Origin of the sequence: Pseudoxanthobacter soli DSM 19599, assembly GCF_900148505.1 — a bacterium.
Lineage (GTDB): Bacteria > Pseudomonadota > Alphaproteobacteria > Rhizobiales > Segnochrobactraceae > Pseudoxanthobacter > Pseudoxanthobacter soli.
Window position 1 is genome coordinate 229,487 of sequence record NZ_FRXO01000004.1, and the last position, 337,670, is coordinate 567,156.

Consider the following 337,670-nt stretch of genomic DNA (forward strand, 5'->3'; position numbering starts at 1 on the left):
GGATCCCCGATGACGAAAATCCGTCTGGCTGGATCGGAGGGCACCTTGTCGAGCGAGTCATAGGGATCGAACCGCGTCAGTCGCTCGTCCTTCCTTATCAGGCCCCTCGCCTCGAGATAGGCGCGATAGGCCGAGGCGCCGGACGATATGACGGCGCAGCGCAGATCGCTCCTGCGGGCCAGCATTTCGGCGACCAGCGTGCCGCCTCCGCTGTGTCCGCCCAGCGACCAGGCCTGAATGCCGTAGCGCCGCTTCAAGCCGTCCAGCGCGGCGTCGATCAGTTCTGCCTCGATCGGGCGCCCCCTCGTCGTGTAGTGCTTGCCCGCGCTTCCGTACGTGCCAGGGCGGCCGAGGAAGATCGACGGAACATGGAAACGGGCGGAAAGGCCCTGTTCAAGCGCCACCATCTCTGTCGGGCCGAAGCCCTTCTGCCTCTTGTCCGCGTTCTGTCCCTTGGGGCCGAGGACATCGCCGTTCAGCCAGATTGCGGTCACCGGATTGGGTCCCGGTGCTGCCTTGAGGCCGGCAGCGTAATAGCGCAGGCAGGACCCCTGCCCCGCGACCTCGACCCAGATCGCGGTCTCGTTCTTCTCAAGAACCGCGCACGCCGAGCGGCTGATCTCGATGCCGTTGACGACGGCGACGGGATCGAACTGGTTCGTCTCCGCCACCGACTGGGCGAACGAGGGTGTCGGCAGCGAACCGCCGATGAAAGCGGCGAAAGCCAGTCCGGCCAGCGTGTGCGACGCATGCATGGGTATCTCCCCGTTGCCATGTCGTCGAAAGGAAGCGGGCGTCGGTGCTGGAAATATGGCTCCGCGGTTGATGCGCCGATCTATGGTGAACGGACGGTGAATCGAGGCAAGCGCCGGTATCTGGCGCCGGGTAGCAGAGTCAGCGGCAGTCCGGTCGGCCGCGCGAAGCCTTGGATGGGCGAAGCCGCGACGACTGCTTCATTGCCATGTTTGCCGTCTCGCGCGGGACGTCCTCAAAGAAGACAATGCCCTCGCAGGAAATGCCGGCTTCATGGCTTCGTGGCTTCGGGCGTCACGATGACCGTCGCGGACATGCCGGAGGCGAGCCGCACTCCCGGCGGCAGGTCGCCGAGCCTGACGCGCACCGGGATGCGCTGGGCAAGGCGGATCCACGAGAACTGCGGCGCGACCTCGGCCAGCAGGCCGTCGGTATCATTGGGATTGGCGATCCCTCGGGACACGCCTTCCACGATGCCATCCAGCACGACGTTGCCGGCCATCAGTTCCACCTGCGCCTTCGCCCCGTCCTGGATGAGAGGCAGCTTGGTCTCCATGAAGTAGCCGTAAACATAGAAGGAATCGGAATCGACCAGGGCGAGCACGCCCTTGCCAGCCGTGGCGTAGTCGCCGACCACCGCCGTCAGGTTCGTCACGTAGCCGTTCACGGGGGCATGGACCTTGCTGCGCCGCATGTTGATTTCGGCGACGGTGAGATTGGCCTTCGCGACCAGCAGCGCGCCCTCCGCCTCGGCCGCGACGGTGTTCATCTGCTCGCCGGTTTCGGCCGAGAAGGCCGGGCTGTTCTCGCTGCGCAGCGTCGTGTAGCGCTGCGCGTTCTCGCGTGCGAACTGGAGTGCCGCCGTCTTCACCGCGACGTCGCCGCGCGCGTGTTCGAGTGCCGCCTCGAAGCGCTCCGGATCGATCTCGAACAGAAGGTCGCCCTTCGCGACCCGCTGGTTGTCCTTCACATGGATCGCGCTGATCAGGCCGGAGACGTCGGGTGCGACCCGCACGACATTGGCGAGCACGCGCGCGTCCCGCGTCCACGGCGAAAGCGTGTAATACGTCCAGAGCTGCCAGCCGATCACAGCGGCGATGGCGACGGCAGCCAGCGTGAACGCAACGCGCAACGCAGTGAGGATCATCGGATCGTCTCCCCAGACAGGATCGGCAATCCGTAGATCAATGCGCCGACGATGATGACGTAGAGGGCCGCATCGAACAGGGGGCGATGCCAGACCAGACGGTAGAACCCGCTCCGCTCGGCGATCCGCCGGAGAACGAGGTAAGGAACGAGGGCGGCGGCGACCCAGATGACCACCGGCGGCAGGTAGAAGCCGACGACATCGATCGTCCGGAACAGCGAATATGGCTCCACGGGCAACCTCAATCGGCGACGGCCAGTTGGAGAAACCCTTGGTCCAGCCTCAACCGGTCGGTCAGGAAACGCAGGCTCGACGCGGCGTCAAGCACGGCATGGGCCGCGGGCGAACCTGCCGGGGGCGCCAGACGCTCCAGTTCCGTCCACATCGCATCGAGCGCCTGCCGGCCGTCAGCGAGTGCCGTTTCGCGCTGCGCCCCGAGGGTCGGCAGGTGCGAGAACATCGTCGCGAGATGGCGAAGCCCCTGCTCCAGCGCGACGCGCCCCGCCTCCGGCATCGCCGGATCGGTGGCGGCACGGTGCAGTCGGCCGAGTTCGAGCGCACTGGATGCGCTCGCCAGCATGCCGCGCAGGAAGGTTTCGTCACGCCCGTGCCCGAGCTTCAATCGCGGCAGCACGGCTGCGAGGAGATCGACGATCTCGCGCGCAAGTCGCCGTTCGGGCGTCCGCCCTTCGGCCGCCTCCGGCAGAAGCCGCCCGATCGCCCGCCGGTACGCCTGCCGTCGCGATGCCTGCGAGGTGACGGGTATCAGCCGCGCCACGATGAGACAGACGAACATCCCGAACACCAGCCCGAAGCAGAAATTGGCGAAATCCAGTGGGTTCGGGTCATAGACATTGGTGGTCGCCGCCGCCGCAACGAAATAGATCGTGAAGGTGCCCGCGGTCTTGCTGTAGCGCGGCGTGCCGATCAGAAGGCCGAGCGGCACCAGCACCAGGATAAGGAAGACCGCGAGCATCGCGAAGCCCTCGAGCCAAGGATAGACGTGTGCCATCACGACATAGGCACAGAGGCAGGCGGCGATCACCGCGCGGAAATAGGGCCAGCCGAGCTTTCCCGGATCGTCGGAGTTAACGCACTGATAGCCCATCAGCGCGAGACCGGTGAGCCCGGCCATGCCCTGTTCCCATTCGGTCGCGTGCCAGAACAGGCAGAACAGCAGCACCGCGAGCGCGGCGCGTGTCCCCTGCAGCAGCGCCTCGCGTTCTCTAGCAAGCGTCGGAAACCGGCGCCGCCGGACCGCAATGGACGGCCGCCGCCGCGCAGCGGCGCGTGCCGGGAAGGCCGCGTCTTCGACCATTGCCAGCGCGGAAAGTGCGCGCAGCATCCGGATGGCACGCCGCAGGATGAGGGACACGTCCGCCCGCAATGCGAGCGGCGCATCGCCGGTCATCGCGTCGACATCCCTGCGCAGGGCGGCAAGCCGTAACCTCGCCCTGCCGAGGTCCGCTCGCCGGGCCGGCAAGCCGCTCGACGAACCGTCCGCACGGGAGACGGCTTCGAGCGCGGTGATGGTCTCCGCAAGCCCCTTCGCCAGCGGCCCCTCCGCCATGCCGGGGTTGGCCGCACGAAAATCGGCCAGCCGCAGATAGAGGCTTCGCGCCACGGCGATCACGGTCAGGCATTCCCGCACCGCCTCGCGCAGGGCGGCATCGTCCGCCCGCATCTCGCGGGCCTCGAACGTCGTATAGGAGCGCAGCGCATCGAACTTCACGACTTTGGCGAGGATACCGCTGCGCAGGCGCAGGAAGCCCTCCTCGGGGGTGCCGGGGCGGAGTGCGTCAGCGGCATACCGGGAAAGGTCGGAGAACGCGCGGGCGAGCACGCCGCGCAATTGCGCGCCGGCATAGACGGGCATGATCAGCGTGTTGGCGAGGCTTGCGAACGCGACGCCGATGGAAATCTCCGTCGCGCGGTTGACCGCCACGTCCCACGCCCCGTAGGGCGCGGCGGCGCCTTCGAAGATGACGAGAAGTCCGGTATAGCCCGCCAGCATGAAGCCGTAGGACGCGAAGTTCGTCACCCGCGTGGCGCCGTAGTAGCAGACGAAGATCCACGCCATCGCCGAGGTGACGAGCAGGATCGGGTCCTGAGAGACCAGCTTGACGATGCCGAGCGCGCAGAGTGCGGCGATGACCGTGCCGAGGAATCGGAACGAGCCCTTCGCGAGCGCTGCGCCGGCCGACGACTGCGTCAGCAGGTAGACCGTCAGGATCGCCCATTGCGGTTCCGGCAGTTCAAGCCAGTAGGCCGTTGCAAGCGCCGCTACGGCCGCGCACGCAACGCGCGCCGAAACCACGAGATTCCGCCAGCCCAGATCCACCGCGGGAACGGGCCACTGGGTGGCCTTCGATCCGCCTGCCACTCCCAACAATGCACCGCTCCTCCAACCATCGGCCCATACACCCGGTCCTGTATGAACGCGGTCTTGGATGCTCACGGTCTTGAATGCACACGGTCTTGGCGGAAGAGTAGCCCAGCTTGGCGGAGGGGTAAAACGGCCGGCACCACGGCGGGCCGCAAGGCCGCCATGGTGCCCCCATCCTCGCGCCAGGGAACGCGGGACGATAACCGTTGCGAGGGTGTCGGACGGGCCGCTGTTACATGCAATCGGCCTTGTATTCGTACTTGTCGGCCGTCGCATGGTCGCCGGCCTTGATGGTGACGATCTCGGTCAACGTCACCTTGTCGAGGGTCTTGCCCTTCATCAGCGCGTCGGCGACCTCTATGGCCATCTCGCCTTCCTGCTTCGGGTTCTGGGCGATCAGGGCCTGGATCGTGCCGTTCTTGAGCGCGCTCACCTCGGCGGAGGCGGCATCATAGGCCACGACCTTCACCTTGCCGGACGCGCCGGCCTGGCGAAGCCCGGTGATGGCGCCGATCGCGCCCTGGTCGTTGGTGGAGAACACGCCGGCGAGGTCGGGGTGGGCCGACAGAGTGGAGGTGACGATCTCGGCCGCCTTCTGCGGATCGTCGCTCTGATACTGGGCGCCGAGATACTCGATGCCCGGATATTTCTTCAGCTCTTCCTCGAAGCCGGTCGTGCGGGCGTCCTGCGCCGCCGAGCCGGGAGGCTGGGTGATGACGAGCACCTTGCCCTTGCCGCCGAGCAGTTCGTTCATCGCGTCCGCCGCCAGCTTGCCGCCGGCCTCGTTGTCGGTGAGGATCTGCGTCTCGACGAACGAGGTGTCGTTGACGGTCTGGTCGACGGTCACGATCTTCGTGCCCATGCCCGCCATCTGCTTCATCGGCGCCACCAGCGCCTGGGTGTCCGTCGGAACGATCACCGCGACCGCCGGCTTGGTGGCGGCGACGGCGTTCACGACCGGAATCTGGCTGTCGGCGGCGAACTGGTCGGGCGCGGAGACGGTGAGAGTGAGGCCGAGTTCCTTGGCCTTGGCCTCGGCACCGCACTGGAGGGCCTGATAGAACGGGCTGCCCTTGACGCCGACCACGAGGGCGACGGACTTGCCGTCGTCCGCGAGCGCGCCCTGGGATGCGACGACGGTCGGGAGCGCGAACGCGAGCGCGCTGCCGGCGAGAAGCAGGGTCTTGAGCATCGGTGTTCTTTCCTCTGGGAAGGTTTCGGTTGCGGGGAAGGGGTTTGTCTCAGCCGCGTTCTCTCGCGCGGCGTTTGAGCTGGTCGATCCAGACCGCCAGGATCAGTACGGCGCCCATGGCGACCGTCTGCCAGAACGGCGGAATGCCGAGGATGACGAAGCCGTTGAGCAGCACGATCGGGATGAAGACGCCGATCACCGTGCCGCCGATGGAGCCGAGCCCGCCGAACAGGCTCGTGCCGCCGAGCACGACCGCCGAAATCGTGGAGAGATTGTCCATCGCATGGCCGCCGATGGTGGTGGTGGCGAAGCGCGCGTTCGACATCACGGCGGCGAGCCCTGCCAGGGTGCCCGACAGCGTATAGATCGCGATCACCCGCCCTTTGACGTTGATGCCCGAGCGCCGCGCCGCCTCGGCGTTCGAACCGACCGCGAAGACGTGAAGGCCGAACCGCGTCATGTGCAGCACGATGGCGGCGAGCACGGTGACCGCGATGGCGATGGCGACCAGGGTCGGGATGCCGGCGACGGTGCCGCTGCCGATCTCGGCGACCAGCCGCTCCGGCAGCGCGCGCACGTCGACACCGCCCGTCAGGATCTGGGCAAAGCCGAGCGCCATGCCGAGGGTGCCGAGGGTGACGATCAGCGCCGGGATCCGGGCGAGCGCGACGAGGCAGCCGTTGATCGCGCCCCATCCGGCGCCGGAAACGAGCGCAATCAGGGTTCCCGCGGCGATCACGCCCCATCCGGCATCCGTGGTGCCGTAGGTCGTTCCCGAGGCGCCGGACATCGCAAGCATGGCCTGCGCGGACACCACCGAGGAAAACACCAGTACCGCGCCGACCGAAAGATCGATCCCCGCGGCGACGATGACGAAGGTCTGGCCGACGGAAAGCACCAGCAGGATCGCCGCATTCACCGCGAGCATGGAAAGGTTGTAGCTCGACGCGAACTGCACCGGCTTCAGTACAGCGAAGATCGCGATGAGCGCGATTAGGAGCACCAGCACCCAGCCGCCGCCGAGCAGGCGATGCCAGATCTCACGCTGGGATTCCGTGTCGAGCGTCTCGGTGCTCTCCGGCAACGGGCGGGCCATCACGCGGTCTCCTCGTTGTCTGCGACGGTGCCGGCCGCCCCCTCGCCGGCGGCGCCGCTCGTCATGGCGGCTACGAGGCTGGCAACGGTGGCATCGCGGGCGGGCATATCGGCTACGCGACGGCCGAGGCGCATCACCTGGATGCGGTCGGCGACATCGATCACCTGGGGCATATTGTGGCTGATGAGCACGACTGAGATGCCCTGGTCGCGCACCTGCCGGATGAGATCGAGCACGCGCGCCGTCTGCACCACGCCGAGGGCCGCCGTCGGTTCATCCATGAAGATCACGCGATCTGCCCACATCGCGGCGCGTGCGATGGCGACGGACTGGCGCTGCCCGCCGGACAGTGTGGAGACCGGCACCTTCGCAGAGCGAAGCCGCACGCCGAGCCGCGCGAACTGCTCGCCGGCGCGCCTGCGCATCGCCGCGCGGTCGAGAAAGCCGAGCGCCCCGAGAATGCCGGGCCGCAGCGTCTCGCGACCGAGAAAGAGGTTGTCGGCGGGCGTCAGTTCGGGCGCGAGCGCCAGGTCCTGGTAGACGGTGGCGATGCCGTGCCGCTGTGCGGCCAGGGGGGAATCGAGTGCGACCGGCCTGCCTTCGACGAGGATCTCGCCGCCGTCCGGCTTCTCGGCACCCGACAGGATCTTCACCAGCGTCGACTTGCCGGCGCCGTTATCGCCGATCAGAGCGCAGATCTCGCCGGGGAACACGGTGAAATCCGCGCCGTCCAGCGCATGGACATGGCCGAACCGGCGGCGGATGCCCCTGGCTTCGAGCAGCGGCGCGACCATCACGCGCCGTCCCCGACCATGTCGAGGCCGATATTGTTGGAGAACGCGAACCATTCGTTGTAGGAGGCCGCCGTCAGCCGTGACCAGTGGTCGAACACGGCTTCGGCGCTCGGGAAGCGCCAGATCTCCACCGTCTCGAAGTCATGTTGGCCGCGGATGTGGTAGCGGCCGACGGGAGTGCCGCCCGCGGACCGCGACGCATCGGCGATGACCGCCCATTTCGACTGTCGCTCGTCGCGGTCGGCCTGCGAAAGCCGGTACCAATGCGGACGCGGGCGGGAATAGTGGATCCAGATATAGTCACTCATGGGATCAATCCTCAGGCCGCGGCGATCAGGTCTGCGAGGGGGCGCCGTCGGCCGATGAAGTGGCGCGACGTGGTGAACATGAAATCGGCGGCGTGCTCGTGGCCCTGCATCGCGCGGTCGACGGCTTCCAGGGAGGCAGCCTCCCAGATGCCGAGGTGATGCCATCCGTGGGCCCAGTCGAGCCGGTGGCGGCCGGCGATGTTGATGTTGAGGTCGAGATCGCCGTTGAACGCCACGTCGCATTCGAGGTCGTATTCCCGGCGGGCCTCCGGGGATGCCGCTGTCCAGGCGTCGTTCCATTCCCAGAGCGCGATGAAGCCCCACGGCCGGTCGACCTCGCCGCCACGGCCGGCCACGGTGGCGAACTCGCGCGGGCCGATCAGCCATTCGGTCGTGAAGCGACGCGCCCAGCCGGCCCGCTCAAGCCGCACGGTTCCGGCCAGAGCCGCCGAAAGGCTCGGTGCCTCAAACGCACCGACGATGTCGACTCCATGGGCGAAGCCGGTTTCGAACGCCGCCGGTTCGGCGACCTCCGCATCGAACATGGCGCGCACCGAGAGGCGCCACCCTTCGGCTGCGAGTTCCTGCAGCACCGCCGTAACGGCCGCTGCCTCTGCCGCGCCATAGACGCCTTCCTCGTCGCCCTGGCGCTTCGACAGGAACAGTACCACCGCCCGGCCGTCCGCGGCGGCGTCGGCGGAGAAGACGTCCGTTTCCCCGGTCAGAAGCGTCATGATGCCCCCCGCACGCGAGCCACGGCATTCATCAGCCTCTCGACGCGTGCCGGATCGACCGGGTTCCACCAGCGACCATCTACCTTCAGCCACTGGCCGATGATGGCGCCATCGGCCACGGCGAACAGGTCCGGCACCTGTTCCGGCGCGAGGCCCGATCCCACGATCACCGGCAGGTTGGTACCGGCGCGCACCTCCTCGACCTCGCGGGGCTCGGTGGGCGAGCCGGTGCGGGTGCCGGTGGCGATCAGCACGTCGGCATCGAACCATTCGGCATCCGTCGCCTGCTCGGTGATGGAGCGATCCGACGTGATCGCGTGGGCGCCGAATTTCACGTGCACGTCGGCGAAGATCGCGACATCGTGCGCGCCGATCCGCGAGCGGTAGCGCATCGCCTCCGGCGCGGGACCGTTCATGATGCCCTCGTTGGCGACGTAGGCGTTGACCCACTGGTTGGCGCGCACCCATCGCGCGCCAACCGCCTTGGCGATGGCGAGCGCAGGGATCACGCCGTTGGCGACGCAGGTGATGCCGATCGGCGTCTCCACCGCCGCCCGCACTTCCAGGCAGGCGGCCGTCAGCGCGGCCACCGTTTCCGGACCAATGTGCTCGGGCCGCGAAAACGGCATGTCGCTGGCGTTCTCGACGATGATGCCGTCGACACCGCCTGCTGCTAGAACGCGCGCGTCCGCCGCCGCAGCGGCATAGACGTCGCGCACGGGCTCGCCGCGATAGCGCGGGGCGCCGGGCAGCGCCTTCAGATGGATCACGCCGATCACCGGCTTCTTCACCGGGAAAAGGTCTGCGAGCGTGTCCGGCTTGGTCGGCAAGACTTTGGGTGCTGTCATGGGTTACTCGGTGTCGTCTCGATCCTGAATCGGCCCGCCCTCGAGCATCGGCCCCGATCGACACTCGCGCGCGATGCCGGGGGAGTGTTTGAAAGGCAAAGACCAGCCATGCCCGGACGACGGATCGCCGGGAGGTTAGGCGCGCGTGGCGCCAGCGTGATCGGGCGGCTGTCAGGCCGCCCGGAATTTCGCGACTTCAGCGACCGTGGGGTAGGACGCCTGGGCGCCGAGGCGCCCGCAGCTCAGCGTCGCCGCGGTGACCGCGGGTTCGAGCGCTTCCGCCCCGGCCTTTCCGGCCAACCGGCCGGCGATGAACCAGCCGGCGAGGCAATCGCCCCCACCGGTGGTGTCCACGATGCGAATGCCCGACGGCGCAGGCACGATGAAGCCGCCCTTGGGCGTGCGAAATTCGGCTCCGGCGGGTCCGAGGGTGCGGACGACCGTACGCACCCCGCCCGCGAACAGCCTGTCGATGCCTTCGGGACCGAGCAGGCCCACGGCGCGCTCGTTGCAGAACACTGTTTCGGCGCCGGCCGCGATGTCGGCGATCGCGTCGAACCCGTCGGCGAAGGTCGCCGGTTCCAGATCGAGCGAGAATGGAACGCCGGCGGTCCGGCAGAGTGCCGCGAGATCGCGGGCGGCAGCGCCGTAGACGGCGGTGTGGACCCAACCGATGCCGTCGAGACTTCGGGCACGCACCCACTCGACCGAGGGATACATCGTGACCCCGGGATCGAGCAGAAGCCGCTTTTCGCCGTGCGGCTCCAGAATGACCACGACGCGGCAGGTGCTGCCCGCCGCCGTCTCGGCGTCGAGCGCGATGCCGGCGGCCGCCAGCGAAGCCCGGACCATCTCGGCGGCAGCATCGTTGCCGAGCCGCAGCCAGGCCGAGACCGGCGCACCAGCAAGAGCGCACGCGACTGCGGCATTTGCCACCACACCGCCCGGCGCCTCGACGGCCGCGTGCACATGCACCTTCTCGTCCGGTGCCGGCAGATGCTCGACGACCATGGTCAGGTCGAGGCTGACATCCCCGACGAAAAGCGCCCGGCCGCTCATTCTCGCACCAGATCGACACGAAAGCGGTAGCGATCCGCCCGGAAGCGGACGACGGCATATTCGACCGGCTCGCCGGAACCGTCGACGCCGCGGCGACGCGCGACGAGCGTCGCCGAACCGGCGGGAATATCGAGCACATCCGCCACGGCCGGATCCGCGATCGCCGCTTCGATCATCTCGGAGCCGGCGACGATGCGGGCGCCGCAATGGGTCTCGAGCCAGGCATAAAGCGATCCGGAATCGAGCTCGCCGGTCGTTGGTGTGCGGTTGCCGAGACGCTGCGCGGGGATCCACGAGAGGCACGCCGCCATCGGCCTGCCATCGGCGATCAGGAGGCGATAGATGCGGAAGGCATCCGTCTCGGGCGCGATGCCGAGCGCTTCTGCGGCCTCGGCACTTGCGCGCTCAAAGCCGGCGGTGAGCGTGCGGTATGACGCGGTGAGGCCGCGCTGGCGCATGTCCTCGGCGAAGCCCGAAAGCCGGGTCAGCGGCTGTTCCACCTGCGGCGCCAGCACCAGCGAACCCTTGCCGGAGCGCCGGACGATGAGCCCCTCCTGCTCCAGCCTGTCGAGCGCGGCGCGCGCGGTAGTGCGGCTGACGCCGAACACCTCGTTCAGCCGCGACTCCGAGGGCAACGCCTCGCCCGGCTTGAAATCGCCGGCCTCGATCGCCTTCCGTAACCGGTCGGCGATCTGCCACCACAGCGGCAGCGGGCCCGAAGTGAGTTCGTTCTGATCCCAGCTCATGGGCATAACATACGAACGTCATGACATTTGAGTCGAGCCATAATTTTAGCCCTGCCGCACAAATGTGCGGCAGGGCGTTTCGGAGCGTCGGAACGATGTGCGCCGGGTGTGGGTGGAGCCGCCCGGCTCAGTTGTGATTGAAGCTGCCGGCCTCGTCCTCCGACATCGGCCGGGTCACTGGGTGCTTCTCGAAGAAGCTCACCGCGCGGCGAATGTCGTCGATCAGCAGGCTGGCCAGATCGAAGCTGACGCCGTGGCGCACGAGAATGCGCTGGATGACGAGGTCCGTCCGGTCGGCCGGCATCGAATAGGCCGGCACCTGCCAGCCGCGGCTGCGCAGGCGGTCGGCGAGGTCGTAGAGCGTATAGCCGCCGATGCCGACATCGTCCTTCAGCTTCCAGCACAGCGCCGGGATGCCGCTTGCCGCATCGCCGTCGAACAGGATCTCGAACGGGCCGATGGCCGCGATTTCCTGCGCGAGATATTGCGCCGTCTCGTAACAGGCATTGTGGATGCGGGTGTAGCCCTCGCGCCCGAGCCGGACGAAGTTGTAGTACTGCGCGATCACCTGCCCGCCTGGACGGGAAAAATTGAGCGCGAAGGTCGGCATGTCGCCGCCGAGATAGTTGACGTCGAAGATCAGTTCCTCGGGAAGGTCGGCAGCTTCCCGCCAGATCACCCAGCCCACGCCGAGCGGGGCAAGGCCGAACTTGTGGCCGGAGGTGTTGATCGACTTCACGCGCGGCAGTTGGAAATCCCAGACGAGATCCGGCGCGCAGAACGGCGCGAGGAAGCCACCGCTGGCCCCGTCGACATGAATCGGAATGTCGAGCCCGGTCGTCTTCTGCAACTCGTCGAGCGCGTCGCTGACCGCCTTCACCGGCTCGTACTGGCAGGTGAATGTCACGCCCAGCGTCGGCACCACGCCGATCGTGTTCTCGTCGACGCGCTTGAGAACCTCCTCGGGGGACATGATCAGCCGGTCGCCCTCTAGCGGGATCTCGCGCAGTTCGACGTCGAAATAGCGCGCGAACTTGTGCCAGCAGATCTGAACCGGGCCGCAGATCAGGTTCGGCTTGTCGGCGGAGAGACCGGCCGCAGCGCGCCGCTTGCGCCATTGCCATTTGAGCGCGAGGCCGCCGAGCATTGCTGCCTCGGAAGAGCCGACAGTGGAACAGCCGAGCGTCGTCACCGGATCGGGCGCATTCCAGAGATTGGCGAGCATCCGCACACAGCGCGCCTCGATCTCGGCGGTCTGGGGATATTCGTCCTTGTCGATCATGTTCTTGTCGATCGACAGGGACATGAGGTCCTGCACCTCCTCGTCGACCCAGGTCTGGCAGAAGGTCGCGAGGTTCTGGCGGGAATTTCCGTCGAGCATCAGCTCGTCGCGCACGGCGGCGAAGACGTGCCGGGGATCGCGCTGCCGGGGCGGAAAGCCCGCCTTCGGCAGGGCTTTCAGGAGATCGCGCGACGAATAGACGTCGTCCAGCAAGGCGTCACGCAGATCGGCGTCGGATGGAGTTGAGGTCACTTGGCTCCCCTTCGCGAACATGGATAAGGCCGTGTGTAGAGGGTGTTGACCGCCGGGAACAGGGGGGCGACCTTTATCGAGGTGCGATCTGGCGGCCTTTTGGCCGGCCGCGCGATCACGCTTGCGCGCGCGTCTCGTCGAAATCTGGAAAGCGCGCCGCCATCATGGCATCAGAACCGGGCCGGGTATGAAGCGGCCATCAAATCGTGGCAGCATGAACCGACGGTCGGCACGCCGTAGGGCAGTCGCGGCAAATGCGATCGGCTCCGGCGCGGTCGGCCGGACGAACGAGGCCGGACAGACGGATCGAGGCGGACATGTGTACTTCGCTGAGTTACAGCGATGCGGCGGGCAGGATCTATTTCGGTCGGACGCTGGAGCTGACAGTCGACCTTCCCTATCAGATCGCCTATTTCCCGGCCGGCTTTCCCGTCCGCTCCGAGGTCGAGGGTCACCTCCCGCTGCAGTTCGAGGCGCGGCACGGCGTCCTCGGCGTCACCATGCCGGCGCGCATTCCGACGCCCGGCGCGCCGCTTGCCGTTCATGATTTCAAGGTGCTCGAAGGCCTGAACGATCAGGGTCTGACCTTCAGCCTGCTGTCCTATCCTGTGGCATCGGGGCCCCAGCAGGCCGTTGCGATGACGCAGGCCGTGCTGTCCGCATCCGATCTCGGCAATTGGGTGCTGGGCCAGTTCGCCACCGTGACGGAGGTCAAGGCGGCGCTCGCGTCGCAGCCGGTGGTGCTGCAGCCCCTCGCCATTCTCGGTGGTGTGGTGTCGCCGTTCCACTATGTCGTCCATGACGCTTCCGGCGCCGCTCTCGTCATCGAATTCAATCGCGGCAAGATGTCGGTCTACGACAACCCGGTCGGGGTGATGACCAACGGTCCCGAATTCCCCTGGCATCTGACCAATCTCAACAACTACACCTTCCTCACCAATGTCGACACGCCATCGGCCAGCTTCGGCCGCTACAGGGCCGTGCAGCCCGATTCCGGCATCGCCACTGCCGGCCTGCCGGCGTCCAACACCTCCGTCGGCCGCTTCGTGCGTGCGGCCTTCTATGCGCATTATGCGGAGAAGGCAGCCACTCCCGAGGCTGCGGTGGGGACGCTGGCGCACATCCTCAACAATTTCGACCGGCCGCGCGGCGTGAGCATCGACTATCCCGAGAGCGGTGGCGGCGGCCACCTCGAGGTCGCCGGGCTGGAGCCGGAGAAGGGCGCCGCCTACGCCACAGAGTTCACCACGTGGACGAGCCTTTCCGACCTCGACCGCAAGCTGTTCTTCATCCGCGACTACGGAAGCCTGAACTTCACCCGCTTCGATCTGGGTGGACTGTCGTCCCTGAAACAGCCGAAGATCGTTCCGCTGAAGCGCCTCTCCGGCGCCGCACCGGACGCGAGTTCCCTCCTCGCCGGGTCAGCCGCGGCCTGAGGCCGCGCGGCGCCGGACCGATGGCATGATCTCGCTTTTCAGGCATCGCGATACGACCGGGGTTCACGTCGCCGGACCGTGGCCGTTCGTGACCTTCCGCAGCTATCGCCTCGGGCGCCGCCGGGTGTTCTGGCGTGCGCGGCAGCACCGCAAGGGCCTGATGCGGCGCGCGCGGGCGCTGGAAAACGCGCCGACGCCGTTCTGGCAGTCCCGGCGCTACAACTGGTATGTCGGCGCGATCTTCGCGGCGGGCTCGTTCCTGTTCATGCTCGGAAGCGCGCTGAGCCTGCTGCCGCCCTCGTTAGGCATCGCTGCCGGCCTGATCAACGTCGTGTTCTTCCTCGGCTCGATTCCGTTCACGACGGCAGCCTATCTGCAGCATTTCCAGGCCGCCAACGCGAGCGAGTTCACGCTGTCGCCCGGCGCTCCAGAGGCCGGACGCAGCATCTCCTTCATCGGCTGGCACCCGCGCAGCGCGGGCTGGCTCAGTACCTTCACCCAGTTCGTCGGCACGATTGCCTTCAACGTGAACACCTTCGACGGCATCCTGGCGCCCACCCGCTGGTATGTGCAGGACGTGGCGATCTGGCTGCCCGACATGGTCGGCTCCATTCTCTTCCTGGTGTCGGCCTATCTCGCCTTCATCGAGACCGCCGGGGCCTACTGGCGGTGGAAGCCGCGGGACCTCGCCTGGCAGATCGTGTTCGTGAATCTTGTGGGCTGCGTCGCCTTCATGATCGCGGCCATCGTCACCTACGTTCCGAGCGGCCCGGATCCGGCCTGGACGGGAATCATGGGCAACGCACAGTTGTTTCTCGGCGCGTCGTGCTTCTTCATCGGCGCATGGCTCACCATGCGCGAAAGCGAGACGGCGGCGCCGTGAATGCAGGTGCCAGCCAAAGGCGCTGCGAGTGTCCAAGGGTTGGATTGCAGGGCGTGCGCTGGTAACTGTTGCACTCGGAACGAGATACGCGGGGCGGGATACGGGGAATGAGGCGGCGAGGTTCGCGACGGTTGTTTCCGGCCTTTGGTGTGCCGCGCGCAGTCTTCGCCCAGCCGTTCTCCCTTTTCGCGCCGTTCGCCCTCGTTGCCCCTGCCGCGTTGGTCCTCGCCGGATGCAGCCTGCAGTCGAGTCCGGCGCTTCCTCTTTTCGGGGCCTATTTCCCGTCGTGGCTGATCTGCCTCGCCCTCGGCGTGGTCGGCGCGGTCCTGGTGCGCGCCATCTTCATCCCTCTCGGGCTGGACGACATGCTGCCCGCGCGTCTCCTCGTCTACACGTCGCTCGCCGCCGCCATCGGCTTCCTCGCCGCGCTCACGATTTACGGGCGCTGACTATGGCTCCCTCCGCCTATTCCCGTCGCCACAATCCGGTCGGCTACGTGCTGGCGGGGCTCATCATCGCCGGCGCCGTCGCCGCCGGAGGGGTCTATCTGAAGCGCGCGGAGAACAACCCGCTGTCCGAGGACGCGGTCATCACAGCGAACATCGTCAACATCGCCTCGACCGTGCCGGGCCGCATCGTCACCCTCGAGGTCACCGAGAACCAGAAGGTCGCGAAGGGCGATCTCCTGTTTGCCATCGACCCGGTGCCCTACCGGCTCGCCGTGGAACAGGCTCGGGCGGATCTGATGATCGCGGAAGCGGCCCGCGACAGCCAGAAGCGCACCATCAGCGCCGAGCAGTCGAACGCCGTCGTCGCCGACCAGCAGGTCATCCGCGCCCGCACCAATCTCGCACTCGCAGAGCAGACGCTCGCCCGCCTCCTGCCGTTGCTTCCGAAAGGCTATGTGACCGCCCAGCAGGTCGACGACGCCCGTACAGCGCGCGACGACGCCCGCACCAGTCTCTCCCAGGCGATCAAGCAGGCCGAGGCGGCCGCCAGCCTCGTCAGCACGCTCGACGCATCCGAGGCGTTGGTGGCCTCCCGCCGCGCTGCGCTCGCCATCGCCGAGCGAGGCCTTGCCAACACCGAGATCCGGGCGCCCCACGACGGCCGCGTGGTCGGCCTCGCCGTCGCCACTGGCGAGATCGTCGCGCCCGGCCAGTCGGTCTTCACGCTGATCGACACGGATGCGTGGTTCGCCAGCGCATCGTTCCGCGAGACGGAGCTGCCGGCGATCGCCGTCGGAGATTGCGCGCGCGTCTACGCGCTTGCTGACCGCTCGGTCCCGATTTCCGGGCGCGTGGAGGGCATCGGCTGGGGCGTGGTCTCGGAAGATCTCCTGAACCTGCCGCGCGGCCTGCCTTATGTACCGAAATCGCTCAACTGGGTGCGGATCGCCCAGCGTTTTCCGGTCCGCATCCGCCTTCAGGACCCGCCCGAGAGCCTCATGCGCATGGGAGCGTCGGCGGTGGCGATCGTCCATCACGGCGAGCGCTGCTGATGACGGCGCCGGCGCAACCGTCGCTTCTCGCTCAGATCCGAGAGGACCTCGCGCCGTTTCCCGGGCGCGCGGCGCTGACATGGCGGATCGCGCTGCTGTGCGCCATCGTCTCGGCGACGGCGATGCTTTACCAGACACCGGAAGCCGCGATCAGCTGCTATCTCATCATCTTCCTGATGAAGCCCGATGCGGTGCAGAACATCGCCACTGCCATCGGGCTCATCGTGCTGGTGGCGCTCGTCGTCGCGGGTCTGGTGCCGCTGATCAATGCGACGGTGGATTCACCGCTGCTGCGGATGCTCTCCATCGCCCTCGTGTCGTTCGTCTTTCTGTTCATCGGCGCGGCGAGCCAGCTCGGCGAGATCGGCGGCGTCATCGCGCTGGTGATCGCGTTCCTGCTGACCCTCGTCTCGATGGCCCCGGTCGCCGATGCGGTCACGTTCGGCCTGCGCTATGCCGCCTACATGGCGATGATGCCGATGGCGGCGATGGTGGTGTTCAATCTCGCGCTCGGGCTGTCGCCGGTGCGGCTCCTGCGGGGGACACTGCGCCAGCGGCTCGCCGCAGCCTCGGCTGCCGCGTCCGGCACGCCGGGCGCGGACGAACGGCTCGATGAACTGCTCAGGGCCGGCAACGCCGCTCCGGCGAAAGAGGCGGCCGCGGTGAAGGCTCTGAACCTCGTCGCCCGAGACGCGGCGGGACAGATCGCCCGCGACGTGCGGGCTTCCTATCGCCTGATGCTCGCGGTCTCGGCGTTGCCGGAAACGTGCGATCCCAGCCGGCGCGCGGCGCTTTCCTCGGCCATCGATGTCACCCTCGCTGCGCTCGACGCAGGGCAGATGCCGCCACGACCCTCCGTTGCGGGAGATGCGGACAGCGATGCGGAGCGGGATGCCTTCGCCGCGCTCGCCGTCATTGCCGGCACGCCGGAGGGAGATGTGGTCGCCTCGCCGAAGCAGCCGTTCTTTGCGCCGGACGCCCTGACCAACCCCGACTATCAGCGCTTCGCCCTCAAGACGACGGCGGCGGCCGTGATCTGCTACCTGATCTATACCGGCCTCGACTGGCAGGGCATCCACACCGCGATGATCACCTGCTACGTGGCCGCGCTCGGCACCACCGGCGAGACCGTGCACAAGCTCGGCCTGCGCATCCTCGGCTGCCTCATCGGCGCCGTGCTCGGGATAGCATCGATCCTGTTCGTCATGCCGCAGCTTGAGTCCATCGCCGGCCTGATGGCGCTCATCTTCGTCGGCGTGCTGGTCGGGGCCTGGGTCTCGACCGGTCCGGAACGCATCGCATATGGCGGTGTCCAGATCGCGCTCGCCTTCCTGCTGACCGTTGTCCAGGGCTTCGGCCCCACGACGAGTCTCGACACCGCGTGGGACCGCATCGTCGGCATCCTGCTCGGCAATGTGGTGGTCTACCTGATCTTCACGCACATCTGGCCGGTCTCGGTCGAAAGCGCCGTGCGCGAGCACCTGAAAGCGGCGATCGACGGCTTGGCGCGGCTCGCGGCCCTTGCGCCGGAGCGGCGCTCCGGTGCGATCCCCGAGGCGGCGCTGGTGCGATGCGAAGCCGGCAAGGCCGGGGAACTGCTCGATCTCATCCCATTCGAACCGCACGCGATCCGCCCTGCTCAGCACGTGCAGGCGCGGCTGCGCAATGCCGGCGATGAAGTCACTGCGCTCGCCGCCGCGATCTTTCTGTCCCGCGACGCTTTGCCGGCAGCGGCGACGCGCCTCGCCGAAATTTCAAACTGGCTGGACGGCCGCGGTGCCCGATCCGACATCAGCGCAAGCGAGACGGATTCGATCACTCACAGGATCAACCGGCTCGCGATAGCGGTGGCGGGCTGATGCGGCCGCGCCTTCACGCCCTTCTCGCCTCCGGAGGCCTCACGCTGGCGCTTGCCGCTTGCGCATCCAACGCCGCGAACATGACGTCATCCGGCCCCGACAAGCCATGGGCGCCAAACGGCAACGAGCAGGGGCTCTGGAGCGCGCAATCCCGTCCGGCGACGGCCGTGCCGAAGACAGCGAACGGCGCGCCGGACTTCGGCATTCCGACCAATCCGGCGCTCGCGGAGATGCCCCCGACGCCGGATATCGATCTCGCTCGGACCTACACGCTGCCGGAACTGATCGATATCGCCCAGCGCAACAATCCAGATACCCGCGCGGCCTGGGAAAGGGCACGGCAAGCGGCATTGGCCGTCGGCATGGTGGAGGCGACCTATCTGCCGCTGATCACCGCCAATGTCATCGGCGGGCAGCAGCAGACGCAGACCCCCCTGCCGCTGCCGGTCGGAACGCAACGTTATTTCAACACGACGTCCAGCGGCGTTTCCCCGTCGATCGCGCTGCAGTGGCTGGTGTTCGATTTCGGTCAGCGCGCGGCGGTCGCGGATGCCGCCAAGCAGGGCGCTATCGCCGCCAACGTGCTGTTCAACGGCGAGCACCAGAAGCTGATCTTCGATGTCTCCCGCACCTATTACAGCTACGGCGCAGCCGTGACGCGCTCGCGTATCGCGCGACAGGCGCTCGGCAACAGCATCGCGATCCGCGCCGCTGCGGAGGACCGGATGTCACGCGGGCTTGCGACGACGGTCGAGGTGGCACAGGCACGCCAGGCCGTCGCGCAGGCGGAATTGCGCCGCGTCCTCGCCGAGGGGGAGGAGCGCGACGCCTACCAGGCGCTGATCGCGGCCATGGGGATCACTGCCACGCTGCCCCTGAAGATCGCGACCGCCGAGAAGCGACGCCTGCCAGACGCGGTCAACCTGCCGCTCGATTCCATGATCCAGCTCGCGCTTTCCCGGCGACCGGACGTGGCGGCAAGCTACTCGGCGGTGAAGGCCGGCAAGGCCGGCATCAAGGCTGCGGAGGCGGAGTTCCTACCCAAGGTGTTCGTCGCCGGCGCCGTTGCGTCAGCCCAGGGGAACTTCAACGCCACGGGTCTGCCCACCATCGGCCAGCAGGCGACCGGCATGGGCGTTCTGGTGGGTGCGACGGTGCCGCTCTACGACGCCGGGCTTCGCGCCGCCCAGCTCAAGCAGGCGAAATCGCGCGCGGCCGCTGCGGAAAGCGACTTTCGGCGCACGCAGACCCTGGCCGTCACCGAAATCGTCGGCGCCAGCAACACGTTGCGCACGGCGCTTCAATCCTACAAGGCGGCGAGTGCACTCGTCTCGGCGGCTTCCATCACCTACGACGCCGCGCTCGAAGCCTACCGGAACGGCGTCGGCACCGTCACCGCTGCGACGGCGGCCGATAGCGACCTCATCGATGCGCGGCAGGCCCAGGCCGACGCCCATGCTGCTGCCCTCATCGCCGCTTCCAACCTTGCCTTCGTGGTCGGCGCGATGACATCGGCCGAAGGCGGCCCGGCGCTGCCGCCGTCGTCCGCTCCGCAGCCGCTCCGGCCGTGACCGCGCCCTCGTAGCCAAACCACAGGCCGCGTGCGCACCGGCTTCACTCCCCTCCCCACGGCTGCACGATACCGATATAAGTCCGTTCTGCCGGCCGAGCGCTTCCCAAGGCGAGGCCGGTTCCAGTCCCTGACAGGAGCGTCGTGCCGCATGGCGGTCGTGCTGTCGTGCCCGTCCTCCAGCCGTGCCTTCCCGCCGATCCGTCAATCCGGCTGCCGTCGTTCAGTCCCGTGTCCGGGCGGCGTTCGGCCGCGCCGGGATGCGGCCGTCGGCGTCCTCCCTTCCCTGTTCCCGCCGTGCCGTCCGGCCCCGCCTCTTCCCGCACACTTACTTTCCTGAAACAACGGAGCGTTCCCATGTCCTATGTGCCGTCCGAAAGCCGCTACGAGCGGATGGTCTATCGCCGCTGCGGCCGGTCCGGGCTGAAGCTGCCGGCAATCTCGCTTGGCCTCTGGCACAATTTCGGCCACGACAAGCCCCACGGCGTGAAACGCGAGATCTGCCGCACGGCGTTCGACCTCGGCATCACGCACTTCGACCTCGCCAACAATTACGGCCCGCCTCCCGGGAGCGCCGAGGAGGCGTTCGGCGAAATCCTGCGGACGGACTTCGCCTGCTACCGCGACGAACTGATCGTCTCTTCCAAGGCGGGCTATGACATGTGGCCCGGCCCCTATGGAAGCTGGGGCAGCCGCAAGTATCTGATCGCCTCGTGCGAACAGTCGCTGAAGCGGATGGGGCTCGACTATGTCGACATCTTCTATTCCCACCGGATGGATCCCGAGACGCCGCTCGAGGAGACGATGGGCGCTCTCGACACACTCGTGAAACAGGGAAAGGCGCTCTATGTCGGCATCTCGTCCTACAGTTCGCAGCGCACGCGTGAGGCGGCGGCGATTCTGAAGGAACTCGGCACGCCCTGCCTGATCCACCAGCCGAGCTACAACATGCTCAACCGGTGGGTGGAACGCGATGGGTTGAAGGATACGCTCGGCGAACTCGGCATCGGTTCCATCGCCTTCACGCCGCTTGCGCAGGGGATGCTCACCAGCCGCTACCTGAACGGCATTCCCGAAGGTTCGCGCGCCACGCAGGACAAGTCGCTCGAGCCCGGCATGATCTCCGACACGGCGCTGTCACATCTGAAGAAACTCGACGAGATCGCCGGACGGCGCGGACAGACGCTGGCCCAGATGGCGATCGCTTGGGTCCTGCGCAACGGCGGCATCACCTCGGCGCTGATCGGTGCGTCGCGTCCGGAACAGGTGGTCGACTGCGCCGGCGCCGTCGCCAATCTCGCGTTCACGGAAGAGGAACTGCGCGAGATCGACCTCTACGCCACCGACGAAGATATCGATCTCTGGGCGCATTCCTCGAACGCGTGAAGGTGACCGGCGGTCGCCCTCCCGGCGTCTCGACGTTGGCAACCGAAGCTGGCAAGAATGGAACGGCGCACGCGGCACCCCCTGCCGCGAGCGTGGCGGGTCTTCTTCTTCCACGCAGGGATTCAGCCGGTTCCGCTGGCAGGCTCCCGGACGGGCTTCCAGCATCGCGACGGGACTGGTGCTTGCCAGCCCCGCCGTCCGGCAGCCATGTCGTGGTGCCTGCCGGGCCCGTTACTTCTCACCCAGGCAAAGGAACGGAACGATGGGCACGATCACCACCCGGGACGGCACCGAGATCTATTACAAGGACTGGGGTTCCAGCGAGGCGCAGCCGCTCGTGTTTCATCACGGCTGGCCGCTCAGCGCCGACGACTGGGACAACCAGATGCTCTATTTTCTGCATCGGGGCTACCGCGTCATCGCCCACGACCGTCGCGGTCACGGCCGCTCGACCCAGACCGCGTTCGGCAACGAGATGGACACCTATGCCGCCGACGTCGCTGAACTCGCCACGGCCCTCGACCTGAAGAATGCGGTCCATATCGGCCACTCGACCGGTGGCGGCGAGGTGGCGCATTACGTGGCGCGCGCCGAGGCCGGCCGCGTCGCCAAGGCGGTGCTGATCGGGGCGGTGCCGCCGATCATGGTGAAGTCCGACAAGAATCCCGGCGGACTGCCGATCGAGGTGTTCGACAGCTTCCGCGAGGCGCTCGTCGCCAACCGGGCGCAGTTCTTCCTCGATGTGCCCGCCGGCCCGTTCTACGGTTTCAACCGCGAGGGCGCCAAGCCGTCCCAAGGCGTGATCGAGAACTGGTGGCGGCAGGGCATGATGGGCGGCGCCAAGGCGCATTATGACTGCATCAAGGCGTTTTCCGAGACAGACTTCACCGAAGACTTGAAGTCCATCGACGTTCCGGTGCTGGTGATGCACGGCACCGACGACCAGATCGTGCCCTATGCCGACTCGGCGCCGCTCTCGGTCAAGCTCCTGAAGCACGGCACCCTGAAGAGCTACGAGGGCCTGCCCCACGGGATGTGCACCACGCACCCCGAGATCATCAACCCCGATCTGCTGGCCTTCATCCAGGGCTGAAGCGCAGCCTCACGGCGAGGCCCGTCGGTCATCGTGGGCCTCGCCGGTCAACGGGAGATGGAGTGGGGCGGCGGGGTCGCCGCCGCCTCGCATGTCTCAGTCGAGTCCGAGACGGGCGCGCAGCGTCGAGAGATCCTCGGCCAGCGTGTTCACCAGCGCCGAGAGCTTCCTGCGGTCGGCGTCGCTCAGCTTCTCATAGGATTCATAGCCGTCCGCGGTCTTGTATTTCGCGAGCGTCTTCTCGACGGTGGCAAAGTTGCCCGCCACCTTCTCCACGAACGCCTTGTCGGTCACGAAGGGGCTGAAGAGATCGAAGATCTTCTTCGAACCCTCGAAATTTGCCACGAAGTCATAAAGGTCGGTGTGGCTGTAGCGGTCTTCCTCGCCGGAGATCTTGGTCTGGGCGACCTCTTCCATAAGCGCGGCGGCGCCGCCCACCACCTTGTCCGGCGGGAAGGTGAGGTCGCGGATGCGCTTGTTCAGGTCTTCGACGTCGGCCTGCAGCTTGTCGGCATAGGGCGTCAGACCTTCCGTGCTCTTCTTTTCGAACAGGCCGTACTCGATGCGGTGGAAGCCCGTGAATCCCTCGTCGGCCTCGCGCTTTTCGTGGTCGTCGGCGCGGGAATCGATCGACGCGTCGAGATCGGAGAACAGTTCGGCGATCGGCTCGACACGCTCGTAGTTCATGCGGCTCGGGCCGAACAGCGCCTGCGCCTTGGCGAGATCGCCGGCCTTCACGGCGGCGGTGAACGCCTTGGTTTCCGCAACGAGCTTCCGCGTCGCGTCCGCGACATAGAGCTTGTACTCGGTGATCGGCGCGGCAAGGTCGAGCGGCTGAGCGGGCGTCTCCGCGGCGAATGCGACGGGCGCGGAGGTCAAAGCCGTGCCGAAGGCGAGCGACAGGGCCAGCCCGGCGGCAAGCCCGAGTGACCGGCGCGGCTTCGTCCGATGAGATGTCATGCGGTTTCTCCCGAAATCGAGATGGTCCCGGTACAAGGCCCCGGAACCGACAGGCGCGGTTGCAGCAGGCACGCAGGCTCCCGTTCCGCCGCCCATGCCGGGAGGCGGTCTGACGGCGCTGCTGCCGTCGGGAACCGGAGACTTGGTCAGGCCGTCTTTATGCCCGCGGCGTCGAGCATCGAACGGCCGATGAAATCGTGTTCGTCACGCACACCGGGCAAGGTGAAGAAGTAACCTCCCCCGATCGGCTTCAGATATTCTTCCAGCGGCTCCCCATCGAGCCGGCGCTGTACGGTGATGAAGCCCTTTTCCAGGTCGGCCTGGTAGGCGATGAACAGCAGGCCCTGTTCCAGCTGCCCGGCCTTCGAGACGCCGTTGGAGTAGTTGAACGGCCGGCGCAGGATCAGGTTGGCCTGGGACGCGGGCGTGCGCGGGTTGGCGAGACGGATGTGAGCGTCGAGCGGCGTCACCTTGCCCTTGGGATCGGTCGCATAGTCCGGCACGTCTGCTTCCGTCTTGCCGTCGAATGGCGCACCGCTGTCCTTGCGGCGACCGATGATCCGTTCCTGTTCGCCGAGGGGCGTGCGGTCCCAGCGTTCGACGAAATTGCGGATGATTCGCACCGCCTGATAGGTGCCGCCCGCTGTCCAGGCCGGTTCGCCTCCCGCACCCTGGTCCACCCACACCACCGTGTTCATCTCGGCCGCATTCGCTGCGTCCGGGTTGGCCGAACCGTCACGGAAGCCGAGGAAGTTGCGGGCGCTCTCCGGCGGCTGATCCTGGCGCTTCGGTACCGCCGGCACGTAGCCCTCCTGCTTCCAGCGCAGCACCAGAAGATCGGGCAGGTTCTTGATGATGTCGCGCAGCGCGTGGATGTTGGCGTCCGCCGAATTCGCGCAGAACTGCAGCGAGAGATCGCCATGGCAAAGCGCCGGATCGAGCGCGTCGTTCGGGAAATCGGTCATCTGCTGCAATCTGGCCGGCTTGATCCGGCCGAGACCGAAGCGGTCGTCGAACAGCGAGGTGCCGACCGAGACGGTCGCCGTGAGATTGTCCGGCGAGACGACCGGGCCGAGTAGACCGGAATCGGCGGGCGGCAGGCGCGGGTCGAGCTTCGGCGGCGTCCAGCCCTGCGTGACCAGCAGCAGGCGTTCGTTGAGCGTCTGGAACAGCCGCACGAGATCGGCAGGCTCGCTGGCGATCACGTCGAAGGTCGCGATCATGCCGAACTCGGGACGTGGTGTGACGATCCCGGCCTGATGAATCCCGTGATAGGGGACGCGGTCGTCATGGCCGCCCGTTACGGGGGCGTCGGTGACGTTCCCGGCCTCGGTGGGCACCGCCTCCGCCGCGGCGGCAGGCACCAGCCCGCCGGCGAGCGCGGCAAGCGCGCCGCCGGAAGCGCCGAGCCCCATCAGCAAACGGCGGCGGTCGGGCGAAGCCGGCATATCCCGCGATGCGGCGGTGTTCTCATCGGTCATGTCAGTCGTCTCCCCGTCAGTCGAGGCCGAGGGCGCCGTTGAACTTGGAAAGGTCTTCCGCAAGGGCCCGAAGGTCCTTCGCGAGTGCGGCCCGCGATGCGGAGTCGTTGCCGGGAGCGGCGAGGCCCGCGGCATCGGCGGAGGCGGCCTTGAGGGCGGCGTCGGTATCGGAGGCCAGCTGCGGCGAGGCTTTCCGCACCAGCGGATCGAGCAGCGACACCACCTTTGCCGCGCCGGCGATCTCGGCGGCGAAATCCGCCTTCTCAAGCGCGGCGCCGTCTTTCGCGGGGGCGCCGGCAAGGTCGGCGGCGCGCGACAGGCTGCTGGCGGCACCGTTGGCGAGGGCATCGGGCGTCAGCTTCAGCGTCCGCATCCGCGTGCTCAGTTGGGCACCATCCGCGGCGAACTTGTCGGCGACGGGCTGCAGGCCATTCAGGCCCTGCGGTCCGTAGAGCCCGAGCGCAAGGCGATGGAAGCCGGTGAAGTTCGGGTCTTTCTCGCGGCCGGCGAAATAGTCCGCCTGGGCGTTGAGCGCGGTGTCGAGGTCGGAGAAGCGCTGGGCCGCGGGTGCGACGTGGAGATAGGACGTGCGGGCCGCCTCGTAGGCGGTTCGCGCCCCATCGAGATCGCCGGCTTTCACCGCGTCCGCGAGGTCCTGCGCCGAAGCGGCGAAGTCCGCCGATTCCAGCGCCAGATAGGCCTGATATTCGGCGAGCGCGCCGAGGAAGGCGGTGGCCGCCGGACGGGCGGCCTCGGATTCCGAACCGGCCGAAGGCGTGACGGTCAGCGTCCCTCGCGGATTGGTGAGAAGCCCGCAGGTAATGGCGTAAGTCCCGGGAGAAAGCCGGGCGGAAAGCTGCGAGCTCAGGCCGGGCGCAATGTTCTCGCGCTCCTCGACGACCATCACGCCGTCGAGAATTTCCCACTCGACCACCCGATCGGACGCATTGACGATCTCGAACGTCGCGCGGCCCGCCGGCACGGTCAGCGCATTCGGCTCGCAGCGGTCCGCCTGGATCACGACGCGAACCGCGCCTTCCCTGGCCGGCGCCTGGCGATGGGACGACACGTAGTAGAACGCACCACCGGCAACGACGACCAGAACCCCGGCGCCGGCGACGGCGATCCGCATGGCCCTGCCGCCCGGCGGGGAACCCGGGGACGAAGACGCAGTCATCGGGACTTACACTTTCTGCCGGGCAGGCCGTGCCGCCGCGCGGCTCGTCGCCGGCGATGCGGGGGCGAGGAAGGGAATGAGTGTCGCCGCCAGGAACACGACGTAGACGATCACCTCGCCGACGGTCGGTGCGTCTCGGTAGCCTAGCATCCCCGAGAGCAGCGAGCCGAGCGGTCCGTCCGCCGGCAGGATGTGGCTGATGTCGAAGGCGGTCTCCTGAAGACCGTTCCAGAGCCCGGCTTCGTGGAAGGCTTTCACGGCATTTGCGAGCAGGCCGGCCGCCACGAACAGGATGAACACGCCGGTCCACCGGAAGAACCGCCGCAAGTCGAGGCGGACACCGCCGGCATAGATGCCGTAGCCGATCACCACCGCAGCAGCGACGCCGAGCAGCGCGCCGAGCGGCGCGAGCGCGTCGTTGCTCTGCTGAAAGATGGCGAGCAGGAAGAACACCGATTCCAGTCCCTCGCGCGCCACGGCGAGGAACACCATTGCGATCAGCGCGAAAGCACTGCCGCTCAGCGCCCGGTCGACGGAGGCGTGCAACTCGCCCTTGATCGACCGTGCCGCCTTGCGCATCCAGAACACCATCGAGGTCAGGACCGCGACGGCGACCACGCCGACGAGGGCCTCGAACAGTTCCTGTTCCTTTTGGGGGAATTCCGCGCTGACCATCTGCAGCCCGGTGCCGACGAACAGCGCCAGAGCGACGGCGGTGAGAATGCCGAGCCAGACTGCCGGCATCATGTCGGACCTGCCGACCTGCTTCAGATAGCTCGCGATGATTCCGACGATCAGGGCTGCCTCGACGCCTTCGCGCAGCATGATCAGGAAGGGTGCCAGCATGGGGCCTCGCAGCGTCGACGGGAACCGGTGCGCCGCGAGCCGCTGCGGCGAGCCGTTGTCATCGACGAGCGACTTCTAGTCCTGATGAACACTCACCTCAAGGGAATTTGAACAGTTCTTTATTTAGAATAATTAAATTAAACGGGGCTGAAGTGATTTTCGACGGTAAAATCGCTCAATTTGAAATGTATAATTGTGTTGAATAATTGTATTCAGTACTTAAATATTAAAATAGATTGCGACCTGTGCGAATTTTGATATGGATGCTGCGTCGCGGCATGTGCCCGTCATTATCGCCCATTTTAAAAATCGCGCCGATGGCATCCGTGGAGCGGCCAATTGCGCGCTTCCGCGATGCTTGATACTGGCCAGGCAATGCAAAGCTTCCGGGGCTGCGACCAAACGGCCCCGTTTCCATTTCAGTGTGTCTCGAAAGCCCATGCGCCTCAGCCGGCGGCCCGGCCTCCGGCGCGTCAGCGCGCCGGGGCGGTGTTCACGTAGATCGCGTAGAGCGACGTGGTCGCCGTGATGTAAAGGCGGTTGCGGTTGGGGCCGCCGAAGCACAGGTTTGAGACGATCTCCGGGATCAGGATGCGGCCGATCAATGCGCCGTCCGGTGCGTGGACGCGGACGGAATCCTCGCTCGACGCCCAGATGTTGCCATGGCGGTCGACGCGGAAGCCATCGAACAGCCCGGCGCCGCAGGTGGCGAAGGGACGCCCCTCCCCGACGCTCGCGCCATCCGCCGCGACGGGATAGACCCGCATCTCGCCCTTCATGGCGGGAACGTGGGTCGCGCCGGTATCGGCGACATAGAGCAAGCTCTCGTCCGGTGAGAAGGCGAGTCCGTTCGGCTGCACCATGTCGGTGATCACGCGCGTCAGCGCGCCGGAGGCGGGATCGAGCCGGTAGACATGCGCGCCGTCCTGTTCGGACGGCATGATGTAGCCTTCATAGTCGCTGTCGATGCCGTAGGTCGGATCGGTGAACCAGATCGAGCCGTCCGACTTCACCACCGCGTCGTTCGGCGAGTTGAACCGACCGCCATTGAAGCTGTCCGCCAGCGTCTTCCAGCGGCCGTCGTGCTCGAGCCGGCTCACGCGGCGACCGCTGTGTTCGCAGGCGATGATGCGGCCTTCAGCATCGAGAGTGTGACCGTTGTGATGGCCGCACGGTGTTTCGAACACGGCCGTCTGCCCCTCCACTTCCTCGAGGCGCATCAGGCGGTTGTTCGGAATGTCCGACCAGATCACGTGACGTGCTGCCGGAACGTAGACCGGACCTTCGGTCCACCGTCCTCCGGTCCAAAGTCGCTCCAGCCTCGCGGGTCGATGAATCAGCCTGCCGAACCGTTCGTCCAGGATTTCGTAATCGCTCATGGACGTCTTCTCCTCCCGACTTGGCGCGTTTGTTATTTGTTGGGCCAATGATCGAGGTATGGCGACAATCGGGGCTGTGTTCAAGTGCGACGACGGTCGGATCCGGCTTGAAACCCGCCGTGAACGGTCCTATGACAGAATCAGAGGAAACGCTGGACCAATAAATGAGCAAGGCGGGGATGCAGCAGCACGCCCGACCGGAGCCTGAAACGTCCCGTGTCTCGGCTGTCGACGCGCTTGTCGAACAGATCCGGGTCATGATGAACTCCGAAGGATTGACGGTGGGCGACAGCCTGCCTTCGGAACGGGAGTTGAGCGCCCGTTTCAACGCAGGACGCAACACCATCCGCGAGGCGATCCGCATGCTGAAGGCATACGGTGTCGTGGACGTTCGGCCGAAGGTTGGAGCGGTTATCATCGACCGGCGCATGGATGCGGTGGTCGATGTGTTCGCCTTCAACTTCGACATGACGGAAGAGGTGTTCCGCGACATCCAGACCTTCCGCCGAATGATCGAAATCGGAGCCGTGGAGCCGCTGTTCGCCCGCGCCGTCGAGGCCGATATCCGGGGGCTGAGGGCGATCAACGAGATGATGCGCTCCGCCGAGGGGCCGGAGGAGCGGGCGTCGCGCGACTACGATTTCCACCTGCGGCTGTTGTCCATCGCGGGCAACCGGACACTGGTGCACGTCTACAAGATCCTGAAGCCCCAGATCGCCCAGTTGATGACCACCGGCAAGAACGTCCGCGAAGGCATCGATGGCGCATTCGATGAACACGCCGCCGTCATCGATGCGCTTGAGCAGAGGAATGTCTTCGGCTTCCAGTATCACATGAGCCGGCATCTCGAGGCAGGTCTCTCGTTCATCTGAGATCTGGCCTGCGGGATCGCAGGTCGGCGGATTGAAAAGCCGTTCGCACTCTCTGCAGCGGCGAACGACAACAAGAACAGACACCCCGAACGGGTGGTTTGAACACAAGGGAGGATATGATGCGGTTTGCCAAAATCTCCGCGGCTGCGCTTGCGGTGTTCATGTCGGCGACGGCTTTGGCCGTTGCCGGTCCGAAGGAAGTCAGCGGGCCGGGTGCCGAACCCGCGTGCTTCGCGCCATGGGATTCCAGCACCGGCTACCTGCAGTGGCCGAAGGCCGAGGCGCCGTTCAAGATCGCGGTTGTAAACGGTTTCGTCGGCAATCTCTGGCGCATTCAGATGGTGCAGACTGCCAAGGCGTTCGTCGAACAGCCGGACATCAAGGGCAAGATCTCGAGCTTCAAGATCGTTTCGACCGGCAATGACGCCGCCGCCCAGCTCGGCGCCATCGAGGACTTCATCAACCAGGGTTACAACGCCATCATCGTCGATGCCGTTTCGCCCGACGGTTTCGATCGCGTCATCCGCCTCGCGGACAAGAACAATGTCGTCATCGTGCCGTTCGACAACACCCTCGATACCGACAAGGTCATTCAGGTCAACGAGAACCAGTTCGAGATGGGCCGCCAGTGGGGCGAGTTCCTCGTCAAGGAACTGAACGGCAAGAAGGACGCCAAGATCCTCGAAGTGCGCGGCGTGCCGGGCAACTCGGTGGATCGTGATCGTCACGAGGGCATCCACGAGGCGTTCAAGAACGCCGGCGGCAACTACCAGGTCGTCGAAGTGGTGGGCAACTGGGACGACGGTACCGCCCAGAAGGTCGTCGCCGATGCCATCGCCGTGAACGGCCAGTTCGACGCCATCACCGCCCAGGGCGGCGACACCGGCGTTGTTCAGGCGCTCATGGCCGCGAAGCATCCCTGGGTGCCGTTCGCCGGCGAATCCGAGAACGGCTTCCGCAAGGCGATCGCGACCTACTCGTCCGAGGGTCTGAAGGGTCTTTCGATCGGCCAGTCGCCGGGCCTCGTCGCCATCGCCATCAAGGCGGCGATCTCGGCGCTGGAAGGCTACCCGATGCCGAAGAAGATCGCGGTGCCGCTGCCGAGCGCCGACTACACCAACCTCAAGGACGACGTGAACTACTGGTCCAAGCTGCCGGACAATTTCTTCACGGTGAACGCGTTCCCGCCCTGCAACGTGAACATCACCGCGACCGAAATCATGTCCCACAACCAGGAAAACCAGTGATCGGCACGTTCCGCGGGCTCGAGCCGAAGCGCGGGACAGCCGCCGCGGTCGGATCGCTCCCTGCCGGGGCCTTCTGGCACCGACAGGCCGTTCCGACCTGAATCAAGACGACACCCGGCTTCAAGGCCGGGTGTCGCGTTCCGGGTTCGGCAGGCCAGCGCAAACGGCCCGATATCAGTCCGAACACCGGTCTCGTCATCGAAGTATTCCGGGCGTACGACAGGAGCCGACGTGTCCTCCTCCACTGCCTCCTCTCCGCCGTTTCTCCAGCTTTCCAATGTCGGCAAGACCTATGGCGGCGTTCGCGCCCTGGAAGGCGTCGATCTCACCTGTCGGCGCGGCTCGATCCACGCCATCATGGGCGAGAACGGAGCCGGCAAGTCGACCCTCATCAAGACGGTTGCCGGGGTCGTGCGGCCGACGACCGGCGAGATCCGGCTGGAGGGCGTGCCCGTCAATTTCCACGGGCCGGCCGAGGCGAACGCGCAGGGCATCGTCTGCGTGTTCCAGGAACTCTCGCTGATGCCCGACCTGACGGTGGCAGACAATATCTGCGCCGCCGCCCCGCCGCGCCGCGGCGGCCTGATCGACATGAAGGCCCAGCGCCGCATCGCCGAGGAACTGCTGGCGAGCATCGGCTGCGAGGACGTTCATCCGCTCGCGAGCGTGCACGACCTGTCGCTCTCGCGCCGGCAGATGGTCGAGATCGCCAAGGCGCTCGGCAAGAAGCCGAAGCTGCTCATCCTCGACGAGGCGACCTCCGCGCTGACGCGCCGCGACGTCGAGACCGTCTACGCGCTGCTGGAGCGGCTGCGCGACGAGGGCCTGTGCTTGCTCTACATCTCCCATCGCCAGGCGGAGATCGAGAAGCTCGCCGACACCATTTCCGTGTTCCGCAACGGCCGCCACATCGAGACCTTCTCGAAGGGCACGCGCACCAACGACGAGATCGTGCGCATGATGATCGGCCGCGAGATCACCGCGCATTTTCCGCCGAAGCCGCCGCCGCCGCCGGCTTCGGCCGAACCGCCGCTGCTTTCGCTGGAAAATCTGTCCTGGGACCGCCAGCTCAAGAGCATCTCGCTCGACGTGCGCAAGGGAGAGATCGTCGGTCTCGGCGGCCTCGACGGCCAGGGACAGAAGGAACTCCTGCTCGCGCTCTTCGGCGTGTTGAAGGGCGTCTCTGGCACCGTTCGGATCAACGGCCAGCCCGCACCGCTTCACGGCCCCGTCGATGCCAAGGAAAGGCACGCACTCGCCCTTATCCCCGAGGACCGCAAGACCGAGGGGCTGATGCTGAACATGTCGATCGCCGAGAACCTGATCGCGGCGAGCTTCGACAAGATCGCCCCGGCCGGTATCGTCGACCGGGCTCGCGAGAAGCAGGCCATCGACGAGGCCATCCGCCGGCTGCAGATCAAGGTCAGCGATCCGCACAACCCGGTCTCCACCCTGTCGGGTGGCAACCAGCAGAAGGTCGTCATTGCCAAGTGGCTGATGACAGGACCGCAGGTGCTGCTGCTCAACGATCCGACGCGGGGCATCGACGTCGGGACGAAGCAGGAAATCTATCGCCTGCTGCGCGATCTCGCGGCGGAGGGCACGGGCATCCTGTTCTACTCGACCGACTATGAGGAACTGATCGGCTGCTGCGACCGCGTCGCCGTGCTCTATGACGGCCACGTCGTGGCCGAGCTTTCGGGTGCCGGTCTTAACGAACATGCGCTCATCGAAAGCGCACTCAACCTGGGACCAGCGGGGGCCGTGGCGCCGGCGCATGAGGAGGCCCTGTCATGACCACTGCCACCGCCACCGGCGACATCGCCATCCGGCTCCGGCGCCATCGCGGCCTCATCGTCGCGGTGATCACGTTCGCGGTGCTCTACGGCATCTACAACCTCAATCACCCGCGCGGCTTCTCCAGCCAGGTGATGGTGCAGAACAGCACAGAGGCCTTCAGCCTCGTGATGCTGGCGATGGCCCAGACGATGCCGGTGCTGATGGGCGCGGTCGATCTCTCGGTCGGCGCGGTCATGACGCTGTGCAACTGCCTTGCGAGCGTGCTCCTGAGCGGCTCTCCACTGCAGATCGCGCTCGGCGCCGTGCTCTGCCTCGCGGCCGGCACGGCGTTCGGCGCGGTCAACGGCCTCATCGTCGTCTATGGCCGCCTGCAGCCGATCATCGCGACGCTTGCCACCGGTGCCGTCGCGATCGGCATCGCGCTCTATATCCGCCCGACTCCCGGCGGATCGGTCGACGACGACCTCTCGTGGGCCCTCACCAACACGGTGTCGGATTTCCTCGAGACCTACGGGCTGTTCCCGGACGGCCTACCGGGATGGGCGCGCTTCGTCGGAGCGATCCCGGTGCCGCTGATCATGGCTGTCATCCTCGCGTTCCTCTGCCGGACCATTCTCGCCCGCACCGTGATCGGCCGCACGATCTACGCCATCGGCTCGTCGGAAGGCGCGGCCTACATGTCGGGCCTGCCGGTCGCCCGGGCCAAGATCGCGGCCTTCGCCCTCTCCGGTTTCTTCGCCGCATGCGGTGGGCTGTTCTTCGCGCTGCAGACATCGTCCGGCAATGCCGACATTCCGCAGGCGGGTGCCTACACGCTGAACTCCATCGCCGCGGTCGTGCTCGGCGGCACATCGCTGATGGGCGGCAGCGGCGGCGCCATCGCCTCGCTGTTCGGCGCGCTGATCCTGCGGACGATCTCGTTCAGCTTCCGCATCTTCAGCGTCGATCCGCTGATCCAGCCTCTGGTGGAAGGCGGCATCCTGCTCGCCATCGTCAGCTTCGGCGCGGTCCATCTTCTGCGCGTCAAGAACACCCTCGAACTGGTGCGGTAAGTCCATGGCGTTCCCGAAGGCTGGCCGCCTCGGCCCCGACAACTTCCCCATCGTCGTCGCGCTGTGCTGCATCGTGCTGATCCTGGCGGGCGGCTCGGTCTACACCGTCAGCACCAACGGCACGTTCTCGTTGCTGTCGCCGTCCTATCTGCTGCAACAGCTCCAGATCGGCGCCTTCCTCGGCATCGTGGCGAGCGGGGCGATGCTCGTCATCCTGCTCGGCCACATCGATCTCTCCGTTCCGTGGACGCTCACCGCGGGCGCGATGATGGCGACGGCCGTCGGCGGGCCGCTCGCCATCCCGGCGGGCATCGCCACCGGCCTCGCGGTCGGGCTGGTGAACGGGCTCGGGGTGACGCTCCTGCGCGTGCCGTCGATGATCTTCACCCTCGGCGTCAACGCGGTGATGGGCGGGCTGATGGTTGCTTACACCGGCGGTTACGCGCCGCAGACCGACGCGACGCCGCTGATGCGCTTCCTCGCGAGCGGCCGCATCCTCGATATTCCCGCCAATGCCCTGTTGTGGCTCGTGGTCGCGATCGCGATCTCCAGCATGCTGCGCTTCACCGCGTTCGGCCGGCAGATCTACATGATCGGCAACAGCGAGGCGGCGAGCTATCTGTCGGGCCTGCGCATCCGCCGCATCGCCATCGCGACATTCACGCTCGCGGGCGGCCTTTCCGGTCTCGCCGGCGTGCTGCTCGCCGGATATTCCGCCAAGGCCTACCAGGGCATGGGCGAGCCGTACCTGTTGCCGGCGATCGCGGCTGTCGTCATCGGCGGCACCAGCATTCTCGGCGGTCGCGGGCGCTATGCCGGCACCATCGTCGGCGTGCTCCTGATGGTGCTCCTGAACTCCGTGCTCTCGATCATGCAGATGCCCGAGGCCGGCCGTCAGATCATCTATGGCGTCGTCATCACCGCGATGCTGCTGATCTACAGCCGCGAAGGCGCGCGACGCTGACGAAGCCTCACCGGCGGGGGCGGCACTTGAACCGCCCCTGCCGTAATCTCACCCGGCGTGACATGGATCCGGCGTGACATGGATCAGGCGTCGGGGAAGTCCGTGGAGATTCCCAGCTCCCGCAGGCTTTCGATCTCGGCGAGGCGTTCGCGCAGCTTCGTCGTGACGGCATTGACGCCGAACGCGCCGAGCACGAGGTGCCTCGGCGCCTTCTCCATGTCCGTGATCTGGATGATCGCCTGCGCCGCGCGGACGGGGTCGCCGGGCTGCCGGCCGCTGATGGCCTTGGTTCCGGCAAGGCGCGCGCCGGCCGTCTCGGCATAGTCCGGGATGCGGTTCGGCGTCTGCACGAGCGAGCGCCCAGCCCAGTCGGTGCGGAACGGCCCCGGCTCCACGCAGGTCACCTGGATGCCGATCGGGCCCGCCTCGGCGGCCAGCGAATCCGACCAGCCCTCTACCGCATGCTTGCTGGCGGCGTAGTAGCCGGAGCCGGGAAAGCCGATAAAGCCGGCGACCGACGTGATGTTGATCACGCGGCCATGCCGCTGCGCCCGCATGATCGGCAGGATGGCGCGGCTGATTGCGAACAGGCCGAACACGTTGGCGTCGAACTGGCGGCGGATCTGGTCTTCCTCGCCCTCCTCCACGGTCGCCATGTAGCCGTAGCCCGCATTGTTCACGAGGATGTCGATCCGGCCGAAGCGCTCGAACGCCGCCTTGACGCCGGCCTCGATCTGTCCGGCGTCGGTGACGTCGAGATCGAGCGCGAGCGTGCTGTCTTCATGTCCCGCCACGAGGTCGGAGAGCCGCGCCTTGTCGCGGGCTGTGAGCACCACGCGATCGCCGCGCGCGATGACCTGTGAGGCAAGCTCTCGGCCGAAGCCGGTCGAACAGCCGGTGATGAACCAGACGGGGGTGGTCATATGCAGGCACCTCTTCTTGTGTGTTCTGGAACCGCGGTCGTGCGCAAGGGGCCGGGGGAACCGTCGCAGGTGGCCGTCATCGGCGGCGGTCAGGGTCGACCTGCCGGCGGGACTGCCGGACGGGCGATGGATACGTCCTCCGCCGAAGCCCGGGATCGCCGGCGGTCTGCCGGAGACGAGCGGCAGAACCGGCCGGTCTCGCCACAACGGAGCCGGCCTCCCGCGCACCAAAGCGGCAGGGCCGGTGGGAGCGGAACCCTGCGGCATTATACTCATCCCCCGCCCCGTGTTCTGCAAGAACGTTCCGGTAGGACTTCGACAGGACCTTGCGTTAGAGTTCCGACGGGGAAAAATTCAATCGATCTCAGATAGGGGCTTTGTGGTGCGTTTGATCCATTCGGGCGATCGATCGTGGCTCCATGTGCGGCGCGCTTTCCGGCCGGCCATCGCGATGTGGCTTGCCGTTGCTGCGGGGCTCGGCCTGGCCGCACCGGCGAGCGCCAACGACTCGACCGCCGAACTCGCGACCGGCGGCCTGCGCCTCGTCCAGGATCCCGACATCCGCATGGACTCGGAGGACCTGTTCCTCTCGATGAAGGAAATCCGCGTCCGTTACGTCTTCCACAACACGTCGGACCAGCCGAAGACCGTTCTCGTCGCCTTCCCGCTGCCGCCGCTTCCCGCCGCGACGGATGGCGGTGTCGCGCCGGCGATGCCGAGTTGGACGTCGGAGACGAACTTTCTCGACTTCTCCACCGAGGTCGACGGCAAGCCGGTCGACATGTCCCTTCAGGAGAAGGCGACGGTTCTCGGTATCGACCAGACCGATCTTCTCAAAAGCCTCGGCGTGCCGCTCAATCCCAACGGCAAGGCGACCAGCGACGCGCTTGAGAAGGTGCCGACCGACCGCTGGAGGGAACTGGAGGAGCGCGGGCTCGTGCAGGTCTGGCCGGGCTCGTCCGACAGCCCCGGCGAACTCCACCAGCAGTGGACACTGGAGGCGATCTATTACTGGCAGCAGACCTTTCCGCCCAATCAGGACGTGGTGGTCACCCACCGCTACAGGCCGAGTGTGGGCCTGACGTCCGGGATCACCTTCGAGCAGCAGCCGGAAGCTGGCGATTACGCGCGACGCTTCTGCACGGACAAGGCGTTCCTCGGCGGCGTCGCCAAGATGCAGGCCGAATGGAAGCGCACCCAGAAGGATGGGCTCTATCCCGTGGAAGCCCGCCTCGACTACATCCTGAAGACCGGGGCGAACTGGGAAGGCACCATCGGCAACTTCCGCCTGGTGATCGACAAGGGCACGCCGACCGGTCTCATCAGCACCTGCCTCGACGGCCTGCGCAAGATCGGGCCGACGCAGTTCGAGCTGGTGCGGAAGGACTTCGAACCGACCGGCGACATCGCCATCCTTTTCGCTCTGCCCATCTCGGCTGTGCAGGAATAGGGGTTAGCGACCGCCCTGCCTTTTCTTTCCATAACGCGACCCTGAAAGGTGCAATCGATGTCCGATCCGTCCTCCGCCGTTTCGTTGCCCATCGTCGACCTGACGCCGATGCGCGAGGGCCGACCGGGCGGGACCGCTGAGGTGGCGGCGCAGATCGGCCACGCCGCGCGCGGCATCGGCTTCTTCTATCTCGTCGGCCACGGCATCGCCCCGGAGGTCACCAAAGGCGTCTTCGATGCCGCCGCGACTTTCTTCGCCCTGCCGCCGGCCGAGAAGGACCTTTTGTCGATCAAGCGCTCGGCGCACAACCGCGGCTATGTCGCCGTGCTCGGCGAGAGCCTCGATCCGAGCAAGCCGGCCGATCTGAAGGAAGGCTTCAATATCGGCCTCGATCTTGCCGCGGACGATCCCCGCGTGCTCGCCGGCGAGCCGTTCCGAGGGCCTAACCTTTGGCCGGGCCTACCCGGCTGGCGCGAGACCATGCTCGGTTACTACGATGCCGTCTGGCGGACCGGGCTGCTTTTGCACCGGGCCATCGCGGTCGATCTCGGGATGCCCGAGACCTTCTTCGACGACAAGTTTGACCAGCCGCTCGCGACGCTGCGGCTGCTGCACTATCCGCCACAGCCGGCGAGCACGGCGCCCGGCCAGCTCGGCGCCGGCGAGCATACCGACTACGGCAACCTCACCCTGCTCCTCACCGACGAGGTCGGCGGGCTGGAGGTGCGCCGCCGAGACGGCGGGTGGATCGCCGCACCCTCGATCGAAGGGGCTTTCGTCTGCAACATCGGCGACTGCCTGATGCGCTGGACCAACGACGTCTATGTCTCGACCCCGCATCGGGTCGTCAACGCGGAAGGCCGCGAGCGCTATTCGGTGCCGTTCTTCCTCGATCCCAATCCGGATGCGGCGGTCGTCTGTCTGCCCACCTGCACGGATTCCGAGCATCCGCCGCTCTATGCCCCGACCACGGGCGCTGCCTATCTCAAGGAGCGGCTGGACGCGACCTACGCCTTCCGCCGCCCCGCCGCCGGCTGAACGAAGCCCGCTCGGCCGCCCGCAAAAAGCCGGCAAAGCGCCCGCCTCGCATCCGAACGCGACCGGCCCGCACGGCGGCCGGAGGTCGCGCGTGGCGGTGCGCGTATGCCGTCCCTTCACAATGCCCGGCATTTCCAGGGGACAGCAGGCTGGCAGTGGCGGCCGTGCATGACCATATTTTGCCTATATATTAGGCGAATTTACCCCTCACGCCTCGCATTGTATGCAATTTGACTTCGTATTCCATGATTGTATGCAATCCGGCTCGATGCCGGCGCTCAAAGGGGCCGCGCAGACGCCCACCGTCGCGGTTCCCTCCGCCGTAGCGAACGAAATAACCCCGATTTTTCAAGGCGAAGGATAGTCTCCCGTTTCTTCATCCAACGGAACGCGATGGCTTGGCACGGAGGTTGCGAAGAGAACGCCGGCAGATTGCGGCCGGGCGAAACGATGCCGGGGCCGCCTCGATGGGGAGAGTCGACGAATGCAGCGTTTCATGATTTCCCGCCGGTCCCTGATGAAGAGCGCAGCGGTCGGTGCGCTCGGACTGACCGCCGGCGCCCTGCCCTTCCGGCCGGCGCGCGCTGCCGGCGACCTCACCATCGGCATCGTCTATGTCGGCCCGCGGGACGACTTCGGCTGGAACCAGGCGCACGCCGTTGCCGCCGAGGCGCTGAAAAAGGTGCCGGGCGTGACCGTGGTGGAAGAGGAGAACGTTCCCGAGACGATCGCCTGCGCCAAGACCATGGAGAGCATGATCGAGCTCGATGGTGCGGGGCTGATCTTCGCCACCTCGTTCGGCTACTACAATCCGTATGTGATCGACACGGCGAAGAAGTATCCGGAGGTCCAGTTCCGCCATGCGGCCGGGCTGTGGACCGACAAGGACCCCAAGAACGCCGGCTCCTATTACGGCTATCTCGATCAGGCCCACTACGTCGACGGCATCGCCGCCGGCCTGATTACGAAATCGAACAAGATCGGTTTCGTTGCCGCCAAGCCGATCGGCACCGTGCTCCTGAACATCAACTCGTTCACCATGGGCGTGCGCAAGAACAACCCGAACGCCACCGTTCAGGTGATCTTCACCGGCGAGTGGTCGATGCCTGTGCGCGAAGCCGAGGCCACCAACGCGCTTGTCGACGCTGGCTGCGATATCATCACCTGCCACGTCGACAGCCCCAAGGTCGTGATCCAGACCGCGGAGGGCCGCGGCGTGAAGACCTGCGGCCACAATGCCGACCAGGCCCCGCTGGCGCCGAAGGGCTTCATCACCGGCGCCGAATACAAGTGGGCGACCATCTACAAGGAATTCGCCGACATCCTCACCTCCGGCGGCGAACTGCCGAACTTCGTGCGCGGCGGCTATGACCGCGACTACGTGCAGAACAGCCCCTACGGAGCCGGTGCGACGCCGGAGGCGATCGCCGCCGCCGACAAGGCGAAGGAAGATATGCGCGGGCTGATGCCGGTCTTCGTCGGTCCGCTCAAGGACAACACCGGCAAGGAGGTCATTCCCGCCGGCACCGTGCACAAGCCTTACGACGTGTGGCTCGAGCAGACGAGCTTCCTGGTCGAAGGCGTTTCCGGCTCCATCACCTGACGCGACGATCGGGCGCCGCGACGGCGCCGGGCGCGGAGACGACCCCGCCCTTCGGACACACCCGGAGCGGCGGGGCGACCAGCCTCCCGCCATGATTCCGTTCAGATGACTCCATGCCCGTCTCCGCCCGGGCATCCACCGTGCCTTCCAACCCCGATCGAGCTGGCCGTCGCCGCCGGACAGCCCGTTCAATCAAGGAGTGAGCCAGTGGCCGACATCACCCGGAACGGCAGCGAGGGTCTCGCCGCATCGTCCGCCATGACGGAATGGGCCGACCGGCTGCGCCGGTCGTCCGAGTTCGTGGTCATCCCGCTGCTCGCGCTCGTCGTTTCCGCGCTGCTGTTCTCGGTGTTCCTGCTGCTCGTCGGAAAGTCGCCCGGCGAATTCTACCTGCTGCTGTGGCGTGGTGGCTTCGGCACCGGCTTCTCCTGGCAGAACACGCTGATCCGAGCGACGCCGCTGATCTATACCGCGCTCTGCGTCGCCATTCCTGCCCGGCTCGGGCTCGTGGTCATCGGCGGCGAGGGCGCGTTCGTGCTCGGCGGCTTCGCGGCGGCCTGCGCGGCCCTGCCCTTCGTCGGCTGGGATGCGCCCTACATCGTCATGCCGGTGATGGTGCTGGCGGCGGTGCTGGCGGGCGGAATCTGGATCGGCATCGTCGGCGCGCTGCGCACCTATCGCGGCGTCAACGAGACCATCTCCAGCCTGCTGATGTTCTACATCGCCGTGGCCTTCATGAACTTCTTCGTCGAAGGCGCTTTGCGCGATCCGTCGAGCCCGAACAAGCCATCGACGGTGGGCATCGGCGACCAGAACATGGTCGGCGACATCCCCGGCCTCAGCGTCCACTGGGGCCTCGTGGTCGGCGTCGTGCTCGCCATCGCGATGTGGTTCCTGATGAACCGTACGACCTTCGGCTTCGCGGCGCGACTGACGGGCGGCAACGTTCGTGCGGCCAAAGCTCAGGGCCTGCCGGTCGGCTTCCTGATCGTCGCCTCCTGCGCGCTGGCGGGCGGCTGCGCCGGGCTTGCCGGCTATTTCGAGGTCGCGGCGATCCAGGGCAAGGCGAACGCCTCGCTCGTCGCCGGATACGGCTTTGCCGGCATCCTCGTCGCCTTCCTTGCCCGCCAGAACCCGCTCGCCATCGTGCCGGTCGCGATCTTCCTCGGCGGCATCACGGCAGCGGGCGGGTTGATCCAGCGGCGCATGGGTCTGCCCGATGCCACCGTGCAGGTGCTGATGGGGCTGATCTTCCTCGTCCTGCTCGTGTCGGAGACGCTTTACGGCCGCTTCTCGATTTTCAAGCCCCGCGGGTCGCGGTGACGGCGGTCCTCGCGGCCAGGCGTCCCCGCAATTTCACGCAACAGGTGGGATTTTTCAGATGAACGAGACCGATCTCGGATGGATGACGGTTCCCCTGGCGATGTTCGCCGGCGCGATCCGCGTCTCCACGCCGTTCCTGTTCGTCAGCCTTGGTGAGTGCCTGACGGAGAAGTCCGGCCGCATCAATCTCGGCCTCGAAGGCACGCTCGTCTTCGGTGCGATGACCGGCTACGCCATCGCCTACCTGTCTGGCTCGCCGTGGCTCGGCGTGCTCGCGGCCGGCGCATCCGGCTGTCTGTTCGGCGCGATCCACGGCTATATCTGCAAGCTGCCGAAGGTCAACGACATCGCCATCGGTATCGCGATGATGCTGTTCGGCACCGGCATCGCGTTCTTCCTGGGCAAGCCCTTTATTCAGCCGCAGGCGCCGCACCTGCCGTTGATCCCGCTCGGCGCGTGGTCGGACATTCCGCAGGTTCAGGTGGCGCTGGAGATCAACCCGCTGTTCATCGTCGGCATCGTGCTGGCGTTCGCGATGTGGTGGGCGTTCCGGAACACGAAGTGGGGCCTGATCGTGCGCATGACCGGCGACAGCGCGCCGGCCGCGCTCGCCATGGGCTATTCCGTCGCCTGGGTCCGCTTCATCGCCACCACCATCGGCGGATTCTTCGCCGGCGTCGGCGGCGCGTTCCTCTCGCTGTCCTATCCCGGAAGCTGGAGCGAGGGTCTATCCTCCGGGCAGGGTCTGATGGCGGTCGCGCTCGTCATCTTCGCGCGCTGGAACCCGGTCGCCTGCCTCGGCGCGGCGTTGCTGTTCGGTGCCGCCGGAGCGCTCGGCCCGGCGCTGCAATCGGTCGGCATCACCCAGGGCTATTATTTCTTCAACGCCGCTCCCTACCTGCTGACGCTGTTCATCATGATCGCCTCCGTCTCGCCGAAGCGCTCGCTACGCGGCGCGCCGGGCGAACTCTCGATCACCAAGTGAGGGCCGCCATGTCACTGTCGCTTTTACAGGCTCCCGAGGCGCCGGCAGATGCCGAGGCCGGCGGCGAAGGCCGAATCCATGTCGACGCCGCGCCCTATCCCTGGCCGTTCGACGGCGACCTTCGCCCGGCGAACACCGCCCTCATCATCATCGACATGCAGACCGATTTCTGCGGTCCCGGCGGCTATGTCGACGCCATGGGCTACGACCTCACCCTGCCGCGGGCGACCATCGCGCCGATCTCGCGCGTGCTGGCTGCGATGCGCGCGAAGGGCTTTCACGTCTTCCATACTCGGGAGGGACACAAGCCGGATCTCTCCGACCTGCCGGAGAACAAGCGCTGGCGCTCGCGCCGCATCGGCGCCGGCATCGGCGACCCCGGCCCCTGCGGCAGGGTGCTGGTGCGCGGCGAGCCGGGCTGGGAGATCATTCCGGAACTCGCGCCGATCGACGGCGAGCCGATCATCGACAAGCCGGGCAAGGGCTCGTTCTGCGCGACCGATCTCGAACTGATCCTGCGCCTCAAGGGCGTGCGCAACATCGTGCTCGCTGGCCTCACGACGGACGTGTGCGTGCACACCACCATGCGCGAGGCGAACGACCGCGGCTTCGAATGCCTGCTGCTCGAGGATTGCTGCGCGGCGACAGACCCCGCCAACCATGCCGCGGCGATCTCCATGATCCAGAAGCAGGGCGGCGTGTTCGGCGCCGTCGCCTCGTCCTCCCGCCTTCTCGAGGTGCTGTCATGAGCGCGACCGCTGCTGCCCTCGCCCCGGCGCCGCGCGCCGCAATCGGCCTCTCGACCGCCGGCATGACCAAGGTCTTCGGTCCCCTCGTCGCGCTCGACGACGTGTCGCTCGATGTCCGGCCGGGCACGATCCACACCTTGCTCGGCGAGAACGGCGCCGGGAAGTCGACCCTCGTCAAGTGCATCATGGGCTTCTACCAGCCGACGAAGGGGCAGGTTTATGTCGACGGGGCACCGGTCACCATCGCCTCGCCGCGCGACGCCCACGCGCTCGGCATCGGCATGGTCTACCAGCATTTCACCCTGGTGCCCTCGCTGACGGCGGCCGAGAACCTCGTCATCTCCCGCGCCGATCCACCTGCGGTGATCGATTGGCGCGCCGAGATGAAGGCCCTCGCCGGCTTTCTCGACCGGATGCCGTTTCGGGTTCCGCTCGACGTACCGGTCGCCTCGCTGTCGGCCGGCGAGAAGCAGAAGCTCGAAATCCTGAAGCAGCTCTATCTCGACCAGCGCTTCCTGATCCTCGACGAGCCGACCTCCGTCCTGACGCCGGGCGAGGCCGATGAGGTGCTCGGCCTGCTGCGCGGCATGGCGACCGCCGGCGAACTAACGATCCTGATGATCAGCCACAAGTTCCGCGAGGTCACCGCCTACGCTGACGATGTGACGGTGCTGCGCCGCGGCCGGCTCGCCGGAAAGGGCGCGGTCAAGTCGCTCTCTGTCGACGAGATGAGCCGCATGATGATCGGCGACACCCGGATCCGCGAGCGCGCCGCCCGCAAGCCGTTCGAGGGCGCGGCAACGGTGCTCGAACTCGCCGGCCTGTTCGCGCTCAACGACGGCGGCCTGCCCGCAGTCGATGGCGTCAGCCTCAAGATCAAGGCCGGTGAGATCGTCGGCATCGCCGGCGTCTCCGGCAACGGCCAGTCGGAGCTGGTGGAGACACTGTCCGGCCAGCGGCCCCTCGAAGACGGCCGGCTGTTCATCCACGGCAAGGCCTACGAGCCGGTGCGCGAGCAGATGGACGGCTACAAGGTGTTCGGCCTGCCCGAGGAGCCGCTGAAGAACGCCGCCGTCCCGCAGATGACGGTTGCGGAGAACATTGCCTTCCGCTCCTTCGACAAGCCGCCGATCGCCTCGCTCGGCTGGTGGCTGTCGCCGAAGGTCATGCGCTCGAAGGCTCGCGAACTGATCGCCTCCTACCGCGTGAAGACGCCCTCGCCGGACGAGCCGATCCAGAACCTCTCCGGCGGAAACGTCCAGCGCGCGATCCTTGCCCGCGAGCTTTCCGGCGATGTCGAGGTGCTGATCGTCGCCAATCCCTGCTTCGGTCTCGACTTCGCCTCCGTCTCGGAGATCCGGTCCCAGATCATGGACCAGCGCAACCGCGGTGCCGCGGTCCTGCTGGTCTCCGAGGATCTCGACGAGATCCTCGAGCTCGCCGACCGTGTCGCCGTCATGTCCGGCGGCCGCATCGACTATGTGGTCCCGATCGCCGAGGCCGACCGCACCTCCATCGGGCGCGCCATGGCCGGGCATTGAACACAGCCGACAGGAAAGACATCATGACCGCCCCCATCACCGTCGATGCGCAGCCGTTCGCCTACAGCTTCGATCCGGCCCGGACCGCCCTGATCGTCATCGACATGCAGCGCGATTTCATCGAACCCGGCGGGTTCGGCGAGACCCTCGGCAACGATGTCGGGCTGCTGCAGGCCATCGTCCCCACGGTCGCGGACCTGATCGGCCTGTTCCGGTCACGCGGCTGGCTGGTGATCCACACCCGCGAAGGCCACAAGCCGGATCTCTCCGATTGTCCGCCCGCCAAGCGCGAGCGGGGAGCACCGTCGCTGCGCATCGGCGATCCCGGCCCGATGGGCCGCATCCTCATCCACGGCGAGCCCGGCCACGGCCTCGTCGAGGCCTGCGCCGCGCTGCCGAGCGAGCCGGTGATCGACAAGCCCGGCAAGGGCTCGTTCTACGGCACGCACCTTGGGGTGCTGCTTGCCGATCACGGCATCACTCACCTTGTAATCGCCGGCGTGACGACGGAAGTGTGCGTGCAGACCACCATGCGCGAAGCGAACGACCGAGGATACGAGTGCCTGCTGGTCGAGGACGCCACGGAGAGCTACTTTCCAGCCTTCAAGGCGGCGACGCTCGACATGATCCGCGCCCAGGGCGGCATCGTCGGCTGGACCGCTCCCCTCGCCGCCCTGAAAGAGGCCGTCGCCCGACGGATGCCCGATGCCCTCAGCGCCTGAAGCCACCGCCCCGTTCGACGCCGAGGCCCACGTCGCCCACATGACCGGCGTCCTCGGCCTGACGATCGCGCCTGAATGGCAGGTTGGCGTGGCCGCCAACATGAGGGTGACCGCCACCCAGGCCGCGCTTATCACGGCCTTCCCGCTTGATGATCACGTCGAGCCCGCCTTCGCGTTCGAAGCCTGAGTATACCCGCTACGTTCACGTTTTTGCTTGCCGCCGCGTTGGAGTGAGACCGCGATGGACCAGAGTGCGCCCGGAGGCTCCGGCCTCGAACCCGTGACCGCGTTGCTCGATGGGCCGGCCGGTGCCATCGCCGACGCGGTCAACGGAAGGCGCGTCAGCGCGCGGGTGGTCGCCGAAGCCGCGCTCGCGCGGATCGCGGCCGCAAATCCCGTCGTCAATGCCTTCACCGATGTCACGGCCGCCCGGGCGCTCTCGGAAGCCGACAGCGTGGATGCTGCCATCGCCCGGGGCCGGACATTGCCGCTCGCCGGGGTGCCGTACTCGGTCAAGAACCTGTTCGATATCGAGGGCGTCACCACGCGCGCGGGCTCGCGCATCAATCGCGATCATCCGCCGGCAACAGCAGACGGCCCGCTCGTGTCGCGAGCGAAGGCGGCCGGAGCAATCCTCACAGGTGCTGTGAATATGGGCGAATATGCCTATGACTTCACAGGTGAAAACGTCCATGATGGCAACGCGCGCAACCCGCACGATCTCGACCGCATGTCCGGCGGCTCCTCCGGCGGATCGGGAACGGCGGTGGCCGCGGGCCTGTCTTCGTTCTCGCTCGGCTCCGACACCAATGGCTCGATCCGCGTGCCATCCTCCTTTTGCGGTCTGCTCGGCCTGAAGCCGACTTTCGGTCGCCTCAGCCGCTCCGGCACCTTCCCGTTTACGCCGAGCCTCGATCATCTCGGTCCGTTCGCCCGTTCCGCCCGGGACCTCGCGCTGATCTTCGATCTCCTGCAGGGTTGGGATGACGGCGATACGTCGCTGGCGCGTCGCCCGGCCATTGCGACACGCGACACGCTGGACTTGGGCCTCGGCGACCTGCGGATCGCCCGCGCCGGCGGCTACTTCACCGAACGCCTCGGGCCGGACGCCGAGGCGGCGATGAAGATCGTCGCCGATGCGCTCTCAGTCGACCGCGTCGTCGACGTGCCGGAGGCGCACCGCGCCCGTGCCGCAGCCTATGTCATCACCACGGCGGAATCGGCCACGGTGCATCTCGACCGCCTGCGGAAGCGGGCGGGCGACTTCGACCCCGCGACCCGCGACCGCTTCCTCTCCGGGGCGATGGTGCCGACGCCGTGGTATGTTGCGGCTCACCGCTTCCGCTCCTGGTTCAAGGCCTCGATGGCCCGCATCTTCGAGAGCGTGGATGCGCTGATCGCGCCGGCGACGCCGTTTGCCGCCCTTCGTTCGGGAACCGCCACCATCACGCTCGGCGGCGTGGAGCTGCCGGCGCGGCCGAACATCGGCATCTTCACCCAGCCGATCAGTTTCGTCGGCCTGCCGGTCGCGGCGGTTCCGGTATGGCCGCAGGGTGACGAGGGTCTGCCGATCGCCGTTCAGGTGATCGCGCCGGCCTGGCGGGAGGATATCGCGCTGCGGATCGCCCACAGCCTGCAAGAGACGGGCGTGGCACGTGCGCCCGTCGCGCGGCAGTTCCGGGGCAAGACATGACAGACGGCCGCGAACGCGTCGCGCGCTGGGCAGGCCGCAACGGCGAGAAGGACACGCTCAGGAGTGAAGTTTGGGCGCGCATGGTCGCGCTCGGGATCGATGTAGGCCCGGTTGAAAGCCGCATCCCCAATTTCGTCGGCGCGGACATGGCGGCCCTTCGCCTCTCCCGGCTGCCGGCGTGGCAGAACGCCCGGGTCGTGAAGTGCAATCCCGATCCGCCGCAGATCCCTGTTCGCCTGCGGGCGCTTTACGACGGCAAGATCGTCTATGCTCCCGTGCCGGAACTCGTTGAAGGCCTGCCGTTCGTGCGCCTCGATCCGGCCGCGCTTGCCGGGGCTGGCATCCAGTTCGAGTTCGCCGCGACCTCCCAGGGTTTCCTGCAGGTCGGCGAGCCCGTCCAGTTCGAGGACATGGAGATGCTCGATTTCGTCGTTGTCGGCTGCGTGGCCGTGAGCCGCGCCGGTGGCCGGACGGGCAAAGGCGGCGGCTTTGCCGATCTCGAACTCGGCATATTCCGGGAACTCGGCAAGCTCGGTCCCGCGGCTCCCATTGCGACGACGGTTCATTCCTGCCAGGTCGTCGCGGACGATCTGTTGCCGATGATGCCCCACGATTCCGCGCTCGACATCATCGCCACGGACGTGGAACTGATCGAAACCCGCACCGCGTTCACCCAGCCGGGCGGCGTCGCCTGGGAGGAGGTCCAGCCGGACCAGTATGCCTCGATTCCCTTCCTGACCGACCTGCGACGCCGGATCGAGCGGAACCGCGCCGGTGCGGATGCGGGCTCGCCGGAATGAAGCGTTTCGCCGGCCACGCGGCCGGCCTGTACCGGAGTGATCGTCTTGCCGTCTGCGCCTTCGTCCGCCGTTGAAATCGACATTCCCGAGGTGAAGAGCGACCTCGAAGCCGTGTTCGCACGGTATGAGGCCGCCCTCGTCACCAACGACGTCGCGACGCTCGACGCCCTCTTCTTCGATGCGTCGTCGACCATCCGTTACGGCGAGAACGAGAACCTCTATGGCTTCGCGGAGATCGCGGCATTCCGGGCACGCCGGTCGCCGCTGTTTCTCGGCCGCAAGCTGGAGCGTACCGTCATCACCACGTTCGGCCGGGACTACGGCGTCGCCTCGACGCTCTATCGGCGTGAAAGCGCGACCGGCCGTCTCGGCCGCCAGAGCCAGACATGGGTGAGGTTTCCGGATGGCTGGAAAATCGTCGCGGCGCATGTCAGCGCAATCGACGATCCCGCTACCGTGGGCAGTTGACAGGGTCGATTGACAATCCTGCCGGCCGCGTTCAAGTGAAACCGGAGAGGGATTTGACGGGGCTGCGGGCTCCTCCCGGTCATCCGCACGGCAACCGCCTTCGGCACGTACGAGAACGGATCCCATGCCATCATCCGATTCGCCCGAATCCGGTTCGAGCGGCGAGGCCGGCACGGTGCCCCTCCGCGGCGCCGCATCTGTCAAACCGCGGCGGACGCGCGCGGAGGATCTGCGGCTTCAGCTTGCCGACGAGATCGTCCGCGGCGTGCTCTCGCCGGGCACGGCACTCGACGAGATCGGTATCGCCACCCGGTTCGGCGTGTCGCGCACGCCGGTGCGGGAGGCGCTTCGCCAGCTTTCCTCGAGCGGCCTCGTCGAGCTGCGCCCCCACCGAGGCGCCGTCGTCACCAGGCTGTCCGAAGAGCGGCTGATGGAGATGTTCGTGGCGATGGCGGAACTGGAAGCCGTTTGCGCCGGCCTCGCCGCGCAGAACATGACGGCGGCCGAGCGGCGCGAACTCGAAAGCGTCCACCGCGCCCTCTGCGATCTCGTCGCCGCCGGCGATCAGTTGCGCTATGCCGAACTGAACGAGGTCTTCCACGGCACGCTCTATCGCGGCGCCCACAACGACTATCTCGCGGAATTGACCTTCGCGACCCGCTCGCGCCTCACGCCGTTCCGCCGGGCCCAGTTCCGCACAATCGGCCGGCTCGGCGAATCCTATGAAGAACACGATCGGGTGGTGCAGGCGATCCTGCGCGGCGACCGCCTCACCGCGCAGCAGGAAATGCGCGCCCACATCGGCATCGTGAAGAACAGCTTCGACCGCTACGCCGAGGCGCTCTGACACCTCGGCGGGCACGGCCGTCGGAGCAGGTCCGGCAGGCCGGCAATGCCCCGGGCTGCACCGCCCCGGGACATATCTTGCTCGTGGTCATGCGTCGGTCGTGGCCTGGACATAGGCGCGCCAGCCGCCGAACCCGGTGATGTCGAGCGCGCCGTGCACCCCGATCGCCTCGCACAGGAAGCCGGGGACGGCGCTGCCGTCCGCCAGACGTACGGAGCCGATGGTGAGCGGCGCCGGCACCTTCGCCACGAAGTCCGCAAATCCTGCCGGCGGCAGCGCCCAGATCTCGAGAGCGATCTCCTCGCCCTCCTCCGGGCCGACACGCAGCAGGCCCGGGCGCTGCGCACCCTGTCCCTGCCGCGCCAGAGCATAGAGCCGGTAGTGCGGTCCGGTGTGCGTCCCGCGCACGAACTGGCCCCCGCGCGACGTGAGTTCACCGTTGAGCGGCATGCCCGAGAGGTGTGCGCCGACGACACCGAGTTCGATCAACGGCCCGGACGCAGAGACGGCAGATGCCGGCGCAGCGGCCGCCGGCGCCAACGTCCTGCCGGCCGGGCTATCCGGCTGCGGCCGGCCGGTGGCGCCGAGCGGAGTCGCTGCCCGGGCATGGAGCGCGGCGCCGAGCGGCGCGAGGAAACCGTCGCGACCGGCGGGCGCGATCAGGGTGACGCCGGCCGGCAGGCCATCGCCGCGGAATGGCCCGGGCACCGCGAGCGCGCAGAGATCGAGCAGGTTCACGAAGTTGGTGTAGGTGCCGAGCCTGCTGTTCGGCCCGATGGGATCGGTCTCCAGCTCCGCGATCGTGGCGATGCCGGGAATCGAGGGCACCATCAGCGCATCGATCTCCTGCCAGAGCGGAGCGGCCTCGCGAGCAAGTGCCGCGAGGCGATAGCGGCCGACGAAGGCATCCACCGCCGAGAACCGCCCGGCACCGGAGATGATCCGTCGCGTCACCGGCAGCAGGGCTTCGATGTCGGAACTGAGGAAATCCCGGGCGCCGGCATAGCGCTCCGCCACCCATGGCCCGTCATAGAGCAGCGAGGCGACGGCAAACAGCGGCGACATGTCGACCGGTACGAGCCGCGCACCGGCGTCTTCCGCCAGGGCAAGCGAGGCGTCGAACGCGGCCTCCGCGTTCACGTCGCCGAAGAAGCGCCGGCTCGCCGCATCCGGAACCCCGAGCCTGACCGAAGGGCGCGTGAGAACTTCCGGTTGGAACGGCACCGGCCGCGAGAACGGATCATCGGCATCGTAGCCGGCAGCGACGGAGGTGATAGCGACTGCATCCGCGACCGTCAGGGCAAATACCGAAACGCAGTCGAGCGTGCGGCATGCGGGTACCACGCCGCGCGTCGACAGCAGCCCCAGGCTCGGTTTCAGCCCGACCACGTTGTTGAGCGCGGCCGGCACGCGGCCGGATCCGGCGGTATCGGTGCCGAGGGCGAAGCTGACGATGCCGCGGGCGACGGCCACGCCAGACCCGGAGGACGAGCCGCCCGGCACGACGGCCGGGTCGAACGGGTTCAGCGGCACGGGATAGGGCGTACGCACGCCGACGAGTCCGGTCGCGAACTGGTCGAGATTGGTCTTGCCAACCGGCAGCGCGCCCGCCGCGACGAGCCGTTCCACGACCGTCGCCGAGCGCTCCGGCCGATAGGCGAAGGCCGGGCACGCCGCCGTCGTCGGCAGCCCGGCGAGATCGATATTGTCCTTGATCGCGAACGGCACGCCCCACAGCGGATAACGTTCGGCATCGAACGGCGGCAGCGCCCGCGCCATGGCCATGAGAGTCTCACGGTCATGAATCGCGATGAAGATCCCCGGATCATCCGCCTCGGCGAGGCGCTTGAATACCTGTTCGATCACCTCCACGGGGCTGAGACCGGCGGCATAGGCGGCGTGCAGGCGAACCAGGTCGAAGTCGAGATCGGCCATGGCGGCTCCCGGGCTTGCGGTGGAGGATTCCCGGATTGTATGCAAGTTTCACGCCTGTCGTCATGTATACAATTCCGACAGCATGTGATTTTCCATGAACTTGTGGAATCGACTTCGACGCTCACGCCCGCCAGCATCCTGCCGACTGCCGAAAATGCCTTCAAATTGGGCAATCAGGAGCGCTCGCAGCGAGCCGGAGCATCGCCCGCGACGACCTGCCTGCGCGACGACGCCTCTTGAAACTTGATCCAGCGCAGCGGCTGGAAACGGATCCGTGTTAAATCGGGCGTCTGCTCCGAAAGGCGAATTCCGGCGCATCTCACGGCGCGCTATTCCCGTTCGTCACCCCCGGACAGAAAATCTGCCGCCATGCCGCCCGCACGAGGAAACGCCATGCCCACGACCCGGATTCGCCGCGCCTCGCTTCTCGACCGCGTCGTGACCGCCGAGGAGGCTGCCCGCTACATCCGCGACGGCATGACGGTCGGGATGAGCGGCTTCACCCGCGCGGGCGAGGCGAAGGCGGTACCGATGGCGCTGGCCCAGCGCGCCAAGACCGATCCGCTCAAGATCACTCTGATCACCGGCGCCTCGCTCGGCAACGACCTCGACAAGACCCTCGCCGAGGCCCACGTACTTTCGCGCCGCCTGCCCTTCCAGGCCGATCCTTCGCTGCGCAAGGCGATCAACGCCGGCGAGGTCATGTTCGTCGACCAGCATCTCTCCGAAACGGTGGAGATGCTGCGCGCCCGCACGCTCGGGCCGATCGACGTCGCGGTGGTGGAGGCGGTCGCGATCACAGCCGACGGCGGCATCGTGCCGACGACGTCCGTCGGCAACTCGGCAACGTTCGCCATCCTCGCCGAGAAGGTCATCGTCGAGATCAACACTTCCCAGCCGCCGGAACTCGAAGGCCTGCACGACATCTACATCCCGACCCGCCGTCCGACCCGCCAGCCGATTCCCGTGATGGCACCGGACCAGCGCGTCGGCCTGCCGTTCATCCCGATCGACCCCGACAAGATCGTGGCCATCGTGATGACGGAGAAGCTCGACAGCTCCGCCTCGGTTCAGGCACCGGACGAGGATACCCGGGCGATCGCCCGCCATCTCATCGGGCTGCTGGAGCGCGAGGTCGAGCTCGGGCGGCTGACCCATTCGCTTCCGCCGCTGCAGGCGGGCATCGGCTCGGTCGCGAACGCCGTGCTGCACGGCTTCATCGATTCCCCGTTTCACGACCTCACGATGTATTCCGAAGTGCTGCAGGACAGCACTTTCGACCTGATCGATGCCGGCAAGCTCAACTTCGCGTCCGGTTCATCGATCACGCTGTCGGAAGCGAAATATCGCGCCGTGATCCCCAACATCTCGCACTACAAGAACCGGCTGGTGCTGCGGCCGCAGGAGATCAGCAACCATCCTGAGGTGGTGCGACGTCTCGGCCTCATCTGCATCAACACGGCGCTGGAGGTCGATCTCTACGGCAACGTCAATTCCACGCATGTCGGCGGCACGCACATGATGAACGGCATCGGCGGCTCGGGCGATTTCGCCCGTAACGCCTCGCTGTCGGTGTTCGTCACCAAGTCCATCGCCAAGGACGGCCGCATCTCGAGCGTGGTGCCGATGGTCAGCCACGTCGACCATAATGAGCACGATGTCGACGTCATCGTCACCGAGGTTGGCATCGCCGACCTGCGCGGGCTGGCCCCGCGGGAGCGCGCGCGCGAGATCATCGCCAACTGCGTGCACCCGTCCTATCGCGGAGCGCTCGAGGATTACTTCGAGCGTGCTCTCAAGCGTGGCGGACAAACCCCTCATATCATTGAGGAGGCGCTGTCCTGGCACGTGCGGTTGCGCGAGACCGGGACGATGCTTCTGCCCGAGACCGTGGCCTGAAAGGCGACGGGCGGGTAAAGTCCCGCCCATCCTTCCGTCAGAGCGCCTCGAAGCGGAAGCTGTAGCTCGTCTTCAGCGGGGCGCCGGGCGCGAAGCGCGTTGCGGTGCCGACGCCGGCGGCACGCAGCGGCGATGCCGGATTGAGCCCGTGGGCATAGCCGAGGTCGAATGCGGCGGAGATCGGCTCCACGCCGAGGCCGAGGAAGCGCCCGTTCCACGGCGCGAACTTGCGCCCGCGATTGGAAACCCAGAGCAGCAGCCCGGGCAGCACGGCGGCGTCCCAGTCCAGGATGGTACGATAGCGCTCGGCATGGTTGGTGAGGATCACCCGCCCGCCATGGTCGGCCGCAATCAGCAGTTCCTCGGCATCGCGGTCGAGCGGCAGCCGGGCGAAAGACAGCGTGGAGCCGTCCATCATCGGCACGGCATCGAGGCCCGGCACCACTTGACCGTGGGCCGCGCGCGACACGCCCTTCTCGAACTCACCCGGATAAGTGAACACGCGGACCGGGCCCTCGAACCCGATCTCGAAGGCGCCGGGCTCCTCAGGCAGCGCGAAGGTCGGGTGCAGTCCCCACGGCATCTCGCACGATCGCCGCGCCGTGATCTCCACCACCACCGAGATCATCGCCTCACCCGGCAGAACGTGGATCGCACGCGAGACGCGCTCGATCGGCATCTCCTCGGGAAAGTCGAAGTGGCAGGCCAGATGGTCCGGCGAGCACGAATCGAGCACCCAGGGCTCGTTCGCGACCGCGCCGTGGCCGTAGGCGTCCGGCGAGGCGAGATCGCGGTTCACACCCGTCATCCAGTCGGGGAGCAGGTCCGTGCGCGGCTTGCCAGGAAGCCCGAACGGCAGGCAGGTCCAGTCGCCACGTAGCCCCTGCAACAGCGGCCCGACCGGCGGCTCGAACCGCTCGTCGGCCCAGGGCGCGACCTTGAACGGGAACACCTTGCGGCCGTCGTCGAGCACGATCTCCACCGGCGCCATCATCGCCCCGGTCGGCCGCACCGCGATGTGGCCCCGGTCCCAGCCGAGCGTCCAGTCGGTCATGACTTGCATCCTTGGCTTCGTTGCCGGCCGTCCCGTCAGGGCTCAGGCCGCGTGACCCTGCGCCCTCAAGACCTCGAAGCAGTTCGAGATCGCATGATAGTCCGCCTTCACCGGCGGGCTCTTCGGCTCGTCGTAGCGCCGATTGTTCTCGTCGACGCGAAGGTACCAGCCGCCGCGCTCGCGATCGACCATGTACTCCCAAGTCCAGGACCATATCTTCTCGTACCAGTCGAGATAACGCTGTTCGCCCGTGGCCTTGTAGAGCAGATAGGCGGCCGAGAAGGATTCGGACGGCAGCCAGTGATATTTGTCGCGGTCGATCGGAACGAGATTCTCGTCGAACGTGTAATAGAAACCGCCCCGATCCTCGTCCCAGAACGGCGTGACGGCGAGGTCGAAGATCTCGGCCGCCCGCGTCTTGAAGCGGTCTTCCCCCGTGAGCCGGTAGAGCGTCAGCAGCAGCTTCGCCCATTCGGCATGATGGCCGGGCTGGAAGCCTTCCGGCCGGAAGGTATGGTCGTTGGCGCGCTTCGCGGCATCCGGGTCCACCGCCCAGTCGGACGTGAAGTGCTCGTGAATGAAGCCGCCGTGAGCCGCGGGAAACTCGATGGCGATCTTGTTGGCGATGTGGATCGCACGGTCGAGGAACGGCCGGCTTCCGGTTGCCTCATAGGCGGCGATCATCGCCTCGCACAGGTGCATGTTGGCGTTCTGGCCGCGATAGCTGTCCGGGTTCGTCCAGCCGGCATCGAAACCCTCGATGGCGAGTTGTTGCGGCCCCTCGATGAAGCGGGACTCGATCAGCGCCGCGACATCGCGCAGGCAGGCATCAGGCACGATCTTGCGGGCGGCGGTGGCATGGGCCAGCAGCACGAAGGCGTGGCCATAGGCCTTGAGCGAGGGATCGGCGACGGTATCGCACTTCGCGACCCACCCGTAGCCGCGCGAAACAGGGTCGCGAAGGACCGTTTCCAGGAAGTTCAGCCCGTGGCGCACGGCATCGCGCAGCATCTCGTCGCCGAAAAGCTCGAACCCGATCGCAGCGTTGTAGGTCATGCGCGACATGCCGACGAGATGCTTGGTCTCGCGGTCGTAGATGGTGCCGTCGATCAGGAAGGCGTTGAAGAAGCCACCCTTTTCCCGGTCGATCGCAACGGGGAAATAGAAATCGAGGCACTGGCGGATATGCGATTTCAGGAAATCCGGCGACGCGAAATCGGGCATTGCCCTGTCCCCTCCCACTCGGGTTCGCGGAACGTCGCCGGCAGCCGCATCCCCGCGAGGGAGTGGCGGCGGCGCGCTCCTGTCATCGTTCAATTCGCTTCTGGAATAGGGCCTTGCGAGGCTGCGGTCCAGTGGCAGCGCTCCCGCAACAACGGGCTAACACCCGCCCCGCCGATCTCGGATGGTATAGTCGTCACCCTAGAGAGACGCGCCCGCCGGCCTGCGTTCCAGGCGCGGCCCGAGCGAGGCGTGCCAAGAACAAGGAGACGCGAGATGGCTGCCAAGCGCATTCTGATGATCGTCGGCGATTTCACCGAAGACTATGAGACCATGGTGCCGTTCCAGGCGTTGCTCGCCGTCGGCCACAAGGTCGATGCCGTCTGCCCGGGCAAGAAGAAGGGCGACTGGGTCGCGACCGCCATCCACGATTTCGAAGGCCAGCAGACCTATAGCGAGAAGCCCGGTCACCGCTTCACGCTGAACGCAACGTTTTCCGACATCACGCTCGAGGACTACGACGCGCTTGTCATCCCGGGCGGGCGGGCACCGGAATATCTCCGCCTCGACGCCGGGGTGATCGCCGCGGTGCGCCATTTCTTCGACGCAGGCAAGCCCGTCGCCGCCATCTGCCATGGCCCGCAACTGCTCGCTGCGGCGAAGGTGCTGGAAGGTCGCACCTGCTCGGCCTACCCGGCCTGCCGCCCGGAAGTGGAACTCGCCGGCGGCACCTATGCCGATATCGCCATCGACGGCGCGGTGACGGACGGCAATCTCGTCACGGCTCCTGCGTGGCCGGCGCATCCGGCGTGGATCGGCCAGTTCCTCACCGTTCTCGGCACGCACATCGAGCACGCCGACAAGGTGCTCGCCGCCGCCTGACAAACGCCGCATCCGCCCGCCGGACAGGAACGGCGGGCGGACCGGCCCGCGGCGTGCTATCATCGCCCGAAAAGCAAGAGCCGGGAGGATGGAACGCCATGTGCCGTCTGTTCGTCGGAGCCGATCCAGCTCTGTGGCGCAATCGCACGCGCTCGATACGCCTCAGCGGCGTTTCCACAAGCATTCGCCTTGAGGACTTCTACTGGACGACGCTGGAAGAGATCGCCCGTCGCGACGGGCTGTCGCTCGGACAGCTCGTCTCCCGGCTCTATGACGAGCTGGCGAGCGAGGGCGAGATCGAGAACTTTGCCTCGTTCCTGCGGGTGTGCTGTGGACGCTATCTCGCGCTGCAACTCGCCGGAGAGGTGCCCTCGAACCGCGCAGTACCCATCCGCAGCCTCGATGCGGAACGTATCCTCGCCCGGGAGAACGCCGCCCGCGCGCTCGTGAGCGAGCGGGAAAGCGCCTGATGCGCGTCCCCTCGCGGCCGGCGATGAGCCCTCAGGTCACCGCAGGCAGATGCTGGAGAACCTCGAGCGAGCCTTCGTAAATCATCTTGAGCGCGATGTAGAGGACGATGGCGAGGCCGACATAGGAAATCCAGCGGAAGCGGGACAGCATCGAGGCGATCAGCGAAGCCGCGAGCCCCATCAGCGCCACAGACAGCGCAAGGCCGATGATCAGCACGCCCGGATGCTCGCGAGCGGCCCCGGCGACGGCGAGCACGTTGTCGAGCGACATCGAAACGTCGGCGACGATGATCTGCGTCACGGCCTGGCCGAAGGTCTTCCGGGGCTTCCCGCCCTCCTTGCCCTTGCCGGCGAAGACGACCGTCTCCTCCGCCTCCGCGTCGTCGGCGATCGCGGCCTTTTCCGCCTCGTGGTCGGCGCGGATCTCGCGCCACATCTTCCAGCACACCCAGAGCAGCAGAATGCCGCCCGCCAGCAGCAGGCCGATGACGGCAAGCAGGTGCACGGCGATGGAGGCGAACACGATGCGCAGAGCCGTCGCGGCAAGAATGCCGACCAGGATGACCTTGAGGCGCTGCTCGCGTGGCAACCCCGCTGCGGCGAGGCCGACGACGACGGCATTGTCGCCCGCAAGCACCACGTCGATCAGCAGCACCTGCACCAGAGCGGTCAAAGCCGCAGGCTCGAACAATCCGGTGAAGATTTCCACGGGGGTACGTCTCTCGCTTTCGGGAGTGAACGAGGCAGGCGGGGTCGGGAGAACGTCAGATGGCGACTTCCGGACAGAACGCCCCGGAAATGCTGAATGTTCCGGGCTTAAACCCGTCCCGTCATGATTGCAAGGCGGTGGGGTTCCCTCCTTTTCCATACGAACGGCGCGATACGGCGAGATGACGACATGCCCGCTGACCGTAGGGCCGTATGGAACGAGAGGGCGCTTCGGGCCGCCGGCCTCTCTTCACCAGCCGATGCCGGGCGGCGGCGAACGCAGCCCGGTGTCGCGCCCACCTTCCGTCCGCACCAAACCGATTGCATCCGCGCCGGGCGGTGGCTAACGTCGACCTTGTCTCGCGGGGTGCCCGAATGGGCTGAGAGGCGTGCAAGCCAACCCGTCGAACCTGATCCGGATCGTACCGGCGGAGGGATCGAGATGACGGCGTTGACACGCCCATCCCCTCATCGCGCCAACTGTCGCCTCGGCCGAACGACCAATCGTCGTGACGCCGTGCCGACGGATTGGCCGATGCGCCGAACGAGCCAGATTTGCCCGTTTTGCCAGCAGGATGAACGTCTATGCTCACACGCCGCTTCATCAGCGCCGCTCTTGCGGGCTCTCTCGCCCTCGGCGCCTTCGCCTCCGCCCTGCCTCTCGCGAGCGAGGCCGCCGCAGCGGAGAAGCCGACGCTCACGGTCTACACCTACGACAGCTTCGCCGCCGAATGGGGGCCGGGGCCGATCGTGAAGAAGCGTTTCGAGGAAACCTGCGGCTGCACCCTTGAATGGGTGGCGATCGAGGATGCGGGCGCGATGCTGACGCGCCTCAAGCTCGAAGGCGCTTCGACGAAGGCCGACGTCGTGCTCGGCCTCGATACCAACATGGCCGACGAAGCCCGCAAGACCGGGCTGTTCGCCCCGTCTGGCCTCGCCGTTTCCGGCCTCGACCTTCCGGTGCCCTGGACGGACGACACGTTCGTTCCGTTCGACTGGGGCTGGTTCGCGTTCGTCTACGATTCCGAAAAGCTGAAAAATCCGCCCAAGAGTTTCGCTGATCTCACCGCGCCGAACGCTCCGTCGCTCGTGATCGAGGACCCGCGCACGTCTTCGCCGGGCCTCGGGCTGCTGCTGTGGGTCCGGGCGATCTACGGCGACAAGGCCGACGACGTCTGGAAGCAGCTGAAGCCGAAGATCGTCACCGTCACCAAGGGCTGGTCGGAAGCCTACGGCCTGTTCCTGAAGGGCGAGGCCGACATGGTGCTGAGCTATCAGACCTCTCCGGCCTACCACATCTCCGCGGACAAGACCGACAAATACAAAGCCGCGATCTTCCCCGAAGGCCACGTGCTGCAGGTCGAGACCGCAGCCGTCGTCGCAAGCTCCCGTCAGCCGGATCTGGCGAAGTCCTTCCTCGCCTTCATGCTGACGCCTGCCTTCCAGTCCGCCATTCCGGAAACCAACTGGATGTATCCGGCGAAACTTCAAGAAGGCGGGTTGCCGGCCTCCTTCAAGGACCTGCCGAAGCCGACCAAGAGCTTCCTGCCCGACCCCGCCGAGGTGGCGGCGAAGCGGCGCACTTGGCTCGACGGCTGGCTGACGGCGATGGGTCAGTGAACGCGGCGCTCTGCCCATTTCCGGCCCGTCCGGTCGCCCCATGACAGCCCGTGCCGTCCGAATCCGCGGCGCCGGCGTGATGCTGCTGCCCGGTATCGCGGCGCTGGCCGTCGTGATCGGCATCATGGCGTCGGCGATCGTCGGCCTCATCTCAGCGGCCGGGGGCGACCTGCCGTCGCTGCCGTGGGGCTATGTCAGCGACATCGTCCGCTTCACGCTGATGCAGGCGACGCTTTCAACGGTGCTGTCGCTTGCGCTCGGCGCGGCGCTGGCGCTGGCTCTCGCCCGGCGCAGCCGGTTTCCGGGCCGGCGGGTTCTGCTGGCGATCCTGAACCTCGCGGTCGTGCTGCCGCCGGTGGTGGTGGTGTTCGGCGTCGTCGCGGTGTTCGGCCGCGCCGGCTGGCTCGGCGCGATTCTCGGCGCGCTCGGCTGGCAGCCGGGAAGCTGGCTCTACGGCCTTCCGGGCATCCTGATCGGCCATGTGTTCTTCAACGCGCCGCTGGCGGCCCGGGTGTTCCTCGCCGCCATCGAAGCCGTTCCGGCCGAGCACTGGCGCCTCGCGACCCACCTCGGCATGTCGCCGCTCGCCATGTTCCGGCTGATCGACCGGCCGGTGCTGATGCGGGAGACGCCTTCGCTTGCCGCCCTGATCTTCCTGCTCTGCTTCACGAGCTTCGCCCTGGTGCTGGCGCTCGGCGGCGGGCCGGGCGCCGCGACCCTCGAAGTCGCGATCTATGAAGCCCTGAGGTTCGATGCCGATTTCCCGCGCGCCGCCGCGCTGGCCGGTGTCCAGATCGCCGTCTGCCTCGCGCTCGTCGCTCCGGTGTTCAGGATGGAACGCCGCCTGCCTGAAATCGTGACGTCCGGCTGGCATGAGTCGCGCGGCGATACCGGATCCCGCGCGCTCGCGCTGCTCGATGCGGTGGTGCTTGTCATCGTTGGCGGGCTCGTCCTGCTCCCGATCGCGGCGGTCGTCGTTTCAGGTATCCCCGCGCTCGGCACTCTCGCCGCGCCGTCCACGCTCTCCGCGCTGGCGACGAGCTTCGCCATCGCCTTGCCGGCGGCCCTGCTCTCGGTTTCGCTCGCGCTCGGCCTCGCCACGCTCGCGCGCCGCTTGCGCCTCGCCGCCGGACGAAGCCGGCTCGCCGCGCTGGTCGACTCGGCCGGCATCGCCATCCTGCTGATGCCGCCATTCACGCTCGCCGCGGGACTGTTCGTGGTGGCGAGGCGCTTTGCGGACCCGTTCGCGCTCGGGATCCCGATGATCGTGCTCGTCAACGCGCTGATGGCCCTGCCCTTCGCCATGCGCCTGATCGAGCCGCCGCTGACGGTCGCCGCCGAGCGCTACGGGCGCCTCGCCGACAGCCTCGGAATCAGCGGATGGAACCGCCTGCGTCTGGTGGACGGTCCGCTGGTTGCCCGGCCGATGGCGATGGCGTTCGCGACCGCCGCGGTGTTGTCGCTCGGCGATCTCGGGGTCGCCGCGTTCTTCGGCGCCGGGGGGATCGTCACGCTGCCGCTGCTGATTTACCAGCGCCTCGGGGCCTACCGCATGGACGAGGCCGCGTCGGTCGCGCTGCTGCTCGCGGCCGTCGCGTTCCTCCTGTTCCTGGCCGCGCTGCTTTCGACGGAGACCCGCAATGCTCGAGATTGAGGCCCTTTCCGTCGATTTCGGCCCCCGGAGCGCCTTTTCCACCCATTACGACCTGACGGTGCCGCCGGGGGCACTGTGCGCCGTCGTCGGACCATCCGGCGGGGGCAAGACGACGCTGCTCCACGCCATTGCCGGCTTTGGACGTGTCATCTCCGGCGCGGTCCGTTTCGACGGGCGCGACATCACCGGCCTGCCGCCGGCCGCCCGTCCGCTCTCGATCCTGTTTCAGGAGCACAACCTGTTCCCGCATCTCGATGCCGCAGCCAATGTCGGGCTCGGCATCGATCCGGGGCTGAAGCTCGGCGCGGCCGACGGGGAGCGGATTTCGCGGGCGCTCGCCGAGGTCGATCTCGCCGGGTTCGAGCGCCGCAAGCCCGGCGAACTCTCCGGCGGTCAGCGGCAGCGCGTCGCGCTCGCCCGGGCGCTCGTCCGCGACAAGCCGCTGATGCTTCTTGATGAACCGTTCGGCGCTCTCGACCCCGAGTTGCGCGCCGATATGATCGCTTTGGTCGATCATTTGCGCGCTCATAAGCGCCTTACGGTGCTCATGTCGATCCATACACCGGGAGACGTCGCCGGCATCGCCGATCTCGTCGCGACCGTGCGGGACGGTCGCGTCGCCATCGCCGCTTCGGCGTGACCGTCTACGCCTTTCGCTCCCAACGGCCGGCCGGAGATTGCTGCCAGTAGGTCAGGTCATGACCTTCCGCCTTGACCGCCCTCCACTGGTCGCGCGCCTCCTTGAGAGCATCGGGATCGTTGCCGTCGAAAAGGAACACGACCCGCTGGTAGGGAGCGATGTCGCCCGGAGCCGCCCGGTCTACGAGGAAGCGGACGGTCGCGCCGTTGGGGTTGTCGTCCTCCGCCGTGAGGAAGACCGGCTGGTCTTCCCCCGGTCCGTCCGCCGAGGTGCCATGAGGCAGGAACGAATCGTCCCGGTAGGTCCATAGAAGCGAATCGAGCGCGTCGCGACGCTCCCTGGAGCCGGCCTGCACGACGACGCGCCACGACCGCTCCAGGCACTTCTCGACGAGGGTGGGCAGCACCGCCTCGAGGCCCTGTCGCTCCAGATGATAGAATAGCACTTCCGTCATGCTCGACCCCTCGCCTCAGCCGACCGCCGGCGCGTCTACTTCGTTTCGTAGACGTCGGCGACGAGCCGGTCGAGCAGGCGAACGCCCCAGCCGGAACTCCACGAGCGGTTGATCTCGGTCGCGGGCGAGCCGAGCGCGGTGCCGGCGATGTCGAGATGGACCCAGGGCGTGTTGCCGACGAATCGCTTCAGGAACTGGGCGGCGGTGATGGAGCCGCCATAACGGCCGCCGGTGTTCTTGATGTCGGCGAACTTCGATTCGATCATCTTGTCGTAGTCGGCGCCGAGCGGCATCCGCCAGACCCGTTCGCCTGTCTCCGCCCCGGCCTTCGCGAGCGCGTCCGCAAGGGCGTCGTCGGTCGCGAACAGGCCGGCGTGATGGCTGCCGAGCGCGACCATGATCGCTCCGGTCAGGGTGGCGAGGTCGATGGCGAACTTCGGCTTGAAGCGCTCGATGGCGTAATGCAGCGCATCGGCGAGCACGAGCCGGCCTTCCGCGTCGGTGTTGATCACCTCGATGGTGGTGCCGGACCGCGCGGTGACGATATCGCCCGGCCGCTGGGCGTTGCCGTCCGGCATGTTCTCAACGAGGCCGAGCACGCCGACGGCGTTCACCTTCGCCTTGCGGCCGGCAAGCGCGGCCATCAGGCCGGTCACGGCCGCCGCGCCGCCCATGTCGCCCTTCATGTCCTCCATGCTGGCCGCCGGCTTGATGGAGATGCCGCCCGAATCGAACACGACGCCCTTGCCGACGAACAGCAGGGGCGCCTCTCCGAGCGGGCCGCCTTCCCATTTCAGGATCACGAGACGCGGCGGCCGCCGCGAGCCCTGTGCGACGCCCAGCAGCGCCGCCATGCGCTCCTGCCGCATTTCCGTCTCGCCGAGAACCTCCACCGAAAGGCCGAGGGCCGTGAGGGCTGCGGCGCGCGAGGCGAATTCCTCCGTGCCGAGCACGTTTGCCGGCTCGTTGACGAGATCGCGCGCGAGCACGACGCCATCGGCGACCGGCTTGCGCACCGACCATGCGGCCTCGGCGGCCGCGGCATCCGCCGCCGCGAGGACGACGGAGCGCTCCAGCGGCGCCGCATCCTCGGCCCGGCGCGACTTGTAGCGATCGAACGTGTAGGCCCGCAGCAGCACTCCGAAGGCGATGTCGGCCGCCTGCGCGGCAGAGACCGCCGTCCCGCCCGCCGTGTCCGCCAGGACGGTCACGTCCGTCGCCTTCGTCTCTCCCACCTTGCCCATGACGGTGCCGCCGAGGCGCAGCCAGTCGAGTTCGGGGGCATCGCTGGCGCCGATCGACACGACAAGGACGCGGTCGACCGACAGTCCGGCCGGCGCAAGAACATCGAGCGCCGCAAAACGCGTGGGCTTGAAATGTGCGGCCGCCAGCGCCTTTCCGAGGGCGCCGCCCGAAACCCGGTCGAGTTCCGCCGCAATGCCGCCGAACGTACCGCTATCGTCCGTGAACACCACCGCGGTTCCCTTCGCGGGCAGGGACGGCGTGGCAAAGGCAATGGTCGGCAGAGGCGCCATGATCGATCTTCCTTCGGAATTTTCTGGCAGGCGGAAGGGGCTGGGATGCCATCCGCCAGTCGGGTGGGCCACGGGAAACATGGGCCTTTGCCGGGCAGACGGCAAGCACCGAGCCATGCGCCCGAGCGAGCCGACGGCCGCGTCCCGGCACCACCTCCCCGGCCTGCCGCCTCGCCGGCCGCCGCGACCACGTGCCGCCCACAGCGATCGCACCGCACCTTATTTTTAACCAAGGACAGCTTATTTTCATCGGGCGTTCATTCCTTGTGCGGTTCCATGCCCGGGAAAATGCAGGGTCATCGGTTGCCTGCGCGCAGGCAGTTCGCATACTGAACGGAGCATCGACGGGGTAGACGGAGGCCGGGCCGGCGGGCGGCCCTTATCAGTAGGCGAGCGTACGAGCGTATGGGATTGATCGGTCGATATATTTTCCGGCGGGCAGCGGGGGCTTTCATAGCCGCGCTCGCCGTGCTGGCGAGCGTCGTCTGGGTGACCCAGGCGCTTCGCCAGCTCGATCTGATCACCGCCAAGGGCCAGGCCATCGGCGTTTTCCTCGAAATCACCCTGCTCGCCGTCCCTTTCCTGGTTCTGCTGATTGCGCCGTTCGCCATCGTCATCGCGGTCGTCGTCGTGCTGTCCAATCTCAGTGCGGATAGCGAACTTATTGCGATGCACGCGGCCGGCACGTCGCGCTGGCTGGTGCTGAAGCCGATCCTCATGCTCGGCATCGCCGTCGGTCTGTTCGCCGCGTTTCTCTCGATGTGGGCGGCGCCGCTCGGCCTTCAGTTCGTCCGCCTCGCGCTCAACGACGTGCAGGTCGATGTCGTCGCCTCGATCATCAAGCCCGGCCGCTTCATCGAGATGGAGCCGGGGCTGACCTTCCACATCCGCGACCGCACCGGTGGCGGCGTGATCAAGGGTCTCGTGCTGTCCGACGAGCGCGATCCCGACAAGGCGATGACCTATATCGCCAAGGACGGCGAGATCGTCAGCGCCCTGAACCGTACCCTCCTGGTGATGAAGGACGGCACGATCCAGCGCCGGACCGCGGACGGCGCCCTGTCCATCGTCCGCTTCGACACTTACGCTTTCGACCTGTCGTCCATGACGCCGGTTGCGGCGGCACCGGTCTTCCGCCCGAGCGAGCGCTCGACGTTCGATCTTGCGACCAGCACGGCGGGCAAGGACGAGGACTCGGAGAACTTCGGACGGCTACGCTCGGAACTGAACGACCGGCTGAGCCAGCCGCTCTATCCCCTCGCCTTCGCGCTCGTGGTTTTCGTGTTCCTCGGGGAGCCGCGGACGACGCGCCAGGGCCGTTCGTTCGCCGTGCTCGGGGCCATCGTTGTGGTCGGCCTCGTGCGGCTCGCCGGTTTCGGGGCGACGACGCTCGCGATTCGATCGCCCGTAGGCGTGTTCTTCATGTACGGCGTGCCGCTCGGCACCATCGGGCTCGCGCTCGCGCTGCTTCTGTCCGACGCGCAGCTGCAACTGCCCGCCCCCATCGCCCGCGGTTGCGACCGCATCGCCGCCACGTTCGGCCGGATCGCCGAGCGGCTGGTCGGCTCGCCCCGCGAAGCATGAGGACGGGGCGATGATCGGGCGGACACTCTTCTTCTATCTCTCCAAGCGGTTCAGCCGCTGGATCCTCGGCATCTTCCTGATCGGCGCGGTTCTGGTCTTCATCGTCGACTTCTTCGAGCTGATGCGCCGCATCGGCGACGAGGAGGGCTTCAGCGTCGCCCAGGCGGCGTTGCTTTCGGTGATGCGGACGCCATCGCTCACCGAGCGCATCCTGCCCTTCGCCACCCTGTTCGGCTCGATGGCGGCCTTCGTCGGCCTCACCCGGCGCTCAGAGCTGGTTGTCATCCGGGCAGCCGGCGTCTCGATCTGGCAGTTCATGCTGCCTCCGATCATCGTGACGCTGATCATCGGCTGCCTCGCGACGACGGTCTACAATCCGATTTCTGCTTGGCTCAAGGACCGGGCCGACCTGCTGAGCGTCGAGTTGTTCGGCCGTGAACAGCTCATCATGCTGCAGACGACGCAGCAGGTCTGGGTCCGCCAGCGCAGCGACCAGGGCGAGTCGGTGCTCCACGCCCGCCGCGTGGCGAATCAGGGGCACACGATCAACGGCGTCACCATCTTCGCCTTCGATCGTAGCGGCGAGTTCAAGGAGCGTATCGAGGCCGACAGTGGAACGCTGGAACCCGGCTACTGGAACCTGCACGGCGTCACCTCCAGCATCCCTGACAGTGCGCCGACCCATGTGGCGAGCCTCGAGTTTCCGACGCGCATCAAGGCCGAGGAGATCATGGATCAGATCGCCCAGCCGGATGCCGTGTCTTTCTGGCAACTCCGCGAGCTGATCGACAGGGCCGAGCGGGCCGGCGTGGCGGCCTATCCCTATCGTCTTCAGCTTCAGACGCTGATTTCTTTGCCGGTTTTCCTAGCCTCCATGGTGCTGATCGCCGCAACCGTTTCGTTAAGGGTATCTCGCTTCGGCGGAACCGGACGGCTGGTGGCAAGTGGCGTGGCGGCGGGGTTCGTGCTTTATGTAGCCACTGAAATGGCTCGTGATCTCGGAAACGTCGGTATCGTTGCCCCCGCGATTGCGGCCTGGGCGCCGGGAATCGTCGCCACCCTCCTGGGTGTCACGGTTCTCTTGCACAAGGAGGATGGATGACCCGCCCGCGGCCGAACCCGGTTACGGACGGCGGTAGGCTATTGCGGAGCGCCCTCAAAGGCGCGACGGCGTTGCTGCTCGTCCTCTTTGCAACGGAACCGGCGTGGGCCCAGTTCAACCTGGTTGCCCCCGGCGATACTGCGCAACAAGCGGATCCGAACTCCCGCATCCTTCTCGAGGCCGACCAGGCCGACTACAACAACAAGACCGGAGACGTCTCCGCGTCCGGCAATGTCGAGGTCTATTACGAGGGCAATACGCTTTATGCCCAGCATGTTCAGGTCAACCAGAAGGCCGACCGGATGCAGGCCGAGGGCGGCGTGCGCCTGACCGAGACCGACGGCAACGTGGTGACCGCCAAGACCCTGACCGGCACGACCGACCTCAAGGACGGCGTGATGACGGCCGTGCGCGCGGATACGTCCCAGCGCACCCGCATCGCCGCCGAACAGGCGACCCGGACCGGCGGCGAGACGACGGTGTTCAAGAAGGCGATCTACACCGCCTGCCAGACGTGTGCCGACGATCCGAAATCCGCCCCGGTGTGGCAGATCTCGGCGCAGACGATCACGCACGACAAGAATGCGCAGATGCTCTACTACCGCGACGCGACCCTCGATATCTGGGGCGTGCCGGTGCTCTATTCGCCGTATCTGTCGCAGCCCGACCCGACCGTGCGCCGCAAGACCGGCTTCCTGCTGCCGACGCTCGTGAACGGCTCGAATATCGGCACGGGCGCGCGCATTCCCTATTTCTGGGCGCTTGCGCCGAACTACGACCTGACCGTCGCCCTGACGCCGCTGACGACGCAGGGCCTGCTGGGCGACGTCGAATGGCGCCAGCGCAGCCTCGACGGCGAATACAACATCTACGCCTCCGGCATCTTCCAGAAGGATCCCTCGGCGTTCGACGGCACCTCGGGCAACGGCGACGCCCGCGGCATGATTTCGTCGAACGGCAAGTACTGGATCAACCCGCAGTGGAACTGGGGCTGGAATCTCGGCTGGTCGTCCGATCCCACCTATGTGGCCGATTACGGTCAGCCAGTCACCAGCACCGTCAGCGGCACGGAAATCCTGAACCAGCTCTTCCTGCAGGGCGTGGGTGACAGGAACTACTTCGATCTCCGCGGATACGCCTTCCGCGTTCTCCAGCAGAACATGGATCTGGCGACGATCGATCCGCCGGAGCCGTTCACGCCCTACGGCACCTACCAGCAGGAAAAGCAATCCATCGTCCACCCGGTGATGGATTATAACGGCGTGTTCAACGACTCCGTCGCCGGCGGCGAGCTATCGTGGAAGTCCAACCTGACGTCGCTCAACCGCGACATGACGGACGCGTTCACGGTGGCGCAGGGCGACGATCTCGTCACCCGGTTCCGCGGCGTTTCGGGCACGTTCTCGCGATACACCGCCTACCTTCAGTGGCGCCGCCAGTTCACCGATTCCCTCGGCCAGATCTACACGCCGTTCACCTATCTCCAGGCGGACGTCTATTCGCTGCAGGATGTCGATCCGGCCGTCACCCAGCTCGCGAACAATTCGGTCGCCGCCCGCGCGATGCCGGCGATCGGCTTCGAATATCGCTATCCCTGGCTGATCGCGGCCTCGTTCGGCAATCAGGTCATTGAGCCGGTCGGCCAGATCATCGCGCGCCCGAACGAGCAATATATCGGCAAGCTGCCGAACGAAGACGCCCAGAGCATCGTGTTCGACGATACGACGCTGTTCGAGTGGGACAAGTTCTCCGGCTTCGACCGTGTGGAAGGCGGCACCCGTGCGAACGTGGGCCTGCAATACACCCTGCAGACCAACGGCTACGGCGCGCTGACCGGCATGTTCGGCCGCTCGTTCCTGCTCGCCGGCGAGAACTCGTTCGCGATTCCGGACATTCTCGATTCGACCGACGATTCGGGCCTCGAAACCAACGCGTCGGACTATGTCGCGCGGCTGGCGTTCGATACGCAGCAGGGCATGCGTTTCGGCGGCCGCATCCGCCTCGACAACGAGAACTTCTCGATGAACCGCGCCGAAGTCGCGGCGAGCGGCACGTCCGGGCCCCTGACGACCCAGGTGACCTACGCGTTCCTCGGCCGCCAGCCGGGTCTCGGCATCGACGACGACCGGGAGGAAATTCACACCTCCGCGAGCCTGCGGATCATCGACGAGTGGCGGACGTTCGGCTCGATCCGGTACGACATTCTCGGACGTGACGTGGTGGCTGACGGTTTCGGGATCGCCTATGACGGCGAGAGCCTGAGCCTGTCGCTGTCGCTGATGGAGGATCGCTCCGGCGCCAGCGGTATGCCGGTCGATCGCACGGCCTATCTTCGGGTGGGCTTCCGCACGCTCGGCGATCTGTCCTATTCGAGTTCCGTCGGCGGGGAGTGAGCGGGTTCCGGATCGTGAGCCGGCTGTCCCGCCTGAGCGCGGGATGGCCGGACAATCGTGGGAATCGAAGGCCTGTCACGGCGCATGCCTAGGCCTGCCTTGCTTTTGCCACAGCCCTCCGCTGGTGTTCGGCAGGTTTGATGGCAGGATTCACCGGGCAACCTTTCGGACGGCCGAGCGGCCGGAGGGATCAAGCCCGACTTCGGGAGGATCGAGCCCTTCCTCCGCCCGGGATCGCCGTCGATCCCGTCCGGAAGGGCTTCGGATCGCAGACGAGACGATATGACAGGAGCACGATCCGTGACCGCAAGGAGAGTGGCGTATGCCTTGGCTTGCGCCCTGGCGTTCGGGGTCGCGGCAAATGCTGCGCCGGCTGCGGCCCAGACCACCATCAAGGTGGTCGTCAACGACCTGCCGATCACCAGCTACGACATCAGCCAGCGCGCCGCCCTGCTGAAGCTGACGGCGCGGCCGCCGAACCCGGTCCAGCTCGCGACCCAGGAACTGATCCAGGAGCGCCTGCAGATGCAGGAGGCGCGCCGGCTGAGGATCAACGTCTCCGACCGCGAGGTCGACCAGGCGTTCGCCTCCATCGCCCAGCGCGTGAAGCTCACCCCGGCCCAGCTCGGGCAGGTGCTGTCCCAGGCCGGCAGCAGCGCGGCAGAGCTGAAGTCGCGGCTGCGCGCGCAGATTGCGTGGTCCCAGGTCGTGCGCATGAAGTTCCGCGGCTCCGGCGGCGTTTCCGATCAGGACGTGATCGCCGCGCTCGGCGCCAAGGGCCAGGAAAAGGACGCCAACGCCCACAAGACCGTGGAATACGACCTCAGCCAGGTCGTGTTCGTGGTGCCGGCGAACGCGAGCGCCGGCCAGAAGGCGGCGCGGCAGCGCGAGGCCGAGCAGCTTCGGCAGCGCTTCAGCTCCTGCGAGCAGGGGCTTGCCTTCGCAAAGGGCCTTTCGGCCGTGGTCGTGAAGCCGCTCGGCAAGAAGCTGCAGTCCGACATGCCGGCGCAGATGACCCAGGTTCTCGACGGCATCGGCGTCGGCAAGCTCGGCCCGGCCCAGCCGGGTCCGTCCGGGATCGAGATGATCGCCGTGTGTAGCCGGCGCGAGATCGACAGCGACGCCGCCGCGCGGGCCTCGATCAAGACCGAACTGACCAACGAGCAGGGCAATATCGCCGCCCGGCGCTATCTGCGCGATCTCGAGCGGAACGCCGTCATCGAGTACCGCTGATGACGGCGACCATCGCCGTCGGAGCGGCCTGATCGTGGCTGCCATCGACGACCTTCCGCCGCTTCGCGACGTGATCGCCACCCATGGGCTGGCGGCGCGCAAGTCGCTCGGCCAGAACTTCCTGCTCGACCTCAACCTGACGGCGCGCGTCGCGCGCGGCGCGGGCGATCTGTCGGCCGCGACCGTCGTCGAGGTCGGCCCGGGGCCGGGCGGCCTGACGCGCGCCCTGCTCGCACTGGGCGCGCGCCATGTCGTCGCCATCGAGCGCGACGAGCGCTGCCTGCCGGCCCTCGCGGAGATCGCCGCGCGTTATCCAGGCCGGCTCACCGTCGTTTCGGGGGATGCCCTCGCCTGCAACATCCCGGCCCTCGTCGCCGCGGCCCCGGGATACCGGGAGGGCGACAATGTGCAGGTTGTCGCCAACCTTCCCTACAATGTCGGCACCGCGCTGCTCGTGCAGTGGCTGGAGACCGAGCCATGGCCGCCCTGGTGGCACGGACTGACGCTGATGTTCCAGCGCGAGGTCGCCGAGCGGATCGTCGCCGGACCGGACGACGACGCCTATGGCCGGCTCGGCGTGCTCGCCGGGTGGCGCACGGAAGCCTCCATCCTGTTCGACGTGGCGGCGAGCGCCTTCACGCCGCCGCCGAAGGTGACCTCGTCGGTGGTGCACCTCGAACCGAGGGCCGAGCCGCTCGCCTGCGACGGCCGCCTGCTGAGCCGGGTGACCGCCGCGGCGTTCGGCCAGCGGCGCAAGATGCTGCGGGCCAGCCTGCGCAGCCTCGGCGTCGAGACCGAGCCGCTTCTGGAAGAGGCCGGCCTGCCGCCGACAGAGCGGGCGGAGAACATTCCCGTCGCGGGGTTCGTCGCGCTCGCGCGTGCTCTCGCCCACCGGCTCCCGGCGGGCAAGGCCGTCCCGGTGGACTGAGCGGCGCTTCTGGCGGACGCAGCCGGCGCGTCAGTTATATTCGAAGATGCGCCTCAGGATGCCCGGCGTGACGCCCGAGATCGGATTGTAGCTGAGCGTCGGATTCGCCAGCGGCCCTTCCAGCTTGAACGTCACGCCGATCAGCCCGCCGTCACGGCCGCCGCCCAGAATCTCGCCGATGATCGGGATGCGGCCGAACAGATTGTTGATCGCGAAGATCGGAATGAAGGTGCCGGCCAGCGAGAGCTGCTGGGTCGTGAGGTTGAGCGTGCCGTTGGCGCTGCCGCCCGACGATTCCCCGCGCAGCACCGCGTCGATGATCTGCAGCACGGAGCCGTTGACGCGGAAGGTGATGTCGAGGCTCTCGAACCGGGAGGCGGCATCCGGCGGCGCCTGAACCCGCTGTCCGGCGGCCTTCTCCGCGGTCTTCTTCGCCGCCGTCGCCACCATCTCCTGCAGACCGGGATCCTGATCGACGCTGAACGACGTCACCGTGGTGGCGCCGGCTGTACCTGCGTCGGTCATGCGCGCGCGGATCTGACCATTGCCGCCGATCAGGCGCTTGTAGAGATCGAGGAAGCGGAGCACCTGCCCGGTGTCGCCCGTCGACGCGGTCAGCATGCTACCGGAATCGCCCGGCGCGATCTTGACGGCGACGCCGGCCCCGCCGGCGCCGGTCACTCCGGTGAGATCGAGCTTCGACACCGTATCGCCGGTCAGCGACGCCTTCAGCTCCACATTGTTCAGGGACGCGCTGCCGAAGCCGACGATGCGCGCGACCTTGGCATCGATCTTCAGAGGCACCTTGCCGGCGGCCTGGGACGACTTGTCCTGCCAGCCCTTCTTGAGCTGCTGGATCAACCCGCGCGCGTCGTAATTGTCGCCGGTGATGGTGATCGCATAGCCGTTGGACGACATGCGCTCGGCCCTGACCTTCAGGATATCGCCCGGCCGCAGGGAGAACTGCGAAAAATCAGCCCTTTGCAGGCCGTTCTTGCCATCGAGCGTGACGTTGCCGACGATGGAGACGCCATCCGCCGCAAGGTTGAGCCGGGACAGCGTGACGATGCCGTCCTTCTCGCTCATGTCGAATGTCGCCAGCGCGGCCACGCCCGGCCCCTTGGTCCAGCCGATGCCCGGAATGGTCAGGCTCGCCTTCTTGAGATCGATGGTGAACGACTTCGTGCCGTCGGAATTGTCGACCATCGTCGCGCCGACCGGACCGGTCAGGAGGCCGCCATAATCGAGGCCACGCGCCTTGCGGTCGGCCTCGCTGAGTTCCACCGTCACCCCGCTATGCCCGGGCGCGGCGTCGGGGCCGATGGGCTGGCTCAGATCGACCTTCGCCGCCAGTCCATCGATGTTGGCGGTTCCCTTGAGCGTCAGGTTGGTCGTATCGGCCTTGATGTCGACCGTGGCGTCCTTGATCACATGGTCCTTGATGGGGGACGAACTCGAAACGTCCTGCAGCGCCGCGTCGATCTTCCACTTGATCAGCGTGCGGTCGATGACGTTCTCCATCGGGCCGGAAAGCCAGAACGTCACCTTGGCCTGCCCGGAAACCGCGGCGGGGTCGATGCCGAGCGGCTTCATGGCGCTGATGGGTTCGTCGTCGGCGAGCGTCGCGATGCCTGCGGCTGCCCCGGAAATGGTGCCTGAGATCGTCGCATCGAGATGCCGGGTGCGCAGATCGCTCGTGACCACGGTGACGTCGGTCACGGCGAGCGGGCCGCCGCGAGCGGCCTCGGTGGTCGCGGTCGCCACCTTGGCGGTGAGGATGTTGTTGTCCATGTTCAGTGTGCCGACGCCGTTGGTGGCGATCGGCAGCTTCGGGGGAAGCTTCATGGAGGCATTCTCGAACGTCATGTCGAGATGCGCCGGGGTGGCGTCGGGTGAGACCGTCGTCGGGTCGCTGTCGAAGTCGAGCGGCGTCATCCGCAGCCGCATCGTGGCGGTCGGGATCACGCCATCGATGATGTTCTCGATGACCCATTTCCGGCCCGGCGTGACGATGAAGCTCGGCCATAACCGGATGAACATCGAATAGGCGACATTGGTGAGCTGCCCGTCGAAGCGACCGCGTGGGCCGTTCGGACCGAAGTCGAACGCGCCGGAGGCCTCGGCCCGCTGGTCGCCCGCCGTCGCCTCGATCTTGCTGAGAACGAGGCTGCGCGTCGCCGGGTCGACAGTGCCTTGCACCACCGCGCTCTGGAGGATCGCGGGATCGCCGGGGATGTCGACCGGCGCGAAACGGGCTCTCGGCAGGGTGAGGTCGAACGTCCACCGCGGATTATCGGCATCCGGCGCCCGCACCGTGCCTGCAAGCGTCACCTCCGAACCGCCGAACAGGATCGGCGACGGCGTAATGGCGATGTCGCCTTCCGCCGGGCGCCATGCGACCGCGATATCGGCACGCTGGAGAAAGGTACCGTCCTCGCCGAGGCGAATATAGCCGCCGCCGACATTGAGCGACGCCGTGAAGCCGGTTGCCTTGCCGGTCGCATCGAACCGGCCTTCCGCCTTGGGGGCGATCGTCAGGTCCTGAGAAACGAAATTGAGGCCGAGGAGCGAGGCGATGCCGACGTCTTCCGCATCGACCTTGACCACGGTGGTGCCGTTCTGGGCGATCCGCGAGAACGAGGCTGTCCATTGCTGCCGGTCCAGCATCGAGACGAGACGGCCGCGAAGCTCCCCGCCCGCAGCTGCGGCAACGGTGATGGCGGTGCTGTCGAGCACCAGCGGCGGCGCCTCGGGCTGCTGGCGCGGCACTTCCAGCCGGCCGCCGACCAGCGTGACCTGTTCCAGGCCACGGTCGTAGGCGAGCGTCGCGACACGCTCGAGACGTTCGTTCAGGAGTTCGAGCAGGGCGACCGGTTCCGGACGGCGGAACGTCGCCGGCTGCAAGACGGCGAACTTCACGTTCGGCGACTCGATGGCGATCGAATGAACCTTGAGCCCCGCCCCGACCAGGAAGGCTGTGGCATCGATATCGAACGTGATGCGCCGGATCGAGGCGTTCGCGACCGGCCCCGACATCGAGACGTCGTTGAGATACATCACCAGGCCATGCTGCCAGCCGATGGAGACCTCGGCGCTGCCTATGGCAGCCTTGCCCTCCCTGCCGACCAGCGTCTGGAGCACGGATTCCACTTCGCTGCGAAGCATGTCGACGCGGAATGGCCCGACGACGAAGGCGACAGCGAGCAGCGCCACCGGCACGCCGACGAACAGACCCGCGCAGGCACCCGAGAGGTGGAACCACATGCGGCGGCGACGGCGCCTGCGGTGGGCGTGGGCATGGGCCGAGTCCGCATGCCCATCAGCGTCGGCGCCTGCCCCTTTCGCCTTGTGGCCGGCCTTCCGGGCCTTGTGGGCCCCATGCGTGGCCTCATGGGCCTTGTTGGAAGCCTCATGCGCCTTGTGCGCTGCCTTGTGAGGCTCGTGGGCCTTGTGGCCAGCCTCATGAGGCTTGTGGGTGGCGTCGGATTTGTGGTCAGCCTCGCGCTTAATCGGCTTCACGGCGTCTTCGACGATGTTCGCAGGCTCATCGGAGGACGACGTTCCGGACCCGGGCCGTGCCGGATCGCCGGCCGACGGAGGCGCGGTTGCCGGTCCGCCGCCGTTTTCCGGTGCAGCGTTGCCGGGGCCGGCGGCGGAATCGGCAGGCGCCATCGCCGCTTCCAAAGGAGCGTCTTCGACCGAGCGCGCCGGATCGACCCGCTGCCGCGAGGCGTCGCCGCCCTTCGGTTCTTCGGGTGGCTGCTCCATCGGCCCCTTCAAGACTGTTGCCATCTGCCGAAGCCGCTTCCGGACGAAGCGATGCTCATCGGATGCACGCGGCCGGACGGCATGAAGCGCCTCGACGCTGGAAACTTGGACGCCATCGACACCCTTCGTCAACCATCGTGGACTGGAGGCATCATGTTCCCCACAGTCGCGTTCCCGACACCTAGAGCTTGAACACGCCGGCCGGCTCATGGTTCAAGCGAAAGCGGACAATTCGCCGTCCGTGCCGCGTGAACGAGGCCCCATCATGACCGCATCGAAGAAGACCGTTTCGAAGCCCGCCGAGGCGGCTGCCGCCGGCGACGACTTCATCCCCGTGGTGCTGGAACCCGGCACGGTCGCGCCGGACTTCGCCCTGCCTGCCGAAGGCGGCCCGCTCAGGCTCTCGGACCTGCGGGGCAAGCCGGTCGTGGTCTATTTCTACCCCAAGGACGATACCTCCGGCTGCACGCGCGAGGCGCTGGATTTCTCCGCGCTCACCCCCCAGTTCGCCGCCGCGGGCGCCACCGTGATCGGGATTTCGCCCGACTCCGTTGCAAGCCACACGAAATTCAAGGCGAAGCACGATCTCGCGGTCGCCCTCGCCTCCGACGAAACGACGGAAACGTGCCTCGCCTATGGCGTGTGGGCGCGGAAATCGATGTACGGGCGCAGCTACATGGGCGTCGAGCGCTCGACGTTCCTGATCGACGCCGAGGGGCGGATCGCGACGGTCTGGCGCAAAGTGAAGGTGCCCGGCCATGCCGAGGCGGTGCTGAAAGCCGTAGAGGCCCTGTGAACGCCGCGACGGAGACGCCGGCCTCGCTCGCCGCAGCCGCGCGCGGCATCGTCGCCGCGTGCGAGCCGGCAGAGAAGACCGCGCGGGCGCGTGTCGCCGCTGCCGCCTGGCGGGAGGGGCGGCTTTCGCTCGCCCGCCCGACGCTCGATCCGCCGGCGCCCGATCGTCCGGGCCGGCCGGAGCGCCCCGTGCTGCTGGCGCCGCGCGATATGCCGAAACGCTCGCTGCCGAATCGCGGCGAGGCATCGGACAAAGGCCGCATCGGGCTGCTGCATGCCCTCGCCCACATCGAACTCAACGCGGTCGATCTCGCCTGGGACATCGTCGGCCGCTTCGCGCACCTGCCGATGCCGCGCGCCTTCTATGATGACTGGGTGCGCGTCGGCACCGAGGAAGCCACGCATTTTACGCTGATCTCGGAGCGGCTGCAGCGCCTCGGCGCCGCCTATGGCGATCTGCCCGCTCATGACGGGCTGTGGCAGGCGGCGCAGGAGACCGGCCATGACCTTGCTGCCCGCCTCGCCATCGTGCCGCTGGTGCTCGAAGCGCGGGGCCTCGACGTGACGCCGCCGATGATCGAACGGGCGAAGGAGACCGGCGACGACGACACGGCTGCGATCCTGGAGATCATCTATCGGGACGAGAAGGGCCACGTCGCCATCGGCGCCAAGTGGTTCCGCTTCATCTGCGACCGCGACGGGCTGGTTCCCGAGCCGACCTTCCACACGCTCGTGCGCCGGCATTTCCGCGGCGGGCTGAAGCCGCCGTTCAACGATCGCGCCCGTTCGGAGGCCGGCCTGACACCCGGCTTCTACCGCCCGCTCGCCGTGGTGACGCGCGGCTGACGACCTGGGAAGGCGGTCAGTAAAGGCCGTCGGTCTGGGCGAGAAGGTCGTCGATCGATTGTGGCGGCGGAGGCGGCGGCAAGCCGACCGAACTGCCCGGCAGCGCCACCTGTTCCACCGGCTGCGGCGGCGGAAGGTCCGGAGCGGCCTGCGGCGTCGACGGCGGCGGCAGCGCGATCGGCATCCGGCGCTGGGACGCGACCGCGATCGAGACGGGTGCGGCGGGCCGGGTCGACGTGCGCGCCACGACCGTGGTGCCGCCGTGATAGTAGAACGCGTTGCCGCCGGCGATGGTGACGTAGTTGAGGCGCGGCCGCGGATAGCTCGTATCCGCCGTGTGGAAGTGCATCACCCCGCGCAGACCTGGATAGCGCTGCCCCGACAGCACGGCATTGGCGACCTTGGTGGCGCGGACCTTGGCCTTGCCCGTCATCGGCTTGCGAAGGACGCCAGGCGCGAACTGCTTGGGCTGGCCGACGACGCCACAGATGGAGCGGGGATAGCGGCCGGAATTGACGCGGTTCATCACCACCGTGCCGACAGCGAACATGCCGGCTTCGCTCGAGCGGTTCGATTCGAAATACATGGCGCGCGCGAGGCATTCCCGCTCGTCCATAGCGGGAAACAGGCCGCATCCGCCGAGACTTGCCGCGCCGATCACCACCCACAGGATGGCCGGAATGCGCCATCGAGACCGTTCCATGCTGCCATTGTGCCGCGCGGGGGTTAACAGCCTCTGAGTCGCAGCGGCATCGGCAGGCTTTGTCGACGGCCGGCCAACGGCAGGGTGAATCGGCGGTCAACGCCGCCCTGTCGGCCCCGCCACATCCATGTGGCGCGGATGCAACCTATCGGCGGCAGAAACATTGGTTCGGTGCAACGCTTCCAGAACCAGAGGGGCAAGAAGCCAATGTCGAGCGAGAAGACATCCACCGTTTCGTTTTCCTCCCGCCGTCGCTGGGCTGCGGCCCTGGTGCTGGTCGCCGCGGGCATCGGTCTCGCGGCCTGCGGAAACACCATCCGGGGCGCCGGCCAGGACATGAGCAACAACGGCCAGGCGATCCAGAATACCGCCAGAGACATCACGCAATAAAAAAGGGGGCGAGAGCCCCCTTCCTCATTCTCCCGGTCTAGCCCGCGCTCAGTCGATGTCGGAGACTTCCGCATCGGCGCCGCCGCCGATGCGCTTGACCAGCGCCGCTTCCATGAACGGATCGAGGTCGCCGTCCAGAACATCGTCCGGGGCGGTGCTCTCCATCCCGGTGCGCAGATCCTTCACGAGCTGATAGGGCTGCAGCACATAGGAGCGGATCTGGTGGCCCCAGCCGATGTCCGTCTTGGACGCCTGCTCGGCCATCGCCTTTTCCTCGCGCAGCTTCAGTTCGCGCTCGTAGAGCCGCGCGCGCAGCATCTGCCACGCGGTCGCGCGGTTCTTGTGCTGCGAGCGCTCGTTCTGACAGGCCACCGCGATGCCGGTCGGGATGTGGGTCAGTCGAACCGCGGAATCGGTCGTGTTGACGTGCTGTCCGCCCGAACCGGAGGAACGGTAGGTATCCGTGCGGACGTCGCTTTCATTGATCTCGATCTGGATCGAGTCGTCGACGACCGGATAGACCCACACGCTCGCGAACGACGTCTGGCGCCGGGCGTTGGCATCGAACGGCGAAATGCGCACCAGCCGATGCACGCCGGATTCCGTCTTCAGCCAGCCATAGGCGTTCTCGCCGGTAACTTCGATCGTGGCGGACTTCACGCCGGCCTGTTCGCCGGCCTGCTCCTCGATCAGCGCCACCTTGAAGCCGTGCTGTTCGGCCCAGCGGGTGTACATCCGGAGCAGCATCAGCGCCCAGTCCTGGCTTTCGGTGCCACCGGCGCCGGCGTGGACTTCGAGATAGCTGTTGTTGCCGTCCGCCTCGCCCGAAAGAAGCGCCGCGATCTGCCGCTTGGCGAGATCCGCCTTCAGCGTGCGCAACTGGCCCTCGGCGTCGTCGACCACGGACGGCTCGTCCTCGGCCTCGCCGAGTTCGATCAGCCCGACCGCGTCGTCGAGTTCCTGGGACAGCCGCGTCACCGCGGTGATCTGGGACTCGAGCCGCTGGCGCTCGCGCATCAGCTTCTGGGCCTTCTCCGGATCGTTCCAGAGATCGGGCGATTCAGCCAGGGCATTCAGTTCCAGGAGGCGCTTGTTTGCAGCATCCCAGTCAAAGATGCCTCCTCAGCAGGCTTATGGCCTGCTGGATTTCGTCGACCATGTTCTGGGCTTCCGCGCGCATTGCGGATCGATTCCTCTGTTGCGGCCGATTTTGATATCCGAGCGGAATCAAGGCCGTGCCGGGAAAAGCCATCGCCGGAGAAGCGGCTGGCGAGGTCGCGGACCATAGCCACAGGGGCCCGCCCTGTAAACCCGGCGGGCGACCGGAAAGGGACCGGCGGACGGCCTCAGTAGAGGCCGCCGGTTCCGGAATAGACGGCCTTCTCCTGCTCGGCGGTCGCCCGCTTCGGCTGGGAATCGCCGCCCATGCCGTCGATGAACGAGAACCCGCCCTCGCCCGGCGCGGTGCCCGGCTTGAACGCCTCGATGATCGCGCCGCCCGTGCCGGCCGACACGCGGCGGCCGGTGATGCGGTCGATCGGGACCAGCGTCAGGCCGTCCGGCACGCGGAAGGCGACCGCCGGCTTGTCGGCGAGGGCTTCCTTCATGAAGTTCGCGAAGATCGGCGCGGCGAGAACGCCGCCGGTGGCGCCATGGCCCATGTCGCGCGGCTGGTCGTAGCCGATGAACACGCCGGCCACGAGATCCGGCGAGAAACCGAGGAACCAGGCATCCTTGGAATCGTTGGTGGTGCCGGTCTTGCCCGCGATGGGCTTGCCGACGACCTTCACCGCCGTGCCGGTGCCGCGCTGCACCACGCCTTCCATCATCGAGGTGATCTGGTAGGCGGTCATCGGGTCGAGGATCTGCTCGGCGTTGTCGACCAGCGTCGGCTCGTCCTGGTCCTGCCAGATCTCCGCCGAGCAGCCTTCGCAGATGCGCTCGTCGTGCTTGTAGATGGTGTTGCCGAACCGGTCCTGGATGCGGTCGATCAGCGTCGGCACGACCTTCTTGCCGCCGTTCGCGATGATCGCGTAGGCGGTCGTCATGCGCAGCACGGTGGTCTCGCCCGCGCCGATGGCCATCGGCAGATAGGGCGGCAGGTTGTCGTAGATGCCGAAGCGCTTGGCATATTCAGAGACGAGCGGCATGCCGATTTCGTTGGCGAGCCGGATCGTCATCAGATTGCGCGAGCGCTCGATGCCGAGGCGGAGCGTCGAGGGACCGGCGAACTTGCCGCCGTAGTTCTTCGGGCTCCAGGTGCCGCCGTTGCCGTCGGGGAACGAGATCGGGGCGTCGAGCACCACGGTCGCCGGCGTGTAGCCGTTGTCGAGCGCGGCCGAATAGACGAACGGCTTGAACGACGAGCCGGGCTGGCGCCACGCCTGGGTGGCGCGGTTGAACTCGCTCTGGGCGTAGGAGAAGCCGCCGACGAGGGCGAGCACACGGCCGGTGTGGGGGTCCATCGCGACGAGCGCGCCGGACACTTCCGGCACCTGCCGCAGACGCCACTCGCCGTCGACGTCGCCGTCGACCTTCTCGACATAGACGACGTCGCCGACCTGCAGCATGTCGCTGAGCTTCGAGGCGGGCCGGGTCGGCTTGTCGCCCTTGCCGTCCTTCATGCGCTTCCAGGCGACGTCCTTGCGCAGGATGCGTCCGCGCTCGCGATCGGTCACCAGCCGGCCGGAGCCGTCGCGCGCGGGCTGCAGGCCGATCTCCGCTTCGTCGGCACCGACCGAGAGCACCACGGCCACGCGCCACTCCGGAACGTCGTAGAGCGCGGGAACGTCGCCGATCTTGGAGCCCCAGTCCTCGCCCGGCGTGAAGTCGACATGGGTGACCGGGCCGAGCCACGAACCGCGCGTCACGTCGAACTTCGTCAGGCCGGCGTTCAGCACGCGGCGCGCCATTTCCTGCATCTTGGGATCGAGGCTGGTGCGCACCGACAGGCCGCCGCCATAGAGCCGCTTCTCGCCATAGAGCTCCGCGATCTTGCGGCGCACTTCCTCGGCGAAATAATCGGCGGCGAACATGTGCGGGGCCGCGTCGCGGGTCATCACGTCGAGCGGCTCGGCCTTGGCCTCGGTCGCCTGGGCGGCGGTGATCATGCCGTCCTCGGCCATGCGGTCGATCACCCAGTTGCGGCGTTCGACGGCCCGGTCGTGATAGCGGAACGGATTGTAGTTGTTCGGCGCCTTCGGCAGCGCGGCGAGATAGGCCGCCTGGGCGACGGTCAGCTCCTGCACCGACTTGCCGAAATAATCGAGCGCGGCGGCGGCGACGCCGTACGAACCGCGGCCGAGATAGATCTCGTTCAGGTAGAGCTCGAGGATCTTGTCCTTCGAATAGGCCTGTTCCAGCCGGAAGGACAGGATCAGCTCCTTCAGCTTGCGCTCAATGCTGACCTCGTTGGTCAGGAAGAAGTTCTTCGCCACCTGCTGGGTGATGGTCGAGGCGCCGATGGGGCGCTTGCCGCTGCCCTGGTTGCGGTAGTTGGTGATGAGCGCGCGGATGATGCCGACCGGGTCGACGCCGGTGTGGTGGTAGAACGTCTTGTCCTCGGCGGCGAGGAACGCGTTCTTCACGAGGTCCGGGATGGTCTGGATCGGCAGGAACAGGCGACGCTCGATCGAATATTCAGCGACGAGACTGCCGTTGGAGGCATGGACGCGCGTCATCACCGGCGGCTCGTAGCGGCGCAGCGCGGTGTAGTCGGGCAGCGAAGCGGAGATGTGGGAAACGTAAAGTCCAATCGCGCCCGCGGCGATGAGCACGAGGACGATGCCGATCCCGAAGATGTATCCGATGGAACGCAGGATGAAGGTCATCGCAACGGCTCGCTACCAAAAGGGGCTCTCAGCGGCCGCGATGCACGCGCATCGGCCCTGCTCTTTTCCGGCCGTTCCGTCGCGGCCCACCCCGCCGTTCGCGCGCACGGGGAACCTGTTCGCGGCATTCCGCGCTCCGCAAAACGGCACCCTTGCAGACGACGCGCCGACTTCGCGGCTGAGTTAAGCCCCCGGCCGTCGCTTGGCAAGGCCACGGAATGCCGGGAGTTGCGCTGCGTTGCAGGATAGCAACGAACCGTCTCCATCAAAACTCCCCTTTCGCCCGCAGCGGCCGCGCACGCGATGAAAGCGTCGTGCCGTCCGATGGGTTCCGGAAGGGGAACCGCCGGTCCGGGGAATCTCGACGGACCGTCATCCACCACCGGCAGCATCCGGTTTCCGCGCAACCTGTGGCGCGAAGAAGGCGTCGATGGCATCGACCATCGCGTCGGTCGTCTTCTCCCGCCACGCGGGGTTCGTCAGGTCGGCCGTATCCTCGGCGTTGGTCAGATAGCCGAGTTCAACGAGTACCGAGGGGACGTCGTGCGCCCGCAGCACCATGAAGCCGGCGGCGCGCTGGGGGTTGACCGTGAGATGCGTCGCCTTGCCGAGGTCGGCGACGAGTTCGCCCGAAAAGCGGTGGGAGAAGTTGCGGGTTTCGCGGCGGGCGAGATCGACCAGGATGTCGGTGACGATATCCGACGTCTCCGGCAGGTCGACGCCGGCGATGATGTCCGACTTGTTCTCGAGCGCCGCGACGGCCGCCGCCTCGGCATCCGAGGCGCGGTCGGACACCGTGTAGACGGTCGCGCCGCGCACATAATCCTGCGGGGCGGAATCGGCGTGGATCGAGATGAAGAGCGCCGCCGCGTGTCCACGGGCGATCTCCACGCGCCTGCCGAGCGACAGGAACGTGTCGTCGTCCCGGGTCAGCATCACGAGGAAACGCCCGGAAGCATCGAGCTTCTCCTTGAGGCGGCGGGCGAAGGGCAGCGTGATGTCCTTCTCCTTCACGCCGCTGGGAGAGATCGCGCCGGTATCGATGCCGCCATGGCCGGGATCGAGCACGATGACGGGCAGCGCAGCGGAAGCGACGACGGGCGCGCCGCCGCCTTCGGCGTGGCTGGAGGGGCGCTCGGCCCGTGCCCTGGCGACCGCCGCGGCGAAGGCCTTCTCGCTGGTCTTCACGAGGTCGACCACGAGGCGGGCCGGCTGCCCGTCCTCTGGTGCGAGCACGAAGGACTTGTCGATCGCGACGGGGCCCGTGGTGTCGATCACGATGCGCGACTTGCCCGGCGCGATCAATCCGTAGCGCCAGCGCGCGATCAGGCCGCGACCCTCCTCGCCGGTTCCCGCCGGCAGGTCGAACCGCATCTCCGGCAGGTCGACCACCACGCGAGCCGGATCGGCGAGGGGAAAGGCGCCGAGGCGCACGGGCGCGGAGAGATCGAGCACGAGGCGGGTGCGCTCGCCATCACCGGCGATGCGCGCACCGACGGCATGAACCTCGCCCCCGCCCGATGTGCTTTGTGCCTGCGCGGCATCCTGAGCCTGCAGGGCATCCGGCGCCTGTGCCGTATCCTGCGCCGACGCCGCCTCGGCCGCGATCATGCAGGCGGCGGGTGCGAGCGACGCCGCGAGCGCGACGACGGCCAGAAGCCTCGATGCGGCGATGAAAACCCCGCGCAAGCGTTCCTCCGATTTCGAAGCCGCATTCTGAGCGGACATGACCCTGCCGGAGACGGATCGCGATCCGGCAGCGGCTCTCATTGGCCGCAGCGGGTGCCAGAGGTCAAGTCCGGCCGCTCTGCCGCCGCATCGCGACGCGCCGCCGGGGCGCTCCCCGGCCGGCATCGCGCGACAAGTCTGCGCCGGCCTTCCTAACAATCGGTTCCGGCGGCGCTGTCCCGAGCCCATCTACCGCGAGGCGCGGATGACCTGGATGTCGAGATCGCGGATCTTCTTGCGCAGTGTGTTGCGGTTGACCCCGAGGAGTTCAGCCGCCTTGATCTGGTTGCCCCGCGTCGCGGCCAGCGCCGCGCCGATCAGCGGATATTCGACGTCCTTCAGGATGCGGTGATAGAGGCCGGGCGGCGGCAGGTCGTCGCCGAACTCGGAGAAATAGTCCGTGAGGTGGCGCTCGACCGCGGCCGAAAGGGTCTCATCGTTCGAGGGCACATCGCTGGTCTGGTTCGGCTGCGGCGGCTCCAGCTCGGAATCGATCAGGTTCGCGGTGATCACGTCCTGCGGATAGAGCGCCGTCAGGCGGCGGACGAGATTTTCGAGCTCTCGCACATTGCCGGGCCAGCGGTAATGCTTCAGCCGCTCCAGGGCATCGGTCTCGATCTGCTTGGAGGGAAGCCCCTCCTTCTCGCTCTGGGTGAAGAAGTGGCGGACGAGATCGGGGATGTCCTCCGACCGTTCGCGCAGCGGCGGCAGCCGGATCGGCACCACGTTGAGGCGGAAGAACAGATCCTCGCGGAACAGACCCTGGTTGATCAGGGTGCGCAGGTCCTTGTTGGTGGCGGCGACGATGCGGACGTTGGTGCGGATTGGGGTGCGGCCGCCGACCGTGGTGTACTCGCCCTGCTGGAGCACGCGCAGCAGCCGCGTCTGGGCTTCCATCGGCATGTCACCGATCTCGTCCAGGAACAGCGTGCCGCCCTCGGCCTGTTCGAACCGGCCGACATTGCGGCTGGAGGCACCGGTAAACGCGCCCTTCTCGTGGCCGAACAGCTCCGACTCGATCAGGTCGCGCGGGATCGCCGCCATGTTGATGGCGACGAACGGGCCGTTGCGGCGCTTGCCGTAATCGTGCAGCGCGCGGGCCACCAGTTCCTTGCCGGTGCCGCTCTCGCCCATGATCATGACCGTGAGATCGGTCTGCATCAGACGGGCGAGGATGCGGTAGATATCCTGCATCGCCGGCGAGCGGCCGACGAGCGGCATGTTCTCGCCCACGTCCTCCGCGGACATCAGGTTGCGGCGCGCCTTGGGCTCGGCGAGCGCACGGCCGACGATGGAGATCAACTCCTTCAGATCGAAGGGTTTGGGCAGATATTCATAGGCGCCGCGCTCCGAGGCACGGATCGCGGTCATGAAGGTATTCTGCGCGCTCATGACCACGACCGGAAGCTCCGGGCGGATCTTCTTGATGCGCGGCAGCAGGTCGAACGCGCTCTCGTCCGGCATCACCACGTCGGTGATGACGAGATCGCCCTCGCCCTGTGCCACCCAGCGCCAGAGCGTGGCCGCGTTGGAGGTGAGCCGCACTTCATAGCCGGCGCGGGAAAGCGCCTGGTTGAGCACGGTCCTGATGGCGGAGTCGTCGTCCGCGACGAGGATCTTGCCGTTCGACATACTTGAGCGCCCGCGCGGGCCTCCTCGCTGGAGCACCGGCCGTCCGCATCCGCGGCGCGGCCGGCCAGGTCATTCTACGGCTTCAGCCGCCGGTATCGCCGTGGTTCACGGCGACCGGCTTGCCGCCCGTGGCGGTGAAAGCAGGCATCAGCACCCGGAACACAGTGCGCCGAGGCTGGGATTCGCATTCGATGACGCCGCCGTGGTCGCCGACGATCTTGGCCACGAGAGCGAGGCCGAGGCCGGTACCGTTGGGCTTCGTCGTCACGAACGGATCGAACAGGTGCGGCAGCAGATCCGGCGGCACGCCGGGGCCGTTGTCGCGCACGCAGAATTCAAGCGGCAGGCTGACCTTCTGGCGGCTGCCGGGCACCGAAAGCCGCACGCCGGGGCGGAAAGCCGTCGACAGCACGATCTCGCCGTCCGGGTCCGGCCCGATCGCTTCCGCGGCATTCTTCAGGAGATTGAGGAACACCTGGATGAGCTGGTCGCGGTTGGCATGGACCGGCGGCAGCGAGGGATCGAACTCCGCCACGATGCGGATGTTGCGGGCGAAGCCGGACAGCGCAATGCGCTTCACGTGGTCCAGCACGACGTGGATGTTGACCGGCTCGCGCTCGATCGGCCGCTCGTCGGAGAAGACCTCCATGCGGTCGACCAGCTTCTTGATGCGGTCGGCCTCGTCGGTGATGAGCTGGGTCAGCGCGCGGTCTTCCTCGCTGACCGTCGGCTCCAGAAGCTGCGCCGCGCCACGGATGCCGGACAGCGGATTGCGGATCTCGTGGGCGAGCATCGCCGCCAGCCCCGTTACCGTCCGCGCCGCGCCGCGCGAGGTGAGCTGACGGTCGATCTTGTCGGCCATGGAGCGTTCCTGGAGCATCACCACCACCGCACCCGGCCGTTCCGGCAGCGGCGAGGCGTAGATGTCCACGACGCGGTCGATACCGATCCGCGGTGTGCCGATATCGACCTTGTATTCGGTGACGGGCGCACCGCGATCCCGAACCTGCTCGATGAGGGCGACCAGCGGGCTGCCGAACGGAATGACATCGGCGATGGTGTGTCGCGACAGCACGAGCTCGCTCGCCTGGAAGAATTCCTCCGCGGCATCGTTGGCGACGCGGATGATGCCGTCGTGGTCGACCAGCACCATCGGATGGGGAAGCGCGTCGAGCAGCGCACTGCCGAGATCGTCGGCGAGCGACTTGCCGCCGACCTTCTGGATGCCGCCCGCCTTCTGGCCGCCCGCCGGCTTCGACTTCATCATGCCGCCATCCTCGTCTGCGGCACGGCCTCGAACCACTCGGTGACCAGGGCCATCACCTCTCTCGGGGTTTCGCTCGTCATGATGCGCCGGCGCAGAGAGGCCGCGTCCGGCGCTTCGGAAGGAACATGGTCCAGCGTCCACGCGACGTGCTTGCGCGCCATCCTGAGGCCGATGTCCTGGCCGTGATGAGCCAGCATCGCATCGTACTGCTCCGCCAGCAGGTCGCGCTTCTCGGCACCGTCCGGCCCGCTCCAGACTTCGCCGGTCGCGAGATAACGGGCGACGGCGCCCGGAAACCACGGCCGCCCGCAGGCGCCGCGGCCGATCATCACCGCATCGGCGCCCGAGGCTTCCAGCATGGCGTCGACGTCCTCGACGCGGACGAGATCGCCATTGGCAACGACGGGGATGGACACGGCTTCCTTCACCGCCCGGATCGCGGCCCAGTCGGCGGTGCCCTTGTAGAACTGGCTGCGGGTGCGGCCGTGCACCGTGACCATGGCGACGCCGGCGCTCTCGGCGCGGCGGGCGATCGCCGGTGCGTTCAGGCTGTCGAAATCCCAGCCGAGGCGCATCTTGACCGTGACGGGCACGGAGACGGCGCCCACCACCGCCTCGATGAGGGAAAGGGCATGGTCCGGCTCGCGCATCAGCGCCGAACCGGACCAGCCGTTGACGACGCGCTTCGCCGGGCACCCCATGTTGATGTCGATGATCTTCGCGCCGCCCGCCTCCGCTATGCGCGCACCTTCGGCCATCACGCCGGCCTCGCAGCCGGCAAGCTGCACCACATGCGGCTCGACATCGCCCGCCATGGCGCGGATCAGCATCTCGCGGTTGCCGGTGGCGAGAGATTCGCCGGCCACCATCTCCGACACGACGAGGCCGGCGCCATACCGCGCCGCGATCCGCCGCATCGGCAGATCGGTGATGCCGGCCATCGGCGCGAGGAAGGCGCGTGCGCGCACGTCCACCGAACCGATCTTAAGAGCGCCGTCGCTCCCGTGCCGCAAACCGATCTCCATCGTTGCCTTGTCCGCCGCCGACAGGTGCCCGCAGGACAGGCCCGAAAACCCGCCTCGGCCACCCGCCTTGAACCCCGTCACACCCCCGCCCGGCATCACCCGGGCCTGCATCTCGACAAGGACGCCGGGCCGGACCATATGCCGCCCGAATGTCCATTTCGTCCGCCGCCCGGGATATACACGGCGACGCCCTCCGGAGCCGAGAAAATCGGACGGCGTTCTTGCAGTGCAGCGTCCCGCGGGGGCGGCAAGCCGATGCCTAAGTGCTAAGCATTGCGGCTCGTTGCCCATATTCTAGACACTCCGTAGGCCCCGGCAAGAGTCTTTGCAAGACATTTGGTAAGACATTTGGCGACACGTTCGCGGAATGTGCCGTTCTCCCGCGCAACTTTGAACACGAGGTGCCGCACAGCGGGATGACGGCAGGGCCCCGCCGCGCCTCCGCAGCGCGGCATGAGTTGCGGCAAGACAGGCAGCTTGCCCTGCCGATCCGCGCCGCGCGCGGGCCTGCGCGCTGCGATCCCCCCTTGTGACCGGAGAGTTGCAATCGTAAACCGGCCGCGGACGAAGCACGGACGAAGATGCAATGGCGCTGAACGAACGGAACGGCATGAGCGGTCGGGACGACCGATCCGCGGGGGCCGCTCCCGGCAAACCGGGCGTGCCCACGGTCGCCGTCGTGGTGGTGGCCGCCGGACGCGGCACGCGCGCCATGCGCCCGGACGACAACACGCCGAAGCAGTTCGTGCCGATCGCCGGCCGCGCCGTCATCGCCAAGACGCTGGCCGGCTTCAGCGCCCATCCGCGCGTGGCCCGCACCCTCGCCGTCATCCACCGCGACGACGGCGGCGTGTTCGCGGATGCCGTCGCCGGCATCGAGGGGCTCGACACGCCGGAGCCCGGGGGCGCCACCCGGCAGATCTCCGTGCTGGCGGGTCTTGAGCGGCTGGCACGCGACAACCCGCCCGACCTCGTGCTCATTCACGACGGCGTGCGGCCGTTCTGCAGCGCCGCGGTCGTCGACCGCGTGATCGACGCGCTCGGCTCCGCCGACGGCGCCCTTGCCGCGCTGCCGGTTGCCGATACCATGAAGCGGGTGGACGATCGCGGCCGCATCGTCGACACCGTGCCGCGAACGGCGCTGTGGGCCGCGCAGACCCCCCAGGGGTTCCGGTTTCCGGCAATCCTGGAGGCCCACCGGCGCGCTGCGGCGGCCGGGAAGACCGAACTGACGGACGACGCCGCCGTGGCGGAATGGGCAGGGCTGGAGGTCGTGGTGGTCAACGGCGATTCCGCGAACGTGAAGATCACCACCGCCGACGATCTTTCCAAGGCGGATGCCAAGCTGACTCTGGAGCGATGGCTTGCGCTCGCCGATGTGCGCGTCGGCACCGGCTTCGACGTGCATGTGTTCGGGCCGGGCAGCTTCGTTACCCTGGGCGGTATCGAGATTCCCCACACCCACGGACTGGTGGGCCATTCCGACGCCGACGTGGTGCTCCACGCGCTCACCGACGCGCTGCTCGGCACCATCGGCGACGGCGACATCGGCCAGCACTTCCCGCCCTCCGACCCGAAATGGCGCGGGGCGGCGTCCAGCCTGTTCCTGGAGGACGCTGTGAGGCGCATCCGCGAGCGCGGCGGCGAGATCGCCCAGCTCGATGCGACCGTGGTCTGCGAGGTGCCGCGTATCGGCCCGCATCGCGACGCCATGCGCGCCCGCATCGCCGAGGTCGCCGGCATCGCCCTCGATCGCGTGGGCATCAAGGCGACGACCAGCGAGGGCCTCGGCTTCACCGGGAGGCGCGAGGGCATCGTCGCCATGGCGACGGCGACCGTGCGGCTGCCGCTCGGGCGCTGACGCCTTCCCGATTCCGCAGATCTTTAACGTTCGCACTGAAGTCCTTGATCTGCGGACATATCGTGCCGATTATCGCCTCACACGCGGGGCGTGGCGGGGTGCACAGCGCCGCCGACCTCCCGCAACGGAGAGGCCGCCCGCGATGACCGATCTTTCCCCCCTCGCCGCACCCGCCCGCGCGTTGCTCGACCGCTGCCGCGCGCAAGGCCTGATGATCGCCACGGCCGAATCGTGCACCGGCGGCCTGATCGCGGCCGTACTGACCGAGATCGCGGGATCGTCGGATGTGGTGGAGCGCGGCTTCGTCACCTATTCGAACGCCGCCAAGACGGAGTTGATCGGCGTGCCCGCCGAGCTGATCGAGGACCACGGCGCGGTGAGTCGCGAGGTCGCGGTGGCGATGGCCGCCGGGGCGCTCGCCCATTCCCGCGCGGACCTCGCCGTGGCGGTCACCGGCATCGCCGGGCCGGGCGGCGGCACGCCCGCCAAGCCGGTCGGCCTCGTGCATCTCGCGGCTGCGCGGCGCGACGGAGCCGGTCTTCACGAGGAAGCCCGCTACGGCGAACGGGGACGCGCGGAGGTGCGGCTCGCCACCGTGCGCGATGCGCTGCGCTTGCTCGACAAGCTCGCAGGCGCTTGACTGAAGGCTCCGTCGGTCGGCGCGAATCACGTCACCGGCGGAAACGCCATCGGTACTTTGATTTTTTCGATTTCGAACTCTTGAGCATATTCTAAGCCATACAGATCAATTCGACCTGAATGGAATATGTTCTAGGATTAGCCAAGCGAATCGCCGCACTCCCTGTCGCCTTCGACCCGAGGCGGCCCGCCGGCGACAACACCGGACCGGCGCGCGACGATATGGTTTCGACGATCATCACCACCACGGATCTTGCCGACGCCTGCAAAAGGCTGGCCGCACACCCCTTCATCACAGTCGATACCGAGTTCCTGCGGGAGACGACGTTCTGGCCGAAGCTCTGTCTGGTGCAGGTGGCGAGCCCGGACGAGGCCGTTTTGATCGACACGCTGGCGCCCGATCTGGATCTCACGCCTCTGTTCGAGCTGATGGCGAACCGGAATGTGCTCAAGGTGTTCCATGCCGCCCGGCAGGACGTCGAGATCTTCTACCATCTCTCAGGCGCCATTCCCGAGCCGCTGTTCGACACCCAGGTCGCGGCGATGGTCTGCGGCTTCGGCGATTCGATCTCCTACGACCAGCTCGTCGGCAAGATCACCGGCGTTCCGATCGACAAGTCGATGCGCTTCACCGACTGGGCGCAGCGGCCGCTTTCGGATGTGCAGCTCGCCTACGCGCTCGCCGACGTGACTCATCTGCGCGACGTCTACCGCCATCTCGTCCAGATTCTGGAGAAGAAGGGACGCGCCGCCTGGGTGGCGGAAGAGATGGCGGTGCTGACATCGCCGGAGACCTATCAGGTCGAGCCTGAACGGGCGTGGACGCGCCTCAAGATGCGCGTGAAGAAATCATCGGAACTCGCTATTTTAAAAGAACTTGCGGCCTGGCGTGAGCGCGAGGCGCAGAGCCGGGACGTGCCGCGCGGCCGTATTCTCAAAGACGATGCGATCTACGAGATCGCTGCGCGCCAGCCGCGTGACGTCGCTGCGCTCGGCTCGCTGAGGGCGATGCCGCGGGGCTTCGAACGTTCGCGCACCGGGGCCGACATCCTCGCCGCCGTGAACCGGGCGCTGTCGCTGCCGGCCGAGGAGATGCCGCGGATCCCCTCCGGCAAGCCGACGCCGGAGGGATCGTCCGCGGCCACGGAACTCCTCAAGGTGCTGCTGCGGCTGATCGCCGAGCAGAACGGGGTGGCTGCCAAGGTGATCGCGACCGTCGACGATCTCGAGGCGATCTCGGCCGAAGGCGAGGACGCCGATGTCGAGGCTCTGAAGGGCTGGCGCCGGGAGATGTTCGGCGAGGCCGCGCTCGACCTCAAGGCGGGCCGGCTGGCGCTCGGCTTCGACGGCCGTCGTATCACGATCCTCCCGCTCGAAGAGGCGATCGCCGTGCCCTCGGCCGGCGGCGCACGCAAGCCGCGCCGTCGGCGGCGTGGCCGCGGCGGCGATACACAGACTTCGCCCGAAGACGTGTCCGTGACGGAAGACGCAGCGATTTCGGAAGGCTGAACGTCCGGAAGGCCCAACGGGGCGTCGCACCGGCGCGCCGCAGTCGCCACCGAAAGCCGGGGCGTCCCGCCGCCCGGAGAAACGTTCGTATGCCGGGAGATGCCGGCCGCGCGAGGCGGCCGGCAAGGCATTGTTGTCCAAGAAAATGCTGGCGTCGCCGGGTCGCCCAAGGGGCGATCATCAAGGGCCAATCATCCGCGGCCGATCACGAAGCGCCCATCACCGTGGCAAGGTCACCCAAGCCCCGGTGACCCAAGCCCAGTTCACGGATGCACAAGTCGCCGGCTACCGCCGATCAGGGGTCGATCACCACCATCGAACTCATGCCGGCAAGGCGGGCGAGCTGGTCGAGCCGCTTGCGGACGATCTCTCCATCAAGGGCCGCGAACTCGGCGGGGATGCGCAGCAGCATCCGCTCAGAACTGGCGTCGACGCGGATGCGGTTGATCACGCCGGGGGCTGTGGCGGTGAGCACCGAGGCCAGGCGCAACGCGGCACCGAGGCAACGGGCGCGCTCCTTCAGCCGCGTCGAGACCAGTTCCCGCAGGCGCGGGCTCAGGGCATCGTCGACGAGCCCGAAGTGGCGGAAATAGACCGCCATGGCGAGATAGGCGCGGCCATGATGGTCGACACCGGTGAACGAGGCGTTGGAAATCAGCGCCAGGCTCTGTTCGCCGCGATAATCCGGATGAGCGCGCCAGCCGATATCGGAGAGGAGGCATGCCGCGATGCGCAGGCGCCGCTCCTCCGCCGTCTCGGCGAGACCCATCGCCTCGAAGACGTGGCCGGTCCATTCGCCGAGTTCAGTGGCAAGACGCGGCGAGCGCGAGCGCAGCAGCGAAAGCTCCTCGCACGCGGCGAGAAGCGGATCCCGCTTGCGCTCCCGGTCGTCGAGCCGCTCGTAGAGCAGGCCTTCGCGAATGCCGAGAGCGGAAATGATCACCGATTTCGGCCGCGCCGCCAGAATGATCTGCGACAGCACGACGGCGCCGAACGGCAGCAGCGAGCGGCGCTGCCGCGAGACGACCTCGACCGAATCGATGGTCTCGATGGTGCCGCGCGCCACGGCACGGCAGAACTCCAGCGCCTCCCCGGCGGGGATGGAATACTGGTGCATCACATGCAGCGGATAGCCCGTCTGGAACATGTGCAGGCGCGCGAGCGAGCGCCACGTGCCGCCCACCGCGTAGAAATCCCGGCCCTGCTTCTTGGACAGGATCTCGTTGGCGGTCAGTACCTCGCTGGCGATCTTCTCGGCCTTGCGGACGGAGCCGTCGGAGGCCTCCTGCAGGCGCAGGCCGCCGAGCGGAAATGTACGCCCGACACTGATCTCGTGGCCGCGCACCTCGACGAGTTCGAGGCTGCCGCCGCCAAGGTCACCGACGATGCCGTTCGGCTTCCAGATGCCGGAGATGATACCGAGCGCCGAGCGCCGCGCTTCTTCGGCGCCTGACAGGATCTCGACCGTCACGCCGGTCAGCCGCTCGACCTCGGCGATGAATTCCGGCCCGTTGGAGGCATCGCGGGAGGCGGCGGTGGCGATGACGTCGAGGGTGCGAACCTCCATCATGTCGCACAGCGCACGGAACCGGCCGACCGCCGACAGCGCCAGCTCGACGGCGTCATCCTGCAGGCGACCGGTCTTGGCGATGCCCCGGCCGAGGCCGGCAAGCACCTTTTCGTTGAACAGCACCGTCGGAGAGCGCGACAACCGTTCGTAGATGACGAGACGGACCGAGTTCGACCCGATATCGATGACGGCAATCGGCCCGAAGCCGGGAAGTCGGCCGGGGGCGAGTTCTACCATCTGACGCAATTCCATCGCATGCACTCAAGGGGACCACGCCGCTTCGGCGAAAGCGGCCCCCCCGGGCCGCGCCCCGCCTGCTTCAGTGCCCGCGATGACGGGACACCGGTTTCGGCGAGTCCGATTGCAGCGACTTTCCGCGCCCCGAGAGCGACGGGTTCGTCATGAAATACTGATGGGCGTTGAATGGCTCTTCCCCCTGGGCAGGATGAATCCGCTCATGTCCCCCGTCGGGAAGCAGCCGCCAGCTCTGCTCGTTGTCCGCCATGTTCGCGACCATGATCTGATCGAGAATCTGGGCGTGCACCGTCGGGTTCAGGATCGGCACCAGCGCCTCGACCCGGCGGTCGAGGTTGCGAGGCATCATATCCGCGGACCCGATATAGACAATAGCTTCCGGCGACGGCAAGCCATGACCGTTGCCGAAACAGAAGATCCGGCTGTGCTCCAGGAAGCGGCCGACGATCGACTTCACACGAATGTTGTCCGAAAGCCCCGGAACACCCGGCCGCAGGCAGCAGATGCCGCGAACGACGATATCGATCTCGACGCCGGCCACGCTCGCATCGTAGAGCGCATCGATGATCTGCGCATCGACGAGCGAGTTCATCTTCATCCAGATCTGCGCCGGCCGACCGTTGGCGGCGTGGGCCTTTTCGGCCTCGATGTGATCGAGGATGCGCTGGCGCAGCGTCAGCGGCGAGATCGCCATGTGGGTCAGCTCGGCCGGGCGCGCATATCCGGTGATGAAGTTGAAGATGCGGGCAACATCGGTGCCGATCTCCGGGTTCGCCGTGAAGAACGACAGATCGGTATAGATGCGGGCCGTGATCGGATGGTAGTTGCCGGTGCCGATATGGCAGTAGGTGACGAGCTGGCCGCCTTCGCGGCGCACCACCATCGACAGCTTGGAATGGGTCTTCAGCTCGAGGAAGCCGAACACAACCTGGGCGCCCGCGCGCTCCAGGTCGCGCGCCCAACGGATATTGGCCTCCTCGTCGAAGCGGGCCTTCAGCTCGACGAGCGCAGTGACGGACTTGCCGGCTTCCGCCGCTTCAACGAGCGCCCGCACGATCGGCGAATCCTTGGACGTGCGATAGAGCGTCTGCTTGATCGCCACCACGTCGGGATCGCGCGCCGCCTGGGCCAGGAACTGCACCACCACATCGAAGGATTCGTAGGGGTGGTGGACCACGATGTCCTTCTGGCCGATGGCGGCGAAGCAATCGCCGCCGTGCTCGCGCACGCGCTCCGGGAAGCGGGGGGTGTAGGGCGTGAACTTCAGGTCTGGCCGGTCGAGCGCGACGAGGCTGGCGAGATCCTTCAGCGCGAGCGCGCCGTGGACGAGGAAGATCTCGTCGTCGGTGACGTCGAGCGCGCCGGCGACGAAGCGCTGCAGCGGCTCGGGCGTGGAATGCTCGATCTCCAGCCGGATCACGGAACCGCGCCGGCGGCGCTTCAGGGCCGTCTCGAAGAGACGCACGAGATCTTCCGCCTCCTCCTCGATTTCAAGGTCGGAATCGCGGATCACGCGGAACGCGCCCTCGCCATTGACCCGGTAACCCGGGAACAGGCGGCCGATGAACAGGCCAATGGCATTCTCCAGCGCGATGAAGCGGGCGCTTCCGGGCTCGGCGTCGTTGACCGGCAGGCGGATATAGCGGTCGACCTGGGCGGGCACGCGGATGAGGGCGATCATCTTCTCGCCGCCGGGCGCGGCGAGTTCCAGCACCAGCGAGAAGCCGAGATTGGGAATGAAGGGGAACGGATGCGCCGGATCGATCGCGAGCGGCGTGAGCACCGGGAAGACATGGGCGAGGAAATAGTCCTCCAGCCAGACCCGCTCGGTGTCCGTCACCTCGTTGGTTTCGACCAGCACGATGCCGGCCGCGGCCAGTTCCACGCGCAACCCACGCCACTGTTCCTGCTGGGCCGTCTGCAACCGCCCGACGGCCTCCCCGATCCGGGCGAGCTGCTCGCGCGGGGTCATGCCGTCGTCGCTGCGCTCCGTGATGCGCGCCCGGAACTGGCCGCGCAGGCCGGCGACGCGCACCATGAAGAACTCGTCGAGGTTGTTGGCCGAGATCGACAGGAAACGAAGCCGCTCCAGGATCGGATGATTCGGGTTGGCCGCCTCTTCCAGAACGCGCAGGTTGAACTGCAGCCACGACAGCTCGCGGTTGACGAACCGCGACGGATCGTGGCGCAGATCGACCGCGGTGGCCGCGGGCTCGATCGGAGACACGATCTCGGAGGCATTCGGGCTGTCGAGTTCCATGGGGCGTTCCGTCCTGACGGAAAAAGGCAAATCGGCGCAATCCTTATCCCGTCAGTATGACGGTTTTTTCGCACCCGCCAACGGCCCCGGTGCAGGCATCCGGGCACAGGCTTCCGCGGCGGTCCGGCAATGCCGGTGGCAGGCTCCGCGCCCTCACCTGCCCGCCTCACCTGCCCGCCTCACCCCCCGCCTCGCCGGCGAGCTCGGCGATGACGTCCGCGACGATGGCGCGGGTGATCGGCCGATGGCGCGCGAGGCCCTCGCGGTCTAGGCGGTCGACGAGCGCGTTGGCGCCGGAGAACGAGCGCTCCATGCGCGGCAGGGCATAAGCGATCACCGAAGGATCGACCGCCAATTGCCGGTCCGCGAACAGCTTGACGAGCACCCGGCGCAGGAGTTCGTCGTCGGGCTCGCCGAGCGAGACCCGCGCGGCCGCTCGCAGCCGGGAGGCGAGATCGGGCAGTCCGATGCCCCAGGCTTCGGGCGGCGTGCGGGCGGACAGCACGAGCCGGCCGCCGCCAAGCGCCGCATTGACGAGGTGGAACAGCGCGACGTCGTCCGCCCTGGCGGTGCGGTGGCGGTCGAGATCCTCCACCGCGACGGGGCCGGCGGCGATGGCCTCCACCGGGTCGACAGCAGCGATACCGCCGGCCGGAATGAGGCGTGCGCCGGCCGGGCCGGCCCAGGCGGCGATGAGATGGCTCTTGCCGGAGCCGGCCGGGCCGATCAGCAAGACGACGGGCGCCGGCCAGCGCGGCCACCGGTCGAACAGTTCGGCCGCCTCTGCATTGGAGGGTCCGACCAGGAAATCCTCTCGGCCGAAAGCCGCCTCGGCCGGCAACGCCAGCGGCAGCTGGCGCGGAGGCCGGCCGTCTTCTCCGCCGGTCATCAGGATGCGCCGCTGCCGTTGCCGTTGCGGGTGCCGCGGTAGAGCGGGCTTTCGAGATAGCGCTGCAGCGCGAAGCGGGCGAGCACACCCACGGCCGCCGATGCCGGCACCGCGACGAGCATTCCGACGAAGCCGAACAGCGTGCCGAACGCGAACAGCGCGAAGATCAGCCACACCGGATGAAGTCCGACATGCTCGCCGACGAGCTTCGGCTGGAGAATGTTGCCTTCGAGGAACTGCCCGATGACGAACACCACGATGACGTAGCCGATGCTGGCATAATCGGGCCAGAACTGCGCCACCGCGACGCCTACGGCCGTCACCAGCCCCACCGTCGCGCCGACATAGGGGATGAAGCTGATCACGCCGATCATGATGCCGATGAGGATGCCGAAATTCAGCCCGACCACCGTCAGGCCCACGGCGTAGTAGACGCCGAGAATGAGGCAGACCGACACCTGACCGCGGATATAGCCGGACACGCCGGCATTGATCTCGGCGAGAAGCCGGCGGATCGTCGGCGCATGGTCGCGCGGCAGCCAGCCGTCGACCTGAGCGGTCATCCGGTCCCAGTCGAGCAGCAGGTAGAACGCGATCACCGGCGTCAGCACCACCAGCGCCGCGGAGGAAATGATCGTCTGGCTACCGCTCCAGACCGAGCCGACGATGCCCGCGAGCCACGACGCCGCGTCGGACGTGACCGAGCCGAGGCTCGTCTGCAGGTCCTGCAGCGACGTGCCGAAGATCGAGCCGAGCCGGCTTCCCTGGAAGGTCGTCACCACCCAGCGCTGCAGCTGCGTCACATAGCCAGGAAGGTTGGAGACGAAACCACCGACCTGATGGCTGAGCACCGGCATCAGCAGGACCATTCCGACGACAACGATCAGCAGAAAACCGCCGAGCAGGATCAGCGTCGCCACAAGCCGGTTGAAACCGAGGCGCTCGATGCGGCCGGCGACCGGATTGAACAGATAGGCGAGGATCGTTCCCGCCACGAACGGCAGCAGGATCGTGCGGAACACGAACAGAAACAGGATGAAAACGACGAGTGCCGAGATCCAGAAGAAAACCTGGCGTCCGAGGCTCACGTGGTATGATCCTTTTCCGATTTCCGCCCCGGATGCGGCGCCGGCCGCATCCGCTCCGGGCCGAGTTCGCCCGCCGTCTCAGCCGCCCTTTCGGCGCTGATCATGTGGCCGAGCCACTCGACGACATAGGCAGCAGCCGAAGCGCCCGTCAACCCGGCAACGACGAACGACAGCACCTCGCGGGTACCGCCGACGCCGAGGCCGAAGGCAAGATCGGCGAGCACCACGCCCGCGAGCAGGATCTGGGCGAAGGTATTGGTCTTGCTCACGGCGAGCGGGCGCATCGGCACCGGATGCGCCATCACGAGCGCAAGCACCACGGCGCCGACGATCAGGATGTCGCGGGAGACCACCAGCGCCACGAGCCAGACCGGCATCGCGGAAATGATGCCGCAGGTGACATAGACCGAGACGAGCAGCGCCTTGTCGGCCAGCGGATCGAGATGGGCGCCGAGATCGCTTTCGAGCCCGAACCGCTTGGCGATGTAGCCGTCCACCGCATCGGACAGCCCGGCCGCGATGAACACCCAGAAGGCGATATCCCACTCATGGGTCGCGATCGCCCAGACGACGACCGGCACGGCGATCAGCCGCGCGATGGTGATGAGGTTCGGTATCAGGAACACGCCCGTCTCTTGTCGTTGTCTTTTTTCGTTGTCCATGCCGCTCCGGCACGCGGGTGGGCGGGCTGGACCACCGGTAGATGTTCGCAACGCCGGCCGTCCGCAAGCGTTCCGCCCGACGGTCGGCGCGCCCGGCCCGTTCCGTCAAGTCCCCGCGGCCGGGGGCCGGGCGGCAATCGCCAGACCACCGGCGGCGGTGGCCGGGACTTGCCTTCGCGCCGACACCGCTCCATACACCCCTGACGAAACTGACAACGCGCGGGCCCGCGCGACACGGAACGGATCGGTCGACAATGAGCCAGTCGCAGGCGGATGGCGGGGCGCCGGAAGGCGCGCCCAAGAAGACGTTCACCTATGCCGATTCCGGGGTCGACATCGACCGGGGAGATGCGCTGGTCCGGGCGATCGGTCCCCTGCTCAAGCGCACGGCGCGGGCCGGCGCCGACGCCGTGATCGGCGGCTTCGGCGGTGTGTTCGATCCCAAGGCGGCCGGCTACAAGGATCCGCTGCTGGTGGCGGCGACGGACGGCGTCGGCACCAAGCTGCGTGTCGCCATCGATGCCGGCGTCCACGACACGGTCGGCATCGACCTCGTGGCGATGTGCGTCAACGACCTGGTAGTCCAGGGCGCCGAGCCGCTGTTCTTCCTCGATTATTTCGCGAGCGGCCGCCTCGATGTCGGCGTCGCGACCACTGTGGTCGATGGGATCGTCGAGGGCTGCCGCCAGGCCGGCGCTGCGCTGATCGGCGGCGAGACCGCCGAGATGCCCGGCCACTATGCGGACGGAGACTACGACCTTGCCGGCTTCTCCGTGGGCGCGGTCGAGCGCGACCGGTTGCTGCCGCTGCCGACGGTGGCGGCGGGCGACGTGCTGATCGGCCTCGCGTCGTCGGGCGTCCATTCCAACGGCTTCTCGCTGGTGCGGCGCATCGTGTCCGCCGAGGGTATCGGATACGACGCCCCGTCGCCGTTCGCCGCGGGCCTCACCCTGGGGCAGTCGCTGCTAGCGCCGACGCGCATCTACGTGAAGTCGCTCCTGAAGGCGCTTGGGGCCGGACACGGCATCAAGGCGCTCGCCCACATCACCGGCGGCGGCCTGACGGAGAACCTGCCGCGCGTGCTGCCGAAATCGGTCGCGGGCCGCATCGACCTCTCTAGGATCGCCCCGCCCCCGGTGTTCTCGTGGCTCGCCAAGGGCGGACGGATCGCCGAGGCCGAGATGCTGCGCACCTTCAACTGCGGCATCGGCATGGTGGTCGTCGTCCCGCCCGGCGAGGCCGAGACCGTGCTGCGCATTCTGCACCAGGAAGGCGAGGCCGCCTCCGTCATCGGCGAGATCGTGCCGCGCGAGGGCGAGGCCGTCGTCTATGACGGCGCGCTGCCGCTCGAGTCCTGAGCGGCGCGGAGAGGGAACTTGACCAAGATCCGCACCGCGATCCTCGTCTCCGGCCGGGGCAGCAACATGGCGTCGCTGATTGCCGCCGCGGAGGCCGACCCGGCCTTCCCGGCCGCGTTCGCGCTGGTCCTGTCCAATCGGCCCGGTGCCGGTGCGCTTGCGCGGGCGGCGGAACACGGCATCGAGACCGCCGTCATCGACCACAAGGCCTACCCCGACCGCGAGGCGTTCGACCGCGCGCTCGATGCGCGTCTGAGGGAAAGCGGGATCGAACTCGTCTGCCTCGCGGGCTTCATGCGCCTGCTGACGCCGTGGCTGGTGGAGACGTGGCGCGACCGGATGCTCAACATCCATCCGGCGCTGCTGCCCTCCTACAAGGGGCTGCACACCCACGAGCGCGCGCTTGCCGACGGGGTGAAGCTGCACGGCTGCACGGTCCACCTCGTGCGCAGCGAGATGGACGCCGGACCGATCGTCGCCCAGGCCGCCGTGCCGGTGGTGACCGGCGACACGCCAGACACGCTCTCCGCGCGCGTGCTGGAAGCCGAGCACCGGCTCTACCCGCTCGCCCTGTCGCTCTGGGCCTCGGGCCGGGCGAAACTCGAGGACGAGAAGGTGGTCGTCTCCGGCGAGGGTGCGGCGCCGTCGGCGCTCGTCTGGCCGGAGGCCTGACAGTCTTAATGACTCTGGCCGCAGGCCTGACACTCTTACAACTCTGACCGAGGCCTGACCCTCTCGGATTCTGACCGATGGCCTGATGCCCTTCGTCAGCCCTTTGCCCAGAGCCGTCCCAGTTCGGCGCGCACCTCCGCGAAGCGGCCCTGCTCGATCGCCGTGCGCAGCGTTTTCATGAGGTGCTGATAGTAGGCGATGTTGTTCCACGTCAGCAGCATGGCGCCCAGCCCCTCGCCGCAGCGCACGAGGTGGTGGAGATAGGCGCGGCTGTAGTCGCGCGCCGCCGGGCAGTCGCTCTCGGGATCGAGCGGCGCCGGATCGTCCGCATGCCGCGCGTTCTTCAGGTTGAGCTTGCCGAACCGGGTATAGGCCACGCCGTGACGGCCGGCGCGGGTCGGCATGACGCAATCGAACATGTCGATGCCGCGGGCCACCGCCTCGATGATGTCGTGGGGCGTGCCGACGCCCATCAGATAGCGCGGCTTTTCCGCCGGCAGCACCGGCAGCGTCTCGTCGAGCATGGCCAGCATCACGTCCTGAGGCTCGCCCACGGCAAGCCCGCCGATGGAATAGCCTTCGAACGGCATCGCCGACAGCGCCGCGGCGGATTCCACCCGCAGGCCGGCATCGTCGCCGCCCTGCACGATGCCGAACAGCGCCTGCCCCTTGGCGGGACCGTCCATCGCCTCGAACGCGGCACGGGAACGCTCCGCCCAGCGCAGCGACAGCCGCATGCCGCGCTCGACCTCCTTGCGTTCCGCCGGAAGGCGCACGCACTCGTCGAGCTGCATCTGGATGTCGGAGCCGAGAAGGCCCTGGATCTCAACCGATCGTTCAGGCGTGAGGAGGTGGCGCGAGCCGTCGATGTGGCTCTGGAACGCGACGCCGTGCTCCTCAAGCTTTCTGAGGCCCGACAGCGACATGATCTGGAAGCCGCCGGAATCCGTCAGGATGGTCCGGTTCCAGCGCATGAAGGTGTGGAGGCCGCCGAGGCCGGACACCCGCTCGGCGGTCGGGCGGAGCATAAGGTGATAGGTGTTGCCGAGCACGACCTCGGCGCCCGTGGCCGCCACATCCTCCGGAAACATCGCCTTGACGGTGGCCTGGGTTCCGACCGGCATGAAGGCGGGCGTCTCCACCGTGCCGTGGGCGGTGTGCAGACGACCGCGCCGGGCGGCGTCGTCCTGGCCGAGCGGTTCGTAGCGGAAGGGCGTCATGTTGGCTCCCGTGGGGCACCTGCGCCCGCGTCCCGGAACAGGAGCGAGCCGTCGCCATAGGAATAAAATCTGTAACCGCTCGCGATGGCATGGGCATAAGCCCGGCGCATGGCATCCGTGCCGGCGAAGGCGCAGACGAGCATGAACAGCGTCGAACGCGGCAGGTGGAAGTTCGTCATCAGCACATCGACGATGCGGAAGCGATAGCCCGGCGTGATGAAGATATCGGTCGCGCCGTCGAACGGATGCAGGGTGCCGCTTTCGTCGGCGGCGCTCTCCAGCAGGCGCAGCGCCGTGGTGCCGACGGCGACGATCCGTCCGCCCGCCGCGCGAGCGGCGTTGATGCGCGCCGCAGCGTCAGGCGTGATGACGCCGCGCTCGGAATGCATCCGATGGCCTTCGGTGGTTTCCGCCTTGACGGGCAGAAAGGTGCCCGCGCCGACATGGAGCGTGAGAAAAACGTGTTCGACGCCAGTCTCTTGAAGGCGTTCGATCAGGTCTTCCGTGAGGTGCAGGCTCGCGGTCGGTGCCGCGACGGCGCCGGGTTCGCGGGCGAACACGGTCTGATAGTCTTCCCGGTCGGCCGCGTCGTCGGCGCGCTTGTTGCCGATGTAGGGCGGCAGCGGAATGCGGCCTGCGAGCGCGATGGCACGGTCGAGATCCGGCCCGCCACGGTCGAAGGCGAGCACGATCTCGCCGCCCTCGTTCTTCTCGGCGACGGTCGCGGCGAACGGTTCGACGCCTTCGCCGCCATTCCCACCGAAGCCGATGACATCCCCGACCCTCAACCGCTTGCCGGGCCGGGCGAGCGCCACCCAGCGGGACGGGTCGAGCCGCTCGATCAGCGTCGCCTCGATCCGCGCCTCGGCGCCGTCGTCGCGGCGCCGCACGCCGTCGAGCCGGGCGGGGATGACACGGGTGTCGTTGAAGACGAGGAGATCGCCGGGGCGAAGCAGCGAGACGAGGTCGCGGATCCCCCGATCGTCAAGTTCCGGTTCGCCGCCCGGCCGCACCACGAGAAGGCGCGCCGCGTCGCGCGGGCGCGCGGGGCGCAGCGCGATCGCGCTTTCGGGCAGGTCGAAATCGAAATCGTCGGTTCGCATGGCTTCTGAGCGAGAGGCGCCGCCGGGATCGCTCCCGGCGGCGGCAACGGACTGGAACGGATGAGGGGCCGGTCGCAAATGGCCGGCCGCTTCAGGTCAGGCGGCGATGTCGGCCGCGACCTTCATGGAGTTGATCTTGTCGGGGTTCACCACCGGCTCGCCGCGCTTGATCTTGTCCACATTTTCCATGCCCTCGATCACTTCGCCAAACACGGTGTACTGGCCGTTCAGGAAGTGGCCGGGCTCGAACATGATGAAGAACTGGGAATTGCCCGAGTTCGGGTTCTGGGAGCGGGCCATGCCGACCACGCCGCGGTTGAACGGCGTCTTGGTGAATTCGGCGGGCAGATTGGGATAGCTGGAGCCGCCCATGCCGGTGCCCTGCGGGCAGCCGGTCTGCGCCATGAAGCCTTCGATGACGCGGTGGAACACGATGCCGTCATAGAAGCCCTCGCGGGCGAGCGTCTTCAGGCGCTCGACGTGCTTCGGCGCCAGATCGGGGCGAAGCGCAATGACGACGCGGCCCTTGGTGGTGTCGACGACGAGGGTGTTTTCCGGATCCTTGATCTCGGCCATGTTGAAATTCCTTCTTCGTTTTCAATCGTTAGGGGCAGGATGCTCAAACGTTGCTTGCGCTCGTTCGATCCGCGTTCACTCGACCCAGGCCTTGATGATCTTGTCGGGGTTGGTGACCATGCCGTTGTCGTTCGCATTGCCCTTCTTGATCGCGTCCACGACATCCATGCCCGAGATCACCTGGCCGACCACGGTGTACTGGCCGTTCAGGAAGTCGCCCGGCGCGAACATGATGAAGAACTGGGAATTGGCCGAGTTCGGATCCTGGGCGCGTGCCATGCCGACGGTGCCGCGCTTGAAGGGCACCTTGGAGAACTCCGCCGGCAGATCCGGCAGGTTCGAGCCGCCCATGCCGGTACCGGTCGGATCGCCGGTCTGCGCCATGAAGCCGTCGATCACGCGGTGGAACACCACGCCGTTGTAGAAGCCCTGGGAAGCCAGGGTTTCCAGCCGCTCGGCGGCCTTCGGCGCATCCTTCTTGTCGAGCTGGATCTTGACGTCGCCGCCCTTGAGCTGGAGCACGAGGACATCGGCGGCCGAGGCGGCCTGCGCGGCGAGAGCGCCAGCGCCGAGAACGAATGCCGCGACGGCCTTGCCGATGAGCATGGTGCGGCTGCGGCTGAGGAATGAACGCATCGGAAGGGCTCCGGTAAGGATGCCGGCGGCGGCGCTTCGGCCTTTCCGCTGCATCTGTGAAACGGTGTCGTCAGCGGCGGTGCTTCGCATCGAGGCGGCGCAGGACGGGGGCCGGCACGAAGGGCGCGACATCGCCGCCGAGAGCCGCGATCTGCCGGACCAGGGTGGCGGTGATATGGCGCACCGAAGGCGAAGCCGGCACGAACACCGTCTGGACGCCCGGCGCCATCACGCCATTCATGCCCGCCATCTGCATTTCATAGTCGAGATCGGAGCCGTCGCGAAGGCCGCGGACGATGACCGTCGCGCCGACGGCGCGGGCGGCCTCCACCACGAGCCCGTCAAAGGCGATGACGCCGATGCGCCGGGCCGCGGCCTCGCCGAACCGGTCGGCGGCGACTTCGCCGAGCATCGCCACTCGCTCCTCGAAGGAGAACATCGGGGTCTTGCCGGGATGGATGCCGATGGCAACGACGACCTTGTCGGCGAGCGCCAGCGTCCTGGCAATGACGTCGACGTGACCCTCCGTGACCGGATCGAACGAGCCGGAATAAAGCGCCACGCGGAGTGCGCCGCCGGTCTCGCCGAGAGTGACATCCACGCCGGTCGGCGCCTGATGGTCGGTCATGAAAGGTTCTTCCGGAACGGCTTCAGCGGGCAAAGGCTCTAGCCCGATCCCCGGTGGGCCGCAAGCCTTCCGCCCGAGAAGGCGGCGTTTAGGGCCGGCACCACCGGCCGGCCGGGACGCGCGGATTTCCGCAAACGGCGGAGCGAGGCGGCGGATCGTCGAGATTCGACGCGCGGAACCGCTGCCGCCGCTTGGAGCCGGGCGATGATTTTGCTACCGCTCGCCTGCCGCCTTCACGACGCCCATGCCGGCCCGGACGACGAACGTCGGTCCGCCGCCGCGGCGACGCGAAGGCACCACGCCGCATCAGACGGCGGACGATCGAAACACGCCGGGCCGGAAGCCCGGCCCGCAGGAGCGCCCGATGACCCACTCGCTGACGAAGCCGAAGCCGCTGATCGCCGGAAACTGGAAGATGAACGGCCTTTCGGCATCCCGTCACGAACTCGACGCCATCATCGCCGGCGGGCCGACGGCGGCCGGAGACCGGGCGGACCTGCTGATCTGCCCGCCGGCGACGCTGCTCGCAGGCTTCGCGGCGATCGCGCGCGGCAGTGTCCTCGCGATCGGCGGGCAGGACTGCCACCCGAAGGAATCCGGCGCTCACACCGGCGATATTTCCGCCGAAATGCTGAAGGATGCCGGCGCGACCGCCGTGATCGTGGGCCATTCGGAGCGTCGCGCCGACCACGGCGAGACCAATGAACTGGTGCGGGCCAAGGCCGAGGCGGCGCTGCGCGCCGGGCTGACGGCCGTCGTCTGCGTCGGCGAAACGCGCGCCGAGCGGGAGGCGAACCTGACCCTCCACGTCGTCGCGAGCCAGGTCAAGGAATCGCTTCCCGCGGGCGCCTCGCCCGGCACGGTCGTGATCGCCTATGAGCCGGTCTGGGCGATCGGCACCGGCCTGACACCGACCGTCGACGACGTGGCGGAGGTTCACGCCGAGATCCGCGGGCTTCTCATCGGCGCCTTCGGCACCGGCGGGCTCGGCGTGCGGGTGCTCTATGGCGGCTCGGTGAAGCCCGGCAATGCGGCGGAACTGCTGGCCGTTCCGAACGTGGACGGCGCCCTGATCGGGGGCGCCAGCCTGCTCGCCCGGGATTTCCTTGCCATCGCGGCCGCGACACCGGAAAGCTGAGGCCGGCGCGGCGGCCAAGCCGCGCGCGGAAACTCGGGGGGCGAGATGGCCGGACGGTTTTCAACAGCGGCAGCCGGCGCCGGCATTCCGGCGGCGCTCGCCTCCGCCGTCCTGTTCGGGGCAAGCACGCCGTTCGCCAAGATCCTGATCGGCGACGGGCTCGATCCGTTCATGGCGGCGGGCCTGCTCTATCTCGGCTCGGGCGCCGGACTGACGGCGGTGATCGCGATGCGGGCGCTCGGGCGCCGCGGCCCGGCGCCGGAAGCGGGGCTGAAAGTGGCCGATCTTCCGTGGCTCGCCCTCGTGATCGCCTTCGGCGGGGTGATCGGCCCGCTGCTTTTGATGATCGGCCTTCGGACGACCCCGGGCTCCACCGCTGCCCTGATGCTCAATCTCGAAAGCCTCGCGACGCTCGCGATCGCGTGGCTGGCATTCCGTGAGAGTGTCGACCGGAGGCTGCTTCTCGGTGCGGCGGCGATCATGGGCGGCGCGGTGCTGCTCTCCTGGCCGGGCGGCCAAAGCGGCGGCCCGGCAGGGTTCGGCGCCCTCGCCATCGCCGGCGCCTGTCTCGCCTGGGGCATCGACAACAATCTGACCCGCCGTATTTCCGCCGCCGACCCGATGACGATCGCCGCCGTGAAGGGGCTCGCCGCGGGCAGCGTCAACCTCACCCTCGCGCTTGCCGGCGGGGCCGCCCTGCCCGGACCGGAGACCGTCGCGGCGGCCGGTCTCGTCGGCTTTCTCGGCTACGGCGTCAGCCTGTCGCTGTTCGTGATCGCGCTGCGCCATCTCGGGACGGCGCGCGCGGGCGCCTATTTCGCGACCGCGCCGTTCATCGGCGCCGCGCTCGCGATCCCGCTGCTGTCGGAAGGCCTGAGCTGGCCGTTCGCTGCCTCCGCGGTGCTGATGGGCGCGGGCGTTTGGCTCCACCTGACGGAACACCATTCCCACCCGCACCACCACGATGAAACCGTGCACGAGCACGCCCACGTCCACGACGACCATCACCGTCATGCCCACGGCCCCGACGATCCGGCGGGCGAGCCGCACAGCCATGTCCACCGCCATGAGCCGATGACGCACGAGCACCCGCATTTCCCGGATCTGCATCACCGCCATGGCCACGGCAACGGCGGCTGACGGCGATGCCGGCGGGAAATAGGGCGGCGGAACCTTGCAGATCGGCATCGGCGATCTGATCTGAGGACGACGGGCCGATGGCGGCGCATGCCCCGCCGATCGGATTTTCGCGGCCCGCTTCCAGAAGGAGTGCCGCATGGCCGCCTCCCCGCCCGTCCTTTCCGTGCTCGATCTCGCCCACATCGTCGAAGGCGCCACCGCGACGGACGCGCTGCGCAATGCGGCCGATCTCGCCCGCCATGTCGAGCGGCTGGGCTATCGCCGCTTCTGGCTCGCCGAGCATCACAACATGGTCGGCATCGCCAGCGCCGCCACCGCCGTGTGTATCGGCCATGTCGCGGCGGCCACGACGACGATCCGGGTAGGCGCCGGCGGGATCATGCTGCCGAACCACTCGCCGATGGTGATCGCCGAGCAGTTCGGCACGCTCGACGCCCTGTTTCCGGGCCGCATCGATCTCGGGCTCGGCCGGGCGCCTGGTACCGATATGCGCACGCTGCGCGCCCTGAGGCGCGATCCTTCCGCCTCCGACACCTTCCCGCAGGACGTGTTGGAACTCCAGGCGCTGCTCGGCCCGGTCGAGCCGGACCAGGTGATCCGCGCCGTGCCTGGCGCCGACAGCAACGTGCCGCTCTGGATCCTCGGCTCCAGCCTGTTCGGGGCGCGTCTGGCGGCAATGCTCGGCCTGCCCTATGCGTTCGCCTCGCATTTCGCGCCCGAAGCGCTCGACTACGCGCTTTCCGACTATCGCGAGCGGTTCGAACCGTCGAAGACGCTGCAGAAGCCGCATGCCATGGTCGGCATCAATGTGTTCGCTGCGGAAACGGACGCCGAGGCGCGCCGGCTGTTCACCTCCGCCCAGCAGGCCTTCACCAACATGATGCGCGGCACGCGCGGCAAGCTGCCCCCGCCGATCGACGACATCGATGCCTATTGGACGCCCGCGGAAAAGATGCAAACCTCGGCGAAACTCGGCTGCTCGTTCGTGGGCTCGGCCGAGACCGTGCGCACGGGGCTGGCGCGTTTCCTGGAACGCACCCGTGCCGACGAACTGATGGTCGCCTCGGCGATCTTCGACCATAGGGCGCGACTGCGGTCCTACGAGATCCTTGCGGAGGTCGGCGCCTCGCTGGGGGTCGTCACAGCACCGCAGCCCGATGCCTGCCCGGCATGACCGAACAGACCACGCGAACGCCCGAGGTACCGATGACCGCCGCGTCAGACGATCCGTCCTCCGCGGATGCCCCGCCTGAAAGCAAGCTGACGGCCACCAAGCAGCGCTGGGCGCGCGAGGGCCGCTTCCTCACCGGCCGCCACGCCCGGCCGGAGGCGGAGCGCCTGCCGCCCGGCCAGCACCTCGTGCGCGACTGGCCGGTGCTCGATCTCGGCATGACGCCGGAGATCGGAGCAGACCGTTGGCGCCTCGCGTTGCTCGGTGCCGTGGAGAATCCGGTGCAGTGGACGTTCGAGTCGTTCAAGGCGGAACCGCAGATTTCAACCCTGTCCGACATCCATTGCGTGACGAGCTGGTCGCGCTACGACAATCGGTTCGAGGGTGTCTCGACGCGCCATATCATCGAAGTCGTGAAGCCGCGGGACGATGTCCGCTTCGTCGTCCTGACGAGCTATGACGGCTACACCACCAACCTGCCGATCGAGGACTTCGCGGCCGACGATGCTCTCGTCGCCCACAGCTGGGAGGGGCGCCCACTCACCACGGAGCATGGCGGCCCGGTGCGCCTTGTGGTGCCGCACCTCTATTTCTGGAAGAGCGCGAAGTGGCTGAAGCGGATCGAGTTCGCGACCACCGACCGGCCGGGCTTCTGGGAACAGCGGGGCTATCACAATCACGGAGATCCGTGGCAGGAGCAGCGCTACTCTTCGGATTGACCTCCCGTCGCCGAAAAGTCGCCGCCGTCATCTTTCGATCTCGACTGTTGGGCCGCCGCCGCTAAAACACGCTTCCCGGACCGGCCTGCGACGACAGAATCACGTGGCTGCCGTCCCCGGGACAGATCGGGACGGGTTCACCCGGGATTCAGGCGCCCTGCGGCAGGGTTCTCTGGCGCGGGCAATTCGGCCCGGGTGAGCGGAAGCGGCGGGAAGCGACGCATTGGGCGAACCGAACGAACAGCCGCCGGGCGAGCCGGGGTCACCGGCAGGCCGCAGAAGCCGCCGAACCGCCGGGCGGCTTCTGCTGCGCGCCAGCGTGCCGGTGCTGCTGGTTCTCGGTACGTTCGCGCTTGCCGTTCCGTTCGACGACGCCGGCGAGCGGCTGAACGGCGATTTTCTTGCCGATGCCTCCGCCGAGACCCCGTCCCACGGCGTCGAATCGTTCTTTGCCCCGCTTGCGGCCCACGGCACCTGGGTCGCGCATCCGCGGTACGGCTTCGTATGGATTCCGGCGAAGGTGCCGCAGGAATGGCGGCCCTACACCCTCGGCCAATGGCTCTGGACGGACCGCTTCGGCTGGGTCTGGGCGTCCGACGAGCCGTTCGGATGGGCGACCTATCATTACGGCCGCTGGGGCTACGAGACCGAATACGGCTGGTTCTGGGTGCCGGGCGACAGGTGGGCGCCGGCATGGGTCACGTGGCGCGAGGGGGACGACAGCATTGGCTGGGCTCCGATCGCCCCCGACGGGCCGGGGCTGGCCTGGGGCTTCCCGGCGGTGCAGCGGCCGCCAGTGACGGAAGCCTGGGTGTTCGTGCCGAGCCTGCGCTTCGCGCAGCCGCGGCTCTATCTCTATGCCCTGCCGGTCCGAGAGACCTGGCGCTCCCTCGACCGGGCGCCGCTGAAGTGGAGTTATTCCGATGCGGCGGACCTCGTCGACAGGCCGTTCGACCGCGACTGGCTTCGCCGTCACAACGGACAGCTCGACGTGCCCGCGAGCACGGTCGATTTCGTCGACGAACCCGCGGCGGCGAAACGGACGGGTTCGATGTTCCGGCTGTTCCGACCCGAAATCGCACGTGGCGAGGAACCGCTGCCGGTACCGCCGAAGCTCGTTTCCGGGCCTTCCGGGGTGAAGCCGGTCACGATCGGCGAGCGCGCCGTGCGCCAACTCGCCCCGCCGCCTCCGAAATCCAATCTCAAGGTGCCGAAGGGCGCGACGAAGCCGCTACCGCCCCACGCGCGGGAAGCCCAACCCGCCGGACCGTGATGTGCGGGACGGACGACGCACCGGCTTTGCCTCCCACACCTCTTTCCAGCAGCCCTTGGTTTGCAAATCCATTCCTCCCCAAGGTTTTCCACATGGGCCTTATCAGAATAATACTCGCCCTTTCAGTTGTATTTGCCCATTCAGGAAAATACATATTCGTTGGAGGCCAATATGCAGTTCAATTGTTTTATATAATTTCGGGATTTCTGATTTCATATATCATTGTTGAAAGAAAACGGTACAATAAAATATCGCTTTTCTATCTCAATCGATTTTTGCGACTATATCCAATATATTGGTTTGTGGCCATAATTACGCTCGCGCTGTACGCATGTGCCTTGCTGTTTCCGAAGCTCGCGCCGGCTCTCATGGTCACCCCCGACTTCTTCAAGGTTTATCGAGAAGTCGGCGTCAACGGATTGATTTTGCTCGTCTTCTCGAATATCGCACTGTTCGGTCAGGACTGGGTGATGTTCACCGGCGTCCGGGAGGGCGTATTCAGGTTCGTCACCGATTTCCGCCAGTCGGAACTGCCGGTCTGGAACGGTCTTCTCGTTCCGCAAGCCTGGACCCTGGGCGTGGAGCTGACGTTCTACCTCGTCGCGCCGTTCCTGCTGCACCGGACGAGGCTCGTCATAAGCCTTGCCGCAGCGTCGGTCGTACTGCGGATCCTGCTGATCCAATTCGGCCCCGGCGGCAACGATCCATGGACTTACCGGTTCTTTCCGACCGAACTCGCGCTCTTTCTCGGCGGGGCTCTGTCGCACCAGTTTCTGAGGCCGGCCTATGAACGCTGGCTCGGCAGGCGCTATCAGGCGGCGACGAAGATCGCGACCGCCCTCGTGGTGCTGATCTGCGTCTTGTTCTTCACCGTGCCGGTGACGACCGCGAGCACGCTGGCGTTGTTCGCGGCCTTCCTTCTGGGCCTGCCGTTCCTGTTCAGCTTTCAGGTCGGAAATGCGCTCGACCGGAAAATCGGAGACCTGTCCTATCCCGTCTATATCTCGCACATGATCGTCATCGCCCCGGCGCGCGCCGCGCTCGACGCGCTTGCACCGGGCCTGACCGTGACACTGGTCTATCCCGTCACCGTTGCGATCGTCACGCTCGCGATCAGTTACGTGATCGAGAAATATCTCGGGGATCCCCTCGAGGCGATCCGCAGCCGGATCCGGCGCGCCTGACGGCCTTCCGTCGGGTCGCCTGTCAGCCGCTCACTCCACCGTGACGGATTTGGCGAGATTTCGGGGCTGGTCCACGTCGGTGCCATTGGCGACGGCCATGTAATAGGCCAGGAGCTGGATCGGCACGGTGTAGACGATCGGCATGATCGCCTCGGGCATTTCCGGCATCAGGATGACCTCGGCCGGCGTGATTCCGGCATGCTCCAGGCCTTTCTGGTCGGTGATCAGCACGATGCGGCCGCCCCGGGCCGCAACCTCCTGCATGTTCGAGGCCGTCTTCTCGAACAGGCGGTCGAACGGCGCGATCACGACCACCGGCACGTCCTCGTCGATCAGCGCGATCGGGCCGTGCTTCAGTTCGCCGGCGGCATAGCCTTCGGCGTGGATGTAGGAAAGCTCCTTCAGCTTCAGCGCGCCCTCAAGTGCGATCGGATAGGCGATGCCGCGGCCAAGATAGAGCACGTCGCTGACGCGGTGGAGGCGGCGGGCGATCGCCTCGATGGTGCCTTCGAGCGCGAGGGCATCGGAGACGAGCCGGGGCACCTCGCCGAGCGCCGCCACCAGCGCCTGCTCGGCGGCCACGTCGAGATGGCCCCGCGCCCGGCCAGCCGCGACGGCAAGCGAAGCAAGCACGGCAAGCTGGCAGGTGAACGCCTTGGTGGACGCGACACCGATCTCAGGGCCGGCGAGCGTGGGGATCGCCAGATCCGATTCCCGTGCGATGGTCGAGGTCGGCACATTGACGATGGATGCGATGGTCTGGCCGCCTTCGCGGCAATAGCGCAGGCTTGCCAGCGTGTCCGCGGTCTCGCCCGACTGGGAGATGAACAGCGCGAGCCCGCCCGGGGTCAGCGGCGCCTCTCGATATCGGAACTCGGACGCGACGTCGATGTCGACCGGCAAACGCGCGAGTTGCTCGAACCAGTATTTGCCGACGAGGCCGGCATAGTTGGCGGTCCCGCAGGCGGTGATGGAAAGCCTCGGCAGTGCCGCGAAGTCGATCTTGCCGTCGCCGGGGGGGCGGGCCGTTCCGGTGCCGAAATCGAGATAGTGGGCGAGCGTGCGCGACAGCACGTCCGGCTGCTCATGGATCTCCTTCTCCATGAAGTGGCGGTAGTTGCCCTTCTCCACCAGCAGCGCATTGGTGCGCAGCACCGTCACCGCACGCTTCGCGGGCTTGCCGGAGGCATCGAAGATTTCGTACCCGGCGCGGTGCAGAACTGCCCAGTCGCCCTCTTCGAGATAGATGATGCGGTCGGTGAACGGGGCAAGCGCGATGGCATCGGAGCCGAGGAACATCTCGCCATCGCCGATTCCGACCGCCAGTGGCGAGCCGCGCCGGGCACCGATCAAAAGATCGTCCTCACCCTCGATCAGGATCGCCAGGGCGAACGCGCCGCGCAGCCGGGAAAGCGTCGACGCGACGGCCTCGCGCGGCGTCGCGCCCGCCTTCAGGGTCGCGGCGATCAGGTGCGCGATGACTTCGGTATCGGTGTCGCTCTCGAAGACGGCACCACCGGCGATGAGCTCGTCCTTGAGAGGGCGGAAGTTCTCGATGATGCCATTGTGCACCACGGCAACGGGGCCGGCGACGTGGGGATGGGCGTTGCGCTCCGTCGGGGCGCCGTGGGTTGCCCAGCGGGTGTGACCGATGCCGGAGGTGCCTTCGAGGGGCTCGGCGGCGATGAGCGCTTCCAGATTCCGCAGCTTGCCCGGCGCGCGGCGCCGGACGAGCACGCCCTCTTCAAGCGTCGCGATACCGGCGGAATCGTAGCCGCGATATTCGAGGCGCTTGAGGGCGTCCAACAAGCGCTCGGCAACCGGAGCCCGGCCCACAATCCCGACGATGCCGCACATGGCTATTCTCCTTGCAACGCAACAGGCTGCGATCTAGCGGCCTGCCGCGCCGATTCCCAAATCACACTCGGTATCGTTTCGTGACGCCGAGGGCGGATGCAGGAACCGCGTCAGTGGGTGTCGCTGCCGCCTTCGGCCTTGCGGCGCGCCTGATCCTCGCGGATCGCCCGCCCCCGGCCTTCCTTGACGACCTGGCGGCCGCGCGCGATGGCGAGCGCGTCGGCCGGCACATCCGCAGTGATGACGCTGCCGGTGCCGACGAAGGCGCCGTCGCCGATGGTGACGGGCGCCACCAGCGCGGAGTTGGAGCCGATGAAGGCGCCTGCCCCGATCTCGGTGTGGTGCTTGAAGGTGCCGTCATAGTTGCACACGATCGTGCCGGCGCCGATGTTGGCGCCCGCACCGACACGGGCATCGCCGATATAGCTGAGGTGGTTGAGCTTGGCGCCCTCTTCGATCCGGGCAGCCTTGACCTCGACGAAGTTGCCGACCCGCACCTTCTCGCCGAGATCCGCACCGGGGCGCAGCCGCGCGAACGGTCCGATCCGGGCATCGCGTCCGACATGAGCGCCTTCGATGTGGCTGAACGACAGGATTTCCACGCCGTCCTCGACGGTGACGCCGGGGCCGAACACCACGTTTGGCTGCACGACGACATCCCGGCCGAGCCGGGTGTCGTGGCTGAAGAACACCGTTTCCGGCGCAACCAGCGTGGCGCCTTCGAGCAGCGCGCGGCGGCGGGCGCGCTTCTGGAACGATGCTTCGCAATCGGCGAGCTGGGCGCGGTCGTTGACGCCCTGCACTTCCTCCTCGCCGGTCACCTCCACCTCGACGGCGAGGCCGCGGGCATTGGCGATCTCCACGGCGTCGGTCAGGTAGAACTCGCCCTTCGCGTTGGCATTGCCGATGGCGTCGAGCAGGCCGAGCACATGGCCGCCGCGGAAGGCGATGATCCCGGAATTGCACAGGCGCACAGTCTTCTCCGCCGGCGAAGCGTCCTTCTCCTCTCGGATGGCCTTCAGCCGTCCGCCTTCCACGAGGAGCCGGCCGTAACCCGTCGGATCGGCCGCCTCGAAGCCGAGGACCGCGAGGTCGGCGCCAGCGGAAAGGCGGGCGCGCAGCCGCGTGATCGTGCCCGGTTCGACCAGCGGGGCATCGCCATAGAGCACGATCACCTCTCCCGCCCCGCGCTCGAGTGCGGCGCGCGCCGAAAGCACGGCGTGCGCGGTGCCGCGCCGCTCCGTCTGCTCGAACACCTCATAGGCGACGTCGAGAGCGGCGGCCGGCTTCGCCAGCGCCTTGCCCACGCGTTCGCCGCCGTGGCCGACGACGAGCGCGATGCCGTCAGCGCCGGCGGCGGCGGCGGCGTCGAGCACGTGCGCCGCCATCTCGCGCCCACCCACCTTGTGCAGCACCTTGGGGAGCGACGAGCGCATGCGCGTTCCCTCTCCTGCCGCCAGGATCACGGCGAGGCAGGAGCGGACGGGAGCGGCGGAGGGCGAAGCGGTCATGAGAGCGTTCCTGAGGGATGGCCTTTCCACCGGAAATACCGGATATCGCCGGATGAAATCCGATGGCCAGCCGCTTGTGGCGATGGCGCGGCATTCCGTCAAGCGCGGGCCGGCGAGAGGCTTGTTCGATTCGACGTGTTCGATTCGACTTGCGTTCCCCGCCGGCTTGAACACACTCCGCGCTGACGCCGCCGACGGCGCTCGCCATCCCCTCGGGCCCGTCGTTCGACCCAATCCGACCGTCGGTCGGTGACAAGGAGCCATTCGTCATGATGTCCGCCAAGCGCCCGCGCATCGGGGCCGGTCTGGCAACCCTGCTGCTGGCCTCGTGCCTTTCCGGCGCCGCCTTTGCCGCCGCCCCCACCGGCAACCCGATCGCAGATGCGTTCCTCGCCGGCCTCGAAGCCCGCGGCTTCAAGGACGTGACGGTCGAGAGCGTGACCGGGGACAGCGACACCGCCGAACTCAAGGGCATTCGCGCCGTTGAAGACCGTCCGGCTCCGCCTCCCGCCGAAGCCGCGACGCCGGATGAGGCCAAGCCGGATGCGGCAGCGCCGGACGAGGCCAAGCCGGATGAAGCGACGGGCGATTCGGGTGGCGACGACGGCGGCAGCGAAAGCGCCGACGGCGGCGCCACCGGGCAGGCCGCTCCGGCTGAACCGGCAACGCCGCCCGCGCCTCCTCCCGCACCGATGGTGCTGACGGTCAATCACCTGCTGATCGACAATGCGGGCGTCGACGGCGGTCGCATCAAGGCAGGCGTGTTCAACGCCGACGGCCTCTCCTTCGTGGACGACGAGAGCAAGCTGACCGTCGGCAGCCTTGCCGCCTCGGATATCGAGATCCCGTCCGCCGACTCGGTGAAATCGGGCGACGACCTGAACAAGGCGCAGGCGCTCTACAAGCAGGTGACGATCAGCGACGTCCTTGCTACCGACAAGGACGGCTTCGCCGTGCCGGTGAAGACGATCACGGCCTCGACGGACGACATCGTCGACGGCATTCCGCACTCGGGCGCCTTTGCAGCGAGCGGCATCGTCATCGACGTCAACCAGGTCGCAGACCAGGACTTCAAGAAAGAACTGCTCGCGCTCGGCTACACCACGCTGAACCTTTCGGTTTCCGCAAAGGGTGCCTGGCATCCCGACAAATCGTCCGCGACCATCGACCAGCTTGAGGTCAACGCCGACGGCATCGGCTCGCTGACGCTGACCTCCGAGATCGGTGGTCTGAGCAAGGAGGCGGTCGCGGCCCTCTCCGACCCGGCCCAGTCCGACAAAAGCGACGCGGTCATCCAGGGTCTGACGCTGGAAAAGATGACCATCACCTTCAAGAACCAGACGCTGGTGCAGCGCGTGCTCGAGGCCCAGGCGAAGGATGCCGGCGTCTCGGCCGACGTCTACGCCTCGCAGCTCGCGGCGGCGATGCCGATGCTGCTGATGCCGCTGAAGAACCCCGAGTTCCAGAACACGACGGCGGCGGCGATCTCCACCTTCCTGAAGGATCCGAAGACCCTGACGGTCACCGCGAGCCCCGAGCAGGGCCTCTCGGTGATGGAGATCTTCGGCGCGGCCATGTTCGGGCCGGAACATCTGCCGCAGATGCTGAAGGCGTCGGTCGCGGCGAACCGGTAACCGGTGTGCCGGCCGGTGCTGCGGCACCGGCCGCTGCGGCGGAAAAGAAAAACCCCGGCGGGCACGCTGCCCGCCGGGGTTTTTTGTTCTCGACGTCGCTTGCCGGCTCAGTTCGGCAGGTTGAGGCGGATGTGCAGCTCGCGCAGCTGCTTGTTGGAGACCTCCGACGGCGCTCCCATCAGCAGGTCTTCGGCGCGCTGATTCATCGGGAAGACGACGACCTCGCGCAGGTTCTCCTGATCGCACAGCAGCATCACGATGCGGTCGACACCCGGCGCGATGCCGCCGTGGGGCGGCGCGCCGAATTCAAGCGCCCGGAGCATGCCGCCGAAGCGGCTTTCCAGCACATCTTCCGGATAGCCGGCGATGGCGAACGCCTTGCGCATGATTTCCGGCTTGTGATTCCGGATGGCGCCCGACGACAGCTCGATGCCGTTGCAGACGATGTCGTACTGGAACGCCTTGATTTCCAGCGGATCCATCGTCTCCAGCGCCTCAAGGCCGCCCTGGGGCATGGAGAACGGGTTATGAGAGAAGTCGACGCGCTTCTCGTCCTCGTTCCACTCGAACATCGGGAAGTCGACGATCCAGCAGAGCGCGAACTGGTTCTCGTCGACAAGGCCGAGATCGCGGCCCGCGCGGGTGCGGGCCTGGCCGGCGAAGGCGACGAATTTCTCGGGCCGGCCGCAGACGAAGAACACCGCATCGCCGGCTTCGAGCCCGAGCTGGGTGCGGATCGCCTCGGTGCGCTCCGGGCCGATATTCTTGGCGATCGGACCGGCGCCGCCTTCCTCGCCCTCGCGCCAGAAGATGTAGCCGAGGCCGGGCTGGCCCTCGCCCTGCGCCCAGGCGTTCATGCGGTCGCAGAAGGCGCGGCTACCGCCGGTCTTCGCAGGAATGGCCCACACCTCGACCTTCGGGTCAGAGGCGATCATGTTGGCGAACACCTTGAAGCCGGATCCGGCGAAGTGCTCGGTGACGGCTTCCATCTCGATCGGGTTGCGCAGGTCCGGCTTGTCATTGCCGTATTTGCGCATCGAAACCGAATAGGGAATGCGCGGGAACACCTGGGTCACGCGGCGGCCGCCGCCGAACTCCTCGAAGATGCCGCGCAGCACCGGTTCCACCGTCTGGAACACGTCTTCCTGGGTGACGAAGCTCATCTCGATATCGAGCTGGTAGAACTCGCCCGGTGAGCGGTCGGCGCGGGCGTCCTCGTCGCGGAAGCAGGGCGCGATCTGGAAATAGCGGTCGAAGCCCGCGATCATCAGGAGCTGCTTGAACTGCTGCGGCGCCTGGGGCAGCGCGTAGAACTTGCCGGGATGCATGCGGGCCGGCACCAGGAAGTCGCGGGCGCCTTCCGGGCTCGACGCCGTGAGAATCGGCGTCTGGAATTCGGTGAAGCCCTTGTCCACCATGCGGCGGCGCAGGCTGGAGATGATCTGCGAGCGCTTGACGATGTTGCGGTGGAGCGTGTCGCGGCGCAGGTCGAGGAAGCGGTACTTGAGCCGCAGGTCTTCCGGGTAGTCCGGTTCGCCGAACACCGGCAGGGGCAGTTCCTTGGCGGCGGACAGGACCTCGGCCTCGCGCACGAACACCTCGATGCGGCCGGTCGGCAGACGGTCGTTGACGGTCTCCGGCGTGCGGGCCTTCACGACGCCGTCGACGCGGATCACCCACTCCGCTCGCACCGTCTCGACCAGCTTGAAGGCCGGCGAATCCGGGTCGCAAACCACCTGAGTGATCCCGTAGTGGTCGCGCAGGTCGATGAACAGGAGACCGCCGTGATCTCGCACGCGATGCACCCACCCGGACAGGCGGACGGTCTTGCCGACATCGCCCTCGACCAGCTCTCCGCAGGTGTGGCTACGATAAGCGTGCATAAGGAATCCTCGTGAAATGATCCGGCGCGAAACCGGCCGGCATCGTGGCGCCGGGTAAAACCGCCATGGCCGTTGCATTTCCCGCGTGTGCGGGAGGCGCGCTGGTTTAGCAGGTCGGAAAACGCAGGCCAACCGTTGATGCCCGCGCTCGCGTGCGCGGGAATTGGCGCCGGAAAGCGCACGCAGCCGCCACTTTGTCAAGGCGAACCCGGTCTTCCGCGACCGTCCGGCGAGGCCCCGCCCGGCGCAATCCACCTCCGCATCGACCGGGGTGGAAAGCCGCACGGCAATCGTGTATGGAAGCCGCGACTTTCATGATCCCATGGCGTCGCGTTCGGCTTCCATTCCGGTTCCGGCTTCCTATCTGTGAGGTCGTGGCCGCCCTGTCCGAATTGCGGCGCAAGGAATTGCGGCAAACAATCGATGATAACCGTCCTCATCGCCGTCCACCTGATAATCGTGCTCGCGCTCGTCGCCGTCGTCCTGCTGCAGCGGTCGGAAGGCGGCGCGCTCGGCATCGGCGGAGGCGGTGGGTTCTTCTCGAGCCGCGGCACCGCGAATGTGCTGACGCGCACCACGGCGATCCTGGCGGGCCTGTTCTTCATCACGTCGCTGAGCCTGACGCTGCTCGCCCACGTGAACAGCGGCTCCGGCTCGATCCTGCAGCAGCTCGGCGGCAGCGGCACGGGCGCCGCCATTCCCAATGACACCCGCGGCGACGGCAAGGGCATCCTCGACACGCTGCGCGGCAACGCGCCCGCGTCGGACACCCCGGCCGCGCCCGCGCAGCAGGGTTCCGAGGCCTCCGCGCCGACCAACCAGGCGCCCGCCGCGACGCCTGCTCCGGCGCCGTCGGGACCGCAGGTTCCGAATTCGCAGTAAGCTTGTCGGGCGGCACATCGCCGCCCGATCCGCATGGACCGGCCCGAGCCCCCCGCCCGCGGAGGGGCAAGGGCCGTGTTTTGTTGAAAGACAGGACGCAGCCTCCTCCGGCGGCGTCCGAGGTTCGGGACGTCTTTGGCGACGGCCGGTCGCCTTGGCAAATCCCGTGCTTGAACAATGCGTTATCGCATCGTGTCGGCGCTCGCTCAGCGGCACGGTGCAGTAGCCGAATCGCTCAACCCGTTGATAAGGTGAACTCCCATGGCGCGGTACGTCTTCATAACCGGCGGCGTGGTCTCTTCTCTGGGAAAAGGTCTCGCATCGGCCGCTCTCGGAGCGTTGCTTCAGGCACGCGGTTTCACCGTGCGGCTTCGCAAGCTCGACCCCTACCTCAACGTCGATCCGGGCACGATGTCGCCCTACCAGCACGGTGAGGTGTTCGTCACCGACGACGGCGCCGAGACGGACCTCGACCTCGGTCATTACGAGCGGTTCACCGGACGTCCCGCAACCAAGCGGGACAACATCACCACCGGGCGCATCTATCAGGACATCATCACCAAGGAACGCCGCGGCGATTATCTCGGCGGAACCGTGCAGGTGATCCCGCACGTCACCGATGCCATCAAGGCTTTCGTGCTGGCCGGCAACGATGATGTGGACTTCGTGCTCGTAGAGATCGGCGGCACGGTCGGCGATATCGAAGGCCTGCCGTTCTTCGAGGCGATCCGCCAGCTCGGCAACGAGCTGCCGCGTGGCCATGCGGTGTTCATCCACCTGACGCTGATGCCCTACATCCCAAGCGCCGGCGAGATGAAGACAAAGCCGACGCAGCACTCCGTGAAGGAGCTGCGCTCCATCGGCATCCAGCCGGACATCCTCCTGGTGCGCTGCGACCGGCCGCTGCCGGAATCCGAGCGGCGCAAGCTCTCGCTGTTCTGCAATGTGCGCCAGGAAGCCGTGATCGCGGCCCAGGATGTGGCTTCGATCTACGACGTGCCGATCGCCTACCACCGCGAGGGGCTGGATGACGAAGTGCTCGCCGCCTTCGGCATCGAGGCGCCGGCCCCGGACGTGAGCATGTGGGCCACCATCGCCGACCGGGTGAACAACCCCGAAGGCGAGGTCACCATCGCGGTCGTCGGCAAGTACACCGAGCTCAAGGACGCCTACAAGTCGCTGATCGAGGCGCTGGTCCACGGCGGCATCGCCAACAACGTGCGCGTGAAGATCGAGTGGATCGAGTCGGAGATCTTCGAGAAGGAAGACCCGGCGCCGTGGCTGGAGCGCGTCAACGGCATTCTCGTGCCCGGCGGCTTCGGCGAGCGCGGCTCGGAAGGCAAGATCGCCGCGGCCGGCTTCGCCCGCCGCCGCAACGTGCCCTATTTCGGCATCTGCTTCGGCATGCAGATGGCTGTGATCGAGGCGGTGCGCAGCCTCGTCGGCATTCCGCAGGCGAGTTCCACCGAGTTCGGCGCCACGCCGGAGCCGGTCGTCGGCCTGATGACCGAGTGGCTGAAGGGCAACGAGCTGGAGACCCGGGCCGCCAACGGCGATCTCGGCGGCACCATGCGGCTCGGCGCCTATGACGCGGTGCTCGCACCCGGCAGCAAGATCGCCGGGATCTACGGCACCACCAGCATCTCGGAGCGCCACCGCCATCGCTACGAGGTGAACATCGGCTATCGCGACCGGCTGGAGCAGTGCGGGGTGCGGTTCTGCGGCATGTCGCCGGACGGCCTGCTGCCGGAAACCATCGAACTGGCGAACCATCCCTGGTTCATCGGCGTGCAGTACCATCCGGAGCTGAAGTCGCGGCCGTTCGCGCCGCACCCGCTGTTCGCCTCGTTCATCGCCGCGGCGATCGAGCAGAGCCGGCTCGTCTGACGATGGCGGCGGACGCGGCTCTGCCGGCACGCACGGACGGACCGACCCGCGGAATCGACCATATCGTCCAGGTCGTGACGGACCTCGAGGAAGCGGCGGCGTGCTATCGCGCCCTCGGCTTCACGACGACCCCACCCGCGCGTCATCCGTTCGGGACGGGCAACATCCTGGTCCAGTTCGCGAACCGGAGCTTCCTCGAACTTCTGACCGTCGTCGATCCGGCCGCGATCGAAGAGCCCGGGCCGGGCCGATTTTCGTTCGCAGCGTTCAACCGCGATGCGCTGGCCTCCCATGGCGAAGGCGGTGCGATGGTGGTGGTGCGCAGCAACGACGCCGCGGCGGACCGGGCAGCCTTCGCCGCCGCCGGCCTGCCGGTGTTCGAGCCGTTCGGCTTCGAGCGCACCGCCACGGGTCCGGACGGCGTTGCCCGCAAGGTGGCATTCTCGCTCACCTTCACGGGCGATCCGGAGGCGCCGGACGTCGGCATCTTCGCCTGCCAGAGCCACTATCCGGAGAATTTCTGGAAGCCGGACTTCCAGCGCCACGACAACGGTGCACATGGCATCGCCGGCATCGTGATCTCCACCCCGCGGCCGGATGCCTCCGCTGCGGTTTGGGCCGCCGTGACCGGTGCGATACCGCGCCCTGTGGCCGGTGGGCTTTCGTTCGACACGGCCGACGGAGACGTGACGCTGCTCACGCCAGAGTCCATCAGGGAACGATGGGGCATCTCCATTCCGGCCGATCGATCCATTCGTCCGCATATTATCGCCATGCGGATCGCAATGCCCGAATTCCACCACACGAGCGCCGGAATCTGGTTCGAGAAGATTGAGCACGGCAACGCGGGAGCGGTTCGAATCGTTCCCCCGGGCCGCGCCCATGGCCTGATGCTCATCATCGAGACGATGGGAAGTCGGGTCCTGTGATTCCTGAAACAACGGATCGGTCCCGCCGGTCCTGACGATATGGCGATGGTGTCAGCCGGGTTTGTCGTGTCAGCTGTCCTTCGCGCCGCTACACGCCTGCCTGCTGCCCTGGCTTCTATCGAGGTTGCTTAGATGGTGCTGACGACCCCCGGCAGAACGACGAACGCAGCCGCCTCGCAGAGCGGGGCCATGTCCGCCGGACCGCAGGGCACTCCGACACCGCCAGCCCGGCCAACGCTGATGGATGCGCTGGCCCCGATCGCCTCCCGACATACCCAGATCAAGCCGCCGCCGTCGCCCTCCGCGATGCGCCCCCGCCGCCCCAACGCGGCCGAGCTGCGCGGCGTCGCCGAGACGGCGCTGATCTCGCTCGCGGCCCGCGCAGTGGCCCCCAAGCGCTTTCCGCACCTGCGCTTCCGCGATCCCCTCGCTGAGGCGGCCGCGCGTGACCTTCGCCTCGACGTCGAGCGCTATGCCGACACCGACCAGCGCTCGCTCGACATCATCGCCCGCTCCTGGATTCTGGACGAGCTGGTCGGCGGCTTCACCAGCCGCTTCGCCAATGCCCAGATTCTCAACCTGGGCGCCGGCCTCACGACGCAGTTCCACCGCATGGACAACGGCTTCATGACGTGGATCGACGTGGACCTGCCGGAGATCGTCGAGCTGCGCAACGCCCTGCTGCCGTCGCGCGCCCGCCAGCGCTCGGTGGCGAGCGATCTCAACCGGCAGGACTGGGCGCAGTCGTTGCCGCTGCGCAAGGCGCCGACGCTGGTGCTGATCGAAGGCGTGACGATGTTCCTCGACCCGGCGGTTGTGCGCCGGCTGTTCGACGACCTTGCCGCCATCACCACGGGTCTCGACGCCGAACTGGTGTTCGATTTCGTGCCGAAGGCGCTCTGCGGCCGGCCGGACGCGATCAATGCCGTGGTGCGCGGACGCAACGAAGCCGGCGGCAAGCCGGTACTGTTCCGCTGGGGCATCCGGCGCGACCGCGAACTCAATGCCGGCGTGAAGGAATGGACGCTCGTCCGTAATCTGCCGATCGAACCGCCGGCCCAGGCCGCGCCGCGCAAGCTGATGAACCGGCTCTTGAACCCGTTCGGCGGCAGCGGCCCGCGCCGCGGCATCGCGCAGATGCGCCGGGCACCGGATCCGGCCTGATTCCATGTCTTGATTCCGGTTCCGGCGTCCCGTTCGGCGGGACGCCACGTTCCCGGCGTGCAGATTTCCCCACGCCCCGGGTGGACTTTTCCCGCTCCATCGCGTAGAGAACCGGCGCTGCACCGGCTTGGCCGGAGGCTGAACGGAAGGCCGTGCCTGCACGATACCTCATCCTCGAGGTGAAGGGCATGCCGGATGGACCCATGAGGGTTCGCGCTTCCCGTGTCTCCGCTCACGAAGACGAAGAGACGAATGCCTTTCCAAAGGCTTCGACGGGGCTCCGCGCCAGCTGTGCATTGAACGAGGAAAGGCAGAACCATGGCTCTTTACGAGCATGTATTCCTGGCCCGGCAGGACGTGTCCGGGCAGCAGGTCGATGGCCTGATCGAGCAGTTCAAGGGCATTCTCGAGCAGAACGGCGGCAAGGTCGCCAAGATCGAGAACTGGGGCCTGAAGACGCTCGCCTACCGCATCCGCAAGAACCGCAAGGCGCACTATGCGCTGCTCAACATCGACGCTCCGGCTCCGGCCGTGGCCGAGATGGAGCGCCAGATGCGCCTCAACGAAGACGTGCTGCGCTTCATCACCGTGCGCGTCGACGAGCTCGAGGAAGGTCAGTCCGTCATGCTGCAGAAGCGTGACCGCGACGACCGTCGCCGCGGCCGTGGCGATCGCGAGTTCGAGGGTGGTGGCGGCGGCCGTGATCGCGACCGCGATCGTGACGATCGCCCGCGCCGCCGCCGTGAAGACGACTTCGGAAGCATGGACAACGAATAATGATCGACATCGCTCAGTTGCCGACCCGCCGGCCGTTCTTCCGCCGTCGCAAGACCTGCCCGTTCTCCGGCCCGAACGCGCCGAAGATCGACTACAAGGACGTGAAGCTGCTCCAGCGCTACATCTCCGAGCGCGGCAAGATCGTGCCCTCGCGCATCACCGCCGTTTCGCAGAAGAAGCAGCGTGAGCTCGCCCGCGCCATCAAGCGCGCGCGCTTCCTGGGCCTTCTGCCCTACGTCCTGAAGTAACTTCAGGATCGATTCGCGCGGCGCGGGCGGTGTCCGGCACAAAGCCGGGTTCCGCCCGCGTCGTATTTTCCGTCTGGACCAGACCGATCCCCAAGGGGGGACGCCGTCAGGCCCTAACCGTCCAGAATGGACGGGACAGACCCGAGGAGACTACCCATGGACGTCATCCTGCTCGAGCGTATCGCCAAGCTCGGCCAGATGGGCGACGAAGTCCGCGTGCGCGACGGCTTCGCCCGTAACTTCCTGCTGCCGCAGGGCAAGGCGCTGCGCGCGACCGCCGCGAACCGCAAGCGCTTCGAGAACGAGCGCGTGCACCTCGAGGCCCGCAATCTCGAGCGCCGCACCGAGGCCGAGGCCGTTGCCGCCAAGCTCGACGGCCAGAGCTTCGTGACCGTTCGCCAGGCGGGCGAGACCGGCCACCTCTATGGCTCGGTTTCTTCGCGCGATATCGCCGCTCTGATCGATGCCGGCGGCTTTGCGATCAATCGCACCCAGGTGGTGCTGAACCACCCGATCAAGTCGATCGGTCTGCACAAGATCGAGATCGCCCTGCATCCGGAAGTCAGCGCCTCGATCACCCTCAACATCGCCCGCTCGGCGGACGAGGCCGAGCGCCAGGCGCGCGGCGAGGACCTGACCAAGCGCGGTCAGGGCTTCGAGTTCGAGGACGACGAGGAAGAGGAAGAAGACGCGATCGAGGTCGAAGGCGAGGAAGAGGCTTCCGCCGAGGCCTGATCCCTCCCCGTTCTGGACCGCTGGACACAAAGAAGGCACGATGCCACCCGCATCGTGCCTTTTTTGCGTTCACGCCCTCTTGAGCCGCAGGCGAAATCGGGCATACCATCGTCACTTCCCGATAACCCGATGGTCCGCTCGCATGCGAGCGCTTCGGAGAGTGCCCATGAACCGGCTGCTGCAAGGCTATCTCGCGCGTTCCATACGCCGGGGAAATCTTGAAATTGTCGATGCCAAGGGGCGTACACATCGATTCGGCGACGGTAGTGGCGAGTTGGTGCGGATACGCTTCAAGGACTCGAGGACCGAGCGAAAAGTTTTCCTCAATCCGGAGCACGAATTGGGTGAGGCCGTCATGGACGGCGGCGTCGTGTTCGAACGCGGCCGAATCTACGACTTTCTCGACGTCGTGTTGTCGAATACGCCGAGTACGCTGCCGAGCGCATGGTCGCGATTCGTTTATCGCTGGCGCGTGCTCACCCGGCGTATCAGGCAGCACAATCACGCGGTCGCGTCGCGGCGCAACGTCGCCCACCACTACGATCTCGATGGGCGGCTCTACCGGCTGTTCCTCGATTCGGACCGTCAATATTCCTGCGCCTATTTCGAGACGCCCGACAGCGACCTCGAATCGGCGCAGCTCGCCAAAAAGCGGCATCTGGCCGCAAAGCTGCTGCTGAAGCCGGAACAGAAGGTTCTCGACATCGGCTGCGGCTGGGGCGGGCTCGGGCTCTATCTCGCCGACGTTGGCGGTGTGGACGTGACAGGCGTCACGCTGTCCGAGGAGCAGCACGGTATCGCCAACGAGCGTGCCGTGGAACGCGGTCTGAAGGATCGGGCCCGATTCCACCTGAAGGACTATCGCGCGCTCGACGAGAGCTTCGACCGCATCGTCTCTGTCGGCATGTTCGAACATGTGGGCGTCGGACATTTCGGGGAGTTCTTCGGCAAGGTCGCCCGTCTGATGAAGCCGGACGGCGTGATGGTCCTGCATTCCATCGGCCGCTTCGACGGACCGGGCGACACCAATTCCTGGATCCAGAAATATATCTTCCCCGGCGGCTACATCCCGGCCCTGTCCGAAGTGCTGCCCGTCATCGAGCGCTCGGGCCTCAAGGTGACGGACATCGAGATCCTGCGCCTGCACTATGCCGAGACGCTGAAGGCGTGGCGGGAGCGCTTCCTGGAACGTCGCGACGAAGCGCTGAAGCTGTATGACGAGCGCTTCTGCAGGATGTGGGAATTCTATCTCGCTGCCTCAGAGACGGCGTTCCGGTATCAGGACATGATGGTGTTCCAGATCCAGCTCACGCGCAGCCAGCACGCGGTGCCGCTCACCCGCGACTATATCTACGAGGCGGAGGCGCGACTGCGCGAACAGGAGCGCGAACGCGGAATCGGTGTACCGAGCCCGTTGCGGCTCGCAGGCGAATGACGCTGCCGCAAGCCTGATCCTTGGAAACGCATGATCCCTGGAAACGAATGGGCCGCGGGAGCCTCGCTCCGGCGGCCCATTCGCATCTTACCCATCGCCCGCTTCCGGCCCGCTGACACAAGATGCGGACCCGTCATTCCCGCCGCTCCGCGCGGCGCGCACTCAGCATTCGGTCAAATTGACCGCAAGGCCGCCGAGCGACGTCTCCTTGTATTTCGACTGCATGTCCGCCCCGGTCTGCCGCATGGTGGCGATGACGCGGTCGAGGCTGACATGGTGGGTGCCGTCACCGGACAGTGCCAGCGATGCCGCCGTGATCGCCTTGACGGCGCCGAAGGCGTTACGCTCGATACATGGGATCTGCACGAGCCCACCGATCGGATCGCAGGTCATGCCGAGATGATGTTCCATGCCGATCTCGGCAGCATTCTCGATCTGCGCCGGGGTGCCGCCGAGCGCGGCGGCGAGGCCGGCCGCGGCCATCGAGCAGGCGACTCCGACCTCGCCCTGGCAGCCCACCTCGGCGCCTGAAATCGAGGCGTTCAACTTGAACAGCGCGCCGACCGCGGTGGCCGTCAGCAGGAAGGCTCGAACGCCCGCGATGTCCGAGCCGCAGTGGTCGCGATAATAGCGCAGCACGGCCGGCACAACGCCCGCCGCGCCGTTGGTCGGTGCCGTGACGACGCGGCCGCCGGCCGCGTTCTCCTCGTTGACGGCGATGGCGTAGAGGCTCACCCACTCCATGATCTCGTGAGGCGGCCGCGCATTTGTGGCCGCCACCGCGAGCAGCCGATCGCGCAGGCCCTTGGCCCGCCGCCGCACAGCCAGGCCGCCGGGCAACTCGCCTTCGCTCGAAAGCCCGCGATCGACGCACAGCATCATCGTCGCGAACACGCGGTCGAGGTGCAAATCGACGTCGGCGGCCGGTCTCAGGGCGAGTTCGTTCGCGTAGACAATCTCGGCGATGGATCGGCCTGCCGCAGCCGTATGCGCCACGAGCTCACGTGCCGAGCGGAACGGAAACGGCACCGCCGAGGTATCCGATTGCGGTCGGCCGACCTCCTCCTCCGGTACGACGAACCCGCCACCGACGGAACACCAGCGTGCATGGCCGACGACAGCGCCGCCGGCATCGAATGCGGTGAAGGCAAGCGTGTTCGGATGCACCGGCGTTTCCGCGACGCCGTCGAACACGACGGAGACCTCCGGATCGAAGGGAACAGGGTGACGGCCGGCGAGCGGCAGCACATGACGCTGCTTCAGATCCACGAACAGCCGTTCGGCCTCATCCGGATCGATGGTCTCAGGCTGAAGCCCGGCGAGGCCGAGAATAACGGCCTTGTCCGTGGCATGGCCGCGCCCGGTCCAGGCGAGCGAGCCGAACAGCTCGACGCGGACGGACGAGACCTCCGCGAGAATGCCGGCTGCGACGAGCCCGCCGGCAAAGGCGTTCGCGGCCTTCATCGGCCCGACGGTGTGCGACGAAGACGGCCCGATGCCGATCTTGAACAGCTCGAAGACGCTGATCAACCCATTCCCCCAAAGCTCGAAAGGACCGGAGCCGCTTCCCCGATCGGCACCCGGATTTGCATCCGTCCAGACTATGACGCGGTTTGCAGCGCGTCACACGCGGCATCTCGCTCCAGCACGCCTTATCCCCGCGGTGCAACAGTCACACGCCGCCGCTTCCAGAGGGCGCGGCAGGCAAAGTAAAAAGATGTCCGCTCCCGATCGTAGCCGGCGAAGATAGACACGTCGCGCGTGCATTTCCATCGCGCGCCGCTTGCGAGGGGAGCAACATGGTGGTGAACGGGTCCGTCGTCTCCGGTCTGGAGGCGCTTCTGAAACGCAAGGCGACACCAGCCCACCGTGCGGGCCTCGATGCCATCCTCGGCGCCTGGGGCACCTTCGGAGGAAGCCACGACGGCCGCCGCCTCGCCTACGTGCTGGCGACCGCCTACCACGAGACGGCAGGCACGATGCAGCCGGTCGCCGAATATGGCAGCGACGCCTACAAGCGCACCCTCTACGACATTGCCGGCCGCGATCCGGCGCGCGCCCGGTTGATGGGCAACACCCAGCCCGGCGACGGCGTGCGCTATGCCGGCCGCGGCTTCGTGCAGCTGACGTGGAAGAACAACTATGCCCTCGCGGGCCGCAAGCTCGGCCTCGATCTCGTCGCCCGACCGGACGACGCCCTGAAGCCGGACATCGCCGCACGCATCCTCATGGCCGGAATGGCTGAAGGCTGGTTCACCGGCAAGACGCTCGCCACCTACATCGATGGCGGCACCTGCGACTGGAAGGGGGCGAGGCGCATCGTCAACGGCACCGACAAGGCCGACCTGATCGCCGGCTATGCGCGCCGCTTCCACGCGGTCATCGGCGACGTGGCCTGACAAGCCGGACGATCAAGACGGAGACGAAAAAGGCCCGGACTGAGCGGTCCGGGCCTTCAAGACGGATCGGAGATGACGCGCGCGTAGAGCGCACGCCTGCGCAGGTCAGAGCTGCTCGAGGCGCGTCACGTCGCGCACGGCGCCCTGATCGGCGGAGGTGGTCATCGCCGCATAGGCACGTAGCGCGGCCGAGACCTTGCGCTCGCGCGTCGCCGGCTTCCACGCCTTCGCCCCCTTGGCATCCATGGCCGCGCGGCGGCGGACGAGTTCCGCCTCGTCGATGGCGAGGCGGATGACGCGGTTCGGGATGTCGATCTCGATCCTGTCACCCGGCTCCACGAGCCCGATGGCACCGCCCTGCGCTGCCTCAGGCGAGGCGTGACCGATGGAGAGACCGGACGTGCCGCCGGAGAAACGGCCGTCGGTGATGAGCGCGCACGCCTTGCCGAGGCCTTTCGACTTCAGGTAGCTGGTCGGATAAAGCATTTCCTGCATGCCGGGACCGCCGCGCGGCCCCTCGTAGCGGATGACCACCACGTCGCCGGCGACGACCTTGCCGCCGAGAATGCCCTCGACCGCGTCGTCCTGACTCTCGAACACCTTCGCGGGACCGGAGAACACGAGGATGCTCGCGTCGACGCCCGCGGTCTTCACGATGCAGCCCTTTTCGGCGAGGTTGCCATAGAGCACCGCGAGGCCGCCATCCTTGGAGAAGGCATGCTCCACGTCGCGGATGACGCCCTTCTCGCGGTCGAGATCGAGTTCCTTGTAACGGCGATCCTGGCTGAAGGCGACCTGGGTGGGGATGCCGCCCGGCGAGGCGCGGAAGAAGGTGGCGACCGACTCGGAATTGGAGCGCTTCACGTCCCAGCGGTCGAGCGCCTTGCCGAGGGTTTCGGCATGGACGGTCGGCAGGTCCGCATGGATCAGCCCGCCGCGGTCGAGTTCGCCGAGGATCGCCATGATGCCGCCGGCGCGGTGCACGTCCTCGATGTGGACGTTGGACACGGCCGGCGCGACCTTGCAGACGCACGGCACACGGCGCGACAGGCGGTCGATGTCCTTCATGGTGAAGTCGACGCCCGCCTCATGGGCGGCGGCCAGCAGATGCAGCACGGTGTTGGTCGATCCGCCCATGGCGATGTCGAGCGTCATCGCATTCTCGAACGCCTCGAAGCTCGCGATGGAGCGCGGCAGCACGCTGGCGTCGTCCTGCTCGTAATAGCGACGTGCGAGATCGACGATCAGGTGACCGGCCTCGACGAACAGCCGGCGCCGATCCGCGTGGGTTGCGACCACGGTGCCGTTGCCCGGCAGGGAAAGGCCGAGCGCCTCGGTCAGGCAGTTCATGGAATTGGCGGTGAACATGCCGGAGCACGACCCGCAGGTCGGGCACGCGGAGCGCTCGATCACCTGCACGTCCGCGTCCGAAATGGTGTCGTCGGCGGCCGCGACCATGGCATCGACCAGATCGAGCGCCTTCTCCTTGCCGCCGATCTTCACCTTGCCGGCTTCCATGGGGCCGCCGGAGACGAACACCACCGGGATGTTGAGGCGCATCGCGGCCATCAGCATACCGGGCGTGATCTTGTCGCAGTTCGAGATGCACACCATCGCGTCCGCGCAATGCGCGTTGACCATGTATTCGACGCTATCGGCGATGATCTCGCGCGACGGCAGCGAATAGAGCATGCCGTCGTGGCCCATCGCGATGCCGTCGTCGACAGCGATCGTGTTGAACTCTTTGGCGACGCCGCCGGCTTCCTCGATCTCGCGCGCGACAAGCTGGCCGAGATCCTTGAGGTGAACGTGGCCGGGCACGAACTGGGTGAAGGAATTTACGACGGCGATAATCGGCTTGCCGAAATCCTGGTCCTTCATGCCCGTCGCGCGCCAAAGGCCGCGCGCACCGGCCATGTTGCGGCCGTGGGTGGTCGTCCGGGAGCGATAAGCAGGCATCGTCGTCATTCCTCACGATTGCGGCAGGCCTCCCTCGCAGTTTGGAAGGGTTCGACAGCCGCGACGCCTTCCATCTATAGGAGGCTGGCGGTTTTGGCATCCCCCGACGGCAAAAAACAAGCCCGGTTCTGTTATTTTATTCCAAAAGAATGCCTTCAAACGACCGGATCGAAGCGAAGCACACCCCGGAAGCGCCCGCTCACCACGCTGTGATCGCCCGTTCCGGCAATGTCGGAAGGGCTTGCGCCTTCACAATTCGGATGGTGAATGAAACAATCGGAAAGTCAGCCACCGGCTTCGTCCACTCTCCCGCGATGTCGTGCGCCTGAAGATCCGCCGATCCCCGCCCTCTCATCGCCCGCACTTCCGGAGGCATCTGAATGTCCGTCGTCGTCGGCCTGCTTGCCGGTCTCGGATTCATCTTCATCGGCACCCAGTTCCTGACGGCGAACATGAAGCAGGTGGCGGGTCCGCCCTTCCACCGCCTCGTCGCGAAGGCCACGGGCAATCCCTGGAAGGCGACGCTGGTCGGTGTCGCGGCCGGCGCCATCATCCAGAGCACCAACGCCGTCACGTTCATCGTGATCAGTCTCGTCACGGCCGGGGCGACGACGGTACGGGCGGCAATGCCGATCGTCACGTGGTCGTATGCGGGGTCGACGCTCAGACTGCTGCTGGCGTCGTTCGACATCACCCTCGTCATCATGTCCGGCATCGCGCTGGTCGGGCTCGCGTTCCTGCTGGGCTACGACCGGGATGCGCGCTACCGCAACCTCGTTGCTGCCCTGCTCGGGCTCATGCTGCTGCTCTACGGTGTGCAGCTGATGGTCGCCGCTGCCGTGCCGCTGCGCGATTCGGCGGGGCTCCACGCCGTCCTCGCCATTGCAGACAGCTTCTATTTCTGGGGCTTCATCGCCGGCACGGCGCTTGCGGCCGTCATCCAGGGCCAGACGGTTTCCGTCATCGCGGTCGCGCTCGCCTCGGCCGGCGTGATCGACATCGATCAGACCTTCCTGATCGTGGTCGGCGCCAATCTCGGCACCGGCATCATGTCGGTCACCCAGGGCGCTGGGCTGTCGGGAACCGCGCGGCAGCTCAATCTCTACCAGCTCCTGCTCAAGCTCATCGGCGTCGCCGTGATGCTGCCGCTGCTGAGTGTCGAGCACTATACCGGCATCCCCCTGATCCGCGCCTTCGTGACACACCTGACGGCGGATGCCGCGCTTCAGGTGACGGCCGTGCACTGGATGTTCCAGATCGTCTCCGCACTGGTCGCCTCGGCGATCAATAACCCGCTGTTCCGCATCATCGAGCGCTGGAGCCCGCCCACCAGCGAGGAGACGCTCAGCAAGCCCGCCTTCATCACGCCCGTGCTGGAGAGCCAGCCGGTAGCGGCGATCACGATGGCAGAGCAGGAGCAGCTTCGCCTGTTGCGCCGGCTGCCGCATTTCCTCGACCGCGCCCGCATCGATGCCGAGCCTTATCCGAGCGACGACGAAACCGCGCGGCTCGCGGCGAACATCTCCCCTTCCGTCCTGCGCAAGTCGGGCGACGAGCTGGCAGACGCCATCGACGGCTTCCTGAAGAACACACTGCGAAATCCCGGCAAGCAGGCCGAGATGGACAGGCTGATGGGACTGTGGAATCGCAACCAGCAAATCCATGGTCTGCACATCGCGCTCGCACATCTCGGCAAGGGACTGTCCGACATGCGCAAGATCCCGGCGCTTGCCCCTCCCGCAGCCGTGATCGCCGAGTCCACCCATGCGATGCTCTCGGCGGTCGTCTCGGAACTCGAGGACTTCGACGCCGATTCACTGCCGATCATCCGTGCACTGACGAAGGATCGCTCAGAAGTATTGAAGAAGATGCGGCACGACATGGTCGAGCGTGCGCCCGACCTCGCCGCCGCGGACCGTCAGGCGTTGTGGTCGGCGATGGACCAGCTCGAACAAACGACATGGCTGTTGCGCCGATTCACGCTGAACCTGGCCGAGGATCGCCACTTGGAAGGGAAAGCCTGAGTCAAAAAGGCGGTTCGGCTTGACTTTCGCGCGAAGTTCGCCATTTATCCGGCGTGCACCGGCCGCGTGAACGGGATTTCGCCTCCAATCGAAATCGTCGGCCTGCCGAGCGCTCATCACGACATAGCAGACTGCCCAGTCACGCGGGGCGTCCTTTAGAACCCGCGAATGGCCGTTTTGGCCGCGTTGTTCCGCGCGCCCCGTCGGATGATTCGCCCATGAACGAAAGATTTCTTTTTGTCGACTTTTAACGAACTCGGCTTGGCCGAGCCGATTCTGAAGGCGCTCGCCCACGAGGGCTACGATGCGCCGACCCCGATCCAGGCCCAGGCAATTCCGCACGTCCTGCGCGGCAAGGACCTTCTCGGCATCGCCCAGACGGGCACCGGCAAGACCGCAGCGTTCGCGCTGCCGATCCTCAACCACCTCGAACTCAATCGCACCCGCCGGGTCGGCCGCCGCGCCTGCCGCGTTCTGGTGCTGTCGCCGACACGCGAACTCGCCGGCCAGATCCTCGATTCCTTCCGCGCCTATGGCCGGTTCATGAAGGTCACCTCCGCGCTCGCCATCGGCGGCGTGCCGGTCGGCCGGCAGGCCCGCAGCCTCATGCCCGGCGTCGATGTGCTCGTCGCCACCCCGGGCCGCGTGATCGACCTCTACGAGCAGGGCGCGATCAAGTTCGACGAGATCGAGATCCTGGTGCTCGACGAAGCCGATCGGATGCTGGAAGTGGGCTTCGTCCACGCCATCCGTTCTATTATCGCCAAGCTGCCGGAGGTCCGTCAGGGCCTGTTCTTCTCGGCCACCATGCCGAAGGAGATCGCCGATCTCGCCGAACGCCTGCTGCGCGAGCCGGCGACCGTGTCGGTCACGCCGGTCGCCAAGACGGCGGACCTGATCGAGCAGCGCGTGCTGTTCATCGACCAGGGTGCCAAGGGCCGGCTTCTGGCAGACGTCCTGACCAAGGAGCCGATCGACCGCGCCATCGTGTTCACCCGCACCAAGCACGGCGCGGACCGCGTGGTGCGCGGCCTTGCGGGTGCCGACATCGCCGCCGAGGCGATTCACGGCAACAAGTCGCAGGGCCAACGCGAGCGTGCGCTCCAGTCCTTCCGCCAGGGTCGTGTGAAGATCCTCGTCGCGACCGATATCGCCGCCCGCGGCATCGACGTCGACGGCGTCAGCCACGTTGTGAATTACGACCTGCCGAACGTGCCGGAGAGCTACGTTCACCGCATCGGCCGCACCGGCCGCGCCGGCGCGTCGGGTATCGCCATCTCGTTCTGCTCCAACGACGAGCGCGACGATCTGAAGGCGATCGAGAAGCTGATCCGCCAGCGCGTGCCGCTCGGCGACAGCAACTTCGCCGAACTGAAGCCGGATCCGCGCCCGGCGCCGGGCGAGGTGGAAACTGCCTCCACCGGCAACGGTGGCGGCCGCAACCGCGGCGGGCAGCGCCAGCGCGGTCCGCAGCAGCCGGGCGGCTTCCGCAACGGCGGCCGCGGCCAGGGCCAGGGCCGCTCCGACGGCGGCAATCGCCCACCCCGTCGCGAAGGCGGCGAGCTGCAGTCTGCCCCCGCTGGCGAGCGTGACGGCCGCCGCGACGGTCATTCCGGCTCCGCGCGCCCGAATGCCGGCCGGCCTCATGGCGCAGGCCGCAGCGACGGCGGCCGCCGGGCCGACGATCTCTCCGGTGTCCGGTTCCTGTCCCGAAAGCCGCGTGAGGAACGCGGCGAGGGCCGGCACGCCCACCACGACGGCAACCACTGACGGCCGATCGGCCTTCGCTCAAAAACCGCTTGTAAAAAAGTTCGCTTGAAGGAGATCAACTCCATGGCCAAGGAAGAGCTGCTCGAATTCGACGGCATCGTGACGGAAGTGCTGCCGGACGGCCATTTCCGCGTTACCCTCGACAACGACCATCAGGTGCTCGCCTATGCGGCAGGCCGGATGAAGAAGAACCGGATCAAGACGCTGGTCGGCGACCGCGTGACGGTCGAGATGTCGCCCTACGATCTCGACAAGGGCCGGATCAACTTCCGCCACAAGACGGGCGCCCCGCCGCCGTCGTCCGCGCCGGCCCGCCGGCCGCCGCCGCGTCGCCGCTGAGCCGCACGCCCTCAATGAAAAAGCCCCGGCGGGAGCGATCCTGCCGGGGCTTTTTTTCATGCCTTGCGGACGGCGCCGTGCGGCGTGCGCCTCGCATCACATCGCGGCGTCGATCACCGCCATCGCCGCCTCCGTCCCGGCGCCTATATCGACCTTTTGGCCGATGGCGCGGAATGCGCCGCCCAGCGCGGTGAGACCGATGACCGCGTGAAGCGGGCGCGCCGTCGGCCCCATGTGGCCGAGGCGGACGAGCTTGCCAGCGGTTTCGCGCATGCCAGCCGAGATCATCACGCCATAGCGGCCGCGGATCGCCCGGCGCAGTTCACCGTCGTCGATGCCGTCCGGAATACGCACGGCCGTCGCCGTGGGCGAGGCGACCGCTTCGCTCGCCGCCCACAGATCGAGCCCCATCGCCACGACGCCGGCCCGGAACGCCCGCGCCGTGAGGTCGTGACGCGCCCAGACCCTTTCGGGCCCCTCAGCGAGGTAAAGATCGAGCGCGGCATCGAGACCGTAGATCTCTGACACCGAGGGTGTGAACGGATAGCCGCGATCGCTGCGCCAGGCTTCCTTCCAGTCGAGGATGCTCAGGATCGAGGCGCGAGGCGCATCCGGATTCGCCTCCATCTTCGCCCAGGCCCGCTCCGAGACCCCGAGCAGCGTCAGCCCGGGCGAACCGCCGAGGCACTTGTTGGGGCCGGTCACGAACAGGTCGGAATGGGTCGGCTCGGGATGGACATCCATGCCGCCGAAGGACGACACCGCGTCGACCAGCATGTAGGCGCCGTGGGCGGCCACGATGCGGCCGATCTCCGCAAGCGGATTGATGGTGGCGGATGGCGTATCGTGATGCACCAAGGAAACGACGCGGATATCCGGCCGTGCCTTGAACGCGGCCTCCACCGCGGCGGGATCGATGGCCTCGTTGAACGGCACCTCGAGTTCGATCACCTCGCGGGCGTAGCGCGCCGCCCAGAACGCGAACAGCTTGCCATAGACCCCCGAGGCGAGGTTCAGCACCACATCGTCGCGCGCGATCAGGGAGGCGGCCGCCGCCTCGAGCCCGAGCACCGGCTCGCCCTGCAGGATGACGGGCGCGTTGGACAGCCTGAGCGCCGCCTTGGCCTTCTCGTTGACCTTCTCGTAGAACGCGAGGAAGGCCGGGTCGTAGTGATAGAGCACCGGCTTCGACAGCGCGCGCAGCACCGCGGGATAAACCTCGACGGGACCGCAGCTCAGCGTGAACACCGGATCTTCAATCGCCGGAGCGGACATCGGCCTACCCTCTCGCTGGTCTCTCCCGCGGCCGGACATGGACCGGGCACGCCGCGACGGAGAGGCCATGTTGAATCACGAACCACATGAAGAAGCCGGCCACAGGCTGCGGCGGCGGGCCGCCGGCACGCGGCCGGCGGCACCGATCGTCAACGGAAGATCGCGAGCAGCACGATCAGCACGGCCACGGCGATGAAGCCCCACGCGATGGGGCCGCCAAGGAAGCCCTTGCCGGCTGCGACCTCGAGGCGTTCCTCCGCCTGTTCCGCAGCCTGCTCGACTTCCTCGACGAGTTCCTCGACCTTCGGCACGTGGGTCGGCGCGATCGGCATCACCTCCTCGAGGGTGCTTTCGCCGCCAAAGCGGACCGCGAACGCATCGAAGAACGCCGCCACGCGGCCGACCGAGACAGCCTCGCCGAGACCGGTATAGCCGAGAATGGTCTCATCCCCATCCTCGACGAGCGCGACCCCGATGCCCGTGCCGTCGGCGAGCGTCAGCGTCAGGGACTGCGGCGGAACCTGGCCGGAGATCGTCACCGGGGCGATCGGAGCGGTCGGATCGGTAAGCGCGTCCCAGACAACCTGGCGCGGCGCGGGAATGCGATACTCCCCGGTCATTTCCATCGGGCGGTCTCCTTCGGGGTGGCAAGGCCGGGGCGGCCGTGCACGGCACTTCCTTCTAAAGGAGATCGCAGGCGGACGGAATCGGGTCTTCACCGGATCTGCCTGATCGGGCATGACGTTGTAGCGCCCGCTTCGGACACTGCGGGTCCGCTGAAAAACGTGGTTTCCCTTTTCCGGATCATGCACTAATTCGAGCCATGTCGTTCGCATCCGCCAGCCCCACTCCCCGTCCCGCCCGGCCCGCCTTCGTGCTCGAAGCCGGCGGGTGGGAGGATTTCGCCCTGATCGATTCCGGCCACGGCCGCAAGCTGGAACGCTACGGCGATATCGTCGTCGACCGGCCGGAGCCGCAGGCGATGTGGACGCCGCGACTCTCCGAAGCCGAGTGGAGCCGCGCGGACGCTGTATTCACCGGCACCGATGAAGACGACGGCCACGGCCGCTGGCGCGCGAACCGAACGCTGCCGGAGGCATGGGAGATGCGTTACGGCCCGGCGCGGTTCATCTGCCGTTTCACGGGCTTCCGCCATGTCGGGGTATTTCCCGAACAGCGCGCACATTGGGACTGGATGACGGACCGGATCCGCAATGCCGGGCGGCCGGTGCGGGTTCTCAACCTGTTCGGCTATACCGGGGTCGCCTCGCTGCTGTGCGCCGACGCGGGCGCGAAGGTCACCCACGTCGATGCGTCCAAGAAGGCGATCGCCTGGGCGCGCGAGAACCAGGTGCTGTCCGGCATGGAATCCCTGCCGATCCGATGGATCCTTGACGATGCGGTGAAGTTCACCGCCCGCGAGGAGCGCCGCGGTTCGACCTATGAGGGCGTCATCCTCGACCCGCCGAAGTTCGGCCGCGGCCCGAAAGGCGAGGTCTGGGAGTTGTTCGACAGCCTGGCCGAGATGCTGCGCCTGGTGCGCGCCGTGATGGCGCAGGAGCCTCTGTTCATCGCCCTCACCGCCTATGCGATCCGCGCCTCGTTCCTGGCGGCCCACCGCCTGGGCGAGGAGGTTTTCGGCGACCTCGGGGGCAAGCTCGAATCGGGCGAACTGGCCCTCGTCGAAGCCGAGACCGGCCGGCTGCTGCCGACCTCGATGTTCACCCGCTGGAGCGCGCGATGAGCCGGGAACCGCCCTACGACGACCGGCGCGGTCGCGCGCCCGCGCCAGACCCGGTGCGCCCGCCGAACGCCGACCTGCAGCGTGCGGGTGCGTTCAAGGCCGTCACGAGCCTCGCCAACCCCACCATCAAGGAGATTCGCGCGCTGCAACTGCGCAAGCACCGCGCGGAGACCGGCCTCTTTCTCGGCGAGGGTGTGAAACTCGCCGCCGATGCGCTGGCGGCCGGCTGGCCGGTGCGCACGCTGGTGGTGGCGTCCGACGCCATAGCGCATCCCTTCGTCGCCAGAACCGCCGCGACCGCGCGCGCCCGCGGCGCGCTCGTCATCGAAGCGAACGAAGCGGTGATGGCGAAGATATCCCGCCGCGACAACCCGCAGACGGTGATCGGCGTGTTCGAGCAGCATATCGGTGGGCTCGAAGCGATCGCAGCGGCCAGGCCCGGCATCTGGATCGCGCTTGAAGCGGTGCGGGACCCCGGCAATCTCGGCACCATCGTCCGCACCGCGGACGCCCTCGGCGCCGCCGGCGTGCTCCTCGTAGGCGAGACCACCGATCCGTTCGGGCTGGAGGCGGTGCGCGCCACCATGGGCTCGTTCTTCCATGTGCCGCTGGCACGCGCGTCCGTCGCGGAATTCCTCGCGTGGCGGAAATCGTACCGGGGCCTCGTCGTCGGCACCCACCTCGCCGGGGCAGTCGACATCCGCTCGGTCGACTATCGCGAGCCGGCGGTGCTGGCGATGGGCAACGAACAGGCCGGCCTCTCACCGGAAATGGCGGCGGCCTGCGACCACCTCGTCAAGATTCCCATGGCGGGTCAGGCGGATTCGCTCAACCTCGCCATTTCGACGGGAATAGCGCTGTTCGAGATGCGGCGCGGCAAGCTTGCGCTCTGAAACCGCGCCGCGCGTGCGTCATGCCGTCGTCAGTGGCCGGAAGATCGCGACGATCTTTTCGTAGACCTCGCGCTTGAACGGCACCACGAGATCCGGCAGCCGCTCGATGTCCTCCCAGCGCCAGGAGGCGAATTCGGGCTTGTGGCCGTCGGGCGGGTTGCGGACGTCGATCTCCGTCTCGTCGCCGTCGAAGCGGAAGGCGAACCATTTCTGGATCTGGCCGCGGTATCGCCCCTTCCAGGCCTTGCCGACGAGTTCCGGCGGCAGATCGTAGCGCAGCCACTCCGGTGCCTCCGCCAGCAGGCTGACGGAGTGGATACCGGTTTCCTCATAGAGCTCGCGCCGGGCGGCCTCCGCCGGGTCTTCCTTGTCATCGATGCCGCCCTGGGGCAACTGCCAGGGCTTCGGCATGCCAGCGGCTTCTTCGCCGCCATGGCGCTCGCCGATGAAAACCCGGCCGCTCGGGGAAAGCAGCACGATACCGACACAGGGGCGATAGGGCAGCTCGACGGGCGTACTCCCCTCAGCCAGCGCCTTGGCCTTCCGGCTCTGCTCTTTGCTCATGCCGAATCCTTCCCGGTTCGTTGCAAGACCCGAATCATTGGCGTCGGGCGGCGGCACTCTGATCGGAACTCATGTCGACAGCACGACCGCCCGGCAAGAGGCGCGGGTCCCCGCTCGGGGATTAAGCCCGACGCCGCGCACGTCTCGCGATCCACCACATGCGCCAGATCCGGGCGAGCGCCGGCGTCTCCGTCTGAGTGTGCAGTGGATCATCCTTGCTGCGCGCAAGGCGTTTCAGCAGCGAGGGAAGGCCGGCGAGCGGCAGGAAGGCCGGCACCACCGCGGAGGGGATGGAGGAGGCGATATCGCCCACACGGGCCAAATGATGCTCGGCATGCCCGCGCATCTCCTTGAGCGCGGCGGCGAGACCCGGAGTCATCCGGCCCGCCCGGATATCGGCGACGTCGGCACCGTGGCGCGCGAGCACGTCGGCGGGCAGAAAGACCTGACCGCGCGACGACGCGAGCGGAAGGGCCTGCAGCATACGGGCGATGGTGAACGCGACGCCGGCATGGCCCGCCCTGGAACCGGTGCCGGGATCGTTGCCGCCTGCGAGCACGATGGCGGCGAGTTGAAACAAGGCCCCGGCCGTCTCACCGGCATAGCCTTCGAGATCCGTGAGGCTCGGCATCGGATCGTCGTAGAGGTCGAAGCCGTGGGCATCGATCAGGGCAATCAACGCCGGCTTCGGCAGATGGTAGCGCGCGATGGCTGCCACGAGCGTGTCGGCGACCGGATGGCCGCTGACGGCGTCCGCATCGATCACGTCGCGCCACCATTGCAGCCGGATTTCGCCTGGCATCGGCTCGCGCACGACTTCGCGCACCCGGGCGATCTCGATTTCGAACGCCGCAAGAGCCGCCAGAGCCGGCTGAGTCTCCGCTGGCGCGAACAGGATCGCCAGATAGCGGTCCTTGTCGTGCTGCCGCACGAGGTCGAGACAATGCGCAGCAGCGTCCATCGGTCTGTCGGCGTCCGTCATATCGGCATCCGAAACGAGAGGCCGGCATGATCCCGGCCGAGCCATTGGCCACATGGAATGACGGAGGTGCGCGGATCGTTCCGTCGCGAGCGCGGCCGGACCAAGCGGTAGAACGGCCGCCCCGCGATGCTGCAGACCTGTCGCGCGCCGCCGCTCAGAACACCGGAAGGAAGCCTGCTGCGACCGGTCGTTCCTCGGCTAGCATGACGTTGTAGGTGCGGACCGCCGCGCCGGTCGACATCGTCTCGACGCGAAGCCCGGCGCCGCGCAGATGCCACGCCAGATCGCCCGGCAGAGGCACCATGCGCTCGCCCGTGCCGAGCAGGAACAGGTCGATGGCGTCGACGGTCTCCAGAACCCTTGTAAACGCCTCCCGGTCGAGGTCGGCGGCCGTCACCGGCGTCCAACCGTGAATACCGCTCGGGAGGGCCAGGATAGCGCCGCGGTGCGACATGCCGGCGAAGCGAAAGCCGCCGTCGCCATAGGCCTCGATCTGCGCCCGGTCGGGATAGTGGGCGTCGCGGATGATGATGCCGCGCGGTGCCATGACGCCCTCCCCCTGCCTCTCCGAATGCCGGCCGTTCGCTCGACGAGCGGGATCAGACCGCGCCGGTTGCGGTCGCCGCGCCTTCCTCGCCGCTCTGCTTGTCGCGGCGCAGCTTGAAGTAGATCAACACCGGCGCTGCGATATAGATCGACGAGAACGTACCGATCACGACGCCGAAGATCATGGCGAACGTGAACGAACGGATCACCTCGCCGCCGAACACGTAGAGCGAGATCAGCGCGATCAATGTCGTGACCGACGTGATCATAGTGCGCCCGAGCGTCTCGTTGATCGAAAGGTCGATCAGATCGGAGATCGACATCTTCTTGTACTTGCGAAGGTTCTCTCGAATTCGATCGTAGACGACGACGGTGTCGTTCAGCGAGTAGCCGACGATCGTCAGGATCGCCGCGATACTCGACAGGTTGAACTCGAACGGGACGATCGTATAGATGCCCAAGGTCAAGATCACGTCGTGGATGGTGGCGATGATCGCCCCGACGGCGAACTGCCATTCGAAACGGAACCACACATAGACCATGATCGCGGCCAGCGTCACCACGAGGCCGACGGTGCCGTTGCGGGCCAGTTCACCGGAGACGCGAGGGCCGACGACCTCGGTGCGGGCGATATGGTAGTCGTCGCCGAGCGCATCACGAACGAGGATCAGCGCGCGCTGCTGCGCCTCGTCACCGCCCTCCTGCCGCGCGACGCGGATCAGGACGTCGTCCGGCTTGCCGAACTCCTGGATCTGCACCTCGCCGAGATTGAGATCGCCCATCGAGGCGCGCAGCGCGGCGAGGTCCGCCGGCTTGCCGTCCTTGGTGGTGATCTCGACGACGGTGCCGCCCTTGAAGTCGATGCCGTAGTTCGGACCGATCGTTAAGAACGCGATGATCGAAGCGAGCGACAGCACCGCCGAGATCGGCAGCATGTAGCGCCACAGGCGCATGAAGCCGATCTTCGTGCCGTCCGGAATGATGCGCAGGAGCTTCATCGGGCAGTTCCTTCTCGATCACGACGCGTGGACTTGCCAGCCCGTCGCGATCCTATTCCCTTCGTGGCGCGGTCTTGCTCGAAAAGCCGGGTTCCGCTTCTCCCGACCGCGCCCTGGACGACCCGCTCCGTCAGACCGAGATGACCGTGGGCCGCCGCCAGCGCACCCAGAACACCACCAGCATCCGGGTGAACGTGACGGCGGTGAACATCGTCGTCAGGATACCGAGCGCATGGGTCACGGCAAAGCCGCGGATCGGCCCCGATCCCAGATAGAACAGCACCACGGCCGAAATGAACATGGTGATGTTCGCATCGAGAATCGTGTTCAGGGCCCGCTTAAAGCCGAGATCAATCGCCATCACGGCGGAACGCCCGGCACGGGCCTCCTCGCGGATGCGTTCGTAGATCAGCACGTTGGCATCGACGGCGGTGCCGACGGTGAGCACGATGCCGGCGATACCGGGCAAGGTCAGGGTCGCGCCGAGCAGCGTGATCAGCGCGAAGATCAGCATCACGTTGACGATCACTGCGATGTTGGCGAGCAGGCCAAGGAAGCCGTAGGTCGCGAACATGTAGATGCAGACCGCCACCGTGCCGATCACCGAGGCGATCTCGCCGGCGCGGATCGAGTCCTCGCCGAGGCCCGGGCCGATGGTGCGCTCCTCGACGATGGTGAGCTTGGCAGGCAGCGCACCGGCACGCAGCAGCACCGCGAGGTCGTTGGCCGTTTCGACGGTGAAGTTGCCGGAGATCTGGCCGGCGCCGCCGAGGATCGGCTCGCGGATCTGCGGCGCCGAGATCACCTCGTCGTCGAGGACGATGGCGAACGGGCGGCCCACATTCTGCTGGGTGATGGTGCCGAACTTGCGCGCGCCGGCCGTCGACAGGCGGAACGACACGACCGGCTCCTGGCTGCGCTGATCGAAGGTGGCCTGCGCGTCGACGAGATCGTCGCCCGTCAGGAGCGGCGCTTCTTCGACAACATAGGGCACCGGCGGATCGTTGACCGAGTAGAGCACGACGGTGCCCGGGGGCGGCCGGCTCTGCACCGCCTGCTGCGCGTTAACCGTGGTGTCGACCAGATGGAAGGTGAGCTGCGCGGTCTGGCCGACGATCGCCTTGAGGCGGTCCGGATCGTCGAGGCCCGGCGCCTCCACGAGAATGCGGTCGGCGCCTTGGCGCTGGATGTTGGGCTCGACGGTACCGAGCTCGTCGACGCGACGGGCGATGACGCCGATCGACTGGTCGACGATGGAACGCACGCGCTGTTCCAGGCCGGCGTTCGTGAAGGCGATCCGCGCCGCGCCGTCGTCGCCGACCGTCACCGAGAACTCGTCGACGGCCGCACCGCCGAGCAGGCCGCCGGAGAGCGGGTTCTTGAGAAGATCGAGCCGCTTGCGCGCCTCGGCGAGCTGGTTGAGATCGCGGATCTTCACCACCACGCCGTTGTCGCGGACCGAAAGATCCGTGAAGCCGATGCGCGGGTCCTCACGCAGTGCGTTGCGCACCTCGCCGGTCAGCGTCTTCAGCCGCTTCTGCACATAGTCGGCGCGGTCGACCTCATAGAGCAGATAGACGCCGCCCTGCAGGTCGAGGCCGAGCACGATCTGGCGTTTCGGCATGAAGGCCGGCCAGTTCGCCACCGTCTCCTTGGAAAAGAAGTTGGGCAACAGGACCACGAGCCCGCCGAGCACGACGGCGAGGATCAGGGTGATCTTCCAGCGCGAGAGATAGAGCATGGTTCGCAGTCTTTAGGGCACCGGAATCGGGAGGTGCGCGGCGGTCTTCGGGCAATCCGATGCTTGGACCAATTCCGGCGCCCAAGCAAGGCGCGCGGCATCGCGCCGGTCGGTTCCCGCGCGATGTCGCAGGCCGGGCAGGCCGCGGCCAAGCCTATCAGGAGGCGTTGTCGTTAACCGGCTCGCCCTTGGCGCGCACGTCCTGGATCGCGGAGCGCAGCACACGCACGCGGATGCCCTCGGACAGTTCGACCTGCACTTCCGCCTCGTCCACGACCTTGACGATCTTGCCGATCAGGCCGCCGCTGGTGACGATGGTGTCGCCGCGCCGCACGTTGGAGATCATCTCCTGGTGCTGCTTCTGGCGCTGGCGCTGCGGACGCAGGATCAGGAAGTACATGATGACGATGATGACGAGGAACGGGGCGAACTGCATCACCATGTCGACCGGGCCCGGGGAAGCGCCGGCGGCCTGCGCGTAGGCGGGAGTAATAAAATTCATAAGGTTCTCGAGCCTTTTCGTTCGCAGCCGGGAAGCGGCCGGTCGATTCTTCGTCGTTCCTGTTCTTCGCCTCTCGCCCGCACGGACCCTTGGGGCGCTGCGACGGTCAAAGAGGCGGCGGGACTATAACGGCGGCGCCCCGCTTTGCAAACCGCACCGCTTCATCCACCCACGCCGTCGTGATAAGACCCAGCGGTTTTTCGTGTTTCGACGCCGAATTCGTCTTCAGATACCGGAGTATCGCCGTGACCGCGCCCGAATACGTCAGCCGCGCCGAGTTTGCCGCCCTCCTCGACCGCTTCGATACGCTGATCGGGCTCGTGGCGCGTGCGGTGCCGCCGACGGTGCGGGTGCCCGATATCACAGCCGCCGACGCGTTCGTCTGGCAGACCGATCCGCCGGCGCTGGAACCCGTGCCCCACGTCAGCCGGGTCGAGATCGGCCTGCTGCACGGCATCGATTCGGCGCGCGACCAGCTCGTCGACAACACCGAGCGCTTCGCCCGCGGCCTGCCGGCCAACAACGTGCTGCTTTGGGGCGCGCGCGGCATGGGCAAGTCTTCTCTGGTCAAGGCCTCCCAGGCCCACGTTAACGAGCGGCTTGCGGCCGAGGGCAAATCCGATCGCCTGAAGCTCGTCGAGATCCATCGCGAGGACGTCGAGAGCCTGCCGTCGCTGATGGCGATCCTGCGCGCCGCGCCGCACCGCTTCGTGGTATTCTGCGACGATCTCTCGTTCGATGCCGGCGACGCCAGCTACAAGTCGCTGAAAGCGGTGCTGGAAGGAGGGCTGGAGGGGCGGCCGGCGAACGTGCTGTTCTACGCCACGTCGAACCGCCGCCACCTGCTGCCGCGCGACATGATGGAGAACGAGCGCTCGACCGCGATCAATCCAGGCGAGGCGGTTGAAGAGAAGGTCTCGCTCTCCGACCGGTTCGGCCTGTGGCTCGGCTTCCACAAGTGCAGCCAGGACGAATATCTGAGCATGGTGCGCGGCTATGCGGGCCGCTACGGCCTCAAGGTCGATGACGACCGGCTCCGCGCCGAGGCGCTGGAGTGGTCGACCACGCGCGGGTCGCGCTCCGGCCGCGTCGCCTGGCAGTTCATTCAGGATCTTGCAGGACGCCTCGGCCAGACGCTCGGAGCCTGAAGGGCGAGCGAGACGCCATGTCCGGCCGGATCACGCATCCGGCCGGCAAGCGTTTCGGTGAAGGCTCACGCGCCGAAGCGCGGCTCCGGCAGGCCCTTCGCGCCGAGATCGTAGATCGCGAACGTGCTGCCCCGCTGAACCGGATCGTCGGGGAACCGCGGCAGCGGCGGCTTGGCCATCGACGTCACATAGAGAATATCGAGGTTGGGACCGCCGAACATCACGCTGGTGATCTTCTTCACCGGCATGTCGATGATGCGGTCGACCGTGCCGTCCGGAGCATAACGGACGATGCGGCCGTCATAGACGAGCGCGTTCCACAGGAAGCCCTCGGCGTCGACCGTCGAGCCGTCCGCGGCACCGCCTTTCGATGTGTCGACTTTGGTGAAGGTGCGCCGGTTGGTCGCCGCACCGGTCGAGATGTCGTAGTCGTAGGCCCAGATTTCGCCGGTCCAGGTATCGGCGAAATAGAACGTCTTGTCGTCAGGGCTGAAGCACGGACCGTTCGAGCAGATGATGCCGGTGTCGATGGTGGTGAGCGTGAAGTCGGGATCGAGCCGGTAGAGCGCGCCGAGCGGCCCCTCCTCTTTCGTGTCCATCGAGCCGGCGAAGAAGCGGCCGCGGCGGTCGACCTTGCCGTCGTTGATCCGCGTGGTCGGCTTGTCTGCCTCCGGGTCGACGATCAGGTCGCAGTCGCCCGACTTGAAATCCAGTGCATGGAAGCCGGTCTGCAGCGAGACGATTGCGCCCTGCCCGTCCTTGCGCAGCGCCATGGAGCCGATCTTGGCCGGCACGTCCCAGGATCGCACCTCTCGCCCATCCACGGTGGTGCGGAAGACCCGGCCGTCGAAGCTGTCGATGAAATAGAGCCGCTCCTGTTCGGCATCCCAGAGCGGGCCTTCGCCGAGGGTCGTCTTCACGTCGATGAGAACTTCGATCCGCATCGTTTCCTCCCTTTGTTATTGTCGTTGGTCAGAAATTCACCTGATCGCCGCCCTTGAGGGACAGGATGGCGCGAGCCTCGTCCGGGGTCGCGACCTGAAGGCCGAGCCCCTCGATCACCTGCCGCGCCATCCGCACCTGGTCGGCGCTGGACGTGGCGAGCTTGCCCTTGCCGGCCCAGAGCGAGTCCTCAAGCCCGACGCGCACATTGCCGCCCATCGCCGCCGACATGGTGGCGATGCGAAGCTGGCTCGCACCGGCGCCTAGCACCGACCAGCGGAACTGGTCGCCGAACAGGCGGTCCGCGGTGCGCTTCATGTGCATCACGTCCTCGGGATGGGTGCCGATACCGCCGAGCAGCCCGAACACGGACTGGACGAAGAAGGGCGGCTTCACGAGGCCGCGGTCGGCGAAGTGCGCGAGATTATAGAGATGAGCGATGTCGTAGCATTCGAACTCGAAGCGGGTGCCGTTGTCGTAGCAGGTCTCAAGAATGTACTCGATGTCCTTGAAGGAATTGCGGAAGACGAGATCCTTCGTGGCTTCGAGATGCGGCTTTTCCCAATCGAATTTGAACCGGTCGTATTTCTGCACGAGATGGTAGAGGCCGAAATTGATCGAGCCCATGTTGAGCGAGGCGACTTCGGGTTTGAAGGTCGCGGCCGGCAGCACGCGCTCCTCGACCTTCATGTAGGGGCTGCCGCCGGTGGTGATGTTGATCACCGCGTTGGTCCCCTGCTTGACCGTCGGCAGGAAGCGGGCGAACGCCTCCGGTGTCTGGTCCGGCTTGCCGTTCTCCGGGTTGCGGGCGTGCAGGTGAAGGATCGCCGCTCCGGCCTCGGCGGCACCAAGCGCATCGGCGGCGATCTGCTCCGGGGTGATCGGCAGGTAGGGCGACATGGTCGGGGTGTGGATGGCGCCGGTGCAGGCGCAGGTGATGATGACCTTGCCGGAAAGGCTCTGGCCGGAAAGGCTCTGGGCGGCGGTGGCGGACATTGGCGTTTCCATGGAACGGGGTTTCAGCGGCCGATATCGCGGTCGGCGCGGCGTTTCTGGGCGACGAGGGCCATCAGCCGGCGATCGCGCCAGCGCTGGCGCTCGGGCAGCGCCTCGGTCGCCACGGCAGCGCGGCGAGAGGGCTCGATCGCGCTCGCGGTGACCGTCCTCCAGTCGACGCGCGTGCACATGCTCTCGAACATGTCCTCGTACATCGGCTGGTAGCGCGCCACGTAGTCGGCGACGCCGCCCGGTGCGTTGAGATCGATGGTCTCGAAGGGCCCCATGAAGCTCCAGCGCAGAGCGAGGCCATCGGCTATGCTGCGGTCGATGTCCTCCGCGCTCGCATAGCCGCCGGCGACGAGGCGGAATGCCTCTTCCATCAGCGCACCCTGCATCCGGTTCATGATGAAGCCGGCGATTTCCTTCTCCATGCGCAGCGGAACCTGTCCGGCAGCGCGCAGGAAAGCGACAGCGCGATCCATCACCTCCGGGGTGGTCCATTGCGACGGCACCACTTCAACCGCCGGCACGAGGTAGGGCGGATTGATGGGGTGGGCGACGATGCCGCGCGCGCGACCTGGGACTGCCTCGAAAATGGCGGAGGGCAGCAGAGCCGAACTCGACGAGGCCAGCACGGCGCTTGGCGGTGCAAGCGCATCGATGCGGGCGAAACTCTCGCGCTTGCCCTCGATGTTCTCCGGCCCGGATTCCTGCACCCAGTCCGCACCATCGAGCGCGTCCGCGAGATCGGCGCACGGGGTCATCGCTGCCAGCAGTTCGTCCGGCGTGCGCCCATTCAGGAGATCATTGCGGGCGAGATCCTCGGCGACTGACCCGACGAAGGCGAGCGCGCCCTCGGCCGCCCCCTTGCCGGGATCCCAGAGCCGCACGGCACAGCCGGCGCGGGCGAACGTGATGGCCCAGGCGCGGCCAACCAGACCGGCGCCGACGATGGCGACCCTTTTCGATCCTTCGCTCATCACAGCGTCTCCACGTTGCCGTCGACATTGAGGGAAAGCGCCGAGAGATTGCGCCCGGCGTCGGACAGCAGGAAGGCGACGGAGGCGGCGACATCCTCCATCGTCACCATGCGTCGCAGCGATACTTTTTCGAGGTAGCGGTGCTCCATCTCCTCGTAGGAGACGCCCACCTGAGCGGCGCGGTCGCGGATGACGCCTTCCATGCGCGGCCCGGCGACGATGCCGGGCAGGATGGCGTTGACGCGGATATTGTGGGGGCCGAGTTCTTTGGCGAGGGACTGGGTGAGGCCGATCACGCCCCACTTCGCGGCAGCGTAGGGCGTGCGGTAGGCATAGCCGTGCCGGCCTGCCGACGACGACATGTTGACCACCGAGCCACCGCCCGCGCGCTTGATATGCGGCACGGCCTGGCGTGCGCAGAGGAACTGGCCGGTGAGGCCAATATCGATGCAGCGCCGCCACGCGGCGGGATCGAGGTCCTCGACCGCGCCCGTCGGACCGGCGATGCCGGCATTGTTGATCAGCGCGTCGAGCCCGCCGAGCGCCTCAAGAGCGGCCGCAAAGAACGCCTCGACGTCGCGTTCGTCGGAGACGTCGGCCTTGACCGCGAGGATGCCCGGCAGTTCGGCGCTGACGGCCTCTAGCGCCGCATCGGCGACGTCGCAAACCGCCAACCGGGCGCCCTGCGCATGCAGGAGGCGGGCGATGGCGAGGCCGATCCCGCCGGCCCCGGCGGTTATGACGACGCGCTGCCCTTGCAGGCCGCCGACGAAGGATGTGGGAGACATTGGCTCAGCTCCTCTTTTCACGCAGCGCGATGACGGCGGCGAGCACGACGCAGCCGAACAGAATGGCGCGGAAGGCATAGGGAAGGGTCGTGCCGGCAAGCAGGGTCTGCAGGGCCGTGAGCAGCAGTGCACCGCCCACCATGCCGAGAAAATGACCGCGCCCGCCGGTGATCAGCCCGCCGCCGACCACGACGACGGCGATGGAGGGAAGCAGGTAGTCGTCGCCCATGCCGAGGCTTGCCTGGCCGGAGAACCCGGTGAGCAGCATGCCGACGAGGGCCGCGCACAGCGCCGACAGGATATAGACGCCGATCACCACCCGGCCGGTGCGGACGCCGGACAGCCGTGCCGCCTCCATGGAGTTGCCGATGGCGTAGACCCGGCGGCCGAACGCCGTGCGCCCGAGCAGGACGGTGCCGATGACCAGGAAGACGGCGAGCAGCACGAGAACGGGCGTCACGCCGGCGAGCTTGCCGGTCATGAGCCACCGCAGCGCCGGCGAGGCGAAGCCGGCGGGCGTGCCGCCGGAATAGAGCAGCGCCACACCCTGCAGGATGCCGTTCGCCGCCAGCGTCACCACGATGGGCGAGAGGCCGAGCGCCACGACGCCGAGGCCGTTGAGGAGACCGATCAGCGCGGCCACCGCGAACACGGCGGGAACCGCGTAGATCAGCGCGGCGTCGGAACCCTGCACGAGACCGGCGAGCAGGATGCCAGACAGGCCGATGGTCCACGGCACCGAGAGATCGAGCCCGCCGGTGAGGATCACCGAGCCCTGGCCGAGCGCCAGAATGACGAGGAAGGTGGAAAGCACGAACAGCGCGTTCCAGAAGCCCCAGTTGAGCAGCGCGTTGCCGAGGACGAACTCGGTCGCGATCAGCACGACGACAAGGCAGGCATAGGCCGGGAGCGCGAAGCGCAGCTCGCGACCGTGGCGTTCCAGGAAGGAGGGCGCAGCGCGCGGCGCACCGGGCTTCGCCGAGGCGAACACGAGACGGCGGTCGCCCGCAGGACGCTGGCTCACGTGGGTGCCCGCCCGGCGCGCGGCGAGAAGGCCACCGAGGCGGCGCAATTGGTCGCTGAGCACCGACTCGCGGCTGAAGGAGCCGACGAGCACCGCAGCGAGCAGGACCCCGCCTTCCGCGATGGTCGCGTAATAGGCGGAGACATTGAGCGCGAGCAGGATGTTGACCACGATCATCAGCACGAAGGCGCCGAAGATGGTGCCGACGAGCCCGCCCTTGCCGCCGCCGAGGCGGGTGCCGCCGATGACGACCGCCGCGAACATCGACAGCAGTAGCGAGTTGCCGACGAGCGGATCACCAGATCCGGTCTGGGCGCTGACGAACACCCCGGCCATGCCGTAGAAGCCGCCCGCGAGCACATAGGTGGTGAAACGCACCCACGGCACGCTCAACCCTACCGCCGTCGCAGCAGCGGGATCGCTGCCGGAGGCATAGAGCGCGACGCCGAACGACGTCTTCTTCAGCCATGTCCAGAACAGGGCGGCGAGGCCGAGAAGCACCAGCGACATCGGCAGAATCGAGGCAATGGCATCGCCCATATAGACCTCGCCGAGCGAGGGCGCGATGAAACCGCCGGGCTGCTCCATCACGAGAAGCGTGGCCCCCTGAACGATGAACATGGTCGAGAGCGTCACCACGATCGGCTGGAGCCGGATGAAGGCGACGAAGAAGCCGTTGAAGGCCCCTACCCCCATGCCGACGCCGATGCCAACGAGCGTCCAGAGCAGCACCGATGCTTCCGGCTGCGCCGGGTTCATCGAGGTGGCGAGCACGGCGTTCACGAGCGAGATCACCGCGCCGGCCGAAAGGTCGAAGCCGCCGGACAGCACGACGAGAGTCTGGCCCATCGCCGCGAGTGCCAGCGGCGTTGCGCCGGAGGCCTGGAACGAAATGTCGAAATAGGACAGCGGCCCGGGGCTCAGCGCATCGACCACCATGAACAGAACTGCGAACACGGCGAGCGCGACAAGGGGCGCGCGGTTGCGGCCGAACCAGCGGCGCGTCGCCGAGGATCGGGCCACAGGTGGCGCCGCGGACATGCTGCGCGACGCCACGGATCCGGCGGGACTGGACAGGCTTGCGCTCATGCGATGGCTCCTTCCCCGGAGCGGACGTCGCCACCGAGAACGGTGGCCATGATGGTGCGCTCGTCGAGGGCGTCAGCCTCCAGCCGCGCGGTGACGCGGCCCTCGTAGAGAACGACGACGCGGTCGCTGAGGTGCACGAGCTCGGGGATTTCCGTGGAATGGAACAGCACCGCACCACCAGCGTCGGCGAAGGCGCGGATCAATTCGTAGAGCTGGTGCTTGGTGCCGACGTCGATCCCGCGCGTCGGATCGAACAGGAGCAGGATGCGGCTCTGGGCGACCAGCCACTTCGCGACTGCGATCTTCTGCTGGTTGCCGCCCGAGAACGCCCCCGCCTCCTTGAAGGCGGCCACGGCGGCGACATCGAGCACGGCGAACACACGGTCGGTCTCCTCGCGCTCGGCGGCGCGGTCGATGAAGCCGAAACCCGGAAGGCCCTTGCGGCGGAAGCGGGAGATCACCGGCAGGCTGGCGTTGGTGGTGCCATCGAGCTTGAGGAACAGGCCCTCGGTCTTGCGGTCCTCCGGCACAAAGCCGATGCGCAGGGAGGGATGCAGCGCATCGGCGGGCGAGGAAAGATGCACCGGCTTGCCGTCGACACGGATCTCGCCCGCCTTCACGGGCACGGCACCGAAGCAGGCGGAGAACAGTTCCTTCTGCCCCATGCCCTGCAGGCCGGCGACGCCGAGGATTTCGCCCGGGCGCAGCGCCAGGTCGACATCGCGCAGTTTGGCGCCGGCGCAAAGGCCCCGCGTCTCGAGCACAGGCGCCGGCCGGTCCGCCTCACCGCCGGCGCGCCGCGGCGGGAACGTCTGGTCGAGGGAGCGGCCGATGATCATCTCCACCACTTCGGCGTCCGAGAAATCGCCGACGCGGCCGGACGCGACGTGGCGGCCGTTGCGCAGGATGGTCATGTCCTCGCAGAAGGCGCGCACCTCGGGCATGCGGTGGGAAATGAACAGCACGGTGACGCCGTGGGCGCGTGCATCGGCGATCAGGTCTCCGAGCCAGTCCACATCGGAGCCGGCGAGCGCCGAGGTCGGCTCGTCGAGCAACAGGATGCGCGGCTTGCGGTAGAGCGCGCGGGCGATCTCGATTTTCTGGCGCTGGGCCAGATCGAGGCGTCCGGCCTCGACGTGGAGATCGACCCTGATGCCGAGCCGCTCGAAATGCGCGGCGACTTCCTCGGCCACCCGCCGGCGACGCAGCGTGCCGATCAGGCTCGCCGGGGCGGCGGGGATCAGCATGTTGTCGAGGACGCTGAGATCGCGGACGAGCGTCAATTCCTGAAAGGCGGTCTGGATGCCGGCGCGGTGGGCATCGCGCGCGGACCTGAGGCGCACCACGCGGCCATCAATGGAGATCGACCCGGCATCGGGTTCGATGAGGCCGGAAAGCAGCTTCATCGTGGTCGACTTGCCGGCGCCGTTCTCGCCGAGCAGCGCGTGGACGGTGCCGGGGCGTACGGCGAAGCTGACCTCGCTCACCGCCTTCGTCGCACCGAACGACTTCGACACGCCAGCTAAGGCGACGGCGGGAGGCGGATGCGACTGGTTCACGACCTTCACTCCGTCTGGAGGATGGAAGCCGGCGAACCGGCACAGGGGAACGGCCGGCGCGCCTGTTCCGGCGGAGCGCGACGCACCGGACCTTTCACGGTCGGGGTCGGTTCAGCGGCGCGGCGCCCGTCCGGCCGAAAGAGAGCGGAGCACTCGTCCGGTCCAAGGGAGATCGTGCCCGGGACCTGAGGCCCGGGCACGGTCCCGCCATCGCAGCGGTCGTGTTCGCGCGTTGAGCCGGACTCAGTTCTCGGGCTGGCCGACCAGCGCCGCGTTGAGACCGACTTCGGGCAGCTGCTCGGAGAAGATCGAGGCGAACCAGCCGGGGTTCGGCACGATAGACGGCTTGAACACGTTGCAGCCGGCCTTCATCTCTTCCCAGCTGCCGGTCTCGCAGAGCTTGACCGTTTCGTTGGTCACGATCGGCAACGGCAGCGTGGTGTGGTGCGGCGCGTCTTTGCCGGCGATCAGCTCTGAAGCGAGCTTCAGCGCGTAGGCGCCCGAATAGGGCGGCGAAGCGTAGGAGATGCGCGGCGCACCCATCGGCTTGTAGGTGCCGTCGGCCCCCTCGACCTCGGTACCCTCCTTCAGCATCTGCACGCGGCCGCCGTTCGAGCCCTCACCGGCGCACGGCTTGAGTTCCGCAGGGGTGGCGCCCGCCTCGATCTGCATGGAGTTGGCGGTGTAGCAGCCGACCTGCATCCACAGACCATCGATGTCCTTCCAGCCGCGGGTCGCGAGCAGCTTGGAGAGCTCGGTGCGGGCGACCGCCTGGCTCCACATGCCGACAGCCTCGCCGACGATCTTGATGTCGGGATGCTTGGAGAACACTTCCTTGGCGGCGGCGGTGCGCGCGGTATCGACCGATGTGCCCGGCACGCCGGTGATGAGCACGACGTTGCCCTTCCCGCCGAGCTTGTCGACGAGCCATTCCGCGGTGCGCCGTCCGGCCTCGGCCTGGTCGATGGTGACGTTATAGGCGCACGGCTCGGTGATCTCGGCATCGTAGGCGACGATCTTCACGCCTTTGGAGCAGGCGTTCTTCACCACCTGATTCAGCGCGGTGGGGGAGATCGGATAGACCACGATCGCCTTCGCCCCGGCCTGCACCATGGCGTTGATCTGCTGGATCTGGCGCTGGGCGTTGGGACCGGCGACCTGCACTTCCAGGTCGATCTTGTCACGCAGCTCCTTCGAAGCGGCCATGGCCTTGACCATGTTGGCGGCCTCGGCCTGCCAGTCGTTGCCGATATAGCTCATGGACAGGAAAACCTTGTCCTTCGCCGCGGCCGGCACAACCGCGCTGGCGAACGCGCACAGCGTCGCCAACCCCAAACGGGCAATCGTCCTCATTGTCGTCCTCCCAGACGCGGCGCCATCTGTCGGGCACCGTCGTTTTGATATTAGATCAAAAATCAAACCGGCCTTCAAGTCCCCCATGCGGTGCGCTATTGTGCGAGCAGGAGTTGCGCCGGGAGCCCTCGATGTCCGACCTTCGCGAACACGTCGTTCCGCTTCACAAACAGACGCTGCAGGAAGGCGTGTTCCGCCGCCTGTACGAACTGATCCTCGAAGGTGGAATCGCGCCGGGCCAGTCAATCACCGTGGCCCATCTGGCGGAGGCGTTCGGGGTCAGCCCGATGCCGGTTCGGGAAGCCCTGACGAAGCTCACCGGCGCGGGGGTGCTGACCGTCGTCTCGGGGCGGACGATCGGCATCCCCAAGCTCACCCGGGCCCGCCTGGACGACCTGCGGCAAGTCCGCCTCGAAGTGGAGACGACAGCCGTCAGATGGGCGACGGAACGGCAGGCACCGACACTGATCGAAACACTCACCCAGGCCTACCAGCGACTGCAGGAGGCGGAGAAGACGGGAGACGCGCGGCACTACATCCGGGCGAACTACGACTTCCACTTCCTGTTCTACCGGAATGCCGGATCGCCGATCCTGCTGACGATCATCGAGAATCTCTGGCTCCAGATCAGCCCCTACTTCCATCTGCTGCGCGAGACCGGAAACTTCCGCATCGCCAATCACCAGCACTCGGAGATGTTCGAGGGATTGCGGACACGCGACCCGGATCGCGCGGCCGCCGCCCTCAGCGCCGACATCAACGGCGCCTACAACGTCCTGATCACGCTTGTCGATGAGGGCGAGGACGGCGATGCCGGCGCCCGCAGGATGCAGGTTCCGGTATTCGGCCGTTCGCCATCGCCCTGATGGCGCAACGACGGAGAAACGTCCTCCCGCAGATCCGTCCCGATGCCGGTGCACCCCAACCCAATTAATGGGATGAATTGGCCTACACCCATCAGGGCACTCAATGGCACCGAAGTTCCTGCCGGCAGGACCCGCCGGTATGATGAACTTTCGTCTTGATCATACCGACCATGCGTAGTCAGATATCACCTTCAACAAGAACAGGGGGTGACCTATGAAACATCGCATCCCGGCGCTGGCAGCCCTGGCGGCTGCCTTTGCCGTCCTGCCCTCGATCGCGTCAGCTCATACCGGCGTCGGCGACACCAGCGGCTTCCTGCACGGCATGGAACATCCGGTGACAGGGCTCGACCACATCCTGGCGATGGTCACGGTCGGCATTCTCGCCTACCAGATCGGCGGTCGCGCCCTGTGGCTGGTTCCTCTCACCTTCGTGGTGGTGATGGCCTTCGGTGGCGCGCTCGGCGTGTTCGGCATCGCCGTTCCGTTCGTGGAACTCGGCATCGCGCTTTCGGTCATCGTGCTCGGGGCGGTCGTTGCCCTCGGCGTCAAGGCGCCGACTGCGGTGGCGATGGCGCTCGTCGGCTTCTTTGCCATCTTCCACGGCCATGCCCACGGCGTCGAAATGCCGGAGAATGCCGGTGGCATCGCCTACGGCCTCGGCTTCATGCTGGCGACGGCGGCGCTCCATATCGCCGGCCTCGGCCTCGGCTACCTGATCGCTCGCTTCGGCGACCGCTACAGCCCCGCTGCCGTGCGCTTCGCCGGCGGCATGGTCGCGGTGGCCGGCGTCGGCCTTCTGACCGGCCTGATCTGAACCGGTTCCGACCCGCCCCGTCGCGAGATCATCGAGGCGCCGTCACGCAAGCGACGGCGCCTCTTTCGTTTCGTGTTCAGCCCGTCGCGCTCAATCCCAGGCGAGCGCTCCGCCGCTCTGATACTCGATGACGCGCGTCTCGAAGAAGTTCTTCTCCTTCTTCAGGTCCATCGCCTCGCTCATCCAGGGGAACGGGTTGCCGGCCTCGGCGAACACCGGCGAAAGGCCGAGCTGGGCGCATCGGCGGTTGGCGATGAAGTGCATATAGTCCTCGCAGGACGCCGCATTGAGACCGAGGAACCCCCTCGGCATGGTATCGCGCCCATAGGCCGCCTCAAGGTCCGCCGCGTCTTTGAGCATGCCGCGGATTTCGTCCTGAAATGTCCTGGTCCAGAGGTGCGGATTCTCCGCCTTGATCTGGTTGATGACGTCGATGCCGAAATTCAGGTGAATCGATTCATCGCGCAGGATGTACTGGTACTGCTCGGCGATGCCGACCATCTTGTTGCGCCGGCCAAGCGACAGGATCTGCGCGAAGCCGGTATAGAACCACATCCCCTCGAAAACGACATAGAACGCCACCAGATCACGCAGGAAGTCCTGGTCGGCGTCCGGCGTTCCTGTCTTGAAGGCCGGATCGTCGAGATGCCGGGTGTAATTCAGCGCCCACGCCGCCTTGTCGGTGATGGAGGGCACCTCCCGGTACATGTTGAACAGTTCGCCCTCGTCGAGGCCCAAGCTTTCGACGATGTACTGGAAGGTGTGGGTGTGCACCGCCTCCTCGAACGCCTGACGCAGCAGATATTGCCGGCACTCGGGGTTGGTCAGGTGGCGATAGATCGCCAGCACGATGTTGTTGGCGACAAGGCTTTCGGACGCGGCGAAGAAGCCGAGATTGCGCTTCACCATGCGCCGTTCGTCCTCGGTCAGGCCGTCTCGCGCCTTCCAGAGCGCGATGTCGGCCTGCATGGAAACCTCCGTCGGCATCCAGTGGTTGTTGCAGCCGGCGAGATATTTCTCCCAGGCCCATTTGTACTTGAGCGGCAGGATCTGGTTCACGTCGGCACGCGCGTTGATCATGCGCTTCTCGTCGACGGTCACGCGGGCGGCGCCGCGTTCGATCACGCCGAGCCCGGTGACCTCGGTGCACGTGTCGGCGGGATATGCGCCTGCGCGACCGAAGGCGGGATGGACTGCACGGCCGGAATTGGGTGCGACGATGGTGTCTGACCAGTCGAGCATGTTGATGTCTCCTCCGTTCGGACTCACTGGCAGGCCTCGCAGGTGGGATCGTCGAGGGCGCAGGCGAGCGCCCTCGCCTCCTCCGGCACCACGATCGGCCCGGCCGATGAGGCGTGAACGCCCGCCGCGACGGCGTTGAGCCGGCCATCGACGCCTTTGAGCGTCGACTTCTCGACGTGCGTCGCCGAACGGGATCTCAGATAGTAGGTCGTCTTCAGGCCGCACCTCCACGCGAGGCGATAGGTCTCGTCGAGCTTCCGGCCGGAGGGATTGGCGACGTAAAGGTTGAGCGACTGCGCCTGGTCGATCCACTTCTGACGGCGCGCGGCGGCCTCGATCAGCCACTGCGGCTCGATCTCGAACGCCGTGGCGTAGAGCGCCTTCAGGTCGTCCGGGATCCGGTCGATGCTCCCCACGCTGCCGTCGTAATACTTGAGGTCGGAGACCATCACCTCGTCCCACAGCCCGCGCGCCTTCAGGTCGCGAACCAGCGCCGCATTCACCACTGTGAAGTCGCCGGACATGTTCGATTTGACGAACAGGTTCTGGTAGGCAGGCTCGATCGACTGGGACACGCCGCAGATATTGGAGATCGTCGCCGTCGGTGCGATCGCCATGCAGTTCGAATTGCGCATGCCGGTCGCGATCACACGCGCTCGCAGGCCCCCCCAGTCGAGGGTGGCTGAGCGGTCGAGATCGAGGCCGCCGCGGGCCTCGGCAAGCCGCTCGAGGCTATCGATCGGCAGGATGCCGCGGGACCATAGCGAGCCCTCGAAGCTCGGATAACGCCCCCGTTCGGCAGCAAGATCGACCGAGCCCGAAATGGCATGGAAGCTGATCGCTTCCATGCTCTCGTCCGCAAATCGCACCGCCTCCTCCGAGGCGTAGGCGATCCGGAGGCGTTGCAGCGCATCCTGAAAACCCATGATGCCGAGGCCCACAGGCCGATGCCGCAGGTTGGAACGCCGCGCCTCGGGGATGGTGTAGAAATTGATGTCGACGACATTGTCGAGCATCCGCATCGCCGTGCGGACCGTCGCCGCGAGCATTTCGCGATCGAGGCCGCCGCCCGAGACGTGGGCGAGCAGGTTGACCGAGCCGAGATTGCACACCGCCACCTCATCGTCGGAGGTGTTGAGCGTGATCTCGGTGCAGAGGTTTGAGGAATGCACCACGCCCGCGTGGCCCTGAGGCGACCGGATATTGCAGGGGTCCTTGAACGTGATCCAGGGGTGGCCGGTCTCGAACAGCATGGTCAGCATCCGCCGCCACAGATCGACTGCGCGCACCTGCCGGAAGACCTTGATCTCGCCCCGTGCCGCCTTCGCCTCGTAGGTTTCGTAGGCCGTCTTGAAGGCCGGGCCGTAGAGGTCGTGCAGATCCGGCACCTCGTCGGGCGAGAACAGGGTCCACACCCCATCCGATTCCACCCGTTCCATGAACAGGTCCGGCACCCAGTTCGCGGTGTTCATGTCGTGGGTGCGACGCCGGTCGTCGCCGGTGTTCTTCCTCAGGTCGAGGAATTCCTCGACGTCGATGTGCCATGTTTCGAGGTAGGCGCAGACGGCGCCCTTGCGCTTGCCACCCTGGTTGACGGCGATGGCAGTGTCGTTCGCCACCTTCAGGAACGGCACGACGCCCTGGCTCTCGCCGTTGGTGCCCTTGATGTGGGCGCCGAGCCCCCGCACCCGCGTCCAGTCGTTGCCGAGCCCGCCGGAATATTTGGCGAGAAGGGCGTTGTCCTTGATCGACTTGAAGATGCCGTCAAGATCGTCCGGCACCGTGGTCAGAAAGCAGGAGGAAAGCTGGGGCCTGAGCGTGCCGGCATTGAAGAGCGTCGGCGTCGAGGCCATGAAGCGGAACGACGACAGGAGATCGTAGAACTCGATCGCGCGGGCCTCGCGGTCGATCTCCCTGAGCGCAAGCCCCATCGCGACGCGCATGAAGAACGCCTGAGGCAGTTCGAAGCGTGTGCCGCCGACATGCAGGAAATACCGGTCATAAAGGGTCTGCAGGCCGAGATAATCGAACTTGAGATCGCGCTCGGGCTTCAGCGCCGCGGCGAGACGGGCGAGATCGAACCGGCCGAGCTCTGGGTCGATCTGTTCCGCAACGATGCCGCGCCGGAGATAGGCGTGAAAATAATCCGCGTAGCGGACGGACATCTCCGCCTGGGTCGCTTGGTCCGGTCGGCCGCTCAGGAACGTGAGCGCTTCGCGCCGCAGGCGGTCGTTTAGGAGCCGGGCACTCGCCGCGGCGTAGTTCGGCTCCGTCTCGATCAGCGTGCGGGCGGCAAGAATCGGGGCGAGCGCGAGTTCATCCTCGCCGATGCCGTCATAGAGGTTGCGGCGGGTTTCGGCGAGAATCGTCACGACGTCGACGCCTTCGAGCCCGTCCGCAGCCTCGCGGACCAGTTCGCCGAGCCGCCCCTCGTCGAGTGGTGAAAGCGTCCCGTCCGCGTTTCTCGTTCGAAGTGCAGGCGCGGCCGTGGCCGAGGCGGCGCGGACAGCTGAGCGCTCCCGCGCGCGTTCCTCGCGGTAGAGCACATAGGCACGGGCGACCTTGTGGTGTCCGCAGCGCATCAGCCCGAGTTCCACCTGATCCTGGATGTCTTCGATATGGAAGGTGCGCCCGGTGCCGGAGCGACGGGTCAGGCTGGCAACGATTTGCGCCGTCAGGTCTTCCACGATGTCGTGGACCCGTCGCGAGGCGGCAGCGGTGTTGCCTTCGACCGCGAGGAAGGCCTTGGTGAGGGCGACGGTGATCTTGGAGGCATCGAACGGCGTCACGGCGCCGTTGCGACGAATGACCTGAAAGGCCGGTTCCGCGCCGTGCGGCCCGGAACTGGCCGGCGTTCTATTCCCGGCCCCGACTTCCGGCCGGATGGTTTCGACGATGAGCGACATCGGCTTCAAACCCCATTCTATGGGGGCAAAGGCCGAGCGGATGCACAAAGACGCGCTGCCGCGGGCGCGTGCCGCGGCGATCGCAATCCAAGCGATCCACCGGGACACCCCGCCCGAGGACGTTGCAACTTCAGGTCACGGCAGGTCTCCTGGCTCGCGGGTCGTCGCTTCCGTCCGGCCTTCCCGAAGCGCACGGGCTTCAGTGACGCAAAATGGACGGTTGGCTCACCGCTTACAGTTGCGGGGGCAGCTCCGGCATCGTCCGCTCTGCGGACCCACCGGATTCCCTCTTAGCCTTCGGACCATGTCCGAAGGACCGTGACGCCTAGATATAGCGTCTAAAACGAAATCAAAATCAACATCTGGAACGCGATATCCACCGGACCCTCTCTCACCGCTGGTTTCCAGGGCGTCGCCATGGATGAAGAGCGTGAGGCAGGGCCGGGCGCCTGTCCTTATCGCAGGCGCCCGGGCCCGCGCGTTATGTCACCCAGTGCTTCCGCTTGCCGATGGCGATGTGGACGGATTTAACCTCCGTGTATTCCTCGACACCCATCCGGCCGCCTTCCCGGCCGATCCCCGATTGCTTGAAGCCGCCAACGGGTTGCCCGGGGCCGCCGGCGATCGTGGTGTTCACCCAGGTCCGTCCGGCCTGGACGCCGCGCATGGCGCGCAGCGCTTTGTCGATGTCCTTCGTCCAGATGCTGGCACCGAGGCCGTAGGGCGAGTCATTTGCGATCTCCAGCGCCTCCCCGGCTGTCGAGAAGGTGATCATGCAAAGCACCGGCCCGAAGATTTCCTCCCGCGCTACCCGCATGTCGTTGCGCACGCCGGTGAGGAGCGTCGGCGCGATGAAGCGCCCGCCCGAGACCGCCACCGTGTTGCCACCGCAGGCGACCGTCGCACCCTCCTCCTCGCCGAGCTTCACGTAGCCGAGGATCTTCTCGCACTGCTGGTCGGAGACGATGGCGCCGAGTTGCGTCTCCGGGTCCAGGCAGTCGCCGATCCTGATCCGCGAGAGCTTGTCGAGCACGAGGGCCTGGAATCTCTCCGCCACCGTCTCCTCGACGATCAGCCGGCTGCCGCTGACGCAGCATTGGCCGGCGTTGAAGCAGAGCCCGAACGCGACGCCGTCGGCCGCGTCGTCGAGATCGGCATCGGCGAACACGATCTGCGGATTCTTGCCGCCGAGTTCGAGGCTCGCCTTCTTGAAATTGCTCGCGCTCGCCTTAAGCACCGCTTCGCCGGTGCGGGTCGATCCGGTGAACGAGATCATGTCGACGTCGCGATGTTCCGCGATGGCCTGCCCGACGACCGGACCCGTGCCCGTCACGACGTTGTAGACGCCGTCTGGCAGCCCGGCCTCCTTCAGCAAGTCGGCGAACATCAGCGTGGTCGCCGAGGTCATCTCGGACGGCTTTACCACGACCGAGTTGCCGGAGGCGAGGATGTAGGGCAGCCGCTCGGCGAGAACGATGAAGGGAAAGTTCCACGGATTGATCAGACCGACGACACCGACCGGCTCGCGGGTGACGACGCCGAACATGTCGTCGCCGTGGGTGTTGAAGGCCTCGCCGCTCAGCGACTGCGCGATCCCGGCGCAATATTCGTAATGACCGGCTGCGTCGGCGATTTCCGCGCGCGACTGCGAGATCGGCTTGCCGGTCTCCAGTGTCTCCCAGAACGCAAGTTCCTCCGCACGCTGGCGAATGATGCGGGCAACGCCGAGCAGCACCGCCGCCCGGTCCGCGCCGCCGATGCCTGCCCAGGAGCGTGCCCTGAAGGCCTTGCGGGCGGCGGCCACCGCCTCGTCGACGTCGGCGCGGGTGCAGAGCGCGACGGACGTGACATCCCGGCCGAATGCCGGGCTTCGCCGGACCATCGTCTCCCGCTCGGCGGCATCGCGCCAGGTGCCGTCGATGAAGAAGCCGAATGCCCTCACCGTCTCCGGAACGGCCGCGAACGCGGTCACATGCTCCATAGGTGTTCTCCTTGAGTGAATCAGATTGCACCGCCGGGCCTCGGCCGGACGCGACCCCGGCCGAACGGCCTCAGGCGGAGCGGACGAGGCTCGGCCTGCTGCGCGATATCGCGGCGCGGCCGAGGATCATGTCCGCGCCCTTCTCGCCGATCATGATGGTCGGCGCGTTGGTGTTGCCGCTCGTCAGCACCGGCATGATCGAAGAATCGATCACGCGCAGTGCCGTGAGGCCGCGTACCTTCAGTTCGGGATCCACCACCGCCTGGTCGTCGGATCCCATCTTGCAGGTTCCAACTGGATGGTAGTCGCAGCAGGCGTACTGGCGGACATAGGCCATGATCTGCTCATCCGTGACGGCGCCATCGCCGGGCAGGCGCTCGTGAGCGATCAACGGTGCGATGGCATCCTGCCTCAACACCTCACGGATGATGCGCACCGACCGCAGCGCCATCGCACGGTCGTAGGGATCGGCGAGATAATTCGGGTCGATCAGCGGCTCATCGGCCGGGTCTGCCGACCGCAGCCGGATCGAGCCACGGCTGCGCGGCCGGAGGAAGGTCGAGTTCACGGTGAAGCCGTGCCCCTCGATCCGCGACTGCCCGCCGCGCACCACCGTCGCCGGGGCGATGTGGATCTGGAGGTTCGGCGTGCTCTCGCCTTCGGTCTGGAAGAAGCCGCCGCCCTCGACGATCACCGACGACACCGGCCCCGTGCGATAGAGCAGCCATTGCAGGCCGTGCAGCACGGAGCGCGGGAAGCGGTCGTGGCCGTCATAGGTGATGCGGTCCCTGGTCTGCACATGGACGTTGGTGCAGAGATGGTCCTGGAGGTTCTTCCCGACACCCGGAAGATGATGGATCGGTGCGATGCCGACGGACTTCAGCTCATCCGCATCGCCGATGCCGGACAGCATCAGGAGCCGCGGGGAATTGAGCGCACCCGCCGAGACGATCACCTCCGCATCTGCCCGGACGATGCGCTTCGACGTGCCCTCGGCGAGTTCCACCCCGATCGCGCGACCATTCTCGATCACGAGCCGCGTCACCCGCGCATGGGTCTCTGCCGTGAGGTTCGTGCGGTCCCGGATCGGCCGCAGGTACGAGACGGCCGCCGACCGGCGACGGCCGTTGCGGCATGTCACCTGGTAGAGGCCGGCCCCGTACATCGTCTCGCCGTTGAAGTCGGGATTGTAGGGCAGCCCGTATTGCTGCACCGCCTTGACGAAGGCTCGCGAGACCGGGTGCGGCCCGACCTGATCGGACACCCAGAGCGGCCCGCCGTGGCCGTGATAGCGGTCGGCCAGCCGGTCGTTGTCCTCCGCCCGGCGGAAATAGGGCAGCACGTCCTCGTAGGACCAGCCGTCGTTCCCTAGAGCCGCCCAGTTGTCGTAGTCTTCCTTCTGGCAGCGGATGTAGATCATCGCATTGATCGAGCTCGATCCGCCGAGGGTCTTGCCCTGCGGATACCAGATCTCGCGATTATCGAGATGCTTCTGCGGCACCGTGTGGAAGCGCCAGTTCACTCCGGGACCGAACAGCTTTCCGAGGCCGCCCGGCATGTGGATCATCGGGTTCCAGTCGCGGCTTCCTGCCTCGAGCAGGAGCACCCGGGTCCGACCATCGGCCGAAAGCCGGTTCGCGAGCGCGCATCCGGCAGAACCGGCGCCGACGACGATATAGTCCCAGTTGGATCGGGCCATCATTTCATCTCCCAGTGAACCGAGGCGCGCGCTTTTCCTTGAAGGCGCGCAGCCCTTCCACACGGTCTTCCGTTGCGAAGGCTTCGACAGTCAGCCTCCGCTCTTCCAGGAGCCCGGCAGCGAGCGGCAACTCGAACGCGGCGTTAACGGCGCGTTTCGCATAGGGCGTGATCGCCACCGACATGCCCGCGATCTCCCCGGCGATCGCGGTGGCCCGCGTCACGAGCGTTTCGGGTGCGACGACTTCCGAGATCATGCCCTTGCGTTCCGCCAGTTCGGCGTCGACCATCATGCCGGTCAGCACCATCTGCATGGCGAACGACTTGCCGACGAGCCGCGGCAGCCTCTGCGTGCCGCCGTCGCCGGGGAACGAGCCGATCTTGATTTCCGGTGTGGCGAAGCGGGCGGCGCTGGAGGCGATGATGATGTCGCACAGGAGTGCCAGTTCCAGTCCGCCGCCAAGGGCGTAGCCGTTCACCGCCGCCACGAGCGGCTTCGGAAACGCCTCTATCGCCGACCACACCGCCAGTCGCTCCAGATCGACATAGGAGGCGACGCCGCGCTCCAGCATGTCGGAGATGTCCGCGCCCGCGGCGAACGCCCGCCCGTTTCCTGTGAGCACCACGCAGCCGATGGCATCGTCGGCAGCCGCGGTGTCGAGGTGGGTCCGCAATTCCAGCAGCAGCGCCTTCGACAGGGCGTTGAGCTTCTCCGGCCGGTTCAGCGTCAGCAGCCGCACACCGGACTGCGGCGTCTGCGAAAGAACCAGCCGGGGTTCGATGTCGGAGACGTTCATTTCCATGCCCTTCGCGCTGCCCCCAGTTCTGATGCCGCCGCCTCTTTTCCCGCTCTCGGGCGGCTCGTTCGATCTTCCGCCCAGCGGCTGCGCGCTAGGCGGCGAAACGATAGACGTTCTCCGGCGTCAGGCCCGCCAGTTCCATCATGCGGCCGATCTTCTCGATCTCGGCGGCGCCCGGCTTCATCAGAGGCGGACGAACGTGGGCTTTCTTCATGCGCCCCAGCAGCACCAGTGCCTCCTTCATGCGGTTGTGCATGTCGAGCAGCGGTGCGTCGTAGAAGGCTCGCACGGTCGGATAGATGCGGTCGTTGATTTCCCTCGCGGCCTTGAGATCGCCTGCCTGGACAGCGTTGAACAGCGCCAGCTGCAGGTCGGCGATCACGCTGCCTGCGCCGGAGAGCAGGCCGTCGCAGCCCATCGCCAGCGATCCCAGCAGCCACGCGCTGTGGGTCGTCAGCGTGTTGACAGGCTTGTCGAGCGCATGGAGTTCCCGGATCTGGCGCTCGTGCCGGTTGCCGTCGCCGATCTGGTCCTTCACCGCGCGGATGGTCGGGAAGCGGCGGCAGAGTTCAAGCAGCGTGTCGAGCGGATAGGAAAGCTGCGAGGCGAGAGGAAACTGGAACAGGATGATCGGAAGGTCTGATGCGTCGGTAATGCGGCGAAGGTGCTCGTAGATCATCTCAGGCCGCAGGTGCCCGCCGAGCGTCATGAAAGCCGGCGGGAACACGAGAAGCCCGTCTGCGCCTTCCCGCTGCGCATAGGAGGCGAGGCGGCCGGCTTCGAGGCTCGACTCGGTGCATATGCCGACGATGGTCGGCACGCGGGACTGGAGAACGTCCTTGGTCACGACGACGGCGCGTTTCTGCTCCTCGATCGTGAGCGCATGGACCTCGGCAGCATGGCCGTTGATGGTGATGCCGCTGATCCCGGCGACGGACGCGATGTCCTCGAGATGTGCGCGATAGGCCGCTTCGTCGATGGCGAGGTCGGCATCGAAGGGCATCAGGCATGCCGGGATAACGCCTCGCGGCTCGAAATGGCGCTCGTGCATCGTGTTGTCCTGTCGTTGTCATGGAGAGGAACGCCGCCCGGAAACCTCGCCCGGCGACATGTCTTGACACCGGAGATCGTGGAACCGGGATCTTGGAACCGGAGATCTAGGAACCGGGAGTCCCCCGAAACCGGGAGGCCTCCCGTCATTTCGCGGCCGCGGTCAGAAGCCCTTGCCGAGCATCTGGTCGACGTTGGAGGCATCCACCTGCTTGCCGGGCAGGATGATGACCGGATCGACCTTCTCGCCCTTGGCGACCTTGTAGGCGATCTCGATGCCCTCGGGCGCCACAAACGGATAGGTGAAGGTGGCGGCGAGCTTGCCGGCCTTGATCGCCTCGAAGGCGTTGTTCTGGCCGTCGATGCCGACCACCACGACCTCGTTCAGGCGGCCGACCGCTTCCAGCGCCTGGATCGCGCCGAGCGCCATCTCATCGTTGTGAGCGTATACGGCCTGGATCTCGCCGGGACCGAAGCGCTGCAGCTGATCTTCCATGAACTTCACTGCATTCTCGCGCAGGAAGTCGCAGTTCTGGGTCGCGACGATTTCGAGATCGGTGCCCTTGATGGCATCCACGAAGCCCTGGTGCCGGTCGACCACGGCCGAGGCACCGCCGGTGCCCTGGAGTTCGATGATCTTGCCCTTGCCGCCGAGCTTTTCGGCGATGAACTTGCCGGCCGCCTCGCCGATGGGCTTGTTCTCCGCGCCGACGTGGACCGTGACGTCGGTGTTCACCTTGCGATCAAGCGTCACGACCTTGATGCCGGCGGCCATGGCATCGGCGACGACCGGGGTCAGGGCGTCGGCGGTCAGCGGGCTGATCATCAGCACCTTGATGCCCTGTGCCATCAGCGACTCGACGTCGGCGACCTGCTTGGACGAGTCATTCTGGCCATCGGTGATGATCAGGTCGACATCGGGCAGATTTTTCTGCGCATAGTCCTTGTTGCCCTCCACCATGGCCACCCGCCACGGGTGGTTCATGGTGCCCTGGCTGAGGCCGATCTTGATCTTCTCCTGCGCCAATGCGGGGCCGGCCAGCATGACGGCGATACCTGCGAAGAGTGCGGTCTTCAGGACGGTTCTTCTTTTCATTGCGTCATCCTCCTTTGGGGTTTGTTCTTGTGTGGGAGGTGCGATCAGTGCCGCGTGCGGTGCTTGCGGAGCATCTCGTAGAGAACCGCTCCGACGATGATCGCGCCTTTGGCGATCTGCTGGGTAAATGGAGAAATACCAAGCAAATTCATGATATTAGCGAGGACAGCTAGAATGCCGGCACCGATGATGGTGCCGAGGATTCCGCCTTCGCCGCCGAAAAGGCTGGTTCCGCCGATCACAGTGATCGCGATGGCCTCGAGCTCGATGCCCGTGCCCGCCGTGGGCTCGCCGACCGTCAGCCGCGACACGAAGATGATGGCGGTGAGGCTGGCGAGAAAGCCGCTGATCACGTAGACGCTGAAGGTGACGAGACCGACATTGATGCCGGAGAGGTGCGCCGCCTCCGCGTTGGAGCCAACGGCATAGACTTGGCGGCCGAAGGCGGTGTAGCGCAGCACGTAGATCGCCACGGCCGCGACGGCGATGAAGATCCAGACCGGTACCGGCAGGCCGAGCATGGCGCCGCGCCCGAGCCACATGAAATCCGCGGCGCGGGGCCCTAGCCCGACCGGCTGCCCATTTGCGAGCGTCAGCGCCAGCCCGCGTCCCATCACCATCATGCCGAGCGTCATGATGAAGGGCGGGATGCGGCCGAACGTGATGCCGAGCCCGTTCACCGCACCCATTGCCACGCCGACGGCGAGGATGACCGGAACAACCGTAGCGACCGGCCAGTTGTCGACGAGCAGCAGTGCGGTCGTAACAGCGCACACGCCGAGGATGGAGCCGACCGAAAGGTCGATGCCTTTGGTGAGAATGACGAACGTCATGCCCACGCTGACGATGCCGAACAGGGCCACCTGCCGCAGCACGTTGGTCACGTTCACCGCGTTCAGAAATGACGGAGACAGGAAAGTCGCGAGAATACAGAGGCCGAGGAACACCCAGATCAGGCCGGCGCCCTTTGGAACGGCCAGTTTCAGCCTTCTGCTTTCCGTCCCTGCCAAAGTGTCCGGAGCCGCCATTGAAAGTCCTCCCGATTGTCCGGAAACGGCGCAGTCCCCTGCGCACGCTTTGCCGTCTTCCTTGTTCGTCCGGCGGTGTCTTCGTTGTGGAGCCGTCCGCAGGACCGGACCGACCCGAACGACAGGATGCTCAAGTCCCGATCTGCCGCGGCTAGAGCGCTTTCCGATCTGATGGAATCATCAGATCGACAAGAAATCGCTCCAGATTCAAAAGCTTGAGCATAACCCGTTCAGATCGGTTCGATCTGAACGGGTTATGCTCTAATCGACCGCACCCGTTCGTCCGGCCGGAAGCTCTCTAGTTGAGCGTCGCGTGCTTCATGATCTCTTCCTCGGACGCGCCGCGAGGCAGCTCGGCCGAGATCTCTCCTTCCCGCATCACAAGGATGCGGTCGCACATACCGATGATTTCCGTGAGTTCGGACGAGACCATCAGGACCGCGACGCCCTCGCGCTCGACCATGTCCACGAGAAGTTCGTAGATTTCCCTGCGCGCGCCGACATCGACGCCGCGCGTCGGCTCGTCGATCAGCAGCACGTCGCACCGGGCGTTGAGCTGCTTGGCGATGACGCATTTCTGCTGGTTGCCGCCGGAGAGCGTTCCGACCGCCGTTTCGACTTCCGGCGTCTTGACCCTCAGCCGGCGGACATAGTCCGCTACCGAGGCGCGCTCCCGGGCAAGGTTCAGCTTCAGGCCGTTGCTGAAATGGCCGAGCTTGGAAATCGTGATGTTGAACTTGACGGACTGGGAGAGGAACAGGCCTTCCGTCTTCCGGTCCTCCGGTGCGAAGCCGATGCCGAGGGCGATGGCCTGTCGCGGAGACGGGATCGTCGTCTTCCGGCCATGCAGCCGGATCTCGCCGCGATCGATCGGATCCTTGCCGACGATCGCCCGAAGGAGCTCCGAACGGCCGGCTCCCGCAAGGCCGCAGATGCCGACGATCTCGCCCTTCCTCAGCGAAAGGTTGATGTCCCGCAGCGCCTTGCCACGGCTCATGCCCGACACCCCGAGTGCTTCTTCGCCAGGGCGTGCATTCCGGCGCGGGAAATAGTCGGCGATCGGGCGGCCAACCATGGACTGGATCAGGGTGTCGGTCGTCCAGTCCGCAATCGGCCGGCTGGAGACGAGCTTGCCGTCACGCAGCACGGTCGCCTTCTGGCAGAGCTCGAAGATCTCCTTCAGACGATGCGAGATGTAGATGAACGCCACGCCATCCGCCTGAAGGGTCCGGATGGTGCGGAACAGCTTCTCCAGTTCCGCGTCGCCCAGCACCGCCGAAGGCTCGTCGAGCACGATCAACCGCGCATTCCAGGAGATCGCTCGCGCGATCTCGACCATCTGCCGCTGGGCGACACTGAGGTCCATCACGGGACGGCGCGGATCGATCCGGAAGCCGAGACGATCCATCGCGCGCTCGGCGAGGACGGAAGCCTGGCTCCAGTCGACCACGCCGAACCGGGTGCGGGGCAGCCGGTTCATGAAGATGTTCTCGGCGACCGAAAGATGCTCGGCCTGGGCGAATTCCTGGTAGATCACCGCGATACCGCGCTCGATCATCGCCGCGGGCGTCGGCGCCGTGACAACCTCGCCGTTCAGCGAGAGCGTGCCGGAATCAGCCTGGTAGGCCCCCGACAAGATCTTCATCAGCGTGGACTTGCCCGCCCCGTTCTCGCCGACGAGCCCATGAACCTCGCCGCGCGCAACGGAGAACGAGACGCCTTGAAGCGCTTTCACGCCGGGAAAGGACTTCTCGATCGCGTTCATCTCCAGGAAGACACCGGCCACTCGGGCGGTTCCTTCCGTCTGCCTCTCGACTGCGCTGGCATGCATGGCGCCCTCCAGATCGCGAGAAATCGTTTTCTTGCTCGGCCGAAAAAATCAAAGGCGTGGGATCTGCAGGCCACCGCCGATGTTGTAGATGTCGCCGGTGCTATAGGGCATGCCGCCAGTTGCCAGCATCGCGATTGCCATGGCGATGTCGTCCGGCTCTCCCCACCTCCGCAGGGCGCAGAGATCGCCGCTGCGGATGCCCGGGGAATAGCGGTCGTAGACCTCCGCCGTCATGTCGGTCTCGATCAGGCCGGGGCGGATCTCGTGTACCCGGACACCCGCTTCTGCGAGCCGGACGGCGAAGGTCTGCATCGCCATGGAAAGACCCGCCTTGGAAATGCAGTAGGCCGCCTTCTCCGGCGACACGAGATGTGCGTTCGCCGACGTGATGGTGATGATCGAGCGCTCGGAACCGGCGGCGGGAGCGGCGATCATCCGGCGGGCGACCGCTTGTGTCATGAAGAACGTGCCGCGCAGGTTGACCCCAACCAGCCGGTCGAACTCCGCCTCGTCCACGTCCAGCATGTCCCCGCGCACGGAAACCTGGATCCCGGCATTGTTGACGAGGCAGTTGATCGGCCCGAGTTCATCGGCGAACTGTGCGATGACGGCCTCGTGCTGGTTTGTCAGGGAGATATCGAGCGGCAGGAACCGCGCATTCCGCCCAGTCGTGGCGAGCAGCGACAGGGTCTCGTCGACATTGCCGTCCTCGACCCAGTCGACGAAGGCGATGTCGAACCCGCGGCGGGCGAGCGCGAGGCAGATCGCCCGGCCGATCCCGCGGCGTCCGCCGGTGACGAGCGCAGTGCCGCGCCTCACGTTCTGCGGAGGGAGGTCCGCGATGCCGTTCTCAGCGATCCCATGCATCAGACGGCCTCATCGACTTGCGCGAAGTGACGCGACGAGGCGACGGCACCCGCGGCGATCAGCCTGTCGGTCTCGGCAGGCGAGTAGCCGAGTTCGCCCATGATCTCGGCGGTGTGCTCGCCGATCTCCAGCGCCAGAACGCGCACGTCCGGCACTTGCCCGTCGTAGCGGTTCGGGTGGTTGACCAGGTGGACGGTTCGTCCGCGCACGGTGATCTTGCGGAACACGTTCATGTGCGACAGCTGCGGGTGGTCCAGCAGGTCGTCGTAGGTATTGACCGGCGAGTACCAGATACCGTGGCGGTCGAAACGCTCCGACAATTCCGCCATCGTGAAGCGCGCGGTCGCCTCCCGGACCGTACGAGCGACGAGATCGCGTTCCTTGTAGCGGTCGATGCCGACGATTGCGCGCAAGGTGTCGCTCTCGAGCGCATCCGCCAGCGCTTCGTCGCTGCAGAGCGAGATGACTACCTCTCCGTCCTTCGCCGGATAGACGCCGTAGGGCGCGGCGTGGAACCAGGTGGCAAGGTTGCGTTCACGGTCCATCCGCTCGCGCTCGACGGCGCCCGCGAAATAGTTGACCAGCGGCTCGGTCTGAAGGTCGATCGCCGAATTGATCAGGCTTGCCTCGACGCGCGTGCCCTTGCCCTCTCGCTCCCGTCGCAGCAGTGCGCCCAGGATGCCCATGGCGAACAGGGCGCCGCCGTGCTGGTCGACGATCGCCGCACCGGCTGGCACGTTGCCGTTGCGAGGGGAACCGGTCGCACTGATGAGACCCGAGGCGGCCTGCATCAGCAGGTCCTGACCGGGACGGTTCGCCATCGGCCCCGTCGAGCCGTAACCGCTCGCGGAGGCGAAGACGAGCTTCGGATTGAGCCGGCGCAGTTCGTCATCGGTAAAACCGAGCCGGGCGAAAACTCCGGGGCGGAAGTTTTCCATGACGACATCCGCTTCGGTGATCAGGCGGGACGCAACCTCGCGACCGCCCTTCGACTTCAGGTCGATGCCAATGGAGCGCTTGTTGCGGTTGGCACAGAGATAGAACCCGCTGATGCCCTCGACGAAGACGTCGGCACCCGACCAATGCCGTTCATGGGCGCCCAGAACGGGCTCGACCTTGATGACGTCGGCGCCCATGTCGGCAAGATATTGCGCGCCAGCCGGCCCCTGAAGGAAGTGGCAGAAGCTGACGACCTTAATCCCGTTCAGAAGCACGAATTTCCTCCCGCCTCACCTGTCGCTTTCGGCGCTTTTTGGTGGCGCGTTCCGGAAATCGTTTTCTCTTAACCCAATCCCGATGTCAACGGAAAATTTGCAGCGCCGAACAAAGCCACACTTTTCCGGCTGTTGGCACTCCGTCGTCACCCTGCCCGGTCGCAAGTCGAATCAGCAGGGGCGTCGTGTTGTTGAAGATTTATATTTTTATTTCAATATCTTATAACTTCCGCGGCGTTAAGGCCCCCGCAAACACGTCCACCGGGTCGCAGCTCCGGCGGATCGCATCAGACGATTGACACTCATCCAGTGATATTGGAAAACGTTTTCCTATTCGGTCGTCCCCCTCCGATGAGCGCGGACGAACTCAGCGGGAGGAAGCCTTGGACGCGTTCTATGTGTCGGTCGGAGACCACGTCTCCTTCACGAAGACGGTCAGTGAATCGGACGTCTACCTGTTTGCTGGCATCACCGGCGACTTCGCACCCGTCCACGTCAATCAGGCGATGATGGAGAAGTCCGCCTACGGCCAGCGGATCGCCCACGGGGTTCTCGTAATGGGCTTCATGTCGACGACGTCTACCCTGATGGTGGATCGTTCCCACGACGGCCACGGCCGGGGCGAGACACCGGTTTCCCTTGGCTACGACAAGGTGCGCTTCGTAGGGCCCGTGTTCTTCGGAGACACCATCACGGTCGACTATCGCATTACCGCTATCGATGAGGTCAAGCGGCGGTCGTACGCGGCGATCGACGTGACGAACCAGCGCGGCGAAACCGTCGCAGCGGCGACCCACATTCTGAAGTGGGTCAGGAACGAGGGCGGGCGGTGAAGGCGATGGCGGACGTGCTCGAGGCTGATTTCGTCATCGTCGGCGGCGGCAGTTCAGGGTGCGCTCTCGCGGCCCGCCTTAGCGCCGATCCGGCGTGCAGCGTCATCCTGCTCGAGGCCGGCGACCGGGACCGCAGCCTCTACATTCATCTGCCCGTGACCTACTACAAGACAACCGGCTCCGCCTTCTCCTGGGGCTACGAGACGGCACCACAAAAGCACCAGGGCGACATCCGCACGCCCTACACGCAGGCACGCGTTATCGGCGGCGGCAGTTCCATCAATGCGCAGATCTATATCCGCGGCAACCCGCAGGACTTTGACGGCTGGCGGGACGACCACGGCTGCACCGGCTGGGGATACCAGGACGTGCTGCCCTATTTCGTGCGGGCGGAAGGCAACCAGAGGCTCGCCGGCAAAACGCATGGAACCGACGGCCCGCTGCTCGTGTCGGACCCCGCCTATGTTCATCCGCTGTCCTATTCCTGGCTCCAGGCCTGTCAGCAGGCCGGCCTCGAACCGAATGAGGACTTCAATTCCGGCACACAGGCGGGTTGCGGCCTCTATCAGGTCACAAATCGTGCGGGCCGACGGTCGTCGACAGCGAACTGCTATCTTCGCCCCGCGCTCGATCGACCGAACCTGCGTGTCATCACCAGCGTGCAGGCACGGCGCGTGGTGTTCGAGAACCGCCGCGCCGCGGGCGTGGAGGTCGATGCCAAGGGGGGCCGGCGCACCGTGCGGGCCCGGCGCGAGGTAATCCTCACGGCTGGCGCCATTGGAACACCGAAGCTGCTGATGCTCTCTGGCATCGGACCGGCGGCGGAACTGAAAGCCCACGGCATCGAGGTCGTCCGTGACAGCCCCAACGTCGGCAGGAACCTCCAGGATCACCTCGACATTTTCATGATCTACGAGGTGCTGCGCGCCAACAGTTACGACAAGTACAAGAAGTTGCACTGGCAGGCATGGGCGGGCATACAGTTCGGCCTGTTCCGCTCCGGGCCGATCACCTCGAACGTGGTCGAGGCCGGGGCATTCTGGTGGAGCGGTCAGCGGGAAGGCCTTCCGGATGTGCAGTTCCACTTCCTGGCAGGCGCGGGGGTCGAGGCCGGTATTCCCGATGTGCCCGGGGGCGCAGGCTGCACGCTCAACGCCTATCTCGTGCGGCCGAAATCGCGCGGTTCCGTAACGCTCAGGTCAGCGGAACCCTCGGATCATCCGGTCATCGATCCGAACTTCCTCGACCACCCGGATGACCTTGAGGGAACCATCGCGAGTGTAAGGCTCGGCCGGAAGATCATGGCGCAGGCCGCCATGCAGCATCACATCGCACGAGAGCACTATCCGGGGACGGAGATCGAGAGCGAAGCCGAACTTGAGGCTTTCGTCAGGGCTGCCTCACGCACGGGCTATCACCCCTCCTGCACCTGCCGGATGGGCGAGGACGAAGCCGCCGTGGTGGACACGGGTTTGAGAGTCCGCGGAGTCGACGGCCTGCGCATTTCGGATGCATCCGTCATGCCCCAACTCGTATCGGGGAACACCAATGCCACCACGATCATGATCGCGGAACGCGCGGCCGACATGATCCTCGGCAACCGCGGGCTGGAGCGTGGCGCCGCCTAGAGCATATCCCGTGCAGATCGAACCGATCCGAACGACAACGATATGCTCAACCTTTCGAATCTGGAGCGAATTCTTGTCGATCTGACGATTCCGTCAGATCGGAAAGCGCTCTAGATATCCATCTCATTCCAAATCACGTCGGTATCTGACTGAGATGTGTAAACCTTGACGATTGCGGGATAGCGGCCTTCATCCAATTCGAGCACGCTTAATGAAAGTTCCGGCCATTATTGGTTATAGGGAACAGCAACCAATCACATTTTCGTGCGTTTTTTGGCGCGCCTCTCTCCATTCCCTGAACAATGACGATGACATCCATCACCTCCTCCCGGCCCGCTCAGCGCCCCGTCGGTCAGCCACCGATCAGTGGCCTGCGTGACCAGACGCTCATTGCGCTTGCCGTACTCAACTTCTTTCTTGCCGATGCACGCGATGGACTTGGCCCGTTCCTCGACGCGTTCCTGGCAACCAACGGGTGGTCGCCGATGCAGCTCGGCCTCATCGCAACGGTCGGCGGTCTGGTCGGTCTGGCGGTCACTCCTCTTTGCGGCGCGCTGGTCGATGGTTCCAGCTGGAAGCGTGCCTTGATTGCCGGCCCCGTGGCCATGGTCACCGCCGGTGCGCTGATCACCCTCATCTTCACCAACGAAGCGGTGGTGTGGACCGGCCAGATCATGACGGCGGTCGTCGGTTCGGTGGTCGGGCCAGCGCTGGCAGGTCTCACGCTGGGACTGGTGGGTGAAAGACTGTTCTCCAAGCAGATTGCCCGCAATGAGTTCTGGAACCACGGCGGCAACTTCGCCTCGCTCTTCGCCACCTATGTCGCGGTCTCCTATTTCGATATCTCCGGCGTCATCGGTCTGATGATTTTCACCGCTATCGGCACGCTGATCGCGATCTCCGCCATCGATCCAAACCGGATCGACCACAAGGTGGCACGCGGACTGGCCGAAGACGAGGGCGAACCCGGCCCTTCCGGCTTCAATGTCCTCTTTCAAGAGAAAGGTCTGATCCTGCTGGCGATCATTTTGCTGATCTTCCACTTCGGCAATGCCCCAATGGGGCGGCTGATCGCGCAGGATTTCGCCGTCGAACTGAATTCCCCCTTCAAGACGACGGCGATCATCACCGGCGTCGCCCAGTTCGCCATGATCTTAGTCGCAGCACTGGCCCCCTGGCTCATCCGCCGGTTCGGACTTTCGGCGGTATTTCTGATGGCGCTGATTGCCCTGCCCATACGCGGTCTGCTGGCCGCGTCTTTCGAGCAGTTCTGGGTGGTTTATCCGGTGCAGATGCTGGATGGTATCGGCGCGGGCCTTCTGGGCATCGTCACGCCCGTGGCCGTCGAGCGCATATTGAAGGGCACCGGTCGCTTCAATGTGGGGCTTGCCAGCATCATGACCGTCCAGGGCATCGGCGCATCCCTGAGCAACGGCGTGGCCGGGTGGCTGACGACGATAGGCGGATTTGCGCTGTCCCACCTGGTTGGCGGCGGCATTGCCGCTATCGCCATTATTCTCTTCGTCATGTTTCGTCGCGAGATAGAGCCGCCGCCAAAATCGCAACCGACGGTTCCGCACGCTTTCACGATCTGATAGAAAACGATTTCCCATCCACTTCAATCCTTGATGGGCGAGGTGCATATGCAGTTCCTGGTTCTGACGAGACGGAAGACCGAGAGCTTTCCGCCGGCGCTTTTCGCGGAAAAATTCGATGCTGAGGTTGCGCGCGCCCGCGAACTCTACAAGGAGCAGTTCACGCGGCAGATCTGGCACCGGGCCGACGGCACCGGGGCCTGCCAGATCGTCGAGGCTCCGGACGAGGCCTGCGTTCGCGAGCGGATCGGTTCGCTGCCGTTTGCCGAGGCCGACATGCTGGACATCACCATCGTCGCTCTGAAGCCTTATGGCGGCTTCTCCGGGTGATGGACCTGCTGCCGGAATCCGGGCGCGAGCGGAGGGGCACATGAACAAGATCGACGGGGAAGTGGCCGCCGAGGCAAGCGTCGTGAAGCTGAAGGATGTCGCCCTGCGTGCCGGCTGCTCCGTCGCGACAGCCTCGCGCGTCCTCAACGGACACTCTACGGTCGGCGCCATGGAAAGGGAGCGCGTGCTCGCCGCCGCCGCACAGCTCGGCTACGTGCCCAACAACGCCGCCCGAGCCCTGCGCTCACAAAGCACCAGCCTCGTCGGTGTGATCATTCCGACTTTGGACCACGCCATCTACGCCAAGATGGTGAGCGGGCTGCAGGAACGTCTCGCCCGCAACGGCAAGGCGGTGATCATTTCAACATCCGACTACGATCTGGAACGCGAACGCATCCAGGCACGATTGCTGGTGGGACGTGGCGTCGAGGCCATCGTGCTCGTCGGCATCGAACATCATCCGGAGACTGTCGACTACCTGCGCCGGGCAGGCGTTACGCCGGTGTTCACCTACACCAACGAACTCGGTTCGAGCGACGCGGCCGTCGGCTTCGACAACCGCCACGCCGGCGCCTCCGTTGCCCGCTTTCTGCTGGACCTCGGGCACAAGCGCTTCGGCATGATCGCCGGCATCACCCATGGCAATGACCGCGCCACCGAAAGGCGCGACGGTTTTCTGGCCGAACTCACCGGAGCCGGCATTTCCCGCCGGGAGATCGTGGTCGTGGAGTCGCGCTACAACATCGAGAACGGCCGTGCGGCCATGCGCTCGCTGATGCAGACCTATCCAAGGCTGACCACCGTGTTCTGCGGCAGCGACATCCTGGCGGTTGGTGCCATCAAGTACTGCCACGAGGCCGGTATCGCCGTGCCTGGGGAGGTCTCCGTCGTCGGTTTCGACAATCTCGAGATCGCGGAACTGGTCACGCCCGAACTGACGACCCTCGACGTGCCGGCACGGGAAATGGGCGAGGCCACCGCCGAAGCCCTGCTGCGCCTCGGCGACAAGAAGGAGACGGCGATCGTGACGGAGTTGCCCACCCGGCTGATCGTGCGGGGCAGCACCGGCCCGGTCAGTCCGTCCGGCCGCCCTGCCTAGAGAAAGCGCTGACCACACCGAATGGCGGGCTTGAAGCAAACCATTGAACGCCCCCCCCCCCTTTTTCAGGACGACGCCTCCGTTCAACGGATGGCGGCTCCGGACCCATTCCGAGGATTGAGATGTTTCATCGCCAGGAGTTGATCCGCTTCCAGCATTGTGATCCGGCAGGGATCGTCTTCTATCCGCGCTATGTCGAGATGATCAATGCGACGGTCGAGGACTGGTTCGACCACATCGGCATCGGATTCGCCGAGATCCACGGCGCGATGAACGCGGCCATTCCCGTGGTGTCGCTCACCGTCGATTTCCGCGCGCCGACCCGCCTTGGGGAAAAGCTCGACCTCGGTCTTGAGGTGCGGCGCCTCGGAAACACCAGCGTCGATCTTGGCGTCGAAGCATCGCTCGACGGCGAGTCGCGCTTCTCGGCGAAACTGACGCTGGTCCACATCAGCAAGGAAGACTACCGCCCACGCCCGTGGCCGGCGCAATTCCGCGCCGTCATAGCAGCCTGAAAACGCCGGAATCGTTCGTGCACAGCGGCCCGCTCCAGCCGGCCTGAGCCCCTCGCGGCGATCGATGAGGAGGGGCGCGCCGCCCCCGCACCTTACCAGCGGATGCGCAGGCTGCCGCTGGCGCCGTAGCTGGAATAGCTGTCGGCGATCTGTGCATTGAAGCTGGCGGAAAAACTGACGCCCGAATCGCCCGCGACCTCCAGACCGGCATGAAGATCCAGCGCGTTGCTGACGGTCGGAATGGCGGAGCCCGAGAAACTGACATCCGGCGTCTCCGCAAAGCTGCGGGAGACGTCGCGGTCCGGGCTGAAATCGTGCATCCATGCCGCCCGCAGGAAGGGCGTGTAGCGGCCGCCGCCATCGCCGGTCGTGATCGTGCTGTCGAGCTGCAGGCCGAGATAGGTCGGAAGCGAGACGATGGATTGCGCGTGATAGTTCAGCCCGGCGCCCCAGGCGCCGAAGCTCTCGTTGCCGGAGCCGAGCCAGACGCCGACCGGCTGGAACGCGGCGAAGGGCGTTACGTTCACGCCCAGCGAGGCAACGGGCAACCTGTATCCGGCCTCGATGCGGCCGCCGACGACGAGACCGTCGAGTGGAGTCCCGGCCGCGAGATCGAGGCCGATCCCGAAGAGGTTGCGGTCGAAATCGGAGTGGCCGTAGCCGACACTTCCGATCGCCGAGACGTAGCTCGGTCCATCCCCGTAGACCGCATAGGCGCTGAGGCTGCCGTAATTCAGATCGCTGCTCGAGCCGGACCTCGAATCCGACAGGGTGCTGAAGGCGTAGGTACCGGCAGCGCCGATCAGCACGGGCAGCGAGGTCAGTTGCCCGTCGATGCCGACGCTGGCGCCTGCGAGCGACCCGGACAGACCGCTGCCGTTGGTAGCGTTTCCGACCGGCGTCGCCCAGAGGAGCCCCTCCGCGGTGCTGACGCTGCCGTCCGGCGTCCTGCCGGTGCGGCGGCGGTCAAGCCGGTCTGTGATGGTGGCGAAAGACACCTCTGCTGCGTTGATCATGCCCGTCGGTGCCAGCGAGACCGATCCGCCCCCGACCACCTGATAGGCATGTTCGAGCATACCGACCGTCGGAACATCGAGCAGGATTGGCACGATGGTCTCGAACAGCGGCGACGAGCCGCGCGTCTGCACTCCGCCGATCGCCACGCCGACCTGGGTACCGCTGCTGCTGAGACCCGCGGGCGTGAAGTTGATCGCCGTGTCGAGCTTCAAGGCATCGCCGTCCCGCCGGACACCGAAATCGAGGATCGCGGTGTCGCCGAGCACGACGAGACCGTCGACGGACAGACCACCGGAGGCGCTGAGGAGCGTGGTGGAGAACGAGCCCGGCCACGCTCTCCCAGGCTGATAAAGCGTCGGCTGCACACGCCCGGAAAGCTGGGCGATGCCGGTCACGGCGAACTGATCGGAGGTCCCGGTGACCTGATCGGAACGCACGGCGAGAACGCCGGAGCCGGTCTGCGTGAAATCGCCATTCACGGTCGTCGTGCCGAGTGCGGACGAGGCCACACCCAGCCAGCCGGAATTCCGCAGCAGGCTTCCCGCGCCGCCGACATCGAGTGACGGCCCGGCGAGGACCGTTCCCGACGTGAGATTGTCGAACAGGTTGTTCGTCCCGGGCGAGAACGACACGTCGCCCTGAAGCACCCCTCCGTTGACGAGCGCCGTGTAGCCGCCGCGCGTGCGCACTGCCAAACCGGCGGCACCATCGACCGTGGAGAGGCTGCCATAGTTGTTGATGACGTTCTCGACGCCCTGGCTGGTGATTGCCGTACCACCGGCACCGCCGATAACCGAAGCGCCTGCGGCGATGTTGACGATCGGGTCGCCGTCGCCCTGCATATTGATGCCGTTGGAGAATGCGCCCGTCGCGGTGACCGGAATCTGTTTGGCTACGCTGACGACGACCTTGCCAACGCCGCCGTTACCGGCAACGAGCGTGACGCCGGAAGAGTCGAGCAGCACCCCACCGCCGCCGCCCACCGACTGGGCGACGATGCCGTCCGATGCCGTTCCCGTCGTGGAGACGGCCGCATCGACGTCGACCGTCACGTTGCCGCCACTGCCGTTGCCGGCACCAGCGCCAGATGTCGACAGGGCACCCCCGGTCGAAAGCGCAACGCCACCGCCGCCGCCAACCGACTGTGCCAGTACGCCGACCGCATTGGTTCCCGATGTCGTGATCGCGCCGCCGACCGTCACCTGGATCTGACCGCCTGAAGACGCGTCCGTGCTCGCTGGGCCGGTGAACACGACGGTTCCCGCACCCGAGGCAGCGCCGCCGCCACCGCCGATGCTTTGAGCGAGGATACCAATGGCGGACGTCCCGGTCGTGCTCACGGTCGACCCAGTCGTAACCGTGACAACGCCACCACCGCCGCCACCGGCTCCGCCGAACGTCAGCGTGTCCGCGTTGCTGAGGCTGACGCCGCCGCCACCGCCGATCGACTGGGCTGCGATGCCGAAGCTGAGGGCCCCGCTTGTGGTGATCGACCCGTCGACGGAGACGACGACACTGTTGCCGCCACCGGACGATGCGCCACCGAGAACTGCCGTTCCCGTCTGTGTGGCTGTGCCTGCGAGGATCGCGGCAAGACCACCACCACCACCGATGGACTGGGCGAGGATGGCGGATGCGGCGTTACCGGTCGTGTGGATCTGCGAGGTCGCCACTGAGACCGCCGCTCCACCACCTCCGGCAGCCGCCGTGCCGCCGAGCGTCAGCGTTCCGGACACGGAGCCGTTGGTCCCGCTCAGAGCGGATGCGGTGCCGATGCCGCCGCCGCCGCCGAGCGACTGCGCGATAAGCCCGACGGCGCCGTCGCCCTGCGTGGCAAGGGAACCGGTCGTCGTGACCGTGACCTCGCCGCCAGACTGGCCGGTTCCGCCGGAGCCGCCGAGAGCCATCCCGATGGAGACGATACCCCCATCAGCCGCAGTAGCATTGGAGGCTCCGGCCACGCCGCCGCCACCTCCGAGTGACTGGGCGAGGATACCGTACGATTGAAGGCCCGCGGTGCTGATGTTGCTGCCGAGTTCGAGGAGGACGGAGCCCCCGCTGCCGCCCGTGCTGCCGGAGCCACCGAGACCGAAGCTGAGGGCGTAGGTGCCATTGCTGGCGTTCGTGGTGCTGACGCCGCCGGTGCCACCGCCGCCGCCGACCGACTGGGCGAAAATACCGAACGACTGCGCACCCGTCGTTGTCACGGGGGAGTAGGCGGTCGTCACCTTGACGGCGCCGCCACCGCCGCCGCCGCCGCCCGTTCCGCCAAGACCGACGGCCACGGCCACGGCGTTGCTGGCCGAACTCGACGAACCCGAGCCGGATGCGGAGGTGGACGTGCTGCTGCCGCCGGTGTCGTTCGCGCCCGTTGCCGCGGCTACGACCGCGCCGCCGCTGCCGCCGCCCCCGCCGACAGATTGCGCAACGATGCCGTGGGCGTTGATGCCCGATGTGACGATGCCATAGTAGTTCAGGACACCGATCTGAGTTGCGACGTTGACCGTCACCGCCTTGCCGTCGCCGCCACCGGAGCCGCTTCCGCCGAGCCCCATGGCGACGGACATCGTGCCGCCGGACGAATCCGTGGTGGACGAAGCGCCGCCGTTGCCGCCGCCGCCGCCGACCGACTGCGCAACGAGGGCGCTCGAATTGTTGCCGGTGGTCCAGAGGGTCGCCGGCGTGGAGACCGTCACCGTCCCGCCGTTGCCGCCGCTGCCGCCCGAGCCGCCGAGAGCGAGCGAGAGGGTGTGCGAGCTTCCCGATGCGTTGGACGTGCTCGAACCGCCGTTGCCGCCGCCGCCGCCGACCGATTGCGCAAACAGCGCGGGGGCATTGTCCGCGGGGTTCGCCGGCCCGGACGCTCCGTTGACACCGAAGCCGGTGAAAAGGCCGGAATAGTTGGTGACGCCGACCGTGCCACCGTCGCCGCCCGTTCCTCCGGTGCCGCCGATGGCCATCGCCAGCGCATTTCCGCCGCTGGAGCCGGCCTGGCTGGCGCTGCTGCCGCCGCTCTGACCGGCCGCCGAGGCATTGGAGCTTCCGCTGGCGCTGCCACTGACAGTCCCGGTCGAGGACGAAGTGGACCCGCCACCCGACGCGCCCGGCGCGCTTGCCGCGGTAGAAGTGGAGCCGCCATTGCCGCCGCCGCCGCCGACAGACTGCGCGAAGATTGCAGCCGAGCCCGCGCTTACCGTGTTGATATAGGTCGTAGTGGATGTGCTGCCCGACGAGACGGTGACGCCGCCACCTGTGGCCCCGGCAGCGCCGTTCGCGCCAAGGCTGAAGCTGACGGCCGCCTGCCCGCCGGTTGCCGCCGACGATGCCGATCCGCCGTTGCCGCCGCTGCCGCCGACCGACTGGGCGAAGATGCCGGCCGACTGCAGGCCGAGGGTCTGGATGCTGCCGCCCGAGTTGACGGAAACCGCGCCGCCGATGCCGGCCGCCCCGGCCCCGCCGCCGATGCTGAGCGAAGCCGCATAGGAACTGCCGTCGGCGTTCGACGTCGACACGCCGCCGTTGCCGCCGCCGCCGCCGACCGACTGGGCAAAGATGCCGTTTGCGAGCAGGCCGGAGGTGGTGATTCCGGCCGTGGACTTGACTGTGACGGAGCCGCCTGCGCCCCCCTGCCCGGCGTTGCCGCCGATGGCGAGGGATGCGGAAATGCCGTTCGCCGGCTGGTCGGATTTGGCGGTGTTGGATTGCGACGACGAGGAGCTGAAGGAGGACAGGGCAGAACTGACATTGGTCGCGACCTGAGCTGCGCCGGCGCCAGCCACCGAGGTTACGCCGCCCTGGAGTTCACTCCCCTGGCCGCTCGCGGTGTTGGTCGTCGCCGCACCGCCGTTGCCGCCGCCGCCACCGACGGATTGGGCGAAAATCGCTGCCGAATTCGCGCCATAGGTCGTGAGCGTGCCGCCGGGCTGCACCTGCACGGCGCCGCCTCCGCCGCCGCCATCGCCCCAACCGCCGACCGCGACACCGGCGCCATATTGATTGCTCGACGACGTGGTCTGCGCTGTGCCACCGCTGCCGCCACCCCCGCCCACGGACTGGGCCAGAATCGCCGGCGAATAGACACCGTAGGTCAGTATGCCGCCCGTCGTCAGGCCCGTGTTGCTGGAGACGGTGACGGCTCCGCCGGCTCCGCCCGCTGCGCCCGACCCGCCGATGGCGAGAGAGGCGGCCGCCGTGCTGGCGATGGCATTCGCATCGGCCGCTCCGCCGCTGCCCCCGTTGCCGCCGATCGACTGGGCCACGATGCCGGCCGAGAGATCGTTGCCGACGGAGGCGTTGCCCGTCTGCACGGCTCCGCTCTGAACGACGGTCACCGAGCCTCCGGCGCCACCGGAGCCGCCAGAGCCGCCGATGGCGACGGAAGCTGCCGCGCCATCCGCAGAGGTGAGAGAAGATCCGGACAGGCTGAAGGACCGGCTGGAGCCACCGTTGCCGCCGCTGCCGCCGATGGACTGGGCAAGGATGGCCGGCGAGAGATAGCCGAGGGTGCTGACGCCGGCGGCGGTCACCCCAACAGTACTGCCATTGCTCGCCGTGCCGCCCTGCCCGCCGCTCGTTCCGCCGCCGCCGACCGAGACATCGGCCTCTTCTCCGGCCCCGCTCGATACGGCGCCCGCGAGCGCCATGCCGCCGTTGCCACCGCCACCGCCGATCGACTGCGCGAGGATGCCGATGGACTGGGACTGCGCCGTCGTGATCTGCGATGTGGTGGCGACGGTGACGGCCCCGCCAGCGCCGCCAGATGCGCCGGTGCCGCCGATGGCGACATCGGCGGCCATGATCAGCGATCCGGCGGCGGACGCGCTGAACCCGCCATTGCCGCCGCTGCCGCCGATCGACTGTGCGATGATACCGGGAGACAGTAAGCCAGCGGTTGCAACCGGGCCATTCGCCATCACCAGGACCTCGCCGAGCACCTTGCCGCCGATGCCACCGGCGCCGCCGACCGCGACCGGCGCAGCCGCCGCACCGCCGAGGCTGCCCGCAAAATCCCAGCCGCCGCTGCCGCCGCTGCCGCCAATCGCCTGCGCGACGATGCCAGCGGACTGGTTGCCGCCATAGGATGTGACGTTACCGGCGGTCACCGTTGCGCCTGCCGCCGTTCCGCCATTTCCGCCATTGCCACCGAGGGTGACGCCAGCACTGAGAGAAGCGCCGAGCCCGCCGGCGACCGCGAAGCCGGCATTGCCGCCCTGCCCGCCAAGGCTCTGAGCGACGATGCCGGGCGACAGACTGCCATAGACGGACACTCCGGCAGCGCCATCGAACGTGACGGTGACGCCGCCGGCGGCGCCGCCCGCGCCCCCGCCGCCACCGAGGGCGAGGGTGGCGTCGCCGCCGCCGGCCATGCTGCCTCCGGCGGCAAAGCCCCCGCTGCCGCCACCGCCGCCAATCGATTGCGCCAGCACGCCGGGTGCGTTGCTCGCCATCACGCTTCCTGCCACGCCACCGGTGATGCTGCCGCTGGTCGTGACGCTGACGGCGCTGGCAGAAGCGCCGGCACCGGCCGCGCCGCCGACGATGAGGTTGAAAGCGGCCGGACCGGAGATGTTGCCGGCCGTGCTGAACCCGCCGGCACCGCCTCCACCGCCGATGGACTGGGCGAGAAGCACCGCCGCGCCGCCGCCGGTCGCCGTGAGCGTGCCCTCGTTCTCCACCGTCACGTTGCCGGCGGTATTGCCGCTTCCGCCGGCGCCGCCGATCGTCGCGCCGACCGAACCGTTGAGTGCAATGGAGGCGCTGGTGTCGTAGCCGCCAGTACCGCCGCCACCCCCGATCGACTGTGCGACGATGGCACCAGCGCCATAGCCGGACGTGGTGATCGTAGCCGCGCCGTAGCCGCTGTTCGTGCTCTGGTTCTGACTGAAAACGGTCACAGCGCCGCCGCTGCCGCCCCCGCCACCGGTGCCGCCCACCGCCAGAATGGCCGAGACGTTGCCGCTGTCGCTTGCAGACACCGTCGAGCCGCCATTGCCGCCGCCGCCGCCGACGGACTGGGCGACAAGGCCGTAGGACCGCGCGCCGGAGGTGGTGATGACACCCCCCGGATTGTCGACGACGACGGGGCCAGCGCTTCCTCCGCTGGCGCCGCTGCCGCCGACACCGAGATTGAACGAGGCTGTCGAGGCGAGCGTGCCGGTAATAGTGGCGCCGCCCGCGCCGCCGCCGCCGCCGATGGACTGCGCGATAAGGCCGGGGGAATCCGCGCCCTGGGTGGTGATCTTGATACCGTTCGTACCGCCATAGACTGCGCTGCCCGCGCCGCCCGAACCGCCGGTGCCGCCGAAGGCGAACGAGAAGCCCGCCGCGCCGCTCGCGGACAGTGAGACCGCGTAGCCGCCTGCGCCGCCGCCGCCGCCGATGGATTGTGCGGCGATGCCGGGCGATCCCTGACCGAGGGTCGAGATCAGAGCCCCGGAGACGGATTGAGGGATGTCGACATAGCTGGAATTGAAGGTGAGCGCGGCGCAGGCGCCATCGACGCCCGCATTGCCGGTGTAGCTGTTGCAGTTGGTGCCCACCGCGCCGCCCGCCCCGCCGTAGCCGCCGGTGCCGCCGTGGGTGATCGAAGCACCGGCCGAGCCGGACACCGAGAATGCGAGTGTGCCGCCTCCGGTTCCGCCGCCGCCGCCGATGGATTGCGCGAGAATGCCGGCCGAGTTGATTTCCGTGGTCGAGATCGAGTTCGCGGTTCCCACGACGACGCTGTCGCCTGCGCCGCCCCCGCCGCCACTGCCGCCGATGGCGAACGAAACGCCCGCCACGGCCGAAGCCGTGCCCGAAAGCCCGAAGCCGCCGTGCCCGCCGCCGCCGCCGATCGACTGCGCGAGAATGCCGAAACCGCCGCCCGCGCTCTGTGCTGGCGCCGTGCTTCCGCAGCCGCCGGTGCAGATGACGCCGAGATTGTTGACGAGCACCTGCTGGCCGGCCCCGCCATCGCCGCCGGATCCGCCGATGGCGACGGCGAAATTCGGAGCGCCGCTGAACGCCATGCCGCCGCTGCCGCCGGCACCGCCCACCGACTGGGCGAAGATGCCGGGCGCCGATGCCCCGCCGGAGGTGATCGAGCCGCTCACATTGTAGACGAAGACCGTGCCAGACGTGCCGGCCGGACCGCCGGCGCCGCCGAGGGCGACGAGTCCGGCGGCAACGCCCGCATTGCCGCCGCCGCCGCCGACCGACTGGGCATAAATGCCGTATCCACCGGCGCCATAGGTGGTGAGATTATCGCCGTTCTTGACGTAGACAGCCCCGGCATCGCCGCCATAGCCACCGCCACCGCTCAGCCCCCCGAAGAAGGCATCGGTCGACCCGCCACCGCCGCCGTTGCCACCGATCGACTGGGCAAAGATGGCAATGCCTTGCGAGGAGCTTATATCGGCTACGTTGACGACATTGACGCTGCCGCCCGTGCCGCCAAGCCCGGCCTGTCCGCCGTTGCCGCTGCTGATCGGGCTGTTCTCATTGCCGCCGTTGCCACCCTGGCCGCCGATGCTCTGCGCGAAGATGCCATAGGCGTTGACGCCCGTGGTGACGATCGGAACCGCGTTGTTGAGCGTGACATCACCCGCGTTGCCACCATTGCCGCCGCCACCGCCGTCGAAGCTGACGTTCGATGTGCCGCCACCGTTTCCTCCCGCCCCGCCCTGCGAGTAGACGACGATCGCACTGTCGGTGAAATAGTAATAGTGGCTGCTCTGCTCGATGAGGAACGTCGATATGTTGACACTGGCACCGTTACCACCGTTGCCCCCAGGGTCGCCACCATAGCAACTACCTCCGCTTCCGCCGGCCCCACCGTTGCCGCCAGTGGAGGATGAGACAACAAACGTACCATTATACTGATCCGATGACGTCGGCTGCAGAGTACCGGTATCGGTTGAAGCATTTATGCTGGAGGCGTTATCGGCATTGTCGCCTGGATAGGGCGGATAGAAGCAGTCCGGCGAATTCTGCCCGCTTCCCGCTGTCGGCTGCGAAGTCTTGTTGCTGTAGTAGACCGAGCTGCCTATTGCGGGTGCGGTGCTCGACTGCGCGAAGGCGCTGTCACCCACACTGGCGAATGGCATGCAGAAGCACACCCCCGCGAGCAGAACGGTGCGCCTGCGTCCGGCATGCGAATGCAGACGGAACGCCCCCGCGAGACCAAGCTGCATAACCGCCCCCTAGATCCGACAACACGTGCAACAGATCGCTGGAAGGCTCGCCCCGAACCTTCCAGATCAAAGCCTAGAGGCGTGTGCGAGGGGCGTCCACGAGACACAACGTGTAGCCGGTGATGCGATCAAAATTAGCCGCAGCGCGGCGACTTGGAAATCGGAAGGCGCGCTGGAACGCGGAGCGTCATATTCCTGAAATGTACATTCTGAATAATCCGATGGTCGAAGCAGCGTCCGGCATCACGGTGATCGGCTGCATCGCGCGCTGAGCTGACCCTGCTTATGAACCTGGTCTCTGACTGAGACCGGGAAGCCGCTCAAGGCAGGCAACTCATGGGGCTCCGCTGCCGCCGAGCATGCTCCCGGTCTTGTGAAATAAGATTGCGGATCTCGAATATTCAGAATGTCCTCTGTATATGACCGCCGTGGATGTAGATGCGATCTCGAAAAAAGATCACGTTCCTTTATCATACGAAAAAGCATCGAAATCCTTCGCATACATATTCGATACCGCTTCTATATCTCGCCTTGTCAGCATCTTTCGAGACCCACTTGGCGAGGCCTCAACGTGAATTTCGAATTTCTCCTTCATGCCGAGAGTCGACTGCACATATCTCATATCCTCTTCAATATTCTCGAATCTCGCAACGAAATCCAGATCTTCATCGAGAATATTGCCATAAACCTGTCCTGGCAGATGGCGGTCGGAGATTAGTTCATCCCGATTATGGAATCGGTGGTCATGCTCTACGACAATGTCTCGGCCGAAAATTTCTCGATAACGGGCGAAATCGATATCTCCACTTGAATTCAGTTCAATTCCGAAATGATCTTTGTACTTCAGGCACGACCGCACGCGATCAAACGGATTTCTCACAATAGAAAATTTGAAATACGAATCCCAATACTCAGAATACAATGATTTTGCCTGACTTGCAATTATGTGCTTTGAACTACTGTCAATGAACCAATAGTCTTCCCCAACGATCCATTTCTCGATGCTCGTGCCGGCACACCGCGGAATATGGACAAATATGCACTTCAGATCGTGACAGATCATTCCACCTCGCTTTCTGGGTATAAACAGACCCAAAATGAAAACGCCCGCCGGGGCAAAACCCGACGGGCGTTTTCGTCAACCCAGATATGTCGATCAGGCGCCGGCGAGATGCGGTAGCGGATCGACCGGCTGCGAGCCCTTGCGCAACTCGAAGTGGACCTGCGGCTGGGTTACGGACCCCGTCGCGCCGGCATTGGCGATGACCTGACCGCGCTTCACCTGATCGCCGCGCTTCACAAGGAGGTCCTTGTTGTGCGCGTAGGCCGTCACCCACCCGCCTTCGTGGCGGATCAGCACGAGATTGCCGAAGCCGGTGAGTTCGTTACCGGCATAGATCACGGTTCCGGCTTCGGCCGCCTTCACCGGCGTGCCTTCGGGCACCGCGATGTTGATGCCGTCGTTCTGTTCGCCGCTGCCCTTCTTGCCAAAGCCGGACACGATCCGACCGCGAACGGGCCAACGGAAACCGGAGCCGCCGACGTCTTCCTCGGACGGCTCTGTCGCCGCGGCAGCACCATCGGTCGCCGCCATGCCTGAACCGGCGGCCGACGGAAGCGAGGCAACCTGCGTGCCGCCCTCCGCCGCCGGAGCGGCGGGCGAGGCCGGAGCCGCACCATCGAGCTTCGCCGCGGCATCGCCGAGCGTCGACGGCGGCGCACCGGCCGCGGTGGCATCCGTCGCAGGACGGGCCGACGGATCGGCAGCCTGCGGCTGGATCGCAGCAACCTCGGTCGCCGGAACTGCAGAACCGCCGGCCGGGATACGCAAGACCTCACCGATCTTGATCTGGGTCGACGTAGTCAGGCCGTTCGCGGCGGCGAGCGCCGTCGGCGTCACCTGGTATTTGCGGGCGACGGAGTAGAGCGTCTCGCCCGAGGTGACCTGATGGGTGCCGGCGGCACCCGCGCCGGTCAGCGTGGCGGCGGGAGCGGCGGCGACCTGAGCCGCAGGGGCTGCCGATCCACCGAAGGTGGGAATCACGACGCGGCGGCCGGTCAGCGGCGTCATCCGATCCGGAATGCCGTTGACGGCCATGATCGCCTCGGCCGGCACGCCGTAGCGCTGCGACAGCGAAGCGGCCGTATCACCGGCACCGGCGGTGACCGGCGTGCCGTTGGCCGCGCTCCAGCCCTGATAGCTGGCGGCAGCCCCGGCGGCCGGCGTGGGCGGCGGCAGCGGGGCCGGGTTGGCCGACGCCATGCCGTAGCTGCCGGCTGCGGCCGGGGGCGGCGGCAGCGCCGTCGACGTCACAGCCGCGGTCTGCACCGGTGCGACGGGCGCCGCCGGTCCGCCGCCGGTCGGCGACATCGCATAATCCCGCTCGGCGGAGGCCGCTCCGTAAATCTGCTGCTGATTGGGCGTCGACGCTGTGAACAGCGGCGCATCGCCGAACCGGGTGATGTCACCGCAACCGGCGAGACTCAGCGAAGCCAGCGCGACACCGGCCATCAGCATCAGAGGAGAACGGCGTCGCGACGAGAAACGGGAACCCAACGGGTAACTCCAATCAGCGTATGGCATCGCCCTCACCCGACTCGCACGTCATCGTTAACGCCAGTAGACCGGGACAGCGTTTATGAAGGCTTAATTCGCGGACAACAGGCGCCATTTTCGGGCGGAAAGGTGGCGGCGGATCGGCGGCAACGCGCTGAAAAAGAAACGGCCGGCGTGGCGCCGGCCGCTATGACATTGATGAGCCGGCTCGATGGAGCCGGCCGGAAATCGACAACCGCCAGGCGGCAGCCCGACGCTCAGCCGGTGATTTCGATATCGGAGAAGAAGAACGCGATTTCCGCCTTCGCAGTCTCGGCGGCGTCGGAGCCGTGAACCGAATTCTCGCCGATGGAAACGGCGAAGTCCTTGCGGATGGTGCCTTCGGCGGCCTGGGCCGGGTTGGTGGCGCCCATCACTTCACGGTTCTTCAGGATCGCGCCCTCACCCTCAAGGACCTGGACCACCACGGGGCCCGACGTCATGGTCTCGACGAGTTCGCCGAAGAACGGACGCTCGCGATGAACGCCATAGAACGCCTCGGCCTGGGCCTTGGTGATGAGGATGCGCTTCTGCGCCACGACCTTGAGACCGGCCGATTCCAGCCGGTCGACGATCTTGCCGGTGATGTTGCGGCGGGTGGCATCGGGCTTGATCATCGAGAAGGTGCGTTCGATCGCCATGATTTCGGTGCTCCGTTCGGGTCCATGCGGGGCTGGCCCGCGGGTCGGGCGGACGTATAGCCCGCCGGCTCGCCGGATCGCAAGCCGCAGAACACGCGCGGACGCATTCGCGCTGCAAGCGGGTCGTGCGGCGCATGGTTCCCGCCGGCGGAACCTGCCGAAACGGCCCCGCGCCTCGTTTGCTGCGGCAGCGGGCCGGTGTATCGTCCGGCGCCTGCAACGATCCCGAATCCGGCCAAGAGACCAGTTTCGATGCGCGATCTCTTCACCATGCTCGCCGGCTACAATGCCTGGGCCAATGCGCGGCTCTACGATGCCGCTGCGGCGCTGTCCGACGAGGACTACCGCGCGGATCACGGGGCGTTCTTCCGCTCGCTCCACGGAACGCTGAACCACCTGCTCGTTACCGACCAGATCTGGATGCAGCGCTTCACCGGCCAGGGCGAGGCACCGGCCCGGCTCGATGCCATTCTCTACGAAACCCTGCCCGAGCTGCGCGCGGCACGGGAGGCGGAAGACGCCCGCATCGTCGCCTGGATCGGTTCCCTCGACGACGTCGCGCTCGCCGGCCGGCTGCGTTACCGGAGGGTATCGAGCCCGGACGTGATCGAGCAGCCGCTCGCACCGGCGCTCTCCCACCTTTTCAATCACCAGACCCACCATCGTGGCCAGGCGCACGTCATCCTCACCCGGCTGGGACATCGTGATCTCGCGCTCGACCTGATGTTCTACCAGCGCGAGAGCGGCGTCGGGCTCTAGGTACTCGAACCGGCGGCGCGGGTCCGACAGAGGGCTTGCAGGCGAGGTCGGGAGCGGGCAAAACCGCCGCCATCATGCTGTCCATCAACGACGTCACCTACCGCATCGCCGGCCGCACGCTGCTGGACCACGCCACCGTCGTGGTGCATGAGCGCAGCCGCGTCGGCCTCGTGGGCCGCAACGGCGCCGGCAAGAGCACGCTTTTCCGGCTGATCAACGGCGAGATCGCGCCCGAGACCGGGTCCGTGACCATCGCCCGTGGCATCAAGACGGGTCAGGTCGCGCAGGAAGCGCCCGGCACCGACGAAAGCCTGATCGAGGTCGTGCTGCAGGCGGACAAGGAGCGCACCGCTCTTCTGGCGGAAGCGGAAACTGCCACCGATCCCCACCGCATCGCCGACATCCATACGCGCCTCAGCGATATCGGCTCCCATTCCGCCGAGGCCCGCGCGGCCGCAATCCTCGCCGGGCTCGGTTTCGACACCGAGGCGCAGGCCCGACCCTGCAAGTCGTTCTCCGGCGGCTGGCGGATGCGCGTCGCCCTCGCGGGCGTGCTGTTCTCCGAACCCGATCTCCTGCTTCTTGATGAGCCGACGAACTATCTCGATCTCGAAGGCACGCTCTGGTTGGAGAATTACTTGACGCGCTACCCTCACACGGTGGTGCTGATCAGCCACGATCGCGACCTGCTCAACAAGGTGGTCGATACGATCGTCCATCTCGACCAGGGCAAGCTCGTCTCCTATCGCGGCGGCTACGATGCGTTCGAACGCCAGCGCAGCGCGACGCAAACCTTGCAGCGCAAGGCGGCTGAAAAGCAGGAGCAGCAGCGCAAGCACCTGCAATCCTTCGTGGATCGCTTCCGCGCCAAGGCCTCGAAGGCCAGTCAGGCCCAATCCCGCCTGAAGATGCTCGAACGACTTCAGCCGATTGCCGCCGTGGTGGATGGCGAGGTCGCACCGTTCCAGTTCCCGAAAGGCGAGGGTCGGCTGGCGCCGCCGATCATCACCGTCGACGGCGGCTCGGTCGGCTACCAGCCGGGCAAGCCGATCCTGAGCCGGCTCAGCTTGCGGATCGACGAAGACGACCGGATCGCCCTTCTCGGCCAGAACGGCAACGGCAAATCCACGTTCGCCAAGCTGATCGCAGGCAAGCTGGCGCCCGAAACCGGCAGCTACACCCGCGCGAACAAGCTGAAGGTGGCCTATTTCGCCCAGCACCAGCTCGACGAACTCGTGCCGTCGCAATCCGCCGTCGAGCATGTCCGCAATCGGGTCACAGGCGAGAGCGAAGCGAGGATTCGCGCCCGCGTCGCCGGCTTCGGGTTACCGACGGACCGGATGGACACGCCGGCGCGCGACCTCTCCGGCGGCGAGAAGGCGCGGCTGCTGATGGGGCTCGCAACATTCGACGGCGCCCACCTGCTGATTCTCGACGAACCGACCAACCATCTCGACGTCGACAGCCGGGCGGCCCTGATCGAAGCCATCAACGATTTCGAAGGCGCCGTGGTCCTCATCAGCCACGACCGCCATCTCGTCGAAGCCTGCGCCGACCGGCTTTGGCTCGTTGCCAACGGCACCGTCGCCCCGTTCGACGGCGATCTGGAGGATTATCGGCGGCTCGTCGTCGGCAAAGGCGGCGGCAAGGGCGGACAGCGGCCAGACGAGAGCGGAAGCGCGGCCAGCGGTCAGGAACGGCGCAAGGCCAATGCCGACCGCCGCGCCCAACTGGCGCCGCTGCGAAAGGAAATCCAGACGGCTGAAAAAAGGATCGAGGCGCTGCGGGCCACCCTCGCCCGGCTCGACAAGTCGCTTGCCGATCCGAAGCTGTTCAGCGGCATTCCCGGGCGTGGTGTTGCCGTCGCCAAGGAGCGGGCCGATGCGGCCAAGGCTCTTGAAGCGGCCGAGGAGACCTGGCTCGAACTCTCCGAGCGGTACGAAAACGAGATGAGTGGCGGGTAGTTGGCGGACCGCCGCGCTCCGGCGGATCCTGCATGGCGCGGAGTCATGCAATGGCGCGGAGCGGCGCGCGCGCCGATAGCCTGGACCCGTAAGGCCGATCGGAGACGCTTCGCCACACGGGTCGTCGCCCGACGAGAAGGCGCTGCCGGGCGCGCTATGCGCCCGGTTTCGGCTTATCCGGTATCAGGCGATCGGGATGCCGCCGCTCTGGCTCGTCCCATCCTCCCATCGCATCGTCGCTGCCCGAGGGCGGCATGGTCTGGCCGGACAAGCGTAGCGTGCGTTCCAGCAGCACCTCGTAGATCGGCCTGCCCTTCAGCGCCTCGGCGACGACGTTGGCGGTCACGCAGGTGGCTATGACTGGGAGCAACAGGTCGTAGGCGCCGGTCAGCTCCGCAACGAGAACCATGCCCACCAGCGGTGCCCGCACGGTGGAAGAGAACAGCCCACCCATGGCGGCGACGGCGAAGGCGACGGAGGCCCCCGGCGGCAGCGGAACGACAAGGCTGAGGAGACCGCCGAACAACAGGCCCACCGCCGTGGCGAGCGCCAGGATTGGTGCGAAGATGCCGCCCGGAACGCCCGTGGAATAGCTCGCCATCGTCATGGCGAAACGGATGACCACGATGATGGCGAGGGCCAGCACGCTGAGGTTCTCGCCGGTCATCGTCAGCACGAGCTGTTCGCCTCCCCCGGTCGCTTCGGGCCTGAGCAGAGCCAGAATACCGATGACGACACCGACGACGCCGGGGACCAGATAAGGCGACCACCGCTTGCTGATGCCGAGCGCGGCATCGAGACTGGCGATCAGCACGGCGTTGAACACCACGCCCAGCACGCCGAGGCACGCGCCGAGGACCACGAACGCCGGCAGCACGCCAAGCGGCATGTCCGGTACAGCAATGGTCAGATCCGGCGCGGTGCCGCCGATCATCTCCGTCACGACGGCGCTCGCGGCCGATCCGACGATCACGGCCGTGTACGTGCGGAAGCCATACGGAAATTGCCGCCGCGTCTCCTCGATCACGAACAGCACGGCCGCAAGCGGCGCATTGAAGGCGGCGGCGAGACCGGCGGCGGCGCCCGCAGCCATCAGCCCACGGCCATCGCGGGTGCCGAGCGCCACCCACCGCGTCACCGCCTCGGAGATCGAGGCGCCCATGTGAATGGTCGGCCCCTCGCGGCCGGCGACGAGACCGGCGCCAAGCGCAAGGATGCCGCCGAAGAATTTCACCGGAAGCACGCGCTTCCAATGGACGGTCCGCAGTCCTTCGAGCGCACCTTCGATTTCCTGCACGCCGCTGCCGGCCGCTTCCGGCGCGAATCGGCGCACCATCCACACCGACGCCAGCACCATCGCCGCGGCGATCGCCGCGAGGACGAAGTAAGCCGCCCCACCCGGAACGGTCCGGATGACCCAGGCCGGCCATTCCATCACGCGCTCGACCAGGATGTGGAAGACCGATCCAACCAGGCCGACGATGCCGCCGACGACGAGCGCATAGACATAATAGAGCGCATCCGAAGGAGCCTTCGGGCGCGGCGATGTCGGAACAGTCACGACTGGCGACTCCGCTGTTCGGGCACTCCGGTCACGAAACCGGCAGGCGGAAAGGTTTAATTTCAACGCTTAACCGCCAGATCCGGATGCAGCAAGTGCGGATCGCCCTCTCCAACTCCGATGATGCGCTGCGGGACGCCTCATTCCGCCGGGCAGGCGCGTCGCCGGCGCGCCGAGATCAGCAGGAAGCCGCTCCACGCGAGTGCGGCACAGACCGCGCTCAGGGTCATCACTCCGGCCATCGGCCTGTCGGACCCGTCGAACGACGCGCTGACGAGGAAGGTGGCCGTGGACGAGACCGTGAACTGCATCGCACCGCTCAAGGCCGACGCCGTGCCCGCGTTGGCGCCGAAAGGCTCCAGCGCCAGCATGGTCGACGTCGGCAGGATCAGGCCGAGGCAGGCGACCGTCAGGAACACGAAGCCGACGGTGAGCTCCAGCGTCGCGCCGCCGGCCATCACGATGGCGCAGAGCAGCAGCGATGCCGGCACGAATGCCACCATCGCGGTGGAGATCAGCCGGGGCGTTCCCCACCGGCGAATGAGGAAGCTGTTGAACTGCGCCCCGCCGATGATCGCCGCGGCATTGAACGCGAACACCATGCTGTAGGCGAACGGCGACAGCCCGTGCAGCGTGATGAACACGAACGGCGACCCGGCGATGTAGGCGAACAGCGTGGCCTGGGCGAAGCCGGCGGTCAGCACGGCGGTCACGAAGTAGCCGTTGCCGAGCAGGCGCACATAGGTGATCAGCATCGGGCCGATCCGCGCCGAGATGCGGCGCTCCGGGGGATGGGTCTCCGGCAGCTGGAACGCCACAAGGGCCAGAATCGCCGCGCCGATCACCGCGAGCGCGATGAAAATGGCGTGCCAGGACGCGACGGAGACAAGCGCACCGCCCGCAACCGGCGCCAGGATCGGCGACAGGCTGAGGCCGAGCAGGGTGAGCGACATCAGCTTTGCGGCTTCCGCCCCCGTCTTCAGATCGCGGATGACGGCGAGCGTGATCACCGTGCCCGCGCAGCCACCGAGCCCCTGGACGAAGCGGAGCGCGATCAGGGCCTCGATGGTCGGCGCGAACGCGCAGCCGATGGAGGCGATCACGAACAGCGTCAGGCCGAAATAGATCGGCTTCTTGCGGCCGACCATGTCCGAGATCGGCCCATAGATCACCTGCCCCAGAGCCAGCGCGACGAAGAAGCTGACGAGGCTGAGCTGCACCGTGCCTTCCGTCGTGCCGAAGCTCTCCGCGATACTGGCGAAGCCCGGAAGGTACATGTCGATTGCGAACGGCCCGACGGCCATCAGCATGCCGAGAATGGAGGCCCAGCGCGCGAGGGAAAATGTCTGCATGGAACGAACCTCCGGCGCGCGAGCGCCGTTTGGCTTCGGGGGCATGATCGTGATGCGGATCAAGGGTGAACGGCGTGTGACGGCGCGTGGAGGAAAGCACCGCATCCCATCGTCGTTTGGCGATGAATGACACTATTGCGCCCGGCGTGCAAGCCGCGACGGCAGCGCTTGAGACACGCCGCGGCTGAGTGTTGCCGCCGAGACCCAGCAGGATCGCAGGGCGGCCCAGCGCTGCAGCCATTGCCTTGCGGCGCGAGATGGGCCATTTGCTCTCGCAGTTTCTCTTTATAACAGGCTGAGATTGCCCGCGGCCATCCGCGGCGCGGAGGCGCAATGTCCGACACGAGCCAGATCTTCGAGACGAACGATGGCGGCGCTGCCGCCCGCCCCGCCAAGGCGAACCCGAAGATCAGCTTCGTCAGCCTCGGCTGCCCGAAGGCTCTGGTCGATTCCGAGCGCATCCTCACCCAGTTGCGGGCGGAAGGATACGAGATCAGCCGCAACCACGCCGGCGCCGATGTGGTGGTGGTGAATACCTGCGGGTTCCTCGACAGCGCCAAGGCGGAATCCCTCGGCGCCATCGGCGAGGCGCTTTCGGAGAACGGTCGAGTGATCGTGACAGGCTGCATGGGCGCGCAGCCGGAGGAAATCCGCGCGGCTCATCCGGGCGTTCTCGCCGTCACCGGCCCGCAGGCCTATGAGAGCGTCGTCGCGGCGGTGCACGAGGCCGTGCCGCCGGCCCACGATCCCTATGTTGATCTCGTGCCGCCCCAGGGCGTGAAGCTGACGCCGCGGCACTACGCTTATCTCAAGATTTCAGAGGGTTGCTCGAACCGCTGCACCTTCTGCATCATCCCCAGCCTGCGCGGTGATCTCGTCAGCCGGCCAGCCGGCGATGTGCTGCGCGAGGCCGAGCGGCTGGTGAAGGCGGGCGTCAAGGAGATCCTGGTGATCAGCCAGGACACGTCTGCGTACGGCGTGGACCTGCGCTACGCCGCGAGCCCGTGGCGCGACCGCGAGGTCCGGGCGAAGTTCTACGACCTCGCCGCCGCGCTCGGCGAACTCGGCGCCTGGATCCGGCTGCACTACGTCTATCCCTATCCGCACGTCGACGAAGTGATCGGATTGATGGCGGAAGGCAAGGTGCTGCCCTATCTCGACATCCCCTTCCAGCACGCCGCGCCGAACGTGCTGAAGGCGATGCGCCGACCGGCGCATCAGGAAAAGACCCTTGGCCGCATCCGCCGCTGGCGCGAGGAATGCCCGGATCTCGCCATTCGTTCGACCTTCATCGTCGGCTTCCCCGGTGAGACCGACGCGGACTTCGAGGAACTGCTGTCCTTCCTCGACGAGGCCTCGCTCGATCGTGTCGGCTGCTTCAAGTACGAAGCAGTCGCCGGGGCGACCGCGAACGATCTAGCCGCTCCCGTGCCCGAGGAAGTGAAGGAGCAGCGCTGGCACCGCTTCATGGCGCGCCAGCAGGCCATCAGCGCACGCCGGCTGGCCGTGAAGGTCGGAAAGCGGGCGAAGATCCTCGTCGACAAGTCGAGCGGCCTCACCGCCGTCGGTCGCGGCTCATGGGACGCACCAGAGATCGATGGGGTGGTGCACCTCACAGGCCGCCGGCCGATCCGCGCCGGCGAGTTCGTCAGCGTGCGCATCGACCGCGCCGATGCCTACGACCTGCACGCCACCGTTACGGGCTGATCGCCGCCCAGGCGATTGCTGACCACACAAGGAAGGGCATTCGCGTGCCGGGTCACAGACCGGTGCTCGGCGCTATTCCTTGTGCTTGGGTGGGTATCTCGTACCACTTGCCGGGGTCGAGCGAGGCGATATGGCGTTTCGCCTGTTCGAGGAACTGCTCGCCGAGGAAATCGCGTTCGACTTCGCTGTTGACCATTGTCCTGTCGGGGCGGACGCGGAACTTACCCCCGTTGAAGACACTGGGTCCGTACCACTTCCGTTCGATCTGGATGGCACAGAGGATCTGGTGTGGCTCAACCCTCATGGCGGCCCGCTCCTGCCCATACATGGGCCACAGAGCGGCTCGCTTTTCAGCGTCAGTTGCCAGTTCGTGCGCGATCGACTGCACATATTTCCATTGATACGACTGCGTATTGAGCAAAGAGGCCGTATCCAGGTCGAGATAGAATATATTCGTCAGCAGGCTGAGATCCGTCGGAAAGACGGCCGCGGCATAGAAATCACGCGTGACGCAAACGACCTTACCGGGATGAACGTCCGGCGCAACGTTCGTCTTCTCAGCTCCAGTGCGCGGGTCCTTGCCGAACCGCATTACGCTTTCGCCGCGCAGCTTCTCGTCATCTCGCGCAGAGAAACCTTCATCGAAGATTCTCCAGACCTTACGATCGTCACCCCTGAAGAACACACCCCGTGGCATCCGACGTCCTCCGATAAAATCGATGACGTCATCATCCCGGATATTCTTGCAAGAAATGCGGCAAATTCATAAAATATTCGTAATGACAAAAAATCAAGAAATAGAAATCACATAACAAAATATGCGTGAAATAGCGATGTAGTCTTTAATAAAGATAAATGATATATTGTAACATAATGGCGTTATTTTAGAATATTAGCCTGCGTTCCTGTTATCGACTAAATTTCGAATTCGCACAATCAAAGCAGGAAAAGACATCGGCACTGAGTGCGTGTGCGAAGCCGGGCCGATAAAGCGGAACATAATCCAGCGATTTTGCGTATCAATCGCACATAGCATGCACAACGGCCCTCTCCCGAGAGCAGCCGACTTAACCGCATTTCGCGCGGCGTTGCCTTAAGGCAACCCGGCTTGGCCGGCCGCCGCGGAAAGCGAAGGCGTGACCTGTTACGCGATGGGAACGGTCGGCGCGTTCTTCGTCTGGCGGATCGTCAACGCGGTGCGGACGCTTGCGACATTGGCCGCAGCCGTCAGTTCCTCGATGATGAAGGTCTGGAAGGCGCGGAGGTTCGTCGCGACGCACTTGAGGATGAAATCGATGTCGCCCGACAGCATCCATGCTTCCCGCACGATGGGCCAGCCGCGAAGCCGCTCCTCGAATGCCACCAGATCCGCTTCCGCCTGGCTGTTGAGGCCGACCATGGCGAACGCCGTCAGGTCGTAGCCGAGGCTCTTCTCGTCGAGCAGGGCGCGATAGGCATTGATGATGCCCGCATCCTCGAGTGCCTTGACCCGACGCAGGCAGGGCGGCGCGGAGATGCCGATCCGGCGAGACAGCTCGACATTGGTGATCCGGCCATCGTCCTGAAGCTCGCGCAGAATCTTCCAGTCGATGTCGTCGAGCCGAACTTTCAACGGCAATCCCCTTCGGATGGTGAGTGGTCGCGGCAGAATCGAGCAACATCCTTGCGCGCGCACGACATGCGATAACACATCCGGTCCGGTCGCGGAAAGAATTCCGCTGTCCCGAAAGCAGCCGCTGCTGCCGGCCGGCGGTGACGCGGCCTTATGTCGCCGCGCGGCACAACCGGCTCAGAGATCGGCCTGAATGCCGGCGATGAAGGCCGGCAATCCATAGCCGCGCGAGCGGCGCAACCGTTCCGCACCAAGGATGGCCTTCAACCCCGCATAGGCGCGCGTCAGGTCGTCATTGACGAGCACATAATCGTACTCGACCCAGTGCTCCAGTTCGGATTTGGCGTTGGTCAACCGCTTCGCGATCGTCTCCGCGCTGTCTTCGGCACGCCGGTCGAGCCGCGACTTCAGATCCCGTGCAGCAGGCGGCAGCACGAACACGGCGACGACGTCCTCCCGCATGGCCTCCACCAGCTGGCGGGTGCCCTGCCAGTCGATGTCGAAGACCATGTCGTAGCCTTCGGCGAGCGCCTGCTCCACCGCCTCCCGCGGCGTGCCGTAGAAATTGCCGTGCACCTCGGCCCACTCCAGAAGATCGCCCTGAGACCGCATGGCCTCGAAGCTCTTCTTCTGGATGAAATGGTAGTGCACCCCCTCGATCTCGCTCGGTCGCCGCTCCCGCGTCGTCACGGAAACCGAGAGCTTGAGCCGCTCGTTCTCGTCCGGATCGGACAGGAGGTTGCGCGTCAGCGTCGACTTGCCCGCGCCGGAGGGCGACGACAGCACAAGCAGGAAGCCGCGGCGGCTGTATGGAATTGTCGGGGCGCTCACGGGAATCACTCCAGGTTCTGGATCTGCTCGCGCAGCTGTTCGATGGTTGCCTTCAGGTCGAGCCCGGCGCGGGTAATGTCCACGTCGTTCGACTTCGCGCAGAGCGTGTTGGCCTCGCGGCCGAATTCCTGCGCCAGAAAATCGAGGCGACGACCGACGGCTCCGCCGCCGGCCAGCAGACCGCGTGCCTGCTCGATGTGGGCGCGCAGCCGGTCGATCTCTTCCTGTATGTCGGCACGGGAGGCAAGCAGCACCGCTTCCTGATGCAGGCGATCGGGATCGAGTCCGGCATCGGCGCCGACGATGCGGCGAATATCCGCCGCCAGCCGCTGCCGGATCGCTTCGGGGCGGCGCGCCGGGGAATGCTCGGCCACATCGACAAGCGCCTCGATGGTATCGAGATGGCGGGAAAGCGCCCCAGCGACAGCCTTGCCCTCGGTACGGCGCATGACGAGGAGATCGTCCACGGCTGCGGCGAACGCCTCGACGAGCATGCCGCCGAGTTCCGCGCGCATGGCGTCGTCGGACGTCGATTCGGCGGTTTCCAGGACACCGCGCAAGCCGAGGATACCCTCGACGGACACAGGCGCGCCTCCGAGCCGGCTGCGAACGGTGTCGGCCGCCGCCAGCACGCCCTCCAGCACGGCGGCGTTCAGGCGCACCGCAGCGGGCGCGGAGACCTGCTCAACGCTGAGCGTCGCCGATACGTTGCCGCGCGCGAGCGCCTTCGTCAGGCATTCGCGGACCTGAGGCTCGATGGCCTCGTAGCCGGACGCCAGCCGCAGCTTGAAATCGAGACCGCGGCCATTGACCGAACGCAGTTCCCAACCCCACGAGAAGCTCGCGGAACCGGCTTCCGTGTCGACCTCGGTGGTGCCCGATCTGCGGGCGAAACCTGTCATGCTGGCAAGCGTCATCCGCATTCCCGTCTGGCTGATTGAACGTTCGCGGCCCGCCGCGAGATGGACCGCTGCCGGTCTGTCGCCGCGCCGCGTTCACGACAGGCGGCGGCCGAAACATCAAGCGGCTTTATAAGCAGTGGAATTGCCCCTGCACAGAGGCGTGGAGACGCCTTGCGCCCGAACCGGGAGAACGGGAACGCCTTCAGACACGCGCTCCGCCGGGCGGGAGGCGCTGCGGCAGAAGGCGCCCCGTCAGTTCGCCGGAGTCGCCGGCTGCACAGCGATCTGATCGCTTCCGGAGCCCTGCCCGCTCTGTGTCTTCTCCAGCTCGCGCCACTTCGCGACATTGCGGTTGTGATCGTCGAGGCTGACCGCGAACACATGACCGCCGGTACCGTCAGCGACGAAGTAGAGGTCCTTGGTGTCGGCCGGGTGAGCGGCGGCCTCCAGCGAATCGCGACCGGGATTGGCGATGGGGCCCGGCGGCAGCGCCGGGATCTGGTAGGTGTTGTAGGGGTTCGGGCGCTGCAGGTCGGACCGCAGGATGGTGCGGGCCTGCTTCCAGGCAGCGCCGCCATAAAGCCCGTAGAGGATGGTCGGATCGGACTGCAGCCTCATGCCCTTGTTCAGGCGGTTGATGAAAACCGCGGCGATGCGGGGCCGCTCGTCCGCCTTGCCGGTTTCCTTCTCGATGATCGAGGCCAGGATCACGAGATCGCGCGGCGTTTTCAGCGGCAGATCGGGAGCACGCCCGGCCCAGATCTCGGCGAGCGCCTCTTCCTGCGCCTTCGACATGCGATCGAGCAGCTGCTTGCGCGAAGAACCTCGCGTGAACTTGTAGGTTTCGGGCAGCAGCGAGCCTTCCTGAGGAATCGCGCTCAACGCACCCGTCAGCATGGTATCGCCGAGAAGCTTGTCGACGACCTGGGCGCTGGTGACGCCCTCTGGAATCGTCATCGCATGCTGAATGCTGCGCCCGGACGTGATCTCGTCCATCACGGCGCGCATGGAGACGCCGGGCGAGAAGGCATATTCGCCAGCTTTCAGCTTGCTGGTGTTCTCAAGAAATTTCGAGGCACCCTCGAACACCCAACGGTTCGAGATCACGTTGTGGCTTTCGAGCAGGGTCGCGATCTCGTCGAGGGTAGAACCCGGCTCGATCAGCACGGTCGCCTCTGCCGCAAGCGGTCCCGGGGCCTCGTAAACCGTCTTTCCCCAGTAGACGGTGCCGCCCGCTGCCAGCACGATCAGCAGCGCCGCCGTCAGGAAGAAATTCAGGACGAGAACCAGCGGATTGCGAGCATGGCGCGACCGCGACGGCGGAGGCGGCGCCGAGTCGGGATGAAGCGCCTGGCGCGGACTGCGCGGGCTGCGGCGGCGGCCGGTCGGTTCTCGGTTGTCGCTCGACGGATCGGTCATGTCACGCTGCTGCCTTTCAGACCGCCTCGCCGCCTGCGCGGGCTATCCCGGCACAGGCACCCCGCCCAAGGCTCCGGAAGGGCCGCGGACGGCGGAAAGGCGCAAGCATCAAGGGACCGAATCGGACTCCGGTCATCAGATGCTCGTGCGGTTTCTTTGCCCCGCTCCCCGGCAGGATACCGGATGGCGGCCGCCTCGGACATGAAGCGGCATACCGTCATTTTCGAGGCAGGCCGCGCCGGGCTCGACGCGGCGCCCCGCGGTCAGGCCTCGAACTGGCGCAGAATGATCGAGGCGTTGGTGCCGCCGAACCCGAAGGAGTTCGAGAGCACGGTGCGGATCGGCATCTCCTTGGCCTTGTTCGGCACGAGGTCGATGGACGTCTGCACAGAGGGGTTGTCCAGGTTGATCGTCGGCGGCGCGATGCTGTCGCGCATCGCCAGAACCGAGAAGATCGCCTCGATCGCACCCGCGGCACCGAGCAGATGCCCGGTGGCCGATTTCGTCGACGACATCGTCAGCCGGTCCGCCGACTGTCCCACGACGCGGTGCACGGCGCCGAGTTCGATCTCGTCGCCCATCGGCGTCGAGGTCCCGTGGGCGTTGATATAGTCAATTTCCTCGGGCGCGATTCCGGCGCGCTTGAGAGCCGCCGTCATGCAGCGATAGGCGCCATCACCATCCTCGGAGGGAGCGGTGATATGATAGGCATCGCCGGACATGCCGTAGCCGATGACCTCGCCGTAGATCCTCGCGCCGCGCCGGATGGCGTGCCCGAGTTCCTCGAGGACCACCACGCCCGCGCCCTCGCCCATGACGAAGCCGTCACGGTCGCGGTCATATGGGCGGGAGGCCTGTTCCGGCCGGTCGTTGAAACCGGTGGAAAGCGCCCTGCAGGCCGCGAAGCCGGCGAGCGCAAGCCGCCCGATCGGCGATTCGGCACCGCCGGCAACCATCACGTCGGCGTCATCCAGCATGATCAGCCGCGCCGCATCGCCGATGGCATGGGCGCCGGTCGAACAGGCCGTCACGACCGCATGATTCGGGCCCTTGAGGCCGTGGCGGATCGAGACGTAGCCGGAGGCGAGATTGATCAACCGTCCGGGGATGAAGAACGGCGAGATGCGGCGCGGACCACGCTCCTTCAGCGTGATCGCCGCGTCCTCGATACCGATCAGACCGCCGATACCGGAGCCGATCAGCACGCCGGAGCGGATCTGCTCCTCGTAGGACTTGGGCGACCACCCGGCATCACGGATCGCCTGCTCGGCCGCCGCCACCGCGAACACGATGAACTCGTCGACCTTGCGGCTTTCCTTGGGCTCCATCCAGTCGTCGGGATTGTAGGTGCCGTCGCTTCCATCCCCGCGGGGAATCTGCGCCGCAATCCTGCAGGCAAGATCGGACACCTCGAACGACTCGATGGCGTTGGCCCCGCTCTTGCCTTCGATCAATCTGGACCAAGACACGTCCACGCCGCACCCAAGCGGCGTGACCATCCCAAGGCCGGTAATCACTACACGTCTCATCGAACGTCCCGATCGGTCGCAATGGATCGAGCGGTAGTGGCCGGACGCCAGAGCGTCCGGATGCCGCCGCCTCGCCTTGTTGCCGGTCAGCCGGCCGCCTTTTCCAGGAACTTCACGGCGTCGCCGACGGTCAGGATCGTCTCGGCGGCATCGTCCGGAATTTCGACACCGAACTCTTCTTCGAAGGCCATGACGAGCTCGACGGTGTCCAGGCTGTCGGCGCCGAGATCGTCGATGAAGCTCGCGTTGTCGGTGACCTTGTCGGCTTCGACGCCGAGATGCTCGATCACGATCTTCTTCACACGCTCAGCGATGTCGCTCATTCTCGCCTTCCTTGATATCTTGCTAGGGAAACCGTTGACGGAAAACCGCGCGAGCCCCGAAAACTTCTTGCTTACTGATGACTTTCCAAACGAAAGACGTTGAAAGCCGAAGGTTTAAAGGTCCAGGACAAAACCGGGTTACCACCCATACAAGTCTTGTCCTCCGGTTACGACGTTCTGCCGTATCGTCCGGCCGGCGGTAGGTAACACACTTTATTGGGCTTGGCCAGAAGTCCACACGCGCGGAATCACTGGCAAAACCCCGTCTTCAGACCATGGCCATGCCGCCATTGACGTGCAAGGTCTGGCCCGTGACGTAACCTGCCTCGCTGGAGGCAAGATAGAGCACCGCAGCGGCGATGTCGTCGCCCGAACCAAGCCGGCCGGCAGGCACCGCCCCCAGGATGGCGTCGCGCTGCTCGGGTTTCAGCACGTCGGTCATCGCGGTCTCGATGAAGCCGGGCGCCACCGTGTTCACGGTGATGTTCCGGCTCGCCACTTCCTTGGCAAGCGACTTGGACATGCCGATCATGCCCGCTTTCGCCGCGGCATAGTTGCCCTGGCCGGCATTGCCGGTGACGCCGACCACGGATGTGATGCCGATGATGCGGCCATAACGACGCCGCATCATTCCCTTCAGAGCAGCACGGGAGAGGCGGAAGGCCGAGGTGAGGTTCACCTCGATGACCTTGTCCCACTCGTCGTCCTTCATGCGCATGAAGAGGTTGTCACGGGTGATGCCCGCATTGTTGACGAGAATGTCCAGCCCGCCCATGGCCGCTTCGGCGGCGGGCACCAGGGCGTCCACGGCCTCGCGGTCACCCAGATCGGCGGTCAGAACGTGGGTCCGGTCGCCGCCAAGCTCGGACGCAAGCGCATCAAGCCGCTCGCGGCGCGTGCCGGAGAGCGCAACGGTCGCCCCGTTCGCATGAAGCGCCCGCGCGATCGCCGCGCCGATGCCGCCGCTGGCGCCGGTCACGAGGGCGGCGCGCCCAGTAAGATCGAACATTCACGGCCCTTTCGGGAATCCGGACGAAGCCCCCGGCTCCGCCCTGTCTATCCAGTCCGCGTGCGACGAGCCCAAGCCCGCCGCCGATGCGGCAATCGGGCGACATCTGCCCGTCCCGCATGAAAAGTCAACTGCCGCACTCAGCTTGCGAGCCTTGCAGCGAGCGCATCGATCTCATCGGGCGTTCCTGCCGCGATGCCCTGCGCACCCTTGGCGATGCGTTTGGCAAGCCCGGTCAGCACCGAACCGGACCCGAGTTCGACGAAGAGGTCGACACCGTCGCCCGCAAGCCACTCGACGCTTTCGCGCCAACGCACCGTGCCGGTGACCTGCTCGACGAGCCGGGCACGGATCTCGGCAGGGTCGGTGATCGGTCGCGCCAGCACATTCGCGACCAGCGGAACGGCCGGCTCAGCGATCGCGACGGAGGCGAGCGCCTCGGCCATGGCGTCGGCGGCCGGCGCCATCAGCGGGCAGTGGAACGGTGCGCTCACCGGCAGCAGCACGGCGCGCCGGGCGCCATGCCCCTTGGCGATCTCGATCGCCCGCTCCACCGCAGCCTTATGGCCGGAAACCACGACCTGTCCGGGCGCGTTGTCGTTTGCGGTGGCACAGACCTCGTCACCGGCGGCTTCCGCGGCGACAGTGCGCGCGGCGTCGAGATCGAGCCCGAGCAGCGCCGCCATTGCGCCGACGCCCGGAGCAACCGCCGCCTGCATGGCATTACCGCGCAGCCGCAGCAGCCGGGCCGTGTCGCCGACGGACAGGCTATCGGCCGCCGCGAGCGCGGAATATTCGCCGAGCGAGTGACCCGCCACGAAGGCGGCGTGGTCGCGAAGCGCGATCCCACGCGCCTCCAGCGCCCGCACCGCGGCGACACTCACCGCCATCAGCGCCGGCTGCGCGTTCGCCGTCAGCGTCAACGTCTCTTCGGGACCTTCCCAGATCAGCGTGGAGAGCTTTTCGCCGAGCGCATCGTCGACCTCGGCGAACACCGAACGGGCTTCGGGGAAGGCATCGGCGAGCGCGCGCCCCATGCCGACTGCCTGGCTGCCTTGTCCGGGGAAGGTGAATGCCGTGCTCATCGCGTCCGTGCCGCCCAGGTTGGCCTGCGTGTTCGTTTGCCGCCGGCAGGGCGCCGCAAGTCCATCGCCACAATCGCCGCCGGGCCCGGTCCGGGTCGGTTCGGGCCGGCGCACAAAGGCGCCTGATGTTCGGGAAGTCAAGTCGCGCGGGTGCAAGCCCGTGGCCGTCCCGTAGCGCAGCATCTGCGCCGAATCAGGAGGAGCAGGCCGGATCCCGCTATTCGGCCCAGCCGATGCTCAAGGTCGACACAACCGGATCGACGGCGCGCAATGCGGCGGCGGAGGACGCGAACGTACGGTCACCGGATGCTTCCTCAAGCGCGGCATCCGGCGCATCGGGAGCAGGGTCGAACCGGATCGAGAGGAAACAGCCGCCATCGAGCCGGTCGAGCTTGCCGCCCTTCCAGTCGCTGACCCAACCGCCCATGTCCCAGCCGAAGCCGGAGACGCTGAACGGCTTTGCGTTCGCCCGCTGAACGGCGTCGAGCGGGCTTCCGATGCGAATCCCGCCTCCCGAGGACGCGCGCACGGTCCACGCCGATGTCTCCTTCACCGTGATGGAGGCGGGGCGGCTGTGGTTGCCAGAATCGAACCAGAGAATTTCGACGCGGTATTCGGGGTCGTCAGGAAACAGCACGGTGCCGGGTTCGACATCGCCTTCGACGACGTCGATATCCGTGTTCACCACGTTCGCGGCGCCGAACATCTCGGCGAGAGAGTCCGCGGTCGCATCCTTCGGGAAGGTTCGGCAATCAAACGACGGAAGGTCCTGCGCGGCGGCGGGCGCCGTCAGCGCAAGCAGGGAAGCGAAGGCTGCGGCACGCGAAAGCATTCTGGCACGGGCTCCCTTCGAGCAACCTCGACGATGCCGGCAAGTGCCTCGGAGGGTTCGCACGTCCGGCCCAGGCACAGCCCCGAATGTCTCGCCGGCGCGGCCGCTTTCCAGGACACGAAAGCCGCAAACGTCATCTGACAGAGATGGTATCACCATCATCCGTCATGGTCACAGCAATAAATCGGTCGCGCAGTGGAACTTGTTTGTCGTCTGACGGCACTCGCCATGATGTCTTTTCATCATGCGCGAGGGGATGGCTGGGGGACCTGGATTCGAACCAAGACTAACGGAGTCAGAGTCCGAATAAAGCATTGATATATAACGACATTCCTACAAAGGTCGTCATTTCATCGGTCTTGATAGTCAATGGGATAGCGGCGATTGGCAAAGTGCCGAGCTTCGACAGACGCCGCGTTGGCGACAGCCGCCACTTGCCGATTCGATCCAGGAGAAACCCTGCTCCGTTCGTGAGGGGGGGTACAGTGGCGCCGTACGGCGCCCAAGCACCGTAGCGAACTCGGGCGGACGCCGAAGAAGTAGGCAGACCCACTCGTCTTCAGTCGCACTTGCCATCACATAAAAGGCGCGACAACCTTCCAAAAACAGGGGGGGGGGATATCACGATGAAGTTGGTTTCGCTCACACTCGAAAACTTTCGGGCCTATCAGACACCGACAACCATCCACCTTTCGGATCTGACCACGATCATCGGCCGAAACGATATCGGCAAGTCTTGCCTGCTAGAGGCATTAGAGATTTTTTTCAATGGCGATGTAGTACGGATCGACCAGGCTGATGCCAACGTCTTTAGTAGCTCACAAAGCGTCAGAATCACCGCCGAATTTTCTGATCTTCCCGATGAAATTACGCTGGATGCAGGGGCGCCCACAACTCTTAGCGACGAACATCTTCTGACCACAACTGGTACTTTGAAGATCGAGAAAGTCTACGACTGCTCGAAGAAGACGCCTACATGTGAGGCATTCATCGTTGCGATGCACCCGAACACCCCAGGCCTGCATAACCTCCTGGAACTTAAGGAGAAGGATCTGCAGACACTAGTGAAGGCACAGGCGCTGGACTGCCCGCTAAAGGGCAATCCGGGCATGCGCCGGGCTCTATGGGACGCCTGCCCCCACCTTGGTTTGGAGGAAACTCGCATCCCGGTATCGAAGCCCAAAGAGGATAGCAAGCGCATCTGGGAGCAGCTGGAACTCCATCTTCCGGTGTTCGCTCTCTTTCAGAGCGATCGCCAGAGTCGCGATTCGGATGGCGAGGTGCAGAACCCAATGAAGGGTGCTCTCGCGGCCGCGATCTCCGAGGCTCAGGAGGCGATCGACGCTATTCAGAAATTGGTCCAAGCGAAGACAGAGGAGATCGCAAAGCTCACCCACGACGCTCTCAAAAGCATCGATCCCAAACTTGCGAGTTCACTTTCGCCGAAATTCGTCCCCCCCACCGCAGCCAAGTGGATGGGCCTGTTCTCGCTGGGGATGGATACTGACGCCAGCATCCCGCTGAACAAGCGCGGCAGTGGCGTGCGACGACTCATCTTAGTCAGTTTTTTCAAGGCGGAGGCCGAGCGCAAACTGTCAAGTTCCGCAAAGCGAAATCTGATCTATGCGATTGAAGAGCCCGAGACGTCGCAGCACCCAGCGAACCAGAGAATTCTCATCGACGCATTCAAGCAGATAGCAGCGACGCCTCACTGCCAGGTGATCCTCACTACCCACAGTCCGGGATTGGCAGCCGACCTTCCGATCGAGAGCATCCGGTTCGTATCCAGCGAAGGCCCGCCCGCGACGCCGTCTGTCAAGGCAGGGGTGAATGTGTTCGAAGAAGTGGCGAATGCCCTGGGCCTCATCCCTGACAGTCGTGTTCGTGTCCTCATTTTCGTCGAGGGGCCAACAGACGTGATTGCCTTGAGGTACTTGAGTGCTGCATTGCACGCCGAAGATGAAACCATACCAAACCTGATGACCGACGAGCGGTTCGCCTTCATTCCAGCTGGCGGGTCGACACTCAAGCACTGGGTAACGGAGCACTACTTACGCAATATGCGCCGACCTGAGGTGCATATTTATGACTCCGACGTTGCAAAATATGCGGCGTCAGTGAACGAGGTGAACGAGCGCACCGACGGCCTTCGCTCCTGCGCATTCCAAACCCAGAAACATGAGATCGAGTGCTACCTCCACTCTGACGCGATCAAAGCCGCATTCGGTGTTGATGTAGTCTGTGTGGATCACCCGGCCGACGACCTTCCTTCCGTGCCGGAAGCCTTCGCGAGCGCGTTCTCGGCAAAACAAAAGTTTGACGGAACGATGGGAGCCGACAAGGCGAAGAAACATTTGTCGAGCGCCTTCCGCCATATGACCGCAGCGCAAATTCACGAACGTGATCCGACGGGCGAAGTCGTGGGGTGGTTTCGAAAAATGAGTGCCCTTGTCTGAGACACGTCGGCACGCTGCCCGACAGAGCCACGGCGGTGGCGCGGCAAAAAGTCTGGGATAAGAAATGCCGTACACGCTCGACGACAAACTCGCGCGTATTGACGTATGCCCGCTGAGCCCTAAGCACCACGAAATCGATCGTAACCTGCTGCACGCCTATATCGCATGCCTCACTTTCGACGAGTTGTGCGACGCGATCTGTCGCAGGATCGAGGCCCCGACACCCTTGAGGTTGGCACTCCGAGGCCGCTTGCTGCGGCTCCTCAAGCTTTCCAACGGCGAGCATGCAGAGCGGCTCTCGCGGCTTGTCGACGACGCGGAGGCGCTCGTCTGGCGCAATCACGCCCTTCAAGCGCGCGTCGACGCGCTCGTCTCGGCCGTTTATTCGTGGTTGCCAATCGTGAAACGCCAAGACGTGCTTGAGCGCTGGACCGACAGGGGGACCAGGGGCGCCGTGGCGAGATGGCTCAAGGCCAGCGACGGTGACGATGCACTTTTCGACCCGGCCGCCATACTCGCCTATTGGCGCCGATCTCTCGATTACCGCGCCGCCAAAATTCTCGCATACAAGGCGGACCCGGGGGTTCTGCGTGACATAATAGGGGAGTTAGCGGTTCACTGTCCGGAGGGCTGGATTGTCAGCAGAGCCGCGCTTAGGGCGGGATCGGTAAAAGACGAGGTATGGGAGCTCATTCGCCAACATCAACCGGCAAGCTTCGCCTACCTCTGTGCAATGACGGGCCGCAGCCTAACTGAAGATGAGGCACTTCAGTTGTTCAACAAGGCGATGCCCGGCATTAACTCCGACAACAGTCGAGGATTGGTTATCTGGGCAATAGGGCAACTGGGAATGATGTCGGTTCTAGACCGCATAACTCTGAAACGCGACATCTATATACAAGATGAAGTCTCGGCAATACTGAGAATAGTCTAAAGGCGCCCTTGCAGTGACACAGCCAACCTATCTCCCGTCTCTTCCCGGCGAAATGCGAACTAGCCGCTATCACGGCATCGCCAGCACCTCCGCTTCCTCCGCTGTGTATGGCCGATCGCTCAACAGCGAATCGGTTTCCGGATGCAGCTTGATGTCAGCGCGGCGCCGGCCGCAGATACTGCACTTAAGCCGGCGGCGCATCGACAGATGGTCGGTGGGGGTGTCAGGGCCGTCTTGCCGCGCAAGCGCGATCAGATCGAGCCAGGTACCATGACCGCACGGACAGTAGACCGCGAGCCTGTACCTTCCTGCGATGAGGGATCGGACCGTAAACGTCATGACGGTCGCCGCCTGACGTACCCTGCCGACGTCGCGCGCTGATTGGCCTCGCATTCCGCCGTCAGCAGTGCGACCTCGTCGAGCAGCTGCCGAACGGCATGCCACGTGCCGCCAGCTTCACGGATGTAGTCTTCCACCTCGTCGATCGGCGGAGCAAAGGGAGCGGGTTCCATCAGCTGCCTCCATAGGATTGTTATCCTACGATTCCATGAGAACAAAAATGGAACAAGTTAATTCTTCGCGCTTAAACTCCTACCTTTGTAGGATATTGCTTGACGCCAACGGCTTCCATCCGTAAGTTGAGATCACACAGCGGGATTGCCCGCTGTTCCGAAGGGAGAGCCCTCCGAATGTTTCCGCTCCGAGTCAGCGCGACCACACTCAACGGCACCGACCTTGGCTGGGTCCATCTGCCGAACGAAACCGACGCCGCAAAGGTCCATGCGATCCGCGCCAGCCTGATCGAGGGCGAAGAATTCCGCCGCCCCGTCGTCCTGGTCGATGCCGGCGACCACCACATCGCCCTCAGCGGCTCCCATCGTTTGACGGCCGCCGTCGAGATCGATGGCGTGATTGACGCGATCATCCTGTCCAGCCTGACCGAGGATCAGGTCACGCTGCTCCTCGATGCCAACGACGATCATGATCGTCTGGCAGCCCTGATCGAGGTTGCCGAAGACACGGACGAGGAGATCGACGGCCTTGAAGCCGCCATAACGGCGATCCGCGGCGAGATCGCCGCCAATGACCGAGGTGAATGATATGACCCAGGCAAAGGGAGCCTCGACATGACGACGTCGATCATCACCAGGCTTGGCGTTGCCCTTTGGGGCGATCGCTGGCAGGCGCCAATGGCCGCCGCGCTTGGCGTCCACCGCGACACGGTGCAGGACTGGCGGCAAGGCCGCACACGTCCGCGCCCGGGCGTCCTTTCCGATCTCCTGCAGATCGCCGCGAATCGCCGGGCCGGCATCGACGATGCCGTCGCAGCGCTTCAAACCTCCATCGACGCACTCGCTCCGCGGGGGGCGCCCTCTCTGCGGGCCATCCTGTCCCCGGAGACTGCCCCGGAAGACCTGGACACTGCCATTGATGCCTGTATCGGCGCCGATGTCGAACTGAGGCAGGAGACGCGGGACGCCGCCGGGAAGACGGTGGTGGAGATCCATAAGATCGACGCAACCGGCGGATCGGACTGGCTTGTCGTATGGATCCCGACCTGGCTGAGGGCCGGCGTCAGCGTTGCGCGGGGCGGGACGGGAAATCCCGTCTGGACAGATGCATCCGATCCGGATGACGCGGTCCGGCGTGTCCTGCAGGACGAGGTAATCAACTGATGGATACAGCAACCCGCCTGCGCATCAACGCTATGATCGACACTCTTGTGTCAGACGAATCGACCTTCCCGGCCGCCACTGCCGCCGACCTCATCCGGCTTCTGCCGTTGTCGCGAAAGTCCTCCATGCTGCAAGTCGAAGCACAGTGGAGCGGCGACAACTCATCAGCACGTGGTGTCACAGCTTCCGGCCCGTCGTCGATCGACAGCACCGAAGATCGTGAGATCAGGATCGGGGCGGACAACCGCGACCGCATCGGCGGGTACAGAATCGAGCACTCCCCCGGAAGGATCGATATTGCGCTGATGTGGGACGACATCGGACCTGAACGGAAGCCCACCGCCAGGCTCGAATATGACAGGCGCACACGGTCTCCGATCCGGATGCTTCTGTCTAAAGACTACCACTTCCGCTTCGGGATGGCCAAGTTGACCTACTGGCGCAAATTCAACCTCTGGAAGCTGCCGGCGGAGCGGACATAATGGATATTCTCCCGGCGCTCATGGCCATGACCGCCACCCTGCGCAAGCGTGGCCACGTCGACAACGGCGCATACGCAAGAGGTTCCGTCGGCGCCGAGGTCGCGATCCGCTCTCAGGACAGCCGCTGATGGCGCGACAATCTACCATCATCGGCTCCGCGATCGACATCTGGGGCTCCAAATGGGATGTGCGGGAGGATCGCAAGACGGCACATGGATGGCCGGTCCGGATCGGCTGGCCAGCAGGTGAGCCGCGCGGGAAGGCGGGCGCCGGCGGCCCGAGGATCATCGTCACCCCCGAGTTGGCCGCTCATCTTGAATCTGTTCGTGCCGCACCCGGGGGACACGGGCTGCCAATCGGGATGACGGCGCTCAAGCGCCTCCGACGCCTCCTCGGCCACCATCGCCAGATCGACCGCGCCGAATGGTGGTCGGATCGGGCGGGTGACCTGGCAGACCTCACCATCGAGGCGTTCGCGGCCCGCTACCAAGTCAGTGCCGGCGCCGTGCTCAATGCCCGGCATGCCCTTTTTGGACCGGTCCTTCGTCCAGCCGGGTGGTGGCGTGCGCCCGATATCGCGCAGTTGATCTTGGCCGACCTGCCGATATCGACCATCGCCGATGAGTTCGGCCTCAGCGCAAGCACGGTCAGGCGGCTACGCCACGAGCTCGGGAGCGAACCATGTGCAATCTCTACAGCCTGACGAAAGGTGCGGCCGCGATCCTCGCTGCCGCCCGGGCGATGCGCAACGATGCCGGCAACCTGCCGCCCCTGCCCGGCATCTTCCCGGATTATGCCGCGCCGATCGTACGCGGCGCCGCCGGAGAGCGCGCGCTCGCCATGGCACGCTGGGGCATGCCCTCGCCCGCCTTCGCACTCAAGGGCCGGACGGTCGATCCCGGCGTCACCAACATCCGCAACGTTGCCTCGCCGCACTGGCGTCGATGGCTCGGGATCGAGCACAGGTGCGTTGTCCCGTTCACCTCCTTCTCCGAGTACGACACGATCGACGGGCGCAAGGTGCCCGTCTGGTTTGCCTTCGATGATGACCGGCCGCTCGCCTTCTTCGCCGGCCTCTGGACATCCTGGACATCGACACGAAAAAAGGCGGAGGGCGAGGTAACGGCGGACGTCTTCGGCTTCCTGACAACGGAGCCGAACGCCGAGGTAGGCGCGGTGCATCCCAAGGCGATGCCGGTGATCCTCACCAGGCCGGAAGAGATAGAGACCTGGCTCACCGCCCCCTGGAACGACGCGGCGGCCCTGCAGCGGCCGCTACCGGACGGAGCGCTGCGGATCGTCGCCCAAGGCGAAAAACAGGATGGGGCTTCCGAAGCCTGAGGAAATTGCAACGCGAGTCACAGCCTCCGGTTGACTATGTACAACGATGGTGTACATTTCCCTTGTCGCAGCGGGTTGGCCCGCAGCAGGAGGCAGGAGGCCTGAATGTCCATCTATCTTATCGAACACACCCACGGCGGCCAGTTCGTCCGCCCGGCCGACCTCGACCGCGCCGTCAAGGCTGCGGACGGTGTTCTCGCGCGGCTCGGCATCAACACACCGGTCGAATTTGCCGCAGCTGCTGCAGCCTTCAATGCCAAGATCGATGAGGAGCCTTACGACGCCGCGCTTGCCGATGCCTTCGAGGCCGCCAAGCAGGCCGCCGATTGCGCTCTGACTGACGGCTGGCACGATCCCAGCGGCGCCGGCCTCTGGCTTGTGCCCTTCTCGAGCTCCGCAGAATGACCCCCTTCGCCACCATGCTCCGCCTCGCCGGGCTCTCCATCGGGGAGGCCAGCGAGTTTCATCGCGTGCCCCCGAACACCGTCAAGAGTTGGTCGTCAGGACGGCGGACCTGCCCCACGGGCGTGATCGAGGAGTTGAGGAACCTGATTGCGCGGCAGCGCGACGCCGCCGCGGCCGTAATCGAGACGATCAATGCGGCCAAGCCCGAACAATCCGGTATCGAGAAAATCGAGATCGGCTATCCGGCAGACGACCACGAAGCTCGGTCGATGGGTTGGCCGTGCGCCGCCGCCTGGGGCGCGATCGCAGCGCGCGTGGTCGCCGAATCGCCGGTTCCGATCGCCCTGGTGCCGCGCGGCGCGACACCCGCAACGGCCGCCGCTGCCGACATTCGTGACGCCGCCGATGCGACTCGGGCCGATTGAAGTGATCGCCGTCATTCTAGCGTGGCTGCTGGTGCTCGGGCCGCCTGCCTGGTGGCTATGGCAACGATTCCACCTGTGATACAAGCTTCTAATATTGCACACGTCGCCGCTCATCTTAACCCCACGGGACCAAGCAATGAGTGAGGAGCTTTCTCAGGAAATCATCGCGCATGCCCGCGGAGGCACTCTGCTGGACGCAATATTCACGAAATATGATCATCCGCACCGGGCGGAACGTGACCGAGTTGCCACAACACTAGCAGAACTTCATAATAGCGGAGCGATAGATGTATTAGATATAATTTCATTTGAAAGCATGCAGCCATATACCGGCCGCTCTTTCTCGAGAGGCCGTGCAATATACAGATCACTCGTTCCGAGCCTCATCTCCAGCGCCGAAACTATTATATCCAAATTATCTATATTGATAGATTCAGAAGAATCCAATAATGTAGCAGTATTATCATCATACGACTTTGAAAAATGGTGCGATAATGACTGCACGCGCCCTATAGACGTACTGAAATTAGTAGATACTGACTTCCCTAACGCCGACAGGTTCCTGACATTTGCGATCACAGCAGGTATACGATCTGACAGAGCGTTATTTATTGAACGCGCGCTCCAATTTATATTGTCTGAACATCAAAGTAGGAAATTATCCGCAATAAAAGCCCTCGCATTCGTGGTTGATTTCGACCAAGCTGAGTGGAATTCTTGGACCGAAGCATTATATGACGCAAGCAGGCGCAAACAGTCGACTGATATTTATTGCGAGATAATAAGAACTATTTTTATACAACTATCTACTATAACTATATATAGTACTGATACTTTAATTGATATCTTAATCCCGATAATTAAAAAAGACCACCCTGTTATTCTGTGCACGACTGCCCAGATGACGGGCATCGGGCGTCATGCCATACCGGAACGCTTGCTGATCGAAATACTGGACGTGTTCCGCAAAGTCCCTGCGGACGATCTGACTGCCATCGAATTGGTAGATTTCGCACTTTCCGAACTCATCGGAAGAGGCGCAGTCGGGCAAGTTCAGGATGTAGTGGCTGAGTTGATCCGAAAGCCGACTAGCCGGGTAACTGCAGATAAATTCGACGCATGCTGGTATGCTCTCAACCGAATTGGCGGAGAAGTCCTGGAGGACTGGATTATCAGCTGGCTTCTTGATGGAGATATGAATCTTTGCGGCGCCGTTAGTAACCATATTCTGTCGGATCGAGTTACCGAGTATGATATAAATTTCAGACGACATAATTTGCGAAGTAAAGACTACTCATACCTCGCGCGTAAAATCGTAGGATTTTTCTTTGCGAACTCTGAGCTTATGCACTCTCTATTGATGTCAATCCTACGCGACGCACCACCAAGTGAGACTGATACTATTGTTGATTTACTTATAGATCCCGTTCTCATAAATTATTCGGGGCTCGCTGATAGGTATCTCGCATTGAATGCCTCCGATGACGGCGACACATCCCGTCCTCACGTGCAGCGAGCACTAGAGAAACTAGAAGAATATTTGGCTGGATTGCGATCAATTGGGCGGGTTGTTGAACTGCATCCATCTCAGAATGAACAATCAATTGAGCGACAACGTCATTCAGACAGCATGGCCGAAGCTATGAACAATAATTCCGATGATTTCCCGCTCTCAAAGATCTTCAATGAATCTGTTATTCTTCATGGCACTCGCACCGTAAACTGGATCGATCGTCATGGAAGTGAAAGTATAAGAACAGAAATCACATTAAATACAGTAACCCATAGCATTGAATTGCCCCGGGGAGAGCTTGTTGATCCGATTGGAACTCGATTGGAGCTTATCCATTTTCGCGCAGAGTCTCGACCATTATGAAGCTCGTATTCCGACAGTATCTTGCTTCTATTCGCGAACGCGGAGAACTTGATGCCGTACTCCCCGACCTGCTGAGCGAACTCGGATACACCGTGCTGTCGCGCCCTTCACAAGGGCCTCGCCAATATGGCGTGGATATAGCGGCGTTGAGTCCACCGGACTCATCGGGAAAGCAGAGCGTATATTTGTTCACAGTGAAGCAAGGGGACATCTCTCGTTATGAATGGGACGGCGATTCACGCCAGTCTCTTCGCGAATCAATAAACGAAATAATTGATGTGTATATTACCACAATATTGCCTGACAGTCTCCGGGATAACGATATTGTTATATGTTTATGCTTTGGCGGAGAGATAAAGCAGTCAGTCAGATTGAATATAACGGGTTTTGAAAGCCAAATGCAAAGACCCGGGCTTACTTTCGAGGAATGGAATGGAGATCACTTGGCGAGCCTACTCGTCAACGGCATCCTTCGAGAGCACCTGCTTGAGCCACAGCTCCGAAGTCATTTTCAGAAGGCCATCGCGATGCTCGATGAGCCGGACATTTCGTACGAGCACTTCTCGTCGTTGATCCATCGATTATGCAATGTTGAAGATACCACTCCCAAGAAGCGCTGCACGATACTGCGGCAACTTTATATCTGCCTCTGGGTTTTGTTTGTATGGGCACGCGACGCCGAGAATCTCGAAGCTCCCTATCGCGCGAGTGAACTAGCTCTGTTGCATACTTGGCGTCTCGTGAAAGATGACGTCGCCAGTTCGACGAGCATGAGCGAGAAGGTTTCCGAGTGTTATGCCCATCTAGCGGAATTACATTTCATGATATGGAATGAGCTACTTGGCCGAAAGATAATTCCTTTCGTAAATTTCAAGCACGCCGTTTCTGTCGCTGTTCATTCTATTTCCACCGTTGATATCAATCTAAAACTATTTGAGGTTTTAGGGCGTCTTTCCATGCGCGGTCTTTGGATGTTATGGGAACTGAACGGCGCCGAGAGGTGCCCAATACGGAAGGATGGCTTTTTACATCCTAGAGTTGATGAACTTGCCAGAAATATAGTACACCTTATTCGAAACAATCCAATATTGCTGTCACCGATTTCAGATATTCAGTCAACAGATATTGCTGTAACGTTGCTTTTTCTTTCAATGGCAGGAGATTGGTCTAAGGCTGCTTCTAATTACGCAGTCGGAATTTCTCAACGAATGCGCTTCTGCTATCTGACACATAGTCAATATCCTTCAATACATCACGATTATTATACACTCGCAAGACACCCACGCGAGAATGATGACGCCTACCGCATAGCGGCCACCAAGGGCAGTACTCTCTTTCCACTTCTTGGCATTTGGCTCGCTTCACTTGGAGAGCATGAAGAGGCCCGGATCTTCGCTGAGTTCGTCAAGGTGGAACTAGGCCACTGCAATCTTCAGCTATGGTCACCAGATGTGGACAGTGAAGAACATTTATATACTGACAGTGCCAGCCACGGCACCGCTTTAAGCCATATCCCTATCACCGACGATGGCGAGAAGGCTGTGCAGATATTATCGGCGGAGTCCGGTGAGACTTCGCCATTCTTTGGTTTGAGCGCGATTAAGCTCGAGCACTGGCCGATAGTCGCTCTGGCATGTCGACATTACCGGCTGCCGTTACCACCTGAATTATGGCTGCCTGTGATCCAGGCTTTGCGCTCCGGCAAAGGTGGCTGATCAGTCGGCTCCGCTCGGGGCGAGCCTTTGGAAGCGGTTCCTACCTGTGATCGAGTTGCACCCCGGGGAATTGTCCCCGGGGAAACACAAACATGAACAAAACCCACATCTTGGCGTTGGCCGAGGCGGCACACCGCCTCGGCGAAGACGCGGCAAAGGTCGACCCCGTGTGCGGGTATCTGGCATCGCAGATCGTGCTGGCCCTGCAGCAGGCCGCCGGCGACGTGCCGCCGGCCGACCCGAAATGCAGCGCGGAACCGGCCGCGGCACTCATGGCCCTGTCGCGGGAAATCGGCCTTTCCATCCGTTGACGGCGGCCCTCCCCGCCTTGGCGGGGAGGGATTGTCATTTCGGGCCCGCCGGCGGCACCACCCAGTGCCACATCCGGATGAGCGCGTCCCCAACGCCACCGAGGGTGATGATCAGGCCGGCGCCGAGGATCAGCAGCCACCGCGCCACGCGACCAACGGTCGAGATCGCCGCCAGCAGCCGCAGGCCGTCCCGCAACATGGTCACCTCTTCCTCGCGGAGACCCGCGAGGAATCGTCTCACCTGCGGCGGGAGTTCGCTCCACTCCGCCGCACCTGCTTCCGTGCCCTGATCGTCGACCACCCGCCCACCCTCCCCTACTTCACGCGTCGGTTCAGCGCGTCGAACTGCACCCCGGCCTCCGCGGCCAAGTCCTCGACCGTCTTGCCCGAGCGGGCCAAGGTCGCCGGCAATTTCCTTGCGGCCGCCTCCGCGGCCTCGGTCGGCTCCAGCCCGGCCGCAAGTCCGGTCTGTAGCGCATCGTCGATCCGCGCCACGCGGGCGCCGGTGGCTTCTTCCGTCAGCGCGCGCGCCCGGGCCGCCAGGTATTCGATCAGCACGCCGCGCAGGCTGATGAGCACGCCGGCGATGATCGAAATCGCGAGCAACGCGAGGCCGGCAAGCGCCGCCTGTACGTCGGCCCAGGTCGAGCCGGCCGACGTCGCCCCGTCCGCCGCCCAAACGGACGGCGTCAGGGCGAGCACGAGCAGCACGGCGGCGGAGATCAGCGCCACCGCGGACACAATCCGCATGGTCATGGCTTTTCCTTTCGTTCCGATTCAGATGGCGGGGCCCGCAGCCCCGAGGTTCAGAGGCCCAGAGCGGCCCAGGTGCGGGCGCCGGCGACGCCGTCGACTTGAAGGCCGATCGAATCCTGATAGCGGCGTACCGCCGCTTCGGTCCGCGCGCCGTAATCGCCATCGGCCTCGATAGCCGCGCCCCTCTCGCGGAGGGCGCCCTGCAGCGCGCGCACGTCGGCGCCCTTCGCGCCGCGCCGCAACGTCGGGCGCATGGTTCCGGTGCTGGCCAGCGCCGCGTGAAAGGCCGCGGCATAGCCCGCGATCAGGTCGGCCTTGTCGGTGCCGTTGACGATGCGCCGGGCGCCCTTCCAGTCGCACGCGGCGCCAGCGATATAGTCGCCGAGCTTCTTGCCGGTGAACCAGCCTTCCGCCATCCCGCGCACGAGGATCCTCGCGGCGATGTCCGGCTTCATGGCGTCGTCGGGCTGGCCGACGAGATCGAGGCCCAGCTTGCGGCCGGCCCGGGCATAGTTGTTCTTCCACGTCAGTTGCACGAAGCCGCGTCCGGCATAGCGCGGGCCGTCGCCGGGCTCGGTGTTGCCCATCGCCCGCGCCCGCGCCGGGTCCCGGCCGGTGACGTCGTAGAGGTTCCGCTTGTATTCATCGCCGCCATATTCGGCGACCGGCTCCATGGTGCCCGCCGTCTCGTGATAGGCGGTCGCCAGCACATAGGCCAGTTGGCGCGGATCGCCCTCCGCGTGGTCCTGCCGCCAGGCATCGAGGATCGCCTCGATACCGGCCGCCTGCGCCGAGGTCAGCAGACGGCCGAAAGGCCGCGCCGCCACGGCGCCGAGAAAGCGCTCGTCGAGCATGACAGTCTCCATGTTGTGAGAATCGGTCGAACCGCCCTCAGGGGGCGTAAGGCACCGCTGCCGCCTGAACGGCCGCGTTGGCGATGCGACCCGGCCACATCGCCACCAGGTCGTAGAGGCCGTCGCCTTTGGCATAGCCACCGCCTCCGGCCCGACCGAGCCAGGCGGACGAGCGGATACCGGGCAGGATGCTCGTCGCGCTCGACGCCACCGCGCCACCGTTGGCGCACGCCACGGCGCCGCTCGCGTCCCAGGCGAAAGCAGCGCCAAGCCCGTTGGCGAGGATATTGGCACCCGGCACGGCATCGAGCACGGCCGCGCCGTCGAGCATGGTGCGCACCGCCGTCGCGCTGCGCAGACCGATGAGCGGGTGCACGGGACCGCCCAGCAACACCGGAACGTCGGTCGACGACGTGCCTGCGCGAGGCGGCAAAGCCTGCACCAGCCCGGTACCAGCAGCCCCCTGCAAAACCGCCTCCATGCCGGCCGGCAGCCGGCACATCTCCGCCACGCGCGTCACCTGCGCGATGGTGTCGCCGATGATCGGCGCGTGCGGCGCCGTAGCAGCCTCGTAGAGCCCGGGCAGGATCAGGTAGAGCACGCCGCCCGCGGGCACGATCGCGCGCATCGTCATGTTGGTCGCGGTCGGCACGCCGGCGGCGGACTGGTATTGCGCCCAGGCCGTCGTCAGCGGCACCGAGACCGCTGATGTATTGTCCGCCAGCCGGAGGCTGACGGTGCCGCTGCCCCGCATCCACGCCTGCACGCAATGAGGATTCACGTTTCCGGTCGGCCCGCTGAAACCCATGATCGCTTCTGTCGTGCCGGCGGTGTTGTCCAGCTGATACACGGTGCCGCTGGTGCAGATCGCGCCGAGCCCGCCGGCGACGAGCGCCGCGCTGTCGTCGACCACAGAAAGCACCGCGGCGGCATCGCCCCCTTTGCTCAACTGAGAAAGGTCGACCGGGTTGTGCTTGCGCCCGAACACCTTGTTCGTCAGCGCATTCTCCAGCACCAGGCGGCGGCTCCCGCCGAGGTAACTGAACCGCGGCTGATTGGCCGCCAGATCAGCCCGCAGCACGCCCGCCGCGTCGAAATAGGTCCGCGTCGACGTCGACGCCGCCGTGTATTGCGCGAAGAACACCGCCTCGGAAACTTCCGCCGGCGCGGTCGGATCGGCCGGCGCCGGCAGCCAGTACCGCCGCAGCCGGAAATCCGCGCCCGCGGTGGCGCCGGCAAGGCCACGGCCGACGATCAGCGCCATGATGCCGTAGGACGTCGCGAGCAGTCCCGCCACCCGCGCCCGCGCGGCCTGCCCCGACAGCCCTTCGGCCGCGGCCCAGGCCCACGCGGCATCGATCTCGGCGACATCGGCGAGCGAGGGCGTCACGATCACGCTGGCGGACCAGCCGGAGGGCGCGCCGTCCCGCGTCTGCCGCGCCCGCACATGGATGGGCTGGCCACCGGTCAGCCCGGCCGGCAGGGGCAGCGCCCACACCCCATCGCCGCCCGCCGTGACACGCTCATTCATCCGGCCAGCCCGCCGTGATGTCGATCGCGTGCAACGCCGCCTCATCCGTCGCAGCGATCAGCACATCCTTGAGCGTGCGGGCGTGCTGCCGGATGCGGGCATAATAGTCGCCGACGGCCGCCGCCAGCGCCAGGCCATCGGCAGGCGTCGGCAGCGCCAGGCGACTATTAGCCTGCGTGATCCACCCGAGGCTGTAGCTTTCGGGCCAGGGCACCGCGCCGCCGGCCGCGGCCACCGCCGTGGTTGCCATGCCCGTGATGTCGGCCCGCGACCCCTCGTCGAGCGCGATACGCTGGCCGAGATAGGGCGCGCCTTCGGCCACCATCCTGTTGGCGATAAACCCCACGGCCGCGATCAGCGCCGTCCGCCGTTCCTCGAGCGTCGGGTCCGGCGGCGGCGCGATCACGCCGTTGATGCGCCGCCATCCCGGCTCCACGTCAGACGCCACCTCGACCAGATCGAGAGATGGATGCAGGACCGGCTTCTCCGCGAAAACCTCATGGACCGTGTCGTCGATGATCAAAGCCCAGCTCATCCGTACATCTCCCATAGCCACACCAGCCCGGGCGCGCCCGGCGCACCGATGATTGCTGTCGAGTTGGATCCGGCGCCGCCGCCGCCACCGCCCGGGAAGCCGGCGTCGTGCGCCCCCGTGGTCCCGGTAATCTGGCCGATCGGGGCACCGCCAAAAGCCGAGCCGCCCGGCGAGCCGATATAGCGGATGCCCGAGCCGGCGGAGTCCCGCACAGACATGCCGCCGCCCGCGGAACGCCCGGGGATGACGCCGATCCCACCCACGCCGCCACCGCCCGCGACCGGCGCCCCGAACGATCCGCTTGCAGCTTTACCTCCGGTGCCGCCGTATGCGGTCGCGAACGACCCGAAACTCGTCGCACCGCCGTTGCCGCCATCCGACGACGTGCCGCCACTGGCATTGCCGTAGGCACCGCCGGCGCCCACCGTCACCGGCACCGCCTGCCCAGGCACCACGTCGGCGATGCCCGGCACAAACCCCCCGGCGCCGCCGCCGGAGGCGGCCCCGCCCGACGAGGCCACTCCGCCGCCGCCCGCCCCGCCGGCCCAGATTCCGTATCCGACGCTCCAGCAACCATCCGGCGCGATCCAGGTCGTCGACGCGGTCAGCCACCTCATGACAACGCGACCGCCGCGTCCGCCGCCGATGTGCGCCGCGCCGCCGCTGATCATGATCGTCGTCGGCACGCCGGCGAGGAGGATGCCGGCCGGAAGCGCTGTCACGCCGCCAAAGGTCAGCGGCAGCGCGCCCAGCCCGTTGAAATTGATGGTCGCCGCGCCCGTGTTGCTGACGTGCGGCACGATGATGACCGACCGCACCGCCGCATAAGTCGGCGGCGCCGGCGCCAGTGTGGCGGTATAGGCGGAGGCCGTCCCCGCCGTCGCGGTGTAGATCGGCCCCGCGCTCTGGATCAGGTGCTGCACGCCGCGCAGCAGCATGAGGTCCGAATTGTCCTCGGTGACGACGCCGGACGTGCGCACCACCGCCCTCAGGTTCGCGATGATGGAATTGAGCCACGCCGCCTCGATGTCGGTGCCATCGGCCGCGTTCGGGGACGAGCAATCCCCGAACCAGGTGTCGCCGGCGGGAAAGGCGCGGCCGTCGACCGGGCGCGCGACAAGGGCGCCCGCCGCGTCGGCGGGCCCAAAAATGTCCGTCATGTGAGCCTCTTGGATGTGGTCAGGCGTCGCCGGCGGTGAACCAGGTCACCGCCGTGTTTGCGTGCACCAGCCGCTCGATGATGCAGACGAGCGGCCCGATATCCGGCCCGCAGCCGAGCGGCATGCCGGGCTGCAGCGCGCCCGGCTGGGGGCGCCGCTGCGCGCCGCCGCCATAGGATGGCGAGGCGTCGAGATCGACGATGATGGCGAGTTCGCCCGCCCGCGGATTGCCGCCGGGCCGCGCACACCCCGCCCGCGCGCGGCCGGCCATGGCGCCGGGGCCGTGGCGCCGGCCGAGGCAGACGATCGACCAGCCGGCCCGCTCGGCGATGCCGGCATAATAATCGCAGGTCGCCCCGCCGATCGCCGCCACCTTGGCGCACAGATCCGCGTAGGGATCGCACGGGTCCGGCAGGCCATAGTCCGCCCGCCACAGATCGAGCGTTTCGGCAGCGGAATGGCACACCCATTCGCGCCGCAGCGCGCAAAGCCGCTCGTCGACCCAGGCGGCAACCCGCGCCAGTGCGCGGCAGAACTGCCAGAGCACCGTTCCCGGCTGGGGCCCACCGTCGGGCGTCCGCCAGGCGCGGCCGACCGGCAGCAGCGCGAGGATCTGCGGCAGCGTCTCGTCGGCGGTCGGGCACAGATCGGTCTCGCGGCCGAGGTCATCGCAGCTCATCGCACCACCTCACACGAAGGTCACGACGCCCAGCACCGGCAGCGCGCCGGCCGGCACCACCACGTCGGCCGCCGGCGCCACGATCTCGTGCCGCTCCTCGCCGGAGGCATTCGCGGCGGCCTGCCAGAACCAGGAGCGGGAGAGCGTGAGCGGCGTCGCCAGAAAATCGAACGACGGATGCCCCGGGTCCGTCCCGGCGACGCGCCCCTCGCGCCGCATCATCGCCGCCAGTTCCGCTCGCACCGCTTCTTCGACGGCGGACGTCGCCGGCGACAGCCCGGAAACCGTCACGGCGACGGGAAGGGCGACGGCGGCCGCGACCGAGACCACCGCCTCGCCGGGCGCGAGCGCATCGACGACGTCATAGATGTCCGCAATCGATTCGGCCGACGGGATGCCGTCGGCCGCCGCCTCATCCATCAACGGGTAGAGCCGCACGGTGCCCGGGCCGGCATAATGCCGCTCGACATAGACCCGGGTGACGCCGGCGACCTGCTTGACCCACTCGACATAATCCGGCGGCGCGCCGCCCTGCGCGGGATAGCGCTTGCGCCAGAGGATGCGGGACCGAAAGGCCTCAGTACCCTCGACGTCGGCGCCGCCGGTCAGTCCGCGCGCCCCGACCACCGTACCGGTGGCACCGCTTACGCCCGACAGCGCCGTCAGAGCAGTGCCCGCGATGGCGTTGCCGGCCGCGCCCGCCGCGGTCGCCTGCACCGAAACGACGAGATCGCCCGCGATCGACAGGCCCCCGCCATCGGTGACGGTGTAGGTGGCCCCATCCGCGCGCACCAGGATCGCGCCGGCCAGGACCGTCAGGCCGCCCGTGGTCGAGACCACCGCCGAGCCCGTCGCCGGCGCCGGCGGCAGCGGCGCGAGCCCGAAATCCCGCCCCTGTTCGATCAGCCCGTCGCGGTCGGCCGACACGGTGAAGCGCTGCCGCGCCACATAATCGAGGCGGCCGAAAAAGGACGACAACAGGCCGCCGAGGACCTTAGCGACCACATAAAGATTGTTGGGCCAGATCCACGCATCCGTGCCCGGCATCTCGGCGCGAAACGCCTGCCGCACCCGGTCCGAAAGCTGCTTCAGGGTTTCGATCTGGAACGCCATTACCGTACCTGCTGCCACAAGAGTTCGAACCGACGGTCGTAGACCTTGCTACCGTCGCGGCCGTAGAGCGTGACCGCCAGCAGGATCGTCCGTTCCGCCGGGCGCGCCTCGGCGGAGGTGTCGACACGCACCGCGACCCCTTGTGAGATCAGCGGCGCCAGCGCCTCCGCGGCCAGCGTGCGCGCCCAGGCCGCCATTTCGTCGGACACCGTCTGCCGCTCCAGCAGCCACAACAGCGAGCCGATCTCGCCCTCGCCGAGATCGGCGCGCACGTCGACGCCGTCACCCCACCATCCGCGCCGATCGTCGATGCCGGTCGCCAGCGGATGCCCCTCGGGAACCCGCCGGTCCGTGAACAGCGCGAGAATGACCGCCGTTTCGATCGCCGCGTCGGCGCGGAGGCCCCCGGGATTGGACGGCACCGGCGCCGGATCGGCCGGCGGATAGGGCGTCGGCGACAGCTGGACGTCGATATCGGCGGCCGCGAACGCCGCGCCGCGCAGCATCAGGCCATCCACCACCAGGATCGGCGCCACCCGGTCGAGCGGGCTGGGGCCCACCGCCCAATCCGCAAGGCCGGTGGCGCTGTCCCACACGCTGTCCCAAAGGATCGAGAGCGGCGCCGAGCACCCCTCGTCGATCCGCACGCGCACATCCATGCGATTGTCCCGTCGCTGCTATCCGGTCCGGGCCCACACATTGAGGGCGGGGCCGGCCTCGGTGATGACCTTGGCAATCGGATGCTCGTCGGGATCGCCGCCGAGCACGAGCCGCCGGTCGGCATCGACAACGATCACGACGTCGTCGCCGGCGGCCGTGATCTCGAGGCCGCGCAATGTCACCGTCACGGCGTGTCCGGCGAATGCCATTTCCACCCGCTCGCCGAACAGCCGGATGGCATTGCCGTGAGCGTCGTAGAGCACCGCATGGCCCGGCTGCAGCCCGCGCGGCCGGTGCGCCGCGGAGCCGATGCCGAGCGCGACGAGCCGATCCTGACGGCCGCCGAGCGCGGCCACCAAGCCCTGACTGCCTTCCGGCGGGTGCGAGCCGAATCCGAATTCCAGCAGGCGGGCGATGCCGGTCGGCTGGTCGGTCCGGAAGGTCCGGCCGCTCACCGTCTGCAGGTCGCCGCTGTCGTCGACGCTCGAAAGCGTCATCCGCCGCAGCATCACGCCGACGCGGTCGTGGCTGTCGCTGATCGTCACGCCACATCCTCCGCCGCGCTGTCGTCGAGCGCCCAGCCCTCGGCGGACTTGGCGCCCTTGCCGGCCGCCGCCGCGAAGGCGCGCGGGTCCACCAGGTCAAGCTGCGCCTCAGTGCCGCCACCGGCGCCGCCGACGCCCGATTGCGTGAGCGTCACCGCCCGGATCAGCATGTCCTGCGCGAGCCCGAGCGTCGGCGATTCCGTCCAGACCTTGAAGCCGGGCGTCCACAGTCGGCCGCCCCAATCCCGCCACCCCGGCACCGTCACATCCGCCGAGATGCCGTCGCCCGCCGCCCGGTCGCGCCGCCCGCGCGCCCGGCGGCGCACGGTGTCGCGATCGGCATCGCGCTCGTCGATCACGATCAGCGGGCGATACCGCCCCACACCCTGGTCACGCGCGATCGCCTCGATCTCGAGCGCATCGGCCCCGGATCGCGTTCCCGCCTGCCCGAGCACCCTCACTTCGCTGTAGCGGTTCGACCCGTTGAAGTCGGACGACCCCGTATAGAGATTGACGCCCTCGATCACGCCGCCCGCGTGCTTGTCCGTCAGCACGGTCCCGTCGATGATCGTCAGACCGCCGTCGGCGGCCCCGGTCAGCGTCAGGCCCTCGCCCCGGCAAAGCCGCTCCACAAAGCGAAAGACGGTTTCGCCGGGCGCGATCCGCGCCACCGGCAGCGGCCGCAGCCGGCCCCGGCAGCTGCAAGTCACCCCGAACGGCTTGGCAAGCGCCTGCGCGATTTCGAGCACCGTCTTGGAGCGAAACTCGCCGGTTTTGTGCACCGCCGAGCAATCGATCAGGTCGGCAGTCAGCGAGCGCCCGGAAATGGCGAGGCTCGAATCCTCCGGCCCGATCCGCGCCTGCCGCCGGTCGACGAAGCCGCGCAGCGCGAGGTCGCCGCCGGCGAGGATGTCGACCGGCGCGAACAGCCGGAAGGCGGCCGCCGTCTGGATCGGGCCGGATTCGGATGCCACGTCGAGCCGGAATGCCCGCGCCGCCTCCTTGAGCGAGGCGCGGATCATCACCCGCATCCAAGCCGTGTAGCGCGCGCCGCCCAGGCTGACGGTCACGATCTCGGTCGTCATCGCGCCAGCGCCTCGAAAGACGCCGGCATGAAAGCCGGGTGCCGCACACTGTTGCGCTCGACCAGCTCGCCCGCCCGCTCCGGATCGCCATAAAGCCGCCACGCCCACCAGATCGCCGGCATCGACCGCGGCGCGGAGACGGTCACCACCGGCGCAAGGTCCGTGATGGTGCGCGACAGATAGGCCGCCACGCTCCCACGCAAGGCCGACACCGTCGCAAAGACCTCCATCCCCGCCGCCCCGGTGGCGGAGGCGAGCGCCGGCTCGCAGCGCTCGGCGAAGTCGGCCCGCGCCGTCACCCCGGCGCGACGATCCGGATAGGACATCCGCGCCAGTGCCTCGGCATAGGGCGCCAGATAGGTCAGCCGCGACAGCCCTGCCACCAGGGCATCGTTGGCCGCGATCGCGGCCACCGAAGGCGCCGCCAGCACATCCGCTGCCGCCGGATCGCTCACCCCGTCGAGCGCCGCCGCGAAGGCGGCAGCGGCATCCGCCGGCGCCATCGCATCGCCGAGCGCGCGCGCGGCCGCCAGCATCCCGGCGAACGGCGCCAGCGCCTCGGCGGCAGCCACCGCCAGCGCCGGAATCGTGTCGGTCGGCGCCAGCGTGGCCGCGACCACCGCGTCCACCGGCACCGCGGCGATCGCCGCCGCGCCGCCGACGGCGCCCGGCATCGCGCCATAGAGTCCGGCCAGCGTGTCGCGCAGGGCCGCGCTCGCGGTCTCGTCGATCGCCGCCTCGGTGCGGATCGCCTCGAGCGTCGCGACCGTGTCCTGCAGGCCGCCGGCGGCCGCGGCCGCCACCGGATCGACCCAGCCACCCGGCGCCACGAACCGCCCGGCAAGGCTGGCGATGCCGGAGATGATGCCGCCCGCCGCGTCGAAAACGAGTTGGCCCAGCGACAGCACCGACGCCAGCGCGAAGGCGGCCCCGCCGAGCACGAAATCCAGCTCGAACGCCGCCCAGCCGATGCGGTCGAGCGACCTGTTTCGCACCGCCCGCTCGCAATAGACGCTCACCGGACCCGCCGCCGGCAGCAGCAGGATCGCCGGCCCGACCCCGGCGAACAGGCTGATAAGCCCGGTCGACGCGCCCTCGGCGCCGAGCCCGGAGAGATAGCCCGTGACCCGGAATCGCGGCTGGCGCGCGCCCAGGTCCTCGACGAAGCCCACATCCCGGCCCGGAAACTCATAGATCGCAAGGCGCCGCCCGGTCTCCATGCCTTCCGAATCGCACCAGAACGGCACGCCATTGAAGACGGATGGCCAAAGCTGGATTTCGGGGTCCACTGGACTCCACCTCCGCGCGTTGCGACACTCCCGCCGGAACAACCGGCTGGGGAGCCACGTCATGTTGAGGTACCGGGTGCGGTCGGACTCGACCGGCGAGATTTACGAGATCACGGCGCAGGCCACCCAGGCCGGCATCCGTTTCGCGTGCACATGCGCCGGCGCCGCGAGCGGGCTGCATTGCAAGCACCGCCTTCGTCTGGCCGCCGGCAACACCAAGGGGCTGGTCGACGGCGACGACGTCGCCGCCCTGCAGGACCTTATCCGGGGTTCGGTGATCGCCGCCGTCATCGACGAGATCGATCGCCTCGACGCCGAAGCGGCCCGCATGAAGGCCGCCACGGCAGATGCCAAGCGCCGGCTGGCGCGCGCGATGATGGGATGATCATTCCGTATCGGGTGACGACACCCCGAGGCTTCCCGCCCCGTTGGTCGTCACCCGTAGCGGCCCCGTCGCCCGCACCGTCGCCGCCTTGGCATCATTGACCACCGTCAACAGCGCGCCGGACGGCTCCACCGTCACCGCGATCCGGATGTCGGCGGCCCCCTTGAGTTCCGCTGTGACGGGCCCCTGCACCACCGCCTGCAGCTCGCCGGACATCGCGTTGCCGGCACCCGGCGGCAGCGTCAGGGTTTGCTGTACCGGCGCCGCCACCGGCGCCAGCCCGTCGGGCATCGCGGCCCCCAGCCGCTCCGCCAAGGCGCCGAGCCGCTGGTCGAGCGCATCGATGCCGGGCATTTCGATCGCCCGCGGTTCCTGCGGGCCGGCGGGCAGACCGAAATCAGACACCGGCTGCACAGCAACCATTGGCACGGGCAGCTCGCCCGAAAGATCGGCCGGCGCCACGTCGAGCCTTCTCACCGGCGGGGCAGTGCCGTCCGCTGGCGCAAAGGCGTAGGGCCGATATGTCGGCTGTTTCGATGGACCCCCGCCAATCGAAGCGCCGAACGTGTAGTCATCGTAGTATCGACCACGCCGGATGTTGCGCATGACCGGATCGGAGGCGAGCGGACCTTGCGCGGCCAGCGTGTCGGAGAAGTTGCCGAATGACCACAGGTCATTCTGCGTCTGCAGTCGCCGCGCCGCCGTTGCCGCTTTGAGCTTTGCCGCGGCCGTCAGGCCGTCTTCCACCGTGCTGCTAACCCACGAGAGCCCGAGCGCGCTGTCGCCGCCGGCCATCGATCGCGCGCCCGCCGCGCCGGCGGCCGGGGATGTCATGCCGGCCGCCTTCGCCTGCTTTTGTCCGTCAAAGAACGCCTGGTTGCGGTCGATGCGGGTGCCAATTCCGTCGGCGATCGGCGCGACCGCCGCGCTGATATCAGTCAGGACGTCACTGACATCCTTGAGCGCCCTCGCCGCGCCGAGTTTGTCGAGTAGCAGCCCGAAGCTAACCGACGCCTGCCCCCACGAATTGCTCAGGCGGTCGATCGCCGCCTTGGCGTCGTCGGAAACCCGCGCCAGATTCTTCATCGATGTGCCGTCGACATTCTGCAGCGTCTTTATGAGCCTGTCGTACTCACCGCGCAGCTGGATCAGCGACTGCATGCCGAGATAGACCTGTTGGTCCGTAAACAGCTGCGGCAGCTTGGTCAGGTCGCCGCCCACCGCCTCGCGGCTGATGTCGACGAACGCGGCAAGCATGTCCTGTCCGCTGCGCGCCGCCTCATCGAGTTCCTTATTGAGATCGACCCCGAAGCGCTTGAACGCCTTCAGCGTTTCGCCGGAGCGCATCTTCTGGAAGATGTTCGCGGCCCGCGTCGCGGCCTCTTCCGACGTGCCCGCCTGCATTCGCAGCACCTGCAGCATCGCCACCAGCTGCCGCAGACCTTCGATCCCGGTCCCCCCGTTGACAGCCATCGACGGCGCCAGCGACGGTAGGAACCGCGCCATGTCGGGCATCTCGAACATGCCCGCGTTGCCGCCCGCCGCCATGACATCGAAAGCCCGCTGCATCTGGTCGGCACCGATGCCGAGCGAGCGCCCAGCCGCATCCGCCGATTTGGCCATGTCATCGAGCGCCGCGCCCGACGCCTGCGACGTGACGCTCACACTCGGCAGGAAGGACAAAGAGTCGTCCAGCGTCCGGCCGGTCGCCACCAGCGCCTCGAGGCCGTCGACCACCTGCCCCACGGGAATGGCATACTGGTTCGCCAGCCGGTAAACCTCCGCCCGCGCCCGCTCGACCTGAGACACCGTCGCATCCGCCGTGATCCCGATGCGCGTGAGGCGGCGGTCGAAATTGGCATAGTCGGTGAAAGACTCCGTCACCGACCGCGCCGCGAGCGCGCCACCGATCAGACCGGCCGCCCCGCCGACCAGCATGCCGCCTCCGCCGCGCACTGCCGCCGCTCGCCCCACCATGCCGGCAGCCCGGGTTGTGGCTGAGGCGCGGTTCGCGATGTCGTCGGCCCGCCCCAGCTGCTGCAGCGCCCGTGTCGCCCGTTTCGCTTTCTCGGCGAGGGCATCGAAGGTGCGGCCGGAGCGGTCGCGCGCGTCCAGAATCGCGGTGGCGCGGATTTCATAAGCCATCGTTCACTTCCGTTTCAGGAGTTTCCGCGCGACCGCCCGGTCGATCCAGTGGTCGATTTCCGAAAACGTCATCTCGCCGACGCGACGGGCATCGACCACCCGGAGATCGAACACCAGCAGGTCGGCCCGTTGGCTTATGGCGCCCCGCGGGCGCCCTCGAAAAAATCGAGGATCGCCCGCTTGATCGCGATCCCGTCGCGCAGCGAAATGAGCCGCAACAGCGCATCTCCGCCCTCATGATCGAGGCAGGCGCCGACATAGCCGCGCAGCGCCGCACCGTCCTCGCTCGGCACCATCGCGCCGGCCGTGTAGACCATCGTCACCGGATCGCCGTGGGCGAAATAGTCCGCCGCCGTCGGTTCGCGCAGGCGGACGTCCGTGACCTGCTGGTCGTGCCAGAGCACCGGCGCGGAGAGCGTGACCGTGACGGTTCTCGCCATTGTCACACCCTCCGGTAGGAGGCGGAGACGAGCCTCAGGCCGGTGATTTCACCGGTCAGGCGATCGCTCTGCGGATCGCCGGCGAAACGCGCCTGCGTCCACATGTGCGTGACGCCGGTATGTTCTTCAACGACGGTCACATTGCGCGCGGGGCCCTTGAGCAGGGCGTGCACGTCGACGCCGCCATTGTCGACCAGCGTCATGGCCATACGATGCCCCGCCAGCGTGTGCACGGCATCGACACTGCCGTCCTGATTGACCGACTCCTCCACCGTCCGGTTCGACGGATTAACCTGGAAAAGCCCCTTCATGGTCACCGGCGTGCCGTCGATCGAGAATCGCATTTCGCCGCCGAAATCGCTCATGGCGGAACCTCCTTTTCTTGGGTTCTACAGATTCTACGCGCGAACGACGCTAGATATACTGCGCGTAGATCGTGGCGTTGCCGGCGAGGATATCGAGCGGATTGACGCGATCCATCGGCAGGAACATGTCGACGCGCGCCGGGTTCGCCGCGTTGCGCCGCACGATCACGCTGGCCGCGAACGTCGCCGCGTCCTCGAACACGCCTCGCTGCTCCAGCGCTTCATAGCCGTGGATCAGCGTGGCCTTGATATCGGCCGGCGTCGTTACAGCCTCGAGCGCACCGGGGTTGCTATCCATCAGCGCCTTGTTGCCCTGCTCCGACGCCAGCCGCTCGCGCATGTATCCGAAGCCACCGGCGAGTTGATAAACCGACTGCACGTCGCGAAACACGCTGTCCGGCTGCCCGGTCGGGCCCGTCCGATAGGTGGTTACGATCTTGTCGACCGCGACCCGGCCGTCCGCCGTCGCCGTCCAGGTCGAGATGCCCGCCCCGAGAAGGGTGTTGCGGGCCGAATAGCCCCACACCGCCGTGCGGTCACGCGGCGCTTCGATCCCTTCCACCACCAGCCCGGTCTGGTTGCGGCTGACATTGCCGGTCGTCGTGTCCGACAGCCACGGCAGCAGCCGGCCGGCGAAGCCGGCGGCCCACAGCCAGGATGGGCGCTGATGCGTCGCGGGCCGCGCGATGATGCTGGTATGCCGGTCGTTGCGCCCGAGGCCCAGCGTCGTCTGCGCCGAGGTGTTGCCGGAATTGCAGCACCAGGCATGGCCGTAGCTCTGTCGGGACCACGCCCAGCGGCCCGCGACGTCGGAAAGCCACGCCTGATAGGCGTCGAGCGACGCGGTATCGGCCCAGGGCGCCACCATCGCCCCACACGGATCGTCGCCGATCGCCGCCAGCGCGGTCGCGAGGCTCGGCACGCCGGAGGCGGGCGTCACCGATGCCACCGTGAGCGCGCCCACGAAGATGTTGCCGGCGATGCCGGTCGGAATGGAGTGGTCGATTTCCGCCATGATGGCACCGGCATGCCGTGCCGTCAGCGTCACCACGCCCGCCGCCGCGGTCGCCGTCACCGGCAGCATCGCGCCCGTCAGCGCATTCGAATAGGCGTTGATCGCCGCCGCCAGCGCCGCCGCGACGATGGTCACGGTATCGCCCGCCGCCGCCGTCACGATCACCCGCTCGCCGCAGATCTCGACATATCCCGTGCCGCCGGCCGCCGGCACGCTGGCGAGCGTATAGGTCCAGGTCGGCGCGGCGCCGGTCTCGGTGACCGCGACGAGCCAGGTCTCTTGCGCCGGGGCATTCAGCGCCACGATGCGCCACATCTCCCGCAGCATGGAGCCGGCGCCGGCGAGCATGGTCGCCTCCGCCAGCGACGTGCAGATCGTCGGGGTATTCGCCGCGAGCGTCCCGGCCGCCGCCTTGTGGCCCACGAGATAAAGACGGGAGACCGAATCGTACTGTCCGGCGGAGTTGAATTCGAAGCTCATAAGCGGCGCAATGACGCCGGACCCGGGAATGTTGTTGAAGCCGATGCCAGCCATGATGTCGCTCGCTGTTGAGAGGGTTTTGGTGCGTCAGGCCTTGGCGGCCCGCGCCTTGGCGGTCTCCACCGGCGCCGGTTCGACGGGCGTCGGAACAGGCGCGGCGGCTTCCACCGGCGCCTCGCACTCGACAACCGACACGTCGGCGAGGCAGCCGATCCAATACGGATCGTCCGCGTCGATCCGCTCGCCATCGATCGAGAACAGCCGCCCCCCGCGGTCAGGCATGGGAAGGACGTGGCCCGGCTCGGCGAGCCGCGCGAAGATGATCCGCATGATGTTGGTCTCCGGATTGCGCCGGCTGGATTCGGCCGGTCGGAACTTGCTGCCGGTCAGGCCGGCGCGTTGGGTACGCTGAATCTCACGGGCGCGTCGTCGTCGGGCGGCGCGGCCGGATCGAGCGAAACGAAACCGGCCATCTGTTCGATGGGCGTCAAGGTCGGCGACGGCGCCACCAGTCCGGCGATCAGCGCGCACAGCGTGCCCGCTTCGCTGTTCGGTGGCAGCGCCAGGGCGACGCCGCGCAGCGGCTCCGGCAGCCGGTCGAGCCCTTCGGCGGCCGGACCGGCGAAATCCGGCGCCGGCCAGGCGGTTGCATGCGTCCGGATCGTCAGCGCGATCGTGCGCAGCGCGAGCCGCACCTCGCCGTCCGCATCCCGCAGCGGCACCGATTCGATGGCCCGCGTTTCCATCGCCACGCGTCGGTAGGGCGCGCCGGCATCGGTGTAGGACCGCGGATCGAGCGCCCGCCGCACCTGCGCGTCGAGCAGGTCGAGCAAGGCCTCATGTCTCTTGTCGGTCAGCGCCACATCGAGCGCGCCGACGGTCTCGGTCGACCCGTCCGGCGCCTGCACCATGACCTGCCCGCGTGCGGCGATCATCGCCTCGACCACGAGCGAGATGACCGGCACCGTCGCCGGATGGCGCGCCTGCCCCTCCGGCTCCACCCGCTCGTCCTCGGTGTAAACAACCAGGACCGGGCGCGGCTCCGGCCGCGTGCCGAGCTCGTCGAGCGCGGCCTGACGGCTGTCATAGACGAGCCGCCCCGCGATGGTGACGCCGCGCAGCGCCTCGACAGCCGCGAGCCGCAAAGCCAGCCGGTGCAGGCTCATAGTGTCACCTCGTCCGGCAGCCGCGAAAGCGGAAACACCCGCCGCCCCATGTCGTCAGGCTCGGCAGGGCCCAGCCGCCAGTGCGTGCCGTCGGCCTCACGCCGCACGATGTCGCCCGCCCGGGCATCGACCGGCCCATGGAGCGCATCCAGCGCCGCATCCTGCCACCGCGCATCCACCTCGAGGCGCGGCCGGCCCATCACGGCGCCGGGCCGCCGGTCCGACCGCGTGTCGTAGGCATCCGGCACCGCCAGCCGCTCGGCGGACGAGACGTAGACCGCCCTGATGTCCCGCTCCGCCCGCCCCGGATCGGGCCCCGCCGGCGCATCCACATCCGCCCCCGCCGCCCGCGGCATCAGCCGCCAGCCATCACCGAACTCGCGGTCGACGGCGGCGGAGAGCCGCACCGAGCGGGCTTCGAACGACGTCATGGATCAGGACGCCTTGCCGGTCACCAGCATCTCCGGGCGGGTGCAGACATGCAGCGGATAGGAATATTGCTCAGGCCGCACCCACGCCCCGCGCTGCTGGTCCTCGACCAGGAGCGAATAAATGTCGAGCGCACGCTTGTTGACGTAGGGGATGAACTCCGCCGAGCCGAACACCTCGCGGAACACGCCGCGCGCGCCGACCGGAAAGAATCGCACCTTCCCGTCCGGAACCGCGATCGTCGTGCCGTCGTCCGTGCCCCTGTAGTTGTGCCAGGTGATGTTCCCGAACACGAACGCGCCGAATTCGGAGGCCTGACGAAGGTCGGATGCCGCCTGCCAGTTCAGGAAGGTCCGCTCCACACTCGCGTGGGTGATGAACTGATCATAAAAGCTGTTCGATGCCAGGGCATGCACCGAGGTGGTGTTGTTCCAGGCGCCTTTCGCCTTGACCTGCATGGCACGCCGGACGTCGTGGCACTTCAGCAGCACCTTGGTGCTGGCGTCGTCGAGTTCGAAATCGACTTCGGCCGGGGGCGCGATGCCGAACTCGCTGAACCAGTCGATGATGGTGCTGCCATCCGCGTCCTTCACGACCCCGTTGATAGCGCCCATGCGCATGTTCTCGTGCGTCAGTTCGATGTCGTCGCGGATGCGGCGCTGCCGGTCGGCCACCTCCGTCATGGCCTCGACCAGCTGCTCGTCCTCCGGCAGCCCGAGGATGCCCTGCATCTCATAGCCGTAGATGGTCGAGCCCTTGGCGAGCCGCGTCGTGGTGAACTTCCGCACCAGCTTGGTATCGGGATTGAGTTCCGCCGGCGCCGCGCCGTTCGGCGACGTCTGGATCAGGGAGAGCGTGCCGTCCTGCTCGGAAATGCCGACGTCACGGCCGCGCAGATAGTCGGGTTCGAAGATGCCGAGAGAGCCCAGAAGCTGCGGCTTGAAGTCGATCTTCTGGACGCTCTCGGTCATCTCCACCATGCGAAACGGGTTGCCGCTGAAGATGTCGATGATTCCGGCCATGGCTGTCATTCCTCCGCGGCGCCCGGCGCCGTCATCGTGACTGGTCTGTGAGAGTGCCCGGCTCAGCGGGCGATGATGGTGTTCGCGGCAAGAGCCGCGAGAACGGCCGCCTTTTCCGCGTCCGTGTCGGTGTCCGCGTGGAACACCAGGCCGGCGAGGCGGACCTCGCAGAGCCGCGTGAGCAGCGTCGTCTTGACGTCGGCAGCCGTCGCGTCGACGGCATCGATCAGCAGCGCCGACGCGACCTGCGACCCGTCGCTCGCCGCCGGCGTGTGCTTGGTGTACTTCCCGCTCGCCGTGATCTTGCCGAGGATCTGCCCCGGCGAGAGCTTGCCCGCGCCCGAGGCGATCTTGGCAACCTCGCGCGAGATGTAACCGTTGCCTTCCGACACGATGAAGTCCGACGGCGAGCGCGGCTTGGTGATGGCAGCCATTGTGATGGTCTCCTGTGCGAGGGGGCATTGCCCCGGTCAGCGAACGCGGTCAGCGCTTGGCGTAGAAGCGATCCCAGGTCGCGCCATTGGCCTTTCCGGTCGGGCCGGCGGGATCGAGGGCGAGGCCGATCGCGCCCGAACTCGCCCGGCCCGTCAGGGCCGCCGTCCCCGGCGCCTCCTTGGCCGCGGCACCGAGGATGCGGGCGGCCGCCTCCGGCGAGGTGTCGGAGTGCAGCGCCAGCTCCCGCGCCAGACCGCCGCGGCCATCGGCCGCCTCATGATCGAGGATCGCCGCGATCCGCGCGCGCTCGGCAGCGGCCGCCTCGCGGCGCGCGGCTTCGACCGCGGCCGTCATTTCGACCGCGCTGTGGATTTTCTCGTCGCTCATGGATGTCCCCTTGGTCACGCCCGCGCGCCCGCGCGGGGCCGTCCTGTTGATCTCGGCAAGCACGTCGTCGATGGTGCCGACCGCATCGGCGAGCCCGGCGGACACCGCGTCCGCGCCGATAAAGGTCCGCGCTTCCGTCGCCATCACAGCGGCCTCGGAAAGACCCGGGCGGCCGGCCGCGACCGTCGCCACGAACAGCCGGTAGAAGGTCTCGACCTCCGCCTGCAGGTCGGCGCGCACGGCATCGGGCAGCGGTTCGAACGGGTTGCCGTCGACCTTGTGAGCGCCGGCGAAAATGAGGGTGGGCGTGACGCCGCGCTTCTCGAGCATCGCGGACTGGTCGACGTGGAGCAGCACGACGCCGATGGAACCCACGATGCCGCTCGGAACGGTGACAATGCGGGAGGCGGCCGAGGCCATGGCGTAGCCGGCCGATGCCGCCATCCCGTTCACGACCACTGTGACCGGCTTGATGGCATTGATCCGTCGGACGGTGGCCGCCATCTCCATGGCGCCCACGGCCTCGCCGCCGGGCGTCTCCATGTCGACGACGATCTCGCGCACCTTGTCGTCGCGCGCGGCCATCTCCAGTTGCGCCGCAACGCCTTCGTAGGACGTCAGCCCGGACGATGCCCCGACCCAGGCACCGCGATTGACCAGCTCGCCCTCGACAGTCGCCACCGCAGCGGCGCCAACGCGGCGATAATACTCCTCATAGGTGCCCGCCATTGGATCGCCGACACCGATGCTCTCGCCTCCGAACCGCGAGGCAGCCGGTGCGCGGCGCATGACCGTTTCCGACGCGGTCAGCTGTCCGGCATCCCGGGCGAGCAGGAATCCCGCGATCGTCTCCGCCGTCTCGGGCAGCACCAGCAGCGGACGCCCGAACACCCGGCTCGCGATTCTCAGATAGCGCGCCATGGCTTACATCCTGCCGGCGCTGATCGAGCCGCGGCGGCGGATCGGCGCCCGGCCGCTGACGACGAGGCACGCATCTTCCGCCGACTGCATTTCCTGCCGAAGCCGGCCGAGATCGGATGCGGCGAAGGAGACTTCGCGATCGGTCTCGCCGGACCGATGGCGGATCGATACCTCGCCCGCCCCGGACAGCAGCTCGAAATAGGCCGTGCGCAGCGCCGCCGCCCGGGCGCAAGGGTTCGTCCAGTCGACGCTCACGCGGCATCCTCCGTTTCGTCTTCGGGATCGTCGAGCGCGGGACCGCCGTTGTGGCCGATCGAGGCCGAGGGGGCCGGCGGCAGGTCGTTGTCGCGGCGCGACCGGGCTTCGCGCGCCAGCTGCTCGTTCTTGTCTTCCCAGTCGATGCCGTACGCGGCGCACACCATTTCTTCGGTGACGACGCCGTTCTTGAGCAGGATTTCCCAGGCCTGCGCTGTCTTCTTGTCGTCTGCGGTCGGCTTCACCGGGCCGCGCCAGGTCGCGAGCGTCGCCGCGGCGCGGTTGCGCCAGAACCCGGCGAGGCCACCGGGGAAGGCGATCCGGCCACTCTCGATTTCTTCCTCGAGCCAGGCCTCATAGAGCATCTGGTAGAGCCGGCCGATGATGTGCTCGCGGCGGTACTCGACGATCTTCCAGATCTCTTCGGTCGCCATCCGCACCGAAGAATAGGTCGCCCCGCTATAGTCGCCGGTCAGCTGCTCGACCGTGACCCCAAGGCACCGGGCGATCTCGCGCAGCAGGAACTTGGCGAACGCCTCGTACGTGGAATTCGGGTGTTCCGAGCCGTGGAACTCAAGCTCGTCACCCGTTGGCAGATGCGTGATCTTGCCGAACTCGCCAAGATCGATCTTCGTCTCGGCATACCAGTCGGCGCGCATCCCCTCCGCGACTTCGAACGGCGACGGCGGCAGACCGCTCTCCGGGTCCGGCGGCAATTTCTCCGCCATATCCCGCAGCGCATCGAAAGCCTCCGCGCTCGGCGCATCCGACTTCAGCGTCGCGGCGAAAATCGCCTGGATCAGCGCCGCCGTCAGGGTGGCATTCGACAGCTGGTCGTACTGCCGGACCACCTGCAGCGCCGGCGCAAGCGGCGTGATCCCGCGCACCTGCCCGATCGCGCCGTCGAACACATGCACCACCTGCGGACGGCCGGCGCTGTCCCGCGCCAGCACCATCACGTCCTCGTCGGACATGCCGTCGAGCCGCAGCCTGAAGCGATAGGATCGCGGCCGTCCGGTACCTGTGTCGAACCTCACACCCTGGATCATGTCCGGCGCGCGGGTCTCCTGAGACAGCCGATGCGACGGAATCAGCTGCAGCTTGGTCGCGCTGGTCGAATCCGCCGTCCGCAAATGTCGGATGGTGCCGACCACCTCGCCGGTGGCGATCCAGGAGCGATAGGCCTGTGCCGCCAGCTGCCCGAGCGCCATTCGCCCGGAGATGTCGCATTCCTCCGGGCGGGAAGCGTAGAGATAGAACCGCCGCTCGATGCGCCGGGCGAGCGCCTGTGCTTCATCCCGGCTCACGCCGAGAGCGTCGGCGTCTGGTTGCGCGTTCAGCCGGAGCCCGACGCCGACCGTCATCGCCGTTGCGATATCGACGCCGCCGGCGAGCCACCCCGAATTCTGAATGGCATCGATCGCCCGGCTCGCGGCCGCGACCCACGCGACCCGAACGTCCTCCTGTGAGTCCCGCAGCACGGGCCGCCAGTTGAACAGGAAAGGCGAGTTGCCGCCGCGCAGGTAGCTCGCGGACGGCCCGCGGCCGGCGCCGCGGCGCGCGCCGTCGGGCCTCGGCGCGAGCCGGGGAAACAGCCGACCGAGCAGCGACATGACACCTCACGAATTCAGGCGCTTGGCGATCGAGCCCAGGCCCTTGCCGGCCGACCCGCGGCGGCGCGCGCCATGCGAGCCCGTGGATCCGGCATCCGCTTTCGCCCCGGGCTGTTCCGCGGCGCCGGAGGAAGCCGGGACTTGCGCCGTTGGCCCCATCGGCAGGCCGGCCTGTGAGCCGAACAGCGGCATATCCTCGATGTCGCCCTGTTCGGGCGCCGGAGGCGTCTCGCGCTCGCCCTCGAGGCGATCCCAGATCGCATCGGGCAGGTCGCGCACGCCCCACTTTTCGGCCGCAACCTCGGCCTGGAGAGCGGTATCCAGCGCCTCGTTGGCCTGCGCGGCGTCCTTGATCCAGCGGTAGACCTTGAAGCCGGTGCGGTCGGTCTGCTCGACGCGCCTCTCGGCGGTCAGCTGACGGAAATATTCATCGTCGAACCCCTTCGCGAGCCCAACATAGGACCGCGCCTCGGGATCGGTTTTCGCCAGCGCGCGGTAGAGCGACATCTTCAGGATGCTGGCGCCAAAATTGTAGAAGCGCTTCGAATACCGAAGCAGCTTGCCCTTGCGATCCCGCTCCCGCTTGACGCGGACGAGGCGCGGCGCCTGCTCCTGGTTCGCGCCGCGCACCATGATGACGCGCGAGGCTGGGTGCCGACGCACCCATTCCCAGACGTCTTCGGTGAAGGCGTTGCCGTCGATCGCGACCTGGTCGACCCCGAGTTTCCGGCCCGCCGCGTTCGTCCATTCCTGCTTCAGAAGCCCATCGAGGCGGCGGCGGGTCTCTTCCTCGGAGATATGCCCCGGGATCACGCCGACATCGAAGTGCCACCGCCGCCGCTCCCGGCCCCACGCAACGGCCTGCCATTCCACCCGGTCACCCTGGCAATCGATGCCGAGTGTCACCACGAGCCCACCGAGCGGGATGCGTCCGCGTTCGACGCCGGTCGCGGCCGCGCGGTCCCGCAGCGTTTCCCAGGGCGGCGCCTCGCCGCTCGTCTTGAAAGCGAGCCCCGCGATATCATTCAGGAACGTCTGTTCCGCCGCCGGATCGCCCTTCGCCTTCAGCCAGGCCCGGGCAATGCGTTCCCAGCTCTGAAGCGGCGAGTAGGCGGACCAGATGTGAAACGAGCGGTGCTGCCGACGCGCCGCGGGGTTGCGGGCGATATAGCCGTGGTGTGCCTCCTTCGCCGCGCGCCGGAGCATCTGCGGCCTGTGGTGCTCCTGGATTTCGACGCCGCAGGCGACGCACGTGAAATGGGCCCGCTCCGGATGATGCTCGTCGAGATTGGCGAGCATGTTGCCCCACTCCAGCACCTGCCGGTGGCCGCAGTGGGGGCAAGGCACATGGAAGAACTCCTGACTGCCGTCGCGCAGGTTCTTCGTGATCTTGCAGCCCGGTTCGACCAGCGGCGTGCTGATCTTGAAGATCTTCGCGAACTCATGCGCCAGCGACCGGCTGTCCGCCTGGCCTTCGGGATCGCCCGCGGCGTTCGGCGCCCACTTCGACAGATCGTCTTGCACCTGCCGCCGCATCGTCACCTGCGACAGCTGCGCGGGCGAGTTGGCGCCGCTGATCTGGATCACGCCCCGGCCGTCCCGGGTCTCCTTGTACATCAGCGCGTCGGCCGATTCCTTGGTCCCGGCCGCGAAGATCGCCCGGAGCGACACGGTCGACCTGAGCATCGGCGCGAGCTTCATCTTGCTCCAGCGGCGGCCGTTCTCATCGGTCGGATGCGTGAACAGGAAATGGCACGGGTCCATCGCCATCGAACCGCACACGAACACGGTGGCGAGGATCGTGCCGCCCACCTGTGCGGACTTCGCCAGCGTCACGATGCGACAGGGATCGTCCGGCGACAGCGCCTTCAGCGGCTCGATGAAGAACGGGAACAGGTCCAGGTCGAACGGGCCGGGAAACTGGTCGTTCTCGCCGAACTCGATATTGTTGACCGCCCACTTGACGTAGTCGACCGGCGGAGGGGGCTCCAGCACCTCCGATGCGGCTTGCCCGTGGATGTAATCGGGGTTGGCGACGGCGATGCCGCCCGGCTGCGCGATCATTCGACGGGCTCGACATCCTCGACAGGATCGTCCACGTGGACGGGCAGGTTCGCGAGCGCCCGGCGCTGCGCGGCGGCCATCTTCTGGCGGACGGTGCGGTACTCGGCGCGAAGGAGATGCAGCACGTCGCGTTTCGGCACGTCGAACTTCGCGGCGATCGCGTCGGCGAACTGCGCGAGCCCGCCTTCGAAGCCGCTCATGATGGTGGAGACCATCGACCGCGCCGAGCGGGCCACATCTTCGGTCCTGGTATAGACCCCGGCCCGCGCCCGGCTTTCCTCTTCCTCGCGGCGCTTCGCTCGCCGCATCGCCTCGAGCTTCTCGCGCTTGATCTCGTAGTCGATGCCCGGCGGCTTCGCGCGGCTCGCTGCCTCGCCGCCTGTGGCCGGCGCCGGGTCCGCGGGGCTGTCCGCGCCGAGATCGGTATCGAGCCCGTTGCCGAGCCTTTGGGAGATATCCAGCTTCTGGCGAAGCTGGCGCCGCGCCTCCGCGACGTTGATCCGCGCCGTCCGCCCGCTTCCCACCAGCGCCGCGCCCGACAGCTTCCCCTCGGAAATCCATTGCGACACGCGGCCCGGCGAGACATTGGACAGCCGCGCGAACTCGCCTTTCGACACGACGTCCAAGGGCTTGCCCTCTTTAGCTCTTTAGCGTTGTTGAGCCTGTTTCTTTAGGCTCTCAAATCGCGCTCTCTCTGCCGAAATCCCGGGCCGCAGCGGCACCGCGGGCTTTGGGGAGGGGTACGGTCCCTTGAGGCCCGTCGCCCCACCCCGGCGGGGATCAGGTCAGGAGGCGGACGAGTTCGTGGTCGAGGCGACGGGGCAGGACGGCCTGGACGGTCGCGAAGAACGCCGCTTCGCTCGCGCCCTTGACCATCTCCTTGGGGATGGCTGGCCCCCACCGCTTGGTGATGCGCTGGCGCATCTGGCCGGCATAGCTGCCCTTGCTCGCCTTGCGCTTCCCGCCGACGCGGACGAAGACATGGCCGCCGAGCGAGGAGACCATGAACATGTGCGGAAAGCGGCGCCGCACCTTCCATGGCGCGGCGCTGATACCGGTTTTGACTTGACGCGCCCCGAAGTCACGCAGCGGCAGCGTCCTGTCCGCCGCCCGGATCACGTAGCGCCCGGCGCCATATTCGGCGCGCCCGCTCGTCACCCGCCGCACCGCGCCGTAGCGGGCGCCGGTCTGGGACACCAGGGCGCGGCGCACCTGAGTGAGCGTCTGATCGCCGGTGTGCCGCACGGCGCGGTAGACCGCGAGCGGCAGCTTGTCGCCCACGGCCGCCATGCGGTTGCCGAGGCGCACATATTGGCCGACATCGACGCGGAAGCCGATCGCTACCATTTGCGCAACCTCGCCTTAGCGGCCGCCAGTGCCGCGCTCCGCATCGCGGCCGCGGCATCGGCGCGGACCGTCTCGCCGATCCGGCGGACAGGCGCGGCGGCGCCGCGGACGTCACCGCGCGCCACCGATGAAGCCGCGAGCGCGATCAGATGGCGCCTTTCGGCACATCGGCACATCGGGCGCACCTCGCGGAAATCCATCGCCTGGAAATGCGAAACCCGGCTCGGGTCTCCCCGGCCGGGTTTTCGAAATCCACCATGCTCCGCCATTCGGGTGACACAAGGTCACCCGGCGATGCGCCTCATTCCTAACGCCATCGGCGCCGGTCCGCGCGGCGCGGGAAGGATCGGCAGCACCGCCGAAGCCGACAGCCGAACTTGATTCGCTGTCCCCGCATCACGCAGCCATACCGTCACCGCGGCACTGCCGTCAACCTCGGCGATCTCCACCAGCAGATCGCGCAGCGGCCCGCGGCTGATGACGGCAAGGCCACCTTCTTCCGCCTTGACCCGCTGCGCACCCCGCACCCGTGCGAGAGCCCGCACGACCGCGGGGTCCGCGACATCCATCCGGCCCTTGCTGTCGCAGCGCATCATCAGGCCGCCGACGACATAGCCCGGCACCGTCAACGGCGCCTCGCCGGAATAGACCACGGCGGAAACGCCCATCATCCGCGAGATCGGCCCAACCGCCTGCCCGGCCCGCAGCCCGGCAAAAAGGTACCGGCCGAACAGTGGCCGCAGCACGCCGATCTTGCGGCGCCCGTGGCTGACGACCCCCGCGAAGTGCGGCAGGAAAACCGCGTAACCGGCGCCGCGCAGCTGCTCGGCGGCCAGCCACTCGCGCCGCGCCTCGGTGTGCACCGCCACCCACGTCAGATCGGGGCCGAGCCCGCTCGCCGTCGCATCCGTCATCGCACCACCTCCGGTAATCTGCACCACGTCCGAAGCCGCCGCACCGAGGTGGTGCAGCCCGAAAACATCCGCCGTTTCAACCGCTTGCACCACCTGCACCACCTTCACCACCTCAAAAACCCACAAGAACACTGCCGCCCACCCGGCGCGGGAAAGGTCGCGCGCGCCCGCGCGCGCCTCATGCGCGAATCAAGGTGGTGCAGGTGGTGCAGGTGGTGCAAACGCCTGAGAGGACTGCGAAAATCGCGCTGCACCACCTCGGGACAGGAGGGGAAGAAGTGGTGCAGGTGGTGCAAGGCGTTGAAAACGCGCACCTTCCCGCGGAAAAAATCGCGTCAAAGGTCCTCTCCCTCCCAATCGATCGTGGAGCGCATCGCCGCCGCATAGGCGGCGCGGGCGTCCTCAAGGGACGGGAAGGCGTAACCCCACAGCCGGCGCGCGGCCGGACTGATATCGTCCGTATCATAGCCCTGTGTGCGCCTAAGGTCAGGCACAATGCGGCGCAACTTGATGCCGAACGACGTCTCGTCCGATTTTCGCCGGATGCCGACGCGGTCGGCCGCCGCGTAATAGGCGGAGATCAGCCGGTGCGTCGGCACCCACGGGCGCCAATGCCCATCCCCGGGCAGTTGAGCCCCCTCCCGCAGGCGTTCGAGCCAAAACGAATCGATCGGATCGAGCGAGTGCACCTTTTGTTCATAGAGCGCGCGGGTTTCCGGCACGTCGCGCAGGTCGATCCGCGAGAGGTCGACCGCCATCAGGTACGCCAGCAACCCGGCGAGGCCGCCGCCCTCGCGCATGTGAGAGCGGAGGGCGGAGAAGTAGTTCGAATCGCGGATACGCCGATCGCCGACGTCGAACACGGCGAACGCGCGTTCTTCCTTTCCCGCCGGCACCACCCAATCGTTATTGGTGGTCAGCATCAGCCGCATGTAGTTCGGCACCGGCACGGCATCGACGCCCTTCAACTCGACCATGTGGTTCTCGGCGCGGACGAGACCTTTCAGCGTGCCTTCCGACGCCTTGTCGCCCGCCCACACGCTTTCATCCGCCTGCGCAAGCAGGCAGCCCCTGAAGTGGGCATTGAAGTTGGAAAGCAGATAGCGCGCCGAATAGGTCTGGAAGAAATGCCGGGGCATCAGCTCGCCCAGGATTTCGCCCACGATCGACTTGCCGGCGCCCTGGTGGCCGCGCACCGCGATCGCGGTCGTGATGCGCTCGCGCGGGCGTTGGACCATGTGCGCCATCCAGCCGACGATGAAATCGAACAGTTCCATCGATCCACCGCACCAGTTCTCGAGGAGGTGGTCGAGGAACGGTGCGCACGATTTGGTGGGATCAGGCGCGACCGCCCAGCCGGTCCAGTAGTTGAACAGCCGCGTGTCCGGCGGCGCCTCGCCGGGCGCCAGCGGGTGAAAGGTCAGGCCGTCATATTCCCGGCGCTGGCGATGGCGGATCCACATCCGCGCCGTCTGCACCGCCGAAAGCCCGCCGTCCGGCAGGGGCTTGTAGGTAACCTTCGGCAGGTTCTTGAGAAAAAACGAATCCGCCGACATGAACACCGGATCGCGTTGCTCCGGGTGTTCCCACAGGATGCGCGTGGCCCCCCCGAACACGATGACGGCATATTCCCGGTTCCAGGCATCGATGTCGAACGGCACGCCGCCCGGCTCCGCCACCACCGGCGCGCCGGCGATGGCATCGGCGATCGGCTTGGCCTTGCCGCCGCCCCGTTTCGGCTTCTTCGGCGGCGCGCCCTGCGGGGCGTCGTCCCCCTGCGGCGAGGCGCCCTCGCCGTTGTCGCCAGCATCGTCCTGCGCACTCATGACCGCGCCTCACGGTCGACGATGCGATAGCCGGCCGAAGGCAGATGCTCCAGCACAAGCCTGAGCGTGCCGAGGCGCTGCCTCAGATCCCAGATGGTCTTGCGCAGACTCAGGCCGGCATCGTCCGGCCCACCATCCGGCCGGCCAGCATAAACCACATCAGCGAGTTCGAGCGCCGTGACGTGCCGCCCGGCCACGCCTGCGGCCAGCAGCACAACGGCGACCGGAAAAGCCACCGGCCCGAGATCGAGCACGATGCCGCCGCGCACGATCTGGCGCCGCTGCATGTGCAACAGCACTTCGTCACGCGGGATCGGGCGATTGCAGCAGGGGCAGAGCGATGCCGCGGCATGCACCACAGCGGTCAATGGTGCGTTCATGTCGTCACCTCCCCGGCGGCTGATGCCGCCGTCTTGCAGCCCGTGGGGCCGCAGGTCCAAGTTCCGATCCGGCCCGCAAGGCCGAAATGCTCCCGCCCGTAAGGCGCCCAGGCGCCGCAGCCGCAGCGCAACGGGCGGCCCGCGCGCGGATTGACATCGAGCAGCGGCGCGGTCTCGCCGAGCCGCACCGGAGGCCGCTGGCGCGGCTGTGAAAACAGGTCATCCACGGGGCAAGCCCCACTGCCCCGCACGGACTACACACTTTTTGCGCAACACCGCTTGACGACACCGTCCACGTTGTGTATATATTACACAACGAAGCGGAGAGACGAGATGAGCCCGAAGCGCCCGACCGAAACCCCGAAAGAAGTCATCCGCCGCCTTCTGGCGGATGGCTGGACGGAACGGCGGGGCAAGGGCGACCACCGCAACTTCGTGAAGCCCGGCCACGGCGTGGTCACCGTCGACACCGGGGTCCGCGAGATACCGATCGGCACGCTGCGCAACATCTACCGCGTCGCGGGCTGGCCCTGGTAAGGCCAGCCCCGGCAACAGAAAGGACAGAGCACCATGGCCACCATCATCGCCCTCATTCACGGCGAGGCCGGAGCCTACGGCATCGGCTTTCCGGATTTCCCCGGTGCCGTCAGCGGCGGCGCCACCATCGACGAGGCCTTGCGGCGCGGCCGCGAAACGCTGGCGACGCATATCGAGGCGCTTGGCGAGGCCGGCCAGGACCTGCCCCGCGTCCGCACGGTCGACGAGGTGCGGGCCGATCCGGCCCTTGCGGAGGATTTCGCCGACGCGGTTCTCGTCACGGCCGTCACGGTCGACCTGCCGGGCAAGGCCGTGCGCCTCAACATTTCGATGGATGAGCACCTGGTGGCGCGCATCGACGAGGCGGCGCGCGCACGGGGCGAAAGCCGCTCGCGCTTCCTCGCCGAGGCAGCGCGGACGCGTCTTGCGGGTTGAGGGGGCCCTCATACCCCCTCCGCCTCGGCAAGTTGCCGCTGAAGCCAGGCGTTGAAGTCCATGCCCTTCGGCGGGCGGGCGACGCGCACCTCGAGGCCGCGGGCGGCATGTTCAGCGACGGCTTTCGCCACCAGCGTCTCGGGATGGACGCGGCGCAAGGCGCCCGCCTCGGCGACGGTGTAGGCGCGCATCGCCTCGTCCATGTCGACCGCGAGGATGACGGCATGGGCGCCCTCCGGCAGCGCCGCGCCGAGATTGCCGAGCGACAGCGCCGCCCAGCAGGTGAGGCCGGACGCGACCGTCACCGACAGCGCCGTTTCGATCCCCTCCGCCACCACCAGCACGCCATCCGGCGGCACCGGCCCGAGCCGGACGTGGCCGCCAAAGGTCGCGCCGCGCATCCGCTTGGCCGGCTTGACGGCCGCCTTGACCACGCCCGTCGCGGTCTCGTTCAAGTACGTGAGATGGATGCCAAGTGGCGCCCGGGTGACGCCGTCCTGCACCAGGGCGCACATTGCCGGATGCCAGGTGCGGGTTTCAGCGTGGTGGCAGCACGCCAGCTCGCGCACCGTGGGCGGCACCGGCATATCGATGCCCCGGCCGGCGAGATAGCGCGCGACCATTGTCCCGGCCGGCGCGGCGCCGCGCCAGACGCCGACGGCGCCGTCCGCCGCCGCCTGCCGGGCGAGCGCATCAGCCCGTTCTTCGGCCTCTCGCCGCTCGGCGGCCCGCGCCGCGGCCAGCCGGCGCTGTTCGCGCCGGATGGCGGCATCGGGGCTGTCGTCGCGCTCGTTGCCGAGGCCCAGGAAGTCGCGCGCCTCGGCGAACGCGGCCGCGCGGTCGCGCGCGCCACGACCCAAAGCGACCGACAACAGGTCGATGACGTCGCCCGATTCCCCGCTGGAATAGCGCACCCATCCGCCCTTCTTCGGGCCGGCAAGGTGCAGCTCGAAAGAGCCCAGGTCCGATTTCGACGGCGCCAGATAGGCCTTGCGGCCGCTCTTGCCCTTTTTCCAACCCGGAAAATAGCGGTCGAGCAGCGTCGTCAGGCTGTCGAGCAGCCGGCCCTTGATCTCTGAGGCCTCGACCCGCATCAGCGTTGCCGGGGGCTGACAAGGGTGTTGCTCACGCGCCCGCGCGCGCCGCCGAAGAACGCGGCGGCGGCTGCCTTCGCCGCCGCTTTGGCCGCCTTGCGCTGCGCGGGCGACAGGTAAACGACGGCGCGATGGCACGCGCACCAGCTTTCCAGCTCCCGCGCCACCGGCGCCGCGCAGAACAGGCCGCCGGCCAGCTGGTAGCGGCATTCGTCGGCTTCCAGATCCAGCAACGGCTTTGCGGTCGCCGGCGCCACCGGCATCGCGATGGCAGGCGCACCGGTCACGAGCGCGGCGGCGGCGGCCGTCTCCGGCCCTTCGCAGACGATCAGAACGGGATCGGCCGGAGCGCTCTCGATGGGCGCGCGCTCGACGGGCGGTTTCGCGCGCGGTGCGGGCTTCGGCGGCGGCGCGCCCTTCTTTGCCCGCGCCGCCGCCACCTTTTCGGCGACCGGCGCCGCCTCGCGTCGGCTGCGCGCCACCGTCTTCTCGTCGCCCAGATAGCGATAGATCAGCCCGACCACCACATTGGTCGTCGGCGCGCCCAGCTTCGCCGCGATCGCGACGCGCGTCTCGCCCTCGGCGAGCAGCGCGCGGATCGCCGCGACCCGCTGTTCCCGCGTCATCGCCGCCCAACTGTCCGCCCAGCCGGCCTTTTCCGCCGCGATCATTGCGCCGCTCCCGCTTCGATGCGCGCGAGCGCGTGGTCGATGCGGGCGACTGCCGCGATGGCGTCCGCGCAGGCCGCCCGCAGGCCGCCGTCCCGCACTTCGTCCGCTGAAATCCGGCCGTCGACCGCGAGCGCGCGGGCGATGCCGGCGAGCAGGTCGCTCGATTCCTGCGCGTGCGCCGCAAGCTTGGCGATCCAGTCCGGATCGGCCCCGGCGGCCGGCGGCGGCAGCGCCACCAGCACATGGCCCGTGAGCCGCGCCAGGGCGCGGGTGACGATGGGCCCGGCCTCCGCCTCAAGATCGGCGATCACGTCGATCGGGGCGAACACCTCCTCGTGCGCCGGCGACTGGTAGCGCCCGAGGGAGGAATGATCCACCCGGGTTTCCATCGCCGCGGCTTCCAGCCCGCCGCAGGCCTTGCCGAGCCGGCGGGTTTCGGTCTTGAGCCCTTCGTAAGCGCTCGCCGGCAGCTTTCGCCGTGTCATCTCCGCACCTCGAAATTTGTCCCATCATTCGCGATGACGGGCGGCCGCCCGACGAAGACAATGGCCGCGAACGGCACCGGATAGACCCGCACCAGCGGCGCCCCGGCGACGACGCCGCGCACGACGACGACGAGGCCGAACAGGATGGAAAGCACCGCCCCGAGCACGACCGCGCCGCAGGCGACCGCCAGCCAGGCCAGAACTGCGGTCATGGCGTTCCCCACAGGTCGGGCACTATCATTCCGCAGTGCTGGAAATGCCGGAGGAACGCCGAATGCCCCGCGGCCCACGAACCGCCGACGAGTTGCGGCAGATGCTCATAACCACCGGGCTGACCAACGCCTACAGGCGCTGCCTCGCGATGGCCTATGCCGGGAAGCCGCTCGATCCGGCCATCGTCGACGCCATCGAAACGGAGATCGTGACCGACATCGGCCGCACCCCGGTCGGCGAGTTCGACATCCCCGATGCCGAGGGTGTCCGCGACCGTGCCGTCGCCGCGCTCCAGAAGCAGTTCGGCGTGATCCGGCGCGATCTGCAGCACTGAGTGCAGGTAGGCGAGAAATTCGCTCATGGCGCCATCCCCGCGGAAAGGCCCCCGCCGGCGGAAGCCGCGCCGGCGGGAGAGTTGTCCGGCATCGCGACCGGATCGGGAGGAGCGAGGAAGGCGTCAGGCGTCACGGCGCCACCCGTGGCCTGCCGGATGCGCAACGCAACGTCGCGCGATGGCCAGCACGTCCCGGTGCACAGCGCCGTCACATAGGACGGCGAAACATCGATCAGCGCCGCGAACTCGCGGCGCTTGATCCGTTGCCTCTTCAGGTACTCGGCGAGCGCGTTCATGCCTCATGATGTCAGCCAAACTGAAAATTCAGTCAAGCTGAAATTTCAGTTTGGCGTTATGGAACACACGCGCGGAGCGTTCCATCATGCTGAAATGGCAGAGCAAAAGGTCAGGACCCGGTTCAAACGGACACGCCCGGTCTACATCCGGGAGTGGCGCAAATTTCGCGGCCTGACACAGCAGCAACTCGGCGATCGCCTCAATCACCCGGCATCGTGGGTATCGCAGATCGAGACGGGCAAGATCTTCTACACAGAGGACTCGCTCTCCGCGATCTCCGAGGCCCTAAGCTGCACGCCCGCAGACCTGCTGATGCGCAATCCTCTGGATAAGAGCGCGCCGTGGTCCCTTGCCGATACAATTCGTGATATGCCCGCCGACAAGCGCGAGCATATCATGGCGATTGTCGAAGCCATGCGGAAGGCCGGGTGACGCCGCCGCCGCCAACACGAGGTTGCGGATCATGTCATCCGGTCAGCCGATCATCCTTATCGGTTTCCTTGTGCTTCTATTGGCTGGGTTGATCGTCTATCCCGGGCCGTTCCTGATCGTCGTAGGGCTGATCTTCATCGTGGCCGGAGGTTACATCCTCAGCCACCCGGACATGTTCGGCTATGTCGTCGCCTCGATTTCCATCATCGGAGGCTTCGGCCTGATCGGGCTCGCGGCGGCAATTCGCAACCAGGCGCGGATCATCGTCCTTCTGCAAAATCTGCCCGCCCAGTCGCCCCCCGCGCCCCCGGCCACCTTGGCCGAGCCTCATTCAGGAAGCACCAGCAACCCGTCGGACGGCACCTCACGTCGCCGTGGTGACCGGTTCTAGCGCCAACTCTGTTCCCAATGCAGGTGGCAGTATAATGAAAACTCCATGGGCTCTGACAGCACTATGTGTGCTCGCTGCGGCTACAATTCTCCTTTGGTGGCTTTGGGGAAATGGCGTTCTTCCTACTCTCATTTTCAACAAAACAGGAGATAACGCGCAGGAAATGGGCGCGTGGGGCGATTTTTTCGGCCCAATCAGCGCCCTTTTCAGCGGCCTAAGCTTCGCTGGCGTCATTTTTACGCTATTTTACCAGATATCTTCTTTTAGAAAGCAAGAATACGCGAGTCATCGCGATCGATTTGAAGCGACTTTCTTTCAAATGATAGAATTACTGAATAAATCCCGGAATGAGATCACCATCGGCCCGCCGGTTTACCAATCGACTTTCAGGGGATACGAGGCAATATCTAACATCGTTCGTATAATTAAAGAGAGCGATTATATAAATAGCTTTTCATTCTATATGGAGGACGAAGATAGCTCTAAGCTGTTGCTATCGTTCGAATTTCGCTCAGATGTATTTGATGCATACCACACGATAATTGGTCCGTATTTCAGAATTATGTATAACATCCTGAGAATTATTTACAGTGACGATGTTTTACGGGAGCCTGACAAGATATTTTACGCGAATCTTTTTCGGGCGTCTCTCAACGCGGATGAACTGGCATTAACTGCCCTCAATGGACTGATGCCCGAGTCCGCAGACCTCTCGAAGTACATCCGTCATTTTCATCTACTGAAATATTACCCAACGGATACCGGCTTGGGGCAGACGATGAGGGAGAAGCGGATTTACCCTCCGGAGGCCTTCGCTGCGCGAGAGGACGGCAGCGAAACTCCCCGTGCTTGGTACCACTTCAATTTTTGCTGCCGTTGCAGAAGGAAGGGCTCGTGACTGGCGGGCGCTCCAATTCCGATTCGCGCGCCTGGTTTGTTATCTGCCTTCATTGTCAGTGTGACTGAAATTTTGGATTGACGTTAATTTCAGTTTGGCTGAATATCGCTCCATCGCCCACTGATGGAGGCCGTGCCGTGACCCTCGTCCCTTCCTTCGATCCGCGCCCGAGCAAGGTGCGCATCGCCGAGGCCCGCGTGGCCGGCGACGACGCCCTCACCGCCCTGATGACCGAGATCGCCGTCGACCGCGCCGCCATCGAAGGCGCCTGCACCCACGCCGACCTCTACCTCGCCGGCTTCACCCTGCCCGAGATCGCCCGCATCGCGCCCGTCGTCGGCAGCCGCGGCGAGCACGACGGCGACCACACCGACGCGCCGCCGCCCTTCGACGCTGCCGCCATCATCGCCCTGCCCAGGCCGGGCCAGAGCGAGGCGATGCCGAACTACATGCGCAACATCCTGCTCGGCGAACCGCTCTATCCCTCAATGGGTGACGGGCCGACCGCCCCGCCGCTCGGCGAACACGGTGCGGGCGATGTCGACAGCCTCGACGATGGCCTGACGGAAAACCTCGGTGGAAATGCCAGCCGGCGGACCGACGCTGTTCAGGCTGGCGATGGCGCCATCGATCGCCGCCTCTTCGATGGTGGAAAGACGGCTTTCGTCGAGGGGAACACCATCGAGCGACACCTCGACGACAGCCTTGTAGGCCGAGCCGATGATCACAGCCAGGAATTGGCCCGCCAGCCCCAGGGTTCGCGCATCCATCGCAAGTCCTCCGCAAAGGCCAGCAGCCTGAACCCACGCCCACGCCGCATCAAGGCCGCCTGAACCCGGCCCCTCGCCGGCCCTCTTTCTGCCGGCCCGCGCGGCCGGCAGCGACGGGACCGCCCGTTTGCGGCACATCCGAGAGACAGCCATGATCGACCATCAGCCGCCGCCGTCAGGCGGGCCGGAGACGTGCGCCGCCACGCCAGCCGCAAGTTCGGGCATCCATTTTATCCCCGATGAGCCGCCGGCCGCACGGCCGCTGACGGGGCTTGAGACCGCCGCGCTGCACGGCGCCATCGCCCGCTGGGCTTGCCTCATGCTCGGCGCCCCCGACATCACGGGCGTGCCGTCATGAGCGGCGAGACGACGTCGGGCGGCGCCGCTCCGGCCGAGGCATTCGAGGCGCGCCTAATGGCGCTGATCCGGGAGGAAACCGGGCGGCGCGGCGACGGCGGCAATTGGCTCGGCATAATCGAGGCCGTGAGCGGCTTGTCGACCTGCCTCGGTGTCCTCATTGGCCAGATGGTGCTGCGCGCGAACCACCCGGACCTTTCCGCCCGGGACCTCGCCCACCAGCTGGTCGACATCCAGGTCGAGAATATCCGCGGAACGGTCGACGACGCCCTCGCCGATTCCGGACCCGACACCAAAGGATCGCCGCAATGATCTGTCTCGCATCCCCCCTCCGCCGCGTCGCCCCCCGCGCGTCGGCCGCGCTGCCCGGTGCCCACCCCCCGCACCGGGCAGCGCGAACCCTTCCCGGCCTCGCGCTCGCCGCGCTGGTGCTTGCCGCCGCAGCCGGCGCGCCCGGCCCCGCCGCGGCGATCGACATGCTGCCGCTGCCGCGCCCGCTCGATTATCGCGTGGTCGATGGCGACACCATCGCCGTCGACGGCCGCCGCATCCGCATCCTCGACCTCGACGCGCCCGAAACGGCCTATGCGCGGTGCGAGGCCGAGCACGCCGCCGGCATCAAGGCGCGCGACGAGCTCGCCCGCCTGCTCGCCACCCACGCCTGGACGGTGGTGCCCGACGGCCGCGATCGCTACGGCCGCACCCTCGCCGTGATCGAGATCGAGACGGCCGAAGGGCCCGTGTCCGTGGCCAAGCCCATGGTCGCCGCCGGCGTCGCCGCGCCCTGGATCGGCAAGACGCGCGACTGGTGCGCCATCCTCGGAGGCGCGCGATGAGCGTCGTCAGCACCACACGCCCCGCCAGCGTCGACGAGATCGCGGCCGAAATGGACCGGCGCGGCGCGGTCATCGAGCGGCTTGAAGCCGAAATCGCCGCCCTGCGGGATGCGGACAAGGTGCGGGTAAGGGACCTTGCCCGCCACATCACGCGCGCCGACAGGGCCGAGGAGGCCCTCGTCGGGGCCGGGCTGGCCCATGCGATCACGACTGACGCGGCCGCCCAGCCTCTCGACCACGCAGCCGCAGCCGCCGCAATGCGCGCCGCTGTAAACGGCCGCGCTCTGGCGGTTATCGTGGCCAAGGCCGCCGCGGACATTCTCGCCGAAAGCATCGCGCTCTGCGCGCCCGATCTCGTCACCGCGTACGAGGATGCCGTGAAGGCCGGCCGGGATATGGCCGAGGGCATCGCCAGAAACTGGCATCAACTCGAACAGGCCCAGCGCCTCGCGGACGAGCCGGAGGGCCGGGCATGAAGCTGGAGCCGCACACCATCACCACGGCATCCGGCCGCGTCGTGAATCTGGTCGATCCCTCGAGCGATGAGATCGATTGGCACGATGTCGCCGCCCATCTCGCGCGGATACCCCGCTTCAACGGCGCCACCGACACCGACAGGCCGCCCTACAGCGTGGCCCAGCATTCGCTGTTCGTCGCCGAGCTTTCGGCATGGATCGCGGTGCACGAGCGCGGCGCGGCCCAAGTCGACCCCGACGACGCCTATGCCTACGGCCTGCTGCACGATTCGCCCGAGTACGCTTACGGCGACTGGATATCGCCGGCCAAGAGCGCGCTGCAGGAGATCGCCCGCCGGCTGGCCGGCCTCGACGGCATGTCGCTGATGCAGCGGACGCTGCGCATGCTCGACGACGGCCTCGCCCACGTCATCCACGCGGAAGCCGGGTTGCCGTGGCCGCCACCTCTCGCGGTCACCACGCTCGTCAAGCGGGCCGATCTCTCCGCGCTCGCGATCGAGCAGGCCACGCTGCGGCGCGGACCTTTCACCGCCGGCGATCTGTCCGCGGACGGTTTCCCGGAGCGGGCGCGGCCGTGGCCGCTTGAGCCGATGACCGAGGCCGAGGCTTACGAGGCGCTGCTCTATGCCTTTGCCGACATCGGAATCGAAACGGACGGGGTGCCGCGATGATCCCGAACATCGGCTCCACCCAGGCGCTGCGCGATTTCATCGACGATCTCGAGGCCAACGATGCCGAGCGCACGCGGCTGAAGGACCTCCGCAAGCACATCCATGAGCGGGCGGAGGCGATGGGTTTCGACGCCGCCGCGCTGGAGGGCGTCGTCAAGCTGCGGGCGATGGACCCCGTGGCCCGCGCCCGCGCCGTCGACCGCCGCGCGTTGATCGAGATCTACGCGGCGTCCGTCGGCTCGCTCGACGGCACGCCGCTCGGCGACGCCGCCCGCCAGCGGCTTTCGCGGCCGCAGCCGCAGCCGAAAGACCGCGACCGCCCCGGCGAGCCGCCACACCCCTTCGCCGGCGCCGCGCCGCCCGAGCCTTCCGAGGCCGACGCCGACACCCAAGCCGACGCCGACACCCAAGCCGATGCCGCGCCCGAGCGCCCGCCGGCGACCGTCGCCGACGCCCGCGACCAGGGCGCCGCTGCCGCGACGGCGGGACAATCGATCCTCGTCAATCCCTACATCGCCGGCGATCCCCGCCGCGCCGCCTGGGATGAAGGCTGGTGCGAAACCTCCGGCTCCGACGGGATGGAAATCCCCGCCGCCTGGAGACGGGCGGAAAAGAAGAAGCCCCCGGTCGACGCGAACGAGGGCGAAGCGGCCGACGACGAAGCCGGCAACGAGGACAGGGACAGCAGCGACGGCGACGGCGAAGACGACGACAACGACGAGGGAGATGAGCCGTGAGCCGATCCGTTTCCCACATGGAGCCCGTCACGATCGAACTCGCCGACCCCGTGGAAAAGCTGCGAGCCCGCATGGGGCAGCTCGCCGAAGTGCGCGCGCCCGGCGAAGCGGAAGAACCGATCCTCAGCCCGGAGGTTCGGGCCGCGGTCTTTTCGTGGCTCGCCGAGCTTTCGGCCGTCGACGAACTCAAGGCCGCAGGCCTGAAGCCGCGTTCGACGGCGTTGTTGTCCGGCCCGCCGGGTACCGGCAAGACGACGCTGGGGCACCACCTGGCCGCCCGCCTCGGCGTGCCGCTGGTGCTGGTTGGTGCCGAGAACCTGCTTCGGCCCTATCTCGGCGATGCCGAGCAGCAGATGCAGAAGCTTTTTGCCGCCATCCAGGGCGTCAAGGCCGTGGTGCTGCTCGACGAGATCGAAGCCATCGGCCGCTCGCGCGCGCTCGGCGGCCACAGCGGCGCATCCGAAGGCCGGATGTCGATGCTGACCGTGATGCTGCGCAAGATCGAAGCGTTCAACGGCATCCTGATCGGCGCCACCAACCAGCCCGGCATCCTCGACCCCGCGCTCTGGCGCCGGTTCCACCTGCAGCTCGTCGTCGACCTGCCGGGAGATGACGAGCGCTTTGCGATCATCAGGCGCTACGGCCTGCCGTTCGTGTTCCGCGACGAGGATATCGACATCCTGGTCGACGTCACCGACGGCGCCAGCCCCGCCCTGCTGCGCGGGCTGATGGAAGGCCTCAAGCGCGCGATCGTGCTCGGACCGCGCATGCGGTGGCGGACGAACGATCTGCCGTGGATCGCCGAGCGCATCACCGCCGCGCTCGCCCCGCCGCCCGAAATGCAGCCGCACCCGCCGCTTTGGGCCGACCCCACCACCCTCGACCGCCTCGCCGCGATCCACTGGCCGCCCACCCGCGCGCCGAAGGAGGACCCTTCATGACCGAGCCTCAGACTGACCACATCTTCGCGCACTCGCCAGATCACCTCGAGCGCACGCGGCAGCTGCTCGCCTCCGCCAATCCCGCCGTCGTCGGCGAGCAGATGGCGAACGCCTGCCACACCGCCGCGCTCGCGCTCAATGGGCCGCACATTCTTCGGATCGATCGCCGCGCGGTCCGTGCCGTGCTGCTGGAACGCAGCCGGCAGCGGGTGCGGTGGACGGACGGACACGACGACGAGCACACCGCCGCCGAATGGGCGACGCTGATCGCCTACTACGCCAGCGCGAACGCGCTCGGCGGCATCGCCAGCACCCGCCACGGTTTTATCCAGGCCGCCGCGGTGGCACTCGCCGCCATCCAGACCATCGACCGCGAGGTGGACCGCATGGCCGGCCTGCGCGCGGCGATGGCCGGCCCCGCCCAGGCCGAGGCGCCCCAGGAAGCCGCGCGACCCGCTCGCGATCCCCGCGCCGAGCCGCCGCCCGCCGACGAGGACACCACCCGGCGCGAGGGCCTGCGGGCCGAGATCGCCGTGGCCGAAGCCGAAAGCCGCCGCCGACTGGCCGACCAGCTCGCCGACATCCTCGCGCGCCACGCCGCCGCCGGCGCCCCGTTCATCATCGATTGCCGCGATCTCTGACGCGATCCCTCAGGAGCGAGTGACCATGAGCGACACCACGCAAGACGCGGCCGCCACCACCGCGCCGCTTTCCCTCACCGATTACATCCACGCCGAGGTGTTGCGTCGCACCTCCGACGAAGCCGTGCGCGCGCACATCGACAAGCGCATCGGCGAGGCGGTCACCCAGGCCATCGACCAGCAGATGCGGTCCTACGGCGACGTGCGCGAGCAGATCGAGAAGGCCGTCGGCCGCGCTCTGGCTCTGCCCGGCGAGATCGACGTGCCCAGCTATTCCGCCCAGGTGCTCGCGATGCTGCGCGCCAAGATGGATGAGATTCTGGTGGCGCTGATCAACGAGAGGCTGGCCGCCGAGATGGCGGATATCCTGAAGGTCGGCAAGCCAGAGATCACGCTCACCGAGATCATCGAGGAGATGCGCAAGCGCGCGCGGCGCGACGATGAGAGCCACAGCCACACGGGGATGACCTGCCACATCCGGACGTCGGATTACGGCTTCCAGTATGTCAGCCTCGACTCCAAACCCGACATCGAGGCGCGCCGCTGCACCGTGCAGTTCGGCGTCACCAATGAGTACAAGGTCTTTACCCTCAGCGTCGATCAGAAGGACGCAAAGCACACCATCGTGGCCGGCTATATGCCGAGCTACGTCAAGATGGTGTTCACGGCCTATGCCTGCGGATCGAAGATCATCATCGACGATACCGTCCCCGACATGTCCGTGTGGGACGAGTGACCATGGCGACACTCACCCCGGACGATCTGCGCACCCCGGCCGATATCGCGGCCGCCCTGGAGTTGCTGCGCATCCGCCTGCCGCTGCAGCTCTGTGACGACGCCGGCGTGGTGCTCGACGCCGACGGCAACGACGTGCTCGTCGTCGACGACACCGGCCTCCGGCAGGACGAGGAGGCGACCGCCCTTGCGGCCGTCGTCGCGGCCGCCATCAACGCCGCCGCCCTTACCCATCACATCGAGCAGCAACTCGAGACAACGAACAGCACGGTGTCGCCATGATCGATTCCCGCCTGAACGCGCCTTTCACCCTGGTGCCGATCGCGAGCCTCGCCTTCGGTCATGAGGCCGCCCCGCCGCTGAACGCCCGGCGGCACGACCGCGACGCCGAAATCGCGGCGCTGGCGGAATCCATCGTGCACCACGGCCTCATCCAGCCGCTCACGGTGACCGTGATCGACGGCCGCACCTATGTCGTCGACGGCAACCGGCGCCTCGCCGCGCTGCGGCGCCTGCAGGGCGAGCAAAGGCTCTATCAGGACGAGGCCGCGCCGTGCGTGCTGCAATCACAGCAGCTGGCCGGCGAGATTTCGCTCGCCGCCAACGTGATGCGGCTGCCGTTGCACCCGGCGGACCAGTACGAGGCCTTTCGCGCGCTGGCGGATGACGGGCAGTCCGAAGCCGACATCGCCGCCCGCTTCGGCCTCGACACCAGGGCGGTCCGCCGCACCCTCGCGCTCGGGCGCCTGCACCCGGTGGTGCTGGATGGATGGCGCGCGGGCAGGATCGATGCCGCGGAGGCCCAGCTTTTCACTTTGGCCCGCGATCAGGGCCATCAGGCGGAGGTGTACGGAAGGCTCGCCGGCAAAGACACCCTTGATCGCTACTATATCCGGCGGGAACTCGGCGTGCTTGATGACTGGGAAGTCAATCAGCAGATGGCATTCGTCGGTGCCGAAGCCTATCGCGCCGCCGGCGGGTACATTGCCGAGGACCTTTTCGGCGATCGGATCGTGATCCACGATCGCCCATTGCTGGCCCGGCTCGCCGAGGAGAAGCTCGGCGCCATCATCGTGTCGCTCGTCGAAGACGGCTGGTCGTGGGCGCATCACAAACGCGATGTGCCCGGCGCCATCTACCGATGGAAACAGATGGACGCCGCGCCCGCCGCGCCCACGCGCGCCGAGAAGACGCGCCTCAAGACGCTGCGGCAGCGCCTGAGCGAGATCGATGCCGCGAAGGCCGATTCCGGGCCCACCGAGGATATGGAGGCCGAAATTGCCGAGATCGAAGCCGCGATCGCCGGCATCGAGGCCGGGATCGAGGCGCGCGGATGGACGCCGGAGATCAAGGCGCGGTCGGGGTGCATCGTCGACCTGGATCACCAGGGCAAGATCTGCGTGAGATACGGCCTGGTGAAGCCGGAGGAATCCGCCGCGAATGCCGACGGCGCCGACGACGTCGCTGGCGAAGACGACGCACCGGCGACCACCGGGCGCCGGCTGTCCCGCACCCAAAGCCAGCGCGCCAGCGAGATCAGGACCACGGCCGCCGCCCAGGCGCTGGCCGACGACCCGCACCTTGCGCTCGCGGTCGCCGTCGCCGCCCTGCAGAGCTATCGCGCGCCCGCGCGGCTTTATGCCCAGGGCTGGCATGGCATCAGGATCGAGCGCGAGAGCACCGACTTCGCGACGTGCCTCGCCACCGCCATCGCCCTCGACCTTGACGGCCGCCTCGCCGCGCTCGCGCGCCTGGTGGCGGCATCGCTCGACCTGACCGACGCCGCCCGAGACAATGCCGGCAAGGGCGTGGCGCACCAGGATCTGGTTATCGATCTCCTCGACGGCGACGCCTACCGCGCCGCCATGGCGGGCGCGTTCGATCCTGTCCAGTGGTTCGGGCAGAATCCAGCCTCGGAATCGCGCCTGTGCATGGAGGAGGTTGCCGGCCGCGTCCACACGATCGACGGCAAGAAGGCCACGCTCGTCTCGGTCGCCGTCGTCGACGCCGCGAAGTCCGGATGGCTCCCGCCCGAACTCCGCTCGCGCCACTACCGCGCCCCTGACGCGGAGGAACAGCTGGAGGCCGCGGAGTGACAGACGCCGCCGTCATCACGCCACGCGCGCTTACCCGCGAGCAGGTGGCATCCTATCTCGGGCTGTCACCCTCGGCGGTCAGCGACTGGCAGGCCCGCGGCCTGATTCCCGGCCCGATCCCCGGGACCCGTCGATGGGATCGCGTTGCTATCGACCGGGCGATGGACCGAATCAGCGGGCTTTCAAACGGCGACGAAGCGGAGGATGATTTTTCCGCTTGGAGACGCGCCAACGGTCATTAGGTCGAACGATGCGGGTTCATCTGAAGGGAATTGCCAGTGCGTCCTTCAAGCTGGCCAACGGGCAGACGAAGAAACATTATTACGCTTGGCGCGGTGGCCCGGCCATCAAGGATGGAAGTGAATATCTCCAGCCGGGAGACCCGCGCTTCATTCCCGTCGCGATGGCCCTGATCGGACAGAAGCAGAAAAGCGCGTCGACGACCTTCCAGACCCTGATCGATCTCTATCTCGATTCGGACGAGTACCTCTCGTGTAGCGAACGTACGAGAACGGATTACAGGAATCTGATCTCGGCGCGGCCGGACAACATCGAAAAGAACTTCGGGAAAATGCCGCTTTCCGCCTTCACCGAGAAGAACCGGGCCACGACCCGCGGCATCTTCAAGGAGTGGCGGGACATGCTCGCGCGGCGATCGAGGCGACAGGCCGATTACGCGTGGGTGGTGCTGGCACGGATATGCTCGGTCGCCGTCGACCGCGGGAAAATACCGACGAACCCGTGCGAGAAGGGTGGCAGGCTCTACAGGGCGGACCGGTCAGAGCAGGTATGGACGGACGAGGATGAGCAGAAGTTCCTCGCCAGCGCGCCCGAGCACCTCCGCCTCGCTATCCTGCTGGCCATATGGACAGGGCAGCGGCAGGGCGACCTGCTGAAGCTCACCTGGACGGCCTATGATGGCCAGACGATCCGGTTCCGGCAGGGCAAGACGCGCGCGCGAATCACGATCCCGGTGGGCGCCCCGCTGAAGGCAGCGCTCGACACGGAGATAGCGAAAAGGCGCGGGACGCTGATTCTGCTAACGGCCGCAGGCACGCCATGGACACCGGATGGGTTCCGCGCGTCCTGGCGGAAGGCTGTCGCCAAGGCCGGAATCAGTGGCCTGACGTTCCATGATCTGAGAGGCACCGCGATCACGCGCCTCGCCGTCGCAGGCGGCACGGTTCCGGAGATCGCGGCCCTCACCGGGCACACCCTGAAGGACGTCGAATCGATCCTGGATGCCCACTATCTCAGTCGCGGATCGGGCCTCGCGGAGAGCGCGATCATCAAACTCGAAGCGCACGTGAAGGGCGCCGAAAAGACCAAGGAGTGAACAAATCTGCAAAGGGTTCTGCAAAGTGAGGATTCCGGTCCGCAATCGCGAACCGGAATTATCCTTACAAAACAAATGGCTGGGGGACCTGGATTCGAACCAAGACTAACGGAGTCAGAGTCCGCTGTTCTACCATTAAACTATCCCCCAAATGCCGGACCTCGTTCAAGGTGCCCGGCCTTCCCCACCCGGCTGAGGTCCGCTTCCGTCTTGCCGTCTCGCTGAGCGGGATGGCATCGGAGCATCGGACACTGGAGGCCGTGCGAGGCCGGCGGTTTGGGGCCGCCGACGGGGGTGGCTTATAGCGCGGGCTTTTGGCGCTGGCAACAGCCACAGCCTGTGGATTTCGTCCGGCGGCGGTGGAAATCTCTCAAGCCCGCGCGCGACCCGTCCATGTCCGCGACAGGCCCCGTTTCACGACGCCACGGCGATCTTCTGCTCGGGGCCAGCTGATTCGCGGACGCCGTAGATGCTCAGGAACATGTCCACGGCCGGCTCGACATAGGCACGGATTTCAGCCTCAGTCGGTACCTCGCCCACATTGAACAGCATCTGCTTTGCAAAGGTCGCTTGGGAAAGCGACAGGAACTGCGACGCGGCGAGATACGGATCCGGCACGTTGAGGCGGCCGCGCCGCGACTGTTCGGCAAAGAATTGCGCCACGCGCTCACGGCCGACTTCCGGTCCGGCCGCATAGGTCATGCGCCCGAGCTCCGGGAACGCGTTGGCCGCGCCGATCACCATACGCATGAACGCCACGTGGTCCGGCCGCGTCAGTTTGACAACGAGGCGGCTGGCGTGACGGATCAGCGTGCCCCGGACGTCCTCGACATCGGCATCGAGAATCGCGTTGCATTCCGGCAAGGTGGCGCGCAGTTCCTCAACAAGCGCTGCAAACAGCGCCTCCTTGTGCTCGAAATAGACATAGAGCGTCGGCTTGGACACGCCCGCCTCGACGGCGATGTCATTCATGCTCGCACGATCATAGCCGAGAGTGGTGAAGACCCGGCGAGCCGCATTCACGATGCGTCGTCGCTTTTCCTCCTGACCAACCCGGCGAGGCCGGCGCGCATCGGCGGAATCGTTCTCCGCGTGGCGCGAGGAAGTGGAAGTCTGCGTTATCGACGTCACGTGCTTCGTCCTGACCTGAATCCTGGCGTCCCTGCGGCGCGCGTCGCCACCCCGTTATCGTAGTGTCGCCGCGTGCTGCAATAAAGCAACACCTGCAAACGCAGCGCGTAGCCGCGTGCTCGCCTGCAGTGGCGACGGCTCCCGACGAGCGGCGCGCTCATGCCGGTCCGATCCAGAGGAGCGCGGACGCAACACATCCGCCCGGCTCAAGCCCGGCACGTTTTCACCGCGCTCGCTTGCATCGGACCGGCGAGAAGACTATAGCATTAAACTACACGGTTTAGTCAATTTCCGTATCGGATCGAGATCCCCGCGAATCCGCTCGGAATGACGGCGCGATGCCGCAAATGGACCAGCACCATGGATGACCTCAGGCCCAACGCTCAGCGTGGCGATACGACGACGCTTTCCGCCTCGGAGCGAGAGGCGACGCGTTCCTTCGCCCCTCCCGAGGAAACCGCCGCGCCGTCGCGGGTGACGGCCGGCGTCGCCCGCGCGCCCTCCCCGCCCGGCAACTCCCCGCAGGTTTCGCCCGCCCACACCGGTGCCGATGGCGCGGGGTTGCCGACCTCGATGGCGCCACCGGCGAAGCGGTCGCGGCGCAAGCCGGTGCTGCTGGTCGTGGCACTTGTGATCGTCGCCGGCGCCGGGTGGGTCGGCGAACGCTGGTGGACGTTCGGCCGCTTTCAGATCACGACCGACGATGCCTACGTCCAGGCGGACATCACCCGCGTCTCTGCCAAGGTCGCTGGCTATATCTCCGCGCTTCCCGTCGAGGAAAACCAGTCGGTGAAAAAGGGCGACATCATCGCCGAGATCGACAAGGACGACTATCAGGTCGCACTCGATTCCGCGAAGACCCGCGCCGACACGCTGCGGGCGACGGTGGCGCGAATCGGCACACAGATCGAAGCCCAGGAAGCCGAGATCGCGCAGGCGACGGCGCAGGTGACCTCCGCAGACGCGGAGAGCGTTCGCGCCGAGGCCGACTTCAAGCGCGCCAGCGCGCTGCTCGACACGCCGGCCGGCCTGCAGAAACAGGTCGACGAGGCGCGGGCCGGGCTCGACAAGGCGAAGGCCGCCGTAGCCGCCGCGAAGGCCGGCGTTGCCGCGGCAGAGGGCCAGCGGGACGTTCTGACCGCCCAGAAGGTGGAAGCCGAACGCCAGCTCGCCGAGCAACTCACCCAGGTGCACAAGGCCGAGCTCGACCTTGAAAACACCGACATCCGCGCCCCCGTCGATGGCGTGTTCGGAAATCGCGCGGTCAATATCGGCGCCTATGTGCAGCCGGGCGGGCGCATCGGCGCCCTCGTGCCCGATGACAGCTACTATGTCGAGGCCAACTACAAGGAAACCCAGCTCGCCCATATCAAGCCCGGCCTGCCGGTGACGATCTCGGTCGATGCTCTCGACGGCAACGCGGTGCACGGCACCGTGACCAGCATCGCGCCGGGATCCGGAGCGACCTTCAGCCTGCTGCCGCCGGAAAACGCCACAGGGAACTTCACCAAGATCACCCAGCGTATCCCGGTGCGCATCGACATCAGCCCGGCGGACCAGAAAAACCCGATCCTTCGCCCGGGTCTGTCCGTCGTGGTCGACATCGATATGCGCGGCTCAGCCGCTGCGCACTGATCAGCGCCGAGTCCGTCCGCCGGCATGACGCCGGCGGACTTACGCCATGGAAGCCGGGCATCCGACATGAGCACGGGCAGCAACGCCATTTCCCGCAAGCCGCAGGCGGGGGCCGGATCGGCCGCGCCCGCGGCAGATGCGGATCGCATCGATCCGCGCCGCCTGATCGCCTTCATGTCGATGGCGGTGGGCATGTTCATGGCGCTGCTCGACATCCAGGTCGTGTCGGCTTCACTTTCGGAGATCCAGGCGGGTCTCTCGGCTTCGACGGATGAGATGTCGTGGGTTCAGACCGCCTATCTCATCGCTGAAGTCGTGATGATCCCGCTGTCCGGCTATCTTGCCCAGGCGATATCGACGCGCTGGCTCTTTGCGATTTCCGCGGGCGGTTTCACCATCACCAGCCTGTTCTGCGGCCTATCCAGCGGCATCAACGAGATGATCTTCTGGCGCGCGCTGCAAGGCTTCCTGGGTGGCGCGATGATCCCGAGCGTGTTCTCGGCCGCCTATTCGATCTTCCCGCGTTCCAAGCAGGGCATCATTGCCCCGATCGTCGGCCTGATCGCGACGCTGGCGCCGACCATCGGGCCGACGGTCGGCGGATATCTGACCGAGTGGCAATCCTGGCACTGGCTGTTCTTCATCAACATCCTGCCCGGCATTTTCGTCACCGTCGCGGCGATCGCGCTGATCGACTTCGACGAGCCGGACTTGAGCCTGCTCGCCAAGTTCGACTGGTTCGGCCTCGCGGCGTTGGCGCTGTTCCTGTGCAGCCTCGAATATGTGCTGGAGGAAGGCGCCCGCAACGACTGGTTCGAGGATGAGTCGATTCGCATCTTCGCGGTCGCCACGGTGATCGGGGGAATCTTGTTCTTCTGGCGCGCGCTGACGCGGGACGTGCCGATCGTGAACATGAGCGCGTTCAAGGACCGGAATTTCGCGGTCGGCTGCCTGTTCACCTTCACCCTCGGGATCGGGCTCTACGGGCTGACCTATATCTACCCGCTGTTTCTCGGCCACGTGCGCGGCTACAACTCGCTGGAGATCGGGCAGACGATGTTCCTGTCCGGCGCCTGCATGTTCGTCACCGCGCCGATCGCGGGACGGCTGGCGCAGCGAGTCGACCCGCGAATCATGATGTCCGCCGGGTTCGTCGGCTTCGCCATCGGCTGTTGGATCATGACGAAGGTGACCGCTGACTGGGATTTCTGGGAGCTCGCCTGGCCCCAGGTGTTCCGTGGCGTTTCGCTGATGTTCTGCATGATTCCCATCAACAACGTCGCGCTTGGCACGCTCCCGCCGAACCGTCTGAAATCGGCCTCCGGCCTGTTCAACCTGATGCGCAATCTGGGCGGTGCCGTCGGCCTCGCCGCCATCAACACTTTCATCAACAATCGCTGGGATCTGCATATCGAACGCCTGCACGAGGCCCTCGATCAGAGCAACGCGGTCGCGAACGACTGGCTCGCGGACATGACGCAGCGCTTCTCGGATCAAGGGACCGAGGCGGCCACGATGGCGCTGCGCCAGCTCGCAACGGTCGCACGCGGCCAAGCTTACGTGATGGCGCTCGCCGACATCTTCGTGCTGCTGGCGGTCACGTTCATGCTGCTGATCCCCTTGGCGCCTTTGCTGCGTCGCCCCCGCGCCGGAGGTGGAGGCGGCGGCGCGCATTGACCGCGACCGCCGCGATAGCCCAAATTCGGGCCACGAGCCGCCGGCCGTTCCCGTCTGTCGCCGACCTGCAGCGCATGACCGCGCGGTGGCGGTGTGCGTTCGCATCGGACGTGGAGCGAACCGCGATGAGGACCATGCCACAACGATGATCTATGTCGACGCCGATGCCTGCCCGGTGAAGGATGAAGTTCTGCGCGTCGCCGCCCGCCGCGGCCTTAAAGTCGCGATGGTCGCGAATCGATGGTTCCGGCTGGAGAGCGACCCGCTCGTGGAGCGGGTGATCGTGCCTGAAGGCCCAGACGTGGCAGATGACTGGATCGCCGAGAGGGCGGTCTCCGGCGATGTGGTGATCACAGCCGATATTCCGCTTGCGGCGCGGGTGGTGTCCGCCGGGGCTCTCGCCCTCGGGCCCACGGGCCGTCTGTTCACGGCAGACAATATGGGGATGGCGCTCGCGGTGCGCGATCTCGGCACCCAGCTGCGCGAAGCCGATCCGCTGAGCCTTCAGACCGGAGGAGGACCACGCCCGTTCAGTCCTGCCGACCGCTCCCGCTTTCTGCAGGCGCTGGAGAGCGCGGTCCGCCGCGCCGAACGCCTGGCTTCAAGTTCCCAGTGAACGCCTCGCGACGTGTCACCCCATCATTCCGATGATGTAGATGATCGCGAACGCGATGACGACCAGCGTGATGCCAATGCCGAGAACGTAACGAACCCTCTGGCCCGTCACGCCCTGGCGCGATTCCACCGGCGCCTTCACCGGCGCGGCATCGTGTGTGGGCGGCCGCCGATCCGGCTCTGCCATGGTTGCCTCCGCAGTCTTGAACCTGAGAGGACAACACGGGCATGACGGGAGGGTTCCCGTTTGCGCGCGGCCGGCCGCTCAGGAGCGCGCCACGGCATGCCACGGGAGGCTCAATCGAGCACGGCGTGTTCCGCGGATGCGGGCTGGCCTGCAGCCTTGGGCCGACGCAGCAGCAACAGCAGCAGGGCCGTCGGCAGGCAGATCCAGAGCATGAACTTGAAGTCATCCACATAGGCGATGATAGACGCTTGGGTGGTGACCATCTCGTTCAGAGCCGACAGACCGGTGGTGGTGTTAAGCGGCATTGCCTGCGCCCACTCCCCGCTCGTGAGCGAGCGATTGAAGGGCGTGACATAATTCACGAGGTCGGAATGCATGACCTGCGTGTTGCGGGACAGCAGGAAGGACGTGACGGAGATACCGATCGCGCTGCCGACATTGCGCACCAGGCTCAGCAATGCCGCGGCCTCGGTGCGCAGGGACGAATCGAGCGTCGCGAAGGCGACGACCTGCAACGGAATGAACACAAAGCCGAGCCCCAGGCCCTGGATGATGCTGATGATGGAAAGCTCCATCGCGCTGACGTCCGGCGTCCAGCCGGTCATGGCGTACATCGAGTAGGCGATCAGGCCGATGCCGAACAGCATCAGCAGCCGCGGATCCATCCGCGACGCAAGCCGGCCCGCAATCATCATCGCCGCCATGGTGCCGACGCCCCGCGGCGCCATCAGCAAGCCGGCCGTCTCGACCGGGTAGCCGCCAAGCCGCTGCAGGTAGGGCGCGAGCAGCGCCGAACTCGCCAGCAGCACCATGCCGATGGCGAACATCAACAGGAGGCCGCCGACGACGTTGCGGTCGCGGAACACACGCGGATTGATGAACGGCTTTTCCGCGGTCGCCATGTGGACCACGAACAGGTAAAGGCCAAGCCCGGCCAGCACCGTCTCGACGATGATTTCCCGCGATGAGAACCAGTCGATCTGTTCACCGCGATCCAGCATCATCTGCAGCGCCCCGATGCCGAGGCTGAGGCAGGCGAAGCCCGTCCAGTCGAACCGAAGGCCGGGATTCTTCTCGTCTGCCGGCATGAACGCCATCAGGCCGAGCGTCGCGAGAAGGCCGAACGGCAGATTGACGTAGAACACCCAGCGCCAGTTGTAGACCTCTGTCAGGTAGCCGCCGAGGGTGGGGCCCAGAATCGGCCCGACCATCACGCCCATACCCCAGATCGCCATCGCCGAGCCCCGCTGCTCGGGCGGGTAGATATCGAGCATGGTTGCCTGGGAGAGCGGCACCAGGGCGGCGCCGAACACACCCTGAAGCAGGCGGAACGCCACCATCTCCACCAGCGACTGCGCGATGCCGCACAGCATCGAGGCGACGGTGAAGCCGATCAGGCAGACGATGAAGAAATTCTTTCGGCCGAACCGGGTCGACAGCCAGCCCACCGGGCCGGTCATGATCGCCGCCGCGACGATATAGGACGTCAGCACCCAGGTGATCTGGTCCGCCGTCGCCGACATCGAGCCCTGCATATAAGGCAGCGCAACATTGGCGATCGTCGAATCGAGGGCCTGCATGAGGGTCGCGACCATCGCGCAAACGGTGATGATCGCCCGGTTCGGAACGCGGTCGGAGCCCGCGACCGCCGCGGATGTCGATGCGCTCATGGCGCCACTCCTTCCGCCGCCAGCGGCGAGGCTCCGTAAGCCCCGGGCCGATGGCAGCAATGCCGGTCAATGGGCCGTCGTCTTCGCCGTTTCGGGCGCCGCCGCCGCGGAGGGCCGTGCCGCGGCCGAGGGCAGGAAGCCGCTCCAGAGATCGGAAAGATGGCGGGTGTGACCGGTGTCGATCTCAGCGACCACGCTCATGCCCGCCCGCAGCGGCGGCGCATCGGCAGGTTGTCGCACGGCGATACGCACAGGGATGCGCTGCACGACCTTCACCCAGTTGCCGCTCGCGTTCTGGGCCGGCAGGACGGAGAACTCCGCGCCGCTCGCTGGGCTGATGCTGGAAACCCGTCCCTGCCAGACCAGGCCGGGATAGGTGTCGACGGAGACCTCCGCCGGATCGCCTTCCTTGACGTCCGTCAGGTCGGTCTCCTTGGCATTCGCCTCGATCCAGACATTGTCGCTCGAAACGAGGGCGAACGCCGGCGAATCGGCGGCCAGATACTGGCCCGGCTGGAGGCTGTCGACCTCGGTGACAGTGCCCGTGAACGGCGCGCGCACCACGGTGTGGTCGAGCTGGCGCTGGAATTCATCCACCTGAGCCTGCGCCTTGAGATAGGCCGGGGCCTTCTCCGGCGGCAGGGAAGGATCGCCCTTCAGCCGCGCCAGCATCACCTTCGCGACCCGCCGGAGCGATTCGAGCTTCTTCTGATCCGTCTCAAGGCTGTAGCGGGCCTGATCGAAGGCAGACTTCGAAACCGAATCACTCTTCACCAGTGTCTGCAGCCGCTCGAACTGCGCCTGGTCCAGATCCACCATCGCCTCCTGCGCGGCGACGTCGCTCAACATGCGCTGATAATCGGCCTCCATCGACATCACGTCGAGCGCAGCGGAATCCCGATCGGCCTGCGCACCGGCGAGCGCGTACTGGAACGGCTTGGGGTCGAGACGGAACAACACGTCCCCGGCCTCGACGTGCTCGCCTTCCTTGACGTTGATCGCCTGCACGATGCCAGAGACATCGGTCGCCACCAGCAGCTTGTCGGCATGGACATAGGCATCGTCGACCGAGACATAGCGACCGCCATTGACCCAGAACCAGCCGGCTCCGACGATGACGACGGCGACGCCACCGAGCATCAGCAGACGGCGCATGCCGCCGCGCCGCTTCCGCGCGGGCGCCGCCGCTGCGGCCGGGGGTGGCGCGGCAGCGGTGGCTGCAGCCACAGGCGGCGGGGCCGCCTCGCGGCGCGGCGCCGGCGTCACCGGCTTTTCGGGCGACGCATCGAGAACGACCTCGTCGGCATCGGTATTCGCGTGATTCAACATGTGCCGAGTCTCCTTCGGTGCGTCGCGCGCAGGCAGGACCCGTAGCGGCACCGAGGCCGCGCACCGCATGACCGCGCGCAGGCCACCTGAAAACATCTGAGCATATAATATGGGCTACTTATTAATTCAAAGGCATTCGATTGCATGGCCGCGCCGCAGAGACGCGCGCGTTCCGCATGGCCCCCATCCACCGGACCACCCGGGCGGGCCGACAGGCGGGCTTCCCGGTCAGAGGCGACGGCCGCATGTCGGCTGATACTTGACTTTATGAGGCGCCTTGGTCATTTTCCGCGCACATCCGAACATCCTCGGCCCGGGAATGCGGAGATGTCTGCCTTGCGGCAGCGCCTCCTCTTTGGTTGCGAGGAATACTCGGCAAACGGATTCGGGCCGAGGGGCGACTGCCCTGCCCGCTATCGACCAAGGAATTCCGGCTATGGCCAAAGCCACGACCATCAAGATCAAGCTGCTGTCGACCGCCGACACCGGCTATTTCTACGTGACCAAGAAGAACTCCCGCACCATGACCGACAAGCTGGTGCAGCGGAAGTACGATCCGGTTGCGAAGAAGCACGTCGAATTCCGCGAAGCCAAGATCAAGTGATCTACGCACGCCGCCCGCCACGATAGCGGGATAGGCGTGCAACGGCATCGCTCCCGGCGACGGAACAGATCGAGAGAAGCGCGCGTGGTCCTGCCCGCGCGCTTTTCTGCGTTGGAGCGGGGCGCCAACGTGTGAGCCGGCCTCAGATCTCACCCCACCTCGCGTTCCTCTCTACAGGCCGCGGGATGGTGACGATGTCAGGCCGCTTCATCCTTCAGGAAGGAGCGGATGGTCTCCAGGAACTTCGCGATCGAGATCGGCTTGGAAAGATAGGCCTCGCAGCCGCCCTGTCGGATGCGCTCCTCGTCGCCCTTCATGGCGAAGGCCGTGACGGCGATCACCGGGATCGACTTCAGATCCGGGTCCGCCTTGATGCTCTTCGTGACGTCCAGGCCGGAGATCTCCGGCAACTGGATATCCATGACAATCAGGTCCGGCCGGCGGGCGCGCACGATTTCCAGGGCCTCGCGGCCATGGCGGCTTTGAAGCGTGGCATAGCCGTGCGCCTCCAGCAGGTCGTGAAAGAGCTTCATATTGAGCTCGTTATCTTCCACGATCAAAACGGTCTTGGTCATTGCCGGTCTCCGCTGTCCCGCTCTCGGGGCGGTTGGGCCGGAGCGGTCCGGCCGCGATAATCCCGCACCATCACGCCCGGCCGCCTCCCACGGCCGAAAAGGGACGAAGCGACATCATGCCCCCAAGGGACTCGATAAATCGTGAACGAAATGGCGGCGCCCGTCGCGAGTGGGCCGAAACGCTGGCGATCGGTGCCCTCGGCTTCCTCGCCGCGGATCAGGAACGACTGGAGCGATTCCTTGCGCTGTCGGGCCTGAGCCCGGAGACCTTGCGCGCGGCGGCAGAGGCGCCGGGCTTCTTCGCCGGCGTGCTCGAATATCTCCTGGCCGACGAAAGCCTGCTTCACGTGTTCTGCGCCCATGCGGACGAGAGCCCGGCCGACGTCGTCACTGCCCACGCTACGCTCATCCGCAGCGCCTGAGGCACTTCTCCACCGGATTGCCGGCCGGCGCACGGAAAGCAAAAGAAAGCCGCCGGCCATATGATGGCCGGCGGCTTCGTCTCAATCCGCGAGGGGCAGCTTCGGCACCATCGAGCGGCGCCCCGATGTCGGAAGCGCCGGCTCCAGCACCTCAGCCCGCGGCGGTGGGCGACGACGGCGCTTCTCGCCATCAGCCTTCGCCTTGGGCGGAGCCGTCCGGGACGGATCCGCAACGATGTCGAGCTTCAGACCGGGCTTGCCGTCGGCCTTGGCCTCGACGCCGATCTTAACCGTCCCGCCCTTTGACAGCGCTCCGAACAGCACCTCTTCAGCCAGCGGCTTCTTGATGTGCTCCTGGATCACGCGGCCGAGCGGACGCGCGCCCATGTGCTGGTCGTAGCCGTGCTCGGCCAACCAGCCGATGGCCGCCTCGTCCAGTTCGAACGTCACGCCGCGATCCGAGAGCTGGGCCTCGAGCTGCAGCACAAACTTGCTGACGACCTGATGCACCACCTCGGTCGGCAGCGCGCCGAACGGGATGATCGCGTCGAGGCGGTTGCGGAACTCCGGCGTGAACAGCCGGTTGATCGCTTCCGTGTCTTCGCCCTGGCGCTTCACCCGGTTGAAGCCGATCGGCTCCTTCGCAAGGTCGGCTGCGCCCGCATTGGTCGTCATGATCAGGATGACGTTGCGGAAATCGACTTGCTTGCCGTTGTGGTCCGTGAGCTTGCCGTGATCCATGACCTGCAACAGGATGTTGAACAGGTCCGGATGGGCCTTCTCGATCTCGTCGAGCAGCAGCACGCAATGCGGATGCTGGTCGACGCCGTCGGTCAGGAGCCCGCCCTGATCGAAGCCGACATAGCCGGGAGGCGCGCCGATGAGGCGGCTGACGGTGTGCCGCTCCATGTACTCCGACATGTCGAAGCGCAGGATCTGCACCCCGAGCAGGTCGGCCAGCTGACGCGCGACTTCGGTCTTGCCGACGCCGGTCGGGCCGGAGAACAGGTAGGAGCCAATCGGCTTCTCCGGTTCCCTGAGGCCCGCACGGGCGAGCTTGATCGCCGAGGACAGTGCCTCAATGGCATGATCCTGGCCGTAGACCACCCGCTTCAGGTTCTCGTCCAGATGGCGCAGCACGGCCGCGTCGTCCTTGGAGACGGACTTCGGCGGGATGCGGGCCATCGTGGCGATGGTCGCTTCGATCTCCTTCGCGCCGATGGTGCGCTTGCGGCGCGATTCCGGCAGAAGCATCTGCGAAGCGCCGGTCTCGTCGATCACGTCGATCGCCTTGTCCGGCAGCTTGCGGTCGTTGATGTGCCGGGCCGACAGCTCCACCGCCGTCTTGATCGCGTCGGCGGTGTAGCGGACCCCGTGATATTCCTCGAAATAGGGCTTGAGGCCCTTCAGGATCTCGATCGCATCCGGGATAGACGGCTCGTTGACGTCGATCTTCTGGAAGCGGCGCACCAGGGCGCGATCCTTCTCGAAGAACTGGCGGTACTCCTTGTAGGTGGTCGAGCCCATGCAGCGAATCTGCCCTGAGGCCAGAGCCGGCTTCAGAAGGTTCGACGCATCCATGGCGCCGCCGGAGGTCGCACCGGCGCCGATCACGGTGTGGATCTCGTCGATGAAGATGATCGCGCCGGGATAGTCCTCGATCTCCTTCACGACCTGCTTCAGCCGCTCCTCGAAGTCGCCGCGGTAGCGGGTTCCAGCCAGCAGCGCGCCCATGTCGAGGGCGAAGATGGTGGCATCCGCCAGCACCTCGGGCACCTCACCGTTGATGATGCGGCGGGCCAGACCCTCCGCGATCGCGGTCTTGCCGACGCCGGGATCGCCGACATAGAGCGGATTGTTCTTCTGGCGGCGGCACAGCACCTGGATCGTACGCTTGATCTCCTCAGAGCGCCCGATCAGGGGATCGATCCGCCCCTTCTTGGCCTTCTCGTTGAGGTTCACGCAGTAGGCTTCCAGCGCATCGGTCTTGCGCTTCTGCCGTTCGCCGCCGCCGGCGGGTGTCTCGCCTCCGCTGGCAGCCTCCTCCTCCGCGCCACGCGGGCTGCGCTGGTCGGCCATGCCGGCGCGCTTGGCGATGCCGTGGCTGATGTAGTTCACGGCATCGTAGCGCGTCATGTCCTGCTCCTGCAGGAAGTACGCGGCGTGGCTTTCGCGCTCCGCGAAGATGGCGACGAGCACGTTCGCGCCCGTCACTTCCTCGCGACCGGACGACTGGACGTGAATCACCGCGCGCTGGATGACGCGCTGGAACCCGGCCGTCGGCTTCGCATCTTCCGTTCCGTCGGAAACGAGGTTGTCCAGTTCGGTGTCGACATATTCCACGAGATCGCGGCGAAGCTTTTCAAGGTCGACATTGCAGGCGCGCATGACAGCGGCCGCATCCTGATCGCCGATCAGAGCGAGGAGCAGATGTTCGAGGGTTGCGTATTCCTGATGCCGCTCGTTTGCGAAAGCGAGGGCCTGATGGAGCGCCTTCTCGAGACTACGAGAGAATGATGGCACGTGACCTCCTCACTTCTTTTCCATGACACATTGCAACGGATGCTGATGCTTGCGCGCGAAATCCATGACCTGCGTAACTTTGGTCTCCGCTACTTCGTAGGTGTAGATGCCGCACTCCCCGACACCATGATGATGAACATGGAGCATGATGCGGGTCGCTTCTTCGCGGTTCTTCTGGAAAAACCGCTCCACCACCTCGATGACGAATTCCATCGGGGTGTAATCGTCGTTTAACAAAAGCACGCGATAGAGATTCGGGCGCTTGGTCTGGGTGCGCGTCCGCGTGACGACGGAGGTTCCATTGTCGCCCTCGTCGCCGCCGCTCCGCCCGTCGTCGTTCGGCCCCATGGTCGGTTCAAGCCGCATCGCCGTTCGCACGTTCCTTGTCGGCACGGTCAGGCTCGAGTGCCCTGCATGCCTGCCGTAAGTCCTGAATGATCGCCGTCGGACAGGTTCACCAGCCACCGGCGCGGCACGTATCGGACGTTCCGTCTTAACAATAGACCGTCCCGCTTGCGCCGAACTGACCACGAGATCGCAGCTCTTCCGGCGCCGTTCGGGTCCCGGCCCTGCCCGCTCAATCGAGCCGGCAGCACCGCGACGCTCCATCATGTAGGCTCTCCGACGGATATTGTAAGACGAACTCCGCAGTGCGCAACGCGAGCCACCAACATGCACCTGCGATAGGGCAAAAATTTTGCCTCACCGGCAATGTCCGCCACCGACGGACGCAGAAGGCGGCGGCCTGAAACGAAGAAAGCCCGACCGCGCTGGCGGCCGGGCTTCATGAGGTTCGCGGCAGCAACCTTGAAAGGTCGCTTTCGGACCGATCAGGCCTTCGGGGCAGCGGCCTTGCCGAGCGCGCCCTCGTAGGGCTTCACGGCTTCCTTCGCGAGGTCCACATAAAGCTCGCCGAGCTTCGTCATCTCGGCGACGAGGCCTTCGTAGCTCGAACGGGCGAAGGCCGTCTGGATTTCCAGGGCCTTGTCCATGGTGCGCGCGCCAAAGAGCTTCTCAGCGGTAGCCGCGCTCTCTTCGTAGCTCTTCTTCGAATAGTCGGCGATTTCCACGGCGATCGCCTGCAGGCCCTTGTTGTAGGCCCCCACGCTCTTCACGACCGTGTCGAGCTGATCTTTCTGAAAGCGCTGAAAATCTTCGAAGCCGTAGCTCATTGTACGCGTCCCTTGCATCTCGTCGACATGGTGCGCTTCGCAAGCCATGCATCATTTCCTATGCGAGGAAATATATGCACTGCACAAAATTCTGTCAACCGTCATTTTGCACCGCAGCATAGTCAACAAATCAGATTGCAATGCCCGACCTATTTTTACGGTCCGCTAACCGCTCCCCGATAGCGTTCCCGAAAGGAACGGCGATTTCGCGCCACGCGCCGCATTGAGATCGCATTTTCCAGTGCCCAGTCACTCTCCGGTCAGGGCTCCGAGCGTTAAGGACGGCGATATGGCAGATCACGGCATTTCCCTCGGAACCCGGCCGGCGGCGGGAACGACCGGCCTCTTTCGGGGTGTCATGCGATTTGCGCGGGCAGCCACGTTCGCGGCGACATTCGGCCTTGCGGCGGCCGTCACGGTGGTCTCAAGCGGAACGGCCAAGGCGGCGTCCGAGCGCTATGCCGCGATGGTCGTCGATGCCGCGACAGGCAGGACGCTGTTCTCCAAGAATGCGGACGCGCCGCGCCATCCCGCGTCGCTCACCAAGATCATGACGGCGTACATCCTGTTCGAGGAGCTCTCGTCCGGGCGACTGACCATGGATACGCCGTTGCGCGTGACTGCCTACGCGGCTGCGCAGGCGCCGTCCAAGCTCGGCGTGCGCGCCGGCACCACCGTGAAGGTGCGCGACGCCATGCTCGCACTGATGACGCGCTCGGCGAACGACTGCGCCGTCGTGATCGCCGAGAACATCTCCGGCAGCGAATCCGCGTTCGCCAAGCGGATGACCGCGACGGCGCGGCGGCTTGGGATGCGCAACACGATCTATCTGAACGCCAACGGCCTGCCGAATCCCGGCCAGATCACCACAGCCCGCGATCTGGCGGTGCTCGGCCTCGCGATCCAGCGCCAGTTCCCGACCTACTATCGCTATTTCTCGACGCGCAGCTTCGTCTACAAGGGGCAGACGATCTCCAACCACAACCGCCTGATGAGCCAGATGGCCGGCATCGACGGTATCAAAACCGGCTATATCCGCGCTTCCGGCTTCAACCTCGTCAGCTCCATCAAGCGTGGAAACAAGCGTCTTGTGGCGGTTGTCATGGGTGGCGCTTCCGCCCGTGCGCGCGACGCGCACATGGCCGACCTGCTCAACAAATATCTGCCGATGGCTCAGCCGATGCAGAGCGATGTCGTCGTCGCCACGGTGCAGGGTACGGTTCCGGGCGACGTCGGCACCGCGCCGGCCGCCTCGCAGCCGATCGCGCTGGCGAGCGCCGCCGGCAATGCAAGAGCGCCGAAGCTTGCGGCGGAAGCAGCGATTGCCGCGACCACACCGCAGATCCCCGACGTCCCGGCGCTGCCGGCTCTCGCCAGCCGGCCGGAACCGGTCGTCGCCGAGGTGGCCGCCGTTTCCGTGCCCGATGTCGTCCTGCCGCCGTCGATGCCCGAGCGCCCGTCCTCCCAGCCGACCGTCGTCGCGGCGGCAGAGCCGGCCAAGCAGGCCGCGCCCGCTGCCGTTCCGGTCCCCGTGGTCGGTTATGCCGACGAAGCCCAGGGCGAAGGTGCGCTCGACGCGATCGGCCAGATCGCGCAGGGCGACGCCGACGAGGAGCCCGCTTCCGCCGCCGCCGCATCGAACTCCGATGGCGCCCGTATTGTTGCCGTTCGTTCGATCGCAAACCCGAACGCCGTCCAGACCGCGTCGGTTCGCAGCCCCGACAACAGCGCGGACGCAAGCTATGCCGACGACCCGATCGGAGCGCAGGTCGCGCTTGCCGAAGCGGCCAATGCCGAGGTCGCGTCCAAGCAGTTCGCCGGCACCCCGTTCGCGAAGGGTTCGCTCGATGCCGCCGCTGTTCGCAAGCTGATCAAGGCCCACCGGGGCGTGATGGTGGCCAGCGCGGCTCAGGCGACGCGGATTTCCTCGGATGCCGTTCCGCCTGCTGCTGAAGTCGCCCGCAAGACGGAGGTGCCGAGCGAGGAGGCCGCGCAGCCTGCTCCGACGGGCTGGCAGATCCAGATCGGCGCCGTGCCCACGGCGAAGGCAGCGAAGACCTTCCTGGCCGACGCTCGCAAGAAGGGCGGCAAGACGCTGGCGGGCGCAGAGCCGTATACCGAGGCCGTTCACAAGGGAGGCGCAACGCTCTATCGCGCGCGTTTCGTCGGCTTCAGCGACGAGAAGTCTGCGCAGCGGGCTTGCGCCACGCTCAAGAAGCAGTCCTACGCCTGCATGGCGTTCCGCAAGTAAAGACACGTGAACGAAGGGGGGCGACCGTCATGAGTGGACCTTCGCTGAGCGGGCCGGTGGACGCGCTTTCAGCCGAGCAGGCGGTCCTTGGCCTGGTTCAGTCGCGCGGCCAGCGCGGCCGTGCCGCCGACGTCGGGATGGACCCGCTTCATGAGCGTCCGGTGCGCCGCGCGGATCTCGGCTTCGGTCGCGCCGGGCAGAAGACCAAGCGTCTCATAGGCCTCCTCTATGCTCATGCCGCCCGCGGACGTCGCTCCGCGCTGCCGCGCTGCAGGGTCGTCGTGGAAGTTCTGACGCCAGCCGGGTTGCCTGCGGTCGAGATAAGTTTCGAGTAGTGCCCGGCTTTCACCGTCGCGGGCCAGCGAGCGCCAGAGCAGCTCAAGTTCCATGGGGGACAGCGATTCAAGCGACTGACCGCTGTAGAGCCCCGAGCGTACGCGTCCGCTGATCTTCCCGGTCCCGTGATCGAGTTGCATGGCCAGCATATCGGTCTCGACGGTCGAGAGTGCGGGCCCGCCGCCTCCGGGAGGTATGCCGCTCCCCAGTCCACCGGCGGCCCCTCCCAGATTACCGAAGGGGTTACGGCGTCCGAGGATCGTCTGGAGATGGGAGCCGTAGCCGAGCAGGGACAGGCCAAACGCGCCCACCGGCAATCCGGCTTCCCACCGGCCGGTGAGTGTCAACCAGACACCGACGCCGACAAGCGTGACACCTCCCGCTTGACGGCCCAGCTTCGCCAGCGCCGCCGGGTTGGTCTTCACGATACCGCGGCCGGCAAGCACCAACAGCAGCAGCACGGCGATCCCGACGATCAAGGCCATTCTGTCGTTCCCAAATCCGGCGTCCTCTTTCGGTCCCGCGATGATCGGACTGGCACGGAATCCATTCGGCTCCCCCCGCGCGGAGCTTCAGCCCGGCCTCGCGGCCATCTGGTGCCCCCATGTCCGTGTCACGGCTGCCCGATTCCCTGCGCCGCCTCAGGAGCGGGTCTCAGGTTCGATAGAGCATGATGCGGGAAAGCGCGAGGCGGTTTAATCGTGCGGGCGCTGCATGCCTCGCACAGCTGCTTGAACTGGCCCCCATGGCGTTCCCATGGGACATCGCTACCCCATACGGCCGATGAGGGCGGTGGCGGCCGGTTCGCCGGTGCTCTGCAAGGCCTCGAGGGCGGCGCGCCCGCCGGACGCATAGGCGGCAACGGCGCGCAGCAGCCGCGCGAGATCCAGTGCCGATCCTGCCCCGAAGCGGATATGGGCGCCGCCCGTCAACCGGGCGATCTCCGCGAACACTCTTCCCGCGGACGGGTCGGCACCTTCCTGGAAGAGGAATGTCGGCACGCCGAGAAGGCCGAGTTCCCCAGCCGCCTCCAGAAGGCTTGCCGGTCTTTCTTCCACGCAGTCACCCACGAAGATCAGCGCCCGCACAGGGGCCTTGCGCGCCTCGGCGACGGCGTGGCGCAGCACCCGGGCGATCTGGGTCTGGCCGCCGCGGCAGTCGATTCGCGTCATGAGGCCCGCAAGCATTCGTGCGTCGGCCACCCAGCGGCTCGCCGCGCACTCGCTTCCGCCGCGAAAATACACGAGTTGCACGTCGAGGCCGCCAAGCCGTGAGGCTTCAGTGAACATCTCGGCCTGAACGGCGCACGCGAGATCCCAGGTCGGTTGCCGGCTCATGGTGGCGTCGAGCGCGAACATCAACCGTGCGCGTGTTCCGGCTGCAAGCGGCTGCGTGCGCGCCGCGGCATCGAGAAAGGCCGAGATTTCAGGCCGCGCTTCAGGAAGGGAGCCAGTGTCGCTCCCGCCCTTGCCGCCGGAGACTTCACGCGCCATCGCTTCCTCCTCAGCGGAGCATCGGCTTGAAGGATCGCGCCCGACCGCAGCCCGCTCCTGCGTCTGGCATGTCAGCGCCATGGGAAACACCCGATTGCCTCACCCGGTGAAACCCGGCGCGGTATCTGCCGTTCCGCCAGGACCTCACAACAATCCGAGCTCGGCAAGCTCGGCGCGGAGGGCCGGCGGGAGTTCGTCACCCTCGGACGCCACGGCTGCGACGTCCCGGGGGGCATCCTTCGGCTCCAGATAGCGCCATCCCTGGAACGGGCGGCGCGGCTGGCGGACTGTCTCCACGAGGTCACGATCGAGCACGATATCGCAGCGGCCGATGCCATCCGAACCCTTGAAGGGGCGAAGGTCGAGGATGCGCTGACGCACCTGCACGGCCCCCTTGATCACCCAGTAGAGCGAGCCGCCATCAAGGATGTCGTCCCGGCGCTTCGGGACCATGCGGGTGGTATGGGCATGTTCCGGAACGCGGCCGTCGGCCAGCTGCTGGTCGCCGCGCTCGGCGATCCAGTCCCGCAGGTCGGCCACGGATTCAGCGCCGACGCACAGTTTCACGAGATGCAGTGTCATGCCGGAACGGTGTAACGGGCGGCGGACCGCGTCAACGAACCTGAGGGCGGCGAGACGGGGATAAACCGCTTAGAAGCCAAGGGCACGCTGATAGCCGTCCTTCGAGTAGTTTGCGAGCAAATCCCGGCAAGGCGCTATGCGCACGCCCGGAAGATAGGGGATGCGGCGCTTGTTCGCCTTCTGGAGGACGTCCGCAGTCTCTTTGCACACCAGCAGACGCAGTTCGGGGTGGGCGCGCTTGGCGGCGATGTAGTCGCGCTGGGCCGTCGTCGAGCCCGGGATGGCGAGCAGGATTCCCCGGCCCGTCAGCGCGATCTCGAACACCCGCCCCTTGCCGGACCCGGCTGCCAGAAAGTCGCCACCGGCTTTCAGGGCGTTGGAGAACTTGATCGGATCGTGTTGGCCGATGAGGATGTAGACTTTGTCGCCCGGACGGCTCGAGGGCGCCTCCGTCGCAGCCTTCGATGCCGCAACAGCGGCGTTCGGCATGGCAAACGTGGCCAACGCGAGCGCGGCAATCGACGCGAGCGTCCGCCTCAGAGGCGGCGCCGGTATGGGCCGGGCGGCGCCTGTGGCCATGATCTCAATCCTCCAGGAAATCGGCGCAGCGCGGAACGTCGCCCGAGCTGCCCCACGGCATGATCGGCACCGACGAGGTGGAATTCTTGGGGCTGCCCTCGATCAGCTTGTCCGAATAGACCATGTAGACGAGCACGTTGCGCTCCTTGTCGCAACCTCGGACGATGCGCATCTTCTTGAAGAACAGCGAACGGCTGCGGCGGAACATCTCGTCGCCCTGTTCGAACTTGCCCTTGAAGCTGATCGGGCCGATCTGCCGACACGCCAGCGAAATGTCGGATACCTCCTCCGCGACGCCGAACATGCCCGCGACCCCGCCTTTCTCCGGCACCGTGAAATGGCAAGCGACGCCGCCGACGAGGGGATCGTCGATGCCGTAGACCGCGAGCTTGTCGTCCGGCGTCAGGAACTTCCAGACAGTCGATTTCCGGAAGATCAGGTTCGGCTCGTCGGCCGTGGCCGTCGCTGGCGCGAGGGCGATCAACGAAAGCACGAGCGCGGCAGTCGCGGCGCACCCGCCGATAACGTTGGAAAGAGACGGAAACGGCTTCATGTTGGCTCCGGACCGATCAGGAAACGCGCCCTGATATGGGAAGCCGGACCGGAATTGCGAAGCCCGGCGATGACGAAGCCCTTCGCCAGTGCCGCCTCGGCGGACCGCGGCTTACTCGGCGGCGAGCTTGTGGAAGCCGCGACTTTCGGCATCGCCGTTCAGCGCCGCCACCACGTTGTCGTAGAACTGGCGGCTGCTGGCTTCCCAGCTGAAATTGAGCGCGAACTCCCGTGCGCGCTGCCGAGAGATATCGAGCGCCGCAAGGGAGGCTGCCCGCAAATCGTTGTCGAGCACGCCCGGACCGTTGCGCCCGATCACGTCGAGCGGACCGGTGACCGGATAGGCCGCCACTGGCACGCCGGAGGCCAGGGCCTCCAGCAGCACGTTGCCGAAGGTGTCGGTCAGGCTCGGGAACACGAAGGCATCGAGCGAAGCGAAGTGGTTTGCGAGATCGTCGCCAACCTTCGAACCGAGAAAATGGGTATCCGGAAAGCGCCGACGCATCTCATCGAGCGAGGGGCCGCCGCCGATCACCACCTTCGAGCCCGGAAGGTCGAGGTTGAGGAATGCCTCGATGTTCTTTTCCACCGAGACGCGGCCGACATAGCCGAAGATCGGCCTCGGCAGATCGAGAACGTGCGGGCGGTCCGGGTTGAACTGGACGTGATCCACCCCGCGGTCCCAACGCATCAGGTGAAGGAACCCACGGGCTGAAAGATCTGCCTCCAGCGACGGCGTCGCGATCATGCAGCCGGCGGCGGCATTGTGGAACCGGCGCATCCACGCATAGGTCCACTTCAGCGGCACCGGAACGCGCGCGCGCAGATATTCCGGGAAGCGGGTGTGATAGCTGGTCGTGAAACGCTGCCCGGTGGCGATGCAGAAACGGCGCGCGAGAATGCCGAGCGGCCCCTCCGTCGCGATATGGACCGCATCAACCTTCGCCTTGGCGATGGCGCGGTGGACGCTCGCGGGCCGAGTGACCGAAAGACGGATTTCCGGGTATGTCGGGCACGGCAGGGTACGGTAGTCGGCCGGCGTCAGCGTGACGGACTCGACCCCGAAAGCGGCGAGGTCGGCCATGGTGCGTTCCATGGTGCGGACCACACCGTTGATCTGCGGATGCCAGGCATCCGATACGACCATCAGTCGCTTCATGCGTCGGCACGCTCGCGTGGTGCTGGCAGGCGGGATTGCCCGGAGCGGCCGGTATCACGGCTCGTCCACCGGATCAACTCGAACCGGCCGTCGTGGGTCTCCACGATGGCGGTACAGCTTTCGACCCAGTCGCCGGTGTTGATGTAGCGGATGCCGAACCGATCGTGGATCGTGGCATGGTGGATGTGGCCGCAGATGACACCGTCCACGCCGTTGCGGCGTGCCTCGCTCGACAGGGCGTCTTCAAACTTGCCGATGAAGTTCACGGCATTCTTGACCTTCAGCTTCGCCCAGGCCGACAGGGACCAGTAGGTCAAACCGAGGCGGCGGCGAATCACATTGACCCAAGTATTGACCACCAATGCTGTTGTGTACGCCCAATCGCCCAGAAACGCGAGCCATTTGGCGTGGCGGACGACCACGTCAAACTGATCGCCGTGAATGACGAGGTAGCGCCGCCCGTCGGCCGCGACGTGAACCGCGGTATCGGCAACCTCGACGCCGCCGAAATGGCTGCCGAGATAATCGCGCAGGAACTCGTCGTGGTTTCCCGGCAGGTAGACGATCCGGGCGCCCTTGCGCCCCTTGCGCAGCAGCTTCTGGATCACGTCGTTGTGCGCCTGCGGCCAGTGCCATGCGCGGCGCAGGCGCCAGCCATCGACGATGTCGCCGACGAGGTAGATCGTCTCGGCGTCGTGGACGCGCAGGAAATCGAGCAGGATCTCGGCCTGACAGCCGCGCGTGCCGAGATGAATGTCGGAGAGGAACAGTGCGCGGTAATGCCGGTGCGAACCAGCCTCCTCGCCGTCGTGCCCCAACGCGCCTGCTTCGTTGAAGAAGCGTTCCACCATGATGCCGTCTCCGCCGCCCGGACCAAACCGGAGTGGCAGCCGGCCCTCACCGGCCGCACGGTCGCGGCCGAGAGAAGCGCCGGGCGCCTGCGGATCAGGAACGCGATTCCGATCTCAAACGTGTGACGACGACCGGCTTGACAACCGCAGCGACGGCCACAGCGCATGGAAATGGTGCACCGGTCCGTGACCGGCACCGATCTGCAACACGTCCGCCGCACGGATGGCTGCGGTCAGGTAATCCTTGGCCATGGCCACCGCGTCGCCGAGCGGCAGGCCATCGGCCAGACCGGCCGTAATCGCCGAGGACAGGGTGCAGCCGGTCCCGTGCGTGTTGGTGGTGGCGTGGCGCGGCGCGCGATACCAGCGGGGCGCCGCTTCGCGGGTGAGGAGAACGTCGGCGCTTTCCGCACCGCCAGCGTGACCACCCTTCATCAGCACGGCGCGGGCACCGAGCGACAAGAGTCGCTCGCCCTGCCCGATCATCTCGCTTTCGGTCTCGGCGACGGGCTGGCCGGAAAGACGCGCCGCCTCCGGCAAATTCGGTGTGAGCAGGAAAGCGCGGGGAACCAGCGCCTCGCTCAGAACGGCCACCGCTTCCGGCACAAGGAGCGAATCGCCCGAGGCCGCCACCATGACGGGATCGACCACCACCGGCCCTGCGCCATGCGCATCGAGCCCCTCGGCGATGGTGCGGATGACGTCTGCGCGCGAGACCATGCCGATCTTCACCGCCCGCACGTCGAGGTCGGAGAACACAGCATCCATCTGCGCCCGCACGAAGGCGGGCGGAACGTCATGAACGGCGGAGACCCCAAGGGTGTTCTGCGCGGTGAGCGCGGTGATCACGCTGGCGCCGTATACGCCGAGCGCCGAGAACGTCTTCAGATCGGCCTGGATGCCGGCACCACCGCCGGAATCGGACCCCGCGATCGTCAGCGCGATGGGCGGCGCCTTCGCCGGAGACGCCGTCACGACTGCCCCTCCGCCGCGAGTGCGCGGTCCACCACGAGCCGAAGGGTCCGCGCCGCCATCCACGGATCGGGCGCGGCGCCGATGGCGGAGATGACTGCAACCCCGTCGACGCCGGCAGCGACCACGGCGGCCGCGTTGTCGGCGTGAATGCCGGAGATCGCGCCGACCGGCACCTTGGGATCGAACCGGCGAATGTCCTCCGCGATGCGGCGCAGTCCGTCGAGACCGACCGGCGGCTCCGCATCCGGTTTGCTGCCCGTGCGAAACACGCAACCGATGCAGACATAGTCGACGGCCTCGTAGGCGGCGTCGCGCGCCTCAGCGACGCTGCCGATGCTGAGGCCGATGATTGCGTCCCGCCCCATCAGCCGTCGCGCATCCCGGGCGGCCATATCGTCGAGGCCGACGTGAGACCCGTCGGCGCCCGCTGCGAGCGCCACGTCCACCCGATCGTTGATGACGAGCGGAACGCCGGTGCCTTCCAGCGCAGCCTTCAGCGCGCGAGCATTGGCGATCATTTCGCGGGTGGAGCCGTGCTTATCGCGGTACTGCACCAGCGTCGCGCCACCGGCGACGGCGGCCTTCGCAACGTCGACGAGCGACCGACCGCGCGTCTGCAGCGGATCGACAAGGCAGTAAACCCGGAGATCGACCGGCCGTCGCAGGCGAGGTTCAGGCCCGCCCTCGTTGTTGTAGGCCAGCACGTTCATCTCTCAATTCCCTCCGCCGGCATGACCCGGATCAGGTGCTTCGGGGTTGGCCGCAACCTCTCAGTCCTCTTTGCACCGACGTCAGAAAATCGCGCGAAACGAGCAATTTCGAGGCCGGGCCGGACACCCCCATGAGATCCGCCTTCACTTAAGCGGCCCTACGCGCTCCCGCAAGGCATGTCGTCTCCAGGATGGAAATTCCCGGCTGATGGCTGCGCCCGCACGGGCTGACGGCGCGCCGCCGAGCCACGCGGAGTTGACGCTGGCGGGCGCCGCACTCATACCACCGGCAACAATCGTTCCGGCGCGCCGTCACCAAGCCGCGCCGCTGCTGCGGGACCCTTATCCATGGATGACATCGCAACCGCCGGAAGCGGACACACAACGGCGCCGCGGCGTGTCCATGTCGTCGGCGGCGGACTTGCAGGGTCCGAAGCCGCCTGGCAGCTCGCCCAGCGCGGCGTTCCGGTGACGCTGCACGAGATGCGTCCGGTCCGCACCACCGATGCGCACCGGACGGACCAGCTGGCGGAACTCGTCTGCTCCAACTCGTTCCGATCCGATGATGCAGAGACGAACGCGGTGGGCGTGATTCATGCGGAGATGCGGCGCGCCGGATCGCTGATCCTGGCGGCCGCCGATGCGAACCCGGTTCCAGCCGGGGGCGCGCTGGCGGTCGACCGCGAGGGTTTCTCGGAGGCCGTCTCCGCGGCACTTGCCTCCCATCCGCTGATCGAGATCGCCCGGGGCGAGATCGCCGGGTTGCCGCCGGAAGATTGGGACAGCGTGATCCTCGCCACCGGTCCCCTTACCTCGCCCGCACTCGCCGAGGCGATCCGCGCCCTCACGGGCGAGGACTCCCTCGCCTTTTTCGACGCCATCGCGCCGATCGTGCATCGCGACAGCGTGAACATGGACGTCGCCTGGTACCAGTCGCGCTACGACAAGCCGGGGCCGTTCGGAACGGGCAAGGATTATCTCAACTGCCCCATGAACCGCGAGCAGTACGAGGCCTTCGTCGCCGCGCTTGTCGCCGCTGACACCGTGTCGTTCCACGAGTGGGAAGCTTCGACCCCCTATTTCGACGGCTGCCTGCCGATCGAGATCATGGCGGCGCGCGGACCGGAGACCCTGCGGCACGGGCCGATGAAGCCGATGGGACTGACCAATCCCCGCTCGCCGGACGTGAAATCCTACGCAGTCGTGCAACTGCGGCAGGACAACGCTCTCGGCACGCTCTACAACATCGTCGGCTTCCAGACGAAGCTCAAATATGGCGAGCAGGCCCGCATTCTCAGAATGATCCCGGGCCTGGAAAACGCAGAATTCGCCCGCCTCGGCGGCCTGCACCGGAACACCTTCCTGAATTCCCCGAAGCTGCTCGATGGCGCTCTACGGCTGAAGGCGGCCCCGCGTCTGCGCTTTGCCGGTCAGATCACAGGCTGCGAGGGCTATGTGGAATCGGCCGCCGTGGGGCTGATGGCGGGACGGTTCGCGGCCGCGGAGCGGCTGGGGCTCGAGCCGGTTCCGCCGCCGCCGACAACCGCCATGGGCGCCCTTCTCGGGCACATCACCGGGGGCCATCTCGCGGTCGAGGAAGAAGGCAAGCCGCGTTCGTTCCAGCCGATGAACGTCAATTTCGGGCTGTTCCCGCCGGTGGAGACGCCGAAGCCGGAGGACGGCACGCGCTTGCGAGGTGCCGCCAAGACACTCGCCCGAAAGAAGGCGCTGTCGGCCCGAGCCCTGCGGGATGCGGACGCATGGCTCGCCGACGCCGGGATCGGCGTCCCCGCCGCGCCGGCGCTCGAGCGGGCATGACGGGCGCGTCGCCGCGCCCGCCGCTCCGGCGGATCAGACGAGTTCGGCGAGGGCCGCAGGACTGAAGTTCATCAGCTTCTCGTGTTCGCGGGCCTGGATCTTGTTCGGCCAGGCCGGATCTGTGATCAGCGCACGTCCGACCGCGATCAGGTCGAACTCGTCGCGCTCCATGCGGCCGAGAAGCTTCTCGACGCCGGCAGCGCTCGCCCCCTCGCCCTTGAAGGCGGCGAGGAAGTCGCCGGAAAGCCCGACGGACCCGACGCTGATGGTTGTCGCGCCGGTCAGCTTCTTGGCCCATCCGGCGAAGTTCAGGCCGTCGGCCCCATCGACTTCCGGGAATTCCGGTTCCCAGAAGCGCCGCTGGGAGCAATGCAGCACATCGACGCCGGCCTCGACCAGCGGAGCGAGCCAGTCGCTCATTTCCGCCGGCGTGAATGCCATGCGGGCGGTGAAGTCCTGCCCCTTCCACTGGCTGACACGCAGGATGATCGGGAAGTCCGGTCCGACAGCAGCGCGGATCGCCGAAACTACCTCGGCCGCGAACCGGCTGCGCTCGCGCAACGTGGTGCCGCCGTAACGATCCGTCCTGAGGTTCGTGCCCGCCCAGAAGAATTCGTCGATCAGGTAGCCGTGGGCACCGTGGATTTCGACGGTGTCGAACCCCAGCCGCTTCGCGTCGGCGGCGGCGCGGGCAAAGGCCGCGACGGTGTCGGCGATCGCCGCCTCGCTCATCGCCTCGCCCCGCGGCTGGCCCGGTGCGACGAGACCCGAAGGGCTTTCGATGGGCGCATCCGGCACCCACTCGGGATTCGGGCCGATGGTCGCGCCGGTATGCCAGATCTGCGGACCCATCCGCCCACCCGCTGCATGAACCGCGTCGATGACCTGCTGCCAGCCCGCAAGCGCGGCATCGCCGTGGAAGAACGGAATGCCGGGATGATTGCGGGATGCCGGGCGGTCGATCACCGTTCCTTCAGAGAGGATGAGGCCGACACCACCTTCGGCGCGGCGCCGATAATAGGCGGCATTGGCCTCGCCCGGCACACCTTCGGGCGCGAACATGCGCGTCATGGGCGCCATGACGATACGGTTCTTCAACGTCAGCGATTTGAGCGTAAGCGGGCGGAACAGGACGTCGGTATCGGCACTCATAAAACGAGGCTCCGTTGATGCGGGAGCCCCTTAAGTATACATGAGAGACCTAGCGTCAATCAGGTACTTCAAGTCGACTAGGTATCGCCGAGGAAACCGCTCCATGGAGACAATCGCTCCTCCGCACACGGAGGCCACGAAGTGCGCCGCCGCCCATTTCGCGGCGCATTGCCCGAGCCGCATCCTGTTCGACCAGATCGCGGATAAATGGTCGATGATGGTGCTGACCGTCCTCGATCCGGGCCCGCTGCGCTTCAATGCCGTGAAGCGCCAGCTCGAGGGCGTGACACAGAAATCGCTCACTCAATGTCTGCGCAGGCTGGAGCGGAATGGCCTGATCTCGCGCCGCGTCATCCCCGTCTCGCCGGTCGCGGTGGAATACGAGATCACCCCACTCGGCCGCACCCTGCTGCAGCCCTTCAAGGCGCTCCACGCGTGGACACTGCAGAACATCACCGAGGTGGAACAGGCGCGCCGCACCTTCGACGAGAGGGCGGGATAGCGGGACGGGCTATCGATCCGCTGCGGCATCCGGAAGACGGCGGCAACCGGTCCGTGTCAGGCCGTCTTGATCCCCTCCGGCCGCAGCCGGTCGTAGCCGTTCACACGGTAGATCAGCGCAGAGACGAGCCAGCTTGCGATGAAGAGGCCAACCACGGCAAAACCGAAATTGGCGAGATCGTCGTTGAGCGCCGCCACAAAATCCCAGACGCCGCCGGCAAGGCCGAGCTTCTCACTGATCAGCCCGAGCGCCTCCAGACCGCCGATGAACACCGCGACGACAACCGACGCGGCTGTGATCGTCAGGTTGTACCAGAGTTTCCGGACCGGGTTGATGAACGCCCAGCCATAGGCCCGCGTCATCAGCATGCTGTCGAGGGTGTCCATCAGCGACATGCCCGCGGTGAACAGCGCCGGAAACACCAGGATCGTCCACACCGACATGCCCTGGGCGGCCTGTGCGGCGGAGATGCCGAGAACGCCGATCTCCGTCGCGGTATCGAAGCCGAGCCCGAACAGGAAACCGATCGGATACATGTGCCAGGAGCGGCGGACGACGCCGAACAGACGGCGAAACAGCCGCGCAAAGAATCCGCGGCCCGCCAGCAGGGCATCAAGTTCCTCGTCCATCACCTGCTCCCCACGGCGGAGGCGTTGGAAGGCGGACCAGATGCCTATCAGGATGACAAGGTTCGCAAGGCCGATCGCCAGCAGGAAAGACGCGGAAACTGCCGTGCCGATCATGCCGCCGATGACATGGAAATCCTCTAGGTGTGCCCGCATCGCCATGGCCGTGGCCGCGATGAGGACGGTCGCGATCACGACGATGGACGAGTGGCCGAGGGAGAAGAAGAAGCCGACAGAGAACGGCGCCTTGCCCTCCTGCATCAGCTTGCGGACGACGTTATCGATCGCTGCGATATGATCCGCGTCGAAGGCATGGCGCAGGCCAAACATATAGGCGAGGAAGGCCATGCCGAGCAGTGAGGGATGGCCGGAAAACGCTGCCCACGCCCAAATCCAGGCTGCGGCGTTCGCAGCGACGAGGAACGCCAGAACGATGGCAGCCTTTGTGCGGACGGACGACCTGCCGTCGTCGAACACGCCCAGGATCATACGTTCTTCCCCAATCCGCTTATGCCGCCAGATTGGCACGAACAACGACGGAACGCGAGGCGGATGACGTGGAGCGTTGTCCGATCTGATCAAGATCATCAGATCGGAGCGAAATCATTTTGAATTTAAAGACTTGAGCATATCCGCTCAGATCAGTTCAATCTGACGGGACATGCTCTGGACGGCCGGAGGCTGTGCGGAGGTGGCATTGTCCACGTCCCTCTGGCGCCGCCGCGCGGCTCCGGGCTTGCGCAGGCGGCTTTCCGGGGACGAAGATGCCCGGCGCCTACAAACCCGCCCCGCCGTTCGCCGGATCGGAGACGCAGATGACTCCCGAATTTCTCCTGACGTCGCTGATCATCGTCGCCTCGCCCGGGACGGGCGTTCTCGTCACGCTGGCGGCCGGCCTTTCCCGCGGCACACGGGCGTCGATCGTCGCGGCATTCGGCTGCACGCTCGGCATCGTGCCGCACATGGTCGCCGCCATTACCGGCCTCGCCGCCTTGCTGCATGCGAGTGCGGTGGCGTTCGAGACCGTGCGCTATGCTGGCGTCGCCTATCTTCTCTACATGGCGTGGAGGACGCTGCGCGAGAACGGCGCCCTGAAGATCGAGGCCGACGAGACGCCGCGCTCGGTTCGGGAAGTGATCGTCTCCGCGATCCTCGTCAATCTCCTCAATCCGAAGCTGTCGATCTTCTTCTTCGCCTTCCTGCCCCAGTTCGTCGGCGCTGGCGCGGCGTCTGCGCTGCCGCAGATGCTCGAACTGTCGCTCACGTTCATGGCGATGACGTTCGTCGTGTTCGTCGTCTACGGCGTGTTCGCTGCCTCCGTGCGCAGCCGCATCCTGTCGCGTCCGGCGATCGTGACCTGGATGCGCCGGACGTTCGCCGCCGCCTTCATTGGCCTCGGTGTCAAACTCGCGCTGACGGAACGGTGACGCCGGCTTCCATTCGTGAGGAGGCGAATGCCGGCGACAGCACCAATCAAGTCAGACCGTCATTCCTTGTCGGCGAAGGGGTTCTCGCCCTTGCGCAGTGACAGACGCACCGGGCAGCCGCGCAGTTCGAACGTCTCGCGAATGCCGTTGACGAGATAACGCGTATAGGAGTCGGGAAGCGCCTCGGGGCGGGAACAGAATACGACGAAATGCGGCGGGCGCGACTTCGCCTGTGTCATGTAGCGCAGCTTGATGCGGCGACCGGACACCGCCGGCGGCGGATGATGCTCCAGAACCGCACTGAGCCAGCGGTTCAGGCGGCCGGTGGAGATGCGCTGGGTCCACACCTCGCGCGCCTTGAACGCCGCCTGCATGAGGCGATCGATGCCGTCGCCCGTGAGGCCGGAGACCGGGATCATCTCGACGCCGCGGATCTGCGGTAGCAGCCGTTCGACCCGCTCGCGGGCGTCGCGCAGCGCCGCATTGCGGTCCTCGACGAGGTCCCACTTGTTGAGCGCGATCACGACCGCGCGGCCTTCACGCACGACGAGATCGGCGATCTGGAGATCCTGCTTCTCGAACGGCGCCGTGGCGTCGAGCGTGACCAGCACCACTTCCGCAAAGCGGATTGAGCGGAGCGTCTCGCCCACCGACAGCCGTTCCAGCTTGCCTTCGACGCGGGCCTTGCGCCGCAGTCCCGCCGTGTCCACCAGGTCCACGCGCCGGCCGCGCCATTCCCACGGCACAGTGATCGAATCACGGGTGATGCCGGCCTCCGGACCGGTAAGCAGCCGGTCCTCACCCAGAATCTGATTGATGAGCGTCGACTTGCCCGCATTCGGCCGGCCGACGACAGCCATCTTCAGCGGCCGACCGAGGAGCCCTTCCTCGTCTTCCTCGTCGGTATCGACGACGACGGCTTCAGCCACGACATCTTCCTCGGATGTCGGGTCCGGGAAATGTGGCATGAGGGCTTCGTAGAGGTCGGCGAGGCCCTCGCCGTGCTCGGCCGAAATCGCCACGGGTTCGCCAAGGCCAAGACCATAGGCCTCCATCGCGCCCGCCGCGCCGGCCTTGCCTTCCGACTTGTTGACGAGAAGGATCACCGGGCGCGAGGTGCGCCGCAGGATATCGGCGAAATGCTCGTCGATCGGCGTCACGCCGGCGCGCCCGTCGATCACGAACAAGACGATGTCGGCCTGCTCGATCGCGGCGTCGGTCTGCGCGCGCATCCGGCCTTCGAGGCTTTCGGAATCCGCTTCCTCAAGGCCGGCGGTGTCGACGATGGTGAAGGTGAGATCGCCCAGGCGGCCGGTGCCTTCACGGCGGTCGCGTGTCACGCCCGGCGTGTCGTCGACGAGCGCGATACGACGGCCGACGAGCCGGTTGAACAGGGTCGACTTGCCGACATTCGGCCGTCCGACGATGGCGACGACGAGATCCATCTGGTTCCCCAAAGTGCGGCACCTTCGGTGCCGCCATAAAGCGTATTGAACATGGCTGCGGCGCCTGCGGTCCATTGGACCGGCAAGCGCCGCGCCACATATTCGATCGGTGCACCGTGTCCGGCGGCTCAACGGTAGCCGGACAGCGTCCCGATGCCTGAAACCACGACCATCGTGCCGGACGCCACAACCGGCGACATGAAGGCCGGATCGCCGATCTTGCGCGGCGTGGCGACCTGGCCGGACTGCGGATCGACCGTTACCATTTCACCGACGCTCGACACGAACCACAGCTGGCCACCGGCAAGCACCGGGCCGGCCCAATGAGAGCGCTTCGACTTGGTGCTCACGACCGGCAGCTGGGTCGACCACAGCGGCTTGCCGGTGAGCCGGTCCAGCGCCGCGGCGCGGTCGTCGAGATCAACCAGGAACAGCGCATTGCCCGAAACCACCGGCGTATGGGCGCTACCGACGTTCTGGTCCCACTTGCGCTCGCCGCTCTTCAGGTCGACGGCGATCGTGCGGCCTGAAACGCCCGAGGCATAAACCATACCGTCGGCGATGACAGGGCTCGCCGCGACATCGGACAGCGACGACAGCGCCATGGTGCGTGTCGCCTGGGTCACGGCGTCCGACCAAAGCGGCTCGCCCTTGGCGATGTCGAAGCCCATCACCTCACCGGATGAATAGGGCACGACGAGATTGTTGCCGGAGACGGCCGGGTTCGCCGCGGCGAGCAGCCCACCGGATTCAGGAATGCCGCGGTACGACCAGGCCTCGGTGCCGTCGGCCTCATTGACGGCAAACACCACGTTCTGATCGCTGACGACGAACACCTTGCCGCCGGAGACAGTGGGCGCGCCGCGCGCCGGCGTTGTCAGATCCTTGGTCCAGAGCGTCTTGCCGCTCGAGGCGTCGAGTGCGGTCAAAGCCCCGTAGCCCGTTGCGACGAACACCTTGCCCTGATCGTAGGCGACACCGCCGCCCAGCGCGACGCTCTTCTCGCCTTCGGGCTTCAGCGAAACCTGCCAGGAGCGTCCGCCGCCGGACAGCGACAGTGCGGAGACCGAACCGTTCGGCTGGTAGACGAACACCTGACCGCCGCCGATCACCGGACGAGCCGATACGCGATCGGCGATGGAGCCGCCCGCAAGCCAGTTGGTGCCGACGCTGCCGCCCATCACGGTCGAGCTCCAGGCCCGGCCGCCCGAGCCGGAGAATGCGACGTTGCCCGGGTTGTTGTTCGCGGGACCGCCGGCATTCGGCCATTCGGCATTGGACTGGGCGGCGCTGATCGTCGCCGAAGAGCGGGTCTGGGACGCACTCGCAAGCGCATCGTCGCTGGTGAACACGTCGACGCGCGTCCCGGGCAGCGGCGTCTGCTTCGGATTGAAAGGGTTCAGGCTCGACAGCGTGTCGCAACCGGCGAGGCCGAACGCGAGCACTGCCGCAAGGGCAAGACGGGCAAGGGGAGAGACGGAGGCGGACGGCGGCATGAGGTCCCTCGGCATTGGCGGACTATCATCGGAACGGCGACGCGCCCTGCTCGGGCGCGTCGCGGCTTCGGCCTCAGGAGGCGTCGTTGGCGTGTTCTGCCGGAGCCGGCATGGCGCTCTGGATGACCGCCAGCATGATCCGGGCCCGATCGATGGCGTCGCTCGGGCCATCGGGATCGCTGACAATCGCCTGGAAATAACGCTGCGCAGCCTCTAGATCGCCGCCGGCATAGGCCGCAAGGCCCATGATCTCACGCGCCGGCTGGCGCCAGGGCCCACCCTCCACCGCAAGTGAGGAAACCCGCGTTTCCGCACCCTTCGGGTCAGCCCCTGCGAGGGCGAGATAGCCGGCACGAACGTGGGCGAGATTGCGATAGAGAATCGGTACCGAACCGTCGGAAGCGATCGCATCGAACGCGGCGATGGCAGCCGCGCTGTCGCCACCGGCGGCAAGCTCGCTCGCAGCACGGAACTGTCCGAGGATCTTGTAGCCGCCGCCCTTTTCGTCGGCGAGTTTCTGCATCGCGGCGGCGGCGGCCTTGTGATCGCCGGCGGCAGCCGTCTGGAGTGCGGCATAGAACTGGTCGCCGCCGGACTTGGCGTGAGACTCCTTCCAGGCCTCCCACGCACGCCAGCCGCCGACCCCGGCAACGACCACGACGGCCAAGCCGATCACATAGATACCGAACCGGTTCCACAGCCGCTTGAAGCGCTCGTGCCGCAGATCCTGTTCGATCTCGTTGAAGATATCCGCCATCGTCCTCGTTCCCGCCGCGCGGCGCTCGCCGTGCGGCGCGTTGCCGCGCACAGGCGCAGCCAGCCTTCGTTCGCCGGACGCTTACCGCGTTCGCGGGAATTCGCCAAGCAAGAGTTGGTGTATCGGCCTCGCCGTGCGGGCGCCGGCTGGGCGCCAAGGCCCGGTCAGACGACCGGGACGCCGATCAGCAGCAGATGCAGTTTGAAGACGATCACGGCGTAAACAAGGAGGCCGATTACAATCGCGAGCACATCGTTGCGCCAGGGGCCACCTGAAACCACCACCTGCCCCGCCGCCTCGCGCCGCTTCAGCGAAATCCGGTCGGCGACGGACCAGAGGAGGAAGGCCGCAAACAGGGTGACGGATGCCATGTCGCCGTTGGCGAGAAGATGTGCGAACGCCCAGATCATCACCGCCGTTACCATCGGATGGCGGACGAAAAGGCGAATGCGTCCGGGCAGATAGGTCGCAACAATCAACACCGACGCCACCGCCATGAGGAGCATCGTGACATGGCGCAGCCAGAACGGCGGCACGTAGAACTCGGTCGCGCCCTCGGCGCGCGCCTGTCCGTACCCCAGCACGATGAGCACGAGCCCGACCAGGGAGACGACGGAATAGACGATTCGATAGGGCGTCGCTCCCATGCGCGCCACCAACGGCGCGCGAAACCGCGACGTGGGAAGCAAGTGCGCCCCGAGAAAAATCACCAGCCCGACAATGAGGCACAGCATCGCCGCCCTCCGCATGAGAACGGGGCACCTTAGAGCAGTTCGCGCACCAACGAACGGTGTCGCGGCGTCGCGCGTGGCGCGACGCCGCAGCCAAGACCGCCCGGGCCAAGGTCGCCCGAGCCAAGGCCGCCTGAGCCAAGGCCGCCTGAGCCAAGGCCGCCTGAGCCAAGGCCGCCCACGGACTATTCCTGCGACCGCGCCTTCTCCAGCGGAATATAGCCGAGCGGCAGCGACGTCGTATATTTGATCTGCTCCATCGCGAACGTCGTGCTCACGTCGGAGATGTCAATCTTCGAGATAAGCTTCTTGTAGAAGGCATCGTAGGCGGCGATGTCGGGAACAACCACACGCAGGAGATAATCGACGGAGCCCGCCATGCGGTAGAACTCGACGACCTCCGGGAATTCCTGGATGACCGTCGCGAAGCGCATCAGCCAATCCTGGGAATGCTGGCTGGTGACGATCGAGACGAACGCTGTGACAGGCGCATTTACCTTGGCGGGATCAAGCAAGGCGACCCGCCCGGTTATCACGCGATCCTCCTCCAGCTTCTGGATTCGGCGCCAGCACGGTGTGGTCGACAGCCCGACCCGCCGTGCGATCTCCGCCACGGGAACGGTGCAATCCTCCTGGAGGATCGACAGAATCTTGCGGTCGGTGCGGTCGATCATGGCACCAATCATCCTATTATCTATAGACTGAATCGACTAATCGCCTCATGAGATACACGTTCCGGATTTGACCCGCAACAGGAATGAATTTCCACAAAAGAAATAAGGTCACGGCCGCCGCGAAATGAAGGCGGCCCACGAGGCCGGCGGCACAAGGCCCGTGCCGCACGGCCTCCGGGTGACGTCAGTGCGTGCCGCCGCTCGGTCCGGAGACGCCGGCGCCCGCGAATGTCGCCATGCCGGCATGGGTGCGAGCGGCAGCGCGCACGATGCTTGCGGCGAGTGCGGCGCCGGTGCCCTCGCCGAGCCGCATGCCGAGATCGAGCAGAGGTTTCTTGCCGAGCCGTGCCAGAACGGCGGCATGCGCCGGCTCGGCCGAGAGATGCCCGATCAGGCAATGGTCGATGGCGTGATCGTCCACCGCATGCAGCACTGCCGCCGCCGATGTGGCGACGAACCCGTCGACGATGACCGGGATGCGCTGGTGCCGGGCGGCCAGGATCACGCCCGCCATCGCCGCGATCTCGCGGCCACCGACCCGGCGCAAGATCTCAAGCCCGTCGCGCTCGCCGCCGATCCGCGCAACGGCCGCGGCGACTGCCGCCCGCTTGCGCGCGAGGCCGGCATCGTCGACCCCGGTCCCGCGGCCGATCCAGTCAGAAGCCTCGCCGCCGTAGAGCGCATGATAGATCGCCGCTGCGACGGTGGTGTTGCCGATGCCCATTTCGCCGATGCAGAGCAGGTCCGTGCCACCGGCAATCGCCTCCATGCCGAAAGCCATCGTCGCAACGAGACCGACCTCGTCGAAGGCGTCCTCTTCGGTGATGTCAGGAGTCGGCACCTCGATGGCGAGTTCGAGCACCTTGAGGCCGATATCCTCGGCAAGACAGATCTGGTTGATGGCCGCGCCGCCCGCGGCGAAGTTCGCCACCATCTGCAAGGTGACATCGGCCGGATAGGCGGAAACGCCCTTGGCGGCAACGCCGTGGTTGGCCGCGAAGACGGCGACCAGCGGACTGCGCACGTCCGGGGGCGAACGCCCCTGCCAGGCCGCCAGCCATTCGACGAGATGCTCGAGACGCCCGAGCGAACCGGGCGGCTTCGTCAGTTCGCAGTCCCGGCGCCGCACCGCTTCCACCGCCGCACGATCCGCGCCGGGTGCTCCGCGAATCAGGGCACGCATGTCTTCCAGCGGGTGGGCCATCCTGGACATCCTGTGATGAGAGGCTGATGAGGGCCGCGATCCATAGCCCAGATCGGACGGGCGGGCCAATATGCGGGCGCAGAAAGCCGCCGGCCGCTCAGCGCTGGCCGCCGGCGCGGACATCGACGATAATGAAGGCCGTTGAATATCGCTGGAGCGTATCGCGCTTTGCCGGCCTGTTGGCGGCATATCGCGCCCTCTACGTGTGACGGACTCTCGACGGCAGCCCCATCTCGACGGCGGACCCTTGCAGCATTCCTCTTCCCCCTTTGCAGACGCGCTCCTGAAGCGGCTCGCCGAAATCGCGGCTGCCGTCCGCTTCTATTCGCGCCTGCCGGTGCCAAGGTTCGGACCGGCCGACGATCCGGCGGCTCCACCGTCGCTGCCGCAGCTCGCGTGGGCCGTGCCGATCGCCGGTGCGCTGATCGCACTGCCGGGAGCGCTGGTGCTGGCGACCGCCCTTGCGGCGGGACTTGCCGCCCTCCCCGCGTCCGCGCTCGCAGTGGCGGTTCAACTCGCGGTCACAGGTGCGCTCCACGAAGACGGCCTCGCCGACACCTTCGACGGCTTCGGCGGCGGCTGGGGCCGCGAGCGCAAGCTTGAAATCATGCGCGACAGCCGCATCGGTGCCTTCGGCGCCGCCGCCATCGTGATGGCCCTCCTGCTGCGCGTGACGATGTTCGCCGCCATCGCCGGCGGGCTCGGCCCGGGCGCCGCATTCGCGGCCTTCATTGCCGGGCAGTCGGCGTCGCGGGTCGGCGGCGTCGCCCTTCTGGCGATGGTGCCTCCAGCCCGCCGGGATGGCGCGGCCGCGGCGGTCGGGCGACCGCGCACGCAAGACCTCGCGGCCGCGTTCTTTGCGGCGGTCTTGATCACCCTCGTGCTCGTGGCGCCGCGATTCGGCGTGCTCGCTGCGCTCGCAGCCGCCGCACTGATCGCCCTCGTGACCGTCGCCATGGCCTTCTGGTGCGACCACCAGATCGGCGGGCAGACCGGCGATGTGCTAGGCGCCGACCAGCAGCTTTCGGAGATCGCCTTCCTGCTGGTGCTGGCAACCGTGGCCGGTTGAGCGATGGTTCATTCCACGCCCGTTGCAAGGCAATCGTCCATCACTGTCTCCTCGCCCTGCATTCGGCTCTGCGCGATCGACGGCGCCACCGGCCTCTGCCGGGGATGCGGCCGCACGCTGGACGAAATCGCGGCATGGGGTGGGCTCAGCGAGACGGCACGTCTGGCCATCATCGCCCATCTTCCGGAACGGCGAGCAAGGGCCGGGCACACGCCTCGCGACGGAGGGGTTCAGGGCTCGGGATCGCGCGGATCTGAATGAAATCGGCGCAATGTGCCGGCCCGTCATCTTGCCGGACGCAGACTCGGTTCGTACCTGCGAGATGCGACGCCGCAGGCTTGCCCTTCTTCGGGGAAGATGCCGCGGAGGAAGGAACCGAATGAACGCCGGCCCCAATCTCTCCCGTCTGGCACGAACCATCGCCGGCATCGCGTTGCTGGCCGTGTGCGCCTGGGCAGTGGTCGCGTATCTGGCAAATCCACCTGGAACAGGCAGCCGGTCGACGCTCGTCTCGCTCGATTCGTCGCTGCCGCAGGCAGTCGCGCTAGGCGCGATCGCGGTCGCTCTGATCGCGAGCCTCGCGCTTTCACGCCCCCGCTGGCGCTCGGTCGGCGCGGCCGTGCTGCTGTGGGGTGGGCTCGCCGGGCTACTCGTCGCGGGCTATGCGTCCTGGAGCGATCTCGGTGCGGTCGGACGCCGGACGCTTGCAGCCCTTGCGCCCGGCTATGCCGTTTCCGATGGAAGCGGCGCCGTCACCATCGCCCGGGACTCGGCTGGCCACTTCGCCGTGACCGGCTCGGTCGACGGCGCGCCGACCCGGTTCATGATCGATACAGGCGCGTCGAGCGTCGTTCTCACCAGCGCGGATGCGGCGAACGCCGGCATCGCGACCGACACGCTCGATTATTCCCGCCCCGTACAGACGGCCAACGGAGTCGGATGGGCGGCTCCGGTTACGATCGACCGACTGTCGATCGGAGATCTCACGCTGCAGAACCTGCCTGCCCTCGTCGCCCGCCCGGGCGCACTCGATACCAGCCTGATCGGGATGAACGCGCTCAACCAGCTATCGGGCTTTTCCGTCAGCGGAAACACCATGACCCTGACCCGGTAAGACCCTGACCCGATAGCGGGCAGCGGACGGGAAGCGTCGCCGGCGCTCAGGCCGCCTCGTCGGACAACGATGCGCCTTGCGTGACGGCCGAGAGGGCTTCCGCGATCACCTCCACACCGGCACCGGGCCGGTGGGAGGCGACGGTGAGGATGCGCCGCCAGGCACGCGCGCCCGGGCGGCCGGCGAACAGGCCGAGCATATGGCGCGTGATGGAGGACAGCGGCGCACCGCGCGCGCATTCCGCCGCGGCATAGTCCATCATCCTGCGCACCACGGCGACGGGATCGCCGTCCGGCGTGTCTTCGCCATAGAACTGGCGGTCGACCGAGAGCAGAAGCGCTGGCGTCTGGTAGGCGGCACGGCCAAGCATCACGCCGTCGACCTTAGGCGCCAGGGCGAGCGCCTCCTCGATCGAGCCGATTCCCCCGTTGATGCCGACGAAGACGGGTCGGGAGCCGGCATCGAGCCGCTGCTTCAGGCGAAACACGCGATCGTAATCGAGCGGCGGAATGGTGCGGTTCTCCTTCGGCGACAGACCCTTGAGCCACGCCTTCCGGGCATGGACCCAGAGCGCGTCCACGCCTTCAGCCACGACGGCGTCAGCGAGAGCGTCGAGCGCCACCTCCGGGTCCTGGTCGTCGATTCCGATCCGGCATTTGACGGTCACGGGCACCGCGACAGCGGCCTTCATCGCGGCGACGGAACGCGCCACGAGCGCGGGCTCCGCCATCAGGCAGGCGCCGAACCGGCCGTCCTGCACGCGGTCGGAAGGGCAACCGACATTGAGATTGATCTCGTCATAGCCGCGGTCCGCGGCGATGCGCGCGGCCTCGGCGAGCATCGCGGGATCGCTGCCGCCGAGCTGCAGGGCTACCGGATGCTCCTCCTCGGCAAAGCCGATCAACCGGTCCCGGTCGCCGTGGATCACGGCCGCAGCGGTCACCATCTCCGTATAGAGCAGAGCCCGGCGCGACAGCATGCGATGGAAAGCCCGACAGCGCCGGTCGGTCCAGTCCATCATGGGGGCCGTGGCGAACCTGCCGACGGCGCGGTAGCTTTCATATGCTGTCGTCATCCGGACACCTTCCCTGCGATGGCCAAACGCGGCGCATTCTCATTTCACCGGTTGGTCTCACAAGTCCGGCCTGGTTGAAACGGTCACGTCCGAGAGCGGCCGCGCGGCCGACAGCCGCCCCTTTCGGCGAGGTGTACAGCGCCCGGACGAGAAGAGAAAGCGAGGTGCCGAGCGGGCACCCGCCTGTGGATCGTCTCAGGACGAAAGCTGCACGACAGTTTGGCTCTATAGTGGCGATAAAATACAAATTGGCGGATTTATGGACGCTCGTTACAAAGTCGTTGCGAACCCTGAGGGCAGGTGCGCGGGGGCCGAGGCGACTCGGATGGGGTATGAGGCTTAAGTGTGCTGCCGCGCTCGGCTGCGCGCCGAGAAAGACGGTGTCGAATCGCGGTTACTCCCGGACGGGACGACCGGGAAACCCTGGTACTCGTCCACGGTGCCGCGCACTTACCATCGCGGTCGCCGAGCCGACGGCATTGACGCCACGGCGCCCGAAATCTCCGCGCATCGTAGAAAGTGTGAGGCTGGCGTGGTGAGACGCTCGATAGACCCGAATATAAGCGATTATCCCGCCCCGATGAGCGCCGAAAAGGCACGGCGGGAGGCAAGAAACGCCAAGCGTCTGAACAGGCAGGTGCCTTACGGCCACCCGTATCGGCTATCGCCGCAATTCGTTCCGTATTGGCTCGCGAAGCTGATCGGCAAACTAGACGCCTACATGAATGCGCCGATCTCTCGCAGTCAACGCGCCGGTCGACGCCGGTCTTAGTGGCATTCACGCAACAGCCTCGAAAGAACAGTCCGAGGCACTGACATTATGTTTTCATCGCTGAACGCCATACCTCGCGGACACTAAAGCGGCAGCGGTCAACGATATAAATTAAAGTTCAACGACGGGCCGGAACGGCAGATTGTTGTACGATAAATAAGAGAATCTGTTTCGCGCATAAAAGTCGACAGATTCAGTCTTTCTTTGAATGAGGGTGGATTTTTCGGCGTATATCGTTCGCTTTGAAGTTATAAATACTAAAATATGTAGAATTTTACATTTCTTAACAAACCGCTAAAATTTCAATCATCGTCAAATTCACCTCCATATGTGCGAAACCGCACATATGTAATCAGGCGGGAAGGGTTGCCGTCCCGAAAGGCGTGGTGTACCGTTCAGATATGGGTACTGGGTTTGTCTCTGGGTGGGGTTCAAGACGCAATGCAAAATTCGGTTCGTAAGGGCGTGATCGCCGGGCTCGGGCTCCTTCTGGCTGTTACGCAGGCCTCCGCAGCTGAAGTCAGCGTTGTTTCCGGCGTCGTCAAACAGGGCAGCGGCACCGTCGTTTCCAAGGGTGGCACGCTCGGCGACGTGACGTCCGGCAAGTCTGTCGTGGCCCTCGCCGACAGCGTTGTGCAGATTTCTACCTCCTGCGGGGCTAAGAACGTGTCGCTGGCATCCGGCAGCAGCCTGCCGGCGGACTTCGCGGTTTGCGCGGCCGGCAAGGCTCCGTTCAGTCTGGCTGCAGGCCAGGCGTCTGGCGCTGGGGCTGCCGCGGGTGCTACCGGGGCTGCCGCGGGTGCTACCGGGGGTGCGGCTGGCGCTGGGTCCACCGCTGGTGTGGGCGGCGCGGGTGGGGCTGCTGTTGGCGGCACGATCGCTGGGATGGGTGTGGCAGGCGGTGTCGCTGCCGTGGTTGGCACCGCCGCTATTGTGGCTGCTGTTGCAGGCGGGGCGAGCTCGAATGGTGGTGGCGGCGGCGGTCCGCTTCCCTCGGCCCCGCCCCTCTGAAAACGTCTCGATGATAAGACGATAGCGGCGCGCTTCTGATTGTGACCAAAGTCGCTTCGTCTTCACGAATGTTTATGTCGGGGGAAGCGGGTCGCGTTCTCCTGATCTATACGATTGTCGTTGTCTCAATCGTGTTCCTTTTGAGCGGTATGCCTGCGCGAATCGCAAGCATACCGCTTTTTGTTTTTGCGCTCTGGCACCTCGCACAACGCCGGATGATCACGGGCGAAATCGTCGCCATGTGGATCTCGGGCGCGGTGATCGCGCTGCCGCTGCTGCAGCTCGTGCCACTGCCGCCGGAGGTGTGGACCCGCCTGCCCGGCCGCGATTTCATCGTCGTGGGGGATATGATCCTGGGTGAAAAGCCCGCGTGGCGACCGCTGAGCCTAGACCCGGCGCAGACGATGCGCGCTCTATTGTTCATGTTGCCGGCCTTCGCGGTCTACTACGCCACCCTCGCGCTCGATGCCCGCAGCCGTCGGCTGCTGGCGCTTGTGATCGTGATCCTGGCGACCGTCAGCGTCCCGCTCGGGCTCGCCCAGGTTGCTGGTGGCGTGGACAGCCCGCTGCGCCCGCTGCTCGGCCGCAGCCATGGCAATGTTCCGGTGGGTTTCTTCGCGAACCGGAATCATTTCGCCGCCCTCCTCTATGCCGCCATTCCGCTCACGGTCGCCGGTGTCGTCCTTTCGCTCGACCGGCATGACGGGCGGCGCCTCGCGGGCGTCGTCGGCGGCCTCGTGATCATCGCCACCCTGCTGCTCGGCGCGGGTATGTCGGCATCCCGCTCGGGCGTCGTGCTGTCGATGCTCGCGCTCGCCGGCTCCGCGGTGCTGATCTGGCGGCGGGGCGGAACGAGCCGGTATGCCGGCCGGCTCATCACCGTCGCCGTTATCATCGGCGCGTTCCTGGTGCTGGAATTCGGCCTCGCGCGTCTGCTCGCGCGCGCGGCACAGGACCCGCTGGCGGATGCCCGATTCGAGTTCCTGCAGGTTGGAAAGCAGCTCGCGGCCGCTGTTTCGCCGGCAGGCACGGGAATCGGGGCGTTTGCCGGCGCTTATGCGATGTACGAGTCGCTGGATCTGACATCGCGCTATTTCGTCGACTATCTTCACAATGACTGGATGCAGATCTGGATCGAGGGCGGCGCTCTGGCAGCTCTCGTAGGCGCGGCTTTCCTCGCATGGTTCGGATGGCGCTGCTTCCTGGTCTGGCGTCACGGCGGCGGCGCGGCCGCGCCTGATGCCCAGGGCAGGTATGCCGACGATTCGCAGCTGCTGCTGGCACGGGCGGCCACGATCTCGATTGCCTTGCTGATGGGGCACGCGGTCGTCGAATACCATCTCCGGGCATCCGGCATGGAGTGCGTCTTCGCGATTCTGCTGGCGATGCTGACGCCGGCCCCGAGACGTCCGCTTCGTCCGGGCGCACAGGAGCGTCAGCGCCAACAGGGCTTATCCGTTGGCGTCCGCCACTCTCATCGGTCATCCGCGCGGATCGCGGCTCCCTCGCCTCGTCGCACGCCCTGAACGGCGGCGCGCCCATGCGCCGGTTGCGATGGGCCGGAACGCGCATAGTCGGCAAAGCCACTTATGCCGAAGCGGGCGCCGCCGTGCGCGTGCCGGCCCGAGGCGCCGAAGCCCGCACCAGCGCGTGGATGAAACCCAGCTTCTCTTCGATCGGACCGGACAAGACGAAGGGGTAGACATCCGGCTGCCCCATGCTGCGGTTCAGCGCGTTGACGGCAACCGTCACCGAGGGCCATGTCTTCATAAGCGGCTCGATCGAGGCCGAGCGATAGGGATCGAAGGCAATCGCCGCCTTCAGCTGCTCACCGCCCGCGATGCGCGGATTGATCGTCAGTCCGAACGAGCGCGCCGTTTCCAGCGTGTCGACGATGTGCATGTAATGCGCCCAGGTCTCGGCGAAGTCCTCCCAAGGGTGGGACGTCGCATAGGCGGACACGAAGTTCACCTGCCAGTCCGCCGGCGGGCCATCGCTGTAGTGGCGCTGCAGTGCTGCACCGTAGTCCTCGCGCTCGTCTCCGAACACACGGCGGCATTCCTCCAGCATGGGTCCGTCGCGCACGAGGCGATCCCAGTAATAATGCGCGATCTCGTGGCGGAAGTGGCCGAGCAGCGTGCGATAGGGCTCGCCCATCGCGTGGCGTCGCTCCTCCCGAACCGCGTCGTCGGCTTCGGCGATATTGAGCGTAATGAGTCCGTGATCGTGGCCAGTCAGAACGCGCTGCACATTACCCTGAGCATCCACCACGTCAGCGACGAAGTCGAACGCCAGGCCTTCTTCGGGATCATCCTGCCGGGTGGGATGCTGGAGCCCCAGGCGCAGCAGTCCATAGAACAGATAGTGCTTGGCGGTCTCGATCCTCCGCCAGCGCTCGGCGTTCGCCGTGTCGGACAAGTCCGGAAGCGTGCGATTGTGGCGGCACGCCGGGCAGAGCGTGTCGTCGCTGTCTGCCGGCAGCAACCAGTTGCACGCGCCGTCCACGGCGTTGTCGCAGAAGAGCAGCAGTCCCTTCTGCTCGCCCCCCAGTCCACGCCATGCGCCGTCTGAAGGCTCGAGCGTCACCATGGTGCCCGCCTCCGGATCGTAGCCCACGGCGTGACCGCAGGCGATGCAATGGGAATTCTCGAAATAGATCGGACTGTGGCAATGCGAGCATTCAAACAGCTTCATTCTCTCGCTCCAAAGACATGCCCGGATGCCCCGGCAAACGTTCACCATGTCGGCTCGGGTCGACGTCATCCGGTCCGTCCGGTGCTCGACACCCCGCACGCAGCCACGGCGGGGGCTGCAAGCTGCGGACAACGTGTCGGCGCCGCTCCAGTTCCATTCACAGGCCGGTCGCAACCCTCCCTTGCACACGGTGATGCGCTTGCACAGCTTCTCCGATCCGGTTTGCGGTGGGTATGAGAAAGGCCCTTGGCGACCCGCATACATCGTTTAACGTCCGCCCGAGCCGACGGTGACCATGCGTTCACGCCGGCGAAGGGACGGGCATTCTTGGGGGACTCGGTCAGATGCGTTTCGTCGGTCTTGCGAAGGCACTGGGATTGGTTGTCGCAATGGTCGCGGCCAGCCCGGCCGCAGCGGCAGAGCAGGCTCAGACGTCCGGCGGGCTAGACGGCTGGACGATGAAGGGCACGGTGCTGCTGAGCCGGCATGGCATGCGCGGGCCGACGAAGGCGATCCGCTGCGAGGGCAGCGATCCATCCACGTGCCTCGACGCAATCGTGCAGACGCACTGGCCGGACCTCAACGTCGTTGCGGGTCACCTCACGCCACAGGGATACGACCGCGCGGTGACGATGGGCGGCTTCTACCGCTCGCTTTATGCCCATGCCGGGCTTCTGCCGGAACGTGGGTGCCCCGATCCGAAGTCGGTCGAGTTCGTCTCCGACGGCGTCGAGCGCACGGTGATGACCGCGGGCGCCGTAATGGACGGCATGTTCCCCGGCTGCGACCTCAAGGCACTCGCCGTGCACCCGAAGCTCTATGAGGGGCCGAGTTGCGGCTATGACCAGAAGGTGGCGGCAGCGGCAACGCTGGCGCTTGTCGGCGGCTCCTGGAAGACCGTCATCGAGGGTGAACTCGCCGGGCCGCTCGCCGCCATGAGCAAGGTGCTCGGTCCCTTCACGGCCGACGGCTGCAAGGCACATGGCGCGACGGCCCCCTGCTCTCTCGCCACCCTGCCGGTTTCGGAAACAGACCCCGGTGCCGTCTCGGTCGCCTCGCAGCCGGCCGAGCAGTTCATCATGCAGTACGGCGCGGGGCTTTCCGGCGACGAAGTCGCATGGGGCCGGCTGCCCGAAGCGACGGGCAAGCCGCTCCCGGAAGCCCTGACGTTCGTCAACGCCATCCATGCCCTGAGCGACCGGGCCGGTCACATGCCGCGCTATCAGGCTGCCAAGCAGGGTTCCGCCGTGCTCTATCCGGTGCTGGAATCGCTGACGGAGGTTGCGGAGGGTCACGGACCGGCATTCAAGTTCTTTTCAAGCCACGACAACTACATCCTGAATGTCGGCGGTCTCCTCGGCTTGAAATGGCAGCTCGACAGCTATCAGCCCTACCAGATCCCGCCGGGTGGGGCCGTCGCGTTCGAAGTATGGCAGCCGCCCGAGGGGGAACTCGCCATCCGCATCGTCTATTACGCGCAGACCATCGAGCAGCTTCACGACAACACCGCGCTCAGCGTCGCGCAGCCGCCCGCCTCCACGGTGATGCCGGTTGCGGGATGCTCGGTCTATGCCAACGGCGCCTGCCCCTGGAGCACCTTCCGCAAGATCGCAACGGGCGCCATCGACATGGCCTGCGTGGACCCCAAGCGGAACTGAAGTGCGGAACTGAAAAAGCGGAAAAGGCCAGGCGTTCGATGCGCGAATGGCGAGTGGAGTGCCCCTCGCCGCTTCAGCGCAGGAACACCCAGGCGATCGCGCCGGCGACAAGCGCAATCGCGCTGACAGACGATGCCGTGAACGCCAGCCCGCGCGAACCGACAGCCGTTGCCATGACACATTTCGAGATCGTGTTCACACCCGCAGCGATCGCGATGCCGGTCGCCGCCGCTTCCACCGCGATGCCGGAGCCAGCCATGCGCGACATGGAAAGTGTCAGGGCGTCGACATCGGCGATGCCCGAGACAGCGGCGACGACGTAGGCACCGGCGTCGCCGAGGGCCCCGACGGCGATTTTCGAAACGAGCGTGATCACCGCGATGAAGCCGGCGAGCTTCAGAGCGACGGCTAGATCGAGCGGATTGCGCAGCGTGAGCGCCGATGACCCGCCTGCCGCGCCGGCGGAACGCCAGAACAGCAGGCCGGCGGAGACCAGGAAAACCGCCGCCGCAGCCGCGAGCGGCCAGGCCAGCGAATAGGCGAGCGACTGGTTGAACAGCACGGCGATGAAGAAGACGCGGGCGACCATCACCGCCGCCGCGAGCAGGATGCCGCCGGCCAGCATGAGATCGCTTCCGCGCCCGCCGCCGCCATCCCGTGAAAGCCGTGCGAGCGTCATGGTCACGGCGGTCGAGGATGCGAGCCCGCCGGCAAGCGAGACCAGCACGATGCCGGCACGGTCGCCGATGGCCTTCACCGCGATGTAGCCGACGAACGAAAGCGCTGCGATGATGATCGCCAGCAGCCAGATTTCTGCGGGGTTGACCGCCTGCCAAGGATCGATCGTGCGATCGGGCAGGATCGGAAGCAGCAGGAAGGTCATCGCAAGCAGGATCAGCCCTGCGCGGATTTCCTCCCAGCTGAGATTGCGGACCCAGGCATGCAGCGGCTGCTTGAGGGCCAGCAGCAGCGTGACCACCACCGCCGACCCGGCGGCGATGCGCACGTCGCCGAGCACGGCATAAGCGCCGAGCACATAGGTCGCCATCGCGGCGACGATTCCCGTCGCGCTGAAATCCCGGTCGACCTGCGCCTCGAGCCAGCGAAACACCGTGAACACCGCCGTCAACGCGACGAGGCCGGCAGCGAGCAGTCCGGCTCCTGCCGCCGGCACCAGCGCCCCGCAGATGCCGCCGAAAAGTCCTGCAATTGCGAACGTACGGAAGCCGGCGGCCCGGCCACCCTCAGCTTCGTTGCGCGCGTGCCACCCGCGCTCGAGCCCGATCAGCAACCCGATCGCGAGTGCGACGGCGAGGCGGACAGCGAGATGCTCGAAGGGCATGGGTTTCGTCTTCCGGCACGGCTGGAGCGGCCGGGGCTCCGGCGCCGCGTCAGCTTAAAGCGCTTTCCCGCCGGAGGAAATCATCGCCCGGACGGTTCGCCGGACGAGCTTTGTGAAGCGCCCGCCCGAATCGCCGGGTAGCCGTCCCCGGCAGCTGCACCGGGTATTCGACGGGAATGACCGCAAGCGGCTCAGGGAAGCGACCGCGCCACCTCTTCGAGTTGCGTCATCGCGGTACCCCAGCCGTCGAAGAAGCCAAGCTCCTCATGCTTCTGGCGATCGGCATCGTCCCTGTGAAGGCAGAGCGCCTTGTAGCGGGTACCGGAACCTTCGTCTTCAAACGTGAAGATGGCGGTGATGCCCATCCCCGGCAGTGCCGGCCGCCAGCCCTCGACGAGCATGGAGGTACACACGATCCGCTCCATCGGCACGATCTCCAGGAAGAGCCCCGGATTGTCGCTCTCCCCGCCATCGGGGCCGCTCATGAAGGTATGAAATGCACCTCCCGCGCGGAAGTCGAAGGCGCGCACCTCCGTCGTCCATGGCCTGGGGCACCACCACTGCCTCAGAATGTCCGGATCGCTCCACGCCCGCCACACCTTCGCACGCGGCGCGGCGACGACACGCACGATCTCAAGATCGAGCCGGCTTGTTGTCATCTTCTGTTCCTCCCTCCAACAAGGCGTCGAGACGATCGAAGCGCGCTTCCCACAGGGCACGCTGTTCGGAGAGCCACGCACCGGCGAGCGCAAACGCGTCCCGGTCGAGCGCGCAGGTCCGCACGCGGCCTTCCTTGCGCGTGACGATCCAGCCGCTGCTCTCGAGCACGCGGATGTGCTTCATGAACGACGGCAGCGCCATGGCGAACGGCTCCGCCAGATCGCTGACACTCGCCGGTCCCTTGCTCAGCCGTTCGAGAACCGCCCGTCTCGCAGGATCGGCCAAAGCTCGGAACAGCCCGTCCAGCCGTTCGCTTGCGTGTTCCAATTCCATGGAGAGCAGTATGGCCGATTCAACACTTAGCTCAAGAGCTAAGTGTTCGTCCGCAGCGGACGCAACCGGGGTTGACCGGGCGGACATCAGGCTTTCAGGAAGGCGAGGCGCTCGTCGGTCCGGCCGGGTGCGATGGCCACGATCTCGGCACTGACGACGCCCTCGGCGACGAACGGATCGGCCTGAACCCTCGTCTCGATCTCGTCAGCGGACGCGTTGTGCGCGAGGATTGCGCCGCCCGCGCCCGGCAACAGGCTTCCGGCGACGAGAAAGACACCGTCGTCGAAACCCCGCCGGAGCCAGGCATTGTGTGCATCCATGAACTGCGGCGCGCGGGCCTTGTCGGCAAAGCGAAGCGTGATGAAGAACACGATCTCTCCGTCAGTCGGGTCGGTGTGCTTCAAGAGTGGAGCTCGCTGGAATCTGGGCGGCGAGCCATGCTTCCATGTCGGCGACTTCGCGGCGGATGAACGCCTCATCGCGGAAGGCGGTGGCAAGCGTTGCCACCCCCTGGCTGCGCATCAGAAGGTGAAGCGCCAGGGTATCGGCGTCGCTCTCGCGCCCGAGCCGTTCGAACTGCCGGCGGAGCCACGCGCGGAACACATCTAACAGGCCGTTCGCCTCCACCCTCGCCGCATGGTCGAGCTTCGCCAGTTCGGCGCAGAGGGTTCCGACCGGGCAACCATGCGCCATGATCTTCGCCCGGTTCATAAGAAGAATATGGACGAAGCTGCGAATGCTTTCCGCCGGGGACGCGGCGCGCTCCTCCCAGGCTGCGAGCATCGCTTTTGTCTTCGCCTTCCTGAGGGCGATCACAGCGCCGAGGATCTCATCTTTCGTCTTGAAATGGTAATAGAAGTTGCCGCGAGACAGCCCGACATCCCGGGCAATGTCTGCGAACGACGTCGCCTCGAAGCCGCGCTCATAGAAAAGCCAATCCGCCACATCCACGATCTGAGCGCGTGTCTCGCCTGCACCCATCCCGGCCCCCCCAAAAACGTCGGCGCTGATATCAAGTCCCAATTTAGGACAATTGACCTACGTCATTAGGTCAATTGTCCTACACGGTCAAGGCATGCTGCTCGGCCGCCGGCGCCGAAGCAGATGGAGCAATGTCAGGCGATTGGTCTCTCCTATCGCGCGACAGCCAGGGCCGGCTGCGAGTCCCGCCTTCACGCCCGGCCGCACGACCGCCATCAAGGTGATACCCGTCATGCTGGATGCAGGGCCGCCCTGGAGATTCCATTCCGGACTCGACTTCGCCATATATGTCGAATAGTCTCGACATATGGAATCGGAGCAAGCCATTCTCGTTTTCGCTGCCCTCGCGCAGACGACACGTCTCGACGTGTTTCGTCTGCTGATGAAGCATGAACCGGACGGGCTTCCAGCCGGAGAGATCGCCAGGCATCTGACGATCCCGCACAACACGATGTCGACGCATCTGGCGATCCTCACCCGCGCAGGGTTGATCGAAGCCAGGCGCCAGAGCAGGTTGATCATCTACCGTGTGAAGCTGGAATCTGTGCGTGATCTGACTGGATTTCTTGTCAATCAATGCTGTGGTGGTCACCCGGAAGTATGCGCTCCGCTTGTCGCCGAGCTATCGCCATGCTGCCAGAACAACGGTACAGCAAAGGAGGATATCCATGACTGATCTTCTTATGCCCCGGCAATTCGGGCCAATCGATTCTGGCAGACAATTTCTTGTTGATCTGATGTTTCCATCCGATCGGAAAGCGCTCTAAGGACAGCGGTGGACGCACCGTGTATTTTCCGGCGGCAACCAACCCAAAGGCACCGTCAATTCGATCGCCTTGAAGATTTTGCGTGCGCGCCTACGATTGTCCGTACGAATGCTTTCGGTCAGAGATCTGGGGAAGAACCCGCCAAACCGGAGCCACCTTCCAAAACTGAATTCTCATTACATCAGGAAATCGGATCGCCGTGTTTACCGCGCCACCGATCGCAAGTCTGGATCGCATGACGCTCGGTTCCAGCCTGGACGCGGTCGACCTATTGCGCGGCACGACCAGTGCGCATGAAACCGCAGCATGAGGCCGTTTATGGACATCATCATCTATCACAATCCCGGTTGCGGCACGTCGCGCAACACCCTGGCGATGATCCGCAATGCCGGCGTCGAGCCGCACATTATCGAGTACCTAAAAAACCCGCCGACGCGCGAGATGCTCGCGCAGTTGATCGCGCGGATGGGCATCTCGGTCCGTGACATGCTGCGCGAAAAGGGCACGCCCTATGCGGAGCTTGGCCTTGGCGATCCGGCACTGACAGACGATCAGCTTCTCGACGCCATGATGGCGCATCCGATCCTCATCAATCGGCCCATCGTGGTGAGCCCAAAGGGCGTGAAGCTTTGCCGGCCATCGGAGGAAGTGCTCGACCTGCTGCCGCCGCAACGGGGCGAGTTCGCCAAGGAAGACGGCGCGTTGGTGGTCGACGAGCAAGGCCGCCGCGTGGCGGGGACTTGAGGCGCGGATGTCAACCTTCGAACGCTATCTCACGCTCTGGGTCGCAGTGTGCATCGTCGTCGGCATTGGGCTCGGCCATGTCATGCCCGGCGTTTTCCAGGCCATCGGCGAGGCCGAGTTCGCCAGGGTGAATTTCCCGGTCGCAGCGCTGATCTGGCTGATGATCGTGCCGATGCTGGTCAAGATCGACTTCGTCGCGCTCGGTCAAGTCAGGGAGCACTGGCGCGGGATTGGCGTCACTCTCTTCGTGAACTGGTTCGTGAAGCCGTTCTCGATGGCCGCGCTCGGATGGCTGTTCATCGGCCACCTGTTCCGGCCCTACCTGCCGGCAGACCAGATCGACAGCTATATCGCCGGGCTCATCATCCTCGCGGCAGCGCCCTGCACAGCCATGGTCTTCGTGTGGTCGAACCTGACGAAGGGCGAACCGCACTTCACGCTGTCTCAGGTGGCGCTGAACGACACGATCATGGTGTTCGCCTTTGCGCCGATCGTCGGGCTGCTGCTTGGCCTCTCGGCTATCACCGTGCCGTGGGACACGCTCGCCCTGTCGGTGGCGCTCTATATCGTCGTGCCGGTGATCGCCGCCCAGCTCTTGCGCCGCCGGATACTCGCCACCGGTGGCGAGACCGCCCTGAGACGTTTCCTGGACCGCCTGCAGCCGTTGTCGCTGGTGGCGCTGCTCGCCACCCTCATCCTGCTCTTCGGCTTTCAGGGCGAGCAGATTCTGGCGCAGCCGGTGGTGATCGCTCTGCTGGCGGTTCCCATCCTGATCCAGGTCTATTTCAATTCGGGGCTCGCCTATCTCCTCAACCGAGTCTCCGGTGAGCAGCATTGCGTTGCCGGCCCTTCGGCACTGATCGGCGCATCCAACTTCTTCGAACTGGCGGTCGCCGCCGCCATCAGCCTGTTCGGCTTCCAGTCCGGCGCCGCGCTTGCCACCGTCGTCGGCGTTCTGATCGAGGTTCCGGTCATGCTCTCCGTCGTCTGGATCGTGAACCGTTCCAAAGGCTGGTACGAGAGTGGACGGCCGGCCGACGTGCAACCAGCGAAGGGACGCGACATCGGATAGAGCGCGCTCCGGTCGCAGCCCGGCACCCGCGATGCTTATGGCTTGCGGCCACAAACCTCACGCACGATGCCACGCAGCCAGCGATGGGCAGGATCAGCTTCGAAGCGCGGGTGCCAGGCGAGCGAGATGGCGAGCCCCTCGACCGGCACGGGAAGATCGAAGCTGAGAAGACCCGCCCTCGCGGGCTCAGTCAGCCGTTCGGGCATCGCCGTCACGTGATCGGACATCCGCACGACCGCGAGAGCGTCGGCGAAGTTTGCGACAGCCAGCGCGACAAAGCGTGTGAAACCATGCGTCGCCAGAGCCTCGTCGATGGGCCCGGCGAAGCGCCCGCGTCGGGAGACCGACACATGGGGAAAGGACGAGAAGCGCTCCGGCGTTATTCCGGCAAGAAGCGGATGATCCGGCCGCACGACACCGACAAAGCGGTCGTGGAACAGGGTCTGCAGGCGAATCTCCGGCCCCATCGTCCCGATCACGCCGACATCGGCGTCGATCCGCCCGTCGCGCAGTCCCTCGACATCCTCGGCGTCCTCGGGGGCGAAGCGAAGCCGAACGTGGGGAGCCTGACTTGCGGCCAGTGAAGCCAGCGCCGCACCGAAGGTGCCGACGAACCCATCGCTGGCACGAATGACGAAGGTGCGCTCCAGCCGCGAGAGATCGAGATCGTCCTCTCCTCGCACCAGCGCCTCGGCATCTGACACGAGACGGCGCAAACGGTCACGCAGGGCTTCGGCACGCGGGGTCGGCACCAGCCCACGCCCGGCTCGCACCAGCACGGGATCGCCGATCAGGTGCCGGATGCGTGCGAGTTGACGGCTCATCGCCGGCGGAGAGAGGTTCAGCCGCTGTGCCGCACCGACGACGCTGCCTTCCGACAAAAGGGCGTCGAGCGTGACCAGAAGGTTCATGTCGATAGGCGGCGCGTGACGCCTGGCCGTTGGCTTGGCGATCATGATCGGACCATCTCGCATCAGTGCATGAAATGCAATGATACAATATAAATCATGCACTGTATGCATGAAAACGCGGGCGCTACGGGATGATGACCTTCATGGATCGCATGAGGGCAGCTTTCGACAGGACCGCTCATGACCCCGTCATCTCGTCTCCCCCCGACACATTTCACCCCGCCTCATGACCCCACGTCTCGCGCGCACGCGCCATCCAATGAGCCCGCGCAGTCCGAAAAAGCCCGACACCGTCCGGTCCGTTCCGGCAGGGTGCTTGCCGGCCTGTCTCTCGCCATCCTGCTTTCGCAGCTCGGCACGAACATCATCAATGTCGCCCTGCCGACGCTGGTGAAGGATCTCGGCGCCGATTTCGGATCGATACAGTGGGTTGTCGTCAGCTACCTGCTCGTCGTGACCGCGCTCATCGTCGGCGTCGGGCGTTTCGGTGACCAGCTCGGCAAGAAGCGGCTCTATCTCTGGGGGCTGGCCATCTTCATGGCCGCATCGGTGTTTTGCGCGCTCTCCACCAGTCTGCCGCAGCTGATCGCCGGCCGCGCCGGGCAGGGCCTTGGCGGCGCAATTCTGATGGCGCTTTCCTTCGCCTTCGTCGGCGAGGTCTTTCCCAAGCACCGGACCGGCTTTGCGATGGGTGTGCTGTCCACGATGGTCTCCCTCGGTATTGCTCTCGGGCCGTCTCTCGGCTCGCTCGCGCTCGCCGCCTTCGGCTGGCAGGCGGTGTTCTGGCTGAACTTGCCGTTCGGCCTGCTCGCCTTCCTGCTCGTCGGCCGTTATCTCCCCGACGCCATCGACGCACCGAAGCCTCCCGTTCAGAAGGCCGGTTTCGACTGGCTCGGCACGATCTTCCTCGCAGCGACACTCGGCGCCTATGCGCTTGCCATGACGTTCTCCGGCAAGCTCGGCTTTGGCGCCCCGCTCGTGCTTCAGCTCGGACTCGGCGCGGGCGTCGGCCTCGCGCTGTTTCTTGCGGTACAGGTGAAGGCACGCACCCCGCTTCTGAGGCTCGCCATGTTCGGCAATGCGCTACTTTCCACGAGCATGGCGATGAGCGTGCTGGTCTACGCCGTGATGATGGCCACGCTGGTTCTGGGACCTTTCTTTCTCTCGAAAGCGCTCGGCCTCGATACCCGCATGGTCGGTCTCGTCATGACCGTCGGCCCGCTGGCTGCCGCGATCATGGGCGTTCCTGCTGGTGCGATCGCCGACCGCATCGGTGCCAGGCTCGTCATGGTCGTCGGACTTGCACTTTTCACGATCGGCGCTTTCGCGATGTCCCGGGTGTCGCTCGACGGCGGGGTCGCCACCTATATCGTCGCGATCCTGTTCATCAGCATCGGGCTCGCCCTGTTCCAGACGCCCAACAACACCGCCGTCATGGCCGATGCCCGGCCGGAGCAGCGCGGCCTCGTTTCCGGTCTCCTCGCACTCGCCCGCAATCTTGGGCTTATTACCGGCGCATCGCTGATGGGTGCGCTCTTCGCCAGTGCAGCCAGCGGGATGGCGACCGCAACTGTGGCGACCGCAAACGCCGAGCTTGTGACGAACGGCATGCGCTTTACCTTCCGCATCGCAACGATGATGGCGGCGGCGGCGTTCCTGCTCTCCCTCACGACATTGCGGATACGCCGGGGTCGCGGCTGAGCCGCAGGCCTGGGACGACCGAAATTCTCCGTCGCCTCAGATAAACCGGGTCGATTTGGTGTATTCGTTGGTCTCCTGCAGCTTGGTGATCGAGCGGGAGAAATTCCGCACGGCGAAGGCGGAGTAGAGGATGTCCACGACCATGATCTGGGCGATCTTGGAGACCATGGATTCGTGATATTCCGGCCGGCCGAGCGGGACCGAGGTCGATGGCGTGAAGATCGCGATGTCGGCGTGCTTGACTAGGGGTGAGTCCGGAAACGAGGTGATGCAGATGGTGCGGGCGCCGAGGTCGTGCGCGGTCTCCAGTGCGCGCACCACCGGCTGCGTCCGCCCCGAATTGGAGATGGCGATCGCCGTCACGGTCGGGTCGAGCGCAACCGCCGAAATCTGTTGCACGCCCTGATCCTTGAAGAACAGGCATTTCTTGCCGATCCGCAGGAAGCGCGTCAGGCCATTCTCGACCGCCAGGGTCGACGATCCCATGGCGAAGAAGGCCAGAAGCTGCGAACTCTCGATCGCGTCGACCGCGGCCTTGATCACCGCCGGGTCGATCTGCATGAGCGTCTCGTTCAGGGTGTCGGTCAGGCGGAAATGAATCTTGCGGATGACGGTCTCGTGGTCGTCGGATTCGGTGATGTCCTCGTAGACGCGCGCCTGATCGCCGTCTTCCGACACCTCCGCCGGCGCCTGGGACAGCTCGGTCGCGATCGCGATCTTCATGTCCTGAAACGACCGGACCCCGATCTCCTTGACGAAGCGCGTGATCGTCGATTGCGAGACCTCGCAGTTGTCCGCGAGATCGGAGATGTGCATCGACTTGACCCTGTTGGGGAACTGCACGGTGAACTCGGCGATCCGACGAAGCGCCGGATTGAAGTAGGGCATACGCCGCCGGATCGTGGAGATCAGCGTCCCGCCCTGCTCCGTCGCCGGAACCCTCATGCCGGCATCGCCCGCTCGCTCACCCATTGCAGCCGTCCTGTCTGGCGGGCGCTCCGCGCCGGCCTGTCCTTCGCATCTGCCTGCCATCCTATTGAGAATTTATTTCGATGTTAGGTTTGACAGAATAAAATTCATTTTCTATGCTCCCATCAACATCGCACCCGGACACCGGGGCAGTTCGAAGGGGAGAGAAACCATGGAAATCCGGCGTCGCAGCCTGCTTGCAGGCATCGCGGGTCTGTCCGCGGGCGCAGCCCTCGCACCAGCCGCCGCGTTCGCGGCAGGCGAGAAGCGCGTGTATTACTACGCCTCGCAGCTGCTCGGGCATCCCTACCTGATCGACATGCATCTCGGCATGAGCTACGCGGCGAAGTCATTCGGCGTCGAGATCAAGACCGTCGGACCGCAGGGATGGGATCCGGTCGCGCATGCCGAGGCGGTCGAGCAATCGATCGCGAAGCGGCCCGCCGGTATCGTCACCTCGCTCTGGGAGCCGGGCGCACTCCCCGCCATCAAGCGCGCCCGTGAACAGGGTATTCCGGTCGTCGTCGTCGAAGCGATGGTGCCCGATCACGGCGCGCTGACGTTCATAGGGCTCGACAACTATCAGGCAGGCGTCGACACCGCGCGCGAACTCGTCCGGGTCGGCGGCACCAAAGGCCGCTACGCCGTGACCGGCAACTGGGGCGCGTCGAACACCGATGCCAAGGCGAAGGGCCTGACGGATTATCTTTCGGCCCATTCCGAATGGGAGCTTCTCGGCCGCGTCGACGACAAGGCGAACACCCAGGATGCCATCGACGCCGCCAAGTCGATGTTCAACACCTATCCGAACCTCACCGGCGTCGTCGGACTCGACTCGAGCTCCGGCAGCGGAATCGGGCTCGCGGCGGAAGAACTCGACATCGACCTGAGCGCGCTCGCCGTGGTGGTCAACGACCGCGAGGCGCCGGTGCTCGAACTGATCGAATCCGGTGCGATCGACAGCACGATCATCAACAAGACGGCGCTGCAGGCTTTCATGGCGATCGACGTGCTGGAGGCCTACAACACCCCAAGCAGCGGCTTCGCAGGCGTGCCGATCTCTGCCGACAACGCCAAGGCCGGCGTCGTGCCGTTCCCGCAGAACATCTACATGGGGACCGCCGTCATCAACCGGGACAACGTGGCCCTGTTCAAGGCCGAGAACCTTCCGCAGAAGACCTGAGCGGGAGCCGGGCAATGAACGCTGGAGAACTGTTGCGCCTCAACGGCGTGGCGAAGACCTATGGCGCCGTGCGGGCGCTGCGCGACGTCAGCTTCTCGGTCGCCTCCGGGGAGGTGCATGCCATCCTCGGCGAGAACGGCGCCGGCAAGTCGACGTTGATGCGCATCATCAGCGGCAGCGCTTCGCCGTCGGCGGGCGAAGTCCGTTTCGAAGGCAAACCGGTGAGTGTGTTCTCGCCCGCTCATGCCCGCGATCTCGGCATCGCGATGGTGCATCAGGAACTGGCGGTGTTCCCGGACCTCAGCGTCGCGGAGAACATCTTTCCGGATGGCATCTTCCGGACGCGGTCCGGCCTGTGCGACTGGGGACGGACCCGCGACCGAGCCCGCGCGGCGCTGGACCGCTTCGATGTCGACATCGATGTCGACGCGCCGGTTTCCGAGCTCACGCTCGGCCAGCGGCAGATCGTCGAGATCCTGCGCGCGGTCAGCCGGGACAACAAGATCGTCATTCTCGACGAACCGACATCGGGCCTCTCCAGCCACGAAGCCGGCATCCTGATGGAGATGGTCAAGACGCTGCGGGCCCGCGGGCAGACCATCCTCTATATCTCGCATCGCCTGAGCGAGGTCGTCGAACTCGGCGATCGAATCACGGTGCTGCGGGACGGCTGCTCGGTCGAGACGGTCCGCAACGAAGCCCTCTCCGAGAACGATCTTGCGGCCATGATGGTCGGCCGCGACATCGGTTCGATCGGCGGCCCGCGGCCTGCGCGCGCGTTCCCGACGGCGCCACCGGTGTTCGAGGCCCGCGCCCTGGCGGGCCGGGCGGTCGCGGGTGTCGACATCGCCCTGCGACGGGGCGAAATCCTCGGCGTCTTCGGTCTCGAAGGATCGGGGGTCGCCGAGCTGATGCGCCTGCTGTTCGGCCTCGATCCCGCCAGCGCCGGCGAGATCGCGGTCGGTGGCGAGACAATCCGCCGGGTGGAGCCTCGGGCAATGATCGACCGTGGCGTCGGCTATCTCGCCCAGGACCGCAAAGCGGCCGGCCTCTATCTCGGGATGGCCGCATCGGAATCGATCTCCGCAGCGGTGCTCGACAGGTTGTCGCCGGGCGGCTTCGTATCACGCCGCCGCGTCGCCGCGCTCGCGGAGCAGGCGATCGGCGAGCAATCGATCCGGATCGCCTCGCCGCAGGTGCAGCCAAGACGGCTCAGCGGCGGCAATCAGCAGAAGGTGATGATCGCCGCCTGTCTGGCGCCGGGTCCGGACGTGCTCCTCGTCAACGATCCGACGCGCGGCATCGATGTCGGCACCAAGGCCGAAATCCACCGCCGCCTGATCTCGATGTCGGAAGGCGGCCGCAGCATGATCGTTGCATCGGCCGAACTTCCCGAACTGATCGCGATCTGCGACCGCATCCTGGTGATGCGCCGACAGCGGATGGCCGGATATCTCGAGGGCGCCGAGATCAGCGAGGAGGCGGTGATGCGCCTCGCAGCCGGTGGCTTGCACTAGAGCATAACCCGTTCAGATCGAACCGATCTGAACGATAAGGATATGCTCAAGCTTTTGAATCTGGAGCAATTTCTTGTCGATCTGATGAGTCCATCAGATCGGAAAGCTCTCTAGCGCACATTCCCCTTGTCCGGGTCGGCTCGCTCGATCGCGACGGAAGGTCCGTCGACGGGCTTTCTCATCTCCAAGCGGCGCCGGCCCCGCTCCGGCACCAAGGAATGACAGATGACCATTCTCTCATCCCACGCGGCCGAGGGGTTGCTCGGCCGAGCGGCCGTCTCGACCCGCCGCTGCCTCGCAGGGCCTGCTCCTCTCCTGATGGCGCTCATCGCGCTCTGCCTGCTGCTGGGGCTGACGAAGCCGCAGTTCGCCACCTACAACAATCTCTATTCGGTGCTCTACGGCGTCTCGCTGAACGCCTTCGCCGTGCTCGGCTTTACGCTGGTGATGGCGGGGGGCGAGATCGACCTTTCGGTCGGCTCGGTGTTCGCCTTCACCGGGATGGCGACCGGAATGTTGATGGCGGAGGGCGTGCCGGTCTATCCGGCGATCGGTATCGCACTGGTCGGGGCGGCGCTGATCGGCTTCGTCAACGGTTTCCTCGTGGTACGCTTCCGGGTCAATTCGCTGATGCTCACCATCGGCACGATGCTGGTCGTGCGCGGCCTCGCCGACGTGATGGCGAGCACGCTCTCGGGTGCGACCTTCGCCAAGCCATTCCGCGAGGTGGCGCGTATCCGCGTCGGTGACGTCAATCTCTGGCTGGTCGTGCTCATCGTCCTCACGATTCTGTTCGGCGTGTTCGAACGCCGTCACCGCATCGCCCGGCGCATCTTCCAGATCGGCGAAAGTCCCGAAACCGCAGTGATATATGGCGTCCGCGCCGGTGCGCTGAAGCTGTCGCTTTTCGTGCTGTCGGCAGTGACCGCCGGCATCGGCGGCATCCTCGCGGCATCGCGCAACACCCATGCAGACCCGAAGATCGGCCTCGGCCTGGAGTTCCTGCTCGTCACCGCGGCGATCATCGGCGGAGCGAGCCTGTCCGGCGGCCGCGGCAGCGTGCCGGGTGCGGTCCTGGGCCTGCTGTTCCTCGCAGTCATCGTGAACGGAATGGTGATGTTCGACGTCGAGCCGCTGATCCAGCAACTCGTCATCGGCGTGCTCCTCGTCGCCGCCGTGTCCTTCGACCTCCTCGTACGACGCTGGAGCGGACGATGATCAAGACGCGCCTCTTCTCTCGGCCGGAAATCAAGCCGCTGCTGCTGGCCGCGGCGTCGGTGCTGGTGCTTTGCCAGAACTGGTCGGTCTTTACGGACGCGGACAATCTCGCATCACTCCAGTCCGCCATCGCACCCGCGGCTATCGTTGCCGTGGGCCTCACAATCCTGCTGATTGCAGGATCGTTCGACCTTTCGATCGGCGCCATCGCAGGCCTGGCCGGCGTCGTGCTCGCGCTAACGCTTTCCGGCGGCGCTCCCCTGGCGGTGGCGGTATCGGCCGCGCTTGCCGCGGGTGCAGCGATCGGTGTCCTCAACGGCGTACTGGTGACCATCATCGGCATAAACCCGCTGATCGCGACGCTCGCCACGACCTATATCGTCCGCGGCATCATCGAGACGACGATCTCGGGACTCGGCGTCGGCGGCTTCACAGCGCTGGGCGATGGGCTCTCGGCTCTGGGCTCGAGCACAATACTCGGCCTCTATCCCATGACATGGGCGGCCATCGTGCTGGCGGCAGGCGCCACCGTCCTGCTCTCCGGAAGCCGCATCGGCCGGCGGCTCTATTATGCCGGTGGCAACCCCGAAGCGGCGGCGATGCTCGGCCTGTCGGTGCGGCGCATCCGGTTCGCGGCCTTTGTCGCCATGGGGGTGGTCGCGGCGCTCGCCGGCGTGTTCATGACCGCGCGCGTCGGGATGGCCAACCGGTATCTCGGCATCGGGCTCGAGATGCAGACCATCATCGCCTGCCTGCTCGGTGGCGCGTCGATCGCAGGCGGCCGTGGCTCGGTGCCGGGCTCCATTCTCGGCGTGATCTTCGTCGCATTGGTCAACAACGCCTTCAACCTCTTCGAGGTGCGGGCGGAATGGCAGAACGTGGCGATCGGCGGCGTACTCGTCGGCGCCGTCGTGATGGACGCCTATGTCAACCTGCTGCGGCGCCGGTCCGTGGCGGCAGTTGCCGCGTGAATGGAGGCCGGAGACAATGCTCTTTCAGACCACCCAGCGCATCCTCCTCGGACCGGGAACGTTCTCCCGGCTCGGCACAGAGGCTGCCCGGCTCGGCGCCCGCCGCGTCCTCCTCGTCAGCGATCCCGGCCTCGTCACCGCCGGCCTGCCCGCACGCGCGGCGGAGATCCTGTCCGGCAGCGGGCTGTCGATAACGCTGCACACCGACGTCGAGCCTGATCCTGGAATCGAGACGGCGCTCGCCGCCGCGCGCGCTGCGATCGCCGCAGACGCCGACCTTGTCGTCGGACTGGGCGGCGGCTCGGCGATGGACGTCGCCAAGGTCGCGGCCATAGCGTCGGTGAACGGCCTCGACCTCGCACTCATGTTCGGGACGGATCTGGTTCCAAGACCCGGGTTGCCGACTATCCTCGTGCCGACGACCGCCGGCACGGGCAGCGAGGTCACGCCGATCTCGATCCTCTCGGACCACACCGAGAAGCTCAAGAAGGGCATCGTCAGTCCCTATCTTCTGCCGGCAACGGCCATCGTCGATGCGGAACTGACGGTCGGCGTGCCTCCGGCCGTCACGGCGGCAAGCGGCATGGATGCGCTGCTGCACGCCGTCGAGGCCTTCACGTCGCGCAACGCCTCGCCCATGAGCGACCTGTTCGCGACGAAGGCGATCTCGCTGATCTCTGCCAACCTTCGCACCGCCTATGCCGACGGTTCGAATATCCGCGCCCGGGCGGCAATGAGCGAAGGAAGCATGCTCGCCGGGATAGCGTTCGCCAACGCCGGCGTCACGGCCGTCCACGCCTTCGCCTATCCAATCGGCGCGGAGTTTCATATCCCGCACGGCGTTGCGAACTCGATCATGATGGGGCCGGTGCTCGCTTTCAACGCCATCGGAAATCTCGACCGCTTCGGCACGGTGGCAACGGCGCTCGGCGCGGACACGAACGGTCTCTCGTCGCGCGAAGCGGCAATGAAGGCTCTCGCCATGATGGAAGAACTGGCCGACGACGTGGGCGTGCCGCGACGGCTGGCGCCGTTCGGTGTGACGGCGGACGACATCCCGCGCCTCTCGGCGAGCGTGATGACGGTCACACGGCTTCTTGCCAACAACCCGCGACGGCTGACGGTTGACGATGCAGAGCGGCTCTATCGCGCCGTTCTCTGATCCCGAATAATCCCATCAAATTCAGATCGCCAGATGGTGCGGCCGCATTTCGGAGGTGAATTTCGCGCACTTGCCTTCGTATCGAAATTATTTCCATTGACATATCCATGGATGTAATTAATTTCATTTCCATCGAGGGCCGCTGCGACGGCTCCGGTCAGGGCGCCACAGAGCGCCGCGACGGCTCCGCCGAAGAGAGCCGGAAACGATGAGGGAGCGAACGGGATGTCGAGCTATGTGCTTGGCTGCGATCTCGGGACCATGGGCACCAAGACGGCGCTCTACAGCGCCAATGGTCGCGTCGCGGCAGAAGCCTTTCAGGAATCGAAAATCTGCTACCCGCGCCCGAGCGTGGTCGAGCAGGACCCGGACGACATCTTCGCCTCGGCGGTGGCAACCATCCGCGCCGTGATCGAACAGAGCGGCGTCCATCCAGGGCAGATCGCCGGCATCGCCTTCGACGGCCAGATGGCGGGGATGATCAATCTCGACGCGAACTGGGGTGTCGTCACGCCCTACGATTCCTGGCTCGATACACGCTGTGCCCGCTACATCCCCGTCCTCAAGATGCGCGAGAGCGAGATCATCGCCTCGTCGGGCGGCGCACCGAGCTTCAATCATGGCGCCAAGATGCTGTTCTGGAAGAACGAGCATCCCGAGATCTATGCCCGCATCGCCAAGTTCACGATGCTTTCGTCCTACGTCGCCGGCCGCATGGCGGGCCTCAAAGGCGAAGATGCCTTCATCGACCGATCCTATCTCGGCCTCTCGAACTTCGCCGATACCAGCAACAGCTGCTGGAATACCGATCTCGTCGAAACCTTCGGCCTCGACCCAAAGAAGCTGCCCCGCATCGTCGATCCGTGGGAGATCATCGGCGCGGTCACGCCGGAAATGGCGCGGCTGACCGGCCTCGCCGCAGGAACGCCCATTGCCGCGGGCTGCGGCGACGCCACCGCGAACATCCTCGGCGCCGGCATCGTCGAGCCCGGCACGCTGTTCGATGTGGCCGGCACGGCCTCGGTGCTCTCGATCGTCACGGACCGCTTCGCCACCGACACCCGGCACAAGATGCTCTACATGTGCCCCCACGCCGCGCCGGGCCTGTACTTCGCCATGGCCTATGTCAACGGCGGTGGCCTCAATCTGCGCTGGTTCCGCGACCAGTTCGGCCAGGTCGAGAAACTCATCAGCGAGGCCGATGGCGAGAACGTCTACCAGCGCCTCGGGCGAATGGCCGAGAAGGCCCCGCCGGGCGCCGGCAAGCTGCTGTTCCTGCCGCACCTCGGCGGCCGCGTCTGCCCGAACAACGCGACGGTGCGCGGTGCCATCATGGGGCTGAGCTGGGGGCACACCAAGAACCACATCTTCCGCGCCATCCTGGAAGGTATCGGCTACGAGTACGCCTACTATCTCAAGGCCTGCCGCGACCTGATGCCGGAGTTCCGGCCGAAGCGCATCGTCGGCATCGGTGGCGGAGCCCGCAGCCGGATCTTCAAGCAGATCAAGGCCGATATCCTGGGTGTTCCCTACATGAGCCTCGATCGCGAGGAATGCGGCACGCTCGGCGCGGCGCTCGTCGCCGGCCACGCGGCCGGTCTTTTCTCCGACATGGCGGCGACGGCGGAATCCTTCACCCGGCCGACCGGCGAGGCGGTGAGCCCCGATCCCGAACGCCACGCGTTCTATCAGCCGCTCGCCCGGGCCTACGTCACCATGCTCGAGAGCACGCAAGCCGTGTTCGACGAACTCGCCGCAATCGAGGACTTCGTGCCCTCGGAGCGGGCCATGGCAGCCGAATGACGGCAGCCGAAAACGGCAGTGCAATGAACGGGAGGCGGGCATGAACCAGCCGCAGCGCATCGAGTTTTCGCCCGGCCCGGCGGGGCGCGGTTTCCGCCGGCTGGAAGGCAGCGTCGCCGTCGTCACGGGCGGCTCCTTCGGCATCGGCCTCGCCACGGCCCGCCTGCTCGCGAGCGAAGGCGCGGCTATCGCCATCATCGCCCGCCAGGACGACCGGCTTGCCGGCGCGCAGGCGGAGCTGGAGGCGATCGCGGGTGAAGGCCAGTGCATGGCGATGTCGGGCGACGTGCGCTCGGAGGCTGACGTCGGCACCTTCTTCGACGCGGTCGCGAGGCAGTTCGGCGGCTTCGACGTGGTCGTCAGCAATGCCGGCTCGCACCACGGCGCCGCGATCGAGGACACCAGCCTCGACGACTGGAGCCGCATGATGGAAACCCACGCTGGCGGTGCCTTCCTCGTCAGCCGTGCGGCGTTCCGCTTCTGGAAGGGTGCGCGCCGCGGTGGCCGCCTCGTGTTCGTCGCGTCCAAGGCGGCGGTCGCCTCCACGCCGAAGGCGGCGGCCTACAGCGCCGCGAAGGCTGCGCAGTTCCATCTCGCGCGGTGCCTTGCGGAGGAAGGCGGGCCGTTCGGCATCCGCGTCAACACCGTGCTTCCGGACGGCGTGATCCGCGGCACCGGCATCTTCTCGCCGGAGCAGCGGATCGCCGCCGCGAGCCGTCACGGTGTCGCGCCGGACGCGCTCGAGCACTTCTACGCCCAACGCAACGCGCTGAAAGCGTCGATCACGCCGGAAGATGTCGCGCGGGCGATCCTGTTTCTCGCCTGCGACGAAAGCGCGGTCATCAATGGCGCCGGCCTCACCGTCGACGGCGGCGTGCCGACCGGCTACCTGCGTTGAAGGACAAGACGATGAACGCCTTCGATTCCGCCCTGTCTATCGCGCCCCGTCACGGGAGTCGGAGCAGTTCGGCCCGCCTGTTCGATCCGGTCACGTTTCGCGGGATGACCGCGCGCAACCGCATCATGATGTCGGCGATGTGCCAGTATTCGGCCATCGATGGCATGGCCGATGACTGGCATCATGTGCACTACACCTCGCGGGCTGTGGGCGGCGCGGGTCTGATCTCCTTCGAAATGACGGCCGTCGATCCGCTTGGGCGCATTACTCCGGGTTGCCTCGGACTCTGGCGTGACGATCAGGCCGCCGCCCTCGCCCCCATTGTGGCCGACATTCGCCGCCATGGCGCGAAAGCCGGGCTTCAGCTCGGACACGCCGGCCGCAAGGGCGAGCATTTCGAGCAAGGCCTCGTCGCGCCGAGTGCGATCCGCTTCCACGACGACTGGCCTGTGCCACACGAACTGTCGACGGCCGAGGCCACCGACCTCGTCCTCCGCTATGGCGAAGCAGCGGCGCGGGCCGACGCGGCCGGTTTCGACTATGTCGAGATCCACGCCGCTCACGGCTATCTGATCAACCAGTTCCTGTCGCCGCTTTCGAACCGGCGCACAGACCGCTACGGGCTCGACCGCCGCCTGTTCCTGATGGAGGTACTTGAAGCGGTGCGTGGCGCCTGGCCGGCCGAAAAGCCGATCTTCATCAAGCTGTCCGTCGTCGAGCGCGACGAGGGCGGCGCGACGGTGGCCGATGTCGTCGATCTCGCGCGTGCCGTGGCACCGTCTGTGGACCTCTGCATCGCCAGTTCCGGTGCGATGACACCGACCAGAGGCATCCGCATCGACAGCTTTCCCGGCTACCAGGTGCCGTTCGCGGAGGCCTTGAAGCGCGAGGCCGGCGTGGCCGTCGCCGCCGTCGGAATGCTCGACCATCCCCTTCTTGCCGAGGAGGTGGTGAAGAACGGCCGTGCCGATGTCGTTGCCGTCGGCCGGGAATTCCTGCGCGACCCCTACTGGCCGCTTCATGCCGCACGCGTGCTCGGCATCGAAACCGAGTGGCCCAGGCAATACAAGAAGGCGAAGGACGACTGGAGGTATTTTCCTTAGTCAGATCGCAGGTCTGGCTAAATCCTTCGCTGGAAGACGGGTCTATCCGGAACTGAATGCCTGATCATGCCCTGTTCGGATCGCTTCGATCCTGACGGGACATGCGCCGGTCGACCTCGCACGCCATCCAACCCTGACCGACATAACGCTGCAACAGGAGCGAACGATGCCGCACGCCGGTGATATGCTGACTGAAATGCTGATCGAATACGGCGTCGAGTGTGTCTTCGGCATGCCCGGCGGCCAGACATCCGGCCTTTACGAGGGAATCTCGACGCGCCAGTCGCGCATCCGGCATGTCCTCGTGCGCGACGAGCGGAACGGGGTCTACGCCGCCGACGCCTATGCGCGCCTCACCGGAAAGCCGGGCGTGTGCGACGTAACCGTCGGACCGGGCTGCACCAAGCTCACCGACGGCTTCGTCGAAGCGCTCAACGCCTCGATCCCCTTGATCGCGATCGTCGGCGAACTGCCGCGCGACTGGCTGCCGCTGAAGACGAAAGGTGTGGCGAGCCAGGGGTTCGACCAGCTTTCCTACCTCAAGTCGATCTCCAAGGAAGCGTTCATGGTGCCGAGCGCCGCCGCGTTTCCGGAATTGATCCGCACCGCGTTCCGCATCGCCACCTCGCCGCGCCCCGGCCCGGTCGCCCTGATCGTGCCCCACGACGTCATGGACGCCGAGTGGGATCCGGCGGCCTCGCCGGTCATGATCGACGACCGCTATGTCCGGATGCCCGCGCATCGCGCCCGCGCGCTGCGGGAGCATCTCGAAGCGGCGGCCGCGCTGATCGGCAAGGCCCAGCGCCCGCTCGTTATCGCCGGCGGCGGCGTTCATGCGTCCGGTGCCTATGACGAACTGGAGACGCTCGCGCGGACGTCCGGGGCTGTCGTCGCCACGTCGCTCTCGGGCAAGGGCGTGATCGACGAAACCGACCCGCTTGCGGTCGGCGTGCTCAACCCGATGGGCTCCAAGGCCGCGCTTGCGCTCGCCCCTGAAGCCGACCTCATCATCTGGTGCGGTTCGAAAGCGAGCCAGAACACCGCGAACAACTGGACGCTGCCGACCGCGAGCCAGGCGACCATCACCATTGACGACGATCCGCAGGAGCATGGCCGAACCTTCCGGCCGACCGTCGCGCTGTTCGGCGACATCCGCGAAGTGCTTCGCGAGCTCAATCCCATGCTCGCGGCGCGCACGATGCCGGAGTGGCAGGCCCGCGTCTCGGCCGTTCAGGCAGAACAGGCCGGCATCATCGCGGCGGACATGGCATCGACGGCTGTGCCGCTCCATCCCGGCCGCGTGCTGAAGAGCCTCGCCGCCCGCCTTGGCGAGGACGATGTCGTCATTTCCGATGCAAGCTTCGCTTCCGGCTGGATCGGCCAGTACCTGCCGGCGAAGAAGGCGGCCCGCCGCTTCCTCTACGCCCGTGGACAGGGCAGCCTCGGCTATGCCGTCCCGGCCTCCATCGGGGCCTCAATGGTCCGCCCCGGCCGCCATGTGGTGACGATCTCCGGCGACGGAGGGTTCTCGTTCGCGATCGGCGAACTCGCCACCCAGGCCCAGAACGGCTTTCCCGTCGTCAACGTGGTGTTCAACAACGGCACGCTCGGCTGGCTGCAGATGTGGGAGAAGATCTTCTACAACGGCACCCGCCTCTCGGTGGATCTGGAATCGAACCTCGCGCGGCCGAGTTACGGGGCTGCCGGCGCCGGGCTGGGTCTCAAGGCGTTCTTCGTCAACCACCCGGACGAGATCGACGCCGCGCTCGACGGCGCATTCGCCCATGACGGCCCGTCCGTCGTCGAAGTCCGTACCGATCCGACGGCGACCCCGATCCACAGCCTGCGCCGCCGCCTCGAGAACCCCAACCCCGAACAGAAGCGACCCGGCACCGTGTATGCGCTGCGGGCTTGGAAGCAGTCGCCCGACTTGCCCGAACCCGTTGCTTCCGGGCCGGAGGCAGCGGAACACGCACCCGCGCTGATCGACGGCTGACGTAACAGTCCAGGAGGAAACATCCATGACCGTACAACAAAAAATCATCGTGGCCGAAGGCCCCGCGCCGTCCGCAGCCACTGCCGCGTTCCTCGCAGCCGATCATCGCCTCTTCATCGGCGGACGTTGGGTCGAGGCGGCGGAAGGCGGGCAGCTCGATGTCGAGAACCCCGCAACCGGCGAGATCGTCGCCCGGGTGCCCGCAGGCACTGCCGCCGACATCGACGCTGCCGTCGCAGCCGCGCGCCAGGCATTCGACCACGGCCCGTGGTCGCGCATGACGCCGTCCGAACGTGGCCGCCTCGTATGGAAGCTCGCCGATCTCCTCGAAACCCACGCCGACGAATTTGCCGAAATCGATTCCATCGACAACGGCAAGCCGGTGACCGATGCACGCGCGGTCGACGTGGCCTTCTCGTGTGAGTTGCTGCGCTATATGGCGGGCTGGTCCACGAAGATCCATGGCCAGACGATCGCGCTGTCCTCGTCCGCGCCGTTCCATGCCTACACGCTCCGCGAGCCGGTGGGTGTCGTCGGACAGATCGTGCCGTGGAACTTCCCGCTGATGATGGCTGTCTGGAAGGTGGCGCCGGCGCTCGCGGCCGGCTGTACCATCGTGCTGAAGCCGGCGGAACAGACCCCGCTGAGCGCCCTCCGGCTGGCCCAGCTGGTCGAGGAAGTCGGCTTCCCGGCGGGGGTCTTCAACGTCGTGACCGGGCTCGGCGAGACCGCGGGAGCGGCGCTGGCGGCGCACCCGGACGTCGACAAGGTGGCCTTCACCGGCTCGACCGAGGTCGGCAAGCTGATCCTGGGCTCGGCCCGCGGCAACCTCAAAAAGGTGTCTTTGGAACTCGGCGGCAAGTCGCCGGTCATCGTGTTTCCCGATGCCGATCTCGACGTCGCGCTCGCCGGCGCTGCCTCGGCGATCTTCTACAACATGGGCCAATGCTGCACGGCCGGCTCCCGGCTCTATATCCATCGCAAGGTGTATGATCGCCTGATGGCGGGCATGGCGGCCGAGGCGGCCAGGCTGCCGGTCGGCGTCGGCCTGGACCCGGCCACCCGCATCGGCCCGCTGGTCTCGGCCGAACAGCTCGCGCGCGTCTTCGGCTATATCGAGGCCGGGCAGCGGGAGGGGGCAACCGTGCTGACGGGCGGACGCCGCATCGGCGACCGCGGCTTCTTTCTCGAACCCACCGTCCTCACCGGCACCACACCCGGGATGTCGGTGGTCCGGGAGGAGATCTTCGGGCCGGTGGTCTGCGCGATGCCGTTCGACGACGACGACATCGATGCGATCGTCGCCGAGGCGAACAGCTCCATCTACGGCCTCGCGGCGAGCCTTTACACGCGAGACCTCAGCAAGGCCCATACGGTCGCCCGACGCCTGAAGGCCGGCACCATCGGCGTCAATGTCCACCACGTGGTCGATGTCGCGTTGCCGTTCGGCGGCTTCAAGCAGTCCGGCTGGGGCCGCGAGATGGGCTACGCGGCGATCGAGCTCTATACCGAGACGAAGTCGATCGCGGTCGCACTCTGACGCCGCAGATCGGCCGCCGCCTGCCCGCGAGGAGCCCCGGTGCCAGGGGCTCCTCCACGGCGCCTGCGCGATGCGGCATCACAAGATACCCCTCAAGGCAAAGCCGGCCGCCACTCAACTGGTCGGTGCTGCCATCGCGAGCGGCATTGGTGACACCGCCGAGCACTCAAGCGGCCATCGGCTTGCCATCGACCGACGTGAACACGACTGCCTCGAAAGTCCAGATCAGCTTTCGCCAGATCTTCGCTTCACAGGCTTCTTCGTCGTCGGCGTTCGCAGAGATCTTCACCGGTGCGGCAACCCCGTAGTGTCTGAGATCGAGGTCGTGCTAGACGAGCGCATGGTCGAGCGCTTCACCCTCGTCGAACGCACTGCACGCGAGCAGGAAATCAAGAAGAGCCGCTTCATCGCGGTCGCCGGTCCCGTCGAGGACGAGGCGGCTGCGAAGGCGTTCATCGCGGCATTGTCGGATCCGGCAGCCAGTCACAATTGCTGGGCGTGGCGCCTGGGCCAGAACTACCGCTTCAACGACGACGGAGAACCGGGCGGAACTGCCGGCAAGCCGATCCTTGCAGCCATCGACGGCCAAGGCCTCGACTACGTCGCCGTCGTCGTGAGCCGCTGGTTCGGTGGCGTTCTTCTCGGAAGCGGCGGCCTGATGCGAGCCTATGGGGGAACGGCGGCCCTTTGCCTGCGCGAGGCCGAGAAGATGGCCCTCGTCGATAACGTTTCCGGAACAGTCGCGTGCGGATTCAGTGAGCTGACGCTCGTCCAGGCCAGGCTCGGCTCACTCTCCGGTGTGCAGGTCGGGGTTCAGGCTTTCACGGATACTGGCGCCATCCTGTCGGTATCCGCACCGAAGCCGGAAGCCGGCAATGTCGGCGAACTGGTTGCCAATCTGACGAGCGGACGTTCGGTGATGCACTGGAAGGAATGATCACGGCGACCGGGAATGCGGGATGGGCATAACGGAAGAAAGCGTCGATCTTTCCCCACCGAAGCCGATTTTGCGACGGACGACATGTCGATCGCGGCGCATGGGGCATAAGGTGGGAAGCAGGCGGCAAGACCCGCACGACGCCGACAACGCGGCAGGGAACGCGCCAGCGAGGATATCAGCCGTCGATGGTCAGGCGAACCGCCGTGCGCCGGCGACGCAAACCACGACGAAGCCGGTGGCGGCGATCATTGTCCACGATACGTGGTCTCCCACAATGAGCGCGGCAAGCGCCAGCCCGAAAAAGGGCTGAAGCAGTTGCAGCTGCCCTACGGCGGCTATGCCGCCAAGCGCAAGCCCGCGATACCAGAAGACAAAGCCAATGAGCATGCTGAAAACCGAGACATAGGCAAGGCCTGCCCATGCCTCGACTCCGATCGGCGACAGCGCTTCCGGCCTCGTGGCCGTGGCGATCGCCGCCATCGGCAGGAGCGCGACCAGTAACGCCCACGAAATAACCTGCCAGCCGCCCAGGCGACGCGACAACCGCGCGCCTTCGGCATAGCCGAGACCGCACAGCAGCACCGCCCCGATCATGAGCATATCGCCGGCGACAGACGTCGAAACACCATTGCCGATCGCAAAGCCGACGACGGTCCCGGCACCGGCGAGAGAGAACAGCCAGAAGGCCGCCCTCGGCCGTTCGCCGCCACGCACCACGCCGAACAGGGCCGTCGCCAAAGGCAGCAGGCCGATGAAGACGACGGAGCGCGCGGCAGTGATGTGCTGGAGAGCAAGCGCCGTGAGCAAAGGAAAGCCGATCACAACCCCCGCGGCGACGACGACCAGAGGCACGACGTCCGTAACGGCAGGCCGTTTCTGGGGCATGAGGCGCAGCAGACAGGCCCCGAGCAGCGCGGCGATGACCGCGCGCGCGGAGGTCAGAAACAGAGGCGAGAAGCCGGCGACCGCAAGCCGCGTCGCCGGCAGCGAGCCGCTGAAGATGATGACGCCGATCAGACCGCTCCACCAGCCACGCGCCAAGGTGCCCTCCTCCTTCGATTTCTCCCTGCGATACGCGCAGCAGGCTGGCGGCGACAGGCACGCTTACGTACCATCACACCGAACAGTTGGGTGATACGGAGCCATACAGTTGATCGCGCACGAGCCTTCTGTAGCGCCGGCGCAGGGGCGCACGGAGATGGTGATGCAGGCGATCCGCCGCATGATCACGAGCCAAGCGCTTGCACCTGGCGACAAGCTGCCCTCCATCCGCAGATTTGCCCGCGACAAGGGGGTTTCACCATCGACCGTGGTCGAAGCCTATGACCGCCTCGCTGCCGAAGGCCTGATCCGCCCACGCCCGGGATCCGGCTTCTATGTCGCGGCCTTACTCGACCCCACGGACAGCAGCGCGGCCCGCGAGTCGACCGACCGGGCGGTCGATCCCTTCTGGGTGTCGCGGCAGTCGCTCGATGCAGGCCGGGAAACGCCGCGGCCCGGGTGCGGCTGGCTTCCCCCGGACTGGATGCCTCTTGCCGCCGTCCGGCGCGCGATACGCGCCGCGGCGAAGATGGACGATGCCACGCTGGTCGAATACGGCTCCACGCACGGCTCGCTCGCATTGCGTCGCATGCTCGTCCGTCAATTCGCGTCAGAAGGAATCGAAGCGGACGCCGGGCAGATCCTGCTGACGAGTTCCGGCACGCAGGCGATCGATCTGATCTGCCGCCATCTTCTGCGGCCCGGCGACACGGTGCTGATCGACGATCCCTGCTATTTCAACTTTCGAGCGCTGCTACAGGCGCATGCGGTGCGGATCGTCGGCGTACCCTATACACAGACCGGCCCGGACATCGCCCTGTTTCAGGACGCGCTCGCGACGCACAAGCCCCGTCTCTATCTCACGAACTCCGCCCTTCACAACCCGACCGGGGTGACCCTGTCACCCAAGGTTGCCCATCGGATCCTTTCCGCGGCAGCGAGCCACGATCTCATGATCGTCGAGGACGAGATCTTCGCGGACTTCGAGCCGGACCGCTCGGTCCGGCTTGCCGCGCTAGACGGGCTCGGGCGCGTGATCCGCATCGGCAGCTTCTCGAAAACGCTCTCGGCCTCGATACGATGCGGATACATCGCCGCAAGCCCCGAACTGGTGGAGGCACTGGTCGACCTTCAGCTGGCGACGGGGTTCGGAGGCCCGAGCCCGCTCGCTGCAGAACTCGTCCTGCGCACCCTCAGCGACGGCAGCTATTACAGGCACCTCGGCAGCCTGCGGTCCCGGCTTGCCAGACGGCGCCGCGAGATTGTCGCCGACCTCGCAAAGTTGGGCGTTCATCCCTGGACGTTGCCCCGTGGCGGCTTTTACCTCTGGTGCCGGTTGCCGGATGCCGCTGACGCATCGGAGGTGGCGAGGCGCGCGTTGCGCGACGGCATCGTCCTCGCTCCTGGAAACGTCTTCAGCGTCGCGCAGACGGCGGCCGATTTCATGCGCTTCAACGTCGCTCAGATGAACGCAGACGTCCTCCGGCAGTTGCAGAAAGCGATGGATCAGGTGTTGACGGGATCAGAATAGATCGGCCCTGCGAAGGGGTGACGTCATACGCTTGGCGCCTCCGACACATCGCCCGCCGGCACGCCGTCGCCGGACGCGGGCGCGGCAGGAAGCCAGGACGTCAATGCGAGGCGACCGGTGTCGGTCAATGCATATACACCCCGTTCCGAACGCTCGAACCAGCCATACACATTGCGGCGCAGGATTTTCTGGGCATCGGGGACAGAGCGCTTCAGGTCGCGCGGTCGCTGCGGTGAGGACGCCATCGCGGCGGCACACGCCAGCGCCTGCTGCCTGTAGGCGGTCATGACGGGCTTGCGGGTGCCGCCGCCGGCGACGGGATCGCCCTGGCGACGTTTGTGCTCCTCCACCAGTCTTGAACGTCGGCGGGAATCCTTTCGTGGCATCGGCGCGGTCGGAGAAACGAGGATTTCGACCCGGCCGCACGTCGAAACACCCAGCAGGCCAAAACCGAGGCGTCGGCAGAGATTGCGGTAGCGCGGATCGCTTTCACGCCCCTTGCCCCGGACGGAAAGTTGCGCCGCCAGCCAGACCTCGTCTCCGATGGCCGCCCGGTCCACGCCCTGAAGAATGAGTTCGAGATTGAACGCCATTTTCAGTTCGACGATCACCACCACCGTCGGATCGCCGTCCCGCAAGCCGACGACGTCGCAGTGTCCGACTTCGCCCTTCACGGTGTAGCCGAACTGTTCGAGGAAACGCTTGACGGGCAGATACAGGGACGTTTCCACGTCAGGCCTCCGGTTCCGAGCCTGCTGAGCATGGCCGGCCAGAGGTTTAGGACCGGCAAACACAGCCCAGCGACCGGTGGATGCCAACCGAAAATCAGGCCTCGCAAGCGAACCGAAGCTACCGCAAGCGCAACAAGTCGATGAAGCGGGTCCGTCCGTCATTCGGCCTTGGTCGGTCTACGCCTCCTTCAGGCTGATCCGGACGTCCCGGCAGCCCGTACAAACTCCCATGTCGCTCGACAAGACCATCCTTTCTCGCGGGGGCCATGCCCGTTCGGCGGGCCATTTGCGCTTCGTGCTCGGCGACCAGCTGACGCGCGAAGTGTCGTCGCTGGCCGGTCTCGACCGTGTCCACGATATCGTGCTGATGGTGGAGGTGGAGGCCGAGGGGCGCTACGTTCCGCATCACAAGCAGAAGATCGCCTTCCTGCTTTCCGCAATGCGCCATTTCGCCGAGGCGCTGCGCAGCGAAGGCGTCCGCGTCGACTACGTCCGCCTCGACGAAGCCGGAAACACCCATAGCTTCTCGACTGAACTCGCGCGCGCAGTTGCCCGTCATGCTCCGGCATCGGTCATCGTCACAGAGCCGGGCGAATGGCGGGTCAGAGAAATGATGTCGGACTGGGCCGAAAACCTCCCGGTGCCCGTCGAGATCCGGGAGGACGACCGCTTCATCTGCTCGCATGCCGAATTTGCCCGATTGGGCCTGGCTCGGAAGACGGGCCGCATGGAGTATTTCTATCGGGAGATGCGCCGCAGCACCGGCATCCTCATGCACGAGGGCGCGCCGGAAGGCGGACGATGGAATTTCGACCCGGAGAACCGCCGGGCGCTGCCGCGCGGGAAGTCCATTCCCACACGTCGGCGCTTTGCCCCTGATGACATCACCCGGGACGTCATCGCGCTGGTTGCGGCACGCTTCGGCGATCATTTCGGCGATCTGGAAGACTTCGGCTGGGCCGTCACGCGCCAGGATGCGTTACGAGCGCTCGACCATTTCATCACGGTGGGCCTGCCGGATTTCGGCGACTATCAGGATGCGATGAAGGGGGGCGAGGATTTCCTGTTTCACAGCCTGATCTCGCCCTATCTGAACTGCGGCCTGTTGACCGCGCGTGAGGTCTGCGCACGCGCCGAGGCTTGCTGTCGCGCGGGGACAGCGCCGATCAATGCCGTGGAAGGATTCGTCCGCCAGATCCTCGGCTGGCGCGAATTCGTGCGCGGCATCTACTGGGAAGAAATGCCCGCCTACGCCGCAAGCAACCACCTGCAGGCCACACGCGACTTGCCGGCGATGTACTGGTCCGGCGAGACCCCAATGCGGTGCATGGCCGAATGCATCGGCGCCACCCGGCGCCACGCCTACGCCCACCACATCCAGAGGCTGATGGTCACCGGCAACTTCGCTCTGTTGGCCGGCGTGGCGCCGGCGCAGATCGAGGCATGGTATCTCGCCGTCTATGCCGACGCCTTCGAGTGGGTGGAACTCCCAAACGTCCACGGCATGGCGATGCACGCCGATGGCGGCCGCCTCGGCTCCAAGCCTTATGCCGCTTCCGGGGCGTACATCGACCGCATGTCGGATTACTGCAAGGGGTGCGATTTCGATCCGAAGATCAAGCTGGGCCCCGCGGCTTGCCCGTTCAATTACCTCTACTGGAATTTCCTGATTGAGAACGAGCGCGTGCTTTCCGCCAATCCAAGACTGGCCATGCCTTATAGAACGATCGGGCGCATGTCGGTCTCGCAGCGTTCGCAGATCGTCGAATCCGCCAAAACCTTCCTGTCCGGATTGGCTTGAGACCAGGCGAAGCGACGCCGCAGAAACTGCCGTTTCAAGCCTGGTCGGGTTCGATACGCCGTCGCAGCCCCGCCGGGCGTTGATACTGGCGGTCGCCCGAGAGCAGCCCGAGAGCGGCACAAGTCGCCTCGCTCTCCCGGGCGAGTTCCTCGAACTGCACCGCCCGCCCGCTTCCCGCCCGCCAGAAATAACCCATGTCGCGACTCGTCGGCCATCCGTCCAGTGTGAGGAGAGCGATATCATCCTGCACATGGAACTCCGACCGCGCATAGAGTTCCGGAAACAGCGACATCCCCATGCCCATCAGCACCATCTGGCGCAATGCGTCGAGACTGGTGCCCTCATAGTCCTCCCGCATGTCCGCGCCGCATGCGGTGGCGAGTTCGCGGACCCGCTCGAACAGGTGGTGGCCACGCCCGAGCGTCAGCAGCCTCTCGCCGCGCAATGCCTTCGGATCCACATGGCTGCGGGACGCCAACGGATGATCCTTGGGCACCCCGAGGAAGATCGTCTCGCGGCAGAGCCAGCGGAAGGTCACCGCGTGCTCCGAGGTCGGCGCCGGCCCGAGCCCGCAATCGAGTGCACCGGAAATCACGTCGCGCAGGATCACCGCCGGACGTTCCTCCTTGATGTAGATCTGCAGGGCCGGGTACTTGGCATGCAGCATCGGCAGAAGGTTCGGCAGGAAATAGGGTCCGAAGGTCGGCGCCACGCCAAGCCGGATCAAGCCGCCCAGATTGCGCGTGCTGCCTGCCGCCGTCGCGACGATGTCGTCGAGCGTCAGCAGCACGCGGCGGGCCGCCTCAACCACCTCAACTCCCACCGGTGTCGGCTGGACGCGACCTGGCGTCCGGTCGAACAGCGTGGCGCCAAGCTGCGCCTCGAGTTGGGCAATCTGCACGGAAAGAGTCGGCTGCGAGACATGGCAACGCCGCGCCGCTGTGCCGAAATGGCCGGTTTCCGCAAGGGCGACGACATATTCGAGCTGGCGATGGGTCGGGCGAAAGGCCATGGCGATAGTCTCAGTCAATCGGTGATATTGAGACAATGCATTGGAACTATGGGCGCGTCCACGACATCCTGCCCCTACCAAAAGGAGGTTGACGTGCACCCGTTGATCGAACGCCGGACCACCCGGCGCGAAAAGCTGGAAGTCGAAAGGGCGGTTGTGCTCGGCGCGTTCCGCCCGGCAGCGAGCGCCTTCCCGCGGCCGGGCCGACGCACTGACCGCGATATCTGACGCGAACTCTGACCCGAGGTCCGGGCCCCTCTGACGGCGTCAGCCGCCATGTCGGTCCTCTCCCCTGCGATCGCCCGGAGCGGACTTGCGACCGGACAGTTCACGGCGCCCGCCCGGCACCGTGGGCCGTCCCGCGCGTGCGCCGCGGGCACTCTGAACCGAGGACCTCATGGACACGCTGATTTCGTTGATGGCGGCCGACTTCATCGGCAAGCCCCTCTGGCTCTGGATGAGCTTCCTGGGCATCGTCTTCGTCCTGCTCGCCTTCGACCTGGGCGTTCTCAACCGGGGCGACAAGGAATTGGGCATTGCCGAGAGTCTCAAGCTCTCTGCCTTCTACATCGCGGTTGCCGTCGTGTTCGGTGGCTGGATATGGCTCTCGATGGGGCCCGCTGCCGGCATTCAGTATTTCACCGGCTACGCCATCGAGAAGGCGCTCTCCATCGACAACGTCTTCGTCATCTCGTTGATCTTCTCCTATTTCGCCATTCCGAGGATGTACCAGTACCGAGCGCTGGTCTGGGGCATCGTCGCAGTTCTGGTCCTGCGCGGCATCATGATCGGCGTCGGTGCGGCGCTGGTGCAGGAATATGACTGGGTGCTGCTGCTGTTCGGCGCCTTCCTCGTCGTCACCGGAATCAAGATGCTCATCGTCCGTGAAGGCGAGGCGGACATTTCGAAGAACCCCGTGGTGCGCCTCCTCTCCCGCTTCCTGCGGGTGACACCCCAGATGCACGGGCAGCGCTTTTTCGTTCGCCAGCCTCACCCGGTAACGGGCAAGATCGTGCTCTGGATCACGCCGCTCTTTCTGGCACTGGTCGTCATCAACATCGCCGACCTCGTCTTCGCGGTGGACTCGGTGCCGGCGATCTTCGCCATTACAACGGACACCTACATCGTCTTCACGGCCAATATCATGGCGATCCTCGGCTTGCGCGCCCTGTACTTTGCTCTGGCGGCAATGGTCCACCGGTTCGAATATCTGAAATATGCCCTGGCGCTCGTGCTGGTCTTCATCGGCGGCAAGATTTTCTGGAATCACTTCTACGGCAAGCTCGACCCCGCCATTTCGCTCGGCGTGACCCTCGCGATGATCGCCGGCGGCATCGCCTACTCCCTCTGGAAGACGCGCCGGACGAGCGCCGGCGCCCATTGATCGGGCCGGCGGCCGCCGCCGTCGGCAACCCGCAATAGACCACCGTCAGCCGAGCCGGGCGCCGCGGGTCGCGAACCGCGCCCGGCTTGCGGTTGCCCGCATGCCCGAAGCATCGTGACCATGCCGTCGCCCGCTCGCTCTGGAGATTGCCCATGTCGCTGGCAAGCACCGCCCTCCTATCCCCGCCGGTCCTGTGCTTCGGCCTCGGCGCGCTTGCCAGCGCCTTGCGCAGCAATCTGCGCATTCCCGCGCCCGTGTTCGACGCCGTATCGATCTATCTCCTGCTGGCAATTGGCCTGAAAGGCGGAGCGGAACTGGCGGAGAGCCGCTGGTCCGACTTTGCCGCGCCAGCCATTGCCGGGCTCGCGCTCGGCATCGTCATTCCACTCTGGTGCTTCATCGCTTTGCGGCGTCTCGCCGGGTTCGGGACCGCGGATGCCGCATCGCTCGCGGCGCATTACGGTTCGGTCTCGGCCGTCACCTTCATAGCGGTGATCAATTATCTTGAACGCGCTGGTACATCCCATGAAGGATTCATGACGGCCGTTCTCGCCCTGATGGAGGCTCCGGCCATCGTGGTGGCCTTTCTGCTTGCGCGCATGGCAGGCGGGCCGGGTGGAAGCTCCCATTCCGGCCTCGGGGCCGCGCTTCGGGAGGTCGTTTCCGCGAAGAGCTTCCTGCTGCTGATGGGCGGTCTCGTCATCGGGGGCATCATCGGCAAGGCCGGGCTGGCACCGGTGCGCCCCTTCTTTGGCGACCTCTTCCTCGGCTTTCTGTGCCTGTTCCTCTTGGAACTCGGCATCGTCGCCGCCCAGAAGGCAGATGAGGCCTGGCAAGCGGGCCCGAGGCTTCTGGCCTTTGCAATCGCCGCGCCCATTGTGAACGGGTCCCTCGGCCTCCTCGCCGGCCACATGGCGGGATTGTCGGAAGGCGGCGCGGTGGTGCTGGCGACGCTCGCGGCGAGCGCATCCTATATCGCGGCGCCGGCTGCGGTCCGGCTCGCATTGCCGGAGGCGAATGCCGCCTATTCACTCGCAGCCAGCCTCGCGATCACCTTCCCGTTCAATGTGGTGATCGGCATTCCGCTCTATGCTGCCCTGGCTCAGGGACTTTATGGCTGAACACGCCGCCGCGGCACCGCACGAAAAGACCGCCGGCCGCCGAGGTCATGGCGGCTTTGCCGATCGAACCGATACGCCCACAACACGGCTCCTCCGAAGGCGTCGAGGGTATCCGGTTCTCGCAACGGCCGAATAGGCAGTTCGTGGCAACGACACCCCCGCGGGACCCCGATGCCGCCCGATCTGCACAAGACCCGGCTCGCGTCGTCTGGCGGGAGCGAGGTAGCGCCGCGGGACGCGACTTGACACACCCGCGCGGGCGCGCCAGATAATGACTGACCGTCAGTCACTATCTGGGTGCCAGTCATGCGAATGGATCCCGCGAAGCGGTCCGCCGAAATTCTCGCCTGCGCGTCCCGGCTGTTTCACGAGCGCGGGATCGGCGCGGTCACGATCGACGACATCGTCCGCGCGGCGAATGTCGCGAAAGGCACCTTCTACCTTTACTATCGCTCCAAGAGTGACCTTCTGGCCAAACTCGCCGACGCACTTATCCGGAGAATGGCCGAGACCGCGGAAGCGGCCGCGGCGCAGGCCGCCGATCCTCTCGATCAGTTCGCCGCCGCCGTCGCCGCGATGAGAACGGTCGGGCGCGAGGGCCGACATCTCGCCGAGGCGCTCGATCATCCCGACAATTTCGAGCTGCACGAGCGCACCAACGTCACGCTCGTCAGGACTTTGGCGCCGATCCTCGGGCGCGTGGTCGAGGCGGGCAATACCACCGGTGTGTTCAACGTCGCGGACCCGGTGCCCACCATCGAATTCCTGCTCGCAGGACAAGCCTTTCTGCTGGGCGACGGGCGGTTCGCCTGGTCCGAGGCCGAGTATCGGCGACGGCTGGACGCGACGTTGACACTGATCGAACGCGCTCTCGGTGCGTCGCCCGGATCACTCGCTCCGCGTCTCGGCGCCGTGGTCACTCAACCCGCAGCGGGCGATCAAGTCGCACGTTGACCCCGGCCCTGCCGCATCGCCACGGCTTCCCGCGATTTCCCCACCCGAAAGGCCGATCATGAAGATGGTTCGTATCGAGAAATACGTGCAGGGCGTCACGCAAGAGCGGTTCAAGCTACCGGCAGGCATTGCGCGTCTTGTTGTCCGCCTCCTTCCCACCGAGGCGCGGGCGCAATTGCGCCGGCGGGGGCTGGACGTGGACGCCTTGCTGAACACGGCGACACCGGCCGGTGACGTTCAATGGCTCGATGTCCGCGAAGACGGCGTCGAAAAGCGCATCTGCATCCGCATCGACAGGTAGCACGCCCAAGCCCTGGGCAGCGTCCCCCCCTCGCCCGGTAGGCACCCACGGTCCCATCGTACGCCGCCATCCTCCGAATTCCGGCGAGGCTTGCGTACGAATAGGCGGCGATCTCGTGCCTCTCGTCGCCGGGTCGGCTCCCCAGCCAGCCGTATTGCGATCCGGCTTTTGAACAGCGGCAGAGGCATCATTCTCGCTCACTGGATGAGCTTCTGTGTTCTGGCGAGGGCTGGGGCGAAGCCGTTGAGGGAGATGGTGAGGGGGATGGGGATGGGGGCTTTGGTGTCGGCGGCGACGGCGTTGAGGGTGAGTTTCTTGGCGGTCTTGAGCTTGGCGACCATGGCGGCGTCGAACGACAGCGGCACGAGGCAGCCGGCCGGGAGGCAGGTGGTGTAGGCGATGGGGGCGCCCGGCGCGGCGTCGTCGATCTGCAGGGTGACGCCGTCTGGCAGGGCGAGGCCGAACGGCATGACGACGGCGCCCTCGGCGGCACCGCCGTCGGCGGCATGAAGCTCGATCGCGAGCACGCGCTGGCGGTTCTGCTGGTTCATCTGGGTCTGGGAGAAGGT

At 66.5% G+C, this 337,670-nt stretch carries 313 protein-coding genes, 1 tRNA gene and 2 riboswitches (1 of these 316 cut by a window edge); of the genes, 148 read left to right on the top strand and 166 right to left on the bottom strand.

Annotated features, from left to right (window positions below; all coding sequences use genetic code 11):
- From BUF17_RS11270 to gad, 13 genes are all read right to left on the bottom strand, one after another.
- Window positions 1-755, bottom strand: the 5' portion of a protein-coding gene (locus BUF17_RS11270; protein ID WP_073628680.1) for an alpha/beta hydrolase family protein. Its footprint begins 232 nt before the window's first position; only the first 755 of its 987 coding nucleotides appear in the window; it begins with the start codon at window positions 753-755; the stop codon falls past the left edge of the window.
- Window positions 756-1,024: 269 nt separating this feature from the next.
- A complete protein-coding gene (locus BUF17_RS11275; RefSeq protein WP_073628681.1) occupies window positions 1,025-1,900 on the bottom strand; it encodes an efflux RND transporter periplasmic adaptor subunit in 876 nt (291 codons plus the stop codon).
- Window positions 1,897-2,133 (bottom strand): DUF1656 domain-containing protein, encoded by a 237-nt coding sequence (locus BUF17_RS11280; protein ID WP_084564497.1) that lies wholly within the window; start codon window positions 2,131-2,133, stop codon window positions 1,897-1,899. The genes BUF17_RS11275 and BUF17_RS11280 overlap by 4 nt, the downstream gene beginning before the upstream one ends.
- A gap of 8 nt (window positions 2,134-2,141) precedes the next feature.
- Window positions 2,142-4,283: an FUSC family protein gene (locus BUF17_RS11285; protein WP_244530867.1), complete on the bottom strand. Its 2,142-nt coding sequence runs from the start codon at window positions 4,281-4,283 to the stop codon at window positions 2,142-2,144.
- A 235-nt stretch (window positions 4,284-4,518) separates the two neighbouring features.
- Window positions 4,519-5,478 (bottom strand): ABC transporter substrate-binding protein, encoded by a 960-nt coding sequence (locus BUF17_RS11290; RefSeq protein WP_073628682.1) that lies wholly within the window; start codon window positions 5,476-5,478, stop codon window positions 4,519-4,521.
- A 49-nt stretch (window positions 5,479-5,527) separates the two neighbouring features.
- Window positions 5,528-6,574, bottom strand: a complete 1,047-nt coding sequence (locus BUF17_RS11295; RefSeq protein WP_073628683.1) for an ABC transporter permease — start codon at window positions 6,572-6,574, stop codon at window positions 5,528-5,530.
- Window positions 6,574-7,368: an ATP-binding cassette domain-containing protein gene (locus tag BUF17_RS11300; protein ID WP_073628684.1), complete on the bottom strand. Its 795-nt coding sequence runs from the start codon at window positions 7,366-7,368 to the stop codon at window positions 6,574-6,576. Before BUF17_RS11300 ends, BUF17_RS11295 begins: the two co-directional genes overlap by 1 nt.
- Entirely contained in the window at window positions 7,368-7,676 is a 309-nt protein-coding gene (locus tag BUF17_RS11305) for a hypothetical protein (RefSeq protein ID WP_073628685.1), read from the bottom strand. Before BUF17_RS11305 ends, BUF17_RS11300 begins: the two co-directional genes overlap by 1 nt.
- Before the next feature lie 11 nt (window positions 7,677-7,687).
- Entirely contained in the window at window positions 7,688-8,410 is a 723-nt protein-coding gene (locus BUF17_RS11310) for a hypothetical protein (RefSeq protein WP_073628686.1), read from the bottom strand.
- Window positions 8,407-9,258, bottom strand: coding sequence for a BtpA/SgcQ family protein (locus tag BUF17_RS11315; protein ID WP_073628687.1), 852 nt, complete (start codon window positions 9,256-9,258; stop codon window positions 8,407-8,409). Before BUF17_RS11315 ends, BUF17_RS11310 begins: the two co-directional genes overlap by 4 nt.
- Before the next feature lie 171 nt (window positions 9,259-9,429).
- A complete protein-coding gene (locus BUF17_RS11320; RefSeq protein ID WP_073628688.1) occupies window positions 9,430-10,317 on the bottom strand; it encodes a carbohydrate kinase family protein in 888 nt (295 codons plus the stop codon).
- Window positions 10,314-11,063: a GntR family transcriptional regulator gene (locus BUF17_RS11325; protein WP_073629244.1), complete on the bottom strand. Its 750-nt coding sequence runs from the start codon at window positions 11,061-11,063 to the stop codon at window positions 10,314-10,316. Before BUF17_RS11325 ends, BUF17_RS11320 begins: the two co-directional genes overlap by 4 nt.
- 127 nt (window positions 11,064-11,190) lie before the next feature.
- Window positions 11,191-12,618: a glutamate decarboxylase gene (gene gad / locus BUF17_RS11330; protein WP_084564501.1), complete on the bottom strand. Its 1,428-nt coding sequence runs from the start codon at window positions 12,616-12,618 to the stop codon at window positions 11,191-11,193.
- Window positions 12,619-12,914: 296 nt separating this feature from the next.
- On the opposite strand from gad, the gene BUF17_RS11335 reads away from it, so the two are divergent.
- The 8 genes from BUF17_RS11335 to BUF17_RS11370 all read left to right on the top strand — a co-directional run bounded on the left by BUF17_RS11335 (window position 12,915) and on the right by BUF17_RS11370 (window position 22,325).
- Window positions 12,915-14,033, top strand: a complete 1,119-nt coding sequence (locus BUF17_RS11335) for a linear amide C-N hydrolase (RefSeq protein WP_073628689.1) — start codon at window positions 12,915-12,917, stop codon at window positions 14,031-14,033.
- Between the two features lie 25 nt (window positions 14,034-14,058).
- Window positions 14,059-14,916 carry a hypothetical protein gene (locus tag BUF17_RS11340; RefSeq protein WP_073628690.1) on the top strand — a complete coding sequence of 286 codons (858 nt, stop codon included), beginning with the start codon at window positions 14,059-14,061 and terminating at the stop codon, window positions 14,914-14,916.
- Window positions 14,917-15,065: 149 nt separating this feature from the next.
- Window positions 15,066-15,365, top strand: coding sequence for a YtcA family lipoprotein (locus BUF17_RS11345; protein ID WP_244530855.1), 300 nt, complete (start codon window positions 15,066-15,068; stop codon window positions 15,363-15,365).
- 2 nt (window positions 15,366-15,367) lie between these two features.
- The gene (mdtN, locus tag BUF17_RS11350) at window positions 15,368-16,417 is read left to right on the top strand and encodes a multidrug transporter subunit MdtN (protein WP_073628691.1); all 1,050 of its coding nucleotides are present in this window, start codon (window positions 15,368-15,370) and stop codon (window positions 16,415-16,417) included.
- Window positions 16,417-18,276, top strand: a complete 1,860-nt coding sequence (locus tag BUF17_RS11355) for an FUSC family protein (protein WP_073628692.1) — start codon at window positions 16,417-16,419, stop codon at window positions 18,274-18,276. The genes mdtN and BUF17_RS11355 overlap by 1 nt, the downstream gene beginning before the upstream one ends.
- Window positions 18,276-19,847: a TolC family protein gene (locus BUF17_RS11360; RefSeq protein WP_084564505.1), complete on the top strand. Its 1,572-nt coding sequence runs from the start codon at window positions 18,276-18,278 to the stop codon at window positions 19,845-19,847. Before BUF17_RS11355 ends, BUF17_RS11360 begins: the two co-directional genes overlap by 1 nt.
- Before the next feature lie 356 nt (window positions 19,848-20,203).
- Window positions 20,204-21,232: an L-glyceraldehyde 3-phosphate reductase gene (mgrA, locus tag BUF17_RS11365; RefSeq protein ID WP_073628694.1), complete on the top strand. Its 1,029-nt coding sequence runs from the start codon at window positions 20,204-20,206 to the stop codon at window positions 21,230-21,232.
- Window positions 21,233-21,494: 262 nt separating this feature from the next.
- A complete protein-coding gene (locus BUF17_RS11370; RefSeq protein ID WP_073628696.1) occupies window positions 21,495-22,325 on the top strand; it encodes an alpha/beta fold hydrolase in 831 nt (276 codons plus the stop codon).
- Window positions 22,326-22,421: 96 nt separating this feature from the next.
- On the opposite strand, the gene efeO (BUF17_RS11375) is transcribed toward BUF17_RS11370, so the two are convergent.
- The 5 genes from efeO (BUF17_RS11375) to BUF17_RS11395 form a co-directional block, all read right to left on the bottom strand.
- Window positions 22,422-23,285 carry an iron uptake system protein EfeO gene (efeO, locus tag BUF17_RS11375; protein WP_084564507.1) on the bottom strand — a complete coding sequence of 288 codons (864 nt, stop codon included), beginning with the start codon at window positions 23,283-23,285 and terminating at the stop codon, window positions 22,422-22,424.
- Between the two features lie 146 nt (window positions 23,286-23,431).
- Window positions 23,432-24,766: an iron uptake transporter deferrochelatase/peroxidase subunit gene (gene efeB / locus BUF17_RS11380; protein ID WP_073628698.1), complete on the bottom strand. Its 1,335-nt coding sequence runs from the start codon at window positions 24,764-24,766 to the stop codon at window positions 23,432-23,434.
- A gap of 16 nt (window positions 24,767-24,782) precedes the next feature.
- Complete coding sequence (efeO, locus tag BUF17_RS11385; protein WP_244530856.1) at window positions 24,783-25,898, bottom strand: iron uptake system protein EfeO; 1,116 nt, start codon at window positions 25,896-25,898, stop codon at window positions 24,783-24,785.
- A 51-nt stretch (window positions 25,899-25,949) separates the two neighbouring features.
- Entirely contained in the window at window positions 25,950-26,789 is an 840-nt protein-coding gene (efeU, locus tag BUF17_RS11390; RefSeq protein WP_073628702.1) for an iron uptake transporter permease EfeU, read from the bottom strand.
- 473 nt (window positions 26,790-27,262) lie between these two features.
- On the bottom strand, window positions 27,263-28,168 hold the full coding sequence (locus BUF17_RS11395) for an SMP-30/gluconolactonase/LRE family protein (protein WP_073628704.1): 906 nt from the start codon (window positions 28,166-28,168) through the stop codon (window positions 27,263-27,265).
- 179 nt (window positions 28,169-28,347) lie between these two features.
- Here BUF17_RS11395 and BUF17_RS11400 point away from each other — a divergent pair, with 179 nt between their 5' ends.
- From BUF17_RS11400 to BUF17_RS11420, 5 genes are all read left to right on the top strand, one after another.
- A complete protein-coding gene (locus BUF17_RS11400) occupies window positions 28,348-29,040 on the top strand; it encodes a FadR/GntR family transcriptional regulator (RefSeq protein WP_073629254.1) in 693 nt (230 codons plus the stop codon).
- A gap of 119 nt (window positions 29,041-29,159) precedes the next feature.
- Entirely contained in the window at window positions 29,160-30,287 is a 1,128-nt protein-coding gene (locus BUF17_RS11405; protein WP_428977642.1) for a sugar ABC transporter substrate-binding protein, read from the top strand.
- Window positions 30,288-30,518: 231 nt separating this feature from the next.
- The gene (locus BUF17_RS11410; protein ID WP_073628708.1) at window positions 30,519-32,084 is read left to right on the top strand and encodes a sugar ABC transporter ATP-binding protein; all 1,566 of its coding nucleotides are present in this window, start codon (window positions 30,519-30,521) and stop codon (window positions 32,082-32,084) included.
- Window positions 32,081-33,139, top strand: coding sequence for an ABC transporter permease (locus tag BUF17_RS11415; protein WP_073628710.1), 1,059 nt, complete (start codon window positions 32,081-32,083; stop codon window positions 33,137-33,139). Before BUF17_RS11410 ends, BUF17_RS11415 begins: the two co-directional genes overlap by 4 nt.
- Before the next feature lie 4 nt (window positions 33,140-33,143).
- Window positions 33,144-34,103: an ABC transporter permease gene (locus BUF17_RS11420; RefSeq protein ID WP_073628712.1), complete on the top strand. Its 960-nt coding sequence runs from the start codon at window positions 33,144-33,146 to the stop codon at window positions 34,101-34,103.
- An 83-nt stretch (window positions 34,104-34,186) separates the two neighbouring features.
- Here BUF17_RS11420 and BUF17_RS11425 read toward each other — a convergent pair whose 3' ends face one another.
- Window positions 34,187-35,026 carry an oxidoreductase gene (locus tag BUF17_RS11425; RefSeq protein ID WP_073628714.1) on the bottom strand — a complete coding sequence of 280 codons (840 nt, stop codon included), beginning with the start codon at window positions 35,024-35,026 and terminating at the stop codon, window positions 34,187-34,189.
- 451 nt (window positions 35,027-35,477) lie between these two features.
- Between BUF17_RS11425 and BUF17_RS11430 the strand changes: the two genes are divergently transcribed.
- The 13 genes from BUF17_RS11430 to BUF17_RS11490 all read left to right on the top strand — a co-directional run bounded on the left by BUF17_RS11430 (window position 35,478) and on the right by BUF17_RS11490 (window position 48,245).
- Entirely contained in the window at window positions 35,478-36,476 is a 999-nt protein-coding gene (locus BUF17_RS11430) for a DUF4424 domain-containing protein (protein WP_073629256.1), read from the top strand.
- A 57-nt stretch (window positions 36,477-36,533) separates the two neighbouring features.
- The gene (locus BUF17_RS11435; protein ID WP_073628716.1) at window positions 36,534-37,514 is read left to right on the top strand and encodes an isopenicillin N synthase family dioxygenase; all 981 of its coding nucleotides are present in this window, start codon (window positions 36,534-36,536) and stop codon (window positions 37,512-37,514) included.
- Window positions 37,515-37,998: 484 nt separating this feature from the next.
- Entirely contained in the window at window positions 37,999-39,117 is a 1,119-nt protein-coding gene (locus BUF17_RS11440; RefSeq protein ID WP_073628718.1) for a BMP family ABC transporter substrate-binding protein, read from the top strand.
- Between the two features lie 258 nt (window positions 39,118-39,375).
- On the top strand, window positions 39,376-40,440 hold the full coding sequence (locus BUF17_RS11445; RefSeq protein ID WP_073629258.1) for an ABC transporter permease: 1,065 nt from the start codon (window positions 39,376-39,378) through the stop codon (window positions 40,438-40,440).
- 58 nt (window positions 40,441-40,498) lie between these two features.
- Window positions 40,499-41,425 (top strand): ABC transporter permease, encoded by a 927-nt coding sequence (locus BUF17_RS11450; RefSeq protein ID WP_073628720.1) that lies wholly within the window; start codon window positions 40,499-40,501, stop codon window positions 41,423-41,425.
- Window positions 41,426-41,433: 8 nt separating this feature from the next.
- A complete protein-coding gene (gene biuH, locus BUF17_RS11455) occupies window positions 41,434-42,174 on the top strand; it encodes a biuret amidohydrolase (RefSeq protein ID WP_084564509.1) in 741 nt (246 codons plus the stop codon).
- Entirely contained in the window at window positions 42,171-43,715 is a 1,545-nt protein-coding gene (locus tag BUF17_RS11460; RefSeq protein WP_084564511.1) for an ABC transporter ATP-binding protein, read from the top strand. The genes biuH and BUF17_RS11460 overlap by 4 nt, the downstream gene beginning before the upstream one ends.
- A gap of 23 nt (window positions 43,716-43,738) precedes the next feature.
- On the top strand, window positions 43,739-44,437 hold the full coding sequence (locus tag BUF17_RS11465; RefSeq protein WP_073628722.1) for a cysteine hydrolase family protein: 699 nt from the start codon (window positions 43,739-43,741) through the stop codon (window positions 44,435-44,437).
- Entirely contained in the window at window positions 44,421-44,624 is a 204-nt protein-coding gene (locus BUF17_RS11470; RefSeq protein ID WP_073628724.1) for a DUF4089 domain-containing protein, read from the top strand. The genes BUF17_RS11465 and BUF17_RS11470 overlap by 17 nt, the downstream gene beginning before the upstream one ends.
- Before the next feature lie 54 nt (window positions 44,625-44,678).
- A complete protein-coding gene (locus tag BUF17_RS11475; RefSeq protein WP_084564513.1) occupies window positions 44,679-46,130 on the top strand; it encodes an AtzE family amidohydrolase in 1,452 nt (483 codons plus the stop codon).
- Window positions 46,127-46,930: a 5-formyltetrahydrofolate cyclo-ligase gene (locus BUF17_RS11480; protein WP_073628726.1), complete on the top strand. Its 804-nt coding sequence runs from the start codon at window positions 46,127-46,129 to the stop codon at window positions 46,928-46,930. The genes BUF17_RS11475 and BUF17_RS11480 overlap by 4 nt, the downstream gene beginning before the upstream one ends.
- A 45-nt stretch (window positions 46,931-46,975) precedes the next feature.
- Complete coding sequence (gene hpxZ / locus BUF17_RS11485) at window positions 46,976-47,398, top strand: oxalurate catabolism protein HpxZ (RefSeq protein ID WP_073629266.1); 423 nt, start codon at window positions 46,976-46,978, stop codon at window positions 47,396-47,398.
- Between the two features lie 124 nt (window positions 47,399-47,522).
- The gene (locus BUF17_RS11490) at window positions 47,523-48,245 is read left to right on the top strand and encodes a GntR family transcriptional regulator (protein WP_084564515.1); all 723 of its coding nucleotides are present in this window, start codon (window positions 47,523-47,525) and stop codon (window positions 48,243-48,245) included.
- An 87-nt stretch (window positions 48,246-48,332) separates the two neighbouring features.
- On the opposite strand, the gene atzF is transcribed toward BUF17_RS11490, so the two are convergent.
- Window positions 48,333-50,180: an allophanate hydrolase gene (gene atzF, locus BUF17_RS11495; RefSeq protein ID WP_073628728.1), complete on the bottom strand. Its 1,848-nt coding sequence runs from the start codon at window positions 50,178-50,180 to the stop codon at window positions 48,333-48,335.
- Window positions 50,181-50,573: 393 nt separating this feature from the next.
- On the opposite strand from atzF, the gene scpC reads away from it, so the two are divergent.
- Window positions 50,574-52,079 (top strand): succinyl-CoA:acetate CoA-transferase ScpC, encoded by a 1,506-nt coding sequence (gene scpC / locus BUF17_RS11500; protein WP_073628730.1) that lies wholly within the window; start codon window positions 50,574-50,576, stop codon window positions 52,077-52,079.
- A gap of 37 nt (window positions 52,080-52,116) precedes the next feature.
- On the opposite strand, the gene BUF17_RS11505 is transcribed toward scpC, so the two are convergent.
- Together BUF17_RS11505 and BUF17_RS11510 are read right to left on the bottom strand one after the other, a co-directional pair.
- Complete coding sequence (locus tag BUF17_RS11505) at window positions 52,117-53,133, bottom strand: hypothetical protein (RefSeq protein WP_084564517.1); 1,017 nt, start codon at window positions 53,131-53,133, stop codon at window positions 52,117-52,119.
- 42 nt (window positions 53,134-53,175) lie between these two features.
- Window positions 53,176-54,357, bottom strand: a complete 1,182-nt coding sequence (locus tag BUF17_RS11510) for an AGE family epimerase/isomerase (RefSeq protein WP_073628734.1) — start codon at window positions 54,355-54,357, stop codon at window positions 53,176-53,178.
- Between the two features lie 273 nt (window positions 54,358-54,630).
- On the opposite strand from BUF17_RS11510, the gene BUF17_RS11515 reads away from it, so the two are divergent.
- Both BUF17_RS11515 and BUF17_RS11520 read left to right on the top strand, forming a co-directional pair.
- Window positions 54,631-55,236, top strand: a complete 606-nt coding sequence (locus tag BUF17_RS11515; RefSeq protein WP_073628736.1) for a DJ-1/PfpI family protein — start codon at window positions 54,631-54,633, stop codon at window positions 55,234-55,236.
- Window positions 55,237-55,334: 98 nt separating this feature from the next.
- A complete protein-coding gene (locus BUF17_RS11520) occupies window positions 55,335-55,706 on the top strand; it encodes a ribbon-helix-helix domain-containing protein (protein ID WP_073628738.1) in 372 nt (123 codons plus the stop codon).
- 31 nt (window positions 55,707-55,737) lie between these two features.
- Here the strand turns inward: BUF17_RS11520 and BUF17_RS11525 are convergent, their stop codons facing one another.
- Complete coding sequence (locus BUF17_RS11525; protein ID WP_428977643.1) at window positions 55,738-56,415, bottom strand: TerC family protein; 678 nt, start codon at window positions 56,413-56,415, stop codon at window positions 55,738-55,740.
- Window positions 56,416-56,767: 352 nt separating this feature from the next.
- Window positions 56,768-56,869: riboswitch (TPP riboswitch) on the top strand.
- 130 nt (window positions 56,870-56,999) lie between these two features.
- Between BUF17_RS11525 and thiB the strand changes: the two genes are divergently transcribed.
- Genes thiB through BUF17_RS11540 form a run of 3 tightly spaced genes read left to right on the top strand, consistent with a single transcriptional unit; the run spans window position 57,000 to window position 60,328 of the window.
- Window positions 57,000-58,034, top strand: coding sequence for a thiamine ABC transporter substrate binding subunit (thiB, locus tag BUF17_RS11530; protein ID WP_073628740.1), 1,035 nt, complete (start codon window positions 57,000-57,002; stop codon window positions 58,032-58,034).
- Window positions 58,035-58,074: 40 nt separating this feature from the next.
- Window positions 58,075-59,688, top strand: coding sequence for an ABC transporter permease subunit (locus tag BUF17_RS11535; RefSeq protein WP_073628742.1), 1,614 nt, complete (start codon window positions 58,075-58,077; stop codon window positions 59,686-59,688).
- Window positions 59,675-60,328 carry a thiamine ABC transporter ATP-binding protein gene (locus BUF17_RS11540; protein WP_073628744.1) on the top strand — a complete coding sequence of 218 codons (654 nt, stop codon included), beginning with the start codon at window positions 59,675-59,677 and terminating at the stop codon, window positions 60,326-60,328. Before BUF17_RS11535 ends, BUF17_RS11540 begins: the two co-directional genes overlap by 14 nt.
- Window positions 60,329-60,332: 4 nt before the next feature.
- Here the strand turns inward: BUF17_RS11540 and BUF17_RS11545 are convergent, their stop codons facing one another.
- Both BUF17_RS11545 and BUF17_RS11550 read right to left on the bottom strand, forming a co-directional pair.
- Window positions 60,333-60,782 (bottom strand): DNA polymerase III subunit chi, encoded by a 450-nt coding sequence (locus tag BUF17_RS11545; RefSeq protein ID WP_073628746.1) that lies wholly within the window; start codon window positions 60,780-60,782, stop codon window positions 60,333-60,335.
- A gap of 35 nt (window positions 60,783-60,817) precedes the next feature.
- Window positions 60,818-62,317 carry a leucyl aminopeptidase gene (locus BUF17_RS11550; protein ID WP_073628748.1) on the bottom strand — a complete coding sequence of 500 codons (1,500 nt, stop codon included), beginning with the start codon at window positions 62,315-62,317 and terminating at the stop codon, window positions 60,818-60,820.
- A gap of 411 nt (window positions 62,318-62,728) precedes the next feature.
- Between BUF17_RS11550 and lptF the strand changes: the two genes are divergently transcribed.
- From lptF to rsmA, 5 genes are all read left to right on the top strand, one after another.
- The gene (gene lptF, locus BUF17_RS11555) at window positions 62,729-63,901 is read left to right on the top strand and encodes an LPS export ABC transporter permease LptF (RefSeq protein ID WP_210215436.1); all 1,173 of its coding nucleotides are present in this window, start codon (window positions 62,729-62,731) and stop codon (window positions 63,899-63,901) included.
- Between the two features lie 10 nt (window positions 63,902-63,911).
- Complete coding sequence (gene lptG, locus BUF17_RS11560; RefSeq protein WP_073628752.1) at window positions 63,912-65,003, top strand: LPS export ABC transporter permease LptG; 1,092 nt, start codon at window positions 63,912-63,914, stop codon at window positions 65,001-65,003.
- Window positions 65,000-67,396, top strand: a complete 2,397-nt coding sequence (locus BUF17_RS11565) for an LPS-assembly protein LptD (RefSeq protein WP_073628754.1) — start codon at window positions 65,000-65,002, stop codon at window positions 67,394-67,396. The genes lptG and BUF17_RS11565 overlap by 4 nt, the downstream gene beginning before the upstream one ends.
- A 327-nt stretch (window positions 67,397-67,723) precedes the next feature.
- Window positions 67,724-68,629, top strand: coding sequence for a SurA N-terminal domain-containing protein (locus tag BUF17_RS11570; RefSeq protein ID WP_175563684.1), 906 nt, complete (start codon window positions 67,724-67,726; stop codon window positions 68,627-68,629).
- A gap of 34 nt (window positions 68,630-68,663) precedes the next feature.
- Window positions 68,664-69,557 (top strand): 16S rRNA (adenine(1518)-N(6)/adenine(1519)-N(6))-dimethyltransferase RsmA, encoded by an 894-nt coding sequence (rsmA, locus tag BUF17_RS11575; RefSeq protein ID WP_073628758.1) that lies wholly within the window; start codon window positions 68,664-68,666, stop codon window positions 69,555-69,557.
- Window positions 69,558-69,587: 30 nt separating this feature from the next.
- On the opposite strand, the gene BUF17_RS11580 is transcribed toward rsmA, so the two are convergent.
- A complete protein-coding gene (locus BUF17_RS11580; protein WP_139282499.1) occupies window positions 69,588-73,349 on the bottom strand; it encodes a YhdP family protein in 3,762 nt (1,253 codons plus the stop codon).
- Between the two features lie 313 nt (window positions 73,350-73,662).
- Here BUF17_RS11580 and BUF17_RS11585 point away from each other — a divergent pair, with 313 nt between their 5' ends.
- Together BUF17_RS11585 and BUF17_RS11590 are read left to right on the top strand one after the other, a co-directional pair.
- On the top strand, window positions 73,663-74,121 hold the full coding sequence (locus BUF17_RS11585) for a peroxiredoxin (RefSeq protein WP_073629274.1): 459 nt from the start codon (window positions 73,663-73,665) through the stop codon (window positions 74,119-74,121).
- On the top strand, window positions 74,118-74,966 hold the full coding sequence (locus BUF17_RS11590; protein WP_073628762.1) for a ferritin-like domain-containing protein: 849 nt from the start codon (window positions 74,118-74,120) through the stop codon (window positions 74,964-74,966). Before BUF17_RS11585 ends, BUF17_RS11590 begins: the two co-directional genes overlap by 4 nt.
- A 16-nt stretch (window positions 74,967-74,982) precedes the next feature.
- Here BUF17_RS11590 and BUF17_RS23100 read toward each other — a convergent pair whose 3' ends face one another.
- Window positions 74,983-75,669 (bottom strand): cell wall hydrolase, encoded by a 687-nt coding sequence (locus tag BUF17_RS23100; protein ID WP_084564527.1) that lies wholly within the window; start codon window positions 75,667-75,669, stop codon window positions 74,983-74,985.
- Window positions 75,670-75,876: 207 nt separating this feature from the next.
- On the opposite strand from BUF17_RS23100, the gene BUF17_RS11600 reads away from it, so the two are divergent.
- Window positions 75,877-76,059, top strand: coding sequence for an entericidin A/B family lipoprotein (locus tag BUF17_RS11600; protein WP_073628766.1), 183 nt, complete (start codon window positions 75,877-75,879; stop codon window positions 76,057-76,059).
- 48 nt (window positions 76,060-76,107) lie between these two features.
- On the opposite strand, the gene prfB is transcribed toward BUF17_RS11600, so the two are convergent.
- The 6 genes from prfB to dusB all read right to left on the bottom strand — a co-directional run bounded on the left by prfB (window position 76,108) and on the right by dusB (window position 85,541).
- Window positions 76,108-77,239, bottom strand: a protein-coding gene (gene prfB, locus BUF17_RS11605) for a peptide chain release factor 2 (RefSeq protein ID WP_139282500.1) whose coding sequence is annotated in 2 segments (ribosomal slippage) — window positions 76,108-77,169 and window positions 77,171-77,239 — 1,131 coding nt in all. Because the reading frame shifts where the segments join, the coding sequence is not laid out codon by codon here.
- A gap of 166 nt (window positions 77,240-77,405) precedes the next feature.
- Window positions 77,406-79,880: a penicillin-binding protein 1A gene (locus BUF17_RS11610; RefSeq protein WP_073629276.1), complete on the bottom strand. Its 2,475-nt coding sequence runs from the start codon at window positions 79,878-79,880 to the stop codon at window positions 77,406-77,408.
- A gap of 381 nt (window positions 79,881-80,261) precedes the next feature.
- Window positions 80,262-81,578, bottom strand: coding sequence for an N-acetylmuramoyl-L-alanine amidase (locus BUF17_RS11615; RefSeq protein WP_244530858.1), 1,317 nt, complete (start codon window positions 81,576-81,578; stop codon window positions 80,262-80,264).
- Window positions 81,579-81,806: 228 nt separating this feature from the next.
- Window positions 81,807-83,249: a nitrogen regulation protein NR(I) gene (gene ntrC, locus BUF17_RS11620; protein ID WP_073628770.1), complete on the bottom strand. Its 1,443-nt coding sequence runs from the start codon at window positions 83,247-83,249 to the stop codon at window positions 81,807-81,809.
- A gap of 82 nt (window positions 83,250-83,331) precedes the next feature.
- Window positions 83,332-84,516 carry a two-component system sensor histidine kinase NtrB gene (locus BUF17_RS11625; RefSeq protein WP_428977644.1) on the bottom strand — a complete coding sequence of 395 codons (1,185 nt, stop codon included), beginning with the start codon at window positions 84,514-84,516 and terminating at the stop codon, window positions 83,332-83,334.
- On the bottom strand, window positions 84,513-85,541 hold the full coding sequence (gene dusB, locus BUF17_RS11630; protein WP_073629282.1) for a tRNA dihydrouridine synthase DusB: 1,029 nt from the start codon (window positions 85,539-85,541) through the stop codon (window positions 84,513-84,515). The genes BUF17_RS11625 and dusB overlap by 4 nt, the downstream gene beginning before the upstream one ends.
- A 610-nt stretch (window positions 85,542-86,151) precedes the next feature.
- On the opposite strand from dusB, the gene BUF17_RS11635 reads away from it, so the two are divergent.
- The 3 genes from BUF17_RS11635 (at window position 86,152) to rnd (ending at window position 89,550) form a co-directional block, all read left to right on the top strand.
- Entirely contained in the window at window positions 86,152-87,402 is a 1,251-nt protein-coding gene (locus BUF17_RS11635; RefSeq protein WP_073629284.1) for a bifunctional 2-C-methyl-D-erythritol 4-phosphate cytidylyltransferase/2-C-methyl-D-erythritol 2,4-cyclodiphosphate synthase, read from the top strand.
- A 142-nt stretch (window positions 87,403-87,544) separates the two neighbouring features.
- Complete coding sequence (locus tag BUF17_RS11640; RefSeq protein ID WP_073628772.1) at window positions 87,545-88,042, top strand: CinA family protein; 498 nt, start codon at window positions 87,545-87,547, stop codon at window positions 88,040-88,042.
- Window positions 88,043-88,263: 221 nt separating this feature from the next.
- A complete protein-coding gene (gene rnd, locus BUF17_RS11645; RefSeq protein WP_073628774.1) occupies window positions 88,264-89,550 on the top strand; it encodes a ribonuclease D in 1,287 nt (428 codons plus the stop codon).
- A 295-nt stretch (window positions 89,551-89,845) separates the two neighbouring features.
- Here the strand turns inward: rnd and ppx are convergent, their stop codons facing one another.
- The 5 genes from ppx to BUF17_RS11670 all read right to left on the bottom strand — a co-directional run bounded on the left by ppx (window position 89,846) and on the right by BUF17_RS11670 (window position 96,238).
- The gene (gene ppx / locus BUF17_RS11650; RefSeq protein WP_139282502.1) at window positions 89,846-91,357 is read right to left on the bottom strand and encodes an exopolyphosphatase; all 1,512 of its coding nucleotides are present in this window, start codon (window positions 91,355-91,357) and stop codon (window positions 89,846-89,848) included.
- 82 nt (window positions 91,358-91,439) lie between these two features.
- Window positions 91,440-93,635: an RNA degradosome polyphosphate kinase gene (locus tag BUF17_RS11655; protein ID WP_084564533.1), complete on the bottom strand. Its 2,196-nt coding sequence runs from the start codon at window positions 93,633-93,635 to the stop codon at window positions 91,440-91,442.
- Between the two features lie 166 nt (window positions 93,636-93,801).
- Complete coding sequence (locus tag BUF17_RS11660; protein WP_073628776.1) at window positions 93,802-94,524, bottom strand: P-loop NTPase family protein; 723 nt, start codon at window positions 94,522-94,524, stop codon at window positions 93,802-93,804.
- Window positions 94,524-95,612 (bottom strand): AI-2E family transporter, encoded by a 1,089-nt coding sequence (locus tag BUF17_RS11665; RefSeq protein WP_084564535.1) that lies wholly within the window; start codon window positions 95,610-95,612, stop codon window positions 94,524-94,526. The genes BUF17_RS11660 and BUF17_RS11665 overlap by 1 nt, the downstream gene beginning before the upstream one ends.
- Window positions 95,609-96,238 (bottom strand): CDP-alcohol phosphatidyltransferase family protein, encoded by a 630-nt coding sequence (locus BUF17_RS11670; RefSeq protein ID WP_073628780.1) that lies wholly within the window; start codon window positions 96,236-96,238, stop codon window positions 95,609-95,611. Before BUF17_RS11670 ends, BUF17_RS11665 begins: the two co-directional genes overlap by 4 nt.
- Window positions 96,239-96,528: 290 nt before the next feature.
- Here BUF17_RS11670 and purM point away from each other — a divergent pair, with 290 nt between their 5' ends.
- Window positions 96,529-97,632: a phosphoribosylformylglycinamidine cyclo-ligase gene (purM, locus tag BUF17_RS11675; protein WP_073628782.1), complete on the top strand. Its 1,104-nt coding sequence runs from the start codon at window positions 96,529-96,531 to the stop codon at window positions 97,630-97,632.
- Window positions 97,633-97,650: 18 nt separating this feature from the next.
- On the top strand, window positions 97,651-98,304 hold the full coding sequence (purN, locus tag BUF17_RS11680) for a phosphoribosylglycinamide formyltransferase (protein WP_073628784.1): 654 nt from the start codon (window positions 97,651-97,653) through the stop codon (window positions 98,302-98,304).
- Window positions 98,305-98,399: 95 nt separating this feature from the next.
- On the opposite strand, the gene tgt is transcribed toward purN, so the two are convergent.
- The 5 genes from tgt to coaD form a co-directional block, all read right to left on the bottom strand.
- Window positions 98,400-99,524 (bottom strand): tRNA guanosine(34) transglycosylase Tgt, encoded by a 1,125-nt coding sequence (gene tgt / locus BUF17_RS11685; RefSeq protein WP_073628786.1) that lies wholly within the window; start codon window positions 99,522-99,524, stop codon window positions 98,400-98,402.
- On the bottom strand, window positions 99,521-100,627 hold the full coding sequence (gene queA, locus BUF17_RS11690; protein ID WP_073628788.1) for a tRNA preQ1(34) S-adenosylmethionine ribosyltransferase-isomerase QueA: 1,107 nt from the start codon (window positions 100,625-100,627) through the stop codon (window positions 99,521-99,523). The genes tgt and queA overlap by 4 nt, the downstream gene beginning before the upstream one ends.
- Before the next feature lie 96 nt (window positions 100,628-100,723).
- The gene (locus BUF17_RS11695) at window positions 100,724-101,203 is read right to left on the bottom strand and encodes a peptidylprolyl isomerase (RefSeq protein ID WP_073628790.1); all 480 of its coding nucleotides are present in this window, start codon (window positions 101,201-101,203) and stop codon (window positions 100,724-100,726) included.
- A gap of 75 nt (window positions 101,204-101,278) precedes the next feature.
- Window positions 101,279-101,839: a peptidylprolyl isomerase gene (locus tag BUF17_RS11700; protein WP_084564600.1), complete on the bottom strand. Its 561-nt coding sequence runs from the start codon at window positions 101,837-101,839 to the stop codon at window positions 101,279-101,281.
- 70 nt (window positions 101,840-101,909) lie between these two features.
- Window positions 101,910-102,467, bottom strand: a complete 558-nt coding sequence (gene coaD, locus BUF17_RS11705) for a pantetheine-phosphate adenylyltransferase (RefSeq protein WP_084564539.1) — start codon at window positions 102,465-102,467, stop codon at window positions 101,910-101,912.
- 364 nt (window positions 102,468-102,831) lie between these two features.
- On the opposite strand from coaD, the gene tpiA reads away from it, so the two are divergent.
- From tpiA to BUF17_RS22920, 6 genes are all read left to right on the top strand, one after another.
- Entirely contained in the window at window positions 102,832-103,605 is a 774-nt protein-coding gene (gene tpiA, locus BUF17_RS11710) for a triose-phosphate isomerase (RefSeq protein WP_073629294.1), read from the top strand.
- 45 nt (window positions 103,606-103,650) lie between these two features.
- A complete protein-coding gene (locus tag BUF17_RS11715) occupies window positions 103,651-104,745 on the top strand; it encodes a DMT family transporter (RefSeq protein WP_073628792.1) in 1,095 nt (364 codons plus the stop codon).
- A 136-nt stretch (window positions 104,746-104,881) separates the two neighbouring features.
- A complete protein-coding gene (locus tag BUF17_RS11720) occupies window positions 104,882-105,919 on the top strand; it encodes an LLM class flavin-dependent oxidoreductase (RefSeq protein WP_073628794.1) in 1,038 nt (345 codons plus the stop codon).
- 32 nt (window positions 105,920-105,951) lie between these two features.
- Window positions 105,952-106,635, top strand: coding sequence for a sulfite oxidase-like oxidoreductase (locus BUF17_RS11725; RefSeq protein WP_073628796.1), 684 nt, complete (start codon window positions 105,952-105,954; stop codon window positions 106,633-106,635).
- A gap of 223 nt (window positions 106,636-106,858) precedes the next feature.
- Window positions 106,859-107,908, top strand: coding sequence for a DUF6600 domain-containing protein (locus tag BUF17_RS22915; RefSeq protein ID WP_073628798.1), 1,050 nt, complete (start codon window positions 106,859-106,861; stop codon window positions 107,906-107,908).
- 92 nt (window positions 107,909-108,000) lie between these two features.
- Complete coding sequence (locus BUF17_RS22920; RefSeq protein WP_073628800.1) at window positions 108,001-109,092, top strand: acyltransferase family protein; 1,092 nt, start codon at window positions 108,001-108,003, stop codon at window positions 109,090-109,092.
- Window positions 109,093-109,122: 30 nt separating this feature from the next.
- On the opposite strand, the gene glmS is transcribed toward BUF17_RS22920, so the two are convergent.
- Together glmS and glmU are read right to left on the bottom strand one after the other, a co-directional pair.
- Window positions 109,123-110,949: a glutamine--fructose-6-phosphate transaminase (isomerizing) gene (gene glmS, locus BUF17_RS11740; protein ID WP_073628802.1), complete on the bottom strand. Its 1,827-nt coding sequence runs from the start codon at window positions 110,947-110,949 to the stop codon at window positions 109,123-109,125.
- A gap of 110 nt (window positions 110,950-111,059) precedes the next feature.
- Window positions 111,060-112,460 (bottom strand): bifunctional UDP-N-acetylglucosamine diphosphorylase/glucosamine-1-phosphate N-acetyltransferase GlmU, encoded by a 1,401-nt coding sequence (gene glmU / locus BUF17_RS11745; protein WP_073628804.1) that lies wholly within the window; start codon window positions 112,458-112,460, stop codon window positions 111,060-111,062.
- A 269-nt stretch (window positions 112,461-112,729) separates the two neighbouring features.
- Between glmU and BUF17_RS11750 the strand changes: the two genes are divergently transcribed.
- Window positions 112,730-114,094, top strand: a complete 1,365-nt coding sequence (locus tag BUF17_RS11750) for a hypothetical protein (RefSeq protein ID WP_073628806.1) — start codon at window positions 112,730-112,732, stop codon at window positions 114,092-114,094.
- A gap of 107 nt (window positions 114,095-114,201) precedes the next feature.
- Here BUF17_RS11750 and aspS read toward each other — a convergent pair whose 3' ends face one another.
- The gene (gene aspS, locus BUF17_RS11755) at window positions 114,202-115,977 is read right to left on the bottom strand and encodes an aspartate--tRNA ligase (protein ID WP_073628808.1); all 1,776 of its coding nucleotides are present in this window, start codon (window positions 115,975-115,977) and stop codon (window positions 114,202-114,204) included.
- A 423-nt stretch (window positions 115,978-116,400) separates the two neighbouring features.
- On the opposite strand from aspS, the gene secG reads away from it, so the two are divergent.
- The 8 genes from secG to BUF17_RS11795 all read left to right on the top strand — a co-directional run bounded on the left by secG (window position 116,401) and on the right by BUF17_RS11795 (window position 124,034).
- Window positions 116,401-116,859, top strand: coding sequence for a preprotein translocase subunit SecG (gene secG, locus BUF17_RS11760; RefSeq protein ID WP_073628810.1), 459 nt, complete (start codon window positions 116,401-116,403; stop codon window positions 116,857-116,859).
- A gap of 261 nt (window positions 116,860-117,120) precedes the next feature.
- Window positions 117,121-118,746, top strand: a complete 1,626-nt coding sequence (pyrG, locus tag BUF17_RS11765; RefSeq protein ID WP_073628812.1) for a CTP synthase — start codon at window positions 117,121-117,123, stop codon at window positions 118,744-118,746.
- A gap of 2 nt (window positions 118,747-118,748) precedes the next feature.
- The gene (locus BUF17_RS11770) at window positions 118,749-119,675 is read left to right on the top strand and encodes a VOC family protein (protein WP_073628814.1); all 927 of its coding nucleotides are present in this window, start codon (window positions 118,749-118,751) and stop codon (window positions 119,673-119,675) included.
- Window positions 119,676-119,864: 189 nt separating this feature from the next.
- Window positions 119,865-120,839: a class I SAM-dependent methyltransferase gene (locus tag BUF17_RS11775; protein ID WP_175563685.1), complete on the top strand. Its 975-nt coding sequence runs from the start codon at window positions 119,865-119,867 to the stop codon at window positions 120,837-120,839.
- Between the two features lie 318 nt (window positions 120,840-121,157).
- Complete coding sequence (gene rpsF, locus BUF17_RS11780) at window positions 121,158-121,616, top strand: 30S ribosomal protein S6 (RefSeq protein WP_073628819.1); 459 nt, start codon at window positions 121,158-121,160, stop codon at window positions 121,614-121,616.
- Complete coding sequence (gene rpsR / locus BUF17_RS11785; RefSeq protein WP_073628821.1) at window positions 121,616-121,864, top strand: 30S ribosomal protein S18; 249 nt, start codon at window positions 121,616-121,618, stop codon at window positions 121,862-121,864. Before rpsF ends, rpsR begins: the two co-directional genes overlap by 1 nt.
- 156 nt (window positions 121,865-122,020) lie before the next feature.
- Window positions 122,021-122,599: a 50S ribosomal protein L9 gene (rplI, locus tag BUF17_RS11790; RefSeq protein ID WP_073628823.1), complete on the top strand. Its 579-nt coding sequence runs from the start codon at window positions 122,021-122,023 to the stop codon at window positions 122,597-122,599.
- A gap of 166 nt (window positions 122,600-122,765) precedes the next feature.
- Window positions 122,766-124,034, top strand: coding sequence for a cyclopropane fatty acid synthase (locus tag BUF17_RS11795; RefSeq protein ID WP_073628825.1), 1,269 nt, complete (start codon window positions 122,766-122,768; stop codon window positions 124,032-124,034).
- A 162-nt stretch (window positions 124,035-124,196) separates the two neighbouring features.
- Here the strand turns inward: BUF17_RS11795 and BUF17_RS11800 are convergent, their stop codons facing one another.
- The gene (locus BUF17_RS11800; RefSeq protein WP_073628828.1) at window positions 124,197-125,564 is read right to left on the bottom strand and encodes an L-serine ammonia-lyase; all 1,368 of its coding nucleotides are present in this window, start codon (window positions 125,562-125,564) and stop codon (window positions 124,197-124,199) included.
- A gap of 269 nt (window positions 125,565-125,833) precedes the next feature.
- Here BUF17_RS11800 and BUF17_RS11805 point away from each other — a divergent pair, with 269 nt between their 5' ends.
- Window positions 125,834-126,433 carry a glycoside hydrolase family 19 protein gene (locus BUF17_RS11805; protein WP_073628830.1) on the top strand — a complete coding sequence of 200 codons (600 nt, stop codon included), beginning with the start codon at window positions 125,834-125,836 and terminating at the stop codon, window positions 126,431-126,433.
- A gap of 105 nt (window positions 126,434-126,538) precedes the next feature.
- On the opposite strand, the gene ilvD is transcribed toward BUF17_RS11805, so the two are convergent.
- Window positions 126,539-128,392, bottom strand: coding sequence for a dihydroxy-acid dehydratase (gene ilvD, locus BUF17_RS11810; RefSeq protein WP_073629296.1), 1,854 nt, complete (start codon window positions 128,390-128,392; stop codon window positions 126,539-126,541).
- A gap of 380 nt (window positions 128,393-128,772) precedes the next feature.
- Here ilvD and BUF17_RS11815 point away from each other — a divergent pair, with 380 nt between their 5' ends.
- The 3 genes from BUF17_RS11815 (at window position 128,773) to infA (ending at window position 132,525) form a co-directional block, all read left to right on the top strand.
- On the top strand, window positions 128,773-130,416 hold the full coding sequence (locus BUF17_RS11815) for a Na/Pi symporter (protein ID WP_073628832.1): 1,644 nt from the start codon (window positions 128,773-128,775) through the stop codon (window positions 130,414-130,416).
- A gap of 237 nt (window positions 130,417-130,653) precedes the next feature.
- Window positions 130,654-132,186, top strand: a complete 1,533-nt coding sequence (locus tag BUF17_RS11820; protein WP_073628834.1) for a DEAD/DEAH box helicase — start codon at window positions 130,654-130,656, stop codon at window positions 132,184-132,186.
- Between the two features lie 63 nt (window positions 132,187-132,249).
- Window positions 132,250-132,525 (top strand): translation initiation factor IF-1, encoded by a 276-nt coding sequence (infA, locus tag BUF17_RS11825; protein ID WP_073628836.1) that lies wholly within the window; start codon window positions 132,250-132,252, stop codon window positions 132,523-132,525.
- Between the two features lie 96 nt (window positions 132,526-132,621).
- Here infA and ppaT read toward each other — a convergent pair whose 3' ends face one another.
- Both ppaT and BUF17_RS11835 read right to left on the bottom strand, forming a co-directional pair.
- A complete protein-coding gene (gene ppaT, locus BUF17_RS11830) occupies window positions 132,622-133,800 on the bottom strand; it encodes a pyridoxamine--pyruvate transaminase (RefSeq protein ID WP_073628838.1) in 1,179 nt (392 codons plus the stop codon).
- A gap of 149 nt (window positions 133,801-133,949) precedes the next feature.
- Complete coding sequence (locus BUF17_RS11835) at window positions 133,950-134,426, bottom strand: SRPBCC family protein (RefSeq protein WP_073628840.1); 477 nt, start codon at window positions 134,424-134,426, stop codon at window positions 133,950-133,952.
- Between the two features lie 197 nt (window positions 134,427-134,623).
- On the opposite strand from BUF17_RS11835, the gene BUF17_RS11840 reads away from it, so the two are divergent.
- Together BUF17_RS11840 and BUF17_RS11845 are read left to right on the top strand one after the other, a co-directional pair.
- Window positions 134,624-135,544: a class I SAM-dependent methyltransferase gene (locus BUF17_RS11840; protein WP_073628842.1), complete on the top strand. Its 921-nt coding sequence runs from the start codon at window positions 134,624-134,626 to the stop codon at window positions 135,542-135,544.
- Window positions 135,541-136,437: a TrmH family RNA methyltransferase gene (locus BUF17_RS11845; RefSeq protein WP_084564549.1), complete on the top strand. Its 897-nt coding sequence runs from the start codon at window positions 135,541-135,543 to the stop codon at window positions 136,435-136,437. The genes BUF17_RS11840 and BUF17_RS11845 overlap by 4 nt, the downstream gene beginning before the upstream one ends.
- 18 nt (window positions 136,438-136,455) lie before the next feature.
- Here BUF17_RS11845 and BUF17_RS11850 read toward each other — a convergent pair whose 3' ends face one another.
- The 6 genes from BUF17_RS11850 to yajC form a co-directional block, all read right to left on the bottom strand.
- Window positions 136,456-137,001: an RNA pyrophosphohydrolase gene (locus BUF17_RS11850; protein WP_073628844.1), complete on the bottom strand. Its 546-nt coding sequence runs from the start codon at window positions 136,999-137,001 to the stop codon at window positions 136,456-136,458.
- Between the two features lie 121 nt (window positions 137,002-137,122).
- A complete protein-coding gene (locus BUF17_RS11855) occupies window positions 137,123-137,962 on the bottom strand; it encodes a phytoene/squalene synthase family protein (protein ID WP_139282522.1) in 840 nt (279 codons plus the stop codon).
- Window positions 137,963-138,137: 175 nt separating this feature from the next.
- Window positions 138,138-138,530, bottom strand: coding sequence for an Mth938-like domain-containing protein (locus BUF17_RS11860; protein WP_073628848.1), 393 nt, complete (start codon window positions 138,528-138,530; stop codon window positions 138,138-138,140).
- 52 nt (window positions 138,531-138,582) lie between these two features.
- Entirely contained in the window at window positions 138,583-139,527 is a 945-nt protein-coding gene (secF, locus tag BUF17_RS11865; protein WP_073628850.1) for a protein translocase subunit SecF, read from the bottom strand.
- Window positions 139,528-139,657: 130 nt separating this feature from the next.
- Window positions 139,658-141,268 (bottom strand): protein translocase subunit SecD, encoded by a 1,611-nt coding sequence (secD, locus tag BUF17_RS11870; RefSeq protein WP_073628852.1) that lies wholly within the window; start codon window positions 141,266-141,268, stop codon window positions 139,658-139,660.
- 157 nt (window positions 141,269-141,425) lie between these two features.
- A complete protein-coding gene (yajC, locus tag BUF17_RS11875) occupies window positions 141,426-141,770 on the bottom strand; it encodes a preprotein translocase subunit YajC (protein ID WP_073628854.1) in 345 nt (114 codons plus the stop codon).
- 245 nt (window positions 141,771-142,015) lie between these two features.
- Between yajC and BUF17_RS11880 the strand changes: the two genes are divergently transcribed.
- On the top strand, window positions 142,016-142,918 hold the full coding sequence (locus BUF17_RS11880) for an ATP-binding protein (protein WP_084564551.1): 903 nt from the start codon (window positions 142,016-142,018) through the stop codon (window positions 142,916-142,918).
- A gap of 65 nt (window positions 142,919-142,983) precedes the next feature.
- Here BUF17_RS11880 and BUF17_RS11885 read toward each other — a convergent pair whose 3' ends face one another.
- From BUF17_RS11885 to BUF17_RS11915, 7 genes are all read right to left on the bottom strand, one after another.
- Window positions 142,984-143,862, bottom strand: a complete 879-nt coding sequence (locus tag BUF17_RS11885) for an SMP-30/gluconolactonase/LRE family protein (RefSeq protein ID WP_073628856.1) — start codon at window positions 143,860-143,862, stop codon at window positions 142,984-142,986.
- A gap of 28 nt (window positions 143,863-143,890) precedes the next feature.
- A complete protein-coding gene (gene kce, locus BUF17_RS11890) occupies window positions 143,891-144,856 on the bottom strand; it encodes a 3,5-dioxohexanoate:acetyl-CoA acetone transferase (RefSeq protein WP_073628858.1) in 966 nt (321 codons plus the stop codon).
- Window positions 144,857-144,879: 23 nt separating this feature from the next.
- Window positions 144,880-145,839 (bottom strand): 3-hydroxyacyl-CoA dehydrogenase, encoded by a 960-nt coding sequence (locus BUF17_RS11895; protein ID WP_073628860.1) that lies wholly within the window; start codon window positions 145,837-145,839, stop codon window positions 144,880-144,882.
- The gene (locus BUF17_RS11900; RefSeq protein WP_073628862.1) at window positions 145,839-146,627 is read right to left on the bottom strand and encodes an SDR family oxidoreductase; all 789 of its coding nucleotides are present in this window, start codon (window positions 146,625-146,627) and stop codon (window positions 145,839-145,841) included. Before BUF17_RS11900 ends, BUF17_RS11895 begins: the two co-directional genes overlap by 1 nt.
- Window positions 146,628-146,631: 4 nt before the next feature.
- Window positions 146,632-148,740 carry an ABC transporter permease gene (locus tag BUF17_RS11905; RefSeq protein ID WP_073628864.1) on the bottom strand — a complete coding sequence of 703 codons (2,109 nt, stop codon included), beginning with the start codon at window positions 148,738-148,740 and terminating at the stop codon, window positions 146,632-146,634.
- Entirely contained in the window at window positions 148,737-150,299 is a 1,563-nt protein-coding gene (locus BUF17_RS11910) for a sugar ABC transporter ATP-binding protein (RefSeq protein ID WP_073628866.1), read from the bottom strand. Before BUF17_RS11910 ends, BUF17_RS11905 begins: the two co-directional genes overlap by 4 nt.
- 243 nt (window positions 150,300-150,542) lie before the next feature.
- Entirely contained in the window at window positions 150,543-151,652 is a 1,110-nt protein-coding gene (locus BUF17_RS11915; protein WP_073628868.1) for a sugar ABC transporter substrate-binding protein, read from the bottom strand.
- Window positions 151,653-151,783: 131 nt separating this feature from the next.
- On the opposite strand from BUF17_RS11915, the gene BUF17_RS11920 reads away from it, so the two are divergent.
- On the top strand, window positions 151,784-152,518 hold the full coding sequence (locus tag BUF17_RS11920) for a GntR family transcriptional regulator (protein ID WP_073628870.1): 735 nt from the start codon (window positions 151,784-151,786) through the stop codon (window positions 152,516-152,518).
- Between the two features lie 214 nt (window positions 152,519-152,732).
- On the top strand, window positions 152,733-153,335 hold the full coding sequence (locus tag BUF17_RS11925; protein WP_073628872.1) for a HupE/UreJ family protein: 603 nt from the start codon (window positions 152,733-152,735) through the stop codon (window positions 153,333-153,335).
- Window positions 153,336-153,425: 90 nt separating this feature from the next.
- On the opposite strand, the gene BUF17_RS11930 is transcribed toward BUF17_RS11925, so the two are convergent.
- From BUF17_RS11930 to BUF17_RS11980, 11 genes are all read right to left on the bottom strand, one after another.
- A complete protein-coding gene (locus BUF17_RS11930; RefSeq protein WP_073628874.1) occupies window positions 153,426-154,577 on the bottom strand; it encodes a ribonucleotide-diphosphate reductase subunit beta in 1,152 nt (383 codons plus the stop codon).
- 23 nt (window positions 154,578-154,600) lie between these two features.
- Window positions 154,601-157,483 (bottom strand): ribonucleoside-diphosphate reductase subunit alpha, encoded by a 2,883-nt coding sequence (locus BUF17_RS11935; protein ID WP_073628876.1) that lies wholly within the window; start codon window positions 157,481-157,483, stop codon window positions 154,601-154,603.
- Between the two features lie 122 nt (window positions 157,484-157,605).
- Window positions 157,606-157,819, bottom strand: a riboswitch (cobalamin riboswitch).
- Between the two features lie 145 nt (window positions 157,820-157,964).
- Window positions 157,965-159,464 (bottom strand): aldehyde dehydrogenase family protein, encoded by a 1,500-nt coding sequence (locus BUF17_RS11940; RefSeq protein WP_073628878.1) that lies wholly within the window; start codon window positions 159,462-159,464, stop codon window positions 157,965-157,967.
- A 70-nt stretch (window positions 159,465-159,534) separates the two neighbouring features.
- Window positions 159,535-161,163: a GMC family oxidoreductase gene (locus tag BUF17_RS11945; protein ID WP_073629302.1), complete on the bottom strand. Its 1,629-nt coding sequence runs from the start codon at window positions 161,161-161,163 to the stop codon at window positions 159,535-159,537.
- A 4-nt stretch (window positions 161,164-161,167) separates the two neighbouring features.
- The gene (locus BUF17_RS11950) at window positions 161,168-161,959 is read right to left on the bottom strand and encodes an enoyl-CoA hydratase-related protein (RefSeq protein WP_073629304.1); all 792 of its coding nucleotides are present in this window, start codon (window positions 161,957-161,959) and stop codon (window positions 161,168-161,170) included.
- Between the two features lie 94 nt (window positions 161,960-162,053).
- A complete protein-coding gene (locus BUF17_RS11955) occupies window positions 162,054-163,013 on the bottom strand; it encodes a dihydrodipicolinate synthase family protein (protein ID WP_073628880.1) in 960 nt (319 codons plus the stop codon).
- A 162-nt stretch (window positions 163,014-163,175) separates the two neighbouring features.
- Window positions 163,176-164,108 (bottom strand): substrate-binding domain-containing protein, encoded by a 933-nt coding sequence (locus BUF17_RS11960; protein ID WP_073628882.1) that lies wholly within the window; start codon window positions 164,106-164,108, stop codon window positions 163,176-163,178.
- A gap of 44 nt (window positions 164,109-164,152) precedes the next feature.
- Complete coding sequence (locus BUF17_RS11965) at window positions 164,153-165,136, bottom strand: ABC transporter permease (protein ID WP_073628884.1); 984 nt, start codon at window positions 165,134-165,136, stop codon at window positions 164,153-164,155.
- Window positions 165,137-165,434: 298 nt separating this feature from the next.
- The gene (locus BUF17_RS11970) at window positions 165,435-166,967 is read right to left on the bottom strand and encodes a sugar ABC transporter ATP-binding protein (protein WP_073628886.1); all 1,533 of its coding nucleotides are present in this window, start codon (window positions 166,965-166,967) and stop codon (window positions 165,435-165,437) included.
- 48 nt (window positions 166,968-167,015) lie between these two features.
- The gene (locus tag BUF17_RS11975) at window positions 167,016-167,834 is read right to left on the bottom strand and encodes a 3-ketoacyl-ACP reductase (RefSeq protein ID WP_073628888.1); all 819 of its coding nucleotides are present in this window, start codon (window positions 167,832-167,834) and stop codon (window positions 167,016-167,018) included.
- Window positions 167,834-169,048: a CaiB/BaiF CoA transferase family protein gene (locus tag BUF17_RS11980; RefSeq protein WP_073628890.1), complete on the bottom strand. Its 1,215-nt coding sequence runs from the start codon at window positions 169,046-169,048 to the stop codon at window positions 167,834-167,836. Before BUF17_RS11980 ends, BUF17_RS11975 begins: the two co-directional genes overlap by 1 nt.
- A 383-nt stretch (window positions 169,049-169,431) precedes the next feature.
- On the opposite strand from BUF17_RS11980, the gene BUF17_RS11985 reads away from it, so the two are divergent.
- The 6 genes from BUF17_RS11985 (at window position 169,432) to BUF17_RS12010 (ending at window position 175,048) form a co-directional block, all read left to right on the top strand.
- Window positions 169,432-169,881, top strand: a complete 450-nt coding sequence (locus tag BUF17_RS11985; protein ID WP_073628892.1) for a MaoC family dehydratase — start codon at window positions 169,432-169,434, stop codon at window positions 169,879-169,881.
- Window positions 169,882-169,886: 5 nt separating this feature from the next.
- Window positions 169,887-171,509 carry a GMC family oxidoreductase gene (locus BUF17_RS11990; RefSeq protein WP_073629306.1) on the top strand — a complete coding sequence of 541 codons (1,623 nt, stop codon included), beginning with the start codon at window positions 169,887-169,889 and terminating at the stop codon, window positions 171,507-171,509.
- 308 nt (window positions 171,510-171,817) lie between these two features.
- Complete coding sequence (locus tag BUF17_RS11995; protein WP_244530859.1) at window positions 171,818-173,104, top strand: MFS transporter; 1,287 nt, start codon at window positions 171,818-171,820, stop codon at window positions 173,102-173,104.
- A 48-nt stretch (window positions 173,105-173,152) separates the two neighbouring features.
- Window positions 173,153-173,434: a hypothetical protein gene (locus BUF17_RS12000; RefSeq protein WP_073629308.1), complete on the top strand. Its 282-nt coding sequence runs from the start codon at window positions 173,153-173,155 to the stop codon at window positions 173,432-173,434.
- A 40-nt stretch (window positions 173,435-173,474) separates the two neighbouring features.
- Window positions 173,475-174,533 (top strand): LacI family DNA-binding transcriptional regulator, encoded by a 1,059-nt coding sequence (locus BUF17_RS12005; RefSeq protein ID WP_073628896.1) that lies wholly within the window; start codon window positions 173,475-173,477, stop codon window positions 174,531-174,533.
- 122 nt (window positions 174,534-174,655) lie between these two features.
- A complete protein-coding gene (locus tag BUF17_RS12010) occupies window positions 174,656-175,048 on the top strand; it encodes an acyl-CoA thioesterase (RefSeq protein WP_073628898.1) in 393 nt (130 codons plus the stop codon).
- A 92-nt stretch (window positions 175,049-175,140) separates the two neighbouring features.
- Here BUF17_RS12010 and BUF17_RS23385 read toward each other — a convergent pair whose 3' ends face one another.
- From BUF17_RS23385 to ndk, 4 genes are all read right to left on the bottom strand, one after another.
- Window positions 175,141-184,152, bottom strand: a complete 9,012-nt coding sequence (locus tag BUF17_RS23385; RefSeq protein ID WP_073629310.1) for an autotransporter outer membrane beta-barrel domain-containing protein — start codon at window positions 184,150-184,152, stop codon at window positions 175,141-175,143.
- Window positions 184,153-184,696: 544 nt separating this feature from the next.
- Window positions 184,697-185,302 (bottom strand): sulfotransferase family 2 domain-containing protein, encoded by a 606-nt coding sequence (locus BUF17_RS22550; protein ID WP_073628900.1) that lies wholly within the window; start codon window positions 185,300-185,302, stop codon window positions 184,697-184,699.
- 93 nt (window positions 185,303-185,395) lie between these two features.
- A complete protein-coding gene (locus tag BUF17_RS12025; protein WP_244530860.1) occupies window positions 185,396-186,796 on the bottom strand; it encodes a peptidoglycan DD-metalloendopeptidase family protein in 1,401 nt (466 codons plus the stop codon).
- Between the two features lie 257 nt (window positions 186,797-187,053).
- On the bottom strand, window positions 187,054-187,476 hold the full coding sequence (ndk, locus tag BUF17_RS12030) for a nucleoside-diphosphate kinase (protein ID WP_073628902.1): 423 nt from the start codon (window positions 187,474-187,476) through the stop codon (window positions 187,054-187,056).
- 252 nt (window positions 187,477-187,728) lie between these two features.
- On the opposite strand from ndk, the gene BUF17_RS12035 reads away from it, so the two are divergent.
- Together BUF17_RS12035 and BUF17_RS12040 are read left to right on the top strand one after the other, a co-directional pair.
- Window positions 187,729-188,235 (top strand): DinB family protein, encoded by a 507-nt coding sequence (locus BUF17_RS12035; RefSeq protein ID WP_073628904.1) that lies wholly within the window; start codon window positions 187,729-187,731, stop codon window positions 188,233-188,235.
- Window positions 188,236-188,309: 74 nt separating this feature from the next.
- Entirely contained in the window at window positions 188,310-190,199 is a 1,890-nt protein-coding gene (locus BUF17_RS12040) for an ABC-F family ATP-binding cassette domain-containing protein (protein WP_073628906.1), read from the top strand.
- 154 nt (window positions 190,200-190,353) lie between these two features.
- Here BUF17_RS12040 and clcA read toward each other — a convergent pair whose 3' ends face one another.
- Both clcA and BUF17_RS12050 read right to left on the bottom strand, forming a co-directional pair.
- On the bottom strand, window positions 190,354-191,760 hold the full coding sequence (gene clcA, locus BUF17_RS12045; protein WP_073628908.1) for a H(+)/Cl(-) exchange transporter ClcA: 1,407 nt from the start codon (window positions 191,758-191,760) through the stop codon (window positions 190,354-190,356).
- A gap of 140 nt (window positions 191,761-191,900) precedes the next feature.
- Window positions 191,901-193,112, bottom strand: coding sequence for a multidrug effflux MFS transporter (locus BUF17_RS12050; RefSeq protein WP_073628910.1), 1,212 nt, complete (start codon window positions 193,110-193,112; stop codon window positions 191,901-191,903).
- On the opposite strand from BUF17_RS12050, the gene BUF17_RS23390 reads away from it, so the two are divergent.
- Both BUF17_RS23390 and rimO read left to right on the top strand, forming a co-directional pair.
- Complete coding sequence (locus BUF17_RS23390) at window positions 193,111-193,242, top strand: hypothetical protein (RefSeq protein WP_280163043.1); 132 nt, start codon at window positions 193,111-193,113, stop codon at window positions 193,240-193,242. The genes BUF17_RS12050 and BUF17_RS23390 overlap by 2 nt on opposite strands.
- Before the next feature lie 203 nt (window positions 193,243-193,445).
- Entirely contained in the window at window positions 193,446-194,819 is a 1,374-nt protein-coding gene (rimO, locus tag BUF17_RS12055) for a 30S ribosomal protein S12 methylthiotransferase RimO (protein ID WP_073628912.1), read from the top strand.
- Between the two features lie 52 nt (window positions 194,820-194,871).
- Here the strand turns inward: rimO and BUF17_RS12060 are convergent, their stop codons facing one another.
- The 10 genes from BUF17_RS12060 to BUF17_RS12105 all read right to left on the bottom strand — a co-directional run bounded on the left by BUF17_RS12060 (window position 194,872) and on the right by BUF17_RS12105 (window position 204,361).
- Window positions 194,872-195,516 carry a hypothetical protein gene (locus tag BUF17_RS12060; RefSeq protein ID WP_073628914.1) on the bottom strand — a complete coding sequence of 215 codons (645 nt, stop codon included), beginning with the start codon at window positions 195,514-195,516 and terminating at the stop codon, window positions 194,872-194,874.
- A 447-nt stretch (window positions 195,517-195,963) separates the two neighbouring features.
- The gene (locus BUF17_RS12065; protein ID WP_073628916.1) at window positions 195,964-196,431 is read right to left on the bottom strand and encodes an Lrp/AsnC family transcriptional regulator; all 468 of its coding nucleotides are present in this window, start codon (window positions 196,429-196,431) and stop codon (window positions 195,964-195,966) included.
- Between the two features lie 177 nt (window positions 196,432-196,608).
- Window positions 196,609-197,271 carry a guanylate kinase gene (gene gmk, locus BUF17_RS12070; RefSeq protein WP_073628918.1) on the bottom strand — a complete coding sequence of 221 codons (663 nt, stop codon included), beginning with the start codon at window positions 197,269-197,271 and terminating at the stop codon, window positions 196,609-196,611.
- Window positions 197,268-198,164, bottom strand: coding sequence for a YicC/YloC family endoribonuclease (locus BUF17_RS12075; protein WP_244530861.1), 897 nt, complete (start codon window positions 198,162-198,164; stop codon window positions 197,268-197,270). The genes gmk and BUF17_RS12075 overlap by 4 nt, the downstream gene beginning before the upstream one ends.
- A 252-nt stretch (window positions 198,165-198,416) precedes the next feature.
- Window positions 198,417-199,583, bottom strand: coding sequence for an endolytic transglycosylase MltG (mltG, locus tag BUF17_RS12080; protein ID WP_073628922.1), 1,167 nt, complete (start codon window positions 199,581-199,583; stop codon window positions 198,417-198,419).
- A gap of 263 nt (window positions 199,584-199,846) precedes the next feature.
- Window positions 199,847-201,112: a beta-ketoacyl-ACP synthase II gene (fabF, locus tag BUF17_RS12085; RefSeq protein ID WP_073628924.1), complete on the bottom strand. Its 1,266-nt coding sequence runs from the start codon at window positions 201,110-201,112 to the stop codon at window positions 199,847-199,849.
- An 86-nt stretch (window positions 201,113-201,198) separates the two neighbouring features.
- Window positions 201,199-201,435 carry an acyl carrier protein gene (locus BUF17_RS12090; protein ID WP_073628926.1) on the bottom strand — a complete coding sequence of 79 codons (237 nt, stop codon included), beginning with the start codon at window positions 201,433-201,435 and terminating at the stop codon, window positions 201,199-201,201.
- Window positions 201,436-201,703: 268 nt separating this feature from the next.
- The gene (gene fabG / locus BUF17_RS12095) at window positions 201,704-202,444 is read right to left on the bottom strand and encodes a 3-oxoacyl-[acyl-carrier-protein] reductase (RefSeq protein WP_073628928.1); all 741 of its coding nucleotides are present in this window, start codon (window positions 202,442-202,444) and stop codon (window positions 201,704-201,706) included.
- Window positions 202,445-202,584: 140 nt separating this feature from the next.
- Window positions 202,585-203,529, bottom strand: coding sequence for an ACP S-malonyltransferase (gene fabD, locus BUF17_RS12100; protein WP_073628930.1), 945 nt, complete (start codon window positions 203,527-203,529; stop codon window positions 202,585-202,587).
- Window positions 203,530-203,746: 217 nt separating this feature from the next.
- A complete protein-coding gene (locus BUF17_RS12105; RefSeq protein ID WP_073628932.1) occupies window positions 203,747-204,361 on the bottom strand; it encodes a hypothetical protein in 615 nt (204 codons plus the stop codon).
- Between the two features lie 626 nt (window positions 204,362-204,987).
- Between BUF17_RS12105 and BUF17_RS12110 the strand changes: the two genes are divergently transcribed.
- A complete protein-coding gene (locus BUF17_RS12110) occupies window positions 204,988-206,817 on the top strand; it encodes an AAA family ATPase (protein WP_073628934.1) in 1,830 nt (609 codons plus the stop codon).
- A 64-nt stretch (window positions 206,818-206,881) separates the two neighbouring features.
- A complete protein-coding gene (locus BUF17_RS12115) occupies window positions 206,882-207,751 on the top strand; it encodes a hypothetical protein (protein ID WP_073628936.1) in 870 nt (289 codons plus the stop codon).
- Window positions 207,752-207,820: 69 nt separating this feature from the next.
- Here the strand turns inward: BUF17_RS12115 and BUF17_RS12120 are convergent, their stop codons facing one another.
- Window positions 207,821-208,090, bottom strand: a complete 270-nt coding sequence (locus BUF17_RS12120) for a hypothetical protein (protein ID WP_139282506.1) — start codon at window positions 208,088-208,090, stop codon at window positions 207,821-207,823.
- On the bottom strand, window positions 208,087-208,263 hold the full coding sequence (locus BUF17_RS22925) for a hypothetical protein (protein ID WP_175563686.1): 177 nt from the start codon (window positions 208,261-208,263) through the stop codon (window positions 208,087-208,089). The genes BUF17_RS12120 and BUF17_RS22925 overlap by 4 nt, the downstream gene beginning before the upstream one ends.
- Before the next feature lie 99 nt (window positions 208,264-208,362).
- Here BUF17_RS22925 and BUF17_RS12125 point away from each other — a divergent pair, with 99 nt between their 5' ends.
- The 11 genes from BUF17_RS12125 (at window position 208,363) to BUF17_RS12170 (ending at window position 215,982) form a co-directional block, all read left to right on the top strand.
- The gene (locus BUF17_RS12125; protein WP_139282507.1) at window positions 208,363-208,851 is read left to right on the top strand and encodes a hypothetical protein; all 489 of its coding nucleotides are present in this window, start codon (window positions 208,363-208,365) and stop codon (window positions 208,849-208,851) included.
- A 27-nt stretch (window positions 208,852-208,878) separates the two neighbouring features.
- Entirely contained in the window at window positions 208,879-209,427 is a 549-nt protein-coding gene (locus BUF17_RS22930) for a helix-turn-helix domain-containing protein (protein WP_073628942.1), read from the top strand.
- The gene (locus tag BUF17_RS12135) at window positions 209,427-209,909 is read left to right on the top strand and encodes a hypothetical protein (protein ID WP_073628944.1); all 483 of its coding nucleotides are present in this window, start codon (window positions 209,427-209,429) and stop codon (window positions 209,907-209,909) included. The genes BUF17_RS22930 and BUF17_RS12135 overlap by 1 nt, the downstream gene beginning before the upstream one ends.
- Window positions 209,909-210,037 (top strand): hypothetical protein, encoded by a 129-nt coding sequence (locus tag BUF17_RS23395; protein ID WP_280163051.1) that lies wholly within the window; start codon window positions 209,909-209,911, stop codon window positions 210,035-210,037. The genes BUF17_RS12135 and BUF17_RS23395 overlap by 1 nt, the downstream gene beginning before the upstream one ends.
- Complete coding sequence (locus BUF17_RS12140; protein WP_073628946.1) at window positions 210,037-210,612, top strand: hypothetical protein; 576 nt, start codon at window positions 210,037-210,039, stop codon at window positions 210,610-210,612. Before BUF17_RS23395 ends, BUF17_RS12140 begins: the two co-directional genes overlap by 1 nt.
- Window positions 210,591-211,250: an SOS response-associated peptidase gene (locus BUF17_RS12145; protein ID WP_073628948.1), complete on the top strand. Its 660-nt coding sequence runs from the start codon at window positions 210,591-210,593 to the stop codon at window positions 211,248-211,250. Before BUF17_RS12140 ends, BUF17_RS12145 begins: the two co-directional genes overlap by 22 nt.
- Before the next feature lie 105 nt (window positions 211,251-211,355).
- Window positions 211,356-211,655 (top strand): hypothetical protein, encoded by a 300-nt coding sequence (locus BUF17_RS12150; protein ID WP_073628950.1) that lies wholly within the window; start codon window positions 211,356-211,358, stop codon window positions 211,653-211,655.
- On the top strand, window positions 211,652-212,080 hold the full coding sequence (locus BUF17_RS12155) for a hypothetical protein (protein WP_073628952.1): 429 nt from the start codon (window positions 211,652-211,654) through the stop codon (window positions 212,078-212,080). The genes BUF17_RS12150 and BUF17_RS12155 overlap by 4 nt, the downstream gene beginning before the upstream one ends.
- Window positions 212,081-212,216: 136 nt before the next feature.
- Window positions 212,217-213,956, top strand: coding sequence for a hypothetical protein (locus tag BUF17_RS22560; RefSeq protein ID WP_139282508.1), 1,740 nt, complete (start codon window positions 212,217-212,219; stop codon window positions 213,954-213,956).
- On the top strand, window positions 213,953-215,671 hold the full coding sequence (locus BUF17_RS12165) for a chemotaxis protein (RefSeq protein ID WP_073628956.1): 1,719 nt from the start codon (window positions 213,953-213,955) through the stop codon (window positions 215,669-215,671). Before BUF17_RS22560 ends, BUF17_RS12165 begins: the two co-directional genes overlap by 4 nt.
- Window positions 215,672-215,763: 92 nt before the next feature.
- A complete protein-coding gene (locus tag BUF17_RS12170) occupies window positions 215,764-215,982 on the top strand; it encodes a hypothetical protein (RefSeq protein WP_073628958.1) in 219 nt (72 codons plus the stop codon).
- 34 nt (window positions 215,983-216,016) lie between these two features.
- Here the strand turns inward: BUF17_RS12170 and BUF17_RS12175 are convergent, their stop codons facing one another.
- The 12 genes from BUF17_RS12175 to BUF17_RS12230 form a co-directional block, all read right to left on the bottom strand.
- On the bottom strand, window positions 216,017-216,283 hold the full coding sequence (locus BUF17_RS12175) for a hypothetical protein (protein WP_073628960.1): 267 nt from the start codon (window positions 216,281-216,283) through the stop codon (window positions 216,017-216,019).
- A gap of 14 nt (window positions 216,284-216,297) precedes the next feature.
- Window positions 216,298-216,714, bottom strand: coding sequence for a hypothetical protein (locus BUF17_RS12180; protein ID WP_139282509.1), 417 nt, complete (start codon window positions 216,712-216,714; stop codon window positions 216,298-216,300).
- Window positions 216,715-216,788: 74 nt separating this feature from the next.
- A complete protein-coding gene (locus BUF17_RS12185) occupies window positions 216,789-217,592 on the bottom strand; it encodes a peptidoglycan-binding protein (protein ID WP_073628963.1) in 804 nt (267 codons plus the stop codon).
- Window positions 217,593-217,629: 37 nt separating this feature from the next.
- The gene (locus BUF17_RS12190) at window positions 217,630-219,123 is read right to left on the bottom strand and encodes a hypothetical protein (protein ID WP_073628965.1); all 1,494 of its coding nucleotides are present in this window, start codon (window positions 219,121-219,123) and stop codon (window positions 217,630-217,632) included.
- Window positions 219,116-219,658, bottom strand: coding sequence for a DUF4376 domain-containing protein (locus BUF17_RS12195; RefSeq protein WP_073628967.1), 543 nt, complete (start codon window positions 219,656-219,658; stop codon window positions 219,116-219,118). Before BUF17_RS12195 ends, BUF17_RS12190 begins: the two co-directional genes overlap by 8 nt.
- On the bottom strand, window positions 219,655-220,818 hold the full coding sequence (locus BUF17_RS22935; protein ID WP_073628969.1) for a glycine-rich domain-containing protein: 1,164 nt from the start codon (window positions 220,816-220,818) through the stop codon (window positions 219,655-219,657). The genes BUF17_RS12195 and BUF17_RS22935 overlap by 4 nt, the downstream gene beginning before the upstream one ends.
- A gap of 19 nt (window positions 220,819-220,837) precedes the next feature.
- Window positions 220,838-221,497: a hypothetical protein gene (locus BUF17_RS12205; protein ID WP_073628971.1), complete on the bottom strand. Its 660-nt coding sequence runs from the start codon at window positions 221,495-221,497 to the stop codon at window positions 220,838-220,840.
- A 9-nt stretch (window positions 221,498-221,506) separates the two neighbouring features.
- Window positions 221,507-222,610, bottom strand: coding sequence for a baseplate J/gp47 family protein (locus BUF17_RS12210; RefSeq protein ID WP_073628973.1), 1,104 nt, complete (start codon window positions 222,608-222,610; stop codon window positions 221,507-221,509).
- Window positions 222,610-223,269 carry a phage GP46 family protein gene (locus tag BUF17_RS12215; protein WP_073628975.1) on the bottom strand — a complete coding sequence of 220 codons (660 nt, stop codon included), beginning with the start codon at window positions 223,267-223,269 and terminating at the stop codon, window positions 222,610-222,612. Before BUF17_RS12215 ends, BUF17_RS12210 begins: the two co-directional genes overlap by 1 nt.
- Window positions 223,270-223,287: 18 nt before the next feature.
- On the bottom strand, window positions 223,288-223,815 hold the full coding sequence (locus BUF17_RS12220; protein WP_073628977.1) for a phage baseplate assembly protein domain-containing protein: 528 nt from the start codon (window positions 223,813-223,815) through the stop codon (window positions 223,288-223,290).
- Complete coding sequence (locus BUF17_RS12225) at window positions 223,812-224,900, bottom strand: phage baseplate assembly protein (RefSeq protein ID WP_073628979.1); 1,089 nt, start codon at window positions 224,898-224,900, stop codon at window positions 223,812-223,814. Before BUF17_RS12225 ends, BUF17_RS12220 begins: the two co-directional genes overlap by 4 nt.
- Window positions 224,897-226,189, bottom strand: coding sequence for a DNA circularization N-terminal domain-containing protein (locus BUF17_RS12230; protein ID WP_073628981.1), 1,293 nt, complete (start codon window positions 226,187-226,189; stop codon window positions 224,897-224,899). The genes BUF17_RS12225 and BUF17_RS12230 overlap by 4 nt, the downstream gene beginning before the upstream one ends.
- A 61-nt stretch (window positions 226,190-226,250) precedes the next feature.
- Here BUF17_RS12230 and BUF17_RS12235 point away from each other — a divergent pair, with 61 nt between their 5' ends.
- On the top strand, window positions 226,251-226,574 hold the full coding sequence (locus BUF17_RS12235; RefSeq protein WP_139282511.1) for a hypothetical protein: 324 nt from the start codon (window positions 226,251-226,253) through the stop codon (window positions 226,572-226,574).
- On the opposite strand, the gene BUF17_RS12240 is transcribed toward BUF17_RS12235, so the two are convergent.
- From BUF17_RS12240 to BUF17_RS12330, 18 genes are all read right to left on the bottom strand, one after another.
- Window positions 226,575-228,719 carry a phage tail tape measure protein gene (locus tag BUF17_RS12240; RefSeq protein WP_073628985.1) on the bottom strand — a complete coding sequence of 715 codons (2,145 nt, stop codon included), beginning with the start codon at window positions 228,717-228,719 and terminating at the stop codon, window positions 226,575-226,577.
- Window positions 228,720-228,853: 134 nt separating this feature from the next.
- Window positions 228,854-229,159, bottom strand: a complete 306-nt coding sequence (locus BUF17_RS12245; protein ID WP_073628987.1) for a phage tail assembly protein — start codon at window positions 229,157-229,159, stop codon at window positions 228,854-228,856.
- Window positions 229,160-229,161: 2 nt separating this feature from the next.
- On the bottom strand, window positions 229,162-229,524 hold the full coding sequence (locus BUF17_RS12250; RefSeq protein ID WP_073628989.1) for a phage tail tube protein: 363 nt from the start codon (window positions 229,522-229,524) through the stop codon (window positions 229,162-229,164).
- A 49-nt stretch (window positions 229,525-229,573) separates the two neighbouring features.
- Complete coding sequence (locus tag BUF17_RS12255) at window positions 229,574-231,073, bottom strand: phage tail sheath subtilisin-like domain-containing protein (RefSeq protein ID WP_073628991.1); 1,500 nt, start codon at window positions 231,071-231,073, stop codon at window positions 229,574-229,576.
- Window positions 231,074-231,106: 33 nt separating this feature from the next.
- Window positions 231,107-231,349, bottom strand: a complete 243-nt coding sequence (locus BUF17_RS12260) for a hypothetical protein (RefSeq protein ID WP_073628993.1) — start codon at window positions 231,347-231,349, stop codon at window positions 231,107-231,109.
- Window positions 231,350-231,405: 56 nt separating this feature from the next.
- Window positions 231,406-232,185: a hypothetical protein gene (locus tag BUF17_RS12265; RefSeq protein ID WP_073628995.1), complete on the bottom strand. Its 780-nt coding sequence runs from the start codon at window positions 232,183-232,185 to the stop codon at window positions 231,406-231,408.
- On the bottom strand, window positions 232,182-232,616 hold the full coding sequence (locus BUF17_RS12270; protein WP_073628997.1) for a hypothetical protein: 435 nt from the start codon (window positions 232,614-232,616) through the stop codon (window positions 232,182-232,184). Before BUF17_RS12270 ends, BUF17_RS12265 begins: the two co-directional genes overlap by 4 nt.
- Before the next feature lie 3 nt (window positions 232,617-232,619).
- Window positions 232,620-233,636, bottom strand: a complete 1,017-nt coding sequence (locus tag BUF17_RS12275) for a major capsid protein (protein ID WP_073628999.1) — start codon at window positions 233,634-233,636, stop codon at window positions 232,620-232,622.
- Between the two features lie 62 nt (window positions 233,637-233,698).
- On the bottom strand, window positions 233,699-234,070 hold the full coding sequence (locus BUF17_RS12280) for a head decoration protein (RefSeq protein ID WP_073629001.1): 372 nt from the start codon (window positions 234,068-234,070) through the stop codon (window positions 233,699-233,701).
- A gap of 49 nt (window positions 234,071-234,119) precedes the next feature.
- The gene (locus BUF17_RS12285) at window positions 234,120-235,379 is read right to left on the bottom strand and encodes a S49 family peptidase (protein ID WP_073629003.1); all 1,260 of its coding nucleotides are present in this window, start codon (window positions 235,377-235,379) and stop codon (window positions 234,120-234,122) included.
- Window positions 235,380-235,382: 3 nt separating this feature from the next.
- Complete coding sequence (locus BUF17_RS12290; protein ID WP_073629005.1) at window positions 235,383-235,634, bottom strand: hypothetical protein; 252 nt, start codon at window positions 235,632-235,634, stop codon at window positions 235,383-235,385.
- Window positions 235,631-237,247, bottom strand: a complete 1,617-nt coding sequence (locus BUF17_RS12295; RefSeq protein WP_073629007.1) for a phage portal protein — start codon at window positions 237,245-237,247, stop codon at window positions 235,631-235,633. The genes BUF17_RS12290 and BUF17_RS12295 overlap by 4 nt, the downstream gene beginning before the upstream one ends.
- Window positions 237,248-237,253: 6 nt before the next feature.
- Window positions 237,254-239,311 (bottom strand): phage terminase large subunit family protein, encoded by a 2,058-nt coding sequence (locus BUF17_RS12300; RefSeq protein ID WP_073629009.1) that lies wholly within the window; start codon window positions 239,309-239,311, stop codon window positions 237,254-237,256.
- The gene (locus BUF17_RS12305; RefSeq protein WP_073629011.1) at window positions 239,308-239,937 is read right to left on the bottom strand and encodes a hypothetical protein; all 630 of its coding nucleotides are present in this window, start codon (window positions 239,935-239,937) and stop codon (window positions 239,308-239,310) included. Before BUF17_RS12305 ends, BUF17_RS12300 begins: the two co-directional genes overlap by 4 nt.
- A gap of 154 nt (window positions 239,938-240,091) precedes the next feature.
- Window positions 240,092-240,658, bottom strand: a complete 567-nt coding sequence (locus BUF17_RS12310) for a hypothetical protein (RefSeq protein ID WP_073629013.1) — start codon at window positions 240,656-240,658, stop codon at window positions 240,092-240,094.
- A gap of 284 nt (window positions 240,659-240,942) precedes the next feature.
- Window positions 240,943-241,683, bottom strand: coding sequence for a transcription termination/antitermination NusG family protein (locus BUF17_RS12320; RefSeq protein ID WP_139282512.1), 741 nt, complete (start codon window positions 241,681-241,683; stop codon window positions 240,943-240,945).
- Window positions 241,684-241,907: 224 nt separating this feature from the next.
- Window positions 241,908-243,398 (bottom strand): primase-helicase family protein, encoded by a 1,491-nt coding sequence (locus BUF17_RS12325; RefSeq protein ID WP_073629019.1) that lies wholly within the window; start codon window positions 243,396-243,398, stop codon window positions 241,908-241,910.
- Complete coding sequence (locus BUF17_RS12330) at window positions 243,395-243,778, bottom strand: hypothetical protein (protein ID WP_139282513.1); 384 nt, start codon at window positions 243,776-243,778, stop codon at window positions 243,395-243,397. Before BUF17_RS12330 ends, BUF17_RS12325 begins: the two co-directional genes overlap by 4 nt.
- A 333-nt stretch (window positions 243,779-244,111) precedes the next feature.
- Between BUF17_RS12330 and BUF17_RS12335 the strand changes: the two genes are divergently transcribed.
- On the top strand, window positions 244,112-244,315 hold the full coding sequence (locus tag BUF17_RS12335; protein WP_073629023.1) for a type II toxin-antitoxin system HicA family toxin: 204 nt from the start codon (window positions 244,112-244,114) through the stop codon (window positions 244,313-244,315).
- A gap of 33 nt (window positions 244,316-244,348) precedes the next feature.
- Window positions 244,349-244,750 carry a type II toxin-antitoxin system HicB family antitoxin gene (locus BUF17_RS12340; RefSeq protein WP_073629025.1) on the top strand — a complete coding sequence of 134 codons (402 nt, stop codon included), beginning with the start codon at window positions 244,349-244,351 and terminating at the stop codon, window positions 244,748-244,750.
- An 8-nt stretch (window positions 244,751-244,758) separates the two neighbouring features.
- Here BUF17_RS12340 and BUF17_RS23445 read toward each other — a convergent pair whose 3' ends face one another.
- From BUF17_RS23445 to BUF17_RS12360, 4 genes are read right to left on the bottom strand one after another with little or no spacing between them, the layout of a single operon-like run.
- A complete protein-coding gene (locus BUF17_RS23445; RefSeq protein ID WP_073629027.1) occupies window positions 244,759-245,844 on the bottom strand; it encodes a DUF7146 domain-containing protein in 1,086 nt (361 codons plus the stop codon).
- Entirely contained in the window at window positions 245,844-246,515 is a 672-nt protein-coding gene (locus tag BUF17_RS23245; RefSeq protein ID WP_073629029.1) for a GcrA family cell cycle regulator, read from the bottom strand. Before BUF17_RS23245 ends, BUF17_RS23445 begins: the two co-directional genes overlap by 1 nt.
- On the bottom strand, window positions 246,512-247,000 hold the full coding sequence (locus tag BUF17_RS22580) for a hypothetical protein (protein WP_073629031.1): 489 nt from the start codon (window positions 246,998-247,000) through the stop codon (window positions 246,512-246,514). Before BUF17_RS22580 ends, BUF17_RS23245 begins: the two co-directional genes overlap by 4 nt.
- The gene (locus tag BUF17_RS12360; RefSeq protein ID WP_073629033.1) at window positions 246,997-247,212 is read right to left on the bottom strand and encodes a hypothetical protein; all 216 of its coding nucleotides are present in this window, start codon (window positions 247,210-247,212) and stop codon (window positions 246,997-246,999) included. The genes BUF17_RS22580 and BUF17_RS12360 overlap by 4 nt, the downstream gene beginning before the upstream one ends.
- A gap of 101 nt (window positions 247,213-247,313) precedes the next feature.
- Between BUF17_RS12360 and BUF17_RS12365 the strand changes: the two genes are divergently transcribed.
- Complete coding sequence (locus BUF17_RS12365) at window positions 247,314-247,547, top strand: hypothetical protein (RefSeq protein ID WP_139282515.1); 234 nt, start codon at window positions 247,314-247,316, stop codon at window positions 247,545-247,547.
- A gap of 23 nt (window positions 247,548-247,570) precedes the next feature.
- On the opposite strand, the gene BUF17_RS12370 is transcribed toward BUF17_RS12365, so the two are convergent.
- Window positions 247,571-247,843, bottom strand: a complete 273-nt coding sequence (locus BUF17_RS12370; RefSeq protein WP_073629037.1) for a helix-turn-helix domain-containing protein — start codon at window positions 247,841-247,843, stop codon at window positions 247,571-247,573.
- On the opposite strand from BUF17_RS12370, the gene BUF17_RS12375 reads away from it, so the two are divergent.
- The 17 genes from BUF17_RS12375 (at window position 247,842) to BUF17_RS12455 (ending at window position 259,161) form a co-directional block, all read left to right on the top strand.
- On the top strand, window positions 247,842-248,276 hold the full coding sequence (locus tag BUF17_RS12375; protein ID WP_084564561.1) for a helix-turn-helix domain-containing protein: 435 nt from the start codon (window positions 247,842-247,844) through the stop codon (window positions 248,274-248,276). The two genes, BUF17_RS12370 and BUF17_RS12375, sit on opposite strands and share 2 nt — an antisense overlap.
- Before the next feature lie 31 nt (window positions 248,277-248,307).
- Window positions 248,308-248,667 (top strand): hypothetical protein, encoded by a 360-nt coding sequence (locus BUF17_RS12380; RefSeq protein WP_073629041.1) that lies wholly within the window; start codon window positions 248,308-248,310, stop codon window positions 248,665-248,667.
- Window positions 248,668-248,701: 34 nt separating this feature from the next.
- Window positions 248,702-249,565, top strand: coding sequence for a putative phage abortive infection protein (locus BUF17_RS12385; RefSeq protein WP_084564563.1), 864 nt, complete (start codon window positions 248,702-248,704; stop codon window positions 249,563-249,565).
- 137 nt (window positions 249,566-249,702) lie between these two features.
- The gene (locus BUF17_RS12390; protein ID WP_073629045.1) at window positions 249,703-250,398 is read left to right on the top strand and encodes a hypothetical protein; all 696 of its coding nucleotides are present in this window, start codon (window positions 249,703-249,705) and stop codon (window positions 250,396-250,398) included.
- Window positions 250,399-250,486: 88 nt separating this feature from the next.
- On the top strand, window positions 250,487-250,693 hold the full coding sequence (locus BUF17_RS12395) for a hypothetical protein (protein ID WP_073629047.1): 207 nt from the start codon (window positions 250,487-250,489) through the stop codon (window positions 250,691-250,693).
- Complete coding sequence (locus BUF17_RS12400) at window positions 250,690-251,004, top strand: hypothetical protein (protein WP_073629049.1); 315 nt, start codon at window positions 250,690-250,692, stop codon at window positions 251,002-251,004. The genes BUF17_RS12395 and BUF17_RS12400 overlap by 4 nt, the downstream gene beginning before the upstream one ends.
- A complete protein-coding gene (locus tag BUF17_RS12405) occupies window positions 251,001-251,528 on the top strand; it encodes a thermonuclease family protein (RefSeq protein ID WP_084564565.1) in 528 nt (175 codons plus the stop codon). The genes BUF17_RS12400 and BUF17_RS12405 overlap by 4 nt, the downstream gene beginning before the upstream one ends.
- Entirely contained in the window at window positions 251,525-252,004 is a 480-nt protein-coding gene (locus BUF17_RS12410; protein WP_073629051.1) for a hypothetical protein, read from the top strand. Before BUF17_RS12405 ends, BUF17_RS12410 begins: the two co-directional genes overlap by 4 nt.
- Window positions 252,001-252,675 carry a YfbR-like 5'-deoxynucleotidase gene (locus BUF17_RS12415; protein WP_073629053.1) on the top strand — a complete coding sequence of 225 codons (675 nt, stop codon included), beginning with the start codon at window positions 252,001-252,003 and terminating at the stop codon, window positions 252,673-252,675. The genes BUF17_RS12410 and BUF17_RS12415 overlap by 4 nt, the downstream gene beginning before the upstream one ends.
- Window positions 252,672-253,412 (top strand): GapR family DNA-binding domain-containing protein, encoded by a 741-nt coding sequence (locus BUF17_RS12420; protein ID WP_073629055.1) that lies wholly within the window; start codon window positions 252,672-252,674, stop codon window positions 253,410-253,412. Before BUF17_RS12415 ends, BUF17_RS12420 begins: the two co-directional genes overlap by 4 nt.
- A complete protein-coding gene (locus BUF17_RS12425; protein ID WP_139282516.1) occupies window positions 253,409-254,353 on the top strand; it encodes an ATP-binding protein in 945 nt (314 codons plus the stop codon). The genes BUF17_RS12420 and BUF17_RS12425 overlap by 4 nt, the downstream gene beginning before the upstream one ends.
- Window positions 254,350-254,994, top strand: a complete 645-nt coding sequence (locus BUF17_RS12430) for a hypothetical protein (RefSeq protein ID WP_073629059.1) — start codon at window positions 254,350-254,352, stop codon at window positions 254,992-254,994. The genes BUF17_RS12425 and BUF17_RS12430 overlap by 4 nt, the downstream gene beginning before the upstream one ends.
- A gap of 25 nt (window positions 254,995-255,019) precedes the next feature.
- Window positions 255,020-255,730, top strand: coding sequence for a hypothetical protein (locus tag BUF17_RS12435; RefSeq protein ID WP_073629061.1), 711 nt, complete (start codon window positions 255,020-255,022; stop codon window positions 255,728-255,730).
- 2 nt (window positions 255,731-255,732) lie between these two features.
- On the top strand, window positions 255,733-256,011 hold the full coding sequence (locus tag BUF17_RS12440) for a hypothetical protein (protein WP_073629063.1): 279 nt from the start codon (window positions 255,733-255,735) through the stop codon (window positions 256,009-256,011).
- Window positions 256,008-257,825, top strand: coding sequence for a ParB/RepB/Spo0J family partition protein (locus BUF17_RS12445; protein ID WP_073629065.1), 1,818 nt, complete (start codon window positions 256,008-256,010; stop codon window positions 257,823-257,825). The genes BUF17_RS12440 and BUF17_RS12445 overlap by 4 nt, the downstream gene beginning before the upstream one ends.
- A complete protein-coding gene (locus BUF17_RS12450; protein WP_073629067.1) occupies window positions 257,822-258,067 on the top strand; it encodes a helix-turn-helix transcriptional regulator in 246 nt (81 codons plus the stop codon). The genes BUF17_RS12445 and BUF17_RS12450 overlap by 4 nt, the downstream gene beginning before the upstream one ends.
- 8 nt (window positions 258,068-258,075) lie before the next feature.
- Window positions 258,076-259,161 carry a tyrosine-type recombinase/integrase gene (locus tag BUF17_RS12455; RefSeq protein ID WP_073629069.1) on the top strand — a complete coding sequence of 362 codons (1,086 nt, stop codon included), beginning with the start codon at window positions 258,076-258,078 and terminating at the stop codon, window positions 259,159-259,161.
- A 76-nt stretch (window positions 259,162-259,237) separates the two neighbouring features.
- On the opposite strand, the gene BUF17_RS12460 is transcribed toward BUF17_RS12455, so the two are convergent.
- Window positions 259,238-259,311: transfer RNA gene (locus BUF17_RS12460), tRNA-Gln, on the bottom strand.
- Between the two features lie 264 nt (window positions 259,312-259,575).
- On the bottom strand, window positions 259,576-260,292 hold the full coding sequence (locus BUF17_RS12465; RefSeq protein WP_084564567.1) for a TetR/AcrR family transcriptional regulator: 717 nt from the start codon (window positions 260,290-260,292) through the stop codon (window positions 259,576-259,578).
- A 360-nt stretch (window positions 260,293-260,652) separates the two neighbouring features.
- Here BUF17_RS12465 and BUF17_RS12470 point away from each other — a divergent pair, with 360 nt between their 5' ends.
- From BUF17_RS12470 to BUF17_RS12480, 3 genes are all read left to right on the top strand, one after another.
- Entirely contained in the window at window positions 260,653-261,927 is a 1,275-nt protein-coding gene (locus BUF17_RS12470; protein ID WP_073629071.1) for an HlyD family secretion protein, read from the top strand.
- A 66-nt stretch (window positions 261,928-261,993) separates the two neighbouring features.
- Window positions 261,994-263,604: a DHA2 family efflux MFS transporter permease subunit gene (locus BUF17_RS12475; protein WP_073629073.1), complete on the top strand. Its 1,611-nt coding sequence runs from the start codon at window positions 261,994-261,996 to the stop codon at window positions 263,602-263,604.
- Between the two features lie 145 nt (window positions 263,605-263,749).
- On the top strand, window positions 263,750-264,220 hold the full coding sequence (locus BUF17_RS12480) for a YaiI/YqxD family protein (RefSeq protein ID WP_073629075.1): 471 nt from the start codon (window positions 263,750-263,752) through the stop codon (window positions 264,218-264,220).
- 15 nt (window positions 264,221-264,235) lie between these two features.
- On the opposite strand, the gene BUF17_RS22940 is transcribed toward BUF17_RS12480, so the two are convergent.
- The 3 genes from BUF17_RS22940 to BUF17_RS12490 form a co-directional block, all read right to left on the bottom strand.
- Window positions 264,236-264,406, bottom strand: a complete 171-nt coding sequence (locus BUF17_RS22940) for a hypothetical protein (protein ID WP_175563687.1) — start codon at window positions 264,404-264,406, stop codon at window positions 264,236-264,238.
- Window positions 264,407-264,516: 110 nt separating this feature from the next.
- Window positions 264,517-266,076, bottom strand: a complete 1,560-nt coding sequence (locus BUF17_RS12485; RefSeq protein ID WP_073629077.1) for a DHA2 family efflux MFS transporter permease subunit — start codon at window positions 266,074-266,076, stop codon at window positions 264,517-264,519.
- A gap of 66 nt (window positions 266,077-266,142) precedes the next feature.
- Window positions 266,143-267,405, bottom strand: coding sequence for an HlyD family secretion protein (locus BUF17_RS12490; protein WP_073629079.1), 1,263 nt, complete (start codon window positions 267,403-267,405; stop codon window positions 266,143-266,145).
- Window positions 267,406-267,841: 436 nt separating this feature from the next.
- Between BUF17_RS12490 and rpmG the strand changes: the two genes are divergently transcribed.
- Window positions 267,842-268,009, top strand: coding sequence for a 50S ribosomal protein L33 (gene rpmG / locus BUF17_RS12495; RefSeq protein ID WP_073629081.1), 168 nt, complete (start codon window positions 267,842-267,844; stop codon window positions 268,007-268,009).
- A gap of 197 nt (window positions 268,010-268,206) precedes the next feature.
- Here rpmG and BUF17_RS12500 read toward each other — a convergent pair whose 3' ends face one another.
- The gene (locus BUF17_RS12500; protein WP_073629083.1) at window positions 268,207-268,584 is read right to left on the bottom strand and encodes a response regulator; all 378 of its coding nucleotides are present in this window, start codon (window positions 268,582-268,584) and stop codon (window positions 268,207-268,209) included.
- A gap of 116 nt (window positions 268,585-268,700) precedes the next feature.
- On the opposite strand from BUF17_RS12500, the gene BUF17_RS12505 reads away from it, so the two are divergent.
- Window positions 268,701-269,006, top strand: a complete 306-nt coding sequence (locus BUF17_RS12505; protein ID WP_073629085.1) for a DUF3572 domain-containing protein — start codon at window positions 268,701-268,703, stop codon at window positions 269,004-269,006.
- 81 nt (window positions 269,007-269,087) lie between these two features.
- On the opposite strand, the gene clpA is transcribed toward BUF17_RS12505, so the two are convergent.
- From clpA to BUF17_RS12520, 3 genes are all read right to left on the bottom strand, one after another.
- Window positions 269,088-271,529 (bottom strand): ATP-dependent Clp protease ATP-binding subunit ClpA, encoded by a 2,442-nt coding sequence (gene clpA, locus BUF17_RS12510; protein ID WP_073629087.1) that lies wholly within the window; start codon window positions 271,527-271,529, stop codon window positions 269,088-269,090.
- Window positions 271,530-271,538: 9 nt separating this feature from the next.
- Window positions 271,539-271,877 carry an ATP-dependent Clp protease adapter ClpS gene (gene clpS / locus BUF17_RS12515; protein WP_139282524.1) on the bottom strand — a complete coding sequence of 113 codons (339 nt, stop codon included), beginning with the start codon at window positions 271,875-271,877 and terminating at the stop codon, window positions 271,539-271,541.
- A gap of 482 nt (window positions 271,878-272,359) precedes the next feature.
- Window positions 272,360-272,749 (bottom strand): phasin family protein, encoded by a 390-nt coding sequence (locus tag BUF17_RS12520; protein WP_342186088.1) that lies wholly within the window; start codon window positions 272,747-272,749, stop codon window positions 272,360-272,362.
- A 310-nt stretch (window positions 272,750-273,059) separates the two neighbouring features.
- On the opposite strand from BUF17_RS12520, the gene BUF17_RS22945 reads away from it, so the two are divergent.
- A complete protein-coding gene (locus tag BUF17_RS22945) occupies window positions 273,060-274,952 on the top strand; it encodes a D-alanyl-D-alanine carboxypeptidase (protein WP_210215439.1) in 1,893 nt (630 codons plus the stop codon).
- 68 nt (window positions 274,953-275,020) lie between these two features.
- On the opposite strand, the gene BUF17_RS12530 is transcribed toward BUF17_RS22945, so the two are convergent.
- The 9 genes from BUF17_RS12530 to thiE all read right to left on the bottom strand — a co-directional run bounded on the left by BUF17_RS12530 (window position 275,021) and on the right by thiE (window position 282,189).
- On the bottom strand, window positions 275,021-275,773 hold the full coding sequence (locus tag BUF17_RS12530; protein WP_073629095.1) for a DnaJ domain-containing protein: 753 nt from the start codon (window positions 275,771-275,773) through the stop codon (window positions 275,021-275,023).
- Window positions 275,774-276,055: 282 nt separating this feature from the next.
- The gene (locus tag BUF17_RS12535) at window positions 276,056-276,781 is read right to left on the bottom strand and encodes a vWA domain-containing protein (protein ID WP_073629097.1); all 726 of its coding nucleotides are present in this window, start codon (window positions 276,779-276,781) and stop codon (window positions 276,056-276,058) included.
- Window positions 276,782-276,925: 144 nt separating this feature from the next.
- On the bottom strand, window positions 276,926-277,363 hold the full coding sequence (locus tag BUF17_RS12540; RefSeq protein ID WP_073629099.1) for a DUF1489 family protein: 438 nt from the start codon (window positions 277,361-277,363) through the stop codon (window positions 276,926-276,928).
- 69 nt (window positions 277,364-277,432) lie between these two features.
- Window positions 277,433-277,942: a hypothetical protein gene (locus BUF17_RS12545; protein ID WP_084564571.1), complete on the bottom strand. Its 510-nt coding sequence runs from the start codon at window positions 277,940-277,942 to the stop codon at window positions 277,433-277,435.
- Between the two features lie 4 nt (window positions 277,943-277,946).
- Window positions 277,947-278,495 (bottom strand): CreA family protein, encoded by a 549-nt coding sequence (locus BUF17_RS12550; protein ID WP_073629101.1) that lies wholly within the window; start codon window positions 278,493-278,495, stop codon window positions 277,947-277,949.
- Window positions 278,496-278,606: 111 nt separating this feature from the next.
- Window positions 278,607-279,653, bottom strand: coding sequence for a glycosyltransferase family 4 protein (locus BUF17_RS12555; protein WP_073629103.1), 1,047 nt, complete (start codon window positions 279,651-279,653; stop codon window positions 278,607-278,609).
- The gene (locus tag BUF17_RS12560; protein ID WP_073629105.1) at window positions 279,650-280,504 is read right to left on the bottom strand and encodes a UDP-2,3-diacylglucosamine diphosphatase; all 855 of its coding nucleotides are present in this window, start codon (window positions 280,502-280,504) and stop codon (window positions 279,650-279,652) included. Before BUF17_RS12560 ends, BUF17_RS12555 begins: the two co-directional genes overlap by 4 nt.
- Window positions 280,505-280,618: 114 nt before the next feature.
- Window positions 280,619-281,479, bottom strand: a complete 861-nt coding sequence (gene thiD / locus BUF17_RS12565) for a bifunctional hydroxymethylpyrimidine kinase/phosphomethylpyrimidine kinase (protein ID WP_073629107.1) — start codon at window positions 281,477-281,479, stop codon at window positions 280,619-280,621.
- Complete coding sequence (gene thiE / locus BUF17_RS12570) at window positions 281,476-282,189, bottom strand: thiamine phosphate synthase (protein ID WP_073629109.1); 714 nt, start codon at window positions 282,187-282,189, stop codon at window positions 281,476-281,478. Before thiE ends, thiD begins: the two co-directional genes overlap by 4 nt.
- A gap of 348 nt (window positions 282,190-282,537) precedes the next feature.
- Here thiE and trmFO point away from each other — a divergent pair, with 348 nt between their 5' ends.
- Entirely contained in the window at window positions 282,538-284,007 is a 1,470-nt protein-coding gene (gene trmFO, locus BUF17_RS12575) for a methylenetetrahydrofolate--tRNA-(uracil(54)-C(5))-methyltransferase (FADH(2)-oxidizing) TrmFO (RefSeq protein ID WP_073629111.1), read from the top strand.
- A 33-nt stretch (window positions 284,008-284,040) separates the two neighbouring features.
- Here trmFO and BUF17_RS12580 read toward each other — a convergent pair whose 3' ends face one another.
- Entirely contained in the window at window positions 284,041-285,159 is a 1,119-nt protein-coding gene (locus BUF17_RS12580) for an NADH:flavin oxidoreductase (protein ID WP_073629113.1), read from the bottom strand.
- Between the two features lie 103 nt (window positions 285,160-285,262).
- Here BUF17_RS12580 and BUF17_RS12585 point away from each other — a divergent pair, with 103 nt between their 5' ends.
- The gene (locus BUF17_RS12585; protein ID WP_073629115.1) at window positions 285,263-285,661 is read left to right on the top strand and encodes a winged helix-turn-helix transcriptional regulator; all 399 of its coding nucleotides are present in this window, start codon (window positions 285,263-285,265) and stop codon (window positions 285,659-285,661) included.
- 56 nt (window positions 285,662-285,717) lie between these two features.
- Here the strand turns inward: BUF17_RS12585 and BUF17_RS12590 are convergent, their stop codons facing one another.
- Window positions 285,718-286,776: a HoxN/HupN/NixA family nickel/cobalt transporter gene (locus BUF17_RS12590; RefSeq protein WP_073629118.1), complete on the bottom strand. Its 1,059-nt coding sequence runs from the start codon at window positions 286,774-286,776 to the stop codon at window positions 285,718-285,720.
- Window positions 286,777-287,102: 326 nt separating this feature from the next.
- Here BUF17_RS12590 and BUF17_RS12595 point away from each other — a divergent pair, with 326 nt between their 5' ends.
- Window positions 287,103-287,714, top strand: coding sequence for a LysE family translocator (locus BUF17_RS12595; RefSeq protein WP_073629320.1), 612 nt, complete (start codon window positions 287,103-287,105; stop codon window positions 287,712-287,714).
- 59 nt (window positions 287,715-287,773) lie between these two features.
- On the opposite strand, the gene der is transcribed toward BUF17_RS12595, so the two are convergent.
- From der to cobT, 6 genes are all read right to left on the bottom strand, one after another.
- Window positions 287,774-289,159: a ribosome biogenesis GTPase Der gene (gene der, locus BUF17_RS12600; protein ID WP_073629120.1), complete on the bottom strand. Its 1,386-nt coding sequence runs from the start codon at window positions 289,157-289,159 to the stop codon at window positions 287,774-287,776.
- Between the two features lie 128 nt (window positions 289,160-289,287).
- On the bottom strand, window positions 289,288-290,655 hold the full coding sequence (locus tag BUF17_RS12605; protein WP_073629122.1) for a PQQ-like beta-propeller repeat protein: 1,368 nt from the start codon (window positions 290,653-290,655) through the stop codon (window positions 289,288-289,290).
- Window positions 290,656-290,728: 73 nt separating this feature from the next.
- Complete coding sequence (locus tag BUF17_RS12610; RefSeq protein WP_073629124.1) at window positions 290,729-291,412, bottom strand: tetratricopeptide repeat protein; 684 nt, start codon at window positions 291,410-291,412, stop codon at window positions 290,729-290,731.
- 164 nt (window positions 291,413-291,576) lie between these two features.
- Window positions 291,577-292,146: an NnrU family protein gene (locus BUF17_RS12615; protein ID WP_073629126.1), complete on the bottom strand. Its 570-nt coding sequence runs from the start codon at window positions 292,144-292,146 to the stop codon at window positions 291,577-291,579.
- 182 nt (window positions 292,147-292,328) lie between these two features.
- Window positions 292,329-292,814, bottom strand: coding sequence for an Lrp/AsnC family transcriptional regulator (locus tag BUF17_RS12620; RefSeq protein WP_210215442.1), 486 nt, complete (start codon window positions 292,812-292,814; stop codon window positions 292,329-292,331).
- Window positions 292,815-293,001: 187 nt separating this feature from the next.
- On the bottom strand, window positions 293,002-294,030 hold the full coding sequence (gene cobT / locus BUF17_RS12625) for a nicotinate-nucleotide--dimethylbenzimidazole phosphoribosyltransferase (protein ID WP_073629130.1): 1,029 nt from the start codon (window positions 294,028-294,030) through the stop codon (window positions 293,002-293,004).
- A gap of 238 nt (window positions 294,031-294,268) precedes the next feature.
- Here cobT and cobS point away from each other — a divergent pair, with 238 nt between their 5' ends.
- The 3 genes from cobS to BUF17_RS12640 all read left to right on the top strand — a co-directional run bounded on the left by cobS (window position 294,269) and on the right by BUF17_RS12640 (window position 296,204).
- Window positions 294,269-295,090 carry an adenosylcobinamide-GDP ribazoletransferase gene (gene cobS / locus BUF17_RS12630; protein WP_073629132.1) on the top strand — a complete coding sequence of 274 codons (822 nt, stop codon included), beginning with the start codon at window positions 294,269-294,271 and terminating at the stop codon, window positions 295,088-295,090.
- Window positions 295,091-295,093: 3 nt separating this feature from the next.
- Window positions 295,094-295,351, top strand: coding sequence for a DUF1289 domain-containing protein (locus BUF17_RS12635; RefSeq protein WP_073629134.1), 258 nt, complete (start codon window positions 295,094-295,096; stop codon window positions 295,349-295,351).
- 118 nt (window positions 295,352-295,469) lie between these two features.
- On the top strand, window positions 295,470-296,204 hold the full coding sequence (locus tag BUF17_RS12640) for a retropepsin-like aspartic protease family protein (protein ID WP_073629136.1): 735 nt from the start codon (window positions 295,470-295,472) through the stop codon (window positions 296,202-296,204).
- A gap of 46 nt (window positions 296,205-296,250) precedes the next feature.
- Here the strand turns inward: BUF17_RS12640 and dusA are convergent, their stop codons facing one another.
- Window positions 296,251-297,279: a tRNA dihydrouridine(20/20a) synthase DusA gene (gene dusA, locus BUF17_RS12645; protein WP_073629138.1), complete on the bottom strand. Its 1,029-nt coding sequence runs from the start codon at window positions 297,277-297,279 to the stop codon at window positions 296,251-296,253.
- A 1,857-nt stretch (window positions 297,280-299,136) separates the two neighbouring features.
- Between dusA and BUF17_RS12650 the strand changes: the two genes are divergently transcribed.
- Entirely contained in the window at window positions 299,137-300,588 is a 1,452-nt protein-coding gene (locus BUF17_RS12650) for an O-antigen ligase family protein (protein ID WP_175563688.1), read from the top strand.
- A 61-nt stretch (window positions 300,589-300,649) separates the two neighbouring features.
- Here BUF17_RS12650 and BUF17_RS12655 read toward each other — a convergent pair whose 3' ends face one another.
- Window positions 300,650-301,756 carry a zinc-binding metallopeptidase family protein gene (locus BUF17_RS12655; RefSeq protein ID WP_073629142.1) on the bottom strand — a complete coding sequence of 369 codons (1,107 nt, stop codon included), beginning with the start codon at window positions 301,754-301,756 and terminating at the stop codon, window positions 300,650-300,652.
- Between the two features lie 344 nt (window positions 301,757-302,100).
- On the opposite strand from BUF17_RS12655, the gene BUF17_RS12660 reads away from it, so the two are divergent.
- Window positions 302,101-303,414 (top strand): histidine-type phosphatase, encoded by a 1,314-nt coding sequence (locus BUF17_RS12660; protein WP_084564577.1) that lies wholly within the window; start codon window positions 302,101-302,103, stop codon window positions 303,412-303,414.
- Window positions 303,415-303,487: 73 nt separating this feature from the next.
- Here BUF17_RS12660 and BUF17_RS12665 read toward each other — a convergent pair whose 3' ends face one another.
- The 5 genes from BUF17_RS12665 to BUF17_RS12685 all read right to left on the bottom strand — a co-directional run bounded on the left by BUF17_RS12665 (window position 303,488) and on the right by BUF17_RS12685 (window position 306,730).
- Entirely contained in the window at window positions 303,488-304,756 is a 1,269-nt protein-coding gene (locus BUF17_RS12665) for an MgtC/SapB family protein (protein WP_073629146.1), read from the bottom strand.
- A 191-nt stretch (window positions 304,757-304,947) separates the two neighbouring features.
- Window positions 304,948-305,415: an SRPBCC family protein gene (locus tag BUF17_RS12670; protein ID WP_073629148.1), complete on the bottom strand. Its 468-nt coding sequence runs from the start codon at window positions 305,413-305,415 to the stop codon at window positions 304,948-304,950.
- A complete protein-coding gene (locus BUF17_RS12675; RefSeq protein WP_210215443.1) occupies window positions 305,390-305,743 on the bottom strand; it encodes an ArsR/SmtB family transcription factor in 354 nt (117 codons plus the stop codon). The genes BUF17_RS12670 and BUF17_RS12675 overlap by 26 nt, the downstream gene beginning before the upstream one ends.
- Before the next feature lie 92 nt (window positions 305,744-305,835).
- Complete coding sequence (locus tag BUF17_RS12680) at window positions 305,836-306,120, bottom strand: YciI family protein (protein WP_073629150.1); 285 nt, start codon at window positions 306,118-306,120, stop codon at window positions 305,836-305,838.
- A gap of 10 nt (window positions 306,121-306,130) precedes the next feature.
- Window positions 306,131-306,730: a TetR/AcrR family transcriptional regulator gene (locus tag BUF17_RS12685; protein WP_073629152.1), complete on the bottom strand. Its 600-nt coding sequence runs from the start codon at window positions 306,728-306,730 to the stop codon at window positions 306,131-306,133.
- 307 nt (window positions 306,731-307,037) lie between these two features.
- Between BUF17_RS12685 and BUF17_RS12690 the strand changes: the two genes are divergently transcribed.
- From BUF17_RS12690 to arsB, 3 genes are all read left to right on the top strand, one after another.
- On the top strand, window positions 307,038-307,406 hold the full coding sequence (locus tag BUF17_RS12690) for an ArsR/SmtB family transcription factor (protein WP_073629154.1): 369 nt from the start codon (window positions 307,038-307,040) through the stop codon (window positions 307,404-307,406).
- Between the two features lie 409 nt (window positions 307,407-307,815).
- Entirely contained in the window at window positions 307,816-308,241 is a 426-nt protein-coding gene (arsC, locus tag BUF17_RS12695) for an arsenate reductase (glutaredoxin) (RefSeq protein WP_073629156.1), read from the top strand.
- Window positions 308,242-308,248: 7 nt separating this feature from the next.
- On the top strand, window positions 308,249-309,313 hold the full coding sequence (gene arsB, locus BUF17_RS12700) for an ACR3 family arsenite efflux transporter (protein ID WP_073629158.1): 1,065 nt from the start codon (window positions 308,249-308,251) through the stop codon (window positions 309,311-309,313).
- A 35-nt stretch (window positions 309,314-309,348) separates the two neighbouring features.
- Here arsB and BUF17_RS12705 read toward each other — a convergent pair whose 3' ends face one another.
- A complete protein-coding gene (locus tag BUF17_RS12705; RefSeq protein WP_073629160.1) occupies window positions 309,349-310,269 on the bottom strand; it encodes a LysR family transcriptional regulator in 921 nt (306 codons plus the stop codon).
- A gap of 267 nt (window positions 310,270-310,536) precedes the next feature.
- On the opposite strand from BUF17_RS12705, the gene BUF17_RS12710 reads away from it, so the two are divergent.
- On the top strand, window positions 310,537-311,925 hold the full coding sequence (locus tag BUF17_RS12710) for an MFS transporter (protein ID WP_073629162.1): 1,389 nt from the start codon (window positions 310,537-310,539) through the stop codon (window positions 311,923-311,925).
- 36 nt (window positions 311,926-311,961) lie between these two features.
- On the opposite strand, the gene BUF17_RS12715 is transcribed toward BUF17_RS12710, so the two are convergent.
- On the bottom strand, window positions 311,962-312,897 hold the full coding sequence (locus tag BUF17_RS12715; RefSeq protein ID WP_244530863.1) for a MurR/RpiR family transcriptional regulator: 936 nt from the start codon (window positions 312,895-312,897) through the stop codon (window positions 311,962-311,964).
- Window positions 312,898-313,066: 169 nt separating this feature from the next.
- Between BUF17_RS12715 and BUF17_RS12720 the strand changes: the two genes are divergently transcribed.
- From BUF17_RS12720 to BUF17_RS12770, 11 genes are all read left to right on the top strand, one after another.
- Window positions 313,067-314,077 carry a substrate-binding domain-containing protein gene (locus tag BUF17_RS12720; RefSeq protein ID WP_073629164.1) on the top strand — a complete coding sequence of 337 codons (1,011 nt, stop codon included), beginning with the start codon at window positions 313,067-313,069 and terminating at the stop codon, window positions 314,075-314,077.
- Between the two features lie 14 nt (window positions 314,078-314,091).
- Complete coding sequence (locus BUF17_RS12725) at window positions 314,092-315,594, top strand: sugar ABC transporter ATP-binding protein (protein ID WP_073629166.1); 1,503 nt, start codon at window positions 314,092-314,094, stop codon at window positions 315,592-315,594.
- Between the two features lie 225 nt (window positions 315,595-315,819).
- A complete protein-coding gene (locus tag BUF17_RS12730; protein WP_084564583.1) occupies window positions 315,820-316,812 on the top strand; it encodes an ABC transporter permease in 993 nt (330 codons plus the stop codon).
- Window positions 316,809-317,783, top strand: coding sequence for an ABC transporter permease (locus tag BUF17_RS12735; protein ID WP_073629170.1), 975 nt, complete (start codon window positions 316,809-316,811; stop codon window positions 317,781-317,783). The genes BUF17_RS12730 and BUF17_RS12735 overlap by 4 nt, the downstream gene beginning before the upstream one ends.
- 16 nt (window positions 317,784-317,799) lie before the next feature.
- Entirely contained in the window at window positions 317,800-318,945 is a 1,146-nt protein-coding gene (locus BUF17_RS12740; RefSeq protein ID WP_073629172.1) for an iron-containing alcohol dehydrogenase, read from the top strand.
- 225 nt (window positions 318,946-319,170) lie between these two features.
- Window positions 319,171-320,748, top strand: a complete 1,578-nt coding sequence (locus BUF17_RS12745; protein ID WP_073629174.1) for a xylulokinase — start codon at window positions 319,171-319,173, stop codon at window positions 320,746-320,748.
- A gap of 40 nt (window positions 320,749-320,788) precedes the next feature.
- Window positions 320,789-321,646: an SDR family oxidoreductase gene (locus BUF17_RS12750; RefSeq protein ID WP_073629176.1), complete on the top strand. Its 858-nt coding sequence runs from the start codon at window positions 320,789-320,791 to the stop codon at window positions 321,644-321,646.
- Between the two features lie 11 nt (window positions 321,647-321,657).
- Window positions 321,658-322,749, top strand: a complete 1,092-nt coding sequence (locus tag BUF17_RS12755) for an NADH:flavin oxidoreductase/NADH oxidase (RefSeq protein ID WP_073629178.1) — start codon at window positions 321,658-321,660, stop codon at window positions 322,747-322,749.
- 166 nt (window positions 322,750-322,915) lie between these two features.
- Window positions 322,916-324,745 carry a thiamine pyrophosphate-binding protein gene (locus BUF17_RS12760; protein WP_073629180.1) on the top strand — a complete coding sequence of 610 codons (1,830 nt, stop codon included), beginning with the start codon at window positions 322,916-322,918 and terminating at the stop codon, window positions 324,743-324,745.
- Between the two features lie 25 nt (window positions 324,746-324,770).
- Window positions 324,771-326,285, top strand: a complete 1,515-nt coding sequence (locus BUF17_RS12765) for an aldehyde dehydrogenase family protein (RefSeq protein WP_073629182.1) — start codon at window positions 324,771-324,773, stop codon at window positions 326,283-326,285.
- A 340-nt stretch (window positions 326,286-326,625) separates the two neighbouring features.
- Entirely contained in the window at window positions 326,626-327,222 is a 597-nt protein-coding gene (locus BUF17_RS12770; RefSeq protein ID WP_175563693.1) for an IMPACT family protein, read from the top strand.
- Window positions 327,223-327,414: 192 nt separating this feature from the next.
- Here the strand turns inward: BUF17_RS12770 and BUF17_RS12775 are convergent, their stop codons facing one another.
- Window positions 327,415-328,266, bottom strand: a complete 852-nt coding sequence (locus tag BUF17_RS12775; RefSeq protein WP_073629184.1) for a DMT family transporter — start codon at window positions 328,264-328,266, stop codon at window positions 327,415-327,417.
- 163 nt (window positions 328,267-328,429) lie between these two features.
- Here BUF17_RS12775 and BUF17_RS12780 point away from each other — a divergent pair, with 163 nt between their 5' ends.
- Window positions 328,430-329,797 carry an aminotransferase-like domain-containing protein gene (locus BUF17_RS12780; RefSeq protein WP_073629186.1) on the top strand — a complete coding sequence of 456 codons (1,368 nt, stop codon included), beginning with the start codon at window positions 328,430-328,432 and terminating at the stop codon, window positions 329,795-329,797.
- 23 nt (window positions 329,798-329,820) lie between these two features.
- On the opposite strand, the gene BUF17_RS12785 is transcribed toward BUF17_RS12780, so the two are convergent.
- Window positions 329,821-330,528: a DUF2161 domain-containing phosphodiesterase gene (locus BUF17_RS12785; RefSeq protein ID WP_073629188.1), complete on the bottom strand. Its 708-nt coding sequence runs from the start codon at window positions 330,526-330,528 to the stop codon at window positions 329,821-329,823.
- A 229-nt stretch (window positions 330,529-330,757) separates the two neighbouring features.
- Between BUF17_RS12785 and BUF17_RS12790 the strand changes: the two genes are divergently transcribed.
- Window positions 330,758-332,329, top strand: a complete 1,572-nt coding sequence (locus tag BUF17_RS12790; protein WP_073629190.1) for a cryptochrome/photolyase family protein — start codon at window positions 330,758-330,760, stop codon at window positions 332,327-332,329.
- A 34-nt stretch (window positions 332,330-332,363) separates the two neighbouring features.
- Here the strand turns inward: BUF17_RS12790 and BUF17_RS12795 are convergent, their stop codons facing one another.
- Complete coding sequence (locus BUF17_RS12795; protein ID WP_084564585.1) at window positions 332,364-333,341, bottom strand: hydrogen peroxide-inducible genes activator; 978 nt, start codon at window positions 333,339-333,341, stop codon at window positions 332,364-332,366.
- 397 nt (window positions 333,342-333,738) lie between these two features.
- Here BUF17_RS12795 and BUF17_RS12800 point away from each other — a divergent pair, with 397 nt between their 5' ends.
- From BUF17_RS12800 to BUF17_RS12815, 4 genes are all read left to right on the top strand, one after another.
- The gene (locus BUF17_RS12800; RefSeq protein WP_073629192.1) at window positions 333,739-334,725 is read left to right on the top strand and encodes a TerC family protein; all 987 of its coding nucleotides are present in this window, start codon (window positions 333,739-333,741) and stop codon (window positions 334,723-334,725) included.
- 152 nt (window positions 334,726-334,877) lie between these two features.
- Window positions 334,878-335,846, top strand: coding sequence for a sodium-dependent bicarbonate transport family permease (locus BUF17_RS12805; protein WP_073629194.1), 969 nt, complete (start codon window positions 334,878-334,880; stop codon window positions 335,844-335,846).
- A gap of 312 nt (window positions 335,847-336,158) precedes the next feature.
- Entirely contained in the window at window positions 336,159-336,800 is a 642-nt protein-coding gene (locus BUF17_RS12810) for a TetR/AcrR family transcriptional regulator (protein ID WP_210215440.1), read from the top strand.
- Window positions 336,801-336,858: 58 nt separating this feature from the next.
- Entirely contained in the window at window positions 336,859-337,101 is a 243-nt protein-coding gene (locus tag BUF17_RS12815; protein ID WP_073629198.1) for a hypothetical protein, read from the top strand.
- Window positions 337,102-337,298: 197 nt separating this feature from the next.
- On the opposite strand, the gene BUF17_RS12820 is transcribed toward BUF17_RS12815, so the two are convergent.
- On the bottom strand, window positions 337,299-337,670 hold a 372-nt coding region (locus BUF17_RS12820; protein ID WP_175563689.1), incomplete at its 5' end, for an invasion associated locus B family protein.

Excerpts from the sequence above, each read along its gene's own strand:
- BUF17_RS11275 (WP_073628681.1), bottom strand. The coding sequence starts at position 1,900 with ATGATCCTCACTGCGTTGCGCGTTGCGTTCACGCTGGCTGCCGTCGCC.
- BUF17_RS11290 (WP_073628682.1), bottom strand. The coding sequence starts at position 5,478 with ATGCTCAAGACCCTGCTTCTCGCCGGCAGCGCGCTCGCGTTCGCGCTC.
- BUF17_RS11295 (WP_073628683.1), bottom strand. The coding sequence starts at position 6,574 with ATGGCCCGCCCGTTGCCGGAGAGCACCGAGACGCTCGACACGGAATCC.
- BUF17_RS11300 (WP_073628684.1), bottom strand. The coding sequence starts at position 7,368 with ATGGTCGCGCCGCTGCTCGAAGCCAGGGGCATCCGCCGCCGGTTCGGC.
- BUF17_RS11305 (WP_073628685.1), bottom strand. The coding sequence starts at position 7,676 with ATGAGTGACTATATCTGGATCCACTATTCCCGCCCGCGTCCGCATTGG.
- BUF17_RS11310 (WP_073628686.1), bottom strand. The coding sequence starts at position 8,410 with ATGACGCTTCTGACCGGGGAAACGGACGTCTTCTCCGCCGACGCCGCC.
- BUF17_RS11315 (WP_073628687.1), bottom strand. The coding sequence starts at position 9,258 with ATGACAGCACCCAAAGTCTTGCCGACCAAGCCGGACACGCTCGCAGAC.
- BUF17_RS11320 (WP_073628688.1), bottom strand. The coding sequence starts at position 10,317 with ATGAGCGGCCGGGCGCTTTTCGTCGGGGATGTCAGCCTCGACCTGACC.
- BUF17_RS11325 (WP_073629244.1), bottom strand. The coding sequence starts at position 11,063 with ATGAGCTGGGATCAGAACGAACTCACTTCGGGCCCGCTGCCGCTGTGG.
- gad (WP_084564501.1), bottom strand. The coding sequence starts at position 12,618 with ATGTTCGCGAAGGGGAGCCAAGTGACCTCAACTCCATCCGACGCCGAT.
- BUF17_RS11335 (WP_073628689.1), top strand. The coding sequence starts at position 12,915 with ATGTGTACTTCGCTGAGTTACAGCGATGCGGCGGGCAGGATCTATTTC.
- BUF17_RS11340 (WP_073628690.1), top strand. The coding sequence starts at position 14,059 with ATGATCTCGCTTTTCAGGCATCGCGATACGACCGGGGTTCACGTCGCC.
- mdtN (WP_073628691.1), top strand. The coding sequence starts at position 15,368 with ATGGCTCCCTCCGCCTATTCCCGTCGCCACAATCCGGTCGGCTACGTG.
- BUF17_RS11355 (WP_073628692.1), top strand. The coding sequence starts at position 16,417 with ATGACGGCGCCGGCGCAACCGTCGCTTCTCGCTCAGATCCGAGAGGAC.
- BUF17_RS11360 (WP_084564505.1), top strand. The coding sequence starts at position 18,276 with ATGCGGCCGCGCCTTCACGCCCTTCTCGCCTCCGGAGGCCTCACGCTG.
- mgrA (WP_073628694.1), top strand. The coding sequence starts at position 20,204 with ATGTCCTATGTGCCGTCCGAAAGCCGCTACGAGCGGATGGTCTATCGC.
- BUF17_RS11370 (WP_073628696.1), top strand. The coding sequence starts at position 21,495 with ATGGGCACGATCACCACCCGGGACGGCACCGAGATCTATTACAAGGAC.
- efeO (WP_084564507.1), bottom strand. The coding sequence starts at position 23,285 with ATGACATCTCATCGGACGAAGCCGCGCCGGTCACTCGGGCTTGCCGCC.
- efeB (WP_073628698.1), bottom strand. The coding sequence starts at position 24,766 with ATGACCGATGAGAACACCGCCGCATCGCGGGATATGCCGGCTTCGCCC.
- efeO (WP_244530856.1), bottom strand. The coding sequence starts at position 25,898 with ATGCGGATCGCCGTCGCCGGCGCCGGGGTTCTGGTCGTCGTTGCCGGT.
- efeU (WP_073628702.1), bottom strand. The coding sequence starts at position 26,789 with ATGCTGGCACCCTTCCTGATCATGCTGCGCGAAGGCGTCGAGGCAGCC.
- BUF17_RS11395 (WP_073628704.1), bottom strand. The coding sequence starts at position 28,168 with ATGAGCGATTACGAAATCCTGGACGAACGGTTCGGCAGGCTGATTCAT.
- BUF17_RS11400 (WP_073629254.1), top strand. The coding sequence starts at position 28,348 with ATGCAGCAGCACGCCCGACCGGAGCCTGAAACGTCCCGTGTCTCGGCT.
- BUF17_RS11405 (WP_428977642.1), top strand. The coding sequence starts at position 29,160 with ATGCGGTTTGCCAAAATCTCCGCGGCTGCGCTTGCGGTGTTCATGTCG.
- BUF17_RS11415 (WP_073628710.1), top strand. The coding sequence starts at position 32,081 with ATGACCACTGCCACCGCCACCGGCGACATCGCCATCCGGCTCCGGCGC.
- BUF17_RS11420 (WP_073628712.1), top strand. The coding sequence starts at position 33,144 with ATGGCGTTCCCGAAGGCTGGCCGCCTCGGCCCCGACAACTTCCCCATC.
- BUF17_RS11425 (WP_073628714.1), bottom strand. The coding sequence starts at position 35,026 with ATGACCACCCCCGTCTGGTTCATCACCGGCTGTTCGACCGGCTTCGGC.
- BUF17_RS11430 (WP_073629256.1), top strand. The coding sequence starts at position 35,478 with ATGTGGCTTGCCGTTGCTGCGGGGCTCGGCCTGGCCGCACCGGCGAGC.
- BUF17_RS11435 (WP_073628716.1), top strand. The coding sequence starts at position 36,534 with ATGTCCGATCCGTCCTCCGCCGTTTCGTTGCCCATCGTCGACCTGACG.
- BUF17_RS11440 (WP_073628718.1), top strand. The coding sequence starts at position 37,999 with ATGCAGCGTTTCATGATTTCCCGCCGGTCCCTGATGAAGAGCGCAGCG.
- BUF17_RS11445 (WP_073629258.1), top strand. The coding sequence starts at position 39,376 with ATGACGGAATGGGCCGACCGGCTGCGCCGGTCGTCCGAGTTCGTGGTC.
- BUF17_RS11450 (WP_073628720.1), top strand. The coding sequence starts at position 40,499 with ATGAACGAGACCGATCTCGGATGGATGACGGTTCCCCTGGCGATGTTC.
- biuH (WP_084564509.1), top strand. The coding sequence starts at position 41,434 with ATGTCACTGTCGCTTTTACAGGCTCCCGAGGCGCCGGCAGATGCCGAG.
- BUF17_RS11460 (WP_084564511.1), top strand. The coding sequence starts at position 42,171 with ATGAGCGCGACCGCTGCTGCCCTCGCCCCGGCGCCGCGCGCCGCAATC.
- BUF17_RS11465 (WP_073628722.1), top strand. The coding sequence starts at position 43,739 with ATGACCGCCCCCATCACCGTCGATGCGCAGCCGTTCGCCTACAGCTTC.
- BUF17_RS11470 (WP_073628724.1), top strand. The coding sequence starts at position 44,421 with ATGCCCTCAGCGCCTGAAGCCACCGCCCCGTTCGACGCCGAGGCCCAC.
- BUF17_RS11475 (WP_084564513.1), top strand. The coding sequence starts at position 44,679 with ATGGACCAGAGTGCGCCCGGAGGCTCCGGCCTCGAACCCGTGACCGCG.
- BUF17_RS11480 (WP_073628726.1), top strand. The coding sequence starts at position 46,127 with ATGACAGACGGCCGCGAACGCGTCGCGCGCTGGGCAGGCCGCAACGGC.
- BUF17_RS11490 (WP_084564515.1), top strand. The coding sequence starts at position 47,523 with ATGCCATCATCCGATTCGCCCGAATCCGGTTCGAGCGGCGAGGCCGGC.
- atzF (WP_073628728.1), bottom strand. The coding sequence starts at position 50,180 with ATGGCCGATCTCGACTTCGACCTGGTTCGCCTGCACGCCGCCTATGCC.
- scpC (WP_073628730.1), top strand. The coding sequence starts at position 50,574 with ATGCCCACGACCCGGATTCGCCGCGCCTCGCTTCTCGACCGCGTCGTG.
- BUF17_RS11505 (WP_084564517.1), bottom strand. The coding sequence starts at position 53,133 with ATGACCGACTGGACGCTCGGCTGGGACCGGGGCCACATCGCGGTGCGG.
- BUF17_RS11510 (WP_073628734.1), bottom strand. The coding sequence starts at position 54,357 with ATGCCCGATTTCGCGTCGCCGGATTTCCTGAAATCGCATATCCGCCAG.
- BUF17_RS11515 (WP_073628736.1), top strand. The coding sequence starts at position 54,631 with ATGGCTGCCAAGCGCATTCTGATGATCGTCGGCGATTTCACCGAAGAC.
- BUF17_RS11520 (WP_073628738.1), top strand. The coding sequence starts at position 55,335 with ATGTGCCGTCTGTTCGTCGGAGCCGATCCAGCTCTGTGGCGCAATCGC.
- thiB (WP_073628740.1), top strand. The coding sequence starts at position 57,000 with ATGCTCACACGCCGCTTCATCAGCGCCGCTCTTGCGGGCTCTCTCGCC.
- BUF17_RS11535 (WP_073628742.1), top strand. The coding sequence starts at position 58,075 with ATGACAGCCCGTGCCGTCCGAATCCGCGGCGCCGGCGTGATGCTGCTG.
- BUF17_RS11540 (WP_073628744.1), top strand. The coding sequence starts at position 59,675 with ATGCTCGAGATTGAGGCCCTTTCCGTCGATTTCGGCCCCCGGAGCGCC.
- BUF17_RS11545 (WP_073628746.1), bottom strand. The coding sequence starts at position 60,782 with ATGACGGAAGTGCTATTCTATCATCTGGAGCGACAGGGCCTCGAGGCG.
- BUF17_RS11550 (WP_073628748.1), bottom strand. The coding sequence starts at position 62,317 with ATGGCGCCTCTGCCGACCATTGCCTTTGCCACGCCGTCCCTGCCCGCG.
- lptG (WP_073628752.1), top strand. The coding sequence starts at position 63,912 with ATGATCGGGCGGACACTCTTCTTCTATCTCTCCAAGCGGTTCAGCCGC.
- BUF17_RS11565 (WP_073628754.1), top strand. The coding sequence starts at position 65,000 with ATGACCCGCCCGCGGCCGAACCCGGTTACGGACGGCGGTAGGCTATTG.
- BUF17_RS11580 (WP_139282499.1), bottom strand. The coding sequence starts at position 73,349 with ATGGCAACAGTCTTGAAGGGGCCGATGGAGCAGCCACCCGAAGAACCG.
- BUF17_RS23100 (WP_084564527.1), bottom strand. The coding sequence starts at position 75,669 with ATGGAACGGTCTCGATGGCGCATTCCGGCCATCCTGTGGGTGGTGATC.
- BUF17_RS11600 (WP_073628766.1), top strand. The coding sequence starts at position 75,877 with ATGTCGAGCGAGAAGACATCCACCGTTTCGTTTTCCTCCCGCCGTCGC.
- ntrC (WP_073628770.1), bottom strand. The coding sequence starts at position 83,249 with ATGTCGAACGGCAAGATCCTCGTCGCGGACGACGACTCCGCCATCAGG.
- BUF17_RS11625 (WP_428977644.1), bottom strand. The coding sequence starts at position 84,516 with ATGATGAAGTCGAAGCCGGCGGGCGGCCAGAAGGCGGGCGGCATCCAG.
- dusB (WP_073629282.1), bottom strand. The coding sequence starts at position 85,541 with ATGGAGATCGGTTTGCGGCACGGGAGCGACGGCGCTCTTAAGATCGGT.
- BUF17_RS11635 (WP_073629284.1), top strand. The coding sequence starts at position 86,152 with ATGAGCGGTCGGGACGACCGATCCGCGGGGGCCGCTCCCGGCAAACCG.
- BUF17_RS11640 (WP_073628772.1), top strand. The coding sequence starts at position 87,545 with ATGACCGATCTTTCCCCCCTCGCCGCACCCGCCCGCGCGTTGCTCGAC.
- rnd (WP_073628774.1), top strand. The coding sequence starts at position 88,264 with ATGGTTTCGACGATCATCACCACCACGGATCTTGCCGACGCCTGCAAA.
- ppx (WP_139282502.1), bottom strand. The coding sequence starts at position 91,357 with ATGGTAGAACTCGCCCCCGGCCGACTTCCCGGCTTCGGGCCGATTGCC.
- BUF17_RS11655 (WP_084564533.1), bottom strand. The coding sequence starts at position 93,635 with ATGGAACTCGACAGCCCGAATGCCTCCGAGATCGTGTCTCCGATCGAG.
- BUF17_RS11660 (WP_073628776.1), bottom strand. The coding sequence starts at position 94,524 with ATGACCGGCGGAGAAGACGGCCGGCCTCCGCGCCAGCTGCCGCTGGCG.
- purM (WP_073628782.1), top strand. The coding sequence starts at position 96,529 with ATGAGCCAGTCGCAGGCGGATGGCGGGGCGCCGGAAGGCGCGCCCAAG.
- tgt (WP_073628786.1), bottom strand. The coding sequence starts at position 99,524 with ATGACGCCCTTCCGCTACGAACCGCTCGGCCAGGACGACGCCGCCCGG.
- queA (WP_073628788.1), bottom strand. The coding sequence starts at position 100,627 with ATGCGAACCGACGATTTCGATTTCGACCTGCCCGAAAGCGCGATCGCG.
- BUF17_RS11695 (WP_073628790.1), bottom strand. The coding sequence starts at position 101,203 with ATGGCCGAGATCAAGGATCCGGAAAACACCCTCGTCGTCGACACCACC.
- BUF17_RS11700 (WP_084564600.1), bottom strand. The coding sequence starts at position 101,839 with ATGCGTTCATTCCTCAGCCGCAGCCGCACCATGCTCATCGGCAAGGCC.
- coaD (WP_084564539.1), bottom strand. The coding sequence starts at position 102,467 with ATGACCGACCATCAGGCGCCGACCGGCGTGGATGTCACTCTCGGCGAG.
- tpiA (WP_073629294.1), top strand. The coding sequence starts at position 102,832 with ATGACCCACTCGCTGACGAAGCCGAAGCCGCTGATCGCCGGAAACTGG.
- BUF17_RS11715 (WP_073628792.1), top strand. The coding sequence starts at position 103,651 with ATGGCCGGACGGTTTTCAACAGCGGCAGCCGGCGCCGGCATTCCGGCG.
- BUF17_RS11720 (WP_073628794.1), top strand. The coding sequence starts at position 104,882 with ATGGCCGCCTCCCCGCCCGTCCTTTCCGTGCTCGATCTCGCCCACATC.
- BUF17_RS11725 (WP_073628796.1), top strand. The coding sequence starts at position 105,952 with ATGACCGCCGCGTCAGACGATCCGTCCTCCGCGGATGCCCCGCCTGAA.
- BUF17_RS22920 (WP_073628800.1), top strand. The coding sequence starts at position 108,001 with ATGGGCCTTATCAGAATAATACTCGCCCTTTCAGTTGTATTTGCCCAT.
- glmS (WP_073628802.1), bottom strand. The coding sequence starts at position 110,949 with ATGTGCGGCATCGTCGGGATTGTGGGCCGGGCTCCGGTTGCCGAGCGC.
- glmU (WP_073628804.1), bottom strand. The coding sequence starts at position 112,460 with ATGACCGCTTCGCCCTCCGCCGCTCCCGTCCGCTCCTGCCTCGCCGTG.
- BUF17_RS11750 (WP_073628806.1), top strand. The coding sequence starts at position 112,730 with ATGATGTCCGCCAAGCGCCCGCGCATCGGGGCCGGTCTGGCAACCCTG.
- aspS (WP_073628808.1), bottom strand. The coding sequence starts at position 115,977 with ATGCACGCTTATCGTAGCCACACCTGCGGAGAGCTGGTCGAGGGCGAT.
- secG (WP_073628810.1), top strand. The coding sequence starts at position 116,401 with ATGATAACCGTCCTCATCGCCGTCCACCTGATAATCGTGCTCGCGCTC.
- pyrG (WP_073628812.1), top strand. The coding sequence starts at position 117,121 with ATGGCGCGGTACGTCTTCATAACCGGCGGCGTGGTCTCTTCTCTGGGA.
- BUF17_RS11770 (WP_073628814.1), top strand. The coding sequence starts at position 118,749 with ATGGCGGCGGACGCGGCTCTGCCGGCACGCACGGACGGACCGACCCGC.
- BUF17_RS11775 (WP_175563685.1), top strand. The coding sequence starts at position 119,865 with ATGTCCGCCGGACCGCAGGGCACTCCGACACCGCCAGCCCGGCCAACG.
- rpsF (WP_073628819.1), top strand. The coding sequence starts at position 121,158 with ATGGCTCTTTACGAGCATGTATTCCTGGCCCGGCAGGACGTGTCCGGG.
- rpsR (WP_073628821.1), top strand. The coding sequence starts at position 121,616 with ATGATCGACATCGCTCAGTTGCCGACCCGCCGGCCGTTCTTCCGCCGT.
- rplI (WP_073628823.1), top strand. The coding sequence starts at position 122,021 with ATGGACGTCATCCTGCTCGAGCGTATCGCCAAGCTCGGCCAGATGGGC.
- BUF17_RS11795 (WP_073628825.1), top strand. The coding sequence starts at position 122,766 with ATGAACCGGCTGCTGCAAGGCTATCTCGCGCGTTCCATACGCCGGGGA.
- BUF17_RS11805 (WP_073628830.1), top strand. The coding sequence starts at position 125,834 with ATGGTGGTGAACGGGTCCGTCGTCTCCGGTCTGGAGGCGCTTCTGAAA.
- ilvD (WP_073629296.1), bottom strand. The coding sequence starts at position 128,392 with ATGCCTGCTTATCGCTCCCGGACGACCACCCACGGCCGCAACATGGCC.
- BUF17_RS11815 (WP_073628832.1), top strand. The coding sequence starts at position 128,773 with ATGTCCGTCGTCGTCGGCCTGCTTGCCGGTCTCGGATTCATCTTCATC.
- infA (WP_073628836.1), top strand. The coding sequence starts at position 132,250 with ATGGCCAAGGAAGAGCTGCTCGAATTCGACGGCATCGTGACGGAAGTG.
- ppaT (WP_073628838.1), bottom strand. The coding sequence starts at position 133,800 with ATGTCCGCTCCGGCGATTGAAGATCCGGTGTTCACGCTGAGCTGCGGT.
- BUF17_RS11835 (WP_073628840.1), bottom strand. The coding sequence starts at position 134,426 with ATGGAAATGACCGGGGAGTATCGCATTCCCGCGCCGCGCCAGGTTGTC.
- BUF17_RS11840 (WP_073628842.1), top strand. The coding sequence starts at position 134,624 with ATGTCGTTCGCATCCGCCAGCCCCACTCCCCGTCCCGCCCGGCCCGCC.
- BUF17_RS11845 (WP_084564549.1), top strand. The coding sequence starts at position 135,541 with ATGAGCCGGGAACCGCCCTACGACGACCGGCGCGGTCGCGCGCCCGCG.
- BUF17_RS11850 (WP_073628844.1), bottom strand. The coding sequence starts at position 137,001 with ATGAGCAAAGAGCAGAGCCGGAAGGCCAAGGCGCTGGCTGAGGGGAGT.
- BUF17_RS11855 (WP_139282522.1), bottom strand. The coding sequence starts at position 137,962 with ATGGACGCTGCTGCGCATTGTCTCGACCTCGTGCGGCAGCACGACAAG.
- BUF17_RS11860 (WP_073628848.1), bottom strand. The coding sequence starts at position 138,530 with ATGGCACCGCGCGGCATCATCATCCGCGACGCCCACTATCCCGACCGG.
- secF (WP_073628850.1), bottom strand. The coding sequence starts at position 139,527 with ATGAAGCTCCTGCGCATCATTCCGGACGGCACGAAGATCGGCTTCATG.
- secD (WP_073628852.1), bottom strand. The coding sequence starts at position 141,268 with ATGCTCTATCTCTCGCGCTGGAAGATCACCCTGATCCTCGCCGTCGTG.
- yajC (WP_073628854.1), bottom strand. The coding sequence starts at position 141,770 with ATGAATTTTATTACTCCCGCCTACGCGCAGGCCGCCGGCGCTTCCCCG.
- BUF17_RS11885 (WP_073628856.1), bottom strand. The coding sequence starts at position 143,862 with ATGCGGATCGAAGTTCTCATCGACGTGAAGACGACCCTCGGCGAAGGC.
- kce (WP_073628858.1), bottom strand. The coding sequence starts at position 144,856 with ATGTCCGCCACCGCCGCCCAGAGCCTTTCCGGCCAGAGCCTTTCCGGC.
- BUF17_RS11895 (WP_073628860.1), bottom strand. The coding sequence starts at position 145,839 with ATGAGCGAAGGATCGAAAAGGGTCGCCATCGTCGGCGCCGGTCTGGTT.
- BUF17_RS11900 (WP_073628862.1), bottom strand. The coding sequence starts at position 146,627 with ATGTCTCCCACATCCTTCGTCGGCGGCCTGCAAGGGCAGCGCGTCGTC.
- BUF17_RS11905 (WP_073628864.1), bottom strand. The coding sequence starts at position 148,740 with ATGAGCGCAAGCCTGTCCAGTCCCGCCGGATCCGTGGCGTCGCGCAGC.
- BUF17_RS11915 (WP_073628868.1), bottom strand. The coding sequence starts at position 151,652 with ATGAGGACGATTGCCCGTTTGGGGTTGGCGACGCTGTGCGCGTTCGCC.
- BUF17_RS11920 (WP_073628870.1), top strand. The coding sequence starts at position 151,784 with ATGTCCGACCTTCGCGAACACGTCGTTCCGCTTCACAAACAGACGCTG.
- BUF17_RS11925 (WP_073628872.1), top strand. The coding sequence starts at position 152,733 with ATGAAACATCGCATCCCGGCGCTGGCAGCCCTGGCGGCTGCCTTTGCC.
- BUF17_RS11930 (WP_073628874.1), bottom strand. The coding sequence starts at position 154,577 with ATGCTCGACTGGTCAGACACCATCGTCGCACCCAATTCCGGCCGTGCA.
- BUF17_RS11935 (WP_073628876.1), bottom strand. The coding sequence starts at position 157,483 with ATGTCGCTCATCGTCGAAACCATCCGGCCGGAAGTCGGGGCCGGGAAT.
- BUF17_RS11940 (WP_073628878.1), bottom strand. The coding sequence starts at position 159,464 with ATGGAGCATGTGACCGCGTTCGCGGCCGTTCCGGAGACGGTGAGGGCA.
- BUF17_RS11945 (WP_073629302.1), bottom strand. The coding sequence starts at position 161,163 with ATGGCCCGATCCAACTGGGACTATATCGTCGTCGGCGCCGGTTCTGCC.
- BUF17_RS11950 (WP_073629304.1), bottom strand. The coding sequence starts at position 161,959 with ATGAACGTCTCCGACATCGAACCCCGGCTGGTTCTTTCGCAGACGCCG.
- BUF17_RS11955 (WP_073628880.1), bottom strand. The coding sequence starts at position 163,013 with ATGCACGAGCGCCATTTCGAGCCGCGAGGCGTTATCCCGGCATGCCTG.
- BUF17_RS11960 (WP_073628882.1), bottom strand. The coding sequence starts at position 164,108 with ATGAAAAGAAGAACCGTCCTGAAGACCGCACTCTTCGCAGGTATCGCC.
- BUF17_RS11965 (WP_073628884.1), bottom strand. The coding sequence starts at position 165,136 with ATGGCGGCTCCGGACACTTTGGCAGGGACGGAAAGCAGAAGGCTGAAA.
- BUF17_RS11970 (WP_073628886.1), bottom strand. The coding sequence starts at position 166,967 with ATGCATGCCAGCGCAGTCGAGAGGCAGACGGAAGGAACCGCCCGAGTG.
- BUF17_RS11975 (WP_073628888.1), bottom strand. The coding sequence starts at position 167,834 with ATGCATGGGATCGCTGAGAACGGCATCGCGGACCTCCCTCCGCAGAAC.
- BUF17_RS11990 (WP_073629306.1), top strand. The coding sequence starts at position 169,887 with ATGGCGGACGTGCTCGAGGCTGATTTCGTCATCGTCGGCGGCGGCAGT.
- BUF17_RS11995 (WP_244530859.1), top strand. The coding sequence starts at position 171,818 with ATGACATCCATCACCTCCTCCCGGCCCGCTCAGCGCCCCGTCGGTCAG.
- BUF17_RS12000 (WP_073629308.1), top strand. The coding sequence starts at position 173,153 with ATGCAGTTCCTGGTTCTGACGAGACGGAAGACCGAGAGCTTTCCGCCG.
- BUF17_RS12005 (WP_073628896.1), top strand. The coding sequence starts at position 173,475 with ATGAACAAGATCGACGGGGAAGTGGCCGCCGAGGCAAGCGTCGTGAAG.
- BUF17_RS12010 (WP_073628898.1), top strand. The coding sequence starts at position 174,656 with ATGTTTCATCGCCAGGAGTTGATCCGCTTCCAGCATTGTGATCCGGCA.
- BUF17_RS23385 (WP_073629310.1), bottom strand. The coding sequence starts at position 184,152 with ATGCCATTCGCCAGTGTGGGTGACAGCGCCTTCGCGCAGTCGAGCACC.
- BUF17_RS22550 (WP_073628900.1), bottom strand. The coding sequence starts at position 185,302 with ATGATCTGTCACGATCTGAAGTGCATATTTGTCCATATTCCGCGGTGT.
- ndk (WP_073628902.1), bottom strand. The coding sequence starts at position 187,476 with ATGGCGATCGAACGCACCTTCTCGATGATCAAGCCCGATGCCACCCGC.
- BUF17_RS12035 (WP_073628904.1), top strand. The coding sequence starts at position 187,729 with ATGCGCGATCTCTTCACCATGCTCGCCGGCTACAATGCCTGGGCCAAT.
- BUF17_RS12040 (WP_073628906.1), top strand. The coding sequence starts at position 188,310 with ATGCTGTCCATCAACGACGTCACCTACCGCATCGCCGGCCGCACGCTG.
- BUF17_RS23390 (WP_280163043.1), top strand. The coding sequence starts at position 193,111 with ATGGAACGAACCTCCGGCGCGCGAGCGCCGTTTGGCTTCGGGGGCATG.
- BUF17_RS12050 (WP_073628910.1), bottom strand. The coding sequence starts at position 193,112 with ATGCAGACATTTTCCCTCGCGCGCTGGGCCTCCATTCTCGGCATGCTG.
- rimO (WP_073628912.1), top strand. The coding sequence starts at position 193,446 with ATGTCCGACACGAGCCAGATCTTCGAGACGAACGATGGCGGCGCTGCC.
- BUF17_RS12060 (WP_073628914.1), bottom strand. The coding sequence starts at position 195,516 with ATGCCACGGGGTGTGTTCTTCAGGGGTGACGATCGTAAGGTCTGGAGA.
- BUF17_RS12075 (WP_244530861.1), bottom strand. The coding sequence starts at position 198,164 with ATGACAGGTTTCGCCCGCAGATCGGGCACCACCGAGGTCGACACGGAA.
- mltG (WP_073628922.1), bottom strand. The coding sequence starts at position 199,583 with ATGACCGATCCGTCGAGCGACAACCGAGAACCGACCGGCCGCCGCCGC.
- fabF (WP_073628924.1), bottom strand. The coding sequence starts at position 201,112 with ATGAGACGTGTAGTGATTACCGGCCTTGGGATGGTCACGCCGCTTGGG.
- BUF17_RS12090 (WP_073628926.1), bottom strand. The coding sequence starts at position 201,435 with ATGAGCGACATCGCTGAGCGTGTGAAGAAGATCGTGATCGAGCATCTC.
- fabG (WP_073628928.1), bottom strand. The coding sequence starts at position 202,444 with ATGTTCGATCTTACTGGGCGCGCCGCCCTCGTGACCGGCGCCAGCGGC.
- fabD (WP_073628930.1), bottom strand. The coding sequence starts at position 203,529 with ATGAGCACGGCATTCACCTTCCCCGGACAAGGCAGCCAGGCAGTCGGC.
- BUF17_RS12105 (WP_073628932.1), bottom strand. The coding sequence starts at position 204,361 with ATGCTTTCGCGTGCCGCAGCCTTCGCTTCCCTGCTTGCGCTGACGGCG.
- BUF17_RS12110 (WP_073628934.1), top strand. The coding sequence starts at position 204,988 with ATGAAGTTGGTTTCGCTCACACTCGAAAACTTTCGGGCCTATCAGACA.
- BUF17_RS12115 (WP_073628936.1), top strand. The coding sequence starts at position 206,882 with ATGCCGTACACGCTCGACGACAAACTCGCGCGTATTGACGTATGCCCG.
- BUF17_RS12120 (WP_139282506.1), bottom strand. The coding sequence starts at position 208,090 with ATGACGTTTACGGTCCGATCCCTCATCGCAGGAAGGTACAGGCTCGCG.
- BUF17_RS22925 (WP_175563686.1), bottom strand. The coding sequence starts at position 208,263 with ATGGAACCCGCTCCCTTTGCTCCGCCGATCGACGAGGTGGAAGACTAC.
- BUF17_RS22930 (WP_073628942.1), top strand. The coding sequence starts at position 208,879 with ATGACGACGTCGATCATCACCAGGCTTGGCGTTGCCCTTTGGGGCGAT.
- BUF17_RS12135 (WP_073628944.1), top strand. The coding sequence starts at position 209,427 with ATGGATACAGCAACCCGCCTGCGCATCAACGCTATGATCGACACTCTT.
- BUF17_RS23395 (WP_280163051.1), top strand. The coding sequence starts at position 209,909 with ATGGATATTCTCCCGGCGCTCATGGCCATGACCGCCACCCTGCGCAAG.
- BUF17_RS12140 (WP_073628946.1), top strand. The coding sequence starts at position 210,037 with ATGGCGCGACAATCTACCATCATCGGCTCCGCGATCGACATCTGGGGC.
- BUF17_RS12145 (WP_073628948.1), top strand. The coding sequence starts at position 210,591 with ATGTGCAATCTCTACAGCCTGACGAAAGGTGCGGCCGCGATCCTCGCT.
- BUF17_RS12150 (WP_073628950.1), top strand. The coding sequence starts at position 211,356 with ATGTCCATCTATCTTATCGAACACACCCACGGCGGCCAGTTCGTCCGC.
- BUF17_RS12155 (WP_073628952.1), top strand. The coding sequence starts at position 211,652 with ATGACCCCCTTCGCCACCATGCTCCGCCTCGCCGGGCTCTCCATCGGG.
- BUF17_RS22560 (WP_139282508.1), top strand. The coding sequence starts at position 212,217 with ATGAGTGAGGAGCTTTCTCAGGAAATCATCGCGCATGCCCGCGGAGGC.
- BUF17_RS12165 (WP_073628956.1), top strand. The coding sequence starts at position 213,953 with ATGAAGCTCGTATTCCGACAGTATCTTGCTTCTATTCGCGAACGCGGA.
- BUF17_RS12170 (WP_073628958.1), top strand. The coding sequence starts at position 215,764 with ATGAACAAAACCCACATCTTGGCGTTGGCCGAGGCGGCACACCGCCTC.
- BUF17_RS12185 (WP_073628963.1), bottom strand. The coding sequence starts at position 217,592 with ATGCTCGACGAGCGCTTTCTCGGCGCCGTGGCGGCGCGGCCTTTCGGC.
- BUF17_RS12190 (WP_073628965.1), bottom strand. The coding sequence starts at position 219,123 with ATGAATGAGCGTGTCACGGCGGGCGGCGATGGGGTGTGGGCGCTGCCC.
- BUF17_RS12195 (WP_073628967.1), bottom strand. The coding sequence starts at position 219,658 with ATGAGCTGGGCTTTGATCATCGACGACACGGTCCATGAGGTTTTCGCG.
- BUF17_RS22935 (WP_073628969.1), bottom strand. The coding sequence starts at position 220,818 with ATGACGGACATTTTTGGGCCCGCCGACGCGGCGGGCGCCCTTGTCGCG.
- BUF17_RS12205 (WP_073628971.1), bottom strand. The coding sequence starts at position 221,497 with ATGAGCTGCGATGACCTCGGCCGCGAGACCGATCTGTGCCCGACCGCC.
- BUF17_RS12210 (WP_073628973.1), bottom strand. The coding sequence starts at position 222,610 with ATGGCGTTCCAGATCGAAACCCTGAAGCAGCTTTCGGACCGGGTGCGG.
- BUF17_RS12215 (WP_073628975.1), bottom strand. The coding sequence starts at position 223,269 with ATGGATGTGCGCGTGCGGATCGACGAGGGGTGCTCGGCGCCGCTCTCG.
- BUF17_RS12225 (WP_073628979.1), bottom strand. The coding sequence starts at position 224,900 with ATGACGACCGAGATCGTGACCGTCAGCCTGGGCGGCGCGCGCTACACG.
- BUF17_RS12235 (WP_139282511.1), top strand. The coding sequence starts at position 226,251 with ATGTTGAGGTACCGGGTGCGGTCGGACTCGACCGGCGAGATTTACGAG.
- BUF17_RS12240 (WP_073628985.1), bottom strand. The coding sequence starts at position 228,719 with ATGGCTTATGAAATCCGCGCCACCGCGATTCTGGACGCGCGCGACCGC.
- BUF17_RS12245 (WP_073628987.1), bottom strand. The coding sequence starts at position 229,159 with ATGGCGAGAACCGTCACGGTCACGCTCTCCGCGCCGGTGCTCTGGCAC.
- BUF17_RS12250 (WP_073628989.1), bottom strand. The coding sequence starts at position 229,524 with ATGAGCGATTTCGGCGGCGAAATGCGATTCTCGATCGACGGCACGCCG.
- BUF17_RS12255 (WP_073628991.1), bottom strand. The coding sequence starts at position 231,073 with ATGGCTGGCATCGGCTTCAACAACATTCCCGGGTCCGGCGTCATTGCG.
- BUF17_RS12260 (WP_073628993.1), bottom strand. The coding sequence starts at position 231,349 with ATGCGGATCATCTTCGCGCGGCTCGCCGAGCCGGGCCACGTCCTTCCC.
- BUF17_RS12265 (WP_073628995.1), bottom strand. The coding sequence starts at position 232,185 with ATGAGCCTGCACCGGCTGGCTTTGCGGCTCGCGGCTGTCGAGGCGCTG.
- BUF17_RS12270 (WP_073628997.1), bottom strand. The coding sequence starts at position 232,616 with ATGACGTCGTTCGAAGCCCGCTCGGTGCGGCTCTCCGCCGCCGTCGAC.
- BUF17_RS12275 (WP_073628999.1), bottom strand. The coding sequence starts at position 233,636 with ATGGCCGGAATCATCGACATCTTCAGCGGCAACCCGTTTCGCATGGTG.
- BUF17_RS12280 (WP_073629001.1), bottom strand. The coding sequence starts at position 234,070 with ATGGCTGCCATCACCAAGCCGCGCTCGCCGTCGGACTTCATCGTGTCG.
- BUF17_RS12285 (WP_073629003.1), bottom strand. The coding sequence starts at position 235,379 with ATGGCGCGCTATCTGAGAATCGCGAGCCGGGTGTTCGGGCGTCCGCTG.
- BUF17_RS12295 (WP_073629007.1), bottom strand. The coding sequence starts at position 237,247 with ATGTCGCTGCTCGGTCGGCTGTTTCCCCGGCTCGCGCCGAGGCCCGAC.
- BUF17_RS12300 (WP_073629009.1), bottom strand. The coding sequence starts at position 239,311 with ATGATCGCGCAGCCGGGCGGCATCGCCGTCGCCAACCCCGATTACATC.
- BUF17_RS12310 (WP_073629013.1), bottom strand. The coding sequence starts at position 240,658 with ATGGTAGCGATCGGCTTCCGCGTCGATGTCGGCCAATATGTGCGCCTC.
- BUF17_RS12325 (WP_073629019.1), bottom strand. The coding sequence starts at position 243,398 with ATGAGTGCGCAGGACGATGCTGGCGACAACGGCGAGGGCGCCTCGCCG.
- BUF17_RS12330 (WP_139282513.1), bottom strand. The coding sequence starts at position 243,778 with ATGAACGCACCATTGACCGCTGTGGTGCATGCCGCGGCATCGCTCTGC.
- BUF17_RS12335 (WP_073629023.1), top strand. The coding sequence starts at position 244,112 with ATGAGCCCGAAGCGCCCGACCGAAACCCCGAAAGAAGTCATCCGCCGC.
- BUF17_RS12340 (WP_073629025.1), top strand. The coding sequence starts at position 244,349 with ATGGCCACCATCATCGCCCTCATTCACGGCGAGGCCGGAGCCTACGGC.
- BUF17_RS23445 (WP_073629027.1), bottom strand. The coding sequence starts at position 245,844 with ATGCGGGTCGAGGCCTCAGAGATCAAGGGCCGGCTGCTCGACAGCCTG.
- BUF17_RS23245 (WP_073629029.1), bottom strand. The coding sequence starts at position 246,515 with ATGATCGCGGCGGAAAAGGCCGGCTGGGCGGACAGTTGGGCGGCGATG.
- BUF17_RS22580 (WP_073629031.1), bottom strand. The coding sequence starts at position 247,000 with ATGACACGGCGAAAGCTGCCGGCGAGCGCTTACGAAGGGCTCAAGACC.
- BUF17_RS12360 (WP_073629033.1), bottom strand. The coding sequence starts at position 247,212 with ATGACCGCAGTTCTGGCCTGGCTGGCGGTCGCCTGCGGCGCGGTCGTG.
- BUF17_RS12365 (WP_139282515.1), top strand. The coding sequence starts at position 247,314 with ATGCTCATAACCACCGGGCTGACCAACGCCTACAGGCGCTGCCTCGCG.
- BUF17_RS12375 (WP_084564561.1), top strand. The coding sequence starts at position 247,842 with ATGCCTCATGATGTCAGCCAAACTGAAAATTCAGTCAAGCTGAAATTT.
- BUF17_RS12370 (WP_073629037.1), bottom strand. The coding sequence starts at position 247,843 with ATGAACGCGCTCGCCGAGTACCTGAAGAGGCAACGGATCAAGCGCCGC.
- BUF17_RS12380 (WP_073629041.1), top strand. The coding sequence starts at position 248,308 with ATGTCATCCGGTCAGCCGATCATCCTTATCGGTTTCCTTGTGCTTCTA.
- BUF17_RS12385 (WP_084564563.1), top strand. The coding sequence starts at position 248,702 with ATGAAAACTCCATGGGCTCTGACAGCACTATGTGTGCTCGCTGCGGCT.
- BUF17_RS12395 (WP_073629047.1), top strand. The coding sequence starts at position 250,487 with ATGATCGACCATCAGCCGCCGCCGTCAGGCGGGCCGGAGACGTGCGCC.
- BUF17_RS12400 (WP_073629049.1), top strand. The coding sequence starts at position 250,690 with ATGAGCGGCGAGACGACGTCGGGCGGCGCCGCTCCGGCCGAGGCATTC.
- BUF17_RS12405 (WP_084564565.1), top strand. The coding sequence starts at position 251,001 with ATGATCTGTCTCGCATCCCCCCTCCGCCGCGTCGCCCCCCGCGCGTCG.
- BUF17_RS12410 (WP_073629051.1), top strand. The coding sequence starts at position 251,525 with ATGAGCGTCGTCAGCACCACACGCCCCGCCAGCGTCGACGAGATCGCG.
- BUF17_RS12415 (WP_073629053.1), top strand. The coding sequence starts at position 252,001 with ATGAAGCTGGAGCCGCACACCATCACCACGGCATCCGGCCGCGTCGTG.
- BUF17_RS12420 (WP_073629055.1), top strand. The coding sequence starts at position 252,672 with ATGATCCCGAACATCGGCTCCACCCAGGCGCTGCGCGATTTCATCGAC.
- BUF17_RS12430 (WP_073629059.1), top strand. The coding sequence starts at position 254,350 with ATGACCGAGCCTCAGACTGACCACATCTTCGCGCACTCGCCAGATCAC.
- BUF17_RS12435 (WP_073629061.1), top strand. The coding sequence starts at position 255,020 with ATGAGCGACACCACGCAAGACGCGGCCGCCACCACCGCGCCGCTTTCC.
- BUF17_RS12440 (WP_073629063.1), top strand. The coding sequence starts at position 255,733 with ATGGCGACACTCACCCCGGACGATCTGCGCACCCCGGCCGATATCGCG.
- BUF17_RS12445 (WP_073629065.1), top strand. The coding sequence starts at position 256,008 with ATGATCGATTCCCGCCTGAACGCGCCTTTCACCCTGGTGCCGATCGCG.
- BUF17_RS12455 (WP_073629069.1), top strand. The coding sequence starts at position 258,076 with ATGCGGGTTCATCTGAAGGGAATTGCCAGTGCGTCCTTCAAGCTGGCC.
- BUF17_RS12470 (WP_073629071.1), top strand. The coding sequence starts at position 260,653 with ATGGATGACCTCAGGCCCAACGCTCAGCGTGGCGATACGACGACGCTT.
- BUF17_RS12475 (WP_073629073.1), top strand. The coding sequence starts at position 261,994 with ATGAGCACGGGCAGCAACGCCATTTCCCGCAAGCCGCAGGCGGGGGCC.
- BUF17_RS12480 (WP_073629075.1), top strand. The coding sequence starts at position 263,750 with ATGATCTATGTCGACGCCGATGCCTGCCCGGTGAAGGATGAAGTTCTG.
- BUF17_RS22940 (WP_175563687.1), bottom strand. The coding sequence starts at position 264,406 with ATGGCAGAGCCGGATCGGCGGCCGCCCACACACGATGCCGCGCCGGTG.
- BUF17_RS12485 (WP_073629077.1), bottom strand. The coding sequence starts at position 266,076 with ATGAGCGCATCGACATCCGCGGCGGTCGCGGGCTCCGACCGCGTTCCG.
- BUF17_RS12490 (WP_073629079.1), bottom strand. The coding sequence starts at position 267,405 with ATGTTGAATCACGCGAATACCGATGCCGACGAGGTCGTTCTCGATGCG.
- rpmG (WP_073629081.1), top strand. The coding sequence starts at position 267,842 with ATGGCCAAAGCCACGACCATCAAGATCAAGCTGCTGTCGACCGCCGAC.
- BUF17_RS12500 (WP_073629083.1), bottom strand. The coding sequence starts at position 268,584 with ATGACCAAGACCGTTTTGATCGTGGAAGATAACGAGCTCAATATGAAG.
- BUF17_RS12505 (WP_073629085.1), top strand. The coding sequence starts at position 268,701 with ATGCCCCCAAGGGACTCGATAAATCGTGAACGAAATGGCGGCGCCCGT.
- clpS (WP_139282524.1), bottom strand. The coding sequence starts at position 271,877 with ATGGGGCCGAACGACGACGGGCGGAGCGGCGGCGACGAGGGCGACAAT.
- BUF17_RS12520 (WP_342186088.1), bottom strand. The coding sequence starts at position 272,749 with ATGGCTTGCGAAGCGCACCATGTCGACGAGATGCAAGGGACGCGTACA.
- BUF17_RS22945 (WP_210215439.1), top strand. The coding sequence starts at position 273,060 with ATGCGATTTGCGCGGGCAGCCACGTTCGCGGCGACATTCGGCCTTGCG.
- BUF17_RS12530 (WP_073629095.1), bottom strand. The coding sequence starts at position 275,773 with ATGGCCTTGATCGTCGGGATCGCCGTGCTGCTGCTGTTGGTGCTTGCC.
- BUF17_RS12535 (WP_073629097.1), bottom strand. The coding sequence starts at position 276,781 with ATGGCGCGTGAAGTCTCCGGCGGCAAGGGCGGGAGCGACACTGGCTCC.
- BUF17_RS12540 (WP_073629099.1), bottom strand. The coding sequence starts at position 277,363 with ATGACACTGCATCTCGTGAAACTGTGCGTCGGCGCTGAATCCGTGGCC.
- BUF17_RS12545 (WP_084564571.1), bottom strand. The coding sequence starts at position 277,942 with ATGGCCACAGGCGCCGCCCGGCCCATACCGGCGCCGCCTCTGAGGCGG.
- BUF17_RS12550 (WP_073629101.1), bottom strand. The coding sequence starts at position 278,495 with ATGAAGCCGTTTCCGTCTCTTTCCAACGTTATCGGCGGGTGCGCCGCG.
- BUF17_RS12555 (WP_073629103.1), bottom strand. The coding sequence starts at position 279,653 with ATGAAGCGACTGATGGTCGTATCGGATGCCTGGCATCCGCAGATCAAC.
- BUF17_RS12560 (WP_073629105.1), bottom strand. The coding sequence starts at position 280,504 with ATGGTGGAACGCTTCTTCAACGAAGCAGGCGCGTTGGGGCACGACGGC.
- thiE (WP_073629109.1), bottom strand. The coding sequence starts at position 282,189 with ATGAACGTGCTGGCCTACAACAACGAGGGCGGGCCTGAACCTCGCCTG.
- trmFO (WP_073629111.1), top strand. The coding sequence starts at position 282,538 with ATGGATGACATCGCAACCGCCGGAAGCGGACACACAACGGCGCCGCGG.
- BUF17_RS12580 (WP_073629113.1), bottom strand. The coding sequence starts at position 285,159 with ATGAGTGCCGATACCGACGTCCTGTTCCGCCCGCTTACGCTCAAATCG.
- BUF17_RS12585 (WP_073629115.1), top strand. The coding sequence starts at position 285,263 with ATGGAGACAATCGCTCCTCCGCACACGGAGGCCACGAAGTGCGCCGCC.
- BUF17_RS12590 (WP_073629118.1), bottom strand. The coding sequence starts at position 286,776 with ATGATCCTGGGCGTGTTCGACGACGGCAGGTCGTCCGTCCGCACAAAG.
- BUF17_RS12595 (WP_073629320.1), top strand. The coding sequence starts at position 287,103 with ATGACTCCCGAATTTCTCCTGACGTCGCTGATCATCGTCGCCTCGCCC.
- der (WP_073629120.1), bottom strand. The coding sequence starts at position 289,159 with ATGGATCTCGTCGTCGCCATCGTCGGACGGCCGAATGTCGGCAAGTCG.
- BUF17_RS12605 (WP_073629122.1), bottom strand. The coding sequence starts at position 290,655 with ATGCCGCCGTCCGCCTCCGTCTCTCCCCTTGCCCGTCTTGCCCTTGCG.
- BUF17_RS12610 (WP_073629124.1), bottom strand. The coding sequence starts at position 291,412 with ATGGCGGATATCTTCAACGAGATCGAACAGGATCTGCGGCACGAGCGC.
- BUF17_RS12615 (WP_073629126.1), bottom strand. The coding sequence starts at position 292,146 with ATGCTGTGCCTCATTGTCGGGCTGGTGATTTTTCTCGGGGCGCACTTG.
- cobT (WP_073629130.1), bottom strand. The coding sequence starts at position 294,030 with ATGTCCAGGATGGCCCACCCGCTGGAAGACATGCGTGCCCTGATTCGC.
- BUF17_RS12635 (WP_073629134.1), top strand. The coding sequence starts at position 295,094 with ATGGTTCATTCCACGCCCGTTGCAAGGCAATCGTCCATCACTGTCTCC.
- BUF17_RS12640 (WP_073629136.1), top strand. The coding sequence starts at position 295,470 with ATGAACGCCGGCCCCAATCTCTCCCGTCTGGCACGAACCATCGCCGGC.
- dusA (WP_073629138.1), bottom strand. The coding sequence starts at position 297,279 with ATGACGACAGCATATGAAAGCTACCGCGCCGTCGGCAGGTTCGCCACG.
- BUF17_RS12650 (WP_175563688.1), top strand. The coding sequence starts at position 299,137 with ATGTCGGGGGAAGCGGGTCGCGTTCTCCTGATCTATACGATTGTCGTT.
- BUF17_RS12655 (WP_073629142.1), bottom strand. The coding sequence starts at position 301,756 with ATGAAGCTGTTTGAATGCTCGCATTGCCACAGTCCGATCTATTTCGAG.
- BUF17_RS12660 (WP_084564577.1), top strand. The coding sequence starts at position 302,101 with ATGCGTTTCGTCGGTCTTGCGAAGGCACTGGGATTGGTTGTCGCAATG.
- BUF17_RS12665 (WP_073629146.1), bottom strand. The coding sequence starts at position 304,756 with ATGCCCTTCGAGCATCTCGCTGTCCGCCTCGCCGTCGCACTCGCGATC.
- BUF17_RS12670 (WP_073629148.1), bottom strand. The coding sequence starts at position 305,415 with ATGACAACAAGCCGGCTCGATCTTGAGATCGTGCGTGTCGTCGCCGCG.
- BUF17_RS12685 (WP_073629152.1), bottom strand. The coding sequence starts at position 306,730 with ATGGGTGCAGGCGAGACACGCGCTCAGATCGTGGATGTGGCGGATTGG.
- BUF17_RS12690 (WP_073629154.1), top strand. The coding sequence starts at position 307,038 with ATGGAATCGGAGCAAGCCATTCTCGTTTTCGCTGCCCTCGCGCAGACG.
- arsC (WP_073629156.1), top strand. The coding sequence starts at position 307,816 with ATGGACATCATCATCTATCACAATCCCGGTTGCGGCACGTCGCGCAAC.
- arsB (WP_073629158.1), top strand. The coding sequence starts at position 308,249 with ATGTCAACCTTCGAACGCTATCTCACGCTCTGGGTCGCAGTGTGCATC.
- BUF17_RS12705 (WP_073629160.1), bottom strand. The coding sequence starts at position 310,269 with ATGATCGCCAAGCCAACGGCCAGGCGTCACGCGCCGCCTATCGACATG.
- BUF17_RS12715 (WP_244530863.1), bottom strand. The coding sequence starts at position 312,897 with ATGGGTGAGCGAGCGGGCGATGCCGGCATGAGGGTTCCGGCGACGGAG.
- BUF17_RS12720 (WP_073629164.1), top strand. The coding sequence starts at position 313,067 with ATGGAAATCCGGCGTCGCAGCCTGCTTGCAGGCATCGCGGGTCTGTCC.
- BUF17_RS12725 (WP_073629166.1), top strand. The coding sequence starts at position 314,092 with ATGAACGCTGGAGAACTGTTGCGCCTCAACGGCGTGGCGAAGACCTAT.
- BUF17_RS12730 (WP_084564583.1), top strand. The coding sequence starts at position 315,820 with ATGACCATTCTCTCATCCCACGCGGCCGAGGGGTTGCTCGGCCGAGCG.
- BUF17_RS12735 (WP_073629170.1), top strand. The coding sequence starts at position 316,809 with ATGATCAAGACGCGCCTCTTCTCTCGGCCGGAAATCAAGCCGCTGCTG.
- BUF17_RS12740 (WP_073629172.1), top strand. The coding sequence starts at position 317,800 with ATGCTCTTTCAGACCACCCAGCGCATCCTCCTCGGACCGGGAACGTTC.
- BUF17_RS12745 (WP_073629174.1), top strand. The coding sequence starts at position 319,171 with ATGTCGAGCTATGTGCTTGGCTGCGATCTCGGGACCATGGGCACCAAG.
- BUF17_RS12750 (WP_073629176.1), top strand. The coding sequence starts at position 320,789 with ATGAACCAGCCGCAGCGCATCGAGTTTTCGCCCGGCCCGGCGGGGCGC.
- BUF17_RS12755 (WP_073629178.1), top strand. The coding sequence starts at position 321,658 with ATGAACGCCTTCGATTCCGCCCTGTCTATCGCGCCCCGTCACGGGAGT.
- BUF17_RS12760 (WP_073629180.1), top strand. The coding sequence starts at position 322,916 with ATGCCGCACGCCGGTGATATGCTGACTGAAATGCTGATCGAATACGGC.
- BUF17_RS12765 (WP_073629182.1), top strand. The coding sequence starts at position 324,771 with ATGACCGTACAACAAAAAATCATCGTGGCCGAAGGCCCCGCGCCGTCC.
- BUF17_RS12770 (WP_175563693.1), top strand. The coding sequence starts at position 326,626 with ATGGTCGAGCGCTTCACCCTCGTCGAACGCACTGCACGCGAGCAGGAA.
- BUF17_RS12780 (WP_073629186.1), top strand. The coding sequence starts at position 328,430 with ATGCAGGCGATCCGCCGCATGATCACGAGCCAAGCGCTTGCACCTGGC.
- BUF17_RS12790 (WP_073629190.1), top strand. The coding sequence starts at position 330,758 with ATGTCGCTCGACAAGACCATCCTTTCTCGCGGGGGCCATGCCCGTTCG.
- BUF17_RS12795 (WP_084564585.1), bottom strand. The coding sequence starts at position 333,341 with ATGGCCTTTCGCCCGACCCATCGCCAGCTCGAATATGTCGTCGCCCTT.
- BUF17_RS12800 (WP_073629192.1), top strand. The coding sequence starts at position 333,739 with ATGGACACGCTGATTTCGTTGATGGCGGCCGACTTCATCGGCAAGCCC.
- BUF17_RS12805 (WP_073629194.1), top strand. The coding sequence starts at position 334,878 with ATGTCGCTGGCAAGCACCGCCCTCCTATCCCCGCCGGTCCTGTGCTTC.
- BUF17_RS12810 (WP_210215440.1), top strand. The coding sequence starts at position 336,159 with ATGGATCCCGCGAAGCGGTCCGCCGAAATTCTCGCCTGCGCGTCCCGG.
- BUF17_RS12815 (WP_073629198.1), top strand. The coding sequence starts at position 336,859 with ATGAAGATGGTTCGTATCGAGAAATACGTGCAGGGCGTCACGCAAGAG.